General features: G+C 72.5%; 404 protein-coding genes, 2 tRNA genes, 1 other RNA gene, 5 pseudogenes and 3 riboswitches (2 of these 415 cut by a window edge). Of the genes and pseudogenes, 185 read left to right on the top strand and 227 right to left on the bottom strand.

Annotated features, from left to right (window positions below):
- From ACYP53_RS17645 to ACYP53_RS17620, 6 genes are all read left to right on the top strand, one after another.
- Window positions 1-24: the end of a PaaI family thioesterase gene (locus ACYP53_RS17645; RefSeq protein ID WP_229928463.1), read on the top strand. 465 nt of this gene lie to the left of the window's left edge; only the last 24 of its 489 coding nucleotides appear in the window; its start codon lies off the left edge, out of view; its stop codon occupies window positions 22-24.
- Between the two features lie 648 nt (window positions 25-672).
- A complete protein-coding gene (locus ACYP53_RS17640; protein ID WP_189914982.1) occupies window positions 673-1,908 on the top strand; it encodes a branched-chain amino acid ABC transporter substrate-binding protein in 1,236 nt (411 codons plus the stop codon).
- Between the two features lie 156 nt (window positions 1,909-2,064).
- Window positions 2,065-2,994, top strand: coding sequence for a branched-chain amino acid ABC transporter permease (locus ACYP53_RS17635; RefSeq protein WP_189914983.1), 930 nt, complete (start codon window positions 2,065-2,067; stop codon window positions 2,992-2,994).
- A 5-nt stretch (window positions 2,995-2,999) separates the two neighbouring features.
- Entirely contained in the window at window positions 3,000-4,931 is a 1,932-nt protein-coding gene (locus ACYP53_RS17630) for a branched-chain amino acid ABC transporter permease (protein ID WP_459647923.1), read from the top strand.
- An 8-nt stretch (window positions 4,932-4,939) separates the two neighbouring features.
- Window positions 4,940-5,833 carry an ABC transporter ATP-binding protein gene (locus tag ACYP53_RS17625; RefSeq protein ID WP_459647996.1) on the top strand — a complete coding sequence of 298 codons (894 nt, stop codon included), beginning with the start codon at window positions 4,940-4,942 and terminating at the stop codon, window positions 5,831-5,833.
- Window positions 5,830-6,546 (top strand): ABC transporter ATP-binding protein, encoded by a 717-nt coding sequence (locus tag ACYP53_RS17620; protein ID WP_459647922.1) that lies wholly within the window; start codon window positions 5,830-5,832, stop codon window positions 6,544-6,546. Before ACYP53_RS17625 ends, ACYP53_RS17620 begins: the two co-directional genes overlap by 4 nt.
- Window positions 6,547-6,607: 61 nt before the next feature.
- On the opposite strand, the gene ACYP53_RS17615 is transcribed toward ACYP53_RS17620, so the two are convergent.
- Window positions 6,608-7,264 carry an ANTAR domain-containing response regulator gene (locus ACYP53_RS17615; RefSeq protein ID WP_189914985.1) on the bottom strand — a complete coding sequence of 219 codons (657 nt, stop codon included), beginning with the start codon at window positions 7,262-7,264 and terminating at the stop codon, window positions 6,608-6,610.
- A gap of 92 nt (window positions 7,265-7,356) precedes the next feature.
- On the opposite strand from ACYP53_RS17615, the gene ACYP53_RS17610 reads away from it, so the two are divergent.
- Both ACYP53_RS17610 and ACYP53_RS17605 read left to right on the top strand, forming a co-directional pair.
- Window positions 7,357-7,442, top strand: a tRNA-Leu gene (locus tag ACYP53_RS17610).
- A 101-nt stretch (window positions 7,443-7,543) separates the two neighbouring features.
- Window positions 7,544-8,329 carry a helix-turn-helix domain-containing protein gene (locus tag ACYP53_RS17605; protein ID WP_459647921.1) on the top strand — a complete coding sequence of 262 codons (786 nt, stop codon included), beginning with the start codon at window positions 7,544-7,546 and terminating at the stop codon, window positions 8,327-8,329.
- Between the two features lie 42 nt (window positions 8,330-8,371).
- On the opposite strand, the gene pyk is transcribed toward ACYP53_RS17605, so the two are convergent.
- The gene (pyk, locus tag ACYP53_RS17600; protein ID WP_189914986.1) at window positions 8,372-9,802 is read right to left on the bottom strand and encodes a pyruvate kinase; all 1,431 of its coding nucleotides are present in this window, start codon (window positions 9,800-9,802) and stop codon (window positions 8,372-8,374) included.
- Between the two features lie 332 nt (window positions 9,803-10,134).
- Here pyk and ACYP53_RS17595 point away from each other — a divergent pair, with 332 nt between their 5' ends.
- The 7 genes from ACYP53_RS17595 (at window position 10,135) to ACYP53_RS17565 (ending at window position 18,339) form a co-directional block, all read left to right on the top strand.
- The gene (locus ACYP53_RS17595; protein WP_459647920.1) at window positions 10,135-11,241 is read left to right on the top strand and encodes a substrate-binding domain-containing protein; all 1,107 of its coding nucleotides are present in this window, start codon (window positions 10,135-10,137) and stop codon (window positions 11,239-11,241) included.
- The gene (locus tag ACYP53_RS17590; RefSeq protein ID WP_229928465.1) at window positions 11,238-12,893 is read left to right on the top strand and encodes a substrate-binding domain-containing protein; all 1,656 of its coding nucleotides are present in this window, start codon (window positions 11,238-11,240) and stop codon (window positions 12,891-12,893) included. The genes ACYP53_RS17595 and ACYP53_RS17590 overlap by 4 nt, the downstream gene beginning before the upstream one ends.
- On the top strand, window positions 12,880-13,482 hold the full coding sequence (locus ACYP53_RS17585) for a hypothetical protein (protein WP_189914988.1): 603 nt from the start codon (window positions 12,880-12,882) through the stop codon (window positions 13,480-13,482). The genes ACYP53_RS17590 and ACYP53_RS17585 overlap by 14 nt, the downstream gene beginning before the upstream one ends.
- A gap of 294 nt (window positions 13,483-13,776) precedes the next feature.
- Window positions 13,777-15,612 (top strand): bifunctional metallophosphatase/5'-nucleotidase, encoded by a 1,836-nt coding sequence (locus tag ACYP53_RS17580; protein WP_459647919.1) that lies wholly within the window; start codon window positions 13,777-13,779, stop codon window positions 15,610-15,612.
- Window positions 15,613-15,698: 86 nt separating this feature from the next.
- Complete coding sequence (locus ACYP53_RS17575; protein WP_459647918.1) at window positions 15,699-16,253, top strand: Uma2 family endonuclease; 555 nt, start codon at window positions 15,699-15,701, stop codon at window positions 16,251-16,253.
- 138 nt (window positions 16,254-16,391) lie between these two features.
- Complete coding sequence (locus ACYP53_RS17570; protein ID WP_459647917.1) at window positions 16,392-17,318, top strand: NADP-dependent oxidoreductase; 927 nt, start codon at window positions 16,392-16,394, stop codon at window positions 17,316-17,318.
- A gap of 52 nt (window positions 17,319-17,370) precedes the next feature.
- Complete coding sequence (locus ACYP53_RS17565) at window positions 17,371-18,339, top strand: AraC family transcriptional regulator (protein ID WP_459647916.1); 969 nt, start codon at window positions 17,371-17,373, stop codon at window positions 18,337-18,339.
- 10 nt (window positions 18,340-18,349) lie between these two features.
- On the opposite strand, the gene ACYP53_RS17560 is transcribed toward ACYP53_RS17565, so the two are convergent.
- From ACYP53_RS17560 to hisI, 19 genes are all read right to left on the bottom strand, one after another.
- Window positions 18,350-19,807 (bottom strand): aldehyde dehydrogenase family protein, encoded by a 1,458-nt coding sequence (locus ACYP53_RS17560; RefSeq protein ID WP_189915397.1) that lies wholly within the window; start codon window positions 19,805-19,807, stop codon window positions 18,350-18,352.
- 48 nt (window positions 19,808-19,855) lie between these two features.
- Complete coding sequence (locus tag ACYP53_RS17555) at window positions 19,856-20,722, bottom strand: helix-turn-helix domain-containing protein (RefSeq protein WP_459647915.1); 867 nt, start codon at window positions 20,720-20,722, stop codon at window positions 19,856-19,858.
- Window positions 20,723-21,039: 317 nt separating this feature from the next.
- The gene (locus ACYP53_RS17550; protein ID WP_189914994.1) at window positions 21,040-22,500 is read right to left on the bottom strand and encodes a glutamate synthase subunit beta; all 1,461 of its coding nucleotides are present in this window, start codon (window positions 22,498-22,500) and stop codon (window positions 21,040-21,042) included.
- A complete protein-coding gene (gene gltB, locus ACYP53_RS17545; protein WP_459647995.1) occupies window positions 22,493-27,094 on the bottom strand; it encodes a glutamate synthase large subunit in 4,602 nt (1,533 codons plus the stop codon). The genes ACYP53_RS17550 and gltB overlap by 8 nt, the downstream gene beginning before the upstream one ends.
- Window positions 27,095-27,549: 455 nt before the next feature.
- Entirely contained in the window at window positions 27,550-28,287 is a 738-nt protein-coding gene (locus ACYP53_RS17540; RefSeq protein ID WP_189914995.1) for a VIT1/CCC1 transporter family protein, read from the bottom strand.
- A 149-nt stretch (window positions 28,288-28,436) separates the two neighbouring features.
- Window positions 28,437-29,477, bottom strand: coding sequence for a prolipoprotein diacylglyceryl transferase (gene lgt / locus ACYP53_RS17535; RefSeq protein ID WP_459647914.1), 1,041 nt, complete (start codon window positions 29,475-29,477; stop codon window positions 28,437-28,439).
- A gap of 139 nt (window positions 29,478-29,616) precedes the next feature.
- Window positions 29,617-30,480, bottom strand: coding sequence for a DsbA family protein (locus ACYP53_RS17530; RefSeq protein ID WP_459647913.1), 864 nt, complete (start codon window positions 30,478-30,480; stop codon window positions 29,617-29,619).
- A gap of 135 nt (window positions 30,481-30,615) precedes the next feature.
- Window positions 30,616-31,134: a MauE/DoxX family redox-associated membrane protein gene (locus ACYP53_RS17525; protein ID WP_459647912.1), complete on the bottom strand. Its 519-nt coding sequence runs from the start codon at window positions 31,132-31,134 to the stop codon at window positions 30,616-30,618.
- Window positions 31,135-31,262: 128 nt separating this feature from the next.
- On the bottom strand, window positions 31,263-31,496 hold the full coding sequence (locus ACYP53_RS17520; RefSeq protein WP_189914999.1) for a hypothetical protein: 234 nt from the start codon (window positions 31,494-31,496) through the stop codon (window positions 31,263-31,265).
- Between the two features lie 260 nt (window positions 31,497-31,756).
- Complete coding sequence (gene trpA, locus ACYP53_RS17515) at window positions 31,757-32,569, bottom strand: tryptophan synthase subunit alpha (protein WP_189915000.1); 813 nt, start codon at window positions 32,567-32,569, stop codon at window positions 31,757-31,759.
- Between the two features lie 2 nt (window positions 32,570-32,571).
- The gene (gene trpB / locus ACYP53_RS17510) at window positions 32,572-33,834 is read right to left on the bottom strand and encodes a tryptophan synthase subunit beta (protein WP_189915001.1); all 1,263 of its coding nucleotides are present in this window, start codon (window positions 33,832-33,834) and stop codon (window positions 32,572-32,574) included.
- 81 nt (window positions 33,835-33,915) lie between these two features.
- Window positions 33,916-34,065: a tryptophan biosynthesis modulator TrpM gene (gene trpM, locus ACYP53_RS17505; RefSeq protein ID WP_373313690.1), complete on the bottom strand. Its 150-nt coding sequence runs from the start codon at window positions 34,063-34,065 to the stop codon at window positions 33,916-33,918.
- An 8-nt stretch (window positions 34,066-34,073) separates the two neighbouring features.
- Window positions 34,074-34,880, bottom strand: a complete 807-nt coding sequence (gene trpC, locus ACYP53_RS17500) for an indole-3-glycerol phosphate synthase TrpC (RefSeq protein WP_189915002.1) — start codon at window positions 34,878-34,880, stop codon at window positions 34,074-34,076.
- 213 nt (window positions 34,881-35,093) lie between these two features.
- Window positions 35,094-35,534: a DUF2752 domain-containing protein gene (locus ACYP53_RS17495; RefSeq protein ID WP_459647911.1), complete on the bottom strand. Its 441-nt coding sequence runs from the start codon at window positions 35,532-35,534 to the stop codon at window positions 35,094-35,096.
- Between the two features lie 160 nt (window positions 35,535-35,694).
- The gene (locus tag ACYP53_RS17490; protein WP_189915004.1) at window positions 35,695-35,961 is read right to left on the bottom strand and encodes an HGxxPAAW family protein; all 267 of its coding nucleotides are present in this window, start codon (window positions 35,959-35,961) and stop codon (window positions 35,695-35,697) included.
- 179 nt (window positions 35,962-36,140) lie between these two features.
- On the bottom strand, window positions 36,141-36,728 hold the full coding sequence (locus ACYP53_RS17485; protein ID WP_459647910.1) for a TIGR02234 family membrane protein: 588 nt from the start codon (window positions 36,726-36,728) through the stop codon (window positions 36,141-36,143).
- A gap of 26 nt (window positions 36,729-36,754) precedes the next feature.
- Window positions 36,755-37,294: a Uma2 family endonuclease gene (locus ACYP53_RS17480; RefSeq protein ID WP_459647909.1), complete on the bottom strand. Its 540-nt coding sequence runs from the start codon at window positions 37,292-37,294 to the stop codon at window positions 36,755-36,757.
- Between the two features lie 21 nt (window positions 37,295-37,315).
- On the bottom strand, window positions 37,316-38,839 hold the full coding sequence (locus tag ACYP53_RS17475) for an anthranilate synthase component I (protein WP_459647908.1): 1,524 nt from the start codon (window positions 38,837-38,839) through the stop codon (window positions 37,316-37,318).
- A 40-nt stretch (window positions 38,840-38,879) separates the two neighbouring features.
- Window positions 38,880-39,251, bottom strand: coding sequence for a phosphoribosyl-AMP cyclohydrolase (hisI, locus tag ACYP53_RS17470; RefSeq protein WP_189915007.1), 372 nt, complete (start codon window positions 39,249-39,251; stop codon window positions 38,880-38,882).
- A gap of 136 nt (window positions 39,252-39,387) precedes the next feature.
- Between hisI and ACYP53_RS17465 the strand changes: the two genes are divergently transcribed.
- Together ACYP53_RS17465 and ACYP53_RS17460 are read left to right on the top strand one after the other, a co-directional pair.
- A complete protein-coding gene (locus ACYP53_RS17465) occupies window positions 39,388-39,957 on the top strand; it encodes a hypothetical protein (protein ID WP_189915008.1) in 570 nt (189 codons plus the stop codon).
- 242 nt (window positions 39,958-40,199) lie between these two features.
- Window positions 40,200-40,847, top strand: coding sequence for a TIGR03085 family metal-binding protein (locus ACYP53_RS17460; protein ID WP_459647907.1), 648 nt, complete (start codon window positions 40,200-40,202; stop codon window positions 40,845-40,847).
- A gap of 377 nt (window positions 40,848-41,224) precedes the next feature.
- On the opposite strand, the gene ACYP53_RS17455 is transcribed toward ACYP53_RS17460, so the two are convergent.
- Both ACYP53_RS17455 and ACYP53_RS17450 read right to left on the bottom strand, forming a co-directional pair.
- Complete coding sequence (locus tag ACYP53_RS17455; protein ID WP_189915010.1) at window positions 41,225-41,725, bottom strand: NUDIX domain-containing protein; 501 nt, start codon at window positions 41,723-41,725, stop codon at window positions 41,225-41,227.
- 29 nt (window positions 41,726-41,754) lie between these two features.
- Window positions 41,755-43,107 carry a tetratricopeptide repeat protein gene (locus ACYP53_RS17450; RefSeq protein WP_189915011.1) on the bottom strand — a complete coding sequence of 451 codons (1,353 nt, stop codon included), beginning with the start codon at window positions 43,105-43,107 and terminating at the stop codon, window positions 41,755-41,757.
- Window positions 43,108-43,267: 160 nt separating this feature from the next.
- Between ACYP53_RS17450 and ACYP53_RS17445 the strand changes: the two genes are divergently transcribed.
- From ACYP53_RS17445 to ACYP53_RS17435, 3 genes are all read left to right on the top strand, one after another.
- A complete protein-coding gene (locus tag ACYP53_RS17445) occupies window positions 43,268-43,879 on the top strand; it encodes an ATP-binding protein (RefSeq protein WP_459647906.1) in 612 nt (203 codons plus the stop codon).
- The gene (locus ACYP53_RS17440; protein WP_189915013.1) at window positions 43,876-44,685 is read left to right on the top strand and encodes a protein kinase family protein; all 810 of its coding nucleotides are present in this window, start codon (window positions 43,876-43,878) and stop codon (window positions 44,683-44,685) included. Before ACYP53_RS17445 ends, ACYP53_RS17440 begins: the two co-directional genes overlap by 4 nt.
- 219 nt (window positions 44,686-44,904) lie before the next feature.
- Entirely contained in the window at window positions 44,905-45,684 is a 780-nt protein-coding gene (locus ACYP53_RS17435; protein ID WP_459647905.1) for a VOC family protein, read from the top strand.
- Window positions 45,685-45,765: 81 nt separating this feature from the next.
- Here the strand turns inward: ACYP53_RS17435 and hisF are convergent, their stop codons facing one another.
- The 8 genes from hisF to hisD all read right to left on the bottom strand — a co-directional run bounded on the left by hisF (window position 45,766) and on the right by hisD (window position 51,582).
- Window positions 45,766-46,536 (bottom strand): imidazole glycerol phosphate synthase subunit HisF, encoded by a 771-nt coding sequence (hisF, locus tag ACYP53_RS17430; protein ID WP_189915015.1) that lies wholly within the window; start codon window positions 46,534-46,536, stop codon window positions 45,766-45,768.
- The gene (locus tag ACYP53_RS17425) at window positions 46,533-46,973 is read right to left on the bottom strand and encodes a RidA family protein (RefSeq protein ID WP_189915016.1); all 441 of its coding nucleotides are present in this window, start codon (window positions 46,971-46,973) and stop codon (window positions 46,533-46,535) included. Before ACYP53_RS17425 ends, hisF begins: the two co-directional genes overlap by 4 nt.
- Complete coding sequence (priA, locus tag ACYP53_RS17420; RefSeq protein ID WP_189915403.1) at window positions 46,970-47,695, bottom strand: bifunctional 1-(5-phosphoribosyl)-5-((5-phosphoribosylamino)methylideneamino)imidazole-4-carboxamide isomerase/phosphoribosylanthranilate isomerase PriA; 726 nt, start codon at window positions 47,693-47,695, stop codon at window positions 46,970-46,972. The genes ACYP53_RS17425 and priA overlap by 4 nt, the downstream gene beginning before the upstream one ends.
- 17 nt (window positions 47,696-47,712) lie before the next feature.
- On the bottom strand, window positions 47,713-48,348 hold the full coding sequence (gene hisH, locus ACYP53_RS17415; protein WP_189915017.1) for an imidazole glycerol phosphate synthase subunit HisH: 636 nt from the start codon (window positions 48,346-48,348) through the stop codon (window positions 47,713-47,715).
- Window positions 48,349-48,419: 71 nt separating this feature from the next.
- The gene (locus ACYP53_RS17410) at window positions 48,420-48,572 is read right to left on the bottom strand and encodes a hypothetical protein (RefSeq protein ID WP_229928467.1); all 153 of its coding nucleotides are present in this window, start codon (window positions 48,570-48,572) and stop codon (window positions 48,420-48,422) included.
- A complete protein-coding gene (gene hisB / locus ACYP53_RS17405; RefSeq protein ID WP_189915019.1) occupies window positions 48,569-49,162 on the bottom strand; it encodes an imidazoleglycerol-phosphate dehydratase HisB in 594 nt (197 codons plus the stop codon). The genes ACYP53_RS17410 and hisB overlap by 4 nt, the downstream gene beginning before the upstream one ends.
- 6 nt (window positions 49,163-49,168) lie before the next feature.
- Entirely contained in the window at window positions 49,169-50,269 is a 1,101-nt protein-coding gene (locus ACYP53_RS17400; RefSeq protein WP_189915405.1) for a histidinol-phosphate transaminase, read from the bottom strand.
- A gap of 5 nt (window positions 50,270-50,274) precedes the next feature.
- Entirely contained in the window at window positions 50,275-51,582 is a 1,308-nt protein-coding gene (gene hisD, locus ACYP53_RS17395) for a histidinol dehydrogenase (protein ID WP_189915020.1), read from the bottom strand.
- Window positions 51,583-51,673: 91 nt separating this feature from the next.
- Here hisD and ACYP53_RS17390 point away from each other — a divergent pair, with 91 nt between their 5' ends.
- From ACYP53_RS17390 to ybaK, 3 genes are read left to right on the top strand one after another with little or no spacing between them, the layout of a single operon-like run.
- Window positions 51,674-53,254, top strand: coding sequence for an oxidoreductase (locus tag ACYP53_RS17390; protein WP_459647904.1), 1,581 nt, complete (start codon window positions 51,674-51,676; stop codon window positions 53,252-53,254).
- Between the two features lie 49 nt (window positions 53,255-53,303).
- Entirely contained in the window at window positions 53,304-54,032 is a 729-nt protein-coding gene (locus ACYP53_RS17385; RefSeq protein ID WP_229928468.1) for an LON peptidase substrate-binding domain-containing protein, read from the top strand.
- 41 nt (window positions 54,033-54,073) lie between these two features.
- The gene (ybaK, locus tag ACYP53_RS17380; RefSeq protein ID WP_189915022.1) at window positions 54,074-54,568 is read left to right on the top strand and encodes a Cys-tRNA(Pro) deacylase; all 495 of its coding nucleotides are present in this window, start codon (window positions 54,074-54,076) and stop codon (window positions 54,566-54,568) included.
- A gap of 135 nt (window positions 54,569-54,703) precedes the next feature.
- Here ybaK and ACYP53_RS17375 read toward each other — a convergent pair whose 3' ends face one another.
- The 6 genes from ACYP53_RS17375 to ACYP53_RS17350 form a co-directional block, all read right to left on the bottom strand.
- Window positions 54,704-55,447, bottom strand: a complete 744-nt coding sequence (locus tag ACYP53_RS17375) for a hypothetical protein (RefSeq protein WP_459647903.1) — start codon at window positions 55,445-55,447, stop codon at window positions 54,704-54,706.
- 54 nt (window positions 55,448-55,501) lie between these two features.
- Window positions 55,502-56,311, bottom strand: coding sequence for an ABC transporter permease (locus ACYP53_RS17370; RefSeq protein ID WP_189915024.1), 810 nt, complete (start codon window positions 56,309-56,311; stop codon window positions 55,502-55,504).
- Window positions 56,308-57,306, bottom strand: a complete 999-nt coding sequence (locus tag ACYP53_RS17365) for an ABC transporter ATP-binding protein (protein WP_189915025.1) — start codon at window positions 57,304-57,306, stop codon at window positions 56,308-56,310. The genes ACYP53_RS17370 and ACYP53_RS17365 overlap by 4 nt, the downstream gene beginning before the upstream one ends.
- Before the next feature lie 91 nt (window positions 57,307-57,397).
- Complete coding sequence (locus tag ACYP53_RS17360; protein ID WP_189915026.1) at window positions 57,398-58,741, bottom strand: NYN domain-containing protein; 1,344 nt, start codon at window positions 58,739-58,741, stop codon at window positions 57,398-57,400.
- A gap of 408 nt (window positions 58,742-59,149) precedes the next feature.
- Window positions 59,150-60,178, bottom strand: a complete 1,029-nt coding sequence (locus ACYP53_RS17355) for an aspartate-semialdehyde dehydrogenase (protein ID WP_189915027.1) — start codon at window positions 60,176-60,178, stop codon at window positions 59,150-59,152.
- Between the two features lie 113 nt (window positions 60,179-60,291).
- Complete coding sequence (locus ACYP53_RS17350) at window positions 60,292-61,197, bottom strand: dihydrodipicolinate synthase family protein (protein WP_189915028.1); 906 nt, start codon at window positions 61,195-61,197, stop codon at window positions 60,292-60,294.
- 97 nt (window positions 61,198-61,294) lie between these two features.
- On the opposite strand from ACYP53_RS17350, the gene ACYP53_RS17345 reads away from it, so the two are divergent.
- Window positions 61,295-62,182 (top strand): LysR family transcriptional regulator, encoded by an 888-nt coding sequence (locus tag ACYP53_RS17345; RefSeq protein WP_189915029.1) that lies wholly within the window; start codon window positions 61,295-61,297, stop codon window positions 62,180-62,182.
- A 66-nt stretch (window positions 62,183-62,248) separates the two neighbouring features.
- On the opposite strand, the gene dnaE is transcribed toward ACYP53_RS17345, so the two are convergent.
- A complete protein-coding gene (dnaE, locus tag ACYP53_RS17340) occupies window positions 62,249-65,782 on the bottom strand; it encodes a DNA polymerase III subunit alpha (protein WP_459647902.1) in 3,534 nt (1,177 codons plus the stop codon).
- A 194-nt stretch (window positions 65,783-65,976) separates the two neighbouring features.
- On the opposite strand from dnaE, the gene ACYP53_RS17335 reads away from it, so the two are divergent.
- A complete protein-coding gene (locus tag ACYP53_RS17335) occupies window positions 65,977-67,305 on the top strand; it encodes a DUF2252 domain-containing protein (protein WP_459647901.1) in 1,329 nt (442 codons plus the stop codon).
- A 12-nt stretch (window positions 67,306-67,317) separates the two neighbouring features.
- On the opposite strand, the gene ACYP53_RS17330 is transcribed toward ACYP53_RS17335, so the two are convergent.
- From ACYP53_RS17330 to ACYP53_RS17315, 4 genes are all read right to left on the bottom strand, one after another.
- Complete coding sequence (locus tag ACYP53_RS17330; RefSeq protein WP_459647900.1) at window positions 67,318-68,112, bottom strand: hypothetical protein; 795 nt, start codon at window positions 68,110-68,112, stop codon at window positions 67,318-67,320.
- Window positions 68,113-68,127: 15 nt separating this feature from the next.
- On the bottom strand, window positions 68,128-68,649 hold the full coding sequence (locus ACYP53_RS17325) for a DUF3592 domain-containing protein (RefSeq protein ID WP_459647899.1): 522 nt from the start codon (window positions 68,647-68,649) through the stop codon (window positions 68,128-68,130).
- Window positions 68,650-68,718: 69 nt separating this feature from the next.
- Window positions 68,719-69,381, bottom strand: coding sequence for an MOSC domain-containing protein (locus tag ACYP53_RS17320; protein ID WP_459647898.1), 663 nt, complete (start codon window positions 69,379-69,381; stop codon window positions 68,719-68,721).
- A gap of 159 nt (window positions 69,382-69,540) precedes the next feature.
- Window positions 69,541-70,713, bottom strand: coding sequence for an amidohydrolase family protein (locus ACYP53_RS17315; RefSeq protein WP_459647897.1), 1,173 nt, complete (start codon window positions 70,711-70,713; stop codon window positions 69,541-69,543).
- Between the two features lie 347 nt (window positions 70,714-71,060).
- Between ACYP53_RS17315 and ACYP53_RS17310 the strand changes: the two genes are divergently transcribed.
- Both ACYP53_RS17310 and ACYP53_RS17305 read left to right on the top strand, forming a co-directional pair.
- Complete coding sequence (locus tag ACYP53_RS17310) at window positions 71,061-71,840, top strand: VOC family protein (RefSeq protein ID WP_459647896.1); 780 nt, start codon at window positions 71,061-71,063, stop codon at window positions 71,838-71,840.
- A 130-nt stretch (window positions 71,841-71,970) separates the two neighbouring features.
- Window positions 71,971-72,513, top strand: a complete 543-nt coding sequence (locus ACYP53_RS17305; RefSeq protein ID WP_459647895.1) for a HEAT repeat domain-containing protein — start codon at window positions 71,971-71,973, stop codon at window positions 72,511-72,513.
- Between the two features lie 83 nt (window positions 72,514-72,596).
- On the opposite strand, the gene ACYP53_RS17300 is transcribed toward ACYP53_RS17305, so the two are convergent.
- From ACYP53_RS17300 to ACYP53_RS17275, 6 genes are all read right to left on the bottom strand, one after another.
- Window positions 72,597-73,733 (bottom strand): MFS transporter, encoded by a 1,137-nt coding sequence (locus ACYP53_RS17300; protein ID WP_459647894.1) that lies wholly within the window; start codon window positions 73,731-73,733, stop codon window positions 72,597-72,599.
- Between the two features lie 229 nt (window positions 73,734-73,962).
- Entirely contained in the window at window positions 73,963-74,682 is a 720-nt protein-coding gene (locus tag ACYP53_RS17295) for an HAD family hydrolase (protein ID WP_459647893.1), read from the bottom strand.
- 161 nt (window positions 74,683-74,843) lie between these two features.
- On the bottom strand, window positions 74,844-76,571 hold the full coding sequence (locus tag ACYP53_RS17290) for a carbamoyltransferase family protein (RefSeq protein WP_189915039.1): 1,728 nt from the start codon (window positions 76,569-76,571) through the stop codon (window positions 74,844-74,846).
- A 577-nt stretch (window positions 76,572-77,148) separates the two neighbouring features.
- Complete coding sequence (locus ACYP53_RS17285) at window positions 77,149-77,727, bottom strand: dienelactone hydrolase family protein (RefSeq protein ID WP_373313691.1); 579 nt, start codon at window positions 77,725-77,727, stop codon at window positions 77,149-77,151.
- Between the two features lie 106 nt (window positions 77,728-77,833).
- Complete coding sequence (locus ACYP53_RS17280; RefSeq protein ID WP_459647892.1) at window positions 77,834-78,691, bottom strand: ABC transporter permease; 858 nt, start codon at window positions 78,689-78,691, stop codon at window positions 77,834-77,836.
- Complete coding sequence (locus ACYP53_RS17275; protein ID WP_459647891.1) at window positions 78,688-81,495, bottom strand: alpha/beta fold hydrolase; 2,808 nt, start codon at window positions 81,493-81,495, stop codon at window positions 78,688-78,690. Before ACYP53_RS17275 ends, ACYP53_RS17280 begins: the two co-directional genes overlap by 4 nt.
- 116 nt (window positions 81,496-81,611) lie before the next feature.
- Here ACYP53_RS17275 and ACYP53_RS17270 point away from each other — a divergent pair, with 116 nt between their 5' ends.
- Window positions 81,612-82,631 (top strand): mechanosensitive ion channel family protein, encoded by a 1,020-nt coding sequence (locus ACYP53_RS17270; protein WP_459647890.1) that lies wholly within the window; start codon window positions 81,612-81,614, stop codon window positions 82,629-82,631.
- Between the two features lie 134 nt (window positions 82,632-82,765).
- On the opposite strand, the gene ACYP53_RS17265 is transcribed toward ACYP53_RS17270, so the two are convergent.
- The 4 genes from ACYP53_RS17265 to ACYP53_RS17250 all read right to left on the bottom strand — a co-directional run bounded on the left by ACYP53_RS17265 (window position 82,766) and on the right by ACYP53_RS17250 (window position 85,549).
- Window positions 82,766-83,251 (bottom strand): GNAT family N-acetyltransferase, encoded by a 486-nt coding sequence (locus tag ACYP53_RS17265; RefSeq protein WP_459647889.1) that lies wholly within the window; start codon window positions 83,249-83,251, stop codon window positions 82,766-82,768.
- Between the two features lies 1 nt (window position 83,252).
- Complete coding sequence (locus tag ACYP53_RS17260; protein ID WP_189915045.1) at window positions 83,253-84,191, bottom strand: RluA family pseudouridine synthase; 939 nt, start codon at window positions 84,189-84,191, stop codon at window positions 83,253-83,255.
- A gap of 85 nt (window positions 84,192-84,276) precedes the next feature.
- Complete coding sequence (lspA, locus tag ACYP53_RS17255; RefSeq protein ID WP_373313692.1) at window positions 84,277-84,990, bottom strand: signal peptidase II; 714 nt, start codon at window positions 84,988-84,990, stop codon at window positions 84,277-84,279.
- Window positions 84,991-85,084: 94 nt separating this feature from the next.
- The gene (locus ACYP53_RS17250) at window positions 85,085-85,549 is read right to left on the bottom strand and encodes a TraR/DksA family transcriptional regulator (RefSeq protein WP_229928471.1); all 465 of its coding nucleotides are present in this window, start codon (window positions 85,547-85,549) and stop codon (window positions 85,085-85,087) included.
- Between the two features lie 643 nt (window positions 85,550-86,192).
- Between ACYP53_RS17250 and ileS the strand changes: the two genes are divergently transcribed.
- Window positions 86,193-89,321, top strand: coding sequence for an isoleucine--tRNA ligase (ileS, locus tag ACYP53_RS17245; protein WP_459647888.1), 3,129 nt, complete (start codon window positions 86,193-86,195; stop codon window positions 89,319-89,321).
- Window positions 89,322-89,752: 431 nt separating this feature from the next.
- Here the strand turns inward: ileS and ACYP53_RS17240 are convergent, their stop codons facing one another.
- The 16 genes from ACYP53_RS17240 to rsmH form a co-directional block, all read right to left on the bottom strand.
- A complete protein-coding gene (locus ACYP53_RS17240; RefSeq protein ID WP_189915051.1) occupies window positions 89,753-91,111 on the bottom strand; it encodes a DivIVA domain-containing protein in 1,359 nt (452 codons plus the stop codon).
- Between the two features lie 59 nt (window positions 91,112-91,170).
- Window positions 91,171-91,452, bottom strand: a complete 282-nt coding sequence (locus ACYP53_RS17235) for a YggT family protein (protein ID WP_030060143.1) — start codon at window positions 91,450-91,452, stop codon at window positions 91,171-91,173.
- A gap of 101 nt (window positions 91,453-91,553) precedes the next feature.
- On the bottom strand, window positions 91,554-92,168 hold the full coding sequence (locus ACYP53_RS17230) for a cell division protein SepF (RefSeq protein WP_189915053.1): 615 nt from the start codon (window positions 92,166-92,168) through the stop codon (window positions 91,554-91,556).
- Between the two features lie 307 nt (window positions 92,169-92,475).
- Complete coding sequence (locus ACYP53_RS17225) at window positions 92,476-93,264, bottom strand: YggS family pyridoxal phosphate-dependent enzyme (RefSeq protein WP_189915055.1); 789 nt, start codon at window positions 93,262-93,264, stop codon at window positions 92,476-92,478.
- Window positions 93,264-93,995: a peptidoglycan editing factor PgeF gene (pgeF, locus tag ACYP53_RS17220; RefSeq protein ID WP_459647887.1), complete on the bottom strand. Its 732-nt coding sequence runs from the start codon at window positions 93,993-93,995 to the stop codon at window positions 93,264-93,266. The genes ACYP53_RS17225 and pgeF overlap by 1 nt, the downstream gene beginning before the upstream one ends.
- On the bottom strand, window positions 93,992-95,221 hold the full coding sequence (gene ftsZ / locus ACYP53_RS17215; RefSeq protein ID WP_189915058.1) for a cell division protein FtsZ: 1,230 nt from the start codon (window positions 95,219-95,221) through the stop codon (window positions 93,992-93,994). The genes pgeF and ftsZ overlap by 4 nt, the downstream gene beginning before the upstream one ends.
- Before the next feature lie 363 nt (window positions 95,222-95,584).
- Complete coding sequence (locus tag ACYP53_RS17210; RefSeq protein WP_459647886.1) at window positions 95,585-96,361, bottom strand: cell division protein FtsQ/DivIB; 777 nt, start codon at window positions 96,359-96,361, stop codon at window positions 95,585-95,587.
- Window positions 96,354-97,460, bottom strand: a complete 1,107-nt coding sequence (gene murG / locus ACYP53_RS17205) for an undecaprenyldiphospho-muramoylpentapeptide beta-N-acetylglucosaminyltransferase (RefSeq protein ID WP_189915062.1) — start codon at window positions 97,458-97,460, stop codon at window positions 96,354-96,356. The genes ACYP53_RS17210 and murG overlap by 8 nt, the downstream gene beginning before the upstream one ends.
- Before the next feature lie 6 nt (window positions 97,461-97,466).
- Window positions 97,467-98,807, bottom strand: coding sequence for a putative lipid II flippase FtsW (gene ftsW, locus ACYP53_RS17200; RefSeq protein WP_308437543.1), 1,341 nt, complete (start codon window positions 98,805-98,807; stop codon window positions 97,467-97,469).
- Window positions 98,808-98,895: 88 nt separating this feature from the next.
- Window positions 98,896-100,335 carry a UDP-N-acetylmuramoyl-L-alanine--D-glutamate ligase gene (gene murD, locus ACYP53_RS17195; protein WP_459647885.1) on the bottom strand — a complete coding sequence of 480 codons (1,440 nt, stop codon included), beginning with the start codon at window positions 100,333-100,335 and terminating at the stop codon, window positions 98,896-98,898.
- Window positions 100,332-101,393 (bottom strand): phospho-N-acetylmuramoyl-pentapeptide-transferase, encoded by a 1,062-nt coding sequence (gene mraY, locus ACYP53_RS17190; protein ID WP_459647994.1) that lies wholly within the window; start codon window positions 101,391-101,393, stop codon window positions 100,332-100,334. The genes murD and mraY overlap by 4 nt, the downstream gene beginning before the upstream one ends.
- Entirely contained in the window at window positions 101,393-102,796 is a 1,404-nt protein-coding gene (locus tag ACYP53_RS17185; RefSeq protein ID WP_189915068.1) for a UDP-N-acetylmuramoyl-tripeptide--D-alanyl-D-alanine ligase, read from the bottom strand. The genes mraY and ACYP53_RS17185 overlap by 1 nt, the downstream gene beginning before the upstream one ends.
- Window positions 102,793-104,460, bottom strand: coding sequence for a UDP-N-acetylmuramoyl-L-alanyl-D-glutamate--2,6-diaminopimelate ligase (locus ACYP53_RS17180; protein ID WP_189915070.1), 1,668 nt, complete (start codon window positions 104,458-104,460; stop codon window positions 102,793-102,795). Before ACYP53_RS17180 ends, ACYP53_RS17185 begins: the two co-directional genes overlap by 4 nt.
- 6 nt (window positions 104,461-104,466) lie before the next feature.
- Complete coding sequence (locus tag ACYP53_RS17175; protein ID WP_459647884.1) at window positions 104,467-106,761, bottom strand: peptidoglycan D,D-transpeptidase FtsI family protein; 2,295 nt, start codon at window positions 106,759-106,761, stop codon at window positions 104,467-104,469.
- Window positions 106,758-107,273, bottom strand: a complete 516-nt coding sequence (locus ACYP53_RS17170) for a hypothetical protein (RefSeq protein WP_459647883.1) — start codon at window positions 107,271-107,273, stop codon at window positions 106,758-106,760. Before ACYP53_RS17170 ends, ACYP53_RS17175 begins: the two co-directional genes overlap by 4 nt.
- A gap of 157 nt (window positions 107,274-107,430) precedes the next feature.
- Entirely contained in the window at window positions 107,431-108,405 is a 975-nt protein-coding gene (gene rsmH, locus ACYP53_RS17165; RefSeq protein WP_189915076.1) for a 16S rRNA (cytosine(1402)-N(4))-methyltransferase RsmH, read from the bottom strand.
- Between the two features lie 539 nt (window positions 108,406-108,944).
- On the opposite strand from rsmH, the gene ACYP53_RS17160 reads away from it, so the two are divergent.
- The 4 genes from ACYP53_RS17160 (at window position 108,945) to ACYP53_RS17145 (ending at window position 114,562) form a co-directional block, all read left to right on the top strand.
- Window positions 108,945-109,487 carry a beta-class carbonic anhydrase gene (locus tag ACYP53_RS17160; RefSeq protein WP_189915078.1) on the top strand — a complete coding sequence of 181 codons (543 nt, stop codon included), beginning with the start codon at window positions 108,945-108,947 and terminating at the stop codon, window positions 109,485-109,487.
- A gap of 269 nt (window positions 109,488-109,756) precedes the next feature.
- On the top strand, window positions 109,757-110,803 hold the full coding sequence (locus ACYP53_RS17155) for an AAA family ATPase (protein ID WP_189915080.1): 1,047 nt from the start codon (window positions 109,757-109,759) through the stop codon (window positions 110,801-110,803).
- 1 nt (window position 110,804) lies between these two features.
- Window positions 110,805-112,127, top strand: coding sequence for a DUF58 domain-containing protein (locus ACYP53_RS17150; RefSeq protein ID WP_459647882.1), 1,323 nt, complete (start codon window positions 110,805-110,807; stop codon window positions 112,125-112,127).
- A complete protein-coding gene (locus ACYP53_RS17145) occupies window positions 112,124-114,562 on the top strand; it encodes a transglutaminase family protein (protein ID WP_459647881.1) in 2,439 nt (812 codons plus the stop codon). Before ACYP53_RS17150 ends, ACYP53_RS17145 begins: the two co-directional genes overlap by 4 nt.
- 133 nt (window positions 114,563-114,695) lie before the next feature.
- Here the strand turns inward: ACYP53_RS17145 and ACYP53_RS17140 are convergent, their stop codons facing one another.
- The 3 genes from ACYP53_RS17140 to ACYP53_RS17130 form a co-directional block, all read right to left on the bottom strand.
- Window positions 114,696-115,085 (bottom strand): DUF3040 domain-containing protein, encoded by a 390-nt coding sequence (locus ACYP53_RS17140; protein WP_189915084.1) that lies wholly within the window; start codon window positions 115,083-115,085, stop codon window positions 114,696-114,698.
- A gap of 461 nt (window positions 115,086-115,546) precedes the next feature.
- Window positions 115,547-116,299 (bottom strand): methyltransferase domain-containing protein, encoded by a 753-nt coding sequence (locus ACYP53_RS17135; RefSeq protein WP_229928475.1) that lies wholly within the window; start codon window positions 116,297-116,299, stop codon window positions 115,547-115,549.
- A gap of 45 nt (window positions 116,300-116,344) precedes the next feature.
- Complete coding sequence (locus ACYP53_RS17130; protein ID WP_373313698.1) at window positions 116,345-116,914, bottom strand: SAV_6107 family HEPN domain-containing protein; 570 nt, start codon at window positions 116,912-116,914, stop codon at window positions 116,345-116,347.
- 621 nt (window positions 116,915-117,535) lie between these two features.
- Here ACYP53_RS17130 and ACYP53_RS17125 point away from each other — a divergent pair.
- Window positions 117,536-118,156, top strand: coding sequence for a DUF4126 domain-containing protein (locus ACYP53_RS17125; RefSeq protein ID WP_189915089.1), 621 nt, complete (start codon window positions 117,536-117,538; stop codon window positions 118,154-118,156).
- A gap of 23 nt (window positions 118,157-118,179) precedes the next feature.
- Window positions 118,180-119,673 (top strand): phytoene desaturase family protein, encoded by a 1,494-nt coding sequence (locus tag ACYP53_RS17120; RefSeq protein WP_459647880.1) that lies wholly within the window; start codon window positions 118,180-118,182, stop codon window positions 119,671-119,673.
- A gap of 13 nt (window positions 119,674-119,686) precedes the next feature.
- Here ACYP53_RS17120 and ACYP53_RS17115 read toward each other — a convergent pair whose 3' ends face one another.
- Together ACYP53_RS17115 and metF are read right to left on the bottom strand one after the other, a co-directional pair.
- Window positions 119,687-120,550, bottom strand: coding sequence for a hypothetical protein (locus ACYP53_RS17115; protein ID WP_459647879.1), 864 nt, complete (start codon window positions 120,548-120,550; stop codon window positions 119,687-119,689).
- Between the two features lie 211 nt (window positions 120,551-120,761).
- The gene (gene metF, locus ACYP53_RS17110; RefSeq protein ID WP_189915095.1) at window positions 120,762-121,676 is read right to left on the bottom strand and encodes a methylenetetrahydrofolate reductase [NAD(P)H]; all 915 of its coding nucleotides are present in this window, start codon (window positions 121,674-121,676) and stop codon (window positions 120,762-120,764) included.
- A 265-nt stretch (window positions 121,677-121,941) separates the two neighbouring features.
- Between metF and ACYP53_RS17105 the strand changes: the two genes are divergently transcribed.
- Window positions 121,942-123,072: a polyprenyl synthetase family protein gene (locus tag ACYP53_RS17105; RefSeq protein WP_459647878.1), complete on the top strand. Its 1,131-nt coding sequence runs from the start codon at window positions 121,942-121,944 to the stop codon at window positions 123,070-123,072.
- Between the two features lie 72 nt (window positions 123,073-123,144).
- Here ACYP53_RS17105 and thiE read toward each other — a convergent pair whose 3' ends face one another.
- The 3 genes from thiE to ACYP53_RS17090 are packed head-to-tail and all read right to left on the bottom strand — an operon-like array spanning window position 123,145 to window position 125,411.
- The gene (thiE, locus tag ACYP53_RS17100; protein WP_189915097.1) at window positions 123,145-123,795 is read right to left on the bottom strand and encodes a thiamine phosphate synthase; all 651 of its coding nucleotides are present in this window, start codon (window positions 123,793-123,795) and stop codon (window positions 123,145-123,147) included.
- Window positions 123,795-124,160 (bottom strand): Rv2175c family DNA-binding protein, encoded by a 366-nt coding sequence (locus tag ACYP53_RS17095; protein ID WP_189915099.1) that lies wholly within the window; start codon window positions 124,158-124,160, stop codon window positions 123,795-123,797. The genes thiE and ACYP53_RS17095 overlap by 1 nt, the downstream gene beginning before the upstream one ends.
- Before the next feature lie 42 nt (window positions 124,161-124,202).
- Entirely contained in the window at window positions 124,203-125,411 is a 1,209-nt protein-coding gene (locus ACYP53_RS17090; protein ID WP_459647877.1) for an NAD(P)/FAD-dependent oxidoreductase, read from the bottom strand.
- Between the two features lie 138 nt (window positions 125,412-125,549).
- Window positions 125,550-125,662, top strand: a riboswitch (TPP riboswitch).
- Between the two features lie 3 nt (window positions 125,663-125,665).
- On the opposite strand from ACYP53_RS17090, the gene thiO reads away from it, so the two are divergent.
- The 4 genes from thiO (at window position 125,666) to pknB (ending at window position 129,801) form a co-directional block, all read left to right on the top strand.
- A complete protein-coding gene (gene thiO, locus ACYP53_RS17085) occupies window positions 125,666-126,838 on the top strand; it encodes a glycine oxidase ThiO (RefSeq protein WP_459647876.1) in 1,173 nt (390 codons plus the stop codon).
- Entirely contained in the window at window positions 126,835-127,119 is a 285-nt protein-coding gene (gene thiS, locus ACYP53_RS17080) for a sulfur carrier protein ThiS (protein WP_189915105.1), read from the top strand. The genes thiO and thiS overlap by 4 nt, the downstream gene beginning before the upstream one ends.
- 1 nt (window position 127,120) lies before the next feature.
- A complete protein-coding gene (locus ACYP53_RS17075; RefSeq protein WP_459647875.1) occupies window positions 127,121-127,918 on the top strand; it encodes a thiazole synthase in 798 nt (265 codons plus the stop codon).
- Between the two features lie 110 nt (window positions 127,919-128,028).
- Complete coding sequence (pknB, locus tag ACYP53_RS17070; RefSeq protein WP_189915109.1) at window positions 128,029-129,801, top strand: Stk1 family PASTA domain-containing Ser/Thr kinase; 1,773 nt, start codon at window positions 128,029-128,031, stop codon at window positions 129,799-129,801.
- Between the two features lie 25 nt (window positions 129,802-129,826).
- On the opposite strand, the gene ACYP53_RS17065 is transcribed toward pknB, so the two are convergent.
- Window positions 129,827-130,456 (bottom strand): sulfite oxidase-like oxidoreductase, encoded by a 630-nt coding sequence (locus ACYP53_RS17065; protein WP_189915111.1) that lies wholly within the window; start codon window positions 130,454-130,456, stop codon window positions 129,827-129,829.
- A gap of 230 nt (window positions 130,457-130,686) precedes the next feature.
- On the opposite strand from ACYP53_RS17065, the gene bfr reads away from it, so the two are divergent.
- Entirely contained in the window at window positions 130,687-131,166 is a 480-nt protein-coding gene (gene bfr, locus ACYP53_RS17060) for a bacterioferritin (RefSeq protein ID WP_030239990.1), read from the top strand.
- Window positions 131,167-131,218: 52 nt separating this feature from the next.
- Here bfr and ACYP53_RS17055 read toward each other — a convergent pair whose 3' ends face one another.
- Both ACYP53_RS17055 and ACYP53_RS17050 read right to left on the bottom strand, forming a co-directional pair.
- Window positions 131,219-131,533: a (2Fe-2S)-binding protein gene (locus ACYP53_RS17055; RefSeq protein WP_459647874.1), complete on the bottom strand. Its 315-nt coding sequence runs from the start codon at window positions 131,531-131,533 to the stop codon at window positions 131,219-131,221.
- Between the two features lie 176 nt (window positions 131,534-131,709).
- Window positions 131,710-133,059 carry a class II 3-deoxy-7-phosphoheptulonate synthase gene (locus ACYP53_RS17050; RefSeq protein ID WP_189915114.1) on the bottom strand — a complete coding sequence of 450 codons (1,350 nt, stop codon included), beginning with the start codon at window positions 133,057-133,059 and terminating at the stop codon, window positions 131,710-131,712.
- Between the two features lie 300 nt (window positions 133,060-133,359).
- On the opposite strand from ACYP53_RS17050, the gene ACYP53_RS17045 reads away from it, so the two are divergent.
- Window positions 133,360-135,297 (top strand): anthranilate synthase family protein, encoded by a 1,938-nt coding sequence (locus tag ACYP53_RS17045; protein WP_459647873.1) that lies wholly within the window; start codon window positions 133,360-133,362, stop codon window positions 135,295-135,297.
- Window positions 135,298-135,393: 96 nt separating this feature from the next.
- Here the strand turns inward: ACYP53_RS17045 and ACYP53_RS17040 are convergent, their stop codons facing one another.
- The 3 genes from ACYP53_RS17040 to ACYP53_RS17030 are packed head-to-tail and all read right to left on the bottom strand — an operon-like array spanning window position 135,394 to window position 138,183.
- The gene (locus ACYP53_RS17040; RefSeq protein WP_189915118.1) at window positions 135,394-136,086 is read right to left on the bottom strand and encodes a response regulator; all 693 of its coding nucleotides are present in this window, start codon (window positions 136,084-136,086) and stop codon (window positions 135,394-135,396) included.
- Window positions 136,083-137,315, bottom strand: a complete 1,233-nt coding sequence (gene macS, locus ACYP53_RS17035; RefSeq protein WP_459647872.1) for a MacS family sensor histidine kinase — start codon at window positions 137,313-137,315, stop codon at window positions 136,083-136,085. Before macS ends, ACYP53_RS17040 begins: the two co-directional genes overlap by 4 nt.
- Before the next feature lie 28 nt (window positions 137,316-137,343).
- Window positions 137,344-138,183, bottom strand: a complete 840-nt coding sequence (locus ACYP53_RS17030) for a lysophospholipid acyltransferase family protein (RefSeq protein WP_459647871.1) — start codon at window positions 138,181-138,183, stop codon at window positions 137,344-137,346.
- 232 nt (window positions 138,184-138,415) lie between these two features.
- Here ACYP53_RS17030 and ACYP53_RS17025 point away from each other — a divergent pair, with 232 nt between their 5' ends.
- Together ACYP53_RS17025 and ACYP53_RS17020 are read left to right on the top strand one after the other, a co-directional pair.
- Window positions 138,416-139,210 (top strand): alpha/beta hydrolase, encoded by a 795-nt coding sequence (locus ACYP53_RS17025; RefSeq protein ID WP_189915122.1) that lies wholly within the window; start codon window positions 138,416-138,418, stop codon window positions 139,208-139,210.
- Between the two features lie 10 nt (window positions 139,211-139,220).
- A complete protein-coding gene (locus ACYP53_RS17020) occupies window positions 139,221-140,018 on the top strand; it encodes a hypothetical protein (RefSeq protein ID WP_459647870.1) in 798 nt (265 codons plus the stop codon).
- On the opposite strand, the gene ACYP53_RS17015 is transcribed toward ACYP53_RS17020, so the two are convergent.
- From ACYP53_RS17015 to ACYP53_RS16995, 5 genes are all read right to left on the bottom strand, one after another.
- A complete protein-coding gene (locus ACYP53_RS17015) occupies window positions 140,015-140,785 on the bottom strand; it encodes an endonuclease/exonuclease/phosphatase family protein (protein ID WP_459647869.1) in 771 nt (256 codons plus the stop codon). The two genes, ACYP53_RS17020 and ACYP53_RS17015, sit on opposite strands and share 4 nt — an antisense overlap.
- Window positions 140,786-141,086: 301 nt before the next feature.
- Complete coding sequence (locus ACYP53_RS17010; RefSeq protein WP_189915132.1) at window positions 141,087-142,034, bottom strand: ROK family glucokinase; 948 nt, start codon at window positions 142,032-142,034, stop codon at window positions 141,087-141,089.
- A 192-nt stretch (window positions 142,035-142,226) separates the two neighbouring features.
- Window positions 142,227-142,703: a DUF5304 family protein gene (locus ACYP53_RS17005; RefSeq protein ID WP_459647868.1), complete on the bottom strand. Its 477-nt coding sequence runs from the start codon at window positions 142,701-142,703 to the stop codon at window positions 142,227-142,229.
- A gap of 110 nt (window positions 142,704-142,813) precedes the next feature.
- Window positions 142,814-143,986 (bottom strand): ArsA family ATPase, encoded by a 1,173-nt coding sequence (locus ACYP53_RS17000; protein ID WP_189915133.1) that lies wholly within the window; start codon window positions 143,984-143,986, stop codon window positions 142,814-142,816.
- Window positions 143,987-144,009: 23 nt separating this feature from the next.
- Window positions 144,010-144,444 (bottom strand): SRPBCC family protein, encoded by a 435-nt coding sequence (locus ACYP53_RS16995; protein ID WP_189915135.1) that lies wholly within the window; start codon window positions 144,442-144,444, stop codon window positions 144,010-144,012.
- Between the two features lie 337 nt (window positions 144,445-144,781).
- Between ACYP53_RS16995 and ACYP53_RS16990 the strand changes: the two genes are divergently transcribed.
- The gene (locus ACYP53_RS16990; RefSeq protein ID WP_459647867.1) at window positions 144,782-146,575 is read left to right on the top strand and encodes an AMP-dependent synthetase/ligase; all 1,794 of its coding nucleotides are present in this window, start codon (window positions 144,782-144,784) and stop codon (window positions 146,573-146,575) included.
- 98 nt (window positions 146,576-146,673) lie between these two features.
- Here the strand turns inward: ACYP53_RS16990 and ACYP53_RS16985 are convergent, their stop codons facing one another.
- Window positions 146,674-147,810: a glycosyltransferase family 4 protein gene (locus tag ACYP53_RS16985; RefSeq protein ID WP_459647866.1), complete on the bottom strand. Its 1,137-nt coding sequence runs from the start codon at window positions 147,808-147,810 to the stop codon at window positions 146,674-146,676.
- Between the two features lie 215 nt (window positions 147,811-148,025).
- On the opposite strand from ACYP53_RS16985, the gene ACYP53_RS16980 reads away from it, so the two are divergent.
- Window positions 148,026-149,387 (top strand): glycosyltransferase 87 family protein, encoded by a 1,362-nt coding sequence (locus ACYP53_RS16980; protein ID WP_229928480.1) that lies wholly within the window; start codon window positions 148,026-148,028, stop codon window positions 149,385-149,387.
- Between the two features lie 17 nt (window positions 149,388-149,404).
- Here ACYP53_RS16980 and ACYP53_RS16975 read toward each other — a convergent pair whose 3' ends face one another.
- The 6 genes from ACYP53_RS16975 to ACYP53_RS16950 all read right to left on the bottom strand — a co-directional run bounded on the left by ACYP53_RS16975 (window position 149,405) and on the right by ACYP53_RS16950 (window position 156,653).
- A complete protein-coding gene (locus tag ACYP53_RS16975; protein ID WP_459647865.1) occupies window positions 149,405-150,520 on the bottom strand; it encodes a hypothetical protein in 1,116 nt (371 codons plus the stop codon).
- 83 nt (window positions 150,521-150,603) lie between these two features.
- The gene (locus tag ACYP53_RS16970; RefSeq protein WP_189915143.1) at window positions 150,604-151,650 is read right to left on the bottom strand and encodes a C40 family peptidase; all 1,047 of its coding nucleotides are present in this window, start codon (window positions 151,648-151,650) and stop codon (window positions 150,604-150,606) included.
- Between the two features lie 226 nt (window positions 151,651-151,876).
- Window positions 151,877-152,998 carry a C40 family peptidase gene (locus tag ACYP53_RS16965; RefSeq protein ID WP_459647864.1) on the bottom strand — a complete coding sequence of 374 codons (1,122 nt, stop codon included), beginning with the start codon at window positions 152,996-152,998 and terminating at the stop codon, window positions 151,877-151,879.
- A 10-nt stretch (window positions 152,999-153,008) separates the two neighbouring features.
- Window positions 153,009-153,162: riboswitch (cyclic di-AMP (ydaO/yuaA leader) on the bottom strand.
- 338 nt (window positions 153,163-153,500) lie between these two features.
- Window positions 153,501-154,538, bottom strand: a complete 1,038-nt coding sequence (locus tag ACYP53_RS16960; RefSeq protein WP_189915147.1) for a C40 family peptidase — start codon at window positions 154,536-154,538, stop codon at window positions 153,501-153,503.
- A gap of 200 nt (window positions 154,539-154,738) precedes the next feature.
- Window positions 154,739-156,049 carry an NYN domain-containing protein gene (locus ACYP53_RS16955; RefSeq protein WP_189915430.1) on the bottom strand — a complete coding sequence of 437 codons (1,311 nt, stop codon included), beginning with the start codon at window positions 156,047-156,049 and terminating at the stop codon, window positions 154,739-154,741.
- 340 nt (window positions 156,050-156,389) lie between these two features.
- Window positions 156,390-156,653, bottom strand: a complete 264-nt coding sequence (locus tag ACYP53_RS16950) for a hypothetical protein (protein WP_189915149.1) — start codon at window positions 156,651-156,653, stop codon at window positions 156,390-156,392.
- A gap of 201 nt (window positions 156,654-156,854) precedes the next feature.
- Between ACYP53_RS16950 and ACYP53_RS16945 the strand changes: the two genes are divergently transcribed.
- Both ACYP53_RS16945 and ACYP53_RS16940 read left to right on the top strand, forming a co-directional pair.
- Complete coding sequence (locus ACYP53_RS16945) at window positions 156,855-157,637, top strand: rhomboid family intramembrane serine protease (protein WP_189915151.1); 783 nt, start codon at window positions 156,855-156,857, stop codon at window positions 157,635-157,637.
- A 41-nt stretch (window positions 157,638-157,678) separates the two neighbouring features.
- The gene (locus ACYP53_RS16940; protein WP_189915153.1) at window positions 157,679-157,960 is read left to right on the top strand and encodes an Lrp/AsnC family transcriptional regulator; all 282 of its coding nucleotides are present in this window, start codon (window positions 157,679-157,681) and stop codon (window positions 157,958-157,960) included.
- Between the two features lie 33 nt (window positions 157,961-157,993).
- Here the strand turns inward: ACYP53_RS16940 and ACYP53_RS16935 are convergent, their stop codons facing one another.
- The 3 genes from ACYP53_RS16935 to ACYP53_RS16925 all read right to left on the bottom strand — a co-directional run bounded on the left by ACYP53_RS16935 (window position 157,994) and on the right by ACYP53_RS16925 (window position 161,443).
- Complete coding sequence (locus ACYP53_RS16935; RefSeq protein ID WP_459647863.1) at window positions 157,994-159,406, bottom strand: aminotransferase class V-fold PLP-dependent enzyme; 1,413 nt, start codon at window positions 159,404-159,406, stop codon at window positions 157,994-157,996.
- 50 nt (window positions 159,407-159,456) lie between these two features.
- Window positions 159,457-159,575: riboswitch (SAM riboswitch) on the bottom strand.
- Between the two features lie 246 nt (window positions 159,576-159,821).
- Window positions 159,822-160,898, bottom strand: coding sequence for an anthranilate phosphoribosyltransferase (gene trpD / locus ACYP53_RS16930; RefSeq protein WP_189915156.1), 1,077 nt, complete (start codon window positions 160,896-160,898; stop codon window positions 159,822-159,824).
- Window positions 160,899-161,017: 119 nt separating this feature from the next.
- Entirely contained in the window at window positions 161,018-161,443 is a 426-nt protein-coding gene (locus ACYP53_RS16925) for a response regulator (RefSeq protein ID WP_189915158.1), read from the bottom strand.
- A 395-nt stretch (window positions 161,444-161,838) separates the two neighbouring features.
- On the opposite strand from ACYP53_RS16925, the gene ctaE reads away from it, so the two are divergent.
- The 5 genes from ctaE to ACYP53_RS16900 all read left to right on the top strand — a co-directional run bounded on the left by ctaE (window position 161,839) and on the right by ACYP53_RS16900 (window position 166,653).
- Window positions 161,839-162,459, top strand: coding sequence for an aa3-type cytochrome oxidase subunit III (gene ctaE, locus ACYP53_RS16920; RefSeq protein WP_097238232.1), 621 nt, complete (start codon window positions 161,839-161,841; stop codon window positions 162,457-162,459).
- A gap of 187 nt (window positions 162,460-162,646) precedes the next feature.
- Complete coding sequence (gene qcrC / locus ACYP53_RS16915) at window positions 162,647-163,456, top strand: cytochrome bc1 complex diheme cytochrome c subunit (RefSeq protein WP_189915165.1); 810 nt, start codon at window positions 162,647-162,649, stop codon at window positions 163,454-163,456.
- Between the two features lie 8 nt (window positions 163,457-163,464).
- Window positions 163,465-164,517 (top strand): cytochrome bc1 complex Rieske iron-sulfur subunit, encoded by a 1,053-nt coding sequence (qcrA, locus tag ACYP53_RS16910; protein ID WP_189915167.1) that lies wholly within the window; start codon window positions 163,465-163,467, stop codon window positions 164,515-164,517.
- Entirely contained in the window at window positions 164,514-166,172 is a 1,659-nt protein-coding gene (gene qcrB / locus ACYP53_RS16905; protein ID WP_189915169.1) for a cytochrome bc1 complex cytochrome b subunit, read from the top strand. Before qcrA ends, qcrB begins: the two co-directional genes overlap by 4 nt.
- Window positions 166,173-166,281: 109 nt before the next feature.
- The gene (locus tag ACYP53_RS16900; protein ID WP_189915171.1) at window positions 166,282-166,653 is read left to right on the top strand and encodes a GntR family transcriptional regulator; all 372 of its coding nucleotides are present in this window, start codon (window positions 166,282-166,284) and stop codon (window positions 166,651-166,653) included.
- 32 nt (window positions 166,654-166,685) lie between these two features.
- Here the strand turns inward: ACYP53_RS16900 and ACYP53_RS16895 are convergent, their stop codons facing one another.
- The 4 genes from ACYP53_RS16895 to ctaC form a co-directional block, all read right to left on the bottom strand.
- The gene (locus tag ACYP53_RS16895; protein ID WP_189915173.1) at window positions 166,686-167,942 is read right to left on the bottom strand and encodes a L,D-transpeptidase; all 1,257 of its coding nucleotides are present in this window, start codon (window positions 167,940-167,942) and stop codon (window positions 166,686-166,688) included.
- A 169-nt stretch (window positions 167,943-168,111) separates the two neighbouring features.
- Window positions 168,112-168,528, bottom strand: coding sequence for a cytochrome c oxidase subunit 4 (locus ACYP53_RS16890; RefSeq protein WP_189915175.1), 417 nt, complete (start codon window positions 168,526-168,528; stop codon window positions 168,112-168,114).
- The gene (gene ctaD, locus ACYP53_RS16885) at window positions 168,528-170,303 is read right to left on the bottom strand and encodes an aa3-type cytochrome oxidase subunit I (protein WP_189915177.1); all 1,776 of its coding nucleotides are present in this window, start codon (window positions 170,301-170,303) and stop codon (window positions 168,528-168,530) included. Before ctaD ends, ACYP53_RS16890 begins: the two co-directional genes overlap by 1 nt.
- Window positions 170,300-171,154: an aa3-type cytochrome oxidase subunit II gene (gene ctaC, locus ACYP53_RS16880; RefSeq protein WP_189915179.1), complete on the bottom strand. Its 855-nt coding sequence runs from the start codon at window positions 171,152-171,154 to the stop codon at window positions 170,300-170,302. Before ctaC ends, ctaD begins: the two co-directional genes overlap by 4 nt.
- 363 nt (window positions 171,155-171,517) lie before the next feature.
- Here ctaC and ACYP53_RS16875 point away from each other — a divergent pair, with 363 nt between their 5' ends.
- Window positions 171,518-173,050 carry an aminotransferase class V-fold PLP-dependent enzyme gene (locus ACYP53_RS16875; RefSeq protein WP_459647862.1) on the top strand — a complete coding sequence of 511 codons (1,533 nt, stop codon included), beginning with the start codon at window positions 171,518-171,520 and terminating at the stop codon, window positions 173,048-173,050.
- On the opposite strand, the gene ACYP53_RS16870 is transcribed toward ACYP53_RS16875, so the two are convergent.
- A complete protein-coding gene (locus ACYP53_RS16870) occupies window positions 173,043-174,020 on the bottom strand; it encodes a carbohydrate kinase family protein (protein ID WP_189915183.1) in 978 nt (325 codons plus the stop codon). The two genes, ACYP53_RS16875 and ACYP53_RS16870, sit on opposite strands and share 8 nt — an antisense overlap.
- Before the next feature lie 278 nt (window positions 174,021-174,298).
- Between ACYP53_RS16870 and ACYP53_RS16865 the strand changes: the two genes are divergently transcribed.
- Both ACYP53_RS16865 and ACYP53_RS16860 read left to right on the top strand, forming a co-directional pair.
- Complete coding sequence (locus tag ACYP53_RS16865) at window positions 174,299-174,505, top strand: hypothetical protein (protein WP_189915184.1); 207 nt, start codon at window positions 174,299-174,301, stop codon at window positions 174,503-174,505.
- Between the two features lie 135 nt (window positions 174,506-174,640).
- Entirely contained in the window at window positions 174,641-175,324 is a 684-nt protein-coding gene (locus tag ACYP53_RS16860) for a hypothetical protein (protein ID WP_459647861.1), read from the top strand.
- 129 nt (window positions 175,325-175,453) lie between these two features.
- On the opposite strand, the gene ACYP53_RS16855 is transcribed toward ACYP53_RS16860, so the two are convergent.
- The gene (locus tag ACYP53_RS16855; RefSeq protein ID WP_459647860.1) at window positions 175,454-176,350 is read right to left on the bottom strand and encodes an IS982 family transposase; all 897 of its coding nucleotides are present in this window, start codon (window positions 176,348-176,350) and stop codon (window positions 175,454-175,456) included.
- Window positions 176,351-176,424: 74 nt separating this feature from the next.
- On the bottom strand, window positions 176,425-176,778 hold the full coding sequence (gene erpA / locus ACYP53_RS16850) for an iron-sulfur cluster insertion protein ErpA (RefSeq protein WP_189915188.1): 354 nt from the start codon (window positions 176,776-176,778) through the stop codon (window positions 176,425-176,427).
- A 243-nt stretch (window positions 176,779-177,021) separates the two neighbouring features.
- Here erpA and ACYP53_RS16845 point away from each other — a divergent pair, with 243 nt between their 5' ends.
- A complete protein-coding gene (locus tag ACYP53_RS16845; protein WP_189915190.1) occupies window positions 177,022-177,882 on the top strand; it encodes a GNAT family N-acetyltransferase in 861 nt (286 codons plus the stop codon).
- 97 nt (window positions 177,883-177,979) lie between these two features.
- Here the strand turns inward: ACYP53_RS16845 and ACYP53_RS16840 are convergent, their stop codons facing one another.
- Complete coding sequence (locus ACYP53_RS16840) at window positions 177,980-179,347, bottom strand: pyridoxal phosphate-dependent decarboxylase family protein (protein ID WP_229928481.1); 1,368 nt, start codon at window positions 179,345-179,347, stop codon at window positions 177,980-177,982.
- Between the two features lie 194 nt (window positions 179,348-179,541).
- The gene (locus tag ACYP53_RS16835; RefSeq protein WP_049651848.1) at window positions 179,542-180,006 is read right to left on the bottom strand and encodes an Lrp/AsnC family transcriptional regulator; all 465 of its coding nucleotides are present in this window, start codon (window positions 180,004-180,006) and stop codon (window positions 179,542-179,544) included.
- A gap of 466 nt (window positions 180,007-180,472) precedes the next feature.
- Here ACYP53_RS16835 and nadA point away from each other — a divergent pair, with 466 nt between their 5' ends.
- On the top strand, window positions 180,473-181,657 hold the full coding sequence (gene nadA / locus ACYP53_RS16830) for a quinolinate synthase NadA (RefSeq protein WP_459647859.1): 1,185 nt from the start codon (window positions 180,473-180,475) through the stop codon (window positions 181,655-181,657).
- Window positions 181,658-181,813: 156 nt separating this feature from the next.
- On the opposite strand, the gene pspAA is transcribed toward nadA, so the two are convergent.
- Together pspAA and ACYP53_RS16820 are read right to left on the bottom strand one after the other, a co-directional pair.
- A complete protein-coding gene (gene pspAA, locus ACYP53_RS16825) occupies window positions 181,814-182,107 on the bottom strand; it encodes a PspA-associated protein PspAA (protein ID WP_189915192.1) in 294 nt (97 codons plus the stop codon).
- A gap of 37 nt (window positions 182,108-182,144) precedes the next feature.
- Window positions 182,145-182,948: a PspA/IM30 family protein gene (locus ACYP53_RS16820; protein WP_189915193.1), complete on the bottom strand. Its 804-nt coding sequence runs from the start codon at window positions 182,946-182,948 to the stop codon at window positions 182,145-182,147.
- 301 nt (window positions 182,949-183,249) lie between these two features.
- Here ACYP53_RS16820 and ACYP53_RS16815 point away from each other — a divergent pair, with 301 nt between their 5' ends.
- Both ACYP53_RS16815 and ACYP53_RS16810 read left to right on the top strand, forming a co-directional pair.
- Complete coding sequence (locus ACYP53_RS16815; protein ID WP_229928482.1) at window positions 183,250-183,849, top strand: DUF3043 domain-containing protein; 600 nt, start codon at window positions 183,250-183,252, stop codon at window positions 183,847-183,849.
- Window positions 183,850-184,007: 158 nt separating this feature from the next.
- Entirely contained in the window at window positions 184,008-184,748 is a 741-nt protein-coding gene (locus ACYP53_RS16810; RefSeq protein ID WP_459647993.1) for a methyltransferase domain-containing protein, read from the top strand.
- Window positions 184,749-184,788: 40 nt separating this feature from the next.
- Here the strand turns inward: ACYP53_RS16810 and ACYP53_RS16805 are convergent, their stop codons facing one another.
- Window positions 184,789-184,989, bottom strand: coding sequence for a hypothetical protein (locus ACYP53_RS16805; protein ID WP_189915195.1), 201 nt, complete (start codon window positions 184,987-184,989; stop codon window positions 184,789-184,791).
- 111 nt (window positions 184,990-185,100) lie between these two features.
- Here ACYP53_RS16805 and cobU point away from each other — a divergent pair, with 111 nt between their 5' ends.
- The 7 genes from cobU (at window position 185,101) to ACYP53_RS16770 (ending at window position 193,801) form a co-directional block, all read left to right on the top strand.
- A complete protein-coding gene (gene cobU / locus ACYP53_RS16800; RefSeq protein ID WP_189915197.1) occupies window positions 185,101-185,685 on the top strand; it encodes a bifunctional adenosylcobinamide kinase/adenosylcobinamide-phosphate guanylyltransferase in 585 nt (194 codons plus the stop codon).
- Window positions 185,686-185,713: 28 nt separating this feature from the next.
- Window positions 185,714-186,838, top strand: a complete 1,125-nt coding sequence (locus tag ACYP53_RS16795; RefSeq protein ID WP_459647858.1) for a nicotinate-nucleotide--dimethylbenzimidazole phosphoribosyltransferase — start codon at window positions 185,714-185,716, stop codon at window positions 186,836-186,838.
- A 79-nt stretch (window positions 186,839-186,917) separates the two neighbouring features.
- Window positions 186,918-187,709, top strand: coding sequence for an adenosylcobinamide-GDP ribazoletransferase (locus ACYP53_RS16790; RefSeq protein ID WP_459647857.1), 792 nt, complete (start codon window positions 186,918-186,920; stop codon window positions 187,707-187,709).
- 259 nt (window positions 187,710-187,968) lie between these two features.
- Window positions 187,969-189,471, top strand: coding sequence for a leucyl aminopeptidase (locus tag ACYP53_RS16785; RefSeq protein WP_459647856.1), 1,503 nt, complete (start codon window positions 187,969-187,971; stop codon window positions 189,469-189,471).
- Window positions 189,472-189,933: 462 nt separating this feature from the next.
- Window positions 189,934-191,322 (top strand): dihydrolipoyl dehydrogenase, encoded by a 1,389-nt coding sequence (lpdA, locus tag ACYP53_RS16780; RefSeq protein WP_189915205.1) that lies wholly within the window; start codon window positions 189,934-189,936, stop codon window positions 191,320-191,322.
- 79 nt (window positions 191,323-191,401) lie between these two features.
- On the top strand, window positions 191,402-193,147 hold the full coding sequence (gene sucB, locus ACYP53_RS16775) for a 2-oxoglutarate dehydrogenase, E2 component, dihydrolipoamide succinyltransferase (protein ID WP_459647855.1): 1,746 nt from the start codon (window positions 191,402-191,404) through the stop codon (window positions 193,145-193,147).
- A gap of 138 nt (window positions 193,148-193,285) precedes the next feature.
- Entirely contained in the window at window positions 193,286-193,801 is a 516-nt protein-coding gene (locus ACYP53_RS16770; RefSeq protein WP_189915440.1) for a DUF4240 domain-containing protein, read from the top strand.
- 64 nt (window positions 193,802-193,865) lie between these two features.
- Here the strand turns inward: ACYP53_RS16770 and ACYP53_RS16765 are convergent, their stop codons facing one another.
- Together ACYP53_RS16765 and ACYP53_RS16760 are read right to left on the bottom strand one after the other, a co-directional pair.
- Window positions 193,866-194,984 carry a DUF2510 domain-containing protein gene (locus ACYP53_RS16765; RefSeq protein ID WP_189915209.1) on the bottom strand — a complete coding sequence of 373 codons (1,119 nt, stop codon included), beginning with the start codon at window positions 194,982-194,984 and terminating at the stop codon, window positions 193,866-193,868.
- A gap of 132 nt (window positions 194,985-195,116) precedes the next feature.
- Window positions 195,117-195,614, bottom strand: coding sequence for a GNAT family N-acetyltransferase (locus tag ACYP53_RS16760; RefSeq protein WP_189915211.1), 498 nt, complete (start codon window positions 195,612-195,614; stop codon window positions 195,117-195,119).
- A 64-nt stretch (window positions 195,615-195,678) separates the two neighbouring features.
- Here ACYP53_RS16760 and ACYP53_RS16755 point away from each other — a divergent pair, with 64 nt between their 5' ends.
- The 3 genes from ACYP53_RS16755 to ACYP53_RS16745 all read left to right on the top strand — a co-directional run bounded on the left by ACYP53_RS16755 (window position 195,679) and on the right by ACYP53_RS16745 (window position 199,848).
- Window positions 195,679-196,584: a TIGR01777 family oxidoreductase gene (locus ACYP53_RS16755; protein ID WP_189915213.1), complete on the top strand. Its 906-nt coding sequence runs from the start codon at window positions 195,679-195,681 to the stop codon at window positions 196,582-196,584.
- Window positions 196,585-197,055: 471 nt separating this feature from the next.
- A complete protein-coding gene (locus ACYP53_RS16750; RefSeq protein WP_229928484.1) occupies window positions 197,056-198,387 on the top strand; it encodes an NAD(P)/FAD-dependent oxidoreductase in 1,332 nt (443 codons plus the stop codon).
- Between the two features lie 231 nt (window positions 198,388-198,618).
- Window positions 198,619-199,848: a cation:proton antiporter gene (locus ACYP53_RS16745; protein ID WP_459647854.1), complete on the top strand. Its 1,230-nt coding sequence runs from the start codon at window positions 198,619-198,621 to the stop codon at window positions 199,846-199,848.
- A 67-nt stretch (window positions 199,849-199,915) separates the two neighbouring features.
- Here ACYP53_RS16745 and ACYP53_RS16740 read toward each other — a convergent pair whose 3' ends face one another.
- The gene (locus tag ACYP53_RS16740) at window positions 199,916-201,805 is read right to left on the bottom strand and encodes a regulator (protein WP_459647853.1); all 1,890 of its coding nucleotides are present in this window, start codon (window positions 201,803-201,805) and stop codon (window positions 199,916-199,918) included.
- A gap of 309 nt (window positions 201,806-202,114) precedes the next feature.
- Between ACYP53_RS16740 and ACYP53_RS16735 the strand changes: the two genes are divergently transcribed.
- The 7 genes from ACYP53_RS16735 (at window position 202,115) to ACYP53_RS16705 (ending at window position 209,710) form a co-directional block, all read left to right on the top strand.
- Window positions 202,115-202,876, top strand: a complete 762-nt coding sequence (locus tag ACYP53_RS16735) for a 3-hydroxybutyrate dehydrogenase (RefSeq protein ID WP_189915225.1) — start codon at window positions 202,115-202,117, stop codon at window positions 202,874-202,876.
- 101 nt (window positions 202,877-202,977) lie between these two features.
- On the top strand, window positions 202,978-204,366 hold the full coding sequence (locus ACYP53_RS16730) for an MFS transporter (RefSeq protein WP_459647852.1): 1,389 nt from the start codon (window positions 202,978-202,980) through the stop codon (window positions 204,364-204,366).
- Between the two features lie 55 nt (window positions 204,367-204,421).
- Window positions 204,422-206,341 carry a helix-turn-helix domain-containing protein gene (locus tag ACYP53_RS16725; RefSeq protein WP_459647851.1) on the top strand — a complete coding sequence of 640 codons (1,920 nt, stop codon included), beginning with the start codon at window positions 204,422-204,424 and terminating at the stop codon, window positions 206,339-206,341.
- A 146-nt stretch (window positions 206,342-206,487) separates the two neighbouring features.
- On the top strand, window positions 206,488-207,285 hold the full coding sequence (lipB, locus tag ACYP53_RS16720; RefSeq protein ID WP_189915231.1) for a lipoyl(octanoyl) transferase LipB: 798 nt from the start codon (window positions 206,488-206,490) through the stop codon (window positions 207,283-207,285).
- Between the two features lie 189 nt (window positions 207,286-207,474).
- Complete coding sequence (gene lipA, locus ACYP53_RS16715; protein WP_189915233.1) at window positions 207,475-208,428, top strand: lipoyl synthase; 954 nt, start codon at window positions 207,475-207,477, stop codon at window positions 208,426-208,428.
- Window positions 208,429-208,587: 159 nt separating this feature from the next.
- A complete protein-coding gene (locus ACYP53_RS16710; RefSeq protein WP_459647850.1) occupies window positions 208,588-208,842 on the top strand; it encodes a hypothetical protein in 255 nt (84 codons plus the stop codon).
- A 178-nt stretch (window positions 208,843-209,020) separates the two neighbouring features.
- A complete protein-coding gene (locus ACYP53_RS16705) occupies window positions 209,021-209,710 on the top strand; it encodes a DUF4191 domain-containing protein (RefSeq protein ID WP_189915237.1) in 690 nt (229 codons plus the stop codon).
- Between the two features lie 114 nt (window positions 209,711-209,824).
- On the opposite strand, the gene ACYP53_RS16700 is transcribed toward ACYP53_RS16705, so the two are convergent.
- Window positions 209,825-210,292, bottom strand: a complete 468-nt coding sequence (locus tag ACYP53_RS16700) for an RDD family protein (RefSeq protein ID WP_189915238.1) — start codon at window positions 210,290-210,292, stop codon at window positions 209,825-209,827.
- A 287-nt stretch (window positions 210,293-210,579) separates the two neighbouring features.
- On the opposite strand from ACYP53_RS16700, the gene glnA (ACYP53_RS16695) reads away from it, so the two are divergent.
- On the top strand, window positions 210,580-211,992 hold the full coding sequence (gene glnA / locus ACYP53_RS16695; protein ID WP_189915240.1) for a type I glutamate--ammonia ligase: 1,413 nt from the start codon (window positions 210,580-210,582) through the stop codon (window positions 211,990-211,992).
- A gap of 1,021 nt (window positions 211,993-213,013) precedes the next feature.
- On the opposite strand, the gene ACYP53_RS16690 is transcribed toward glnA (ACYP53_RS16695), so the two are convergent.
- Window positions 213,014-213,364, bottom strand: a complete 351-nt coding sequence (locus ACYP53_RS16690) for a helix-turn-helix domain-containing protein (protein WP_459647849.1) — start codon at window positions 213,362-213,364, stop codon at window positions 213,014-213,016.
- Window positions 213,365-214,221: 857 nt separating this feature from the next.
- Here ACYP53_RS16690 and ACYP53_RS16685 point away from each other — a divergent pair.
- From ACYP53_RS16685 to ACYP53_RS16675, 3 genes are all read left to right on the top strand, one after another.
- Complete coding sequence (locus ACYP53_RS16685) at window positions 214,222-214,446, top strand: hypothetical protein (protein WP_459647848.1); 225 nt, start codon at window positions 214,222-214,224, stop codon at window positions 214,444-214,446.
- A gap of 383 nt (window positions 214,447-214,829) precedes the next feature.
- Window positions 214,830-215,186: a PRC-barrel domain-containing protein gene (locus tag ACYP53_RS16680; RefSeq protein WP_459647847.1), complete on the top strand. Its 357-nt coding sequence runs from the start codon at window positions 214,830-214,832 to the stop codon at window positions 215,184-215,186.
- A 27-nt stretch (window positions 215,187-215,213) separates the two neighbouring features.
- Entirely contained in the window at window positions 215,214-215,378 is a 165-nt protein-coding gene (locus tag ACYP53_RS16675; RefSeq protein WP_459647846.1) for a hypothetical protein, read from the top strand.
- Window positions 215,379-215,833: 455 nt separating this feature from the next.
- Here the strand turns inward: ACYP53_RS16675 and ACYP53_RS16670 are convergent, their stop codons facing one another.
- From ACYP53_RS16670 to ACYP53_RS16660, 3 genes are all read right to left on the bottom strand, one after another.
- Window positions 215,834-216,196 carry a hypothetical protein gene (locus ACYP53_RS16670; RefSeq protein WP_387922982.1) on the bottom strand — a complete coding sequence of 121 codons (363 nt, stop codon included), beginning with the start codon at window positions 216,194-216,196 and terminating at the stop codon, window positions 215,834-215,836.
- An 83-nt stretch (window positions 216,197-216,279) separates the two neighbouring features.
- The gene (locus ACYP53_RS16665) at window positions 216,280-216,702 is read right to left on the bottom strand and encodes a hypothetical protein (protein WP_459647845.1); all 423 of its coding nucleotides are present in this window, start codon (window positions 216,700-216,702) and stop codon (window positions 216,280-216,282) included.
- A gap of 283 nt (window positions 216,703-216,985) precedes the next feature.
- A complete protein-coding gene (locus ACYP53_RS16660; protein ID WP_459647844.1) occupies window positions 216,986-217,213 on the bottom strand; it encodes a hypothetical protein in 228 nt (75 codons plus the stop codon).
- 503 nt (window positions 217,214-217,716) lie between these two features.
- Here ACYP53_RS16660 and ACYP53_RS16655 point away from each other — a divergent pair.
- The 6 genes from ACYP53_RS16655 to ACYP53_RS16630 all read left to right on the top strand — a co-directional run bounded on the left by ACYP53_RS16655 (window position 217,717) and on the right by ACYP53_RS16630 (window position 222,292).
- The gene (locus tag ACYP53_RS16655) at window positions 217,717-217,920 is read left to right on the top strand and encodes a cold-shock protein (protein WP_035850027.1); all 204 of its coding nucleotides are present in this window, start codon (window positions 217,717-217,719) and stop codon (window positions 217,918-217,920) included.
- Between the two features lie 359 nt (window positions 217,921-218,279).
- Window positions 218,280-219,803: a DEAD/DEAH box helicase gene (locus ACYP53_RS16650; RefSeq protein WP_459647843.1), complete on the top strand. Its 1,524-nt coding sequence runs from the start codon at window positions 218,280-218,282 to the stop codon at window positions 219,801-219,803.
- A gap of 100 nt (window positions 219,804-219,903) precedes the next feature.
- On the top strand, window positions 219,904-220,284 hold the full coding sequence (locus ACYP53_RS16645; RefSeq protein WP_459647842.1) for a CBS domain-containing protein: 381 nt from the start codon (window positions 219,904-219,906) through the stop codon (window positions 220,282-220,284).
- Between the two features lie 263 nt (window positions 220,285-220,547).
- A complete protein-coding gene (locus ACYP53_RS16640) occupies window positions 220,548-221,084 on the top strand; it encodes a DUF5994 family protein (RefSeq protein WP_459647841.1) in 537 nt (178 codons plus the stop codon).
- 222 nt (window positions 221,085-221,306) lie between these two features.
- A complete protein-coding gene (locus tag ACYP53_RS16635) occupies window positions 221,307-222,032 on the top strand; it encodes a transposase family protein (protein ID WP_459647840.1) in 726 nt (241 codons plus the stop codon).
- Window positions 222,029-222,292 (top strand): integrase core domain-containing protein, encoded by a 264-nt coding sequence (locus tag ACYP53_RS16630; RefSeq protein WP_459647839.1) that lies wholly within the window; start codon window positions 222,029-222,031, stop codon window positions 222,290-222,292. Before ACYP53_RS16635 ends, ACYP53_RS16630 begins: the two co-directional genes overlap by 4 nt.
- A 317-nt stretch (window positions 222,293-222,609) precedes the next feature.
- Here ACYP53_RS16630 and ACYP53_RS16625 read toward each other — a convergent pair whose 3' ends face one another.
- Both ACYP53_RS16625 and ACYP53_RS16620 read right to left on the bottom strand, forming a co-directional pair.
- On the bottom strand, window positions 222,610-222,765 hold the full coding sequence (locus ACYP53_RS16625) for a DUF6131 family protein (RefSeq protein WP_459647838.1): 156 nt from the start codon (window positions 222,763-222,765) through the stop codon (window positions 222,610-222,612).
- Window positions 222,766-222,900: 135 nt separating this feature from the next.
- A complete protein-coding gene (locus ACYP53_RS16620; RefSeq protein WP_459647837.1) occupies window positions 222,901-223,137 on the bottom strand; it encodes a DUF6296 family protein in 237 nt (78 codons plus the stop codon).
- Window positions 223,138-223,669: 532 nt separating this feature from the next.
- Here ACYP53_RS16620 and ACYP53_RS16615 point away from each other — a divergent pair.
- From ACYP53_RS16615 to ACYP53_RS16580, 8 genes are all read left to right on the top strand, one after another.
- Window positions 223,670-223,798 (top strand): hypothetical protein, encoded by a 129-nt coding sequence (locus ACYP53_RS16615; RefSeq protein WP_459647836.1) that lies wholly within the window; start codon window positions 223,670-223,672, stop codon window positions 223,796-223,798.
- Window positions 223,799-223,878: 80 nt separating this feature from the next.
- Entirely contained in the window at window positions 223,879-224,223 is a 345-nt protein-coding gene (locus tag ACYP53_RS16610) for a PRC-barrel domain containing protein (protein WP_459647835.1), read from the top strand.
- 503 nt (window positions 224,224-224,726) lie between these two features.
- The gene (locus ACYP53_RS16605; protein ID WP_459647834.1) at window positions 224,727-225,236 is read left to right on the top strand and encodes a hypothetical protein; all 510 of its coding nucleotides are present in this window, start codon (window positions 224,727-224,729) and stop codon (window positions 225,234-225,236) included.
- A 90-nt stretch (window positions 225,237-225,326) separates the two neighbouring features.
- A complete protein-coding gene (locus ACYP53_RS16600; RefSeq protein ID WP_380431687.1) occupies window positions 225,327-225,500 on the top strand; it encodes a CsbD family protein in 174 nt (57 codons plus the stop codon).
- Between the two features lie 68 nt (window positions 225,501-225,568).
- Window positions 225,569-226,441 (top strand): DUF1206 domain-containing protein, encoded by an 873-nt coding sequence (locus tag ACYP53_RS16595; RefSeq protein WP_459647833.1) that lies wholly within the window; start codon window positions 225,569-225,571, stop codon window positions 226,439-226,441.
- A gap of 237 nt (window positions 226,442-226,678) precedes the next feature.
- Window positions 226,679-227,512, top strand: coding sequence for a YhjD/YihY/BrkB family envelope integrity protein (locus ACYP53_RS16590; protein ID WP_459647832.1), 834 nt, complete (start codon window positions 226,679-226,681; stop codon window positions 227,510-227,512).
- Window positions 227,509-227,937, top strand: a complete 429-nt coding sequence (locus ACYP53_RS16585) for a hypothetical protein (protein ID WP_459647831.1) — start codon at window positions 227,509-227,511, stop codon at window positions 227,935-227,937. The genes ACYP53_RS16590 and ACYP53_RS16585 overlap by 4 nt, the downstream gene beginning before the upstream one ends.
- A 205-nt stretch (window positions 227,938-228,142) precedes the next feature.
- A complete protein-coding gene (locus ACYP53_RS16580) occupies window positions 228,143-228,487 on the top strand; it encodes a hypothetical protein (RefSeq protein WP_459647830.1) in 345 nt (114 codons plus the stop codon).
- Window positions 228,488-228,698: 211 nt separating this feature from the next.
- On the opposite strand, the gene ACYP53_RS16575 is transcribed toward ACYP53_RS16580, so the two are convergent.
- A complete protein-coding gene (locus ACYP53_RS16575) occupies window positions 228,699-228,887 on the bottom strand; it encodes a hypothetical protein (RefSeq protein ID WP_459647829.1) in 189 nt (62 codons plus the stop codon).
- 1,124 nt (window positions 228,888-230,011) lie between these two features.
- On the opposite strand from ACYP53_RS16575, the gene ACYP53_RS16570 reads away from it, so the two are divergent.
- From ACYP53_RS16570 to ACYP53_RS16555, 4 genes are all read left to right on the top strand, one after another.
- Window positions 230,012-231,415, top strand: a complete 1,404-nt coding sequence (locus ACYP53_RS16570) for a hypothetical protein (RefSeq protein ID WP_459647828.1) — start codon at window positions 230,012-230,014, stop codon at window positions 231,413-231,415.
- 509 nt (window positions 231,416-231,924) lie between these two features.
- On the top strand, window positions 231,925-232,260 hold the full coding sequence (locus ACYP53_RS16565) for a hypothetical protein (protein WP_459647827.1): 336 nt from the start codon (window positions 231,925-231,927) through the stop codon (window positions 232,258-232,260).
- A 125-nt stretch (window positions 232,261-232,385) separates the two neighbouring features.
- Window positions 232,386-236,822 (top strand): RICIN domain-containing protein, encoded by a 4,437-nt coding sequence (locus ACYP53_RS16560; RefSeq protein ID WP_459647826.1) that lies wholly within the window; start codon window positions 232,386-232,388, stop codon window positions 236,820-236,822.
- Between the two features lie 74 nt (window positions 236,823-236,896).
- On the top strand, window positions 236,897-237,307 hold the full coding sequence (locus ACYP53_RS16555) for a hypothetical protein (RefSeq protein ID WP_459647825.1): 411 nt from the start codon (window positions 236,897-236,899) through the stop codon (window positions 237,305-237,307).
- A 414-nt stretch (window positions 237,308-237,721) separates the two neighbouring features.
- Here ACYP53_RS16555 and ACYP53_RS16550 read toward each other — a convergent pair whose 3' ends face one another.
- On the bottom strand, window positions 237,722-239,098 hold the full coding sequence (locus ACYP53_RS16550) for a transposase (RefSeq protein ID WP_459647824.1): 1,377 nt from the start codon (window positions 239,096-239,098) through the stop codon (window positions 237,722-237,724).
- Window positions 239,099-239,643: 545 nt separating this feature from the next.
- Here ACYP53_RS16550 and ACYP53_RS16545 point away from each other — a divergent pair.
- From ACYP53_RS16545 to ACYP53_RS16535, 3 genes and pseudogenes are all read left to right on the top strand, one after another.
- Window positions 239,644-239,889: a hypothetical protein gene (locus tag ACYP53_RS16545; RefSeq protein ID WP_459647823.1), complete on the top strand. Its 246-nt coding sequence runs from the start codon at window positions 239,644-239,646 to the stop codon at window positions 239,887-239,889.
- Window positions 239,890-240,340: 451 nt separating this feature from the next.
- Window positions 240,341-240,757: pseudogene (locus ACYP53_RS16540) on the top strand (very short patch repair endonuclease); the annotation flags it as partial.
- 198 nt (window positions 240,758-240,955) lie between these two features.
- Window positions 240,956-242,266: a DNA cytosine methyltransferase gene (locus tag ACYP53_RS16535; protein ID WP_459647822.1), complete on the top strand. Its 1,311-nt coding sequence runs from the start codon at window positions 240,956-240,958 to the stop codon at window positions 242,264-242,266.
- On the opposite strand, the gene ACYP53_RS16530 is transcribed toward ACYP53_RS16535, so the two are convergent.
- From ACYP53_RS16530 to ACYP53_RS16515, 4 genes and pseudogenes are all read right to left on the bottom strand, one after another.
- Window positions 242,235-243,122 (bottom strand): DUF6339 family protein, encoded by an 888-nt coding sequence (locus ACYP53_RS16530; RefSeq protein WP_459647821.1) that lies wholly within the window; start codon window positions 243,120-243,122, stop codon window positions 242,235-242,237. The genes ACYP53_RS16535 and ACYP53_RS16530 overlap by 32 nt on opposite strands.
- On the bottom strand, window positions 243,119-244,111 hold the full coding sequence (locus ACYP53_RS16525) for a hypothetical protein (protein WP_459647820.1): 993 nt from the start codon (window positions 244,109-244,111) through the stop codon (window positions 243,119-243,121). The genes ACYP53_RS16530 and ACYP53_RS16525 overlap by 4 nt, the downstream gene beginning before the upstream one ends.
- Window positions 244,108-246,123, bottom strand: a pseudogene (locus ACYP53_RS16520) (transcriptional regulator); the annotation flags it as partial. The gene ACYP53_RS16525 and the pseudogene ACYP53_RS16520, both read right to left, overlap by 4 nt.
- A 189-nt stretch (window positions 246,124-246,312) precedes the next feature.
- Window positions 246,313-246,978 (bottom strand): annotated as a pseudogene (locus ACYP53_RS16515) (sigma-70 family RNA polymerase sigma factor); the annotation flags it as partial.
- A 704-nt stretch (window positions 246,979-247,682) separates the two neighbouring features.
- Here ACYP53_RS16515 and ACYP53_RS16510 point away from each other — a divergent pair.
- From ACYP53_RS16510 to ACYP53_RS16495, 4 genes are all read left to right on the top strand, one after another.
- A complete protein-coding gene (locus ACYP53_RS16510; RefSeq protein ID WP_459647819.1) occupies window positions 247,683-249,299 on the top strand; it encodes an NERD domain-containing protein in 1,617 nt (538 codons plus the stop codon).
- Window positions 249,296-252,454, top strand: a complete 3,159-nt coding sequence (locus tag ACYP53_RS16505) for a helicase-related protein (RefSeq protein WP_459647818.1) — start codon at window positions 249,296-249,298, stop codon at window positions 252,452-252,454. The genes ACYP53_RS16510 and ACYP53_RS16505 overlap by 4 nt, the downstream gene beginning before the upstream one ends.
- A 4-nt stretch (window positions 252,455-252,458) precedes the next feature.
- A complete protein-coding gene (gene drmB, locus ACYP53_RS16500; protein WP_459647817.1) occupies window positions 252,459-254,342 on the top strand; it encodes a DrmB family protein in 1,884 nt (627 codons plus the stop codon).
- Window positions 254,343-254,449: 107 nt separating this feature from the next.
- Window positions 254,450-255,439 carry a hypothetical protein gene (locus tag ACYP53_RS16495; protein ID WP_459647816.1) on the top strand — a complete coding sequence of 330 codons (990 nt, stop codon included), beginning with the start codon at window positions 254,450-254,452 and terminating at the stop codon, window positions 255,437-255,439.
- 264 nt (window positions 255,440-255,703) lie between these two features.
- On the opposite strand, the gene ACYP53_RS16490 is transcribed toward ACYP53_RS16495, so the two are convergent.
- A complete protein-coding gene (locus ACYP53_RS16490; RefSeq protein ID WP_459647815.1) occupies window positions 255,704-256,681 on the bottom strand; it encodes a helix-turn-helix transcriptional regulator in 978 nt (325 codons plus the stop codon).
- Window positions 256,682-256,841: 160 nt separating this feature from the next.
- Here ACYP53_RS16490 and ACYP53_RS16485 point away from each other — a divergent pair, with 160 nt between their 5' ends.
- Together ACYP53_RS16485 and ACYP53_RS16480 are read left to right on the top strand one after the other, a co-directional pair.
- Complete coding sequence (locus ACYP53_RS16485; protein WP_459647814.1) at window positions 256,842-257,264, top strand: VOC family protein; 423 nt, start codon at window positions 256,842-256,844, stop codon at window positions 257,262-257,264.
- Between the two features lie 147 nt (window positions 257,265-257,411).
- Complete coding sequence (locus ACYP53_RS16480; RefSeq protein WP_459647813.1) at window positions 257,412-258,509, top strand: winged helix DNA-binding domain-containing protein; 1,098 nt, start codon at window positions 257,412-257,414, stop codon at window positions 258,507-258,509.
- 95 nt (window positions 258,510-258,604) lie between these two features.
- On the opposite strand, the gene ACYP53_RS16475 is transcribed toward ACYP53_RS16480, so the two are convergent.
- Both ACYP53_RS16475 and ACYP53_RS16470 read right to left on the bottom strand, forming a co-directional pair.
- Window positions 258,605-261,022, bottom strand: coding sequence for a SpoIIE family protein phosphatase (locus tag ACYP53_RS16475; protein WP_459647812.1), 2,418 nt, complete (start codon window positions 261,020-261,022; stop codon window positions 258,605-258,607).
- A 247-nt stretch (window positions 261,023-261,269) separates the two neighbouring features.
- Window positions 261,270-262,076, bottom strand: coding sequence for a helix-turn-helix transcriptional regulator (locus tag ACYP53_RS16470; protein WP_189915277.1), 807 nt, complete (start codon window positions 262,074-262,076; stop codon window positions 261,270-261,272).
- 104 nt (window positions 262,077-262,180) lie between these two features.
- Here ACYP53_RS16470 and ACYP53_RS16465 point away from each other — a divergent pair, with 104 nt between their 5' ends.
- Window positions 262,181-265,195 (top strand): helix-turn-helix transcriptional regulator, encoded by a 3,015-nt coding sequence (locus ACYP53_RS16465; protein ID WP_459647811.1) that lies wholly within the window; start codon window positions 262,181-262,183, stop codon window positions 265,193-265,195.
- 47 nt (window positions 265,196-265,242) lie between these two features.
- On the opposite strand, the gene ACYP53_RS16460 is transcribed toward ACYP53_RS16465, so the two are convergent.
- Together ACYP53_RS16460 and ACYP53_RS16455 are read right to left on the bottom strand one after the other, a co-directional pair.
- Window positions 265,243-266,340, bottom strand: a complete 1,098-nt coding sequence (locus ACYP53_RS16460; protein ID WP_189915281.1) for a PP2C family protein-serine/threonine phosphatase — start codon at window positions 266,338-266,340, stop codon at window positions 265,243-265,245.
- A 153-nt stretch (window positions 266,341-266,493) separates the two neighbouring features.
- Window positions 266,494-267,711 (bottom strand): cytochrome P450, encoded by a 1,218-nt coding sequence (locus tag ACYP53_RS16455; protein WP_459647810.1) that lies wholly within the window; start codon window positions 267,709-267,711, stop codon window positions 266,494-266,496.
- Between the two features lie 142 nt (window positions 267,712-267,853).
- Between ACYP53_RS16455 and ACYP53_RS16450 the strand changes: the two genes are divergently transcribed.
- The gene (locus ACYP53_RS16450; RefSeq protein WP_459647809.1) at window positions 267,854-268,210 is read left to right on the top strand and encodes an arsenate reductase family protein; all 357 of its coding nucleotides are present in this window, start codon (window positions 267,854-267,856) and stop codon (window positions 268,208-268,210) included.
- 29 nt (window positions 268,211-268,239) lie between these two features.
- On the opposite strand, the gene ACYP53_RS16445 is transcribed toward ACYP53_RS16450, so the two are convergent.
- The gene (locus ACYP53_RS16445; protein WP_459647808.1) at window positions 268,240-268,389 is read right to left on the bottom strand and encodes a hypothetical protein; all 150 of its coding nucleotides are present in this window, start codon (window positions 268,387-268,389) and stop codon (window positions 268,240-268,242) included.
- On the opposite strand from ACYP53_RS16445, the gene ACYP53_RS16440 reads away from it, so the two are divergent.
- Together ACYP53_RS16440 and ACYP53_RS16435 are read left to right on the top strand one after the other, a co-directional pair.
- Window positions 268,367-268,927, top strand: coding sequence for a DUF1697 domain-containing protein (locus ACYP53_RS16440; protein ID WP_189915287.1), 561 nt, complete (start codon window positions 268,367-268,369; stop codon window positions 268,925-268,927). The two genes, ACYP53_RS16445 and ACYP53_RS16440, sit on opposite strands and share 23 nt — an antisense overlap.
- 148 nt (window positions 268,928-269,075) lie before the next feature.
- Window positions 269,076-269,621 carry a DUF1707 and FHA domain-containing protein gene (locus ACYP53_RS16435; RefSeq protein ID WP_189915289.1) on the top strand — a complete coding sequence of 182 codons (546 nt, stop codon included), beginning with the start codon at window positions 269,076-269,078 and terminating at the stop codon, window positions 269,619-269,621.
- 29 nt (window positions 269,622-269,650) lie between these two features.
- On the opposite strand, the gene ACYP53_RS16430 is transcribed toward ACYP53_RS16435, so the two are convergent.
- A complete protein-coding gene (locus tag ACYP53_RS16430; protein ID WP_189915291.1) occupies window positions 269,651-270,613 on the bottom strand; it encodes a DUF1152 domain-containing protein in 963 nt (320 codons plus the stop codon).
- 95 nt (window positions 270,614-270,708) lie between these two features.
- Between ACYP53_RS16430 and ACYP53_RS16425 the strand changes: the two genes are divergently transcribed.
- Entirely contained in the window at window positions 270,709-271,302 is a 594-nt protein-coding gene (locus tag ACYP53_RS16425; RefSeq protein WP_459647807.1) for a DUF6891 domain-containing protein, read from the top strand.
- A 199-nt stretch (window positions 271,303-271,501) separates the two neighbouring features.
- Here ACYP53_RS16425 and ACYP53_RS16420 read toward each other — a convergent pair whose 3' ends face one another.
- Together ACYP53_RS16420 and ACYP53_RS16415 are read right to left on the bottom strand one after the other, a co-directional pair.
- Window positions 271,502-271,903, bottom strand: coding sequence for a hypothetical protein (locus ACYP53_RS16420; RefSeq protein ID WP_189915294.1), 402 nt, complete (start codon window positions 271,901-271,903; stop codon window positions 271,502-271,504).
- A 226-nt stretch (window positions 271,904-272,129) separates the two neighbouring features.
- Window positions 272,130-272,936 (bottom strand): hemerythrin domain-containing protein, encoded by an 807-nt coding sequence (locus tag ACYP53_RS16415; RefSeq protein WP_189915296.1) that lies wholly within the window; start codon window positions 272,934-272,936, stop codon window positions 272,130-272,132.
- Between the two features lie 223 nt (window positions 272,937-273,159).
- On the opposite strand from ACYP53_RS16415, the gene ACYP53_RS16410 reads away from it, so the two are divergent.
- Window positions 273,160-273,666: a SigE family RNA polymerase sigma factor gene (locus ACYP53_RS16410; protein WP_189915298.1), complete on the top strand. Its 507-nt coding sequence runs from the start codon at window positions 273,160-273,162 to the stop codon at window positions 273,664-273,666.
- Window positions 273,667-274,052: 386 nt separating this feature from the next.
- Complete coding sequence (locus ACYP53_RS16405) at window positions 274,053-274,697, top strand: hypothetical protein (RefSeq protein ID WP_459647806.1); 645 nt, start codon at window positions 274,053-274,055, stop codon at window positions 274,695-274,697.
- A 70-nt stretch (window positions 274,698-274,767) separates the two neighbouring features.
- On the opposite strand, the gene ACYP53_RS16400 is transcribed toward ACYP53_RS16405, so the two are convergent.
- Window positions 274,768-275,820 (bottom strand): alpha/beta hydrolase, encoded by a 1,053-nt coding sequence (locus ACYP53_RS16400; protein ID WP_229928488.1) that lies wholly within the window; start codon window positions 275,818-275,820, stop codon window positions 274,768-274,770.
- Window positions 275,821-276,254: 434 nt separating this feature from the next.
- Between ACYP53_RS16400 and ACYP53_RS16395 the strand changes: the two genes are divergently transcribed.
- Complete coding sequence (locus ACYP53_RS16395; RefSeq protein WP_189915446.1) at window positions 276,255-276,998, top strand: SDR family oxidoreductase; 744 nt, start codon at window positions 276,255-276,257, stop codon at window positions 276,996-276,998.
- Between the two features lie 119 nt (window positions 276,999-277,117).
- On the opposite strand, the gene ACYP53_RS16390 is transcribed toward ACYP53_RS16395, so the two are convergent.
- The 3 genes from ACYP53_RS16390 to pulA all read right to left on the bottom strand — a co-directional run bounded on the left by ACYP53_RS16390 (window position 277,118) and on the right by pulA (window position 287,570).
- Entirely contained in the window at window positions 277,118-278,857 is a 1,740-nt protein-coding gene (locus ACYP53_RS16390; RefSeq protein WP_459647805.1) for a carbohydrate-binding module family 20 domain-containing protein, read from the bottom strand.
- A gap of 328 nt (window positions 278,858-279,185) precedes the next feature.
- Window positions 279,186-281,522, bottom strand: a complete 2,337-nt coding sequence (locus ACYP53_RS16385) for a M4 family metallopeptidase (RefSeq protein ID WP_459647804.1) — start codon at window positions 281,520-281,522, stop codon at window positions 279,186-279,188.
- A gap of 555 nt (window positions 281,523-282,077) precedes the next feature.
- On the bottom strand, window positions 282,078-287,570 hold the full coding sequence (pulA, locus tag ACYP53_RS16380) for a pullulanase-type alpha-1,6-glucosidase (RefSeq protein WP_459647803.1): 5,493 nt from the start codon (window positions 287,568-287,570) through the stop codon (window positions 282,078-282,080).
- Between the two features lie 359 nt (window positions 287,571-287,929).
- Here pulA and ACYP53_RS16375 point away from each other — a divergent pair, with 359 nt between their 5' ends.
- Window positions 287,930-288,895, top strand: coding sequence for a phosphatase PAP2 family protein (locus ACYP53_RS16375; RefSeq protein WP_189915308.1), 966 nt, complete (start codon window positions 287,930-287,932; stop codon window positions 288,893-288,895).
- 15 nt (window positions 288,896-288,910) lie between these two features.
- Here the strand turns inward: ACYP53_RS16375 and ACYP53_RS16370 are convergent.
- Both ACYP53_RS16370 and ACYP53_RS16365 read right to left on the bottom strand, forming a co-directional pair.
- A protein-coding gene (locus tag ACYP53_RS16370) for an IS5 family transposase (protein WP_459647992.1) occupies window positions 288,911-289,761 on the bottom strand; the annotation gives its coding sequence in 2 pieces (ribosomal slippage) (window positions 288,911-289,395 and window positions 289,395-289,761; 852 coding nt in all).
- A gap of 161 nt (window positions 289,762-289,922) precedes the next feature.
- A complete protein-coding gene (locus tag ACYP53_RS16365) occupies window positions 289,923-292,946 on the bottom strand; it encodes a bifunctional [glutamine synthetase] adenylyltransferase/[glutamine synthetase]-adenylyl-L-tyrosine phosphorylase (RefSeq protein WP_459647802.1) in 3,024 nt (1,007 codons plus the stop codon).
- A gap of 183 nt (window positions 292,947-293,129) precedes the next feature.
- On the opposite strand from ACYP53_RS16365, the gene ACYP53_RS16360 reads away from it, so the two are divergent.
- Window positions 293,130-294,308 (top strand): acyltransferase family protein, encoded by a 1,179-nt coding sequence (locus tag ACYP53_RS16360; RefSeq protein WP_459647801.1) that lies wholly within the window; start codon window positions 293,130-293,132, stop codon window positions 294,306-294,308.
- Here the strand turns inward: ACYP53_RS16360 and ACYP53_RS16355 are convergent.
- Both ACYP53_RS16355 and glnA (ACYP53_RS16350) read right to left on the bottom strand, forming a co-directional pair.
- Entirely contained in the window at window positions 294,275-295,492 is a 1,218-nt protein-coding gene (locus ACYP53_RS16355; protein ID WP_229928747.1) for a hypothetical protein, read from the bottom strand. The two genes, ACYP53_RS16360 and ACYP53_RS16355, sit on opposite strands and share 34 nt — an antisense overlap.
- A gap of 179 nt (window positions 295,493-295,671) precedes the next feature.
- Window positions 295,672-297,033, bottom strand: a complete 1,362-nt coding sequence (glnA, locus tag ACYP53_RS16350) for a type I glutamate--ammonia ligase (RefSeq protein WP_097238167.1) — start codon at window positions 297,031-297,033, stop codon at window positions 295,672-295,674.
- Window positions 297,034-297,206: 173 nt separating this feature from the next.
- On the opposite strand from glnA (ACYP53_RS16350), the gene ACYP53_RS16345 reads away from it, so the two are divergent.
- The gene (locus ACYP53_RS16345) at window positions 297,207-298,961 is read left to right on the top strand and encodes an NAD+ synthase (RefSeq protein ID WP_459647800.1); all 1,755 of its coding nucleotides are present in this window, start codon (window positions 297,207-297,209) and stop codon (window positions 298,959-298,961) included.
- A gap of 168 nt (window positions 298,962-299,129) precedes the next feature.
- Here ACYP53_RS16345 and ACYP53_RS16340 read toward each other — a convergent pair whose 3' ends face one another.
- The 3 genes from ACYP53_RS16340 to ACYP53_RS16330 all read right to left on the bottom strand — a co-directional run bounded on the left by ACYP53_RS16340 (window position 299,130) and on the right by ACYP53_RS16330 (window position 302,851).
- Entirely contained in the window at window positions 299,130-300,179 is a 1,050-nt protein-coding gene (locus ACYP53_RS16340) for an endonuclease/exonuclease/phosphatase family protein (RefSeq protein ID WP_459647799.1), read from the bottom strand.
- A gap of 217 nt (window positions 300,180-300,396) precedes the next feature.
- Entirely contained in the window at window positions 300,397-301,026 is a 630-nt protein-coding gene (locus ACYP53_RS16335) for a TetR/AcrR family transcriptional regulator (RefSeq protein WP_189918455.1), read from the bottom strand.
- A gap of 226 nt (window positions 301,027-301,252) precedes the next feature.
- A complete protein-coding gene (locus ACYP53_RS16330; protein WP_459647798.1) occupies window positions 301,253-302,851 on the bottom strand; it encodes an MFS transporter in 1,599 nt (532 codons plus the stop codon).
- Window positions 302,852-303,171: 320 nt separating this feature from the next.
- Between ACYP53_RS16330 and panB the strand changes: the two genes are divergently transcribed.
- The 3 genes from panB to ACYP53_RS16315 all read left to right on the top strand — a co-directional run bounded on the left by panB (window position 303,172) and on the right by ACYP53_RS16315 (window position 306,039).
- A complete protein-coding gene (panB, locus tag ACYP53_RS16325) occupies window positions 303,172-304,041 on the top strand; it encodes a 3-methyl-2-oxobutanoate hydroxymethyltransferase (RefSeq protein WP_189918451.1) in 870 nt (289 codons plus the stop codon).
- 166 nt (window positions 304,042-304,207) lie between these two features.
- A complete protein-coding gene (locus tag ACYP53_RS16320; protein ID WP_459647797.1) occupies window positions 304,208-305,230 on the top strand; it encodes an ATP-binding cassette domain-containing protein in 1,023 nt (340 codons plus the stop codon).
- Complete coding sequence (locus tag ACYP53_RS16315) at window positions 305,227-306,039, top strand: ABC transporter permease (RefSeq protein WP_189918439.1); 813 nt, start codon at window positions 305,227-305,229, stop codon at window positions 306,037-306,039. The genes ACYP53_RS16320 and ACYP53_RS16315 overlap by 4 nt, the downstream gene beginning before the upstream one ends.
- Window positions 306,040-306,223: 184 nt before the next feature.
- On the opposite strand, the gene ACYP53_RS16310 is transcribed toward ACYP53_RS16315, so the two are convergent.
- Complete coding sequence (locus ACYP53_RS16310; protein WP_459647796.1) at window positions 306,224-309,592, bottom strand: AfsR/SARP family transcriptional regulator; 3,369 nt, start codon at window positions 309,590-309,592, stop codon at window positions 306,224-306,226.
- Between the two features lie 184 nt (window positions 309,593-309,776).
- Between ACYP53_RS16310 and ACYP53_RS16305 the strand changes: the two genes are divergently transcribed.
- Window positions 309,777-310,592, top strand: coding sequence for a site-2 protease family protein (locus ACYP53_RS16305; RefSeq protein WP_189918435.1), 816 nt, complete (start codon window positions 309,777-309,779; stop codon window positions 310,590-310,592).
- A 22-nt stretch (window positions 310,593-310,614) separates the two neighbouring features.
- On the opposite strand, the gene ACYP53_RS16300 is transcribed toward ACYP53_RS16305, so the two are convergent.
- Both ACYP53_RS16300 and npdG read right to left on the bottom strand, forming a co-directional pair.
- The gene (locus ACYP53_RS16300; protein WP_189918433.1) at window positions 310,615-310,809 is read right to left on the bottom strand and encodes a hypothetical protein; all 195 of its coding nucleotides are present in this window, start codon (window positions 310,807-310,809) and stop codon (window positions 310,615-310,617) included.
- Between the two features lie 112 nt (window positions 310,810-310,921).
- Window positions 310,922-311,614: an NADPH-dependent F420 reductase gene (npdG, locus tag ACYP53_RS16295; protein WP_189918431.1), complete on the bottom strand. Its 693-nt coding sequence runs from the start codon at window positions 311,612-311,614 to the stop codon at window positions 310,922-310,924.
- Between the two features lie 47 nt (window positions 311,615-311,661).
- On the opposite strand from npdG, the gene ACYP53_RS16290 reads away from it, so the two are divergent.
- Complete coding sequence (locus tag ACYP53_RS16290; protein WP_459647795.1) at window positions 311,662-312,261, top strand: hypothetical protein; 600 nt, start codon at window positions 311,662-311,664, stop codon at window positions 312,259-312,261.
- A 37-nt stretch (window positions 312,262-312,298) separates the two neighbouring features.
- Here the strand turns inward: ACYP53_RS16290 and ACYP53_RS16285 are convergent, their stop codons facing one another.
- Together ACYP53_RS16285 and ACYP53_RS16280 are read right to left on the bottom strand one after the other, a co-directional pair.
- A complete protein-coding gene (locus ACYP53_RS16285; RefSeq protein ID WP_459647794.1) occupies window positions 312,299-312,562 on the bottom strand; it encodes a type II toxin-antitoxin system RelE family toxin in 264 nt (87 codons plus the stop codon).
- Window positions 312,555-312,824, bottom strand: coding sequence for a type II toxin-antitoxin system Phd/YefM family antitoxin (locus tag ACYP53_RS16280; protein ID WP_459647793.1), 270 nt, complete (start codon window positions 312,822-312,824; stop codon window positions 312,555-312,557). The genes ACYP53_RS16285 and ACYP53_RS16280 overlap by 8 nt, the downstream gene beginning before the upstream one ends.
- Before the next feature lie 55 nt (window positions 312,825-312,879).
- On the opposite strand from ACYP53_RS16280, the gene ACYP53_RS16275 reads away from it, so the two are divergent.
- Window positions 312,880-313,077 (top strand): hypothetical protein, encoded by a 198-nt coding sequence (locus ACYP53_RS16275; RefSeq protein WP_459647792.1) that lies wholly within the window; start codon window positions 312,880-312,882, stop codon window positions 313,075-313,077.
- A complete protein-coding gene (locus ACYP53_RS16270) occupies window positions 313,074-313,835 on the top strand; it encodes a hypothetical protein (protein WP_459647791.1) in 762 nt (253 codons plus the stop codon). The genes ACYP53_RS16275 and ACYP53_RS16270 overlap by 4 nt, the downstream gene beginning before the upstream one ends.
- Window positions 313,836-313,852: 17 nt before the next feature.
- On the opposite strand, the gene ACYP53_RS16265 is transcribed toward ACYP53_RS16270, so the two are convergent.
- Window positions 313,853-314,080, bottom strand: a complete 228-nt coding sequence (locus ACYP53_RS16265) for a hypothetical protein (protein WP_189918425.1) — start codon at window positions 314,078-314,080, stop codon at window positions 313,853-313,855.
- A gap of 104 nt (window positions 314,081-314,184) precedes the next feature.
- Here ACYP53_RS16265 and map point away from each other — a divergent pair, with 104 nt between their 5' ends.
- Window positions 314,185-315,030, top strand: coding sequence for a type I methionyl aminopeptidase (gene map / locus ACYP53_RS16260; protein ID WP_189918423.1), 846 nt, complete (start codon window positions 314,185-314,187; stop codon window positions 315,028-315,030).
- A 33-nt stretch (window positions 315,031-315,063) separates the two neighbouring features.
- Here the strand turns inward: map and ACYP53_RS16255 are convergent, their stop codons facing one another.
- A complete protein-coding gene (locus ACYP53_RS16255) occupies window positions 315,064-315,765 on the bottom strand; it encodes a bifunctional DNA primase/polymerase (protein ID WP_189918420.1) in 702 nt (233 codons plus the stop codon).
- Window positions 315,766-316,237: 472 nt separating this feature from the next.
- On the opposite strand from ACYP53_RS16255, the gene ACYP53_RS16250 reads away from it, so the two are divergent.
- Window positions 316,238-316,468 (top strand): hypothetical protein, encoded by a 231-nt coding sequence (locus tag ACYP53_RS16250; protein ID WP_189918526.1) that lies wholly within the window; start codon window positions 316,238-316,240, stop codon window positions 316,466-316,468.
- Window positions 316,469-316,523: 55 nt separating this feature from the next.
- Window positions 316,524-316,721, top strand: a complete 198-nt coding sequence (locus ACYP53_RS16245; protein WP_189918523.1) for a hypothetical protein — start codon at window positions 316,524-316,526, stop codon at window positions 316,719-316,721.
- A gap of 48 nt (window positions 316,722-316,769) precedes the next feature.
- Here ACYP53_RS16245 and ACYP53_RS16240 read toward each other — a convergent pair whose 3' ends face one another.
- Complete coding sequence (locus ACYP53_RS16240; RefSeq protein ID WP_459647790.1) at window positions 316,770-317,432, bottom strand: PadR family transcriptional regulator; 663 nt, start codon at window positions 317,430-317,432, stop codon at window positions 316,770-316,772.
- Window positions 317,433-317,622: 190 nt separating this feature from the next.
- Between ACYP53_RS16240 and ACYP53_RS16235 the strand changes: the two genes are divergently transcribed.
- Both ACYP53_RS16235 and ACYP53_RS16230 read left to right on the top strand, forming a co-directional pair.
- Entirely contained in the window at window positions 317,623-318,021 is a 399-nt protein-coding gene (locus tag ACYP53_RS16235; RefSeq protein ID WP_189918416.1) for an ACT domain-containing protein, read from the top strand.
- Window positions 318,022-318,129: 108 nt separating this feature from the next.
- Complete coding sequence (locus ACYP53_RS16230; RefSeq protein ID WP_030056921.1) at window positions 318,130-318,387, top strand: hypothetical protein; 258 nt, start codon at window positions 318,130-318,132, stop codon at window positions 318,385-318,387.
- Window positions 318,388-318,446: 59 nt separating this feature from the next.
- On the opposite strand, the gene rnpB is transcribed toward ACYP53_RS16230, so the two are convergent.
- The 3 genes from rnpB to ACYP53_RS16215 all read right to left on the bottom strand — a co-directional run bounded on the left by rnpB (window position 318,447) and on the right by ACYP53_RS16215 (window position 321,958).
- An RNA gene (gene rnpB / locus ACYP53_RS16225) (RNase P RNA component class A) lies at window positions 318,447-318,845 on the bottom strand.
- A gap of 13 nt (window positions 318,846-318,858) precedes the next feature.
- Window positions 318,859-320,373, bottom strand: a complete 1,515-nt coding sequence (locus ACYP53_RS16220) for an MFS transporter (RefSeq protein ID WP_459647789.1) — start codon at window positions 320,371-320,373, stop codon at window positions 318,859-318,861.
- A 100-nt stretch (window positions 320,374-320,473) separates the two neighbouring features.
- Window positions 320,474-321,958 (bottom strand): RNB domain-containing ribonuclease, encoded by a 1,485-nt coding sequence (locus ACYP53_RS16215; RefSeq protein WP_189918412.1) that lies wholly within the window; start codon window positions 321,956-321,958, stop codon window positions 320,474-320,476.
- A 158-nt stretch (window positions 321,959-322,116) separates the two neighbouring features.
- Here ACYP53_RS16215 and ACYP53_RS16210 point away from each other — a divergent pair, with 158 nt between their 5' ends.
- Together ACYP53_RS16210 and yaaA are read left to right on the top strand one after the other, a co-directional pair.
- Window positions 322,117-322,569 (top strand): DUF3995 domain-containing protein, encoded by a 453-nt coding sequence (locus ACYP53_RS16210; protein WP_189918410.1) that lies wholly within the window; start codon window positions 322,117-322,119, stop codon window positions 322,567-322,569.
- A gap of 10 nt (window positions 322,570-322,579) precedes the next feature.
- The gene (gene yaaA, locus ACYP53_RS16205) at window positions 322,580-323,365 is read left to right on the top strand and encodes a peroxide stress protein YaaA (protein WP_189918408.1); all 786 of its coding nucleotides are present in this window, start codon (window positions 322,580-322,582) and stop codon (window positions 323,363-323,365) included.
- 28 nt (window positions 323,366-323,393) lie between these two features.
- On the opposite strand, the gene ACYP53_RS16200 is transcribed toward yaaA, so the two are convergent.
- From ACYP53_RS16200 to ACYP53_RS16190, 3 genes are read right to left on the bottom strand one after another with little or no spacing between them, the layout of a single operon-like run.
- Entirely contained in the window at window positions 323,394-324,533 is a 1,140-nt protein-coding gene (locus ACYP53_RS16200) for a bifunctional RNase H/acid phosphatase (protein ID WP_459647788.1), read from the bottom strand.
- A gap of 4 nt (window positions 324,534-324,537) precedes the next feature.
- A complete protein-coding gene (locus ACYP53_RS16195; RefSeq protein WP_459647787.1) occupies window positions 324,538-325,281 on the bottom strand; it encodes a zinc ribbon domain-containing protein in 744 nt (247 codons plus the stop codon).
- A gap of 23 nt (window positions 325,282-325,304) precedes the next feature.
- Complete coding sequence (locus ACYP53_RS16190; RefSeq protein WP_459647786.1) at window positions 325,305-326,141, bottom strand: Nif3-like dinuclear metal center hexameric protein; 837 nt, start codon at window positions 326,139-326,141, stop codon at window positions 325,305-325,307.
- Window positions 326,142-326,710: 569 nt separating this feature from the next.
- Between ACYP53_RS16190 and lanL the strand changes: the two genes are divergently transcribed.
- The 6 genes from lanL (at window position 326,711) to ACYP53_RS16160 (ending at window position 334,426) form a co-directional block, all read left to right on the top strand.
- Window positions 326,711-329,743, top strand: a complete 3,033-nt coding sequence (gene lanL / locus ACYP53_RS16185; protein WP_459647785.1) for a class IV lanthionine synthetase LanL — start codon at window positions 326,711-326,713, stop codon at window positions 329,741-329,743.
- The gene (locus tag ACYP53_RS16180; RefSeq protein WP_459647784.1) at window positions 329,740-331,731 is read left to right on the top strand and encodes a S9 family peptidase; all 1,992 of its coding nucleotides are present in this window, start codon (window positions 329,740-329,742) and stop codon (window positions 331,729-331,731) included. Before lanL ends, ACYP53_RS16180 begins: the two co-directional genes overlap by 4 nt.
- 217 nt (window positions 331,732-331,948) lie before the next feature.
- Complete coding sequence (locus ACYP53_RS16175; protein ID WP_158835523.1) at window positions 331,949-332,092, top strand: VenA family class IV lanthipeptide; 144 nt, start codon at window positions 331,949-331,951, stop codon at window positions 332,090-332,092.
- A gap of 538 nt (window positions 332,093-332,630) precedes the next feature.
- Window positions 332,631-333,548: an ATP-binding cassette domain-containing protein gene (locus ACYP53_RS16170; protein ID WP_459647783.1), complete on the top strand. Its 918-nt coding sequence runs from the start codon at window positions 332,631-332,633 to the stop codon at window positions 333,546-333,548.
- Window positions 333,545-334,090, top strand: coding sequence for an ATP-binding cassette domain-containing protein (locus tag ACYP53_RS16165; RefSeq protein ID WP_459647782.1), 546 nt, complete (start codon window positions 333,545-333,547; stop codon window positions 334,088-334,090). The genes ACYP53_RS16170 and ACYP53_RS16165 overlap by 4 nt, the downstream gene beginning before the upstream one ends.
- A gap of 165 nt (window positions 334,091-334,255) precedes the next feature.
- Window positions 334,256-334,426 (top strand): hypothetical protein, encoded by a 171-nt coding sequence (locus ACYP53_RS16160; protein ID WP_189918521.1) that lies wholly within the window; start codon window positions 334,256-334,258, stop codon window positions 334,424-334,426.
- Window positions 334,427-334,582: 156 nt separating this feature from the next.
- Here ACYP53_RS16160 and ACYP53_RS16155 read toward each other — a convergent pair whose 3' ends face one another.
- Window positions 334,583-335,665 carry an alcohol dehydrogenase catalytic domain-containing protein gene (locus tag ACYP53_RS16155; RefSeq protein WP_189918389.1) on the bottom strand — a complete coding sequence of 361 codons (1,083 nt, stop codon included), beginning with the start codon at window positions 335,663-335,665 and terminating at the stop codon, window positions 334,583-334,585.
- Between the two features lie 227 nt (window positions 335,666-335,892).
- On the opposite strand from ACYP53_RS16155, the gene ACYP53_RS16150 reads away from it, so the two are divergent.
- From ACYP53_RS16150 to ACYP53_RS16135, 4 genes are all read left to right on the top strand, one after another.
- The gene (locus tag ACYP53_RS16150) at window positions 335,893-336,546 is read left to right on the top strand and encodes a class I SAM-dependent methyltransferase (RefSeq protein WP_459647781.1); all 654 of its coding nucleotides are present in this window, start codon (window positions 335,893-335,895) and stop codon (window positions 336,544-336,546) included.
- Window positions 336,547-336,717: 171 nt separating this feature from the next.
- Window positions 336,718-337,983: a hypothetical protein gene (locus tag ACYP53_RS16145; RefSeq protein WP_459647780.1), complete on the top strand. Its 1,266-nt coding sequence runs from the start codon at window positions 336,718-336,720 to the stop codon at window positions 337,981-337,983.
- 7 nt (window positions 337,984-337,990) lie between these two features.
- A complete protein-coding gene (locus ACYP53_RS16140) occupies window positions 337,991-338,998 on the top strand; it encodes an N-acetylmuramoyl-L-alanine amidase (protein WP_459647779.1) in 1,008 nt (335 codons plus the stop codon).
- A gap of 215 nt (window positions 338,999-339,213) precedes the next feature.
- A complete protein-coding gene (locus ACYP53_RS16135; RefSeq protein ID WP_459647778.1) occupies window positions 339,214-340,116 on the top strand; it encodes a hypothetical protein in 903 nt (300 codons plus the stop codon).
- Window positions 340,117-340,244: 128 nt separating this feature from the next.
- Here the strand turns inward: ACYP53_RS16135 and ACYP53_RS16130 are convergent, their stop codons facing one another.
- From ACYP53_RS16130 to ACYP53_RS16120, 3 genes are all read right to left on the bottom strand, one after another.
- The gene (locus ACYP53_RS16130; protein WP_373313771.1) at window positions 340,245-341,303 is read right to left on the bottom strand and encodes a prenyltransferase/squalene oxidase repeat-containing protein; all 1,059 of its coding nucleotides are present in this window, start codon (window positions 341,301-341,303) and stop codon (window positions 340,245-340,247) included.
- Window positions 341,300-342,043 carry a class I SAM-dependent methyltransferase gene (locus ACYP53_RS16125; RefSeq protein WP_189918379.1) on the bottom strand — a complete coding sequence of 248 codons (744 nt, stop codon included), beginning with the start codon at window positions 342,041-342,043 and terminating at the stop codon, window positions 341,300-341,302. The genes ACYP53_RS16130 and ACYP53_RS16125 overlap by 4 nt, the downstream gene beginning before the upstream one ends.
- Window positions 342,044-342,181: 138 nt before the next feature.
- Complete coding sequence (locus ACYP53_RS16120; RefSeq protein ID WP_459647777.1) at window positions 342,182-343,492, bottom strand: glycosyltransferase family 4 protein; 1,311 nt, start codon at window positions 343,490-343,492, stop codon at window positions 342,182-342,184.
- Window positions 343,493-343,721: 229 nt separating this feature from the next.
- Between ACYP53_RS16120 and ACYP53_RS16115 the strand changes: the two genes are divergently transcribed.
- The 7 genes from ACYP53_RS16115 to ACYP53_RS16085 all read left to right on the top strand — a co-directional run bounded on the left by ACYP53_RS16115 (window position 343,722) and on the right by ACYP53_RS16085 (window position 351,282).
- Entirely contained in the window at window positions 343,722-344,348 is a 627-nt protein-coding gene (locus tag ACYP53_RS16115) for a TetR family transcriptional regulator (protein ID WP_459647776.1), read from the top strand.
- A gap of 352 nt (window positions 344,349-344,700) precedes the next feature.
- A complete protein-coding gene (locus tag ACYP53_RS16110) occupies window positions 344,701-345,963 on the top strand; it encodes a prenyltransferase/squalene oxidase repeat-containing protein (RefSeq protein WP_459647775.1) in 1,263 nt (420 codons plus the stop codon).
- Window positions 345,960-346,634, top strand: coding sequence for an SCO2322 family protein (locus ACYP53_RS16105; protein WP_459647774.1), 675 nt, complete (start codon window positions 345,960-345,962; stop codon window positions 346,632-346,634). The genes ACYP53_RS16110 and ACYP53_RS16105 overlap by 4 nt, the downstream gene beginning before the upstream one ends.
- A gap of 26 nt (window positions 346,635-346,660) precedes the next feature.
- Entirely contained in the window at window positions 346,661-347,767 is a 1,107-nt protein-coding gene (locus ACYP53_RS16100; RefSeq protein ID WP_459647773.1) for a CbiQ family ECF transporter T component, read from the top strand.
- On the top strand, window positions 347,764-349,365 hold the full coding sequence (locus tag ACYP53_RS16095; protein WP_459647772.1) for an ABC transporter ATP-binding protein: 1,602 nt from the start codon (window positions 347,764-347,766) through the stop codon (window positions 349,363-349,365). The genes ACYP53_RS16100 and ACYP53_RS16095 overlap by 4 nt, the downstream gene beginning before the upstream one ends.
- Window positions 349,362-350,231 (top strand): ECF transporter S component, encoded by an 870-nt coding sequence (locus ACYP53_RS16090; RefSeq protein ID WP_459647771.1) that lies wholly within the window; start codon window positions 349,362-349,364, stop codon window positions 350,229-350,231. The genes ACYP53_RS16095 and ACYP53_RS16090 overlap by 4 nt, the downstream gene beginning before the upstream one ends.
- A 64-nt stretch (window positions 350,232-350,295) precedes the next feature.
- Window positions 350,296-351,282, top strand: a complete 987-nt coding sequence (locus ACYP53_RS16085; protein ID WP_459647770.1) for an RICIN domain-containing protein — start codon at window positions 350,296-350,298, stop codon at window positions 351,280-351,282.
- Here ACYP53_RS16085 and ACYP53_RS16080 read toward each other — a convergent pair.
- Complete coding sequence (locus ACYP53_RS16080) at window positions 351,255-352,073, bottom strand: helix-turn-helix domain-containing protein (protein WP_459647769.1); 819 nt, start codon at window positions 352,071-352,073, stop codon at window positions 351,255-351,257. The two genes, ACYP53_RS16085 and ACYP53_RS16080, sit on opposite strands and share 28 nt — an antisense overlap.
- Before the next feature lie 251 nt (window positions 352,074-352,324).
- Between ACYP53_RS16080 and ACYP53_RS16075 the strand changes: the two genes are divergently transcribed.
- Window positions 352,325-353,146 (top strand): alpha/beta hydrolase, encoded by an 822-nt coding sequence (locus ACYP53_RS16075; protein ID WP_189918361.1) that lies wholly within the window; start codon window positions 352,325-352,327, stop codon window positions 353,144-353,146.
- Here the strand turns inward: ACYP53_RS16075 and ACYP53_RS16070 are convergent.
- A complete protein-coding gene (locus ACYP53_RS16070) occupies window positions 353,143-354,456 on the bottom strand; it encodes a helix-turn-helix domain-containing protein (RefSeq protein WP_459647768.1) in 1,314 nt (437 codons plus the stop codon). The two genes, ACYP53_RS16075 and ACYP53_RS16070, sit on opposite strands and share 4 nt — an antisense overlap.
- Window positions 354,457-354,822: 366 nt before the next feature.
- Here ACYP53_RS16070 and ACYP53_RS16065 point away from each other — a divergent pair, with 366 nt between their 5' ends.
- The 5 genes from ACYP53_RS16065 (at window position 354,823) to ACYP53_RS16045 (ending at window position 358,650) form a co-directional block, all read left to right on the top strand.
- Window positions 354,823-355,182, top strand: a complete 360-nt coding sequence (locus tag ACYP53_RS16065; RefSeq protein ID WP_459647767.1) for an ATP-binding protein — start codon at window positions 354,823-354,825, stop codon at window positions 355,180-355,182.
- 29 nt (window positions 355,183-355,211) lie between these two features.
- The gene (gene amcA / locus ACYP53_RS16060) at window positions 355,212-356,165 is read left to right on the top strand and encodes a multiple cyclophane-containing RiPP AmcA (protein WP_459647766.1); all 954 of its coding nucleotides are present in this window, start codon (window positions 355,212-355,214) and stop codon (window positions 356,163-356,165) included.
- A 60-nt stretch (window positions 356,166-356,225) separates the two neighbouring features.
- Entirely contained in the window at window positions 356,226-356,924 is a 699-nt protein-coding gene (locus ACYP53_RS16055) for a pentapeptide repeat-containing protein (RefSeq protein WP_459647765.1), read from the top strand.
- The gene (locus ACYP53_RS16050; RefSeq protein WP_459647764.1) at window positions 356,921-357,610 is read left to right on the top strand and encodes a hypothetical protein; all 690 of its coding nucleotides are present in this window, start codon (window positions 356,921-356,923) and stop codon (window positions 357,608-357,610) included. Before ACYP53_RS16055 ends, ACYP53_RS16050 begins: the two co-directional genes overlap by 4 nt.
- 383 nt (window positions 357,611-357,993) lie before the next feature.
- Window positions 357,994-358,650: a M15 family metallopeptidase gene (locus ACYP53_RS16045; RefSeq protein WP_459647763.1), complete on the top strand. Its 657-nt coding sequence runs from the start codon at window positions 357,994-357,996 to the stop codon at window positions 358,648-358,650.
- Between the two features lie 77 nt (window positions 358,651-358,727).
- Here the strand turns inward: ACYP53_RS16045 and ACYP53_RS16040 are convergent, their stop codons facing one another.
- A complete protein-coding gene (locus tag ACYP53_RS16040; RefSeq protein ID WP_459647762.1) occupies window positions 358,728-360,110 on the bottom strand; it encodes an MFS transporter in 1,383 nt (460 codons plus the stop codon).
- Between the two features lie 208 nt (window positions 360,111-360,318).
- Here ACYP53_RS16040 and ACYP53_RS16035 point away from each other — a divergent pair, with 208 nt between their 5' ends.
- Entirely contained in the window at window positions 360,319-361,182 is an 864-nt protein-coding gene (locus ACYP53_RS16035) for a LysR family transcriptional regulator (protein WP_229928741.1), read from the top strand.
- A gap of 90 nt (window positions 361,183-361,272) precedes the next feature.
- Here the strand turns inward: ACYP53_RS16035 and ACYP53_RS16030 are convergent.
- Window positions 361,273-361,479 (bottom strand): annotated as a pseudogene (locus tag ACYP53_RS16030) (antibiotic biosynthesis monooxygenase family protein); the annotation flags it as partial.
- A gap of 22 nt (window positions 361,480-361,501) precedes the next feature.
- On the opposite strand from ACYP53_RS16030, the gene ACYP53_RS16025 reads away from it, so the two are divergent.
- The 3 genes from ACYP53_RS16025 to ACYP53_RS16015 all read left to right on the top strand — a co-directional run bounded on the left by ACYP53_RS16025 (window position 361,502) and on the right by ACYP53_RS16015 (window position 365,017).
- Window positions 361,502-361,873 carry a hypothetical protein gene (locus ACYP53_RS16025; RefSeq protein ID WP_459647761.1) on the top strand — a complete coding sequence of 124 codons (372 nt, stop codon included), beginning with the start codon at window positions 361,502-361,504 and terminating at the stop codon, window positions 361,871-361,873.
- 17 nt (window positions 361,874-361,890) lie between these two features.
- Window positions 361,891-362,772 (top strand): GntR family transcriptional regulator, encoded by an 882-nt coding sequence (locus tag ACYP53_RS16020; RefSeq protein ID WP_459647760.1) that lies wholly within the window; start codon window positions 361,891-361,893, stop codon window positions 362,770-362,772.
- A gap of 475 nt (window positions 362,773-363,247) precedes the next feature.
- Window positions 363,248-365,017 carry a GmrSD restriction endonuclease domain-containing protein gene (locus tag ACYP53_RS16015; protein WP_459647759.1) on the top strand — a complete coding sequence of 590 codons (1,770 nt, stop codon included), beginning with the start codon at window positions 363,248-363,250 and terminating at the stop codon, window positions 365,015-365,017.
- On the opposite strand, the pseudogene ACYP53_RS16010 reads toward ACYP53_RS16015, so the two are convergent.
- The 4 genes and pseudogenes from ACYP53_RS16010 to ACYP53_RS15995 form a co-directional block, all read right to left on the bottom strand.
- Window positions 365,014-365,821, bottom strand: a pseudogene (locus ACYP53_RS16010) (IS5 family transposase). The gene ACYP53_RS16015 and the pseudogene ACYP53_RS16010 sit on opposite strands and share 4 nt — an antisense overlap.
- Window positions 365,822-366,505: 684 nt before the next feature.
- On the bottom strand, window positions 366,506-366,793 hold the full coding sequence (locus ACYP53_RS16005) for a hypothetical protein (protein ID WP_459647758.1): 288 nt from the start codon (window positions 366,791-366,793) through the stop codon (window positions 366,506-366,508).
- The gene (locus tag ACYP53_RS16000; protein ID WP_459647757.1) at window positions 366,790-367,146 is read right to left on the bottom strand and encodes a hypothetical protein; all 357 of its coding nucleotides are present in this window, start codon (window positions 367,144-367,146) and stop codon (window positions 366,790-366,792) included. The genes ACYP53_RS16005 and ACYP53_RS16000 overlap by 4 nt, the downstream gene beginning before the upstream one ends.
- 145 nt (window positions 367,147-367,291) lie before the next feature.
- The gene (locus ACYP53_RS15995; RefSeq protein WP_459647756.1) at window positions 367,292-367,762 is read right to left on the bottom strand and encodes an ATP-binding protein; all 471 of its coding nucleotides are present in this window, start codon (window positions 367,760-367,762) and stop codon (window positions 367,292-367,294) included.
- Window positions 367,763-367,930: 168 nt separating this feature from the next.
- Here ACYP53_RS15995 and ACYP53_RS15990 point away from each other — a divergent pair, with 168 nt between their 5' ends.
- Entirely contained in the window at window positions 367,931-369,211 is a 1,281-nt protein-coding gene (locus tag ACYP53_RS15990) for a hypothetical protein (RefSeq protein WP_459647755.1), read from the top strand.
- An 18-nt stretch (window positions 369,212-369,229) separates the two neighbouring features.
- Complete coding sequence (locus tag ACYP53_RS15985) at window positions 369,230-369,943, top strand: creatininase family protein (protein ID WP_459647754.1); 714 nt, start codon at window positions 369,230-369,232, stop codon at window positions 369,941-369,943.
- Window positions 369,944-370,046: 103 nt separating this feature from the next.
- Here the strand turns inward: ACYP53_RS15985 and ACYP53_RS15980 are convergent, their stop codons facing one another.
- Window positions 370,047-371,189 carry a tetratricopeptide repeat protein gene (locus tag ACYP53_RS15980; protein WP_459647753.1) on the bottom strand — a complete coding sequence of 381 codons (1,143 nt, stop codon included), beginning with the start codon at window positions 371,187-371,189 and terminating at the stop codon, window positions 370,047-370,049.
- A 162-nt stretch (window positions 371,190-371,351) separates the two neighbouring features.
- Between ACYP53_RS15980 and ACYP53_RS15975 the strand changes: the two genes are divergently transcribed.
- Complete coding sequence (locus ACYP53_RS15975; RefSeq protein ID WP_459647991.1) at window positions 371,352-371,873, top strand: creatininase family protein; 522 nt, start codon at window positions 371,352-371,354, stop codon at window positions 371,871-371,873.
- A gap of 71 nt (window positions 371,874-371,944) precedes the next feature.
- Here ACYP53_RS15975 and ACYP53_RS15970 read toward each other — a convergent pair whose 3' ends face one another.
- Entirely contained in the window at window positions 371,945-372,271 is a 327-nt protein-coding gene (locus tag ACYP53_RS15970) for an antibiotic biosynthesis monooxygenase family protein (protein ID WP_459647752.1), read from the bottom strand.
- 64 nt (window positions 372,272-372,335) lie between these two features.
- A complete protein-coding gene (locus ACYP53_RS15965) occupies window positions 372,336-372,746 on the bottom strand; it encodes a cupin domain-containing protein (protein ID WP_459647751.1) in 411 nt (136 codons plus the stop codon).
- Window positions 372,747-372,808: 62 nt separating this feature from the next.
- On the opposite strand from ACYP53_RS15965, the gene ACYP53_RS15960 reads away from it, so the two are divergent.
- Window positions 372,809-373,285 carry a MarR family winged helix-turn-helix transcriptional regulator gene (locus tag ACYP53_RS15960; protein WP_459647750.1) on the top strand — a complete coding sequence of 159 codons (477 nt, stop codon included), beginning with the start codon at window positions 372,809-372,811 and terminating at the stop codon, window positions 373,283-373,285.
- A gap of 76 nt (window positions 373,286-373,361) precedes the next feature.
- Here ACYP53_RS15960 and ACYP53_RS15955 read toward each other — a convergent pair whose 3' ends face one another.
- The 17 genes from ACYP53_RS15955 to ACYP53_RS15875 form a co-directional block, all read right to left on the bottom strand.
- Window positions 373,362-373,838, bottom strand: a complete 477-nt coding sequence (locus tag ACYP53_RS15955; protein WP_189918339.1) for a CYTH domain-containing protein — start codon at window positions 373,836-373,838, stop codon at window positions 373,362-373,364.
- The gene (locus ACYP53_RS15950) at window positions 373,822-374,520 is read right to left on the bottom strand and encodes an HAD family hydrolase (RefSeq protein ID WP_459647749.1); all 699 of its coding nucleotides are present in this window, start codon (window positions 374,518-374,520) and stop codon (window positions 373,822-373,824) included. The genes ACYP53_RS15955 and ACYP53_RS15950 overlap by 17 nt, the downstream gene beginning before the upstream one ends.
- A gap of 70 nt (window positions 374,521-374,590) precedes the next feature.
- A complete protein-coding gene (locus tag ACYP53_RS15945) occupies window positions 374,591-375,316 on the bottom strand; it encodes a hypothetical protein (RefSeq protein ID WP_189918335.1) in 726 nt (241 codons plus the stop codon).
- Window positions 375,313-375,987, bottom strand: coding sequence for an MOSC domain-containing protein (locus ACYP53_RS15940; RefSeq protein WP_459647748.1), 675 nt, complete (start codon window positions 375,985-375,987; stop codon window positions 375,313-375,315). The genes ACYP53_RS15945 and ACYP53_RS15940 overlap by 4 nt, the downstream gene beginning before the upstream one ends.
- Complete coding sequence (locus tag ACYP53_RS15935) at window positions 375,984-376,994, bottom strand: nucleoside-diphosphate kinase (protein ID WP_459647747.1); 1,011 nt, start codon at window positions 376,992-376,994, stop codon at window positions 375,984-375,986. The genes ACYP53_RS15940 and ACYP53_RS15935 overlap by 4 nt, the downstream gene beginning before the upstream one ends.
- Window positions 376,991-378,145: an acetylxylan esterase gene (locus ACYP53_RS15930; RefSeq protein WP_459647746.1), complete on the bottom strand. Its 1,155-nt coding sequence runs from the start codon at window positions 378,143-378,145 to the stop codon at window positions 376,991-376,993. The genes ACYP53_RS15935 and ACYP53_RS15930 overlap by 4 nt, the downstream gene beginning before the upstream one ends.
- Entirely contained in the window at window positions 378,138-378,350 is a 213-nt protein-coding gene (locus tag ACYP53_RS15925) for a (2Fe-2S)-binding protein (protein WP_189918327.1), read from the bottom strand. Before ACYP53_RS15925 ends, ACYP53_RS15930 begins: the two co-directional genes overlap by 8 nt.
- Window positions 378,347-379,306: a hypothetical protein gene (locus ACYP53_RS15920; RefSeq protein ID WP_189918319.1), complete on the bottom strand. Its 960-nt coding sequence runs from the start codon at window positions 379,304-379,306 to the stop codon at window positions 378,347-378,349. Before ACYP53_RS15920 ends, ACYP53_RS15925 begins: the two co-directional genes overlap by 4 nt.
- Window positions 379,307-379,332: 26 nt before the next feature.
- Entirely contained in the window at window positions 379,333-380,604 is a 1,272-nt protein-coding gene (locus tag ACYP53_RS15915) for a hypothetical protein (RefSeq protein WP_459647745.1), read from the bottom strand.
- A gap of 138 nt (window positions 380,605-380,742) precedes the next feature.
- Window positions 380,743-381,585 carry an ABC transporter permease gene (locus ACYP53_RS15910; RefSeq protein WP_189918315.1) on the bottom strand — a complete coding sequence of 281 codons (843 nt, stop codon included), beginning with the start codon at window positions 381,583-381,585 and terminating at the stop codon, window positions 380,743-380,745.
- 4 nt (window positions 381,586-381,589) lie between these two features.
- On the bottom strand, window positions 381,590-382,378 hold the full coding sequence (locus tag ACYP53_RS15905) for an ABC transporter permease (protein ID WP_189918313.1): 789 nt from the start codon (window positions 382,376-382,378) through the stop codon (window positions 381,590-381,592).
- Complete coding sequence (locus ACYP53_RS15900; RefSeq protein ID WP_459647744.1) at window positions 382,375-383,322, bottom strand: ABC transporter ATP-binding protein; 948 nt, start codon at window positions 383,320-383,322, stop codon at window positions 382,375-382,377. Before ACYP53_RS15900 ends, ACYP53_RS15905 begins: the two co-directional genes overlap by 4 nt.
- On the bottom strand, window positions 383,309-384,667 hold the full coding sequence (locus tag ACYP53_RS15895; RefSeq protein ID WP_459647743.1) for a metallopeptidase TldD-related protein: 1,359 nt from the start codon (window positions 384,665-384,667) through the stop codon (window positions 383,309-383,311). The genes ACYP53_RS15900 and ACYP53_RS15895 overlap by 14 nt, the downstream gene beginning before the upstream one ends.
- Window positions 384,664-385,980: a TldD/PmbA family protein gene (locus ACYP53_RS15890; protein WP_459647742.1), complete on the bottom strand. Its 1,317-nt coding sequence runs from the start codon at window positions 385,978-385,980 to the stop codon at window positions 384,664-384,666. The genes ACYP53_RS15895 and ACYP53_RS15890 overlap by 4 nt, the downstream gene beginning before the upstream one ends.
- A 134-nt stretch (window positions 385,981-386,114) precedes the next feature.
- Window positions 386,115-387,215, bottom strand: a complete 1,101-nt coding sequence (locus tag ACYP53_RS15885) for a PqqD family peptide modification chaperone (RefSeq protein ID WP_459647741.1) — start codon at window positions 387,213-387,215, stop codon at window positions 386,115-386,117.
- A 61-nt stretch (window positions 387,216-387,276) separates the two neighbouring features.
- Window positions 387,277-387,447 carry a hypothetical protein gene (locus tag ACYP53_RS15880; protein ID WP_459647740.1) on the bottom strand — a complete coding sequence of 57 codons (171 nt, stop codon included), beginning with the start codon at window positions 387,445-387,447 and terminating at the stop codon, window positions 387,277-387,279.
- Window positions 387,448-388,002: 555 nt separating this feature from the next.
- Window positions 388,003-390,093 carry an MDR family MFS transporter gene (locus ACYP53_RS15875; RefSeq protein WP_189918301.1) on the bottom strand — a complete coding sequence of 697 codons (2,091 nt, stop codon included), beginning with the start codon at window positions 390,091-390,093 and terminating at the stop codon, window positions 388,003-388,005.
- 337 nt (window positions 390,094-390,430) lie between these two features.
- Between ACYP53_RS15875 and ACYP53_RS15870 the strand changes: the two genes are divergently transcribed.
- Window positions 390,431-391,615 (top strand): peptidoglycan-binding domain-containing protein, encoded by a 1,185-nt coding sequence (locus ACYP53_RS15870; protein ID WP_459647739.1) that lies wholly within the window; start codon window positions 390,431-390,433, stop codon window positions 391,613-391,615.
- 144 nt (window positions 391,616-391,759) lie between these two features.
- On the opposite strand, the gene ACYP53_RS15865 is transcribed toward ACYP53_RS15870, so the two are convergent.
- From ACYP53_RS15865 to ACYP53_RS15850, 4 genes are all read right to left on the bottom strand, one after another.
- A complete protein-coding gene (locus tag ACYP53_RS15865) occupies window positions 391,760-392,347 on the bottom strand; it encodes a TMEM165/GDT1 family protein (RefSeq protein ID WP_459647990.1) in 588 nt (195 codons plus the stop codon).
- Between the two features lie 203 nt (window positions 392,348-392,550).
- Complete coding sequence (locus tag ACYP53_RS15860; protein WP_459647738.1) at window positions 392,551-393,327, bottom strand: ABC transporter permease; 777 nt, start codon at window positions 393,325-393,327, stop codon at window positions 392,551-392,553.
- Window positions 393,327-394,940: a dolichyl-phosphate-mannose--protein mannosyltransferase gene (locus tag ACYP53_RS15855; protein ID WP_459647737.1), complete on the bottom strand. Its 1,614-nt coding sequence runs from the start codon at window positions 394,938-394,940 to the stop codon at window positions 393,327-393,329. Before ACYP53_RS15855 ends, ACYP53_RS15860 begins: the two co-directional genes overlap by 1 nt.
- 171 nt (window positions 394,941-395,111) lie before the next feature.
- A complete protein-coding gene (locus ACYP53_RS15850; protein ID WP_459647736.1) occupies window positions 395,112-396,416 on the bottom strand; it encodes an MFS transporter in 1,305 nt (434 codons plus the stop codon).
- A 145-nt stretch (window positions 396,417-396,561) separates the two neighbouring features.
- Between ACYP53_RS15850 and ACYP53_RS15845 the strand changes: the two genes are divergently transcribed.
- A complete protein-coding gene (locus tag ACYP53_RS15845) occupies window positions 396,562-397,143 on the top strand; it encodes a MarR family winged helix-turn-helix transcriptional regulator (protein ID WP_189918279.1) in 582 nt (193 codons plus the stop codon).
- 112 nt (window positions 397,144-397,255) lie between these two features.
- Window positions 397,256-397,768 carry a hypothetical protein gene (locus tag ACYP53_RS15840; RefSeq protein ID WP_189918277.1) on the top strand — a complete coding sequence of 171 codons (513 nt, stop codon included), beginning with the start codon at window positions 397,256-397,258 and terminating at the stop codon, window positions 397,766-397,768.
- A gap of 108 nt (window positions 397,769-397,876) precedes the next feature.
- On the opposite strand, the gene ACYP53_RS15835 is transcribed toward ACYP53_RS15840, so the two are convergent.
- The 3 genes from ACYP53_RS15835 to ACYP53_RS15825 form a co-directional block, all read right to left on the bottom strand.
- A complete protein-coding gene (locus ACYP53_RS15835) occupies window positions 397,877-399,682 on the bottom strand; it encodes a glycosyl hydrolase family 18 protein (RefSeq protein ID WP_459647735.1) in 1,806 nt (601 codons plus the stop codon).
- Window positions 399,683-399,973: 291 nt separating this feature from the next.
- Window positions 399,974-400,699: an FxLYD domain-containing protein gene (locus tag ACYP53_RS15830; RefSeq protein ID WP_229928738.1), complete on the bottom strand. Its 726-nt coding sequence runs from the start codon at window positions 400,697-400,699 to the stop codon at window positions 399,974-399,976.
- A 211-nt stretch (window positions 400,700-400,910) separates the two neighbouring features.
- Entirely contained in the window at window positions 400,911-401,471 is a 561-nt protein-coding gene (locus tag ACYP53_RS15825) for a DoxX family protein (RefSeq protein ID WP_189918273.1), read from the bottom strand.
- A 160-nt stretch (window positions 401,472-401,631) separates the two neighbouring features.
- Between ACYP53_RS15825 and ACYP53_RS15820 the strand changes: the two genes are divergently transcribed.
- A complete protein-coding gene (locus tag ACYP53_RS15820; RefSeq protein WP_459647734.1) occupies window positions 401,632-402,366 on the top strand; it encodes a MarC family protein in 735 nt (244 codons plus the stop codon).
- Between the two features lie 71 nt (window positions 402,367-402,437).
- Here ACYP53_RS15820 and ACYP53_RS15815 read toward each other — a convergent pair whose 3' ends face one another.
- Entirely contained in the window at window positions 402,438-402,977 is a 540-nt protein-coding gene (locus ACYP53_RS15815; RefSeq protein WP_459647733.1) for an NADPH-dependent FMN reductase, read from the bottom strand.
- Window positions 402,978-403,056: 79 nt separating this feature from the next.
- Window positions 403,057-403,491 carry an Lrp/AsnC family transcriptional regulator gene (locus ACYP53_RS15810; protein WP_189918261.1) on the bottom strand — a complete coding sequence of 145 codons (435 nt, stop codon included), beginning with the start codon at window positions 403,489-403,491 and terminating at the stop codon, window positions 403,057-403,059.
- Window positions 403,492-403,705: 214 nt separating this feature from the next.
- On the opposite strand from ACYP53_RS15810, the gene ACYP53_RS15805 reads away from it, so the two are divergent.
- The 3 genes from ACYP53_RS15805 (at window position 403,706) to ACYP53_RS15795 (ending at window position 406,421) form a co-directional block, all read left to right on the top strand.
- Complete coding sequence (locus tag ACYP53_RS15805; RefSeq protein WP_459647732.1) at window positions 403,706-404,536, top strand: tryptophan 2,3-dioxygenase; 831 nt, start codon at window positions 403,706-403,708, stop codon at window positions 404,534-404,536.
- 17 nt (window positions 404,537-404,553) lie between these two features.
- Window positions 404,554-405,786 carry a kynureninase gene (gene kynU, locus ACYP53_RS15800; protein WP_459647731.1) on the top strand — a complete coding sequence of 411 codons (1,233 nt, stop codon included), beginning with the start codon at window positions 404,554-404,556 and terminating at the stop codon, window positions 405,784-405,786.
- Between the two features lie 137 nt (window positions 405,787-405,923).
- Window positions 405,924-406,421: a F0F1 ATP synthase subunit B family protein gene (locus ACYP53_RS15795; RefSeq protein ID WP_189918255.1), complete on the top strand. Its 498-nt coding sequence runs from the start codon at window positions 405,924-405,926 to the stop codon at window positions 406,419-406,421.
- Here the strand turns inward: ACYP53_RS15795 and ACYP53_RS15790 are convergent.
- Window positions 406,418-407,479, bottom strand: a complete 1,062-nt coding sequence (locus ACYP53_RS15790; RefSeq protein ID WP_459647730.1) for a hypothetical protein — start codon at window positions 407,477-407,479, stop codon at window positions 406,418-406,420. The genes ACYP53_RS15795 and ACYP53_RS15790 overlap by 4 nt on opposite strands.
- 76 nt (window positions 407,480-407,555) lie before the next feature.
- Between ACYP53_RS15790 and ACYP53_RS15785 the strand changes: the two genes are divergently transcribed.
- Window positions 407,556-408,185: a TetR family transcriptional regulator gene (locus ACYP53_RS15785; protein ID WP_459647729.1), complete on the top strand. Its 630-nt coding sequence runs from the start codon at window positions 407,556-407,558 to the stop codon at window positions 408,183-408,185.
- Window positions 408,186-408,305: 120 nt separating this feature from the next.
- On the opposite strand, the gene ACYP53_RS15780 is transcribed toward ACYP53_RS15785, so the two are convergent.
- Window positions 408,306-409,850: a choice-of-anchor A family protein gene (locus ACYP53_RS15780; RefSeq protein WP_459647728.1), complete on the bottom strand. Its 1,545-nt coding sequence runs from the start codon at window positions 409,848-409,850 to the stop codon at window positions 408,306-408,308.
- A gap of 286 nt (window positions 409,851-410,136) precedes the next feature.
- On the opposite strand from ACYP53_RS15780, the gene ACYP53_RS15775 reads away from it, so the two are divergent.
- From ACYP53_RS15775 to ACYP53_RS15765, 3 genes are all read left to right on the top strand, one after another.
- On the top strand, window positions 410,137-410,844 hold the full coding sequence (locus ACYP53_RS15775) for a 4'-phosphopantetheinyl transferase family protein (RefSeq protein WP_189918248.1): 708 nt from the start codon (window positions 410,137-410,139) through the stop codon (window positions 410,842-410,844).
- 221 nt (window positions 410,845-411,065) lie between these two features.
- Window positions 411,066-411,548 carry a hypothetical protein gene (locus tag ACYP53_RS15770; RefSeq protein ID WP_459647727.1) on the top strand — a complete coding sequence of 161 codons (483 nt, stop codon included), beginning with the start codon at window positions 411,066-411,068 and terminating at the stop codon, window positions 411,546-411,548.
- A 127-nt stretch (window positions 411,549-411,675) separates the two neighbouring features.
- Window positions 411,676-412,506, top strand: coding sequence for a helix-turn-helix domain-containing protein (locus ACYP53_RS15765; RefSeq protein WP_189918244.1), 831 nt, complete (start codon window positions 411,676-411,678; stop codon window positions 412,504-412,506).
- On the opposite strand, the gene ACYP53_RS15760 is transcribed toward ACYP53_RS15765, so the two are convergent.
- The gene (locus ACYP53_RS15760; protein WP_459647726.1) at window positions 412,497-412,982 is read right to left on the bottom strand and encodes a hypothetical protein; all 486 of its coding nucleotides are present in this window, start codon (window positions 412,980-412,982) and stop codon (window positions 412,497-412,499) included. The two genes, ACYP53_RS15765 and ACYP53_RS15760, sit on opposite strands and share 10 nt — an antisense overlap.
- Before the next feature lie 193 nt (window positions 412,983-413,175).
- Window positions 413,176-414,168 (bottom strand): Lrp/AsnC family transcriptional regulator, encoded by a 993-nt coding sequence (locus ACYP53_RS15755; RefSeq protein ID WP_459647725.1) that lies wholly within the window; start codon window positions 414,166-414,168, stop codon window positions 413,176-413,178.
- 116 nt (window positions 414,169-414,284) lie between these two features.
- Between ACYP53_RS15755 and ACYP53_RS15750 the strand changes: the two genes are divergently transcribed.
- Entirely contained in the window at window positions 414,285-415,178 is an 894-nt protein-coding gene (locus ACYP53_RS15750; RefSeq protein WP_459647724.1) for an inositol monophosphatase family protein, read from the top strand.
- A gap of 50 nt (window positions 415,179-415,228) precedes the next feature.
- Here ACYP53_RS15750 and ACYP53_RS15745 read toward each other — a convergent pair whose 3' ends face one another.
- The 6 genes from ACYP53_RS15745 to ACYP53_RS15720 all read right to left on the bottom strand — a co-directional run bounded on the left by ACYP53_RS15745 (window position 415,229) and on the right by ACYP53_RS15720 (window position 422,072).
- Window positions 415,229-416,104 carry an amidohydrolase family protein gene (locus ACYP53_RS15745; RefSeq protein WP_459647723.1) on the bottom strand — a complete coding sequence of 292 codons (876 nt, stop codon included), beginning with the start codon at window positions 416,102-416,104 and terminating at the stop codon, window positions 415,229-415,231.
- Entirely contained in the window at window positions 416,101-417,735 is a 1,635-nt protein-coding gene (locus tag ACYP53_RS15740) for an acyl-CoA dehydrogenase family protein (protein ID WP_459647722.1), read from the bottom strand. The genes ACYP53_RS15745 and ACYP53_RS15740 overlap by 4 nt, the downstream gene beginning before the upstream one ends.
- Window positions 417,719-418,450 carry a TetR/AcrR family transcriptional regulator gene (locus ACYP53_RS15735; protein WP_459647721.1) on the bottom strand — a complete coding sequence of 244 codons (732 nt, stop codon included), beginning with the start codon at window positions 418,448-418,450 and terminating at the stop codon, window positions 417,719-417,721. The genes ACYP53_RS15740 and ACYP53_RS15735 overlap by 17 nt, the downstream gene beginning before the upstream one ends.
- A 245-nt stretch (window positions 418,451-418,695) precedes the next feature.
- The gene (locus ACYP53_RS15730) at window positions 418,696-420,189 is read right to left on the bottom strand and encodes a S28 family serine protease (protein WP_189918232.1); all 1,494 of its coding nucleotides are present in this window, start codon (window positions 420,187-420,189) and stop codon (window positions 418,696-418,698) included.
- A 252-nt stretch (window positions 420,190-420,441) separates the two neighbouring features.
- Window positions 420,442-421,269, bottom strand: coding sequence for a S1 family peptidase (locus ACYP53_RS15725; protein ID WP_189918230.1), 828 nt, complete (start codon window positions 421,267-421,269; stop codon window positions 420,442-420,444).
- Window positions 421,270-421,442: 173 nt separating this feature from the next.
- Window positions 421,443-422,072 carry a TetR family transcriptional regulator gene (locus tag ACYP53_RS15720; RefSeq protein ID WP_459647720.1) on the bottom strand — a complete coding sequence of 210 codons (630 nt, stop codon included), beginning with the start codon at window positions 422,070-422,072 and terminating at the stop codon, window positions 421,443-421,445.
- A gap of 122 nt (window positions 422,073-422,194) precedes the next feature.
- On the opposite strand from ACYP53_RS15720, the gene ACYP53_RS15715 reads away from it, so the two are divergent.
- The 3 genes from ACYP53_RS15715 (at window position 422,195) to ACYP53_RS15705 (ending at window position 423,861) form a co-directional block, all read left to right on the top strand.
- On the top strand, window positions 422,195-422,350 hold the full coding sequence (locus tag ACYP53_RS15715) for a hypothetical protein (RefSeq protein ID WP_189918519.1): 156 nt from the start codon (window positions 422,195-422,197) through the stop codon (window positions 422,348-422,350).
- Window positions 422,351-422,420: 70 nt separating this feature from the next.
- Window positions 422,421-422,774, top strand: coding sequence for a DUF4190 domain-containing protein (locus ACYP53_RS15710; protein ID WP_229928734.1), 354 nt, complete (start codon window positions 422,421-422,423; stop codon window positions 422,772-422,774).
- A gap of 202 nt (window positions 422,775-422,976) precedes the next feature.
- Window positions 422,977-423,861, top strand: coding sequence for a metallophosphoesterase family protein (locus tag ACYP53_RS15705; RefSeq protein WP_229928733.1), 885 nt, complete (start codon window positions 422,977-422,979; stop codon window positions 423,859-423,861).
- A gap of 95 nt (window positions 423,862-423,956) precedes the next feature.
- Here the strand turns inward: ACYP53_RS15705 and ACYP53_RS15700 are convergent, their stop codons facing one another.
- The 7 genes from ACYP53_RS15700 to ACYP53_RS15670 all read right to left on the bottom strand — a co-directional run bounded on the left by ACYP53_RS15700 (window position 423,957) and on the right by ACYP53_RS15670 (window position 432,818).
- Window positions 423,957-426,530 carry an ABC transporter permease gene (locus ACYP53_RS15700; RefSeq protein WP_459647719.1) on the bottom strand — a complete coding sequence of 858 codons (2,574 nt, stop codon included), beginning with the start codon at window positions 426,528-426,530 and terminating at the stop codon, window positions 423,957-423,959.
- Window positions 426,527-427,282 carry an ABC transporter ATP-binding protein gene (locus tag ACYP53_RS15695; RefSeq protein WP_189918222.1) on the bottom strand — a complete coding sequence of 252 codons (756 nt, stop codon included), beginning with the start codon at window positions 427,280-427,282 and terminating at the stop codon, window positions 426,527-426,529. Before ACYP53_RS15695 ends, ACYP53_RS15700 begins: the two co-directional genes overlap by 4 nt.
- A complete protein-coding gene (locus ACYP53_RS15690; RefSeq protein ID WP_459647718.1) occupies window positions 427,279-427,578 on the bottom strand; it encodes an SHOCT domain-containing protein in 300 nt (99 codons plus the stop codon). Before ACYP53_RS15690 ends, ACYP53_RS15695 begins: the two co-directional genes overlap by 4 nt.
- 263 nt (window positions 427,579-427,841) lie before the next feature.
- On the bottom strand, window positions 427,842-428,519 hold the full coding sequence (locus tag ACYP53_RS15685; protein ID WP_189918217.1) for a response regulator: 678 nt from the start codon (window positions 428,517-428,519) through the stop codon (window positions 427,842-427,844).
- Window positions 428,516-429,793, bottom strand: coding sequence for a sensor histidine kinase (locus ACYP53_RS15680; RefSeq protein WP_459647717.1), 1,278 nt, complete (start codon window positions 429,791-429,793; stop codon window positions 428,516-428,518). Before ACYP53_RS15680 ends, ACYP53_RS15685 begins: the two co-directional genes overlap by 4 nt.
- A 150-nt stretch (window positions 429,794-429,943) precedes the next feature.
- Entirely contained in the window at window positions 429,944-432,475 is a 2,532-nt protein-coding gene (locus ACYP53_RS15675) for an ATP-dependent Clp protease ATP-binding subunit (RefSeq protein ID WP_459647989.1), read from the bottom strand.
- Between the two features lie 268 nt (window positions 432,476-432,743).
- Window positions 432,744-432,818, bottom strand: a tRNA-Val gene (locus ACYP53_RS15670).
- A gap of 154 nt (window positions 432,819-432,972) precedes the next feature.
- Between ACYP53_RS15670 and ACYP53_RS15665 the strand changes: the two genes are divergently transcribed.
- Together ACYP53_RS15665 and ACYP53_RS15660 are read left to right on the top strand one after the other, a co-directional pair.
- The gene (locus ACYP53_RS15665; protein WP_459647716.1) at window positions 432,973-434,382 is read left to right on the top strand and encodes a coiled-coil domain-containing protein; all 1,410 of its coding nucleotides are present in this window, start codon (window positions 432,973-432,975) and stop codon (window positions 434,380-434,382) included.
- A 106-nt stretch (window positions 434,383-434,488) separates the two neighbouring features.
- Window positions 434,489-434,707, top strand: coding sequence for an FmdB family zinc ribbon protein (locus tag ACYP53_RS15660; RefSeq protein WP_189918202.1), 219 nt, complete (start codon window positions 434,489-434,491; stop codon window positions 434,705-434,707).
- Here the strand turns inward: ACYP53_RS15660 and ACYP53_RS15655 are convergent.
- The 3 genes from ACYP53_RS15655 to ACYP53_RS15645 form a co-directional block, all read right to left on the bottom strand.
- Window positions 434,704-435,546 carry an HAD family hydrolase gene (locus ACYP53_RS15655; protein WP_459647715.1) on the bottom strand — a complete coding sequence of 281 codons (843 nt, stop codon included), beginning with the start codon at window positions 435,544-435,546 and terminating at the stop codon, window positions 434,704-434,706. The genes ACYP53_RS15660 and ACYP53_RS15655 overlap by 4 nt on opposite strands.
- Window positions 435,546-438,182: a phosphoribosyltransferase gene (locus tag ACYP53_RS15650; protein WP_459647714.1), complete on the bottom strand. Its 2,637-nt coding sequence runs from the start codon at window positions 438,180-438,182 to the stop codon at window positions 435,546-435,548. Before ACYP53_RS15650 ends, ACYP53_RS15655 begins: the two co-directional genes overlap by 1 nt.
- Before the next feature lie 130 nt (window positions 438,183-438,312).
- Window positions 438,313-439,521, bottom strand: a complete 1,209-nt coding sequence (locus ACYP53_RS15645; protein ID WP_459647713.1) for an HpcH/HpaI aldolase/citrate lyase family protein — start codon at window positions 439,519-439,521, stop codon at window positions 438,313-438,315.
- A gap of 375 nt (window positions 439,522-439,896) precedes the next feature.
- Between ACYP53_RS15645 and ACYP53_RS15640 the strand changes: the two genes are divergently transcribed.
- Entirely contained in the window at window positions 439,897-441,078 is a 1,182-nt protein-coding gene (locus tag ACYP53_RS15640) for a TerD family protein (protein ID WP_459647712.1), read from the top strand.
- Window positions 441,079-441,176: 98 nt separating this feature from the next.
- Here the strand turns inward: ACYP53_RS15640 and ACYP53_RS15635 are convergent, their stop codons facing one another.
- Window positions 441,177-441,923: a Tellurium resistance gene (locus tag ACYP53_RS15635; protein ID WP_459647711.1), complete on the bottom strand. Its 747-nt coding sequence runs from the start codon at window positions 441,921-441,923 to the stop codon at window positions 441,177-441,179.
- A 519-nt stretch (window positions 441,924-442,442) separates the two neighbouring features.
- Here ACYP53_RS15635 and ACYP53_RS15630 point away from each other — a divergent pair.
- Window positions 442,443-443,657 carry a DUF2637 domain-containing protein gene (locus ACYP53_RS15630; RefSeq protein ID WP_189918190.1) on the top strand — a complete coding sequence of 405 codons (1,215 nt, stop codon included), beginning with the start codon at window positions 442,443-442,445 and terminating at the stop codon, window positions 443,655-443,657.
- Window positions 443,658-443,750: 93 nt separating this feature from the next.
- Here ACYP53_RS15630 and ACYP53_RS15625 read toward each other — a convergent pair whose 3' ends face one another.
- From ACYP53_RS15625 to ACYP53_RS15605, 5 genes are all read right to left on the bottom strand, one after another.
- Complete coding sequence (locus tag ACYP53_RS15625; RefSeq protein WP_189918188.1) at window positions 443,751-444,845, bottom strand: DUF475 domain-containing protein; 1,095 nt, start codon at window positions 444,843-444,845, stop codon at window positions 443,751-443,753.
- 146 nt (window positions 444,846-444,991) lie between these two features.
- Window positions 444,992-445,570, bottom strand: a complete 579-nt coding sequence (locus tag ACYP53_RS15620) for a TerD family protein (protein WP_189918186.1) — start codon at window positions 445,568-445,570, stop codon at window positions 444,992-444,994.
- 304 nt (window positions 445,571-445,874) lie between these two features.
- Window positions 445,875-446,450 (bottom strand): TerD family protein, encoded by a 576-nt coding sequence (locus ACYP53_RS15615; RefSeq protein WP_189918183.1) that lies wholly within the window; start codon window positions 446,448-446,450, stop codon window positions 445,875-445,877.
- A gap of 331 nt (window positions 446,451-446,781) precedes the next feature.
- Window positions 446,782-447,240 (bottom strand): peroxiredoxin, encoded by a 459-nt coding sequence (locus tag ACYP53_RS15610; protein WP_189918181.1) that lies wholly within the window; start codon window positions 447,238-447,240, stop codon window positions 446,782-446,784.
- A 330-nt stretch (window positions 447,241-447,570) separates the two neighbouring features.
- Complete coding sequence (locus ACYP53_RS15605) at window positions 447,571-448,011, bottom strand: DUF3052 domain-containing protein (protein ID WP_189918179.1); 441 nt, start codon at window positions 448,009-448,011, stop codon at window positions 447,571-447,573.
- 518 nt (window positions 448,012-448,529) lie between these two features.
- Between ACYP53_RS15605 and aceE the strand changes: the two genes are divergently transcribed.
- Together aceE and ACYP53_RS15595 are read left to right on the top strand one after the other, a co-directional pair.
- Window positions 448,530-451,280 (top strand): pyruvate dehydrogenase (acetyl-transferring), homodimeric type, encoded by a 2,751-nt coding sequence (gene aceE, locus ACYP53_RS15600; protein WP_189918177.1) that lies wholly within the window; start codon window positions 448,530-448,532, stop codon window positions 451,278-451,280.
- 102 nt (window positions 451,281-451,382) lie between these two features.
- Window positions 451,383-451,832, top strand: a complete 450-nt coding sequence (locus ACYP53_RS15595) for a nitroreductase/quinone reductase family protein (protein WP_459647710.1) — start codon at window positions 451,383-451,385, stop codon at window positions 451,830-451,832.
- 105 nt (window positions 451,833-451,937) lie between these two features.
- Here ACYP53_RS15595 and ACYP53_RS15590 read toward each other — a convergent pair whose 3' ends face one another.
- A protein-coding gene (locus ACYP53_RS15590; protein ID WP_459647988.1) for an MFS transporter crosses the window boundary here: on the bottom strand, window positions 451,938-452,936 show its 3' portion. 486 nt of this gene lie beyond the right edge of the window; the window shows 999 of its 1,485 coding nt (coding positions 487-1,485); the start codon falls outside the window, past its right edge — the gene reads right to left on this strand; the stop codon is at window positions 451,938-451,940.

The raw sequence follows: 452,936 nt of genomic DNA, 5'->3' as shown, positions 1-452,936 counted from the left end.
ACCTGCATGCTGCGCGACCTCTGACGGCCACCGCGCCGCACCCGCCACACCCCCGACCTCCACGACGTCGTCAACGTCTTCAACGCCTTCGACGTCCGCACGGTCGGCGCAAGTTCAGTCAAGACGACATCAAGTCCCTTTACCGCCCCCTTGTTTGACCATCTGCCACTCTGGGCAGGCGTTGGTCTGGACGAGGGGGCGGTTCGCGTCTCCCGCGCGCGCCGATGTTTTCCATGCGCGTAACGCTGTGTAACAGGCAGGAAATCCGGGCGCGCTTCGGTTCCAGGACCTCCCGCCACCGCCGAAACCGCGCCGCCACACGCTCAAGGTCCGGATTCCGGACTCGCGCGGCCGAAACGCGGGAATCGAACGCGACCGTCCGGTTATCGGTGATGCCAGCTGCAACCCCTATTTCTGGGCCTTACATCGCCCCATCAGCGCCTAAACGCCCACGATCGCCGGATCGATCGAGCCAAAACGACCACATGCTGAGACAACTGCTCCGTGTGCTCATAACAAGAGAATCACAGCCTGCTCGCAGCACTGCCCGAGCCGCCCAACGGCGCCTAGAGTCACGGCCAGTCACCGCGCCATCCGATTGGGCCTGGCCCTCCGCGCACCCCGGCTCCCGCCACTCCGGCGCGGGCGCATTCTGAACCGAAGGGGACCCTCGTGCGTCACCGTTCAGCAGTTGTCGTGAGCATTGCCGTGATCGCCGCCCTCAGCCTCAGCGCCTGCGGCTCCCGCGATGACAAGAAGTCCGGTGACGGAGGCAGCGGCGGCGGCTCCGCCACCACCGTCACCATCGGCATCGACGCCCCGCTCACCGGCGACCTCTCCGCCATCGGCCTCGGCATCCGCAACTCCGTCGAGCTCGCGGTGAAGAAGGCCAACGAGGCCAACGAGGTCCCCGGCGTCAAGTTCCAGATCAAGGCCCTGGACGACACCGGCAAGCCCGGCCCCGGCCAGCAGAACGCCACCCAGCTGGTCGGCGACACCAGCGTCATCGGCGTCGTCGGCCCGCTGAACTCCAGCGTCGCCCAGTCGATGCAGCAGATCTTCGCCGACGCCAACCTGGTCGAGATCTCCCCCGCCAACACCGGCGTCGCCCTCAGCCAGGGCGAGAAGTGGGCCAGCGGCGAGAAGACGCGCCCCTTCAAGACGTACTTCCGCACCGCCACCACCGACGCCGTCCAGGGCCCCTTCGCCGCCCAGTACCTCGCCAAGGACGCCAAGAAGTCCAAGGTCTTCCTCATCGACGACCAGAAGACCTACGGCGCCGGCCTGGCCGCCACCTTCAAGGCCGAGTACACCAAGCAGGGCGGCACCATCGTCGGCGAGGAGCACGTCAACCCGGACGACCGCGACTTCGCCGCCATCGTCACCAAGGTCCGGGCCTCCGGCGCCGAGGCCGTCTACTACGGCGGCGAGTACCCCGCGGCCGGCCCGCTCTCCCTCCAGCTCAAGGACGCCGGCGTCAACATCCCGCTGATGGGCGGCGACGGCATGCAGAGCAAGGACTTCATCAAGCTCAACCCGAAGAGCGCCGGCGACCTCGCCACCGCCGTCGGCGGCGCCGTCGAGCAGCTCCCGACCGCCGCGAAGTTCATCGCCGACTACAAGGCCGCGGGCTACAAGGACGCCTACGAGACCTACGGCGGCTACTCCTACGACAGCGGCTGGGCCATCGTCCAGGCCGTCAAGGCCGTCGTCGCCGCCAACAACGGCAAGCTCCCGGCCAACCCCCGCGCCGCCGTCGTCGACGCCGTCCAGAAGGTCTCCTTCGACGGCGTGACCGGCAAGGTCTCGTTCGACGAGTTCGGCGACACCACCAACAAGCAGCTCACCGTCTACGCCGTCAAGGACGGCAAGTGGGACGTGGAGAAGACCGGCACCTTCAGCGGCTGACCCGGCGTCACCACCAAGCCGGGCGGCAGCACGTCACCACCCGGAAAACCGGCTCCACTTCACCACCCAGCGCGCGGGGGCGCCACGAGTGCCCCCGCGCGCCCCCACATCCACCACCCACGCGGACACCCCCGAACGCACTACGGAGGCCCAGCGGTGCACGACCTACCGCAGCAGCTGGCCAACGGCCTGATCCTCGGAGCCCTCTACGGGCTCGTCGCGATCGGCTACACGATGGTCTACGGCATCGTCCAGCTCATCAACTTCGCCCACGGCGAGATCGTCATGGTCGGCGGCTTCGGCGCCCTGACCGCCTACCTCGCCCTCCCCGGCGGCACCACCCTCTGGCTGGCCCTACCGCTGATGCTGATCGCCGGCGTCCTGGTCTCCACCCTCACCGCCGTCGCCGCCGAGCGGTTCGCCTACCGCCCCCTGCGCAACGCGCCCCGGCTCGCCCCGCTGATCACCGCGATCGGGCTGTCCATCTTCCTGCAGCAGCTGGTCTTCTCCTTCTACCCCGACGCCAAGAAGGCCCGGGTCTTCCCCAAGATCCCCGGCGACCCCTTCAGCCTCGGCTCCGTCACCATCCAGCGCAGCGACCTCTTCCTGATCATCGCCGCCCCGCTCTGCATGCTCGCCCTCGGCTGGTTCGTCACCCGCACCCGCTCCGGCCGCGCCATGCAGGCCACCAGCCAGGACCCGGACACCGCCAAGCTGATGGGCATCGACACCGACCGCATCATCGTCATGGCCTTCGCCATCGGTGCCGCGTTCGCCGCCGTCGCCGCCGTCGCCTACGGCCTGCGCAGCGGCCAGGTCGACTTCCGGATGGGCTTCATCCTCGGCCTCAAGGCCTTCACCGCCGCCGTCCTCGGCGGCATCGGCAACATCTACGGCGCCATGCTCGGCGGCCTCGCCCTCGGCCTCGCCGAGGCCCTCGCCACCGGGTACATCCAGCACCTGCCCGGCATGCACCTCTTCGGAGGCGGCGCCTGGAAGGACGTCTGGGCCTTCGTTCTCCTCATCCTCGTGCTCCTCGTCCGGCCCCAGGGCCTGCTCGGCGAGCGCGTCGCGGACAGGGCGTGACCACCATGACCACCACGACCACCGAGACCACCCCGGTCATCCCCCTGCCGGCCCGCGCCGCCGCGGCCCTCACCGGCCTCGGCGCGCTCGCCACCGCCGCCTCCGCCGCCATGGCCTGGACCTGGACCTCCGACTTCCCCGGCGACCTCACCTTCTACGGCTCCCCGGCCGGCCTCCAGTGGCTCGCCCTCGCCGCCGGCCTCCTCACCCTGGTCGTGCTGCTCGGCTCCCAGGGCGTCCCCGGACTGCGCTGGGCCACCCCCGCCGGCAGCAACAACGCCGTCCTGTACGCCGCCACCGGCACCCTCGCCGTCAGCGTCTACTCCGTCGCCTCGATCGCCGTCGAACTCGACGGCCTCGTCAACCTCGAACCCGGCGGCTGGGTCCTCGCCGCCGGCGGGCTGATCACCGTCCTCGGCGCCCTCGGCCTCCCGCTCGACCGGCGCACCGCCGTCCCGCTGCGGATCGTCGACAAGCGGCTCTTCCTGCTCGTCCCGGCCGCCCCCCTGGTCTGGTTCGGCACCCACGCCATCCCCGAGGACAAGCCGGTCGCCCCCGTGCTGACCGCCCTCGCCGGCGGCGTGGCCATCGCCACCGGCGCCGTCCTCCTCGTCCAGCTCGGCCACCTCGCCAACACCTGGCTGCGCCTGGGCAAGATCGAGCGCCCGCTCGAGGCCCCGCGCGCGCTGCCGTCCTGGGTCGAGGTCCTGGTGATCATCGTCGCCTTCGGGCTCGGCCTCTTCGCGATCACCTTCGGCATCGACACCGAGTACGGCGAACTCTTCATCGGCTGCCTGCTGTTCGCCGGCCCCACGCTGGCCGCCCTCACCAAGTCCGGCCTGATCGCCCGGCTGCGCGCGCTGACCGTCAAGCACCGCCCGGTCACCACCGGCGCGGCCTTCGCCGCCGCCGCGAGCTTCCCCTTCACCCAGAGCAGCGACCAGTACACCTCGGTCGCCACCAACATCCTGATCTTCGCCACCGTCGCGCTCGGCCTCAACATCGTCGTCGGCCTGGCCGGCCTGCTCGACCTCGGCTACGTCGCCTTCCTCGGCGTCGGCGCCTACTCCGCCGCCCTGGTCTCCGGCTCCCCCGCCTCGCCCATCCACGTCCAGTTCCCGTTCTGGGCCGCGATGCTCACCGGCGCCGCCGTCTCCATGATCTTCGGCGTCATCATCGGCGCCCCGACCCTGCGACTGCGCGGCGACTACCTCGCCATCGTCACCCTGGGCTTCGGCGAGATCTTCCGCATCACCATGCTCAACCTCAACGGCACCACCGGCCCCAAGGTCACCAACGGCTCCAACGGCATCCCCCGGATCCCCGACCTGGAGATCTTCGGCTTCGACCTCGGCAAGCCCCACACCGTGGCCGGCATCGAACTCGGCCGCTTCTCCAACTACTACCTGCTGATGCTCCTGGTCACCGCCGTGGTCGTGCTCATCTTCGCCCGCGTCGGCAACTCCCGCATCGGCCGCGCCTGGGTCGCCATCCGCGAGGACGAGACCGCCGCCGAGGCCATGGGCATCAACGGCTTCCGCCTCAAGCTCCTCGCCTTCGCCCTCGGCGCCTGCCTCGCCGGCCTCGCCGGCACCGTCCAGGCCCACGTCAGCTACACCGTCACCCCCGACCAGTACACCTTCGCCGAGGCCCTCCCGCCCAACTCCGCCTTCCTGCTCGCCGCCGTCATCCTCGGCGGCATGGGCACCATCAGCGGCCCGCTGGCCGGCGCCACCCTCCTCTTCCTCATCCCGAAGAAGCTCGAGTTCCTCGCCGACTACCAGCTCCTCGCCTTCGGCGCCGCCCTCATCGTCCTGATGCGCGTCCGCCCCGAGGGCCTCATCCCCAACCGGCGGCAGCAGCTGGAGTTCCACGAGGCCGCCATCCCGGCGCAGCCCACCGGCGAGCCGACCGCACTCACCAAGGCAGGGGCGTGACCGACCCGATGACCACCACCGCCGCACCCCTGCTCGAAGTCACCGGCGTCACCATGCGCTTCGGCGGCCTCACCGCCGTCAACGACGTCTCCCTCACCGTCGGCGAGGGCGAGATCATCGGCCTCATCGGCCCCAACGGCGCCGGCAAGACCACCTTCTTCAACTGCCTCACCGGCCTGTACGTCCCCACCGAGGGCACCGTCCGCTACCGCGACGTCCAGCTGCCGCCCAAGCCCCACCTGGTCACCCAGGCCGGCATCGCCCGCACCTTCCAGAACATCCGGCTCTTCGCCAACATGACCGTCCTGGAGAACGTCCTCGTCGGCCGGCACACCCGCACCAAGGAAGGCATCTTCTCCGCCATCCTCCGCGGCCCCGGCTACCACCGCGCCGAAGCCGAGAGCCGGGCCAAGGCCATGGAACTCCTCGAGTTCACCGGCCTCGCCGACAAGGCCGAACACCTCGCCCGCAACCTCCCGTACGGCGAGCAGCGCAAACTGGAGATCGCCCGCGCCCTCGCCTCCGACCCCGGCCTGCTCCTCCTCGACGAGCCCACCGCCGGCATGAACCCCCAGGAGACCCGGGCCGCCGAGGAACTCGTCTTCGCCATCCGCGACAAGGGCATCTCCATCCTCGTCATCGAGCACGACATGCGCTTCATCTTCAACCTCTGCGACCGCACCGCCGTGCTCGTCCAGGGCCAGAAGATCGTCGAAGGCGACCGCGAGACCGTCCAGAACGACGAACGCGTCATCACCGCCTACCTCGGCGCCCCGCTCGAAGGCACCACCCCTCCCGAGGACGCCGCCTCTCCCGAGGACACCGCCCCTTCCGAGGACACCACCCCTCCCGAGGACGCCGCCCCGGCAGCACCGGAGACCGTTACGGAGAACGACCAGTGACCGCACTCCTCGAGGTCGAGGACCTCCGCGTCGCCTACGGCAAGATCGAAGCCGTCAAGGGCATCAGCTTCACCGTCAACCAGGGCGAGGTCACCACCCTCATCGGCACCAACGGCGCCGGCAAGACCACCACCCTGCGCACCCTGTCCGGCCTCCTCAAGCCCACCTCCGGCCGGATCACCTTCGACGGCCAGGACCTCAGCACCGTCCCCGCCCACAAGATCGTCGCCCTCGGACTCGCCCACTCCCCCGAAGGCCGGCACATCTTCCCCCGCATGACCATCGAGGAGAACCTCCTCCTCGGCGCCTTCCTGCGCACCGACACCGCCGGAATCACCGCCGACGTCGAACGCGCCTACGGCCTCTTCCCCATCCTCGGCGAACGCCGCAAGCAGGCCGCCGGCACCCTCTCCGGCGGCGAACAGCAGATGCTCGCCATGGGCCGGGCCCTGATGTCCCAGCCCAAGCTGCTCATGCTGGACGAGCCCTCCATGGGCCTCTCCCCGCTGATGATGCAGAAGATCATGGCGACCATCATCGAGCTCAAGGCCTCCGGCACGACCATCCTCCTGGTCGAGCAGAACGCCCAGGCGGCCCTGTCGCTGTCCGACCAGGGCTACGTCATGGAGACCGGCCGCATCGTCCTCTCCGGGACCGGCGCTGACCTCCTCCACGACGAGTCCGTCCGCAAGGCCTACCTCGGCGAGGACTGACCCCGTACGCACGAAGGGCCCGGCGGACACTGTCCGCCGGGCCCTTCGCCGTGTCCGCGTACTACTCGGACGTGCCCTCTTCCGCCTTCTTGCGGTCCTGGGCGTCGCCCTCCTCGATGACGGCCTCGGCCACGGCCGCCATCGTCATCCGCCGGTCCATCGAGGTCTTCTGGATCCACCGGAACGCGGCCGGCTCGGTCAGCCCGAACTTCGTCTGCAGCACGCCCTTCGCCCGGTCCACCAGCTTCCGGGTCTCCAGCCGCTGGGTGAGATCCCCGATCTCCTTCTCCAGCGCCCGCATCTCGGTGTGCCGCGACACCGCCATCTCGATCGCCGGCACCAGGTCCGCCTTCGAGAACGGCTTGACGATGTACGCCATCGCCCCCGCGTCCCGCGCCCGGTCCACCAGCTCCCGCTGCGAGAACGCCGTCAGCATCAGCACCGGAGCCAGGTGCTTCTCGTGGATCTGCTCCGCGGCCGACAGCCCGTCCAGCACCGGCATCTTCACGTCGAAGATCGCCAGATCCGGCTTCAGCTCCTCCACGAGCTTCACCGCCGTCGCCCCGTCCCCCGCTTCGCCGACGACGGTGTACCCCTCCTCCTCGAGCATCTCCTTGAGGTCGAGGCGGATCAACGCCTCGTCCTCGGCGATCACGATCCGGGTGATCTGGGGCGTATCGGTCTCAAGCGGCTGTGCCTGCTCGTCGGCGGTGCTCACGGGGCTCCTAGTTCCGGCGGGGTACTGCATGCACGAGGGTACCTAGCTGCGCCGGACAGTGCCCACAGGGTATCCTTCACGGGCGCGAACTTGCCGGGTTGGTGGAAGGGCAGACACGATCGCCTCAAAAGCGATTGCCTGAAAGGGCGTGTGGGTTCGAATCCCACACTCGGCACCAGAATTTTCCTTATATTCCCAGGCCTTGGGGAATTCACCTTATCTAGTGGATCGCATCCAAAGCGTCCACCGTCCGGCTTGACGCGTCCCACGCTGGCACGCATGACCACGCTTTCTGTGCGCGAACAAGCCCTTCGCCTCCTCCGTCGAGGAGTCCGCAACGCCGAGGTGGCCCGTCGACTCGGCGTCCCGACAGGCACGGTCTCCTGGTGGAAACACCGGGATCTCGCCAAACGCGACAAGCTACCCGGCCGCAAGCGCTCCGCCTGCCTGCACTGCTACGGCGACCAGTTGAACCGCCCCGCGTACGCGTACCTCCTGGGCCTCTACCTCGGCGACGGCCACATCCTCCTCCCCAACGAGTACCGCAGAACCCAGAGCCTGCAGATCACCTGCGACGACAAGTGGCCGGGCGTCATGGATTCCGTCGAGCAGGCCATGCGTCAGGTCCTCCCCAACAACAAACCATGTCGGGTCCGACGCACCGGCTGCCATGACGTGAAGGTGTACTCGAATCACCTGACCTGCTACTTCCCCCAGCACGGCCCCGGCAAGAAGCACGAGCGCGCCATCGCCCTGGAGCCCTGGCAACAGGAGATCGTGGACGCCCACCCCTGGGAATTCCTGCGTGGCCTGATCCACTCCGACGGCTGCCGGATCACCAACTGGACGACCCGCACGGTGGCCGGCGTCACGAAGCGCTACGAGTACCCGCGGTACTTCTTCACCAACACCTCGACCGACATCATCGGCCTCTTCACCGCCACCCTCGACGCCGTCGGCGTCCAGTGGAAGCACGCCTCGCGGTCCAACGGCGGCTTCAACATCTCCGTCGCCCGCAAGGACTCCGTCGCCCTCATGGACGCCCACATCGGCCCCAAGTACTGACGGCGGCGCGGCCCTCGCAGGGCCGCGCCGCCGATGGGCCGCTCAGGCGTCCAGGGTTCCCACGTGGTGGACGCGGACGAGGTTGGTGGAGCCGGCGAGGCCGGGTGGGGAGCCGGCGGTGATGACGACGATGTCGCCCTTCTGGCAGCGGCCGAGGGAGAGCAGGGCCGCGTCGACCTGTTCGACCATCTGGTCGGTGGTCGGGGCGAACGGGCCGAGGAAGGTCTCCACGCCCCAGGTGAGGGCGAGTTGGCTGCGCACGGCGGGCTCGTAGGTGAAGGCGAGCACCGGGATCGGTGAGCGGTAGCGGGTCAGCCGGCGGGCGGTGTCGCCGGACTGGGTGAAGGCGATCAGGTACTTGGCGTGCAGGAAGTCGCCGATCTCGGCGGCCGCGCGGGCGACGGCGCCGCCCTGGGTGCGCGGCTTGCTGCCCGCGGTCAGCGGGGGGAGGCCGGCGGCGAGGATGTCGTTCTCGGCGGCTTCGATGATCCGGGCCATGGTCTTGACCGTCTCGACGGGGTACTTGCCCACCGAGGTCTCCCCGGAGAGCATCACCGCGTCGGTGCCGTCGAGGACGGCGTTGGCGACGTCGGAGGCCTCGGCGCGGGTCGGCCGGGAGGCGTTGATCATCGAGTCGAGCATCTGGGTGGCCACGATGACCGGCTTGGCGTTGCGCCGGGCCAGCTTGATGGCGCGCTTCTGGACCAGCGGGACCTGTTCGAGGGGCATCTCCACGCCCAGGTCGCCGCGGGCCACCATGATGCCGTCGAAGGCGTCCACGACGGACTCGAGGTCCTCCACCGCCTGCGGCTTCTCGATCTTGGCGATGACCGGGACGTACCGCCCCTCCTCCGCCATGATCCGGTGGACGTCCTCGATGTCGCGCCCGCTCCGGACGAAGGAGAGCGCGATCAGGTCGGCCCCGGTGCGCAGCCCCCACCGCAGGTCGGCGACGTCCTTGTCGCTGAGTGCGGGGACGGAGACGGCGACGCCGGGGAGGTTGAGGCCCTTGTGGTCGGAGACCAGGCCTCCCTCGATGACGAGGCACCGCACCCTGGGGCCGTCGACGGCGACGACTTCGAGGGTGACCCGGCCGTCGTCGACCAGGATGCGTTCGCCGCGGCTGACGTCGCCGGCGAGTCCGGAGTAGGTGGTTCCGCAGCCGTCCTTGTCCCCCACGACGCCTTTGTCGGTGGAGATGGTGAACTCGTCGCCGCGTTCGAGGAGTACCGGCCCGTGGGCGAAGGTGTCGAGCCGGATCTTCGGGCCTTGAAGGTCGACGAGGACGCCGACGCTGCGGCCGGTCTCGTCGGCGGCCTTGCGGACGCGGCGGTAGCGTTCCTCGTGCTCGGCGTGCGTGCCGTGGCTGAGGTTGAATCGGGCGATGTCCATTCCGGCGTCGACCAGGGATTTGATCTGGTCGTACGAGTCGGCGGCGGGCCCGAGGGTGCAGACGATTTTTGCTCGGCGCATAGTGCTGAGACTAGGCATTACCGGCGCGTAACAACGAGGCGGGTCCGGCTTGCGGGATGACCTTTGGCGTAAGGCGAGTTGAACAATCTGACACATCCTCGGACCGGTGTGCGAGCGCCGCCTCCGGGGCCTCTCCGGGCACTCCGGCGAACGGGTCGGTCGATGCGATTCCGTGAAGGGGTGTTCACCCTTCGTTCATCGTGGCTTCCGTTGCCGCTCCCCGCCCGGCGGGACGCTCGTCACCCCCGGGTGACACCCCGGAGGTTCCGGGTGACCACCCGGACGACGTAGAGGACGCGGCAGAAGTCGCGTACGAGGGGGAGGCGTTCGGCATGAAACGCGGCGCACTGGGGGCGGTGCTGATCCTGGCCCTGCTGGGCTGGGTGGCCTACGCGCTGATCCCCGAGGGGGGCGACGGGGGGTCCGGCCCGGCCACGGTCACGGTCACCGGCCTGATCGGCTCGGAGAAACGCAACTTCTTCGAAGACCCGAACGTCAAGGCCGAGTTGAAGAAGAAGGGCCTGGAGGTCCGGACGGACTCGACCGGCTCCTGGACGATGAGCGAGCAGGCGAAGAGCACCCAGGGGCTGGACTTCGCCTTCCCGGCGAGTGCCGCGCCGGCCCGGGAGATCCAGCAGAACTGGGGGCTGAAGGACTCGCCGCTGGTGCCGTTCTACTCCCCGCTGGTGATCGTGACGCACAAGCCGGTGGCGGACATCCTGAAGCAGAACCAGCTGGCGGAGCACGACGACGGCCCCAAGGGCGTCTGGACGTTCAAGATGGACAAGTACGTGGAGGCGCTGACGGCCGGCCGGAAGTGGAAGGACCTCGCGGGCGCCGAGAAGGACCCGGAGCTGACCGGCCCGGTGTTCGTGTCCACCACCGACCCGGACACCTCCTCCTCGGGCGCGATGTACGTGGCGCTGCTGTCCTACATCGCGAACGGCAACCAGGTGGTGCAGGACGACGCCGGTGTCGACGCCGTCCGGAAGGTCCTGGTCACCGCGAACGGCCACCAGGGCATGCAGAAGATCAGCAGCGACGAGCCGTTCCGCGACTTCTTCGCGGGCGTCGGCACGCTGGTCTTCGCGTACGAGTCGCAGGCCGCCGCGCTCCCGCTGCAGGGCAAGGACACCGGGGACATGGTGGTGATGTACCCGGACACCACGGTCCAGTCGGACCACACCCTGGTGGCCCGGACGGACGGCGGCCGCAAGCTGGCCGACGCGCTGCAGAACGACCCGGTGCTGCGCGAGCTGGAGGCCCACTACGGCTTCCGCCCGCAGGCCGACCAGGAGGCCTTCTGGAAGCAGCTGAACGGGAAGTCGCCGCAGTTCGCGCCCGACCTGAGGAAGTCCGGGTTCAAGCAGGCCACGCTGCCCTCGCTGGAGAACCTCACCAAGCTGACCACCGCGGCGAAGGGCGGGAGCCCCAAGTGAACCTCCGTACGAACCCCCGGGGCCGGCTGGCCGCGGCCCTGCTGGCCGCGCTCGCCGCGGTGACCGCCTGTACCTCCTCCGGCGGCGACGGGCCCGGCCCGCGGCCCTCCGACCCGCCCGCCGAGACCGCCCGGCCCGGGGTGCTGCGCATCCTGGCGGGCAGTGAACTGCAGGACCTGGCCCCGGTCCTGGAGGACGCCCGGAAGGCCACCGGGGTGACCGTGCAGTTCTCCTGGACGGGCACCCTGGACGGCGCGGACGCGGTGTCCTCGGGCCGGGCCGACGGCAAGTACGACGCGGTGTGGTTCCCGTCCAACCAGTACCTGCGGCTGGACCCGGCCGGGAAGTCGAAGGTGCTGTCCGAGACCCCGGTGATGGTCTCGCCGGTGGCGATCGGGGTGCGTTCCTCGGTCCTCGGCGACCTGGGCTGGGGTGACGGTTCGAAGGTCACCTGGGCGCAGGTCGGCGACGCGGCCGCGGCCGGCAAGCTGACCTACGGGATGGCCGATCCGTCGCGTTCCAACTCCGGCTTCTCCACCCTGGTGGCGGTCGCCTCGGCGTTCTCCAAGGCTGACGGGGCGCTGGCCGAGGCGGACGTGCAGAAGGCGACGCCGCAGCTGAAGCAGTTCTTCACCGGCCAGAAGCTGACCTCCGGCTCCTCGGGCTGGCTGGCGCAGGCGTACAGCCGGGCCGAGTCGGGCCTGGTGGGCGCGCTGGTGAACTACGAGTCGGTGCTGCTGTCGATGAACAGGACGCTGTCGCCGCAGCAGCAGCTGACGGTGGTGCGCCCGGTGGACGGCGTGGTGTCGGCGGACTACCCGCTGTCGCTGCTGTCCGCGGCCGCGCCGGACCAGCGCGACGCCTTCCAGCGGCTGACCTCGTACCTGCTCAAGGACGAGGTGCAGAAGCGCATCTCCGAGACGACGCTGCGCCGCCCCGCGACGGTGGGCGTGGCCCCGGCGGCCGGGCTGCCGACGGACCGCCGCCGGGAGCTGCCGTTCCCGGGCACCCGGGCGGTCGCGGACGGCCTGCTGGCCTCCTACCAGAACGACCTGCGCCGCCCGTCCCGGACGGTGTACGTGCTGGACACCTCGGGCTCGATGGAGGGCAACCGGATCGCGGCGCTGAAGTCCGCGCTGGGCCGGCTGACGGGGGCGGACGACACCCGCGGGGTGCGCCGCTTCCGCAACCGCGAGGAGGTCACCCTGGTGTCCTTCGCGTCCTCGGTGAAGTGGTCCAAGACGCACGTCGTGCCCGCCACCGGGAGCCAGCCCGGCCCGCAGGACGAACTGGCGGCGATCAACACGGACGTGCAGTCGCTGGCGGCCTCGGGCGGGACGGCGGTGTACGGCTCGCTGGAGGAGGCGTACCGGGTGATCGAGCGGCAGCAGGCGGCGGCGAACGACGACCGGTTCACCTCGATCGTGCTGATGACGGACGGGGAGAGCAACTCCGGCCCCACGGACTCCGACTTCAAGCGCTTCCACGACGGGCTGCCGGCCTGGGAGAAGTCGATCCCGGTGTTCCCGATCAAGTTCGGCGAGGCGGCGGTGAACCAGCTGCAGGGGATCGCGGACGTGAGCGGCGGCAAGCTGTTCGACGGCTCGGGCTCGCTGGACGGGGCGTTCGAGGAGATCCGTGGCTACCAGTGACGGTCCGGTCCGGCAGCCGTGGCGGTACCTGGGGTCGAACAAGAACTGGGCCGGCCTGGCGGGGGCCGCCGTCGGGGCGGGGCTGCACCAGATCGGGCTCGGCGGGAACCTGTGGCCGGGGGTGGTGGCCGCCCTGTACGGGGTGGGCGCGCTGGTGATGCCCGACCGCAGGACCGACCCGCCCGTGGAGCCCCCGGCGCCGATCCCGCACCCGGCCCCGGACCCGGGCCCGCTGACGACGGATCCGCCGACGCCGGGCCCCGGAGCGGGCACGCCGTCCGGATCGGCGTCGGCCGCCACGGGGGTCCCGGCACCCCCGCCGCCGTCCGACCCCGAGCTGGAGGAGCTGGCCGCCTACCTGGGCGACCTGTCCCTGCCGCCCTCGGCCGGGGTGGACGCCCTGCTGGCGGCGCTGCGCGCGGCCGGCCCGGGCCCGGTGACGGAGCGGATCGTCCGGCACCGGCTGCCGCTCGCGGTGGCCGGCTACCTGCGGGCGCTGACCTGGCGGCCGTGGGCGGGTCCGGGTGCTCCGGACCCGGCGGCGGAGCTCGGCCGGGAGGTGGTCCTGCTGACCGCCGAGCTGGCCTGACCCGGGGTCGCCTCCCAGGTCAGGCCCGCCGGGGCGCCCATATCACCCCCGGCCCCACCCGTTCCCGTCATGAACGAGTCGCCAAGATCTCACCTCTTGGACAGGTCCGGGGGCTATTCAGCGACCGGGCCCGCACGGCACACTTCTACGCGCGTCCCTCTACGCGCGTCGACGCAGCGACGCCGCACCGCCGTGATGCGGCGGCGCGGTGACGCGGCAACGCGGTGACGCGCCCGCACTCACGTACACAAGTTGACGGTCCAGCTGCCGTCGCCCTCCTCGGGAGAGTCGTCCATGCCCCTGAACCGCCGTGACTTCGTCACCCGGTCCGCCGCCACCGCCGCCGGTGCCGCCATCGTCGGCGGTTCCGCCGTGGCCGCCGCCCCCTCCGCCGCGGCCGCCGAGCCGGACACGGCGGCCGCCAAGGGCCAGCAGCGCAAGCCGCGCAAGCAGGCCTTCACCGTCATGGGCACCACCGACCTCCACGGCCGGGTGCTGAACTGGGACTACTTCACCGACGCCGAGTACGTCGACAAGGCCCACAACGCGGTCGGTCTCGCCAAGATCTCCACCCTGGCCAACCAGGTGCGCGAGGAGAAGGGCTGGAACCGCTGCCTGCTGATCGACTCCGGTGACATCATCCAGGGCACCCAGCTGACCTACTACTACGCCCGGATCGAGCCGATCGCCACCGACGGCGACACCGTGCCGGACCACCCGATGGCCGTCGCCATGAACCTCATGGAGTACGACGCCGCCGCGCTCGGCAACCACGAGTTCAACTACGGCATCCCGACCGTCAAGGCCTTCGAGGACCAGCTGGAGTTCCCGCTGCTGGGCGCCAACGCGCTGCACGCGAAGAACGAGAAGCCGGCCTTCCCGCCGTACGTGATCAAGGAGCTGCACCTCGGCGAGGGCAAGCCGCTGAAGGTCGGCATCCTGGGCCTCACCAACCCGGGCATCGCGATCTGGGACAAGGCCAACGTCAGCGGCCAGATGGTCTTCCCGGGCATCGTGGAGACCGCCGCCAAGTACGTGCCGCGGATGAAGGCGGCGGGCGCGGACGTCATCGTGGTCTCGGCGCACTCCGGCATCGACGAGGCGACCACCTACGGCGACCAGCTGCCCTGGCCCGAGGACGCCTCGGGCGAGATGGCGGAGACCGTCCCGGACATCGACGCGGTGCTGGTGGGCCACACCCACAAGGAGGTCCCGCAGCGCCTGATCGTCAACAAGAAGACGGGCAAGACGGTCGTGCTCTCCGAGCCGCTCTGCTGGGGCCAGCGCCTGAGCTGCTTCGACTTCGAGGTCGAGTTCGCCGACGGCGCCTGGAAGGTCACCTCGGTCTCCTCGCGGGTGCTGAACTCCAACACCGTGCCGGAGAACCCGGAGATCACCAACGCGCTGACCGAGCAGCACAAGAAGGTCGTCGCGTACGTCAACCAGAACATCGGCACCAGCAAGATCGAGCTGTCGATCGCCGAGGCCCGCTTCAAGGCCACCCCGATCATCGACCTGATCGGCCGGGTCCAGGCCGACGCCGTCAAGGCCGCCCTGGCCGGCGGCCAGTACGCCGACCTGCCGGTGCTCGCCCAGGCCGCCCCGTTCAACCGCACCGCCGTGATCCCGGCCGGCCAGGTCAAGCTGCGCGACGCCGCGGGCCTCTACATCTACGAGAACACCCTGGAGGCCCGCATCCTGACGGGCGCCCAGCTCAAGGACTACCTGGAGTTCTCGGCCAAGTACTACAACCAGCTCGCCCCGGGCGCCCCGGTCGACAAGGACGCCCTGACCGGCGCCGAGGCCACCCCGGACTACAACTACGACTCGCTCTACGGCCTGAGCTACGACATCGACATCGCCCAGCCGAAGGGGCAGCGGATCCTCAACCTGTCCTTCCAGGGCAAGCCGATCGACCCCGCCGCCCAGTTCGTCCTGGCCGTCAACAACTACCGCGCCAACGGCGGCGGCAACTTCCCGCACGTGGCCAAGGCGAAGCTGGTCTGGTCGAACTCCGACGAGATCCGCAACACCATGATCGCCTGGGTGAAGGCCAAGGGCGTCCTGGACCCGGCCGACTTCTTCACCAACTCCTGGCGCCTGGTCCGCGCCGGCCAGCCGGTCTTCTGACCACCGCTCCCGCCCCACCGAGGCGCCGCCGGGCCCGTCCGCCCGGCGGCGCCTCGCCGCGTCCGGGGCGGTGGGAGGATGCTCGCATGGTCGAGTCGGATCACCGAGTCCTCACGTACGCACGCACGCTGGTCCCACCACCAGGCTGGAAGGTCGAAGCCTCCGGTGGCGCGATCATCATCACGGCAAGCCCGTCCACCGCCCACGCACACACCCTCTGGCTCGTCCGCCACCAACTCGACGCGCACTGCCCGTCCGACCTGATGCCAAGTGAGAACACCGACCTCGTCTCCCCGGGCATCAGCAGGCTACGCAACCCCGACCTGACGTATTTCCCTTGCTCCGTCCTCGAATCCGGCGGCAACGAGGTGCCCGCCGAGCAGGCGGCCATCGCGGTGGAGATCGTCTCCCCGTCGAACCCCGAGAACGACCTGGTCGGCAAGGTCCGCGACTATCCGCTGATGGACATCCCGCTGTACCTGCTGATCGACCCGCGCACCGGCGCCGTCACGCTCTACTCCGAGCCCTCCGCCACCGGCTACCACCGGCAGTGGACCGGCAAGTTCGGCGACCGGGTGCCGATCCCGGCCCCCTTCGACTTCGAACTCGCCACCGACGGCCTCGTCCGCTACCCGGCCTGACCCACTCGCCCGTCGAGACGATCGGACATCTGACGGAGACTTGAGGATATTCATCGGCTCGCCCGCCCTCCCTATCGTTGAACACATCGAGAACGGCCCCACGGGGGGCCTGGGTTGACCGGAGTGGGAGTGAGTGCGATGCGTGCGATCGTTCAGCGGGAGTTCGGCGGGCCCGAGGTCATGGAGGTCGCCGAGGTGGAGCGTCCGCGGCTGCTGAGCGGCGAGGTGCTGGTGCGGGTGAAGGCGGCCGGGGTGAACCCGGTGGACGTGGCGGTGCGGGCGGGGCTGTTCCCGCTGCTGGGCGAGCCGCCGTTCACGGTGGGCTGGGACCTCTCCGGGGTGGTCGAGGAGGCCGCGCCCGGCGCCCGGTACCGGGTGGGCGAGGAGGTGTACGGGATGCCGTTCTTCCCCCGGGCCGCGAACGCCTACGCCGAGTACGTGGCCGCGCCGTCGCGCCAGCTGGCCCGCAAGCCCGCCTCGGTCGGCCACGTGGAGGCCGCCGCGCTGCCGCTGGCCGCGCTGACCGCCTGGCAGGGCCTGGTGGACTTGGCGAAGGTCGGCGAGGGGCAGCGGGTGCTGGTCCACCGGGCGGCGGGCGGTGTCGGCCACTTCGCCGTGCAGATCGCCAAGGCCCGCGGCGCGTACGTGATCGCGCTGGCGAGCGAGCCCAAGCACGCCTTCCTCAAGGAGCTCGGCGCCGACGAGGTCGTCGACTACCGCACCACCGACTACACCCAGGCGGTCAAGGACGTCGACGTCGTCTTCGACTCGTCCTCCGAGAACACCCGGGCGCTGGAGGTGCTGAAGCCGGGCGGCGTCCTGGTGAGCATCATGGAGCACCACGACCGTGAGCTCGCCGCCGCGATCGAGGCGGCCGGCCGCCGCTTCGCGGGCGTCTCCGTGGAGCCGGACTACGCCGCGCTGGAGGAGATCGCCGCCCTGGTGGACGAGGGCCGGATCCGTCCGCACGTCGCTCAGGCCTTCCCGCTGGCCGAGGTCGGCCGGGCGCACGAGCTGGTGGCCTCCGGTACCGTCCAGGGCAAGGTCGTGCTCACCGTCGACTGAGCACCTCGGCCGGGGACGAACCACCGTGGAAGGCACCGAAGGGGGACGGGCGTTGGACATCCTGACCGAGGCACTGGGCTCGATGCGGACGGCGTACCCGTCCTCCGTCCGCACCGAGGGCCGCGCCCCCTGGGCCCTGCGCCTGCCCCCGGTGCTCGGCGCCGGCTTCCACGTGGTGCTGTACGGCACCTGCTGGCTGCTCCCGCTGGGCATCGGGAACGGCATCGGGAACGGCACCGGGGAGAGCACCGGGCGGCACGAGCCGATAGCCCTCAGCCCGGGCGACGTCGTGTTCCTGCGGGACGGCGGCGGCCACGTCCTCGCCGACCACCCGGACACCCCGCCGGTGGACGCCCGGGACTGCGAGGCGGACTCCGCCCCGCCGATCGGCACCGTGTCGCTGGGCGGTGGCGGCGCCCGTACCAGCCTGCTGTGCGGCAACTACCACCTGGACCAGGGCCGCCCGCATCCGATGGTCCGCCAGCTGCCGGCCCTGATCCACCTGCCGACCCGGCACGGCCGTCACCCCGAACTGGCCGCCGCCGTACAGCTGTTGGGCAGTGAGCTGGAGAATCCGCGGATCGGTTCGACCGGGATCGTGCCGGCCCTGATCGACTCGCTGCTGCTGTACATCCTGCGGGCCTGGTTCGAGGACCAGCCCGCCGCGTCCGCCGCCGGCTGGGCGGCGGCGCTGCGGGACGCCGCGGTCGCCCCGGCGCTGGAGGCGATCCACGAGGCGCCGGCCACCCCGTGGACGGTGGAGTCGCTGGCGGACCGGGCGGGCCTGTCCCGGGCCGCTTTCGCCCGCCGGTTCACCACCATGGTGGGCGAGCCGCCGATGGCGTACCTGACCCGTTGGCGGATGACCACGGCGGCCCGGCTGCTGCGCGAGTCGGAGGCGCCGCTGACCTCGGTCGCGGCGCAGACCGGCTACGGCTCGGAGTACGCCTTCGCGAAGGCGTTCAAGCGGGAGTTCGGCCTGGCCCCCGGCGGTTACCGCCGGGAGGCCCGCGCCGCGTAGTCCCAGGGCGTCAGAACGGGAACCGCGCCCGCCCGTGCTGCACCGAGATCCACTTCAGCGTGGTGAAGGCGTCCACCGTGCACTCGCCGTTGAGCCGCCCGACGCCGGAGTTCTTCTCGCCGCCGAACGGCACCCCGGGCTCGTCGGCGATGGTGCCGCCGTTGACGTGGATCATGCCGGTCTCGATCCGCTGGGCGAGCCGCACCCCGCGTTCGACGTCGGCGGTGTGCACGGCGCCGCTGAGTCCGAACGGCGAGTCGTTGGCGAGCCGCACGGCCTCGTCCTCGCCGTCGAAGGGCAGCAGCAGCACCACGGGGCCGAACAGTTCGCGCCGCAGGATCGGCGCGTCCTCGGCGAGGTCGGTGAGGACGGTCGGTGCCATCAGGCTGCCGGTGGTGGTGCCGCGCAGCAGGGCGGTGGCGCCGGCGGCGACCGCCTGGTCGATCTGGGTGGAGAGGGCGTCGGCCTGGACGGTGTTGATCAGCGGGCCGATGTGGGTGGCCGGGTCCTTGGGGTCGCCGACGGTGAGCGAGGCGACCTTGGCGACGAACTTCTCGGTGAACTCGGCCTGGACGCTGCGGTCGACGAGGACGCGGTTGGCGGACATGCAGACCTGGCCCTGGTGGACGAAGCGGCTGAACACCGCCGCGTCCACGGCGTAGTCGAGGTCGGCGTCGTCGAGGACGATCAGCGCGCTGTTGCCGCCGAGCTCCAGGACGGACCGCTTGAAGTGCGCGGCGGCGACGGTGCCGACGTGCCGGCCGACCTTGTCGGAGCCGGTGAAGGAGATCACCTTGGGCACCGGGTGCTCGATGAAGCTGTCGCCGATCTCGGCGATGTCGGTGATCACGACGTTCAGCAGGCCGGGCGGCAGGCCCGCGTCCTCGAAGATCTTCGCGATCAGGCCGCCGCCGACCACCGGGGTCTCCTGGTGCGGCTTGAGGACGACGCCGTTGCCGAGGGCGAGGGCCGGGGCGACGGCCTTGAGGGCCAGGAACAGCGGGAAGTTGAAGGGGCTGATCACCCCGACCACGCCGACCGGCAGCCGGTAGAGCCGGTTCTCCTTGCCCGGGGCGGGCGAGGGCAGCAGCCGGCCCTCGGCGGCCACGGACAGGTGCAGGCACTCCCGCAGCATGTCCTTGACGAGCGAGAGCTCGAAGCCCGCCTTCAGGGCGGTGCCGCCGAGCTCGGTCATGATCGCCGCGACGATCTCCGGCTCGCGCTCCTCGAAGAGGCGCAGCGCGCGCTCGAAGACCAGCCGCCGCTCGTAGGGGCTGGTGGCGGCCCATTCCTTCTGGACGCGCTCGGCGGCGCGGTAGGCGCGGTCGACCTCGTCGACGGTGGCGACGGTGATGCCGGCGAGCTTGTCACCCGTGTAGGGGTCGACGTCGACGATGTCCCAGGAGCCGCTGCCGCTGCACCACTCGCCGTCGATGTACTGCAGCGCCAACTCGGAGAAGTACGACATCTGCTCCCTCTCGTGCACGACCTGATGGGACATCATCGTACTGACGTATCAGAGCTCCTGGCGTATCGCATACAGCAGATCCCTGGTCCGCGCCGGTTCCAGGCTGTCGGCGACCAGGGCGTCCATGGCGTGCCGGTACTCCGCGACCTCGGCGGGTTTGTCCAGGTAGAGCGCGGTGGTGAACTGCTCCAGGTAGACGACCTCGGAGAGCTCCCGCTCGGCGAAGCCCAGCACCGTGAACGCGCCGCTCTCGGCGGACAGTCCGGCGTTGCCGAACGGCAGCACCTGCAGCCGGACGTTGGGCAGTTCGCCGAGTTCCAGCAGCCGGTCCAGCTGGCCGCGCATCAGCTCGGGCCCGCCCCAGGGCCGGCGCAGCGCGGCCTCGTCCAGGACGGCGACCAGCCGCGGCGCGCGTTCGCCGGTGAGCAGCGCCTGGCGCCTGATCCGTACGTCGACCCGGCGCTCGATCTCGTCGGCCCCGTGGTCGTGGCTGCCGGCGGTGACGACGGCCCGGGCGTAGTCGGCGGTCTGCAGCAGCCCGTGGACGAACTGGACCTCGTAGCTGCGGATCTCGGCGGCGGCCTCCTCCAGCCCGAGGTAGTTCTGGAACCAGCCGGGCAGCACGTCGCCGTACTCGTGCCACCAGGAGCTGGCGTTGGCGTCCCGGACCAGCCCGAGGACGTCGGCGCGCTCCTGCTCGGCCTCGACGCCGTAGAGGGTCAGCAGGTCGGCGACGTCGCGCTCCTTGAAGCCGACCCGGCCGAGCTCCATCCGGCTGATCTTGGACTCCGAGGCGCGGATCGAGTACCCGGCCTCCTCCCGGCTGACGCCTCTGGCCTCGCGGAGCTTGCGCAGCTGGGTGCCGAGCAGTAGGCGCCGTACCGTCGCGCCCCCACCTGCCTGAGTCGTGCCCATCGAAGTCAACCTCCGCACTCGCGCAGCCCCCCGGCCGTCGGCGGCAGTCTGCCACCTGGCACCGACGAACAACAGCCCGTGCAGAGACCCTTTCCGGCCGCTGTGAGAACGCTGTGGCTCCGCTGTGAGCCGACCCCGGAAAACGCGAGGGCCCCGGAGAACGCGAGGGCCCCGGAAAACGCGACGGCGCCCGCCCTCCAACTGGTCGGGGAAGAGGGCAGGCGCCAGGAGACCGCGTTGGCCCGGCGACTCTGACGGGGCAGCGGGTTGAGCTCCCGGCGATGCGGCGCCGGGGGTTCGGGGGGCCGGTCGGACCGTCAGACCACCAGGGGGCGGTCCGTGGGTCGGATCGGGGCGGGAAGCGGGGTCTTGCCGCCCAGGTACTTGTCCACCGCGGCGGCGGCCGAACGGCCTTCCGCGATGGCCCAGACGATCAGCGACTGGCCTCGGCCGGCGTCTCCGCAGACGTACACGCCATCGACATTGGTGGCGAACCGGCCGTCGCGGGCAATGTTACCCCGCGCGTCGAGGTCGGCTCCCAGCTGCTCGACCAGCCCGTTCTTCACGTCCGTACCGGTGAAGCCCATGGCCAGGGTGACCAGCTGCGCCGGGATGGACCGCTCGGTGCCCGGCACGGCCTCGAAGCGGCCGTCCTTGAACTCCACCTCGACGAGGTGCAGCTCCTGGACGTTGCCGTCCTCGTCGCCGGTGAAGCGGGTGGTGTTGACGGAGTAGATCCGCTCGCCGCCCTCCTCGTGGGCGGAGGTGACCTTGTACGTCATCGGCATGGTCGGCCACGGCTGGTGCCCGGGCCGCTCCTCGCCGGGCCGCGGCATGATCTCCAGCTGGGTGACGGAGGCCGCGCCCTGCCGGTGGGCGGTGCCGACGCAGTCCGCGCCGGTGTCGCCGCCGCCGATGACCACGACGTGCTTGCCCTTGGCGCTGATCGGGGACTCGACGAAGTCGCCCTCCTGCACCTTGTTGGCCAGCGGCAGGTACTCCATGGCCTGGTGGACGCCCTTGAGCTCACGCCCGGGCACCGGCAGGTCGCGGGCGGTGGTGGCGCCGGCCGCGACGACGACCGCGTCGAAGCGCTCGCGCAGCTGCTGCCCGGTGATGTCCTCGCCGACGTTCACGCCGGTGCGGAACCGGGTGCCCTCCGCGCGCATCTGCTCGATGCGGCGGTTGATGTGGCGCTTCTCCATCTTGAACTCGGGGATGCCGTACCGCAGCAGGCCGCCGATCCGGTCGGCCCGCTCGTACACCACGACGGTGTGCCCGGCGCGGGTGAGCTGCTGGGCGGCGGCGAGGCCGGCCGGGCCGGAGCCGACGACGGCGACGGTCTTGCCGGAGAGCCGCTCGGGCACCTGCGGGGTGACGCCGCCGCGGTCCCAGGCCTTGTCGATGATGGTGACCTCGACGTTCTTGATGGTCACCGCGTCCTGGTTGATGCCGAGGACGCACGCGGACTCGCACGGGGCCGGGCAGAGGCGGCCCGTGAACTCCGGGAAGTTGTTGGTGGCGTGCAGCCGCTCGATCGCGCCGACGAAGTCGTCCCGGTAGGCGAGGTCGTTCCACTCGGGGATGAGGTTCCCGAGCGGGCACCCGTTGTGGCAGAACGGGATGCCGCAGTCCATGCAGCGGCCGGCCTGCTTGGTGATGATCGGCAGGAGGCTGCGCTCGACGTAGACCTCGTTCCAGTCACGGAGACGAACGTCGACCGGGCGGCGCTCCGCCAGCTGCTTGGGCGTGGTCAGGAAGCCCTTGGGGTCAGCCATTAGCCGCCTCCATCATCTTGCGAGTGGTCTCGGCCTCGGAGAGGCCATCGCGCTCAGCGGCGTCCTTGGCGGCGAGCACTGCCTTGTAGTCGGTCGGCATGATCTTGGAGAAGCGGGAGACCCCGCTGCCCCAGTCGGCCAGGAGCTCGGCGGCGACGGTGGAGCCGGTCTCCTCGTAGTGCTGCTGCACGGTCTCGCGCAGCCACTCGCGGTCGTCGGCGGTGGGGGCTTCGATGCCCACCATGCCGTCGTTGACGTTGGCGGGGCGCAGGTCCAGGACGTACGCGATGCCGCCGGACATGCCCGCCGCGAGGTTGCGCCCGGTCTCGCCGAGGACGACGACCCGGCCGCCGGTCATGTACTCCAGGCCGTGGTCGCCCACGCCCTCGACGACCAGGGTGGCGCCGGAGTTGCGGACGGCGAAGCGCTCGCCGGCCTTGCCGCGCAGGTGGATCCGGCCGCCGGTGGCGCCGTAGCCGATGGTGTTGCCGGCGATGACGTGGTTCTGGGCGCCGTTGCCGATGGCCGCGGCCTCGCGGGCCGGGCGGACGACGACCACGCCGCCGGAGAGGCCCTTGCCGACGTAGTCGTTGGCGTCGCCCTCGAGCCGCAGCGTCACGCCGCGGGGCAGGAAGGCGCCGAAGGACTGCCCGGCGGAGCCGGTGAAGGTGACGTCGATGGTGCCCTCGGGCAGGCCCTCGCCGCGGTACCGCTTGGTCACCTCGTGGCCGAGCATGGTGCCGACGGTGCGGTTGACGTTGCGGATCGGCAGCTGGATGCGGACGGCGTCGCCGCGCTCCAGGGCGTCCTCGGCCAGCGCGATGAGCTGGTTGTCCAGGGCCTTGTCGAGCGCGTGGTCCTGGGTGGTGGTGCAGTGCCTGGCGGCTCCCTCGGGCAGCTCGGGCACGTGGAAGAGCGGGGCCAGGTCGAGCCCGGCGGCCTTCCAGTGGTCGATCGCGCCCTGGGCGTCGATGTGCTCGGCGTGGCCGACGGCCTCCTCGATCGAGCGGAAGCCCAGCGAGGCCAGGATCTCCCGGACCTCCTCGGCGATGAACTCGAAGAAGTTGACGACGAACTCGGGCTTGCCGGAGAACCGGTCGCGGAGCACCGGGTTCTGGGTGGCGACGCCGACCGGGCAGGTGTCCAGGTGGCAGACGCGCATCATGATGCAGCCGGAGACGACCAGCGGGGCGGTCGCGAAGCCGAACTCCTCGGCGCCGAGCAGCGCGGCGATGACGACGTCGCGGCCGGTCTTCAGCTGGCCGTCGGTCTGGACGACGATGCGGTCGCGCAGCCCGTTGAGCAGCAGGGTCTGCTGGGTCTCGGCGAGGCCGAGCTCCCAGGGGCCGCCGGCGTGCTTGAGCGAGGTGAGCGGCGAGGCGCCGGTGCCGCCGTCGTGGCCGGAGACCAGCACCACGTCCGCGTGCGCCTTGGACACGCCGGCCGCGACCGTTCCGACGCCGACCTCGGAGACCAGCTTCACGTGGATGCGGGCCGCCGGGTTGGCGTTCTTGAGGTCGTGGATCAGCTGGGCGAGGTCCTCGATGGAGTAGATGTCGTGGTGCGGCGGCGGCGAGATCAGGCCGACGCCCGGGGTGGAGTGCCGGGTCTTGGCGACCCACGGGTACACCTTGTGGCCGGGCAGCTGGCCGCCTTCGCCGGGCTTGGCGCCCTGGGCCATCTTGATCTGGATGTCGTCGGCGTTGACCAGGTACTCGGAGGTGACGCCGAAGCGGCCGGAGGCGACCTGCTTGATCGCCGAGCGGCGCTCCGGGTCGTACAGGCGCTCCGGGTCCTCGCCGCCCTCGCCGGTGTTGGACTTGCCGCCGAGGCGGTTCATCGCGATGGCCAGGGTCTCGTGCGCCTCCATCGAGATGGAGCCGTACGACATGGCGCCGGTGGAGAAGCGCTTGACGATCTCGGAGACCGGCTCGACCTCGTCGACGGGGATCGGCTCGCGGCCGAGGCCGTCCAGCTGGAAGAGGCCGCGCAGGGTCATCAGCCGGGCGGACTGCTCGTTCACCCGGTCCGTGTACTGCTTGAAGATGTCGTACCGGCGGTTGCGGGTGGCGTGCTGCAGCCGGAAGACGGTGTCCGGGTCGAACAGGTGCGGCTCGCCCTCGCGGCGCCACTGGTACTCGCCGCCGATCTCCAGCGCGCGGTGCGCGGCCGGGATGCCGGAGGCCGGGTACGCCTTGGCGTGCCGGGCGGCCGTCTCGCGGGCGATCTCGTCCAGGCCGATGCCGCCGAGCTTGGTGGTGGTGCCGGCGAAGTAGCCGTCCACCAGCTGCTGGGAGAGGCCGATGGCCTCGAAGACCTGGGCGCCGCGGTAGGAGGCGACGGTGGAGATGCCCATCTTGGACATGACCTTGAGCACGCCCTTGCCGAGCGCCTTGATCAGGTTCTTGATGGCCTTCTCGGGCTCGACGCCCTCGATGAAGACGCCCTGCGCGACGAGGTCCTCGACCGTCTCCATGGCCAGGTACGGGTTGACCGCGCCGGCGCCGTAGCCGATGAGCAGCGCGACGTGGTGCACCTCGCGGACGTCGCCGGCCTCGACCAGCAGCGACACCTGGGTGCGCTGCTTGGTGCGGATGAGGTGGTGGTGGATCGCGGAGGTGAGCAGCAGCGAGGGGATCGGGGCGTGCTCGGCGTCCGAGTGCCGGTCGGAGAGCACGATGATCCGGGCGCCGTCGGCGATCGCGGCGTCGGCCTCGGCGGCGATCGTGGCCAGCCGGGAGGCCAGGGCCTCGCCGCCGCCGCCGACCTTGTAGAGGCCGGAGAGCGTGACGGCCTTGAGGCCGGGCTGGTCGCCGTCGGCGTTGATGTGGACGAGCTTGGCCAGCTCGTCGTTGTCGATCACCGGGAAGGTGATGCCGACGGAGCGGCAGGCGGAGGCCTCGGCGGCCAGCAGGTTGCCCTCGGGGCCGAGGTTGGAGAGCAGCGAGGTGACGAGCTCCTCGCGGATGGCGTCCAGCGGCGGGTTGGTGACCTGCGCGAAGAGCTGCACGAAGTAGTCGAACAGCAGGCGCGGCTTCTCGCTCAGCGCGGCGATCGGCGAGTCGGTGCCCATCGAGCCGAGCGCCTCGCCGCCGGTGCGCGCCATCGGCGCGAGGATGACCCGCAGCTCCTCCTCGGTGTAGCCGAAGGTCTGCTGGCGGCGGGTGACGGAGGCGTGGGTGTGCCAGATGTGCTCGCGCTCGGGCAGCTTGGCGAGCTGGATCTGGCCGGCGCCGACCCACTCCTCGTAGGGGTGCTCGGCGGCGAGGGCGGACTTGATCTCCTCGTCCTCGACGATGCGGCCCTCGGCGGTGTCGATCAGGAACATCCGGCCGGGCTGCAGGCGGCCCTTCTTCGTGACCTTCTCCTGGTCGAGGTCGAGCACGCCGACCTCGGAGGAGAGCACGACCAGGCCGTCCTCGGTGATCCAGTACCGGGCGGGGCGCAGGCCGTTGCGGTCGAGCACGGCGCCGATCTGGGTGCCGTCGGTGAACGTGACGCAGGCCGGGCCGTCCCAGGGCTCCATCAGGTTGGAGTGGTACTGGTAGAACGCGCGGCGGGCCGGGTCCATGGTGGCGTGGCTCTCCCACGCCTCCGGGATCATCATCAGCACCGAGTGCGGCAGCGAGCGGCCGCCGAGGTGGAGCAGCTCCAGGACCTCGTCGAAGGAGGCGGAGTCGGAGTGGTCCGGGGTGCAGACCGGGAAGATCCGCTCCAGGCCCTGCCCGTTCCGGTTGGCGGGGATCAGGTCGGTCGCCAGCTGGGACTCGCGGGCGCTCATCCAGTTGCGGTTGCCCTTGACCGTGTTGATCTCGCCGTTGTGCGCGACGAAGCGGTACGGGTGGGCGAGCGGCCAGCTCGGGAAGGTGTTGGTGGAGAACCGCGAGTGCACCAGGCCGATCGCGGACGCGTAGGTGCGGTCCGACAGGTCGGGGAAGAAGGGCTCCAGCTGGCCGGTGGTCAGCATGCCCTTGTAGACGATGGTGCGCGCGGACAGCGACGGGAAGTAGACCCCGGCCTCGCGCTCGGCCCGCTTGCGGACGACGAAGGCGGTCCGGTCCAGCTCGATGCCGGCCCGCTCGCCCTGCGCCAGGAAGAGCTGGCGGAAGCGCGGCATCACGCCGCGCGCGGTGGCGCCGAGCAGGTCGGGGGTGACCGGGACGTCGCGCCAGCCGAGGACGGTGAAGTCCTCCTCGGCGGCGATGGCCTCGATCCGCGCGACGGCGGCGGCGTCCGCCTGGTCGTCGTCGGGCAGGAAGGCGATGCCGACGGCGTAGCGGCCGGCGGCCGGGAGCTCGAAGTCGACCTTGCCGCGCAGGAACGCGTCCGGGATCTGGGTGAGGATCCCCGCGCCGTCGCCGGAGTCCGGCTCGGCGCCGGTGGCGCCGCGGTGCTCCAGGTTGCGCAGGACGGTCAGCGCCTGCTCGACGATGGTGTGGTCGGCGATGCCGGTCAGCGTTGCGACGAAACCGACGCCACAGGCGTCGTGCTCGTTCCGCGGGTCGTACAGGCCCTGAGCAGCAGGTCGCGCATCCGGCACGAGCGCGTACGGCCGGCGGGAGGCGCCGGCCTGGGGCTCGTTGGCGGAGTGCATGGATGCAGACAGCATCGGCTCTCCCGTCGTCGTCTTTCGGCAAGTTGGTGCAAGTAGGGACGACGTTGGCCCTGATGCGGTGGTGCGTGTCGTGCAAGTTACATGATGCCCAGGATCCCGAGAAGCGGAATATCCCGTCCACATGGCGGGACGAGTCGCAGGTCAGGGGGTGTGGGGAGAAGGACGCGCCACAGTGCGCGTCCCGACGATTGTGCCCAACCACCCGCGGCCTGAAACAGGGGCGAAACCGGATCGCCACACAGGCCGATCATGGCCGCCTGCGAATCCATTCCGGGAGCTCGCCCACGGATGCGAATCCGCGGCACCGAGGCCCGGATGATGAGACTAGGCCAGGCATGACGCGACGCCCATGTGTGAAACGTCACGCGCTGCCCAGCATAATCATGCAGAGTTCTGGGTCATCCCACAGACACCGCCGAGCCCTCCGCAGGGCCTCATCCCACGTGCCCGCCGATCAGCAGGCCCAGCAGATAGGTCACCCCGGCCGCCGCCCCGCCCAGCACCAGCTGCCGCAGCCCGCTGAACCACCAGCTGCGCGCCGTCACCCGGGCCACCACCGCGCCGCACAGGAACAGCCCGGCCGCCGCCAGCACCAGCGCCGGCAGCAGCGAGGTCGCCCCCAGCAGGTACGGCAGCAGCGGCAGCAGCGCACCGAGCGCGAAGCACAGGAACGACGAGCCGGCCGCGACCAGCGGCGAGGGCAGGTCGGTGGGGTCGACGCCCAGCTCCTCGCGGGCGTGCACCTCCAGGGCCAGCTCCGGATCGGCGGACAGCTGCCGGGCCACCTCGCGGGCCAGCTCCGGCTCCACTCCGCGCGAGACGTACAGCTCGGCCAGCTCGGCCAGCTCGCCGTGCGGGTTGCGGCTCAGCTCCAGCCGCTCGGCCTCGATCTCGGCCTGCACCAGTTCCCGCTGCGAGGCCACCGAGGTGTACTCCCCCGCCGCCATCGAGCAGGCGCCGGCCGCCAGGCCCGCCAGCCCGGTCAGGATCACCGTGCCGTTGGACACCGCGCCGCCGACCACACCGGTCATCAGCGCGAAGTTGGACACCAGCCCGTCCACCGCGCCGAACACGGCCGGACGCAGCCAGCCGCCGTTGACGTCCCGGTGGTGCCCGGCCGCGGGTATCCGGGGCTGGTGTCCGGCGTCCGGCTCCAAGGTGGTCACGCTCATCGTCTCTTCCCCTCCGTCGTCGTTCCTCCGCCCCGACCGTAGCCCTCCTGACCTGCGCACTTCCAGCAAAGTAAGGCTGTCCGAACACGACTGAGGCCACCCTTCGCAAGCCGTGCGAAGGGTGGCCTCAGTCGGGGGGAAGCCCCAGGTCAGATCGGGTTCCTGGCGTCCTTGCCGACGCTCTCGGCCGTGTCGGACACCGCGTCCGCGTCCGTCCTTTCGTCCGCCTGCCGAGACAGCTCGGCGGTCTCGCCCGCCCCGGCGACCTTCTCGGACGGGGCGGCCTTCCCCACTGCGTCAGCCTTCCCGGCCGCGTCGGCCTTCCCGGACGGGCCCTCCGCCGCGGCCTCCTCGGCGTGCGCGGCCGGGTCGATGCTCGCCGGGTCCTCGCGACCGGGCCGCTTCTTGCCGACGATCACCATGTACGCCACGGCGCCCAGGAACACCGCGATGGACACCCAGTCGTTCAGGCGCAGGCCGAAGTAGACGTGCGCCTCGTCGATCCGCAGCCACTCGGTCCAGAACCGGCCCACCGTGTACGCGGCCACGTACAGCGCGAACGCCCGCCCGTGGCCGAGCTTGAAGCGGCGGTCCGCCCAGATCACCAGCAGCGCGACGCCGACGCACCAGAGCGACTCGTACAGGAAGGTCGGGTGGTAGACGCCCTTGACGACCTCGCCGCTGGGCAGCGTCTTGTCGATCTCCAGGCCCCACGGCAGCGTGGTCTCGCGGCCGTACAGCTCCTGGTTGAAGTAGTTGCCCCAGCGGCCCATCGCCTGCGCGAGCGCGATGCCCGGCGCGATGGCGTCGGCGTAGGCGGGCAGCGGCACGCCGCGGCGGCGGGCGCCGATCCAGGCGCCGACGGCGCCCAGCGCGATCGCGCCCCAGATGCCGAGGCCGCCCTCCCAGATCTTGAAGGCGTCCCAGGGGTTCTTCCCCTCGGCGAAGTACAGCCGGCCGCCGTCGGTGATCACGTGGTAGAGGCGGCCGCCGACCAGGCCGAACGGCACGGCCCAGACGGCGATGTCACCGACCGTGTGCTTGGCACCGCCCCGGGCGACCCAGCGCTTGCTGCCGAGCCAGACGGCGGCGACGACACCGAGGATGATGCAGAAGGCGTAGGCGCGCAGCGGGACGGGTCCGAGGTACAGGACGCCCCGCGACGGGCTGGGAATGTAGGCGATATCCATGGCGGTTCCGACGCTACAGGGTCGACGGCCCCGGTCGGACACCCCCGGGGTCACAGATCCCGAACAACGGACCGCGGGCCGGCCGCCGCGTCCTCCCTCCGGAGGGTGCGGCGGCCGGCCCGCGGCCGGGGTGCGGGGCTCAGCCGGCGTTCGGCGACGGGTTGTTGGCCTCCGAGGCGGCGCTGGTCGGCGCCGGGGTCTGCCCGTTCGAGCCCTCCGTGCCCAGCTGCTTGCCCTGGTTGGCGGCGTCCACCCACTTCACCAGGTTCTCCGGGGTGATCTCGTCGTTGCCGTTCTTCGGGTAGACCGGCTGGCCGTTGAGCAGCACCGTCGGGGTGGACTTGTAGCTGGACTTGTCGAAGTCCTGCTGCACCGAGGAGACCCACCCGCCGTACTTGTTGTCGTTGACGCAGGCCCGGAACCCGGGCGTGTCCAGGCCGTTGACCTGCTTCGCCAGGTTGAGGAGGACGGCCTTGTTGCCGAAGGCGTCGTTGGTCTCGTCCGGCTGGTTGCGGTACAGCACGTCGTGGAAGTCCCGGAAGTGCCCGGCGTCCTGGGCGCAGGCCAGCGCGTTGGCGCCGGTCCTGGAGCCCTTGCCCGGCACGGCCCGGTCGATGAACGACACGATGTGGTAGTTGGTGTAGACCTTGCCGGCGTCCTCCAGCTGGTCGATCGTCGACGAGAACTCCCGCTCGAAGATGCCGCAGGCGGGGCAGCGCGGGTCCTCGTAGACGGTGAGGACGGCGGGCGCGTTGCCCGCGCCGACCGGGATGACCAGGTTCTTGTCGCCGATGGTCCCGGCCGGGGCGGCGGTCGGGGTCTCCGGCTTGGAGCGCTCGTTCTGCACCACGACGCCGGTGACCACGGCGGCGGCGATCACCGCGAGCACGGCGCCGCCGACGATCAGCTTCTTCTTGCGCCGGGAGGAGGCCTCCTCGGCCGCCCGCTGCTCCTGCATCCGCTCGCGGGCGGTGCGCTTGCCTTCTCGGTTCTTCTCGCTCATTGCCTTGACATCCACGGTCGGGGGCCTTCGTCGGGTGCGGGGGACGGGGGTGCGGCGGGGCCGGTGAGATCGGGTGGGGCCGGTGGGATCAGGTGGCGCCGGTCGGATCGGGTGGGGCCGGTGGGGTCCGGCGGGTCAGCCCGCCAGCCAGCCGTCCGCCGAGAGCCGGGTGCGGGGCCGCCACAGCAGCCACCCGGCGAGCACCAGGAACCCGGTGTCGCGCAGGATCTCCTGCAGGTACTTCGTCTGGGACTCGTCGACGTGCCCGCCGCCGCCGAAGCAGCCGCAGTCGATCGAGATGCCGCGGGCCCAGGCGGAGGCGATCCCGGCGACGAAGACGAGCAGCAGCAGCGCGGAGACCCCGGCGACCAGCCGGACGCCGAGGCCGATCACCAGCAGCAGCGCGAGCGCCAGCTCCAGGAACGGCAGGCCGTAGCCGATCGGCTTGACCAGGCTCTCGGGCAGGATCTCGTAGGCGCGGACGGCCTGGGCGGCCTCCGCCGGGTCGGCGATCTTGGCCAGCCCGGCCCAGCCCCAGACCACCGCGAGGGCGAGCCGTACGACCGTGCCGACCCACTCGCTCCACACCGGCACCGGCCGCCGCGCCGACGGCGTGGGCGCCGGCCCACCGGGCTGCGCTGCCGGGCCGGCCATCAGGGAACCCCCCTCGGGAAACTCGTTCACTTCCTGATGAACCGTAAGGGATGAAGGGCGGTTCCTCCGTCTTCACGAATTAAGCCGGAAGAGTGACGTTACGCCCGAATCGACCGAACACCCGTCCGTCAGTGGCAGCCCGGCATCCGCCCCGGATCGAACAGGTCCGGGTACCCGTGCCCCGCCCGCTCGGCGGCGTCCCAGCGGGCCGCCTCGGCGCAGGCGACCGCCTCCCGCTCCGCCCGCTCGGCACCCCGCTTCGCCAGTGCCTGCCCCACTTCCGCATGGGCGACGACGGCGGCGGCGAGCGCCAGCGCGGCGGCCGCGGCCCTCAGCAGAACGGCCCTGTGGAGACCCCGCACCGGCTCACCCCTTCGTTCGCTCCGCGACCCGCGCACTTCGTTCGTGCACTCGTCCCTCCACTCAACGCCGGTCAACCCCGGCTGATGCGTGTCGCCGCCGCTGTTCACTCGTTCGGGGCTGCCCCGAAGTCGACGCGCCGCCCGGGCCCCCGGAAAACCGACGGCCGGACGAGAGCAGCGCCGACGGCCGGGCGAGGAAGCGCCGACGGCCCGCCACTCCGCGAGGAGTGACGGGCCGCCGGAAGGAGGGGGAACCGGTCTCAGCGCCGGCGGACCCCCTCCGCCAGCTCCCCGGCCAGCGCGCGCACGGCGTCCAGCGCCGCCGCCTCGTCCTCGCCCGCCTCCAGGATCCGCTTCACGAACGCCGACCCGACGATCACGCCGTCCGCGAAGCGGGCGACCTCCGCCGCCTGCGTCGCGTCGGAGACGCCGAGCCCGACGCAGACCGGCAGGTCCGTGGTGGCGCGGGTGCGGGCGACCAGGTCCTCGGCCAGCGAACCGACCGCCGAGCGGGTGCCGGTGACGCCCATCACCGCGGCCGCGTACACGAAGCCGCTGCCCGCCGCGGTGACCTCGGCCAGCCGCGCGTCCTTGCTGCTGGGGGCGACCACGAACACGGTGTCCAGCCCGTGCTCGCCCGCCGCCTTGCGCCACTCCTCGGACTCCTCCACCGGCAGGTCCGGCAGGATGCAGCCGGCCCCGCCCGCGGCCGCCAGGTCGGCGGCGAAGCGCGCCACGCCGTAGCGGTCGACCGGGTTCCAGTACGTCATCACCAGCACCGCCGCACCGGGGTGCGCGGAGGAGACCTCCTGGACGGTGCGCAGCACGTCCTTGATCCGCACCCCGCCGCGCAGCGCGATGTCGTCGGCGGTCTGGATGACGGCGCCGTCCAGCACCGGGTCGGAGTGCGGCAGGCCGACCTCGACCACGTCGCAGCCGCCCTCGATCAGGGCGTTGACCGCCCGGATGCCGCCGTCGACGGTCGGGAAGCCGGCCGGCAGGTAGCCGATCAGCGCGGCGCGGTCCTCCGCCTTGGCGGCCGCCAGGACACCGCTGAGCTTCGAAGCAGCCATGGTCACTTACCCCCGTCGGCGGAACCGTTGGCGGAGCCGGCGCCCGGCTCGTCGTACAGGCCGAAGTACTCGGCCGCGGTGTGCATGTCCTTGTCGCCGCGCCCGGAGAGGGAGACCAGGATGGTGGCCTCCGGCCCGAGCTCGCGGCCGAGTTCCAGGGCCCCGGCCAGCGCGTGGGCGCTCTCGATCGCCGGGATGATGCCCTCGGTGCGGGACAGCAGCCGCAGCGCCTGCATCGCGGCGTCGTCGGTGACCGGACGGTACTCGGCCCGCCCGGTGTCCTTCAGCCAGGCGTGCTCCGGGCCGACGCCCGGGTAGTCGAGGCCGGCCGAGATCGAGTGCGACTCGATGGTCTGGCCATCCTCGTCCTGCAGGACGTAGGTGCGGGAGCCGTGCAGCACGCCCGGGTCGCCCTTGGTGAGGGTGGCCGCGTGGCGGGGGGTCTCGGCGCCCTCGCCGGCCGCCTCGCAGCCGATCAGCCGGACGCCGGCGTCCGGGATGAACTCGTGGAAGATGCCCATCGCGTTGGAGCCGCCGCCCACGCAGGCGACGACCGCGTCGGGCAGCCGGCCCGTCCGGTCGAGCACCTGCTGCCGCGCCTCGACGCCGATGATCCGGTGGAAGTCGCGGACCATCATCGGGAACGGGTGCGGCCCGGCGACGGTGCCGAACAGGTAGTGGGTGGAGTCCACGTTGGCGACCCAGTCGCGGAACGCCTCGTTGATGGCGTCCTTCAGGGTCCGGCTGCCGGACTTGACGGCGATCACCTCGGCGCCGAGCATCCGCATCCGGGCGACGTTCAGCGCCTGGCGCTGGGTGTCGACCTCGCCCATGTAGATGGTGCAGTCGAAGCCGAACAGCGCGCAGGCGGTGGCGGTGGCCACGCCGTGCTGGCCGGCGCCGGTCTCGGCGATGATCCGGGTCTTGCCCATCCGCCGGGTCAGCAGGGCCTGGCCCAGCACGTTGTTGATCTTGTGCGAGCCGGTGTGGTTGAGGTCCTCGCGCTTGAGCAGGACGCGTGCCCCGCCCGCCTCGGCGGAGAAGCGGTGCACGTCGGTCAGCGGGCTCGGGCGCCCGGTGTAGTCCTTCAGCAGCGCGTCGAGCTCGGCGGCGAAGGCCGGGTCGGCCTTCGCCTTCTCGTACTCCTCGGCGACCTGCTCGACCGCGGCGACCAGCGCCTCGGGGATGAAGCGGCCGCCGTACGCGCCGAAGTATCCGCGCGCGTCCGGCACCTGGGCACCGGGCAGGTAGTCCTTCTCGGACATGTGGTTTCCCTTGGGGAGTGGGACGACAGTGACGTCTGGTCGGCCGACTCCAGCGGATCCGCCTCCGGCTGGTCCGCTGGTTCAGCCGTGCGTCACGCGCCATCGCCGTCCCGGCACCTGCCCGGGCTCGCAGCCGATCACGTACCGCACCCGACGCCCCAGCGCCCGGCGTGCGGGAGCGCGGCAGCCGCGCGGGCGGCAACCGGGGGCGAGTCGGGCGGCGATCTTCATCGGGCGGGTCAGTCCTTGTGCCGGACGGCGGGGTGGGCCCCGGCGGCGACCAGGTCGGCGACCGCGGCGCGCGGGTCCTTGCCGGTCACCAGGGACTCGCCGACCAGCACCGCGTCGGCGCCGAGGTTGGCGTAGTTGATCACGTCCAGCGGGCCGCGCACCCCGGACTCGGCGATCTTCACGATGCCGTCCGGAATGGCGTGGACCACGTTGCCGAAGGTGTTGCGGTCCACCTCGAGGGTCTTCAGGTTGCGGGCGTTGACGCCGATGATCCGGGCGCCGGCGTCCACCGCGCGCTTGATCTCCTCCTCGTCGTGCACCTCGACCAGCGGGGTGAGGCCGATCGACCCGGCGCGCTCGATCAGCGACTCCAGGGCCGGCTGGTCGAGGGCCGCGACGATCAGCAGCGCGAGATCGGCACCGTGCGCGCGGGCCTCCCACAGCTGGTACGAGGTGACGATGAAGTCCTTGCGCAGCAGCGGGGTGTCCACCGCGGCGCGGACGGCGTCCAGGTCGGCCAGCGACCCGCCGAAGCGGCGCTGCTCCGTCAGCACGCTGATCGCGGCGGCACCGCCGGCCGCGTAGTCGCGCGCCAGGGCGGCCGGGTCGGCGATCGAGGCCAGCGCGCCCTTGGAGGGGCTGGAGCGCTTCACCTCGCAGATCACCCGGACCCCGTCGCCCTTGAGGGCGGCGACGCCGTCCTTGGCCTCCGGGACCTTGGCGGCCCGCTCCTTCAGCTCGTCCAGGGAGACCCGGGCCTGCCGCTCGGCGAGGTCCTCGCGGACCCCTTCGATGATCGAGTCGAGCACACTCACTCAGGAGCCCCCATCTTTGTCTGCCGCTTGGATCTGCCGGTCGGCCAGCGAGAGCCGGACGGGCGGCAGCCCGCCGACTCCTTCGATGGTATCGGCACCCGGGGGCGCGGGGCGCATCAGCCCGGCGCGCGTCTCGCGGACCGGACTCCCGCCCCATCCGTCCTCAACTGCGGTTTCACCGCATCTCCACCCGGATCCGAGGTGTGCGCGCGATCAGACCGCCGGAGGCGCCAAACCCGCTCCGACCGGCGAGTTTCGCACCACGGTGAACACCACCACGAGCAGCACGATCAACGCCCAGCGGCGGCCCCCGACGGCGACCCGGGGCGCCGTCCCGCCGGTCAGCGCGGCCCAGGCCCAGCGCAGCCAGAGCACCCCCAGCACGCCGAACAGCAGCACGGCCACGGCGTTGTCGTGCAGGGCCCCGGTGAAGTCCCCGCGGGCCAGCGCGTGGACGCAGCGCAGGCCCCCGCAGCCGGGGCACCACCAGCCGGTGGCCGCCAGGAAGGGGCAGTCGGGGTAGTGCCCGGGGCTGTTGGGGTCCACCACCGCGACGTAGGCGGTCGGGACGGCCACCGCCGCCAGCGCGGCCAGCGGCGGGCCCAGCCGGCGCGTCACGGGCGGCGGGGCGGAGGCGGTGGGCGCGGCGTTCACGCCCCGATTCTGCCCGCGCCCGGGCTCGGGAACGACGAAACGGCGGGCGCGGCGCGCCCGCCGTTCGGTTGTGCGAAAGGCGGTCGTACGGAACCGGCCGGTACGAAACCGGTACGGAAGGCGTCCCGTACCGGGGACCGGACGTACGGAGGGCTGGTCGTCAGGCGGTGACGGCGGCGACGCGGGCCTCGCGGGCCGCGCTCTGCTCCTCGACCGACTTGTAGACGTTGGTGCTCGCCTGCTGGCCCATCCCGGCCATCGACATGGCCTTGCCGACCACGCCACCGGCCACGACGACCGCCAGGCCCGCCCACACGAGCAGCACCGACGGCAGGATCATCGCGACACCCGCGATGCCGAAGCCGACGAAGGAGATGACGACGCCGGTCCAGGCGGCGGGGGTGTGGCCGTGTGCTGCTGCTGCCATCTGAGTGGTGCTCCTTGGCTCTCGGGGCCCGGCCGGGCCTGCGGGGCCGCCGGCGGGTTGACGGGTTCCATTGTGCCGGGCCACACACCGGCTCCCCAAAGCGGGTGGCGGGTCTATCGCGTCACATGCGCGGTGGGCCTGCCCCGCAGGCTCAGACCGCGGTGGGCCGTCCCCGGGCGTCAGACCGCGGTGGGGTCCTCGCCGCGGTCCAGCGCCTTCCAGAGGTCGCCCGGCGTCTCGGACTTGGCCGGGGCCTTGCGGGTCGGCGCCTCGTAGCGGCTGCCCATGGCCGGCCAGCGGCGGCCGTAGCGCAGGGTGAGCAGTCCGGCGAGCGCCAGCAGCACCCCGCCGACCAGCGCGACCCAGGGCCAGCCGGAGTGCGCGACCTCGGTGGCCGCCGAGCCGGTCAGCGCGAGCTTGCGGGAGGCCTCGGCGTCCAGCGCAGCCGTGTCGCCCGCCCCGGTGGCCGAGGCGACGGCCACACCGATCCCGGCGAGCAGGGTCAGCGCGCCGACCGCGAGCCGGCCGGCGCCGCGCACCGCGAACACCGCCACGGCCGCGGCGAGGCCCACCAGGGCCAGCCCGCCGGGCACCTCGGAGATCCTGCCGCCGGTGACGGACACGCCCAGGGTGCCGGCCCGGCCCTCGGCCCAGGTCCGCCCGGCCGCGGTCAGCACCAGCACCGCGCTCAGCACGGTCAGCAGCAGCATCACGCCGAGGGTGCGGCGGCCGGAGGAGGCGGGGGCGGGGGTCTGGTCAGCGCTCACCCGTCCACTATCCCCCGGCCGACGCCTCAGTCCGTACCCGGGGTGGGGAACGGCGCGGTGGGCGGCGCGGGGAACGGCGTGGGGAAGGGGTCCGTCCGCAGCACCACCGTCCGCCCACCCAGCGGCAGGAACAGGTCGTTGCCGAACGGCACCCGCTCGGCCTCCCGGTACACCCCCGCGGCGGGGGAGGGCGCGGTGTGCACGGTGCAGACCGCGCCCGCCGGGTCGACCACCACGTACAGCGGCACGCCGCCCCGCGCGTACGCCCGCCCGGCCTCCGCCAGACCGGGCCGGGCCACCTCCAGCACCGCCTCGACCGCGGCCGCGCCGAACCGGCCGTCCGCCGCCCGCACCGCGCCCGGGGCGAGCACCGTCAGGTCCGGGGCGAGCACCGCGACATCAGGGGTGAGCGCCGCGGCGTCCGGGGCGTGGCCGCCGGGCGCCGCCGGGAAGTCCAGCGCCACACCGGACAGCACCCGGCCGTGGCCCGCCGGCTGCTCGCCGAACTGCCCCGCCGCGCTCAGCACGACCCCCCAGCGCAGCTCGTCGTACGGCACCTCGGGCATCCCGGCCGCCTCCCTCACACCTCAGGACAGTTCCGGCCTCCGCAGCGTATTGGCGGTGGCGACGGCCCGCAGCACGGCGGCCGCCTTGTTGCGGCACTCGGTGTCCTCGCCGTGCGGGTCCGAGTCGGCGACCACGCCCGCGCCGGCCTGCACGTACGCGGTGCCGTCGCGCAGCACCGCGGTGCGGATCGCAATCGCGGTGTCGGAGTCCCCGGCGAAGTCCAGGTAGCCGACGCAGCCGCCGTACAGGCCACGGCGGGTGGGCTCCAGCTCCTCGATGATCCGCATCGCCCGCGGCTTGGGCGCGCCGGACAGGGTGCCGGCCGGGAAGCAGGCCGTCAGCACGTCGAAGGCGGTCCGCCCGGGGGCGACCCTGCCGGTGACGGTGGAGACGATGTGCATCACGTGGCTGTAGCGCTCGATCTGCATGAAGTCGACCACCTCGACGCTGCCCGGCTCGCAGACCCGCCCGAGGTCGTTGCGGCCGAGGTCCACCAGCATCAGGTGCTCGGCCCGCTCCTTGGGGTCGGCGAGCAGCTCGGCGGCGAGCGCCGCGTCCTCGTGCGGGGTCGCGCCGCGGTGCCGGGTGCCGGCGATCGGGTGCAGCATCGCGTCCCCGTCGGTGACCTTGACCAGCGCCTCCGGGCTGGAGCCGACCACGTCGAAGCCGCCCTCGGCGGTGCCGTCCGGCCCGGGGAAGCGGAACAGGTACATGTACGGGCTGGGGTTGGTGGTGCGCAGCACGCGGTAGACGTCCAGGGCGGAGGCCGGGCAGGGCGCCTCGAAGCGCTGCGAGGGCACCACCTGGAAGGCCTCGCCGGCCCGGATCCGCTCCTTGATCTCCTCCACCGCGGCCTGGTACGGCGCCCCGCCGAACGGCGAGCGCACCTCGCCGGGGCCGGCCGGGGTGAAGGTCGCCAGGCCCGGGTCGACCGGCTTGAACAGGTCGGCCTCCATCGCGTCCAGGCGGCCCACCGCGTCCGCGTACGCCTCGTCCACGCCGCTGGCCAGGTCGTTGTGGTTGACGGCGTTGGCGATCAGCAGCACCGTGCCGTCGGCGTGGTCGAGGACCGCGAGGTCGGTGGCCAGCAGCATGGTCAGCTCGGGCAGCCGGAGGTCGTCCGGGTTGAGGTCGGGCAGCTTCTCCAGGCGACGGACGATGTCGTAGCCGAGGTAGCCGACCAGGCCGCCGGTGAGCGGGGGCAGGCCGTCGTCGGGGCGCCGCGGGGTGTGCAGCGCCTCCAGGGCGGCGCGCAGCACCTCCAGCGGGTCGCCCTCGGTGGGGATGCCGACCGGCGGGGTGCCCAGCCAGCGGGCGCCGCCGTCCGCGCCGACGGTGAGCGTGGCGGCGCCGCGCACGCCGACGAAGGAGTAGCGCGACCAGCTGCGGCCCTGCTCGGCGGACTCCAGCAGGAAGGTGCCGGGCCGCTCGTCGGCGAGGCTGCGGTAGAGGCCGATCGGGGTGAGGCCGTCCGCGAGGAGCCTGCGGGTGACCGGAATGACCCGGGTGTCGACGGCGAGCTTGCGGAAGGCTTCGAGGTCCATGCGGGGCGGCACCTTCTTGAGTTCTGTGAGTGGACGGGGATCAGGAGAGCGGGAGCACGTCGGCGTCGAAACAGGTGCGCTCACCCGTGTGGCAGGCCGCGCCGGTCTGGTCGACCTTGACCAGCAGGGTGTCGCCGTCACAGTCCAGGGCCACCGACTTGACCGCCTGGACGTGACCGGAGGTGTCGCCCTTCACCCAGTACTCGCGGCGGCTGCGGCTCCAGTAGGTGCAGCGGCCGGTGGTGAGCGTGCGGTGCAGGGCCTCGTCGTCCATCCAGCCGAGCATCAGCACCTCGCCGGTGTCGTACTGCTGCGCGATGGCCGGAATCAGGCCGTCCTCGGTGCGCTTGAGGCGGGCGGCGATCTCGGGGGCCAGGGCGGTGGTGCCGGGAGTGGCGGGTGTGGTGGACATGCGGCCCATTGTGTCAGCCCGGCCGCCCGGTCCCGGCGGATCCGCCCGAACCTCCGCTCCCGGACCGTCCGCCCGTACGGGGCGAGTTCGGCCAACCAGCTGCCGGGCGGGGCCCGCGTGGGCCATCCTCATGGCCATGACCTCCGAGCAGCCGCCCGCAGCCGCCGCCCGCCCCTCCCGCGGCCTGGTCCTCACCGTCGTCGCCGTACTGATCGTCCTGCTCGCGGTGGTGGCCACCGCCGTGCTCTGGCCGGACGACCGCAAGCCGGCCGCCGCGCCGCCCCCGCCCACCCCCACGGCCACCCCGACCCCCACGCCGACGCCCACCCCCACGCCGACCAAGCCGCAACCGCCGTACGCCTTCTTCCCGGTCGGCACCTGCTTCGACCACCCGCAACTGAGCCCCGTCATCACCCGGGCCGAGGAACGCCCCTGCACCGGCGAGCACGACGGCGAGGTCATCGCGAACCCGAAACTGGCCGACAACCTCACCGGCGAGATCCCGATCGCCCTCGCCATGCGGGACGGCTGCAAGGAGGCCGAAGCCGCCGCCAAGGCCCGGCAGGGCGACGGAAAGCCCTACTACGGGCGGCAGTTCGGCCCCGCCATGGTCAACTACCAGCAGGGCTGGCGCGACTACACCTGCACCCTCACCGGCAGCAACAAACAGGGCGGCCCCAAGCTCACCGGCCAGCTGCATCCCTAGGGCCCGTCTTCGAGCCCCCGCCTGCGGGCCGACGCCGTGGCACGCACCTCGCCGCGTTGTCGTCGGTCGCCGATGGCCCCCAGCCTTCGGCCGGGAGGTACCCCCACCGCATGGACTCTCCCCCAGCCTTCGGCCGGGAGGTGCCCCCATCCTCCGCCTTGCGATGCACGTACCCCAACGCCGCCCCGCCCGCCCTCCGGGCGGACGACGGGGGCTCGAAGACGGGCCCTAGGCTTGCGGCCATGTCGAACCACGCCCTCGCCGAACGCCACCGCCTCGCCCAACTCCTCACCGCCGCCGGGCCGGACGCCCCCACCCTGTGCGCCGGGTGGACCACCCGCGACCTCGCCGCCCACCTGGTGATCCGCGAGCGCCGCCCCGACGCCGCGGCCGGCATCCGGATCGCCGCCCTGGCCGCCCGGACCCAGCGGGTGCAGGACGACTACGCCGGGCGCCCGTACGAGGAACTGGTCCGACTCTTCCGGGCCGGGCCGCCGCTCTACTCCCCCTTCGCCCTGCCCGGCGCGGACGAGGCGGCGAACACCGTCGAGTACTTCGTCCACGCCGAGGACGTCCTGCGCGCGGCCGACGACTGGACCCCGCAGCCCGTCCCGCCCGGCCGCGCCGAGGCCCTGTGGCGCCGGCTGCCCATGATCGCCCGCTTCGAGGCCGGCCGCCGCTCCCCCGCCCGCCTCACCCTCACCCACCCCGACGGCCGCTCCCTCACCGTCGGCCCGGCCGACGCCCCCGCCGTCCACCTCACCGGCGAACCCGCCGAACTGATCCTCTTCACCTACGGCCGCGGCGCCCGCACCACCCTCACCGCCGACGGCGACCCGAACGCCCTCGAAGCCCTCCGCCACGTCCTCCCGCTGCCCAGCGAGCGATAGAGCGCCACTCCCCAGCGAACCAGAATCGCTCTGCCTATGTACGAGGACGCCTGCGCAAAAAAGCAGCAGGAGAAGCCAACTGACAGCGGCGCCCCCTTGGCAAGCCAAGGGGGCGCCGCATAAAACACTCCGGCCTCGCAAAACCCGCATGCCTTCCCATTTCCAGATATCTGATTCCGCCGTTTCCCCACCCCCCACCCCCTCCACCCCCGCCCCCGCCCCCGCCCCCGGTCGCTCGTCGCCGCTTCGGCGGAGCCGAAGCGGCGACGTTGCCCCAAACCTCTGACGAGCAGGAAGTTCCCTCTCTCGCCGGTAGATGATGACGGCCCGCGCCCCATGAGCCTGGGGCGCGGGCCGACTACACGCTGATACTGGAATTAGCGCTGCCACGAATCGAGGGAGACGCTCGGACCGTTATTGAGGTAGCTGATCAGGGCCTCCTTGGTGGTGGAGACGAATTCCTCCGGCACAGCACCAGTGCCGACCCAGGCGACTTCCGAATGCTTGGCCGGCTCCCCGTTCGCAAGATCGCCGGCCCAACGGTGAGCGGCGAAAACGACGGTCAGGAAGCCGTTGGGCGCCTCAACTCCTTGGGCCCCGTGGATCACGTGGGCAAGACGCAGGTCCTCGGCAGCGACGACGAGCCCGGTCTCCTCCTTGAGTTCGCGCACCGCTGTCTCGGTGACCGGTTCGCCTGGTTCGCTCTTACCGACAGGCAGATCCCACAGGCCTTGAGCGAACTTGGCCTTGGGTCCTCGGCGCAGGAGGACGACCCGCTGGGCTTCGACGTCGTGGACGATGACAGCGGCGACCAACAGGGTCATCGACTCCATAGCGGGCTTGAGAGTGGCGGTCTGATCGGCGGTCGGCTGAGCCACGTCAACGGGTCCTTCCTGTGGTGCGGCTGTCATGTCAGTGCCTCGCGTGCGCGGCGCTCCAAGTCGACGGCTCCTGGGACACCGCGTCTACGGTAGATCGCCAAGCAAGGACGGATCGAGGAGACCGCTTTTCTCGTCCGATCCGAGGTCATGCCGGCCATGAGGTCAAGCGCGCGTCCCCATGTTGCGACTGCCTCGTCCGCTCGGGCTTGCGCGGCCAAGCTGTCCCCGAGGTCCGCGTAGGTGAGGGCATGCACGCGCTTGTACTTCGTGGCGTCCCAACGAATCAGCGCGGCACGGTGCTGCTGCTCGGTTCCCGCATGGTCTCCGAGGTCAGTGAGAGTACGGGCCGTGTGACTGGCGACGGTGCCGGCCACCGGCCCGCTGACGAGCGAGAAGCCGGCCTGCGAATCGCCGTCACGGGTAAGGGCGTTCTCGGCGGCGAGGAGCGCTCTGGCCGCAGCGGGCTTGTCCCGGACGGCGGCGAAAGCACGGGCGTGGGTGATATGGAGGAGCGCTTCGGTCTTTCCGTCCACACGACCGACGCTTCGGGCCAACGCGTTCTCGATCAATGCCACACAGTGGTGGGGCTGCTTGAGGCTGAGCGCCTGGTGGGCGAGGGCGCGCATCATCCATCCGGCGTGACCATGGGGATCCGCCTCCACGGCGAGCTGGTAACCGACCTGGTAGTAGTGCTGAGCCGCGCCCTCCTGGCCGAGATCGTGGTGCTTCCACCCGGCGAGGTAGGCAAGTTCGGCCACGGCACCGAAGGCTCGGCACCGCGTGTTTTCGTCAGGGAAGCGGCCGTTGAGCATCGGGGCCGCTGTGTCAGCCAGGTAGGCGCTCACGGTGGTCAGCCCGTGCCCGCCGCCGAGTCGCTCGTCTGCCTCGCTGAACACGGCAGTGATCTGTCGAACGACCTCGACCTCCTCAGCACCGACACGAGCCTTGCCGGTCCGAGCCCGCATCAGACGCGAGATCGGCTCGGGGTCGTAGAGCAACGGCATGGCCACACCGGCGGTGGTGAATGCGGCCACGGCCAGAAAGCTTCGACGCTCGACATCCGCGCGGCCGAGATCGGCGGCAGCCTCGACCGGATCACCACTCACCGCCAAGGCCTCTTCCGGGGTGGCGAAACCGATTTCGGCCAAGGTGATCCGCCACCCGAGGCGGCGGGACAGCGCCTCGGCGATGTACTGACCGACCTGCCCTGCCGGCTGCGCGCCGTTGACCCAGTGGGCGACGGCGGACTTGTTGGTGAGCAGCGTGTCACCGTTCTCCGCACCGATGCGCCGTACGGCACCGGCTAACGCCTCGTAGGTCCATCTGCCGGCTGAAATCGCCTCTCTGAGGCGGTGATTGGGCTCCCTGCGTGTGGCCACGATCGATCCCCTGAGGTGGAGGAGCTGTAAACCGCGTAAACCACTCTACGTGCTGGAACGCCTACCGATCGTGCCGTTGGGTCGGTTCACTGAATTCGAGCTTCCAGAGGTGCTGAGCTCTCACCGCCTCATCGATCAACGCCCCCGTGCTGGAGAACTGATGAACACCGACGAGTGCGCTGTGCTCCCGATGTCGAAGACCCGGGAGGTGCAACCGACGACAGCCGCGGTGCGATCCGCTCGGCGGTGGGTGGTGCACGCGGCCCGGTCCTTGCGCGGACTCCTCTCCGAGAAGTCGCTGCGGGAGGTCGAACTGTGTGCCGCCGAGGTGATCGCCAACGCTGTTGAGCACACCGGAGACCGCTGCCGGGTCACGGTCCAGTGGGTCGGCGGAAGGCTCCGGGTCGAGGTCGAGGATTCGAGTCCGCGCCTGCTGGAGCGGAGCGCTGTCGACGACCTGGCTACCGGCGGCCGCGGTCTCCTCCTGGTCGAGGCGCTGTCGCACGCATGGGGCTGGCACCCCGCGGACGAGGGCAAGGTGGTGTGGTTCGAGACCGTGCCCGACCTGATCGTCCCGGGGGACGCGAGGCTCGCCGAACTCGCCTCCACTACCCGTCTTCGCGCCTTGGAAGGTCGCGCGGTGACCACTCCCACCATGGCGCCTCGGTACGAGATCCGCCTGATCGACGTCCGCAGCCCCCACTTCGTCTCGCTGGAGTGCTGGGGGATCCATGACCGCGAGCAGCACGGGTACGTGGGCCTGGGCACGTGACCACCACCCGCTTCGACTGGGCGGACCTGCCTGACGCGGTACACCAGGCCGTCCACGCCCACCTCCGCTCGCCGGTCCTCACCTCGGAGACCGTCTCCGCCGGATTCAACTCCGAGATCGCCGCCAAGCTCACCACGGACAAGGGCACCGTCTTCGTCAAAGGGATGCGGTTGAGCCACCCACGTGTGTGGACGCAGCAACGTGAGGCGGAGATCAACCGGTACGTGAAGGGCCTCGCACCCCCGCTGTTGTGGCACCTGGAGGTGGACGGCTGGAGCCTCGTCGCGTTCGAGTACGTCGAGGCCCGCCACGCCGACTATCGGGCAACCGGGGACTTGAAGCTGATGGTCGACGCCCTCGGCCGGCTCGGTCGCACCCCGTGCCCGCCGGTCGAACTCCGTCGCGCCGAGCAGCGCTGGGCCGCCTACGTGGACGACCCAGGGGTGCTGTCGCGATTCGCCGGCGGTTCCCTGCTGCACACCGACCTGAACAACGAGAACGTGCTGGTCCAAGACGACCGCGCCCTGCTGATCGATTGGGCATGGGCCACCCGTGGAGCGCCCTGGATCGACCCGGCCCTGTGGGTCATCTGGCTGATCGCCGCGGGTGGCCACGGCCCGGCTGCCGCAGAGGCCTGGGCTGCCGAAGTTCCGGCCTGGGAGACCGGCGATCCGGCCGTGGTGGACGCCTTCGCGCAGGCGCAGGCCCGCTTGTGGGCCGACATCGCCGGAGAGAGCCCGGACCCGTGGACCGCCGGCCTGGCTCAAGCGGCTCAGCGCTGGGCCCTCTTCCGGAAACGTCGGTGACGCCGCCGAACCGAGCCGCCGTGCAGTCGTTCGTTCCCCGCTTCCGACGCACGAACCCGTCCGTCCCTGACGCACCGAACACCCAGGTCAGTCGTGTCCCGGCTGCGGATGTCAGTGCCCGGGTGCAGACTCGCAGGTGGCCGGGGCGGGGGCGTGCGCGCGTCCGACGGAACTGTTCCGGCCCAACCCGGTCACTCTGCGTCGAAGGGGCACCACTCCATGCTCACCACCGACTTCCCCACCGGCTCCCCCTGCTGGGTCGACCTCGGCAGCCCGGACATCCCCGCGACCGCCGAGTTCTACGGCAAGGTCTTCGGCTGGACCTTCCAGGAGGTTCCCGAGGCCGGCGGCTACGGCTTCTTCCAGCTGAACGGCAGGACCGTCGGCGCCCTCGGCAACCTGGACGAGGGCGCCCGGTCCGCCTGGACGACGTACTTCCGCTGCGCGGACGTGGACGCCACCGTGAACGCCGCGGAGAAGGCCGGTGCGACCGTCCGGGTGCCGCCGATAGACGTCATGCGGGCGGGCCGGTTCGCCGCGCTCACCGATCCGCAGGGCGCCGAGTTCGCCGTGTGGGAGGCGGGCGACACCAAGGGGCTGGACGTCGTCTCCGAGGACGACGCGCTGGTCTGGTCCGAGCTGCACACCTCGGACCAGGACGGCGCCTTCGAGTTCTACCGGCGGCTGTTCTCCTGGCGGGTGGAGACCTTCGAGCCGTCCCCGGGCATGAGCTACCGGGTGGTCTCCACCGCCGAGGGCGACCAGCAGGAGACCAGCTTCGGCGGTATCGCCCCGACGATGTCCCCGGAGCAGCCCTCGGCCTGGACGCCGTACTTCGCCGCCGCCGACGTGGACGCGGTGATCGCCAAGGCCACGGCGGCCGGCGGTTCGGTGCTGATGCCGGCCTCGGACGTGGAGAACGTCGGCCGGCTGGCCTGGCTGGCGGACCCGAACGGCGCCCCGTTCGCCCTGATCAAGGGCGAGCCGCGCGAGTCCTGAGCGGGATTACCGAGCGGGATCGCCGGATACGCGAGGGGCCCGCGGTTCGAGGAACCGCGGGCCCACCCGCACGAACGCGGGTCACCGCACCGGGTGGCCGGCCTCCCGCAGCGCGTCCTTGACCTGGCCGATCCGCAGGTCCCCGAAGTGGAAGACGCTGGCGGCCAGCACCGCGTCGGCGCCCGCCTCGACGGCCGGGGCGAAGTCGGCGAGCTTGCCGGCCCCGCCGGAGGCGATCACCGGCACCGAGACGGCCTTGCGCACGGCCCGGATCATGTCCAGGTCGTAGCCGTCCTTGGTGCCGTCCGCGTCCATCGAGTTGAGCAGGATCTCGCCGGCGCCCAGCTCGGCCGCGCGGCCCGCCCATTCGACGGCGTCCAGGCCGGTGCCCTGGCGGCCGCCGTGCGTGGTGACCTCGAAGCCGGACTCGGTCTCGACGCCGTCGGGGCAGCGCCGGGCGTCGACCGAGAGCACCAGCACCTGCCGGCCGAACCGCCGGGCGATCTCCCGGACCAGCTCCGGCCGGGCGATGGCGGCGGTGTTGACGCCGACCTTGTCGGCACCGGCCCGCAGCAGCTTGTCGACGTCCTCGACGGCGCGGATGCCGCCGCCGACGGTGAGCGGGATGAAGACCTGCTCGGCGGTGCGGCGGACCACGTCGTAGGTGGTCTCCCGGTCGCCGGAGGAGGCGGTGATGTCGAGGAAGGTGAGCTCGTCGGCGCCCTCGGCGTCGTAGAGCTTGGCCATCTCGACCGGGTCGCCGGCGTCGCGCAGGTTCTGGAAGTTGACGCCCTTGACCACCCGCCCGGCGTCGACGTCCAGGCAGGGGATGACACGTACGGCGAGGGTCACGGCTGTTTGCCTTCCGGGGCTTCCAGGGTCTTTGCCAGCCCGGAGCGGTAGGCGTCGAGCTCGACCTCGACCATCATCCGGGAGTCGATCAGTCCCTCGACCACCACCATGGTGGCCACCGGGCGTGCGGCGTCGAAGAGTTCGTGGTGGGCGCGGCCCACCTCCTCGGCGTCGCGGACGTGGGTGATGTACATCCGGGTGCGGACCACGTCGTCCGCCGTCAGACCGTACGCGGCCAGGGCCTTGAGCCCGACGCCGAACGCGGCGAGGGTCTGCCGGTACGGGTCGCCCTCGTGCTCGATCCGGCCGTCCACCCAGGCGGTGGAGCCGGCCACGTGCACGTGGTCGCCCGCGGCGACGGCCCGGGAGTAGCCGAACTCGTCCTCCCAGGGGGAGAATCCACTGATCCGGCCACGCACGATCCGACCATCCGTCATCCTGAAACCGCCTCCAGGGCCTCTTCGAGGGTGAACTTCTGCTCGTAGAGTGCCTTGCCCACGATGGCGCCCTCGACACCCTCGCCGACGAGCGTGGCGATGGCGCGCAGGTCGTCCAGCGAGGAGACGCCGCCGGAGGCGACGACCGGGCGGTCGGTGGCGGCGCAGACGTCGCGCAGCAGCTGCAGGTTGGGGCCGGTCAGGGTGCCGTCGCGGTTGACGTCGGTGACGACGTAGCGGGCGCAGCCTTCCTGGTTCAGGCGCTCCAGCACGTCGAAGAGCTGGCCGCCGTCGCGGGTCCAGCCGCGGCCGCGCAGGGTGGTGCCGACCACGTCCAGGCCGACGGCGATCTTGTCGCCGTGCTCGGCGATGGCCTTGGCGACCCACTCGGGGGCCTCCAGGGCGGCGGTGCCGAGGTTGACCCGGGTGCAGCCGGTGGCCAGCGCGCGGGCGAGCGACTCGTCGTCGCGGATTCCGCCGGACAGCTCGACCTTGATGTCCAGCTGGCCGGTGACCTCGCGCAGCAGCTCGTAGTTGCTGCCCGTTCCGAAGGCAGCGTCCAGGTCGACCAGGTGCAGCCACTCGGCGCCGGCGTTCTGCCAGGCGAGGGCGGCGGCCAGCGGTTCGCCGAAGGAGGTCTCGGTGCCGGAGGCGCCCTTGACCAGGCGGACGGCCTGACCGTCGCGGACGTCGACGGCGGGCAGCAGTTCAAGGCTCATCAGATCCAGCTCTCAGACAGTCAGAGGGTGTTGACCCAGTTGGTCAGCAGGGCGGCGCCGGCGTCGCCGGACTTCTCGGGGTGGAACTGGGTGGCCCACAGCGGGCCGTTCTCGATGGCGGCGACGAACGGCTGCCCGTGCGTGGCCCAGGTGACCAGCGGCGGGTTGATCCGGGCGCTGTGGGTCTCCAGCTCCCAGTGCCGCACGCCGTAGGAGTGCACGAAGTAGAAGCGGGTCTCCGGGTCGAGGCCGGCGAACATCCGGCTGCCCTCGGGCACGTCCACGGTGTTCCAGCCCATGTGCGGGACGACCGGGGCCTCCAGCGGTTCGACGACGCCCGGCCACTCGTCGCAGCCGGGGGTCTCCACGCCGTGCTCGACCCCCTTCTCGAAGAGGATCTGCATGCCGACGCAGATGCCCATGACGGGGCGGCCCCCGGCGAGCCGGCGGCCGATGATCCAGTCCCCGCGGACCGACTTCAGCCCGCGCATGCAGGCCTCGAAGGCGCCGACGCCGGGGACGAGCAGGCCGTCCGCGGCCATCGCGGTGTCGTAGTCGGAGCTGACCGTGACGTTCGCCCCGGTCCGTTCCAGGGCGCGCTGCGCGGAGCGGAGGTTGCCGGAGCCGTAGTCGAGGACGACGACGTTCTTGCCCATGTTCAGGTGTCCAGTCTCTCTACAGGGCCAGGCGGGTCTACGGGGCCGGGCGGTCTACCGGCCAGGCGGGTCTACAGGCGCAGGAGGCCGGAGGCCAGGCACATCACGGAACCGAAGGCCAGCACCAGGATGACGCTCTTGGAGTGCTTCTGCTTCCAGAAGGAGATCACCCCGCCGGCCAGGAAGAGGCCGACGAAGATGAGGATCATCGCGGTGTTGTTCACAGCGCACCCTTGGTCGAGGGGAGGATGCCGGCCGCACGCGGGTCGCGCTCGGCGGCGTAGCGCAGCGCCCGGGCCAGCGCCTTGAACTGGCACTCCACGATGTGGTGCGCGTTGCGCCCGTACGGCACGTGGACGTGCAGCGCGATCTGCGCCTGGGCCACGAAGGACTCCAGGATGTGCCGGGTCATCGTGGTGTCGTAGGCGCCGATCATCGGCGCCATGCCCTCGGGCTCGGTGTGCACCAGGTAGGGCCGGCCGGAGAGGTCCACAGTGACCTGGGCGAGCGACTCGTCCAGCGGCACCGTGCAGTTGCCGAAGCGGTAGATGCCGACCTTGTCGCCGAGCGCCTGCTTGAAGGCGGCGCCGAGCGCGAGGGCGGTGTCCTCGATGGTGTGGTGGGTGTCGATGTGCAGGTCGCCGTCGGTCTTGACGGTGAGGTCGAACAGACCGTGCCGGCCGAGCTGGTCGAGCATGTGGTCGTAGAACCCGACGCCGGTGGAGATGTCGGTCTTGCCGGTGCCGTCGAGGTCTATCTCGACCAGGACGGAGGTCTCCTTGGTGGTGCGCTCGACGCGTCCGATGCGGGACATGGGGGGTTACAGCTCCTTGATCACTGTGCGGACGGCGTCCAGGAAGGCGTCGTTCTCGGTGGGGGTGCCGGCGGTGACGCGCAGCCATCCGGGCACGCCGTTGTCGCGGACCAGGACGCCCTGGTCGAGGATGGCCCGCCAGACGGCGTGGGTGTCGGCGAAGCGGCCGAACTGGACGAAGTTGGCGTCCGAGTCGGTCACCTCCAGTCCCATCGCCCGCAGTGCGTCGACCAGCCGGTCGCGTTCCTCCTTGAGCCGGCCGACGTAGCCGAGCAGGGTGTCCGTGTGCTCCAGGCAGGCCAGCGCGGTGGCCTGGGTGACGGCGGACAGGTGGTACGGCAGGCGGACCAGCTGGACGGCGTCCACCACCGCCCGGTCGGCGGCCAGGTAGCCCAGGCGCAGTCCGGCGGCGCCGAAGGCCTTGGACATGGTGCGGGTGACCACCAGGTTGGGGCGGCCCTCGATCAGCGGCAGCAGCGAGTCGCGGTGCGAGAACTCGACGTACGCCTCGTCGACGACCACCAGGCTGGGCCGGGCGGCCTGCGCGGCCTCGTACAGCCGCAGCACGGTGTCGGCCGCGACGGCGGTGCCGGTCGGGTTGTTCGGCGAGCAGACGAAGACCACGTTGGGCCGGTGCTCGGCGATCTCGGCGACCGCGGCGTCGACGTCGATGGTGAAGTCGTCGTTGCGCGGGCCGGAGATCCAGGCGGTGCCGGTGCCCCGGGAGATCAGCGCGTGCATCGAGTACGAGGGCTCGAAGCCGAGCGCGCTGCGGCCGGGGCCGCCGAAGGTCTGCAGCAGCTGCTGGAGCACCTCGTTGGAGCCGTTGGCGGCCCACACCTGCTCGCGTACGACCGGGAAGCCGGTGGTGCGGGTCAGGTACGCGGCGAGGCCCTCGCGCAGTTCGACCGCGTCCCGGTCGGGGTAGCGGTTCAGCCCCCGGGCGGCCTCGGCGACGCGCTCGGCGATCCGGGCCACCAGCTCCTCGGGCAGCGGGTACGGGTTCTCGTTGGTGTTGAGCTGGACGGGCACGTCCAGCTGGGGCGCGCCGTACGGGGACTGGCCGCGCAGCTCGTCCCGGATGGGCAGGTCGTCGATGCGAGTCACAGCGGTCACGAGCCGGGAACCGTCCAATCGAACCGAGCCTTGACGGCGTCACCGTGACCGGGCAGGTCCTCGGCGTTCGCCAGGTTGACGACGTGCGCGGCGATGTCGGCCAGCGCCTCCCGGTCGTACTCGACGACCTGGACGCCGCGCAGGAAGGTCTGCACGGAGAGCCCGGAGGAGTGGCAGGCGCAGCCGCCGGTGGGCAGCACGTGGTTGGAGCCGGCCGCGTAGTCGCCCAGCGAGACCGGGGTCCAGCGACCGATGAAGACCGCGCCGGCGTTGACGACGCGGGCCGCCACCGCGTGCGGGTCGCGGGTCTGGATCTCCAGGTGCTCGGCCGCGTACGCGTTGACCACGGCGAGGCCCTGGGTGAGGTCGTCGACCAGGATGATGCCGGACTGCTTGCCGCCCAGCGCCTCGGCGACCCGCTCGCTGTGCTTGGTCCGGGCGACCTGGACGGCCAGTTCGGCCTCGACCGCGTCGGCCAGCGCCGGGGAGTCGGTGACCAGCACCGAGCCGGAGGTCGGACCGTGCTCGGCCTGGCTGATCAGGTCGGCGGCGACGTCGGAGGGCAGCGCGGTGTCGTCGGCGAGGACGGCGATCTCGGTCGGACCGGCCTCGGAGTCGATGCCGACCCGGCCGGCGAACAGCCGCTTGGCGGCCGCCACGTAGATGTTGCCGGGGCCGGTGACCATGTTCACCGGCGCGCACTCCTCGGTGCCCAGCGCGAACATCGCCACCGCCTGGCCGCCGCCGACGGAGTACACCTCGTCCACGCCGAGCAGTGCGCAGGCCGCCAGGATCGTCGGGTGGACCCGGCCCCCGAACTCCTTCTGCGGGGGCGAGCTGACCGCGATGCCCCGGACGCCCGCCTCCTGGGCCGGCACCACGTTCATCACCACGGAGGACGGGTAGACCGCCAGCCCGCCCGGCACGTACAGGCCGACCCGCTCGACCGGCACCCAGCGCTGGGTGACGGTGCCGCCCGGCACCACCTGGGTGGTGTGCCCGGTGCGGCGCTGGTCCGCGTGCACGGTGCGGGCCCGGCGGATCGACTCCTCCAGCGCGGCGCGCACCTTCGGGTCGAGCGTCTCCAGGGCCTCGGTGAGCTGCTCGGCCGGCACCCGGGTGGACTCCAGGCGGACGCCGTCGAAGCGTTCGGTGATCTCGATCAGCGCCGCGACCCCGCGATGGCGTACGTCCTCGGCGATCGGCCGCACCTTCTCCAGGGCGGCCGCGACGTCGAAGTCGGCACGGGGCAGCAGGTCACGCGGGTCGTCGAGCGAGCCGCGGAGGTCGATTCGAGAGATCACGCCACCCAGTGTAAGGAGTGGCCGGAATCGCTGGTCCCGCATTTCAGTCCGTGATACGAAAGGCGAGACGACCGGGGGGACGGGGGAAACGATGGCGGAGCGTGCTCCGGAAGGCTGGAGCGACACCGAGCGGGAGCTCTGGGAGGCCTACCGCCAGGGGGAGATCCTTGACCTGCGCAGCGGCGAGGCCGACACCGACGACCCCTTCGGCGACGCCGTCTGGGAGCCCCGGCGGACCGTCCGGGCCGAGGTGCTGGCCCACCTCCTGCTGGTCGGCCCGGAGCCCGAGCCCGGGCGGGTCGCCTCGCTGCGGGTCAGCGGCGTGCTGGTCACCGGCGCGCTCAACCTGGCCGGTGCCGCCATCGGCGACTACGTCGAGCTGCACGACTGCCGCTTCGAGCGCAAGATCCTCATCTCCGAGGCGGCCGCCTCCACGCTGCGCTTCGTGAACTGCCTGGTCCCCCGCCTGGAGGCCTCCCGGCTCTCCACCACCGGCGACCTCCACCTCGCCCGCTGCCGCGTCCCCGACGGCATCCGGCTCACCGACGCCAGGATCGGCACCGACCTGCTGCTCAACCAGACCGTCGTCGGCGCCGACCGCCACGGCCGCGCCGTCTCCGCCGACGGGATCACCGTCAACCAGGACTTCGAGGCCGAACGCCTGGAGACCGCGGGCGAGTTGAGCGTACGCACGGCCCGGATAGGCGGCCGGCTCTCGCTCCGCGGCGCCCAGCTGCACGCCGACCGGGAGCACAACCGCACCTGCCTCAACGCCGTCCGGATCACCGTCGGCCACACCCTCTACCTGACCGGCTCCGCCGACCGCGGCTGGGTCGGCTCCCGCGGCTACTACGGGTCCGGCTACGGCGAGCACCCGCCGCCGGACGGCCCCGTCACCCCGTTCCGCGCCTTCGGCCGGGTGCGGCTGTCCGACAGCCGCTTCGACGGCGCCTGCCTGATCTCCGGGGAATTCCACCTGGAGGGTGACGACGAACTCTCGCTGCGCCGCATCCACACCCCCGAGCTGCGCTTCACCTGCAAGTTCCGCCCCACCGGCACCGTCTCGCTCTCCCGGGCCCGGGTCGGCAACCTGGTCGACGCGCCCGACGCCTGGCCGCTCGGCAAGCACCTGGGCCTCACCGGCTTCGTGTACGAGAACCTGCGCCCGATGAGGGCCTTCCCGCTCCAGGACCGGATCGCCTGGCTGGAGGGCTCCTCCGTCGACTTCCAGCCCGAGTCGTACGAGCAGCTGGCCGCCGCCCTGCGCCGCGACGGCGCCGACGACGACGCCCGCGAGGTGCTGTACGCCAAGCAGCGCCGGCGCCGCGCGACCCTGCCGCTGCCCGCCCGGGTCTGGGGCGCCGTCCAGGACGCCACCGTCGGCTACGGCTACCGCCCGGGCCGGGCGGGCCTGTGGCTGCTGCTCGCCTGGGTGCTCGGCAGCGTCTGGTTCGCCACCCACCCGCTGGAGCCGCTCAAGGCCGACGAGCGCCCGCACTGGAGCCCGGTGCTCTACACCCTCAACCAGCTGCTGCCGATCGTGGACCTCAACCAGGGCGGCTGGAACCCGGGCGGCCTCAGCCAGTGGATCTCCGCCTCGCTGGTGATCATCGGCTGGCTGCTCGCCTCGACCGTCGTCGCCGGGGCCACACGGATGCTCCAGCGCGGCTGATGGTCGACCGCGCGACAAGGCGCCCGTCCGGGGAACTACGCTGTCCGCCGTGACAGAACGGCTGCCGCTCTTCCCGCTGAACACCGTGCTCTACCCGGGCCTGGTGCTGCCCCTGAACGTCTTCGAGGAGCGCTACCGCCGTCTCGTCGCCGACCTGCTCGAACAGTCCGAGGACGCCCCCCGGCGCTTCGGCGTGCTCGCGATCAAGGACGGCCGCGAGGTCGCCCCGGTCCGGGCCGAGGACGGCCCCGCCGGGCCGCTCGACGGCCTCGGCACCGTCACCGGGGACCCGCTGGAGGCGATCTTCCCCGTCGGCTGCGTCGCCGACGTCGCCTCCGTCGAGCAGCAGCCGGACGGCCGCTACGAGCTCCTGGTCACCGGCACCACCCGGTTCGCCCTGCGCGCGGTGGACGCCTCCGGTCCGTACCTGACCGGCGAGATCGAGACGATCGAGGAACGCCCCGGCGAAGGCTCCGGCGTCCTGGCCGCCGAAGTCGAGCGGGCGTTCCGGGTCTACCAGAAGCGCCTCGCCGGCGCCCGCGAGGCCAGCACCGTCGGCCGCCAGGACCTCCCCGACGACCCGCAGGTGCTCTCCTACCTGGTCGCGGCCGCCTCGGTGTTCGAGACCCCGGTCAAACAGCGGCTGCTCGCCTGCCCGGACACCGCCCAGCGGCTGCGCGCCGAACTCGACCTGCTGCGCCGCGAGACCGCCGTCCTCAGCTGGCTGCCCTCGCTGCCCGCCGTCGACCTCACCCGCCAGTCCTTCAGCCCCAACTGACCCAGGACACCAAGGACCCCCAAGACCCCCAGGACCCCCGTATGGCCAAGAAGAGCAGGAAGGGCGGCCAGGGCACACCGGCCACCGTCGCCCTGGAAACCGCCGCCGTCGCCTTCACCGTGCACGCCTACGACCACGACCCGGCCGCCGCCTCGTACGGCGGCGAGGCGGCCGAGGTCCTCGGCGTGCCCGCCGAGCGCGTCTTCAAGACCCTGGTGGCCGACGTGGACGGCACCCTCACCGTCGGCGTCGTCCCGGTCGCCGGCCAGCTCGACCTCAAGGCCCTCGCCGCCGCGGTCGGCGGCAAGCGCGCCGCCATGGCCGACCCGGCCGCGGCCGAACGCAGCAGCGGCTACGTGCTCGGCGGCATCTCCCCGCTGGGCCAGCGCCGGCCCCTGCGCACCGTCGTCGACGCCAGCGCGCTCACCCACCCCACCGTCTACGTGTCGGCCGGGCGCCGGGGCCTCGAAGTGGAACTCGCCCCCGCCGACCTGATCGCCCTCACCGACGCCCGCACCGCCCCGATCGCCCGCTGAGCCCGCTCAGCCCGCCGAAGCCACTGCGCCCGCTGAGCCCCCTGAGCCCGCTGACGGAAGCGGCACCCGGGAACGCCGCAGGGCGGGGGCCCGGCCCGTCCCCGGACCGCCGACCCTCCGCCCTGCCACCGAAACTCAGACCCGGTCCTCCGGCGCCGCCGGGCTCACCGGAGCAGCCGGAGCCGTCGGCGGAGCGACCGGAGCCCCCCAGTACGGCGGCGGGTCCTCCTCCCGCTTCCCGACCGCCGCCGACAGCGCGAGCAGCACCACCATCGCCGCCATCGGCCAGACCAGCAGCGCCCCCATCGCCCCCAGGTCGATGCCCGCGTCGAAGTGCCCGCCGTTGCCGACCCGCCGGGCCTCGCCGATCAGGTCGTTGCCCGGGCCGAGCCACCGGCCGATCCGCCAGGCGCCCATCGAGCCGAGCAGGCCGCCGACCGTGAGCCCCAGCGCGACCGCGATGCCGCCGCCGCGCCGCCGGGTGACCAGGAAGGCCCCGAGCGCGGTCAGGATCCCGGCGCCCAGGCCGATGAGCACGAACACCGCGTCGGCCCCGGCCCGCTGCTCGCCCTCGGGGTCGACGTAGAGGATCCGGTCCCCGTCCACGACCAGCGGCACCTTCGGCGCCAGCCACGCCCAGAGCGCGGCCATCACCAGTCCGGCGACCAGGCAGGCCAGGACGACCCCGGCGCCGAGCCGCAGCTCCGGCAGCAGCCGCTGCACCGGCGTCTCCCCCGCCGCCCCGGCCGGGTCGGCGGCGACGGGCGCGGTCTCCGGCGGCGGCGCGTACGGGTCGGGCACGGCGTCGGACACGGCGTCGGCCGAAGCCGCCCGCACATCGGTGTGCGCGGGATCCGGAGGTGTGTTCGGTACGGTCACAGGCCCCATCGTTTCACGACGCCCTCCGGAACGGCCCCACCACCCGGGCGGCCCTCACCTCGCGACCGCCCTCCGGTACGCCCAGGTGGCCACGCCCAGTGACAGCACGCCCACCCCGGCGCACACCCCGAGGTCCGCGAGCACCATCGCCCAGTCCGGGTCCGGCGCGAACGTCCGCGCGAAGGCCTCGACCCCGTACGTGGAGGGCAGCAGGTCCCGCAGCCACAGCACGGGCTGCGGCAGGTGGTCGACGGGCAGCACGCCGAGCAGCAGGGCGGCGGACATGCCGAGCTGCCCCAGCATCGTCGCGATCTCCTGCCGCGGGGCCAGCAGCCCGCAGGCCGCCCCCAGCCCGGCCAGCGCGGCCCCGGCCAACGGCACGACCGCCAGCAGGACCCACAGCTGCCCGAGCGGCAGTCCGAACATGACCGCCCCGACGGCCGCCGTGACGACCGTCCCGGGCAGCGTGAAGGAGGCGTACGCGGCGGCCGCCCCCAGCACCACCGAGGCGGCCGGCACCGGCAGCGTCGCGTAGTGGTCGAGGCCACCGGTGGCCCGCAGCTTGCCGAAGTACTGGGCGAGCAGGTTCAGCGCGACGAAGGCCACCACCAGCACGCTGGACCCGGCCACCACCGACCGCGCCGCCGAGGACTGTCCGGCCTCCACGACGCCCCGCATCATCACCAGGATGCCGAGCGACTGGAAGGTGGCGACGAACAGCAGCGGGATCCGCGCCACCCTCGCCCGGGCGAGCTGGGCCCGGTACACGGCGGCCAGCGAGGGCAGCAGCCGGGCCGCGGGGGCGAGCGGGGCGGGCCCGCCGGTCGGCCGGTCGGTGCGCGGCGGCGCCGAGAGCAGGGTCACTTGGCCAGTCCTCCGTGGCGGCCGCCCAGCTTGAGGTAGGCGTCCTCAAGGCTGGGGGTGGCGAGGGTGAAGTCGTCGAGGGCGGCGAAGGCCGGGCCGGTGGTGACGGCGGCGACCAGCTCGCGGGCCTGCTCGGGGGTGGTGCGGACGGTCCAGCGGCGCCCGGTGCACTCGGCCCGCTCGCGCAGCGCGGCGACGGCGGGCACGCCGACCGGCGCCTCGTCGCGCCAGACCAGGTCGAGCCGGACGTCGCCGTCCACCAGCGCCTTCAGCCCGCCGGGCGTGTCGCAGGCGATCACCCGGCCGTCGTCGACCACGGCGACCCGGTCGAGCACGGTCTCCGCCTCGATCACGTTGTGGGTGACCAGCAGCACGGTCGTCCCGTGCTCGGCCCGCCGCCGGTCGACGGCGCGCCACACGGCCCGCCGGGCGACGGGGTCCATACCGGTGGTCGGCTCGTCCAGGACGAGCAGCGGCCGGTCCCCCACCAGGGTGGCCGCGAAGCAGGCGAGCCGCCGCTGGCCGCCGGACAGCTTGGCGAGCGGCCGGTGCGCGATGGCCGTCAGCCCGAGCTCCTCCAGGACGTCCGCGGCGGTGCTCCGGGCCTGTGCCCGGCCGAGCCCGCGCAGCCGTCCGGTGGTCTCGGCGGCGAGCGCGACGGTCAGCTCGTCCAGCGCGGTGGATTCCTGCCCGAGGTACCCGAGCAGCCGGGCGGCCCGCTCGGGGTGCCGCACGATGTCGTGGCCGAGCAGTTCGACGGTTCCCGAGTCGGGGCGCAGCAGCCCGGTGAGCTGGCGCACCAGCGTCGACTTGCCGGCGCCGTTCGGGCCGAGCAGCCCGAAGACCTCGCCCCGCCGGACGGTGAGGCTGATCCCGTCGTTGGCGCGGATCTCGGTGGCGGCCGCGCCGCGCCCGCTGCGATACGTCCTGGTCAGGTCGCGCACGACGACGCACGGCGGGGTTTCGTCGGGTGCTCGCCCGGCCGTCTCACTCACGACCGAAGACTCTACGCGCTCATACGGGCGAACCGGACAACGGGTCGGTCGCCCGGCGGTCACCTGGGCCCCCCGGCCGCCCGCTCACGGCTCAGTCGTCGACGACCATCGACCCGCCCGGCACCCGTACCGCCAGTTCCTTCCAGAACCCGGCCCGGATGGCGTAGCGGTCGTGCTCGTCGATCTGGTCGTCCTTGTGCGCGAGCAGCCCGAAGCGGGCGGCGTAGCGGAGCAGCTCGCCGTCCACCCGGTGCGGGATGCGCGGGTAGTCGGGCCAGAGCACGGTGAGCCGCTCGGAGTCGCCGATCCGCTCGGTCCAGCGGCGGGCGAAGACCTGGCCGACCTCGTGGGCGTCGCCGCCGATGGAGGTGATGTCCTCCTCGCGGTCGGCCCAGCGCTGTTCGGAGGTGGTGAGCTGGGCGAGCGTGGGCAGGCTGTCCCCGGCGGTGACGGCGGGCTCCGGGGCGGGCCGGTCGACCCAGCCACGGTCGGAGGACCACCGCAGGACCGGCCCGGCCTGGGCGGCGGCGCCGTGGCCGTTCGTCCCGTGCCCGTTCGTCCCGTTCGCGTGGGCGGCGGACCCGTGCGCCCCGTGCCCGTTCGCCACCGGGGCGATCGGGGTGGCGGAGGGGGCCCGCCCGGCCAGGTCCTTCGGCGTGGGGACGACCTTGAGCGCGGTCGCCGCCGGCTGTGACCGGCCGTTGGCGGCGGAGGCGGGGGCGACGCCGGCTGCCGCGGCGGCGGCCGGCCTGACCACCGGCGGCACCCCGGCCGGCACCACGCTCGGGACCACACCGGGCACCACGCTCGGCAGCGCGGCCGGCGGGGCGGCGAGGATCTTGGCGATCTCCTGCCGGGCCCCGGGCGCCGGGAAGAGGTTGGCGGTGTCCCGCAGCGAGAACGAGCCCTCGATCCACTCGCGGTCCAGCACCCGCCGCTCGTCCGCCTCGCCGACCAGGTCCTCGGACTGGTTGAAGTCGCCGTCGGCGGCCTGCAGGGCCCACAGGTGGACGGCGACGCCGTGCTCCTTGGCGGTCATCATGCCGGGCAGCAGGTCACCGTCCCCGGTGATCAGTACGACGTCGGCGCAGGCCCGGTTGCGGGCGAGTTCGGAGAGCTCGGCGTGCATCGCGGCGTCCACGCCCTTCTGCACCCACCGGCCCTCGGCCCGGGTCAGGGCCCCGAGCCGCACGGTGACCCGGGGCAGGACGCGCAGCCGCCGGTGCTCGGGCATCGGGCGCCGGTCGGGCGCGGCGTCGAACCAGTAGATGCGCAGCAGCGGCAGCCCGGTCTCCGCCTCGGCGCGCTCGCGCAGCGCGGTGATCAGGGCCGTGTGGTTCACCGTGACCTTGGACCGGGATGGATCCCCCGCGAGCAGGCTGGCGGCGGCGCCCAGCAGATATCCGGCGTCCACCAGGACGACACAGCGGTCCATCGCGCACCTCTTTTCGCTCGCCCTCGGAATCAGTCGGGTCGGTCGTTCGGGGTGGGCGGTCCACCCGTCGTCCGGGCGTGCCGAGGTGAGGGGCCCCCGTCGTCGCCCGATCGTTGGGTCACCTTTTACCCGGGGTTCGCCTGCCGAACCTTGCCGGATGTCCCGGTACCGCAACAGCCGCCCGACCGAGTCCGGACAACGCGAAGGCGGGCCCCGTTCAACGACGGGGCCCGCCCGAGGTCACGCGGCGGTGTTTCGACCTGTGTGCGCTGGAGCCCGGCACGCGGCCGGCGGACTTCAACCCTTGAACCCGGAGGCCGGCCCTCGAACCCGGCTGAACCCGGCGGTCGGGCCCCGGGCTCGGGGGCCGGCCCGAGAAATCCTGAGGTCAGCCCTCGGACCCGGAGGTCAGCCCTTGAGTTCGGCGGCGACCAGCTCGGCCAGCTGGACGGCGTTGAGGGCGGCGCCCTTGCGCAGGTTGTCGTTGGAGACGAACAGCGACAGGCCGTTCTCCACCGTCTCGTCCACCCGGATGCGACCGACGAAGCTCGGGTCCCGGCCCGCGGCCTGCAGCGGGGTGGGGATGTCGGACAGCTCGACGCCGGGGGCGCCGGCCAGCAGCTCCACCGCGCGCTCGGGGCTGATCGGGCGCTCGAAGCGGGCGTTGATCTGCAGCGAGTGGCCGGAGAACACCGGGACGCGCACGCAGGTGCCGGAGACCTTCAGCTCCGGGATGCCGAGGATCTTGCGGCTCTCGTGGCGGAGCTTCTGCTCCTCGTCGGTCTCGTTGGAGCCGTCCTCGACGATGGACCCGGCCAGCGGCAGCACGTTGAAGGCGATCGGGCGCTTGTAGACCTTGGGCTCGGGGAACTCGACCGCGGAGCCGTCGTGGGCGAGCGCGGCGGCACCGTCGATGACCTTGGCGGCCTGGTCCCGCAGCTCGGCGACACCGGCCACACCGCTGCCGGAGACGGCCTGGTAGGTCGAGACGACCAGCGCGGCCAGCCCGGCCTCCTCGTGCAGCGGGCGCAGCACGGGCATGGCGGCCATGGTGGTGCAGTTCGGGTTGGCGATGATGCCCTTGGGGCGGTCCGCGATGGCCTCGGGGTTGACCTCGGAGACCACCAGCGGGACCTCGGGGTCGCGGCGCCAGGCGGAGGAGTTGTCGATGACGACGGCACCGGCCGCGGCCGCCTTGGGGGCCAGGGCCTTGGAGGTGGAGCCGCCGGCCGAGAAGATCACGATGTCGAGGCCCGTGTAGTCGGCCGTGGCCGCGTCCTCGACGGTGACCTCGGTGCCCTGCCAGGGCAGCGTGCGCCCGGCCGAACGGGCCGAGGCGAACAGCCGCAGCTGCTCCACCGGGAAGCTTCGCTCCGCCAGGATCTCGCGGACCACGCCGCCGACCTGGCCGGTGGCACCGACAATGCCGATCTTCATTCCGACTACTCCTCTGGATGGTGCTGTCTACAGCCGCACTCCGCCCATCATGCCTTGTCACGGGGGTGGGGCGACCTGCCATTTCAGTGGGTGAGAGGCGCCTCGGACGGGCCCTAGTGGTCCAGACCACTCACCAACGCCAGGGCGGCCTCCACCTCGGCCCGCCCGGCCGGCAGCAGCGGCAGCCGGACGTCCGGGGTCGGGATCCGCCCCAGGGCGTGCAGCACGCCCTTGGTGACCGCCGGGTTCGGCGCCGCGAACGCCGCCAGCGCCAGCCCGGTCAGCCGGTGCCCGAGCGCCCGCGCCGACTCGACGTCCCCGACCCGCCAGGCCTGCGCCAGCTCCACGAACCGGGCGGTGGCCAGGTGGGCGGAGGCGAGGATCCCGCCGGCCGCGCCGAGCGCCAGCATCGGCGCGAGGAAGGCGTCCTCCCCGGTCAGGAACGCGAAGCCGTCGGGGGCGTCCGCGAGCAGTTCGGCGGCCGCCTGGTCCAGCCCGCCGGTCGCGTACTTGACGCCCACCACGCCCTCGATCGCGGCGATCTCGCGCAGCGCCGCGGCCGACAGCTGCTGCCCGGTGCGGTACGGGATGTGGTAGACGACCAGCGGCAGCGGGCTGCTCGCGGCCAGCTCCCGGAAGTGCGCAACCGTCCCCGCCTCGCCGGGCCGGACGAAGGCCGGCACGGTGACCAGCGCGGCCGCCGCCCCCGGCACCCGCGCGCCGAGCGCGGCCAGGGACTCGGCGGTCGCCCGGGTGTCCCCGCCGGACGCGCCGACGATCAGCTGCGCGCCGCGCGCGGCGCAGGCGGCCGCGGCGACGTCCACCACCGCGTCCCGCTCCCCGGCGGTCAGCGCGGCCGGCTCACCGGTGGTGCCGAGCGCCACCAGCCCGGCCGCGCCGGCGTCGAGCAGCTCGTACGCGAGCTTCTCCAGCGCGTCCAGGGCGACGCCGCCGTCCGCGGCGAAAGGGGTGACGAGGGGGACGTAGATGCCCTTGAGTTCCAGGCCCTTGAGTTCCATGCGCACGATCCTGCGGCCGACCGTCACCGCAGGTCCAGTTCACATTTCCGACGCTTCTCGTAAGCTGAGCCGATGCTCACTCTCGTAAGCTGAGCCGATGCTCGACGTCCGACGCCTGCGCCTGCTGCGCGAACTCGCCCACCTCGGCACCATCGCGGCCGTCGCCGAGGCGCTCTCCTTCAGCCCGTCCGCGGTGTCCCAGCAGCTGTCCGTCCTGGAGAAGGAGGCGGGCGTCCCGCTGCTGGAGCGCACCGGCCGCCGGGTCACCCTCACCCCGGCCGGGCGCAACCTGGTCCGGCACGCCGAGTCGGTGCTCGCCCTGCTGGAGCAGGCGGGCGCCGAACTCGCGCACGCCAGACGGGGGTTGGCCGGTCCGCTGCGGATCGGCACCTACCCCTCGGCGGCCCGCGCGATCATCCCGGCGGTGCTCGCCGAGCTCGCCGCCTGGCACCCCGGGCTGGAGCCGATGGTCACCGAGGTGGACCCGGCGGTCGTCGGCGCCGCCCTGCGCGCGGGCGAGCTGGACGTGGCCCTGGTGCACGAGTACGACCTCGTCCCGTCCGACCCCGAACCGGGCCTCGCGGCGACCCGCCCGGTCTTCACCGAGCCCATGTACCTGGCCGGCCGCACCGCCGGCACCATCGCCGAACAGCGCGGCGCCCCGTGGATCATGTCCCCGCCCGGCACCCTCTGCCACACCATGGCCGTCCGCGCCTGCGAGTCGGCCGGCTTCGCCCCCAGGATCCGCCACCAGATCGACGACTTCACCACCGTCCTCGCCCTGGTGGCCGCCGGCCAGGGCGTGGCCCTCGTCCCCCACCTCGGCACCGCCCAGCCCCCGCCCGGCGTCGTCCTCACCCGCCTGCCCATGTACCGCCGCACCCGCGCCGCCTTCCGGGCCGGCGCCGGGTCCCACCCGGCCATCTCGGCCTTCGTCTCGGCGCTCCACACCGCGGTGCCCCCCGGTCTCGGCAGCGGCTCCTGAACGCGGAAGAGCCCGGGGCGCCGGCGGCACCCCGGGCTCAGGCCCTCGATCGGACCGCCGGGCGGCTCAGACCACCAGACAGCTCGGCCCGAGCAGCTGCTTCAGGTCCCCGAACAGCGCCGGGTCCGACTTCACCCGGTGCCGGTCCAGCCGCAGCACCGTGGTCTTGGTGCGGCCCTCCAGCCGCACCCGCACCTCGGTGGTGCCCTTGTGGTGGGTCAGCACCTCGCTGAGCCGGGCGACCAGCGGCGGGGTGACCTTCCCGGTCGGGATGTTGATGACGATCGGCGCCTCGGCGTGGGCGTTCGACAGGTCCGGGGCGGACAGCTCCATGCCCATCAGCCGGGGCACGTCCTCCCGCTTGTCGAGCTTGCCGCGCACGAACACCACGGCGTCCTCGACGAGTTGGGAGGAGACCAGCTGGTAGCTCGCCGGGAAGAACATGCAGTCGATGGAGCCCGCCAGGTCCTCGACGGTGGCGATCGCCCAGGCGTTGCCCTGCTTGGTCATCTTCCGCTGGAGGCCCGAGATGATGCCGCCGATGGTGACGATCGTCCCGTCCGGCCGGTCCGCGAGGTCGGCGACCGCGCAGTCCGCCTTGTCGGCGAGCACGTGCTCGATGCCGTGCAGCGGGTGCGAGGAGACGTACAGGCCGAGCATCTCCCGCTCCTGGGCGAGCAGGAAGGACTTCTCCCACTCCTCCTCGGAGAAGACGACGTCCAGCCCGAAGCTCGGCTCGTCCGAGGCGATGTCGCCGCCGAAGAGGTCGTACTGCCCGACCGCCTGCTTGCGCTTCACGTCGACGACGTTGTCGATCATCGGCTCGAACTGCGCGCTGAGGCCCTTGCGGGTGTGCCCGAGCGAGTCGAAGGCGCCGGCCTTGATCAGCGATTCGACGGTCCGCTTGTTGCAGACCACCGACTCCACCTTGTCCAGGAAGTCGGGGAAGGAGGAGAACTTCCCCTTGGTCTTCCGGGTCCGGATCATCGACTCGACGACCGGCCCGCCGACGTTGCGGATGGCGGTCAGGCCGAAGCGGACGGTGTCGTCACCGTGCGGGGTGAAGTCCGAGTCCGACTCGTTGACGTCCGGCGGCAGCACCTGGATGCCCATCTTGCGGCACTCGTTGAGGTAGACCGCCGACTTGTCCTTGTCGTCCTTGACGGACGTGAGCAGGCCGGACATGTACTCGGCCGGGTAGTTGGCCTTGAGGTAGGCCGTCCAGTACGAGACCAGCCCGTAGCCCGCGGTGTGCGCTTTGTTGAACGCGTAGCCGGAGAAGGGGACGAGGACGTCCCACACCGCCTGGATGGCCGCGTCGGAGTAGCCGCGCTCGCGGCAGCCCTTCTGGAAGGGGACGAACTCCGCCTCCAGGATCTCCTTCTTCTTCTTGCCCATCGCCCGGCGCAGCAGGTCCGCCTGGCCGAGCGAGTACCCGGCGAGGATCTGCGCGGCCTTCTGCACCTGCTCCTGGTAGACGATCAGGCCGTACGTCGGCCGGAGCACCTCCTCCAGGGGCTTCTCCAGCTCCGGGTGGATCGGGGTGATCTCCTGCTGGCCGTTCTTGCGCAGGGCGTAGTTGGTGTGGGAGTTGACGCCCATCGGGCCCGGCCGGTACAGCGCCAGAACAGCCGAGATGTCTTCGAAGTTGTCGGGCTTCATCAGCCGCAGCAGCGAGCGCATCGGCCCGCCGTCGAGCTGGAAGACGCCCAGCGTGTCGCCGCGGGCGAGGAGTTCGTAGGTCGGCTTGTCGTCGAGCGGCAGCTTGAGCAGCTCGATCTTCTCGCCCTTGTTCCGCTCGATCGCCTTGACGGCGTCGTCCATGATCGTCAGGTTGCGCAGGCCGAGGAAGTCCATCTTGAGGAGGCCGAGGCCCTCACAAGTGGGGTAGTCGAACTGCGTGATGGTGACGCCGTCGGTGTGCCGGGTCCAGACCGGGATGTGGTCGGTCAGCGGCTCGGCGGACATGATGACGCCGGCCGCGTGCACACCGGGCTGGCGGATCAGGCCCTCGATGCCGCGCGCGGTGTCGATGACCTTCCTGACGTCCGGGTCACTCTCGTACAGCCCGCGGATCTCACCGGCCTCGCCGTAGCGCGGGTGGCTGTTGTCCGTGATGCCGGAGAGCGGGATGCCCTTGCCCATGACGTCCGGCGGCATCGCCTTGGTGATCCGGTCGCCCATCGCGTAGGGGTAGCCGAGGACCCGCGAGGAGTCCTTGATGGCGGCCTTCGCCTTGATGGTGCCGTACGTGACGATCATGGCGACCTTGTCGGACCCCCACTTCTCCGTCACGTAGCGGATCACGTCACCGCGCCGGCGCTCGTCGAAGTCGATGTCGACATCGGGCATGGAGATGCGCTCGGGGTTGAGGAAGCGCTCGAAGATCAGGCCGTGCGGGATGGGGTCGAGGTCGGTGATGCCCATCGCGTACGCGACCAGCGAACCGGCCGCCGAACCACGGCCCGGGCCCACCGCGATGCCCTGGGTCTTGGCCCACATGATGAAGTCGGCGACCACGAGGAAGTACGCCGGGAACCCCATCTGGATGATGGTGTCCATCTCGTACTCGGCGAGCTTCTTGTGCTCCTCGTCGTACCCGTTCGGGAAGCGCCAGTCCATGCCCTCCCAGACCTTGGACTTGAAGAAGTCCGCCTCGGACTCGAAGCCCTCCGGGATGGGGAAGCGGGGCATGAGGTTCTTGAACTTGAACATGCCCTCGGTGTCGACGCGGGAGGCGACCAGGAGCTGGCTGTTGCGGCAGCCCTCCTGCCAGGCGTCCGAGGAGTCCAGCGCGTACATCTCGGCGGCGGACTTGATGTAGTAGCCGGTGCCGTCGAAGCGGAAGCGGTCCGGGTCGGAGAGGTTCTTGCCGGTCTGGACGCAGAGCAGGAGGTCGTGCGCGCCCGCGTCGGCCTCGGTGGTGTAGTGCGAGTCGTTGGTGACGACCGGCGGGATGTTCAGCTTCCTGCTGATCTCCAGCAGCCCGTCGCGGACCCGCTTCTCGATGTCGAGGCCGTGGTCCATCAGCTCCAGGAAGTAGTTCTCCTTGCCGAAGATGTCCTGGTAGTCGGCGGCGGACTTGACGGCCTCGTCGAACTGGCCGAGGCGCAGCCGGGTCTGGACCTCACCGGACGGGCAGCCGGTGGTGGCCATCAGGCCGCCGGACAGCTCCGCGATCAGCTCCTTGTCCATCCGGGGCCACTTCACCAGCCAGCCCTCGGCGTAGGAGCGCGAGGTCAGCTTGAAGAGGTTGTGCAGGCCCTCCTTGTTCCGGGCCCAGATGGTCTTGTGGGTGTACGCGCCGGACGCGGAGACGTCGTCCCGCTTCTGGTGCGGCTGGCCCCACAGGATCCGCTTGGTGTTCGAGCGGGACTCCGGGGCGACGTACGCCTCGATGCCGATGACGGGCGTGATCCCGGCCGCGGTGGCCTGCTTGTGGAACTCGGCGGCGCCGTACATGTTGCCGTGGTCGGTCATCGCCACATGGGTCTGCCCGAGGCGCTCGACCTCCTTGAACATCTGCTTCAGCCGGGCGGCACCGTCCAGCATCGAGTACTCGGTGTGGACGTGCAGATGCGCGAACGGCTGATCGCTCAAGGCGGGGCCTCCGAAGGCTCTCGTGCTGGGCTGGTGGGCCGGCGAACGCGCAGGTCACAGAAGTAATCCCCTGGAAATGAAGGTGGTCCGAACACCTCACGGGGTCCGGACCATCACTCACACGTTCACGCTCCTACTCTAGCCTCCGGAGCCTCCGGTCTCCGCTCACCAGCCCCGCATGCGAAGGAACGTTCATGTCGCACCCGCAGCCCGCCGCACCCGACCGTGCCGAGGAGATCCTCGGGGTCTTCGAAACGGCCTTCGGTGACCTGCTCGCCCAGGACCCGGCGGCCTTCCGGGTGAAGTTCCGCAAGATGGCCGCGTCCGCCTTCGCCTTCTACCGGGGCACCGCCGCGCTCTACTACGCGGACCTCACCAGCGAGCAGTACGGGCGCTTCGGCGCGCCGTTCCTCGACGAGCGCACCAGCCGGGTGTGGATCCACGGCGACCTGCACGCCGAGAACTTCGGCACCTACCTGAACTCCGAGGGCCGGCTGGTCTTCAACGTCAACGACTTCGACGAGGCCTACGTCGGCGCCTTCACCTGGGACGTCCAGCGCCTGGCCGCCTCGCTCGCGCTGATCGGCTACGCCAAGGCACTGTCCGACGAGACGATCACCCAGTTGGTCACGGCGTTCGCCGAGGCGTACCGGGGTCGGATAGCGGCGCACGTGGAGGCCGCGGACACCGAGCCGTACACGCTGGAGACCGCGAGCGGGCCGGTGCTGGAGACCCTGCGGCAGGCGCGCCTGCAGACCCGGGTCGAGCTGCTCGACGGGGAGACCGTCGTCGAGGGCTACGACCGCCGCTTCCGCCTCGGCGGCGGCGCCATCGAGCTGGACGAACCGACGAAGGCCGAGGTGCTGTCCGCGTTCGAGGCGTACCTGGACACCCTGCCGCCGTCCTCCCGGACGCGACCGGAGTCGCTGAAGGTCAAGGACGTGGTCGGGCGGCGGGGCATCGGCATCGGCTCGGCGGGGCTGCCCTCGTACAACCTGCTGCTGGAGGGGCATACGGACGCCCTGGAGAACGACGTGATCATCTACATGAAGCAGGGGCAGACACCGGCGGTCGCCCGGCACGTCACCGATCCCGCGATCGCCGGCCACTTCGAGCACGAGGGGCACCGAACGGTGATCTCCCAGCGGGCGCTTCAGTCGCACAGCGACCCGTGGCTGGGGTACACGGAGCTGCGCGGGCGGGGGCAGCTCGTCGCGGAGGTGTCGCCGTACGCCACCGACCTGGACTGGACGGACCTGAACGAGCTGTCCGACCTGCTGGCGGTGACCGAGTACCTGGGCCGGGCGACCGCGACCATGCACGCGGCCGCCGACGAGTCCTCCAGCGGGCACACCCTGGTGCCGTTCTCCACGGAGCACGTGATCCACCAGGCGATCAGCCGGGACACGAAGGGCTTCACGGCGATGCTGGTCGACTTCGCCCACGCGTACGGCGCCCAGGCCCGGGCCGACCACCAGCTGTTCGTGGACCTCTACCGGAACGGTCGCATCCCGGGGCTGTGAACCCTCCCCCGTTCATCGGGTCAGGGCCGCCAGCCGCTCCCGGGCGGCGGCCCTGACCTCCGGCTCCTCCATCGGGTCGTCCTGGAGACAGGCCAGCCGGTCGCGCACATGGGGGCGGTCGGGGGCCCGCTCGACGCCCAGCAGACGCGCTCGCGCTTCGCAGTCCCACAGTGACTCGGTGTACGCCTCGGCCATCCCCGGCGAGCCGAGGGCGTCCAACGCCGTCAGGTAGTCGGGGCGCTCGTACGAGTGCGGGGTGTGGAGCCAGAAGCGCCGCAGCAGGGAGATCGCGTCAGCGGCCGCCGGCCCGAAGCGGCCGAGGCCACGCGCGAGCGTGTCCGCCCCGCACCAGGACTCATCGACCCACTGCTGCTCCAGAGCGGCGATCAAGGCCGGTACGTCACTCTCGTCGCCGTGGTCCGGATCCACCTTCTCCACGGGGCGTCGCATGGTCGGCCTGTCCTCCCCCGGGACGTAGCCCGGCAGGGCCGCCCGGGCCTCCTCCGAGCCGGCGAGCACCAGCAACTCCAGGACGCGGGTGGCCCGCCACCGGGTCTCCTCGTCCCCGGCGAGCATCTCCACCACAGGGCCGAGCGGCAGCTCCAGGTCCCGGATCAGCCGGGCCAGGTAGAGGTGCCGGTCGTCGACTTGCCGGTCCCACCGCCACTCCCAGCGGATGCAGCCGTGGACGAGGTCGGCGACCGAAGCCCGGTCCTCGGCGGCCATCAGCGCGCCCTGACCCCGGCCACGCTGCAGCAGGCCGAGGAGGGTGTTCGGTGGCGCGTACTCGTATCTCCGCTGTGTCACGCGGTCCATCGTGCCTCAAGAGGTCGCGGGCTCACTCCCCCTCCTCGGGCGCCTCCGTGCCCGGGTGAGCCGGCGGTAGGCGAGATGGACCGCGAGGCCCAGCAGGGTCATGACGACCGACGCGACCAGTGCGACCACATCGAGTACGTTCCGGCCCAGCGAGTTCCAGAAGCCGATGCTCGAAGCGAGAGCGGCGACATCGGTGTGCCGGGGGTCGTACACCACCGTCACGGTGTCGCGGGCCTTGATGGTGTCGGTGACGTAGGCGAGTCGGGTCTCGACGGATGTCCCCCCGGGCGTCGTGAACCGCACCCGGCAGTCGGCGTTCCCTGCCGGGTTGTCCCGCGGCCCGCTCACTTCGGTGCACTCGGTGACGACCGCCGGGGTGTGGACGCCACGGCTGCGAAGGGCCGACGTCGCGCCCATGTCGTGCGGTATCAGGTAGACCAGGCTGAGGACGAACAGCAGGACCCCCAGGGCGATCATCGCGATCGACCCGTTCCGCACCGTCCGGCCGTGGTCCGGCGTGTTCTCCATCGATCCCCCCGGTGTCGGCCCGACTGCCCACGCCCGCGCACGCCAGCCGCACCCACCGGCTCCGCCACGCTACGCCCGGGTCCGCCTCCGCACCAGTTCCTTGATTTCCTCCGGGAGCGCGTCCGCCGCCAACAGGCCCGGCAGCAGCTGCGGTTCGGTCGTCACCGCGCGGAACGACCGGGCCACCGTGACGTCGTGGTCCGGGCGGTGCACCACCTCCACCGTGTCTCCCGCGTGCAGTTCGCCGGGTGTGACCACCCGCAGGTAGGCGCCCGGCAGGGCTGCCTCGGTGAAGCGGCGGATCCAGCCCTCGCGGTCCAGCCAGCCTTGGAAGGTCCCGCAGGGGATGCGCGCGCAGGACACCTCCAGGACCACGTCCGGGCCGATCCGCCAGCGTTCCCCGATCAGGGCGCCGTTGACGTCCAGGCCGGTGGTGGTCAGGTTCTCGCCGAAGGAGCCGTTGTCGAGTTCCCGGCCCAGCTCCTCCTGCCAGCCGTCCAGGTCCTCCCGGGCGTAGGCGTACACGGCCTGGTCGTCGCCGCCGTGGTTCCGCACGTCGTACACCCGGTCCCCGGCGAGGCCGACCGCGCCCGTCCCTTTGGGGCCCGGCGCGGCCACGGCGACCGGGCCGTCCACCGGGTGCTTGTCGATGCCTGTGGCGCGGAGGCCCTTCCACGGGTTCGGCCGGGGCCTGCCGACGTTGACGGAGAGCAGTCGCGCGTGTGCGTCCATGCTTCGACCGTACGACGGGTGCCCGGCCCGGGTCCACGGAATACCTCCCCCGCCGACTTCGCCGACTTCGCCGGGGCAGCCCGCGTCAGCGCGGCGGCCCCTCGCGCTCAAGCACCCGCGTGAGGGACCGCGAACCGCCGATGCTCCCGAGCCCGGTCCTCAGTCCTCGTCGCCCAGCACCGCGACGTGGTTGCCCGTGCCGGCCGGGGTGGTGCTCTCCCCGCCGTGCGGGCGCGGCCGTGAGGGACAGACCCTCGGCGCCACGTCCTTCAGTCCCAGCAGCCGGAAGTAGTTCTGCCCGAGCGCGATGTCCCGGAAGGCCTCGTTGTCCAGTGCCCGGTTGATCCGGCTGGTGACCTCCAGCTCCTCCTCGTACACCTTGTAGTCCTTGTTCCGCGCGGCCACGAAGTCCGTCCCGGTGATCGCCCGGGTCGGGTGGCGGTCGAGGAAGGCGGCGTACTTCTCCCGGGCGCCGGGCCGGCTGAAGTAGAGGTCCTCCAGTACGCGCCAGCTCAAGTCCAGGGTCAGGTTGGGGTGTTGGCCGAGGAGCCGGTCCAGGATGCGGATGTGCTCGTCCGGGTCCATGGTGGCGAGCTCCTTGGAGAGCCCCATGTGCGCCCACACGATCTTGTTGTCGGGGTACTGCGTGAGGATCTCCTCCATCAGGTGGAGGTACTTGGTCGGCTCCGCGTCGTTGCCGAGGTCGGAGTGGAAGGTGACGGGGATCCCGCGCTCCTGGTACACCCGCATGAAGGGCGCCCAGTTCGGGATGTCCTCGCTGGTGGCGGGTTCGGCCAGGTTGGGCAGGATCGCCTGCTTGACCACGTTGACCTCGCCGGCCCACCGGAACATCCCCGGGTACTCCCGGTCCAGCAGCGCGATTCCGGCCGGGACGGTCTCGGGGTGGTGCAGGTCCATGAACGTCATGGAGAGCGCGAGCTTCGGGTCGTCGGGCCGGTTCTCCCGCAGGCTCTCGGCGTTGACGAAGTCGTTGCGCAGCATGGGCCGTACGGGCGTGCCGGGGCAGTCGAGGTAGTACGTGCAGTCGGAGTCGGCGGGCAGCACCTGCCCGATGCCGAACATGTTGGCGTAGCGGACGCCGCTCTTGCGCAGGTAGTCGGCCATCTCCTCGAAGGGGATGGCCCGGCCGCCGAAGGGCCGGAAGTGCAGGTGGCCGTCGACGACCGAGGTGTACGGCTCGGTGGACCGGTCGAAGCAGGCCCGGGCCGCGAAGGCCTCGCCGGCTCCCGCCGGGGAGAAGACGACGGCCAGCGCGGTCGCGCCGACGACGGCGGCGGTGAACCGTCTGCCGGTCCGTTGCCCGTTCCTCACGGGCTTCATCAGATTCATCGGCGTCATCGGATTCCTGTGCTTCAGGGGCTTCATGACGTTGCCTCCGGTGGCGGTCGGCCGGCGCTCGGCACCGGCCCGGGGTCTGGTGCTGCCACGGAGAAGGGTCAGCCGTCGAGCCGCCGCCCGTTGCCGCTCCGCACGGTGTCGGCCCGCCCGGCCGCTCGAACGGCCGTACCCGTAGGTCCGTCGGGGTTCCTCGGGATCCACCGGAGGCCCCCACCGCCCCGACGCCCCACCGCCCCACCGCCCCGGCGGCGTGTCGAGTGGCGATCCACCGCCCACGACGACAGGGTGACCGGCAGCAAACCCCACCAGAAAGGGTCAAAATGCCCGAGGTCACCACCCCGTACGCGACCGGCACCCCCTGCTGGGTCGACCTGATGGCGAAGGACCAGCAGGCCGCGCTGGACTTCTACCGCGACCTGTTCGGCTGGCAGGGCCAGCCCGGCCCGGCCGAGTTCGGCGGCTACGCGGTCTGCGAGTTCAACGGCAGGGCCGCGGCCGGCATCGGCCCGGCGATGGCCCCCGAGGGCATGCCGGAACCGCCGACCGTCTGGACGAGCTACCTGGCCACCACCGACGCCCAGGCCACCCAGGACGCGATCGTCGCCGCCGGCGGCACGCTGATCGCCCCGGTCATGGACGTCGGCGCCCTGGGCCGGATGCTGATCGCCTCCGATCCGCAGGGCGCGGTCTTCGGCGTCTGGCAGCCGGGCGAGTTCTTCGGCGCCCAGGTGGTCAACGAGGCCGGCGCGCTGACCTGGAACGAACTGCACACCAGCGACATCCAGGCCGCCACCGCCTTCTACGGCGCGGCGTTCGGCATCGAGATCGAGCCGCTGGACGGCGCGGACTCCTACTGGGAGGTCCGGGTCGGCGGCCGCGCGGTCGGCGGCGCCACCCTCCTCGCCAACGACCCGCCCGGCACCCCGGCGCACTGGCTGACCTACTTCGCGGTCGACGACGTCGACTCCACCGTGGACGCCCTGGTGAAGCGCGGCGGCACGGTCCTCGCCCCGCCGTTCGACATGATGGCCGGCCGGATGACCGTCGTCGCCGACCCCCAGGGCGCCGCCTTCGCGATGATCAAGCCCACCCCGATGTAGCGGCCCCCAGTCCCCGGACCACCCGCCCAGCCCGCCCGCCCGGCTCGCTCCGGGCGGGCGCTTCCCGTTCCGGCGCCCCGGCTCCGAAATCCCCTTGCCCCGCCGCCAGTTACGGGCCGACACTCCCCCCATGCTCGGATTCGCACGGACCGACAACGAAGGCCTCGTCTCCTACCTGGGCGACCCCCAGCGCACCGTGGGCGCCTACCACGAACTGCTGCGCCGAGCCGCGGACTCCCTCGACGCCATCCGCGCCGGCCTGTCCGACCCGGACCCGGCGGTGCGGGAGGGCTGCTGCCGCCTCCTCGACCACCTGGTCGACACCGACTCGATGGACCTCCTGATCGCGATGGCGGACGACCCCGACGCCCGGGTCCGGATCGCCGCCTTCCACGCCCTGGCCTGCGACCGCTGCAAGGACGACGCCTGCGCGCCGGGCGCGGACCGGGTGCTGGACCCGGCGCTGCGGCACCTGGCCGACGACCCGGACCCGCAGGTCCGGATGCGGGCCGCCGAGCTCGTCGGCAAGTTCGTCCACACCGTCCCCGGCGCCCTCGCCGCCCTGGTGCGCTGCCACGAGCGGGACCCGAGCCCGGCCGTCCGCAAGAAGGCCGGCTGGTACGTCCCCGGCGGCCCGATCCACCGCCGCACGGCCCCGCCCGCCGCCGGCTGAGTTTCGCGCTCACCGCGCAAAGCGCAGGAAGTCGGCCTGTCCGACTTCCTGCGCGAGTACGCGAGCTCCTACCCTCCGGCGCCTCAGCGCCGGACCGCCCGCAGCCACACCGCGAGTCCGAGGCAGAGCAGGCACGTCCCGGCCAGCACCAGCGGGATCACCGTCGCCCCGTCCGAGCCGCTGAGCGCCCCGACCACCGCCGGGACGACGGCGTTGCCGAGCATGCAGCAGAGCGTCAGTACGGAGGTCGCCTGCTGCGGCACCTCCGCCACGCCGGAGACCCAGGCGATCAGGGTCGGCAGCACCGGCGCCAGCGCCAGCCCGGCCAGGGGGTAGGCGACCACCGCCAGGTGCGGCACCGCGGCCAGGGCCAGCGCGCCGAGACCGGCCGCCAGGTAGCCGGGCAGGGTGGTGCGGCCGGGCAGCCGCTTGGTCAGCTGCGGGAGGACCAGGCGTCCGACGGCCATGCCGGCCCAGAAGCCGGAGGCCGCGGTGGTCGCGGCCTGCGTGCTCCAGCCGTCGCGCACCAGTTGGGTCGACTGCCAGGTACCGATGCTGGTCTCCATGCCCGCGTACACCAGGCCGACCAGCAGGAAGGGGAGCAGCTGCAGGCCGATCCGCCGGCCGCCACCGCCGGCGCCCGCCCCCGGCTCGCCCTTCGGGGCGGCGAGCACCGCCCCCGCCCGCCCGACCAGGAAGCACGGCAGCGCGCACACCGCCGCGGCCAGGGCGAGCAGCCGGATGTCCGTGTGCCCGACGGCCCCGGCGGCCAGTGGTCCCAGCATCGCGCCGATCCCGAAGACCGCGTTCAACCGGTTGACCATCACCACGCTGTTCCCCGCGAACCCGCGCGCGAACGCCGTGTTGAGGGTGAGCGCGAGCCCGCCGTACCCGATGCCGGTCACCGCCGCGCAGCCGAGGTAGGCGGTCCAGCCGGGGCTGGCCGCCATGCCGGCGGCGCCGGCGGCGAAGACGGCGAGCAGGACGAGCGGCGCCGCCCGGACGTTCAGCCGGCGGCCGAGCAGCCCGATGCAGACGGTCGCCGCGAGCGCGCCGAGGTTGTAGGCGGAGACGACCCGTCCGACCTCGTGCTCGGCGCCGAACCGTTCCCGCAGGTACGGGAGGGAGGCGCCGAGCGAGGCGGTGAGCACGCCGAGGACGAGGAAGACGCAGAACGCCGAGACCGCCGCCGACCTGGCCATCACCGGCGCGGCCGGCACCCCTGGCCCGGCCTCCCCCACCCGGCTCTCCGCCGCCGACCCTGAGCCGACGAGCCCCGGCCCGGAGTCCCCAAGCGCTGGCCCGGAGTCGACGAGCTCCGCCCCGGAGTCCCCGAGCGCTGGCCCGGAGCCGACCAGCCCCGGCCCGGAGCCGACCAGCCCCGCCCCGGAGTCCCCGAGCCCCGCCCCGGAATCGACGAGCGCCGGGTTCGACGCGGCCCGGCCGGCCTCAGCCACCGTCGGGCCCGAGCGCGAGCGCCACGGTGACCCGCCCGTCCGGGTCGGTCAGCGTGATCGTCCCGCGGCCGTCCGCCACCGCCAGGGCGGTGAAGTCCGGCACCGCGACCACCGCACCGGCCTCCACCAGCGCCGGCCCGCCGATCCCGACGCAGACCGCCCCGGCCGTGACGGCCGAGCGCACCCCGCTGACCGAGTCCTCGAAGACCAGCGTGCGCTGCGGCCGGATCCCTAGCCCCCGGCAGGCCGCCAGGTACGGGTCCGGGTGCGGCTTGCCCCGCTCCACGTCGTCCCGGGTGACCCGCACCCGGAAGACGTCGAGCAGGCCGAGCCCGCCCAGCGCGTTGTCGATCTTCCGGGTCCAGCTGCTGGTGGCCAGGCCGATCGGTACCCCCGCGTGCCGGAGCCGGTCGGCGAGCCCGTCCGCGCCGGGGACGGCGTGGTACGGCGCCTCCTCCTCGACGGTGTCCACCTCGGCCCAGATCGCCTTCCGGTCGGTGTCCGAGTGGTCGGGGAAGATCAGCCGCACCGTCTGGTCGCCGGTCCGCCCGTGGACGTACTCCTCGATCTCCGGGTCGGTCAGCGCCCGGCCGTGGCGCCGGGCCACCGACCGCCACGCCTCCTCGATCACCGGCCTGGAGTCGATCAGGACCCCGTCCATGTCGAAGACGACGGCCTCGACCTCGTACCGCGTTCCGGCTTGCGGCTGCATCGGTCTCCTCACTCGGCGCTTGCGCCATACGGTCTGACGATAGTTCAACCCGCATCGGCCGGGCGGTCAACTGGACTAGACCTCCCCAGGTGACCTCCCGGCCGATCCAGCAGGCGCGACCCCAGGGCGTGTCGGACACGCCCCAGGGCCCGACAAAGGCCCTAGCCGGCCCGCCGCGCCATGAAGCCGTCGGCGGAGTCCTTCCACACCAGGTACACGTCGTCGACCAGCAGCAGGTCGATCACCTCGTCGGCCAGCGGGTCGAGCGCGTCGCGGTGCGACCCGACGATCGGCTCCTCGTGCTTGTTGAACGAGGTGTTCACCAGCGCCGCCTGGCCGCTGCGGTCGTACCAGGCCATCAGCAGGCCGTGCAGGAACGGGTCGTCCTGGGCCCGGACGACCTGCGGGCGGGCGGTGTTGTCGACGTGCACCACCGCCGGGCAGGCCTTGGCGAAGGGCTCGTGGCAGTCGTAGGTGAGCGTCATGAACAGCGCCGCCGGGTGCTCCGGCTCCCAGCCCACGTAGCAGTCGGCCGCCAGGTCCTCGGCCGTGATCGGCGCGAAGGGCATGAACTCGGTGCGGTTCAGGCGCTTGTTGAGCCAGTCGTTCATGCTCGGGTCGGCGGTGCCGTAGATGACGCTGCGGCGGCCGAGCGCGCGCGGGCCGAACTCCATCCGGCCGCGGTAGGTGCCGATGACCTGGTCCGCCTCCAGCGCGCCCAGCAGGACCTCCTGCATGGACTCGCCGATCCGCCGGTAGCGCAGCTCGGGGTAGTCCCGCAGGATCTCCTCCAGCCGGCCCTCGGAGATCGCGGCGTCCGGCCCGAGCGCCATCGAGGGCACCCGCGGGCGCTCGCCGGTCTCCCGGTGGGCCACGATCACGGCGGTCTGCAGCGGCAGCCCGCCGTCGCCCATCGGCGGCAGCACGTAGACGTTCCGTACGCCCGCGGTCTCGAAGATCCGCTGGTTGAGCTTGACGTTGGCGAACACGCCGCCGGAGAGGCAGACGTTTCCGCTGGTCACCCGGCCGATGTGGCGCGCCACGACGGCGGTCAGCAGGTCCTCGACGTGCCGCTGGGCGGCGGCCGCGACATCGGCCGGCTCGTGGGTGGCGATCTCGGCCAGCAGCGCCTCGGAGTAGCCCTCGTAGGACGGCTGGTACCAGTCGCCGCAGCGGGCGCGGATCGCGCCGTTCTCCTCGACGTCGATCATCCGCCGCATCAGCGGGAGGAGCTTCTCCGGGTCGCCGTTGGCGGCCAGCCCGGTGATCTTGCCCTCGTGGCGGTTGGGGCGGAAGCCGAGCAGCTTGGTGATCCGGCCGTAGAAGTACCCGAGGCTGTCGATCGAGGTCTCGCGCTGGAGCACCTCCTCGCCGCCCGGGAAGTAGTGCGTGACGGTCAGGGACTGGAAGTCCCCTCGGCCGTCGCAGGTGACCACGAGGGAGTCGTCGAACGGGGAGCAGAGGAAGGCGCCCAGGCCGTGCGACTCGTGGTGGTCGATGTGGACCACCTTGCCGCGCAGTCCGTTCTCCTCGATGAACGCATCGAACTCACCGCGCTTCTCGCGGTCGTTCCGAATTTCGTCGGATATCCGCTTGCGGAGATGAGGAAGCGCCTCGGGGCGCAGCCGGGCCTCCTCCGAAATCCGGTCCACGTAGAGCAGCAGGTGCTTTTCGGCGCTGAATCCCGCCTGCCATCCGTAGGCCACCCGGTCGACATCGGAAAGGGTGACCCCGGCCTCCTTCAGGACGTAGTCGATCGACTGCTCCGGCCAGGTCTTGTGATCCTTGACCCGGGAGAACCGCTCCTCGCTGACGGCCGCGACGACCGTTCCGTCCTGAACCAGGCAGGCGCCGGCCAGATCGTTGTTGGTGATTCCGAGAACAAGCATGTGCGGCTCCAATGCTTAACGTCACGGGAAATCGCTCGACGGCAATTCCACGGATTTGGCGAGCTGGTGAGGCTGGAGTGCACCGCGACTCTATGGAGAGGTTTCCCCGGAGATCAACGACGCCGTGGGGAATCCGGTCAACCTGACCTGCCGTCGGACTGTGACGCCCGGGAGGCCGCCCGGTGAACAACGGTTCGTCAACCGATCATTCATGCTGGCAGGGCGGCCCGGGCCGGACAAGAGGTCTGGACCACTGCTCCGTCGATCACTGTGGGTAGCTGTCCGGAAACGAACCTTTCGGCGCGCGCCCGGTCCGCGACCGGCACTTCCGCCGCCCCCCGACCGTCCCCCCGACGCCTCACCACACCGGCACCACACACCACATGACGCGTCATCAGCCACCCCCGGCCCGAGGGCGCCCGCCCCGGAAACGCCGAAGACCGGGCCGGGGGCTTCCGCCCCGACCCGGTCCCGGTCAGTCGTCCGGCTCGGTCAGCCGTCCGGCTCGGTCACTCGTCCGGCTCCGTCAGTCCTCCGGCCCGCTCGGCCGTCCGGCTCCGTCAGTCCTCCGGCCCGGTCAGTCCGCCAGCTCCGCGAGGAAGTCCAGCGACGCCGCCCAGGCCCGCTCCGCCGCCTCCTCGTCGTAGTCCGGCAGCTCCGGGTCGGTGAACAGGTGCCCGGCGCCCCGGTAGCGGTGCACCTCCACCTCCGCGCCGGCCCGCCGCATCCGCAGGTACCAGGCGTTCAGCCAGTCCTCCGGCTCGAACGGGTCCGGCTCGGCGATGTGCAGCTGGACGGGGATCTCGGTGACCGCGTCCTCCCGCAGGTCCGAGGTGCCGTGCAGGAGCAGCAGCCCGCGCGCCTTCTCGTCGGCCAGCGCCAGGTTCTGCGCGACCGCGCCGCCGAGCGAGAAGCCCGCGTACACCAGCCCGCCCTCGGAGAGCGGCGCGGCCGCCGTCACCGCGCGGCGCAGCACCTCCTCGCTGCCCCCGGCCGCCTCCTGGTACGCCTGCCCGTCCTCGATCGAGTCGAAGGTCCGGCCCTCGAAGAGGTCCGGCGTGTGCACGGTGTGCCCGGCGGCGCGCAGCCGGTCGGCGGCGGCGCGCACGGCGGGGCGCAGCCCGTAGGCGGAGTGGAAGAGGACGATCTGGGCCACGGTTCGGGTCCTTCGGCAGGGGAGGTCGGCTACCCACCCATGATCCCCCATGGCCCGACCCGCCCCCCGGTGCCCGCCCGACGGACGCGCCCCACCAGACCTACCCCTACGACACCACGTCCTTGCGCGCGAACCCCCGGAAGGCCAGCGCCAGCAGCACCGCCGCGTAGGAGAGCGACAGCGAGACGCCCTGCACCATGCCGCCCCATTCCAGCTGCGGCTGCAGCGCGTCCGCCCACGCGTACTGCCAGTGCGCCGGGAGCCATTCCCGCAGGTCGCCGAGCGCGGTGACGGCGTCCAGCACCCCGGTGATGATCGACGCGAAGACCGCGCCGCCCACCGCGCCGAGCGGCGCGTCCGTCGCCGTGGACAGCCAGAACGCCAGGGCCGCGATCACGATCTCGCTCAGGAGGACGAAGGCCACCGCGATCGCAATCCGGGGCAGTGCCTCCCCGGCGGGCAGGCTGACACCGGCGGGGAGCTTGAGGTCGCCCCACCCGTAGGCGGCCGTCCCGACGGCCAGTCCGATCGCGGGCAGCATCACCACGGCGACCGCCGAGAACGCCAGCCCGACGACGAACTTGCGGGCCAGCAGCCGGGCCCGGGGCACCGGCGCGGCCAGCAGGTAGCGCAGCGAGGACCAGCTGGCCTCCGAGGCGACGGTGTCGCCGCAGAACAGCGCGACCGGGATCACCAGCATGAATCCGGTCCCCACGAACAGCATGGTGACCGCGAAGTTGGCGCCCGAGGCGGTGGCCAGCTCGATGAAGGTGGTCCGGTCCGGCCGGCCCGGGGTGCCGCCGATCTGGAAGGCGGCCAGCAGCACGAACGGCATGGCCGCCAGCACCCCGCCGATCACCAGGGTGCGGCGCCGGCGCAGCTGGCGCATCGCCTCCACCCGCAGCGGCAGGGTCCGGCTCGCCCGGTACCCCTCCGCGTGGTCAGCCGACACCACGGCGCTCACTGCCCACCACCTCCGATCAACGACAGGAACGCGTCCTCCAGCCGGCGCTGCGGCCCGGCGCTCTCCACCGGCACGCCGAGGCGCACCAGCTCGGCCAGCAGCTCGCTGGCCGCCAGCCCGTCCAGCCGCACCAGCAGTCCGCCCTCGACGGCCTCCGCCGAGCCGACGCCGGCGAGCGCGGCGACCTTCCCGGCCGCCGACTCCGGGTCGTACGGCTCGGCGACACCGATCATCAGCAGCTCCGACGACCCGACGATCTCACCGACCGCGCCGGTCGTCACCAGCTGCCCGTGGTCCATCACGACCAGGTCCGTACAGCTCTGCTCGACCTCGGACAGCAGGTGGCTCGACACGATCACCGTCCGCCCGCCCGCCGCGTAGCGGATCATCACCTCGCGCATCTCCCGGATCTGCGGCGGGTCCAGCCCGTTGGTCGGCTCGTCCAGGATCAGCAGGTCCGGCATCCCGAGCATCGCCTGCGCGATCGCCAGCCGCTGCCGCATGCCCTGCGAGTACGTCCGCACCGCCCGGTCCAGCGCCTCGCCGAGCCCGGCGATGGCCAGCGCCTCGTCGAAGCGCGCGTCGGCCTCCGGGCGTCCGGTCGCCTGCCAGTACAGCCGCAGGTTGGCCCGCCCGGTGAGGTGCGGCAGGAAGCCGGCGCCCTCCACGAACGCCCCGACCCGGGACAGCACCGGCGCACCGGGCCGCACCAGGTGTCCGAAGATCCGGATCTCCCCGGCATCGGGGCGGATCAGCCCCATCAGCATCCGCAGCGTGGTGGTCTTGCCCGCGCCGTTCGGCCCGAGCAGCCCGAGCACCTGCCCCTGCTCCACCCGGAAGCTCAACTCCCGTACGGCGTAGCGGTCCTGAGCGCCCTTGTAGCGCTTGCTCAGGCCGTCGATCCGCAGCGGCACCGCGGCCAGCTCCGGGTCGAAGTCCGGTCCGCCGGCCGCCCGTCGCCGCCGCAGTCGCGGCGCCAGCACCAGCCCCGCGGCCAGCAGCACGGCGGCCACCGGCAGCGCCCAGGTCCGCGCCGGCAGCGGCGCCGCCTCGGTCACCAGCTCCTCGACGGTCGGCAGGGTCACCGCCCCGGCCGGCGCGACCCGGTAGGTGGCCGGCTCGACGGGCGAAGCGTACGCGAGGTCGGTGGCGGCCAGCACCAGCCGCACCCGGTGCCCGGCCGGGAAGGTGTGGTCGACCGTCGGCAGCGCCACCGTGACCGTCCGTCCGGCGTCCGCGCCCGTCACCCGCAGCGGCGCGGCGAGCTGCTGCGGCAGCACCGCCTTGTCGTCCGGCCCGACGTCGTACAGCTTCGCGAACAGCACCGCGTCCGGCCGGTCCGCCGTCACCCGCACCGGCACGGTCGGCTGTCCGGTCAGGTGCAGCGAGGAGTCCAGCGGCGCCGAGTCGAAGGCGGCGTTCTGCCCGGGGAAGTCCAGCGACAGCCCGGCGCCCAGCGAGGCCGCCTGGCTGAGCGCGCCGATGCCCGGCAGCGTCGAGATCCCCGGGGGCGCCCCGCCGGGCGGGTTGGCGACGGTCCTCTCCCCGCCGGCCAGCTCGACCGACCGGGACCCGGTCCCGCCCAGCCCGGGATACCGGTCGGCGGTGGCCCCGCGCAGCACGGCCTGGAAGCCGGTCGAGTCCACCCCGCCGGTCCTGGTCACCCGGAACGCCGGGCCGGTGTCGTCCCCGAGTCCCCGCAAGCCGCGATTTTTCAAGAACCGGTCGAACCAGGCCGTGACCCGGGCGTCGACCCGTTCGCTGGTGTCGGTCCCGCCGTCGTGCCCGCCCGCGAACCAGTCCACCGCCACCGGCGCGCCGTTCGCGGCGATCGCCCGGGCGATCCGGTCGCCCTGGTCGAGCGGGAACAGCGAGTCCTGCTGCCCCTGCACCACCAGCGTGGGCGCCTTGAGCCGCTCCGCCACCGAGGACGGGCTGGAACGGTCCAGCAGTGCGACGGCCTCCGGGTCGGCGTGCCCGGCGGTCGCGACCCGGTCGTACATCGCGCAGAGCGACTCCAGGAACCGCCCGCACCCGGTCTGCCCGTCCGCCACCGGCTTCGGCTCGCCGCCCTCGCGCGGAGCGCCGCCGGACGGCCCGAGACCGCCCGCCGAGCCGGGGGCGGCCGAGCCGGTGGTGAAGAAGATCCCGGCCCACAGCTTCTTGAACACGCCGTCCGCCGCGCCGGAGCCCTGCACGCCCTGCGGGAACAGCGCGTCCGCCAGGTTCCACCAGGTGATCTGGGTGGCCACCGCGTCGATCCGGGGGTCGTAGGCGGAGGCGAGCAGCGAGATCGCCCCGCCGTAGGAGGCGCCGGTGATGCCGACCTTCGGGTCGCCGGGCCCGTCGAGCCGCACCTCGGGCCGCTGGGCCAGCCAGTCCACCAGGTGCCGGACGTCCTCGACCTCGCGGTCGGGCGCGTTGAGGCCGATCTTGCCGCCCGAGCGCCCGAACCCGCGCGCCGACCAGGTCAGCACCGCGTACCCCTGGCGGGCGAGCTGCCGGGCGCGCTCGCGCTCGCCCTCCTTGGAGCCGCCGAAGCCGTGCGCGAGCAGCACCGCCGGCCGCGGGCCGTCACCGCTGGTGAAGAACGAGGTGTCCAGCTGGACCTGCTGCGCGCTGCCGGGCGTCTCCGGCATGCTGAGGAAACGGTCCTCCTCGCGGACGGTCTGCTCACCGCCGGACGCCACCGTCGCCGTACCCGCCGCGGCCACCGCCACCAGGGCCACCGCACCGGCCAGTACCTTGCGTCTGACCGTCGCGCCCCGGCCTCGCCAGCGACGCCATGCCCCACCGAACTCCATGGCCGCTGATCGTATCCGCCGTCCGGGTAGGCGCCCGATAAAGCCGCCGCCGACGCCGACGGCCGCCGGGCCTTTCCGCCCGGTTCGCACCACTGTGCCCGAGTATCGTACGGCCCATGCTCTGGCCGCTGATCTCGCTGCTCGCCATCGCCGCCGCCACCCTGGCGATCGGCTGGACCGTCGACCAGACCCTCCAGCGGATCGCCGCCCGGCAGCCCGGGGCCCCGGTCTGGGCACTGCTCCGCCGCTGCCGGATCCCGCTCCAACTCGCGGTCGTCTCGGCGCTGCTGCTCGTCGCCAGGCCACTGCGGCGGATCCTCCACCTGCACCAGGACGAGGGCGCGCACCACCTGGTCCTGCTCTGTCTGCTCGCCTCCCTCGGCTGGCTCACCGCGCGCGTGGTGTCGGCCGCCCTGGAGGCCCTGCTCGGCCGCTACGAGAGCCGCGTCGACGACCCGGCCCGCGTCCAGCGGGCGCGCACCCAGATCGGCATGCTGCGCCGGGTGGCCGACGCGGTCGTCGTCGTGGTCACCCTCGCCGTGATGCTGCTGACCTTCTCCGCCATGCGCACCGTCGGCGCCGGCCTGCTCGCCTCGGCGGGCGTCATCGGCATCGTGGCCGGCATCGCCGCCCAGAACACCCTCGGCAACTTCTTCGCCGGTCTGCAGATCGCCTTCGGCGACATCGTCCGGATCGACGACACCGTGGTGGTGGACGGCCAGCAGGGCACGGTCGAGGAGATCACGCTCTCCTACCTGGTGGTCCGCCTCTGGGACTACCGCCGGCTGATCGTCCCGGTCTCCTACTTCGTCAGCAAGCCCTTCGAGAACTGGACCCGCCGCGACCCCGGCCTGCTCGCCGCCGTCCTGCTCCACCTCGACCACAGCACCCCGGTCGACGAGCTGCGCGCCACCCTGCGCGCCCGCCTCGACCGGCACCCCCTCTGGGACGGCGCCGAGTGGGCCCTCCAGGTCACCGACACCACCCCGAGCACCATCCTCGTCCGCGCCACCATGACCGCCCGCACCCCCGAGGACGCCGCCCAGCTCCGCTTCGACATCCGCGAACAGCTCATCGCCCACCTGCGCGACGAACACCCCGGGGCGCTACCCCGCATCCGCACCGCCGACAGCTGACCCGGCAGCCCCACCCGCGACGAAAAGCTCCCCGCGCCCCACCAGGGGCACGGGGAGCTGCGCGACTCAAGGGCACGGGGAGCTTCGCGACCGACCGCGGCCCCGTTCGAACGGTCCGCACGGCCCCCTGAGGGTTACAGCGCCCGCGTCATCGTCCGGTGCGGGATCCCGGCGTCCTCGTACACCGGCCCCTCGGCGACGTACCCCAGCCGCTCGTAGAACCCGAGCGCCTGCACCTGGGCGTGCAGCTCGACCTCAGCGGCCCCGCGCTCCGCCCCCGCGGCCTCGATCGCCCGCACGAGCTCCGCGCCCAGGCCGGTCCCCCGGGCCGCCGGCAGGACCGCGAGCCGCCCGAGCAGCACCCGTCCCTCGACGCCGCCGGTCAGCTTCCTGGCCTGGTCGCCGAAGATCAGCCGTCCGGTGCCGAGCGCGGTCCCGTCGGCCGCCACCGCCAGCAGGTGCGCCGAGGTGTCGTCGTACTCGTCGTACTCCAGCTCCTCGGGCACGTTCTGCTCGACGACGAAGACCTCCCGCCGGACCTCCCGCACCAGGGCGAGGTCGTCCTCGCCCTCGGCGACCCGGATCGTGACACCCGGGAGGGCACCCGTCCCGGCGCTCATGTCAGCTCTCCTCGGCGATGATGTCCAGCGCCTTCTGCAGGTCCTCCGGGTACTCGCTGGAGAACTCGACCCACTGCCCGTCCGCCGGGTGCTCGAAGCCGAGCGAGACCGCGTGCAGCCACTGCCGGCTCAGCCCGAGCCGCTTGGCCAGCGTCGGGTCGGCGCCGTACGTCAGGTCTCCCACGCAGGGGTGGCGCAGCGCGGACATGTGGACGCGGATCTGGTGGGTGCGCCCGGTCTCCAGCTTGATCGCCAGCAGCGACGCGGCCCGGTACGCCTCGATCAGGTCGTAGTGGGTGACGGACGGCTTGCCCTCCTGGGTCACCGCCCACTTCCAGTCCGCGCTGGGGTGGCGGCCGATCGGCGCGTCCACGGTCCCGCTCATCGGGTCCGGGTGGCCCTGGACCAGCGTGTGGTAGCGCTTGTCGGTGATCCGGTCGTGGAACTGCCGCTTGAGGTCGGTGTACGCGCGCTCGGACTTGGCGACGACCATCAGGCCCGAGGTGCCGACGTCCAGCCGGTGCACGATGCCCTGCCGCTCGGCCGCGCCCGAGGTGGAGATCCGGTACCCGGCCGCGGCGAGCCCGCCGATCACGGTGGGGCCGGTCCAGCCCGGGCTGGGGTGCGCGGCGACGCCGACCGGCTTGTCGATCAGCACGATGTCCTCGTCGTCGTGGACGATCCGCATGCCCTCGACGTGCTCGGCGACGATCTGCACCGGGGCGGCGGGGGCGGGGATCTCGACCTCCAGCCAGGATCCGCCGGTCACCCGGTCCGACTTGCCGGCCACGGCGCCGTCGAGCGTCACCTTGCCGTCGGCGGCCAGTTCGGCGGCCTTGGTCCGGGAGAAGCCGAACATCCGGGCCAGGGCGGCGTCGAGGCGCTCGCCCTCCAGGCCGTCGGGAACGGGGAGGCTGCGGATCTGCGCTGCGGTACTCACCCGTACGAGTATGCCGGAAACACCGCCCTCCCCCGCGCGCCGCTCTCGCCGGGCCGTCCGGCCGGGCGAGCGGGAGCGAGCCGGGCTACTCGCCCTTGCCACCCTGCTGGTGCACGGTGCCGTCCGGGTTGCTGCCCCGGAAGGAGAGCAGCACGACCAGGATCCCGCCGCAGACGATCGCCGAGTCCGCGAGGTTGAAGACGGCGAAGTGCTGGACGGAGATGAAGTCCACGACGTGCCCGCGGAAGACGCCCGGCGAGCGGAACAGCCGGTCGGTGAGGTTGCCGAGCGCCCCGCCGAGCAGCAGCCCGAGCGCGATCGCCCACGGCAGGCTGTACAGCCGGCGGGCGATCCGCCAGATCACCACGATGACGGCCGAGGCGATCATGGTGAAGACGACGGTGAGCGCCTGCCCCATGCCGAAGGCCGCGCCCGAGTTGCGGATCACCTGGAAGGTGACGACGTCCCCGATCACCTTGATCGCCGAGTGGTTCTCCAGCTTGGCGACGACCAGCAGCTTGCTGCCGAGGTCGATCAGGAAGGCGAGCACCGCGACGACCAGCAGGACCCCGATCCGCCGCGGACCCCGGGGCTTCTCCGCCACCGTCGGTTCGTCCACGGACGCCGCCTCGGACGGCTCGGCCACGGGCACCTCCACGGCATCGGCGGGGGACGGGACGGCGTCGTCCCGGGTCTGGGGGGAACCTTGCGTACTGATGATCCGCTCCGCTGCCGGTGGAGCTCCCCCGGCCGTAGGAGGGGGAGGGTGGTGGGCCGGTGACGACCTGGACGCGTCCACGGTCGGGGCGGACGCGTCAGGCGACGTTACGGGGTCGAGCGTACGGCAAGCCCGACCCGCCGCGTCGCTCCGGTCGTCCGGTTCGCCGGCCGGTTCAGCGGCGTTCCTGCTTGGCCTTGCACTGCACGCAGAGCGTCGCCCGCGGGAAGGCCTGCATCCGGGCCTTGCCGATGGCCTGTCCGCAGGACTCGCAGGTGCCGAAGCCGACGCCCTCCAGCCGCCCCAGGGCCCGCTCGGTCTGGGCGAGGCTGTCGCGCGCGTTGTTGGCCAGCGCGAGCTCGCTCTCCCGCGAGATGTTCTTCGTACCGGCGTCCACCTGGTCGTCGCCGGCCCCGTCGTTGGAGTCGCGCATCAGGCCCGAGATGGCCGCCTCGGCGGCGTCGATCTCGTTCTGCAGCCGTTCGAGCTCGTTGATCAGCTCGTTGTGCAGCTCGTGGACCTCCTGGGTGGTCCACGGTTCCTCGCCCGGTCGGACCGGCAGCGTGGCCGGGTCGACGGCCTCGGCCCCGCGCGGTCCGGTGACGGTGTCGGTGCTGGACTTCGGTGCGGTAGTGGTCACGGTCCCCTCCCCTGGATCGACCGCCACGGCCTTGCGTGCCCGCTTGGTGGCGGTACCCGCGCCGGTTCCCTTCTCAGCCATGGCTTCGACCCCATCTACGAACGAATCGAGCCGCCGGTTCCCGGCGGCTTCCAGTGCCGGAACGATAATCCCGATCAAAACCGGTCACAACATGACATACCGACGCCTCATAACGATCCCACCCAGGCAGCCGCCCCAACCGCCACGCCCCTCGCGCTGACAGGGTTGTGCCCAGATCACCCCGGCCTAACCACCCTCTGACCAGCCCCGCCGCGCACCCCGGAGCGCCCCGCCCGGAAACGGTTTGGACAAACCGACTCGCCCGGCCGATACACTGGGCCTGCAAGGCGCAGATGGGACGAGTACCGACGTACGCAGCCACCAGCGACCCGGGGACGGTGCGAGCCCGGGGGTGTGCACGGCGGGAAGATCACCCCGGAGCCGCCGGAAGAACGGCCGCCGCGAAGCCCGCGACGGTCCGCTAGAACCGGCAGCAAGCCCAAACAAGAGGGCCGCGACGGCAGTACCGCGGCCAAGGAGGGTGGTACCGCGGAGCGGCGACACGCCGTTTCGTCCCTCCGGAGGATCCAGTCACAGCATCCGCCGGAGGTAGACGCCCGCGATGAGCACCTATAACCCCGTCCCCGCACAGGTGGACCTCCCCGCCCTCGAACACCAGATCCTCTCCTTCTGGCAGGACAACAAGATCTTCCAGCGCAGCCTGGAGCAGTCCGAGGGCCGCCCCGAGTGGGTGTTCTACGAGGGCCCGCCGACCGCCAACGGCATGCCCGGTGCCCACCACATCGAGGCCCGCGTCTTCAAGGACGTCTTCCCCCGCTACCGGACGATGAAGGGCTACCACGTCGCCCGCAAGGCCGGCTGGGACTGCCACGGCCTCCCGGTCGAGCTCGCCGTCGAGAAGGAGCTGGGCTTCTCCGGCAAGCAGGACATCGAGGCGTACGGCATCGCCGAGTTCAACGCCAAGTGCCGCGACTCGGTGACCCGCCACACCGACGCCTTCGCCGAGCTGACCACCCGCATGGGGTACTGGGTCGACCTGGACGAGGCCTACCGGACGATGGACCCGTCCTACGTCCAGTCCGTCTGGTGGTCGCTCCAGCAGATCTTCGACAAGGGCCTGCTGGTCCAGGACCACCGGGTCGCCCCCTGGTGCCCCCGCTGCGGCACCGGTCTGTCCGACCACGAGCTGGCCCAGGGCTACGAGACCGTGGTCGACCCCTCGGTCTTCGTCCGCTTCCCGCTGACCAGCGGCCCGCTGGCCGGCCGGGCCGCCCTGCTGGTCTGGACCACCACCCCCTGGACCCTGGTCTCCAACACCGCCGCCGCCGTCCACCCGGACGTCACCTACATCGTGGCCACCGACGGCGACGAGCAGTTGGTCGTCGCCGAGCCGCTGCTGGCCAAGGCTCTCGGCGAGGGCTGGGAGCCCACCGGCGAGTCCTTCACCGGCGCCGAGATGGAGCGCTGGGCCTACCGCCGCCCCTTCGACCTGGTCGAGATCGAGGACGCGCACTACGTCCTCAACGCCGACTACGTCACCACCGAGGACGGCACCGGCATCGTCCACCAGTCCCCCGCCTTCGGCGCGGACGACCTCGCGACCTGCCGCAAGTACGGCCTGCCGGTGGTCAACCCGGTGCTCGCCGACGGCACCTTCGCCCCCGAGGTCCCGCTGGTCGGCGGCCAGTTCTTCAAGAAGGCCGACGAGGCCCTGGTCGCGGACCTCAAGGAGCGCGGCCTGCTCTTCCGCCACCTGCCGTACGAGCACAGCTACCCGCACTGCTGGCGCTGCCACACCGCGCTGCTCTACTACGCGCAGCCGTCCTGGTACATCCGGACCACCGCCGTCAAGGACGCGCTGATCCGCGAGAACGAGGCGACCAACTGGTTCCCGGAGACGGTCAAGCACGGCCGCTTCGGCGACTGGCTGAACAACAACATCGACTGGGCGCTCAGCCGCAACCGTTACTGGGGCACCCCGCTGCCGATCTGGCGCTGCGAGGAGGGCCACCTCACCTGCGTCGGCTCGCTGGCCGAGCTGAGCGAGCTCACCGGCACCGACCAGAGCGAGCTCGACCCGCACCGCCCGTACATCGACGCGGTGACCTTCGCCTGCCGCGACTGCGGCGGCACCTCGACCCGCGTGCCCGAGGTCATCGACGCCTGGTACGACTCGGGCTCGATGCCCTTCGCCCAGTACGGCTACCCGTACCAGAACAAGGAGCTGTTCGAGAAGCGCTACCCGGCGCAGTTCATCTCCGAGGCGATCGACCAGACCCGCGGCTGGTTCTACACGCTGATGGCCGTCGGCACCCTGGTGTTCGACAAGAACAGCTACGAGAACGTCGTCTGCCTGGGCCACATCCTGGCCGAGGACGGCCGCAAGATGTCCAAGCACCTGGGCAACATCCTGCAGCCGATCCCGCTGATGGACCAGCACGGCGCCGACGCCGTCCGCTGGTTCATGGCGGCCGGCGGCTCGCCCTGGTCGGCCCGCCGGGTCGGCCACGGCACCATCCAGGAGGTGGTCCGCAAGACCCTCCTCACCTACTGGAACACCGTCGCCTTCCAGGCCCTGTACGCCCGCACCTCGAACTGGGCGCCCTCCGCGAGCGACCCGGCCCCGGCCGACCGCCCGCAGCTGGACCGCTGGGTGCTCTCCGAGCTGAACACCCTGGTCCGCGAGGTCGACGCGGCCTTCCAGGCGTACGACACCCAGCGCGCCGGCAAGCTGCTCTCCGGCTTCGTCGACGACCTGTCCAACTGGTACGTCCGCCGCGGTCGCCGCCGCTTCTGGCAGGGCGACGCCGCCGCGCTCGCCACCCTGCACGAGGCGCTGGAGACGGTCACCCGTCTGATGGCCCCGCTCACCCCGTTCATCACCGAGCGGGTCTGGCAGGACCTGGTCGTCCCGGTCGCCCCGGACGCACCGGCCTCGGTCCACCTGGCCACCTGGCCCGAAGCCGACGAGACCCTGATCGACGCCGACCTCTCCCGGCACATGACCCTGGTCCGCCGCCTGGTCGAACTCGGCCGCGCCACCCGCGCCGAGTCCGGCGTCAAGACCCGTCAGCCGCTCTCCCGCGCACTGATCGCGGCTCAGGGCTGGGAGGAGCTGCCCGCCGACCTGCGCGCGCAGATCGCCGAGGAGCTCAACGTCGCCACCCTCGAATCCCTCGCCGAGGTCGGCGCCTCCCTCGTCGACACCACCGCCAAGGCCAACTTCCGCGCCCTCGGCAAGCGTTTCGGCAAGGGCGTGCAGGACGTCGCCAAGGCGGTCGCCAACACCGACGCCGCCCGCCTCGCCGCCGACCTCCGCACCTCCGGCACGACCACCGTCGACCTCAACGGCGAGACGATCACCCTCTCCCCCGACGAGGTGATCATCACCGAAACCCCCCGCGAGGGCTGGGCCGTCGCCAACGAGTCCGGCGCCACCGTCGCCCTCGACCTGGCCATCACCCCGGAGCTCAAGCGCCTCGGCATCGCCCGCGACGCCATCCGCCAGATCCAGGAGGCCCGCAAGAACTCCGGCCTCGACGTCGCCGACCGCATCATCCTCCGCTGGCGCGCAGCCTCCGAGGAAACCGCCGAAGCCATCGCCGAACACGGCCCCCTCGTCGCCGAGGAGGTCCTCGCCACCGACTTCGCCGCCGGCGCGGCCGACTGGAACTCCGAAACCTTCACCGACGACTCCCTCGGCCTCGCCTTCCAACTCCGCAAGGCCTGACCACACACCCCGAACCGCCGCCCGGCTCCCCAGCCGGGCGGCGGTTCCGTTTCCCCACCCCCACCCCCACACACCGGCGAGAGGGACGCGCTGCGGGAGGGGTGGCGCAGGGGGTGGCCCGGAGAGGGGCGTTGCGGGTGATTTTCAGACTGCCAACGGCGCCCGGCCACGAGCCCTCAGAGTCGGCAGTCTGAAAATCATCCAGCCCCTCGGAGCGGCCACCCCCGGAGCCACCCCGCACCCACCCTCCCGAGAGCCCCACCCCACCCCAGCCCCGCGCAGCGGAACCCCACCCCACCCCAGCCCCGCGCAGCGGAACCCCACCCCAGCCCCGCGCAGCGAAACCCCACACCCCGAACACACCAAAAAGGCGCCCCCTCCCCGACCCGAAGGTCGAAAAGGGGACGCCCTCAAAGAGCCCGGCTACAACCTCAGTTGTCGCCGTCCTCGTCGATCAGGAAGCCCCGCATCGGCGCCGGAGCCTGCTGCATCGGCTGCGGCGGCTGCGGACGGACGGCCGCCATCGGCTGGGTCATCCCGGCCGGCTGCATCTGCGGAGCCCCGCTGCCGCCGGCGGACTGCCCGCCGAAGCTCGGCGCCGAGGTGTTGCCGCCGAAGGAGCTGTTCCCGCCGAAGGACGGCGAGTTGCCACCGAAGGAAGGCTGGTTGCCACCGAAGCTCGGCGCACTGCCCATCGCACCGGCACCGGCCGGAGCCATCGACGAGGCCGCCGGCGGCAGCGACGCGGTGGCGGGGATCCGCGGCGGGGCGAGCGAGTCGTCGGCCTGCGACTCCAGCTGGCGCAGCTGGGTCTCCAGGTACGACTTCAGGCGGGTGCGGTACTCACGCTCGAAGGCCCGCAGGTCCTCGACCTTGCGCTCCAGCGTGGCGCGGGCGGACTCCAGCGAGCCCATCGCGACGCGGTGCTTCTCCTGCGCGTCCCGCTCCAGGGCGTCGGCCTTGGCACGGGCGTCGCGCTCCAGGCCCTCGGCCCGGCTGCGCGCCTCGCCGACGATCTTGTTGGCCTCGGAGCGGGCCTCGGAGATCGCCTGGTCGGCGGTCTGCTGAGCGAGCGCCAGGACGCGGGCGGCGCTGTCGCCACCGGGGCCCTGCTGCTGCATGGGGGCGCCCATCGGGCCGCCCATCTGCTGCGGCGGGCCGCCCATGGGGCCGCCCATCTGCTGCATCTGCTGCTGGCCCATGCCCTGGCTCATGCCCTGGCCCATGGGGTTGCCCATCTGCTGCGGGCCACCGGGGCCGCCCATGGGCTGCAGCATCTGACCGCCCATCGGCTGGACCAGCTGCTGCTGGCCGCCCATGGTCTGGCCCATCTGCTGCTGCTGGCCGGCCGGCGGGAGCTGCGGCGCGGAGCCGGCGGGCAGGCCGAGGGGCTGGTTGCCCATCTGCTGCTGGGGGCCGGGGCCCATCTGCTGCTGCTGGGGACCACCCGGGCCCATCTGCTGCGGGCCGCCGGGGCCCATCTGCTGCGGGCCGCCCGGGCCCTGCTGGCCGGGGACCGGCGGGCCGGATATGGCGGCCGGCACCGGGGCACCACCCTGGCGGGGGGCGTCCTGCTGCTGCGGCTCCTTGCGCAGGTTGGCCTGGTTCTGCGCGGCGGCACGAGTCGCGGCGGCCAGCTTGGCGCGCAGGTCCTCGTTCTCCCGGAGGAGGCGGGTCAGCTCCGCCTCGACCTCGTCGAGGAAGGCATCGACCTCGTCCTCGTCATAGCCTTCACGCAGGCGGACGGTCGTGAACTGCTTGTTCCGAACGTCCTCGGGGGTCAATGGCATCTCTTCACCTCAACGTGATCGTCGGCACACCGGCATCCTGTCGCATCGCTCACCTACGACTAGGGGTGCACAAGCGAGATCAGGACATACACAATGATCATCAGTACGAAGAAGGACAGGTCGAGCGCCACGCCCCCGAAACGCAACGGCGGAATGAGCCGCCGAAGAAGCTTGAGCGGCGGATCCGTGACAGTGTACGTGGCCTCCAGGACCAGGACCATGGCCTTGCCAGGCCGCCACGAACGCGCGAACTGGAAGACCCAGTCCATGACCAGCCGCACGAGCAGGAACACCAGGAAGACGGTCAGGGCGTAGTAGAGCACCGCCCACACGATGTCCATCGCGTTTTCCCTCTCCCCGGTCCCGGGCCGCTGGGGCCCGCCGCTCGTCACCTGTCGCTAACCCACTGTTGATCAGATCCACACGTAAAGTCGTGGCCGGGTCAGCTCTGGTTGAAGAACCCACCCTCGGCGATCCGAGCCTTGTCCTCCGCCGTGACATCGACGTTAGCAGGCGACAGCAGGAACACCTTCTGTGTCACGCGCTCGATACTGCCGTGCAGACCGAAGACGAGTCCAGCGGCGAAGTCTACGAGCCGCTTGGCGTCGGTGTCGTCCATCTCGGTCAGATTCATGATCACAGGAGTGCCGCCGCGGAACTGTTCCCCGATGGTACGGGCCTCGTTGTAGGTCCGGGGGTGCAGCGTGGTGATGCGGTAGGGCTCTCGTTCGTTCACTACCTTGGGCATGATCACCGGGGAGCTCTTCTCCAGGTTGTGGCGGCGGTCGGGTGTGATGGACGACACGGGGGCCATCCTCGGGGTCTCCTGCCGGATCGGCACCGCCGCCGGCACCGGCTGGGGCGTGATCGAGGAGACCGGGGCGGGCGTGGCGGCGGCCGCGGCGGCCGGCCGGGGAATGTCCTCGGTCCGCTGCCCGGTCCGGATCGGCTCGGGGTCCGCGTCGTAGTCGTCGTCGGGGTCGTACCCCTGGCCGTCGTACGTCTCGTCCTCCACGAGGCCGAGGTAGACCGCCATCTTGCGCATTGCGCCGGCCATGCTCCTGTCTCCTCCGCTCATGGCCACCCGGCTGGCACCCGGTGGCTACTCCGCGAAGCCGCGCCCCTTCCGATGGTCGCTCGCTTCGCTCACTCCGTCGGACCGGCTCCGTCTCCCGGCGGCCCGGGCCCGTACGGCCCTGCCTGCGGATTGCGCGGTCCATCCACGACGGCGCGTCAGGCCGGCGGCCTGTCAGGTTTCGTGGAGTGGGGTCCGCGGAGCTGCGATCCACGGTTCGCTAGCGCTCCGGGGAGCTGCTAGATTCTGTCCTATTTTGTCCTGCAGTCTGATCTACTACCCGGTGACGTTACCTGAGGGGTGACCTCACTCCGAGTACCGCCGTTCCGACGCGCACATGTGTCGCCCCGGCGGCAATCGCCTGCTCAAGGTCGCCGCTCATCCCTGCGGAGACCATGGTGGCAGCCGGATGGTCCGTCCGTACGGCGGTTGCGATTTCCGCCAGCCGATCGAAGGCGCGGGCCGGGTCCCCGGCCAGCGGTCCGGCCAGCGGAGCGACGGTCATCACACCGTCCAGCCGCAGCCCGGGCGTGTCGGCGATGGTGTCGGCCAGTCGCGCGACATCCTCCGGCGCGACCCCGGCCCGGTGCGCGCCCTCGCCGTGCGCCTTGTCGAGCGCCACCTGCACCAGGCAGCCCAGCTCCGGCCGCTCCGACTTGAGCACCGCCGCGGCGAGCGACTCGGCCAGCCTCGGCCGGTCCACCGAGTGCACGTGGTTCGCGTACCGGACGACCGAGCGGACCTTGTTGGTCTGCAGCTGTCCGACGAAGTGCCAGTCAAGAGGAAGGTTTCTGCACTGCTCCGCCTTGGGTGCGGCGTCCTGATCGCGGTTCTCCGCGACATCCGTCACACCCAGGCCGGCCAGCAGCGCGGTGTCCTCGGCCGGGTAGGTCTTGGTGACGACGATCAGGGTGACCTCGTCCCGCGCGCGGCCGGCGGCCGCACAGGCGTCCGCGATCCGGCGCTCGACCACCTCGAGGTTGGTCCCGAGCTCCTCGTACCGGGCCCGTTGGCCGTCCGTCAGCCCGTGGAGGAAGTCGGCGCCCCCCGGGAACGGTCCGTAGATGTCGTTCGTCATCAGTGATCAGAGCCCAACCAGACGTAGCTCGCGAGCCGGCCCGTGCGCTGCTCGCGGCGGTAGGAGTAGTGATCGGCGGATTCGAGGGTGCAGACCGGTGACCGCACCAGCTCGCTGACCCCCAGCGCGGCCAGCTGGGCCGCGACTCCCTCCGGCACGTCCAGCGCCGGTGTCCCCCACGAGGTCTCGGCGAAGGCCTCCGGCACCACGGCGGCGACCTCGGCGCGCAGTTCGGCCGGCACCTCGTAGCAGCTGCCGCAGACCGCGGGGCCGGTGGCGGCGGTGATCCGCCCGGGCTCGGCCCCCAGTCCGACCATCGCCCGGACCACCGCGGGCACCACCCCGGCCGCCAGCCCGGGCCGGCCCGCGTGGGCCGCGCCCACCACGCCCGCCACCGGGTCGGCCAGCAGCACCGGCGTGCAGTCGGCGGTCAGCACCGCCAGCGCGAGCGGCCGGTCGGTGACCACCGCGTCGACCGTCGGGGCCGCCCCGAGCGGCTGGCGCTCCGTCACCACGGCGACCTCGGCGCCGTGCACCTGGTTCATCCAGACCACGTCGGCCGGTTCGATCCCCAGCTCCCGGGCGGCGAGCGCCCGGTTCTCCCGGACGGCCTCCGGGTCGTCCCCGACGGCCCCGCCGAGGTTGAGCTCCCCGTACGGCGAAGTGCTCACCCCGCCCCACCTGTCGGTGAAGGCGAAGTGAGCACCCGCGTGGACCGCGTGATCGATCACTTAAGGAAATCCGGGACGTCGAGCTCCTCAGCCGGGCTCTCCACGTACGGCTGCCGGACCGGCTGCACCTGCGGCGGCACCGGGGCGGCGGTCGTGGTGGCCGGGGTCTCGGCCTGCCGGCTCGGCGCGGCCGGGGCCTCGCCCTCCGAGCGGGACGTCACCGAGCCGATGCTGCCGTACGAGGGGCGGCCGGCCGGGCGCTCCGGGGCGGCCGGCGGGGTCGCCGGGCGGTCCTGGGAGGCGGACTTGACCACCGGGTCGCGGACGATCGCCGGCGGCTGCCCGCCGTCGAAGCCGGCCGCGATGACGGTGACCCGGACCTCGTCGCCGAGCGCGTCGTCGATGACCGCACCGAAGATGATGTTGGCCTCGGGGTGGGCGGCCTCGCTGACCAGCTGGGCCGACTCGTTGATCTCGAACAGACCGAGGTCGGAGCCGCCCGAGATGGAGAGCAGCACGCCGCGGGCGCCGTCGATCGAGGCCTCCAGCAGCGGCGAGGAGATCGCCATCACGGCGGCGGCCTTGGCGCGGTCCTCACCGCGGGCCGAGCCGATGCCCATGAGCGCCGAACCGGCCTCCGACATGACGGACTTGACGTCCGCGAAGTCGAGGTTGATCAGGCCCGGGGTGGTGATCAGGTCGGTGATGCCCTGGACGCCGGAGAGCAGGACCTGGTCGGCCGAGCGGAACGCGTCGAGCACGCTGACCTGGCGGTCCGAGATGGACAGCAGCCGGTCGTTGGGGATGACGATGAGGGTGTCGACCTCTTCGCGCAGGCTCGCGATGCCGTCCTCGGCCTGGTTGGCGCGGCGACGGCCCTCGAAGGTGAAGGGGCGGGTGACCACGCCGATGGTCAGGGCGCCCAGGGAGCGCGCGATGTTGGCGACGACGGGCGCGCCGCCCGTGCCCGTGCCACCGCCCTCACCGGCGGTCACGAAGACCATGTCGGCCCCCTTGAGGACCTCCTCGATCTCCTCGCGGTGGTCCTCGGCGGCCTTGCGGCCGACCTCGGGGTTGGCGCCGGCGCCGAGGCCCCGGGTGAGTTCACGGCCCACATCGAGCTTGACGTCGGCGTCGCTCATCAGGAGGGCCTGCGCATCGGTGTTGATCGCGATGAACTCGACGCCCTTGAGACCGACCTCGATCATCCGGTTGATGGCGTTGACACCACCGCCGCCGATACCGACGACCTTGATGACTGCGAGGTAGTTCTGCGGTGCTGCCACGTCGAAGGCCTCTCGCCTCGAATTTCCGGGTCGGCCCGGCCCGGCGAGGGTCCGTTCCGACGGATGTCGATGGGTAGGGAGCCTGGTTTCTGACTGAATGTCCGAAATGCCGACCGCCGACCCCAACCCTAAACTTGACCTTTAGGGTTAGTCCTGTGCCTCCGTCACATCACCAGGGGACACAGTCTGGTGACACAGGACACTAGGTCGCCCCGGGCACGTGTTTCAACGAACACGCCGAGCTTCCCTTTTTCTTTTGAGCCTATGTGATCATCAGCCGGCTTAGGAAACCGGGGTGACCACCAAGGGTCGGGCCGACACTCCAAGGCGTCAACCCCTCCCTCTGGGACAGAACCTACCGGATCATCCGGACACCGCCGGCGCCTCGGGCGCCGTGACGTCGAAGTTCGTACCCTTCTGGTTCATCAGCGCCACCAGCACCCGGGCTTTCCGATCGATCTGCTCCGGACTCCCCCAGCGCACCGTGGCACCCCCGCTGAGCTGCAGCTCGATGTCGTCGTACGAGTGCACCAGCACCGCCCCGGCCCGCTTGGCCACCTCCGGCGGCAGCCCGGCGGCCACCGCCACCGCGCCCTGCACCAACTGCGGACGGGAGATCACCCCGTCCACGTCATTCGCCTGCTGACTGAGCCGCAGTTCCACCACCGGCACGCCCTCCGGCGGGGCCGCCTCGGTGGCGAAGCTCACGCCGGCGGCATCCACCTGGGTGAACTGCCCGTCCTCCCCCTTGACGGCGGCCACCGCCGTGCGCTGGACGACCTTCACCTGGAGGGTGTGCGGCCAGCCCCGCCACACCTCGGCCTTCGCCACCCGGGGGATCGACTCCACCCGGCGCCGGACGTCGTCCAGGTCCACCCGGGCCAGCGGGCCGTCGCCCAGCCCGCCGATCGCGTCCCGGACCTGGGTCACCGTCAGCCTGTCGTCGCCGGCGCCCTGGACGGCGACGCTGCGCACGTCCAGCACCGACGAGAGGAACACCAGCCAGGCCAGCCCGCCCAGCACCGCGGTGCCGAGCACGCTCAGCACCACGATGCCCCGCCGGGAGAGCCGGAGGCGAGGAGCGGACTCCTCCTCCTCCAGCTCCGCCTCGAGCGGGTCGGCGAGCCGGCCGTCAGCCACGGCGGCGGCCGCCGCGGTGGGCCTGGATGGCCTCGTAGACCATGCCGACCAGCAGGTCGTCGGCGTCCCGGCGGCCGAACTCGGCGGCGGCCCGGCTCATGTCCCACAGCCGCTGCGGGTCGGTGAGCACCGGCAGCACGTTCTGCAGCACCCAGTCCGGGGTCAGCTCGGCGTCGTCCACCAGCAGGCCGCCGCCGGCCTTGACCATCGGCTGGGCGTTCAGCCGCTGCTCGCCGTTGCCGATCGGCAGCGGGACGAAGGCGGCGGGCAGGCCGACGGCCGCCAGCTCGGCCACCGTCATGGCACCGGCCCGGCAGAGCATCATGTCGGCCGCCGCGTAGGCCAGGTCCATCCGGTCCAGGTACGGCACCGGGCGGTAGGGCGGCATCCCGGGGACGTCCGCGACCTGCGGCAGCTCGTTCTTCGGGCCGACCGCGTGCAGGATCTGCACGCCGTACTGCTGCAGCCGCGGGGCGATCGCGGTGACCGTCTCGTTGAGCCGGCGGGCGCCCTGGGAGCCGCCGGAGACCAGCAGGGTGGGCAGCCGCTGGTCGAGGCCGAAGTACTGCCGGGCCTCGGGGCGGGCGGCGCCGCGGTCCAGGGTGGCGATGGTCCGGCGCAGCGGGATGCCGATGTACCGGGAGTCGCGCAGCTTGCTGTCGGGCGTGGAGACCGCCACGAAGTCGCTGTAGCGGGCGCCGATCTTGTTGGCCAGGCCCGGGCGGGCGTTCGCCTCGTGCACCACGATCGGCACACCGGCCCGCTTGGCGGCCAGGTAGGCGGGCATCGCGACGTAGCCGCCGAAGCCGACCACCGCGTCCGCGTTGACCCGCTCGATGATCTCCTGGGCGGCCCGGACGGTGCCGCGCAGCCGTCCGGGGACGGTGATCAGCTCCGGGGTGGGCTTGCGGGGCAGCGGGACGGCCGGGATGAGCTCCAACTGGTAGCCGCGCTCGGGTACCAGCCGGGTCTCCAGACCGCGCTCGGTGCCCAGGGCGGTGATCCCGATGGACGGGTCGTGCCTGCGGAGGGCGTCCGCGAGGGCCATGGCCGGCTCGATGTGACCGGCGGTCCCCCCGCCGGCGAGTACGACATGCACCGAAATTCACCGCTCCCTGCGTGCCGGCCCGGGGACCGGGCGCGCTGTGGTTCGTCGTCGTGGCAGCACCCGGGCCAGTCGCTTCCTGATCCGGGAGTTCTTGGTCCGGGCGGCCAGGGCCGCCTTCGCGCCCGAGGTGCTCCGTGCCAGGCACAGCAGCACACCGATCGCGGACATGGCCGACAGCATGGCGGAACCGCCGTAGGAGAACAGCGGGAGCGGGACGCCCGCGATGGGCAGCAGTCCCAGCGCCGACCCCAGGTTGATCATGGCCTGCGCCATGACCCAGGTGGTGGCGGCTCCCGCGGCGTACCTGACGAAGGGGTCCTTCGTGCCGATGGCCACACGGATACCCGCGTAGCCTAGTGCCGCGAAGAGACCGATCACCGACAGCGTCCCCACGAGGCCGAGTTCCTCGCCGGTCGCGGCGAAGATGAAGTCGGTGTGCGCCTCGGGCAGCTGGCCCCATTTCTCCACCCCGGCGCCGAGGCCGGTGCCGAAGCCGCCGCCGTTCGCGAACGCGAAGACCCCGTGCAGGGCCTGGAAGCAGGCGCCCTCGGGGTCGAGCTTGGTGACGCCGATGCAGCCGAGGCGCTCCGCCCGGTGCGGGACGGTGACGACCAGCGCGGTGCAGACCACCACCGCCACGCCGAGGGTCGCCACGAACAGCCGCAGCGGTGCGCCGACCATCCAGAGCAGCGCGAACACCATGGCCACCAGGATCATCGAGGTGCCCATGTCGCCGCCGAACATGATCAGCGCGAGCAGCAGCAGGGCACCCGGCACCAGCGGCACCAGCAGGTGCTTCCAGGAGTTCAGGGTGCCGGCCTTCTGCTTGCGGGCGAGCAGGTCGGCGCCCCAGAGGACCAGCGCGAGCTTGGCGAACTCGGACGGCTGGAACTGGAAGAAGCCGAAATCCAGCCAGTTCTGGTTGCCGTTGATCCGCACCCCGATGCCGGGCACGGCGACCAGCGTGAGCGCGCCGATCACCCCGAACATCACCGGGTAGACGATCACCCGCAGCACGGCCACCGGGACGGAGGCGAAGCCGATCAGCAGGACCAGGCCGAGGATGGCCGCGATCAGCTGCTTGAGGAAGTAGTACTGGGCCGCGTGGTGCTGGTTCAGGGCGAGGATCTGCGAGGCCGAGAACACCATCATCAGACCGAGCACGACCAGCAGCAGCGTGCTGCCGACGATCAGCAGGTACGGCGTGAGCGGCCGGTCCAGCCAGTACCCGAGCCGGGCCCGGAAGGCCTGGACGCGGGCCAGCGGACCGGCCGACTTGTACTTGGTCGTGGTGGCGGAGATCACTCGCCACGGCTCGGCGGCGTCCTGCTTCCCCACGCCGGATTCCGCCCTGCCCTGCCCCGCCACCACTCTCCCCTTCTCCGCGGCTCCTTCGCCCCCGGGCCGCCCGGCGCGACCCTTCGGCTCACTCGCCGGTGTCCGCCAGCTCCCGGACGGCCGTGGCGAACAGGTCGCCGCGCTCTCCGTAGTTGGTGAACATGTCCATCGAGGCGCACGCCGGGGCCAGCAGCACCGTGTCACCCGATCGGGCGAGCGACGCGGCCGTGCGGACGACCTCGGCCATCGCCACCGCGCCAGTCTGGCCCTCGGCCGCCTCGATCACCGGCACATCCGGAGCGTGTCGCTCCAGCGCCTCGCGGATCAGCGCCCGGTCCTGGCCGATCAGCACCACCGCGCGCAGCCGCTCGGCCGCGCCCTGCACCAGGTCGTCGAAGGTCGCGCCCTTGGCGAGGCCCCCGGCGATCCACACGATCGGCCGGTAGGCGGCCAGCGAGGCCGCCGCGGCGTGGGTGTTGGTGGCCTTGGAGTCGTCGATGTACGTGACCTCGCGGACCACGCCGACCTCGGCGATCCGGTGGGCGTCCGGGCGGAAGGCCCGCAGGCCCTCCCGGACGGCCTTCGGCTCGACGCCGTACGCCCGGGCCAGCGCCGCCGCGGCGAGCGCGTTGGCGATGTTGTGCGGGGCCGGCGGGTTCACGTCCTCGACGGAGCCCAGCTCGGCCGCGTTCTTGGCCCGGTCCTCGACGAAGGCTCGGTCCACCAGCAGCCCGTCCACCACGCCGAAGTTCGACGGGCCGGGGGCGCCGAGGCCGAAACCGATCGCCCGGCAGCCCTCCTCGACGTCGGCCTCGCGGACCAGCGCCTCGGTGGCCGGGTCGGCCAGGTTGTACACGCAGGCGACGACGTTGCCCTCGTAGATCCGGCCCTTGTCGGCGGCGTACGCCTCCATCGAGCCGTGCCAGTCGAGGTGGTCGGGCGCCAGGTTGAGCACCGCGGCCGAGTACGGGCGCAGCGAGGGCGCCCAGTGCAGCTGGTAGCTGGAGAGCTCGACGGCGAGGACGTCGTACGGCTCCTCGGCGAGCACCGCGTCCAGCACCGAGACCCCGACGTTGCCGACGGCGGCGGTGCGCTTGCCGGCGGCGGTGAGGATCGAGGCGAGCATCTGGACCGTGGTGGTCTTGCCGTTGGTGCCGGTGACGGCCAGCCAGGGGGCGGGCTCGCCGGTGCCGGGCAGCGGCTTGCGCAGCCGCCAGGCGAGCTCGACGTCGCCCCAGACCGGCACCCCGGCGGCCCCGGCGGCGGCGAACAGCGCGCTGTCCGGCGCCCAGCCGGGCGAGGTGACGATCAGTTCGGTGCCATCGGGCAGGCTCGCGCCGTCGCCGAGGCGCACGGTGACGCCCTGCGCCTCCAGCTCGGCGGCCCGGGCGGTCAGGCCCGGCCCGCTGCCGCCGTCCACGACGGTGACGCGGGCGCCGAGGCCGTGCAGGACGCGCGCGGCGCTGATGCCCGAGACGCCGAGTCCGGCGACGACGACGGGCAGGTCGGCAAAGTCGGTGTTCGTCATCCGGTCCGGTATCCCGCGTAGAAGAGGCCGAGGCCGACGGCGACGCAGAGGCCCTGGATGATCCAGAAGCGGACCACGACCAGGACTTCGCCCCAGCCCTTGAGTTCGAAGTGGTGCTGCAGCGGCGCCATCTTGAAGACCCGCTTGCCGGTCATCCGGAAGGAGCCGACCTGGATGATCACCGACAGGGTGATCACCATGAAGAGGCCGCCGAGCATGATGAGCAGCAGCTCGGTGCGGGAGCAGATCGCCAGGCCGGCCAGGGCCCCGCCGAGGGCCAGCGAGCCGGTGTCACCCATGAAGATCTTGGCGGGCGAGGTGTTCCACCACAGGAAGCCGAAGCAGGAGCCCATCAGGGCGGCCGCGACCACCGCGAGGTCCAAGGGGTCTCGGACGTCGTAGCAGCTGACGGTCGCGGTCACGGTGTAGGCGCAGCTCTGGGTGTACTCCCAGACGCCGATGAAGGTGTAGGCGCCGAAGGCCATCACCGAGGCGCCGGTGGCCAGGCCGTCCAGGCCGTCCGTCAGGTTCACGCCGTTGGAGGTCGCCGCGATCATGAAGTAGGCGAAGATCACGAACAGGACCGGGCCGATCGACCACTTGAAGTCCCGGACGAAGGACAGCGACTGCGAGGCCGGGCTGAGCCCGCGGTCGTCGTGGAACTGCAGCGCCAGGACGGCGAAGGCGAGGCCGACGATGGACTGGCCCGCCAGCTTCGCCTTGGCCCGCAGGCCCAGCGAGCGGCGCTTGACCACCTTGATGTAGTCGTCCAGGAAGCCGACCAGGCCGAGGCCCGCGGTCAGGAAGAGCACCAACAGCCCGGAGGCGGTCGGGCTCTCGCCCGTTATCGCCTTGGTGCCGAAGTACGCGATCAGGGTCGCCAGGATGAAGGCGATGCCGCCCATGGTGGGCGTGCCCTTCTTGCTGTGGTGCGCCTTCGGGCCGTCGTCGCGGATGTACTGGCCGTAGCCCTGCCGGGCGAGCAGCTTGATCAGGGCGGGCGTGCCGGCCAGCGAGAGGATCAGGCCGATCATCCCGGAGAAGAGGATCTGCTTCATCATCGGGCAGCACCATCCGCCAGGAGGGCCTCGGCCACCTTCTCCAGCCCCACCGAACGGGACGCCTTCACCAGGACCACATCCCCCGGCCGCAGCTGACTGCGCAGCAGTTCGACCGCCGCGTCCGCGTCGGACACCAGCACCGACTCCTCACCCCACGAACCTTCGTTCCTCGCGCCGAGTTCCATGCAGGCCGCCTCGCGTCCGCCGACCGCCACCAGCTTGGTGACGTCCAGCCGGACGGCGAGCCGTCCGATGGCGTCGTGCTCGGCCAGGCTCTCCTCGCCGAGCTCCCGCATCTCGCCGAGCACCGCCCAGGTGCGACGGCGCTCCGGACCGCGGCCCCCCATCGAGACCAGCGCCCGCAGCGCGGCCCGCATCGAGTCGGGGTTCGCGTTGTAGGCGTCGTTGACGACGGTGAGACCATCGGCCCGGTCGACGACCTCCATGCGCCAGCGGGACAGCGCACCCGCCTCGCCCAGGGCTGCCGCGGTGTCGTCGACGGACATCCCGAGCTCCACCGCCACCGCGGCGGCGGCGAGGGCGTTCGAGACGTGGTGCTCACCGTACAGGCGCAGCTGCACGGGCGCGGAACCGGCCGGGGTGGTGAGCGTGAAGGATGGCCGCCCGGTGGCGTCCAGGCGAACGTCGGTCGCCCGGACGTGGGCGTCCGGGGACTCCCCGAACAGGACCACCTTGGCCTTGGTGCGGGAGGCCATCGCGCGCACCAGCCGGTCGTCCGCGTTGAGGATCGCGGCCCCGTCGGCCGGAAGCGCCTCGACCAGCTCGCCCTTGGCCTCGGCGATCGCCTCCTTGGAGCCGAACTCGCCGACGTGGGCGGTGCCGACGTTCAGCACCACGCCGATCCGGGGCGGGGTGATCGAGGTGAGGTACTCGATGTCGCCCTTGTGCCGGGCGCCCATCTCCATCACCAGGTGCCGGGTGCCGGCCTCGACCCGCAGCGCGGTCATCGGGTGGCCGATCTCGTTGTTGAGCGAGCCGGGCGGGTAGACGGTCTCGCCGTGGCGCTGGAGCAGCTGGGCGATCAGGTCCTTGGTGCTGGTCTTGCCGGCCGAGCCGGTCAGCGCGACCACGGCGGTGTCCTCGGCGCGGGCGACCACGGTACGGGCCAGCCTGCCGAGCGCCTCCACCACGCTGTCGACCAGGACGGCGGGGACGCCGACCGGGCGGGAGGCCAGCACCGCGACGGCGCCGGCCCCGACCGCCGTGGCGGCGTAGTCGTGGCCGTCCACGTGCTCGCCGACGAAGGCCGCGAACAGGCCGCCGGGGCTCACCTTCCGCGAGTCGACCTCGACCGGGCCGGTGACCAGGGCGTCCGGGTCCGCGCCGTCCAGGGTGCCTCCGACTGCGGCGGCCACCTCGGCGAGGGTCAGTGCGATCACTGCTGCTCTACTCCTCGGTCGCCCCGCGCGGCCGCGGTCCGCGCGACGGAGCTCTGTTCGATCTCATCGTGCAGCACCTCCCGGTCGTCGAAGGGGCGGATCTCGTCTCGTACGTACTGGCCGAGCTCGTGGCCCTTGCCGGCCACCAGCACCGTGTCGCCCGCCTGGGCGCGGGTGACCGCGAGCCGGATCGCCTCCGCCCGGTCGGGGACGACCAGGACGGTCCCGCGCTCGGCCTCGGGCACCGCCGCGGCGCCGGTCAGCATAGTGGCCAGGATCGCCAGCGGGTCCTCGCTGCGGGGGTTGTCGCTGGTCAGCAGGGCGGTGTCGGCGAGGCGGGCGGCGATGGCGCCCATCGGGCCGCGCTTGTGCGGGTCGCGGTCGCCGCCGCAGCCGACGACGACGTGCAGCCGGCCCTTGGTGACCTCGCGCAGCGAGGCGAGGACGGCCTGCAGGGCGTCCGGCTTGTGCGCGTAGTCCACGACGGCCACGAACGGCTGCCCGGCGTCCACCCGCTCCAGCCGGCCCGGCACGCCGGGCACGGCGGCGACGCCGGCCACGGCCCGCTCCAGCGGGAGGCCGGCGGCGACCAGCAGGGTGATCGCGGCGAGCGCGTTGGCGACGTTGAACGGGCCGGGCAGCGGGACGGCCGCGTCGGCCTCGGCACCGTCCGGGCCGAGCACCCGGAAGGTGGAGCCGACCGGGCCGAGCTGGACGTCCACGGCCCGCCAGTCGGCCTGCGCGGCGCCGGTGGCGGAGAAGGTGGTCACCGGGATCTTGGCCTCGGCGGCGAGCCGGCGGCCGTACTCGTCGTCCAGGTTGACCACGCCGTGGCGGGACTTGCCGGGCTGGAAGAGCCGGGCCTTCGCCTGGAAGTAGTCCTCCATGTCCGGGTGGAAGTCGAGGTGCTCCGGCGTGAGGTTGTTGAACAGCGCGACGTCGTACGAGACGCCGTCGGTGCGGCCGAAGACCAGGGCGTGGCTGGAGACCTCCATGGTCACCGCGTCGGCACCGCGCTCGGCCATCACACCGAGGATCGCGTGCAGGTCGGTGGCCTCGGGGGTGGTGCGCTCGCTCTTGATCCGCTCCTCGCCGACCCGCATCTCGACGGTGCCGATCACCCCGGGGGTGCGCCCGGCGCCGCGCAGGCCGCCCTCGACCAGGTACGAGGTGGTGGTCTTGCCGTTGGTGCCGGTCAGCCCGATCATCAGCAGCCGCTCGGAGGGGCGGCCGTAGACGATCGCGGCGAGCTCGCCCATGACGGCCCGCGGCCGGTCCACGACCAGCAGCGGCAGGCCGGTGCCGGCCGCCAGTTCGGCGCCGGCCGGGTCGGTGAGCACGGCCACCGCGCCGGAGTCCGCGGCCTTGGCCGCGAAGGCCGCGCCGTGGTGGTTGGCGCCCGGGAAGGCCACGTACACATCTCCCGGGCGGACGGCGCGGGAGTCGTGGGTCACGCCGGTGACGGCGCCGCCCTCGACGGGCGCGAGACCGAGCCGGACGGCCAGCTCGGCGAGCGGCAGAGGGGCGGTCCCGGTCGGGCGGGGCGGACTCACGGTGGTTTGATCGGGTTTCGGCACGGCGGGAAGGCTATCCGCCGAAGGGTGCCCAGGGCCAAACCGGCCCTCCGCCGCGCCGTCCGCCGGCCCGGTCCGCTCGTTGCTCATCCTTGCTCACGGCTTCCACTCGACGGGCAGGTTCGGCGCCTGGCTGCCGCTCGGCGGGACCTGCAGGGTCTTCAGGGTGAACTCCATCACCTGCTTGAACACCGGACCGCACAGCTGGCCGCCGAAGTGGCCGTTGACCGGGCCCTGGAGGGTGCAGGAGACGGTGACCCGGGGCGCGTCGGCCGGGGCGAAGCCGATGAAGGAGGCGGTGTAGCCGTCGTAGCCGACGCCGTTGGCCGCCCCCCGGTTGGCCGTTCCGGTCTTGCCGGCGACCCGGTAGCCGGGGATGGCGGCCTTGCCGCCGGTGCCCTGCTCGTCGTCGACGACCGACTCCAGCATCGAGGTGAGGGTCTTGGCGGTCTGCTCGCCGACCACCCGGGTCTGCTCCCCGGGCGGCGTCGGGGTGTACTTGCCGTCCGGGCCGGTGGTCCCCTGGACGATGCTGGGCGCGACCCGCACCCCGCCGTTGGCGATGGTCGAGTAGACCGAGGTGGCCTGCAGCGCGTTCATCTGCAGCGGGCCCTGGCCGAAGGAGATGTTGTACTTCTCCGAGGCGACCAGGTCCTCCGGCTTCTTGAGCATCCCGGCGGTCTCCCCCGGGAAGTTCAGGCCGGTCGGCCGGGCCACGCCGAACTTGCGCATGTAGCCGTCCAGCACCTTGTTGGCCTGGAGCTGGTCGCCGCCGCCGAGGGTCTCGACGGCCTCGATGGTGCCGATGTTGGAGGACTTGGCCAGCACCCCGGCCAGCGTCAGGTACCAGTCCCCGTGCTCGACGTCGTCCTTGAACTGCTGGCCCGCGCGGACCAGCCGGTTGGGCACGGTGACCCTGGTGTCCCAGTTGGCCTTGCCGGAGTCCAGGACGGCGGCCAGGCTCATCAGCTTGGCGGTGCTGCCCGGCTCGTACGCGTCGCCCAGCGCCGGGTTGCCCAGCTGGGCCTGCTTGGACAGGCTCAGGTCGTTGGGGTTGAAGCCGGGCGCGGTGGCCATCGCCAGGACCTGACCGGTCTTCACGTCCTGGACGACGACGTAGCCCTTCTCCGCACCGGAGTTGGCCACCTGGTCGGTGATCGCCCGCTGGGCGGCCCACTGGATGTCCCGGTTGATGGTCAGCTTGACGTCGTCGCCGGGCACCGCCGGGTCCTTCGAGCCGCCCGCGGTGGGCACCAGCCGCCCGCCCGCCTGGGCGTAGCTGCTGTGCCCGTCCTTGCCGGCCAGCTGCTTCTGGAACTGCAGCTCCAGGCCGCCGGCGCCCTCGCCCTCGCCGTTGACGAAGCCGACCAGGTTGGCGGCCAGTCCGTCGGCGGGGTAGACGCGCTTCTGGGTCTCCCGGTTGAACACCCCGGCCAGCGGGTTGGCGCACTCGTTGTCCACCCGGGTGCGCCCGCCCTGGTCGGCGGGCTTGCCGAGCAGCTTCTTCTGGACCTGGCAGGCCCGCGATCCGGCCTGCTTCTCCAGGCCCGACTTGAGGTCGCTGATCTGGTTCTTGGCGGCCGGGGTCTGCTGGGCGGCGAGCCGCTTGTAGCGGGTCTTGGGGGTGTGCAGGTCGGCGGCGATCCGCTCCTTGGGCACGCCGAGGATCGGCGACAGCAGCGCCGCCGCCTGTTCCGGCGCGTCCGGGATGCCGGTCGCCTCCGGGGTGAACATCGCCGGGTCGGCGGTGATGTCGTACGCGTCGACGGTCGCGGCCAGCGCCACGCCGTCGGCGGACGTTATCGAGCCGCGCTCGGCGGTGATCGGGATGTTCAGGTAGCGGTTGGTGTTGGCGTCGGCGGCCAGCGCGTCCGAGTCGACCAGCTGGAGCTGGACCAGACGGCCCGCGAAGACCGAGAACACCAGCGACATCGCCACGGTGATCACCCGCAGCCGGCGCTTCGACTCGGCCAGCTTGAGCGCCTTGGGGCGCTGCGGCGGCCTGGCCTTCGGGCGCGGCCGCACCGCCGCCTGGCCGCGGGCCGGCGGGCGGCCCTCGGGGCGGCGCTGCTGCGGCGTGCGCGGGGCGCTGCGGGAGACGGCGGCCTTGGCGGGCTGCACCTTCGCGGTCGGGGTCTTGGCGGACGGGGCCTTGGCCGAGGGGGACTTCGCCGCGGGCGGCTTGGCGGACTGGCCGCGGACGGGCTGGCCCCGGGTGGGCTGGGGCTTGGCCGACTGTCCCCTGGCCGGCTGTCCCTTGGCCGGTTGTCCCTTGGCCGGCTGGACGCGGCCGGAGGCGGACCGCCCGCTCGGCGCGGCGCCCCTGGGCAGCGGGCGGCGGCCGTTTCCGGAACCGGAGCCCGAACCGGAGGGCTGACGAGGCGTGGTCATCGGCCGGGCCCCCCGTTCGGCGCGGCGGGCGCGGCCGGGTTGAGCTGGATCACCGAGTCACCGGCCGAGGCCGCCGCCGTCGGCGTGGCCGGCGCGGGAGGTGCGGGAGGTGCGGGCGGCGCGGTGGACGGAGCCGCCGACGGAGCCGGCGGCTGGACGGCCGACGGCTGGGCGGCGCTCGGTACGGGCTTGGTGGGCCAGGGCTCGACCGTCGACCGCTTCACCGGCGGGCTGTCCTGCGCCGGTCCGGGCGTGCCGACCACCTTGCCCCCGTTCGGGACGTCCAGGAAGGCCATCCCCCCGGCCGGGACCATGCCCAGCTCGGCGGCCCGCCGGGCCAGCGCGTCCGGGGCCGAGCTCTGGTCGATCTGGTGCTGCAGGCTCTGCTGCTCGTCGGTCGCCACGGTGGTCTGCCGCTGCAGCCGGGACAGCTCGAAGGAGCCCTCGTTGAGCGCGGTGTTCAGCGCCAGCAGGCCGAGCAGCCCCGCCGCGAGCAGGACCACCACCAGCACCGCGAACGGTGTGCGCCCCCGGACCGGCCGCTTCCCCGGCCGAACCGTGATCCGCGCCCTGCCCTGCCCGGGGAGTCCTCCCCGCCCCACCCGGACCTCACCGGCCACCGGCCCCACCGCTCTCCTCCGCCCTTCGGACCCCGCCGGGGCCGGTTCGTCAGCCCCGCTTGCTTCGGTCCCTGATCCTCTCCGCCACCCGCAGCCGTACGGGCGCGGCGCGCCGGTTCTCCTCGATCTCCTCCTCGGTGGCCAGCTCGGCACCGCGGGTGATCAGTTTGAGCCAGGGCTGGTGCTCCTCCGGGATGAACGGCAGCCCCGGCGGGGCCGTGTTGGTCGCCCCGGCGGCGAGGTACTGCTTCACCAGGCGGTCCTCCAGCGACTGGTAGGACATCACCACGATCCGGCCACCGATCGCGAGGACGTCCAGCGCCCCGGGGATCGCCCGGTCCAGGACCTCCAGCTCGCCGTTGACCTCGATCCGCAGCGCCTGGAACGTCCGCTTGGCCGGGTTCCCGCCGGTGCGGCGGGTCGCCGCCGGAATGGAGTTGCGCACCAACTCGACCAGACGCGCGCTGTTGGTGAACGGTTCCTTCTCCCGCTCCCGGAGGATCGCCGAGGCGATCTTCCCGGCGAACCGCTCCTCGCCGTAGACCTTGAGGATCCGGGCCAGGTCGCCGTGGCCGTAGGTGTTCAGCACCTCCGCCGCGCTGATCCCCCGGGTCTGGTCCATCCGCATGTCCAGCGGCGCGTCCTGCGCGTACGCGAAGCCGCGGTCGGCCTCGTCCAGCTGCATCGAGGAGACGCCGAGGTCGAACAGGACGCCGTCCACCCGGTCGATGTCCAGGCGCTCCAGCACCTCGGGGATCTCGTCGTAGACGGCGTGCACCAGGGTCGCCCGGTCGCCGAAGCGGGCCAGCCGCTCGCCGGAGAGCTTCAGCGCCTGCGGGTCGCGGTCCACCGCGACGAGCCGGACCTCGGGGAACTGGGTGAGCAGCGCCTCGCTGTGCCCGCCGAGGCCGAGGGTGGCGTCCACCACCACGGCACCGGGGCGCGAGATCGCCGGAGCCAGTGCGTCCATGCACCGCTGCAGCATCACCGGAACGTGCTTGGGGCCCGGTTCGTTGGTGGTCATGCGCGGCGGCGCCCTTCCTCGGTGCGGAGCAGCCCGACGTCCGGGAGCTGCGACCATTCTCGCCCACCGCCCCCCGGCACGACGAAGCGGCCCGTGGTCCCCGCCCGCTCAGGGGGAAGATCGTGACCGCCCGGCGCCGGGGAAGGTGCGCCAGGTGGGCACGGAGCGGGTGGAGGCCACGGACCGCGTCGACCGGGCCGCACCGGCCGGGAAGGCCCGGTTGACGGGCCCCGACGGGTGTGCTGCACTGCGCCGCAACTCTATCGCCCGGGCCCTTCCAGTCAATGGTCCGCTCCGGCGCACCACCCGGGCGGCGGTACGGATCACCGCAGGTCGCGGCCGTTGGGGTGGCCCCGCGGCGGCCCGATCCGGGGGCCCTCGGACGAGGCCGCGCGCCCCCTCCCCCGCGACCGCGTACGACCCACTCCGGGACCAGGCGGGACAAACCCTCCCGTTGTGGCGATGCACTCGATCACGGCCCCCGGTTCTGTAGCTCCCCGCCCCACCGCGGACACCGGATCGGCACTAACGTCGCCGACATGACAGTGACTCCCGACCGGCCCACGCCGAACGCCGCTGCCGCCCCTGCCGGACCCACCATCATCGACCGCTTCGTCGCGGCCAACCGCGACTACGCGGTGACCTTCCAGGACGGCGGCATGGACGCCCGCCCGGTGCAGAAGATCGCCGTGGTGGCCTGCATGGACGCCCGCCTCGACCTGTTCGCGGCCCTCGGCCTCGAACTCGGCGACGCGCACGTCATCCGCAACGCCGGCGGCGTCGTCACCGACGACACCATCCGGTCCCTGACCATCAGCCAGCGCGCCCTCGGCACCCGCTCGATCGCGCTCATCCACCACACCGGCTGCGGCCTGCTCGGGCTCACCGAGGACTTCCGCCGCGAGCTGGAGCTGGAGGTCGGCCAGCGCCCGCAGTGGGCGGTGGAGGCCTTCGTCGACCTGGACGGCGACGTCCGCCAGTCGATGCAGCGCGTCCGCACCTCCCCCTTCCTGCCGCACACCGACGACGTCCGCGGCTTCGTCTTCGACGTCCACACCGGCCTGCTGCGCGAGATCCACTAGAACACTGGCGCCGCTCCGGGCCGCACGGCTTCCGGCCGGCGGGCGGCTCCCCCTCCATTCGGGATCCGCCGAATGGTGACTTCTGGCCATCCCGCGGGGGAGAATGCGCCTGCCGGTCGGACCCCGAACCACCTGGGGCGGCCCGGCCGCAGGCCGCCTCCCCGACGGCGGATCCACCATCGGAACCGACCCCGGGACGGCCGCGTCAAGCATGGGGTGGGGTCCGGCCTCGGCACGGGGCGGGCACAGGTGCCAGGGAGCGTAAACGGGTGACGAGCTACAACGATCAGGCCGGTCTCGGCGGTCCTGCGGGGGGCGAGCAGAGGACGAACGGGTACCAGCAGGTCGGGCTCCCCGAGCTGGCCGCGGTCGTGGACCGGGTGCGCGGCAACATCGAGAGCGTGATCGAGGGCAAGCCGGAGGCCATCCGGATCGCCCTGACCGTCCTGCTCGCCGAGGGCCACCTGCTGCTGGAGGACGTGCCCGGCGTCGGCAAGACCATGCTGGCCAAGGCGCTCGCCCGGTCGGTCGACTGCACCGTGCGCCGCATCCAGTTCACGCCCGACCTGCTGCCCTCGGACGTCACCGGCACCAACATCTACGACCAGCAGCGGCACGACTTCGAGTTCCGCCCGGGCGCGATCTTCGCCCAGATCGTGGTCGGCGACGAGATCAACCGCGCCTCGCCCAAGACCCAGTCCGCGCTGCTGGAGTCCATGGAGGAGCGCCAGGTCACCATCGACGGCACCAGCTACGAGCTGCCGTCGCCGTTCATGGTCGTGGCCACCCAGAACCCGGTCGAGATGGAGGGCACCTACGCCCTCCCGGAGGCCCAGCGCGACCGCTTCATGGCCCGGATCTCGATCGGCTACCCCAGCCCCGAGGCCGAGCTCGCGATGCTGGACGTGCACTCCGGCGCCAGCCCGCTGGAGGACCTCCAGCCGGTCGCGCACGCCGCCGACATCCTCAAGCTGATCGACCTGGTCCGCACCGTGCACATCGCCGACCCGGTCCGCCGCTACGCCGTCGACCTGGTCGGCGCCACCCGCAACAGCCACGAGCTGCGCCTGGGCGCCTCGCCGCGCGCCACCCTGCACCTGGTCCGGGCCGCCCGCGCCGCCGCCGCGCTGGACGGGCGCGACTACGTCACCCCGGACGACATCCAGCGCCTCGCCGTGCCCGTCCTCGCCCACCGTCTGATGCCGACCGCCGAGACCCAGCTCAGCCGCCGCACCTCCGAGCAGATCGTGGCCGAACTGGTCGCCCGGCTGCCGCTGCCGCGCCCGCAGGGCGGCCCGGCCGTCCGGAGGGGCTGAGGTGGCCGAGTCCGACTCCGCGTCGGGGCTGCGGGCCGGGTTCCGCGGCCTCACCACCCGGGGCCGGTCCTTCCTGGCCGCCGGGCTCACCGCGGTGGTGTGCGCCTACCTGCTCGACCAGGACGCCCTGCTGCGCGTCGGCGTGCTGCTCGCCGCGCTCCCGCTGGTCGCCGTGGCGGTGGTCGCCAACACCCGCTACCGGGTGGCCAGCGGCCGCCGGCTCAGCCCGCGCCGGGCGGTCGCCGGCCAGGAGGCCCGGGTCCACCTGCGGCTCGACAACGTCTCCCGGGTGCCCACCGGGCTGCTGCTCCTGGAGGACAAGGTCCCGTACGTGCTCGGGCCGCGCCCGCGCTTCGTGCTGGACCGGGTCGAGCCGCGCGGCAACCGCGAGGTCTCCTACCGGGTCCGCTCCGACCTGCGCGGGCGCTACCCGCTCGGGCCGCTGCAGCTGCGGCTGTCCGACCCGTTCGGCATGTGCGAGGTGACCCGCGCCTTCACCGCCTCCGACGTCCTCACCGTCGTCCCCCAGGTCCAGGCCCTGCCGTGGGTACGGCTCACCGGCGAGTGGCTCGGCCAGGGCGAGAGCCACAGCCGCTCCCTGGCGCTGGCCGGCGACGACGACGTGATCCTGCGCGAGTACCGGCCCGGCGACGACCTGCGCCGGGTGCACTGGCGCTCCACCGCCAAGTACGGCGAACTGATGGTCCGCCGCGAGGAGCAGCCGCAGAAGGCCCGGGCCACCGTCCTGCTGGACACCCGGGAGATCGGCCACCGGGGCAGCGGCCCCGCCTCCTCCTTCGAGTGGGCGGTCAGCTGCGCCGCGTCCGTCACCGCGCACCTGCTGGAGCGCGGCTACCAGACCCAGCTGCTCACCGACACCGGTCTCGCGGTGCCCGGGCCCGGCGCCGGCGGACGCAGCAGCGCCCCCGACACCTCCGGGCTGATCCTGGACGCCCTCGCGATCGCCGACCTGTCCGACGGCGGCACGCTCTCGCGCGCCGAGGAGCCGCTGCGCACCGGTGGCGAGGGCCTGCTGGTCGCCGTCCTGGGCGAGCTGGACGACACCCAGACCGCCCGGCTCGGCCGGCTGCGCAACCGCACCGGCGGCGCGATCGCCTTCCTCCTGGACACCGGCACCTGGGCCGGCCTGCGGATGCTCGCCCCGAACACCGGCGGCGACGCGTTCCGGGCGAGGGTCCGGCAGCTGCGCGAGGCCGGCTGGACGGTGATCCCGGTCAGCGCCGGCGACTCCCTGCCGGACCTGTGGCGGGCCGTCGAAGGCGTCGGAACGACCGCCCCCAACCGACAGGAGGCCGGCGCGTGACCACCCGGGCCAAACTGACCGTCTACGCGGCGCTGGCCACCGCCCTCGCCTCGCTCTGCATGATGCCGCTGCTGACCACCCGCAGCTGGCTGACCCACGCCGTCCTGGTGATCATCGTCCTCGCCGCGGTCGGCGCCGGTCTGCGCCGCTCCCCGGTGTACCGCTGGACGGTGCCGGTCGGGCAGCTGCTGGCGCTGCTCCTGCTGATGATCATCGGCTTCGCCGGCACCGTGGTGCCCGGGCCGGCCGCGCTGCGGGTCCTGGACCACGTCTTCGCCTCCGGTCTGGACGACATCCAGCAGTACGCCATCCCGGCGCCGCCCACCGCCGGCCTGCGGCTGATCCTGGTGGCCGCGGTCGGCCTGGTCGCCGTCGTGGTGGACACCGTCGCGGTGACCTACCGGCGCTCGGCGCTGGCCGGCCTGCCGCTGCTGGCGCTCTACTCGGTCGGCAACGGCCTGGCCGGGGAGCACGGCAGCTGGTTCTGGTTCGCGGTCGCCGCGGCCGGCTACCTGCTGCTGCTGTTCGCCGAGGGCCAGGACCGGGTCTCCCGCTGGGGCCGGGTCTTCCGCGGCACCAACCGCGGGTCCACGGGCTCCGGCCAGGTCAGCCCGGGCGGCCGGCAGGTCGGCGTGCTGGCCCTGGCCGTGGCGCTGCTGCTCCCGGTCGTCCTGCCGCACTGGGACCTCGGACTGGTGCACTCCGGCTCCGGCGGGAGTTCCGGCAAGGGCACCGGCGGGAGCCTGGCGACCAGCCTCGACCCGCTGGTCAGCCTGGAGGCCGCGATCACCAAGCCCTCCGACGCCGAGCTGCTCAGCTACACCCTGGACAGCGACCTGGCCGACCAGGTCTACCTGCGCACCGGCTCGCTGGACCAGTTCGACGGCACCAGCTGGCGGCTCGGCAGCACCACGGTCAACGACCTGCCGGAGTCGCTGCCCAACCCGGAAGGCCTGCGCAGCGCCAACCTCCCCAGGATCGAGGGCGACTTCCAGGTCAGCAACGGGCTGGAGAAGAGCTGGCTGCCGATGCCCTACCCGGCGGCCTCCGTCCAGGTCCCCAACCGCGGCGAGTGGAAGCTCGACCCGGTGACCCGCACCGTCCTGCCGGCCAACGACAAGGCGATCCGCGGTCTGCGCTACCACGTCAGCGCCCTGGACCTGCGGCCCACCGCCAACGAGCTGCGCCTCGCGCCATCCGCGCCGCAGGACGTCCGGGACCGCTACCTCGCCGTCCCGTCCGACCTGCCGGCCCTGGTCGGCGAGCGGGCCAGGGAGATCACCGGCAACGCGCAGAACGACTACGACCGGGCGATGGCCCTGGTGAACTGGTTCACCGGGCCGGACTTCAAGTACGACACCGCGGTCACCCCGGGCACCGGCAACAACGCCATCGAGGTCTTCCTCCGCGACCGCCGGGGCTTCTGCGTGCACTTCGCCTCCACCATGGCGGCGATGGCCCGGGTGCTGAAGATCCCGGCCCGGGTCGCCGTCGGCTTCACCCCCGGCGACAACAAGGGCGGCAACGTCTACTCGGTGACCGGCCGGATGTACCACGCCTGGCCCGAGCTGTACTTCGCGGGCTACGGCTGGATGCGCTTCGAGCCGACCCCGAGCCGCGGCATCCCGACCCGCTACACCGAGTCGTCCACCGCCCCGACCACCGCGCCGACCCAGCACGCCACCGCGGCCCCGCAGCCCACCACGGCCGCCCCGGCGCCGTCCGCCGGCTCGGACTGCGACGCCAAGCAGCGCCAGCTGGGCGACTGCGGGTCCAAGGGCAAGTCGGCCGCCCACGCCGCCGAGGAGTCCTGGCTGCTGTCCGGGCAGGTGCTCGGCACCCTCGCGGGGGTGGTCGTGCTGATCGCGCTGCTGCTCCTGCCGATGCTCTGGCGCACGGCCGTCCGCCGTCGCCGGCTCGGCGGCGGACGGCGCCGGCCCGGCGGGCCCGGCCCCGCCGACCTGACCGACGCCCAGGTGCTGGCCGCCTGGGACGAGCTGGTGGACTCCGCCTGGGACCTCGGAATTCCCCCGGACGAGTCACGCACCCCGCGCTCGGCCGTACGGCGGATCTCCGAGAAGGCGGCCCTGGACCAGGACTCGGCGGCCGCCGCCGGCCGGCTGGCGCTGGCCACCGAGCGGGTGCTGTACGCCCCGCCCGGCCAGGTCACCACGGCACCGCTGGCCGCCGACGTGCACGCCGCCCGGCGCGGCCTGCGGGCGAGCGCCGGCCGGGCCGGTCGGACCAGGGCGCTGCTGCTGCCGCCGTCCTCGGCGCAGTTGTGGTGGCGGATCTCCGACTCGGCGCGGTCGGCCCGGGCGGCCGTCTCCACCGCGGTGGGCCGGACGGTCGAGGCGGTCTCCGCGCCGGTCCGGCGGGTCGTCACCCGGCGGCCCAAGCCGGCCGGCCGCGAGTCGGACACCAGCGAGTCCTGAGTCCCGGGAGTCCTGGGTCCCGCGACTCAGGACTCGCTCCCGGGCCGGACACGGCAGACGCCGGGGGCGGGCAGTCGATCGACTGCCCGCCCCCGGCGTCTTCGGTCCTTGTCGCGCCGTACCGCCGGACGGCTCAGAAGCCGCCGGTCTGCTCGTCCCGGCGGCGCTGCCAGCGCTGCTCGACCCGGTCCATCATCCCGGCCTTGCGGCGCGCGGCCGCGGCCTGGCGGGGACCGGCACCCTGGCTCGCGGGCCCGCGGCGCCAACCGGTCACGGCGAACACCGCGCAGCCGAGCATCACCAGGAAGCCCACGACGCTGACCCAGATCTGATCCGGGACGACCATGCCGCCCATCAGCAGGCCGATCCCCACCACGAAGCCGGCGACGGCGAGGTAGACCCGCCGACGGGTGTAGGTGCGCAGCCCGGTTCCCTCAAGCGCCGACGCGAATTTGGGATCTTCGGCATACAGCGCTCGCTCCATCTGGTCGAGCAGTCGCTGCTCGTGCTCCGAGAGCGGCACGGAGTCCTCCTACTCGTCGGTCGCGGGTGCGACCGGTCCGCCCACCCCGGTCGGGGAGGCAAGTCCAAATCAGCCATGGGGCACACGGTCGGACGCCCGTGCGGGGGACCCGGCCCGTGTCGTCCATATGCCCCACGCGTCCGGCTGTCATGCTTTCCGGCTTTACCCAGATCATACGGTCCGTGAGCCCGTTCCGGGGTGGTCTGCGCCGCGTGGGACGGGCCACTTCGACCGGGCACGGCCGCACCGGTGTCAACGCGCCACGCACCGGACAAGTGCCCGATCCGGTGGAATCGGTCCGGACCTGGGGAGCTTCGCCCGCGGCGACCGGAAACCGGCCGGCCGACCGGGCCGGGCAACCGGCGGGCGTACGGAACGCCAACCGCCGCCGTACGGTGTGCGAACCGTGCGGCGGCGGAAGGTCTCGCGAAGGCTTCGCGGAGGCTCCGGGGAGCGCCGGCTCAGGCCAGGGTGGCCAGCAGGTGCAGCTGGGTCGCCACCGCGTGGAAGGCGGGCTGCCCGGCGGCGGCCTCCTCCAGCTTCAGCAGCGCGTCCAGCGCGCCCGGCTCGGTGTCCACCAGCACGCCGGGGACCAGGTCGGCGAAGATCCGGACGCCGTGCACCGACTCCACCCGCAGGCCGGCCGCCCCGGCCAGCCGGCTCAGCTCCTCACCGGTGAAGCGGCGCGGCATCGGGTCCTGCTCGCCCCAGCGGCCGTCGGCGGCGGAGAGCACCGTCCGGGCCTCGTTGAAGTGGCCGGCCAGCGCGCGGGCCAGCACGGCGCCGTTGCGGTTGGCGGCCAGCAGGCTGACCAGGCCGCCCTCGCGCAGGGTGCCGGCCAGGCTGCCGAGCGCCTCGGCCGGGTCGTCCACGACCTCCAGGACGCCGTGGCAGAGCACCGCGTCCACGGTGCCGGGGGCGACCAGCTCGGGGAGCGTCTGGGTGTCGCCCTGGACGGCCCGCACCCGGTCGGTCACCCCGGCCTCGGCGGCCCGGCGCTCCAGGGCGAACAGCGCGTCCGGGCTCGGGTCGACCACGGTGACCCGGTGGCCGAGCTTGGCGACCGGCACGGCGAAGTTGCCGGTGCCGCCGCCGGTGTCGACCACGTCGAGCACCGGCTGGTCCAGCTCGGCCGCCCGCTTCTCCAGGGCTGCCCGCACCACCTCCCACACCACGGCGGTACGCAGGGCACTGCGGGGACGCGTCGGGTACACGGTGGGACTCCTTGGCACGTGCAGTTCGATCAGGATGGCTCCACCTTAAGCCTGGGACGCGCCGCCCCGGCCCGGCGGCTCGTCGCCGTCCAGCGGCAGCCGCGGTGCGGGCGGGACCGCCCGCAGACCGAGCAGCCGCTCGACCAGGCGCACGAACAGGGCGGAGTTGCGGATCAGGTCGTCGGCGTCGCGGGCCGAGGCGGCGCCCCGGATCCCGGCCTCGGCGGCGGCCCGGCGGCGGGCGCCCGCGCCGTAGTAGACCGCCCACTCGGCGAGCTCCGGGGCCACCTCGGGCAGCACCTCCCAGGCGCTGCGGATGGCCTTGCGGCGCCGCGGGTCCTTCTCCGGGCGGCCGCGCACCGCCAGGACCGCCGCCACCGTGCGCAGCGCGGCGAGGTGGGCGGTGGCGTAGCGCTCCAGCGGGTCCTCCAGGGCGCGGGCCCGGGCGAGGGTGCGGTGGGCGTCGGAGAGCAGGTCGAGGGCGGCCGGCGGCGCGGCGGTCCGGCGCAGGACCGGGTGGACGTCCCGGCCGGCCGGGCGCGGGCCCGACGGGTCCGGGGTGTGCGGGAGGGCGGCGGAGTGGAGGCGGGCGGTGACGGGCTCAGGGTGGCTGATGGTCATGGTCTCCCCCGTTCCGAGGCAGCGCGCGGACCGGGTGGTCCGTGCCCCTCCATCGTGAACGTCACCACTGACAATCCGTCGGCTCCGGCCGCTCCGCAAGTGCCCCTCGGACGCGAGCCCCTGGAACGGGCGCCCCTGGGAGGCCCCGGGACAGCAAAGCGGCGGCGAGCGCGGGCCCTCCCCCGGACCGCGCCGCCGCCGTGTGCCGTCGCTCCGCCGTTCCCCCCGTGGGCGGCGGTGCGAGCTTCCCCCGTGGCCGGTCTCCCCCCGGCCCGCTCCGCCGCCCCGTGCCGGCGGTGCGGGGACCGTGACCAGCCCCGTCGCGGATCTCCGCCGTCGTCTCCCCCGGCCTGCGCGGCCGACGGGACGGGCGGGATCCGCCACCCGGGCGGGCGGCGCCCGACGCGCTGCCCTCCCGGTGCCACTACTCTCTCGTCTCCGCAGGTCGGAGGCCATCCGCTGATGTACTCAACCGCGGATCTGAGTATCCGTACTCAGTCCTCCCGCGCCGTCCGGCCCGGAACCGGCGCACGGCCCCGCGGCGTCCCGGCTCCCGGTACGGTACGGCGTGGCCGGGCGGAACCCGGCCGGGTTGCACGAGGAGGGGGAGACCGCATGACGATCCTGCCGCTGATCTTCACCAGCGGACTGGCCAGCGGCATCAACGCGTACGCGGTGGTGCTGCTGCTCGGGCTGCTGGGCCGGTTCGCCGGCGCGGAGTCGGTGCCGCACGCGCTGGAGCGCACGGACGTGCTGATCGTGGCCGCCGTGCTGTTCGCGGTGGAGGCGGTGGCCGACAAGATCCCGTACGTGGACAGCGTCTGGGACGTCGTGCACACCGTGATCCGGCCGATCGCCGGCGCCACCGTGGGCGTGCTGATCGCGAGCAACGACCCCGGCTCGCTGAGCGAGGTCGCGGCCGGCGCGATGGGCGGGACCACGGCACTGGTCAGCCACCTGGTGAAGGCCTCGCTGCGGATGGCCGTCAACACCTCCCCCGAGCCGGCCAGCAACATCGTGGTCAGCATGGCGGAGGACCTGTCGGTGGCCGGCCTGGTCACCCTGGCGATCTTCCACCCGTGGCTGGCCGCCTCGGTCGCCGCCACGGTGCTGGCCGTCGGCCTGCTGCTGGTCTGGCTGGCGATCAGCAAGATCCGCGCCTTCCGGGCCCGCCGCCGCGAGCGCAGGGCGGCCCGGGCCGCGGAGCCCGCCTACGCCCGTCAGCCGGGGGTCTGACCCACACCCTAGGATCGGGTGCCATGGCACGGATCGTCATCATCGGCGCAGGAATGAGCGGGCTCGCGGCGGCCTCCCGGCTGGCGACCCTCGGGCACCGGGTGACGGTCTGCGAGGCGAGCGGTACGTACGGGGGCATGGTCGGCCGCCACGAGCGGGACGGCTTCGCCTTCGACACCGGGCCCGGGCTGCTCGCCCTGCCCGCGGTCTACCGCGACCTCGCGCTGAAGACCGGCAAGGAGCCGCTGGAGCAGCTGGTCGAGCTGGCCCCGGTCGAACCGGAGAGCCGGCACCTCTTCCCCGACGGCACCGCCGTCACCCTGCCCAACGCCTCCCGCGGCGGCGTCGGCCAGGCCCTGGACGCCGCCTTCGGGGCCGGCTCGGGCGCCCGCTGGAGCGCGGTGATGAACCACGGCCGGACGGTCTGGGAGGCCACCCGCCGCCCGCTGCTGGAGGAGCCGCTCCCCGCCGACCGGGCGTTCCTGGGCACCGACCCGTACCCCGTGCCCCCGCGCACCGGCCTGGCCCGGCTGCGCCGTGCCGCGCCGTGGACCCTGCGGGACGTGGCGCTGCGGCAGCTGGACGGCCACCCCGGGCTCACCGCCCTGCTGTTCGAGTCCGCGCTCCGGTACGGCTTCGCCCCGGGCCGGGCCCCCGCCGGGGCCACCGTGCTGCCGTACATGGAGCAGTCCTTCGGCGTCTGGTACGTCCGGGGCGGCCTGCGGGCCCTGGCGGAGGCGGTGTACCGGCGCTGCGAGCTGCGCAAGGTCGACTTCCGCTTCGACACGCCCGTCACCCGGGTCGTGGTCGAGGACGGCCGGGCGCGCGGCGTCGAGACGGCGGGCGGCCGGATCCCGGCGGACCTGGTGCTCTCGGCGATGGACGCCGGCGCGCTGTTCGGCCGGGGACTGGCCGACTGGCCCGGGAAGCCGGCCGCCGGGTGGCGGCCGTCCGGGGCGCCCGGCCGGTTCGTCCTGCTGCTGGCCCTGCGCGGCCCCCGGCCGGAGGGCACCGCGCACCGCACGGTGGTGCACGCGGCGGACCCGGCCGCCGAGGAGCGGGCGCTGACCGGCGCCGGCCCGCTCTGCGAGCGCCCGACCGTGCAGGTGCTGCGCCCGGACGACCCCGCGCTGCGTCCCGACGCGGCGCACGAGAGCGTGGTGCTGACCGTGACCGTCCCGGCCCGCGGCGAGGTCGACTGGAGCGCCCCCGGCGTCGCCGACCGGTACGCCGACCGGGTGCTCGCCCACGTCGACGCGGCCGGTCTGGGCCTGCGCGAGCGGGTGCTGTGGCGGGTGGTGCGCACCCCGGAGGACACCCGCCGGGAGACCGGCGCCCCGGACGGCTCGGTGGCCCTGCCCGTCCTCGCCGGCGCCGACGGCGAATGGCTGAAGACCGCCAACGAGACGCCCGTCCCGGGCCTCTACCTGATCGGCGGCACCGCCCACCCGGGCGGCGGCCTCGCCCGGGTCGGCATGTCGGCCTGCATCGCGGCCGCCCTGGTGGGACCGGCCTGAGGACCCGGCCGGGTCAGCCCTGGTGCCAGGTGTTCTGCTGCTGGTAGCCGTAGGTCTGGTCGTACGTCGGCTGCTGCGGGATGCCCTGGGTCTGCGGGTCCGGCTGGGGCTGCCACTGCTGCTGCTGCTGGACGTTCGGGTCCCAGGCCTGGTGCTGCTGCTGGTAGCCGGCGTACTGGTCCTGGTGCCCCTGCTGCTGGTAGCCGCCGTAGGGGTCCTGCTGCTGCGGGTCCTGCTGCTGGGGGTAGGCGCCGTAGGCCTGGTCGTAGGCGTACGCGGGCTGCTGCTGGGTCTGCCACTGCTGCTGGTCGTAGCCGCCCTGGTAGGCGCCGGCGTACGGGTCCTGGACCTGCTGCTGCGGCTGCTGCTCGTAGTACCCGGGGGCGTAGACGCCGTCCTGGGCGAGTTCCCGCATCTCGAAGGCGGCGGTCTGCTCGACCTCCGGCGCCTCGTCCGGCACCGGCAGCGGCGCGGGCTCGAAGGCCGGGGGCTCCTCGACGGCGCTGACCTCGCCGACCCGCTCCTCGGCGACCGCGACGGCCGCCACCGCGGCCCCGCCGCCGGTGAGCGCGCCGAGCAGCGGCACCTTGGCGAGCGGGCCGGGCAGGCTGCCGTCGGCGTTCCGCAGGGACCAGCCGTTCCGGTAGCCGCGCTTGACCGAGAGCGTGACGAAGGCCTGGCCGACCGCGAACAGCGCCGCGCCGAGGCCGATCACCACGACCGATTCGAGGCTCATCCCGGCGGCCACGCCCAGGAAGCCGGTCAGGGCCAGCACCCGCCAGTGCAGCGGCGCCCGGTTCTGCAGCAGCACCTCGGCCAGCAGCCAGAGCGCCACCACCGCCAACGCGGCGTACAGCAGCAGGTATCCGATGCCCATCCGCCCGCTACCTCCAGTCGCGTGCCCGCGCGTCCAAGCCGCGCGTGTGCGGCGACTGTACCGGTTCAACGGCCGGGGTACCGCATCGCGTTCCCACGGCGCCCGGACCCGGCCGCACACGACCGAGCCCGCCACCGTCGGTACGGTGACGGGCCCGTGAACGGCCGCCGTCGGCGGGGCTTCGACCCGGCCCGGAAGGGGACCGGGCCGGTCAGCGCCGGTGCAGCCCGAGGTTCTGGTAGATCTCCAGCGTCGCCGTCGAGTGGTTGAGCGTGATGAAGTGCAGACCGGGCGCGCCCTCGGCGAGGAGGCGTTCGGCCATCGCCGTGGCGTGCTCCATGCCGACGGCCCGCAGCGCCGCCGGGTCGTCGATGGCCGCCCGCAGGCGGGCCTCCAGGTCGGCGGGGAAGGGCGAGCCGCTGAGCTGCGGGAAGCGCTCCAGCTGCTTGGCGTTGGTGACCGGCATGATCTCCGGGATGATCGGCGTCTCGCAGCCGGCGGCGGTCACCCGGTCGCGCAGCCGCAGGTAGTCGTCGACCTCGAAGAACATCTGGGTGATCGCGTAGTCGGCGCCGGAGCGGATCTTCGCGACGAAGTGCCGGATGTCCTCGTCCCAGTCCGTCGACCGCGGGTGCATGTTCGGCGAGGCCGCGACGCCGACGCAGAAGTCGCCGATGCCCTTGATCAGCTCCACCAGCTCGTAGGCGTAGGTGACGCCCTCGGGGTGGCTGACCCACTCGCCCATCGGGTCGCCAGGCGGGTCGCCCCGGACCGCGAGGACGTTGCGCACGCCCTGGTCGGCGTACTGGCCGATGATGTTGCGCAGCTCGGCGATCGAGTGGTCGACGGCGGTCAGGTGGGCGACCGGGGTCAGCGTGGTCTCGGTCGCGATCCGGCCGACCATGTTGACCGTGCGCTCACGCGAGGAGCCGCCGGCGCCGTACGTCATGCAGACGAAGTTGGGGTCGAGCGGTTCGAGTCGGCGGATGGCGTCCCAGAGCTTCTGCTCGCCGGCCTCGGTGCGCGGCGGCATGAACTCGAAGGAGAAGGAGCGCTTGCCGGCCGCCAGGAGATCGCGGACCGTCAGTGCGCGATCCGTTCTCGTGGATGCGATACCGAGTGCCATATCGGCAGGCTATCCGGCCTTGGAGGAGGCCGGACATCCCGGTTCCACGGATTGAGACAAAAGATGGACGACATTCCGGTTGGTCCGGGGCAACTCCCGGGCAACTCCCGGGCATCTCCGCGGCAACCGCCCAGCAACTGTCCGCCACTCCCTGGCGCCGCCCCGGCGCGCCGGCCCCGCGAGCCACCCCCGGGGCCGCTCGCACGCCCGTTCCCAGTCGCCCCGCTACGCTTGCCACACCCCAGAGAACCAGCGGAGCCCCATCGTGATCTCGTCCAGCACCCGGCCGGCCAACCCCATTGACGTGGAGGACGTCCGCACACGCGTCAACGCCGCGCTCGCCGCGTTCATGGACGGCCAGTCCGCGCTGCTCGGAAGGATCTCGCCCCAGCTGGGCCCCGCCTCCGACGCGCTGCGCGACTTCCTGCTGGACGGCGGCAAGCGGCTGCGCCCGGCCTTCTGCTACTGGGGCTGGCGCGCCGCCGGCGGCCCGGCCGACGGCTCCGGGGCCGACGGCTCCGGGGGCGACGGCATCGCCAACGCGGCCGCCGCCCTGGAGCTGCTCCAGGCGAGCGCCCTGGTGCACGACGACCTGATGGACCGCAGCGACACCCGCCGCGGCCTGCCCTCGGTCCACCGTCGCTTCGAGGCCCTGCACCGGGACAGCGGCTGGCGCGGCGACCGCGAGCAGTACGGCGCCTCGGCCGCCGTCCTGCTCGGCGACCTGCTGCTGATCTGGTGCGACGAGCTGTTCCTGCGCTCGGGCCTGGAGCCGGCCGCCGTCCTGGCCGCCAAGCCGGTGTTCGACCTGATGCGCACCGAGGTCATGCTCGGCCAGTACCTGGACGTGCTGGAGCCGGTGGCCGGCGACTCGACGGACGAGGGCGCGCTGGACCGGGCGCGGACCGTGCTGCACTACAAGTCCGCGAAGTACACGATCGAGCGACCGCTGCAGGTCGGCGCGCTGCTCGCCGGAGCCGGCCCCGAGCTGGTCGAGGCCCTCGGGGCGTTCGGGCTGCCGCTGGGCGAGGCCTTCCAGCTGCGCGACGACCTGCTCGGCGTCTTCGGTGACCCGGCCGTCACCGGCAAGCCCGCCGGGGACGACCTGCGCGAGGGCAAGCGCACCCTGCTGGTCGCGCACGCGATGCGCGGCCTGCCCGCCGCCGACGCCCGGCACCTGGACGAGCGGCTCGGCGCGCCGGACCTGGCGCCCGAGGAGGTCGCCGGACTGCGCGGGCTGGTCGCCCGCAGCGGCGCCCCCGAGCTGGTGGAGCACCGGATCGAGGAGCTGATGCGGCAGTCGCTGGCCGCGCTGGCGGCGGCGCCGCTGGCCGACGAGCGGGCCCGCGAGGTGCTGCTGGCACTGGCCGAGGCCGCCACCGTCCGCAAGTACTGAGGGACGGCGGCGGCCCGGGGCCAGGCGGCCTGGAGTTCAGGCGGCCCGGAGGGGGCAGTCAGCCCTGGGCGGTCAGCTGGACCGCACCCGGCGGGACAGCTCGGCGGCGGCCGCCCGCGGGTCCTCCGCGGCGGTGATGGCCCGGACCACGACGATCCGGCGGGCACCGGCGGCCAGCACCTCGTCCACGTTGCCGAGGTCGATCCCGCCGATCGCGAACCACGGCCGGTCGGTGACCTGCTTCGCCGCGTACGAGACCAGGCCGAGGCCCGGCGCCGGGCGGCCCGGCTTGGTCGGGGTCGGCCACACCGGGCCGGTGCAGAAGTAGTCCACGCCCGGCTCGGCGACCGCCGCGTCCACCTCGGACTCGGCGTGGCAGGACCGGCCGATCAGCACGTCCTCGCCCAGGATCGCCCGGGCGGCCGGGACCGGCAGGTCGTCCTGGCCGAGGTGCAGCACGTCCGGCCGGGCCGCGTGGGCGACGTCGGCGCGGTCGTTGACGGAGAGCAGCTTGCCGTGCCGGCGGCAGGCGTCGGCGAAGACCTCCAGGGCCGCCAGCTCCTGCTTGGCTTCCAGGCCCTTGTCGCGCAGCTGGACGATGTCCACGCCGCCCGCCAGCGCCGCGTCGAGGAACTCGGCGAGGTCGCCCTGCTCCCGCCTGGCGTCGGTGCACAGGTAGAGGCGCGCGTCCGCCAGGCGGGCGCGCAGGGTGTCCGCCGCCATCAGATCAGCATCGCCTGGGCACGGCGCTTCACCTCGGTACCGCGGTTCTCCCGCAGTGCCTGGATCGGGCTGCCGGGCAGCGACGGGTCCTCGGTGAAGAGCCACTCCAGGATCTCCACGTCGTTGTACCCGCAGTCGCGCAGCACGGTCAGGGTGCCGGACAGGTGCTTGACCAGGCCCGGGCCGTCGATGAACGCCGCAGGGACCTGCAGCGACTTGTTCGGGCCGCGCCGGACGGCGATCAGGCCGCCGTTCTTGACCAGGTCACGTACCTCGGTGACCCGGACCCCCCACTGCTCCGAGATGTCGGGGAGGTACATCCAGTCGGTGACCAGGGCTTCAATCTTGCTTTCGATCTCGCTCACGCCACCAGACTGCCACCTCCGCGGCCCGTCGCGCACCAGCCGCTACCCCGCGACCGCCGACTTCAGCGGCACCGCCGGGTCCGCGGCGAGGACCGGATCCAGCGCCGCACCCCGCTCGACCAGCTTCCGCCCCTGGGTGAGGTCGCGCGGCCGGTCCACCGTCAGCAGGGCGCTCGGCACCCCGGCGCGCAGCCAGAGCACCGTCCAGGAGGCGTCCCGCGGGCCGCCGCGCCACAGGAGCTCGTCGCCCTCGGCGTGCCGGCCCGCGTACTGGACCATCCGCCCGAACTGCTCCGACCAGAAGTACGGCACCGGGTCGTACGGCGGCGCGTCCGCGCCGAGGACGGCGGCGGCCACCGCGTCGCCGGACTGCAGCGCGTGGTCCCAGTGCTGGACGGCCAGCCGGCCGCCGGCCCGGGCCGAGGGGTAGCTGACGCAGTCGCCCGCCGCGAAGACGCCGGGCAGGGCGGTGCGCAGCCGCGCGTCCACCACGACGGCGCCGGTCCCGTCCAGCTCCACGCCGGAGCCGGCCAGCCACCCGGTCGCGGGCCGGGCACCGATGCCGACCACCACCTCGTCGGCGGGCAGGTGCGAGCCGTCCGCCAGCAGCACCGCGCCCGGCTCGACGGCGGCCACCCCGACCCCGCAGCGCAGGTCCACGCCCGCCTCCGCGTACCAGGCCGCCATCGCCGAGCCGACCGCGCTCGGCAGCGCGCCCGGCAGCGGCGCCGGGCCCGCCTCGACCACGGTCACCTCGCAGCCCGCCTGGCGCGCGGCGGTGGACACCTCGGCGCCGATCCAGCCCGCGCCGACCAGCACCAGCCGCAGACCGGGGCGCAGCAGCGCGCGCAGCGCCAGCGCGTCGTCCAGGGTGTGCAGCAGGTGCGCCCGCTCGGCGCCGGGCAGGGCGCGGGGCACGGCGCCGGTGGCGATCACCAGCGAGTCGTACGGGAGGTCGCCGCCGTCGGTGTGCAGCACGCCGGGGGTGAGGCCGGTGGCCCGGCGGCCGGTGAGGACCTCGATGCCCAGGTGCGCGTAGTCGATGTCCAGCGTGGTGCTGTCGCTCTTGCCGAGCAGCACGTCCTTGGAGAGCGGCGGCCGGTCGTACGGCGCGTGCGGCTCCTCGCCGACCAGCGTGATCCGCCCCCGCCACCCGCCCTGCCGCAGCTTCAGGGCGCACTGCGCCCCGGCCAGCCCGGCCCCGACGACGACCACCCGATCCGTTCCGCTCAGCTCTGCCACGCCCGTCACTGTACTCAGCGGCACGGCGCCGCCCGGGAGCCGTCCACCCGTCGTACGGGCCTTCGCTCACACCCGGGCCCCCGCCGACCTCCCCCTGTCCACCCCTCGTACGGCCTTCGGCCGCACCGCGCCCCGGCGTTATGGTGGGGGCACCATCACGGGAGCCCGGCGAACCGGGCTGAGAGGCGGGCTGGCACGGCCTGCGACCGTCCGAACCTGATCCGGGTCATACCGGCGAAGGGAGAGGAGCGGCTTTGACACGCTTGTCATCAACCGCCCGTGCCGACGTCCTGGTGATCGGCGGAGGCGTCATCGGCCTCGCCGTCGCCTGGCGGGCGGCGCAGCGCGGGCTGCGGACCGCCGTGGTCGACCCGTCCCCCGGCGGCGGCGCCGGCCGGGTCGCGGCCGGGATGCTCGCCCCGGTCACCGAACTCCAGTACGGCGAGGAGCCGCTGCTGCGCCTCGGCATGGCCTCCAACGAGCGGTACGCGGACTTCGCCGCCGAGCTCACCGGGGCGAGCGGCGGCCAGGACACCGGATACCGCCGGTGCGGCACGGTCGCCGTCGCGCTGGACTCCGACGACCGCGAGGAACTGCGCGAACTGCACGCCTTCCACCGCCGACTGGGCCTGGAATCGACCTGGCTGACCGGCCGGGAGGCCCGCAAGCTGGAGCCGATGCTCGCCCCCGGGGTGCGCGGCGGCCTGCACGTCGCGGACGACCACCAGGTGGACGGCCGCCGGCTGCTCACCGCGCTGCTCCAGGCCTGCGAGAACGCCGGGGTCCTGGTCCACCGCGCCGAGGCGGTGGAGCTGCTGGTCGAGGGCGACCGCGCGGTCGGCGCCCGGCTGAGCACCCACGAGACCCTGGCCGCCGGGCAGGTCGTGCTCGCCGCCGGCCCGCACAGCCACCGGCTGGCCGGGCTGCCCGAGGGCGTGCTGCCCGCGATCCGACCGGTGAAGGGGCAGGTCCTGCGCCTGCGGGTGCCCGACGCCTACCGGCCGTTCCTCTCCCGCAACGTCCGCGCCGTGGTGCGCGGTCAGCACATCTACCTGGTGCCCCGGGAGAACGGCGAGCTGGTGATCGGCGCGACCACCGAGGAGCAGGGCTACGACACCACCGTCACCGCCGGCGGGGTGTACGAACTCCTGCGTGACGCCCATGAGTTGGTCCCCGGCCTGACCGAACTCCCGCTGCTGGAGACCTCGGCGGGCCTGCGCCCCGGCTCCCCCGACAACGCACCGCTGCTCGGCCCGACGGCGCTGCCCGGGCTGGTCGCCGCGACCGGCCACTACCGCAACGGCGTCCTGCTCACCCCGGTGACCGCCGATCTGGTCGCCGAGTACCTCGCCACCGGCGAACTCCCCGAACTGGCACAGCCGTTCACCCCCACCCGGTTCTCCCCCGCCCGCTCCACCACGAAGGCCCTGGCATGACCGAGAGCACACCGCACGACACCGCACCGCACAACACCCCGCCGCACGGCACCGCAACGGCCGACACCGCCCCCGCCGAGATAGCGCTGACCGTCAACGGCCGCCCCCGCGCGGTCGCCGCCACGGCGACCCTCGCCGAGGTGGTGGCCACCGTGAGCCGGGCCAACACCGGTGTCGCCGCCGCGCTCAACGAGGCCGTGGTGCCCCGTGGTTCGTGGTCCGGGACCCGGCTGAGCGCGGGCGACCGGGTCGAGATCCTCACCGCCGTCCAGGGAGGCTGAGATGGCCGACGACCTGCTCACCATCGCCGGGACTGCCTTCTCCTCCCGGCTGATCATGGGCACCGGCGGCGCGCCGAGCCTGGAGGTCCTGGAGCGCGCGCTGCTCGCCTCCGGAACCGAGCTGACCACGGTCGCGATGCGCCGGGTCGACGCCACCACCCAGGGCTCCGTCCTGGACGTGCTGACCCGCAACGGCATCCGCGTCCTGCCCAACACCGCCGGCTGCTTCACCGCCGGCGAGGCCGTGCTGACCGCCCGGCTGGCCCGCGAGGCGCTCGGCACCGACTGGGTGAAGCTGGAGGTGATCGCCGACGAACGGACCCTCCTGCCGGACCCGATCGAGCTGCTGGACGCCGCCGAGACCCTGGTCGACGACGGCTTCACGGTGCTGCCGTACACCAACGACGACCCGGTGCTGGCCCGGAAGCTGGAAGACGTCGGCTGCGCCGCGATCATGCCGCTGGGCTCGCCGATCGGCTCCGGTCTCGGCATCCGCAACCCGCACAACTTCCAGCTGATCGTGGAGAGCGCGGGCGTCCCGGTGATCCTGGACGCGGGCGCCGGCACCGCCTCCGACGTCGCGCTCGCGATGGAACTGGGCTGCGCCGCGGTGATGCTGGCCTCCGCGGTGACCAGGGCCCAGGAGCCGGTGCTGATGGCCGAGGCGATGCGGCACGCCGCCGAGGCGGGCCGGCTGGCCCACCGGGCCGGCCGCATCCCGCGCCGCTTCCACGCCGAGGCCTCCTCCGCGATGGCCGGCCGGGCCGACCTGGACACCCGCGAACGACCGGCGTTCTGACCCGTTTCCGACCGCGCTCCGACGTGTCACAACCCGGGCACAGCCGGGCCCTGAGGCGGTGTCCTCCGGGTCCGGCCGCCCGGCCCGGCACTAGACTCGCCCGGGTGGACATGGCATTGCACGACCCGCTGATCGGCGCCCTGCTCGACAACCGGTACCGGGTCGAGCAGCGCATCGCCACCGGCGGGATGTCCACCGTCTACAAGGGCACCGACACCCGGCTGGACCGGGTGGTCGCCCTCAAGGTGATGCACCCGGCGCTGGCCGGCGACGAGGGCTTCACCGCCCGCTTCATCCGCGAGGCCAAGGCCGTCGCCAAGCTCACCCACCCCAATGTGGTCAACGTCTTCGACCAGGGCGCGGACGGCGGAAACGTTTTCCTCGCCATGGAGTACGTGCCCGGTGCCACCCTGCGCGACCTGCTGCGCGACCGCGGCGCGCTCTCCGTCCGGGCCGCGCTGGACGTCCTGGAGCCGGTGCTGGCCGCCCTCGGCGCCGCCCACCGGGCCGGGCTGGTGCACCGCGACGTCAAGCCCGAGAACGTGCTGATCACCGAGAGCGGCCTGGTCAAGGTCGCCGACTTCGGCCTGGTCCGGGTGCTCGGCACCGCCGACGGCGCCCCCACCTCGACCAGCACCGCCACCGGCGGCACGGTCCTCGGCACGGTCTCCTACCTGGCGCCCGAGCAGATCCTCCCGGACGCCCCCACCGACCAGCGGGTCGACGTCTACGCGGCCGGCATCCTGCTGTACGAGATGCTCACCGGCCGCCGCCCGCACACCGGCGACAACCCCGTCCAGGTCATGTACAAGCACCTGCACGAGGACGTCCCCGCGCCCTCCCTGACCGCGCCTGCGGTCGGCCCGGAACTGGACGCGATAGTGGCCGCCGCCTGCGCCCGGGCCGCCGAGGGCCGGCCGTACGACGCGGTCGAGCTGCTCGCCGCCCTCCAGCGGGTCCGCCGCACCCTGACCCCGGCCGAGCTGGACGCCGAACCGCCGGCCTCCACCCGCCCCAGCCCGCGCTACCCGACCAGCGAGCCGACCTCGGTGATCCGGCAGCCGCCCGCCGACGCGGTGCCGCCGGAGCGCACCAGCGTGCTGGACGTGCCCGCGGACCTGATGGACCAGCTGCTCACCGAGCCGCGCCCGTACGACGAGCCCGCCCCGGCGCGCGAGCGCCGGCCCGGCCTGCTGCGCCGGGTCCCCCGCAAGGCGCTGATCTGGGCCGCCGCGCTGACCGCGCTGGTGCTGGCGGTCGGCGGCGCCACCTACGGGCTCTCCGAGGGGCTGTACGGCTCGGTGCCCGGGGTGCTCGGCAAGGACCGGACGGAGGCGCAGCGGATCCTGGACAAGGAGGGCCTGCACGGCAGGTTCGTGGAGTCGTTCAGCGAGTCCGTCCCGGCCGGGCAGGTGATCTCCACCGACCCCGGGGTGGGCGCGCGCACCCGCCGGAGCGACACCGTCACCCTCACCGTCTCCAAGGGCCCCAAGCGGATCGCCGTACCGGACCTGGCCGGCAAGAGCGCCGCCGACGCCGCCGCGGCCCTGGCCGGCGCCCAGCTCACCAGGGGCGGCGTGACCGAGACCTACGACGACAGCGTCCCGGAGGGCTCGGTGATCAGCAGCTCGCCGGCCGCCGGGCAGCAGCTGCAGGAGAACGCGGCGGTCTCGCTGGTGGTCAGCAAGGGCATGGTCCCCGTCCCGAACGTCACCGGGCTGACCAAGGACGAGGCGCAGAAGGCGCTGCAGGCGGCGGGCTTCACCATGCAGACCACCGGCTGGGACGTGTTCGGCGCGGTCAAGGTGAACGGCCAGTCCCCGGCGGCCGGCGAGCGGCGGCCGCAGCGCAGCGCGGTGACGGTCAGGTTCTCGCTCTTCTAGGGCGTTCCCGAGGCCCCCGCCGGGCTCAGCGCAGCGGGCCGTCGCCCGGGTCCTCCTGGTAGGAGTAGCGCTGCTCGCTCCAGGGGTCGGCGAGGTTGTGGTAGCCGCGCTCCTCCCAGAAGCCGCGCCGGTCGGCCCGCATGTACTCCACCGCGCGGACCCACTTGGGGCCCTTCCAGGCGTACAGCTGCGGGACGACCAGCCGCACCGGGAAGCCGTGCTCGGCGGTGAGCGCCTCGCCGTTGCGGTGGGTGGCCAGCAGGGTGCGCGGGTCGGCGAAGTCGGCCAGCCGCAGGTTGGCGCTGTAGCCGTACTCGGCCCAGACCATCACGTGGGTGACGCCGGGCGCCGGGGGCACCAGGTCGAGCACGGCGGCGGCCGACACGCCCGTCCAGGTGTTGCCGAGCACGGAGAACTTGGTGACGCAGTGCAGGTCGGCGACCACGGTGGTGCGCGGGAGGGCGTTGAAGCCCGCGAAGTCCCAGCTGTGCTTCTCCGCCGAGGCGGTGGCGCCGAACACCTGGAGGTCCCAGCTCGGCGGCTTGAAGCGGGGCACCGGCCCGTAGTGCAGGGCGGGCCAGCCGCGCTGTACGCGCTGGCCCGGGGGGAGCCTCGGGTCAGACGGCGGAAGCGGTTCGTATTTGGACTGACCCATGGATCCATGGTGACAGACTGCGGACGAGCGCCGACGCGCGCCCCTTGGCACGCATTCGCGCCCCGCCCGTACGGGCCAGTGGTCGGCCCTTCGACGGGCGGTTTCCCACCAAATCGGATATTCCGACACATGTCCTAGTGAGTGTGAACTTACTGGAATTTCTTCCCATCACGGTGCCAGGATGCCCAGCGCAGGCCCCCACCCCCAGGACGAGCGCAGGAGGCACCCCCATGCAGGGCGATCCCGAGGTCATCGAGTTCCTCAACGAGCAGCTCACCGCCGAGCTGACCGCGATCAACCAGTACTTCCTGCACGCCAAGATGCAGGAGAACTTCGGCTGGACGAAGCTCGCCAAGTACACCCGGCACGAGTCCTTCGACGAGATGAAGCACGCCGAGACGCTCACCGACCGGATCCTGTTCCTGGACGGGCTGCCCAACTACCAGCGGCTGTTCCACGTCCGGATCGGCCAGACGGTCAAGGAGATGTTCGAGGCCGACCGCCAGGTCGAGGTCGAGGCGATCGACCGGCTCAAGCGCGGGATCGTGGTGATGCGGGCCAAGAACGACGTCACCTCGGCGAACATCTTCGAAGACATCCTGGCCGACGAGGAGCACCACATCGACTACCTCGACACCCAGCTGGAGCTCCTGGAGAAGCTCGGCGAGGCGCTCTACCTGGCCCAGCTCATCGAGCAGCCGGAGTCCTGAGGGCTCGGGCCACCCGCGTCCGGACAGCTCGGGCCACCCGCGTCCCGAGGGCTCAGGCCACCCGCAGCGAGACCACCGGCGCGAGCGGGGCGACCTGGGCCGCGGCGGGCACCGGAGCGGGCGTGGCGCCGGGCGCGGCACCGACCGCCGGCTCCGGGTCGGCGAGGCCGAGCTTCGCGGCCAGCCGCGCGGTCGGGCAGGGCCGGGCGCCGTGCTCGCCGAGCAGCGCCTGGATCCGGCGCACGCAGGACCCGCAGTCGGTGCCGGCCTTGCAGCCCTTGGCTATCTGGCGGGGGGTGTTGGCACCCCCGTCGATGGCCTTCTTCACCTGGTCCTCGGTGACCGCATGGCACATGCACACGTACATCGCGGAATCTCCCGGGGTGAAGCGGAACTGGATCTTGACTAAGGCTTGCCTTAGCTCACTAAGCCTCACCTTACCTGGCGATCCGGGTGTGAAAAAGCCCCTCCGGCCTCGGGAATCCCGAAACCGGAGGGGCCTTCGTCACAGTCGCTCGCCCGCTCACCGGGGCGGCTCGGGGCTCACTGCCCCCGGTACATCTCCGCGACCAGGAACGCCAGGTCCAGCGACTGGCTGCGGTTGAGCCGCGGGTCGCAGGCCGTCTCGTAGCGCTGGTGCAGGTCGTCCACCAGGACCTCGTCGCCGCCGCCGACACACTCGGTGACGTCGTCGCCGGTCAGCTCCACGTGGATGCCGCCCGGGTGGGTGCCGAGCGCGCGGTGCACCTCGAAGAAGCCCTTGACCTCGTCCAGGACGTCGTCGAAGCTGCGGGTCTTGTGCCCGCTGGAGGCCTCGAAGGTGTTGCCGTGCATCGGGTCGCAGATCCACACCGGCTTGGCGCCGGAGGCGGTGACCTTCTCCACCAGGGCGGGCAGGTGGTCGCGGATCTTGCCCGCGCCCATCCGGGTGATGAAGGTCAGGCGGCCGGGCTCGCGCTCCGGGTCCAGCTTCTCGATCAGGGCCAGCGCCTCGTCCACCGAGGTGGTCGGGCCGAGCTTGACGCCGATCGGGTTGCGGACCTTCGAGGCGAACTCGATGTGCGCGTGGTCCAGCTGCCGGGTGCGCTCGCCGATCCACACCATGTGGCCGGAGACGTCGTACAGCTCGCCGGTGCGCGAGTCCACGCGGGTCAGCGCGGTCTCGTAGTCGAGGATCAGGGCCTCGTGCGAGGAGAAGAACTCGACGGTCTTGAACTCCTCCGGCGCGACACCGCAGGCGTTCATGAACGCCAGGGCGTTGTCGATCTCCCGGGCGAGCTGCTCGTAGCGCTGGCCGGCCGGCGAGTTGCGCACGAAGTCCTGGTTCCAGGCGTGCACCTGGCGCAGGTCGGCGTAACCACCGGTGGTGAACGCGCGGACCAGGTTGAGCGTCGCGGCGGACGCGTTGTACATCCGCTTCAGGCGCTCCGGGTCCGGGCGACGGGACTCGGGGGTGAACTCGAAGCCGTTCACCGAGTCACCGCGGTAGACCGGCAGGGTCACGCCGTCGCGGGTCTCGGTCGACTTGGAGCGCGGCTTGGAGTACTGGCCGGCGATCCGGCCGACCTTCACCACCGGCACCGAGGCCGCGTACGTCAGTACGGCGGCCATCTGCAGGAGGGTCTTCAGCTTGTTGCGGATGTGCTCCGCCGAGACGCCGTCGAAGGCCTCGGCACAGTCACCGCCCTGGAGGAGGAATGCCTCCCCGCGCGCCACGGCTCCGAGCCGGGCGCGCAGCTGGTCGCACTCGCCGGCGAAGACGAGCGGCGGATACGAGGCGAGCTCGGCAAGGGTCTTGCGCAGAGCCTCTTGGTCCGGCCATTCAGGCTGCTGCGCCGCGGGCAGGGACTGCCAGGAGTGGGCAGCCCTCGATGTCTCAGTCGTAGCGGTCACACGGCCAAGGCTACGGGGTGGCACGAGCGATTCGTGACCATTGCCCGAGTGGTGAGACACATCTCGGACAAACGCGTGACCAGCCTCACCCGTCCTGCCGGATCCGCTACGCTCGAACCATGCACGCGCCCCACAACCACTCCTGGTGGTGGGCCTCCTCCAAGGGTGGCCCACCGATCGCGCGTTCCTAGACGAACACGACGGCCGCCCCTCGGGGCGGCCGTCGGCGTCTGAGCAGACGGCCCTCCGGGAGCGGAACCCAGCACCGCCCTCGCCATCCACCCGGAAGGAAGCCGCACCGTGACCACCGTCACCGACCTGCTCAGCCGTCTCACCGCCCCCGGCGCCCCCGCCTTCGCCCTGCTGCACCGCCGCACCCCCCGCCTCGCCCCGGACACCGTCGAGGTGCTGCTCGGCACCGTCGACAGCTACGAGCGCCTCGCCGACCTCCCGGTGCGCGAGGGCGCCCCGGCCGGCGGCACCCCGGTGCACGACCTGCTCGCGCTCGTCCCGTACCGGCAGATCCGCGAGCGGGGCTTCGAGGCGCATGACGACGGCACCCCGTTGCAGGCCCTCGCGGTGGCTGAGCAGCACGTTCTCCCCTTGGCCGAATTCACCACCGCCCTACCGCAGTTGCCGGTGTCGCTTGCCGGTGGCGCGTTCGACGTGGACGACGATTCGTACGCCTCGATCGTCCGCCGGGTGATCGAGGAGGAGATCGGCAACGGCGAGGGCGCCAACTTCGTGATCCGGCGCGACTTCCACGCCACCCTCGAAGACTTCTCCCCCGCGCTCGCGCTGACGCTGTTCCGGCGGCTGCTGGAGCAGGAGCGCGGCGCCTACTGGACCTTCCTGGTGCACACCGGCGACCGCGTCCTCGTCGGTGCCTCCCCCGAGGTGCACGTCCGGCAGAGCGGCGGCACCGTCGTGATGAACCCGATCTCCGGCACCTACCGCTATCCGGCGGGCGGCTCCGACATCGACTCGCTGCTCCGGTTCCTGCACGACCCGAAGGAGCTCGAGGAGCTCACCATGGTCGTGGACGAGGAGCTCAAGATGATGTGCACGGTCGGCGACCTCGGCGGCCAGGTGCTCGGGCCCCGGCTCAAGGAGATGGCCCACCTCGCCCACACCGAGTACGAGCTGCGCGGGCGCACCTCGCTGGACGTCCGCGAGGTGCTCCGCGAGACGATGTTCGCCGCGACCGTCACCGGCAGCCCGGTCGAGAACGCCACCCGGGTCATCCGGCGCTACGAGCCCACCGGCCGCGGCTACTACTCGGGCGCGCTCGCCCTGATCGGACGCTCCGCCAGCGGCGGGCAGCTGCTGGACTCGCCGATCTGCATCCGCACCGCCGACATCGACCCGGCCACCGGCCGGCTGGCCGTCCGGGTCGGCGCCACCCTGGTGCGCCACTCCGTCCCGGAGTCCGAGGTCGCCGAGACCCACGCCAAGGCCGCCGGGGTGCTCACCGCGATCGGCGCCCGGCCCGTGCCCGCCCGGCTGCCCCACCCCACCGGCCCCCGGCTCGCCGACGACCACCGGGTGCAGGCCGCCCTCGACTCCCGCCGGGCCGGCCTCGCGCCGTTCTGGCTGCGGATGCAGGCGCCGACCCCGGTCACCGAGACCGAGCCGACCCTGGTCGTGGACGGCGAGGACACCTTCACCTCGATGCTGGCCCACCTGCTCGGCTCCCTCGGCCACCGGGTGACGGTCGTGCGCTACGACGAGCCGGGGCTGCGCGCCCTGGTCGCGGCGCACCGCGGCCCGCTGGTGCTCGGCCCCGGGCCGGGCGACCCGGCCCTCGCCGACGACCCCAAGATGGCCGTGCTGCGGCCGATCGTCGCGGACGCGCTGGCCGCCGTCCGCTCCGGCGCCCGGACGGCGCCGCTGCTCGCGGTCTGCCTCAGCCACCAGCTGCTCTCCGCCGAACTCGGGCTGGCCCTGGGCCGCAAGGCCGTCCCCTACCAGGGGGCGCAGGAGAGCATCGACCTCTTCGGCACCAAGCGGACGGTCGGCTTCTACAACACCTTCACCGCGCGCTGCTCGGAGGCCGACGCGACCCGGCTGGCCGCCGAGGGCGTCGAGGTGGCCCGGGACGCCGCCACCGGCGACGTCCACGCCCTGCGCGGGCCCGGCTTCGCCGGCCTCCAGTTCCACCCCGAGTCGGTGCTCACCCGCGAGGGCGTGGACATCGTGGCGGGCCTGCTGCGCGAGGCGGTGGCCGTACCGCGCTGAGCGGCCGCGGAGCCGAGGATCCGACGGCGTCCCGGGCGGTTCGCGGCCGCCCGGGGCCCGTCGGATCCCGTCGTCCAGGCCCTGCTCGATCGCGTATCAGATCTCGTCGAGGCCCTGCTCGATCGCGTACCGGACCAGCTCCACCCGGTTGTGCAGCTGCAGCTTCCCGAGCGTGTTCTGCACGTGGTTCTGGACCGTGCGGTGCGACAGCACCAGCCGGTCCGCGATCTGGCGGTACGACAGGCCCTTGGCCACCAGCCGCAGCACCTCGGTCTCCCGGGTGGTCAGCTGCGGCGCGGCCGGCGCCGAGGCCGCGACCGGCTCGGCGGCCAGCCGGCGGAACTCGCCGAGCACCAGGCCGGCCAGGCCCGGGGTGAACACGGCGTCCCCGACGGCCGTACGGCGCACCGCGTCCAGCAGCTCCTCCCGCCCGGCAGACTTCACCAGGTACCCGGTCGCACCGGACTTCACCGCCTCCAGCACGTCCTGGTGCTCCCCGCTGGCCGACAGCACCAGCACCCGCACCGCCGGGTCGTGCGCGACCACCTGGCGGCACACCTCGGCGCCGGGCAGCCCGGGCAGGTTGAGGTCCAGCACGACGACCTGCGGCGTGCAGGCGCGGGCGCGGCGGACGGCCTCCTCGCCGTCGCCCGCCGTGGCCACCACGTCCAGCCCGGCCTCGGCGAGGTCGCGCGAGACGGCGTCCCGCCACATCGGGTGGTCGTCGACCACCATCACCCGCACCGGCCGGTCGGTGGTCGGCTGATCGGTCGTCAGCTGGTCGGTCATTGATTGGCCTTCCTCGGGACCCGCAGTTCGACCTCGACGCCCTCGCCGGGCGCCGAGTACACCTCGGCCGTGCCGCCGAGGTCCAGCAGCCGGCCGCGGATGGACTGGGAGACGCCCAGCCGGCCGGCCCGCTCCGCCTCGCCGAGCCGGCCGGGGGCGTACCCCGGGCCGTCGTCGCGGATGCTGACCGTGACGGCCTCCGGCTCGTCCTCGACCAGGATCCAGGCCCTGGCCTCCGCCCCGGCGTGCCGGCGGACGTTGTCCACGGCCGCGCCGACCGCCGCGGCCAGCTCCCCCGCCGCCGGGGCGGAGAGCAGCACCGGGGTGCCGGGGGCGGAGAGCGTGATCCGCTCGTCCGCGTACGGGCGCAGCAGCGCGGTCAGGTCGCGCGGTTCGGCGGCGTCGGGCTCCGGCAGGCGCTGGGCCGGGATCGGTCCGCCGGTCATCAGCGTCCGCAGCGCGCGTTCCTGCTCCCCGGCCAGCCGGCCCAGTTCGGCGAAGGAGGCGCCACCGCCGGTGCCGCTGCCGCCGGTGTCACCGCCCGGCCCGCCGCCCAGCTCGGCGCCGCGCCGCTGGACCAGCGCGAGCACCTGCAGCACACCGTCGTGGATGTCCCGGGAGAGCCGCTCGCGCTCCCGGGTGGCCGCCTCGACCTGGAGCGCCCGGGTGAGCGTGGCCTCGCTGGCCCGGGCCAGTTCGATCACGTAGCCGATCGCGCACCCGGCGACCATCAGCAGCACGATGTTGTGGATGTTGTCGCCGGTCGGCCCGCCGTGGCCGAGGATGTTGGCGACCCCGATCACCGAGCCCGCGGCCGCCGCCGGGCGCCAGCCGCCCTTCGCGGCGCAGCCGAGCACCGTCCCGGCGGCCCAGATGGTGGGCAGGGTGGGCGCGCCGTGGCTGATCCGGGCCGGGGCGTCGGTCAGTCCGCTCATCACGATGCCGGTGACGGCGAGCGTGAGGTCGACGCCCAGGACGTACCAGGTGCAGCGCTGCGGGTTGGCGAAGGCCCGGACGGTGGCGAGCGTCCAGAGGGTGAGCGCGCCGAGGAAGATCCAGCCGGCCACCGGGTGCAGGAAGTGCAGGTACGAGTTGACGTACCGCAGCAGCGCGTAGATCAGGGCCAGCACCCGGAAGTAGGAGATGGCCCGCCACAGCGGGAGTTCGACGGACATGCCGCCGGCCGCCACCGTTCCCCCCACCGCGCCGGCTCTGCCGCCGTCCGTCATCCGCCCCTCCCCGGGCCCGGCCGGGCCGTCAGGACGACCCGGTCTCCTTGTCCGTCTCCGCGGCCTTCTCCGCCTCGGCGGCCTTGTCCGCCTCCGCGGCCTTCTCCGCCTTCTCGGCCTCGGCGGCCTCCGCCTTCTCCGCCTTGGCCGCCGCGCGGCGCTCGGCGTCGGCCTTCTTCTTGTCGTCGGCGATCTGCCGCTTGGCGGCGGTCGCGTAGATGTCGACGTACTCCTGGCCGGAGAGCCGCATGATCTCGTACATCACCTCGTCCGTCACCGAACGGAGGATGAAGCGGTCGTTCTCCATGCCGTGGTAGCGGGAGAAGTCCAGCGGGCGGCCGATCCGGATGCCGGGGCGGATGCCGAAGTTCGGGACCACCTGGCCGGGCGGCTGCACCTTCTCGGTGTCGATCATGGCGACCGGGATCACCGGCGCGCCGGTGGCGAGCGCGACGCGGGCCAGACCGCCGACCTTGCCGCGGTACAGCTTGCCGTCGGGCGAGCGGGTGCCCTCGGGGTAGACGCCGAACAGCTCGCCGCGGTCCAGCACCGCGATGGCACTGCGGATCGCGGCCTCGCCGGCGCCGCGCACGCCCGAGCGGTCCACCGGCAGCTGGCCGACGCCCTTGAAGAAGGCGGCGGTCAACCGGCCCTTGAGGCCCGGGGTGTTGAAGTACTCGGCCTTCGCGATGAAGGTCACCCGGCGCTTGATCAGCGCGGGGAAGAAGAACGAGTCCGAGAAGGACAGGTGGTTGCTCGCGATGATCGCCGCACCCTCGGTGGGGATGTTCTCCTCACCCTCGATCCACGGCCGGAAGAAGATCCGAAGCAGTGGCGCGACGATCATCTTCATCAGTCGGTAGAACAACCCGGGCCTCCTGTTATGCGGACCGGTCGATCCTAATGCCCCGCGGCCCCCGGCTGTGCCCGGCCCCGCCGAAGCCGTCGTCCGGCCCGGTCCGAGGGCCCGCCGAAGCCGCCGTCCGGCCCCGTCGAAGGGGGTGTACGACCCGGCGCGGGGCGTGGGACGATGCGAATTCCCACAGCTCCACCCCCAGCGTCCCCTCCCCCAGCGCCATCCGCCCGCGAAGGAGTCCGCCATGCCGCTGCTGCCCGGTGCCGAACCGTACCGCCACCGCGGCGGACCGGTGGGGGTGCTGCTCTGCCACGGCTTCACCGGGTCGCCGCAGTCGCTGCGGCCGTGGGCCGAGGAGCTGGCGGCCGCCGGGTTCACCGTCGCGCTGCCGCTGCTGCCCGGGCACGGCACCCGCTGGCAGGACATGCAGCTCACCCGTTGGGAGGACTGGTACGCGGAGGTCGAGCGCGAACTGCTGGCCCTCGCCGACGAGTGCGAGCAGGTCTTCGTCTGCGCGCTGTCGATGGGCGGCGCGCTGGCCCTGCGGCTCGCCGCGGTGCACGGCCCGACGGTGTCCGGGCTGGTCCTGGTCAACCCGTCGGTCCGCTCGGACACCCCCGCGAGTGTGCTGCTTCCGGTGCTGCGCCACCTCGTCCCCAGCCTGCCCGGGATCGCGAACGACATCGCCAAGCCCGGTGCGACCGAGCTCGGCTACGACCGGACACCGCTGCACGCCGCCTGGTCGCTGAGCCGGCTGTGGCAGGAGGTCCAGCACCGCCTGCCGGAGGTGACCCAGCCGGTCCTGCTCTTCCACAGCCCGCAGGACCACGTCGTCTCCCCGGCCAACTCGGAACTGGTGCTGGCCCGGATATCCTCGACCGACGTGACGGAACGGCTGTGCCAGCGCAGCTTCCACGTCGCGACGCTGGACCACGACGCGGCGGAAATATTCGCGGCCAGCCAGGACTTCATCCGACGGCTGGCCCCCGCGCACGCGGCGGGCGCAACCCGGGTCGAATCCGACGATCACCATGGCTGAAGGGCCGGAAGTGCACGAGAGCAGCACGGCGGGCGGCGGGGACGAGGCTCCCCGCGAGGACGGCGCGACGAAGGACAGTGCGACGAAGAACGGCGAGGCAAAGGACGGTGGGGCGAAGGACGGCGGGGCGAAGGAGCCCGCCGCCCCGAGCGGTGCGCCGACCGGGCGCGGCGGCGCCGACGACGGCGTGACGCCGGCGCCCGCGAACGACGTCGCCGACGTCACCGAGGAGGTCACCGCACCGGAGGCCCCCGCCGAGGCCGCCCGGCCCCGCCGCGCGCCCGAGCGCAGCCAGGCCGAGCAGGACGAGATCTTCGCCGCCCTGGTCGCCCAGTTCGACGATCCGGTCGACCTCAACAACCCCAACTGGCCCGAGGTCGAGAACCTCCGCGCCCCGAACGAGCTCAAGGGCGGCTACAAGGACGGCACCGGAGGCGGCGGCGAGCAGGACGGCCTCGCCGACCTCGCCCCGCAGCCCCGCCCCCGCTCCGGCCGCCCGGTGCTGCCCGCCGCCACCTCCGGTCCGCGCGACTTCGAGCTGGCCGAGGAGACCGACGAGGACCACTACGTCCCGCCGGAGCCCCCGCCGCTGCCCGCCGCCGACGTGACCGCCAAGTTCGCCTGGCTGGCCGTGCTCGGCGGGCCCGCGCTGCTGCTGGTCGACGCGGTGGTCTGGCGGGAGATCTCCGGCTGGCCCGCCTGGGTCGGGATCACCGCCTTCCTCGGCGGCTTCGTCACCCTGGTGGCCCGGATGCGGGACCGCGACGAGGACGAGCCGGAGGACCCGCACAACGGCGCGGTGGTCTAGGGCCTGCCTACCGGCAGCTCCAGCACCGCGAGCACCGGCAGGTGGTCGGTCGCGGCCCGCAGGTCGGCCTCGGTGACGCCGGGCAGTCCGTGCGGCACCCCGCAGCCGAGGACGGCGACCCCGGGCGTGGCGAAGACGGCGTCGATCCGCTGGTAGGGGCGCTCCGGTACGGACGTGAACTCGCCGCCCCAGGGCGCGGTCGGGTACCCGTCCTGCAGCCGGGAGGCCAGCAGCTGCCAGCCTGGCCCGTCCGGGTGCTCGTTGAAGTCCCCTGCCACGACGCCGTGTTCGGCGATCCCCAGCTGGTCCAGCAGCAGCTCGAACTGCCCGTACCGCTCCTCGGGGTCCAGGCTGAGGTGGCAGCTGGTGAGGGTGAAGGGCGCCGTGCCGGGCAACCGCAGCAGCGCGGTGGCGAAGCCCCGGGCGTGCAGGCCGCGGGTCTTGGGCAGCAGCCGGTCGCGCACGCCCAGCACCTCCGCCGCGCCGGGCCGGCCGAGCAGCAGCGGCCCGGCGGCGGTGCGGCCGCCACCGGCCAGCACGACCGTCCCGGTCTGCCGGGCCAGCCACCCGGCCTGGCCCTCGGGACGCCAGTAGCGCGGCGACTCCTGGACGCAGACCAGGTCGGGCGCACAGGCCCGGACGACCCGGGCCAGCGCCCGCCGGTCGTCCCGCAGCGAGCGGATGTTGTAGCTGAGCAGGCGCAGCCGGCGCGGGCCCGCGGGCGGCAACGGCCCGACAGGGGCGGCGGTCTCGGTCGCGGCGGTCATGGTCCTCCCCGGTACGTCGTCGCCGGTGGCGTCGGCACTGGCTCCGACCGTACGCGGCGGCGCCGGGACGTGCGACGGCGGCGGTGCGTCCGGGATTGGTCGGGGCCCGGTCGCACCGCCGCCGGCGGGCTGGGAAGAGGGAAGGGGTGTTCCCCGGAGGCGAAGCGGGAGCCCCGCCTGAGCCGAAGGGACGCGCCGGTGCCGAAAGGAAGAAGCGAGGAGGCCCGAGGGACGAAGGGCCTTGGAGCGCCGACCGTCGGCACCGGGTCAGAGCGTCCCGGAGGCGAAGGGGGAGTAACGGCTACGCGGGGATGCGGGCGAGGTCCGCGGCGCCGACGATGCCGGCGGCGGAGCCCATCGAGGCCAGGACGACCTCGGCGCGGGGGCGGTGCACGCCGCCGGTCAGGTAGTGCTCGAAGGCCTTGGCGACCGGGTCGAGCAGCAGCCGTCCGGAGTCGGAGACGCCGCCACCGAGCACGAAGACGCCCGGGTCGAACAGCGCGGCGAGGTCGGCCATGCCGCGGCCCAGCCAGTCGGCCAGTTCGGAGTAGCACTCCAGGGCGAGCGGGTCGCCCGCCTCGGCGGCCTCGGTGATGTGGATGCCGCGGATGGTCTCGGCGACACCGTCGTTGAGGTCCAGCATCCGCTTGCCGCGCACCGGGTCGGCCGCGGCCTTCTCCCGGCCGTAGCGGCGCAGCGCGCGTCCGGAGCCGTACTGCTCCCAGCAGCCCTTGCCGCCGCAGCCGCACTGCAGGCCGTCCGGGACCATGTTGAGGTGGCCGATCTCGCCGGCCACGCCGAAGCGGCCGCGGTGCAGCCGGCCTTCCAGGACGATGCCGCCGCCGATGCCGGTGCCGACGGTGATCAGCACCATGTCCTGATGGTCGGCGGCCGCGCCGAAGCGGAACTCGGCCCAGGCGGCGCAGTTGGCGTCGTTCTCGACGACCGTGGACAGGCCGGTGAGTTCCTCGATCCGCCCGCGCAGCGGCTCGTTCTCCCAGTCGATGTTGGGCGCGAAGATCACCGTGGAACGGTTGCTGTCGACGAAGCCGGGGGCTCCGACGCCGACCGCGGTGACGCCGGGGTGCTGCTCCTTGAGCTCGCGGACGGCCTGCGCGATGGCGTCGACCGCCCACTGCGGGTCGGCCGGGGTGGGGACCCTGGTCCGGGCCAGGATCGCGCCCGCCTCGTCGACCACGCCTGCCGCGATCTTGGTCCCGCCGACATCGACGCCGATGGTCAGAGCCATGTGTGCCTCAGCTATTCACTCGTTCCCGCTGGACGGAACCGTACCGCCCAACCCTGTCCCCGTCACCACCCTCGCATACATTATCCGAAGACAATTCTGGGCGATCAGGGCCGAGACACTTCAAAAGTCGTATCTAATCGCCCGCTTCGTCACGCACGAGAGCAACGCGATCACCCTCCGAAAGTTACGGTTTCACTGCTTGGCGGACGGCTCGTCAGGCCCGTCGAGGTCGATCTTCTCGGTGTCCGCGCCCTGCCCGGCGGTCCAGCGGCTCTCGTGCCCGGCCACGGCGGCGCGGTAGGCGGCCAGCAGCTCGGCGCCCGCGGCGGCGATGCCGGAACCGGCGGCGGCGAGGTGGGTGTAGACCTCCGGCTGCTGCGTGCGGAGGCGGTCGGCCAGCCCGGAGAGGCCGATCAGGGTGGTGGCGCCGGCCTCCTGGGCCTTCTCGCCGAGCGCACCGGCGAACCGGCGCACCTCGTCCACCAGCGGGCCCAGCTCCGGCCCGAACGGATGGGCCTGGGCCTCCCCCGGCCCGCCGGCCCCGACGCGGTCGTCCGCCGCAACCCGGTCCTGGCCGGGCTCAGCCCGGTCCCCGTCAGCCTCGGTACGGCCCCCGACGGGCTCAGCGCGGTCGTCGACGGGCTCGGTGCGGTCGTCGGTGCTGGTCATCGCGGGCGCCTCCTCAACCGTGGCCGCACCCCGCGGCCCTCCGGCCCGACGCTACCCGACCGCCCGCGGGGCCCGTCCTCGGTCGCCGGCCGGGGAGGCCGGACGGCCCGTCAGCCCCGCGGCCAGAGCGCGGGGTCGGGTGCGAACCGCACCGACAGCACGCCGTCCAGCAGCCCCGCGCCGGCCACGGTGCAGCGGCGCAGCGCGGAGGGCAGCGGGAGCACCCGGCGGTGGGCGCCGATGCCGACCACCAGGTCGTCGCCGCGGCGGACGAGGTCCAGCTCGGCCCGGTCGGCGCCGGGCAGGCCGAGGTGCCAGACCAGCAGGCCGTCCGCGGCGAGCCGGTCCTCGACCGTCCAGGGCGCGGGGGCCGGCCGCTCGGGCCCGGGGCCGTCCCCGTACAGCCGGTCGGCGACGGCTTCCAGGGTGGCGTCGGCCAGGCCGGCGACCAGGACGGGGGCGTCGGTCCCGGCGGCGAGGGCGGCCAGTTCCTCCTGCCGGCGGCGGGCCAGGGCGGCCAGCCAGGGGTCGGGTGAGGAGAGGGCGGCCTCGGGCAGCGCGCCGTGCACGACCACGGCATCCGGCCGGTGCCCGTACAGCGCGAGCCCGGCCCGGATCCGGCGCAGCTCCTCGAACGGGTGGCCGTCGGCCGGGACGACCAGGCGGACGCTGGTGCCGGGGTCGGTGATCGCGGCCTGGGACTCGGCGAGCGCCGCGGCGGCCTTGCCGCGTCCCTCGTACAGCCAGTCGGCGGGCATCGGGACGCCGGCCAGTCCGGCCAGCAGCGGTCGCAGTGCCCGGGCGGCCTGCCGCTGCTCGGGGACGAGCCGGTCCAGGTAGCGGGCGAGCTGCTCGGGCAGGGCGAGGCTCGCGATCAGTTCGGCGGGCGGCGGGGCGAGCACGACCAGGACGTCCTGGTCGGCGGCGGGCAGCGCGCGCAGCAGGGCGAGCCGGGCGATGCCGGGGAGGGCGGTGAGCTCCTCGGGGTCGAGCTGTTCGGCGCCGAGCAGGTCGAGGGCGGGCTTGAGCCGGGTGGTGAGCTCGCCGACGGCGTAGCGGAAAGCGGCCTGCTCGTCGATCCGGGAGACGGTCAGGCCCGGTGCGTAGTGGAGCGGTTCGGGCTCCAGCCGGGTGCCGAGGGCGGAGTCCAGTGCGCGGTGCGGATCGTCGGCCGCCAGCAGCCAGGTGCGGTGGCCGCGCCGGGCGGCGTGCAGGGCGGTGGCGGCGGCCACCGCGGGCGCGCCCGCGTCGCCGCTGACCAGGATGGTGCGTGTCGCCGTCATGCCGTCGGCCCCCGTTCCGCGCGTCAGCCCTCGACGCGCTTCTTCAGTCCGGCGAGGGCGCGGTCGATGATGACCTTCTCGGCCTTGCGCTTGATCATGCCGAGCATCGGGATCTTGACGTCCACGGCCAGCTGGTAGGTGACCTCGGTGCGGCCGCCGGACAGCGGGGCGAGGGTGTAGGTGCCGTCGAGCGAGCGGAGCATCTGGCTGCGCACGAGGGTCCAGCCGACCTCGCGGTCGCCGTCCCAGGTGTAGGCGAGGACGTGCTCGTCGCGGATGGCGCCGGCGTCGAGGAGCAGCCGGACCTGGGCGGCGCGGCCGTCCTCGCCGGTCTCCAGGACCTCGATCTCCTTGACCTCACCGGTCCAGGCCGGGTAGGCGGCGAAGTCGGCGATCACGGCCATGACCGTGGCCGGGGTCGCGTCGATGGTGATGCTCGACCTGGTGTGCTCCGCCATGGAATGGCCCTCCGCGTCGTCCCTCTGCCTGCCGGTCCCGGCCGGGGCGCGCTCGGCCCGTCCCGCCCGGGGCAGGCTATCGCGACCGGAGATCGGATCGACGGCGCGGGCCAGGCCCGGTGGACCCGGAAGCGGGCGTCGGGCAGGCGGGTCACCGCATGCTACCGACCGGTCACCTACGGGCTGTCGTAGGGTGCCATTCGAACGACCCGGTCACGGCCTGGTCGGACCCGGCCGGGTGTGACACTTCGAACACCGGGGCCGACCCCCCTGGTCGAAGCCGCCTACCGGGCAGTAACGTCCTGCCGTCCCGCAGCGTCGCGAACGAGGAGCAGTCTTGCTCGACTTCAGCCTTCCGGCCCTCTACCAGGTACCGAGCGGCGGTAACCTCTCCGACCTCGTGCACCAGAACGCCGAGCGGCACCCGGACGTCGTGGTGCTCAGCCGCAAGGTGGACGGCCGGTGGCAGGAGTTGACCGCCGCCCAGTTCCTGGTCGAGGTGCAGGCCGCCGCGAAGGGTCTGATCGCCACCGGGATCCGTCCCGGCGACCGCGTGGGCATCATGTCCCGCACCCGCTACGAGTGGACGCTGCTGGACTTCGCGATCTGGTCGGCCGGTGCCGTCACCGTGCCGGTGTACGAGACCTCCTCCCCCGAGCAGGTGGAGTGGATCCTGGGTGACTCCGGCGCGGTCGCCGTGCTCACCGAGACCGACCAGCACCGCGACGTGGTCGAGGAGGTCCGCGACCGCCTGCCGGAGCTGAAGCACACCTGGCAGATCGAGCGGGGCGGGGTCGCCGCGCTGGCCGAGGCCGGCCGCGAGGTCTCCGACGCGACCGTCACCGAGCACCGCCGGAGCGCCGGCTCCGACTCGATCGCGACGATCGTCTACACCTCGGGCACCACCGGCCGCCCGAAGGGCTGTCAGCTGACGCACGGCAACTTCCTCGCCGAGTGCGGCAACGTCGTCGAGCGCCTCGCCCCGCTGTTCCGCACCGGCGAGAGCTCCGTGCTGCTCTTCCTGCCGCTGGCCCACGTACTCGGCCGGATCGCCGAGATCGCCCCGGCGATGGCCCCGATCAAGCTCGGTCACGTCTCCGACATCAAGGACGTCACCGCCGAGCTGGCGGCCTTCAAGCCGACCCTGATCCTGGGCGTGCCGAGAGTCTTCGAGAAGGTCTACAACACCGCCCGCGCCAAGGCCCAGGCCGACGGCAAGGGCAAGATCTTCGACAAGGCCGCCGAGACCGCGATCGCCTACAGCCGGGCGCTGGACGCCGGCGGCGCGGGCCTGGTGCTGCGGCTCAAGCACGCGGTCTTCGACAAGCTGGTCTACAGCAAGCTGCGCGCCGCCCTCGGCGGCCGGGCCACCCACGCCATCTCCGGCGGCGCCCCGCTCGGCGAGCGGCTGGGCCACTTCTACCGGGGCATCGGCTTCACCGTCCTGGAGGGCTACGGCCTGACCGAGACCTGCGCGGCCACCACCTTCAACCCGTGGGACAAGCCGAAGATCGGCACGGTCGGCCAGCCCGTCCCGGGCGCCTCCGTCCGGGTCGCCGAGGACGGCGAGGTCTTCTTCAAGGGCCCGCACGTCTTCACCGGCTACTGGAACAACCCGCAGGCCACCGCCGACACGCTCAAGGACGGCTGGATGGCCAGCGGCGACATCGGCTCGCTGGACTCCGAGGGCTACCTGACCATCACCGGCCGCAAGAAGGAGATCATCGTCACGGCCGGCGGCAAGAACGTCGCCCCGGCCGTGATCGAGGACCGGATCCGGGCCCACGCCCTGGTCGGCGAGGTCATGGTGGTCGGCGACCGCAAGCCCTTCATCGCCTGCCTGATCACCGTCGACCCGGACTTCTTCCCGAAGTGGAAGGAGTTCAACGGCAAGCCCGCCGACGCCACCGTCGCCGACCTGGCCGAGGACCCGGACCTGCTGGCCGCCCTGCAGGGCGCGGTGGACGAGGGCAACGCGGCCGTCTCGCACGCCGAGGCGGTCAAGAAGTTCCGCCTGCTGGACACCGAGTTCTCCGAGGAGAGCGGCCACCTGACGCCCTCGCTGAAGCTCAAGCGCAACGTCGTGCTGAAGGACTACGCGGCCGACATCGAGGCGCTCTACACGAAGTGAGCCGTCCCCGGGACGACAAGACGCCGGGCCCGCCCCTCCAGGAAGGGGGCGGGCCCGGCGTCGTCCCGGCAGCGGCCGGGGGCCGTGCCGGCGTCGTGCTACCCGGCCAGCAGCGAGGTCAGCCGCCCGGCCAGCAGGTCCCAGCGCCAGGAGCGCTCCACCCAGCGCCGCCCGGCCTCGCCCATCCGCCGGCGCAGCTCCTCGTCGCGCAGCAGCCGGACGATCCGCTCGGCCGCCGCCGGGGCCGAGCCGCCGGGCACCACGTACCCGGTCTCGCCCTCCAGCACGGCGTCCGGGGCGCCCCCGGAGTCCCCCGCGACCACCGGCAGGCCGGTCGCCGAGGCCTCCAGGTAGACGATGCCCAGGCCCTCGACGTCCAGCCCCCCGCGCCTGGTCCGGCAGGGCATCGCGAAGACGTCCCCGGCGCCGTAGTGGGCGGGCAGTTCCTCCCACGGCACCGAGCCGGTGAACCGCACCGAGTCCCGTACGCCCGTGGTGTCCGCCAGCTTCTCCAGGTCCGCCCGGTACGGGCCGCCGCCGACGATCAGCAGCACCGCGTCCGGCACGTCGGCCAGGATCTGCGGCATCGCCTCGATCAGGGTGTCCTGGCCCTTGCGCGGCACCAGCCGGGAGACGCAGACCACCACCGGCCGGTCCGCCAGCCCGAGCCGGCGGCGCACCTCGGCGCCCCCGGAGCCGGGGTGGAAGGCCGTCTCGTCCACGCCCGGCGGCAGCTGGACCATCCGGGCCGCGGCCTCCGGCCCGACCGCGGCGGCGATCCGGGAGCGGGTGTACTCGCCCAGGTAGGTCAGCACGTCGGTGCCCGCGCCGATCCGGCGCAGCAGCTGCCGGGAGACCGGCAGCTGGGCCCAGGCGGCCTCGTGCCCGTGCGTCATGCCGAGCAGCCGCCCGGCCCCGGCCCGGCGCAGCGTGGGCGCCATCAGGCCGAGCGGGGCGGCGGCGCCGAACCAGACCGAGTCGCACCGTTCGGCGCGCAGGATCTCGGCGGCCCGCCGGGTGACCCGGGGTGTGGGAACCATCACCTTCGTCCGGTCCCGGATCACCGGGAACGGCTGCTCGGCGTCGAAGCTCCGCACCTCGCTGCCGTCCCGCCAGGTCGAGGCGTACACCACGACGCTTCCGGCGGGCTGACGGACGGCCATGTTGTGCACGAAGGCCTGGATGCCGCCCGGTCGGGGCGGGAAGTCATTGGTGACGATCAAGGTTCTGTGCATCAGGCCACGGCTCGCTCGGTCGGGGGGGTGCTCGGTGTACCGCTGGGTGATCCGTACGATAGGTCAACACCATGACCCACCGGGAACGGAAGCGCACACGGCAACCGTTTGACCCCCGGGTCAGTCCTAGTACCTAGGCCGCGACAGCGCGTGGCCCGGGCGTCCGTCGGTACGACGCCTCCGGTGGGGACGTACGAGACGAACGAGGGAGCGCAGTGGAATTGGCCCCGGCCACCGAGCCCGGTTCTTCGCGCGGCCGGCTCGGCCGCCCGCTCGGGGCGCTCGCCGCTCTCGGCGCGACCTGGGTGGCCACCCGGACGCTGCTGGTGCTGCTGATCACCGGTGTGCTGAAGTCGCCCGGCGGCGACGTCACCGCCGACGTGTGGATGATCTACCACGCCTGGTACGGCGTGCTGCAGACCGGCACCTTCCCGTTCGACGACGTGACCTGGCAGTACCCGCCGGGCGCCGCCCTGGTGATCCTGCTGCCGGGCCTGCTGCCCTGGTCGTACCTGGTCTCGTTCTGGGTGATCTGCGGGATCGCCGACGCCGCCGCGGCCGCGCTGCTGGTCCGCACCGGCCTGCGCCGGGGCCGGGCGCTGACCGGCGCCTGGATGTGGGTGGTGGGCGTCCCGCTGCTCGGTCCGATGATCTACAACCGCTTCGACGTCATCGTCACCGCGGTCGCGCTGGCCGGGCTGCTGGCGCTGATCCGCCGGCCGGCCGTCGGCGGGCTGCTGCTGGGCCTGGGCGGCATCGTCAAGGTCTGGCCGCTGCTCGGCCTGATCGGCACCCCCTCCGGCCGCCGCACCCGCCGTTCCTGGACGCTCGCGGGGGCCACCGCCGTCTCGATCGGCTTCCTGCTCGCGGCGGGCATGAACGGCGCCTTCGACTTCCTGGCCTTCCAGAAGGACCGCGGCATCGAGGTCGAGTCGGTCGGCGCGCTGCCGCTGCACCTGGCCCGGATCGCCGGGGGCTGGGACGGCAGGGTCACCATGAACTACGGCTCCCCCGAGATGCTCGGGCCGTGGGTCGGCGTGATCAGCAAGGTGATGATGGCCGGCACCGTGCTGGGCTTCCTCTGGCTGCTGTTCTGGCGCTTCACCTCCAAGCGCCGCAACGCGGCCACCATGTACGACGCGGCGCTGTGCGCGCTGCTGATCTTCGTGGTGACCAGCCGGGTGATCAGCCCGCAGTACCTGGTCTGGCTGGTCGGCGTCGCGGCGGTCTGCCTGACGGTGCGCGGCAGCAGCCAGCGGCCGGTGGCCCTGCTGATCCTGCTCGCCTGCCCGCTGACGCTGGTCGAGTTCCCGACGATGTTCACCCAGGTCCTGGCCAGCGACCCGGGCGCGATCGCCGTCCTGGCCGCGCGCAACCTGCTGCTGCTGGCCGCCGCCGTGCTCTCCTGCGTCCGGCTGTGGCGCTCCAGCCGCGGCGAGGCGCCGCTGCCGCCGACCGTGGTGCTGGACCGCGAACCCACCGCCGGCTACCCGGTCCGCCCCGGCATCGCGTACGAGCAGGACCTGCTGGACGGCATCGACCACCCGGGCGGCGCGCCCGCCGAGCAGCGGCGCTGACGCGTCCCAGCCCAGAGTCAGTCCTTCAGCGCCGCCACGTCCTCCCGCCAGAGCCGGGTGAACTCGGCCAGGCCGAGGCCCAGTTCGGCGCGGAGCAGCCGGTCCGCACGACGCTCGCGGTCCTCGCCCTGCCCGTCGTCGGCGCCGACCGCCCGGTAGAAGGCGATCAGCCGCTGCGGCCCGTAGCGGCGGGCGATCAGCTCGCAGGCCAGCCAGGACTGCTCGTAGGCCTGGGCGATGCCGGGGGCGCCGGCGGTGAAGTCCCGGTCCTCGGGCAGCTCGGTGGGGGCCTTCCCGGCGGCGACGTCCCGGGCCAGCTCGGGGGCGATCTGCCGCGGGCCGCGGCCGGAGTCGCGGTAGGCCGTCCAGTCGGCGACGCCCTCGGAGAGCCAGAGCGGTGTCCAGGCCCGGGTGTCGGCCCTGGTCGCGACGTGGGTGGCCTCGTGGGTGATGACCACCTGCCGGCCGAAGGCGCTGAGCCGCCCGTACGCCTCGGGGTTGACCAGCACCCGGTCCGCCGGGGTGTTCCGGGGCGCGCCGGGGGCCGCCACGGTGACCGCCGCCATGTCCGTCCAGCTCGCCGGGTCGCCCTCCAGCAACCGGGCGAACCGCTCCTCGGTGGCGGGCAGTTCGAGCAGCAGCCGGCCGGGCCGGCCGCCGCCCCAGAGCTCCTCGACGGCGGGCACCGCCCGGTCCCCCACCTCGACCAGCCCGGCCGGGTCGGGGCCGTCGGCGGAGGCGAGCACCAGGCAGCGCGCGCCCGGCGCCGCGCGCACCGGGCCGAAGTCCCACAGCGCCGGCGGCCCGCTCGCGCTCTCCTCGCGCTCGACCCGCCAGCCGTCCGCCGCCCGGGCCAGCTCGATCCGCCGCGGGTACACCACGGGGTGGTCGTCGTACCCGGCGATCCGGACCGCCAGGTCGGCCGCGGCGGTCAGCCGGTCCGGGCCGCCGCCGGCGGCGAGCACCAGGTCGCGGTACCCGGCCTCGGCCACCGGCAGCCCCGACCGGGAGGACAGCGAGGCCGCCCGCTCCGCCAGCGCCGCGGCCACCTCGGCGCGCCGGTCGGCGGCCTGCCGGGCGGGTGCCGCCGGGGCGGCCGGCGGCAGCGACAGCTGGGCCAGCCCGCCGGCCACGAGCAGCAGCGCACCCCGCCGGGACAGCGCGCGGCGGGGCCGGGCTATCGGGTGGGGGTCGCGGGGGTCGGACGGCGGCGAGCTCAGAGCCTGACCACCCCTGAGATCGGCATGGCGTTGACGCTCTCGTAGCGGACCCTGGCGCCCGGGTAGGGGGCGTGCACGATCACGCCGCCGCCGGCGTACATGCCGACGTGGTGCATGTCCCGGTAGAAGATCACCAGGTCTCCCGGTCGCGCGTCGGAGATGTTGATCCGCTGGCCGGCGGACGCCTGGGCCTGCGAGGTGCGCGGCAGGGTCACTCCGGCCTGCCGCCAGCTGTAGTACATCAGACCGGAGCAGTCGAACGCGCGCGGCCCGGTGGCCCCGTAGACGTACGGCGAGCCGACCATCCGCACCGCGGCGGCCAGCGCGGCGGCCCCCCGCTCGGAGGCGGGCGGGGTGGAGCCGAGGTCCAGCCGGTCGGTGCCGCGGGTGGCGCGCTGCTCTGCGTCCCTGGCGTCCTGGGCGACCATCCGGACCCGCTCGGCCGCCCCCAGGCCGTTCAGCAGCTTCTGCGCCTTGGCCAGCCGCTGCTGGATCTGCTGCTTGCTGTCGGCGAGCGAGCGGCGGGCCTCGTCCAGTTCGGCGAGCTTGCCGGTCGCCTCGGTGCGCCGCTGGTCGAGCCGGCGCTGACGGGTGACCAGCTCGTGCAGCGTCTCCCGCTGCCGCTCGGTGGCCTGGCCCAGGGCGCGGGCGCGGGCGAGGTAGCCCTCCGGGTCGGGGGAGAGCATCAGCTGGGCGGTCTGGGTCATCCCGCCGCCGCGGTACTCGGCCCCGGCCACGGTCGCCAGGTCGCCGCGCAACTCGTTGAGCTGGTCCTGGGCGACGGCGATCTCGCCCTGCAGGATCGTGGTCTCGCCCTGGAGCCGCCGCTGGGCCTCCTGCGCCGCGTTGGACTTCTCCGACGCCTGCTCGGCCTCGTCGTAGAGCTGTTCCACCTGCGCCTTGACGTCCTTGCGGTCGGCCGGGTCGGGGCTGCCGGGGGCGGCCTGGGCGCTGCCGCCGGTCGCCACGCCCAGCGCGGTGGTCGCCGCCGCCGTCAGCACCAGCGCGCGGGCGAGCAGTTGGGAACGGCGGTGCACGGGCATGCTGCAGCGGCTCCAATCCGGCGTCGCGGCCCCCGCCGCCGCACCACTGCGGGCGGCCGTGGAGCGGGAGTCCGGTGGCAGACGTTAGCGAGTCCGGGCAAGCGAGTCCAAACCCCTCCGGACCCGAATATTTGACCCGCAATCGGACATCAGCCCGATCCGCCGGAAAAGCCGCAGGCCCGGCCTCCCGTGACGGAAGACCGGGCCCGGAGGCGCGGAGCGGGGATCAGACCCGCACGATGCCGGACAGCGGCATGTTGCTGACGGCCTCGTAGCGGACCGAGGCGCCCGGCTTGGGCGCGTGCAGCACCTGGCCGTTGCCCGCGTAGATGCCGACGTGGTGGGCGTCGGTGTAGAAGATCAGCAGGTCGCCGGGCTGGGCCTGGGACAGGTCGGTGCCGATCCGGGTGCCGGCGTGGGCCTGGTCCTGCGAGGTGCGCGGCAGCGAGACGCCGACCTGGTTGAACGCCCAGACCATCAGGCCGGAGCAGTCGAAGGAGCTCGGGCCGGTGGCGCCCCACACGTACGGGCTGCCGACCTTGGAGGCGGCGGCCGACAGCGCGGCGGCACCGCGCGAGCTGCCGGCGGCGGGCAGCTTGGCGACCGGTGTGGACGAGGGCGCCGCGAGGTCGGTGCGGCTGTTGTCGCGCGAGGCGCGCTCGGCGGCCTGCTGCTGGGCCTTCGCGGCGTCGGCCTGGGCCTTGGCGTCCGCGGCGGCCTTCTCCTCGGCCGCGCGCAGCGCCTGGCGCTCCTGCTCGGTCAGGGTGTTGAGCAGGTCCTGAGCCGCCTTCAGCTTGTTCTGGACCTCGTCCTTGGAGGCCTTCAGCTGCGTGGTGGTGGACTCCAGCTCGGCGAGCTTGCCCTGGGCCTCGGAGCGGTCCTGGTCGAGCTTGCGCTGCTGCTCCTGGAGCTGCTTCAGCTGGTTCTTCTGGGTGTCACCGGCCTGGTTCAGCGCACCGGCCTGGGTGAGGAAGGTGTCCGGGCTGGACGAGAACATCAGCTGGACGGTCGGGGATATGCCGCCGTTGCGGTACTGCTCCCCGGCGATCTCGGCGAGGCCGCCCTGCAGGTCGGTCACCTGGGCCTGCTGGCGGGCCACCTGGTCCTGCAGGCCGGCGACCTGCTTCTCCAGGGCCTGCTGCTTCTCCTGGGCGGCGTTGTACTGCTCGGTCGCCACCTCGGCCTGCTCGTTGAGCTGGTCGACCTGCTCCTTGACCTGGTCCTTGGTCGGCTGCGGGTCGGCGTGGGCGCCGGACTGCGCGGAGAGGGCGACGGCTGCGGCAGCGACACCGGTCAGGATCGAGACACGGGCGCGGCCGGCTGGCTTGGGACGACGATGGGACGCCACGAAGGCGGACTCCTTCTTCCTACGTCCGCCTACCGGGTGAGCTGACGGGTTCGGGCCGGAAGCATGCCCTACGGCGCCTCACGGCCGTCGCAACGGCCGACCTGGCACCGATTCACCCCGGAGGAACGTGGTTCCCCGGCTCCGCTGCGCAGCGCCCCCGACCACTGGGCTCCCCTGTCGGGCAGTCGCTTCGTCCTGCCCCGCTGCCTCGCGAACTCGGCGGTAACCACCGCCGCCACCCTGGCTGGGCGATCGACAGTGCGGTGGTTCGGAGCATGACCCTAGTAACTGAACCGTGATCGGTTCAAATCCTTGTCAGAAAAAAGACGGAAGATTACCCAAGTTCTTTTGTGAAAATGACCGTTGGTGACCGCCGCCGTACGCAAGGCTGATCAGGTCTCACCCATTGAGCGCGAAGCGGTCGAAAACCCGAACGCCACCCCCGTCGGAGGGTGGCGCGGATCACAGGGCCCGGACGGGTCCTCTTCGGCGTGTCGGGCCGTCAGACCCGGCGGATGGTGTTGATCGGCATCGCGTCGGCCTTCATCACCTTCACGACGTCACCGGTGTGCGGCGCGTGGACCACCATGCCGTTGCCGATGTACATCCCGACGTGGTGCATGTCGCCGCCGTAGATCACCAGGTCGCCGGGCTGGGCCTGGTCCATCGAGGGCACCCGGGTCCCGTAGTGGCCCTGCTCCTGGGAGGTGCGCGGCAGCGAGACGCCCGCCTGGCCGTACGCCCAGACCATCAGGCCCGAGCAGTCGAAGGTGCTCGGACCGGTGGCGCCCCACACGTACGGCGAGCCCTGCTTGCTCATCGCCTTGGCGAGGGCCACCGCCGCGTAGCCGCTGGCCGGCGGCAGGTTGCTCAGGTCGACCCGCTCGCTGCCGCGGGAGGCGCGCTCGTCCTGCGCCTGCTGGGCCTTCAGGGCGTTGCGCTCGGCGGCGCTGAGCGAGTTCAGCAGGTCCTGGGCGGCCTTCAGCTTGGTGTTGACGTCCGACTTGGCCTGGTTCAGGTCCTTGGTGGTGGTGTCGAGCGAGGCCAGCACGGCGGCCGCCTCGGTCTTCTCCTGGTCCAGCCGGCGCTGCTGGTCCAGCAGCGACTTGAGCGCCTCGGCCTGGGTGGTGCTGGCCTGCTGGACGGTGGAGGCCTTGTCCAGGTAGCCCGACGGGTCGGAGGAGAGCATCAGCTGGACGGACGGGTCGATGCCGTTGGTGCGGTACTGCTCGCCCGCCACCTCGGCCAGGCCGACCTGGAGCTGGGTCATCTGCTCCTGACCCCGGGCCACCTGGTCCTGCAGCTGGTCGGCCTGCTTGCGCAGCTGGTCGGCCCGCTCCTTGGCGCCGTTGTACTTCTCCGCCGCCTGCTCCTGCTCCTCCTGGAGCTGGTCGATCTGCGCCTTGACGTCCGTCTTGTTCGGCTGCGGCGCGGCGTGCGCGGCGACCTGGGCGGAGAGGGCGACCGCGGTCGCAGCGGCAGCGGTGAGCACGGAGACCCGGGCGCGGCTCGCCTGCTTCGGACGGCGGTGGGAGGCCAAGGGAGCAGCTCCTTCTTCCATCGGACTCACCTGATCTGATGAGATTCCGGAAAATAGGTTTGACGCCAGACCCTAGTGAAGATCTATCCGTTTTGCTACTCCCCCGTAGGCGTGAACTCCGTTTCCCACACTGACTTCACGGGACCCGCACACCATCGCGGAAACGACGCTGACCAGGCCGCATTCCGCCCGGTCCGCACTCAGGGCCGCGACAGCCGGTTCAGCAGCAGCACCGAGGCCACCGGGCGCGCGCCCGCCTTCCGCACGCCCTCCGCGACCTCCCGGTCGGCCGAGACCACGACCACCGGACGGCCCTGCGGCTCGGCCCGCACCAGACGGCGGATCAGCTCGTCCGCCGTCTCCCCGGTCCGGCTGAACCGCACCCGGACCCCGCGCGGCGGCGCCATGATCACCGGGACGTCCAGGTCCTGCCCGTCGAACACACAGGTGACCTCCGCCTGCGTGCGCTGGGCCAGCATCGCCAGCCCGCCCAGCAGCCGGATCCGCTGCTGCTCCAGCGGCAGCGTCGGATAGCCGGTCTTGGTCACGTTGTAGCCGTCCACCACCAGGTGCACCTGCGGGATCGCCAGCAGCTGGTCCAGCAGCGCCGGGTCGTCCTCGGCCAGCCCGCGCCGCGCCACGTCGTGCGGCGAGGCCGCCCCCGGCACCACCGCCTCCACCAGGTCCGCCGGGCGGATCTGGGAGACCGGCAGCGCCAGCTCCCGCTGCAGCCCCTGGGCCGACTGCAGCACGGTGTCCAGCAGCAGCCGCAGCCGCATGTCCTCGACGCTGCGCCCCTCGCGGGCCGACCGCTTGCCCTGCTCGGCCGCGTTCTCCAGCTCGGAGACCCGGTGCCTGAGCCGCCGCGCCTCGGTCTCGGCCGCGCCGCGCTCGGCCGCGCCCTGGGCCTTCACGGCCTCCAGCTCCCCGACCACCCGGCGCGTCTCGGCCTGCGCCCGGCGGGTGTCGCTCTCCAGCGACCGCACCTTCTTGCGCAGCGACTCGGCCTCCCGCCGGACGCCCTCGAACTCCGCGCGCTGCCGCTCCAGGTCCGCCCGCGCGGCGGAGCGCACCTCGGCCAGCTCGGCCTGCAGCTTCTCCACCAGCCGGGCCGCCTCCGCGACCGCGTCCTCGGCCCCGGCCCGCTCGGCCTCCTCGCCGGCCTCGGCGACCAGCCGGCTCCAGCCCGCCGAGCGCACCAGGTAGGCCGCGGCCGCGACGTCCATCGGATCGGCGGCGCCCGGGACACTGCCCGACTCCAGCGCCCGCACCAGGTCCGGCTGCCCCAGCCGCAGCCGCTCCGCTATCCGCACCCGGAACGCCGGCTCCGCCTCCAGCGCGGCCGCCAGCGCGGTGGCCGCGTACTTGGCCCGCCGCGCGGGGGTGAACTTCACGTACTGACGCAGGCTCTGCGGGAGCTCGCCCGGCGGCAGTCCGCCCAGCGCGTCCGAGGCCAGCCCGACCACCCGCCGGCGCACCCCCTCGGGCAGCGGCCGGTCCAGCTTCTCCACGACCCGCTCCGGCTCGGAGCCGGCGGCGTGCTCGACGTCCCCGGAGGCCGGGACCTCCGCTGCACCCTCGACACTCCCGGCGCCCTCGGACCCGACGGCTCCGGACGCGGCGCTCCCCGCCGGGCCCGTCCCGGCCTCCGGCGCCTGCGCAGCGGGCCGAAGCCCCTGCGCTTCGCCGGGCTCCTTCGCTGCGTCCACCACGTCCTCGGCTCCGATCCTGTTCTCCGGCGGGGTACGGCCGCGACCGCCCCCTGTCGTCACGCTCCGTACGTCTTGTTCTCTGTCATTGTCCCGTGCGGCGGACGGGCGCGCCGCGCACCGCCCGCCGAAGCTGCGGGGGTCAGCCCTGCTCGGCCGGGGCCTCCACGCCCTCGGCGCCCGGACGGGCCACCAGTTCGACCTGGTCCACGGCGTTGCACCAGCGGCAGCGCACCGACTCGACGGTCTCGCTCAGCACCTCGGTCTCCTCGACCTTGGAGTCGCCGGCCAGGTCGAAGTGCAGGAACTCGGTCACCCGCGCGGTGCGGGTCACGTCGAACCGGGTGAGGTTTCCGCACAGGGTGCAGCGCCAGCGCGTCTCGGCGGTCAGAGCGGGGACGGTCATCGGGGGTCCTCTCGGGTGGTCCCTTCGTGGGCTAGGCGCTCCCCCCGGAGCCCCGGCATCGGCGGCGGGAGGCGGGATTGCCCGCCCCAAGCCTATTGCCTGGGGCAACCACCACGACCACCGGTCAGCGGAATAGCGGGGCTAGTCCACCTGCCGTAAACCGCCGTGTCACCTGCGGCGCCCGGAGGGATGCTTGGCCGCATGGCGCTCGCGGCCCCCGACCACACCGCCGAGCGGGGCGGCCGGCCGGACGCGCCCGCCCCGGCGGTCACCTACGCCCTGATCGCGGTCAACACCCTGGTCTTCCTGCTCGGCCCGGCCGCCGGCCTCAATCCGCTGTACGGCACCGGCCAGGCCCGGGTCTGCGCGGAGCAGCGGTACGAACAGCGCTGGGGCGCCGTCCCGGCCGAACTGCTGAGCGGACGGACGCTGACCGCCGAACAGCTGGCCGAGGCCCCCGACCCCGTCCCCGGCTGCCCGGCCGCCCCGACCCCGGGCAAGCACCCGGCGCTGTCCGCCCTCACCGGCCTCTTCCTGCACGCCGGCTGGCTGCACCTGCTGGGCAACCTGCTCTTCCTCCACGTCTTCGGCCCCACCGTCGAACGCCGGCTGGGCCGGGCCCGGTACGCCGTCTTCTACCTGGCCGCCGGCAGTCTGGCCGCGTACGGCTTCGCGCTCGCCGAGGCGCACTCGCCGGACTCGACCCGGGTGCTCATCGGGGCCTCCGGCGCGATCTCCGGCGTCCTGGGCGCCTATCTGCGCTTCCACCCCCGGGCCCGGGTGACGACCCTCGTCCCGCTGCTGCTCTTCCTGCCGCTGCGCTTCCCGGCCTGGCTGGTGCTGGGCCTCTGGTTCGCGCTGCAGTGGTGGTCGGTGCACTCGGCGGGCCCGGGGGTGGCCTACCTGGTCCACGTGATCGGCTTCTCGGCCGGCTTCCTCTACGCCTGCACCGTGGTCCGCCACCCCCCGCGACGACCCGGCTGACGCCCGATACGCTGGCGGCACCTCACAAAGGAGCCCGAACAGTGATCACCGCCATCGTCCTGATCAAGACCAGTGTCGACCGCATCCCGGAGATCGCCGAGGCCATCGCTTCCATCGAGGGGGTCAGCGAGGTGTACTCGGTGACCGGCGGCTACGACCTGGTGGCGATGGTCCGGGTGCGCCGTCACGACGACCTGGCCGAGGTCATCCCCGGCCGGCTCAACAAGGTCCCGGGCGTGGCGCACACCGAGACCCAGATCGCCTTCCGCACCTACTCCCAGCACGACCTGGAAGCCGCCTTCGCCCTCGGCCTGGACGAGTAGTGACGACCGGCACCGACCGGCGGGGAGCCCGGCTCAGCCCTCCCGGCGCGTGTCGGCCACACAACGGCCGCCCTCGTTGCGGTAGTTCCACGCCGCGCCGTCCGTGACCAGCTCGCGGACGGCGGTCAGGAAGCGGTCGACGTGCTCGTCCGGAGTCCCGGCCCCGAAGCTCACCCGGATCGCGTTCAGGCTGCGCTCGCCCGGCAGCGACGGCTCCGGCGCGCCGCACTCGGACGGGGCCACGTCCTCGTCCCCGAGCAGGGTCCGCACCAGCGGGTGGGCGCAGAACAGGCCGTCGCGCACCCCGATGCCGTACTCGGCGGACAGCGCGGCCGAGAAGTGCGAGCTGTTCCAGCCCCGGACGACGAAGGACAGCACGCCGACCCGCGCCGAGCCCTCCCCGAACAGGTTGAGCACCTTGACCTGCGGGATCTCCGCCAGCCCCGCGGTCAGCCGGTCGACCAGCTGCCGTTCCCGGGCCTCCAGCGCGTCGAAGCCCGCCTCGCCCAGCGCCCGGCAGGCGGAGGCGATCGCGTAGGCGCCGATGACGTTCGGCGAACCGGCCTCGTGCCGGGCCGGTCCGGTGTGCCACTGCACGGCCACCGAGCCGTCCGTCTCCCGGGCCACCGTGCGGGTCGCCCCGCCGCCGGCCAGGTACGGTTCCGCCTCGTCCAGCCAGTCCGCCCGGCCGGCCAGCACCCCGGCGCCGAACGGCGCGTAGATCTTGTGGCCGGAGAAGGCGATCCAGTCGACGTCCAGTTCGCGCACCGAGACCCGGTGGTGCGGGGCCAGCTGGGCGGCGTCCAGGACCACCCGGGCGCCGTGCCGGTGCGCGGTCGCGGTCAGCTCGGCCACCGGCCAGAGCTCGCCGGTCACGTTGGAGGCGCCGGTGACGCACAGCAGCTTCGGGCCCTCGGGCGCCCCGGCGAGCGCCGCGTCCAGGGCGGCCACCGCCTCGGCCCGCGAACGCGGCGCGCGCAGGTAGGTGACGGCCAGTCCGGCGTGCGCCCAGGGCAGCAGCGAGGCGTGGTGCTCGGTCTCGAAGGCGAACACCCGGGTGCCGGCCGGGACGGCGGAGGCCAGCAGGTTGAGCGAGTCGGTGGTGGCCCGGGTGAAGACCACCTGGTCGCCCTCGCGCAGGTCGAGGAACTCGCCGACGGTGCGGCGGCTCTGCTCGAACAGGTCGGTGGAGAGCTGCGAGAGGTACCCGGCACCGCGGTGCACGCTGCCGTAGTACGGGGCGTAGGCGGCGACGTCGTCCCACACCCGCTGCAGCGCGGGCGAACTGGCCGCGTAGTCGAGCGCCGCGTAGCCGACCTTCTCACCGTTGACGAGCGGGACCTGGACGTCGGCACCGAGGACGGCGAGCGGGGTGCCCGGGAGGGGTCGCGCGGAGCGCGCCGAAAGAAGGGTGGCGGCGGGAGACGGGTGGGCGGAAGTCGACATGAGGATGCACTCCTTCGAGGTCTGGGACCCCGGGAGTGTCAGTCGTCGGGCGTCCGCGCTTGTCGCACGGACGGCATGCCGTGACGACCCGGTCCTCACCCAGGGCACCCCGCCACGGACGGAGGGTTGCCGGACAGCGAGCTGGGGCTTTGCGCTGTCACTCATGACCTGCCGAAGACTCTAGGTCGCGTCCGCCGGGTGGTCAAACAGGCATCCACCATCCGGACGGCGCCTTCGCCCGCTCGCCTCCGGGGCGCTCCGACCCGGCGCCGACGCTCGTCGCTCCGGCGCTCGTCCCTCGCTTGTCGCTCCTCAACTTTCGGCACCGGCGCGCCCCTTCGGCTCGGGGCGGCCCCTTCGGCTCAGAGCACGGAAGCCCGCACCGGCGTACCGGTACGGGCTCCCGACTGCCGTCTCAGCCGCGGGTGGTGGCGTCCGACCAGCGGCGCAACAGCTCCTGCGCGGCGCCCGAGTCGATGGCCTCCGCGGCCCGCACCATGCCCGCCGCGAGCTGCTCCGCCAGCGGTGCCTCGCCCAGGTCGAGCGCGACCAGCGCCGCCGCCGTGTTCAGCAGGACGGCGTCCCGCACCGGCCCGCGCTCCCCCGCCAGCAGACGGCGCGCGACCTCGGCGTTGTACGCCGGGTCCCCGCCGCGCAGCGCCTCGATGCCGACCAGCTCGATGCCGACGTCCCGCGGGTCGAAGGAGGTCTCGGTGACCACCCCGTCGCGCACCACCCACACCCGCGAGGTGGTGGCGGTGGTCAGCTCGTCCAGTCCGTCGTCGCCGCGGAAGACCAGCGCGGTCGAGCCGCGCCGGGCGAGGACGCCGGCGATCAGCCCGGCGAGCCGGGTGTCGAAGCAGCCGACGGCGTGGGAGGTGACCTTGGCCGGGTTGGTCAGCGGGCCGAGGAGGTTGAACGCGGTCGGCACCCCGAGGTCACGCCGGGCGGTGGCCGCGTGCCGCATCGAGGGGTGGAACTTCGCCGCGAAGCAGAAGGTGAGCCCGACCTCCTCGGCCACCTCGGCGACCCGCCGGGCGGACAGGTCCAGTGCGATGCCGAGCTTCTCCAGCACGTCGGAGGACCCGCTGGACGAGGAGGCGGCCCGGTTGCCGTGCTTGACCACCTTGGCGCCGGCCGCCGCGGCGACGATCGCCGACATCGTGGAGATGTTGACGGTCTTCGCCCGGTCCCCGCCGGTGCCGACGATGTCCACCGCCGGGCCGGGGATGTGCAGCGGCTCGGCGTGCGCGTACATCGCGTCCACCAGACCGGTGACCTCGTCGACCGTCTCGCCCTTGGCCCGCAGCGCGATCATGAACCCGGCCACCTGCGCGGGGGACGCCTCGCCGCTCATGATCCGGTCCATCGCCCACGCGGTGGACGAGCGGTCGAGGTCCTCCCCCTTCAACAGCGCCGTCAGGAGGTCCGGCCAGGAGCGGACCACCTGCGCGGGGTCGCTACCGCCGTTCGCAGGGTTCACGTTCACCATGGCTGACTCCAGCTGTTGTCGGTTCCCCCGCTCCCGGGGGACGTCCGTACGGATGGAGCCAGCCTATCGAGCGGCGGGTGCCTACGGCCCCGTCTTCTCTCCTACTGAAATAACGCAGGTCAACGAGTGGCCGGCGCCCGCTTCGCCAGCCGGGCCCGGAGCAGGGTGGCGACCGCCTCGGCCAGCGCCACCGGGTCCACCGGGTGGGAGATCGCGGCATCGGCCCTGCTCCAGGCGGCGAGCCAGGAGTCCTGCGGCCGGCCGATCAGCACCAGCACCGGCGGGCAGCCGTAGATCTCGTCCTTCAGCTGACGCCCGAGCCCCAGCCCGCCGGCCGGGACGGCCTCGCCGTCCAGCACGCAGAGGTCCACGCCGCCCTTCTCCAGCGCCTTGAGCACCGCGGGGGTGGTCGCGCACTCCAGGTAGGACAGCTCCGGAAGATCCTCGGCGGGCCGACGGCCGAGCGCCGTCAGCACCTGCTCGCGGGTGTTGCGGTCGTCGCTGTAGACGAGGACGGTGAGCGTCTCATCGGTCGTGTACGCCATGGACCCTGCTCCCTCAAGTGTGATCCGGACCACGTTCGCCTGATCCGGATGCTACTCCCGATCACCCGCCGCCGAGTCCCCCTCGCGCACGTTGCCGCTCAAGCCGCCGCGCCCGGGGCTCACCCGGCTGGCGGAGGGGCCGTCACCCGGAACCGCCCGTTCCCCCGTACGGCCCACCCCGGCTCCCCGCCCTTACCTCCTGCGGCTACGCCGACCGTGCAACGACGCGCCGGGCAACGGGGTCGTGGACCCCTCAGAGGAACCGTCAGAAAAGGGACACGCCGCTGCTCAACCCCCGTCCGGGCACCCCGCCACCCCTCAAGCGGGCATACCGCACGCACCGGACACTCCGAGGGACACCCCCCGGCGTGAAGACGGAATAAGGGACCGACATAATGTCCGTCGTGGCGACAGCAACAGCAGTAGAAACCGGGCACGCGCACGGATCGGTCAACCGGCCGAACATGGTCAGCGTCGGAACGATCGTCTGGCTCAGTTCCGAGTTGATGTTCTTCGCGGCCCTCTTCGCGATGTACTTCACGCTCCGCTCCGTCAAGGGAGCCGAGTTCTGGACCGAGAAGGCCCACGCGCTCAACGTGCCGTTCTCCTCGGTCAACACCACGATCCTGGTGCTCTCCTCGCTGACCTGCCAGCTCGGTGTGTTCGCTGCCGAGCGCGGTGACGTGAAGAAGCTCCGGGCGTGGTTCATCCTCACGTTCGCAATGGGCGCGATCTTCATCGGCGGCCAGGTGTACGAGTACACCGCGCTGGTCAAGGAGGACGGCCTGTCCCTGTCCTCCGACCCGTACGGCACGGTGTTCTACCTGACCACCGGCTTCCACGGCCTGCACGTGACGGGTGGTCTGATCGCCTTCCTGCTGGTCCTGGGACGGACGTACGCAGCCAAGCGCTTCACGCACGAGCAGGCCACCGCCGCGATCGTCGTGTCGTACTACTGGCACTTCGTCGACGTCGTGTGGATCGGCCTGTTCGCGACCATCTACCTGATCAAGTAACCAGCTGATCAGGTCGCTGGCCACCGGCTGCGGCCCCCGCCCTCACCGGCGACGGGCCGCTTCTGCCGGTGCCGACGCTCCCACCGACCGACCGCGCGCGCAGCCCTAGACAGGCAGCCTCGTGCCGGCCAGACCGGCCGCCGGGTGCACCCACCAGTCGACCAGATCCTGACACCGGGGTTATTCCGTGAAAAAGCTCTCCGCACGACGGCGCCACCCATTGGCGGCGCTGGTCGTCCTACTTCTCGCCCTGGCGGCAACCGGGGGGCTGTACGCCGCGTTCGCGCCCGCCGACAAGGCGCAGGCCGACGTCGCCGCGCAGTCGCTCGCGATCGATGAGGGCAAGAAGCTCTTCGCCGTCGGTTGCTCCTCCTGCCACGGCCTGAACGGCCAGGGCAGCAGTGACGGTCCGAGCCTGGTCGGCGTCGGCTCCGCCTCCGTCGACTTCCAGGTCGGCACCGGCCGCATGCCGGCCCAGCAGCCCGGCGCCCAGGTGCCGCGCAAGAAGAACATCTACACGCAGGCGGAGATCGACCAGCTCGCCGCCTTCGTCGCCTCTCTCGGCCCCGGCCCGGTGACCCCGAAGGAGGAGCAGTACACCTCGACCAACCCCGAGGACATCTCCAAGGGTGGCGAGCTGTTCCGCACCAACTGCGCCCAGTGCCACAACTTCGCCGGCCAGGGCGGTGCCCTGACCAAGGGCAAGTACGCCCCGTCGCTGGAGGGCGTGGACGCCAAGCACATCTACGAGGCCATGCAGACCGGCCCGCAGAACATGCCGTCGTTCCCGGACACCACCATGCCCGAGGAGCAGAAGAAGCAGATCGTGGCCTTCGTCCGCCACACCACCTCCGATGAGCCCAACCCCGGTGGTCTCACGCTCGGCAGCCTCGGTCCGGTGACCGAGGGCCTGTTCGGCTGGATCTTCGGGCTCGGCACGCTCATCGCGGTCGCGATCTGGGTCGCCGCCCACACCACCAAGGCCAAGAAGTCATGAGCCACGACATGTCAGAAGAGAAGCTCCCGGAGTCGCACGGCTCCGCCGGCGAGGTGGCCGAGCACGGCAACCCGTTCGCCGACCCGGGCCTGCCGGCCCACGAGCCCCGTCGCACCGACATCGACGAGAAGGCCGCCTCGCGCGCCGAGCGCCAGGTCTCGCTGATGTTCGTGATCTCGATGCTCGCCACCGTGGGCTTCATCGCCTCGTACGTGGCCATCGACCCGGACAAGATCGTCTACATCTTCCCGCTGGGCAAGGTCAGCGCGCTGAACTTCGCGCTGGGCCTGACCCTGGGCGTCGCCCTCTTCATGATCGGCGCGGGCGCGGTCCACTGGGCCCGCACCCTGATGTCGGACGTCGAGCTGCCGGCCGAGCGTCACCCGATCGAGGCCTCCGACGAGGTCCGCGCGGACGTCATCGAGCAGTTCAAGACCGGTGCCGCGGAGTCCGGCTTCGGTCGCCGCAAGATGATCCGCAACACCCTCATCGGTTCGATGGCCCTGGTCCCGCTGTCCGGCGTGGTCCTGCTCCGCGACCTCGGCCCGCTCCCGGAGAAGAAGCTCCAGGAGACCGGCTGGAAGGAGGCGACGGAGACCAAGCCGCTGCAGCTCGTCAACATGAACACCATGCAGCCGATGAAGCCCGAGGACGTCATCATCGGGTCGCTGACCTTCGCCATGCCGGAGGGCCTGTCGACCCACGACGAGGACTTCCAGCAGCGCATCGCCAAGGACGCCCTGATGCTGGTCCGCATCGCGCCGGACGACATCAAGGACGACAAGTCCAAGGAGCTGGGCTTCGAGGGCATCCTCGCCTACTCCAAGATCTGCACCCACGTCGGCTGCCCGATCAGCCTGTACGAGCAGCAGACCCACCACGCGCTCTGCCCCTGCCACCAGTCGACCTTCGACCTGGCGGACGGCGCGCGCGTCATCTTCGGCCCGGCCGGCCACCCGCTGCCGCAGCTGAAGATCACCACTGACGAAAAGGGCAACCTGGTCGCCACCGGCGACTTCGCCGAGCCCGTCGGCCCGAGCTTCTGGGAGCGTGCTCGATGAGTAGCGCGAGCAGCACCACGACCGGTGCCGCCAAGCCCTCCAGCACGCGCGACAAGCCCGCCAACAAGTGGGAAGCCGCCGCTGACTGGACGGACGGCCGGCTGGGGATCTACTCCCTGGCCAAGGCCAACCTCCGCAAGATCTTCCCGGACCACTGGTCCTTCATGCTGGGCGAGATCTGCCTCTACTCGTTCGTGATCATCATCCTGACCGGCGTCTACCTGACGCTGTTCTTCAAGCCCTCCATGGGCGAGGTGATCTACAACGGGTCGTACGTCCCGCTCAAGGGCATCGGCATGTCCGAGGCCTACGCGTCGACGCTCGACATCAGCTTCGAGGTCCGCGGCGGCCTGCTGATCCGTCAGATCCACCACTGGGCCGCGCTGGTCTTCGTGGCCGCGATGCTCGTGCACATGATGCGCGTGTTCTTCACCGGCGCGTTCCGCAAGCCCCGCGAGATCAACTGGGTCTTCGGCTTCCTGCTGCTGGTCCTGGGCATGTTCGACGGCTTCTTCGGCTACTCGCTGCCGGACGACCTGCTGTCGGGTACCGGTATCCGCTTCATGGAAGGCGCGATCCTCGCCGTCCCGCTGGTCGGCACCTACCTGCAGATGTTCCTGTACGGCGGCGAGTTCCCCGGCCACGACATCATCCCGCGGTTCTTCACCATCCACGTGCTGCTGATCCCGGGCATCATGCTCGGCCTGCTGGTGGCGCACCTGATCCTGGTCTTCTACCACAAGCACACCCAGTGGGCGGGCCCGGGCAAGACCGAGAAGAACGTCGTCGGCATGCCGCTGATGCCGGTCTACATGGCCAAGGCCGGTGGCTTCTTCTTCCTGGTCTTCGGTCTGATCTCCGCCATCTCGGCGATCGCCTCGATCAACCCGATCTGGGCGTACGGCCCGTACCGTCCGGACCAGGTGTCCACGGACGCCCAGCCCGACTGGTACATGGGCTTCTCCGAGGGCCTGATCCGTGTCATGCCGGGCTGGGAGATCAGCCTGTGGGGCCACACCCTGAACCTGGGTGTCTTCGTCCCGCTGATGATCTTCCCGCTGGTCCTGGTCGCGATCGCGGTCTACCCCTTCATCGAGGGCTGGATCACCGGCGACAAGCGCGAGCACCACATCCTGGACCGCCCGCGCAACGCCCCGGTCCGCACCGCCCTGGGTGCCGCCTGGATCAGCCTCTACCTGGTCCTGCTGGTCGGTGGTGGCAACGACCTGTTCGCCACCCACCTGCACCTGTCGATCAACTCGATCACCTACTTCGTCCGCGTCGGCTTCTTCGCGGTGCCGGTCATCGTCTTCATCATCACCAAGCGCTGGTGCCTCGGCCTCCAGCGCCGTGACAAGGAGAAGGTGCTGCACGGCCGCGAGACGGGCGTCATCAAGCGCCTGCCGCACGGCGAGTTCGTCGAGGTCCACGCGCAGCTGCCGCAGAAGGACCTGTTCAAGCTCACCGCGCACGAGCAGACCCAGCCGGTCGAGCTGCCGGCCCAGACGGACGAGAACGGCGTGGCCCGCAAGGCCGGCGCCCTCACCCGCACCCGGGCCAAGCTGTCCCGCGGCTTCTACGGCGAGGGCAGCCAAATCCCCAAGCCCACCGCCGAGGAGCACCACGAGATCACCAGCGGCCACGGCCACCACTGATCCCGTACCCGCGTCACCCCGAGGGCCGCTGACCAGAGTTCATCTGGTCGGCGGCCCTCGGCCTTTCCCGCATCCGCCAGCCCGTACCCGCCGCGCCCCTGGAGCCCCCGTGCAGCTCTCCGTCGACCCCGCGTCCGCCACTCCCCCGTACGAGCAGATCCGCGCCCAGATCGCCGAGCGGGCCCGCACCGGGGAGCTGCCGACCGGGCTGAAGCTGCCCACCGTCCGGGCGCTGGCCGAGGAGCTGGGGCTGGCCGCCGGCACCGTCGCCCGGGCGTACCGGGAGCTGGAGGCCGACGGCGTGGTGGAGACCCACGGCCGGCGCGGCACCCTGATCGCCGCCGCCGGGGACACCGCGCACCGGCTGGCCGCCGCGGCCGCCGCCGAGTACGCCGAGCGCGCCGAGCGCCTCGGGCTCTCCCACGCGGACGCCCTGGCAGCGGTCGTCACCGCCCTGGGGCTGGCCTACCCCGAAGGCTGACGACGAGGGGCCTGAGGGGGGTCTGCGGGGGCTCAGACCTCCGGGCGGATCATCCCGGCGGCCGGGGCCTGGGCGGCCGGTGCGGTGGTGCTGAGGGGCTGTCCGGCGGCGCTGTGCTTGACCCAGTCCGTCCAGGTGACGTTCCAGTCCCCGAAGCCGTTGCCGAACGGCTCCATCGTGGCGCCGTGGCTGTTCACCACCGTCACCAGGTCCCCCACCCGGGTGTTGTCGTAGAACCACTTGGCGTTCTCGGTGCTCATGCCGGTACAGCCGTGGCTGACGTTCTCGTAGCCCTGCGAGCCGACCGACCAGGGCGCCGCGTGGACGTACTCCCCGCTCCAGGTCACCCGGGTGGCCCACAGCACGTCGAGGTCATAGGCCTCCGTGCTGCCGGCGGCTATGCCGATGGTCTCGCCGTTCATCCGGACGGACTTCTCCTGGCCGAGCACCACCTTGACGCCGTTGCGGGTGTCGAAGCCGGGCTTGCCGGTGGTGACCGGGATCGTCCGGACGACCTCGCCGTCGCGCTTGAGGGTGAGTTCGTGGGTGGCCGCGTCGACCACCGACTCGACCCGCTCGCCTATCCGGATCCGCAGCGAGCTGCGGTCGCCGCCGTAGAGGCCGTCGGCGATCCGGCTGCCGGTGCCGTCGAAGGCCAGCGCGACGGTCGTCCCGGCCGGCCAGTACTCCTCCGGGCGGAAGTGCAGGTTCTTGTCGTCCACCCAGTACCAGGCGCCGGTGACGGCGGGCTGGGAGGTCACGGTCAGGGCCTGCTCGACCTCCTGACGGGCCTGCGGGTCCTTCACCGCCTCGGAGAGCTGCACGGTGAGCGGCTGGCCCACCCCGTAGACCCCGCTGCCGGAGGAGTCCGGGCCGAGCTTGGCGGTGAGCAGGCGCTGGGCGGCGAGGGTGGAGAAGTTCTGGGTGGTGTCGCCCCGGCCGCCCTTGCCGTCGTCGGCGGAGACCCGGACGGAGTACGCGGTGCCGGCCTTCAGCCGGCCGGTGGTCTGCCAGCTGCGCTGGTCGTCGGCGAGCCGGCCCGCGACCACCCGGCCGTCCGGGCCCACCACGGTGACGTCGGTGAGCCGGCTGCCCTCGACGGCCGTCACGGTGACCGGCTGGGAGGGATCGGTCCTGCCGTCCGCCGAGAGGTGGACCAGCGGGGCCGCGTCGATCCGGTGCGGCCCGGCCGACTCCTCCCCGCCGGACGAGCAGGCGGCCAGCGGGGCCAGCACTGCGAGGGCCAGCGAGATGCCGCCGATACCCGCGATTCCGCGCCTGTCGGCCATGACCGCCTCCGGGGTTCGCACGATTGATCAGATCGTAGGAACGCCTGGTGCCGAAGCGACATCCGAGCGACCCCCCGTTCACCCGGCCGAGTGAGGCGTCACCCCGCGGACGCGCCAGGGCCGGTCCCCCCCGTGCGGGAGGACCGGCCCTGGTGTCGGTTGCGGAACCCTACTGGTTCTGGTTCTCGCCCCGGTAGAACTCGAAGACCCATCCGAAGATGCCGATCATGATGATCGGGGCGGCCCAGAACATCAGCCACCAGCCGAAGATCACGCCCAGGAAGGCGAGCGCGCCACCGAGCGCCAGCGAGAGCGGCTGCCAGCTGTGCGGGGCGAAGAAGCCCAGCTCGCCGGAGTCGTCCGCGACCTCGGCCTCGGGGTTGTCACCCGCGCCGCTGTCCACCCGGCGGGCGGTGAAGGCGAGGTAGTACCCGATGAAGGCGCACAGGGCGAAGGCGAGGAACAGCGCCGTGGTACCGGCGGCCTCCAGGCCCGGGCCCGAGTTGTTGGTCCACAGGCCGTACGTGATGGCCATCGCCAGCACGAAGACCGACAGGCCCAGGAAGATCTTTCCCTGTTCCTTCATCAGGCGTCACCCTCCTGCTTGCCCTTGCCCAGCTTCGGGGCGTCGTACTTCGCCGGGGTCACACCGGCGAGGTGCTTGGCCGGCTCACCGTGGTTCTCCAGGTAGTCCAGCGCGGCGATCTCCGGGTGGTGGAGGTCGAAGGCCGGGGATTCGGAGCGGATCCGGGGCAGCGTGAGGAAGTTGTGCCGCGGCGGCGGGCAGGAGGTCGCCCACTCCAGCGAACGGCCGAAGCCCCACGGGTCGTCCACGGTGACCTTCTCGCCGTACTTGGCGGTCTTCCAGACGTTGTAGAGGAACGGCAGGATCGACAGGCCGAGCACGAAGGAGCCGATGGTCGAGACGGTGTTCAGGGTGGTGAAGCCGTCCGAGGCCAGGTAGTCGGCGTAGCGGCGGGGCATGCCCTCCGCGCCGAGCCAGTGCTGCACCAGGAAGGTGGTGTGGAAGCCGAAGAACAGCGTCCAGAAGGTGATCTTGCCGAGGCGCTCGTCCAGCATCTTGCCGGTCATCTTCGGCCACCAGAAGTGGAAGCCGGCGAACATCGCGAAGACGACGGTGCCGAAGACCACGTAGTGGAAGTGGGCGACGACGAAGTACGAGTCCGAGACGTGGAAGTCGATCGGCGGGGAGGCCAGCAGGACACCGGTCAGACCACCGAAGAGGAAGGTGACCAGGAAGCCGACCGTCCAGAGCATCGGGGTCTCGAAGCTCAGCGAGCCCTTCCACATGGTGCCGACCCAGTTGAAGAACTTCACACCGGTCGGGACCGCGATCAGGAAGGTCATGAACGAGAAGAACGGCAGCAGTACCTGCCCGGTGACGTACATGTGGTGCGCCCACACCGTCACCGACAGGCCGGCGATCGCGATGGTGGCCGCGATCAGGCCGGAGTAGCCGAACATCGGCTTGCGGCTGAAGACCGGGATGATCTCCGAGACGATGCCGAAGAACGGCAGCGCGATGATGTACACCTCGGGGTGGCCGAAGAACCAGAACAGGTGCTGCCAGAGCATCGCCCCGCCGTTGGCCGGGTCGAAGACGTGGGCACCGAACTTGCGGTCGGCCTCCAGGGCGAACAGCGCGGCGGCCAGGACCGGGAAGGCCAGCAGGACCAGCACCGAGGTCAGCAGGACGTTCCAGACGAAGATCGACATCCGGAACATCGTCATGCCGGGGGCGCGCATGCAGATGATCGTGGTGATGAAGTTGACCGCACCGAGGATCGTGCCGAAGCCGGAGAAGGCCAGACCCATGATCCACATGTCGCCGCCGATGCCCGGCGAGTGCACCGCGTCCGACAGCGGGGAGTAGGCGAACCAACCGAAGTTGGCAGCGCCGTTCGGGGTCAGGAAGCCCGCCACCGCGATGGTCGAACCGAAGAGGTACAGCCAGTACGCGAACATGTTCAGACGCGGGAAGGCCACGTCCGGGGCGCCGATCTGCAGCGGCATGATCCAGTTGGCGAAGCCGGCGAACAGCGGCGTCGCGAACATCAGCAGCATGATCGTGCCGTGCATCGTGAACGCCTGGTTGAACTGCTCGTTCGACAGGATCTGGGTCCCGGGACGAGCCAGCTCGGCGCGCATGACCAGGGCGAGGATGCCGCCGATCAGGAAGAAGGCGAACGACGTGCCCAGGTACAGGGTGCCGATCGTCTTGTGGTCAGTGGTCGTCAACCACTTGATGATGGTCGAACCCGGCTTCCGGGTCCGCTGCGCCCCGACCGTGACGGCCTCGGCGCCCCCGCCGGCCGCGGCGGGCTCGTTGAGGATGGTCACTTCTCTTCACTTCCCATGGTGATGAGGCCGGAGGGCACCGCACCGTTCTGACCCTTGGCGCGAAGCTCGGCCAGGTGCTTGTCGTAGTCGGCGCGGTCGACGACCTTGACGTTGAACAGCATGCGCGAGTGGTCGGTGCCGCAGAGCTCGGCACACTTGCCCATGTACTCGCCCTTGACGGTCGGGGTGACCTCGAACTTGTTCACCACGCCCGGCACGACGTCCATCTTCATCATGAAGTTGACGGGCCAGAAGTCGTGGATGACGTCACGCGAGGTCAGACGGAACTGCACCGTCTCGTTGACCGGCAGCCAGAGCGTCGGCACGTCCTTGGGGGTGCCGACCTCGTACGCGGCGTCCTTGTTGGCCGGGTCAGGGGTCTCGGTGTTCTCGTAGTTGAACGCCCAGCTCCACTGGAAGCCGACCACGTTGACGTAGTGCTGCGGCTTCTCGGAGACGTGCGTCAGCTTGTTCTCGTCGCGGGCGACGAAGTAGAAGAGCACCGAGACGATGATGATGGGGACCGCGGTGTAGAGCGCCTCGATGGGCACGTTGTACCGGGTCTGCGGGGGGATCTCCACGCCGGTGCGCTTGCGCCGGTGGAAGATCACGCTCCAGATGATCAGACCCCACATCAGTACGCCGACCACCAGCGCCGCGATCCAGGACCCCTGCCACATCTGGAGGACCATCGGCCCTTCCTTGGTGACGGGGCTCGGGAGGCCAAGCCTGGGGAGGTCGTTGGCCGAGCAGCCGGTGGCGGTCGCGATGACGAGGCCCAGTGCCAGCGCCTGAGGCAGCTTCCGCCGCATCGTGCGCCGCGGCGAGCGGTCGGAGCCGTTGGGACTCACGTAGCGCCTTCCCGAAGTCTCGCCCGCCTTCGCGTCGCCCCGGGGAGGAGTGTGAGCCTCCACGGCGACCCGTCCACGGGCACGGTTTGAATGCTTATGCGGGCCAAACCCTACTCCAGCCTTATGCGCTCCTGACGGGCAGCCCCCGGTAACGCGCCGCCCGGTCGCCCGATCAGGCCCGGCAGGGGCTGCGCCGCAGGTCATCGTAGGCATTCGAGGTCCGTACGCCCGATCGGGGGATGACCTCGGACAACGCCCGTGACGACCCGTCGGACGCGGACGAAGCGGACATTCGGGGTGATCGACTGACGGTGGGTGAGCCCGGCGAGCGGACCCGGACCCGCCCCCGGTGTGTCGTTAAATGTGACCGTGTACTTCGACGCGGCCTCGACGGCCCCTCTGCACCCCGTCGCGCGGCAGGCGCTGACCGCCGCCCTGGACGAGGGCTGGGCCGATCCGGCCCGGCTGTACCGCTCCGGCCGGCAGGCCCGGATGCTGCTGGACGCCGCCCGCGAGACGGTCGCCGCGGTGCTGGGCGCGCGGGCCGACGAGATCGCCTTCACCGCGAGCGGCACCCAGGCCGTCCAGCTCGGCCTGCTCGGCGCCCTGACCGGCCACCGGCGGCGCGGCGCCCACCTGGTGCACTCCGCGGTGGAGCACTCCAGCGTGCTGCACGTCGCCGAACGCCACGAGGCGGGCGGGGGCGAGGTCTCGGTGGTGCCGGTCGACCGGGGCGGACGGGTCGACCCGGCGGCCTTCGGCGCGCTGCTGCGGCCCGACACCGCGCTGGCCGCGCTGCAGAGCGCCAACCACGAGGTGGGCACGGTCCAGCCGGTCGGCGAGGTCGCCGAGCTGTGCGCCGCGGCCGGCGTCCCGCTGCTGGTGGACGCGGCGCAGAGCGCGGGCCGGACGGACGTCCCGGCGGGCTGGTCGCTGCTGACCGCGAGCGCGCACAAGTGGGGCGGCCCGGCGGGGGTCGGGGTGCTGGCGGTGCGCAAGGGCGTCCGCTACTCCTCGCCGCTGCCGGCCGACGAACGCGAGGGCGGCAGGGTGCCCGGCTACGTCAACGTCCCGGCGATCGTGGCCGCGGCCGCTTCGCTGCGCGCCGTACGGGCCGAGGCCGACCGGGAGAACGCCCGGCTGCACGCGCTGGTGGAACGGATCCGGGCCCGGGTGCCGCGCCTGGTGCCCGAGGTCGAGGTGGTCGGCGACCCGGTACGGCGGCTGCCGCACATCGTCACCTTCTCCTGCCTGTACGTCGACGGCGAGGTGCTGCTGACCGAGCTGGACCGGGCCGGCTTCGCGGTCTCCTCCGGCTCCTCCTGCACCTCCTCCACGCTGACGCCCAGCCATGTGCTGGCGGCGATGGGGGTGCTCACCGAGGGCAACGTCCGGGTCTCGCTGCCGTACGGAACGGCCGAGACCGACGTGGACCGCTTCCTCGCGGTGCTGCCCGACCTGGTGGCTGGCGTCCGGGCGCCGCTCGGGCTGGACCTGCCGGCCCCGGAGGCCTCGACGGCCTCGGCTGAGCTGCCGCCCCGAGCCGAAGGGCGCGCCGGTGCCGTAAATGACGAGCGACAAGCGACCGACGAAGGAGGGAGTGCGGGAGGGAGGACTGTCGGCGCCGGGTCCGAGCGCCCGGAGGCGAGCGGGCGAGTCACAGTCATCGACGCCCTGGGCAAGCGGTGTCCGCTGCCGGTGATCGAGCTGGCGAAGCGGATCGGCGAGGTGCCGGAGGGCGGCACGGTCGCGGTGCTGGCGGACGACGAGGCGGCCCGGCTGGACATCCCGGCCTGGTGCGGGATGCGCGGGCACGAGTACGCGGGCGAGGCCCCGGCCGCCGACTACGGCGGCGACCGGGGCTCGGCCTACCTCGTGGTGCGGCGGACTACTTGACCAGGTGCGCGCGGATCTCGGCGGCCGCCTCGGCGCCGTAGCTGTCCTCGAAGCGCTTCAGGAAGCCGGTCGGGCGCAGCTCGTACTCCTGGGTGCCGACGGTCTCGATGACCAGGGTGGCGAGCATGCAGCCGAGCTGGGCGGAGCGCTCCAGGTCGAGGTCCCAGGACAGACCGGCCAGGAAGCCGGCCCGGAAGGCGTCGCCGACGCCGGTCGGGTCGACCTTGGCCTCCTCCTGGGCGCAGCCGACCAGGATCGCGGCCTCGCCCTTGCGCTCGATCCGGACGCCCTTGCTGCCGAGGGTGGTGATCCGGGTGCCGACGCGGGTCAGCAGCTCCTCGGCGTCCCAGCCGGTCTTGGTCTCGATCAGCGCGGCCTCGTACTCGTTGGTGAAGAGGTACGCGGCGCCGTCCACGATCTCGCGGATGTCGTCGCCCTCCAGGCGGGCCAGCTGCTGGGAGGGGTCGGCGGCGAAGGCGTAGCCGCGGGTACGGCACTCCTGGGTGTGGCGGACCATGCCCTGCGGGTCGTCGGCGCCGATCAGGACGAGGTCCAGGCCGCCGACCCGGTCGAAGATCGGCTTCAGCTCGATGCTGCGGGCCTCGGCCATGGCGCCCGTGTAGAACGAGGCGATCTGGTTGTGGTCCTCGTCCGTGGTGCACATGAAGCGGGCGGTGTGCCGGGTCTCGGAGATGTGGACGGAGTCGCAGTCCACGTTGTTGCGCTCCAGCCAGCTGCGGTACTCGGCGAAGTCCGCGCCGGCGGCACCGACCAGGACCGGGCGGAGCCCGAGCACACCCATGCCGAAGGCGATGTTCGGGGCGACCCCGCCGCGGCGGATGTCCAGAGTGTCGACCAGGAAGGACAGCGACACGGTGTGCAGCTGCTCGGCGACGAGCTGGTCGGCGAACCGGCCGGGGAACGTCATCAGGTGGTCGGTGGCGATCGAGCCGGCGACGGCGATACGCACGGAAGGTCTCCTCAGGGTGGCTGCTGTGCCAGCGGGCAGGCGGGGGTGAACCCACTCACGGTACCCGGCCACCGGAGGTGCCCCGGCAAGAGTGCCGCAAGTTGCCGCCCTCACGGCCATCGTGGCACCCGTCGCCGTCGAACGTGTACTACCTCCGGGTAGCACTGGTGGGCGGGCGGAGGCCGTCCTAGGGTCGCCCTCAGGAGGCCCGCCGCGCGGGCGGGCCCCGACGTCGACCGTGGCAGTGTCGCCACGGCTCCCGATCGGAGCGATGCCCGATGATGACCGACCACTCCCCGTTGTCCGCCCGGCGGGCCGAGGACGGCGAGACCCTCGACGCCCTGGTGGACTCCTCCCGGCGGCTGCGCCGGTTCTGGCCGCTGCTGGTGGCCGGCCCGGAGCCGACGGCCCCGGTGTCGGCCGGCCTGCGGGTGCCGTCCGGGGCGCAGCGGGTGGTCGCGGGGATGGCCGAGTACGGCTTCTGAGCCGCGGCCCGATCCAACCGCCGGCGAATCGAACCGCCGACGAATCGAAGCGGAACCGGATCCGCCCGGAGCACGTCACATCCGCGCGGAGCGGCCGAGGAGGCCGCACCGCTGAGCTCTCGGGAGGATGTGCAGATGGATCTGGAGACGATGCCCCGGCGTGGTCGGCGGACGGCGGCCCTGGCGGCTCTGGCGCTGGCGGCGGCGGTGACGGTGGCCGGGTGCAACGGGGACGGGAAGCCGGCCTCGGACTCGGCGACGAGCGGCTCGGCCTCGGCGAGCGCCTCCCCGCAGGCCCCGGTTCCCTCCGGCAGCCCCTCCGCGGCGGCTCCGACCGGCAGCCCCTCGGACACCGGCCGGCCGTCGGCGCCGCCGACCGATTTCGTGCCCACCCCGGCCTCTCCCGCTCCCGGGCAGCCGGTGCCGGGCACTCCCCCGGTCAACGGGATCGCACCGGGCGAGCCGAACCCCAACGGTTCGGGCTCGGGCTCGCCGGCCCGTCCGCCGGTGGCCTACCGGGTGGACGGCACCACCAAGCTGACCGTCTACTTCTTCGGCGGGGTCTGCACGAAGTACGCGCTGAAGGCGGACGAGTCGCAGCCGGGCCGGGTGGACGTCGTGGTGGTGCCGGGCCAGCCCGCCGTGCAGCCCGGGCAGGTCTGCAACGCGCTGGCCAAGCGGCAGTCGGTGGCGACCGACCTGCGCTCGCCGCTGGCCGGCCGGACGGTGGTCGACAAGACCAGCGGCCAGGAGGTGCCGCTGGAGGCCGACCCGCACAGCGGGCCGGACCCGGTCACCCCGGACGTCGCCGGCCAGTAGCGCCGCGGGCGCGGAGACGACGAAGAGGCGGCCCCGGGAGCTCCCGGGGCCGCCTCTTCGCAGCTGGCCCAGCCGAAGCGGCGGGGCCGGCCGAACGCTGCGGGCCTAGACGAGTAGTTCCGAAGTCGGTCAGTGGTCGTAGGCGATCAGTGAGCGGGTGACGGGTCGGCCGGTGGTGCGGTTGTGCCAGATCGCGCAGGTCAGCGCCAGCAGCCGCTGGCCGACTCGTGTGCCGACGCCTTCGATGGTGCGGCCGCCGTGCTGTTCGAGGCCGAGCTGGCCCTTGAGGGTGTCGTTGACGGACTCGATCAGCTGGCGGACGGACTTCAGCAGGCCCTCACCCGGGCGTGGGGCCCGGTTGCGGTAGGAGGGCCGCAGCAGCCCGATGCCGTACTGGTCGAGACAGCGGTCGAGTTCGGCGGAGACGTAGCCCTTGTCGGCGAGGATCAGCAGGCCGGGCCGCTCGCGTGCGAGATGGGGTTCGGTCTCGACGAGCGCGGCCAGGACCTCGCGCTCGTCGACCCTGGGACTGGCCAGGGCCCAGGTGACGGGCAGCCCGACCGGGGTGCAGACCAGGTGCAGCTTCAGGCCCCAGAACCAGCGCGAGTGGGAGCGGCTGTAGCCGTAGCCGGCCCAGCCCGCGAGTTCCGAGCGGCGGACGGTGTCGCGGGAACGGCCGCACTCGACCGGCGTCGAGTCCGTGATCCAGACCGGGTCGGCCCACAGGTCGGTCGCCTTCGCCAGGTCGCGGATGGCCTGCTGGAGCAGTGGCCGGGCGGCCCTCAGACGCTTGTTGTAGGCCGGGCGTTGGGGCAGGCCCGGGAACATGTCGCGCAGGTGAGCGTGGGCGAAGCGGATCCAGCGGGCCTCGGAGTGGAAGCCGAGCAGGACCTGGGCCACGGCCAGGCAGACCAGCTCGGAGTCCGTCAGCCGCGGCGGGCGGCCCAACCACCGTGTTCGGGGCAGGTGATCATCGATCTGCACGTAGAGTGCCGTCAGGAGGGTGTCCAGCTCTTCGGTCGTCACAACCCGATGCTGGACACCCTCCCTGCATGTCCGGAGCAGATCCGGCAAATCCAGCCGACTTCGGAACTACTCGTCTAGCTGAACGAGTCGCCGCAGGCGCAGGAGCCGGTGGCGTTCGGGTTGTCGATCGTGAAGCCCTGCTTCTCGATGGTGTCGACGAAGTCGACGGTGGCGCCGCCCAGGTACGGGGCGCTCATCCGGTCGGTGACGACCTTCACACCGTCGAAGTCCTTGAGCACGTCGCCGTCGAGCGAGCGCTCGTCGAAGAACAGCTGGTAACGCAGGCCGGAGCAGCCGCCGGGCTGGACGGCGACGCGCAGCGCGAGGTCCTCGCGGCCTTCCTGCTCCAGCAGGGCCTTGACCTTGGCCGCGGCGGCATCGGTGAGGAGGATGCCACTCTCGACGGTGGTCTCGTCCTGGACGGTCATCTGCTTTCTCCCGGTCTTTGACGACGGTCTACCGCCAGTGCCAACCAACGGCCGTCCGGTTTCATTTCCGGGCGGCGATGGATTTCTTCGGCCTGTTCGGCTGATTGTCCGTGGGCCGGGTGTGCCACCCGTGTTCCCTACGTTCCCCATGCTCGCACAACCCTGGCGGACCGGTCACCGCCCGAGCCCCGGATCCGGCCGAACCGGCCCCGCGGCGGCCCGCCCGAGGCCAGGATGGTCCGCATGATCCTTCGCCCGGTCAGGGACACCGCCGCGGACGCGGAGACCGTCCACGAACTGTCCGCCGCCGCGTTCGCCGACCCCGCCGGGGCCGGGCCGGCGCCCCAGCCGACGCCGTTGCGGCTGGCCCGCACCCGGCACCTGGCGCGCACCGATCCCGGCGGCTGCTGGCTGGCCTCGATCGACGGGGAGCCGGTCGGGGTGGTGCTGTCGATGCGGCGGGAGGGCCTGTGGTCGCCGTCCCTGTTCGCGGTCCGGCCGTCCGCGCAGGGCAAGGGCGTCGGACGGCTGCTGATGGAACGGGCGGCGGCGCACGCGAAGGGCTGCCTGCGCGGGATGGTCTGCGCCTCGGACTCCCCCGCGGCGGCACGGCGCTACCGGATGGCCGGGTTCACCCTGCACCCGGCGATGCGGCTGACCGGGCGGGTGGACCGGGCCGGGCTGATCGACCCCGGGGACATCCCGGTGCACCGCGGCAACGCCACCCACCTGCACCTGCTGGACTCGGTGGACCGGCGGCTGCGCGGGTCCGCGCACGGGCCCGACCACGAGCTGATGCTGGGCCACTTCGAGGAGCTGCTGATCGCCGACGCGCTGGCCGGCAGCGGCTACTGCTACCGGGACGGCGGCGGGGTGCGGCTGCTGGCGGCCACCAGCAAGCGGATCGCCGCCCGGCTGCTGCGCGAGGCGCTGGCCCGGGTGCCGGACGGGGTCGAGGCCCAGGTGGAGTTCCTGACCGCGGAGCAGGAGTGGGCGCTGGACGTCGGGCTGGAGGTCGGGCTGACGCCGCGGGCCGGCGGCTTCGTCGGGGTGCGCGGGATGCGGCCGCCGGCGCCGTACCTGCCGAGCGGGGCGTTCCTGTAGCGGCGGGAGGGAGCGCGGGCGGGAACGGGCACGGCCCCGCCCGCTCCTCGGAACCTCAGGAGCCGGCGGGGCCGTGCGCGGGAGCCTCGGGCCCCGGTCAGACCATGGTGTCCAGGATCTCCTTGACCATCTCCATGGTGGTGCCCGGGTGCAGGAAGGCGAAGCGGGCGACCGTCTCGCCGTCCCAGCCGGTGGGGGTGACGAAGCCGATCTGGTCCGCGAGCAGCTGCTGCGACCAGCGGTAGTAGTCCTCGTTGGTCCAGCCCGTGCGCTTGAAGCAGACGGCCGAGAGCTGCGGGTCGAACAGCAGCTCCAGGTGGTCGGTCTCACGGATCAGCTGCGCGGTCTCCCGGGCGAGCGTGAGGCCGGCCTCGATGGCGTCGGTGTAGGCCTGGACGCCGTGCACGGCGAGCGAGAACCAGAGCGGCAGGCCGCGGGCGCGCCGGGTCAGGTGGTAGGCGTAGTCGGTGGGGTTCCACTCGTCGCCCTCGGTGTGCAGGACGTCCAGGTAGGACGCGTCCTGGGTGTGCACGGCGCGGGCGAGCTGCGGGTTGCGGTAGATCAGCGCGGCGCAGTCGAAGGGGGCGAACAGCCACTTGTGCGGGTCGACCACGAAGGAGTCGGCGTGCTCGATGCCGTTGTAGCGCTCGCGCACCGAGGGGGCGAACAGGCCCGCGCCGCCGTAGGCGCCGTCCACGTGGAACCACAGGTCGCGCTCGCGGGCGACCTCGGCCAGGCCGGCGAGGTCGTCGACGATGCCCTCGTTGGTGGTACCGCCGGTGCCGACGACCGCGATCACCGTCTCGGGGTTCGGGTCGGCCGCCAGCGCGGCGCGCAGCGCCTCACCGGTGAATCGCCGGTTCACGGTCGGGACCTTGAAGGCCTCGACGCCGATGATGTTGAAGGTGTTCTTCACCGAGGAGTGCACCTGGTCGGCGACGGCTATCCGCAGCCGCGCCTCCGGGCCGACGCCCAGGCGGCGGCGGGCGGTGTCGCGGGCGACCACGAGGGCGGAGAGGTTGCCCGCCGAGCCGCCGGAGACGAAGGTGCCGCCGGCCGTCTCGGGCATGCCCGCGCGGTCGGCGATCAGGCGCAGCACCTGGTTCTCGGCGGCGATCGCGCCGGCCGCCTCCAGCCAGGAGATGCCCTGCAGGGAGGCGCAGGAGACCACCATGTCGAACAGCAGCGCGGCCTTGGTCGGGGCGCACGGGATGAAGGACAGGTAGCGCGGGCTGTCGGCGGAGATGACCGCGCGGGACAGCTCGTGGTCGTAGAGCTTGAGCACGTCGGCCGGGTTGTTGCCGTCCTGGTTCAGCAGGCCGGACAGCTGGGCGCGCAGGTGCTCGCCGTCACCGGGGTGGTCGAGCGGGACGGGGTCGTACTGCAGCCGCTCCCGCATGTAGTCGAAAACCAGGTCGACCAGTTCGTTGTCGGGCCGGTGCATGCGGTCGGGGGCTGCGGACACGGCGGGTCCCTCTCGGCTGTGGGGTGTCGGGGGTCAGGATCCGGCCCGGCCGGCGGGGGACTTCACCGCGACGACCGGACGTGATCAGCGTAGGCAGCCGGAGTGCTTCGCCGCGCGTCGGAACGCGGCTGGTCAGGCAGGTTTCGGGCGTCTTCGGGCCGGTCCGCGCAGGATTCCTGCGTACCCCGCCGGGGTCAGCCGATGAGCTGGGAGAGGACCACCGAGGAGCGGCTGCGCTGGACGCCGGGCTCGCGCCGGATCCGCTCGATGACGGCCTCCAGATGGCGCATGTCGGCGGCCCGCAGGTGGACCAGGGCGTCCGGGTCGCCGGTGACCGTCCAGGCGGCGACGACCTCCGGGAACTGCCGCAGGCTGGCCAGGATCTCCTCGGGGGCGGTGCGCTCGCGGCAGTAGACCTCGACGAAGGCCTCGGTCTGCCAGCCGAGGACGGACGGGTCGAGCACCACGGTGAAGCCCCGCACCACGCCGCGCGCCCGCAGCCGGTCGATCCGGCGGCGCACGGCGGTGGCGGAGAGGTTCACCTGCAGGCCGATCTCGGCGTACGAGGCGCGGCCGTCGCTGCCGAGCCGGGCGAGCAGGAGCCGGTCGGTCTCGTCCAGGTCGGCCCCGACCACCTCGTGTGCTCGGCTGCTGGTCATCGGTGCGGGGCTCCACGGGTCGTGCGGGGGTCGGCGGGGCGTCGCGGAGGCTGCTGCCGTTGCCGTCGCCATTGCCGAAACGGTTCGCCAACCATTCTGGCGGATGACCCGAACGAGTTCACCGCCGAAGGATGACGGGCCGGTGTCGGTCGGCGGGCAAACCGCCGGCCGGGGCGCGCCACGGCGCACCCGGAGGACGGTCCCGCCCCGGACGCGGCCCTCCGAGCGCCCTGCCGGCGGAAAGGTGGGGGCGACGGGCGGCCGGGGCCTTCGAAATATCGATTCGGACACGCCCGGACCCACCCAAATCGGTCAACCGGCTCCGATAGGGCCGATCCGGCGAGCGGTTCTCGTCACATCGACAGAATGGCCATCGTCACTCTGACGCGAACCGGTTATCATAGATAGCGTCAGATAGACGAAAAGGCTTCACCGCTTGATCGGCCGCACAGAAGGGCACCCGCCCGTGACCACCACCATCACCGAGACCTACGGCGTCGACCCCACTCCGACGCCGCTCGCTCTGCTGCTGCTCGGCCGTGAGGCCGACCCGAACAGCGAGCGCGGCGTCGAGTGCCCCGGTGACCTCCCGCCGGCCTCCGACCCGAACCTCGTGGAGCGCGCCCGGGCGGCCAAGGCCGCGCTGGGCGACCGCGTCTTCATCCTCGGCCACCACTACCAGCGCGACGAGGTGATCGAGTTCGCCGACGTCACCGGCGACTCCTTCAAGCTCGCCCGCGACGCGGCGGCCCGTCCCGAGGCCGAGTACATCGTCTTCTGCGGTGTGCACTTCATGGCCGAGTCCGCGGACATCCTCACCACCGCGGCCCAGCAGGTCATCCTGCCGGACCTCGCGGCCGGCTGCTCGATGGCCGACATGGCCACCGCCGAGCAGGTCGCCGAGTGCTGGGACGCGCTGGCCGACGCCGGCATAGCCGACGTGACCGTCCCGGTCTCGTACATGAACTCCTCCGCCGACATCAAGGCCTTCACCGGCCGGCACGGCGGCACCATCTGCACCTCCTCCAACGCGAAGCGCGCCCTGGAGTGGGCGTTCGAGCAGGGCGAGAAGGTGCTCTTCCTGCCCGACCAGCACCTCGGCCGCAACACCGCGGTGCGCGACATGGGCTTCTCGCTGGACGACTGCGTCGTCTACAACCCGCACAAGCCGAACGGCGGCCTGACCGCCGAGCAGCTGCGGGACGCCAAGATGATCCTCTGGCGCGGCCACTGCTCGGTGCACGGCCGGTTCAGCCTGGACTCGGTGAACGACGTCCGCGCCCGGATCCCCGGCGTGAACGTCCTGGTGCACCCCGAGTGCAAGCACGAGGTCGTCGCGGCCGCCGACATGGTGGGCTCGACCGAGTACATCATCAAGGCGCTGGACGCCGCCGAGCCCGGCTCCAAGTGGGCCATCGGCACCGAGCTGAACCTCGTCCGCCGGCTGGCCAAGGCGCACCCGGACAAGGAGATCGTCTTCCTCGACCGCGCGGTCTGCTTCTGCTCGACCATGAACCGGATCGACCTGCCGCACCTGGTCTGGGCGCTGGAGTCGCTGGTCGAGGGCCGGGTGCCGAACGTGATCACCGTCGACCCGGAGACCGAGAAGCACGCCAAGGCCGCCCTGGACCGGATGCTGGCCCTGCCGTAGCCGGGCTGGACGCGGCCCGCCCCGAGCCGTGTCACGGGCGAGCGGGCGAGCCCCCGCCCCGAGCCGTGTCACGGGCGAGCGGGCGAGTAACAGCCGAAGGGCGGGCCCCCTCCTGGTGGAGGGGGCCCGCCCTTTCGTCTGGCAGCAGTCGCAGCGTTACTCGGGGAAGCCCGGGATCACGCCCTCGCCGTCGGCCATCAGCAGCTCGCGGACCTCGTCGATCGTCGCGTCGGCGCTCGGCAGGATCAGCTCGGACGGCTCCAGCGAATCCAGCGGCACCGGGGTGCCGAACTGCTTCACCGCGTCCAGCAGCTTGCCGTAGGCCCGACGGAAGAGTTCGTCGTCCCCGGACTCCACTGCGGTGACGAGCTCGGAGTCGAGCTCGTTGAGCAGGTTCAGGTGGTCCTCGCCCACCTCGAACTGCCCCTCACCCATGACCCTCATGATCATGCCGTGCGTCTCCCTGGTTCGTGGGGTGGAGCTCAGATCACTTGTTGTAGTTGATGCGCGGGGTGTCCTGCTGCTGCTGCGGCTGGGCCTCCGGCCGGCCCTGCTCGATCGCGGCCGGGCCCGAGGCGGGACCGCCGGACAGCTCGGCCTTCATCCGGGCCAGCTCCAGCTCGACGTCGGAACCACCGGCGACGCGCTCCAGCTCGGCCTCGATGTCGTCCTTGCGGCCGAGACCGCTGGCGTCGTCGAGCGCACCGGAAGCGAGCAGCTCGTCGATGGCACCAGCCCGGGCCTGCATCTGGGCGGTCTTGTCCTCGGCACGCTGGATCGCCAGGCCGACGTCGCCCATCTCCTCGGAGATGCCCGAGAAGGACTCGGCGATGCGGGTCTGCGCCTGCGCGGCGGTGTACGTCGCCTTGATGGTCTCCTTCTTGGTGCGGAAGGCGTCCACCTTGGCCTGCAGCCGCTGGGAGGCGAGGGTGAGCTTCTCCTCCTCGGCCTGCAGCTGCTGGTACTGGGTCTCCAGATCGGTGATCTGGGACTGCATGTTGGCCTTGCGGGTCAGCGCCTCGCGCGCGAGGTCCTCGCGGCCGAGGGACAGCGCCTTGCGGCCCTGGTCCTCGTACTTGGCCGACTGCTGCTGGAGCTGGGTCAGCTGGAGTTCGAGACGCTTGCGCGAGGTCGCGACGTCCGCGACACCGCGCCGTACCTTCTGCAGCAGTTCCAGCTGCTTCTGGTACGAATAGTCGAGCGTCTCACGCGGATCCTCCGCCCGATCCAAGGCCTTGTTCGCCTTGGAGCGGAAGATCAGCCCCATACGCTTCATGATTCCGTCGCTCATGGGCCTCGGGTGCCCCCTTCTCCGGCCTGCGGTCTCTATCTCGTTACCAGACACGACGAGTGTATGTGCAGCGAGCCCATCGCCGCAGTGCACCTGCCTGCAACAAGACTGCTACAGCGACCAGTGGCGTTTCCTCATCCCCCGGGTGGATCCGCCCCTCATCCCCCCCATCGTCCATCCGACTGATCCCCTACGGGAAGCCCCCGGGAAACCCGGTTCCGGCGGCTGCCTGCCGGTATCGATATGCGTTCGGTTCCGAGGGCACCCGTGGAAGCGGCTCCGCACCCCGTACGCTGGTGGTGTGTTCCGACGCCGTTCAGATGATGCCGCCGCCTCCGCCACCGTGCTGGAGAAGCAGGACGAGACGACCCAGGCCCGCCACCCCGAGGCCAAGAAGGGCCGCCCCACCCCCAAGCGCAACGAGGCCGCGGCCAACCGACGCGCCCGGGTGACGGTGCCCAAGGACCGCAAGGAGGCCACCCGCCAGGCGCGCGAGCAGATGCGGAGCGAGCGCGAGAAGCAGCGCCAAGCGCTGATGAACGGCGACCAGCGCCACCTCCCGGCCCGTGACAAGGGCCCGGTGCGCAAGTTCGCCCGCGACTACGTGGACGCCCGCTGGTCGCTCGCCGAGTTCTTCCTCCCCGCCGCCGTCGTCATCCTGGTGCTCAGCATCATCAAGGTGACCCAGCTGCAGGTGCTCTCCACGCTGCTGTTCCTGCTGTTCTTCGTCTTCGTGATCCTGGACTTCGTCCGCCTCGGCCTGGGCCTGCGCAAGCAGCTCGCCGAGCGCTTCCCGAACGAGAACACCCGCGGCGCGGTCGCCTACGGGATCATGCGCACCCTGCAGATGCGCCGCCTGCGCCTGCCCAAGCCGCAGGTGCGGCGCGGGGAGAAGCCCTGACCGCCGAACCGGTCGACTCCGGCTGGGCCCCGCCCTCCTGGGAGGGGCCCGGCCTGTACGCGCTGCCGGGGCAGGGCCACGGCGGCCACGACCGGCTGGCCCAGGAGCGACGGCTGCCCTCGCGCAGCGGATCCTTCGCCGGCGGCACCGCCGCCTGGCTGGACCGGCTCGGCGGACTGCGCAACTTCGTCCGCCAGGAACTCGTCTCCCGCCAGCTCGCCGAACAGCTGGCCGGCCGCGCCGGGCAGCGGGTGCTCGACATCGGCTGCGGCCAGGGCACCCAGGCGCTGCGGCTGGCCCGGGCCGGTCACTACGTCACCGGGATCGACTCGGACCCGGTCGCGCTCGGCGTCGCCCAGGGGGCGCTCGCCGAGGAACCCGAGGAGGTCCGCGGCCGGCTGCAGCTGCTCAGCGGCGACGGCCACCAGTGCGGGCGCTGGTTCGGCCCGCGCAGCTTCGACGTGGTGCTCTGCCACGGCGTCCTGATGTACCTGCCCGACCCGGACCCGATGATCGCCTCGCTGGCCCGGCTGCTGGCGCCCGGCGGGCTGCTCTCGCTGCTGGTCCGCAACCGCGACGCCCTCGCCCTGCGGCCCGCCGCCGCCGGGGACTGGCGGGCCGCCCTGCACGCCTTCGAGAGCGACCGGTACTACAACCGGCTCGGACTGGCCGCCCGGGCCGACCGGCTCGCCGACCTCTCCGTCACCCTCTCCGAGGTGTCGGTGCCGATCCGGCACTGGTACGGCGTGCGGGTCTTCACCGACAACGCCCCCGACGACGCGGCCCCGCCGGTGGACGGGCGGCAGCTGGCCCAGCTCCTCGAAGCCGAGGACCGGGCCGGCCGCACCGACCCGTACCGGCAGGTCGCCGCGCTGCTGCACGTGATCGGGTCGAAGTAGACCCGCCGGGCCCGCTCACCGTGCGGGCCCGCCGAGGGGCCTACCCCTCGTGCAGGCTCATCGCGTAGATCACCCGGTCGTCCTCCAGGAGCACCGCGGTGTCGACGCCGTCCTCCGCGAGCTGCTTCCAGGTCTCCCCGATCCAGGTCTCGGCGTCGCCCTGACCGGCGAACTCCTCCTGGCCGGCGTCGGTCGTCGCCGCGCTGCCGTCCGCCTTCTCGTACCGCCACGTCCACGCCATGCCCGGCTCCTCCCACCGACGACGCTGCCTGTAGTTGCTGCGCACCTTAGCCTGCCCGGCCCGATCTTCCGTATGCCTCGTCCGGACGCCCCGTCCGGCAGGATGGGCGGCATGGCGACCCTCCCCCCGCTCCCCCGCACGCTGCTGCTCGGCGGCGCCCGGTCCGGCAAGTCCACCCGCGCCGAGCAGCTGCTCGCCGACCGGCCGGACGTCCTGTACGTGGCCACCGGCGGCACCCGGGACGGCGACGCCGAGTGGGCCCAGCGGGTCTCCCTGCACCGGGAGCGCCGGCCGGCGAGCTGGCGCACCGCCGAGACCTGCGACCTGGAGGCCGTGCTGGCCGACACCGCCGACCCGGCGCCGGTCCTGATCGACTGCCTGGCGCTCTGGCTGACGTCCGTGATGGACGAGTGCGGGGCCTGGGACGACGAGGCCTGGGCGGACCGGGCCGAGGCCGCGGTGCAGCGGCGCTGCGAGGCGCTGGCGACGGCCTGGGCGGCCACCGGGCGCACCGTCGTCGCGGTGAGCAACGAGGTCGGCATGGGTGTCGTCCCGGCCACCGCCGCCGGCCGCCGGTTCCGCGACACCCTGGGCCGGCTCAACATGGCCGTGGCGGACGCCTCCGAGCGGGTCCTGCTGGTCGTGGCCGGGCAGGTGCTGACCGTCAAGCCGGACGTCAAGCCAGCCGCGGGCTGAACACCTTCGGCGTGTAGCCTTCCGACCGATGGACACGACCGTGGATCTCGATACGTTCTCCTCGCTCGTCGAGCGCCCCGACGAGAGCGCCCGGCGGGCCGCCGACGAGCGCTGGCAGGCGGCCGACCGCCCGCGCGGCGGGCTCGGCAAGCTGGAGGAGCTGGGCAGCTGGCTCGCCTCCGTACAGGGGCGCTCCCCGGTGCTGCCGGTCTCCGCGCCCAAGGTGCTGCTGTTCGCCGCCGACCACGGCGTGGCCGCGCTCGGGGTGTCCCGGATGCCCGCCGGCGGCGGCACCGCGGCCCGGGTGCGGGACGTCCTGGACGGCACCGCGCCGGTGGCCAGGCTGGCCGCGCGCTACGGCGCCGAGGTGCGGGTGGTCGACGTCGCGGTGGACGCCGATCCCGCCGACTTCCCGGACGAGGTGGTCGCCCACCGGATCCGGCGCGGCTCCGGCCGGATCGACGTCGAGGACGCGCTCACCGCGGAGGAGACCGTCCGGGCCTTCCGGGCCGGCATGGCCGTCGCCGACGAGGAGGCCGACGCCGGCACCGACCTGGTGCTGCTCGGCGACCTCGGCGTGGGCGCCACCACCGTGGCCGGCGTCCTGGTCGGCGCGCTGTGCGGGACGGACGCGGCCGCGGTCACCGGACGCGGCTCCGGGATCGACGACCGGGTGTGGATGGTCAAGTGCGCCACCATCCGGGACTCGCTGCGGCGGGCCCGGCCGGTGCTCGGCGACCAGCTGGCGCTGCTCGGCACCACCGGCGGGGCCGACTTCGCGGCGATCACCGGCTTCCTGCTGCAGGCGGCCGTCCGACGGCTGCCGGTGGTCCTGGACGGCGTGGTCTCGGCGGCCTGCGCGCTGGTCGCGCAGCGGATCGCCTTCCGGGCGCCGGAGTGGTGGCGGGCCGGGCAGTCCAGCGGCGAGCCCGCCCAGGCGAAGGCGTACGACCGGCTGACCCTGACGCCGCTGCAGGACCAGGGGATCACCATGGGCGAGGGCGTCGGCGCGCTGCTGGCGCTGCCGCTGCTGCAGGCGGCGGGGGACGCGCTCGCGGACGAGGCGCCGAGGCCGTTCGTCCCGGCGGCGGCGAAGCAGCCCGCGGAGCCGCCGAAGCTGCCGTCGGCGGCGGACCTGCTGCGGAAGCTGTAGCGAACCGCCCCCGCCCCCGGACGCCGGTCGGAGAACGCCCCTGCGAAGGGGCGTTCTCGCTGTTGAGAGGAGTGCGCTCATGACGGACCCCGGCGGTCGGGCCACCTGGGCGGACGGGCTGCGGTTCGGGTTCGGGACGCTGTCCGTGCTGCGGGTGCGGGTGGAGCGGTGGGACCGGGCGGCGGGCGCGCGGGCGATGGTGACGGCTCCGGTGGTGGGGCTGGTCCTCGGGGCGGTGGCGGCCGGGGCCGGGGCGCTGGTCGCCTGGCGGGCCGGCGGTCCGCTCGGGGCGGTGACCGCGGTGGGGGTGCTCGCCGGTCTGACCCGGGGGCTCCACCTGGACGGCCTGGCGGACGTCGCGGACGGGCTGGGCAGCGGCAAGCCGGCCGAGGACGCGCTGCGCGTCATGAAGCAGTCGGACATCGGCCCGTTCGGCGTGCTGACCCTGGTCCTGGTGCTGCTGGCCCAGGTCGCCGCGCTGGCCGGACAGTTCGGACACTCGCCGCTGCGCGGCGCGCTCGCGGTGGCCGCCGCCGCGGCGGCCGCCCGGTGCGCGCTCGCCTGGGGCTGTCTGCGGTCGGTTCCGCCCGCCCGGCCGGGCGGGCTGGGCGCGATGGTGGCGAGCACGGTGACGCCCGCCGGGGCGGTCGCCGCGACGGCCGGCACCGTGCTCGCCCTGGCCGCGGCCGGACTGCTCGACGGATGGTCAGTTCTCCGCCTCCCGCTGGCCCTTGCGCTCGGCCTGGGCTGCGCCCGACTGCTGCTGGGACGGTGCGTGCGGCGGTTCGGCGGGATCACCGGGGACGTGCTCGGGGCGATGGCGGAGACCGCCGCGACGGGCACGCTGTTCGCCCTGGCGTTGCTCGGCTGACACCGGGCGGCGCGTGATCCCAGCATGCGGACTACCATGCGTGGAGCACCGCAGCCCTGCACCGTGGCAGGTCCTGCCCGCCCGGCGAGCTCCGTGGAGCCGGGGCCTCTGGTGTGCACGGCCGCCTCCCGCGGACGCGCACACCAGGGGCCCCGGACCCGGAGCCCCGCCGACGGACGGCCTGCGACGGCGGGCTGCGCGCCGGTGCGGCAGCCTCGCCGCCTCCGGCCGTGGACCGCGAAAGAACAGGACGCATTACGTGACTGCATTGTCTGTGAGCACCTCCTCCGCCGCCTCGCTGCGCGCGGACGCCCTGGTGGTCGGTGTCGCCAAGGGCCCGAAGGGCATCGTGCTGACCTCCGGCTCCGAGGCCGTCAACGAGGCGTTCGAGGGCAAGCTGGCCGAGGTCCTCAGCACCCTGGGCGCGACCGGCGCCGAGGGCGAGGCCGTGAAGGTCCACTCCCCCGCCGGCCTGAAGGCCGCGCTCGTGCTCGCGGTCGGCCTCGGCGAGGCCGGCGAGGAGGGCCACGAGCTGGAGTCGCTGCGCCGCGCCGCCGGTGTCGCCGCCCGTACCCTGGCCGGCGCCAAGAAGGTCGCGCTGGCCCTGCCCGCCGAGTCCGCCGCGGAGATCGAGGCGGTCGCCCTGGGCGGCCTGCTCGGCTCGTACGCCTTCGGCACGTACAAGGGCAACGGCAACGGCAAGGAGCCGGTCGGCGAGCTGGTCCTGCTGGCCGCCCGCAAGGGCAGCAAGGACGCCAAGGCCGCCGTGGAGCGCGCCGCCGCGCTCGGCGAGGAGATGAACCGCGCCCGCGACCTGGTGAACACCGCGCCGAACGACCTGAACCCGAAGAGCTTCGCCGCGATCGCCCAGGCGGCCGGCAAGGAGCACGGCCTCAAGGTCGAGGTGCTGGACGAGAAGGCGCTGACCAAGGGCGGCTTCGGCGGCCTGATGGGCGTCGGCGTCGGCTCGACCAACCCGCCCCGCCTGGTGAAGGTGGCCTACACCCACCCGAAGGCCAAGGCCACCCTGGCGTTCGTCGGCAAGGGCATCACCTACGACTCGGGCGGCATCTCGCTGAAGCCGGCCGGCCACAACGAGACCATGAAGTGCGACATGGCCGGCGCCGCCGCCGTGTTCGCCGCCGTGGTGGCCGCCAAGCGGCTGGGCCTGGCCGTCAACGTGACCGCCTGGCTGGCGCTGGCCGAGAACATGCCGTCCGGCTCCGCCACCCGCCCGGGCGACGTGCTGCGGATGTACGGCGGCAAGACCGTCGAGGTCCTGAACACCGACGCCGAGGGCCGCCTGGTGCTGGCCGACGCCATCGTGCGGGCCGGCGAGGAGAACCCCGACGTCATCGTCGACGTGGCCACCCTGACCGGCGCCATGGTGCTGGCCCTGGGCAACCGCACCTTCGGCGTGATGTCCAACAGCGACGAGCTCCGCGACGACCTGCACGCCCTCGCGGGCGAGGTGGGCGAGCAGTCCTGGCCGATGCCGCTGCCCGCCGACCTGCGCAAGGGCATGACCGAGTCGACCATCGCCGATCTGGCCAACATGGGCGAGCGGATGGGCGGCGGCCTGGTGGCCGGTCTGTTCCTGAAGGAGTTCGTGGCCGAGGGCATCGACTGGGCGCACCTGGACATCGCCGGTCCGGCGTTCCACGAGGGCGCCCCGTACGGCTACACCCCGAAGGGCGGCACCGCGAGCGCGGTGCGCACCCTGGTCCGCTTCGCCGAGCGGACGGCGAACGGCAAGGCCTGATCAGCCACCCGCTGCGACGGGGCCCGGCGCGCTTGCGCCGGGCCCCGTCGGCGTTCCGGCCCGGCCCGGCCGGCGTTCGCGCCCGGCCCGGCGGGCGTTCGGTCCTGGCCCCGTCGGCGTTCGGCCGGGTTACCTGCGAGTAGGGCGTGGTGGCGCGGCGCACCCCTGTTCGCTGCGGGCGAAACTTTGTTCCACAGTGCGGAAGAGGTGGCGGCGGCCAGCGCGGAAGACGCCCGTCCGGCGGCTGTCAATACCGCTCTGAGCTGCGATGATGCCCATCCGTGGAGGCCATTCCCGCCCCCGTGACCACTCCGTGGGACACCCCTGGGGTGGCCCCGGACATCAGCCACCGCGAACAAGTGCGAAGATGTATTTCCGGCACGACTGGGCGCCCCACAAAGGCTTCCGACCCACCGGACCGTACCGGCCCGGCGACCCACCCCATTGCATGGAGGACGTGACGTGGCGAACGACGCCAGCACCGTTTTCGACGTAGTCATTCTCGGAGGCGGAAGCGGCGGTTACGCCGCGGCGCTCCGCGCCGCTCAGCTGGGCCTGAGCGTCGCCCTGGTCGAGAAGGGGGAGCTGGGCGGCACCTGCCTGCACCGCGGCTGCATCCCGACCAAGGCGCTGCTGCACGCCGCCGAGATCGCGGACGAGACGAAGGAGGCCGCCGAGTTCGGCGTGCTGGCCACCTTCCAGGGCATCGACATCAACGGCGTCCACAAGTACAAGGACGACGTCATCGCCGGCCTGTACAAGGGTCTGCAGGGCCTGGTGGCGTCCCGCAAGGTCACCTTCGTCCAGGGCGAGGGCAAGCTCTCCTCGCAGACCTCGGTGGATGTCAACGGCCAGCGCATCGAAGGCCGCCACATCGTCCTGGCCACCGGTTCCGTGCCGCGCTCGATCCCGGGCCTGGAGATCGACGGCAACCGCGTGATCTCCTCGGACCACGCCCTCAAGCTCGACCGCATCCCGAAGTCGGTCGTCATCCTCGGTGGCGGCGTCATCGGCGTCGAGTTCGCCTCGGTCTGGAAGTCCTTCGGCGTCGAGGTCACCATCGTCGAGGCGCTGCCGCACCTCGTCCCGCTGGAGGACGAGAACTCCTCCAAGCTGCTGGAGCGCGCGTTCCGCAAGCGCGGCATCAAGTTCGAGCTGAAGGCCCGCTTCTCGGGCGTCGAGTACACCGAGACCGGTGTCCGCGTCTCCACCGAGAACGGCAAGCAGATCGACGCCGACCTGCTGCTCGTCGCCATCGGCCGCGGCCCGGTCTCGGCCGGCCTCGGCTACGAGGAGAACGGCGTCGCGATGGACCGCGGCTACGTCCTGGTCGACGAGTACATGCGCACCAACGTGCCCACCATCTCCGCCGTCGGCGACCTCGCCCCGACCCTGCAGCTGGCCCACGTCGGCTTCGCCGAGGGCATCCTGGTCGCCGAGCGCCTGGCCGGCCTCAAGCCGGTGCCGATCGACTACGACGGCGTCCCGCGCGTGACGTACTCCAACCCCGAGGTCGCCTCCGTCGGCATCTCCGAGGCCAAGGCCGTCGAGCTGTACGGCAAGGACAAGGTCGTCACCCTCAAGTACAACCTGGCCGGCAACGGCAAGAGCAAGATCCTGAAGACCGCCGGCGAGATCAAGCTCGTCCAGGTCAAGGACGGCGCCGTGGTCGGTGTCCACATGGTCGGCGCCCGCATGGGCGAGCAGGTCGGCGAAGCCCAGCTGATCTACAACTGGGAGGCCCTGCCGGCCGAGGTCGCGCAGCTCATCCACGCGCACCCGACCCAGTCCGAGGCTCTGGGCGAGGCGCACCTGGCGCTGGCCGGCAAGCCGCTGCACGCGCACGACTGATCGCGCCCCACCCCCCTTTTCCGGTACTTCCCGTACGCAAGTACTCCGTACGCAAGACTTGATAGGAGTCGCTGAAACCATGGCGGTCTCAGTAACACTGCCCGCGCTGGGCGAGAGCGTTTCCGAGGGCACCGTCACCCGTTGGCTGAAGGCCGAGGGTGAGCGTGTCGAGGTCGACGAGCCGCTGCTCGAGGTGTCGACCGACAAGGTCGACACCGAGATCCCGGCCCCGGCTTCCGGCATCCTCTCCTCGATCAAGGTCGGCGAGGACGAGACCGTCGAGGTCGGCGCCGAGCTGGCGATCATCGACGACGGCACCGGTGCCCCGGCCGCCGCCCCGGCCCCCGTCGCCGAGGCCGCGCCCGCCGCCGCCCCGGCTCCGGTCGCCGCTCCGGCTCCGGTCGCCGCTCCGGCCCCGGTTGCCGAGGCCCCCGCCGCCGCTCCGGCCGCTCCGGCCGCTCCGGCCGCTCCGGCCGGCGACGCCACCCCGGTGCTGCTGCCCGCCCTGGGCGAGTCCGTCACCGAGGGCACCGTCACCCGCTGGCTGAAGGCCGAGGGTGAGACGGTCGAGATCGACGAGCCGCTGCTCGAGGTCTCCACCGACAAGGTCGACACCGAGATCCCGTCGCCGGTCGCCGGCACCCTGGTGAAGATCCTGGTCGGCGAGGACGAGACCGCCGAGGTCGGCGCCCAGCTCGCGCTGATCGGTGCCGCGGGTGCGGTCGCCGCCGCTCCGGCTGCCGCTGCCCCGGCTCCGGTCGCCGCCCCGGCCCCCGTGGCCGCTCCGGCTCCGGCTCCGGCTCCGGTTGCCGCTGCCCCGGCCCCCGTGGCCGCCCCGGCTCCGGTCGCCGCTCCGGCTCCCGTTGCCCCGGCTGCTCCGGCTGCTCCGGCCGCCGACAGCGGTGACGCCTACGTCACCCCGCTGGTGCGCAAGCTCGCCGCCGAGCACGGTGTCGCGCTGTCCTCCGTCGCCGGTACCGGCGTCGGCGGTCGCATCCGCAAGCAGGACGTCATCGCCGCCGCGGAGGCCGCCAAGGCCGCTCCGGCCCCGGTCGCCGCTGCCGCCCCGGCCGCCGCGCCGAAGGCCGCCGCCGCGCCGTCCGCCCTGCGCGGCCAGACGGTCAAGATGACCCGCATGCGCAAGGTCATCGGCGACAACATGATGAAGGCCCTGCACGAGCAGGCCCAGCTGACCAGCGTGGTCGAGGTGGACGTCACCAAGATCATGTCGCTGCGCGGCAGGGCCAAGGACTCCTTCCTCGCCCGCGAGGGCGTGAAGCTGTCCCCGATGCCGTTCTTCGTCAAGGCCGCCGCCCAGGCGCTGAAGGCCCACGCGGTCGTCAACGCCCGGATCAACGACGCCGAGGGCACCATCACCTACTTCGACACCGAGAACATCGGTATCGCGGTGGACTCCGAGAAGGGTCTGATGACCCCGGTCATCAAGGGTGCGGGCGACCTCAACATCGCCGGCATCTCGAAGAAGACCGCGGAGCTGGCCGGCAAGGTCCGCGACAGCAAGATCACCCCGGACGAGCTGTCCGGCGCGACCTTCACCATCAGCAACACCGGCTCGCGCGGTGCGCTGTTCGACACCGTGATCGTGCCGCCGAACCAGGCCGCGATCCTGGGCATCGGCGCCACCGTCAAGCGCCCGGTGGTCATCGAGGCCGACGGCGGCACCGCCATCGGCATCCGTGACATGACCTACCTGTCGCTCTCCTACGACCACCGCCTGGTGGACGGCGCCGACGCCGCCCGCTACCTGGTCGCGGTCAAGGAGATCCTGGAGGCCGGCGAGTTCGAGGTCGAGCTCGGCCTCTGACCCCTCCACGGTCCCGCCGGAACCCCGCGTCGTCCCCGGACGGCGCGGGGTTCCGCCGTTCCCGGCCGAACACGGGCTCCGGGCCACGCCGGGTCGTGGCATGCGCGGACGCGGCCGAACGGGGATGCTTGAGCGGTGATGGACGAGACCGACTTCTGGCAGATCATCGACGACACCCGGGAGGCCGCCGACGGCGATCCCGACGAGCAGGCCGACCGGCTGGTGGAGCGGCTCGTCCAACTGACCCCGGACGACGTGATCGACTTCGCCCGGCTCTTCGAGGCCCGGTTCGGCCGCGCCTACCGCTACGACCTGTGGGGCGCCGCCTACCTGCTGCTGGACGGCGCCTCCGAGGACACCTTCGACTACTTCCGCTGCTGGCTGATCGGCCAGGGCCGGGAGGTCTTCGAGGGCGGGCTGACCGAGCCGGACGACCTGGCGGACCTGCTGCCCGAGTTCGACGAGGAGGAGGACGGCGAGGCCGAGGACCTCGGCTACGCCGCCGACGAGGCGTACGAGCAGCTGACCGGGCTGCCGCTGCCCGAGGTGGGCGGCCGACAGGCCGGACGGCCGTCCGGGGCGGCGCTGGACTTCGACGACCCGGACGTCATGGCGAAGCGCTTCCCCAAGCTGTGGGAGCGGTACGGGGACTGAGGCCGCCGCTCTGCCCCGCCCCCTGCCGCCCGGTCGCCCGTCGTGGGCTTCCGGGCGGCCGGCCTCAGGCGGAGCTGCCGGAGGAGCTGTCCTGCTTGACGCCCTTGAGGATCTGGTCCAGCACCGAGACGTCGGGCGCGGACGGGTCGTCGTCCACGCCGCCCTCGAAGACCACGTAGCCGCCGCCCTTGGCCGGGACGGCGGCCAGCACCACGTAGCCCTGGGTGCCGTCCGAGGTGCGGACGTGCCAGCGCGTGGCGTAGCCGAGCACGCCGGCGACGCTGACGTAGCCGGAGCCGGAGTCGGTGTGCGAGGTGATCCCGGTGAAGATCTGCCCGGCGTAGGTGGCCATGGTGGTGTCGGCGGCCGCCTTGGGGGTGGTGCCCTGGACGGTGTCCTTCTCGACCGAGAACTGGCCGCGGATGCAGGAGTTGCCGTCCGCGCAGGTGTAGCGGCCGCTGCCGAGGAAGACCGTCGAGTGCGCGCCGTCCGTCGCCGCGTCCCAGCCCTCGAAGACCGGGACGGTGATCGCGTGCTGCGGGTCGGGGACGGTGGTCTTGAGGACCGGGGCGGGCTTGGGCGCCGGCACCGTGGGGCTGGTGGTGGGCCGGGTCGGGGTCGGGCTGGGGCTCGGGGAGGGGCCGTCGCCGCGGGTGACGGTGACCGTGGGGTTCGGGGTCGGGTCCGCCTTCGGGTCACCGCCGCCGGTGAGCATGATGCCGGCGATGATCCCGCCCACGGTGAGCAGGGCGACCGAGATTCCGATGATCACACCGGTGTTGTTCTTGGCGGGGGCCGGTGGCGGGTAGCCCGGCCCCGGGTAGCCGTAGCCGGCGCCCTGGCCCGCCGGGTAGCCGGCCTGGCCCGGGTACCCGGCCTGGCCGGGGTAGCCCTCCTGGCCGGGGTAGCCGTACGCCGGGGCCTGGGCCTGAGGGGGCTGGGCGCCGTCCTGGCCCGGGTAGCCGTAGGCCGGGGGCTGGGCGCCGCCCGGGTACCCGTAGCCGGGCTTCTGCTCGGAGGACTGCCACGTCTGCGTCGGGGCGTCGGGGAGCCCGCCCGCGACGCCGCCCTGGAGCGGTCGGACCTCGCTGGTCCAGGCGTTGCCGTCCCACCAGCGCTCGTGACCGGGGGTGCCGTCCGCACCCGGGACCGGGTACCACCCGGGAGGCGTCGAGTTGCTCACGGCCGTACCGTACCCGGCGCGGCGGCGGTCCAGACAGGGCGGGTGTGTCACGACTCTGCACCGCCTCCGCACCGCTCCCGCGCCGCTTCCGCACACCGTCCGGGGGCCCGGCGGAGGGTCGGGGAACCGGCCTCAGTCGACCAGTCGGCGGGCCATCAGGACGTCGTCCGCGTAGCGGCCGTCGATCAGGAACTCCTCGGCCAGCGTGCCCTCGACGACGAAGCCGCAGCTCTCGTAGAGGCGGCGGGCCGGGGCGTTCCAGCCGAGCACCCGCAGGGTCATCCTCCGGGCGCCCCCGGCGCGGGCCGCCGCGCAGGCCGCCTCGACCAGGCGCCGGCCGATCCCCCGGCCGCGGACGGTGCCGTCGACGGCCAGGCCCTGGATCTGACGGACGTGCCGGTTGCAGGCCAGCGGGGTGGGCGGGATCTGGCGGACGTAGCCGACGATCCGGCCGTCCAGGACGGCCAGCAGGAACTGCTCGGGGGCGTGGCGCTCGTCGAAGACCCCGTCCTCGGCGGGCGGCCGCGGCGAGACGTCGGACAGGGTGGACCAGCTGGCGCGGTTGAGGACGGCGAGCTCGCGGTCGTCCTCGGCCCGCGCCGGACGGATGATCAGATCGTCAGCGGGCATGCGCGCCATGCTAGTGAGACGGATGAGCACGTGACAGACGTGTGTGGACTGCGAGGATGGACCCATGCGCATCGCAGTCACGGGTTCCACGGGTTTGATCGGTTCGGCGCTCGTCCGCTCCCTGCTGGCGGACGAGCATGAGGTGGTCCGGTTGGTCCGGCACCGGTCCAGGACGGGCCCGCAGCCGGACGGCTCCACGGCCATCGGCTGGAACCCGCTGCTCGGCGAGATCGACCGGGACGGGCTGGCCGGGGTCCAGGCGGTGGTGCACCTGGCCGGCGCCGGGGTCGGCGACCACCGCTGGACGGACGCCTACAAGCGGGAGATCCGGGAGAGCCGGGTCCTGGGCACCGAGACGCTGGCCGTCGCGCTGGCCGAGCTGAAGGAGCCGCCGCAGGTCCTGGTGAGCGCCTCCGCGGTCGGCTGGTACGGCCAGACCGGCGACCGGGTGATCGACGAGGACTCCCCCGCCGGCGACGACTTCCTGGCCGAGGTCTGCGTGGAGTGGGAGGCCGCCGCCCGGCCCGCCGAACGGGCCGGGATCCGGGTCGTCCACCCCCGCACCGGGATGGTGCTCTCCTCGGCCGGCGGGGCCGGCGGGCGGCTGTTCCCGCTGTTCCGGCTCGGCCTGGGCGGCCGGCTCGGCAGCGGGCGGCAGTACTGGAGCTTCATCTCGCTGCACGACCAGGTGGCCGCGCTGCGCTTCCTGCTCGACCACGACGACCTCTCCGGCGCCTTCAACCTGACGTCGCCGCGCCCGGCGACCAACGCCGAGCTGACCACCGCGCTCGGCCGGGCGCTGCGGCGGCCGACGCTGTTCCCGGTGCCGGAGGCGGTGCTGAAGGTGGTGCTGGGCGAGCTGGCGGTCGAGGTGGTCGGCAGCCACCGGGTGGTGCCCCGGCGGTTGTCGGACGCGGGCTTCCGCTTCACCCACCCGGACGTGTACTCGGCGGTGCTCGCGGCGCTGTGAGGCGGCGTCGCTCTCGGCGTCGCTCTCGGCGGTGCTCGCGGTGCTGTGAGGCGGCGGCGCTCGCGGCAGTGCTCGCGGTGCCGTGGGACGGCGGTGCTCGCGGCGGTGCCGTGACGTACGCGCGCCGGGTGTCGTGCGTACCTCCGGCTACGGCATCCGCCCTGGCCAAGGGCATATGCCGGGCGGGGGCCGGACGGGGCTCCGGCAGGGGGCGCACGGGAGCACACGGCGGGCGCGTCGCACGCCCCCGGTGACCGTGCGCGCCCGCCGACCCCCGAACCCGGCCACCAGGGCGCACTGTCCGTGACCGCGCCCCTGCCCGGTGCCGCACAACCACGACCGGCCTTCGAATCCGGCTCGATGCGCTTGTCTGATGCTCACACTGACTGGGCATCACCCTCCTCGGACCGTGTCCCGGCACCCCGCTGCCTGCGTCGGCCGGAGCCCCGGGACCAGGGAGGGAGCACGCCCGTGCCCACGTACGACTTCACCCGCCGTGCCCGCCGGCCGTCCGACCCGGACGTCATCGTGGTCGGCGCCGGACTCGCGGGCCTGATCGCGGCCCGCGCGCTCACCGGCCACGGCCTCGCCGTTCAGGTCCTGGAGAGCGGCGACCGGATCGGCGGCCGCATGACCACCCGCGAGCTGGACGGATTCCGGCTCGACGACGGCGGCCACCTGCTGAACACCGCCTTCCCCGAGCTGCGCCGCGCGCTCGACCTCGACCGCCTCGACCTGCGCCCGCTCGCGCCCGGCGTGCTCGTGCACAGCGGCGGCCGCCGGTACCGCGCCGGGGACCCGCAGCTCACCGCCGCCCGGCAGGCCGCCACCCGCGCCCCGCTGGGCAGCCCACTGGACAAGGCCCGGCTGGCCAGCTGGCTCGGCCGGCTCGCCGCCACCCCGGTCGGGCGGCTCCAGGCCCGGCCGGAGACCACCGCCGCCCGCGCGCTGACCGGCCACGGCCTCGCCCCGCGCACGGTCGACGGCTTCCTGCGCCCGCTGCTCAGCGCCCTGCTCGGCGATCCGGCGCTCGGCACCAGCAGCCGGGTCGCCGACCTGGTGCTGCGCTCGTACGCCCGCGGACGGCTCTGTCTGCCCGCCGGCGGGATCGCGGCGGTGCCGGCCCAGCTGGCCGCCGCCCTGCCCGTCGGCACCGTCCGCACCGGGGTGCAGGTCACCTCGGTCGCGGCGGACGGCGTGGAGACCCGCGAGCACGGGCGGATAGGCGCCCAGGCCGTCGTCGTCGCCACCGACGCCCGCTCCGCCGCCGAGCTGCTGCCCGGACTGCGGCTGCCGGACTTCCACCCCGTCACGACCTTCTACCACGCGGCCGACCGGGCCCCGGTGGGCGAGGCCGTCCTGCTGCTCGACGGCGACCGGCCGAACGGGCACCCGCCGCTGGTCTCGCACTCGCTGGTGCTCAGCGAGCTGCACCCGTCCTACGCCCCGGCCGGCCAGGCACTGGTCGCCACCACCGTGCTCGGGCGGCGCGCCTTCGACCCGGGCGGCCCGGCCGGGCTGGAACCCGCCGTCCGGGCCCGGCTCACCGAGCTCTACGGCACCTCGACGACGGACTGGCAGTTCCTCAGCGTGCGGCACGTCCCGGACGCGCTGCCCGCCATGCCGCCGCCGCACAACACCCGGCGCCCGGTGCGCCTGCTGGCCGGGCTGTACGTCGCCGGGGACCACCGGGACACCAGCACCGCGCAGGGCGCACTGGTCTCCGGGCGGCGGGCGGCCCGGGCGGTGCTGCGCGACCTCGGGGTGCCCGCCGGCGCCCGGGAGGCGGAGGCGGCGGCCTGAGCACCGCGCCGTCGGCGGCGGCGCACCGGGCGGCGCGGCTCGGTGCTGTTCGGTGCGGTTCGGCGTTCCTCCGCGGTGTCCGGACACGCCAGCGGTCTGCCGGGGTGACAGACCGACGGCGTGCCAGGATGCCGCTGTGACCGACCTGACCGATCTGCCGGGTATGACCGATCCGAGTGGTACGACCGATCCGCGCGGTGCGGCCGATCCGACCGTCCGGCCGGCGGAGCGGTGAGCACCGTCGCCGCGCAACCGCTGAACCTGCTCCTGATCCCCGCCGCGGCCGTGGCCGCGCCGCTGGTCGCCGACCGGTTGCTGCGGTGGATCGCCGTACCGACCGTCGTGGTCGAGATCGTGCTCGGAGTGCTGATCGGCCCGGACGTCCTGGGCTGGGCGAACGTCGACGAACTGGTCGACGCGCTCTCCCAGTTCGGCCTGGCCATGCTGATGTTCCTGGCCGGGTACGAGATCGACTTCGGCAAGCTGCGCGGCGGCCCGCTGAAACGGGCGGGCGCCGCGTGGCTGTTCTCGCTGGTCGTCGCCCTCGGTGTGGGCGCGCTGGTCAACCCCGATCCGCTGGACGGCGCCTTCGCCGGGCTGGTGCTCACCACCACCGCCCTCGGCACGATCCTGCCGATCCTGCGCGACTCCGGGGAACTGCCGACCCCGTTCGGCTCGCTGGTGATGGCCACCGGGGCGGTCGGCGAGTTCGCGCCGATCATCGCGATCGCCGTGCTGCTCAGCGGCAACTCCCCCGCCCGGACGGCGGTCATCCTCGGCGCCTTCGCGGTGATCACCGCCGTCGCCGTGCTCGGCGCCCGCCGCCCCCGCCCGGCCTGGAGCACCCGGCTCATCGAGCGGACCCTGCGCACCTCCGGGCAGTTCGCGATCCGCGCGGTGATCCTGGTGCTGGCCGCCATGGTCGCCGCCGCCCTCTGGCTCGACCTCGACATGCTGCTCGGCGCCTTCACCGCCGGGATCGTCTCCCGGCTGCTGCTCTCCGACATCCGGCGGGCCGAGGAGGAGGTGATCGAGGCCAAGCTGGAGGCCATCGGCTTCGGCTTCCTGGTGCCGGTCTTCTTCGTGGTCAGCGGGATGAACTTCGACCTGGACGCGCTGCTGGACGACCCGGGCACGCTGCTGCTCGTCCCGGTGTTCCTGCTGCTGTTCCTGGTGGTGCGCGGACTGCCGGCCGGACTGCTCGCCCCGGCCGGGCTCGGCCGGCGCGACCGCGCGGCGCTCACCCTGTACGGGGCGACGGCGCTGCCGCTGGTCGTGGTGATCACCACGATCGAGGTGGACGCCGGGCACCTGCCCTCCTCGACGGCGGCGGCGCTGGTCGGCGCCGGGATGCTGTCGGTGCTGGTGTTCCCGCTGGCCGCGCAACGGGTGCGCGGCGGTGCGCGGCCGGAGGCGGGGGACGGGCAGGAGCGGCCGAGGGTCCGGGCCGAGAGCTGGTAGGGCCCTGGCGGGACGCGCGGCCGCCGGGGAGCCGGCCGGACCCGGACTCCCCCGTGCGCCGGGCCGGTCAGATCACCCCCGCCTGCCGGGCCGTCTCCTCGAAGGCGCGGGCCACCGGGCTGCCGCGGTAGGGGGTGAGGCGGCGGTGGAAGTCCCGGACGTACTCCAGCGAGCGCGCCGAGCGCATCTCGCCCGCCGCCCGCAGCGCGTCGGTGGCCATGGTGCAGGCCTCGTCGAGGTCCCCCATGCCGAGCCGGGCGGTGGCCAGCACCAGCCGGCAGAAGATCCGGCTGCGGGCGTAGGCGGGCGAGCGCAGCCGCAGCGACTTCTCGGCGTGTTGGGCGGCGGTGCGCCACTGCTGCAGGTCGCGGTAGCAGTGGGCGAACTCGTCGGAGAGCTGCGCCTCGTCGAAGTACCGTGCCCAGGCCGGCAGTTCGTCGCCCGTCCGGGAGGCCGCCAGGGCCCGCTCGGCGCGCACCAGGGCGGTGGTGCAGGAGCGGACGTCGCCCAGCAGGCCGTGCCCGCGGGCCTCGGCGGCGTGCATCAGCGACTGGACCACCGGCGGGACCGCGGTGCCCACGCCCTGCTGGGCGACCCGGGCGAGCTGGACCGCCTCCCGGCCGTGGCCGAGGTGGACGGCCTGCTGGCTCATCGTCACCAGGACGTAGCCGCCGAGCGCGCGGTCCCCGGCGGCCTGGGACAGCCGCAGCGCCTGGACGAAGTAGCGCTGGGCGAGGCCGTGCGCGGCGATGTCGAAGGACGTCCAGCCGGCCAGCCTGGTCAGGTCGGCGACGGCGCCGAACAGGGCCCGGCCGATCTGCTCGCCGTAGCGGCCGCGCAGCATCGGCTCGGCCTCGCTCTCCAGGTAGCGGACCAGCGCCTGGCGGGCGTGGCCGCCGCCGTAGGCGTGGTCGAGCGCCCGGAAGAGGTCGCCGACGGCGCGGATGGCCGCGATGTCGCCGCGGCCGACCCGCAGCGCGGGACGGGACTCGCGGGCCGGGTCGGAGTACGGCGGCTCGACCGCGACCGGCGGGCGGCGGCTCTGGGTGGGCACCCGGCCGATGGTGGGAGCGGTGCCGGTCGTCCCGGCCGTGCTCCGCGCGGTGGGCGCGCCGGGGCCGCCGTGCAGGCCGGGGGCGCCGCCGACCGGTCCGCGCGCCGGGCTCGTGGCGGACGCGCCGGGCGCGCCCTGCCCGGGCGCGCCGGTGGCGGCGGCCGTACCGGGCGGCGGCGGGCCGGTGGCGGTGTCCGGACGGGCCAGGGTGGAGCCGTCCCGGGCGACCCGCTCGTCGGTGCGGCCGATCAGCCAGTCCCGGCTGGGGACGACCAGGCCGGCCGGGGTGAAGGCGATCCGGCGCAGCTCGGACTGCGGGCCGTTGTCCTTGCGCCACATGCTCGCCACGATGTCCACCGCTTCCTGCGGGGTCTCGGCGAACTCCAGGCCGGCGTAGACCGGGGCGCAGGCGTCCAGGCCGAGGTCCTGGGCGGTGAGGCGGCGGCCGAGGCGCCGGGTGAAGACCTCGGCGATCAGGGCCGGGGTGGCGCCGCGGGGCTGCTGGCCGCGCAGCCAGCGGGTGACCGAGGTCTTGTCGTAGCGCAGGTCGAGGCCGTGCTCCAGGCCGAGCTGGTCGACCCGGCGGGCCAGCCCCGCGTGCGAGAAGCCGGCCTCCTCGATCAGTGCGGCGAGCTGGCCGTTCTGCGGGGCCGGGCCGGAGTGGCCGCCGCTGCGCCCGGGCGCGGGGGCGCCGGGGGTCTCGTGCCGGTCGGGTGTGGCCTGCGCGGGCAGCCGCAGTGCGTCGGCGGTCGGATCGTCGGCGGTCAGCGTGTCGCCGGTCAGGGCGTCGGGAGCCAGGGCGTCGGGGGCGTCCGGAAGGGTCCGGCCGACCGGACCTCGGTGTTGGCCGAGCGGGTCGAGCGGTCCGTACGCCGGGCTGTCGGTTGCAGGCCGTTGGGGCATGTCTGTCAACACCTCTCGGACGTCGCACCGGGCTCTACCAGCACTTCGGCGGCCTGGGGCGGCGCCCCCTGTCGGGAATCGGCGTGAATGTAGCGAGCATTCGGGCGCTATGGGTGGATCTGACCGAGCAATCCTCCGAACGGGTGAAGCAACCGCGCCCATTGTGGGGAAGCGCGGTCACCATGGGTTTGGCCTTCCGCGGTCGAACCGTCGATCGAGGGTCGTAGTGGTTGCCGCCACAGCCCGGCGGGATGCTGTGGTGGCCCACCACATGGGAGCCGGACCGCCGGATTCCTACCGTTCTCGGCCATGGACACCACTACAGCCCGCCCGCTCGACGGCCGCACGGCTCTGGTCACCGGAGCCGCCTCGGGCATCGGCCGGGCCTGTGCCGAGGCCCTCGCCGGGGCCGGCGCCCGGGTCTACGTCGTCGACCTCGCGGCCGGTCCGGCCGAGGAGCTCGCCGAGCGGATCGGCGGGCGCGCGCTGGTCACCGACCTCGCCGACCCCGAGGCCGTGGACGCCCTGCCGGACGACGCCGACATCGTGGTCAACAACGCCGGGCTCCAGCACGTCGCGCCGGTCCACGAGTTCCCGCCGGACCGCTTCACGCTCATCCAGCGCGTCATGGTCGAGGCCCCGTTCCGCATCCTGCGCCGGACCCTGCCGCACATGTACGAGCGGGAGTGGGGACGGATCGTCAACGTCTCCTCCGTCCACGGCCTGCGGGCCAGCGCCTTCAAGTCCGCGTACGTCACCGCGAAGCACGCCCTGGAGGGCCTGAGCAAGACGGTCGCCCTGGAGGGCGCGCCGTACGGCGTCACCAGCAACTGCATCAACCCCGGCTACGTCCGCACCCCCCTGGTGGAGAAGCAGATCGCCGCCCAGGCGCTCGCCCACGGCATCCGCGAGGACGAGGTGGTCGAGCGGATCATGCTCGACCGCACCGCCGTGAAGCGCCTCATCGAACCCGACGAGATCGCCCAGCTCGCCCTCTGGCTCTGCTCCCCCACCGCCTCGTACATCACCGGCGCCAGCCTCCCGGTCGACGGCGGCTGGACGGCGCACTGACCCGCTCCTCCCGCGCGGGCCTCCGCCGCGCGGATCCCCGCCTCGTGGACCCCCGCCTCGTGGCGGCATCGACTCCCCCTCGGCCCTGGAAGTGGTGGCACATGGACTCCCCCGACTCCCCCGCAAGCGGTACGGCGACGCGCAGTTCACTCCCGAGAGTGGTGGCTGCCAGCCTGATCGGCACGACCATCGAGTGGTACGACTACTTCTTGTACGGAACGTCCGCGGCGCTGGTGTTCGGGAAGCTGTTCTTCCCGCACAGCGACCCGCTGACCGGGACACTGCTGTCCTTCCTCACCTACGCGATCGGGTTCGCGGCGCGGCCGCTCGGGGCCCTGGTGTTCGGGCACTTCGGGGACCGGGTGGGGCGGAAGAAGCTGCTGGTGGTCAGCCTGCTGCTGATGGGCGGGTCGACCACGGCGATCGGCCTGCTGCCGACCTACGACTCGATCGGGGTCGCGGCGCCGGTGCTGCTGACGGCGCTGCGGCTGGTGCAGGGCTTCGCGCTCGGCGGCGAGTGGGGCGGGGCCGTCCTGCTGGTGTCGGAGCACGGGGACCAGCGGCGCCGGGGCTTCTGGGCGTCCTGGCCGCAGGGCGGGGCGCCGGCCGGGAACCTGCTGGCGGCGGGGGCGCTGTCGCTGCTGACCACGGTGCAGTCGGACGCGGAGTTCCTGTCCTGGGGCTGGCGGGTGCCGTTCCTGCTGTCGGCGCTGCTGGTCGCGGTCGGGATGTGGATCCGGCTCGCGGTGGACGAGTCGCCGCTGTTCAAGGCCGCGCTGGCGGCGCAGCAGGCCCGGGAGACCGTCGAACAGCCGCCGCTGGTCAGCGTGTTGAAGCACCACTGGCGGGAGGTGCTGGTCGCCATGGGCGCCCGGATGGCGGAGAACATCTCGTACTACGTCATGACGACGTTCGTGCTGACCTACGCCGTCACCCACGCGCACTTCGGCAAGCAGAGCGCGCTCAACGCCGTACTGATCGGCTCCGCCGTGCAGTTCGCGCTGATCCCGCTGTTCGGCGCGCTGTCCGACCGGGTCGGGCGCAGGCCGGTGTACCTGGTGGGCGCGGTCGGGGTCGGGGTCTGGGCGTTCGTGTTCTTCGGGATGGTGGACACCCGGTCGTTCGGCTCGCTGGTCCTCGCCGTGACCGTCGGACTGGTCTTCCACAGCGCGATGTACGCGCCCCAGGCGGCCTTCTTCTCCGAGCTGTTCGCGACCCGGATGCGCTACTCGGGCGCCTCGATCGGGGCCCAGTTCTCCTCGGTCGCGGCCGGCGCCCCGGCGCCGCTGATCGCCACCGCGCTGCTCAAGGACTACGGCAGCGCGACGCCGATCTCGGTGTACGTCGCCACCGCGGCCGTGATCACCGTCTTCGCGGTGCTCTGCGGGCGGGAGACCAGGGGCCAGGACCTCGCGGACGTCGCCGACGTCGCCGACACGGAGGCGCCGGAGGCGGATACCACCCCGGTCGCGAAGCCCGCCACCGCCTGACGACCCAGCCGTTACTATCGCGCTTCCGCCCCACTGCCGATTGGCGGCACGCACCATGAACCACCCTCACGAAAGCGCCGCTCCCGCGCTGCGGCGGCTGCTCGACCTGCTCGTCTCGGGCGCCGCCACCGAGGACTTCGCCGACGTACTGGCCGACGCCCGCCGCCACGGGGCGTCGGCCACCGTCCTCACCGAGATCGACGACGCCACCTGGCAGGCCCTGCGGGTCCACCGCACCCTGCGTCAACACCGCCGCCGTGAGGCCGAGTTGACCGCACTGTTCGACACCGCCGGGGACCTCGCCGCCTCCCGCGAACTGGACACCGTGCTCCAGGCGATCGTCCGCCGGGCCCGGATGCTGCTCGGCACCGACACCGCCTACCTGACCCTGCCGGACGAAGCCGCCGGCGACACCTACATGCGGGTCACCGACGGCTCGGTCTCCGTCCTGTTCCAGACCCTGCGGCTCAGCCTCGGCGACGGACTGGGCGGCCTGGTCGCCCAGACCGCCCGCCCGTACGCGACCCCCGACTACCGCACCGACGAACGCTTCCACCACACCGGCACGATCGACGCGGGCGTGCTCGACGAAGGCCTGGTGGCGATCATCGGGGTGCCGCTGCTGCTCGGCGGACAGGTCATCGGGGTGCTGTTCGCCGCCGACCGCTCACCCCGCGCCTTCTCCCCCGACGAGGTCGCGCTGCTCTGCACGCTGGCCGCGCACGCCGCGATCGCCCTGGACACCGCCAAGTCGCTCGCCGACACCCGGGCCGCGCTCGCCGAACTCAACGCCGCCAACGAGCTGGTGCGGGCCCACTCCGCCGCCGTCCAGCGCGCCGAGCAGGCACACGACCGGCTCACCGACCTGGTGCTGCGCGGCGCCGAGGTACCGGACGTCGCCGCGGCCGTCGCGGCGCTGCTGGACGGGGACATAGCGGTCCTCGACGCCGAGGGCGAGCCGCTGGCCGGACGGTCCGCCCCCGCCGCCGAGCTGGCCGGGGCCGTCACCGCCTCCCGCACCGAGGGCCGGTCGGTGCGCCACGGCGAGCTGTGGGTCTGCGCGGTGCTGGCCGGGCACGACACCCTGGGCACCCTGGTGCTGCGCGGACGGCCCGACCTCGACGACGCCGACCGGCGGCTGTTCGAGCGGGCCGGCGTGGTGACCGCGCTGCTCCTGCTGCTGCGCCGCTCGGTCGCCGAGACCGAGAACCGGGTCCGCGGCGAGCTGCTCACCGACCTGCTCAGCGCGCCCGACCGCGACCCGGCCGGGCTCACCGCGCGCGGCCGCCGGCTCGGCGTCGACCTCGCCCGGCCGCACCTGGTCCTGGTCGCGGAGCCCGCCGAGCCGGACGGGCCGGCCGGACCCGACCGGGGACGGCTGGCCGGCGCCGCCCGCCGGTACCTGTTCGGCTCCCGGGGCGTCAGCGCCGAACACGGCGAGGCGGTGGTGCTGCTGGTGCCCGCCGAGGCGGCCGCGGCCGAGGACCCCGAGGAGACCGCCCGGCAGGCCGCCGAGCGGCTGGCCCGGCTGGCCGGGTTCCCGGTCACCGTCGGCGCCGGCCGCCCGTCCGCCGGCCCGGCCGCGCTGGCCACCTCGTACGCCGAGGGCCTGCGCTGCGTCCGGGCCCTGCGGGTGCTCGGCCGCGCCGGGGAGGGCGCCTCGGCCCGCTCGCTCGGCTTCCTCGGGGTGCTGCTCGGCGACGGCCACGACGTGGACGGCTTCGTCGGCGCCGCCCTCGGCCCGCTGCTCGCCTACGACGCCCGGCGCGGCACCGAACTGGTCCGCACCCTGCGCGCCTACTTCGACTGCGGCGGCAGCCTCACCCGGGCCAAGGACGAACTGCACGTCCACGTGAACACGGTGGTGCAGCGGCTGGACCGGGTCGAGGCGCTGCTCGGACGGGACTGGAACCACCCCGAGCGGTCGCTGGAGCTCCAGCTCGCGCTGCGCCTCCAGCTGCTCGCGGGCGGCTGAGGGACTCCACCGGGCCGGGGCGTACAGTGGCGAGGTTGGTCTCGAACACCTGGCAAGGAGCGGCAAGCGGTGAACGAGCGGAGCGAGCGGACGATCAAGGGCAGCGCGTCTCGCGACGTGACTGCCGAGCGGAGCGGGGCGGGCGCATGAGCGAGAACGTGCGTTTTGTTCACCTGGGCATAGGTGAGCGCACCGTGCCCTACCAGGAGGCGTGGCAGGAGCAGCAGCGGCTGCACGCGCTGCGGGTCGCGGACGAGATCCCCGACACCGTCCTGCTCCTGGAGCACCAGTCCGTGTACACCATGGGCAAGCGCACCAACCCCGCCGACCTGCCGCTGGACGGCACCCCGGTGGTCGAGGTCAACCGGGGCGGCGAGATCACCTGGCACGGCCCCGGCCAGCTGGTCGGCTACCCGATCGTCAAGCTGCCGGACCCGATCGACGTCATCGCCTACGTCCGCCGGCTGGAGGAGGCGCTGATCCGCACCGCCGGCCACTTCGGCATCGACACCGCCCGGGTCGAGGGCCGCAGCGGGGTCTGGGTGCTGGGCGAGTCCATCCCGGACGCCGTGGTCGACCCGGCCCAGGTGGTGGACATCGGCAAGCTGACCCTGCGGATGGGCCTGCCGCTGGGTATCGACCCGCGGCTGGCCGGCCCCGAGTACGCGCCCTCCAACGCCGGGCAGCGCGGCGACGACCGCAAGCTCGCCGCGATCGGCGTGCGGGTCGCCCGCGGGGTGACGATGCACGGCTTCGCACTCAACTGCGACCCGGACATGACCTGGTTCGACAAGATCGTGCCGTGCGGGATCCGGGACGCCGGTGTGGCCTCGCTCACCGGCGAGCTGAAGCGCGGGCTGCCGGTCGCCGAGGCGGCGCCGGTGGTCGAGCGGCACCTGGCGGAGCTCTTCGCCGAGCTGCCCGAACCGGCGCTCAGCCGCTGATCCGGGCAGCTGGTCCGGGGGCCTCCGGCCGCCGGGCCGGCCTGTACTCCGCCGCAGTGCCCCCGAACCACTGGGAATCTACTGACCGGTAGCCGTGTTGCCCTGCGATTGCAGGGCGGTAGGCCCGGCGAAGCCCGTACAACCACAGGCGTACCCTGGGGGTACCCCGTCTAGTTCTAGGAGTCGCACGTGTCCGCTGTCGCGCCCGACGGCAGGAAGCTGCTCCGCCTGGAGGTCCGCAACAGCGAGACCCCCATCGAGCGGAAGCCCGAGTGGATCAAGACCCGCGCGAAGATGGGCCCGGAGTACAACGCCCTCCAGTCGCTGGTGAAGAAGGAGGGGCTGCACACGGTCTGCCAGGAGGCCGGCTGCCCCAACATCTTCGAGTGCTGGGAGGACCGCGAGGCGACCTTCCTCATCGGCGGTGACCAGTGCACCCGCCGCTGCGACTTCTGCCAGATCGACACCGGCAAGCCCGCCGAGTTCGACCGCGACGAGCCCCGCCGGGTCGCCGAGTCCATCGTCACCATGGACCTCAACTACGCCACCATCACCGGCGTCGCCCGCGACGACCTGGAGGACGGCGGCGCCTGGCTGTACGCCGAGACCGTGCGCCAGGTGCACGCGATGACCGCCGACCGCGCCACCGGCCGTACCGGCGTCGAGCTGCTCATCCCCGACTTCAACGCGGTGCCGGAGCAGCTGGCCGAGGTCTTCTCCTCCCGCCCCGAGGTGCTCGCGCACAACGTCGAGACGGTGCCGCGCATCTTCAAGCGGATCCGCCCGGCGTTCCGCTACGAGCGCTCGCTGGACGTCATCACCCAGGCCCGCGCGGCCGGGCTGGTCACCAAGTCCAACCTGATCCTGGGCATGGGCGAGACCCGCGAGGAGGTCAGCCAGGCGCTCGCCGACCTGGTCGGCGCCGGCTGCGAGCTCATCACCATCACCCAGTACCTGCGCCCCTCGCTGCGCCACCACCCGGTGGAGCGCTGGGTGAAGCCGCACGAGTTCGTCGAGCTCCAGCAGGAGGCCGAGGAGCTGGGCTTCGCCGGCGTCATGTCGGGCCCGCTGGTGCGCTCCTCGTACCGGGCCGGCCGGCTGTACCGGCAGGCGCTGGAGCGGCGCGAGCAGGCGTCGGTCTGACGGTCGCGACCGGGGCGGCCCGTGCAGCCGGGTCGGACGGATCGAGCGGGTCGGACGGCCCGGATTGAGCCATTGGAAGGGCGGAGCCGCGGCTCCGCCCTTCTGGTTTCACCACGCTTTGACTGCCTGGTCACGGGCTGGTAACACGGGGTGGGGACGATGGACGCCCAGTGGGTGTTCGATTCTTCTCAGCCACGAGAGGAGCTGTTCGGCATGGGGATGCGGATCCGGTCGGTGGGGGCGGCGCTGCGGTTCGCCGAGAGCGTCCTGCTCGCGCCCGGCCAGCAGCACGCGCGCCGCAACGCCTGGGCGGCGGTCTGCGAGGACCGCCGGTACGCGGCGGACCGCCGGCACGACGCGGTGGCGACGGCCGAGACGACGGGGACGGCGGGGGGCCGGGCCCTCCACCGGTGAAGGCGGCACCGGCCGACTCGCGCCGGTGCGGCGGCAGCGACCGCGGCACCACCCTCCGTACCGGGGCGGGTCCACGACGTCGCTGTGCGCGACAGCGTACGGGCACACGGGTCACGGTTCGGGCGAACGGGTACCCGGGCTTGGATATCCCGCACCGGTGCCACGTACCATGAGCGTTATGGCGAGGGAAACATCCGAGAACCCCGGACGGCTGAAGCAGATCCGTCTGGCGTACACCATGACCAAGAAGGTCGACACCAAGATCGGCCTGATCATCGCCGGCGTCGGCCTGCTGACCTTCGGCGTGTTCCTCGCCATCGGCTTCGCGATCGACCACCCTGTCTACCTGGGCATCCTGGGCTTCATCGTGGCCGTGCTGGCCATGGCGATCGTCTTCGGGCGCCGGGCCGAGCGCGCCGCGTTCGGACAGATGGAGGGGCAGCCGGGCGCTGTGGCCGCGGTGCTGAACAACATCCGGCGCGGCTGGAGCTCTAACACCACCCCGGTCGCGGTCACCCGCAACCAGGACGCGGTCTACCGCGCGGTGGGCCGGGCCGGCATCGCACTGATCGGCGAAGGCAACCCGAACCGGGTGCGCCAGCTGCTGGCCTCCGAGAAGAAGAAGATGGCCCGGGTCGTCGGCGACGTGCCGGTGCACGACATCGTGGTGGGCACCGGCGAGGGCGAGGTCCCGCTGAAGAAGCTGCAGATCCACCTGATGCGCCTGCCCCGTGCCATCACCGCCGCCCAGGTCACCGAGACCAACGACCGCCTGCGCGCGCTGGGCGACCTGCTCTCCAAGGCGCCGATCCCCAAGGGCCCGATGCCCAAGGGCGCCCGGATGCCCAAGGGCGGCCAGGTTCGCTGACCCTCCCCCGTCCACACAGAACGGCCCCGCCGCGGAAACTCCGCAGCGGGGCCGTTCCGACGTTCAGCCGGCGGTTCCGGGGGCCCGGACTCAGATCAGTGGCCCGGCCGACTTTCAGATCCGGACCTCGACGGTGCCGACCGCCTTGTCGTGCAGGCCGCGGGTGTCGCGGTCCCAGACCAGCGGGGGCACCACCAGGCAGAGCAGCAGGGTGCGCAGCAGGACCTGCGGGATGGTCGCGCGGCCGCCGTCCAGGCGGATCACCCGGAGGCCGAACAGCCGCTTGCCGACCGTGGTGCCGGTCGTGGAGAGCAGCAGGGCCGCGACGAGGAAGAACAGCGGGCTGGTCCACAGGTTGGCCTCGGCCTGGTCACCGCGGGCGATCAGCCCGTACGAGACCAGCGCGACGAGCCAGCCGTCGACGAACAGGGCGCCGATCCGGCGGCCGGGGCCGGCCATCGAGCCGGGGCCCTCCTTGGGCAGTCCGAGGCGCTCGCCGCGGTAGCCGAAGTCGGCGCCCATCTTCTCGGCGGCCGCCCTGGGGCCGTCGATCCACGATCCCAACGCTTCTCTGGTGTCCACGAATCCACACTAACCGGGCTGACGGCGCACACCGTCACCGGCACCCCTCCGGGCGGGGCGTCGTCCCCGACCGGGTGAATCCGGGGCGCGGGGCGTTCCCCGGGCCCCGCCAAGTGGTCCAGACCACTTGGCGGAGGCGCCCCAGGTGGGCGGGGTGATTTGCCCCGTCCCGTACGTCTTTGCCGCCCGGACGGAGGGGGTGGTTAACATCTAGGAAACGAGAGGGTCACCGACCGGAAACGACCCGTTCCTAGGGTGAGCCCCATTCGCAACACCGAGGAGGATGGATGTTCAACAACGCCGCCGAAGTGAAGCAGTTCATCCAGGACAACGACGTCAAATTCGTCGACGTCCGTTTCTGTGACCTGCCGGGCGTCCTGCAACACTTCTCCGTACCTGCGGCGACCTTCGATCCGTCCGAGATCCTGATGTTCGACGGCTCGTCGATCCGCGGTTTCCAGGCCATCCACGAGTCCGACATGGCGCTCGTCCCGGACCTCGCCACGGCCCGGCTCGACCCCTTCCGGGCCGAGAAGCACCTCAACATCAACTTCTTCATCCAGGACCCGGTCACCGGCGAGGCCTACAGCCGCGACCCGCGCAACGTCGCCAAGAAGGCCGAGGCCTACCTCGCCTCCTCCGGCATCGCCGACACCGCGTTCTTCGGGCCCGAGGCCGAGTTCTACGTCTTCGACTCGGTCCGCTTCGACACCAGCGCCAACGCGTCCTTCTACCACATCGACTCGGAGGCCGGCGCCTGGAACAGCGGCGCCGCCGAGGGCGACGCGCGCGGCTACAAGGTCAAGTACAAGGGCGGCTACTTCCCCGTCCCGCCGGTCGACCACTTCGCCGACCTGCGCGCCGAGATGTCGCTCGAACTCGCCAAGGCCGGGCTGGAGGTCGAGCGCCAGCACCACGAGGTCGGCACGGCCGGCCAGGCGGAGATCAACTACCGGTTCAACACCCTGCTGCACGCCGCCGACGACCTGATGCTGTTCAAGTACATCATCAAGAACGTCGCCTGGCGCAACGGCAAGACCGCCACCTTCATGCCGAAGCCGATCTTCGGCGACAACGGCTCGGGCATGCACGTCCACCAGTCGCTGTGGACCGACGGCTCGCCGCTCTTCTACGACGAGCAGGGCTACGCCGGACTCTCCGACACCGCCCGCTACTACATCGGCGGCCTGCTGCGGCACGCCCCCTCGCTGCTGGCCTTCACCAACCCCTCGGTGAACTCCTACCACCGCCTGGTGCCGGGCTTCGAGGCGCCGGTCAACCTGGTCTACTCGCAGCGCAACCGCTCGGCCGCGATCCGCATCCCGATCACCGGCTCCAACGCCAAGGCCAAGCGCATCGAGTTCCGCGCACCGGACCCGTCCTCCAACCCGTACCTGGCCTTCTCCGCCATGCTGATGGCCGGCCTCGACGGCATCCGCAACAAGATCGAGCCGCTGCAGCCGGTCGACAAGGACCTCTACGAACTGGCCCCCGAGGAGCACGCCAACGTCCCGCAGGTGCCCTCCTCCCTCCCGGCCGTCCTGGAGGCCCTGGAGGCCGACCACGAGTACCTGCTCGCGGGCAACGTGTTCACCCCGGACCTGATCGAGACCTGGATCGACTTCAAGCGCACCAACGAGATCGCCCCGATCGCCCTCCGGCCCCACCCGCACGAGTTCGAGCTCTACTACGACCTGTAGCAGCGCCTCCGACCTGCGGGAACGCAGGTTGATCTCTCACCGTTTCCGCAGGTCAGCGAGGCGCTGACCTGCGGAAACGTGCAGAGAGGGGTCGGCTGCAGTACCTCTGGGGCTCTCCATGTGAAATGAGTGTGAAATGAGCAGGGGCAGATCGAACTCACGATGATGACTCCTTGCCCTTGCCAGCACTGGGCAGTACGCCATCTCGCTACTCTCAGTAGCCATCACTCGGGGATCCCGACTCAACGGGTTCGATCTCTTACCGGCACTGCGCCACCTCAGGCGAAGTGTCACTCGTGCTCGCCAAGCAGCGGAGTCTGCCGTCATCGGGCCGCGCCGGCATGAGGGACGTGTAGTAGAGCGCTTCCCGGCAGGTGGTCTGGGCCAGGCACAGGGCGGACAGCACGGGCGCGGGGCCGCGACTGGACGAGCAGTTCGGTGACGACCCCACTGGACGCGAGGGTCGTCGCCGCAGGATCGGGACTCGCGCGCAGCACTTGGGCCGCCCGGGCACGCGGACGCCTGACCTGACAGCCCGCGTGCGGGGGCGCAGTCCCGCCGTAGCGGGCCGAGCGCTCTGGCGGAGCACCCGCACGCCCCGGCGCACCGCCGGCAGGCGGGCGCGGCCAGGTCAAGAGCGAGGTGGGACGGCGCAGTTGCGCGCTTGGCGCGCGGCTTGTGCGGTCCGGCCCACAAGGAGCACGGACCTTAACAGGGTTGTTCGGCGTCCACGGATACGGCGCTCATGGCGCGGGCGGTCGCGGAGCGAGGGCGGGCACGCCCGCTGTGGGGGGCGTAAGCACGGTCCGGCCAAGGAGAAGCATGCCTGGCCCGTGGCGCCGCCGCGGGGCACGCGTCATGACCGGGCAGAACGGTTGCAGACACCCCGGGCGTGAACTCCGGGGATGGCTGCGGGCGGCCTTTCCGGGCGTCCCCGCACTGGTCCCCGCCAGTGCGGCAGACCAGCGATCGGGGCGGCGGGCGGTGAGCGCCTGGCACTCACCGCAGGGCGGCAGGTGGGTCAGGTGTCGGCGGCGGGTTTCTGGCCGTGCTGGGAGCGGCGGAGTTGTTCGTTGATGCGCAGGGCTTCTTCGAGTTGGTCTTCGAGGATGACGATGCGACAGGCGGCCTCGATGGCGGTGCCTTGGTCGACGAGGTCTCGGGCGCGCATCGCGATGCGCAGCTGGTAGCGGGAGTAGCGGCGGTGGCCGCCCTCGGAGCGCAGTGGGGTGATGAGGCCCTGCTCGCCCAGGGCGCGCAGGAAGCCGGGGGTGGTGCCGGTCATCTCGGCGGCGCGCCCCATGGTGTAGGCGGGGTAGTCGTCGTCGTCGAGGCTGTCTGGGGTGTGGGGCCTGTCGGTCGTCGTAGTCACTGCACCTCTCTTGGTTCCTGGGGAACGCGTCGAGGGGCCCCGGCGCCATTGCGGCTCCGGGGCCCCGAAGGGGAACAACACCATCTACCGGCCTGGGCCGGGTTCCTTGTTCCGCAACTCCCCGGGGGTGGGGGTGTGCGGGGATCGCGTATGCGTGACCGGAAACCACCGTCCTCGTGCTCAAAAGGGGGTCTGCGGTGTCCGCCCGGGTGAATACCTCACGGGCCGGGCGATCCTGATGGCGCTCTGTCCCTCCGTTCATCCTCTGTACTGACTGACATTGCGAACTGCTCGGTACTGCTGAACTTCAACTGCCTGGTCCGACAGCCAGCCCCGTCGCCCGTCCTGCTCACCTGCTCGGCTTGGAACCCCACTGCCGGACTCCCAGCACGCGCGCCCGCAGCCTGGCGCCTTCACTGGGATACCGCGTACCGCGACTGCTGGTACCGCTCAACTCAACTTCACTTGCTGGTACTGCACCTGCATCTACCGCGGTACCGCTCGTTGGCGGGCCCCTGATCACTGCGGGCCGCCCGGCCCGGCCGCCGGTCCTGTCGCCTTAACTGCACCATCCTGGCTTCAGGACCCTGCCACCGTGCCGACCTGCGAACTTCCGTACTACTGCCCGCCAGTTCGTGTCTGGCGGGTACCGCTTAACCGCGTCTACGAGAGAAACACTAGCCATGACACCGGGCAATGTCTACTCCAGCGAGCACAGATTTTCCCGTGTCCGCCGGGGAGGTATTCTCCGTCCCGCGCGGGGACCGGACGGACCGGACCCGCAGTCGCAGCCGCATGACGGAGGAAGCCGCGTTCAGCGGCTCGGGACCACGAACGGAACGAACGGGAGGCGAACGATGGAAGGGCGGCAGACCGCGCCACACGGGCGCACTCCCGACCCGCATACCAAGGCGTCGCTGGTGGCCGCCATCGGCGAAGCCGTCCGCGACCGGGACGAACGGGTCCTGCGCCGGCTGCTGGCCCGCTTCGCCGAACAGGCCGCCATCACCGACCTGCCCGCCCTGCGCGACGCCATCGACACCGCCCGGTGCCACGGCGACCGTCCGTCGGCACCCCAGTAGCCGGCCCGGTACCGCGGCGCCCCGGATCAAGACCAGCGGGCCAGGACGGCTCGAGCCGGGTGGACGCCGTCATCACCGCGATCGTGGCGGCGGTACGCGCCGGCGACGACGACCGCATCCGGGAGCTTCTGCCGGACCTGGCGGAGTGCGCGGACGCCACGGCGCTGTACGCACTGCGCGACGCGTTGGCCAGCGACCTGCCTACTGCAGCGCGACCAGGTCCGCCAGCCCGGTCCGGCACGGAGGAGGGGTGCCGACTGCTGGTGTGGTTGGAACGGGCGCGGGAGTTGGTGTCCGCCCGCAGACGGGGGCACCCTGAAAGATGCAGATCACCGGCCACGGGCCCGGCCCGCGCCCGGCACAGCGGCTTGAAGGGAGCCTCGATGATCCAGGTAGGGGACATCCGCGAGTGGCGCACCCACGACGTCGTGGACGTGGGGGGCCACAAGATCGGCACGCTGGAGGCGATCTACGTGGACACCAGCACCGACGAGGCGGCCATGGCCACTGTGCAGGTCGGACTGCCCACCCGCCACCGCCTGGTCTTCGTACCCCTCGACGGAGCAACGGTGGGTCCGGGATACGTCAAGGTCGTCTACGACAAGGCCCTGGTGAAGGACTGCCCCGCGATCGGCACGGACGACGTCCTGCCCGCCGAGGACGAGGAAGCGGTCTTCCGGCACTACAACCTCGCCTACCAGAGCGGCGCCGCAGGCGAGCGCCAGCTCGCCCGGCGCTGACCAATCACCCGGCCAAGGAGGCATGTCATGGCCCTGTTCCTCCTCGTGGTCCTCATCGCCATCGTGCTCGGCCTCGTCGGCGCCGTCGTCCACGGGCTGATCTACCTGCTCGCCATCGGCATCGTGCTCCTCCTCGCCGACGTGGCCTTCCTCGCCGTGCGCTCGACCAGGCACCGACGCGCCCTGCGCTGACAGTCCGCCCCGCAACACTCGGCCCCCGCCGCGGTCTCGGACGCACTCCGACGTGCACCCGAGACCGCCTTCGCCTCGCAGATCCCCCTCCTGGACGCCACCATCGAAGCCGGCCGCCAGCACACCGGCGCCGCCCTCACCAACCTCACCGGCGAGCCCTGACGTGCCGCGTGCTGACCCAACTCCCCCACGGCTACGCACTCCTGTACGGCCGCGCCGACCTGCCCGCCGCCTAGCGAAGCGAACAGCGGCAGGTCGCACCGCGAGAGCCGCCCCGTCAGGCTCAGCACCCCCGGGCCGGCCTGGAGCCGGGGTGACGCTCCAGCGGCTTCCAGACCGCAGGTTGGCGCGGCCCGGCTCCTCGCTCCGCTCACAGCCTGGCGATCGGACTCACGACCAGCCCGCCTCACCCGGCTCCAGCCTCGAAGCGGGCACTTGGCCTCCTGCTCACCGTCTCAGGTGTCGGAGTAACCGAGGTCCCCGATTGTCCAGCTGCTGATGTCTTCGATGGCGATGCGGTACATGCCGCCGGTGTGGGGGAGGGCGAAGTTGCCCTGCAGGATTTTCGCGCGGTGGAGGTGGAGGTGCGTGGGCCGCGCGGGCGGGCCTTCGGCGGGCGGCGCAAAGAGGGCGGCGAACGGCTTCAGGTGCTCAGAGGCCTGGAGGACCTCCGCAACCCGCTCCCACCACAGGGAAATCGGCGCGAGCCTGCCGGTGATCACTGCACCGGGGACCACCACGGTCAAGGACATCTGGTTGCTGTGCTCGGACTCGACCATCGCGGCGATGTCGACGAGCAGCCCGTCAGGGTTCGACATGAGTCCCAGATTAGGACACGGCGGTCGGTGTCCGGGAGTCCACCCCAAGGCGGTGACTGCGGTGCGTGCGGGGTGTCGCCGGCCTACGCAGCCGGGCTTCGACGGGCCCCCGCTGCCGCGAAGGCAGGCCGGCTGCTGCGCGGCGCACGGCATGACGGCTGGCCCGTGAGGGCCGGGGTGGTGCCGGAATCGCGCTGGCCCACAGTGACGAACAGCTCGGTTCCATGGGTGGCGGCGGTGAAGCCCGCGGAGTTGAGAACCTCCGACAAGGCCAGGGTGAGCGCACTGCGGATGCCGCGGAACTCGGTGCGTCCGGCGGCGTCGACGGAATGCGGGGAGGCGTGGAGCGTCGGCCCGATCAGGTCCTCGCCCGGCCGCCATCCCAGCACCAGGCCGGCACCCGGGCGCACCCGTACGGAGAGGCCGGCCGCCTTCGGCTGTGCCAGCTCGAACCCTCGGAGCGAGAGCACTTCACGCACGGACTCAAACAGAGGTTTGTCATCCACGCGACGATTCTGGCGCCCGCACGATCAGCGCACAGCCGACGGTGACTGATCGTCATCTGCCGTTCCGGCTGCCGCCGGGGCAGGGACCGGCGGGGCCCTTTCGACATGGCCATCGGGATCAATGGCCGGGGCAGGAGCCCCGGATGATGCCGAGGTGACGGTGCGCCGTCGCCTCGGCGCAGGGACCACCCGCGAGCGGTGCGGCACGATCGGCCCGAGAAGCGCGGGGTGCCCGGGGTGCCCGGGGTGCCCGGGGTGCCCGGGGTGCCCGGGGTGCCCGGGGTCAGAGTTTGAACATCGCGGCGTACGGCTGGGTGATGCGCTCCCGCCGCGATCCGAAGTCGACGAGTACGGCGATGTCGCCGTCGCCTTCGACGCCGATGGCCCGGCCGAGGCCGTAGCGGTCGTGGGTGACTCGGTCGCCGACGGCGAACCGCTTGAGCGGCGCCTGGACCCGGACTTTGAAGGGGCTGGTGGGCAGGGGCCGGCGGACTGCTGCTGATTTCGTCATTCCTTGCAGTATGCGCCGGAAATCGCGGGAGCGGGGCCTTTCGGTGGAACTCGAATGCGGACGGGCAGGAATTCGAATCGTGCCGTCCCCTGCCTCCACCGGAACCGGTGGCGGGGCCGACCCGGGCCCGCAGTGGCAAGAGTCCACGCGGCGTACCTCGGGACTCGCCCTGGTCGCACTGCCAGTGAAACCGCCGCCCCGGACAAGCACTATGCCGTCAACCACCCCGCCCGCAGCGAGCGTTGGCGTCCCTGGCGACTCGGGGGCGGCGGGCCCGAGGGGAGGCCCCTGCAAAACCGGGAGTGAAATAATCCACCACGGAAGGCCGGGGCCTGCTAGAGTCGTCTTAGTTGCAGTAGTGGTTCCCATGAACTTTGTGTGCGCCTGCTGATGTTTCGCGGGCGCATTTCTGTTTCCCGGCTCTTCCCCGGGTGGGTCATCATCGCGGCACTCGAGGCCCGCACTGTGCGTGTTTCGGACAGCCCCTTGAAGGAGATTTCTTTATGGCTAATGGCACTGTGAAGTGGTTCAACGCGGAAAAGGGCTTCGGCTTCATCGAGCAGGAGGGCGGCGGCGCTGACGTCTTCGCCCACTACTCGAACATCAACGCCAACGGCTTCCGTGAGCTGCTCGAGGGCCAGAAGGTCGAGTTCGACGTCACGCAGGGCCAGAAGGGCCCGCAGGCCGAGAACATTCGTCCGCTGTAGTTTTTCTGCCGAGGCACCCGCCTGGCAGCGAGGGGCCCGCGCCGCGTACAAGCTCGGTGCGGGCCCTTCCGCTTTGCTCATCCCCGGCCGTTCAGGCCCCCTGGCTTCGCCACTGGCGGCCATCCCCACACGAGACGCCCGGCGCCGCGTCCGGATCGGCGCCCTGCCGTGAGATCCCACGGTTCGAGGTTCGCGCTCCCGACCTTCTCGGTGAGCACCGACCGCAGGTGACGTGCCGCACGGTTCTTCCGTCCACGCCCCGCCCGCCACACGTTCTGGCCCGTTCCTTTGCGGTCTCCGCCGGCGCCCCGCGCTGCGGAGCCTTCCTCGTGACGTGCCGCCCCGAGGAAGGTCTCCACATGAACCGCTCCCGTCGCTCCTCGCACCAGAGCTCCAACTCCCGCTCCGGCGGCGCCGGCCACGGATCCCGCTCCGGCGGCAGTTCCTTCTACGGCGACCGGCCGGCCGGCGGCCGCAGCTCCTCCGGCCGGAGCGGCCGTCAGGGCTCCTCCCCGCAGGGCGAGTTCGCGATGCCGGTCAGCACCACCCCGGCGCTGCCGGCCGTCGAGTCGTTCGACGAACTGACCATGCCCAAGGCGCTGCTGTCGGTGCTGACCCGCCAGGGCGTCACGACGCCGTTCCCGATCCAGGCCGCGACCCTGCCGAACTCGCTGGCCGGGCGTGACGTCCTCGGACGGGGCCGCACCGGCTCCGGCAAGACCATCGCGTTCGGCCTCGCCGTGCTGGCCCGCACCGCCGGGCAGCGGGCCGAGCCGCGGCGCCCGCTGGCACTCGTGCTGGTCCCCACCCGCGAGCTCGCCCAGCAGGTGACCGAGGCGCTCACCCCCTTCGCCCACGCGGTGCGCCTGCGGATGGCGGCCGTGGTGGGTGGCGTCTCGATCGGGCGCCAGGCCCAGGCGCTGAACCGTGGGGCGGAGGTCGTGGTGGCCACCCCCGGCCGGCTCAAGGACCTGATCCAGCGCGGCGACTGCCAGCTCGACGGCATCGGCATCACGGTGCTCGACGAGGCCGACCAGATGGCCGACATGGGCTTCCTGCCGCAGGTCACCGAGCTCCTCGACCAGGTCGCCGAAGGCGGCCAGACGATGCTGTTCTCCGCGACGCTGGACCGCAACGTCGACCGGCTTGTGCGCCGCTTCCTCAAGGACCCGGTCACCCACTCGGTGGACCCGTCCGCGGGAGCGGTCAGCACGATGGAGCACCACGTGCTGCACGTGCAGAACTTCGACAAGGACGCCACGATCGCCCACATCGCCTCCCGCGAGGGCGGGGTGATCATGTTCACCGACACCAAGCACGGCGCGGACCGCCTGGTGGACGACCTGCTCGCGAACGGGGTGAAGGCGGCGGCCCTGCACGGCGGCAAGTCCCAACCGCAGCGCACCCGCACCCTGGAGCAGTTCCGCAACGGCCAGGTCACCGCACTGATCGCCACCAACGTCGCCGCGCGCGGCATCCACGTCGACGGCCTCGACCTGGTCGTCAACCTCGACCCGCCGGCCGACCACAAGGACTACCTGCACCGCGGCGGCCGCACGGCCCGTGCGGGCGAGTCCGGCACCGTCGTCACCCTCGTCCTGCCCAACCAGCGCCGCGAGATGGCCCGCATGATGGCCACCGCCGCCATCACCCCCATCACCACCAGGGTCAGCGCCGGCGACGAGGAACTGGCCCGCATCACCGGCGCCCGTGTCCCCACCGGCATCCCCACCGTGATCGCCGACCCCGTCACCGAGCGCTCGCGCCGCAGCTCGGCCACCAGTCGTGGCCGCCGCAGCCGCCCCGTCCACGTCGGCCGCAACCCGCGGGCCGCCGCCGACTCGCGCAGCGCGGCACCGAGGCGAGTCGTCCTCGCCGCGTAGCACACCGCACGGGTCCGGACCGCGGTACGGCCGGCCCACCCCCACCGCAGTGCCCGGACCGCCGCCACCACCGGCGGGAGCGACGCGAAGGAGTCCGCCCATGACCACCACCCTCGAACGCCCCACGGCCACCACCACGGTCAGCGACCTCATGACCACACCTGACCTGCAGATCAGCGACGACGTCACCGCCGACACCGCGACGGACATCCTGAACGGCTCAGGTGCCGACCACGTCCTGGTCCGCGACGACGACGGCCGCTGCGCAGGGCTGCTCACCCGCCTGCACCTCGCGCCGTTCCAGGCCCGGTCCTGGTACACCGAACGCACCGCCGTGCGCGACATCGCCCTCGACCGCGCCCCGTTCGCCACCCCCGACATGCCTGCCGCCGCCGCGGCCAACGCCATGCGCGCCCGCGGCCTGACCACCTGGCCGGTGGTCGACCACGACGGCCACGCCATCGGCCTCTTCAGCCTCTAGGAGCAGCGGCCGGCGCCGACGTGCCGGCTTCCACTCCGCTGTGGGCACCTGCCGCGCCGGCTCGGCCGAGGAAGGTGACGCCGGCCTCGCCGTCGACATGTTCTCCGGCCGTGCCCCGGCTCCTGCCGTAGTGGGTCTGACACCGTGTCGGAGTAGGCTGGACTTACCGAAGGCACTTCGTGAACTGGCCCCGATACTGGTTTCGTCTCCGGCGAGCACCAATCCCGGGCCCACGTGAGTGGGTCCGGAGACGGGTCCATGACATGACTGTCGCCCTCGATCGCTTGCAACCCGCTGAGGTACCCGCACAGCCGGGTGCTGCACCGGCCCTACGGCTCTCACTCACCCCCGACGGCGCCTCCCGAGGCCGCCTGGACGGAGCCTGGTGGCCGCGCTCGTACGATCTCCTCACCGAACTACCCTCGCTCGCGGCTGAGTTGGATGCGCGGTGGGGGCGTGTCACGCGCGTCGTGCTGAACCCCACCCACTGGCCCGTGATCCCCCGCCTGATCCCTGTCGCCGGCCACGTGGTCCACGGCGGCTGGTTCCTCAAGGAGCAGGACGAGAACGAGGTCATGGTGCGGTCCTACGCACCTCGGCGCCTGGATCTGCTGGTCGTCCCGCCGCACACCGGCGAGGCCGAGGCAGCCGACCTGATGAGCGCCGCGGCCGATCCCGCGAACACCCGCACGGCGAGCGAACTGCTCGTGGGGTGGCCGGCGGTAGACGGCATGGCGGCCGCCGAACCGGACGGGCCGAAGCGCGTCTTCCCCGGGCTGTCGCTCACCGCCACCTCGTAGTCGCCGCCACCCGGCGGCCAGGTCACCCCCGTGGACACTTCGGGCAGCGACCTGGCCGTCGGGTGGCGCAGCGCGACGCGACCGCCGAGGGTTCGGCGCGCTCGCGAACGAGAACATCGACCGCGAGTTCGTCCCGCTCGGCCCTCATCTCGTCCGACCGCTTGGCCAGCCGTTCCTCCAGCTCGTCCGATTCCGCGCGGCGATCCGTTCGCAGGAGAAGCGGTGCTGCGGCATCAGCTGAGTGTCCTCGAACGCGGCAGGCCGAAGCCGCCCGTCACCATCGGTGACCGGGCCGTGATCGCTGCCCTGGTCAGGCTACTGAGCAAGCGTCAGCACCTCAGCCTGAAACTCTTGATCAACCCGCGCACGGTCCTGCGCTGGCATGCGAGCCTGGTCGCGCGGAAATGGACCTACCCGCACCGAGGGCCGGGGCGGCCGGCGAAGCCCGAGGCACTACGCGCCCTGGTATTGCGCCTGGCCCGCGAGAACCACATCTGGGGCTATCGCCGGATCCACGGCGAACTGCTCAACCTGGGCTGGAAGGTCGCCGCCTCCACCATCTGGGAGATCCTGCAGCGGGCCGGGGTCGACCCGGCACCCCAGCGCGCCGACCGCTCCTGGGTAAAGTTCCTCTCGGCCCAGGCGGCAAGCATCCTCGCGGTCGATGTCTTCCACGTGGACACCGTGTTTCTCAGGCGCCTGTTCGTCCTGTTCTTCATCGAGCACGGCACCCGGCGCGTGCACATCGCCGGCGTCACCAGGCGCGTCGCCGCCGAGTGGGCCACGCAGCAGGCCCGCAACGTCCTGATGAGCCTGGACGACACACGCGCCACCGGAATCCGGTACCTGATCCGCGACAACGCCGGCTACTTCACCGAGGACTTCGACGCGGTCTTCAACGCCATCGGCGCCGTGTGGTGCCCATCTTGCCCGGCGTGCCCCGGATGAACGCAATCGCCGAGCGCTGGGTCGGATCCTGCAGACACGAGGCCTCCAGCCGCCTCCTGATCACCGGAGAACGCCACCTACGCCTCGTCATCGACGAGTACGCCGACCACCACAACCAACATCGGCCGCACCGATCGCTCGGACAGCGATGTCCGAACGATGTCGGGGCACCCGAACCGCCCGCAGTCGATAGCCCATCGCATGTCATCCGGAGCGACCGCCTCGGCGGCCTCATCCACGAATACGCGCAGGTTGCATAGGGTGACGCAGGTTTTCGGCACGCACACCCGCAAACTGCGCAACGTCAGACCGCCCCCTGACCCTCGCCATGGCGCGTGGTGTCACCGCAGGGCGCGACGGCCACGCGCCGAGCGCACGGCCAGGAAAACGACGTCAGCGACAAGGAGAAGAACACCGATAGCGAGCAGGTACAGCAGCCCGTGCACGACGAGGTCCTGGAGGCTCCGTGGAGCACGGCACCGCAGGCCCTGGCCTCCGGACGTGAGCAAGGGGGACGAGGCCGGCTGGTCTGGCGTGAGATTCGTGGAGCATTCGTCGGCTTACGAAGCAGGGGCTTCTACCAGTAGTGGCGCCGCCCGCGGACCGCGTGACCGAGCGATCCCATGATCCACAGGACGGCCCCGATGACAACGAGGATGATCCCGACGGTCCACAGGATGGCGATGTTGGCCACGAAACCGATGACGAGCAGGATGACTCCGAGGACAATCACGGTGTCCTCCGATCTTGCACGGCGCGGACCCCCTGACCAGCTGTTCCCCCGCTCACTACCTGGTCAAACGCTGCCGCTGGCCGCGAGGGGCTCCCTTTCACGGGCCGTTGACGGCCCGGGCAGGCCGGCGCGGGGTCATGGCAGGACAGTGGCGTGCAGGCACTGCATCTGGCCGTGGCCGGAGGCTGCTGTCAGCAGCTGCGCGACTCCGTCGTCGGTGATCTGCACACGGAAGTCCCCGGAGGCATCCGCGTAGACGGGCCAGCCGTCCGGCCCGGTGGCTGCGGTCAGGTAAACGGTCACAACCTCCGTCGGCGCCTGTGTGCCCGGGGCCCCGGGGAGCGTAACGGCGTAACGCTTGATCGGGGTCATGGGGAGTCGGCCTCCTCGCCGCGTAGGTGCCAGGCCTCAGCGCGAGACCACACGCATTGCGTGTCCCCGCGGTGTCTCCCTCCAGGGTAGACAGCCCGCACAGCGGCCCCGCCCGGCCGCCTCCGGCGACATCGCGTTGCCAGTCCAGCCCGGACCCGGCCTCGGGCTTGCCGTGCGGCGCGGCGGCACCAAGCTACGAAATGACGGGCCGGAGTGGGGAGAGGCGGGCTCGACCCGCAGTCGTGGTTGCCTCGCCCGGCCCTCCGATCTCCCGTCGGGGTGCGGCCCCTGCGACGCCCGGCGGCGCCGTCCAGGTGAGCGCCCCTCCCCGGACGGCGGCGCCCAGCGGCACAGCCACACCATCGGGGACAGGATCGGTACGAACGTATTCTGGAGTGAGGAACTGACGGTCATGGTGGAGCGCGCCTGCACAAGGGCAACACGCAGGTCATGTGCGTCCTGCCCGCCGGCCACCCACGCGGAGACGTCAGCGTCGTCGACGAACTCAACGACTGGTGGACCCGCCGCCGCTGTGGTGCACGATGCCGGGGCGGTCACCGTCGCCGTGTCCGCCGGTGAGCGTGTCCACTTCCGCCGCCTCGCCCACGGCGACTACTGGTTCGACGGCCACGACGGCCGCACCGGCTGCCTGCGCACCTGAGCCAGCCCGCCGTCTCACGGCGCGGGCGTACACGCGCCCATCCGACTCACTCTCCCGCCAGCAGCGGAACGAGGAACGCCATGTCGTACGACATCTGGGGCTACCCCGAGACCTCGCAGTACACGCCCGGTACAAGCCTGACCGGCTTCAAGGTCGAGGCCACCGACGGCCACGTCGGCAAGGTCGACGAAGCCACCTACGACGTCGGATCCGCGTACATCGTCGTCAACTGCAAGCCGTGGCTCATCGGCAAGCACGTGATGCTGCCCGCCGGCACCATCACCCGCATCAGCCACGCCGACGAGACGATCTACATCAGCCGCACCAAGGAGCAGATCAAGGACGCGCCCGAGTACGACCCCGACGTCCACAAGAACGACCCCACCTACCGCACTACCCTCGGCAGCTACTACGGCTCCCACTAGCTCTGAGCACAGTCGCCGGAAGGGGGTCCCTGCCCGGGCGGCCCCGGCCGCCCTCCCGGGCAGTACCCGCGCCCGGGACGGCTCACCGGATCAGCCGAGTGGGCCCTCTACCGTGGGACATGCGAACAACGCACACACCTGCCGGCCGCGGCAGTGAGATGGCGCACGGCCAACGCCCCTGGCCGTGCGCCACCTGGCTTTCCGGGTGGACAGGCCGCCTGGAGCCCAAGGGCCAGATCGTCATCGTCCTCAGAGCGTCCCAGCAGAGCGCCACCCCTGGTGACGTCGCAGGGTTGGAGACCGCCTCGCCGCGGCCGAGGACCCGTCTGGCCACCCTGGACAGCGGCCGGACCGAACCCAGGGCCCCGTCCGGGTCGCGGCACTTGTCCCGGCGTGCGGCTGGCGCCCTGTCCCGCGTCGGTCACGCTGTCCCTGGTCGGCTGGATTCCCGCACGGTGCGGTTCTACCGTGGACCTAGGCAGTGCACATCTCCGGAGCGCGCCATGATCATCATCATCGGGCTCATCATCCTGGTCGCCGCCGTCGTCGTCGCAGTGGCCGGCGTCCTCACCAACACCGGCAGCGGACACGCGCTCGCCGGCGGGTTCGAGGTGTTCGGCTACCACGTCACCGGCTCCACCGGCACGCTGTTCCTCTACGGCCTCATCCTCGGGGCCCTGGCCATGTTCGGCCTGAGCGTGCTCCTGAGCGGGGCGCGCCGCACCGCCCGCCGCGGCCGCGCCGCACGCCACGGACTCAAGGAGTCCCGCCGGGAGACGGCCGCCGCCGGCAGGGACCGCGACGAGCTCATCGGCCAACGCGACACCGCCCGCTCGCAGACGGCCGCCGCGAGTAGGGAGCGCGACGAGCTGATCGGCAAACGCGACACCGCCCGCGCAGACCCGGCGGACGCCCAAGGCAACCGTTCGCCCGACGACGACCGCCCTGCCCACCCGGGCGACGGCCACCGAAGCTGGTCGCACCCGTTCGGACACCGAGCCGCCCACCGGTGAACCGCCGCCACCCACGCGCAGACGCCGACCGGCAGGCCGCAGGCCCTCGCGAGCGCACCCCAGCAGACAACCCTCGAAGGGTGGCCACCCATGAGTATCGCCAAGAAGATCGCGCACAAGGCCGAAGCGGTCAAAGGCGGCGCGAAGAAGACCGTCGGCCGCGTCACCGGCAGCCGGCGCCTGCAGGCCGAAGGCCGCGGTGACCAGATCAAGGGCAACACCAAGCAGGCCGGAGCGAAGATCAAGGACGCCTTCAAACACTGACCACCACGCCCCGCCGGGCCGGCTGTACGGGTTTGCGTCGTCCGGTCCGGCACGGGGAGGTGCCATCTATGGCCACGAGAAACGGTCCTTCCGCACAGGACAAGTCCCAGGGGCAACGCCTTGCCGACAGCCGCGCCATGGACATCACGGCCAGGGTCGGACTCGGCGCCAGGGGCGTGATCTACGTGCTGGTGGGGGTCCTGGCCGTGCAGATCGGCTTCGGTCATAAGAGCGGCCAGCAGGCCGAGCGATCCGGCGCGGTAGGGACCATCGGCGAGCAGCCGTTCGGCCGGGTGCTGCTGTGGGCGCTGGTGGTGGGGCTGGCGGCGATGGCGCTGTGGCGGCTGTCCGAGGCCGTGTTCGGGCCGACGGGGCCGGGCGGTGGCAAGTGGGCCGTGCGCCTGGGCTTTCTGGGGTTGGCGGTGTTCTATGCCGTGGTCGCCATCGGCGTGGTGCAGACCGTCCTGGTCGGTGGGTCCTCCAGCAACCGCTCCAGCAACCAGACCTCCAAGGAGTACACCGCCAGGGTGCTGGGCTGGCCCGGTGGCAGGGTGATCGTCGGAGCGGTCGGAGCCGTCCTGATCATCGTGGGCGTTGTGATGGCGGTGCGCTCCGCGATGCGCAAGTTCGAGAAGAACCTCCAGACGGACAAGATGAGTGAACGAACACGCCGTGTCGTCGCAACGCTGGGCATCGTCGGTGGTGTCGCGTGCGGCGCCGTCGCGGCGGTCGCCGGCCTGTTCGTCCTGCTGGCCGCGGTCAAGTTCGACCCCAACCGTGCCAAGGGCCTGGACGAGACGCTGCGTTCGTTCGCGGACACCCCGGCCGGGCCGGGACTCCTCGTCGCCGCGGCGGTCGGCCTCGTGCTGTTCGGCCTCTACTCGTTCTGCGAAGCGCGCTGGCACACGGCCGCCGAACACCCGGACTCGCCCGAGCGGTAACGACAGGCACCTCGGCCAAGCAGCCGACCGGCCCCCCAGCCTCCGGCTCCGCGGCCGCGCCCCGGGCCGACGTGAGCGACACCGGCAGCCCGCTGTTCCGACGGACCCGCGCAAGGGCGCTCGATCCCACCCGCTACGGCTGCGGTCCGCCCCGCCGAAGCCCGGCCGGCTGCCGCGCTGCCGGCTCCGGCCGCGCCGTTGGCACGGCGCCGCGATCGACCGTGGTAGTCAACACCCATGTCGATGAAGTCTCCCGATCCCGAGGGCCGTTCGTCCCTGTTCGGGCGGCTGCGCCGCGTGGTCGGCCGCTCGACGGCCGGACGCGGATGGAAGCGGGGCAGCACTCTCGAGCTGTGGCAGCGGTCGCTGGGTCTCGCGGCACTCGGATTCCTCACGCTCGTGCCGCTGCTGATCGTCGTCACAGCGGCCGACCCGGCGAACGGACAGGGCTTCGCACAGTGGCTGGGCGAAGTGATCGGCGTGTCGGCGACCTCCAGGAAGAAGGTCGAGCAGCTGATCGCCCTGCCCGGTCAGACCCTGCGGACCACGACGGCGTTCAGCCTTGCCGCCCTGGCCGTCTTCGGCCTGTCGTTCGGGGCGGTGGTGCAGACCACCTACGCGAAGATCTGGGGCCTGCCACCGGCCCGCTGGTGGGCCAGGTGGCGGCACGTGCTGTGGCTCGCCGCGCTCATCGGGCTGCTCCTCCTGTCCGCCACCACCACCCTGTGGCGACGGACCCCGGCCGGCGGCTTCGCCGCCGTGCTGACCGCCACCCTGTTCACCTGGTGGTCGCAACACCTGCTGCTCGGCGGACGGGTTCGCTGGAGAGCCCTGCTGCCCGGCGCAGTGGCCACCACGGTCGGGCTGCTCGGCCTGCGACTCTTCTCCCGGCTCGTCTTCTCACCGCTGATCGCCACCAACACCCTCGCCTACGGCCCCATCGGAACCGTCCTCGTCATCCAGTCCTGGCTCGTCGGCGTCGGCGCCATCGTGTACGGCGGCGCACTGGCCGGCCGACTTGTCCACGAAGAAATCCCCCGCGCGACAGGTGCGCTGAAACGACGAAGGTGAGCACCTCCTCGGCAGGGCCGCTGATGCGGGCTTCGGCGAGGGCTGCGCCTGCGGGTATCGCAGCGGGCGACATCTGCTGGCATGCTGGGGAAAATTGCGCCCGCGTACAGGAGGGGACCGGCGATGCCTCTGCCGCCCACCCGAGGATCGTCTCCGGGCAGGTTGGGGTGACGGGCTGGGTGGTCGGAGCCGTCGGCGGACCGGGAAAGCCGGAGCGTCTGCTGGTGGTGCTCGGCGACGGTCGGCGACTGGTGAGCCGCGAGCTGTCCGGGCAGGAGCAGGCGGAGCTGGGGCCACCGGTCGCCGGGCGACTTCGGGAGCCGAACTCGGGCACGCGGTCACTTGTGCACTGGCTGCGTCCGGTGCTGGCCGTCGTCGTCGAACTGGAGGCCGGCGAGGTGCGCCGAATCGCGTTGCCCAACTGAGTGATCCATCGGCGGTGGGCCTGCGCGCTCCGTCTTTCCACCGCGGCGGGGGCCGCCGGTCAGCGCGGGACCCGTAGTGCTGTCGGCTTGGCAGACCCGGAGCTCGCGGGTGAGCGGCTACCTTGGTTCACCCGACTGCCGAGCGGCCATCGGGCCGGGAACGCACCCGGGGGCGGACTTCGTCGGGTGGACGTAGGTTGCGGGCATGACCAGTGACGAGACGACGATCCCGGCCGTGGGGGTGCGGCCGCTGGCCGAGGTGTTCGAGGCGATCGAGGCGGCCAACCGGCACCCGCAGCCATGGACCGGTTTCGACCACGGGGTCTTGGGTGCCTACCGGTGGGCCGCCGGGGCCCAGGTAGCGGCGCCCCTCACCGCTGCCGCCGCGCTCGGAGCCGCAGGGCCGTGCCGGGCGCAACTGCTGGCCGAGTGCCAGGCCGCCGCTGTCCGCCTGCGCGATGCCCTGGAGGGAAGTGCGGATGCCGAGTACGCCCTCGGTGCCTACCAGGCGCTGGCCTGGCTCTGTGGACACCACGAAGACCACCCCTGACGAGCACCCCGCGGGGCGGTGCCGTCATGCCTGCCCTGCGATGCCTGATCCCGCTCCCCCAGCCTCACCAGCGCGCCCCTACAACGTCCGCTGCCTCACCAACGCACCAGAAATTTAGAGACACCAATAACAGCCCGCGTAACCCAACGGGAAGGACGAGTCTTCAACGCTCAGCTTCAATGAACGCCTGACATCGAGAGCGCTGATTGACTCAGTTATCGACAGCGTGCGGCAGGTGATGTGAGGTTGCGCCGCCGATTCCTCTTGGTCCTTGTATCGATTCTCCCAGCAGAGCCAATATCGCCTCCAATTTCTCGGCAGTCCATGCCGGCGACACAGCAAGCTGCTCCTCGACCCAGGCATCAATCAACCCGTCCAAGCCATCTCCAACGGTGCCCATATAGCGACTCTATGGCATCGACTGTCTCTCCTTGCGCGTGACCAGTGCGAGGTTCTCCTTCCAAGCGGCGGGATAGCAAGGTTGGCCGACACTCACCCGAGGCCGCGCCTCCCATCGTCTCCGCGCGCGTTCACGATCAGTAGCACCGCGCGGCCCAGGCCGCGGGGTAGCCGACTCGATCTCGTGGTCTCCGCTCGGCACTTCTCACGGCTTCTCATCGTCAAGGCCGCCGCGTGTGCACTGGTTGTGAAATGATCTTCCCCGGGACCCACGTTCCCGCAGGTCAGAGGCTTGTTCGATCAGAACTACGACCTCTAAGACCCCCTCTGGCCTGCGGAAATGCAGTTTAGTCTCTCGTCGTTTCCGCAGGTCAGGCAGGGTGCTGACCTGCGGAAACGCGTGGAGGGTGGTCGGCTGCAGTACCTCTGGGGCTCACGATGTGAAATGAGTGTGAAATGAGCAGGGGTAGATCGAACTCGCGATGACGCCTTCTTGCCCTTGCCAGCACTGGGCAGTACGCCATCTCGCTACCTTCAGTAGTCATCGCTCGCGGCTCCCGACCCGGCAGGTTCGATCTCTTACCGGCACTGCGCCCCCTCGGGCGAGGTGTCACCCGTGCTCGCCAAGCAGCGGAGCCCGCAGCCATCGCCGTCATCGGGCCGCGCCGGTTCAGCACGCGGCTGATCGGGATTCCGGCCAGCGCGGAGATCAGCAGCGCCGCCGAGAGCCCCGCGGTGGTCGTCCGGGCGAACCGCCCAGTGGACCGGGGCCCCCTCCCCCAGAGCTCCGAAAAGACGAGCGGTGGTGCGTCCTGGGCTCAGGCTGCCGCCGGAGCGGGTCCGGACAGGTGGGGAGGTCCAGTTGCACCGTACGACCGCACAGCTGCTGGGCCTGCCCGGGGTCGTGCGAGACGAGCAGCACCCCAGCGACCAGCACCAGACCACCGCATCGGTCAACCTTGCTTAAGGCGGACACTATTGGCGCAACCTCAGATATTCTGACCGGCTGTCCACTCGGCAGCATCCTGGCGGACGGAGGCGCGCTCACAGATGAACCCTGACAAGCAGTTCGACTCCCACACTCCCCTAACCCCGCCCCACGGATGGAACGCTCCCGGGAAAACAGTGATCCTGTACGACGGTGAACTCACCGGGTTCAAGCAGGGGCCGCGGCAAGGCCGGGTCGAGCTCACCTTCGGAGCCAGATCCAGCCTGGAGTGGGCGGTCGAACCGCGCGAGGAGGACTACTGGGGGCTGGACGACAGCGGCTCCGAGATCACGACAGTGGACCGCACGCCGGCCATCGCGTTCACCGCCAACACCCGCCGCAACCAAGCCGGATGGATCAACTCCACCCAGCTGGGAGACCAGAAGATCCGCCTGGGACGGCTGGTGGCGCAGTGGGTGAACCTGCCACTGTCCGAAGGCAACGCGCTCCTGGGGGAGAGAAACGGCGAGCGCACCTCTCCCTGGAGGGGGCGGTGGTCCGTCGACATCGACGGATGGACGGTGAGCATCGACCAGCGCCCCGACCTCTCGGACGCCCTGCGGACCGCTACCGATCAGTTCACCTCCGTCCTGACGCACGTCATGGAACTCAAGCGCACGAACGGTGAGGAGTTCTCCCTCGCCGAGGGCAGAGAGGTCCTGGAATGCCTCCGCGTCAGTCTGTCGTTCGGGTTCGGCCGCAAGGTCGTTCCCGCACTCCCCATCGGCTACAACACGAACGGGGAGATCGTCTGGGAGCAGTGGTTCTCCCCCCTCCTCGACCGGGCCCAGACCATCGGATCGGGATGGCTCCACGATGGCAGTCCCGGCGACTGCGCCGAACTCGTCACCCGCGCCCTGCGGGCATTCAGCGACCCCTCCCTCAAGGGCACCACGCGCTTTCAGATGCAGATGGCCACTGAAGCAGTGGCCACCGGCTTCGTCGAACAGCGAATCCTTTCCGCCGCACCTGTATTGGAGAGCCTCGCCTGGACCAAACTGGTCCTGGGGAATCTGATGACGCGGGAGGATTTCAAGAGCTGCCACGCAGAGGACAAACTGCGCTATCCACTGACCTGCGCTGGCGAGCCGACCTCGATCGCCCCGGCCTCCCTCCCCGCGCTGGCCAAGTACGCAGCAGACCGCCGAATCGACGGCCCCACCGCCGTCACCCGCATCCGGAACCAGCTGGTCCACCCCGAGATCATCGCCGACGCCCTATACATGCACGAAGGACTGGCATTCGAAGTCTGGCGCCTCTCCCTGCACTACGCGACCCTGATGGTCCTCCACCGCATCGGCTACCGCGGCTCCTACCAGAAACAGCTGCAGCTCGGAGGGTGGGCCGGGGACACCCAGCCCGTGCCGTGGGTGAATCCGACAACAGCGCCCACAACGTCTCGTCGGCTCGTGCGCTCATCCGTCTCGTCTCTCGCCTCCTCGCGGCGCGCCGGATCGACCTGGCCCACGACCCTCGGCGATCCGACTTGCGGCCATCACGTGGCATCAAATGACGCATCATCAGAACATCCAGACCGATAGATCGTCGGAGCCACCTGCGCGGTCGCGACGGCGTCGGCCCGGGACGTCCGACCACCTGCAAAGCCACACGAGGCCAGCCGCACCTACGGTGTAGTCGAAGATGTGTCTTGTTCAGGCCTCTATGCGCTTCTAGGTCAACTCATATGCCGGGCCGCCACGACGATCCTCTGCATCAAACAGAAGCCGTCGGCGGCGGTTGCAGGGCCTGCGCACCGCCAGATGAAAGCCGTTGACCTTAAAGGTTCCTGAGTGAATACTGAGCGTCCGCATGCGGAGCAGTGACGTGTTCCGGCTTCGTTTGCGCCCCCGCTGTAGCCGGGGGGGGTGGCCGCTGCCCAGGGGGACGGGTATCGCGGTCGAGTGGTCGGCATGCACGCGCTGGGGGGCCCGTGTACCGGTTCGCGCGCGTGCGTGCCCTGAGACAGGGGATTCCGTTCGTGAAAATACCAATCCTCCGCGCCCGGCCTCGGGTTCGGAGAGCTCTTCCACGGCTGCTGGCCGTCACGGCGATGCTGACTGCTGGAGCGCTGGGCGCTTCGAACGTCCAGGCGCTGGCGGCGGACCAGCCGCCAAACCCGCCCGTCTCTGTGGACGCCGTGCAGTACCGGCAGGACCAGTGCCTGATGTCGGACGTGCTGCGGATGGGCGGCCCGGCGATGAAGCAGTTGGCCGTGACGGCGCTCGACGGCACGCCGGCCCAGCTGCACGCCGCGGCGGACACCGACACCCGGTTCCACAGCACGGCGCTGCACGATGCTTACCTGGCCGACAGCAAGGCGGTGCGCGACAAGGCAGACGAGCTGAACGGCCGCCACGTCCAGTGGGAGGGACCACTGCGGGCCTGACGCCGCCGGGGTCGGGGGCGGGTTTCCAGTCCGAAGCGGACTTCAGGCGGGCGCCCGGGTCCGGGGGTGATGCGCGGGGGGACTTCTTCGACCAGACCGGCCTCGGGCCCTGGCTCGGCAAGCGGATGTTCACCACCGAGGGCGACGTCATGAAGGTCGTCACGCCCACGCCGTCCGCGGATTCGGTCAAGGCGGCCAAGGCACTGGGCGATGCGCAGTACGGCGGGCCGCAGCCGGATGGGAGCGACCCGGACTACCTGCGCAAGGCCGGCGAGCACCTGCTCTGGGAGCAGGACCAGGTCGGATTTTCGCTGAGTTCGGACGACATCCGGCTCTTCCTGCAGTACGGCGGCTTCCCGAGGAGTGTTCCGCAGGACGGTACGGCCGAGTTCCGCGTCGCGGTGGAGGACCTGAAGACGCGCTACGCCTCCTGCGACAGCGGCAACCCGGACAAGGTCGACGCCAACAAGGTGCTCGGCCCACAGGTCCAGGCGGCCACCGCTGAGTGGCAGTCGGAGATCGCCGGCCAGCAGGTGCAGCGTGACGCGGTGCTCGCCGCGAGCCAGAAGGCCACGGCGGCGCTGCAGAAGGGCTCGCAGGCCCTGGGCGAGGCACTGGCCCAGTCGTGGTTGGCCGATCACCTGAGCCGCTGGCAGGGGTACTGGCTGCCGGGCGGCAAGGGCACCCAGGGCCAGGGCCCGGTCGTCTACCAGTTGCACAGCTCGCCGGACCAGTGCCTGGACGTGCCGCGCGCTGACCCGAGCGACGGCAACGACGTGGAGCTGTGGACCTGCAACGGCGGTGCCAACCAGAAGTGGATACCTGGTTGGGACGGATCGCTGGTCAACGTCGCCACCAACAAGTGCCTGGACGTGGTCGGCAGCAACGGGCCACCGCGCAACGGCACCAAGGTGGAGATCTGGACGTGCAACGGCGGTGTCAACCAGAAGTGGCAGTTCACCACAACCAGCGGCAAGACCCGTCTGCAGTTGGCCGGTACGAACCTCTGCATGGACATGAACACTCCGCGTGGCACCTCCGCCTCGCAGGTGTGGGAGTGCAACACCACCTGGCCGCAGCAGTTCGACGCCCAGCAGGACAACAGCGGCACCGGCACCGGCACGGACAGCCCGAACTACCCGAAGCAGGCCCAGTTCGACGTGGCGCAGGCCGCGCTGGGGGCCGCTCAGGAGGCGGCGAAGGCGCAGTTGGACATCGTCCGGCAGCAGGCGCCGATCGCGCGGCAGGCGGCGACGGACACCTCTGCCGCGCTGCAGCAGGCGTACGCGATCGCCGATGCCGTCGGTCAGCCGCGTGGGCGTGGTCTGCTGGCCGCGCAGCAGGAGGCGCAGGCGACGCTGGCGTCGGCGGCGGCCGTGGACGCGGAGGTGAAGGCGGCCGAGACCGCGTACAACGCGACGATGGCCTCCGGCGCGGACAGCCAGACCCTGCAGCAGCTGGCGCAGACTCAGCTGCACACCGCGCAGGCGGCGTTCCGCACCGCCGCCGCGCAGGCGGCGGCCGACCAGGCGAAAGCCGCGGCCGACGGCGCCGCAACGCAGGCGAAGAGGGCGGCGCAGGCGGTCAAGGACGCCCAGGCGGCGCTGACCACTGTCCAGGCCGCCGAGCAGACCGCGAAGCAGGCGGCCGACACGGCGAAGACCAAACGGGCTGCGGCCGAGGCTTCGAAGGCCACCGCGGCGGACGCCAAGGACAAGGCGGCCGCCGCCCAGACCAAGACCGCGACCGACCGGGCCACCGCGCAGACCAAGGCTGATGCGGCGAAGACGGCAGCGGACGCCGCGAAGGCGGCCGGGGCCACGGCGGCGCAGAAGCGTGGCGCGGCCCAGACGGCCGACACCGCCGCGCAGGAGGCGCGGCGCAAGGCGTGGGAGGCCGAACAGGCGCACAACGCGGCGCAGGCGAAGGCAGAAGCCGCCAACGCCGACGCCGCGGCGAAGGCGTCGGGTCCCTACGCCCAGGCGGCCAAGGAGGCGGCCACGGCCGCCGGGGCGGATGCCACCACCGCGCAGACGAACGCCGATCAGGCGTCGAAGGCGGCGACGCAGGCCGCCACGGACGCGAAGACGGCGAATGCCGAGGCGACCCGCGCCGAGGGCGCGGCGGCCCAGGCACAGAGCGAGGCGAACGACGCCAACGCCGCCAAGGCGACAGCCGATCAGGCGGTCCGCACCGACCAGCTCGCGGTCGCAGACGCAAGCGCGGCTTCCGGGGACGCGGCCGCGGCCGCGACCACGGCGCAGAACGACGCCGCGACGGCACAGGCGCAGGCAGATTCGGCGAAGTCGAATGCCTCCCAGGCCTGGGCCCAGGCCAGTCAGGCCCAGGCCACCGCCGCCTCGGCCGCGGGTTTCGCCTACGCGACCGCTCAGGCCGCAGGTGCGGCCTCGGCCTCGGCGAAGCAGGTGGTCGCGCCGGCCAACGACGCGATCCAGCTCGGAGCTCCCTACCAGGAGAGCGATGCCTCGGCGGGCCTGGCCGTGCTGACCGGTCAGGCGACCAAGACCATCGCCGAGCAGCAGCAGGCCGTTGCGACGGTCAAGGCCGCTCAGGCCAAGCAGGCCGCCGATCAAGCGGATTCGCTGGCCAACTCCGCGACGGGCGACGCCCAGGTGGCCGACCAGGCCGCGGCACGTGCTGCCGGCTTCGCGGCGACGGCGAAGGGCTCGGCGAGCGAGGCCCTGGTCTCGGCCGCCACCGCCGCACAGGCCCTGGCCGACGCGCTCGTCTCGCAGACCAAGACGGTCGGCTACGACAGCCAGGCCACCGCGGATGCGGCGGCGGCCACGGCCGCGGCCAAGGGCGCGGCCAGCGACGCGAACGCTGCCCGCACATCGGCCGTCACCGCCGCGGACGACGCGGACAAGGCGAAGGTCGCAGCCAGTGACGCGCAGTCCGCCGCAGCCGCCGCGCGCGCTGCTGCGGCCCAGGCGGAGAGGGATGCCAAGGCCGCGGCCGCCGCGGCCAAGGACGCCCAGTCCCAGGCGGCCGCCGCCCGGCAGTCCGCACTCAACGCGGAGAAGCTCGCGGCCGCAGACCAGGAGGCCAAGGCCCGCGCGGACGCCCAGAAGGCCGCCGCGGACCAGCAGACCAGCCTGCAAACCGGCGGTGCCACCAAAACGCCCAATGTGTTCACCCAGCAGACGGTCACACCGATCGGCGATCCGACCCCCGACAACGAGTGCAAGCTCTCCGGCGCGCTGAGTTTCTGCGACGTCACCTTCACGCTCCGGTTCAACGTCCGGATCGACTTCTACAGCCACCTGCCCCGCGCCCAGACCTCGGACATCCCCGGGCCCGCGGCGTACTACGACATCGTTTGGCTCGGCAGCACCACCACCGAGGTCGACCGCAAGGTAACCCAGCGCTTCACCGAGTTCGGGATCTTCCTCAAGCTTGCCAAGGCCGTGATCGAGGCTACGGCCCAGAGCATCGCCAAGGACGCCGACGAGTGCAGCCGCAGCGGCGGCACCTCGCCCAGCTGCATGGTTGGGCTGACCTTCCTGCCCGGTGGAAAGGCGGTCAAGGGCGCCGAGATGGCCCTGCAGACAGACAAGGCCATCACCACCGGTGTCGACATCGAGAAGGTCCTCGCAGCCGTCAAGGCCGCCGACATCGAAGCCGCCACCGCCGCCCAACTCACCCGGGAACTGGAGGCGGCCGAGCGGGCGTTCGCCAGCTGCGCAACGAACAGCTTCCCGGCCGGCACCCAGGTCCTGCTCGCCGATGGTTCACATAAGGCGATCGAAGCCGTCCGTAGCGGCGACCGGGTTCTCGCCACCGATCCGGAAGTCCGGACCTCGCGGGGCGAACCAGTCACCAACACCTTCTCCCACAACACGGAGCACCTGGTCACGGTCAGTTTCGACCATGGCGGCCGTTTCGAGACCACGGCGTGGCACCGCGTTTATGTTCCACAGCGCGGTTGGACCTTCGCAATCGACCTGCATGTCGGCGATCAGCTTCTCTCACCAGACGGTGTGAAGCAGGTCGTTACCGACCTGCGCGACGAGAACGGCATCGCCCCAACCCGAGTCTATGACCTGACGGTCAGCAACCTTCACACCTTCTACGTGCTGGCCGGCAATGCCCCTGTCCTGGTCCACAACGCCCTCTGCCCCAAGCAGATCGCCTATGACAGCGACGAGCTCAGCACGGCCGCGTTCGAGTACCGGCTCAAATCAGGATACTGGGATGGTGATCGAAATGTGGCTGTTGCCCGGGTGCGAGGCTCAGACGGCAAGCTGCGGTTGGTCTATGGCAACAGCAGGTCCATGGAGGAGCACGCCGAGATGAAGATCCTCGATCAGCTTGCGGCAGACGACAAGGTCATCGAGCTCTACACCGACCGAGCCCCGTGCCCGGACCTTTGCGCGCCGATGTTGAGTTCCGACGAGCGGACAAAGACCGCGACGATCACCTACGTGATCCCGTACGCCTCTCCGTCCGCACCGGGAGGTAGGACGTTGAACTCGGCCTGGGCTGACCACCTGGCTGACCTGGTCAAGCAGGCAAGGCACCGCCGAGGGCTCCCGTCGTAAGGCAGCGTGCCTGCCGCGCTACTACATCGCACAATGGCTATGCAGGTTAAGACCTCTATTTGGAAGGACTCAGGATGCCGCCCGAGCGCGTAACTGCAGGGGAGGAGGCGGTGCTTGAACAGCTCGCTGCCGAAGTCGAGGCTGATCTGCGCTACGTCGGCCTACCAGTTCTCTCGACCGGCGACTGTTGGACGGGTGGGAACGTGGGCTCATCGACCTTCATCGTTTTCTACGATCCGAGCAAGGACGAGTCCGGTGGGGTCTTTGTTCGCTGGGCCCTCAGCGATGAGGTCAAGAACACGATCGTCTTCTCGCCAGAACTCGCCGCCGAACGGGCCATCCCCTTGGGTAGCATCACTCTTGAGACTATGACCGACGCAGTCGGACGGATTCTCGCCGTGGCCGGATGGGTAGTGGACCGGACTTTGATCGGCGTCCACGAGTCGGCGATCAAGATCCAGCAGAAGGCTCCCACCGAACTCTGACCCACGTGATCCTCGAAACTTCTGAAGCCGCCTCGCCACGCTACGGCAGGGCGGCTTCAGTCGTAACCGCCGTATGGTCCGAGGTCTGAGCTTGCCCCTGTCGGGGATCTCGTTGTTCGGATGCTGATGATCACGACGGTGCGTCGGTCCCTTGGGTGCAGGCCGTCGATGAGACTGACGAGGGGTGAGCGACGTCGGTGCGTCCCCATTCGGGTGCCGGTGCCCCGGCGTTGACCGTGCGAATGGCGCGGGATCCCACACACGGCGGTGCACGGTTGATCCGACGCCGTGGTTCCGTGGCGGACACCGGCCGCGCGGTCCAAGCAAGGGGCCGCCGTCACGGGGACGAGACGAAGCTTCAATTGCGGGACAGCCCTTAGCTTGACTCTGTCGGGGATCTTGGTCGTTTCCGCGTCAGCTGATGGCTCGCCAGGAACGTAGGCGCGGGATGCCGTGCTGGTCGAGGTGCTCCTGGAAGGCCGTCGGCCGTCGTGGAGGCGGGCTTTCGTCGGGAGGCTGCTTGCTGAGGCGTTCGATGTTGACGGCGATGGCGGTGAGTACGTGTTGCAGGTGTGCCTTGGGCTGTCCGCGGTAGCGGCAGCGGCGCATGCCGTGGCCGTGGGCGAACTCGCAGATGGTGCCCTCGATGCACTTGGCCCGGACCGGGCAGGGCCGGCACTGGCTCTTGGTGAAGCGGGCGACGATCAGCGGGGCTGCGGTCGGTGAGGAGGTCGGGTAGGGGCCGTGCCAGCCGGCGCTGGTCTGTCCTTGCGGGCAGGTGACCTCCTGGCGGTCGAAGTCGATCCGGAAGTCGTCGCGGGCGAAGCCCTCGCTGCGGCGGTGCTGGCGGGTGGGGTTGCCGGGCAGTGGTCCGACGACGGTGACACGGTGTTCGCGCGTCGCCTGTTCCAGGTGGGGCAGGGAGGTGTAGCCGCCGTCGACCAGGTGCTGGTCGGGCAGCAGTTCCCGGTGTTCCAGCCGGGCGTGGATGCCTGGCAGGACCTCGGTCTCTGCGCTGGTCGCGGGCATGGTCGCCACGTCGGTGATCACATTGGGGCCCTCGCCGGAGCAGGTCTCGGTCACGTGCGCGAGGAACCCGGTCCAGCGGGTGACCTGGCCGCGGCGTGCGTAGCGGGCGGTCGGGTCGTAGGGCGAGACGATCCGGCGGGCCGAGGGCGGCAGGCCGCTGCCGTCGTCATCGTCGCGCCAGCGAAGGCGACCGGCGGGGTCCCAGTGGTAGTTCTGCACCAGGATCTGCCGCAGGGCCTGGACTTGAGGGCCCGCGAGCAGGGACGGGTGGTTGCGGTGGAGGTGTTCGAGCAGGTGGCGGGCGTCCTCGCCGGTGGTATTGATCCGGGTCTTGGGCCGGGTGGGATTCTTGCCCAGGCGCACCGGGCGGCCGTAGCGGCGGCCCCAGTCCTCGCCGACCAGGCCGTCCAACGCGTGGCCGGCGGTGCGGGCGAGTTCCTCCAGGGCCGCGCGCACGGCCTCGGTGACCAGCTCCAGGCGGGTCAGGTCGCGGACAGTGGCCAGGACGTGGGTTGAGTCGGTGCGCTGGGTGGTGCGCTCCCGGACGAGTCCGGCCTCTTTCAGACGGGCCAGGGCGAGGTCGAGGAGGCGGTCCGCCCGGCCGTCCTGGAGCAGGCGGTCGCGGAAGTCGGTCAGGACACTGTGGTGGAAGCCGGGGTCGTCGAGGTCGAGGCCGAGCGCGTATTTGAAGTCGATGCGGCAGCGTACGGCCTCGGCGGCGTCCCGGTCGGACAGGCCCAGCAGGAACTGCAGCACACTCACCGTGGCCAGTTGGGGCGGGCGAGAGCCCGGGGCGCCCGTCGCGCGGGTACCAGTCGGCGAAGTCCTCGTCCCGCCACAGGCCGTCGAGTCGGTCGCGCACCCACATCGCCGTCGTACCAGCGGGGTTGCTGGCCCGTGCCATCCGCGCCGTCAACTCCGGGACCTCAGCGCCAGGACGGGGGCGGACCGACATCTCGCACTCCTCAGAAATCTCGCGTTCACCGTGCACCCGCGAGACTGACGCACCACCATGATCACCTGCAGCTGAACACCAAGATCCCCGACAGAGTCAAGCTAAGGACACAGCAGACGAGACCGTCGGCAAATCCCTATACAGGCGGCTCTGGGCTTCACTGCACCACGACCCGAAGCAACCTGAAGCGATCACCCCCGAAAGGCTCCTCTTCCGGACCTACTGCCAGCACTATCCGATCAACGAGACAGGAGCCGCCTACCCCGCCCTGCTCCCCCAGGTCTACTTGCACCTCGACCCTCGAACCCGCTCAGAACGCGGGGGCAAGGACAGCGTCCTGGGCCGTGAGCGTATGGACTTCCTGATCCTGCTCCCAGGAACCGAGCGAATCGTCCTGGAAGTCGACGGAAAGCAGCACTACGCCGAAGGCAACGTTGCCTCTCCGCGCCTGTACTCGAAGATGGTCGCCGAGGACCGGGCCCTACGACTCAAGGGATACCAGGTGTACCGATTCGGCGGCCACGAACTCGGACAGGCGACAGCTCCAACCATGCTCCGAGACTTCTTCGCCGCCATGGTCGAGCCACAACGCCGCTGAGTGGAACGATGCCCACCGCCACGATCAGTAGTCCCGCACCGCGCCACACGGCGAAGAGCCGGCTCGACGTCGTGGTCTCCGCTCAGCGCTTCTCGCCGCCTCTCATCGTCATCACCGCCGCGTGTGCACTGGTTGTGAAATGATCTTCCTTGAGGGTGCCATTTCTGCAGGTCAGAGGCATGTTCGATCAGAACTACGACCTGTAGCAGCACCTCCGACCTGCGGCAACACAGGTCGGCCTCTCACCGTTTCCGCAGGTCAGCACCTCGCTGGCCTGCGGAAACGCGTTCGGCCGGCTCGTGTCGAGGGCGCTGGGGCTCACGATGCGAAATGGGAGTGCACTGGGTTCGGCCTCGGGAAGCCTTGACGGCGTCGTGCGGTGACCCCGGCCGTGCCCCGACAGGCGGGAACGCGGTGTCGACGCACGCCATGGGAACGGGACAATGGACACATGCCAGCCGTACCGCCCTCCAGTCCTGAGGTCTCGGCCCGAATGAGTCGCCAGACCAGCCGTGACACAGCGGCCGAGCTAGCCGTACGGAAGATCCTCCATGCCTCGGGTTACCGCTATCGCACCCATTTTCCCGTGCCTGGCATGCGCCGACGCAAGATCGACATCGCGTTCACGAGAGCCAGGTTGGCCGTTCTCATCGACGGTTGCTTCTGGCACGGCTGCCCGGAGCACGCCACGAGCCCCAAGGCGAACGCGGACTGGTGGCGGCAGAAGCTCGACCGCAACATCGCACGGGATCTGGAGACGAACACCCAGCTGACATCCGAAGGTTGGACGGTCATGCGCTTCTGGGAACACGAATCACCGGACACCGTCGCGCGCACGGTCGCCACGGCCCTGGAAGAGGAGAGGGCGGCTCGCATAGCTCCTCGTAGGGAGCCCTCAGAGCGTGGACAACACCACCGCGCCGAGGGGACACCGCAAAGAGCAGCACCCCCAGTACTGCAGACTCGACAGGCCAAGGGCACCTGACGTTCAGCTCACCCCGTGCTCACGACGAGCCGATCGACGCCTCGGCGGCGTTGTCGCGGCGGCCGGATAGACTTCAGCCCCATGAGCAGCCCAGTAACACAGACCGACCCTCTCGACGGAGTCCGCATCCTGGACCTCTTCGCGGGTCCCGGCGGTCTCGATGTGGCCGCGCACTTCCTGGGGTACAAGAGCATCGGCATCGAATGGGATCGGAACGCCTGCGAAACGCGTTATACGGCCGGTCTGCCGACGTTCCATGCCGACGTCAGCGTCATGCGCCAGGCACGCTTCGACGAGATCCCCCGGTCGGTGGACGTGTTGGCCGGCGGCCCCCCGTGCCAGTCCTTCTCCGTGGCGGGGCGTGGCAGCGGAAGGGCAGCGCTCGACACAGTGAAGGAGTTCATCCGCCGACTCGTCTCCGGCGAGGACGAAGCCCGGATCGACGAGGATCTCCACTCCCTGAACATGGATCCACGCACCGCGCTGGTGTTGGAACCCCTCCGCTGGCTGCTCAAGGCGATAGAGACCGAGGACCGGGACCCGTATCGGGTGATCGTCCTGGAACAGGTGCCCGCGGTGCTGCCCCTGTGGGACGTCTATGCCCAACTTCTGCGCAGTGGCGAAGGACGGCTCGGAGGCTTCAAGTACGAGGCGGATTGTTGGGAGTTGAAGACCGAGGAATTCGGGGTCCCGCAGACACGCACTCGAGCGGTGCTCATCGCGCGTCTCGTGGGCTCGGGTGCCGTCTCACGGCCCGGCACGACGCACCGCACCTTCGACGTACGTCGTGGAAAGGGCAGGACGGGTCAGACGGAGGCGTTCGCGATCGATTCCCGTCCCGCGGACAACTGGGTCTCCATGGCGGAGGCACTCGATGCCGCTGACGTCCTGCCAGGATCGTCTGTCGACATGTCCAGGTTCCGTTCCAAGGGCCGGACGAAGTTCTTCGTCGTATCCAACTACGGTTCCAACGGCAACCCGAAGAAGCGTGGTCGGCGATTGTCCTCCGAACCCGCCTTCACCGTCACCGGAAAGGTGTCCCGCAACAAGATCTACCGGACACAAATGGATTACGAAGAGAACAAGTTCGACCGTTTCACGATCGCCGAGTCCGGAGTGCTCCAGACCTTCCCGCACAACTTCCCCTGGTCGGGCAACGATCAGGCTCAGCAGGTCGGAAACGCCGTGCCTCCCCTGCTCGGCATGCACGTGCTCGGCCACGCGCTGCACGACGCTGCTCCCTCGGACGCACAGTTGGCGGACTCGACGACCTGGCCGGAGGTGAGCGAGGACCTGACCGCCCGTCTGCGAGACATCGGGTGCGGCGACCGGACCCGATGCCCCGAGGACAGCCACAAGGTCAGCCGGACTCGCCGGAAGCCCGCCCCCTGACCGAGACGTCGGAGAACAGGTCCTCGAATCGGGCGACCAAGTGCCGCACCGCGTCGTCCGGGACCCGTTCCTCGTCGGGTCCGTCCGGCAAGGTGTTCCGCGGAGCGGGAAGGGCCGAGGCCCCTTCCTCGATCCACTCGCGCAAGGGGTCTCCGTCACGATCGACGTCAGGAGCGATGACGTCGTACATCAGGGTGGCCGCTGCGGCGTTGATCGCCGGCATCAGGGCATTGACCTCCCGCCCGGTCCGCACCGTTCCCCGCTCCAGGAGTCGGACCAGGGCCTGGGCGGTCGGGCGGTGGTCGATGACATCGAGCCGCACAGCGTAGTTGAGCAGGTCCTGGTTGCCGCAGGCGACGACCACCGGCCGGTAGTCCGGGCCGTCACGGAACAGTTCGGCGGTCCACCAGAGCCTGGCGAACGCCTGCTTGTAGTGCGGACCGACGACCCTGTCCCGGGCCACGGCACGCGGTGACCCGTCGGCCTTCGGGTCGGGCAGGTGACGCCACACGACGTAGTCGGGCGCCACGCCGAGGGCCAGGTAGGTCCAGAATCCCTTCTCCGCGGCTTCTCTGCGGGTCAGTCGAAGGGTTTCGTGGAGTCTCGGCGCCAACCACGCGTCCGCCGCGGTCGGCCGCTCGGTGCGGAACATGTCCATCGCGTCGTCGATCAGGTCCCGGACCCGGTACGACTCCGCTCGCACGTCATCCCCGGGCAGCGGCTCCGCCACCTTGCTCAGGGCGATGGAACGGACATCGTCCCGCCCTTCGAGCACTCCCGTCGTCAGGTACTCGGCGGCCTGCGCATCGGAGATCAGAGCGAGCCGCTCCGGCAGGTACTCCGGTCGGGAAGTCACGCGTGGGTCTCCTGCTCGAATCGTTCGATATCGCGGACAGCGGTGGTCAAGGCCTTGGGAACATCGGCGCGACGAGCTGCGGCGTACTGGATCCGCGGTTGGAGATCGGTCCAGCTTCCCTCCCCGACACGCCTGTTGTGGACTTCGCGCAGGGCCGCCTCAGCCGATCGTCCGGGGACGATGTCCGGAAGCATCTCCCGGAGCACTGCGCCGCGCCAGTCCGGCGGGAAGAGCGGGGTCCCGTCCTCCTCGATCTCCAGGTCTCCGATGGCCGTGTGGAACACCGCCGTCCACACCTCCGCGCACATCTGCGCCAGCAGCATCTCGCCCACCATGGTCTCCATCTTCGAACCCGGGCTCTGGACGAGTGCCGCGAATCCTTCGAAGTCGGAGTTCAGACGCACTGCGGGCATCCGTCCGGAGATGTCCACTATCCAGGGAACCTCTCTGAAGGGCCTCAACCACTCCTTGCCCCGGGCGAAGCTCACGGTGGTGACGTCCAGTTGGCGATCCCTCAGCGGCGCATCGGAAATCACGTCGACGAGCCAGTCCTGCTCGGTGGACCCGATGATCCTGCCCGCCACACCTCCCACCGTGGCAACCACGTGCACGGTGAGGGACGCCCGGTCGACGTGGCTGTCCCGGTCGAGCTCGACCTCCCCGGTCCATTCCTTGCCGCCATCGGTGCCGTGCCTCAACCGGGCCACCGTTCGGGCGTTGGTGACCCCCTCCGTCAAGACGGCGATGACGGCGACGTCCGACCAGTGCTTCTTCGTCTCGATCTCCCGAGCAGGCACCGTCACCGCGAGTGAGAGCCTGGCCGTGTGCCAGTCGTCCCGCTCCGCCATGCCGAGCGCGACGACCTGCTCGACCACCGACCACCCACGGGACTCCAGGTGTTCCCGGCTCTCGCCCGGACCGCGCAGCCGGACCGCGGTGACCCTGGCTGTCACCGGGCCGGTCAACCGGGGATAGGCGTAGGCCTTCATGCCTCGGCCTCCTTGCTCTCCTGAAGTTCGACGACGAGTCCGGCCAGCCCGGCTCGTACCGGATGCGTCGACACGTCGGTGACGCCGCGGAACACCGCGCGATGGCCCCCGCCCGGCGCGAAATGCAGCACGCCGTCGACCAGTTCGCAGTTGCTGACGGCGGCCAGCTCGGACCATCGCACCAACGGCCTCGGGCCGGAACGCACTTCCACCTTCGCCACCGGGCTCATGGCCCACGCCTCCTCTCCCGGCGACACCTTGACGACGGCCGTGATCTGCCAGGCGCCGGAGGAGTCGATAACGGCTTCCAGATCATCGAGCCTGGGCGGCGTGATCGTACCCCTGACCTTGACGGCAGGCTTCCCCGAGATCTTGAGTCGCTTGCCCACCCTGCTCGTGCCGTCACGCTTGTCCTTCCTCGCGACCGCCACCAGCTGCTGCACCGCCTTGTTGATCTCCGACGTCATCGCCGCGATCCGACGGTGCGCCGAGGGGGAGTAGCGCATTCTCAGTTCGTCGGTCTGACCCCACTTGTTGTGCTCCGGTGGCTCCGAGGCACGCAGGAACTCCTCCGCCTCGGCGGCGAACGGCGCGTCCTCCCCCGCCGCCCGGCCCGCGAGCAGCACGGCCTGGAACGGATTGGTCCCGACAGGGAGCCCCGGCACCCGGGTGGTCCTGACCGTCATGCGGTTTCCGCGCATCCCGGTCACCTGGTTGATCCTGCCGTCCGCGTCCGTGGCATCGGTGACCAGCAACACCGCTCGGTGCTCGCCCGCGGTGCCGGCGAGGCCTTCCCGCCCGGGAAGGTTCAGGCGCACCATGGTGAGAGCCACCTGCCCCGCAGCAGTGAGCCGGTCCACCGTGGTACCGGCCAGGAAGGCCTGGAGCGCACGGGTACGAGCGGGCTGGTGCAGCTGGGGATCGACCCGCTCCTCCGCGATGTGCGTCACACCGTTGCACAGCGTTCGGACCGACGCCTCCAAGAGCGGGGGTCGATCCCCTCCCTCCGTCATCGCAGCCCAGAAGTTGCGTCCCAGCGCACCGACCAGACGCTGGTGCATGCGCTCCAGACTGTCCTCGTCGTCGCTCGGGTCGCCGCCACCGTCCGCTCCGGCACCGACGAGGCTGGCCACGTCGTGCGCCCCCACGATCAGGAAGGACGTCCCGGGGTCGTCGTGCTCCCTGGCGAGGTGCAGGCGTTCGGCCGTCTCCTCGTCCGCCCACCAGGAACGGACCACGCTCGTGTTCTCCGCCTCAGGGTCGGGCAGCCCGAACCAGGCGGGACCCGCGAACCTCTCACCGGCCACCTCCCGCCACGGCAGGTCGAGCCGTCCGATCAACCGGCGCTCGGTGTATCCCTCGTGCGGTTCGGAGAGTGTCGAGTTCATGAGCACGAGGCCGAGCCGACTGGTGGCCCACAGGGTCGCCTTCCCGAGGCCGTACGAGCCGCCAGCCGAGGCGTCCGCCTTCCGGCTGTCGAGCTGACGCCGGACCACCGCGGCGAACCGGCCGTCCTCGTAGTCGTCGCCGGTCAGACCGCTCGCGTTGTAGTCGTCGATTCGGAGCAGGACCAGCCGATTCCCCTCGGACATCTCGCGCAGACCTGCGCTGATGACGCGTCCGACCTTCTGGTCCTGTGCGGCGGCCGCCTCGTAGTGCGGCCTGAGGCCGTCCCAGCGGATCGCGTCACGGAACCGGGCCAGATGGTCCCCGGTCAGCTCGTGGAGCGTGTAGCGAACCCTGACCGGACGGTCGTTACGTCGATCACGCTCGTCCAGGCTGTTCTGCGTGGCTTCGCGCGCCAGTACCTCCAGATCCGCCTCGAAGGCGAACGCCGCCGCGTTGCCGAACTCCCGCCCACCGTCCTCGTGACCGGGCCGGTGGTACCAGACGGGCGGTACACCGACGCCACCCGAAGAACCCTCCACCGTGGTCTGCGACCGCCTGAGGTCCGTGGCATCCATGCCGTACTCGGCCACCGGCCCGGCCGTCTGCGGACCGGGCCCGGACTGCTTCGAGGTCACCATTCCCCCTCTCTCCTCGGAACTGTGCTTTGCTTCTGCTTTGCCGACCGTGTCGCGGCGCCCCGGGGCTCCGCCGCGTGCGGCCCGATCGAGGGCCTCCCGCTTCACGGCCGCCTTCGACCGCCGCCGCTCGGATGCGGCGTTGTCCGGCATCAGGCCGAGCAGGACCGCGAGGTCCTTCAGCGCCCTGCTCTCGATCTGCCGAATGCGTTCGCGCGTGACATCGAAGCGTTTGCCGATATCGTCCAGGGTCCACTGTCGGCCGTCGACGAATCCGAATCTCAGGAACAACACTTCGCGGTCCCGTTCCGCCAGTCCGCAGTCCTCGAACCACTGCAGGAGCTCCTGGCGTTGGAACCGCGACCACAGCGCATGCTCCGGCCCCGGGACCGATGCCGTGTCGACGACCATCAACTGTCCGAGCGTCACGCCGTCACCCGCGGGCTGGTCCATCGAGAAGACCCTCCGTCGACCGAGCCGCAGGTACTCGGTCACCTTCTCCAGGGGCAGGTCACATGCAAGCGAGAGATCGAGGACGGTCGGTCGGGCTCCTCGCTCGAGGAACTCCCGCTCTCTCCGCCGGAGTTTGTCGATCTCGGTCCATATGTGGACCGGAAGCCGGATGGCCGACCCTTCGTCGGCCACTGCGCGAGTGATGCGCTGACGGATCCACAAGGTGGCGTAGGTCGAGAACTTGCACCCGACGGAGATGTCGAACTTCTCCACGGCCCGCATCAAACCGATCATGCCGTGCTGCAGGAGATCCTCGTGGTCGGGGTGATCCGCCCGGTATCCCAGCGCATGCGCGGTACTCACGACCAACCGGCGGTTGTGGACGACCATCGCGGAGAAGGCCTGATACGGCTCGCCGTCGCGTGTGAGAGAAGCGACATAGCCCTCCGGCAGTTCTTCCTCCGCCGCGATGCCGTCGCGGAAGAGAAGGGAGAGTCCCACCTCCTCCTCCGCGCTCAACAGGTACGCGTCCGGATCCGGCCGCCTTCGATCGACGCGGAGCACGACCCGGGCCAGGCGGCGTGCCGCTTCCAGGTCGTCGATACGCACCGTACCCCGGAGCCGGTCGAGGTCCGGAGTCTCCTCATCGTCATCGGGGCCGCACGAGGCGGCGTCCCCCGCGTCCTCGACGAACGCCGCTTCGGACCGGTCGGCAGGCCCGGACCCGAGCCCCTCCCCCTCGTCGGAGGAGGAGTCCACTCGGCTCCTGAGGACCGAATGCCACAGGTCGACGGCCTGTTCCTCGTCAAGGCGCGCGGCCCTCACCACCTGTGCCAACGCGGACCTGGCGTCCGCCCCTTCCGCTTCGAACCGACCGATCAGACCGACGAGGAAGTCCTGGTCGATGCCGTGAAGGCGCTCACCGAATGCACCACCGTTCACTATGATCGCCTCGCCTGGTCGCCGGTATCTGCCCGTAGTTCATCACTTAACCGGCCGCTACTGCCAGCGACTGATCGCCACGGCCCGCACTCGAGGGCCGGAAGCCGGCATTCGGTATGTTGAAGATCCGTCGGTGAGGGTGGGGAGAATTGATGCGGATCATCCCGAGCGAGATCTCGAACAGCACGCAGAGCCGGGCGGAGCGCAGCGTCTTCGCGGCGCTCAGGGCCATCCCGGACACCCGGAGCGTCGCCCTGCACTCGGTCCATCTCCCACGACACGCCCGGAAGCGCGTCGGCGAGATCGACTTCGTCGTCATCATGCCGGAACTGCTGCTCTTCATCGAGGTCAAGGGCGGCCGCGTCTGCCAGCGGGACGGCAAGTGGTACTACGGGCCGTCCGGCACCGACGAGCGCCCAGGCGAGAGCCCCTTCGCCCAGGCCAGCGGGGGCATGCACGCGTTCGAGCGCCAGCTCGGCGAGCGGGTCGGCGATCTTCGCACGCTGAAGGTCCCGAGCGGATACCTGGTGATCACGCCGGACGTGGACCTCGACCGGACCACCGAGTTCGAGCCCGAACAGTACCTGGGCAGCAAGGCCTACGCCGGCGGGCGCGGGCTGGCCGAGGGCATCACGCGAGCCACCCGCTTCTGGCGCACACGCAACTGGTGGGCGGAGAGCGCCGTACCGGCGGCGCTGCGCGAGAAGATGGTCAAGGCGATCCGCCCGGACTTCGACCTCGTACCGAACCTGCGCGCCCGACTGACAGACCTGGACGTGGCCTTCGAGCGCCTCACCGAGGAACAGCTGGACAGGCTGGACGAGCTGGAGTCGAACCCCCGCCTCGTCTGGACCGGAGGCGCCGGCACCGGCAAGACCTTCCTGGCGGCCGAGGCCGCGCGACGCAGCTCCGCCACCGGCAGCGTCCTCTTCACCGCCGTAAGCCCCACCCTGACCACCCACCTGGCCCGGATCCTCTCCGACCACCCGGTCACCGTCCTGCCGTTCGACCGGCTGGCGGAGGTCCAGAGTCAGGCCTTCGACCACCTGATCGTCGACGAGGCCCAGGACCTGATGACCTTCGACAGGCTCGGCGTCCTGGACGACCTGTCGGCGGGCGGGCTCGAACAGGGCCGATGGACCTTCATGCTGGACCAGAACAACCAGGTGCTCGCCCCGACGACCTTCGACCCCGAGGCATGGGACTACCTGCGTGGCATGGGCACGGTGTACGGGCCGATGAAGCGCAACTGCCGCAACACCGTGCAGATCGTCAGGGAGGTCCAGACGTACACGGGCGCGGACCTGGGTGTCGCCTCGGCCGGTGAAGGGGAACCTCCCTTCTTCCAGAACGTCCGGGACGTCCGGGACGAGGCCGCGCAGCTCGATGCCTACGTGAACGACCTGTTGCAGCAGGAGGTGTCCCCGCAGGACATCACGCTTCTGTCGGTCGCGGGCGACTGGGAGTCGAGCTCCGCCCGCTTCTCCCAGCGCGCGTCCAAGGTCGAACGCTTCACCGACGTGGTCGGCTCGGCTCGTACCAGGCGCAGGCTCACCTGGTCGTCCGTCGCCGACTTCAAGGGACACGAGAACCACGTCGTCTGTCTCATCGACCTCGAGCCCCAGCACCTGGACGGCCGGCTCGACGCGCTCTATGTCGCCTGCACCAGGGCTCGCGCCCAGCTCTGGGTCGCATGCCGACCAGGCGTCAGGAGAGCGCTGGGCGACCTGGGCATGGCCGTGATCACACGAGCGGGAGCACCGAAGTGACCGACAGCGAGCAGTCGCTCTCCGCCCACCGGGATGCCTACGTCTCCTACCTCCGCCGTCAACTGGTCGGTCCCGGGCCCGAGGAGGAGGAACACCTCGTCGATCCGCCGGACCGGCGCTACCTGATGGGCACGCTGTACCCGCGCGGTTCCTCCATGCTCGAACACGCGGTGTCCGAGGGCGAGGAGAGCTTCGACGAGTCGGAGGCCGGGTCCGGTGAGGAAGACGGCTTCGCCGACGATCCGGTCGCCGAGGCCAACGCCTGGCTCCCCTCCTCCCTCGGCTTCTCCTTCTTCACCGACGCCCGTCGAATCGAGGTCGTCTGCCAGGCCTCGCGCTACCTGACGCTCCGCGAGGGCGGGCGACGCAGCTGGAAACGCCAGCCGCAGCTGTCGACTTCCCTGACCGTGGAGCTCGGATCCGACTCTCCGGTCCCCTGCCTGGAGGGACACGGCCTGCTCCACGTCCGCTGGCGAAGCTTCGGCGCCGGGCACCTCGTCACCTGCGTACTGTCCAACGCGCACAAGGAGGACGAGAGCCGTCACAAGGACCGGGAGCTGATGCTCTTCCAGGTCTCGCTGCGCGCCACCACGAGCGACGGCACCGTGCTCGAATACCCGAGCACCCGCCTCAACAGCCGGGACGAGGAGGAGCAGGAGCTACGCGTCCAGTACCGGCACATCATCACCCGTGCCGTGGGTCACGGATGTGCCGTCGTGTGGGACGACAGCTCCGGCCCGGTGACCGCCCTGCGCACGGAGGTCATGCCGGAACAGGTCGTCGCGCACATCAAGCCCGACGGGCCCCGGGACCTTCCGGTCCTCAACCTTGCGCACCTGTCGAATCCCGAGCTCACGGTCGAGGATCTGCGAGACGGGCTGAACTCGTTCGTCCTCGGGTACCGCAAGTGGTTCGAGACCCAGCAGTCCGAGGCCGAGTCCCTGCCGCGGTGGGCCGCCGCTCCCGCCGGGCGCCTGCTGGGCCGGATCTGCGCGGCGCTCGACCGGATGGCCTCCGGAGTGGCCGCGCTCACCTCGTCGACACCCACCGGGGAGCGGGCGCGGGCAGCCTTCCGCCTGGCCAACCGGGCCATGGCGCTCCAGATGCTCCACAGCCGTCCCGAGCTGGCGGGCAGCCGCAGGCGCAGGAACAGCGAGGTGGTCGAGCTCACCGAGCCTCCCACCGACTACGCCTGGCACCCGTTCCAGCTCGCCTACTTCCTGCTCGTGGTCGAGAGCCTGATGATCCCGGAACACGAGGACCGGCGGACGGTCGACCTCATCTGGTTCCCGACCGGCGGTGGGAAGACCGAGGCCTACCTGCTCACCGCCTGTTTCGAGATCCTCCGCCGTCGGCTCCAGTACGGCGTCGCAGGCGGCGGCACGGCTGTTCTGAGCCGGTACACGCTCAGTCTGTTGACCACGCAGCAGTTCCAGCGCACGGCGACCGCGATCTGTGCACTGGAGTACATCCGAGCCGGGCACGACGGTGGGCTGCGCCATGACCTCGGGCAGGAACCCATCAGTATCGGGCTCTGGGTCGGCCAGGAGACGACACCGAACAGGATCTCCGCCGCGGAGCAGGAACTCGACGCCCTGAAGCAGTCGCCCGAGCCGGACGACCGCTTCCTACTGGAGCGCTGCCCCTGGTGCGGCACCGAGATCGTCCCCGAACGCAGCGGTCAGGGCCAGGACTTCGGCATCCACGCGGGCGGAGGTGAGACCTGGTTCTTCTGTCCGCGGCCGTCGTGCGTCTTCCACCACCGATTGCCCGTCGCCGTGGTGGACGAGCAGATCTATCGGGAACCACCGACCTTCGTGCTCGGCACCGTGGACAAGTTCGCGCGCCTGGCTTGGGAGTCCGAGGCCGGCAACCTCTTCGGCAAGGACGGCAGACGGGCACCGTCGCTGGTGATCCAGGACGAGCTGCACCTGCTGGCGGGTCCCCTGGGCACCACGGTCGGCCTGTACGAATCCGCCGTCCTCGAACTCTGCTCATGGCAGGGCACGACACCGAAGGTCATCGCGTCCACGGCGACGATCCGACGCTCGCAGGACCAGATCCGAAGCCTCTACGGTCGTCCCGTGCAGTTGTTCCCACCTGCGGGTCTCGAGGCGGGTCGCTCCTACTTCGCCTCGCCCGACGAGGAGAAGCCGGGACGCCTGTACGTCGGTGTGATGGCCCAGGGCCACACCGCCTCCACGGCGACCGTCCACGTGGGTGCCGCCGGCCTCCAGGCGCCGATGGACCTGGGCGACGACGGGGCACGGCGGGACGCCTACTGGACCATGGTGGCCTACCACAACAGCCTCAGGGAACTCGGCCGGACCGTCACGATCGCAAGGGACGACATCCCGGCCCGGCTGGAGCACCTGACCAAGGACGAATCCCGACGCCGCCGGCTGGACGACGACTCGGTGGTCGAACTCACCAGCAACGTTCCGCGAGCCGATCAACCCCGGCTGCTCGATCGGCTGGGACGGCGGTTCGGGGAACAAGGCAGTGTCTCCTTCCTCGCCACCACCAACATGCTGTCGGTCGGTGTCGACGTTCCCCGGCTCGGCCTGATGCTCATGAACGGGCAGCCCAAGACGACTTCCGAGTACATCCAGGCCACCAGTCGTGTGGGCCGACGCGACGTGCCGGGACTGATCGTCACGTTGTTCCGATCGACCAAGCCTCGCGACCGCTCCCACTACGAGTCGTTCGGCGTCTACCACCGTTCGCTCTACCGGCACGTCGAACCCACCAGCGTCACCCCGTGGTCACTCCCGTCCCGGGATCGTGCCCTGCACGCCGTGCTCACCATCCTCGTGCGCCACGGGATCGGGCTCTCCGCCGAGAACAGGGCCGGGGAGATCCTGGAGCACATGGACGAGGTCGCCCGGATCCGGGACCTCATCGTCGACCACGTACGGCGTGCCGACCCGGACGAGGCCGAAGACACGGCGAAGCACCTGGACGAGCGGATCGACGAGTGGCAGCAGGAGGCCGAGAATGCACGGGGCGAAGGCGGGCGACTGTACTACCGTCCCCAGGGCCGCACATTCAGTTCCCTCCTGACCGACTTCGGCAAGCAGGAGGGCCTGTGGGAGACGGCCCAATCGATGCGCAATGTCGACCGCGACTGCCTTGTCGTCGTCAGGGGGGCGTGAAGCCGTGAAGGACATCCGTCGCAAGGTCCGCAGGACGCAGACCATCGTTCCGTTCGGGGTCGGCGGGATCATCGACCTCCGAGGCGAATCGTTCGTGGCCGCGGACGTCCGCAGTTGGTCCAAGACCGCCGTACGGGTGGAGTCCCCCCGACTCGCGGCGAAACTGCGCGTGGAAGACTTCCGTTCGGCTCCCGTCATCCCGTCTGGGAAGGCGGCCTACACCAGCCGCAACGGGCCTACGTACGTGCGCTTCCCGAAGTGGCTCTTCTGCCCTCTCTGCCGGACGATGGCGTTCTGGAAGACCTCGCTCGAGGAGAAGGACCGGGTTCCCACCTGTGGGCGCTGCCCGGGCAGGCCGAAACTGGCGCCCATGCGTTTCATCCAGGTCTGTCGGGCCGGTCACCTGGCCGACATCCCCTGGGTTCGCTGGGCTCATTCGGCGAGTGAGGGGCACGATCAACGACAGTGCCGGTCCAGTCGGCTCCGGTTCCTCGCCACCCCCGAATCGTCCGGCCTCGAGGCCCTGCACGTCGTATGCGAGACCTGCCACGCCCGGCGGGACCTCTCGGGGATCAGCCACAAGAACGTCCTGCGAAGGCTGGGGATGAACTGCCCCGGGACCCATCCCTGGCAGTACGAGGCCGACGAACCGGAATCCTGTGAGGAGACCCCTCAGGCAGTACAGCGCGGTGCGGCCAACGTCTACTTCCCGGTCGTCCACTCCGCGATCGACATCCCGACCCCGAGCGGCCCGTCTGAGCAGGACCCCGCGGTCCAACTGGTCCTCGACAATCGCCTCTGGCCCGACTACCGGGACCGCTACGGCAGTCCGATCGCCGACAGCTTCCGGGCCATCATCGCCGACGAGTGCGGGGTTTCCGAGGAGTTCGTCGAAGAGATCGGGCGCCGCGCCTCCGAGCAGGGCGCCCCGTCCTCGCCGTTCGGCTCGGACGAGCACCTCAGCATCGCCGAGTGGGCGGCGTTCTCCGATCCGGAGTCCGTGCCCGGGTCGAAGACGTTCTCCGTGCGCCGGACGCGTCTCGACATCGCCAGCACCGCCCCGCACTCGATGCAGGAGCTGGATCGAAGGGTCGCCTCCGTCGTCGTGGCGGACAGGGTGCGCGAGGTCCGAGCGCTCGAAGGCTTCTCCCGTTACGAACCCAGCTCCGGCGACAGCGACGAGGGCGGTCGACTCGTCTCGGTCGACACGGCGAAGCGGGCGAAGTGGCTGCCCGCGGTTGAGACCTACGGCGAGGGGATCTTCGTATCCCTGAACGAAGAGCGCCTGACCGACTGGGAGCGACTCGAACCGGTCCGCCTCTGGACCCAACGGATCGAGCGGGACCTGACCACCTCGTTCAAGGTCGACCGGTTGAGGGACAAGTCGGGGCCGGTGCTGCTTCCGCGCTTCGTCATGCTGCACACACTGGCCCACCACTTCATCCGTCAGCTGTCCTACGACAGCGGCTACAACGCGGCATCCCTGCGAGAACGCGTCTACGCCCGAAGCCACCCCACGGACAGCACGTATCCGCCACAGGCCGGCGTGTTCATCTACACGGCCGCCGGGGACACCGAGGGGACCCTCGGCGGGCTCGTCCGTCAGGGTCGGCCACCCTATCTGGGGGAGACGTTGATCCGCCTGCTCGAATCGGCCCAGTGGTGTTCGCAGGATCCGCTGTGCGCCGACTCGACGGGCCGGTCGCTGGCCAACCTGAACCGCGCGGCGTGCCACGCCTGCACCCTGCTCCCGGAGACCTGCTGCGAGATCGACAACTCCCTCCTGGACCGGACACTCCTGATCGGCGGCAACGAGGTTCCCGGCTTCTTCCAGGAGGTGCTGCGGGCGGCCCTGTTGGAGTCGGCCGAGGCGGTGGAAGGGGCATGAGGTTCCCTTCGCTACTGGAACTCGGGGGCGACCAGAGGGCGGTGGTCGAACTGCCGTTCCGGGGAAACCATGTCGTGACCGGTCCTCCTGGCGGAGGAAAGACCGTGATGGCCGTCTACCGTGCGTGGGTGCTGGCCACGGCAGGCCGAGAGGTCGTCCTCCTCACCCGCTACAATCTGCTGCACCAGTACATCGCGCAAATGGCCCCGGAGCTGACCAGGACGCCACGCGTGACCACCTGCGCCCGGTGGCTCAATGCCTTGTGGCGGGAGAACTTCGAAAGCGAACCGCCACGGTCCGCCGAGGACGAGCGGCGCTACGACTGGGTCGAGATGCAGCGGAATTGCGTGCTGCGGGGCGTCGGGGTGACAACGCATCTCGTCGTCGACGAAGGCCAGAACCTACCGCTCGGCTTCTACCGCCTCTGCCGCGTCCTCGGCGTCGATGTCACGGTCTTCGCGGACGAGAACCAGCGCATCGGTGCGGAGGAGACGGCACTGTCCGAGGTCTGTCGAACGCTCGGTGCGCCGGCTGCTCCGGTGAAACTGCGGCAGGACCACCGGAGCAGCCGTGAGATCGCCCTGCTGGCATCGGAGTTCCACGTGGACAACCGAACCGGGCTGCCGTTGCCCACGCGTTCTGGCAGCGTGCCCGTCGTCATGCGGGTTCCGTCCCTCGACGGTCTCCTCACCGGAATCGTCCAGTACTTCAACGCCCATCAGGGCCGGAGCATCGGGATCATCTGCAGGTCGGTCCAGATGATCCGGGAGATCCAGGGCGGGCTGGCGTCCCGCGGGCTCGCGAAGATGACCCAGGCGTACGTCTTCGACGACCGTTACCGGGACGCCATGGACTTCTCGACCCGTCCCATCCGGATCGTCAGCACGGCGAGCATGAAGGGCCTGGAGTTCGACAGCGTCTTCGTCCCCGACCTGGACGGCTACACCGAGGACCCGACCGGAGTCGAGGCACGCCTCCGCTTCCTCGTGCTCTGCACCCGAGCCCGCGAGGATCTGCACTTCATCCATCGAGGAACTCACGAGCCCCCCATCACGGCAGCGATCCCCGACGCCCTGCTGACACGCCACCACGGCTGACCGGGCTCGCTCCCTACAGTGCGACAACCTCTCGGCTTCCGCTCGGCGCTTCTCACCGCGTCTCGTCGTCAAGCGCTCCGAGTGTGCACTGGTTGTGAAATGCCCCTCCCTGGGGTCCAGGTTTCCGCAGGTCAGAGGCATGTTCGAGCAGAACTACGACCTGTAGCAGCGCCTCCGAGCTGCGGGAACGCAGGTCGGCCTCTCACCGTTTCCGCAGGTCAGCACCTCGCTGGCCTGCGGAAACGCGTTTGTCCGGCTCGGGCCTCAGGCCGTGCCGGCGGCGCGGGCGTAACGGGCGGCGAGGTCTCCGAAGGCGGCGGCCAGGCGGGGTGGGTGGATGACCTCGATGTCGGTGTCGAAGCGGCCGATGGCGGCGGCGAGTCCGGTCCATGACCAGGATCCGAGGATGAGCCGGCACCGGTGGGGGCCGGCGTCCACGACGATCGCGTCCTGGGCGAAGGGCGCGACCTCGGCGGCGGGGCGGTGGAGGACGACCTCGCCCTGGCAGGGCCAGTCGGTGGTGGTGCCGTCGCTGCCGCGGAACCGGCCGGTGATGAAGGTGGAGACGGTGCCGCCGGGGAGGTCACGGGGGGCGAATCGGGGGCCGGTGGGTGTGCGGGGCCGGATGCGGTCGACGCGGAAGGTGCGCCAGTCCTCGCGGTGGAGGTCCCAGGCCACCAGGTACCAGTGATGACGCCAGGTGACCAGGTGGTGGGGCTGTACGCGGCGGGCGTCACCGGCCGGGGTGCCCGGACCTGAGGTGTAGTCGAAGCGCAGTTCCTCGCGGGCGTGGATGGCGCGGCTCAGGTCCATCAGGACCTGGGCGTCGACCTGCGGGGTGTCGCCGGCCGCCGCGAGCGGTCGGACGGCGGTGACGTGCACCAGGTCGATGCGGTGGCGCAGGCGGGGCGGCATGACCTGGCGGAGGGTGGCCAGCGCGCGGGTGGCGTCCTCGGCGACGGTGGCGCCGGCGGCCGCGGTCTGCAGCGCGACGGCCAGGGCGACGGCCTGCCCGTCGTCGAACAGCATGGGCGGCAGGTGGGTGCCTGCCTCCAGGCGGTAGCCGCCGGCCGGTCCCTTGACGGTCGTGATCGGGTAGTCGAGTTCGCGCAGGCGGTCGATGTCACGGCGCACGGTGCGCGAGGTGATGCCGAGACGCGCGGCGAGATCGTCGCCGGACCAGGCGCGGGGCGTCTGGAGGAGCGAGAGCAGCGCGAGCAGCCGGGCGGACGTCTTCTGCATGGCACCCATCCTCCCCGAAGTACCGGACACACCCTGTCCTCTACCTTTGCCATCGTGGCACCCGAGCCGTTCGGGAGGCACGTCCTCCGGTCACGGCAGCCGCCGCTCGGCCCCGACGGCCGACGGCGCACACCTGTCACACCGAGGCAAGGAGCGGGCCATGTCCGTCACGACCACCACGCACTTGAACTTCCGGGGCACCGCCCGGGAGGCGCTGGACTTCTACCGGTCCGTCTTCGGCGGACGCACCGTCGCCGTCACCTACAAGGACGCGGGCGCCGTACGGGACGAGAGCGAGGCGGACTGGGTGATGTGGGGCGAGGTGGTCGGCGACGACGGCTTCCACGTCATGGCCTACGACGTGCCCTCGCAGCTGCCCTGGGACCAGGGCGAGAACCCGTTCTTCGTCTCCGTGCGCGGGGACGACCCCGACGGGATCAGCGCCCTGTGGGGCAGGCTCGCCGCTGGCTCGACCGTCCTGAGCCCCCTGGAGCCCGCACAGTGGGCGCCGCTGTACGGCATGCTCACCGACCGCTTCGGCGTCACCTGGGTCCTGGACGTCGCCGCGCCGTACAACGGCTGAACCGACCGACCCGGCTGAACCGACCGACCGCCCTGATCCGCCCGCGCCGTCCGGCCGCCGCCACGCCCCCGCGGGCGGCCCGGACGGCGCGGGCACCGGGCGCGCGCAGCAGCGGAAACCCCCCACCCACACCGTCGTGAGAATGCCATGACCGTCCTCGACACCCGCGCCCTCAACCGCGCCACCCTCACCCGCCAACACCTGCTCGAACGCAGCGACGGCTCCGTGCCGCAGGCCGTGGCCCACCTGTGCGGCATGCAGGCGCAGGAGCCTCAGGAACCCTTCACCGGGCTGTGGTCCCGCCTCCGCGACTTCCGGCCCGGGCAACTGGACGAGGCGCTGACCGGTCGCACGGTGGTGCGCACCCACCTGATGCGGCGCACCGTCCACCTCGTCACCGCCGACGACGCGCTCGCCTGGCGCGCCCGCCACGACTCCATGCTGCGCCAGCGGGTGCTGGGAACCTACCGGCGCGAACTGGCCGGCATCGACCTGGACGAGGTCGCCGCCGCCGGCCGCGCGGTCATGGCCGACCGGCGGCCGCGCACCATGGCCGAGCTGGTCCAGGCACTCGAAGACCGCTGGCCCGGCCCACCGCGCCGCGTCCTGGGCGAACTGCTCGTCGCGGCCCTCGTTCCGATGGCCCAACTCCCGCCCCGCGGCCTGTGGCGCCGGACCGCCGGCGTACGCAACCTGCCGTTGAGCACCTGGCTGGAACGGGACATCGACCCCCTGCCCGCCGACGGCGGTGATCCCGTCGGACGGCACCTGCTGCTCCGCTACCTCGCCGCGTACGGGCCCGCCGCCCGCGCGGACGTACGCGCCTGGTGCGGACTCGCCGGCCTTCCCGCCGCCGTCAAGGCCGCCCGCGAAGAACTCGTCGCCTTCCGTGACCAGCGCGGCCGCGAACTGCTCGACCTGCCCGACGCGCCCCGCCCGCACCCCGACATCCCGGCCCCCGTCCGGTTCCTTCCGGCCTTCGACAACGCCGTCCTCGGCTACCACGACCGCAGCCGCATCATCGACGCCCCCCACCTCGGCCTGTCCGTCGCCGGCCACCGCACCGTCCTCGTCGACGGACGCGTCACCGCGACCTGGACCGTGCGCGACCACCGGCTCCGTATCAGCTCCCTGCGCCCCCTCACCGCCCCGGAACGGGAAGCCGTCCACACCGAGGCCCAGCACCTGACCGCCTTCCTGGACGACGGCATCGAGCACATCGAACTCGACGCGTCCGGGCAGTGATCGGGGCGAGCCGACGCTCCGGCGCGGCGCTCGGGTCGGCGGCGCGCAGGCGGTCCGCATTGTCCGGGTCACGCACGCGGAGGCGGTGGCCGGGCTCAGTGGAGGGGCATCTCGGCCCAGATGGTCTTGCCGGTGAGGCTGTGCCGGGTGCCCCAGCGGTGGGCCATCTGGGCGACGAGCATCAGGCCGCGGCCGCCCTCCTCCCAGTCGCGGGCGCGGCGCAGGTGCGGGGCGGTGCTGCTGGCGTCCGAGACCTCGCAGATGAGGACCTGGTCGCGGATCAGGCGCAGGGTGATCGGCGGGGCGGCGTAGCGGATCGCGTTGGTCACCAGTTCGCTGACGATCAGTTCGGCCGGATAGATCTGCTCGCCCGCGCCCCACTCGGACAGCCGTTGGGAGACCGCCTTGCGGGCGGTGGCGACCGCGGACGGGTCGGGCGGGATCTCCCAGGTGGCGACGTGGTCGTCGTCCAGGGCGCGGGTGCGCGCGATGACCAGGGCGACGTCGTCCCGGGGGCGCCCCACCACCAGGTCGTCGACGACCGCGTCGCAGGTGTCCTCCAGCGACGGCCCGGTGCGGGCCAGCACCTGGCACAGCCGTCGGTACCCCTCGTCGACGTCGCGCTCGCGGGTCTCGATCAGACCGTTGGAGAACAGCGCCACCAGGCTGCCTTCGGCCAGTTCCACCGTGGTCGCCTCGAAGGGCAGCCCGCCGACGCCGAGCGGCGGGCCGATCGAGATCCCGGCGGCGTCCGGCGTGCCCCCCGGCGGCACGATCACCGGCGGCGGATGCCCGGCACTGGCCATCGTGCACGTCCGGGACACCGGATCGTAGACGGCGTAGCAGCAGGTGGCCCCGATCTCGCCGACCTCCCCGCTGGCCCCGGCCTCCGACGACAGCCGCACCACGAGGTCGTCCAGTCTGGTCAGCAGCTCGTCCGGCGGCAGGTCCACGTCCGAGAGCGTGCGCACGGCGGTGCGCAGCCGGCCCATGGTCGCGGTGGCGCGGATGCCGTGGCCCACGACGTCGCCGACGACCAGGGCGATCCGGCCGCCGGAGAGCGGGATCAGGTCGAACCAGTCACCGCCGACCCCTGAGCGTGTCGACGCCGGGATGTACCGGGAGGCCGCCTCCATCGCCGCCTGCTCCGGCACGCTCCGCGGCAGGAGGCTGTGCTGCAGGGAGAGCGCGGTCTCACGCTCACGGGTGTACCTGCGGGCGTTGTCGATCGCGACGGCGGCTCTGGCGGCCAGCTCGTCGGCCAGCAGGAGATCGTCCTGCCCGAACCGTTCCATGCGGTCGGCGCGGCTGCGGCGGTAGAACACGGCGACACCGAGCGTCACCCCGCGGGCGCGCAACGGCACCGCCATCATCGAGTGGTAGCCCTGGTCCCGGATGATCGCGGCGCGGCGGCTGTCCACCGCCATCCAGTGGACGAATGCGGGGTCCTCGGCGTTGCAGAGCACTCCGGCGCCCGTGGCGAGCGCGCGCGCCGGCGGCGAGAACTCCGGGTAGCTGTCGGTGGTGCCGATCTCCAGCACGGTGGGCAGCCGCGTGCCCGGGGCGAAGCGGTGCACGATGCGCCGGAGCATCACACTGCCGGAGACCTCGCCGTCGGTCGGTTCGGTGTCGGCTTCGAGGGCGGTGAGCAGGTCGACGCTCGCGAAGTCAGCGAGCTCGGGGACCGTCACCTCCAGCAGCTCGCGCGCGGTCCGGCTCAGATCCAGCGTGCTGCCGATCCTGCTGGCGGCCTCGTTGAGCAGCACCAGACGCTTGCGCGCCCAGAACTGCTCGGTCATGTCCCGGGCGACGAGGGCGACGCCGTGCACCGTGCCCTCGGGGTCCTTCAGGGGGGCGAGGTCGACGGACCACGCGTGGATCCGCCGCTGGCCCCCCGTGCGCTGGAAGGTCTCCAGGTGCACCGGCTCGCCGCCCTCCAGCGCGCGGCGCAGTCCCTCGGCGAGCTGCACGGCCTGCGGCTGGGTGGTGATGTCGAGGATGCCCAGGCCGCGCACCGCGCTGTCCGGCAGGCCGACGACGGGGACCATGGCCTGATTGGAGCGGCGGTACCTCAGCTGCGCGTCGTACAGCGAGACCGAGCAGCGCGGCAGCTGCTCCAGGGCCCACCGTGCGAGGTCCTCGTCCTCGGGCCGGGGATCCGACCCCGTCAGCGGGCAGACGACGCGCCAGCTGTCCGGCGGGTCGTCCGGCGCGTCGTCCGGCGGGTCGTCCGGCGCGTCGTCCGGTGGGTCGTCCGGTGGGTCGTCGCGCGGCACGCCGTGGTGCGCGACCACGGTCACGTCCACGCGCCGCCCGTCGCGGTGCCGCAGGGCGAGCGGGCCGCTCAACCGGTCCGGGTTCCGGGCCAGGGCCTGCCGTACGTCGGGTGGGACGGGCTCGACCAGCAGGTCCGCCGCGGGCCGGCCCACGACCTCGTCGGCGGGATAGCCCAGTAGCCGCTCGGCGTTGGCGTTCCAGCGTGTCACGTACCCGTGACCATCGACGATCGCCACCACCGTGCCCGATTCGCTGCCACCCCGTGGGGTCGGCCGGCCCTCTGGAAGGCGCCCATCCTGGTTCGTCACGGCATGATCACTCACACAATCGCGGGGGCACCAGCCTAGCCCGGCCGGTCGAGGGGCAACAACAGCACCGAAGGGCCGTCGGCCGGACACACCCGGCCGCCGGGGCGGCGCCTGGAAGGGCCCGGCGGCCGGTCGGTGGCCGGCGGGCCCTTCCGTGGGTCGTGGGCGCGCGGGGTCAGTGCTCCGGGCGGAGCAGGCCCAGGCCCGCCGCGTGCACCCCCGCCTGGAAGCGGCTGACCGCACCCAGTTCCTGGAGGATCGCGGCCACGTGCCGGCGGCAGGTGCGGAGCGAGAGGCCGGTCCGGCGGGCGATCTGCTCGTCCTTGGCTCCCGCCGCCAGCAGCGCCAGGATCTCCCGCTTCACCCGGTCCTCGGCCAGCGGCGAGGCTCCGGCGGCCGGCTCCCGGCGGGGTGGGGCCGCCCGGACCCACACCGCCTCGAAGAGCTGCTGCGCCAGCCCGACGGACACCGGGTCCCGGCTGACCGTGACCCGGGGTTCGCCGCCGGCCGTCCGGTCCGGCAGGACCACCGTGTCGCCGTCGACGAGCAGGAGGTCCCGCACGGGGGCGGCGGCGACCCGTACCCGTGCGCCGCCGGAGCCGCACAGCCGGCGGATCCGCCGGGCGGCGGCGGACGCCCCCGGCCCCCGGTCCAGCACCGCCACCAGGTCCACGCCCGGCGGGAGGAGGCCGGCCCGGCCGGCCGGCGGAGGGAAGAACTCCTCCGGGGTCCGGCCGACCGAGCCCAGCCAGGCGACCTGGGAACGGGCCTGCGCGGCCAGGCTGCCCAGCAGTCCGCGCACGGCCTCCGTCCCGGCCACCCGGGTGACCGCGCCGCCGCCGGTCCGGCCCACACCGGCCGGCGGCGCCGCGGTCGGCTCCGATCGCAGGGCCCGTAAGAGCGGCGGCGGCTCAGCCAGTTGATCCGCCGCCAGCTGCAACGCGTGCTGCCGGTAGGCGACTTCACCCGTCCCGTACGTCATTGGCCCTGTTCCCCCTGACAATCCGAGGCCTGCTGCCCGACCGGATCGACCCGAGGGTGACGGGGCTTGACGGTCGGTCGGAAGGATCCGCGGATCCGGAATCTATGCGCGCCCAAGATCGCTGGGTATCCGTAGAAGTACTGAAACGCTCTTACGTAGGCACGGTGTCGCCCCGTAGGGTCGGATCGATCGGGGGCAGCCTCCGCCGGAGGACCGGCGGGCGTCGATCGGGGTACGAGCTGAGCGGGAAGCGCGGATCCGAGCCGCGACCGGCACCGACCGGCCTGGTCGGACGGCACACCGAGGTCCGGCGGTGGGACGAGGTGCTCGACCTGCTCACCGAGCGCGGGCACACGGTCGAGGTGGTGGGCGACCCAGGGATCGGCAAGACCCGGCTCCTGGCCGAGTTCGTCTCGCGCGCCGCCCGCCGGGGAGCCCGGGTGCTCTCCGGGCGCGCCGCGGAAGCCGGGTCGACGGTCCCCCTGCACGTCTACCGGGACGTGCTGGGCGAGCGGCTGGACGGCGACGGCCCGCGGCCCCCGCGGTACGACGCGGTACGGCGGCTGCTCTGCCGGACGGCCGAGCAGCGGCCGACCGTCCTCGTCCTCGACGACCTGCACTGGGCCGACCCGGCCTCCGCCGAACTCACCGACTACCTGATCCGGCACCCGGTCACCGCGCCGTTCGTGCTGCTGCTCGCCCACCGGCCGCGCCAGTCGCCGCTGCGGCTGCTCGGCGCCCTCGCCGACGGCGCCGCCGCCGGGACCGTCGTCCGGATGCCGCTCGCCGCGCTCGACCGGGAGGCCTGCGCCGACCTCGTCGCCGCCCACGGCGCCGCCGCGTACACCCCCTCCCACACCTCCCCGCACGCCCCCGCCCACACCTCGCCGCACACCTCCGCGCACACCGAGGCCGAGGTGGACCGGCTGCACCGGCAGAGCGGCGGCAATCCGCTCCTGCTGCTCGCCCTGGCCGCCGCCCGGCGCGCCGACCCGCCGGACCCCGGCCGGAGCGCCGACCGGCCGCCCGAGCTGGTCACCAGCGCCCTGCTCGGCGAGATCGCCGGGCTGGACCGCGACGCCCGGCTGGTCCTCGACGCCGCCGCCGTGATCGGCGACCGCACCGGCCTGGAGACCCTCGGCCTGGTCGCCGGGCTGCGGCCCGACCCCGTCCGGCACGCCACCGCCGACCTGGTCCGCCGGGACCTGCTGCGCCCCGTCCCCGACACCGGCCTGTTCGAGCCGCGGCACCCGCTGCTCGCCCGGACCGTCCACGAGCACACCGAACCGGTCTGGCGGCTCGGCGCCCACCGCCGCGCCCTCGACGGCCTCACCCGCGACGGCGGTCCGCTGGCCGACCGCGCCCGGCACGCCGCGCTCTGCCTCGGCGGCCACGACGACGACGCCGTCCGCCTCCTCGAACAGGCCGCCGCCGAGTACCTCCACCACACGCCGCGGCGCGTCCTCGGCTGGCTGGAGGCCGCCGACCGGGGCCTGCCCGACCGGCCGTCCACCCGGGAGCAGCGGCTGCGCCTGGCGCTGCTCCGCGGCCGCGCGCTCACCGCCTGCGGCCGGCTCCCCGAGGCCCGGGCCCTGCTGCACGACACCCTGCGCCGGATCCCCCGGCAGTCCGGCGCGCTGCGCACCGAGACCGTCACCCTCACCGCCCGCGCCGAGCGGATGCTCGGCCGGTACCCGGAGGCCGCCGCCCTGCTCGCCGAACCGGCCGACCCCGGGGCGGGCACCGCGCCCGGCGTCGAGTTCGTCCACGAGTACGGCACCGTCGCGCTGCTGAGCGGCGACTACCCGGCCGTCGCGCCCCGGATCGACACCGCCGCCGACGACGCCCGGCAGCTGGGCGACCACCCGGCCGAGGCCCTGCTGCGCGCCCTCGCCGGCCTCGGGCGCGCCCAGCTCGGCGACGGCAACGCGGCCGTACCGGCGCTCGACCGCGCCGCGGCCCTGGTCGACGGGCTCGCCGACGCCGACCTCGTCCAGCACATGGAGGTGCTGGCCCAGCTCGGCTGGGCCGAGGTGCTCACCGACCGCCCCACCGACGCCGCCCGCCACCTGCGGCGCGGCCTCGACCTGGCCCGCCGCCACGGGCAGCGCCACCTCCTCCCCCATCTCGTCCTCGGCGAGGGCTTCCGGCTGCTGTGGACCGGCGGCCTCGCCGCGGCGGCCTCGGCGGCGCGGGAGGCCGCCGCCGAGGCCCGGGCGCTGGACAACCGCGACCTGCTCGGGCTGGCGCTGGCCCTGGAGGCCGGGGCGGCCCAGTGGCGCGACGGCGCCCGGGACGCCGGCCTCGCCGTCGACCTCGCCACCCGGGCCGTCCGGGCCGGCGGGCACCCGCACACCTGGTGGCACCGCAGCGCCGCCATGGTGCTCGCCCAGACCCAGCTCGCGGCCGGCCGGTCCGCCGAGTGCCGCCGTACGGTCGTCGAGTACGGCGGTGGCGAGGGCCTCCCCCGGATCGGCACGGTCCTGCTGCCCGGGGCGCTCGCCACGCTCTCCACCGCGGCGCTGCTCGAAGGCGACCTGTACACGGCCGCGCACTGGGCGGACCGGGCGGTGGCCGAGGCCGAGCGGGGCGCCATCGGCTCCCAGCTCGGTTTCGCCGAACGGGCCCGCGCCGCCGTGCTGGCCGCCCGGGGCGAGCACGCCGAGGCGCTGCTGCTGTTCTCCCGCGCCGCCGACCGGCTGCGGGCCGCCGGGTTCCGGGTGCACCAGGCCTGGACGCTGACGCTGGGCGCACCGCTGCACCGCGCCCTGGGCCGGCCCGCCGACACCGAGCAGTGGCTGCGCCAGGCCGCCGCGCTGGCGGCCGAGACCGGGGCGAAGCGGGTCCGCGAGCGGGTCCGGGCCGTTCGGCAGGAGGCCGCGGCGGACCACGCGGCCCCTGGCCCGGACGAGCTCCTCGGCTCGCTCACCACCCGGGAGCGGCAGATCGCCGAACTGGTCCGGGCCGGCTCCCGCACCAGGGACATCGCGACCGACCTGTTCCTCAGCCCGCGCACCGTGGAGAGCCACCTGGCCAGGGTCTACCGGAAGCTCGGGGTCGCCTCCCGCTCCGCGCTGGCGGCGGCGCTGGACCCTGAACACACCCGCCGGCCGGGCTGAGCGCGGCAACCCGGCAGCCCGGCACGGGCTTCAGGGGCGTCCGGGTCTCACGGGACGTCCGGGGTGAGGGCCAGCACCGCGAGGTCGTCGGCGAGCAGGCCCGCGTAGCGGTGGACGTCCTGGGCCAGGAAGGAGACCAGCCGGTCGGGCGCGGTGGTGCCGAGGGCGGCGAGGCGCGGGGCCAGCGGGTAGAAGGTGCCGGTGGCGTCGCGGGCCTCGCTGACGCCGTCGGTGTACAGCAGCACCGTGTGGCCCGGGGGCAGCGCGACGGTGGTCGGCTTGCCGCGCTCCTCGGCGGGCCCGAGGTGGCCGAGGCCCAGCGGGAGCTCGTCCGCGCACGGCACCGGGGATATCGCGCCGCCGCCGAGCAGCAGCGGGGTGGTGTGGCCGCGGTTGACGATCTCCACGCAGTCGGAGCCCGGCCGGTACTGCAGCAGGACGGCGGTGGCGAACAGCTCGTCGTCACCGCGGTCGTCGGCGTCGCGCAGCACCGCGCGGTCCAGCTGGTCGGCGAGGTCGACCAGCCCCGGGGTGTCGTACGCGGCCGCCCGGAACGCGCCCAGGACGTCGGCGACCGTACGGACCGCGCCGAGGCCCTTGCCGCGGACGTCGCCGAGCAGCACCCGGACGCCGAAGCGGGTGTCGCACACCTCGTACAGGTCGCCGCCGACCAGCACGTCGGCCTGGGCCGGGCGGTAGAGCCCGGCCACCCGCAGCCCGCCGGACCGCTCGGGCACCGGCCGCAGCACGGTGCGCTGCAGGGTCTCGGCGACCGTACGGGCCTGCAGCAGGGTGCGGTTCTGCCGGGTGCGCTGCCAGGACAGGGCGGTGCCCATCACCCCGGAGAGCAGGGTGGCGATGTAGACCCAGACGTGGTGCTGCTCGTCGACGTGGCCCGCGCGCAGGGCCAGGGCGATCTGGAGCGCCAGGGAGCCGACGGTGGCGGCGGCGGTGAGCGCCGGGCCGTAGCTGAACGCGACCACCACCGGCAGCGCGGTGAGCAGGAAGCCCGCCGCGACGGCGTCCGGGACGACGGCCTCGGTGATCAGGTCCAGCACCAGCAGGACCACCGGGAGCCAGAGGACCCAGCGCGGCGACCGGGGCTCCAGCGCGGCTGGGCGCGGCGGGCGGGACGCTGTGGGCACGGCGGGACCTCCTGGCAGGCGGCCGTTCCGGGGGAATGATCCTGGAATGACCGGTTTCGTCCCTCCATGCTCTCCCACGAACGGCCCAGCCACGAACGGCCGAACGTCCCGTCCTCCGAGGCCGGGCGGCTCACCGGACGGCGCAGGACAGGGCTACCGGACGGTCACCGGCAGCGTCTCGTAGCCGCGCAGCACCAGCCGGTCCCGCCGGGTGGCGACCCCGCCCGGGGCGAGCCGCGGGAAGCGGTCGAGCAGGGCGGGCACCGCGACCTCCGCCTCCAGCCGGGCCAGCTGGGAGCCCAGGCAGAAGTGCTGGCCGCCGCCGAAGCTCAGCGGCTGGCTGTCGGTGCGGCTCGGGTCGAACACGTCGGGGCGCTCGTACCGGGCCGGGTCGCGGTTGGCCGCGCCGATCAGCAGGGTCAGCTCGCTGCCCGGCGGGGTCGGCACCCCGTCGACGGCCAGGCCCTCCGCCAGCGCGACCCGCCCGGTGGCCTGCACCGGGGAGTCGAAGCGCAGCACCTCGTCGGTGAAGCCGGCCGGGGTGACCGCGCCGGTGCGCAGCCCGGCGGCCGCCTCGGGGTGGCGGAACAGCAGGGCCAGGCCGTTGCCCAGCAGGTTGGTGGTGGTCTCGAAGCCGGCCACCAGCAGCAGCACCAGATTGGCCAGCAGCTCCTCGGCGGACAGCCGCCCGTCGTCCTCGGCGGCGATCCGGGCCAGGTCGCTGACCAGGTCGTCCTGCGGGCGGGCCAGCCGCTCGGCGGCCAGCCCGGTGAAGTAGCGGGACAGCTCGTCCGCGGCCGCGTCGGCCTCGGCGAGCCCGCCGAGTTCCTCGCTGATCTCCAGGACGACGGTCAGGTCGGAGGTGAGCCCGCGGAAGCGGTAGCGGTCCCGCTCGGGGACGCCGAGCAGCTCGCAGATCACCCCGACCGGCAGCCGGAAGGCGAAGGCGTCCATGAAGTCCACCGGCGAGCCGTCCGCGCCCTGCCCGGCCATCTCGTCCAGCAGCCGGTCCACCGCCCGCTCCACCGCCGGGCGCAGCGCGGCGACCCGGCGGGCGGTGAACACCGAGGCGATCAGCGAGCGGACCCGCGGCTGGTCCGGGGCGTTGCGCTGGAGGATCGAGCGGCCGAAGAGGGCGAGCGAGGAGTGTTCGACGTACTCCGGGAGCACGCCCGCCATCATGTCCGCGGTGGCGACGCCGAAGGCCGGCGTGCGCAGCACCTTGTTGACCGCCGCGTAGCCGCTCACCACGAAGACCCCGTCCCCGGCCGGCACCGCCGGGCCGAGCTCGCGCGCCTTCGCGTACAGCGGGTACGGGTCGGCCCTGACCGCCGGGCTGGTCAGAAACTCGATGATCGCCGCGCCGTCCATCCGGTGCTCCCCTCCCGAGACCACGCTTCCCGGGTCGTGAACCCCCGGCGGGTACCGCACAGTTCCCGGGGCGGGCGACCCGGCCGGCTCCCCGGTCGGACGCGGGCCGGTCGGGCGCGGGCGGCTCGGTAGGCTGGCCGGCATGGAGATCTGGATCAACCCGCGCTGCGGCAAGTGCCGGACGGCGCTCGGCGAGCTGGACGCCGCCGGGGTCGAGTACACCGTGCGGCGCTACCTGGACGAGCCGCCGACCGCGGCCGAACTGGAGGAGGTGCTGGGACGCCTGGGCCTGGAGCCCTGGGACATCACCCGCACCGACGAGCAGGCCGCGAAGGACCTGGGGATGAAGGACTGGCCCCGGGAGGCGGGCGAGCGGGTCCGCTGGATCGCGGCGATGGCCGAGCACCCGATCCTGATCCAGCGCCCGATCATCACCGCGGACGACGGGCACGCCGTCGTGGCCCGCACGCCGGAGGCCCTCGCGTCCGTGCTGTCCTGAGGCGGCCGGCCAGAGGGCGGGCCGGCCCGTCAGTGGAGCCTGACCGTCTCCACCGGCCGGCCCGCGTGCCAGTCGTGGACCATCAGGTGCTCGCCCTCGACGGCGGTGTGCCCGGTGTCGGGGCCCGGTGCCGGGGCCCGGTGCCACACTGGCGGGGTGACCACCACGACCACGTACATCGCGTTCCTGCGGGCCGTCAACGTCGGCGGGCGCACCGTGAAGATGGAGCGGCTGCGGGCGCTCTTCGCCGAGCTGGGCCTGGGGAACGTCCGCTCGTACATCCAGAGCGGCAACGTCTTCTTCACCACCGACGGGCCGGCCGGCGCACCGGAGCGCGCCGCGCTGACCCGGCGGATCGAGGAGCACCTGGAGCAGGCGCTCGGCTACCCGGTGCCGGTGATGCTGCGGACGGTGGACGAGGTGGCCGGGCTGCTCGCCGCCGACCACTTCCGGGAGGTCGAGGTGACGCCGGACGTCCGGCTGGTCGTCGCCTTCCTCTCCGAGCCGCTGCCCGCCGAACTCGCCCGTCCGCACCGCTCGCCCAAGGGCGACGTCGAGGTGCTCGGCGCCGATCCGGGGGCCGCCTACGTGGTGATCCACCTGCGGGACGGCAAGTGGGTCACCAAGGACATGTTCGGCAAGGGCTACCGGGGTTCGGTCACCTCCCGGTTCCTGCACACCACCGAGAAGATCCTCGCCGCCGCCCGCAAGGCCTGACGACCCGTACGGCCTGCGGGAACCCCGGCGCGGACCGCCCGGAACCACGTGGCCGGACAGGGCGTCTGGACTCGCGTGACGTACGAAGCACGCGCCCGCGCCCGGCGTGATCTGGACAGCCCCGGTCGGCCGAGCCGACAATTCGGCCATGACGCCTCCTGAGTTCCCCACCGGCCGGATCCGGCCCTCCGACGCCGAACGGGACCAGGCGCTCGGGGTGCTGAAGGACGGCGCGGGCAGCGGGCGGCTCTCCCACGACACCTTCCTCGGCCGGATGGACATCGTCCTGCAGGCCAACAGCCGGAGCGAGTTGGACGCGGCGGTGGCCGGCCTGCCCACCGGCGGCCCGGTGGAACGCTTCGTGCTGCGCACGGTCGGCCGGGTCTCCGGCTTCGGCGACCGGATCAACCGGGCCTGGCGCACCGAGCGGCTGCCCGGGCTGAGCCTGCCGCAGGCCGGCGCCGGGACGCTCACGATCGGCCGGATCCCCGGCTCGGGGCTGCGGCTGCACAACGCCTCGGTCTCCCGGAGCCACGCCGAACTGCGGCAGGAGAACGGCGACTGGGTGCTGTACGACCTCGGCTCGACCAACGGCACGCACGTCAACGGGCGCCGGATCGCTGGCGGCGTCCGGGTGCGGCCGGGCGACCAGGTGCGGTTCGGGGACCTGGAGTTCCGGCTCGTCGCCCTCTGACCTCCCGCTCCGGGGCGGCGGCGCGGCGGTCAGTGCGGGAACTGCCGGGGCGGCCGCTGCCGGGGCAGCTCGTCCTGGAACTCCGCGATGGCGGTGGCGATCTGGCGGGTCACCACGGTGCGCTCCAGCCGGTCCAGGTAGCGGTTCTCCGCGGCCAGCGCCTCGACCGTGACGCCGAAGTACATCGCCATCAGCGGGTTGACGAACAGCTCGCTGCCGTCGGTCCGCTCGGTGAACCGGACGTCGCCGAACTCGCCGCGCAGCGCCGCCGCCACCGAGCCGTTGACGATGCTGGGGTGCTCGGGGAAGGCGGCCCTGGCGTGCTCGACGGCGTCCAGGTAGAGCACCGCCTCCCGGCTGGCGCGTGGGATGGAGAAGGCGCCGAGGTAGCCGCCGGCCCGGTCCAGCGCGGCAAGGTTCTCCAGCACCAGCGAGTGGTTGACGCCGTGGTAGGAGTCGACGCCGAAGCCCAGGCAGGCGACCAGCCGCTCCGGCACCTCCCGGAGCCCGGCCACCGCCGCCAGGCTGGCCATGTCCTCCTCCGGGGTGCCGAGTCCGGCCTCGTCGCCGCGCATCAGGATGTCCGTGCCGCCGTCCACCAGCAGGACGGCGTCGACGCCGAGGCGGCCGACCAGTGCGCGGTAGGCCTCGCGCAGCGGCTGCACGCCCACCGACGGGAAGGCCCACACGGTGTCGGGCATCCCGTGCAGGTTCAGCCAGCGGGCCAGGGTGCGCTCGGGGAAGTAGCCCACGGGGCCGGCGGTGTCCGGCCCGATCCTGGCCACGTCGGGCTCCGCCCACACGTCGAGCGGCAGCCCGTAGAGGTGGGTGAAGGAGAGGTTGGCCAGGTGCACCTCCTTGCCCGCGGCGCGCAGGGCGAGGGCGATCGGCAGCCCGGCGTACACGTCGAAGCCGCCGCCGGCCCCGGCGATCAGGATGCGGTCGGCGGCCAGCAGCCGGGTGATCAGCGGGGGTTGCAGCAGAGAGGTCACCGGCGGACGGTAGCACCGGGCGCCCGGGGCGGACCGGGCGGCCCTGGCGGGCCCCGGCAGCCCTGATTGTCAGTGGCGGGTGCGACGATGCGGGCATGACCCAGGAGACGGCTCTCACCCCCGACGTGCTGCGCGAAGCCCAGGAGCGGGCCCGCGAGTTGATCCGGTGCGGCTTCCAGGAGCCGGACGAGATAGCCGAGTCCCTGGTCGAGGTCCTCGACGACCAGGGGCTCACCGAGGAGGAGGCGGAGCGGATCGTCGCTCCGCTGTGGAGCGAGCGGCTGGCCGAGCAGGCCGCGTGGCCGGAGGTCACGGACGTCGACCGGCTGGCGGACGCCTTCGACGCGCTGGAGGACCAGGGCATCGTCGCGGCCATGGACTTCACCTGCTGCGCCGGCTGCGGCTACGCCGAGATCGGCGGCGAGGCCGAGGCGGGCTCCTCCGGTTTCGTCTTCTTCCACCAGCAGGACACCGAGTCGGCGGCCGCCGGGCGCGGACTGATGCTCCGGTACGGGGTGTTCCACACCGAGGGCGAGCCGGTCGAGGTCGCGGAGCGCCGGACGGCGGGGATCGGGCGGACGGTGGTCGCCGCGCTGGAGGCGGCCGGGCTTCCCGCGGAGTGGGACGGGTCGCCGCGCACGGCGATCCGGGTCGCTCCGCTGGAGTGGCTCAACCGCCTTCCGGAGTAGGCCTCGGCCGGGCAGGCGTCGGCCGGGCGCGCGCGGCTCGGGTCGAGGGCGGCAAGGGTCGAGGGCGGCAAGGGTCGAGGGCGGCAAGGGTCGAGGGCGGCAAGGGTCGAGGGCGGCTCGGGTCGAGGGCGGCAAGGGTCGAGGGCGGAACCTCTCGCGTTCAGGGGGTGCCGAGGGCGGCGGTGAGCACCGGGAAGGGTCAGTCGCGCTCGATGTGCACCTCGGCGAAGTGGTCGCTCCGGTCCGACTTGCGGATGGTGACCCGGACGTTGCCGACGGCGGTCTCGGAGTCCTTGCTCACGGTCTTCTTGTTGTCGCCGATGGTCACCTCGGCCCCGCTGTCGCTGATGTGACCGACCGTCATCTTCATCGGGTTGTCGCCGCCGAAGACCTTGACGGTCTTCGAGGCGTCCACGCCGTCGGTCTTGATGCCGACGGTGCACTTGTGGTCGTCAAGGCAGAGCGCCACCCCGCCCTCGCAGGCGGCCAGTCCGGCGCCGAGCGTCAGGACGGCGCCCGCGGCGACGATCGCCGAGCCGATCCGGAAGCGGGTCCGCAGGCTGGTGCGGTGGGCCTTGGCAGTGCTGCTCGCTGTGGTCATGTCCTCGACGGTAGTGGACCGGACACGCCCCGCCATCAACCGTCGGCGGGAGGCCTGCCCTGGTGGAGCCCGGATCGGCCGGGCGATCGAACCCCGAGAGCGGTGGGTCGAATCCCCTAGGGGACTCCGGGAGTTGTCCGGCAGCCGGGCGCCCGACGCGCCGTCAGCATATGCCGGAGGTCTGTGCCACGCGCGTAGATCGATGAGCCGCGAAAAGGCCCGCCGGTCAGTCGGCGATGATCCCCAGGACGGTCCCCGGAGCGTCGCCCGGGCCCTCGCCGAAGCCGTCCTCCGCACCGCCGCCCGGCCCCCACAGCGGCGCGGTGCAGCGCTGGTAGGTCGCCTGCCAGTGCGGCCAGTTGCGGGCCACGTCGTCGTCGCACTCGGCCAGCAGCCGGTCCACCTCGGCCGGGTCCACACCGTCCAGCAGCCAGGCCAGCGCGTCCGCCGTGCCCGGGCCGTCCGCCACGCGCAGCAGGTCGAGCAGCTCGCCCAGGCCGCCGAGCCGGGAGCCGTCGGCGACCACCCGCTCCATCCGGGGCAGCAACTGGCGCTCCTCGATCCGCAGGTGGGTCTCCAGCCGGGCCGCCAGGTCCTCCATCGCGTAGGCGACCGGCCAGGCGCTGCCGGTGTCCCGGCTGGCGATCCGGACCAGCGTGGTGACCCGGGTGAACGAGTGGTCGAGGTTGTGGTGGTCGGCCTCCAGCCAGTTGAGCAGCAGTCGCAGCTCGGGGGCGAAGCGGCGCACGATCGGCCAGATCCGGGTGTCCTGCTGCTCGTGGTGGCAGGTCAGCATCGCGGTCATGAAGGTCCAGTGCCGCAGCAGCGCCTCGCCCTTGTCCTCCTCCTCGGGCTGGAGCAGCCGGAGCGCGTTGGGCAGCCGGGCGAGGTCGCGGCGCAGTGCGGCGTGCACCAGCCGCAGCCCGGAGAACCGCACGGTCGACGGTTCGTCGTCCCCGCCCCGGGGGTCGGCGCCGGGCTGACCCTGCGCGGGCACGGCGGGAGCGGGCTGGGGCAGCAGGCGGATCGGCATGGGACTCTCTTCACGGCTTGGGGCAGGACGGGTGGGGCGGCCGGTGAGGACCACCCCAGCCAAGGTGCCCGCAGTCGATCAGAGGCGAATCAATGTCCGATTGACGCGCAGGTCAGGGCGTTTATCGGGGCGGACGCAACGCCCCGCGACCCCCGCCCCGTGTAACCGGACGAGGGTGCGCACGTCGCGCGCGCCGGGGAGTCCAGGGGAACAGCGAGGCCGCATGTCACCGGAGCAGGAGCAGTCGTTCGACGAGTTCGTCGCGGCGCGGTACGCCGCGCTGCGCCGCACCGGCTACCTGCTCTGCGGCGACTGGCACCTCGCCGAGGACCTCGCGCAGACCACGCTGGTGAAGCTGTACGCGCGCTGGAACCGGCTGCGCGACCCGGAGTCCGCGGCCGGATACGCCCGGACCACTCTGGTCCGCAGCTACATCGACACCCGGCGGCTGCGCCGCTCGCACGAGATGCCCTCGCCGGAGCTGCCGGAGCCGACGGCGGCCGACCAGGCGGACCCGGAGCGCCGGCTGGCCCTGCTGGCCGCGCTGGCGCAGGTCAGTCCGGCCTACCGGGCGGCGCTGGTGCTGCGGTTCTGGGAGGACCAGTCGGTCGAGGCGACGGCGGCGGCCCTGCGCCAGAGCCCCGGCACGGTGAAGTCCAACACCAGCCGGGGGCTGGCCCAGCTGCGGGTGATCCTCGGCGACTCGCTGCGGGAGATCGCGGCGAGCTGAGCCGGGCCGCCGGGCCCGGACCGGACCGGAGCGGACCGGACTGCGGGACCCGGACCGGACCGCGGGGCGAACGAACAGAACGAGAAGAACGAGATGAGCGGGACGAGCGAGAGACGAGAGGGAAGCGGGTTGAACCGGGACGATCCGGCGTTCGACGCCAACGACATGGACGCGCTGTTCCGCGCGGTCCTGGACCAGCAGGAGCCGGCCACTCCCCTGGCGCTGCTGCCGGAGGTCCGCCGCTCCGGCGTACGGCTGCGCCGCCGGCGACGGCTGCTGGCCACCGGCGCGACCGCCGCGGCGGTGGGCCTGCTGGCCACGGCGGGCTGGGCGGTCCACGGCCGGACCGCGGCGGCGCCGGAGCGGACGCTCCCCCGGCGGCGGGCGTGCGGGGCGCGCCCGCCGCGCCGACGAGCCCGCCGCCCGCCGCGACGACCGGCCCGCCACCCGCGACCACCGTCGCGACGACCGCCGCCACCGCGGCCACCGGGACGGGCGGGACGGCCACGACCGGCGGCCGGGCCCTGTTCGCCCTCCTGCAGAACCACCTGCCCGAGGACTTCCGAGAGATCTCCGCGGGCACCACGGCGGACGACTTCCTGCTGACCAGGCACGACGGCGGAACGGTCCAGGTCAGCCGGCGCTCGGACGGGCCGTCCGGGCCGTTCGGCGGCACCACCTCGCCGTGCGAGCTGCGCACGACCGACTGGGGCCCGATGAGCCCGGACGGCGAGGACTGCGTGGGCATGCCGCTGCCGGACGGCTCGATGGTCTGGGTGCTGCACCCGCTCACGTTCGTTCCGCACGGCCAGGAGTCCGAGATCCGCGTCATCACCCCGGACGGCCTGGTCTACGCCCTGCACTTCGCCCGGGCCGAGGCCCAGCCGGAGCCGTCCGACCAGACCGTGGCACTGCCGCAGCTGCTGATGCTGGCCGGGCGGTCGGGGTTCCTGGCGGCGCTCCGGGACGGTTTGGGGGATTCCCCGGCCCCCGGGTCGTCGACCCCCCGGCCACCGTCCGCGACGCCCTGACCGCGGCCCCTGACCGCACGCGGCCGCCGGAGTCAGTGACCCCGGCGGCCGCGCGGAAGCCGGACCGGCCTCAGTCGGCCGCCGGGCCGGCCAGGTTCTTGGTCAGCCACTCCAGGGTGTCCGGGATCATCTTCTTGAAGTCCGAGGTCAGGTGCTTGCCGCCGGGCTGCTCGTAGTAGGTGATGCCCACCGGCGGGGCGGCCTTGGCCACCCAGTTCTTGACCACCTTGGTCTCGTACGGGTTGGCCCCGCCCGCCGTGACCAGCATCTTCACGTCGGCCTTGCCCTCGGCGACCATCACGTCCGGGTTGTTGGCCGCGCGCTCGGCGTCGTGGCCCTTCCACAGCAGCGAGTCCGGGATGAAGTAGCCGTCGATCGGCACCGCGGCCTTGTAGACGTCCGGGAACTGGAGGGCGAGCTTGGCGCTGCAGAAGCCGCCGGTGGAGGCGCCCATCACGCCCCAGCCGTCGCGGCCCTTCACGGTGCGGAAGTTGGCGCGGACGAAGTCGGGGAGGTCCTGGGCCATCCAGGTCGCCATCTTGGGCTGGCCCGGGATGTCGGAGCAGTCCAGCGCGTTCTTCTCGTCGCTGTTGAAGTTCTGCACCGGCATGATCATGATGAACGGGTGGGACTTGCCCTCCTTGACCAGCCGCTCGTTCTCCTCCTGGATCGGCAGCTGGTTGTCGGTCCAGGTGTTGTAGCCGTTGCTCTGGCCGCCCGCGAAGAGGGTGAGCACCGGGAAGCCGGTCTTGGCGAACTTGGGGTCGTTGTACTCGGGCGGCAGCCAGACCCAGACCTTGCCGGAGACGCCGGACTTCGCACCGGCCACGGTGGTCACGAAGATCGGACCGGCGGCGGTGTCCCGGGCCTTGGTGAGGTTGGCGTTCGGGCCGGTCGGCATCAGCACCTTGCCGGTGGAGGGCGCGGTGCTCGGGGTGCCCGAGGCGCTGCCGCCGGCCGTCGCGGTGCCCGTGGTGGTGCCGGTCCCGGCCGGGGTGGCGCCCGCCGTGGCACTGTCCCCCTTCCCACCGCCGGAGCTCCCGCAGGCCGCGAGCGAGGCGGCCAGGGCGAGCACGGCGGCGCCGGACAGGACGGCACGGTAACGGGACGACTGCCTAAGCACGGTGAGGACTCTCCGACCGATGTCGCGCCCGGTCCGTCTGACCGGGCGGCGGCCCCCCGGTGGGGCCGGACAGACCCGGGGGCGCAACGCGGGTAGGGCCCCCGGGGTGGTGGTGCGCCGTCCCTCGCGGGGGCGCGCCTTCCTGCGATCTTATGACGTGACCCGGGGTGGGCCGGTTGCGCGTCGGCCACCGGAAATCCAATGTTTGTTCGCGATCGGGTAAAGCCCTCGGCTCAGCCCGCCGGACGGCGGGGGTCGAACGGCGGGTTTCACAACCACGTGTGCGTCCGAGCGCCGGATTCCGGGTGCTTTCGACCAGTGACGCCGGGCCGCGGATCCGGAACGATCTCTCCCGGGACCGGCTGGAGAGCGACCGGGCCGCCACCGCCACCGCCACCGCCACCGCCACCGCCACCGCCACCGAGGAGAGTGCCATGCCCCAGCAGATCGCCGTCGTCACCGGAGCGGGGAGCGGCGTCGGCCGGGCCGTCGCGGTCGAGCTGGCCGCGGCCGGCTGGCTCCCCGTGCTGGCCGGCCGCCGGGCCGAGCCGCTGCGGGAGACCGCCCGGCTCTGCGCCGCCCCGGCCGACGTGCTGCCGACCGACGTCACCGACCCTGCCGCCGTGGACGCCCTGTTCGCCGCGACCGCCGAGCGGCACGGCCGGGTGGACCTGCTGTTCAACAACGCCGGCAGCTTCGGCCCGGCCGTCCCGGTGGAGGAGCTGGAGGTCGAGGCCTGGCGGGCCGTGGTCGACCTCAACCTGACCGGCGCCTTCCTCTGCGCCCGGGCGGCGTTCCGGCAGATGAAGGCCCAGGACCCGCGGGGCGGCCGGATCATCAACAACGGGTCGATCTCGGCGCACGTCCCGCGCCCGCACTCGATCGCCTACACGGCGACCAAGCACGCGGTCACCGGTCTGACCAAGTCGCTCTCGCTGGACGGCCGCCCGTACCGGATCGCCTGCGGGCAGATCGACATCGGCAACGCGGCGACCGACATGACCGCGGCGATGGGCGCGGGCGTCCGGCAGGCGGACGGCCGGATCGCCCCCGAGCCGACCATGGACGTGGCCGACGTCGCCCGCACCGTGCGGCACATGGCCGCGCTGCCGCTGGAGGCGAATGTGCAGTTCGCCACGGTCATGGCGACGGCCATGCCGTACATCGGGCGCGGCTGAGACCCCTCCCCGAGGCCACTCCCCGAGGCCCCCGGCTCACGACGGGGGAACCCCGCCAGACGAGGCTGACGGGGTTCCCGGGACCGGCGGCCGGGGGCGTCCGGAACCGCGGCGGCGGGCTACGGCCGCCAGGCGTCGTTCAGGGTGACCGTCCCCGAGGAGGGCGCGGTCGCCGTCCGGTTGGCCCCGGACTCCCAGGTCACCGCGCCGCTCGCGTCCTTGCGGAGGTACTTGTACTGGAAGGCCGTACCGCCCGGCAGCGAGAGCGACAGCGACCAGACCGGGTAGCCGGCCGAGGAGAGCGGCAGCGCCTTGGCCGGGTCCCAGCCGCCGAGCGCCGCGACGTCGCCGACCACGTAGATGTTCTGGCCGGGCGTGGTGGTCGCGTTCACGTTGAACGAGGCGCCGGTGGCCGTCGCCACCCCGCCCTGGACGTACAGCGCGACCGCGTCGCCCGCGCCGACCGTCGCGGTGAACTGCCCGTTGCCGTTGACCTGGTAGGTCGGGCCGGTGCAGCCGCCGCCCGGCTGCGGGTCGCCGTGCTGGACGTCGCAGTAGGTGCCGGCCGGCAGCCCGGTCTGGAAGGTCTGGGTGATCGCGCCGCTCTCGTGGTTGATCGCGACGTAGCCCTTGTTGCCGCGGCCGAAGGCGATCGCGTTGTTGCCGTTGGACCACCAGTTGGTCACCCCGGTGCCGGCGACGGCGTTGCGGAAGCCGACCATGTTGGCGACCTGACGCCAGGCGTGGACGCAGTTCCAGCCGTCCTGGTAGCAGGCGTTGACGGTGCCGCCGTTCGGCGGGCCGTCGTCCTTGTTGGTGAAGGCGTAGCCGGAGTAGACGTTGGGCGAGCCGTACGGCGAGGCCAGCAGGAAGACGTTGGCCAGCGTGTAGGTGTTGCCGTAGGTGTAGTTGAGGGTGGAGCCGTTGCGCTCGGTGTCCCAGTTGTCGATGAAGCTCCGCGCCTGGTTGCCCGGCAGGTAGCCCCAAGAGGCGCCCCAGCCGTTGAGGTTGGCGAGCTTGTCGGCGGTGAACATCCGCTTGAGGTCGGTGCCGACCCGGAACTCGTCGACGTCGCCGGTGCCGGTGTACTCGGTGGGCTGGATCGGCTCGCCGGCGCCGTAGATGACCTCCTGCGCCCAGTAGGCCTTGGGGTTGGCCGTCCTGGCCTTGATCGCGGCGAGGTCGGCGGCGGCGATGTGCTTGGCGGCGTCGATCCGGTAGCCGTCCACGCCGAGTGAGCCGAGGTCGTCGAGGTAGTGCGCGATGGTGGTCTGGACGTACGCGCTGCCGGTGTCCAGGTCGGAGAGGTTGACCAGTTCGCAGTTCTGGACGTTGCCGCGGTCCTGGTAGTTGCTGATCGCCTGGCGGCAGGAGTGGAAGTCCTGGTCCTGGTAGGTGCCGGGGTAGCCGTACTTGGTGTACGCGGTGCCGCCGGTGCCGGTGCCGGAGCCGGCCGACATGTGGTTGACCACCGCGTCGGCGATCACCTTGACGCCGGCCGCATGGCAGGTGTCGACCATGTTCTTGAACGAGGTGCGGTCGCCGAGCCGACCGGCGATCCGGTAGCTGACCGGCTGGTAGGAGGTCCACCACTGCGGGCCCTGGATGTGCTCCTGCGGCGGCGAGACCTCGACGAAGCCGTAGCCCTTCGGGCCGAGCGTCGAGGTGCAGGCCTGGGCGACGGAGTCGAAGCGCCACTCGAAGAGGGTGGCGGTGACGTCCTTGCCGTTGTTCGCGGGCGGGGAGGCCTGGGCGGCGGGGGCGCCGAGGGTGGTGCCGAGCGAGAGCGCGAGCGCCGCCGAGGCGGCGAGGGCGCCTGCCGCGCGGGCGGGCCGTCGGGTGGGGGCGGTGGTGACCACGTCGTCTCCTGGGGGGTGGCTGGGGTGGGGCAGCCGAGGTGAAGCCTGCAGGAAGTTTCTGTAACTTGCCGGAAACTTGCAGCGCCGAACTTAGAGTCAGCGGGAGGCACCGTCAAGGTCTCGGGAAGATACGTTTCTGCATCGCCGGAATCCGCGCGCCGCCGCCCCTGGCTCCGCGCGCCGCGCCCCCTGGTTCCGCGCGCCACCGTGCCGGAGTCCGCGCGCCGCCACCCCTGGCACGGGCGCACGACAAGGGCCCGGCAGCCGTAGCCACCGGGCCCCTCACCCGTCCTGGTTCACCGGTCCCTCACGGGGAGCCGGTCCGGGTTCAGCCGGTCTGGACGGCGGTGTCGTCGATCACGAAGCTGGTCTGCAGCGAGGAGTCCTCGACCGCGTTGAACTTCACGGTGACCGTCTGGCCCGCGTAGGCCGACAGGTCGAAGGTGCGCTGCTGGTAGCCGGCCGCGGCGTCCACGTTGGAGTAGGTCTTCAGCGCGGTGCCGTTGACCGACACGGTCAGCTTGTCGTACGCGGTGCTGCCCGACTCGGCGGTGTCGACGTGCAGCCAGAAGCTCAGCGTCGCCTTGCAGCCCGCCGGGATGGTCACCGTCTGCGACAGCGTGTCGGTGTGGCTGGAGCCGTAGCCGTCCATCCACGCCTTCCACGAACCGCCGTGCGCGGCCTGGCTGGCGCTGTTGTCCACCACGCCGGAGGTCGAGGTCCACGGCGAGGCGGAACCGGTCTCGAAGCCCGCGTTGCCGAGCAGCTGCGCCGGGGTGCAGGAGCCGCCGCCACCGGTGGTCACGGTCCAGGTGAAGCTGGTCGAACCGGTCTTGCCGGCCGAGTCCTTGGCCGTCACGGTGACGTTGGAGGTGCCCGCTGCGGTCGGGGTGCCGGTGATCACGCCGGTGGAGGCGTTGATGGCCAGGCCGGCCGGCAGACCGGTGGCCGAGTAGGACAGCGGAGCGGTGCCGCCCGAGGCCTTGATGGACAGGTTGACCGCGGTGCCGACGGCGGTCGACTGGTTGCCCGGGCTGGTGACGGTGACGCCGCCCGGGTTGGGCAGCCCGCCGACGTTGACGGCGGCCCAGGCGGTGGCGACCGCGTTGTACTCGGCGCTGTTCGCGCCGTACAGGTCGGTGGCCGCGTCCAGGGTCGCGGTACGGGCCTTCGCGTAGTCGGTGGTGGAGGTCATGTGCGCGGTCAGCGCCTTGTACCAGACCTGCGCGGCCTTGTCCCGGCCGATGCCGGTGACGGTGATGTTGTTGACCGTCGGGCTGTTGTAGCTGACGCCGTTGATGACCTTGGCGCCGCTGCCCTCGGCCAGCAGGTAGAAGAAGTGGTTGGCGACACCGGACGAGTAGTGCACGTCCAGGTTGCCGACGCCCGAGTACCAGGAGTCGGCCGAGGTGCCGTCCTTGGAGGGCTTGTCCATGTAGCGCAGCGGCGTGCCGTTGCCGTTGATGTCGATCAGCTCGCCGACCAGGTAGTCCGGGTTGTCGGCGGGCAGGTTGGCGTAGAACTCGACCATGTTGCCGAAGATGTCCGAGGTGGCCTCGTTGAGGCCGCCGGACTCGCCCGAGTAGTTCAGGTTGGCGGTGGCCGAGGTGACGCCGTGGCTCATCTCGTGGCCCGCGACGTCCAGCTCGGTCAGCGGGTGGGTGTCGCCCGAGCCGTCGCCGTAGGTCATGCAGAAGCAGCCGTCGTCCCAGAACGCGTTGACGTAGCCGGTGTCGTAGTGGACCCGGCTCATGGCGCCGACGCCGTCGTTGCGGATGCCGTTGCGGCCGAAGGTGTTCTTGTAGAAGTCCCAGGTGGCGGCGGCGCCGAACTGGGCGTCCACGGCGGCCGACTCGCGGTTGCTGGCCTGGCCGTTGCCCCAGGTGTCCGAGGACTTGGAGAACAGCGTGCCGTTGCCGGTGGTGCCGTTCTTCATGTCGGTGGTGTTCTGGCCGCCGCGGCTGGCGTCCTTCAGCGAGAAGGTCGAGCCGCTCTGGGTGGTGGTCAGCGGCACGTTGCCGACGAAGACGCCGGTGCCGGAGCCGCGCTTGATGCCGTCGGCCTTGCTGAGCACGTCGCCGGTCTTGGCGTCGGTCACCACGTGCAGCTTGCTCGGGGTGCCGTCGGACTCGCGACCGGCGACGACGGTCTCCCAGGCGAGCTTCGGGGTGCCGTCCGCGGCCCACACCACCAGGCGCGGGGCGGTGTCGACGGCGGCGCCCTCCTCGGCGGCCAGCGCGGCGGCCTGGGCCTTCGGCGCGGCCAGGGCCGGGGTGGTCTCGACGCCGGCGAGGTTGGCCTCGCTGGCCTTGGTCACGCTCTTGGTGGCACCGTTCGCGTCCTGGTGGACGATCAGGTCGCCGCCGAGGACCGGGAGTCCGGCGTAGGTGCGCTCGTAGCGCAGGTGGCGACTGCCGTTGGCGTCCTGGACGACGTCCTTGGTGACCAGCTTCTCCTGGCCGCTCAGGTTCAGGGCCTGGGCGATCGAGGAGGTCTGCTGGTTCGCCGAGGCGATCAGCGCGGCCCGGCTGGCCTGCTGGGTGGCGACAGCGGTCGGCGCGTCCGGCGTGGCCGCCTGGGCGATGACCGGTATGCCGGTGACCAGCAGCGCGGTGGAGGCGGCCAGGACGACCGCCGCCTTCCGGGCGTGAGCGTAACGGGACATGCGGACTCCTTTTCCGACCGACGCTGGTTCGCGCCGGTGGAGAGAAACCTGGGCCGCGGGGTTGCGGCGCAGTGGGGGCCCCCGCCGGGTGCGACGGAGGTGCGGTAGCGGGTTGCGGTGCACACAACCCGTTGCAGGGTCGGGACGCGCTGCACCTTGGCTCGAACAGCTGCACCGGGAGGTGGGGCCCCCACGTCTGCAGCCGGAGGAATCGTGGCAGCAAACCGGCCGCCAATGACAGATGCATGCCACTGATTGGCCGGTTCATTACCGAAACCGTATGCATGGCGGTCCGTCAGTTGTGTTACCCGGACACGAACTCGTGAACACGGTTTTCATGACCTGCACAAGGTTCGATCACTATCGGCGGTCACTGACCAGCAGTCGGAACCACCGTTCGTACCGCCGGGTAGCGCGCAGCGCCGAACGGGCGCGGCACGTCACAGTTCCGGCCGTGCCTGCGGTTGTTTCCGGCCATTGTGTGGCCGGAACGGAACCGGGCCCCGAACCGCCTCAACGGCGGCGCGGGGCCCGGTAATCGGCGGGGTGCACCGGTCAGTGCTGGACGAACACCGCCACGGTCCGGCCCGGCACGGTGAACGTGCCGGTCGCGGCGTCGAAGCCGGCCCCCTTCACCACCGGGTCCGCGCCGCCCGCCTGGACGGGGTGCAGCGCCTGGCCCGTCCCCCGCAGGGCCGCGACGGTCTGCGCCTGCGCGGTGGGCGTGGCGTTGAAGACCACCGTGACGCCCTTCTCCGCGCCCGCCAGCCCGGTGCCGTCCAGGTGCAGGGTGATCACCCCGGGCGTCTCACCGGCGGTGCCGGAGAGCGGGTACGACAGCCGCTGCTGGACGGCGGCCAGGGTGGGCAGCGCGAACAGCGGCGAGGACTGCTTGATCCGCAGGAACTCCTGGTACTGCGCCGAGGCCGCCCGGATGTCGGCCGCGCCGACGGCCAGCCTCGGATCGGCCAGCAGGGACTGCGCGGTGGGCCACATCGCCTTGTTGTCGGCCGCCGGCGGCAGCCCGCGGCCCCAGCCGTTGCCGGCCACGGCCCCCGTCAATGGATCGGGCCAGTGGATCGCGTTGAACCAGTCGCCCGAGTCGTAGGCGTTGGAGTCGAGCGACTTGGAACGCAGCAGGTCGCTGCCGGCCTGGGCGAAGCCCGCGCCCTGGGTGAGCGCGGTGAGCGAGAGCCCGAGGGCCTGCATCCGGGCCCGGTCGGCGGCCGCGGTGCCGGTCGGCAGCTTGTACGCGAGGGCGTCGAAGAGGTCGGTGTTGTCGTGGGCGTCCACGTACTCCACCGCCTCGCCGGGCTCGGCCGCGTACCCGGTCGGGGCGCCGTTGTAGTCGACCTGGGCGCCGGTGACGGCCTTCCCGGAGCTGTCGGTGAAGGAGTACCCGGCCAGGTTGCCGGTCAGTCCCACCTTCAACTGGTCCATCTGGTGCAGCAGTCGGGCCTTCTGCTGGTCCGGGGTGCCGTTCGCGGCCGAGCCGTTCGGGTCCGTGAACAGGCCCGAGGCGAAGCCCTGCTGCGGCGCGGAGTCGAGCATGAAGTTGCCGCCGCGGGCGGCGTCCCGGAACCGGTCGTCGAAGGTCGCGATGCCGGTGCCGGCCATGTTGGCCTGGGTGGCCTGCTCGAACCGGGCGTTGTTCGCGACGACGCCGAAGTTCCAGCCCTCGCCGTACAGGAGGACGTTCTTCCCGTCCACGCCGTCCGAGTCCGGCGTCATCTTGCGCAGCGCGGCCCGCACGTCCAGCATGGTGGACTTCGGGTCAAGGCCCATCAGGTCGAAGCGGAAGCCGTCCACCTTGTACTCGCGGGCCCACAGGGTCACCGAGTCGACCACCAGCCGGTTCATCATGGCGTGCTCGGGCGCCGTGTCGGCGCAGCAGCTGTCCGTCGTGACCTTGCCGTCGGCGTCCAGCCGCTGGTAGTAGCCGGGCACCACCTTGTCCAGCACCGAGTGCTCGGCCTGGCCACTGGCCGCGGTGTGGTTGTAGACCACGTCGAGCACCACCCTCAGCCCGGCGGCGTGCATCGCCTGCACCATCTGCCGGAACTGCACCGTCCGGGCCGTGCCGGTCGGGTCGGTGGCGTAGGAGCCCTCCGGCACGTTGTAGTGCAGCGGGTCGTAGCCCCAGTTGTAGGCGTCGTCGGCGGCGACGGCCGCCACGCACTCCTGCTGCTTCGGGCCGTCCTTCGGCAGGGACTTCAGGTCGCAGGCGGGCAGCTTCTGGTCCGCCCGGTTCTCCCGGATGGTGGCGATGTCGAAGGTCGGCAGCAGGTGGATCGTGGTCACCCCGGCCGCCGCGAGCTCCTTCAGGTGCTTCATGCCGGCCGAGTTCGACTCGGTGAACGCCAGGTAGGTGCCGCGCTCGCCGGCCGGGACGGTCGGGTCCTCCACCGAGAAGTCCCGGACGTGCAGCTCCTGGATCTGCTCCCGCCCAAGCGGGACGGCCTGCGGGCGGGCGTGGTCGTCCCAGCCCGCGGGCTTCAGCTCCTTGGCGTCGAGGTTCGCGACCAGGCTGCGCCGGGAGTCGGTCGACAGCGCCACCGAGTACGGGTCGGTGACGGTGTCGACCACCACCTGCCGTACCGAGGGCGCCCAGACCTTCACCTGGTACAGGTAGTACTTGCCGTCCAACTCCCGCTTGTCACAGACGACTTCCCAGACGCCGGTCTCGTCGTCGAGCTTCAGCGGCAGGGTCCTCGGGGTGCCGCCGGTGGCGCCGTCGAAGACCTGGACGGACACCTCCTGGGCGGTCGGCGCCCACAGCGAGAGCGCCACCTTGCCGTCGTAGTACGCCGGGCCGAAGTCGACCTTGCCGGTCCGCCCGGCGTAGAGGTCGTCCAGCGCGCCCGGGGTCTGCACCCCGGTCGCCGCCAGGACGGCGCCGCTGGGCAGGTGCTCGGTGAACAGCAGCTGGCCGCGGAGCGCGGCCGGGACGCGGGCGGTGTCCCGGGCGTCCACGGTGAAGGCCCGGTAGCCCGCCAGGTGCGGGTACTTCGCCTTCTGCGCGTCGGTCAGCCCGCCCTTGACGGGGGTGAGCCGCAGCCACCGGCCTGGCTTGCTCAGCACGCCCTTGTCGGCCGTGATGCCGCCCGCCGGGTCGTACACCAGCTGGGCGCTGGTGCCGCCGGCCAGGGCCTCGTCTCCGGCGCCGTAGTTCGCCGGGACGACGACGGTCCTCGCGTCGATCCACTGCGCCTTGGCGCTGCCGAGGTCCACCTGCGAGGAGGCGGCCGGGTTCTGCGGCAGCAGGTAGCCCTCGCGGCCGCCGAGGATCCACACCTCCCTGCCGTTGACCGCGAGGTCCAGCGACTGGTCGGCGGGCAGGTCCTTGTCGTTGCCCCGGTGCAGGATGTAGCTGAGGCTGGTCGCGCCGGGGGCCAGCGGCACCTCGAAGACGGCGCCGAAGGAGTCGCGGCGGGCCGGGGTCAGCGGCTTGCCCCAGTCGGTGGGGGTGGCGGCGCCGGTCCAGTCGTGCAGGCCCCAGCCGTCGTAGTCGCCGTCGGCCCGGTTGTAGTGGATGACGGCGGTGTTCGCCGGCGGCGTGCCGGCGGGGCCGGGGGCGGTGGTGCGCACCGCCGGGTCGCCCTGCTTCAGCCAGACCTCGCCGGTGCTGCCGACGTCGATGTGCCGGTCGGCCTCCACGTCCTTGACGCCGTTCTTCTCCACGATGAACCCGACGTCCGAGGCGCCCGGCTTGAGCTTCACGTAGGCGAAGGCGCCGTACGCGTCCCGCCCGGTGAAGGCGTGCCCGGCCGGCCACGGGGTGGTCTCGCCGTCGGCGAGGTCGCCCCAGGCGTAGAGGTTCCAGCCGTCGTAGTCGCCGTCCGGCCGGTTGTAGTGGACGACGGCGTACGGGCGGGCGCCGGCGGTGGGCACCGGCTTCGGCGCGGGGGTGCCGGTGGTGAAGCTCGCGGTGGCGGAGCGCAGGTGGCCGCCGGAGTCCTGGACGACGGCCTTGTACCGCACGACCGTGCCCGGGGCGACCGCGCCCAGGTCCTGGGTCACCGCGTACGTCCCGGTGTCTGCGGTGCCCAGCGTCTGCCAGGGACCGTCGCCGATCTGGGCGGCGAAGCTCACCCGGTCGAAGCCGCCGCCGTCGACGGTGGCGCCCACCGTGACCAGCCCGGTGGAACCGTCCGCGGGCGGCCGCACCGAGAGCCGCGGCGCGGCGGCCGGGGCCGCGAGCCTGCCGCCCGCCTTGAGCACGAGGGAGGAGAGCGCCGGCACGGTGACGGTGACCTTGCGGTCCGCGCCGCTGGTGATCCGGCCGCCCGCCGCCGGGTAGACCGGGTCGAAGCCCATGCCGGCCGAGAAGGTGTCCAGGGTGACGGTCTTCGCCTCGGTGGCGTTGTTGACCGCCACCAGGTACTCGACCTGCTGCCCGGCGTCGATCCGGGAGAAGGCGTAGACGCCCGCGCCGTCGGCGGCGTACCGCTCGATCTGGGCGCCGTCGGCCAGCGCGGGGTTGTCGCGGCGCAGCTGGGCCAGCCCCGCGATGCCCCGGTAGAGCGCGCCGTCCTGCCCGTACCGGTCGGCCGGGCCGGGGGTGCCGCCGAGCACCCGGTCGGCGTTGTAGGAGGGGGTCTTCGAGGCGAACAGGTCCTGCCGGGCGTCCTTGTCGCCGCCCGCGCCGGTGAAGCCCTGCTCGTCGCCGTAGTAGACGACGGGCTGGCCGCGGGTGAGGAACTGCAGCTCGCTCGCGAGCCGGTCCTTCTTCAGCAGGGTCGCCTCGTCGGCGCCCGGGTTGTCGGCGAGCAGGAAGGAGCCGAAGCGGCCCATGTCGTGGTTGCCGAGGAAGGTGGGCAGCTCGTACGCGTCGGTGTCGGCGCCGGTGTAGCGGTAGTCCTGGCCGTAGACGTCGGCGAGGTTCTTCGCCGAGCCGCCCTGGGAGACGTACGAGCGGGCGGCGCCCTGGAACGGGAAGTCCAGGGTGGCCTGCAGTTTGCCCTTGGTGACGTAGGGCGAGGTGATCGCCGGGTCGCCGGAGTAGACCTCGCCGAACATGAAGAACTTCTTGTTGCCCTGCTTGGCGGCGAAGTCCTTGAGCGCGGGCGCCCACTGCTGCCAGAACGCCATGTTGACGTGCTTGACGGTGTCGATCCGAAAGCCGTCCACGCCGGCGTCCTTCACCCACTGCTGGTAGACCTTCTCGAAGCCCTTCACCACCCGGGGGTTCTGGGTGTCGAGGTCGTCCAGGCCGCTGAAGTCGCCCTCGGTGGCGGACTCGCCGACGAAGGTCGAGTCGCCCCGGTTGTGGTAGAGCGAGGGGTCGTTGAGCCAGGACGGGGTCTTGGCGGTGGCGTCGCCGGGGTTGCGGAAGACCGGGGTGTAGGGGAAGGAGTCCTTGGTGGTCCGCGGCCAGGGCGCTCCCGCGTCGGCGACGGCGGTCTCGTCCACCGGGTTCCCGTCCGCGTCGAGCGTCGGGTAGGCGCCGGCCGAGCGGTAGCCGTGCTGCTGCTCGGCGGCGTCGATGACGTCGGCGGTGTGGTTGGTGATGACGTCGAAGAAGACCTTGATCCCGCGGGCGTGCGCCTTGGCTATCAGCTCCTTGAGCTGGTCGTTGGTGCCGAAGTGCGGGTCGACCTGGGTGAAGTCGGTGATCCAGTAGCCGTGGTAGCCGGCCGAGGCGTCCGCTCCGCTGCCCTGCACCGGCTTGTTCTTGAAGATCGGGGCCATCCAGATGGCGGTGGTGCCGAGGTCCTGGATGTAGTCGAGCTTGCGGATCAGTCCGGCCAGGTCGCCGCCGTGGTAGAAGCCCTTGTCGGCGGGGTCGAAGCCGTTGTCCAGCCGTCCGCCGGTGATGCCGCCGGTGTCGTTGGCGGTGTCGCCGTCGGCGAAGCGGTCGGGCAGGACGAAGTAGAACTGCTCGCGGGTGAGGTCGTGCCGCCCGGCGGTGGCCGCGAGCGCGGCGTCCGAGGGCGGGGCCGGCGGGGCGGCGGCGAGGGCCGCGGGGGCGCCGCCGAGCGTGGCGGCGGTCAGTGCGGCGGCCAGCAGGACGGCCGTGCGGCCGGGCCTGCGGGGTGATCCGTTCACGGGGGATCTGCTCCGTCGGGGGCGGAGCGGGGCATCGGCCACTGAGGGCTCCCTTAGGGGAAGGGGCGATCGGGTTCCCAGGAAGCTAGCGGCCTGCAATATGTTTCAGCAAGATGCAGAAACCGTTTCGTGCCGGGAAAATCCAGGCCCCGGGCCGTCTCCGCCCACCCCGATTACTCCCTCGGAGCGACGGGCGTGACAATGGGAGCTATGTCCGTCCCACCGGTTTGCACCAGAACACAGAGCACCCCCTACCCCGGTGGGAGCCGGCCCCTAGCCCTCAAGGGGGACAACCGGTGAAGAATCCACTTCCAGAGGATGAGCAGACGGCTACGAGCGGTCTGGCAGACTTCTCGTCCATGGGGGAACCGACCGAGATCCAGCGAGGCGACGCCCGGCGCGCCGACGCGGCCCACGGTGGCGGTTCCGCGGCAGCCACGGCCCTCCCCGGCCGGCTGCCCGACGGAGCCACCCGTGCCGCCCAGTCCCGTACCGCGGCCCTGCGCAGTCGTTTCCGCGACCAGCGCCGTTCACCGGCCCGGCCGAGGATCTGGTTCGAGCTGGCCCTGATCGGGATCAGCTACTGGATCTACTCCATCGTCCGCAACGCGGTCCCGGAGCAGGAAGCGATAGCCCAGAAGCACGCGCGCTGGATCTGGGACCTGGAGCAGAACCTCGGCATCGCCGTCGAGCGCTCGGTCAACCACGCCGTGGACGGCGTCGGGTGGCTCATCACCGGGATGAACTACTACTACGCGACGCTGCACTTCATCATCACCATCGGTGTGCTGGTCTGGCTCTACCGCAGCCACCCCGGCCGCTACGTCGCGGCCCGCACCGTGCTGTTCGTCACCACCCTGATCGCCCTGGTCGGCTTCTACTCCTTCCCGCTGGCCCCGCCCCGGCTGATGACCGACGGCGGCTTCATCGACACCGTGCAGACCCACCACACCTGGGGCTCCTTCGCCTCCGGCCCCGCCGCGCACGTCTCCAACATGTACGCCGCGATGCCCTCGATGCACATCGGCTGGTCGATGTGGTGCGGCCTGGCGATCTTCTTCCTGGCCCGCCGGACGTGGGTCCGGGCGCTCGGCCTGCTGTACCCGGCCGCCACCCTGCTGGTCATCGTCTCCACCGCCAACCACTTCTGGATGGACGCGGTCGGCGGCGAGATCTGCCTCGCGGCGGGCTTCCTGGCCGCCCGCTGGCTGTACCACGAGTGGGTCTACAAGCTGCCGCGGGTGCCCGCCCGGGAGCAGGCCGAGGAGCCGGTCACCGTCCCGGAGCAGTGGAGCGAGCCGGCGGTCAGCAGCGCACGCCGCTAGGTCCTTTCTTTTGGATCAGCGGGCGGACCAGATGAAGATGCCCGCGATGTGGAGTCCTGCCTGGTAGACGGTGGCGGTCTTCTCGTAGCGGGTGGCCAGGCCGCGCCAGTTCTTCAGGCGGTTGATGCACCGTTCGACGGTGTTGCGCTGCTTGTAGGCCTCGCGGTCGAAGGCGGGCGGGCGGCCCCCGAACCGGCCCTTGCGTCGGCGGTTGGCGATCTGGTCGGCGGGCTGCGGGATCACCGCCCGGATGCCGCGCCTTCTCAGGTGCTCGCGGATGGCCCGGGAGGAGTAGGCCCGGTCCGCCAGGACCACGAGGGGCCGGGTGCGCGGCCGGCCGACCGGCCTGGGCACCCGCAGGGCGGCCATGACCTGCTCGAACGCGGGCGCGTCGCCGGCCTGGCCGGGCGTGAGGACGAAGCACAGCGGGCGGCAGCGGCCGTCCGCGGCGAGGTGGACCTTCGTCGTCAGCCCGCCGCGCGAACGCCCGATCGCGTGGTGGCCGGGCTCACCGGCCGGCGCCCCTTTTGACGGGCCCCGGCCGCGTTCTGGTGCGCGCGAACGATCGTGGAGTCGACCGCCACGACCCAGTCCAGGTCGCCCTCGGCGTCGGCCCGCGCGAGCAGGGCGGTGAAGACCCGCTCCCAGGTGCCGTCGATCGCCCAGTTCCGCAGCCGGGTGTAGACACCCTTCCACGAGCCGTACTCGGCGGGCAGGTGCACCCACTGCGAGCCGGTCTGGAACTTCCACGCGATCGCGTCGATCACCTGCCGGTGATCGCGCCACCGACCGCCCCGCTTCGGCGTCCGGTCCGGCAACAACGGCTCTATCCGCGCCCACTGCGCGTCAGTCAACGGCACGACCAGACCAACGATCCGATGATCGGAAAGAAACGCCCTAGGGCCCGTCTTCGAACCCCCGCCTGCGGGGCGACGCCGGGGGTTCGAAGACGCGCCCTGTGCCACGGCCGAGGAACGACGAGGAGGGGCCCCTGATCCAGGGGCCCCTTTCGCATGCGCCGCCGAGCTCACCCGAGCCCGTAGAACAGCCGGTCCACCACCGCCCGCGCCCGCCGGGTGGTCCGCCGGTAGTCGTCCAGCAGCTCCCCGCTGTGCCCGGCGCCGTACCCGAGGTAGCGGGCCACCCCGGCCAGCTCCCTGGCCTCCCCGGGGAAGCTGTCCCCGGGCCGGCCGCGGACCAGCATCACCGCCGCCCGCACCCGGGAGGCCAGCACCCAGGCGGCGTCCAGCACCTCGGCGTCGTCCCGCCGCACCAGCCCGGCCTCCACCGCGGCCGCCAGCGCCGCCCTGGTCCGGGTGGTGCGCAGGGCCGGGAACTCGTGCCCGTGCCGGAGCTGGAGCAGCTGCACCGTCCACTCCACGTCCGCCAGCCCGCCCCGGCCGATCTTGGTGTGGGTGGTCGGGTCGGCCCCGCGCGGCAGCCGCTCGGCCTCGATCCGGGCCTTGATCCGGCGGATCTCCACCAGGTCCCGCTCCGGCACCCCCTCGCCCGGGTAGCGCAGCGGGTCGATCAGCTGCCGGAACCGCGCGCCCAGCTCCGCGTCCCCGGCCACCGGCTCGGCCCGCAGCAGCGCCTGGCTCTCCCAGGCGTGCGACCAGCGCCGGTAGTACGCCGCGTACGAGGCGAGGGTGCGCACCAGCGGGCCGCTGCGCCCCTCCGGCCGCAGGTCGGCGTCGACCAGCAGCGGCGGCTCGGTGGAGGGCGCGCCCAGCTGGGTGCGCAGCTCGTGGCAGACCGCCTGGGCGGCCTTGGCGGCCTCCTCCTCCAGCGAGCCGAGCAGCGGCTCGTGGACGAAGAGCACGTCCGCGTCCGAGCCGTAGCCCAGCTCGTGGCCGCCGAAGCGGCCCATCGCGACCACCGAGAGCCGGGTCGGCAGGTCCCCGTGCTCGGCCTCCCAGCCCGCCACGCAGGCGCGCAGCGCCCCCTCCAGGGTGGCGGCGTTGAGCGCGGTGAGCGCCTCCCCCGCGGTGTCCAGCGCCTCGGCGGGGTCGTCCCCGAGCCGGCCGAGGACGTCCGCGGCGGCCGTACGGAACAGCTCCCGGCGGCGCACCGAGCGGGCGGCGGCCACGGCGGCCGTGGTGGAGCCGGCCCGGCCGACGGCGGCCAGTATCTCCGACTGCAGCGCCGCCCGGCCGCGCGGCTCCAGGCCCTGCGGATCGCCCAGCATGGCCACCGCCTCGGGGGCGCGCAGCAGCAGGTCCGGCGCGAGCCGGCCGGCCGACAGCACCCGGGCCAGCTGCTCGGCGGCGGCGCTCTCGTCCCGCAGCAGCCGCAGGTACCAGGGGGTGCGGCCGAGCGCGTCGGAGACCTGGCGGAAGTTGAGCAGCCCGGCGTCCGGGTCGGCCGAGTCGGCGAACCAGCCGAGCAGCACCGGCAGCAGGGTGCGCTGGATCGCCGCCTTGCGGCTGACCCCGGAGGCGAGCGCGCTGATGTGCCGCAGCGCGGCCGCCGGGTCCGTGTAGCCGAGCGCCTCCAGCCGGGCCCGCGCCGCGTCCGGGGTGAGCCCGGCGGCGCCCGGCGGCAGCTCGGCGACGGCGTCGAGCAGCGGCCGGTAGAACAGCTTCTCGTGCAGCCGCCGGACCTCCACCGCGTGCCGCTTCCACTCCCGCTGCAGCGCGGCCACCGGATCGGCGCGGGTGTCGTCGTTGATCAGCGAGGTCAGCGAGCGGGCCAGCCGGCGCTGGTCCTCCGCGGCGGTGGGCATCAGATGGGTGCGGCGCAGCCGGTGGAGCTGGATCCGGTGCTCCAGCGAGCGCAGGAAGCGGTACGCGGTGTCCAGCGAGGCGGCGTCCGCCCGGCCGACGTAGCCGCCCCGGGAGAGCGCGGCCAGCGCCTCCAGGGTGTTGCCGCTGCGCAGCGCCGGGTCGGTGCGCCCGTGCACCAGCTGGAGCAGCTGGACGGAGAACTCGACGTCGCGCAGCCCGCCCGGGCCGAGCTTGAGCTGGCGGTCCAGCTCGGTGGCGGGGATGGAGTCGATCACCCGGCGGCGCATCTGCTGCACGTCGGTGACGAAGTTGTCCCGGGCGGCGGCCTGCCAGACCATCGGGGCGAGCGCCTCGACGTACGCGGCGCCGAGTTCGGCGTCCCCGGCGACCGGGCGGGCCTTGAGCAGGGCCTGGAACTCCCAGGTCTTGGCCCAGCGCTGGTAGTAGGCGAGGTGGCTGGCCAGGGTGCGCACCAGCGGGCCGTTGCGGCCCTCGGGGCGCAGGTTGGCGTCCACCGGCCAGATGGTGCCCTCGCCGGTGGTGTCCGCGCAGAGCCGGGTGAGGGCGGCGGCCAGCCGGGTGGCGGCCTTGACCGCCTCGTGCTCGTCCACGCCCTCGCGCGGCTCGGCCACGAAGATGACGTCCACGTCCGAGACGTAGTTGAGTTCGCGGCCGCCGCACTTGCCCATGCCGATCACGGCGAGCCGGCAGGCCGCGGCGGCCTCCGGGTCCTGCTCGGCGGCGAGGTCCAGGGCGGTCTGCAGGGTGGCGCCGGCCAGGTCGGCGAGTTCGGCGGCGGTGCGGGCGAGGTCGGTGGTACCGGTGAGGTCGCGGGCGGCGATGGCGAGCAGGCAGCGCCGGTAGGCGACCCGCAGGGCATCCGCCGGGCTCCGGTCGCCGCCGCGCACGCCCTCGCCGAGGGCCCGGCGGAAGTCCTCCGGGCCGGGGTGCATGTCGCGCAGCTCGAAGGTGACCAGCACGTGCCAGTCGTGCGGGTGCCGGGCGAGGTGGTCGCCGAGCGCGGTGGAGACGCCGAGCACGCCGAGCAGCCGGTCGCGCAGCGGCTTGGAGGTGGTCAGGGTGTCCCGCAGGGTGTGCCGGTCGGTCTCGTCGGCCGCCTCCATCAGCCGGGCCAGGCCGAGCAGCGCGAGGTCGGGGTCGGCGGTGGCGCCGAGCGCGTCCAGCAGCACCGGGTCGTCGGCCAGTCCCCGCAGGCCGGGGCCCTCCAACAGCCGCACCGCCCGCGCCGGGTCGCCGAACCCGCGTCGGACCAACCGGTTCTCCGGCCTGCTGACCCGGCTCCCGGCCCGCTGCTCCTCCACCATCAGCCCCTCCATCCGTCCGCCTCAGCAGGCTACGCGCCCCGGCGGCCGGCCGCCGGACACGACCACCTCCCGGACGCCCCGACCGCCGCGCGTGACCTCGCCCCCGCCCCGCTCGTTCACCCGGGCGCCGTCCCCCACCCCCGGAGCACAGACCCCCCGGAGCACAGACCCCCCGGAGCACAGATGCCCAGTCGCCTGCCCTCGCTCACCGGGCTGCGCTTCTGGGCCGCCCTGCTGGTCGTGCTCTACCACCTCTCCCGCAAGGTCGGCGAGCTGCCGCTGGTGGGCCCGCTCGCCTGGTACGGCCGGTCCGGGGTGACGTTCTTCTTCGTGCTCTCCGGCTTCGTCCTCGCCTGGACGTACGGGAGTTCGCCCGCGTCCGCCGCCGTCTTCGCCCGGCGCCGGTTCGCCCGGATCTGGCCGCTGCACCTGCTGACCACCGGGCTCTCCCTGGGCGCGGACGCCGCGATCGGCGCGGCCCTGCCGGTGGTGGCCGCGCTCTGGTCGCTGGCGCTGGTGCACCCGTGGGCGCCGTCCACCGTGTACGGCGGCAATCCGGCCTCCTGGTCGCTGGGCGCGGAGGCCTGGTTCTACCTGCTGTTCCCGTTCCTGCTGCGGCTGTTGGCGCCGCGCCGCCGCGTCTGGCTGCCGGTCGGGGCGGGCTGCGCGCTGCTCGGTCCGGCGCTGTGGGCGGCCGGCGCCCTGCTGCCCGCCGATCCGGTCCTGCGCGGCTGGCTGCTGGACTACCTCCCGCTGACCAGGACCCCGCAGTTCGTCCTCGGGGTGGTCACCGGTCTGGCCGCCCGCCACGGCCTGCTCCCCCGGCCGCGGCTCGTCCCGGCGGCGGCTGCCGTCCTCGGGTGGCACCTGGTGCTGGTCCCCTGGCACGCGGCCGTCCCGGACGCGCTCTGGTACGGACCGTACAGCGCCGCCCAGTTGGTCCCGGCCCCGCTGTTCGCGGCCCTGCTGGCGGCGGCCGCCCGGCGCGACGCGGCGGCGACGGCGCCCCGGCTGCTGGCGGGCCGGACGGCCGTCCGGCTCGGGGAGTGGTCGTACGCCTGGTACCTGGTGCACGAGATCGGCATCCGCTGCTGGCTCGCGGTGCAGGGCCGCCCGGCCCCCGGCGCCGCGACGCTCGGCGTCTGGCTGCTGCTGGCCGGCGGCTCGCTGGCCGTCGCGGCCGCCCTCTACCGCTGGGTGGAGCGCCCCTGCGAGCGGCTGCTGCGCGGCGCCCCGCGCGGCCGGGACGCGGCGGCGCCGCTGCCGCCCCGCGGGGTGCGGGTGGTGCGGCAGCGGCGCCGGGGTCGGGCCGGGTCCCCGAGGGGGGATCAGCCTTCGGTGGAGCTGTCCAGGTTGACGTAGGCGTAGAAGACGCCCAGGTCGTAGCCGTCCTTGTCGGTGTCGAACTTCACCTTGATGTCGGTGTCCCCGTTGCGCAGGAACGGCGAGATGTCCCAGCGGTTGGAGTCGTAGCCGAAGTTGTTGCGGTTGTACGGGGTGCGGACGAACTGGTCGGCCGGAGTCAGTTCCTCGATGGTGGAGTTGAAGGCGTCGTCCGAGGCGTGGTTGACGTCCGTGAAGGGCGTCTCCGGGCCGTTGGTGGACTTCATCTTGAGCGTGTCGCCGGTCCACTTGAGGTCGCCGTCGTAGACCACGAAGCCGAGCTTGCCCTGGACCGGGCCGGTCGGCGGGGTCTGCAGCCCGGTGAGGTCGATCTCGCGCTCCGGGCTGTCCGGCAGCTCGACCTGGAAGCCGTCCCACAGGTGGACGTGGCGCAGCGGCTTGCAGTCGTTCTCGTACGCGACGACGATCGTCCAGCCGCCCCAGCTGTGCGGCTTCACCACCGAGTCCATGTTGGCGACGGTGTAGCTGCCGTTGCCGAACTTCTTGACCAGGTCGGTGACGTCGGCGGAGGCCTGGTAGCTGCTCTCGTCGTCGGTGGTGATGTAGCCGATGGACGGCTGGTCGTTGGCGATGTTCCGGTACTGCGTCTCGCCCGGGACCTTCAGGTACACCTCGTCGATCTGGCTCTCCGGCAGCACGGTGTCGCCGATGCCGCGGGTGCCGCCCCAGTAGAGCCGGGCGTACTTGACGGTCGAGCCCGGGAGCAGGCCCAGGTCGGCGGAGCTGGCGGAGTAGATCGGGTCACCGAGCGGGCCGATCGAGCCCGGGTCGATGTTGATGTACTTCATCTGGTACTTGTTGTTGATCGGCCGGCTGCCGAGGCCCTTGCGGGCGTCCTCGCACGGCGGCTGCGCCGGGTCGACCGGGGGCTTGGTCTCGTCGCAGGTCATCAGCGAGTTGCTGATCCGGGTGATGGAGCCGTGGAAGTCGCCCTCGAAGCGGGTGGTGAACGGCAGCGGGTTGGACGCGATGGTGTTGGCCCGCAGCTGCGGGTGCTCCTTGCCGGAGCCGGAACCCCGGGCGTCGGCGATCGTCGGGACGGCCAGCAGCTGGCCCGCGACGGCGACGAGGGCGGCGCCCCCGACGCCGATCCGGCGGGCGAGCAGACGGGCGGCAGCGGCACGGCTGACGGAGGAGGTCATGTGATCCTCTCAGGACGGAACGAGACGAGCAGCCCAATCGGACCACAACGTTCCGTCACATGAACGTCACATACCGCCACCAGTGGAGCCCACCGGCTCAGATCCACTCCATAGGAGGGCCCGCCGTCATCCTCTCGAACGACAGCGGGCCCGAAGCGGTTTGAGCGGCGGTCACCCGCTCACAGCACCTGGAGGTTCTTCCGCAACTCGAACGGGGTCACCTCGGAGCGGTACTCCTCCCACTCCTGGCGCTTGTTGCGGAGGAAGAAGTCGAACACGTGCTCGCCCAGCGTCTCGGCGACGAGCTCGCTGCGCTGCATCAGGTCGATGGCCTCGCCGAGGTTCTGCGGCATCGGCTGGATCCCGAGGGCGCGGCGCTCGGAGTCGGACAGCGCCCACACGTCGTCGTCGGCGCCGGGCGGGAGCTCGTACCCCTCCTCGATGCCCTTGAGGCCGGCCGCCAGGGTGACGGCGTAGGCGAGGTACGGGTTGCAGCCGGTGTCGAGGGAGCGGACCTCGATCCGGGTGGAGCCCTGCTTGCCCGGCTTGTACATCGGCACCCGGATCAGCGCGGAGCGGTTGTTGTGGCCCCAGCAGATGTAGGACGGGGCCTCGCCGCCGGCGCCGGCGGTGCGCTGGGAGCCGCCCCAGATGCGCTTGTAGGAGTTCACCCACTGGTTGGTGACGGCGGCGGTCTCGGCGGCGTGCTTCAGCAGGCCGGCGATGAACGATCTGCCGACCTTGGAGAGCTGGTACTCGGCGCCGGACTCGTGGAAGGCGTTGCGGTCGCCCTCGAACAGCGAGACGTGGGTGTGCATGCCGCTGCCGGGGTGCTCGGAGAACGGCTTGGGCATGAAGCTCGCGTGCACGCCCTGCTCCAGCGCGACCTCCTTCATGACCAGACGGAAGGTCATGATGTTGTCGGCGGTGGAGAGCGCGTCGGCGTAGCGCAGGTCGATCTCCTGCTGGCCGGGGGCGCCCTCGTGGTGCGAGAACTCGACGGAGATGCCCATCGACTCCAGCATGGTGATCGCCTGGCGGCGGAAGTCGTGGCCGACCCCGCGCGGGGTGTGGTCGAAGTAGCCGGACTGGTCGGCGGGGATCGGCGCGGTGCCGTCGCCCGGCAGGTTCTTCAGCAGGAAGAACTCGATCTCCGGGTGGGTGTAGAAGGTGAAACCCAGGTCGGAGGCCTTCTCCAGGGTGCGCTTGAGCACGAACCGGGGGTCGGCGTAGGACGGCGAGCCGTCCGGCATCAGGATGTCGCAGAACATCCTGGCGGTGCCCGGGGTCTCCGAGCGCCAGGGCAGGATCTGGAAGGTGGTCGGATCCGGCTTGGCGATCATGTCGGACTCGTACACCCGGGCGAAGCCCTCGATGGCGGAGCCGTCGAACCCGATGCCCTCCTCGAAGGCCTGCTCCAACTCGGCCGGCGCCACCGCGACCGACTTGAGGAACCCGAGCACGTCGGTGAACCACAGCCGGACGAACCGGATGTCACGCTCTTCGAGCGTCCGAAGCACGAACTGCTGCTGCTTGCCCATGGGGACAGTCTCACCTCTGCTCTTTACGCTCGTGTTACGCCCGGGAAGCCCCCGAAAGACCCCTGGCGGCGATTGCCCCCATCATGGCCGATCACCGCGCGGTCCGGCAGTGCGGCCCCTCGTGGAGTTGCCCTCGCGGGACATCGCGTCAGATAGACGATAAACTCGGAGGCATGCCCAATCTCCGTCTCGCCCTGAGCCAGATCGACCCCTGGGTCGGTGACCTCGCCCGCAACAGCGATGAGGTGGTGCGCTGGACCAAGCAGGCCGTCGAGGCCGGCGCGCAGCTGGTCGCCTTCCCCGAGATGGCCCTCACCGGGTACCCGGTCGAGGACCTGGCCCTGCGCCACTCCTTCGTCGAGGCCTCCCGCGGCGCGCTGGTCGAGCTGGCCGGCCGGCTGGCGGCCGACGGCCTGGGCGAGGTGCCGGTGGTGGTCGGCTACCTCGGGCGCTCCGAGCACGCCTCGCCGCGCTTCAACCGCCCGGCCGGGTCGCCGCAGAACTGCGCCGCGGTGCTGCACCGGGGCGAGGTGGTCACCCGCTTCGCCAAGCACCACCTGCCCAACTACGGCGTGTTCGACGAGTTCCGCTGGTTCGTCCCGGGCGACCAGCTGCCGGTGGTCCGGGTGCACGGGGTGGACGTCGCGCTGGCGATCTGCGAGGACATCTGGCAGGACGGCGGCCGGGTCACCGCGGCCCGCGAGGCCGGGGCCGGGCTGCTGCTGGTGATCAACGGCTCGCCGTACGAGCGGAACAAGGACGACCAGCGGCTGGAGCTGGTCCGGCGCCGGGCCGCCGAGGCGGACTGCGCCCTGGCGTACGTCAACATGGTCGGCGGCCAGGACGAGCTGGTCTTCGACGGCGACTCGATCGTGGTCGGCCCGGACGGCGAAGTGCTCGCCCGCGCCCCGCAGTTCGAGGAGCACCTGCTGGTGCTGGACCTGGACCTGCCGGCCGCCGACAGCGACCACACCGACGGCCTGCTGCTGAGCGACGGCCTCCACCTGGTCCGCACCGAACTGGACGACGGGCCGCGGGCCGCACCCGCCGCGATCCCGCCCGCCGGGATCGCGCCGCGGCTGTCCGACGAGGCCGAGATCTGGGCCGCGCTGGTCTCCGGCACCCGGGCGTACGTGGCCAAGAACGGCTTCCGGTCGGTCCTGATCGGCCTCTCCGGCGGCATCGACTCCGCCCTGGTGGCCGCGATCGCAGTGGACGCGATCGGCGCCGGGAACGTGCACTGCGTGTCGATGCCCAGCCGCTACTCCTCGGAGCACTCCAAGGACGACGCGGCCGAGCTGGCCCGCCGCACCGGCCTGCACTTCCGGACCGTCCCCATCGCCCCGATGTTCGACGCCTACCTGGCCGCCACCGAGCTGACCGGCCTGGCCGAGGAGAACCTGCAGTCCCGGCTGCGCGGCACCCTGCTGATGGCGATCTCCAACCAGGAGGGGCACATCGTGCTCGCGCCCGGCAACAAGAGCGAGCTGGCGGTGGGCTACTCGACCCTGTACGGCGACTCGGTGGGCGCGTACGGGCCGATCAAGGACGTCTACAAGTCGCTGGTCTTCCGGCTGGCCCGCTGGCGCAACGAGGAGGCCGGGCGGCGCGGCGAGGTGGCGCCGATCCCGGAGAACACCATCGTCAAGCCGCCGTCCGCCGAACTGCGGCCGGACCAGCAGGACACCGACTCGCTGCCGGACTACGACCTGCTGGACAGCGTGCTGACCCGCTACATCGAGGGCGACGAGGGGCGGGACGCGATCGTGGCGGCCGGTTTCGACCCGGCCGTGGTGGACCGGGTGGTGCGGCTGGTCGACACCGCCGAGTACAAGCGGCGCCAGTACCCGCCGGGCCCGAAGATCTCGGTGAAGAACTTCGGCCGGGACCGCCGCCTGCCGATCACCAACCGTTGGCGGCGCGGCTAGGGCGTGTCTGACAATTCCCGCCGGGCGCGCGACGCCGGGGCACGCACCTCGCCGCGTTGTCGTCGGTCGCCGATGCTCCGCATGGACTCCCTCCTCCGCCTTGCGATGCACGCACCCCAACGCCGCGCGCTGATCCGACGCGAATTGTCAGACACGCCCTAGGGTGCCCTAGTTGTACCGGTAGGTGGCGGCCACCGCGAGGTGGTCGCTGCCGTCCCGGGGCAGGGTGCGGGAGTCGACCGGCGCCAGCCCGCCCTTGCTCAGGATCTGGTCGATCCGGGCCATCGGGAAGGACGCCGGCCAGCTGAAGCCGAAGCCGTCCCCGGCGGCGCCCTGGGCCGAGCGCATCTGCGAGGTGACCGGCGCCAGGCTGCGGTCGTTCATGGTGCCGTTGAGGTCGCCGAGCAGCAGCACCTTCTTGACCGGCTCCGCCTGGATCGCGTCGCCGAGCGACTGGGCGCTGGCGTCCCGCTGGTTGACGGTGAAGCCGCCCTCGGCCTTCAGCCGCACCGAGGGCAGGTGCGCGACGTACACCGCGACCGGGCCCTGTGGGGTGGCGACCTGGGCCCGGAACGCCCTGGTCCAGCCCATCTTGAGGTCCACCGGCGCGATCCCGCTGATCGGGAACTTCGACCAGAGCCCGACCGTGCCCTCGACCGTGTGGTACGGGTAGGCGTCGGCGAGCCCAGTCTCGTACGAGCGCAGCGCCCGGCCGGCCAGCTCCTGCAGGGCGACGATATCGGCGCCGGAGGAGACCAGCCCGCGGACGGTGGCCGGCACGTCGGTGTTGGCCGCGGCGACGTTGTGGCTCACCACCGTCCAGTCGCCCTTGCCGCCGCTCTTGTCGCTCAGCAGGCCGCCGAACAGGTTGGCCCAGAGCACGACGGGCAGCAGCAGGGCGATCAGCGCGGTGGCGGAGCGGCGCAGCAGCGCGGGCACCAGCAGCACCGGGACGGCCAGGCCGACCCAGGGCAGGAAGGTCTCCAGCAGGCTGCCGAGGTTGCCCACGCTGTTGGGCACCTCGGCGTGGAAGGCGAGCAGCGCGCCGGTGAGCACGGCCAGGACGGCGACCACCAGGCCGCGCCGCCAGGTGGTGGCGCCGCGGGCGTCCCGGCCCCAGTGGCGCAGGCCGAGCAAGCCGGCCGGACGGGCCGCGGGGGCCGGGTCGTCGGCACCTCCGGGGGCCGCGATCCGCTCGGTCCTGTCCGCCTGTGCCATCCGTGGCTCCCGTTCGCTCGTGCCGTCCGCCGGTCCCCGGTCCGGCCCGTACGGACGGGCACGAACCGGGCCGGTGCCGGTTCGTTCGGATACCCGGCTCAGCCTATGCCGGGACAGACGTCACGCCCCCGGAGCGGGTTCCGGCGTGGCCCGGTTTGGTGAGCCAGGCCACGTCCGGCGGGGTGAGCGCCGTCAGCGGGTCAACGGATGAGCGGGATCAGCGGGGTGCGAGGCCCTGGAGCACGGAGTCGACCATGGCCCGGGCCAGGTCCGGGTCCTCCAGGTCGGAGTCGTCCCACAGGATGCTGCGGTAGAGGATCGGGCCCATCAGCAGGTCGCCGAGCAGGTCCGGGTCGAGGTCGGCGCGCAGCACGCCCTCGTCCACGGCGCGGCGGATCAGGGCCAGTCCGGCCTCGCGGCGCGGCTTGACCACCCGTTCGCGATAGGCGTTGTGCAGTTCGGGCAGGCTGTGCATCTGGCCGAAGGCCGCCTTGAGCACCCAGCGGCTGCGCTTGGCGAGGCCGCGCCGGCGCATGTAGTCGACCATCTCGATCAGGTCGGCCCGGGCGCCCTCGCCGGTCGGCTCCGGCATCGGGACCTCCAGCCGGCTGACCACGTCGACCAGCAGCGCCTCCTTGTTGGGCCAGCGCCGGTAGATGGTGGCCTTGCCGACGCCGGCGGCGGTGGCGATGCCCTCGATGGTGAGCTCGGACATCGTGGTGCCGCCCGCCATCAGGTCTTCGACCGCGGTGAAGATGGCCTGCTCGGCGGCCTCGCTGCGCGGGCGGCCCCGGCGGGTCGCGGCGCAGGCCTGCCCGGTGTCGGCGGTCGGGCTGTCCGTCTTCATCCCCGCTGGTCTCCTCGCTGTCCCCGGGCGCGCGGGCGCCGTCCGTGTCGTTGGCGGTCCGTACGGCGGGCGGGGGCCCGCCGGACCGAGGCCCTGCCGCCCGGGCGCACCCGGGGCGGCAGGGCCATTGTCACTCAGTCGTGATCCGCGGCGGGCGGCCGGCCGTCGGCTGTCGGCCCAGGCCGACCCGGCCACCGGTCGCCGCTCGCCGGCCGCCGGGCACCGGTCAGGCGTCCGCGGCCGCGGTCGCGCGGGCCCCGTCCGGCTGCGCGGCGGCCGGAGCGCCGGGGGCGGCGGTGCGGCGCGGCAGCAGGAACCAGGCGACCAGCGCGCCGAGCACCGAGATGCCCACCGAGAGCGAGGCGACGATGTGCATGGCGTGGATGAAGGAGTCGTTCGCCGGGCCGACCAGCGCCTTGCCGCCCGGGATCCGGTCGGCGATGGCCAGGGTGGCCTCCAGCGACTCGCCGGCCTTGTCCCGCAGGTTCTCGGGCAGCTGGTTCAGCGTGTCGCTCATCCCGTCGCGGTAGACGGTGGAGAGCACCGCGCCGAGCACGGCGACCCCGAGCGAGCCGCCGACCTGGCGGAAGGTGTTGTTGACGGCCGAGCCGGCGCCGGCCTTCTCCCGGGGCAGCGAGCCCATGATCGCGACGGTGACCGGCGGCATCACGTGCGCCATGCCCGCGCCCATCACCAGGCCGAGCACGATCAGCACCCAGATCGGGGTGGTGACGGTGAGCACGGTGTAGCCGACGAAGCCGAGCGCGACCAGCACCATGCCGCCGGCGGCGGTGGCGGCGACGCCGATCCGGTCGACCACCAGCCGGGCCCGCGGCGCGAACAGCAGCTGGGCCACGGCCAGCGGGAGCATCAGCAGACCGGCCTGCAGGGCGCTGTAGCCGCGCACGCTCTGGATGTAGAACACGCCGAAGAACGAGACGCCCATCAGCGCGAAGAAGATCACGCCGACGACCACCACGGAGGCGCTGAACACCTTGTTGCGGAACCAGGTGACGTCCAGCGCGGGGAACGCGGTGCGGCGCTCGAACCAGACGAAGGCCACCAGCGCGACCACGCCGACCAGGGTCGGCACCCAGGCCGCGGGGGCGGTGAAGTCGGCCAGCTCGCCGCCCTTGATGATGCCGTAGATCAGCGCGACCAGGCCGACGATCGACAGCAGCACGCCGACCGGGTCGAGCTTGCCCGGGCTCGGGTCCTTGGACTCGGGCACCAGGACCGCCATCGCGATCACCGCGACGACCACGATCGGGACGTTGATCAGGAAGACCGAGCCCCACCAGAAGTGCTCGATCAGCAGACCGCCGGTGATCGGGCCGATCGCGATGGCCAGGCCGACCGCGCCCGCCCAGATGCCGATCGCCTTGGGCTGCTCCTCGCGCTCGAAGACGTTCATGATGATCGCCAGGGTGGCGGGCATCGCGAGCGCGGCGCCGACGCCCATCAGGGCGCGGAAGCCGATGAGTTCACCGGGCGAGCCGGCCATCGAGGACAGCAGCGAGGCCACGCCGAAGACCACCATGCCGGCCAGCAGCGCGAGCTTGCGGCCGAAGCGGTCGCCGAGCAGGCCCGAGGTGAAGAGCAGCCCGGCGAACACCAGGGTGTAGGAGTTGATCGACCACTCCAGGTCGCTCTGGGTGGCGCCGAGGCCGACCGGAGCGGGGGTCGCGATGGTCTTCATCGCGACGTTGAGGATCGAGTTGTCGAGCACGACGACGAGCAGGGCGAGCACCAGGGTGCAGAGGATCGCCCAGCGCCGACGGTGGATGGCTTCCGGCACACGGGGTGGCGCGGCTGCGGTGGTCATTGGTCTTCCCGTCCGTGTTGGCGTGGCACTGGCGGGCAATTCCGAGTCGGATGCGTCTCGTAACCCCCCGCACCAGAGTAGCGGCGAATACGATACGAGACGACCCCGTTTCGTAAAAACGAGGCAAAGCCCGCCCCGGTCCACGACGGCCCCGGTCCGCGACGGCGCCGGTCCGCGACGGCCCCGGGACCCCGTGTGTCACGGATCGCACCGGGACCGACGCACCCCTCTTTGCGCTCGCGCCGGGGCGTGCAAGCATGGAGGTGATCCGGGGACGCCGCACGGCGCCACGAGACGACAACCCTTCAGGAGCCCGTTCGATGAACGCTTCCTCGCCTTCGCCTGCCCAGAACCAGGCGTCGACCGCCACCCTCTACGGCGGGGTCACCAACCGCCGCGTCACCGTCCGCGACCTCGCCGCCGCCAAGCAGCGCGGCGAGAAGTGGTCGATGCTCACCGCCTACGACGCGCTGACCGCGGGCGTGTTCGACGAGGCCGGCATCCCGGTCCTGCTGGTCGGCGACTCGGCGGGCAACTGCCACCTCGGCTACGAGACCACCGTCCCGGTGACCATGGATCAGATGGTGATGCTCTCCGCCGCCGTCGTCCGCGGCACCAAGCGGTCGATGATCGTCGCCGACCTGCCGTTCGGCTCCTACCAGGAGTCCCCCGCGCAGGCCATGCACAACGCGGCCCGGCTGATGAAGGAGGCCGGGGTCGGCGCGGTCAAGCTGGAGGGCGGCGAGCGCAGCGCCCGCTCGATCGAGCTGCTGGTCGAGGCCGGCGTCCCGGTGATGGCGCACATCGGCCTCACCCCGCAGTCCGTGCACGCCCTCGGCGGCTACCCCGTCCAGGGCCGCGGCGACGAGGCGGCGCACCAGCTGCTGCGCGACGCCAAGGCCGTCCAGCAGGCCGGCGCCTTCGCCGTGGTGCTGGAGGCCGTGCCGGCCGAGCTGGCCACCCAGGTCACCGAGCAGCTGGCGATCCCGACCGTCGGCATCGGCGGCGGCCCCGACACCGACGCCCAGGTCCTGGTCTGGACCGACATGGCCGGCATGACCGCCGGCCGGGTGCCGAAGTTCGTCAAGCAGTACGCCAACCTGCGGGCCGTCCTCGGCGACGCCGCCCGCGCCTTCGCCGAGGACGTCCGCGGCGGCGCCTTCCCGGCCGAGGAGCACAGCTTCCACTGACCGGCCCGGGCCGGAGGCGAGTGAGCGAGTAGCAGCCCCCTCTCCGCGGTCGCGGAAAGGGGGCTGTGACGTCTCCGGGCCCCGCTGACAGCGGCGTGACAGCGGGCTGGCAGCGGGCCCGCCCGGCTGACAGGGGGCTGACAGCCGGGGCGGACAACCTGGTGGCATGACACGAATCGCCACCGCCCCGAACGACCGGGGAGCCGCCGTCGGCAACGCCGTCGAGGTCCGCGGCATCGTCAAGCACTACGGCACCACCAAGGCCCTGGACGGCGTCGACCTCACCGTGAAGGAGGGCACCGTCCTCGGCGTGCTCGGCCCCAACGGCGCCGGCAAGACCACCCTGGTCCGGGTCCTCTCCACCCTGATCAAGCCGGACGCCGGCACCGCGGTCGTCGGCGGCTACGACGTCCTGCGCCAGCCGAAGCAGCTGCGCCGCACGATCGGCCTCACCGGCCAGTACGCCTCGGTCGACGAGCTCCTCTCCGGGTACGAGAACCTCTACCTGATCGGCCGCCTGCTCGACCTCCCCCGCCGCGAGGCCAGGGCCCGCGCCACCGAGCTGCTGGAGCGGTTCTCGCTCACCGAGGCCGCCAAGCGGACCGCCAAGACCTACTCCGGCGGCATGCGCCGCCGCCTCGACCTGGCCGCCAGCATGATCGGCCGCCCCCGGGTGCTCTACCTGGACGAGCCCACCACCGGCCTGGACCCGCGCACCCGCAACGAGGTCTGGGACGAGGTGCAGCGGATGGTCGCCGAGGGCACCACCGTGCTGCTGACCACCCAGTACATGGAGGAGGCGGAGCAGCTCGCGAACGAGCTGACCGTCATCGACCGCGGCAAGGTGATCGCCAACGGCCTGGTGTCCGACCTCAAGGCCAAGGTCGGCGGCCAGACCCTGCAGGTCCGCCCGGCCCGGCCGGCCGATCTGCCCGAGATGGCCCGCTGCCTGCGCGAGAACGGCGTCAGCACCGCCACCTACTCCGCCGACACCGGCCTGCTCGCGGTGCCGATCACCGGCGAGGAGCAGCTGACCGCGGTGATCGGGGTGCTCGGCGGCCGCGGCTTCGCGATCGCCGGCATCGACACCAAGGTGCCCAGCCTCGACGAGGTCTTCCTCGCCATCACCGGCAAGCCCGCCGCCGACGCCGAGCCCGTCCCCAGCCTCGCCAAGGAGCCCGTCGCATGACCACCGCCACGCTCGCCCCCGCCCGGGCCGAGGACTCCCGGATCGGCCTGTCCGGGACGCTGCGCCACGTCGGCGCGCTGACCCGGCGCAACCTGATGCGGATCAAGGCCGACCCGGAGTCGATGTTCGACGCCGTGCTGATGCCGGTGATCTTCACCGTGCTGTTCGTCTACGTCTTCGGCGGGGCGATGGCCGGCGACCAGGACACCTACAAGCAGTACCTGGTCCCCGGCCTGCTCGGACAGACCGGCCTCACCCTCGCGATGGCCGTCGGCACCGGCCTCAACAGCGACTTCCAGACCGGCGTGATGGACCGCTTCCGGACCCTGCCGATCGGCCGGGCCTCCGTCCTGCTCTCCAAGATCGCCGCCGAGACCCTCCGCGGGCTGCTCTCCTTCGCGATCCTGATCGGCTTCGCGATGTGCATCGGCTTCGAGGTGAAGACCGGTCCGCTGGAGGTGCTGGCCACGATCGGCCTCGCCCTGGTGTTCGGCATGTCGATCGTCTGGATCTCGATGCTGCTGGGCATGGCGCTGCGCAGCGCCCAGGCCGTCCAGGGCGTGGCCATGCTGGTCCTGATGCCGATGCAGTTCGGCAGCTCGATCTTCGCCCCGACCCAGACCATGCCGGGCTGGCTGCAGTCCTTCACCAAGGTCAACCCGCTCTCCGCGCTGGCCGACGCCTCCCGGGCGCTGCTCAACGGCCAGGGCGCGGTGGCCCACCCGGTGATGATCGTGCTGATCTGGTCCGCCGCCGTCACCGCGGTCTTCGCCCCGCTCGCGGTGGCCCGGTTCCGCAAGCGGACCTGACCCCGGACCTCCGCCGCCCCTCCTCGGAGGAGACGGCGGATCCGACGGCCGGCCGCCCGGGACAGGCGCCGGCCGCCGTACGGGCCCGGCGGGCCGGTGACCAGGGGACGGGCACCGGCCGGCCGGGCCGACGGGCGTGCGTGTCCCGCGGATCCTCGCCGGGTCCGCGACGCCGGGGCCCGCCCTACGGCCCGAAGATCAGTTCCTCCAGCAGCTCGTGGGTCTGCTGCTGGGTCATCCCGACGCCGCGGCCCCGGGCCTCCTCGAAGGCGGCGTCGCCCAGCACCTCGCACAGGGCCCGCGCGGAGCGCTCGCGCTCGACCCGGTCCAGGTAGCCGCCCTTCGGCCCGTTCAGACCGCCATGCGCGCCGATCAGCACGGCCGCCGCCTCGGCCCGCGCCAGGTCCCCGTCGCGCTGGGCGAAGGCGCAGAGCACCGCGACCACCGCGGGCACCACCATGACCGTCATGTGCTCGGTGAAGCCGCTCGCGGCCGAGACGGACTTCAGCATCCGCCGCCCCTCGCGGAGCAGGACGAGGCCCGCGTCCGGGTCCCCGGCCCGGGCCCTGATCCAGCCCCGGGCGCTCACCAGCAGCCCGTCCACGATGCCCGGCGCGAAGCCGCCCACCCGGACCGCGTCGAGCGCGTCCAGTTCGGCCAGGGCCTCCGGGTACTCCCCGCGCTGGGCGTGGACGCCGCAGAGCGTCAGGTGGCCGAACATCAGGGCGCCGGTGGTGGACTGGTTGGCGACCGGGGTCTCGATCGCGGCCAGCGCCTCCCGGACGGTCCGCTCGCCGAGCTCCATGTCGTGCTCCAGCAGGGCGGTGCCCAGGTGCACCCGCAGCATCGGGATCTCCTGCGGCGCGCCCAGCTCCTCGGCCAGCTCGATCGCCCGCCCGTACGCGGCGGCGGCGGCCTCCGACTCGCCCTGGTTGGCCAGGCTCTCGCCGTGCGCGGCCAGCGCCTGGGACGTCCCCCAGAGGTCCCCGGTCTGCTCGTACAGCTCCAGCGAGCGCCGGCCGTCCGCCAGGCTCTGCTCCGCGCCGCTCGGCCAGTCGTTCATCATCCGGGCCCGGATCTGCAGGATGAAGGCCAGGTCGCCCGGCTCCCCGTACCGCTCGCAGCCGCGGACGGCGTCGTCCAGCAGCTCCGTCATCAGCTCCAGCCGGCCGGACAGGAAGGCCCCGAACACCCGCATCAGCGCCGGGAACCGGTAGGACTGCGGCAGCTCCGGGGTGTAGACCTCCAGCAGCTGCTGGGAGAGGGCGATCGCCTGCTCGTCGCCGAGCACGTCCAGGTTCCCCTCGAACAGCCCGACCAGCCGGAACATCGCGAGCAGCCGGCGGCACTCCTCCACCACGCCCTCGGGCATCGGCAGGCCGTACGAGAGCACGTTCCGCTCCAGCGGCACCGGCGGCGGGACGTCCGGGCCGAACGGGTCCGGGCCGAGCGCGGCGACCGCGTTGTACCAGCCGCGGGCCTCCATGCCGTAGGCGCGCAGCGACCAGTACCAGCTCATGCCGAGGACGAGGACCAGCGCCTGCTGCTCGTCCCCCAGGTCGATGGCGCGGCGCAGCACCGCCCGGACGTTGTCCTGCTCGCGCTCCAGCACGGCGAGCCAGTGCAGCTGCCGGGGGCCGTGGATGTACCGGTCGGCCTCGGCGACCAGGGCGCGGAAGTGCGCCAGGTGGCGGGCCTCGGTGGCGGTGCGCTCGGCGGCGGACTCGGCGAGGCGCTCGGTCGCGTACTCGTGGATGGTCTCCAGCATCCGGTAGCGCGGCAGGCTGGCGCCGTCCAGGTCGGCGACCAGCAGCGACTTGTCGACCAGCGACAGCAGCAGGTCGGCGACCTCGCCGGGGGCCACGTCGGTGCCGTCGGCGCAGACCGCCTCGGCGTCCTCCAGCTGCCAGCCGCCCGCGAACACCGAGAGCCGGCGCAGCACCGCGCGTTCCCGCTTGCCCAGCAGGTCCCAGCTCCAGTCGACCACCGCGCGCAGGGTCTGCTGGCGCGGCAGCAGGGTGCGGCTGCCCGCGGTGAGCAGCGCGAACCGGCCGTCCAGCCGGTCGGCTATCTGGCGCGCCGTCATCACCCGCAGCCGGGCGGCGGCCAGTTCGATGGCCAGCGGCAGCCCGTCCAGCCGGCGGCAGATCTCCGCGCAGGCCTCCGGGTCGCCCTGCGGGTCGAAGCCCGGACGGGCGGTGGCGGCGCGCTCGGCGAACAGCCGCAGCGCGACCGGGTCGGGCAGCGGCTCGACCGGCAGCACCGTCTCGCCGGGCACGCCGAGCGGCTCCCGGCTGGTGGCCAGCACCGTCAGCCCGGGGCACTCGGCGAGCAGCACGTCCACCAGGTCGGCGGCGGCCTGGATCAGGTGCTCGCAGTTGTCCAGGACGAGCAGCATCCGGCGGTGTCCGCACCGCTCGACCAGCCGGCGCACCGGGTCCTCGGCCCGCTTCTCGATCACCTCGGCGACCATGCTGGTGCTGTGCAGCACGATCTCGCGCAGCCCGAGCGCGGAGACCACGGCGGCGGGCACCGCGTCCGGGCTCTCCAGCGGGGCGAGTTCGGCCACCCAGACGCCGTCCGGCCAGGTCCCGGCGGACAGCTCGGCGCGGCCGGCCTCGACCGAGAGGCTGGTCTTGCCCGACCCGCCGGGGCCGGTCAGGGTCACCAGCCGACGCTCCGTCAACAGCCGGCGCAGCGCGGCGAGATCGGACTCCCGGCCGACGAAGCTGGTCAGCCGGCCGCGCAGATTGCCTCCGGCGCGCGGCGGTTGGGGCGACGGTGCGGCCCGGGTCGGCTCCGGCCCCGGCTCTGGCTCCCGCCGCACCGGCGACTCCGCCACCGGGGCGAGCAACTCGGCGTGGACGGACTGGAGTTGCCGACCGGGATCGGCCCCGAGCTCATCGGCCAGGGCGCGCCTGGTCCGCTCGTAGTGGCGCAGCGCCTCGGCCGTCCGGCCGCTCTCGTGCAGCGCCCGGATCATCAGCAGCTGCAGCGGTTCGTCCAGCGGGTGCCGCTCGCACAGTTCGGCCAGCTCGGCGACCAGCTCCCCGGCCCGGCCCAGCCCCAGGTCGGCGGTGATCCGGTGCCGGCGGGCCTCCTCGCGCTGGGCCTCCAGCCGGGCGGCCGGGCCGGTGCGGTCCGGCAGGTCGGCGAGGGCGGGGCCGCGCCAGAGCGCCAGGGCGGCGCGCAGCCGCTCGGCGGCGACGGCGTGCTCCCCGGCGTCCAGGGCACGCCGGCCCTCCGCGCTCAGCCGCTGGAAGTCGGCGAGGTCGGTGCCCGGGCCGGTCAGCCAGTACCCGGCCGGGCCGGAACCGACCTCGTCCCGGCCCACGGTGCGGCGCAGCCGCCCGACCAGGGTCTGCAGCGCGGCGGAGGAGTCCTGCGGCGGGTCGGCGTCCCACACCTCGTCCACCAGCAGGTCGGCCGGCACCGGCCGGCCCTGCCGCAGGGCCAGCGCGGTCAGCAGCGCCCGCAGCCGGGCGCCGCCCAGGGGCACCTGGGTTCCGTCGTCGTGATGGGCCGTGGTCGTCCCGAGGATGCCGTAGTGCACCGGACCATTCTGGTCGATCCGCGCGGGTGCGGCCGCACAATTGTGCTGAGCCCCGCGCCCGGGGCGGAACGGGACCGGAGGTTCGGACGTTTCACCCGGAGCGGCTTGTCCGCCACCGGCCCGCCCGGCATGATCGACCCCGGCCCGCATCCCGCCCTCCCCCTGCCCACGGAGCATCCCCACCATGACCTTCGCCGCCACGCCGCGCTCCCGCAGCGAGGACCGCCGGATCAGCCCGGTGTTCTGGGTGCTCCTCGCCGTCCTCGGCACCTCCGCCTGGGCCGTGTACGCCGACTACGGGAACAGCTCCTTCGGGGTGTTCCTGTTCGTGGTCGCCGGCTGGATGGTCTCGCTCTGCCTGCACGAGTACGCCCACGCGCGCACCGCGCTGCACGGCGGCGACATCACCGTCGGCGCCAAGGGCTACCTCACGCTCAACCCGCTGAAGTACACCAACGTGCTGCTCAGCTTCGTACTGCCGATCGTCTTCGTGATCCTCGGCGGCATCGGCCTGCCCGGCGGCTCGGTGTGGATCGAGCGCCACCGCATCCAGGGCCGGCTCAAGCACAGCCTGATCTCGGCGGCCGGGCCGCTGGTCAACCTGCTGTTCGCGGCGGTGCTGCTGATCCCGGTCGGCGCGGGCTGGCTGCACGGCGACGACGGGGTGTACGTCTGGGCCCTCGGCGTCGACCCGTACAAGCCGATCGAGTGCGCGATGGCCTTCCTCGGCCTGCTCCAGCTCAGCGCCGCCCTGCTGAACCTGCTCCCGGTGCCCGGCCTCGACGGCTACGGGATCGTCGAGCCGTGGCTCTCCGCCAAGACCCGGCGCGCGGTCGAGCCGTTCGCGCCGTACGGGATGCTGGCCGTGTTCGCCCTGCTGTGGCAGCCCCAGGTCAACCACCTCTTCTTCGAGGCGGTGCACGGGCTGATGTCGCTCTTCGGGGCGGACGGCCGGGTCTCCGACCTGGGCTACGCGCTGTTCCGGTTCTGGGACAACTGAGCCCGGGCGCCGGGCCCGGTGGTCAGCCCTGCTCGGCGGCGGCCGCGGCGGCCTCGGCGATCTTCGCCCGGCGGCGGTTCATCCACAGCACGTTGCTGGCCACACCGGCCAGCGGCAGCCAGATCAGGCCCAGCCAGAGGCCCTGGGTCACGGAGAAGACGGCGGCCGCCAGCGCGAGGACGACGACGATCAGGGCGAGCAGGGACGTGCGGGGCATGGCGGGAGGCTCCTAGAACGGGTGCGGCCGGCCGGATCGCGGCCGGGACCCATTGTCGCCGACCTCACCTCCGGAAGGGCTCCAGGGGTGAGGTCGACACGGCGGCCTCCGGTCACACGTCGGTGATCCGCAGACCCGCGTGGGCCTTGTAGCGGCGGTTGACCGAGATCAGGTTCGCCACCAGGGCCTCGACCTGGTGGGCGTTGCGCAGCCGGCCCGCGTAGATGCCGCGCATGCCCGGGATCCGGGAGGCCAGGGCGCGCACGACGTCGGTCGCGGCCCGGTCCTCGCCCAGCACCATGACGTCGGTGTCGATCTCCTCCACCGACTCGTCCTGCAGCAGCACCGCCGAGAGGTGGTGGAAGGCGGCGGTCACCCGGGAGTCCGGCAGCAGCGCGGCGGCCTGCTCGGCGGCGCTGCCCTCCTCCGGCTTCAGCGCGTACGCGCCCTGCTTGTCGAAGCCCAGCGGGTTGACGCAGTCCACGACGATCTTGCCGGCGAGGTCCTCGCGCAGCGCGGTCAGCGTGGCGGCGTGGCCGTCCCACGGCACCGCGACGATCACCACGTCGCTCTCCCTGGCGACGGTGGCGTTGTCGGCGCCGCGCACGCCGAGGCCCAGCTCGGCCGCCGAGGCCTCGGCCCGGGCGGCGTCGCGGGAGCCGATGATCACCTGCTGGCCGGCCTTGGCCAGCCGCAGGGCCAGGCCCCGCCCCTGGTCGCCGGTGCCGCCGAGGACACCGACCACCAGCTGCGAGACGTCCGGCAGTTCATGGGCCGGGTTTGTCGCTGAATCGAGGGAAGTCATGGGTTGATCCTGCCAAATGCCCGGCCCGGCGCGACATCCTGGCCCGCATGGACGCGGTGAGAGTTTCGGCACTCCGGGAACGGCTGACGGGCACGGGCTGGCTGGAGGCCGTCGGCGGCTTCGCCGGGACGCTGCGGCGCTCGGTGGAACGACGCGGCGCCGACGGACTGCTCCTGGTCGGCACCGAGGCGTACGAGCCCTGGCACCTGGCCGCCCACCTGGCGGACGAGGCCGCCTGGTCGGCCGTCCCCCGGCTGGCACCCACCCTGCTCCGGCACCGCCCACCGGCCGGCGCCCCGGCCCACCTGGCCCACGACCTGCGGCGGCTGACCGACGCCGGACGCGGAGCCACCGTCCTGGTGGTGGCCCCCGAGGCGGCCGACACCCCCCTGCTGGAACGGGTCCACGACGCCCGCCGGCACGGCGCGACCGTCCTCGCCGTGGACGGCGCCGCCGCCCCGGGCGACCTCGGCGGACTCGCCCACGAACGCCTCGCCGTCGGCACCGCCGCGGAGGAACCCTTCGACCTCGCCCAACACCTGCTCAGCGCCGCCGCCGCCCACCCCGCCCCCCGCCGCTCCCCCCTGACCCGCCTCGCCACCCTCGCCGCCCGCCTCACCTCACCCCCACCGATCAACCGCTGGTAGCCCCGGCCGGCGGCGGCGATTCAGGAACGCCGTGCCGTCAGGCGTGGTAGACCGTGGAACGGTGGCCGACGTGGACGACCCACACCACCAGCTGCCCGTTGTCGATCGTGTAGATGACGCGGTAGTCGCCCACGCGCAAGCGTCGGCGATCGGGCTGTGACACGAGCGCGGTGGTGTTGAAGCCGAGCGGATCGCTCTCCAGCTCCGTCAGCTTGGCCAGGATGCGAAGCGCCATGTCGCGGGGGATCTTCCGGAGCTCGTCCTGGGCCTCCGGCCGGAAGACGGTGCGGTACTCACTCACTGCGGGCCAGCGTCTCCCTCATGACGTCCTCGATGGGGATCCCCGGGGAGGAGTCGGCCATGCGCTCGTCGATGATCCGGTTGATCTCGCGCTCTTCCCACTCCTGGTACTTCCGGAGGACCTCGATCGACACGACGGCGGCAACCTCCTTGCCACGGCGCGTGATCACCGTGGGCACGTCATCCCGATCGGCCCGCTCGACGACCTCGGCCAGGTGTGCGCGGACGTCCCGGATCGACTCTATGGGCAGCGGCTGACTCATGCGCTCAAGCGTACACAGTGTCCCAGGTGTACACAAAGGCTCGCCGACCGGGGTCGTGGTGGCCTTCGCCGGGGTGCAGACCGCGTACGCGCTGGACCTGCTCACCTTCGGCGCCTCGCTGCTGCTGCTCGTCCGGATCAAGGCGGTGCCGCCGGCCACCGGCGCCGAGCGGCCCTCGGTACGGGCGGGCAGAGCAGGAGCGGACGGGAGGGCGGGAGGCCTCGACCCCGCTGTGACAGACTTTTCGGCATGAAAACCGGGGGTTGGATGCAGGGGACCGCCGCGGTGGTCGTCGTGATCGCGGCACTGGCCGGGGCACTCGGCTGGGCCCTCTCGCGGGGTGACGAGGCTCCGGACCCGGCCCGCCGGAGCGTCGGCAGCACGCTCGACCCGTCGGCGCCGGACGTCGCGAAGCTGGCCGCCTCCCCCGAGGTGGCCGCCGCCGACCAGGCCCTCACCGCCGAGATCGACCGGCGGCTGGCCGCACTCCTCCCGGTGCTCTCCGGCGCCCAGCCGATCGGCGAGGGCGTCCAGGACGGCTGCGGGGTGGCCCCGGGCCGGCCCGACGGCGCCGCCCCGCACTGGCCGGCCCCGACGTGCCGCCGACAGGTGGTCAGGTACCTGACCGTGGAGGGCGATCCGCGGCAGGCGCGGGCCCGCTGGGAGCAGGCGATGGCCGCGCAGGGCGCGCAGCCCGCCGACACCGACGCCTCGCCCCGGCCGGGTGAGAGCCTCTGGTACGGCTTCCCGCGCACCGACGGCGACCACGACCTGCTCGGGGTGAGCCTGGCCTTCGACGAGCGGAAGGACCCGAGCGCCTCCCCGACCCCGGGCGCGGGCTTCCCCTGGAAGCTCGCCGCGCCGAACGCCGCCGCGAAGGCCTGGGCCGACCGGGAGTCGAGGCCCGCGGCGTCCGTGGACCTGGCCGCCGCCCAGGCGCTCTCGGCCGGGCGGCGCCTCGTCGTGCTGAGCGTGGACGAGGAGTACTTCACCGGCCCCGAGCCGCACTGAGCCACCGGACGAGCGCCCTACGCGGTGGGGCCCTTGGGCTCGTCCTTCCAGCGCGGGTCGTTCTGCCACTCCCGGTTGCGCTCGTCCGCGATCCGCAGCGCCTGCGCGGCCTCCTCGGGGCTGTCGTACGGGCCCAGGCGGTCCTTCGCCGGGCACTCCGGGCCCTCCTCGACCTTGCCGTGCTTGATGCAGTAGAACCACTCGCCGGGCTTGCCGGTGGGCTTGCGGTGGAATCCGAGGGGCATGGCGTCCTCCCGTTCAGTCGGATGGGTCGTACCGATCATTCCCCGGCCCGGGTGGCTCCGCACACCGCCCGTCCGGCCGGGGCCCGGCGGATAGACTCGCGGCCATGGCTCTCGTACCCGGCATCCAGTCCCCCACCCGCAAGGTCCCGGCGAACATCGCGCGTCCCGAGTACGTCGGGCGCCCCGCCCCGGCGCCGTACACCGGGCCCGAGGTGCAGACCGCCGAGACGATCGAGAAGATGCGGATCGCGAGCCGGATCGCCGCGCGGGCGATGGAGGAGGCGGCCAAGCTGATCGCCCCCGGGGTCACCACGGACGCGCTGGACGTCGTCGCCCACGAGTACATGTGCGACCACGGCGCCTACCCGTCGGACCTGGGCTACCGGGGCTTCCCCAAGTCGATCTGCACCTCGGTCAACGAGGTGATCTGCCACGGGATCCCGGACTCGACCGTGCTGCAGGACGGCGACATCGTCAACATCGACGCCACCGCGTACATCCACGGGGTGCACGGCGACCTCAACGCCACCTACCTGGTCGGCGACGTGGACGAGGAGTCCCGCCTGCTGGTGGAGCGCACCCGGGAGTCCCTCGCCCGGGCGATCAAGGCGGTCAAGCCGGGCCGTCAGATCAACGTGATCGGACGGGTCATCGAGTCCTACGCCAAGCGCTTCGACTACGGCGTGGTGCGGGACTTCACGGGCCACGGCATCAACACGTCGTTCCACTCCGGCCTGATCATCCCGCACTACGACAGCGAGCGGGCCACCGAGGTGATCAAGCCGGGCATGACCTTCACCATCGAGCCGATGCTGACCCTGGGCACCTACGACTACGAGATCTGGCCGGACGGCTGGACGGTCGTCACCAAGGACCGCAAGCGCACCGCCCAGTTCGAGCACACCCTGGTGGTCACGGCGGACGGCGCGGAGATCCTCACCCTGCCGTAGCCCGCCCCGGAGGCGAGCGGGCGAGTCACAGCCTCAGCCGATGAGCCACTGCTCCTCGGCGACGGCGCCCACCTCGGTGCAGGCGTCGGTCAGCACGTCCAGGACGCGCAGCGGGTCCGGCAGCGGCTGCTCGGGCCCGCGCAGCCACCGCACCCGGGATCCGTCCGGCAGCGCGGCCGGCGGGAGCAGGGTGTACGAGCCGCGGCAGTGCCAGCGCAGGCCGGGGTGCTCGGACATGGTGTCGGGGGTGGAGTCGAGCGCGCTCGGCCACCACTCGTCCTCGTCCAGCGGGGTGCCGCGGGTGGCGGTGAAGAACAGGTAGCGGTCCTCGCCGACGGCGGCGACCGGGCCTTCGACGCCCAGCGCGGTCAGCCGTTCCAGGGCGAGCCGCCCGGCCTCCGCCGGGACGTCCAGGACGTCGTGCACCCGGCCGGTGGCGGTGATGAAGTTGGCCCGCGGGTCGCGGGCGAGCCAGCGGGAGAGCTGCTCGGTGTCAGTGGTGGCCTGGGTCTGCCAGGCGAAGGAGACCGGGTGCTGGGCCGGGGCCGGACAGGCCACCCGGTCGCAGGAACAGCGGTAGCCGGTCGGGTGGGCGGCCGGGGCGACCGGGAATCCGGCGCGCACCGCGCCGAGCAGCTGGTCCAGCCCGGCGGCCGGGCCGTCCGGGTCCCCCGCCCGGGCCCGCTGACGATCACGCTTCTGCCACCAGGTCGTCCATTTGCCGCCGGCTTCCATCGGGCCCCTTCCGCGCAACTGCCGTGCCTGGTGCGACACAGCGTTCGACGTTCCACTCCGACGCAACGCCCGGCGCGCCCCGCTGCTTCCCGGGTCGCTCGGCCCTGCCGTCCGCGCCCCGCCGGCCGCGTCCCGGGGTCACCGGACGGCCGACGCCGGGTCACGGTACGCGGTCACGGCAGCACGCTGTCCGCGCCGGAACGGCCGGAGGGCGCGCGGATCCGCGCCTCACCCGGCCCGTACGGGGCCCGCTGACCCGGGTGGACCCCGAGGGCGTACAGGAAAGGATAGGGGTGCTCGGGCCCTCCGGATGACCGGGGGCGGTGCCTCTCCGGTCACACTCCCGCGCGCACCCCGGGCACACTCCCGGCACGCGGTCCTCACGAGGCGTCCCGCTCACCTTCCCTTCCGGGTGTCCCCGGTCACCCGGCGGGACGCCGGATCACCCGCGCGGAGGTGAGACCCTGGGGGGATGAAGAGCGCGGACACGGCATTCGTCGGCGGCCCCCTGGACGGGCGGGTCCTCCCGATCCCCCTGGGGCCGATGCTCGGCGTGCCCAAGAAGTACAAGGTCCCGGTCCCCGCGCACGGTGACGCCGCCGCGCGCACACTGGTGTACGTCCGGACCAAGCAGGTACGGGGCCTGAGCTGGTTCTGGCGCTACGAGTACGACGAGGCGGCCACCGCCAAGGCCTCCGGCTGACGAGCCCTGGGCCGGCGGGCCGCCCGCTCCCCCATCGCCCTCCCGGGAGGTCGGCATGGCCAGGACGGTACGGCACCCGAGCAACGGCTCCCGCGCGGTCGCGCACCACAACCGGCAGGTCGCCTGGACCACCGGGGTGCTGCTGCTGGCGGTGAGCCTCTACACCGTGACGATCGGGCCCAACGGCTGGCTCTGGTTCGGCTGGGCGGTGCTGCTGCTGGTCTGCGTGGGCCTGTTCCTGGTCCACCCGTGAGCCGCGGCGGCACCGCCCGTCCCGCCGGTGCGCCTCCCCCCGCGCCGGTCAGTCATCCTCGGCGAGGATGAGGTACAGCTTCTTGCGGGCCTCGGTCAGCACGGTCAGGCCCTTGGCGCGCTGCGCCTCGGTGCCGGTCGCCATGACCTGCCGGATCGCCTGGTCGACCGCGGCCAGCGCCTGGCCCACCTCCTGGACGGCCTCCCAGTCGACCTCCCGGCCGGCCTCGGCCCACGGCTCCGCCGGCCCGGCCTCGGCCTCGGCACGGCCCGCCTCGGTGAGCGCGACCAGCCGCTTGCCGCCGACCTCCTCCGCGGTGATCAGGCCCTCCTCCTCCAGCAGCTGGAGGTTGGGGTAGATCGAGCCCGGACTGGGCCGCCAGGCCCCGCCGGTCCGCTCGGCGATCTCGGCGATCATCTCGTAGCCGTGCATCGGCCGTTCCTTGAGCAGCGCCAGCAGCGAGGCACGGACGTCACCGCGCCGCGCCCGTCCGCCGCGCCGCCCGTGCGGGCCGCCGCGCCGGCCGCCGTGGCCGCCGAAGCCGTGCCCGAACGGGCCGCCCATCGGACGGCCGGGGCCGCCGCCGCCGAACGGCGGACCGAACCCGCCGAACGCCTCCCGGCCCTCGAAGCCCTCGCCGGGCATCCCCCGGAACTCCGGCCCCGGCCCGCGCCGGCGGCCGCCGCCCGGGCCCTCTCCACGAAATCGCATTCCTGAGCGCATGGCGCCCACCTCCTGGTTCTCCGAAACAGTCGAGTTACTGTCTCGATAGTTCGACGATATATCGGTGACTGTCGCTCGTCAACGGTTCACCGACAGCCCGCCCACCGTCCCGTGACAGCTCCCGACACGGCCGCCGCGGCCCGGGCGCGTCCAGCGCCCAGCCGCTACGGTGACGGGCATGGCCGGAGAACGAGATCTTGCGACGCTGCTGGGCGGGATGCGCCCGGTGCTCAACCCGGGGCGGTACGTCTACTGCACGCTCCCCGCGAAGGTGCCCGCCGGCATGCGGCCGGTGGTGACCGTCGCCGAACCCGAAGGGGTCACGGTGGTGGTCGCCCAGGAGGAGGCGGACGCGCTCGGGCTGCGCTACGAGTACGTGGCGGCCTGGATCACCCTGCAGATCCACTCGGCGCTGGAGGCCGTCGGACTGACCGCGGCCGTCGCCGGACGGCTCGCCGAGCACGGGATCAGCTGCAACGTGGTGGCCGGCTTCCACCACGACCACCTCTTCGTCGCCGCCGACGACGCCGAACGCGCCGTCCGCGCCCTGGAGGAACTCTCCGAACACCCCGTGTAGGGCCGGGTCCGCCCGACAGTCGTTCCGGGTGGCCGCCGCCGACCGGGCCTTCGACACTGGGAGCAGCCGCCCCGTCGAGGGCGGCCCCACCGGAAGGAGACGGCCGCCATGGCCATCTGCGTCACCTGCGGCAACGACTACTGGCTGGCCTTCGAGATCAAGACGGTCACCGGCGACACCTACACCTTCGACAGCTTCGAGTGCGCGATGGAGAAGCTCGCGCCGCGCTGCGAGCAGTGCAACGTCCGGATCGTGGGCCACGGCGTCGAAGTGGCCGGGATGTTCTTCTGCTGCGCCAACTGCGCCCGGGTCAACGGCGGCCTCGGCGAACAGATCCGCGACGCCGTCGGCGCGCACCCCGCGTAGGCGCGAGGCGGCCGCACGGCCGGGGAGGGGCCCCGCCCGGTCACGGGCGGGGAAGGGGGCGGAAGAGTCGGCCTGTACGCCGGGTTCTGTCACCCGGGTCGCTTGCGCGGCCCGGGGAGACGGCCATCCATCTAGGGCTGCCGTTGCCGACAGCCTCGTGCGGTCTACCCGCGAGCTCGGGCGAGCAGCCCTCGAACACTCGCGCACGGCGCCCGAGGGCACCGATCTTGACCTTGCTCCAGGTGGGGTTTACCTAGCCGGCCGGGTCACCCCGGTCGCTGGTGGTCTCTTACACCACCGTTTCACCCTTACCCACCACGAAAAGCGGTGGGCGGTCTGTTTTCTGTGGCACTGTCCCGCGGGTCACCCCGGGTGGGCGTTACCCACCACCCTGCTCTGTGGAGCCCGGACGTTCCTCGGCGGGTCCGTGGACCCGTCGCGGCCGCCCGGCCGGCTCTTCCGCCGTAGTGGTCATGGTAGCCGCTCGGGCGGCGCCGCCCGTACACCGGACCGGACGGCCGGCGGCTCGGCGCCGAGGCGGGCGGCCACCCGGGCGGCCGTCGCGCTCGCCCGGGCGGTCGTGGTGGCCAGGCCCAGCAGGAGGATCGCGCCGCCCAGGCCGACCAGGATCCACCAGCCGACGTGGCTCGCCGGGGCGAAACCGGTCGCCACCGGGCCCGCCACCGCCGACATGACGACCGTGCCGATCACCGCGACGCCCAGCGACTGGCCGACCTGACGGCTGGTCGAGGCGACCGCGGCCGCCACACCCGCCTGGGCGCGCGGCATGCCGGAGACGGCGGCGTTGGTGATCGGCGCGTTGACCATGCCGAAGCCGAAGCCGAACAGCGCGTACGCGACCAGCAGCAGCGCCGGCGGGGAGTCCGCGGCGAGCCGGGTGAGCAGCACCCCGCTCCCGGCCAGGCCGAGCCCGGCCGCGACCAACGGCAGGCGCGGGCCCCGGCTGCCCACGATCCGTCCGGACAGCGGCGCGCAGACCAGCATCATCCCGGCCATCGGCAGCGTCCACAGGCCGGCCTCGACCGGGCCGTAGTGCCGGACGTCCTGCAGGTAGAGGGTGTTGAGGAAGAGGAAGCCGCCGAGCGCGGCGAAGGCGCAGACCGCGGTGACCGTCGCCCCGGTGAACGGCGCGCTGGCGAAGAACCGCGGGTCCACCAGCGGCTCCGCGACCCGCCGCTCCCAGAGCGGAAAGGCCGCCAGCGCGGCCAGCGCCGCCGCGGCCAGGGCGAGGATCAGCGGGGAGGTCCAGCCGTTGCCCGGGCCCTCGATGATCGCGGCGGTGCCGCAGCCCAGCAGCACGATCATCAGCAGCTGCCCCACCGGGTCCAGCCGGCGGGGCCGCGGCGAGCGGGACTCCGGGACGTAGCGGGCCGTCAGCAGGATCGCGGCCAGCGCGACCGGGACGTTGATCAGGAAGATCGACGGCCAGCCCGCGCCGTCCACCAGGAAGCCGCCGAGCAGCGGGCCGAGCGCCATCGAGATGCCGACCACGCCGCCCCAGACGCCGATCGCCCGCGCCCGCTCCTTCGGATCGGTGAAGGTGTTGGTGATGATCGACATCGCCACCGGGTTGAGCATCGAGCCGCCCACCGCCTGCAAGGCCCGGAACGCCACCAGCCACCCCAGGCTCGGCGCCAGACTGCACAGCAGCGAGCCGAGCGCGAAGCACACCAGCCCGGTCTGGAACACCCGGCGGCGGCCGAACCGGTCGGCCACCGAGCCGAACAGCATCAGCAGCGAGGCCAGCACCAGGGTGTAGGCGTCGATGATCCACTGCAGCCCGGACGCCGGGGCGCGCAGGTCCCGCTGGATCGCGGGCAGGGCGATGTTCACCACGGTGTTGTCGAGGCCGACGATGAACAGGCTCAGGCAGCAGATCGCCAGGACCAGCAGACGGTGGCGCCGTCCGGGTTCCGGGGCGGGCGCGAGGGCGGCAGCGGGGGCGGGGGGCTGGGCATCGAGCACGCACCGATCCTCCCACCGCGGACCGGGGCGGGGCGGCGGGACGGACCGTACGGGTGGCGGGCGGAGGGTGGCGGGGCTCGTCGACGGCCCCGCCGCCCCGTCACACCGCGGCGAAGCGGACGGTGCGGGTGGCCGGGTCCGCCGTCGTCAGCCGGACGTCGATCACCCGGCCGAGCGGCAGCCGGCCCGCCGTGCCGTCAGCAGCCGCGCCCGGAGCCGCGCCCGCGGCGTCGCAGCGGGCCCGGACCGCCGGGTCGCGCAGCTGCACGGTGCCGGAGGCGGGCCGCTTCTCGTCCACGTCGATGACCACCGCCGAGAAGTCCTCGCCCTCCCGGCCCGCCAGCAGCTCCGCCTCCACCAGGTCCACGCAGGCGCGCTCGACCTCGCCCGCCCGGCGGTCCCCGCTCGCCATCAGCGCCGGTACCGTCGGCAGCGCCTCCCGCGCCCAGTCCGGCACGTCCTCCCCCGCCGCCACCGCCGCGCACACCTCCTGCGCGAACCGGTCCCCGAGCCGGCGCAGCGGCGCGGTGCAGTGCGCGTACGGGGCGGCCAGCGCGGCGTGCGCCGGCTCGGCGGGCGCGGGCAGGCCGCGGGACTCGTCGAAGGCGTGGTAGCCGGCGCCGCGCAGCAGGCCGGTACAGGCGTTGAGGAAGGCGGCGTTCAGCGGCACGTCCGGGTCCAGCGAGCGGATCAGCTCCGGGTACGGGAGCGCCTGCGGCCACTCCACGTCCAGGGCGGCGGCGATCCGGCGCAGCCGCTCGTAGGCGCCGGGCGGCGCGGCGGGCAGGGTGCGCAGCAGGCCGACGCCCGCGTCCAGCATCAGGTCGGCCGCGGCCATGCCGGTGAGCAGCGAGATCTGGGCGTTCCAGCCGTCGGCGGGGCCGGGCGCGCGGTAGCCGAGGACGTACCCGTGCAGGGTCTCCTCGACCTCCTGCTCGGGCACCGGGAGGCTGATCCCGCCCCGGGCGCGCTCCCGCTCCTCGCGCAGCCCGCCGACGGTGGCGAGCAGGGCCAGCTGCTCGTCGGCGCCGCCGAGGGCCACGGCGCGCTCGACGGCCGCGTAGTCCAGCCGGCGGTGCGACCGGACCAGGGCGCGGCGCAGGTCGGCGAGGACCACCGCGCCGTCGGTGTCCAGGTCCAGCTGCCAGAGCAGGGCCGGCCTGGGCTCGCCGGGCAGCAGGCTGGCGGCGTCCTCGGAGAGCCGGGCCGGGTGCAGGGGCACCCGGTGGTCGGGGAAGTAGAGGGTCTCCACCCGGCGGCGCGCCTCCGCGTCGATCGCGCCGCCCGGGCGGACGAAGGCGGCGACGTCGGCGATCGCGTAGTGCACCCGGTAGCCGCCGCCCGCGCGGTGGCTGAGGTGCATGGCCTGGTCGAGGTCGCGCGAGCCGGGCGGGTCGACCGTGAACAGGGGCAGGTCGGTGGCGTCGTACTCGGGCAGCCGGGGGCGCTCCGCCGCCTCCTCCGCCTCGGCGAGCACCTCCTGCGGCCACTCGGTGTGGATCTCCAGACGGGTGCGGAGCTCGGTCAGCTCGGTGTTGATCCGGGCGGAGTCGGCGGCCTTGACGCGCAGTTTTCGGCGAGGCATGGAGGCAGCGTAGGGCGAATCGGGTGATTCCGGACGGAGGCTCAGCGTCCCCGTAGGGAGTTCGGGTCCTTCGCCACGGGGCGGGCGGGCGCGGCGAAGGGCGGCGTAAGGGCTCGTAGGGTGGGAGGAGTCGGCCTTGGGCGGAGGGGGTTCGGGTGATGAGTGGTGCGGTGAAGGTGGCGGGGGCCGCGGTGGCGGGGGCGCTGGCGGCGACCGGGGTACTGCACGCGGTGTGGGCGGTGACGCCGTGGCCGTTGCGGACGCCGGAGGAGTTCGCGGACACCGTGGTGGGGGCGGGGGACGGGGTGCCGTCGGCGGCGGCCTGCGTCGCGGTGGCAGGGATGCTGGGGACGGCCGCCTACCTGGTGGGGGCGGAGGCCGGGGTGCTGCCCAAGGTGGGACCGGAGCGGGTGCGGCGGGCCGGGGTGCGGACGGTGGCCGGGGTGATGCTGGCGCGCGGGGTCGGCGGACTCGCGCTGTTCGGCGGTGTGATCGAGCGCTCGGAGCGGTTCCGGCGGCTGGACCGCCGGTACTACTCGCCGCTCTGCGTGGCGTTGGGAGCCGGAGCGGCCGCAGTAGGGTGGCGGGGTTCGTCCGCCACAAACTGTTGAGGAGTCCGCTGTGCTGGTGCTGTTGCCGCCCTCGGAGGGCAAGGCCGGGTCCGGCGACGGCCAGCCGGTGGCGCTGGACCGGCTGTCACTGCCCGGGCTGACGGCGGCGCGCGGGGCGGTGCTGGACGCGCTGGTCGGCCTCTGCCGGGGTGACGAGGACGCCGCCGCCGAGGTGCTGGGCCTCTCCCCCGGGCTGCGCGGCGAGATCGCCAAGAACGCCGGTCTGCCGACCGCCGGGGCCCGTCCGGCGGGCGAGGTGTACACCGGGGTGCTGTTCGACAACCTCGGCCTGGCCACCCTGGACCCGGCCGCCCGCGACCGGGCCGAGCGCTCGCTGCTGGTGTTCTCCGGCCTCTGGGGGGCGGTGCGGATCTCGGACCGGATCCCGTCCTACCGCTGCTCGATGGGCGTGAAGCTCCCCGGCCCCGGAGCGCTCGGGGCGCACTGGCGCGGCGCGATGGCCTCCGTGCTCCCGGAGGTGGCGGACGGACTGGTGCTGGACCTGCGCAGCTCCGCGTACGCGGCGGCCTGGAAGCCGGCCGGCGAGGTGGCCTCCCGGACCGCGACCGTCCGGGTGCTGCAGGAGCGGAACGGCAAGCGCAGCGTGGTCAGCCACTTCAACAAGGCGACCAAGGGCCGCCTGGTCCGGGACCTGCTCGTCGCCGGGGCGGAGCCGAAGACGCCCGCCGAGCTGATGGACGCCCTGCTGGAGCTGGGCCACCGGGTGGAGCTCGCGGCCGAGGGCACGGCCCGCAAGCCGTGGCAGCTGGACGTGGTGGTCACCGAGGTGCACTGAGGTGCGCCGAGCGCACCCCGGTGACCGGTCAGCGCAGGTGCGAGGTGTCGTTGAGCAGCCGCAGCGAGGCGTTGCCGTCCGCGTAGTACTGGACGGCGCAGATCGAGGCGGCGGCCAGCTCCATCCGGTACATCGAGTCCGGCGGGGCGCCGAGGGCCAGCCGGACCAGCGTCTTGATCGGGCTGACGTGCGAGACCACCAGGACGGTCTTCCCGGCGTACCGGGCGATGATCTTGTCCCGGGCGACGCCGGCCCGGTGGGTGAGGGTGGTGAAGCTCTCGCTGCTGCCGGTCGGCTTGGCCTTGGCGGAGCCGAGCCAGGCCGCCAGGTCGTCCGGGTGGCGCTCCTGCACCTCGGCGAAGGTCAGGCCCTCCCAGTCGCCGAAGTCGACCTCGCGCAGCCCGTCCTCGTACCGGACCTCCAGACCCAGCCGGGCGGCGACCGTCTCGGCGGTCTGCCGGGTGCGGCGCATCGGGGAGGCGACCACGGCCTGGACGCTGCCGCGCGCGGCGAGCGCCTCGGCGGCCCGCTCGGCCTGCCAGCGGCCCTTCTCGGAGAGCTCCGGGTCGCTGCCGCCGCTGCCGGAGAACCGCTTCTCCGGGGTGAGCGGGGTCTCGCCGTGGCGCAGCAGGACGAAGGTGGTCGGGGTACCGAGGTCGGCGGGGGCGGCCCAGCCTGCCTTGGGGGCGGCGGTCTCCAGCGGCGGTTCGTCGACGGCGACGGCGGAGGCCTTCGGCCTGGGCTCCCACTGGCGCCCGGCCTTGCCCGCGTCCATCGCCTCGTTGGCCAGCCGGTCGGCGTCCTTGTTCCGCTCGCGCGGGATCCAGGTGTACGTGACCCGGCCGCGCGGGAGGACGGTGCGCGCCTCGGCGGCGAGCGGCTGCATGTCGGGGTGCTTGATCTTCCAGCGCCCGGACATCTGCTCGACGACCAGCTTGGAGTCCATCCGGACGTCCACGGAGGCGTCCGGGTCGAGCTCGCGGGCCGCCTTGAGGCCCGCGATCAGGCCCTTGTACTCGGCCACGTTGTTGGTGGCGTGGCCGATGAACTCGGCGGCCTCCGCGACGATCTGCCCGGTGTCCCCGTCACGGACCACCGCGCCGTAGCCGGCCGGCCCCGGGTTGCCCCGGGACCCGCCGTCCGCCTCGACGATGAAGCGCGCCGCCATCGGCTCAGACGCCCGAGTCGGCCGTGCGGACCAGGATCCGCGAGCAGTTCTCGCACCGGACGACCTTGTCGGCCGGCTCGGCCTTGATGGCGTTCAGCTCGGTGATCGAGAACTCGGTGCGGCAGCCCTCGCAGCGGCGCTGGTAGAGGCGGGCCGCGCCGACGCCGCCCTGGGTCTCGCGCAGCTTGGTGTAGACCTTCAGCAGGTCGGCCGGGAGGACGGCGGCGACGGTCTCGCGGTCGCGCTTGACCTTGTCGGCCTCGGCGTCGATCTCGGCGAAGGAGGCGTCGCGGCGGCCCTCGGCCTCGGTGAGGACGACGGTGGAGTGCTCCAGGCGGGCGGACAGCTCCTCGACCCGGGTCAGGGCGCTCTCCTGGCGCTCCATGATCTCCAGCACGACCTCCTCGAGGTCGCCCTGGCGCTTGGCGAGCGAGCCGATCTCGTGCTGGAGGTTCTCCAGGTCCTTCGGCGAGGTGATCGCGCCGGAGTCCAGCCGCTGCTGGTTGCGGGCGGCGCGGGCGCGGACCTGCTCCACGTCCTGCTCGGCCTTGGTCAGCTCGCGGGCGGTGTCGCCCTTCTGGGCCTCGGCGGCGATGACGAGGTCCTTGAGCGCGGTGTGGTCGGCGGAGGCCTTGTCGATCTCGGCGTGCTCGGGCAGCGTCCGGCGCCGGTGGGCCAGCTGGTCGAGCTTCGAGTCGAAGGCCTGGAGGTCGAGCAGGCGGTTCTGGTCGGCGGGCGCGGCGTTCAAGCGAGGAGCTCCTGTGAATCGGGTCAGGCGGTGAAGGACATGGGGGCGTGCGCGGTCCACGGGTCGGTGACCCGGTGGGAGACCTTGGTCTCCACGGTCCAGCCGCGCTTGTCGGCGGCGGACTGCAGGGCGCGCTCGGCCAGGCCGAGCCAGGGCCACTCGGTGGCCCAGTGGGCGGCGTCGAGCAGCGCGACGGGCGCCGCCTCGGCGGCCTCGGAGGCCGGGTGGTGGCGCAGGTCGGCGGTCAGGTAGGCGTCCACGCCGGCCGCGCGCACCTCGGCGAAGAGGCTGTCGCCCGAGCCGCCGCACACCGCGACCCGGCTGATCAGCCGGTTCGGGTCGCCCGCGACGCGGACGCCGGCGGCGGTGGCGGGCAGGCCCTCGGCGACCTGCGCGGCGAACGCGGTCAGCGTCAGCGGGGGCTCCAGCAGGCCGATCCGGCCGGTGCCGCGGCGGCCCAGCGGGTCGGTCGGGTCCGGCACCAGCGGGCCGGTCACCCGCAGGCCCACCGCCTCGGCGAGCGCGTCCGAGACGCCCGGGTCGGCGTGGTCGGCGTTGGTGTGGGCGACGTGCAGGGCGATGCCGTTGCTGATCAGCGTGTGCACCACCCGGCCCTTGAAGGTGGTCGCGGCGACGCTGGTGGTGCCGCGCAGGTAGAGGGGGTGGTGGGTGACCACCAGGTCGGCGCCCCACTCCACGGCCTCGTCGACGACCGCCTGGACGGGGTCGACGGCGAACAGCACGCGGCGGACCTCGGCCTGAGGGTCTCCGCAGACCAGGCCGACGGCGTCCCAGGACTCCGCCCACTGCGGCGGGTAGACCTCTTCGAGCGCGGTGATGACGTCGGACAGTTTCGGCACCTGTCGAGACTACCGTGCGCGCGGGGGCGGTCGGGCCTCGGCCGTTCGGGTGCGGGGGCCGCCGCGCGGCCGCGGTGGGGCGGCGGCGGGGCACCGGCCGGGGCGGCGCGGCGCGGCGGGCCCGTCGGCGTCCGGTTCGAACGGCTCCCGGCCGGGGTTCGGACGGGGGTGCCGAGGGCGCACGGATGCGCGTCAACCTGCGGCGGGGGCGCTCGGCGGGCCCCGCGCGGGCCGTGTGCGCTCGCACGCCCGGCGTCCGCTGCACACATCAGAGCTCTCGTACGAATTCGAAACCGCCCCCGGATCACCCTTACGAGTGAAGTGACCGGCTCTGCGTTGAGCCGCCGGTTTTTCCGAAACTAACTTCAGTCCTGCGAACGGGAGTTGCCCCGGCAGTAGCCCCGACCGGGGCGGCCACGGCGGGCACCCCGTCGGCGCGGGCCGACCGGACCCGCCGGACCGCGACGGTCCGGCCCCCACCGAGGGGCGCGACAGAAACCGATCAGGCCGGGCCGCACGCCCGGGTGCCGGAGCAGTGGGCACCAGCGGGCGGCGGCCATGACGAAGGGATGTGGTGGCGGATGGGGGCGGGCACATCACTGCGCACGGCCGGGGACAGGGGATCGGTGGAGCGCGGGGCGGCTGCAGCCGGTCCGTGGCCGGAGACGACGCGGGCGGCACTGGCCGGCGCCGGGGACCGGGGAGGCCGCGGTGGCTGGGACGTCACCGTCGGTGGCTTCTGGTGCACGGCCAGGCCGTCCGCGTCCTCGCCCCTGCCCGCACAGGGGTGGAAGCTGCACGTGAGCGCGGCGTCCTTGGCGGGCGAGGAGGTGCTCTCGGCCGTCGTCCGGGTGCTCGCCGAGGACCCGTGCGGCTTCAAGTTCGCCGCCGCGCCGGAACGGCTGCGGGAGCTCAACTCCCGCAACAGCGACCGCGGCTCGGCGGGCAAGTTCATCACCGTCTACCCGTACGACGACGGGCAGTTCCAGCGGCTGGCGGCCGAGCTCGACCGGGCCACCGCCGGACTGCCCGGCCCGGTGGTGCTCTCCGACCGCCCGTATCGGCCCGGGAGCCGGGTGCACTACCGGTACGGCGCGTTCGCGCTGCCGGCGGAGCTGGGCAACGACGGGGAGTACCGGTCGGTGCTGCGCGGGCCGGACGGCGAACGGGCCGAGGACGTGCGCGGGGGGTCGTACCGGGCGCCCGGGTGGGTGCGGGACCCGCTGCGCGCCGGGGGTGCCGGGAGTACTGAAGGCGGGAGCGGCAGGCGGCGGGGCGGCGTGCTGCTGGCCGGGCGGTACGCGGTGACCGCCGCCGTCCGGCACGGCGCCAAGGGCGGGGTGTTCCTGGGGCGGGAGGCGGCGAGCGGCGCCGAGGTCGTGGTCAAGCAGGCCCGGGCGCACATCGAGGTCGACCGCGCGGGCACCGACGCCCGCGACGCGCTGCGGCACGAGGCCGCGCTGCTCGACCGCCTGAGCGGGCAGGAGCTGGCACCGCGCGTCGTCGAACTGATCGAGCAGGACGACTCCGTCTTCCTGGTGCAGGAACGAATCGCCGGACAGCCGCTGGGCAGCTGGGTCGCCGCCCGGCTGCGTCGCGACGGCAGCCCCGACGTCGACTGGGCCGAGGCCGGGCCGGTCGCGCACGCCCTCCTCGACCTGGTCGAGCGGGTGCACGCCCAGGGGCTGGTGCTGCGCGACCTCTCCCCCGGCAACGTCATGGTCCGCCCGGACGGCACCCTGCGGCTGGTCGACCTCGAACTCGCCGCCGAGACCGGCCGGGCCGCCGGATCGGCCGGCACCCCCGGCTACCGCGCCCCCGAACACGGGCCCGGCCGGCTCGCCCCCGCGGGCAGCTGCGTCGCCGACCCGGCCGTCGACCTGTACGCCCTCGGCGGCCTGCTCTTCCTGCTGGCCACCGGCCACGACCCGCTGCTGCCCGAGGACCTCCCGCGGGCCCGCCCGGTCGCCGAACGGCTCGGCCGCTGGCTCGCCCTCGCGGCGCGGACCGGGACGACCGCGCGCCGTCTGGCACCGGCGGTCCTCGGGCTGCGCGCCGAGGAGCCGCAGGACCGGTGGACCGTCGCCCGGGTCCGGGAGGCGCTGCGCGGCGGCTCGGCCGCGCCGGGCGCCGGGGCGGCGCGGCGCGAGGACGCCGCCGTGCCGGGCGCCGGGGCCGGTGGAGCGGTCCGGCCCGCCCTGGTCACCCCGCTCTGGCACGCTCCCGCCCACGTTCCCGCTCCTGCCCCCGCTTCCGCCTCCGCTCCCGCGCCTGCTTCCGCCGGGCACGACGAGGCCGCACCCCTCGACCGCCTGCTGCACGACGGCCTGCGGCACCTCGCCGCCACCGCCGCCCCGGAGCGGCGGGACCGGCTGTGGCCCGCGGTGCCCGCCGGCGAGCGGACCGACCCGTGCAACGTGCAGCACGGCGCCGCCGGGGTGCTGGCCCTGCTGGCCCGGGCCGTCACCACCGGGCAGCTGCCCGCCGAGGTGCGGGCGGAGGCCGCGCGGACCGCCCGGACCGCCGCGGACTGGATCGAACGGCGCATCGCCGCCGAGCCGGTGGTGCTGCCCGGGCTGCACTTCGGACGGTCGGGGACGGCCTGGGCGCTGCTGGACGCCGCCCGCGCGCTGGACGACCCCGGGCTGGCCGCCCGCGCCGCCGGGCTCGCCCGCCGGATCCCCGTCGAGTGGCCCAACCCGGACGTCTGCCACGGCGCGGCCGGTGCCGGATTCACCCGACTGCGCTTCGCCGCCGACGACTTCGGATCCGGAGCGGATGGTGCCGGCCCGGACGACGGCGGCGCCCAGGAGTTCCTCGACCGCGCCGCCCACGGCGCCCGGGCCCTGCTCGCCGCCGCCCGCCGGGAACCGTACGGGACGGTGTGGCCCGTACCGGCGGACTTCGACTCGGCGCTCGCCGGGATCACCCACCTCGGGTTCGCCCACGGCGCGGCCGGTGTCGGCGCCTTCCTCCTCGCCGCCGCCGGGGCGACCGGCGACCGGTCCCTGCTCGCCGGCGCCGCCGAGGCCGGGCGCACCCTCGCCGCGACCGTACGGTGGGGCGAACGGCCCGGCGAACGGCCGGGCGCCGGGCGGGACACCGCCTGGTGGCCGCAGAGCGCGGACGACCCGGAGCACGTCCGGCTCGCCCACTGGTGCAGCGGCTCCTCCGGCGCGGGCAGCTTCCTGCTGCGGCTCTGGCTCGCCACCGGCGACACCGAGGCGCTCGACCTGGCCCGCGCCGCCGGCCGCGCCGTCCTGGCCGGCCGCTGGCACGGCGGGGCGAGCGCGTGCCACGGCCTGGCCGGCGACGGCGAGTACCTGCTGGATCTCGCCGTCGCCACCGGTGAGCCCGGATTCCGCACCGGCGCCGAGCAGTTGGCCGAGCTCCTCGCCGCCCGGGCGGCCCGGCGCGACGGACTCCTGATACTCCCGGACGAGACCGGCACCGGCTGCGCCCCCGCCTACGGCACCGGCACCGCGGGCCCGCTGGCCTTCCTGCTGCGGCTGCGCCACGGCGGCCCCCGGCTCTGGCTGGACCCGGTGCCGCCCGCCGGACTCCGGCTCCCCTCCACAACGGGCGGGGTGAGCGGAGCATGAACGTGGCCACCCGCACCCTGACGCAGGCGCTGCGTCGGCTGAGCTTCACCTTCGCCACCGACGGCAGTCACGCTGCCTGCCTGGCGTCCTCCGCCGACAGCGGCTGGTACGTGGAGAGTTGGCGGCTGCCGCCGGACGGCGCACCGGCCGCGCCGATCGCGCTGCCGCTGCCCGGCAACCGTTCGGAGAGCCTGCGCTCCCAGCTGGTCGCACTGCCGGACGGCTCGGTACTGGTCTGCCGGCACGACGGCGAGCGGCACGACCTGGTCCGCCTCCACTACGGCGAGACCGCCACCGTGGAACAGCCGTTGGCCTCCCTGCGGATGGCCGGACTGCGCCTGCTGCCGCTCCCGGTCCCGGCGGGTGCGGGCCCCCGGGCGCCGGTGGCGGTCGCCCTCGGCACCGACACCCGCCCGGCGACCACCGCCTGGCTGGTGCGGACGGACGGCAGCGAACCCGAACGGGTCGCCGAGATCCCGGGCCTGCACGGCGGCGGCGCCTGGCTGGACCACACCGGCGCGCTGCTCGCACTGGACCGGGTGAACGCGGGCCTGGTCCGCAGCGTGGTGCTCGACCTGCGCACCGGCGCCGCCACCCCGCTGCTGGAGATCGGCGAGCGCAGCAACGACCGGCTGGTGCTGTTCGACCCCGACAGCCGGTTCGCCATGGTGCGCAGCGACGCGCCCGGCACCGACCGGCTCGGCTGGGGCGTCCTCGGCGGCGGCGAACCGCTGCGCTTCCCCGAGTGCCTGCACGTCGCGGGCATGTTCCTGCGGCCGGTCGCGCTGCGGCGGGGGCCGGACGGCCCGCGGGTCGCGGTGCAGATCGACCACGGCGCCGGCTCGGCGCTCGCTCTGTGGCGGCCGTCCGTCGGCCGGCTGGAGCCGCTGCCGGTGCCGCCCGGACGGCTCGGCGCGGTCGGGCACTGGGACGCGGCCGGGCTGCGGCTGCCGTACTCCTCGCCCGACCATCCGGCGGCGCTGGCCACCCTGGACGTGGACGCGCTGCTGGCGCACGGCCCGGTGCCGGCCGGGACCGGCCCGATGCCGCTTCCGCTCCAACTCGCCCCGCTGTCCTCGGGGTTGCCCGGGCCGTGGCGGGACACCGTACTGCCCTGGCAGCCCGGCGCGGCGCGCCCGCCGCGGACCCCGCCGCCCGGCTGGCGGCTGGACGGCAGCACCCCGCCCGGCGAGGGCGGCCGCTGGCAGCCCGCACAGAGCCTCGAACTGGCGGGCCCGGCAGGCCCGTTGGAGGCCGTGGTGTACGGCGGGGACGCCTGGCTGAGCAGCCCGCACCTGGTGCTGGCGCTGCACGGCGGCCCGGCCGACGCCTGGCGGCTGGAGTTCGACCCGGCGCTGCAGCGGATGGCCGCCGAGGGCCTGGCGGTGGTCGCGCCCAACCAGCGCGGCTCCACCGGCTACGGCGTGCCGCACGCGCTGGCCATTCGCGGCGCCTGGGGCGGGCCCGACCTGGACGACGTGCTCTACCTCCTGGACGGCATCGCGGGCCAGCGCGCGGCGCTCGGCCTGGAGCCGCCGGCCCTGTTCGGGGTCAGCTACGGCGCGTTCCTGGCGCTGCTGGCGGCCGCGCACGCGCCGGCCGGGCAGGTGGCCCGCTGCGCGGTGGTCGCGCCGTTCCTGTCCGGCGCCCGGCTGCTGGCCGAAGCGGCTCCCCCCGTACGGGCGTTGACCACCCGGCTGGGCGGCGGCGAGCAGATCGCCGACGCCCGCGGGCCGCGCGACGTCCTGCAGCTGGCGCACCGGCTGAGCGCGCCGCTGCTGGTGGTGCACGGCAACCGGGACGAGGTCGTGCCGGTCGGCCAGTCCCGGTCGCTGCGCCACGAGTTGCTGCGGATCGGCCGGATCGAGGGCGAGGACTTCCGGTACGTCGAGGCGGCCGGGTCCGGACACGAGGTGCTCGTCGAGGAGGGCGCCGCCGTGCTGCACGAGCTGCTGGCCGCCTTCCTGCGGACCGGCCGACCGGGCTGAGCCGTCCGGGCCGAGCCGCCCGCCCCGCGCGCGACCGAGCCGAGCTGGACCGAGCCGAGCTGGGTCGAGCCGCAGCGCACACCTTTCACAGACTCCCGGGCCCCTGTGCGGCCCGGGGTACCGACCCCGGCGCGGTGGATGGAGACCGCCCGGGGTGCGACACCCGACGCCCGTTCGCAGATCGCGGTGGGCGTGACCTCTAGGGGAGGAACCGATCATGGAGAACACGGTGGACTTCGAGACCGACCTCGCGGCGCTGCAGGACCTGCCGGAGACCGAGTCCGTCGAGCTGACCGGCCACGGCAACGGCTGCCAGTACACCTGTCTCATCCTGACCTGCCTGCTCTTCACCGTCAGCTGAGCCACCGGCTCGGCCGACCGCCGACCGGGCGGTAGTCACCGGGTGCCGTCCCCGCCTGTCCGGACAGGCGGGGACGGCACCGGCCTTCCCGCCCGCCGGCTCCCCCGCAGTAGCCCCCAACACCCCGACGGGAGCCCCCAGTTGCCCCCGCCCAGCCGGGCCGCACCAAAAGTCGACGACGCCGACCTCCCGCGCGGGGCCGGACGGCCGAGGCCCGCCGGCCCGCCCGCGAGCCCGCCCGCGTGCCTCCGCGCACCGGAAATCGGCGGGGCCGATGTTCCGTGCCCGGCGGGTCACCCGGGTGGGGCCTGCTGTTCCGGCAACTGACGCTCACCCGGGCACCGCTGGTGCGGATGCCGGCCTGGTCCGGGGTGGAGGCGCTGCCCCCGCTGATCTCCGGGCTGCTCGTCTCCACCGCCGTCGACCAGGGGTTCCTGGCCGGCCGGCCCGGGGTCGGAGTGGCCTGGCTGAGCGGCTTCGGCGCGGCCATGGCCGTCCGGGCGTACGCGACGCGGGCCGGCTTCCCGTACTCGCCGCCGTGGTGGAACCGCTCCGGGACGCCCTGGTCGAACGCGTGGTCCACAGCGCCCCCGCCCGCCCCACGGCGGATCCGGCCGAGATCGCCCGGCTCACCGAACAGGTCGAGTCCGCCCGGCAGTTGACCGCGACCCTGCTGCGCACCGTGCGCGGCGTCGGGGTCACCCTGCTCGCCGCCCTGACCGGCCTGGCCCTGCTCGCACCCGCCGTCCTGCCACTGGTCCTGCTGCCGCTCCTGGCCGCCGGGCTGCTCTTCGCCCGGCTGCTGCGCCCTCTGGTGACGCGGAGACGGGCGGTGGTCCTGGCCGAGGAACGGCTCGCCGCCGAAGCCGGACGGGCCCTGCACGGGCTGCGCGACGTCCAGGCCACCGGCACCGGCCCCGAGGTCGCCCGGTCCCTGGCCGAGGCGGCCGGGGAGAGCGCCGCCGCCCGGGCCCTCGGCCGGGCCTCGGCCCTGCGCGCGCTCGTCGTGGCACTCGGCGGACGCCTCCCGGTCCTGGCCGTCCTCGCCGCCGCCCCCTGGCTGCTCGCCCACCGGGCTCTCACCCCCGGCGAACTCCTCGGCGTCGCCACCTACCTCGTCCAGCAACTCGACCCGGCCGTACGCACCCTGGCCGGCACCGTCGGCGGCCGGCTGCTCAACCTGGCCGTCGTCCTCGACCGCCTGGCCGCGACCACGACGACACCCACGGCCACGGCCACGACTGCGGACGGTCCGCCCCCGGCCCCCGCGGCCGCCGATGTGCGGCTGGTGGGGGTCCGGTACGGGCACGGCGGGGGCGCGGTGCCCGTGCTGGACGGCGTCGACGCCGGCTTCGGGGCCGGGGAGCACGTGGCGGTGGTGGGGCCGAGCGGGGCGGGGAAGTCGACGCTGGCGGCGCTGCTGGCCGGGGTCGCGCAGCCGACGGAGGGGGGGTGACGGTCGGTGGGGAGCGGCCGGTGCCGGGCCGGTCGGTGGCGCTGGTGCCGCAGGAGGCGTACGTGTTCCCGGGGTCGGTCCGGGAGAACCTGGCCTGGCTCGATCCGGGTGTCACCGAGGAGCGGCTGGGCGCGGCCGTGGCGCTGCTGGGCGCGGAGGGTCTGGTGGCGCGCCTGGGCGGACCGGCCGCCGCGCTGCTCGATCCGAGTGAACTCTCGGCAGGTGAGCGCCAGTTGCTGGCACTGGTGCGGACCTACCTGTCGCCCGCCCCGGTCGTGGTGCTGGACGAGGCGACCTGCCACTTGGACCCGGCGGCGGAGGAGCGGGTGGAGCGGGCCTTCGCCGCCCGGCCGAGGACGCTGGTGGTCGTCGCGCACCGCATCAGTTCCGCGCTGCGGGCGGACCGGGTGCTGCTGCTGGACGGCGGGCACGGGCTGACGGCCCGGCACGGCGATCTCCAGGTGCTGTCCCCGCTGTACCGCGAGCTGGTCGGGCACTGGCTCGGTTCCGCGCCCCGGCCCGGCGCGGGGCGCGTGTCATGATCTCGATAGGATCTCGCCCGTCCCGGCCGTTAAGGTGTCCGGGTCACGGGCCGCGATCACCGGCTACGGGCGCGTACCGAGCGCCCGATCGGGGACCCGACCGCGCGCCCCCGGCGCCGGGCGGGCGCCGATGACCTGCACCCTCCGCACGGAAGACGATTTCTCATGTCCGACACCCTCACCGACACCACCGGACCCGCGATCACCGGGACCGACGCCGACGAGAAGACGGCCGCGGACGCCGCGCACGGCCGCCACCGGGGCCGGTCCGCCGCCGACGACACCTCGGAGTCCGACCCGCACGGCCGCCACCGCGCGGCCGCGGCACGGGGCTGATCCCACCGCACCCGACGTGCACCGGGCCCGCCGAGGGGAGCAGCGCTCCCCGGCGGGCCCTCGTCATTCATCGCACGGTATTCACATCACTGTTCTCACATCACGGCATTCACATCACCAACGGCAGCCGATACGACGACAACCGGGCGCGGTCCGTCAGTCCATCGTCACGACGGTCCGCAGCGCCTCGCCGCTGCGCATCTGCGCGATCGCCTCGTTGACGTCCGCCAGCCCCACCCGGTGGGTGATCATGCCGTCCAGGTCGATCCGCCCGGCCCGCCAGAGGTCCACGACCAGGGCGACGGTGCGCCCGACGGTCGCCCCGCCGTAGAGCGAGGGCAGCAGGCGCTTCTCGTTGAAGAACAGCTCGCCCATGGTGAATTCGGCGAGGTCGTCCTGCGCGCCCGCGCCGATGACGACCACCGCGCCGCCGCGCCGGGCCGCGTCGTAGCCGGCCCGGACGGTGGCCGCGCGGCCGACCGCCTCGAAGACGTAGTCGAAGCCGCCGCCCGGCAGCTTCTTGGCGACGGCCTTGAGGTCGTCGGGGGCGATCGCCTCGGTGGCGCCGAAGTCGAGGGCGCGCTCGCGGCGGGAGGCGACCGGGTCGACGACGGTGATCCGGCCGGCGCCGCAGACCCGGGCGCCCTGCACGGTGGCGATGCCGACGCCGCCGGCGCCGATGACCGCGACGGAGGCACCGGGCTCGACCTTGGCGGTGTTGACGGCGGCGCCTATGCCGGTGGTGACCCCGCAGCCGATCAGCGCGGCGGCCTCGTAGGGCAGGTCGGCGGGGATCTTGATGAGCGCGTTGGCGGAGACCACGACCTCGTCGGCGAAGGCTCCGGTGCCGTAGAAGCCGGAGGCGATCACGCCGCCTTCCTCGATCCGGAAGCCGGGGGCGCCGAGCCGGCGCAGGCTGGCGACGCAGAGGTGGCCGCGGTCCTTGGCGCAGTGGTCGCAGCGGCCGCAGGGGGCCATCCAGCAGAGCACGACGCGGTCGCCGACGGCGAAGCCGGTCACGCCCTCGGCGACCTCGACGACGTCACCGGCACCCTCGTGGCCGGGGACGAAGGGCGCGGGCTGGGGCAGGACGCCGTTCATCGCCGAGAGGTCGGAGTGGCAGAGGCTGGCGGCGCGCATCCGGACCCGGACGCTGCCTCTTCTGAAGCCGACCGCGGTCACGTCCTCGCGGACGTCGAGGGTGTCCTGGCCGGTCTTGTGCAGGACGGCTGCGCGCATGGTGCTGCTCCCTGTGTGCATGGCGTGACGCGGAGTGGATCCTCGGACTGGGCGATTCTGACATGGCCTCCGCAATATCAGTAGAACGGGTTTCACAAGGGTCGGCAAAGAGCGCGATTCCCGGCCGCCCTGGTTCTCCCACCGCCCCCGCCCGCCCTCACCACCGCCACTACCGTCGAGTAGGGTCCCAGCACGTCCGTCCACGACCCGACCCCGAGGAGCATCGCATGTCCGACCTGCTGGAGGGCGCCCGCCCCGCACCCGAGGTGCTGGCGGCGTTCGAGGCGGCCACCGGGTTCATGCCGGTGGACGAGGGGCTCGCGCTGTACGCGGCGGCGGTGGCGGCGGCCCGGGAGACCGGCCTGCCCGTGCTGGAGATCGGCACCTACTGCGGCCGCTCGGCGATCCTGCTGGCGGCCGCGGCCCGGGAGACCGGGACGGTCGCGCTGACCGTGGACCACCACCGCGGCTCGGAGGAGCAGCAGCCCGGCTGGGAGTACCACGACACGTCCCTGGTCGACCCCGAGGTCGGCCTGATGGACACCCTGCCCCGCTTCCGCCGCACGCTGCACGCCGCCGGGCTGGAGGACCACGTGGTGGCGCTGGTCGGCCGCTCGCCGCGGATCGCCGCGCTGTGGGGGCGCCCGCTGGGCCTGGTGTTCATCGACGGCGGGCACACCGACGAGCACGCGACCGGCGACTACGAGGGCTGGGTGCCGCACCTGGCGCCGGAGGGCCTGCTGGTGGTGCACGACGTCTTCCCGGACCCGGCGGACGGCGGCCAGGCCCCGTACCGGGTGTACCTGCGGGCGCTCGCCGAGGGCTTCGAAGAGGTCTCGGTGACCGGCTCCCTGCGCGTCCTGCGCCGGCCCGCGCGCTGACCGGAGGCCGACCGCCGGCTTGTCGCCCCGACCCGGGATCCACCGAGCCGCCCCACGGCCCCGCGCCGATGCTCTAACGTCGTGCCGGGGCTGTCGGGCGGGGGTTCGAACGGTACGGTGGCCGCGCAGCACCAGGCAGAGCATCGGCGGACGGTGGGGGCCAGCAGCGACATGACGGACCAGCAGAACACCGCCCCGGCGGTCTGGGACCCGACGGCGCGCGGCGGCGCCGGCGGCTGGGTGCGCGGCCCGCAGAACGCGGCCGGCACCGAGGCCGCGGCGCCCCAGGCCCCGGCCGCCCCGCAACCGCCCGCCGCCCCGCAGCACCAGGCCGCCCCACCGGCCCCCGCCGCCCCGCAGGCCCCGGTCGACCCCCGTCTGGGCATGCTCGCCCCGCCGCCCCAGCCCGGTGCCGCCGGCGACCAGGGCCCGCCGCTGGGCGCCCGCCCGTACCTGGCCACCGCGCCCGGCTACGACCCGCAGACCGCCCCGATCCCGCGCACCGCCGCCCCGCCCCCGACGGGCCCGCCGGCGGCCTCGCCGTTCCCCGCCCACGCGACCGGCCCGCAGCACCAGGGCCCGCCGCAGGGTTACGGCTACCCCCAGCCGCCCGCCGCCCCGCCGCAGCCCCCGTACGGCGGCCGGCCCGACTACCCGACCGACTATCCGGCGGACTACCCGACGGGCTACCCGGACGAGGACGAGAAGCGCCCGGCCGACCGCAAGGCCCCGCTGCTGATCGGCTTCGCCCTGCTGCTGGTGCTGGCGATCGGCGGCGGTCTGCTGTTCGCCGCCCGGGGCGGCGGGGACAAGGACGGCCAGGCCGCGCCGGCCCCCACCGGCGCCCCGGCGACCGGCTCCGGCAACCCCCAGCCCGCCCCCGCGCCCACCGGTACGGACGCCGCGCCGAGCGGCGCCGCGAGCGCCCCGGCCTCCCCCACCGCCGCGCCGTCCCCGACCGCGACCGGCGCCGGGCCCGCCGCCCAGGCCCAGGCGCAGGCACTGGACGGCCTGCTGAGCGAGGGCGAGAACGCCAAGGCCCCGATCGGCAGCGCCGTCGCCAAGGTGAGCAGCTGCCCGTCGAAGGCCGACATCGAGAGCGCGGCGCAGGTGTTCGACAGCGGCGCCACCCAGCGCGCCACCCTGCTGACCAAGCTCGGCAAGCTGAGCGTCACGGACGTGCCGGGCGGCGCGGACGCGGTGAACTCGCTGAAGTCCGCCTGGCAGCTGTCCGCCGACATCGACAAGGCGTACGCGAGCTGGGCGCGCGCCGTCGCCGCCCAGGGCTGCTCCGGCCGGGCCCCGAGCACCGCGGACAAGAAGCACGCGGACGAGCTCAACCCGCAGGCCACCCAGGCGAAGACGGACTTCATGACCAAGTGGAACCCGATCGCGAACAGCTACGGCCTGACCCCGCGCACCCAGGACAGGATCTGACCGACCCGTGACCGGTACCGCCCCCCGCCCGCACCGCCGTTCCACCCTGCTGCGCGCCACCACCGTGGTGGCCGCGGCCGTTCCGCTCTGCACGGCGGGCTGGCTCGGCTGGCGGGCCCTCGACCACTCCGGCCCGGCGGGCGCCACGGCCGCCGCCTCCGCCCCGGCCTCCGCCACTGCCCCGGCCTCGACCCGGCCGGGCGCCGCGGACCCCGCCGCAGCGCCGCTCACCCCGCCGGTCGCGCCGCCGCCCTCCGCCGACGCCCCGACCGGCGAAGCGCCCACCCCGAGCGCCCCGACCGGTACCGCCACCACGGCCGCGCCGGCCGGCACCGCGGCGAACGGCCTGGCCGGCCGCACCGTCGTCCTCGACCCCGGCCACAACCCCGGCAACTTCTCGCACACCGCCGAGATCAACCGCCAGGTGGACATCGGCAACGCCCGCAAGGAGTGCGACACCACCGGGACGGAGACCAACGCCGGGTACACCGAGGCCGAGTACACCCTGGACGTCTCCCGCCGGGCCCGCGCCATCCTGGCCGCCCGGGGCGCCACCGTGGTGCTGGTGCAGGACGGTGACCGCCCCTGGGGCCCGTGCATCGACGAGCGCGCCAGGTCCGGTGCCGACGCGCACGCCGACGCCGCGGTCTCGGTGCACGCGGACGGCGGCCCGGCGAGCGGCAGCGGCTTCCACGTGATCATGCCCGGCAGGGTGGTGGCCGGCAAAGCGGACAACTCCGCGATCGTCGAACCCTCGCACCGGCTCGGCCTGCTGCTGCGCGACCAGTTCCACACGGCGACCGGCGAACCGTACGCCGACTACACCGCGGACCAGGGCCTGGACACCCGCTCCGACCTGGGCGGCCTCAACCTGTCCGCCGTCCCCAAGGTGTTCATCGAGTGCGGTAACATGCGCAACTCGACGGACGCGAAGCGGATGACGGACCCTCAGTGGCGCCAGCAGGCGGCCCAGGGGATCGCCGACGCGTTGACCGCGTTCCTGACGACTCGATAGAAGACTCGGGGACCCGGTACGGGAGTTGGGCCGCGCACCCCGGCGGACGGAGCTCCGCCCAACCCGCGCGGTTTGCAACGACTTCGCCCCATTCCCGGTCCCGCCGTGCACCGGCAGGACGGTTGGGCCTAGGCTTCTGGTCCGTTCGGGAGTTTCGGCCGGTCAGCCCGACCGCACGAAGCACCGTCCACGACACGTCAACGAGGGGAACGTTAGTGAATCTGCGCGCTCTCACCAGGGGAGACGCCGCCGTCGCAGGCGCGGCCGTCCTGCTCTTCATCGCCTCCTTCCTGCCCTACTGGACCGTGAGCTGCGCCGGCCGGTACTGCGGACCCGACGCCTCGCAGAACGCGTGGAGCACCGAGCTGTTCCCCATCCTGCCCTCCATCTACCTGCTGGGCATCGCCGCAGCGGTGCTGATCCTGGTGCAGCGCTTCCAGGGCCAGGCCGCGACCAACCGCCAGGTGCTCGGCCTGCGGCTGGACCAGTGGGGCATCGCCCTCGCCGTCGCGGCGCTGTGGACCTCGGTCTGGTCCCTGGGCGGCGGCCCGTCCGGCGGCAGCATCAGCCACGGCTTCGGCGCCTGGCTCGGCTTCATCTCGCTGATCGTGCTCGCCGGTGCGGCCGCGGCCGGCCCGCTGGTGCCGGCGCTGAAGGCCCCGCTGGTCACCGACCGCCCGGCCGCCCCGTTCCAGGGCGGCTTCCCGGGCCAGCCCGGTCACCCGGGTGCGCCCGGCCAGCCCGGTCAGCCCGGTCAGCCCGGCCAGTACGGCTACCCGGCGCAGGGCCACGACCCGGCGTTCGGCGCCCAGCCCGGCTACGGCTACCCGGCCCCCGGCCAGCCCGGTCAGCCGCAGGACGCCGGCGCGCCGGCCCCGCAGCCGACCCAGGCCGCGCAGCCGGCCGCCCCGGCGGCGGACTTCCAGCCGTTCTGGTTCGCCGTCCCGGCGCCGCGCCAGCTGGCCCCGAAGGACAACCCGGCCGGCGCTCCGATCGGTGAGGTCGTGCCCGGCACCTGGTACCTGGCGGTCGAGCAGCGCGGCACCGCGCTGGTCGCCCAGCTGGCGGACGGCACCCAGGGCGTGCTGGCCGACACCACGGGCCTCCAGCGCGGCTGACGCCCCGGACGGCACAGTCCTCGGACGCACGCGCGGTCTTCGGACCCGTGTGCGGTCCCGGACACACACGAAGGAGGGGCGGGACCGGTGAACCGGTCCCGCCCCTCCTTCGTGTCTTCTCCCCGCCCTCAGCAGCAGTCCTGGACCACCAGCCCGGCGGGCAGCTGCTCCCCGCCGAAGACCGCGACCGTCGCCGGGTCACCGCCGAGCGCGGCCACCGCCAGCAGCAGCGCCCCGGCCGTCCAGGTGGTGCGCTCCTCCGGCCAGATCGCGTCGTCCTCGAAGACGTACCCGGTCCAGTACGAGCCGTCCTCGTGCCGCAGGTTCTGGATCCAGCGCAGGATGTCCACCGCGCGGTCGGATTCCCCGATCGCCCACAGCGCGAGGGCCAGTTCGGCGCTCTCGCCGCCGGTCACCCAGGGGCGGTCGCTGACGCAGCGCACGCCGAGGCCGGGGACGACGAAGCGCTCCCAGTCCCGCTCGATCCGGGCCACCGCCGCGTCGCCGCGCAGGCCGGTGCCGAGCACCGGGTAGTACCAGTCCATCGAGTAGCGGTCCTTGTCCAGGAACCGCTCCGGGTGGTGGGTGACGGCGTGCCGCAGCCGGCCGGCCGCGAGCTCCCAGTCGGGCTGCGGCTCCTCCAGGTAGTCGGCGATGGCCAGTCCGCAGCGCAGCGCGTGCAGGATGCTGGACGAGCCGGTGAGCAGGGCCTCGTCGGTGGCGGTGCCGTCCTCGCCGACCCGCCAGGCGATCGGGCCGCCGGGCAGCCGCAGCGAGACGATGAAGTCCAGGGCGCGCCGGACGACCGGCCAGATCCACTCCAGGAAGGCGTCGTCGCCGGCGCTGAGGTGGTGGTGCCAGACCCCGACCGCCACGTAGGCGCAGAAGTTGCTCTCCTTGGCCCGGTCGGTGACCACGCCGTCGGTGTAGGCGGCGTACCAGGAGCCGTCCGGGTTCTGACTGGCGGCGAGCCAGCGGTAGGCGGCCTCGGCGGCGGCGTGCTCGCCCGCCGTGTCGAGGGCCATCGCGGCCTCGGTGTGGTCCCAGGGATCCAGGTGGTGGCCGGCGAACCACGGTATGGCACCGTCGGGGCGCTGCTCGGCGAGGATGCTGCGCACGGTGTCGGCGGCCTGCGCGGCGTCGAGCACCCCGTCGAGGAGCAGCACCTCGGGGACGGCGGCGGTCACGCCGCGCCGCCCGGGGCGCGGTTGGGCTTGGCGGCGTAGGCCACGAAGCTCTTGCCGATGACGGGGTTGAGCGCCCGCTCGGCGGCCTTGGTGAGGGTGCTGATCACCGGGGTGCCGACGATGTCCCAGACCAGCAGCTGGTGGTAGGCCTTGACCGGCAGCGCCTTGTCGTTGTCCACGCCGACCGCGCACTTGATCCACCAGTACGGCGAGTGCAGCGCGTGCGCGTGGTGGGTGCCGTACGGCTCCAGGCCGGCGTCCTTGAGCTTGCCGAGCAGCTCGTCGCCCCGGTAGATCCGGATGTGGCCGCCCTCGACCTCGTGGTACTCGTCGGACAGCGCCCAGCAGATCTTCTCGGGCAGCCAGCGCGGCACGGTGACGGCGAGCAGGCCGCCGGGCTTGAGGACCCGGAACATCTCGTTGAGCACGCCCTTGTCGTCGGGGATGTGCTCCATCACCTCGGAGATGATGATCTTGTCGAAGTACTCGTCCTCGAACGGCAGCGCCAGCGCGTTGCCCTCCATCGCGACCGCCGAAGCGCCCTCGGGGGCCTCACCGGCCTGCTCCATCGCCGCGAACCACTTCTTGACCTCGGCGATCTCCTCGGTGTTCTGGTCGAGGGCGATCACGTTGGCACCGCGGCGGTAGCACTCGAACGCGTGCCGGCCCCCGCCGCAGCCCAGGTCGAGCACCCGGTCGCCGGGGGCGAGCGGGAAGCGCGAGAAATCGACGGTCAGCACTGCGGGACTCCCATTCCTATTGCTACCAAGCGTCCTTGACGCTTCGTCATGCCTCGTCACACCTCGTCGCGCCCCCGGCCGACGCACCCCGTTCCGGGGCTGGCGGCTCCGCGCGGGCACTCCCGGGCCGGGCCCGGTTCAGGCCACGTACCGCCAGCCGGGGCCCGAGCGGGCCCGGGCGCCGACGCCGGTGGCGATCGCCGCGCGGTAGGCCTCGGCGGTCAGCTCGGCGGCCCGCTCCCAGGTGAACCGGGCCAGCACCCGCTCCCGGCCGGCCGCGCCCAGTTCGGCGCGCAGCTCCGGGTCGTCCAGCAGCCGGCCGAGCGCGGCGGCCAGCGCGTCCGCCTCACCGGGCGGCACCGCCAGGCAGGTCTCGCCGTCCGGTCCGGCCACCTCGGGGATCGCCCCGCCGGTGGTCGCGACCAGCGGGGTGGCGGTGGCCATCGCCTCGGCGGCGGGCAGCGAGAAGCCCTCGTACAGCGACGGGACGCAGGCCACCTCGGCCGAGCGGTACAGGTCGACCAGCTCGCGGTCGGTCAGGCCGCTGCGGAACTCGATGTGCTCCGCCAGCCCGAAGCGGCGCACCGCCTCGGCCACCGGCCCGTCCTCCTTCTGCGGCTTGCCGACCACCACCAGGTGGGCGTCCCGCTCGGTGCGGACCTTGGCGAGCGCCTCGACCAGGAAGACCAGGCCCTTCAGCGGGACGTCGGCGCTGGAGGTGGTGACGATCCGTCCGGGCACCCGCTCGACCGCGTCCGAGGGCGACCAGAGCCGGGTGTCGGCCCCGATCGGCACCACCGAGATCGCACCGGGCGCGGCGCCCAGGTGCTCGGCGATCTCGCGCTGCGAGCTGCCGGAGACGGTGATCACGTGGTCCAGCCGGGCGGCGACCCTGCGCTGCATCCGGGTGAAGGCGTACCAGCGGCGCAGCGAGAGCCGCTTGAGCCGGGTGGCGGCGGCGTCCAGCTCCAGCTGCCGGTCCACGGTGATCGGGTGGTGGATCGTGGTGACCAGCGGGAAGCCGTGCCGGGCCAGGCCCAGCAGGCCGTAGCCGAGGGTCTGGTTGTCGTGCACCACGTCGTAGCGGCCCTTGTGGGCGGCCAGGTACTGCCGGGCGCGCAGCGAGAAGGTCAGCGGCTCGGGGAAGCCGCCGGTGCGCATGGTGGCGAACTCCAGCACGTCCACCGGGCCGCGGAACTCGCCGCGGGCGGGGGTGCGGAACGGGTCGTCGGCGCGGTAGAGGTCCAGGCTGGGCAGCTCGACCAGGCGCACCGAGCCGGGGCCCTCGACCTCGTCCAGCACCGGGTAGGGCTGGGACCCGATCACGTCCACGTGGTGGCCGAGCGCGGCCAGCTCACGGGAGAGGTGCCGTACGTACACGCCCTGACCGCCGCAGAAGGGGTCCCCGCGGTACGACAGCAGGGCAATCCGCAGCGGCTGCGCGGTCATCCTGGGCCCTCATCTCTAGCTGCTATCTGTGCTGCCGGTCGCTAAAGTAGATCAGGTTTCAGTGGCGGTGGAACTCGTCATCGACCACGTGAACAATGAGAGACCTCGAAGATACCGGCCCGTAGCTTTTCCTCAGGAGCCAGGGCTGGTGATTCCCGCCACGCCGGACCCCGCCCACCCTGCCGATCTGTGGAAGCACACCGCCACTCTCGCCCGCCCGGGAGCACCCTTGCCGCCGTCCACCGAGCCCCTGACCACGGTCCCCGTCGCGCCCCGGCCCGGTGAGCTGCCGCTGACCACGAGCCAGGCCGAGCGGCGCCGGCGGATCCTGCGGGCCGCCACCGCGCTGGCCGCCCGGGGCGGGTACGAGGCGGTGCAGATGCGGGAGGTCGCGGAGAGCGCGCAGGTCGCGCTGGGCACGCTGTACCGGTACTTCCCGTCCAAGGTGCACCTGCTGGTCGCGGTGATGCTGGAGCAGCTCCAGGGCCTGCGCGAGCACATCCGGCGCCACCCGCCGACCGACGCGGACCCGGCCCCGCGGGTCGCCGACACGCTCACCCGGGCCTTCCACTCGCTGCAGCGCGAACCGCTGCTGGCCGAGGCGATGGTCCGGGCGCTGTCCTTCGCGGACCGCTCGGTCGGCGCCGAGGTCGACCAGGTCAGCGTGGCCACCGGGCAGCTCATCCTGGACGCGATCGGCCAGTCCGGCCCGCCCAGCGACAGCCAGCGCGCGGCGGTCCGGGTGATCGAGCACACCTGGCACTCGGCCCTGGTCTCCTGGCTCTCCGGGCGCTCCTCGATCGCCGAGGTCCGGGCCGACCTGCACACCGCGGCCCGACTGCTCGCCCTGCCCTGAGCCCGCCGCCGCGCCCACCCCCCGGACTGGAACCTGTTCCTGCCGCAGCGCGCCGGCTGGCGCGCTCCGGCGGTTAGAGTCGACGGGCAGCACAACTCCATCCCGCTCCTCCCCCGGGGAAAGCCGGTGCGACTCCGGCGCCGACCCCGCCTCCGTGGGTCCGGCCCCCGGGTGACCGGACGGGTCGGGGCGCCCGGCGGGCGGAGCGAGCGGCCGGTCCGGACGCACCGGCGCCCGGCACGGCGTCGCCCGGCGCACCGTCGCCCGGCGCCCTGGTCGCCCGGCACCCCGTCGAGCACCACGGAACGGCCCCCGCCAGGGCCACCCGCTCACCGAAAGGCACACCCGCACCATGCTCACCGCCGCCCGCCTGGGCGCCGCCGCCCTGTCCGCCGCGCTGCTGGCCGGCGTCGCCGCCGGACCGGCCCTCGCCGACAGTCCCGCGCCGACGCCCGTCACCGTCCCCGAGGGCCTGTACGGGAAGGGCGACCCGACCTACGACGGCGTGTGGCGGCAGTCGCTGGCGCTCATCGCGCTCTCGGGTGCCAAGGTCACCCCGGCCGACTCGGCGGTCGCCTGGCTCGCCGGGCAACAGTGCGAGGACGGCGGCTGGCCCTCCTACCGGGCGGCCGGCGCGGCCTGCGACCCCAAGAGCGAGGACAGCAACGCCACCGCCCTCGCCGTCCAGGCCCTGGTCGCCCTCGGCGGCCACCAGCCGGCCGTCGACAAGGGCGTCGCCTGGTTCAAGGCCAACCAGAACCCGGACGGCAGCTGGCCCTACAACCCCGGCAACCCGGGCGACGGCAACTCCACCGGACTGGCCGTCAGCGCGCTGTTCGCCGCCCGGACCGACCCGGCGAGCGTCGCCAAGCCGGGCACCGCCGGTTCCGGCGCCGGGAAGAACGCGTTCGACGGCCTCGCCCGCTTCCAGCTCGGCTGCACCGCCCCCGCCGACCAGCGCGGCGCCTTCGCCTACCAGCCCGACGCCGCCACCGGCGCCCTCACCCCCAACGCCCTGGCCGGCGGCCAGGCCTCGCTCGCCGCCGCGGGCGGACACCTGCCGGTCGCCGGCTCGGTGCGCGCCGACTCCGAGCCCAAGCCCCTCGCCTGCACCGACGGCTCCGCTCCCGCCACCGTCCCGCACGCCGAGTCGGGCGAGGCCGCCGCCGCCCACCTCACCGCCCAGCTCCAGTCCGGCGGCGGCCACCTCACCCTCACCAACCCCGGCGCCGCCCCCACCCCCGACTACACCGCCACCGCCTGGTCCGCCCTCTCCCTCGTCCAGAGCGGCCACCCCGACCAGGCCTCCGACACCGTCGACTGGCTCGACCAGCAGCAGGCCACCTGGACCAAGGACGGCACCGACGCCGGCGCCACGGCCACCCTGCTCCTGGTCGCCCAGGCCGACCACCGCCCCACCGCCGACCTCACCGGCAAGCTCACCGCCCTCGGCCCCACCCCCAAGGCCGCACCCGCCACCGCGGACGAGGCCACCCCGGCCAAGAAGAAGAACGACGGCTTCGGCCAGTACTGGCTGATCATCGTCGGCCTCCTGATCGGCACCGGCGGCGGCCTCCTCCTCAGCCTCCAGCGCAAGCGCAACCCGAACCTGTGACACCTCCGACCCGCGCGCACCGGCGCCCCGCCACGCTGCTCCCGCTGGTGGTCGGGGTGCTGCTGGTGGTCGTCGGGGCCGCGCCGGCGCAGGCGTCGGGGTACCGGTACTGGTCGTTCTGGCGCGGGGCCGACGCCGGGTGGGCGTACCAGCAGCAGGGCCCCTCGGTCGCGGTGCCGCCGGACGGTGCCGTGGACGGCTGGCGGTACGCGGTGAGCCCGGACGGCGGGCAGGACGCCGCGAAGCCGCGCACCGGCGGGAGCTTCGCGGAGGTCTGCGCGACGACGCCCGCGCAGGAGGGCCGCAAGCGGGTCGCCGTCGTGCTGGACTTCGGGACCGCCGAGGACGCCGGGGCGGCCGGCGCCGCGGTGCCCGGGCCGCGGACGGCCTGTGCCAGCGTCGCGCCGCGGGCCAGCTCGGCCGAGGTGCTGGCCGCGGTCGCCCCGCCGCTGCGGTACGACACCAACGGGCTGCTGTGCGCCATCGCCGGGTACCCGCAGGCGGGTTGCGCCGACCAGGTGGGCGCGGCCGGCGCCGCGGGCCCGGCCGGTGCCACGTCCTCCGGCGGCCACGGCGGCGGCCCGGACATCGGTCTGATCGCCGGCGGCGCGCTGATCGCCGTCCTCGCCGGCGGCGCCGTCTGGCAGGCGCGCCGCCGCCGCACCCCGTGAACCCCTCCCGACCCAGGAACACCCCCGTGAGCAGCACCGCCCGTAGCACCCGACCGCCCACCGGCCCCCGCCAACTGCACCCCGGGGCCTGGTGGTTGTGGGCGCTCGGGCTCGGCGCGGCGGCGACCCGCACCACCAATCCGGCGATCCTGCTGCTGCTCGCCGCCGTCGCCGGGTACGTGGTCGCGGCCCGGCGCGGCGACGCGCCCTGGTCCCGGTCGTACGGGGCGTTCCTGCGGCTGGGACTGCTGGTGCTCGGCATCCGGCTGGTGTTCGCCGTCTTCCTCGGGTCGCCGATCCCCGGCACCCATGTGCTGTTCACCCTGCCCGAAGTGCCGCTGCCCGCCTGGGCGCAGGGCGTGCGGATCGGCGGCCGGGTCACCGTCGAGGGCCTGCTGGCGGCGCTGTACGACGGGCTGCGTCTGGCCACCCTGCTGATCTGCGTCGGCGCCGCCAACTCGCTGGCCAGCCCGGCCCGGCTGCTGCGCACCCTGCCCGGCGCGCTCTACGAGGCGGGCGTGGCCGTGGTGGTGGCCATGACCTTCGCGCCGAACCTGGTCGCCGACGTCCGCCGGCTGCGCGCCGCGCGCCGTCTGCGCGGCCGCGCGGACAAGGGTGTCGCGGCCGTGCTGAGCGTCGGACTGCCGGTGCTGGAGGGCGCGCTGGAGCGGTCCGTGGCGCTGGCCGCCGCGATGGACACCCGCGGCTTCGGCCGCACCGCCGACGTCCCGCGCCGGCTCGCCCGGGCCACCGCCGCGCTCACCCTGGCCGGGCTCCTCGGGATCTGCCTGGCCGCGTACGGACTGCTCACCGCCGGCGGCGCCGGCTGGGCGCTGCCCGTCCTGCTGCTCGGCCTGGCCGCCGCCTTCGCCGGACTGCTGCTCGGCGGCCGACGCTCCGTCAGAACCCGCTACCGGCCCGACCCCTGGGCGCTGCCCGAGTGGCTCACCGCCGGCTCCGGCGCCGCCGTGGCGGCCCTCACCGCCTTCCTGGCCGTGCGCGACCCGGCCGCGTTCGCCCCCACCGTCGTCCCGCCGACCGTCCCCGCGCTGCCGCTCGCCGCCGTGCTGACCGTCCTGCTCGGCCTGGTACCGGCATTCGCCGCCCCGACCCCGCCCCGGAGGGCATCGTGATCACCTTCGAGCAGGTCTCCGTACGGTACGCGGACTCCGCGGCGCCCGCCCTGGACGGCGTGGACCTCACCGTCCCCGAGGGCGAACTCTGCCTGCTGGTGGGTCCGTCGGGCTCCGGCAAGTCCACCCTGCTGGGGACGGTCAGCGGCCTGGTACCGCACTTCACCGGCGGCGTGCTGCACGGCCGGGTCACCGTCGGCGGCCGGGACACCCGCGAGCACCGGCCGCGCGACCTCGCCGACCTGGTCGGCACCGTGGGGCAGGACCCGCTCGCGCACTTCGTCACCGACACCGTGGAGGACGAACTCGCCTACGGCATGGAGTCGCTGGGCCTGCCGGGCGACGTGATGCGCCGCCGGGTCGAGGAGACCCTCGACCTGCTCGGCCTCGCCGACCTGCGCGACCGCGCCCTCGGCTCCCTCTCCGGCGGCCAGCAGCAGCGCGTCGCGATCGGCTCGGTGCTCACCGTGCACCCCCGGGTGCTGGTCCTGGACGAGCCGACCTCGGCCCTCGACCCGGGCGCCGCCGAGGAGGTGCTGGCCGTCCTGCAACGGCTGGTGCACGACCTCGGCACCACCGTCCTGATGGCCGAACACCGGCTGGAACGGGTCGTCCAGTACGCCGACCAGGTGCTGCTGCTCACCCCGGGCGCGCCCCCGGTGCTGGGCGAGCCCGCCGAGGTGATGGCGCACTCCCCGGTGCACCCGCCGGTCGTCGGCCTCGGCCGGCTCGCCGGCTGGCGGCCGCTGCCGCTGTCGGTGCGCGACGCCCGGCGCAAGGCCGCGGCGCTGCGCACCGAACTGACCGGCCGCGCACCGTCGCCCACCGCCGTCGCGACCGGTTCCCCCGTCGCCGTCGCCGACCGGCTCGCCGTCCGGCGCGGCCCGGTGCACGCCCTGCGCGGGGTCGACCTCGCGCTGCGCCCCGGCGAGATCACCGCCCTGATGGGCCGCAACGGCGCCGGCAAGTCCACCCTGCTCGGCGGCCTGGTCGGCCTGCACGCGCCCGCCTCCGGCAGCGTCCGGGTCGGCGGCCGCGTCCCGCACCGCACCCGCCCCGCCGAGCTGATCCGCGAGGTCGGCCTCGTCCCGCAGGACCCGCGCGACCTGCTGTACGGCGAATCGGTCGCCGCCGAGTGCGCCGCCGCGGACGCGGACGCGGGCGCCGAACCCGGCACCTGCCGCGCCCTGGTGGAGCGGCTGCTGCCCGGCATCGCCGACACCGCCCACCCGCGCGACCTCTCCGAGGGCCAGCGGCTCACCCTCGCCCTCGCCGTCGTGCTCACCGCCCGGCCCCCGCTGCTGCTGCTCGACGAACCGACCCGCGGCCTGGACTACGCCGCCAAGGCCCGGCTGGTGGAGGTCCTGCGCGCCCTGGCCGCCGAGGGCCACGCGGTGCTGCTGGCCACCCACGACGTCGAACTGGCCGCCGAACTCGCCCACCGCACGGTGATCCTGGCCGAGGGCGAGATCGTCGCGGACGGGCCGACGGCCGAGGTCGTGGTCTCCTCCCCCGCCTTCGCCCCGCAGGTCGCCAAGGTGCTGGCGCCCGGACCGTGGCTCACCGTGGGGCAGGTCGCGGAGGCGATGGGCGCATGAACCGACCGGTCCCGCTCGGCCGCCGCTCCGTCGCGACGCTGCTGCTCGTCTCCACCGTCGGTGTCGCCGCCTTCGGCTGGCCGCTGCTCGCCTCCACCGAGTCGGCGCTGGTCGGCCACTCCACCGACGCGCCCTGGCTGTTCGCGCTGCTCCTGCCGCTGCTGCTCGCCGTCGTCATCGCGCAGATCTCCGAGGGCCGGGAGGCCGGCGGCGGCGCCCCCGGGCTGGACGCCAAGTCCGTCGCGCTGCTGGGCGTCCTGGCCGCGGCGGGCGCGGCGCTGCGCCCGCTCGGCGCGGGCACCGCGGGCCTGGAGCCGATGTTCTTCCTGATGGTGCTGTCCGGGCGGGTACTCGGTCCCGGATTCGGCTTCGTCCTGGGCTCGTTGTCGATGTTCGCGTCCGCCCTGCTCACCGGCGGGGTCGGGCCGTGGCTGCCGTTCCAGATGCTCGCGATGGGCTGGGTCTGCCTGGGCGCCGGGCTCCTGCCCGGGGCCGCCTCCCTGCGGGGACGGCGCGAACTGCTGCTGCTCGCCGGGTACGGCGCCGGATCGGCCGTCCTGTACGGCACCGTCATGAACCTCCAGGGCTGGCCGTACATCGGCGGGCTGGCCGGTTCCGTCTCCTTCGTCCCCGGCGACCCGCTGCCCGCCAACCTGGTCCGCTTCGCCGCCTACTGCCTGACCACGTCGCTGGGTTGGGACCTGCCGCGGGCCGCACTGACCGTCGTGCTGTGCCTCACCCTGGGCACGCCCGTCCTGCGCGCGCTGCGCCGCGCCACCCGGCGGGCCGCCTTCGACGCGCCGGTCGCCTTCAAGCCACCGGTCGCCTCCGAGGCACCGGCCGCCTCCCGGCCGCCGGAAGGGTGAACCGCGTCCCCTTCCCCGTGCCGCTCACCCTCCCCGCTCCCGTTCGTCCACGATCATCGCGACCGTGATCCGAACCCTCACCCGTACGGCGACCGTGGCCGCGCTCTCCCTCGCCCTCGCCACGGCCCTCGCCTCCCCCGCCGCCGCCGTCACCTTCATCGGCCGCGACATCCCCACCACGGTCACCATCGCGCCCGGCGGGACCGGCGCCGTGCCCTGGACCTACCAGAACACCGGCGGGGCCGGGCTGCTCCCGTCCTCCGGCATGACCGCCGTCTTCACCGCCCCCGGCAACAGCACCTTCCCGGCGCAGAGCACCGTCCCGACCGAGTACAGCGGCGACGGCTCGTCCTGGGGCTCCAACAACGTCGGCCTGCGTGGCTGCGTCCTCGGCAACGGGAACCGGACCCTCACCTGCGAGGGCTACGGCCGCAACGGCGGCAACAGCAGCTGGCCGGCCCGCGGCTACTTCCGCTTCTCGCCGCAGGTCACGGTGGACGCCTCCGCGCCGTCCGGCACCACCCTCGCGCAGGGCAACGGCGGCTTCCGCTACAGCAATCCGGGGAGCGGCACCGAGTACACCATCACCGACGGCACCCTGAACGTCGCCACCCCGCCCCGGGTGCCCACCGGCAAGTGCCTGGACGTCGGCAACACCCGCTTCAACGCCGACAACGTCCGGATCTGGGACTGCCTGGACCACACCAACCAGCGCTTCGTCCTGGACGACGGAAGGATCAAGGTCGCCGACACCGTCGGCGCGGCGCAGGAGATGTGCCTCGACGCCGACTACACGGGCACCGACGGCGACATCGTCCGCATCTGGACCTGCGAGAACTCCCAGGCCGCCCGCGCCAACCAGACCTGGCTGCTGCGCCGGGGCTCGCTCGTCCTGCAGCGGACGGTCGGCAGCGGGGAGGAGAAGTGCGTCGACGTCGGCTCGTACCGCAACAACGGCGACACCGTGTTCCTGTACGGCTGCGACGTCACCAACCCCAACCAGAAGTTCGTGGTGGACCGCGGCTACATCGAGGTCCGCGACACCCTCTGACACGTCGCACACACCTGCCCGGCGCACGCGACGGGCCGCCCGCACATCCCGTCCCGCCCGGGACACTCGTGCCGGCGCGGCCCGTCGCCGTGCCTTTGCATCGGAACGGCCGGAACCTTCGCCAACCGCCCCGCCAGGACCGCCCCCACACTGTGGGTGATCTTCTCCGGCAACGGCGCCGCGAGAATCCCGGTCAACGCTTCCTTCGTCCACCCACCCGCGAGCAACCCCTCCACGCGCGCGGCCTGGTCGGACAGCGGCTTCCCCGCCAACGCCATCCGGGGCTCGCGGCGCCCGAGGTCCAGCAGGAGCGCCATGCCGGCCGTCGACTTTCCGGGGGGACGGACGGAAGGGACTTCCACATCCTTCACCCTCGCTTCCTTGGAAGGGCTTCCCGCCTTCCCGGCGCCTGCGGTTCCAGCTCCAGGCACCCCGGCGGCCGGAGCCACGGGAAGCGGCGGCGGAACGGTGTGAACCGCCTTCCCCGTCGTCACCGGCACCTCGTGCACCGAAGCGACCGTCCGAACCTGCCCCGTCAGGGGATCCCGCAACGTCCGCCGAACGTAGTGCCCGGCGGCCTCAAGCTCACGGAGGGCCCGCGAAACCGTCGCCCGCCCCTCCACACTCTTCGCCGCGAGCGTACGGACGTCCTCGCGCGCCCCATCCGGCAGGCTGAGCAGGTAGCTCAGAAGCCCGCGCGCCGCCCACGACAGCGAGTGCTTACGGACGACGTGCCCGTTGTCGAGGATCGTGTACCCGGGAGCATGCTTGGGGATACGATGAATCTGCATTCGGGAGGTCCTTAACTCCTGGTGCCATTCCCCGGGGTGTTGCCGCACCGCCGGGGCTTTCTCTTGCCCACGCACCGAGCGCCCCACTGGAGCGCCGGCACCGCAATATTCACCGTAATGCTCTAACCGAGCGTCAAACTCCCGTTCACATCACCCATTCGGGCGGCGCAAGCGCACCCACCCCCGCGCGCCCCGAGAGCGCGAGCCCGAAGGCACTGCCGTGTCACCGCCCGATTGCTACCGTCGACCACATGACTGACTACGAGACCGCGTTCCGGTCGTTGGACGGCACAGCGCTGTTCGGTACGGTCACCCCCTCACCCACTCCCCCAGCCGCGTTGGCCGTCCTCGCACACGGCGCCGGAGTCACGCGCGAAGAGGGCGGCTTCTTCAGTCGCCTGGCAACCGGCCTCGCCGCCGCCGGTATCACCTCCTTGCGCTTCGACCTGCGGGCCCACGGAGCGAGCGGAGGCCGCCCAGCAGATCTCACGATCGCCGGGGTGGCCAACGACATTCGCTCCGCGGGCGATCACCTCGCCGAACTCACCGGTCGGCCTGGGACAGTTCACGTCGTCTCAGCGTCGTTCTCAGGTGGCGCCGCCGCCATGCACGCTAGCCAGTACCCCGAAGAGGTGCAGCGACTGGTGCTGTTGAACCCGCGCATCGACTACAAGGACAGGTTCATCACGGAGCGAGCCGGCTGGTCAGACAACCATCTTTCCCTGGACCGCGCCGCACAGCTCGATCACGCCGGGTCGTTGCCCAGGCAGCCGTTCGAGACCGGCCGCGCACTGCTCAATGAGATGTTCCATCTGCCGACACCAGAAGCCCTCTGCGCCAGCGTTCATCGTCCAGTGTTGATCGTGCACGGCACGAAAGACACCTTCGTGGATGTGGAGTTGTCACGACGGTACGCTCCCCTGTTCGGGGAGGGTGCTGGAGCCGAGCTATACGAACTCGACGGCGCACAACACGGCTTCGCTGTCCACGACGATCCCACCTACGCCAGCCCGCAGTCGCAGTCCTGGCAGCGCGAAGTCATCGCCAAGGTGGCTGGTTTCCTGGCCTCCTAACCAGCTGCCAGCGCGACAAGACGCTCATGAAGTTCCCGTACCTGCGGTCGCTGCCGGTACGGGAACAGTGTCCTCGCGGTGCTGTGAAGTGCGCCGATGGCTTGCTGAGAGCAAACATCCGCAGCGACGTGCAGCGCTTCCAGGGCAACCGCGGCAGCTTCGTCCGGCTCCCCGAGATCGGCAAGAGCACCAGCCAAGAACGCGCTGTAGTGGGCGTGATCACGAGGGGCGAACGCCTCAGCAGTGAGACTCGCTTGGAACGCTGCGACGGCCTCAAGGGGGCGCCCGGCTTCCCGTAGTCGGATTGCCGCCTGCACAAGAAGTCGTTCGCGCGTGTACCCGTTGCCAAGCGGCCCCGTGCACAACGGATGTTCTGCCGGCTTATCGGCTCGGTCGAGAGCAACGTGCGCCTGATCCAGAACCCGGGCGATCTCATCGGGATGCGCACCAGTCATCGCCATTCCCCGTGCCTCCTGCTGGAGCGCCTCAGCGTGAGCGCGGGGTGGCAGCTTCCATGGCCCGGTGGTCGCAGCCCTGGCAAGGTCGAGCATACGCGCCGGATCGCCGCCTCCCAGGGACTGGGCCTGACGCATCAGCACATAAGCATGCATAGCACCGTCTCCGGTGAACGTCGCCCATTCCTTGGCCTGGTTGTGCCAGTAGGCGATGACCTGCTCGGGAGCACCCGCATCGTGGTGTAGCCACGCCGTGAACTCTGCCGCGCGAGAGCCGAGGGCAAGAAGCTCGTGGCGGATCGGTGGTTTGGCGTCGCGGGCAGTAGTACTGATGGCAGACAGAATCCCCAGCGCTGCAGGCACCGCCCGATGCGATCCCATCTTCAGATCCATGCGGGCAGTCTCATTCAGAGCAGCCCGCAGGTGGTCGACGAGTTCGTGGTCACTGAACCGATGGGCGTTGCGAGCTGCGGCTGTGAGGTGGTCCAGGGCCTCGAGGTCGAGCAAGGGCGCCAGAAGGAGACCGCCCACGAAGCTGCGACGGAGCATGGAGGCCTCCCTGTCTGACTTGGAGCCGGCGGTCAGTCCGATCCGCGTGGACCTACCCGGGGCCGGGACGAATCCGAGCTGGTCGAGAGGCACACCAAACATCTCGGTCAGCACGTGGCGCGCATCCCGATTCGGCCACAAGGTCTGTCCCGATTCCCAGCGCCTGACCTGGCGCACCGAGATTCTGGCCTTCGAGTCCACGGAGGCGGCCACGGCGTTGTACGCCTCGGCGAAGTCCTCCTGTGTGCGCCAGCCACGCGTGATCCGTGCGACAACGAACGTCTCGTTCGCTGTGTGTTCAGGCAACCTCTTCACCCCCGTAAATCCAGGCTAAGCCAGCAAGTCCGACCAGTTGCAATGGACACAGCTCATCTACAGAAGTGTCCGGTGATGTGTCCCCTGGTCCGACCTCGTCACGGAGTCGCAAGCATCGTTGACTGTCAGTCAGCACACCTGCGGGGAAGGCCGGCCTCGGCCGTGAGACCTCCGGTGAGCCGATCTCGATGGTTCTCCGTTCCGTCCCCATCTTCGGAGAGCCATTTCGCCCAGGCAGACCTCCAGGAGACCCCCGTGCACCGCTCTGCCGATGATCAGATCCTGGCTGAGCCGGAGGATTCCGTGACTGCGGTAGTCCCACTCACCTCTCGGATCTGCGGCCCTGCGACAGCCACTTTGAAGTACCGGCCGGAGTCGGCAGGCGCGGCCCGCAGGCTGGTCCGACGCAAGCTTCAGGACTGGGGGCTGGACGACTTGGCGGACGACGCCCAGCTGATCGTCACGGAGCTAGTCAGCAACGCCCGCAAGACCGGCTGCATGACATCCATGACCGTCAAGATCCGCAGGGTCACCTCCCAGACGGTCCGCATCTCGGTCCGTGACGGTTCCCGCGCGCTGCCCGTCCTGCTCCATGCCGCGTGCGAAGAGGAATGCCACCGCGGCCTCGCCCTCGTGCACAAGCTCACCTCCGGGCGCTGGGGCGCCGCCCTGGACGCCCACGGAAAGACCGTGCACGCGGATCTCCGCGTCGGGTGATCACCGTACTGTCTGAGAAAGGAACCGCCGTGTCCATCGACTCGTCGCGCCGGTCACGCGCCCGCTACCGTCAGCGAATCGCTTCTCGCCCGAGATCGGTCGTGGTGCAGCCCGACGGCTTCTGTAATGCGGCGTGCGGTTACTGCTATCTGTCCGACAAGGACCGCCGGGCTCCGATGACGATCGAGGTCGCCAAGGCCGTGGCCCGGTCGATCGCCGAGTTCGCGACCGCCGATGACCCGGTGGACCTGGTGTGGCATGCGGGCGAGCCACTGACACTCGGAGTTCCGCGCTTCACCGAACTGGCCGACCCGTTCGAGGACCTCCGACAGGAGGGTCGGCTGCAGCACTATGTGCAGACCAACGGCACTCTGATCAGCGACCGTTGGTGCGAGTTCTTCGCATCACGCGAGGTACGCGTCGGGGTGAGCATCGACGGTCCCGCCGACTGCAACACGGAACGCGTCGACCGCCGAGGAAAACCGATCTTCGACCGGATCACGCGAGGCATCGACCACCTGCGCCGACATGAGATCGGCTTCTCCGCTCTCGCCGTGGTCACAGCGGCCGGCATCGGTCGGCCCGAGGAACTGCTGGAGTTCTTCGCCGAGCTGGGCTGCCACACGGTGGGCTTCAACATCGAGGAGAGCGAGGGCGCCAGTACCGATAGACCCACTCCGACGTTCGAAGATGCAACCGACTTCTGGCGTCGCGCGATCGCCTGGACCCGATCGAACCCCCGTCTGGCCGTACGCGAGATCGACCGCCTCGGCGGTTACCTGCGCGCCCTGCGAGCCGGGGGCGGGTGGCGACACGTGCTGATCGATCCCATCCCCACCATCTCGTCGGCCGGAGAGGTAGTCCTCCTGTCCCCCGAACTGTCGGGCGTCAAAGCTCCCCGGTACGACAACCGCCCCACCTGGGACAACGCCGGGCCCAAGTTCGACAACCGTCCGACTTGGGACAACTGGAACAAGAAGTAGCCCTCGGCCGGGCCCGCGCTTCTCGGCGCGGGCCCGGCCCAGTCGAGAGCGAGTACAGCCATGCCCAGCCGCAGCTTCGGTCGTATCAGCGTCACGCTGCCCGACCTGTCCGATGGTTACCTCTCCAATGTCACCTCCTTGGAAGGCAGCCGGGGCGCCGTCCAGGAGTTCAACTACGCGAACGCCGACCTGCGAGACCTCGATCTCGCGAGCGCCCATCTCGTCACCGGCCGCATCACCGGCCTGCGTGCCTCCCGGGTACGTCTGGACGAAGTACGGGTCGACTCGGTCGAGTTCGACGACTGCGACCTCGGCAATCTCCAGTGGGCCGACAGCAAGCTGTCGCGCGTCGTCTTCACGAACTGCAAGATCATGGGCGGCAACTTGAGCGGTCTGGCCCTCGACAACGTGCTGTTCGACAACTGCAAGCTGGACTACTCCACCTTCGAGAGGCTCCGTGCCACCGGCCCTCTCGTCTTCAACCGCTGCGTACTCACCGAGTCGACGTTCACCGGATGCGACCTCACCTCCGCCGCTTTCAACGACTGCACGCTGCGGGACACCGAGTTCGGCCGTGGCATCTACAAAGCGACCGACCTGCGCGGCAACGACCTCACCGCGCTCCGAGGCGTCGGCAACCTCACGGAGGTCATCATCGATCGCGCGCAGCAGATCGAGCTGACTCAGGCACTCATCGCCGAGTTGGACGTCACCTTCGGAGACGACCTCGATGAACCCGGCTCACGGAGGACCCGATGAGCCCCAGGATCGCTTTCACCTCCCGCGCCGCCCTCGAAGCTCGTACCCGAGTAGCTGGAGTCCGCACGATCCGAGGCGATACCCGGTTCGAGGGGGGCGCGGTCGTCCCCGACGGACCCTGGCGCCCGCTCGACGGCTACCTGGTCGACCGCCTCCAGGCCGACCCGTCCACTGCCGACGACGTCCTGGTCGAGGTGGTCGGGGTCGAGAGCATCGACCCCGACCATCTATCCGGGCTCGGTGTCCACGAGCTTGGCAAGTCCTTCAGCCTCGCGAACTCGCTGACCACGACACCGGATTACCAGAATGGCCGACTGATTGGCCTGCACCTCGACAACTGGGACAAGCTCAATTACACGGACAAGCACACCGGCCGGCGAAGGCTCTGCATCAATCTCGGGCCCGGCAGCCGGTACATCCTGCTCGGCGACACCGACGCCCAGACCATCTGCCGAGCCGTCCGCGAGGACTACGCGTCCTGCTACCCGCACACCGATGACCTCCGGTCCTACGCTGCCCTGGGCCTCCCCCTCCGGTGTCTTCGGATTCGCCTCGACCCCGGTGAGGGCTATATCGCGCCCACCGAATTCCTGCCCCATGACGGCTCCACAGAAGACCAGGCCGAATCCACCGCCGCCTTCTGGCTCGGTCGTTGGGCGCGCGGTGACCTGGGATCGCTGATCTGAGGTCCGGCATCCGCCGCGTCGGATCCTTCAGCGAGCCTCGGGCGAGGCCCGAGGCTCGCTCGGTTCACAGCAGTGGGGCCGATGGCTGAAGTTCTCGGCCTGTCCGGCCTTCCGCCCCGTCTGAGGATCGCTCCGTGTGTGTTCCCTCGCGTGCCCCGGCCACCCGGCCGGGGCACGCGAGAGGAAGCGCCCCACCGGCCGGGCCCGCGCTGTCCGGCGCGGGCCCGGCCCGTATGAGAGCGAGCATGCGCCATGACCGGCCGCACCTTCGGAGACGTTCTCAATGCACCCGGACGACGTGGGAACTCGTGGGCCTCGCGATCACGTCCACCTCAAGGAACGCAGGCGAACCAGACGACTTACCGCCGCCCCGGGAGGCGCAGTTGAACGAGATCATTCTGATGTCCGACCCGAAGGTGGCCGCCGTCGCGGTCCGGGAGTGCGGTGAGCGGCTCCTGGACGTGCGGGGCGGGAAAGGGCACGGGCTGCTGGTCGACCAGCGCAAGCAGGACGGCACCGGCGCGTTCGCGCACCTGCGGCCCGCCGTCCTCGACCGGCTGCTCGACGCGCAGGCCCAACTGCCGGACGGACTGCGGCTGCTCTTCGTGGAGGGCTACCGGCCGCCGGAGCTCCAGGGTCGCTACTTCGCCGAGTACGCCGCCGAGTTGCGGGCCGCGAACCCCGACTGGCCGGACGACCGGGTCAGGTCGGCGACCAGCCGCTACGTGTCGCCGCCCGAGATAGCGCCGCACAGCGCCGGCGCCGCGGTCGACCTCACCCTCGCCGACGCCGACGGCCGCGAACTCGACCTCGGCACCAGGGTCAACGCCAGTCCGGAGGAGAGCGCCGGGGCCTGCTACACCGACGCCGACGGCATCGGCGCGCAGGCCCGGGCCAATCGGCGCCTGCTCGGCAGCGTTCTGACCGGGGCCGGGCTCGTCAACTACCCCACCGAGTGGTGGCACTGGTCGTACGGAGACCGGTACTGGGCGCTGGCCACCGGTGCGCCGGCAGCCCTGTACGGCCCCGAGAGCCGGTAGGCCACACGGGCCGGTCCTGCACCGGCGACGTGGGCCCGGCCCGGCCGAACCGCTCAGCCGCCGAGCGCCGTCACGCCTCACACCTCACGCCTGCTGCGCAGCACCACCAGCGCCGCCCCCGCGCACACCGCCGCCGGGAGCAGCATCGCCGCCGCCTCCGGACCGGCCCCGCCGGCGAACGCGCCCGTCACCGCCACCCCCAGCGTCGCGCCGACCTGCCGGACGGCGTTGAGCAGACCGCCCGCCGCGCCCGCGCCGCCCTCCGGCGCAGTGGTGACGACGGCGGTGACCAGCGCGGGCAGCGCGAAGGACACCCCGAAGCCCGCCAGCAGCAGCCCCACCGCGAGCAGCCAGTAGGGCGTGCCGAGCAGCACCGCCACCGCGAACACCGCGCAGCCCGCCGACAGCAGCGCCAGCCCGCCCAGCACCGGCCGCCACGGGCCCACCTTCGCGACGATCCGCCCGGTGAGCAGCGGGTTGAAGCCCGGCGGCAGCGTCATCGGCAGGAACGCCACCCCGGCCAGCGTCGGCGACAGCCCCACCTCCCGCCGCAGCAGCAGCGGCAGCAGGAACAGCACGCCCAGCATCGCGAAGTTGACCGCGCCGCCCGCCAGCAGCACCGCCCCCGTGCCGCGGGCCCGCAGCACCTCCACCGGGAGGACCGGTGCCGGGCTGCGCCGTTCGCGCCGGACGAAGACGGCGCAGGCCGCCGCGGCGCCCGCCCCCGACCAGGCCGCGCGCGGCCACCCGGCGTCGCCCAGGGCGATCAGCGCGTCCGTGAACAGCGCGAGCGTCGCGCAGGCGGCCAGCTGGGCGGGCCAGTCGACGCGCCGCTCGCCGCGTGGGCAGTGCACCGCCCGTCCGGCCACCAGGCCCAGTACCAGCACCGCCAGCGGGACGTTCACCAGGAACACCGCCCGCCACCCGGCGAGGTCGACCAGCACCCCGCCGATCATCGGCCCGAAGGCCATCGCGCAGCCGCTGACCGCCGCCCACACGGCGACCGCCCTGGCCCGCTCCCCCGGTTCCGGGTGGAGGCGGGTGATCAACGCCATGCTCGCCGGGACACAGGCCGCCGCCGCGACGCCCAGCACGGCGCGCAGCAGCACCAGCGTCCGGAGGTCCGGGGCGAACGCGCTGAGCAGCGAGCCCGCCCCGAAGACGGCGATGCCGAAGCGGAAGGCCCGGTGGGCGCCGTAGCGGTCGGCGGCGGCCCCGGCCGACAGCAGCAGCGCCCCGAAGGCGACGCTGTACCCGGTGACGGCCCACTGCAGCCCGGCGGTCGAACTGCCCAGCGAGGCCGCCAGATCGGGCTCGGCGACGGAGAGCACGGTGGTGTCGAGCAGCACCATGAAGTAGCCGAGGGCGAGGCCGAGCAGGGCCCGGGAACGGGCCGCCGCGGACGGGACGGGTGGCACGGGCGGGGCCGGTGTCACGGCGGGGAGGACGGGGGCGGTCATCGGGAGCCTCCTGATCGACGGGTGGAACGGCCGCCCACTCTCGCCGCGCCACCGCCGTCCGTTCGACCGCCGCGGCCGCACGCACCGTTCGGAATTTCCGAACGCTCCGGTACGACGGCGGGCACTGACCCGTACGCTGTCCCGCAGCACCGGAGCGAGGCGTTCCTAAAGTCGGGGAGTCCGGGGGAAACCAGTGGAACTACGTCAGTTGCGCGTCTTCGAAGCCGTCGTCGCCCATCGCACCGTCACCGGCGCGGCGGTGGCGCTCGGCCTCGCCCCGTCCTCCGTCTCGGAGCAGATCCGCACGCTGGAACGGAGCCTGGGCACCGACCTGTTCGAGCGGGCCCCGCGCGGCATGACCCTCACCCCGGCCGGGGTGCGGCTGCTGCCGTGGTCCCGGCGGCTGCTCGACCAGGCCGAGCAGGCGCGGCGGGAGGTGGTCACCGCCCGCGCCCGGCTGCGGCTCGGCGCGCTGGAGACCATCGCGGCCACCCATGTGCCGGGCGTGCTGGCCCGGCTCGCCGAACGCCGGCCCGACCTGGAGATATCCCTGCACACCGACACCGCCAGGGACGGCCTGCTCGGCGGGGTCGCGGCCGGGGCGCTGGAGGCGGCCCTGATCCTGGACACCTCCGGCCCGCTCGGCGAACTCGGCTTCTACCTGCCGCCGGCCCCGCTCGACCACATCGACCTGCAGGACGTCCCGCTCGCCCTGGTCGCCGCCCCCACCGACCCGCTCGCCGGCACCACCGCCCTCACCCGCGCACACCTGCGCGGCCGCCGCCTGCTCGTCAACACCCCCGCCTGCTCCTTCCACCTGGCCGGCGAACGCCTGCTCGGCCACGACGTCGACCGGGTCCCCACCGGCGGCGTCGCCGTCACCCGCGCCTGCGCCGAACAGGGCCTCGGCCTCGCCCTCCTGCCCGAGTTCGCCGTCCACGACCAACTCGCCGCCGGCACCCTCGTCCGCCTCCCCCTCGACCCCCCACCACTCCACCTCCGCCTCGTCTGGCGTGCCGACCGCGAAACCGTCCCCGGCCTCCGCGAAGTCCTCTACGCCGCCTCAGCCTGAGCCCCGACACCAGCATCGGGCCGGCCCCGGAACGCGCTTCGGGCCCCGCCCCGCGAGGGGAAGGGCCCGAGAACCGAGCAGTGGCGCGTCCTAGGCGGTCTTGGGACCGGCCGACTGAACGACGTCGAAGGACCAGAGGGTGGAGCCGGAGGCGGCGGGGCGCTTGGGGGCCTCGCCCTCGCCGCCGTTCTGGTGGGCCGCCTTCATGGGGCCCTCCATCCAGGCCTGGAAGGACTCCTCGTCACGCCAGCGGGTGTAGACGAGGTACTGGTCGGTGCCCTCGACCGGGCGGAGCATCATCAGATGTACCTTTGTGCCCATGGCCGAAGACCTGGTGACTCGCGCCCATTGGGGCGATCTAGCAGGGCAGAACTGGGCCGGGCTGGTCCGCCTCTCGTTCGAGGTGGACGCCGACCCAACTCCCGCCGCAGACAAGGAATCCGCCCCGGACAATGCGGTACCGGGCCGGAGATTCGTCCCCCTCACGGGACGGGATATCAAGGGCCGCGACGAACAGGAGAAGGACGCCCGGCAGTTCGTCGAGAGCCGCAGTGGGCGCTACGTCCACACCTACGAGGAACCCGACACCAGCACTTGGAAGCGCAAGCGGGTCCGGCTGCCGGACGGGCAGGTCATCTACCGCGTCATCCGCCCGTCGAGGGGGTACTCGCCAACCTCAAGTAAGGCCTGACCTCGAGGGGCGAGCGATTGGACGGCCTGATCGTCTACGACATCGACCGCCTCACCCGCGACAACCGCCACCTCGAAGACGCCATCGAGGTCGTGGAGAACTTCCGCCGACCGATCATCGACATCACGGGCACACTCGCCCCCCCCGGAACGCAGCTGCCCACGGAGACCGACCTTGCCCAGAAGTACGGCGTCTCCCGACCAACCGTCAGGCTCGCCGTCGCCGCCCTCCGCAGCGAGGGCCAGTTGGACGTCAAGCAGGGCCGCGGCACCTTCGTCCGCAGCGAGGGCCAGTTGGACGTCAAGCAGGGCCGCGGCACCTTCGTCCGCACCGCCGTCCACGGACCCTCCGGCACCCTGGACCGCACTGTCACCCACCGGGCCGGCGCCTATGAGACCCCCACCGACACGTGGTTCCAGCACGGCGAGGAGCCCACGGTCTACCGCACCCGCACCGACGCCATCACCGCGCCGCTCCTGGAGATGGAGCAGGACGAACTGATGCTCGGCTGCGATCTCCTCATCACCGACCCCGCCGGCGACGGCCGCGCCCTCCACCGCCTCCTGCTCCCCATGGAACGCATCGAGGCCACCCCGCTCGCCCAACACCCCGCCGTCACACCGGCCGAGGCCTACGCGACCCTCGCCGCCGCTGGCCTCGACCTCGCCTGGCGCGACCGGGTCAGCGCCCGCGTCCCCCAGCCCGACGAGCGCGAAGCCCTCCACCTCTCCGAAGCCGCCGTCCTTCTGGTCGTCCACCGCACCACCCACGACCAGACCACGGGCCTACCCCTCATCCTCGAAGAGACCCGCCTCGGCGCCGAAACCGCCGCCCTCACCTACGATGTCGAGGCCACCAAGCCCAAGCGCGCCGCCCGCCCCACCAAGGCCTCCCGCTAACCATCCCGAACACGCCCCAGCCCCCACGTCCACACCGGCCATGGGGGCTGTCGCAACTCTTCTCCACTTACTCAAGGGCGCGCATAGCGCGCCAGCGCGCGGCCCAGCCGCTCGCCGCCGCTCCTGTCTTCGCCCCGCGCTGGCGGCGGCCGGCCGCGCACGTCGAACGTGCGACAGGGACGGATGCCGAGGCTAGGGCCCGCCGGGGGCTGGGGTGGGCGACTCCACGGCTTTACCCACCTCCCAGGCTCGGGACCCGAATCGAGCAAGAACGGGGGGCCACTCGGCCAAATTGCGGTCATGCCCAGAAGCCCTGACCGAGTCGCAACAGCTTACGGCCCCCCGATCATGCTCGACCCCAGACCAGACAGGACACCGGCCAAAACCGCTCCGCCGCCCGTTGCTCTTTGCGGCATCCGCTCGCTTCCTGGCCAATCTCCAGCGGACGTGGGCCGTGGGGTGGCAGACTGCTCGCATGGCCGAACTTGACTCACAGCCGAAGTCGATCCAGTCGCTCTATGCCTGGTACAGCGAGAACAAGCTCTGGGTAAACCGCAGGTACCAGCGCAAGCTGGTTTGGACCCTAGAGGAAAAGCAGAAGCTAATCGAGTCCGTCCTGAAGCGCTACCCAATTCCAGCAATTCTTCTTGCGGAGCGCGAAGGTGGCGATTACGAGGTCATCGATGGACTCCAGCGCCTCCACACCATCATCTCCTTCATCGAGACAGCATTCACCACGCTCGATGATCGATACTTCGACGTGAGTCAGTTTGTGACCGCCAAGACTCGATCCACCGAGGAAGGTGCATTTTCGGTATCCCCCGGCGACGTGATTAGCGCCCGAGAAGCCGGAACTATTCTCGACTACTCGATCGCGGTTTCCGTCATGCGTGGAGCAACCGACGCGGAAATTGACGACGTATTTTCCCGGATCAACACCTACGGCCACCGGCTGAGCGATCAGGAGCGCCGACAAGCCGGCGTCCGGGATGACTTTTCCACTCTAGTCAGAGAGCTCTCCTGCGAGATTCGAGGAGACGCATCGAGTGACATCCTCGGACTCGACAAGATGCCGTCAATTAGCATCGACCTACCCAAGACGAAGCATGGATACGAAGTCGAAGCCGACACGGTCTTCTGGGTAGAGCAAGGAATTCTAAGGTCGACCGACCTTAGAGATTCAATGGACGAACAGTGCGTTGCCGATATTGCGGCATGCGTCATCGGGGGGAGTTTGATCGACCGATCAAAGGCCTCCCTTGATGCCCTCTACCAAGACGGCTCCCCCGAGAACGTCAAGATGATCAAGGCTGTAGACAGCTATGGACCAGAGAAGTTCTCGGCGGAATTTAAATACTGCCTCGACGAGATCAGGGCAGTGTGCCTGACAGGCGGAGATCGAAAGCTCCGTTCAATAATCTTTTCGAAGACCAATACGAATCCCTTCCCTGCCGTTTTCGCAGTCTTCTATATTGCCTTCCATGAACTCTTCTTCACCGGGGGAAAGAAGATCTCCGACTATCGCGGAGTGAAGACTGCGATCACAGATCTCGACAAGAGAATCGAGACGAGCAGGAAGTCAACCTCCCCGGAAGAGCGGCGAAAGAACGTAAATACCATCAGGGGACTGATTCTCCCCCATATGGTGGACAGCGAGCCGCGCGACATCTATGGAGAGCATTCGGCGACGGATGTCGACAATATCATCAGGCGATCCGAGATCGAGTCAGCTCACTATGAACTGAAGCAGGGAATGCTCCGGCTTGGCGATCCCCGAGAGATCGACCCAGGCATTCAGTCGAAGATCATCAAGACTATCTGCGCGATCGCCAACAATGGCAAGGGGCACGCTGGAACCATCCTGCTCGGCGTCGCGGATAAGCCTTCCGATGCCGAACGTGTCCAAAACCTTGATAGCGTGCTCCCCCGCCAGGTAACTACAGGCCGTTTCGTGGTCGGAGTTCGCCGAGAAGCACAGATTCTCGGCGAAACGACGGAGCAGTATGTTGGGCGATGGAAGGACGCCATTAGGTCGTCAGGACTTCCGCAAGGCCTGAAGGACTCTGTACTCTCAAGTCTTGCATATTCCGACTATTACGGACTTGGGGTCATTATCATCAGAATTCCCGAGCAAAAAGAGGTTTCACTTCTTGACGGGAAGATCTACATCCGCGCGGCCGACGAGACAATCGAAATCGCGCCTACCGATCTAGCGAGGGCCCTGGACGTCGGCAAGAGGTTCTAGGCTGCGTCACACCCTGTGCGTCTAAAGGGTCCTAACAAAGGCGTTTGACGTGTCGGTGGGTGAGGAGGCGGCGGAAGCCGTGGAGCCAGGCGATGGTGCGCTCGACGACCCAGCGGTGGGCGCCGAGACCTGATCCGTGGGGTAGTCCGCGGCGGGCGATCACCGGCTTGATGCCCTGCTTCCACACCAGCCGCCGGTACTTGTCGTGGTCGTAGCCCCGGTCGGCGAGCAGGACGTCCGGTCTGCGCCCCGGTCGGCGAGCAGGACGTCCGGTCTGCGCCGTGGCCGGCCACGGCGGGGACCTTCGCGAGCAGGGGCAGCAGCTGGTGACGTCGTTGCGGTTGCCGCCGGTCAGCGACACGGCGAGCGGGATGCCCTGGCCGTCGACGAGGACGTGGTGCTTGATGCCCGGTCGTGCGCGGTCGACCGGGCTCGGTCCGCTTTTGGGCCGCGTCGGGCGGCCCGGACATGGGTGGAGTCGGTCACCGCCCTGGACCAGTCGAGCTGTCCGGCGGACCGGAGTTTTCGCAGCAGCACCAGGTGGAGCCGGTCCCACACTCCGGCCTCGTTCCAGGCCGCGAGCCTTCGCCAGCAGGTCATGCCCGAGCCGAAGCCGAGCTTCTGGGGCAGGTACTCCCACTGGATGCCGGTGTGCAGCACGAACAGGATCCCGCACAGGGCCTGCCGGTCGGGCACCCGCGGGCGCCCCGGCTTCAGCTTCGGCGGCTCCGGTGGCAGCAACGGCTCGATCAGTTCCCACAGTCCGTCCGACACCACCCACGGACGAGACGCCCACTTCCCCACACATCGACCAACGAGCACCGAGCTCGACGGTCACGCCCTCAGCTGCTTCTGTTAGGACCTCTAAGTGCGCTACAACGGGGACGTACTCCGGTGGACGGCCACGGACGGTTGAGGAATGTTCGCGCAGGTCAGCGGTAGTGCCCGCACAGGCCGGACGGGTGCCCAGGTTACGTCGGGACGAAGAGGCCAACGGGTGGGGCCAGTGCATGCTTGCGCTGGCCCCACCCGGCTATGCCAACTCACCACGCGTGTGCGCGGCCAAGCACAACAATTCTTCAAGGCTTAGCCACCCTTCGGCGATACCCTCCAGCCGAACCACTGGCCCGCCCTGCGCATCAGTGTCGGCAATCGCCCGGAGCGTCGAGCGCTCCACCCCGCACAGCGTCAGCAATCCGTTCAGCTCGTCCGCTGTCCGCCGGGCGGTTCTCCAGCCGGCCGCGTAGTCCACCCCTGGTAGCCACGCCCACGAGTCAGGGTCGAGGCTCGCCGCCAACTCCGCACCGAAGTCGTCGTCCCCGTCCAACTGTTCTTCAACTCCCCTGGTCAAGAACCGAACCGGCCATCCGTGCACAGACATGCCGAGGAGCCCGATACCATCGGCATCGGGTTCCGACCCACCGGACCACCCCTCTCCCGCCAAGGTTCCGGGGTGGTCCGGCACGTCTTCAGTTGTCCCTGATCAGGTCAGGTGCGGTCCCGAGTAGGCTCCTCACAGCCGCAGATCCGCTGGAACAGCTCCGCCTCGGTCACGTCGAGCAGCGGATCATCAACGCCAGCCGTCTCCCGCCAGATCTGCCGCATGAGCAGCAACCGCTGCTCTTCGGGAAAGCCAGGCTCGGCGTACCACGCCAGCGCATCACGGTGCGCGGCCCGCCGGCTCGGCGAGACAGCCCGCACCGGCCAGGAGAACTGGCCGTTCAGCAGCCACCAGGTCGAGGTCCGGTCCCACCAGGCCCGCAGGTGCCGGATCACTGGGGTGCCCCGGTGCCGGCGGGGTACAGGCGGACGACTGTCGGGGTCAGGTCGAGGAAGGCCAAAGCCCGCACCTCACCGTGCGTCGCGAGCCGGTGGCCGATCGACTGGGCCTCCGACGGCCCGAACAGCTCGGCGAAGTAGCCGTGCTGGTCCGGGCTGAGCGGCAGCGCGCTCAAGGTCTTCAGGAGCGCGGCCATGGCGTCCGGCAGCTTGCTGAAGTGCGCGGGCGCGGTGACGCCTCGGACCTCCGCGATCACCGGGAACGGGTACGGGGAGGCCGCCTCCGGCCCGGAGCGTCCGGCCACCGGGACCAGTTCCGTCCCCGGTCCACGCTGGTCTCCAAGCGGCATCACTTCCCCGACACCTCCCCCGCGCGACGCAGGTGCCACCTGTGGACGCCGACCGTCTGACCGTTCACCACGATGATCCGGGTAAGCGCCTTCCGCAGTCCCGCGCCGCAGTAGAAGCACCGCGCCGCCGCGGACGCCTGCCTGCTCATCCCACACCGCCTTCCGGGCCCACCAAGGCCCAAACGATCTTGCCGATGCCTTCGGGCCGGGGCTCGAAGCCCCATTCCAGGGAGAGGACTTCCACCAGGTGGAGCCCGCGCCCCGAGAGGTCGTCCGGGTCGGTGGTGCGTCGGATCGCGGGCTTCTCGCTGCTCGCGTCGTGCACCTCGATCCGCAGGTGGTCACACAGCACCTCGAACCGGACGGCGATCTCGCGCCCCGGCGACACCCGCGCGTGAACCACCGCGTTGGCCACCAGTTCGTCGAGCACCAGCTGGCCGTCGCCCACGAGGTCCGCGCCGCCCGGGACGTTCTGAAGGAATTTGCGCAGGTGGTCCCTGGCCACCGCGGCGGACCGCCTGTGCCGCGCGAGCTTCGCCTCGAACGCGGGTATTCCGTCGGCCGGCTTGTTGGGTTCGGAGCCGTCGTGGGGGTTCCCCGAGTTGATCACGTGCACCGCCTCCCGATGCCCAAAGGGCGGCCTGAACCTGGACGTTCCGGCCCTTGACGCCAGGTTGCCGGGAGCGAATGCGGACTTCGTACCCAAGCTGGTTACTCAAGGTGGGTAAACTCACAGGTAATCAACTTGCTTACAGTGTCTGCTGATCGACAGCCGGGGGCAGTGGTGACCGAGGCGCGCGTACCGGACCGGCTCCCCGCAGGCCTGCTGTCCAACCCGGAGATGATCGTCGCGTGCCGAAGACGAGACTTCGCCGCGATGTTCCGCTTGCTCAAGCTGGCCGGGATCTACCCGTCGCTCATCGCCCGCGCCTGCGACATGACCCCGAGCCGGGTCGGCGAAGTCATGGCAGGTAAGCCCAAGATCGAGAAGATCGATCTCATCGAGCGGATCGCCGACGGCCTTCACATCCCGGGCCACATGCTCGGCCTGGCTTCCCGATCATGGGAGCAGGAAGCGCCAGTCCGACAAGCCCAGCTGCGGTCGATCGAGCCGTCCATCGGTGGGCAGGGGCTCAGCGCGCCGATCGACCCCGACTTTTTCGTCAGCAATCTGCGCGGACTCATGCCCGGTCACTACAAGGCTGCGAATCTTCTCGGCTCCCGCCACGCCCTCGACGCGGTGACCCGGCACGTCCGGTTGCTGGACCGCCTTCAGCAGAACGTAGGCGGCCGCGCCCGCGATGAACTCCTCACCATCGGCGCCCGTACCGCGGAGTTCCTGGGCTGGTTGAACCAAGATCTCGGGGACTTCGCCCAGGCCCTCTACTGGTCAGACCGCGCGATGGAGTGGGCTCAGGAGGCAGGCGACGACGTCATGGCCGCCTACGTGCTCTTCCGGAAGAGCAACCAGGCCACCGCCCAGCGCAACACGCAGAAGGCCGTCAGCCTTGCCCGCGCTGCCCAGCGGTCGGCCCGCGCCACGCTTCGCATCCGCGCCCTCGCCGCCCAGCAGGAGGCCCAAGGCCACGCCCTCATGGGCAACCTGCGCTTCGCCGAGGCGAAGTTCGACGAGGCCCACGAGCTTGCCGCCGAACCGGACGACTCGCACGCGGACGACGCCCTTGATCTCGCATACTGCACACCGACCTACATCGAGATGCAGCGCGCGAACTGTCTGATCGAACTCGGCGATCCGCGGACAGCTGTGGGCATGTTCGAGGCCGAGCTCCGAATCCTGCCGCCGATCTACCGCAACGACCAGGGCGTGTACCTCTCACGACTGGCACGCGCGTACGCGGTGTCCGGCGAGCCAGAGCAGGCCGCCGCGGCGGCGGACCGCGCGTTGTCGATCGCCATCGACACCGAGTCCGCCCGGGCGATGACGGAGCTGTCCGCCGCCGACAAGGCCCTCCAGCGGTGGAGCACCGTGACCGAAGTCGCCACCTTCACCGGCCGCTTGAAGCTGATGAGCGGCACAACATCCTCTCGACCTACGATGAGCTGATGAGAGAGGGTGGGGGCCATGGACGCACTGATCACGGCCGCCACCTCCGCAGACGAACGCCGGCGCGGCGCCAAGGTCGCTGTGCTGCCAGTCGGCAGCTTCGAGCAGCACGGCGACCATCTGCCGCTCACCACGGACACCGTTGTCGCGAGTCTGATCGCCCAGCGGATCGCCGCCGACTACGACCTGTTCCTCCTGCCACCCATCACGGTGTCCTGCTCACACGAGCACGCCCACATGTCGGGCACCGTCAGCATCAGCGCCGCCACGCTCTACGCCGTCGTCAACGACATCCAAAGGTCGCTTCAGGCGTCCGGTGTTCCCGGCCTGCTGATCGTGAACGGACACGGCGGCAACTACGTCCTCTCCAACGTCGTGCAGGAGGCGAACACCTCCGGCCCGCGCGTCGCCCTCTTCCCCGTCCGCGAGGACTGGCACCAGGCCCGCGAATCCGCCGGGCTGGAGAGCAGCAGCGCCGAGGACATGCATGGCGGTGAGCTGGAGGTATCACTGCTCCTCCACGGCGCCCCGGAACTCATCCGCGAGGGCATCGAGCAGGACGACCACTCCGCCCCGGAGCGCCCGCATCTGCTCACGCTCGGCATGGCCAGCTACACGAAGAACGGCATCATCGGGCAGCCGTCTCTCGGAACGGCGGCGAAGGGCAAGGCCCTCCTCGACAGCCTGTCCCAGTCAGCCGCCGCTCACCTCTCCCTCATCGCGGGCGGCTGAGCAAGCACTTCGAGCCCTGCCCTGCCAGGGGAAGGGGGTTCATTGCTGCAGGCCGCGACGAGCAGCAAAAAGACTTCCGATAGTCCAGCTAAGTAGGGCCATACTACAGGACTCTAATCGACTTAAGCCGATCCTTAACTCCCAATCGAGAAATGCGGAGATCTGCCATCTCGTCATCCTCCGCATCACCGATCTCTTTCACCAAAGCGCAACATTCAAGGGCCCTTTCCGCATCCCCTCTCGCAATCTCAAGATCGGCCCACAGCAAAAGCAGGCGAGTAGAATTTGGAACCTCTTCGAGACCTTGCCGAAGGACGCTCTCAGCTCTAGTGAAGTCACGCTTTCTTATAAGAATCCTCGCATACGGTGCCGCGACATTTTCCATATCGCCACTTTCAGATTCCCCAAGCCCTATGATCTCCAGCGCGTGATCGAATGCCTCTTCAATTTCCCCACCCTCGGCCCTGGTGTCCTTGAGCGCGACTGCGAGATTCCTCCACAAGAAAGCACTTTGAGGACTCTCCCTCAGAAGCTTGCGGGCGAGGGAAGCGGCGGCCTCCTGATCATTGACCTCCGCAAGGAAGTTGAATACTTCCGAGAGGGTGAAGCGCTCCCGGGGATGATCAAGCGCAATCTTCGTAAGAACCTCTTTCGCCTCCGCATGAGACAAGGCTCCGAGCCCAGACTTAACTCTCGCCAGAGCAGCGGCCGCGCAAGCATTGGAAGAGTCTCTCGACGCGGCAAGTTCGTACAACTCGGCAGCAAGCGATCGAGCCCCAAGATCACGGGATATGTCACCTCCGATCTCGAGTTCAGCAGACGATGCGTCAGTGGCGCGAAGCTGAGCTAGATACGCCAGCGCAACATTCGGATCTCTTTTTGATTTTATTTTCGCCCCGATCAGAAGGGCTCCAGGTAGCGCAGGGGCCGAATCGCGAAGGTGGGGAATTATGGCGGACGCTTGACTCAGGATTTCGGAAAGCTCTTGCGTCTTCTGCCTTGAATCCTCAACCTGACGCCGAAGTTCCTTTTCCTCCTCGGCAGCGCTGGAAACCGCAACATGCAAAGCCTCTTTAGATTCCGACTCCAAGTTTCTAAAGTCCTGAAATATTCTTCCAATTGCACCATCTACAGCATTCTTGACCTTTGCATCAATTGTTTCCGTTCGATGTCTTTGTGTATTTAATATCCAGCCAAGGAGGGCGGCTGCTGCTGCCACTGCTGCAGCTACGAATTTCCAATCCATGGTTCCCCCAGGCACTCAAGGGGTTCTTGTGTAGATTTTGACTTCTACTTTCATGCTAGGCCTTCCCCGTGGCAGGGGCGACTCAGATAGCTGGATCAGCTATTAACTTGTTCTGTTGAACCCGTGACAGTACGACTGAGGAAGACACTCGCAGTACTGCCCATGGGCCTGGGCTGCGGCGCTGAGTCGACATGTCTGCCAATCATCGTGGCCGGCTCGCACGAGCACGCCCAAATGCCGGGCACCGTCAGCATCAGCGCCGCCACGCTCTACGCCGTCGTCAACGACATCCGGAAGTCGCTCCAGGCGTCCGGCGTTCATGGCCTGCTCATCGTGAGCGAGCACAGCGGCAACTACGGCGCCCTCTTCCCCGTCCGCGAGGACTGGCACCAGGCCCGCGAAGCCGCTGGGCTGGAGAGCGGCAGCACCGAAGGCATGCACGGCGGTGAGCTGGAGGTCCTCCTTCTCCTCCACGGCGCCCCGGAACTCATCCGCGAGGGCATCGAGCAGGACGACCACTCCGCGCCCGAGCGCCCGCATCTGCTCACGCTCGGCATGGCCGACTACACGAAGAACGGCATCATCGGACAGCCGTCCCTCGGAACGGCGGCAAAGGGCAAGGCTCTCCTCGACAGCCTGTCCCAGTCAGCCGCCGCTCACCTCTCCCTCATCGCGGGCGGCTGAGCAAGCACTTCGGGCCCCGCCCCGCCAGGGGAAGGGCCCGAAGGAAGAGATACAGCAGTGACCGAGCGGACTCAGGCGGTCTTGGGACCGGCCGACTGGACGACGTCGAAGGACCAGAGGGTGGAGCCGGAGGCCGCGGGGCGCTTGGGGGCCTCGCCCTCGGCGCCGTTCTGGTGGGCCGCCTTCATGGGGCCCTCCATCCAGGCCTGGAAGGACTCCTCGTCACGCCAGCGGGTGTAGACGAGGTACTGGTCGGTGCCCTCGACCGGGCGGAGCAGTTCGAACCACTCGAAGCCGTCGGAGCCCTCGACCGAGCCGGCACGGGAGGCGAAGCGCTTCTCCAGCACCTCGCGCTGCTCGGCGGGGACGGTCAGTACGTTGATCTTGACTACGCTCATGGGTCCATCCTGCCGCAACGAACAGGACGGCCGAGGGCCGACCGGCAGCCGGGGCCCCGGCCGGTCAGGCGATCCAGGCCGGGAGGACGCGCTCGGCGTCGCGCGGGGCCATGCCGCAGGCACCTTCGGGGGTGATGGCGTCGGGGTTGTAGGCGCGGGTCGGGGAGGGGGCGGCGACGACGGCGGTGAAGCCCTCGGTGGTGGTGAGCCGGCGGGCGGTGTCGGCGGGGAGGACGAGGGTGTCGCCGGCGGCGAGTTCGTGGGTCTCGCCCGCCAGTTCGGCGGTGGCGGAGCCGGTGAGGAAGGTCCAGATCTGTTCGGCGTCCATGGCGTGCAGCGGGCCCTGGCTGTCGGGCCGCATCTCGACGCGCCAGAGCGCCAGGGTGGTGGAGCCCTGGGTGGGCGAGGCGAAGGTGGTCATGGTGGCGTTCGGGGTCTCGGACTGGCGGGCGTCGGCGCGGCGGATCACGGGCATGGTGAGGAGCTCCCCTAAGATGGACAACGGAATTGTCTATATGGTCAATGAGGTTGTCTATCATGTCAAGTGATCCGCCCCCGCCGGGCTTCGAGCTTCCGCTGCGCCTGCTGCTCGCCTTCCGGACGATCATCGACGAGCTGCACGAGCGGATCGCCCTCGAAGGGCACCCGGACCTCCGCCCGATGCACGGCTTCGTCTTCCAGGCGATCGGGCCGAACGGCACCACCGCTGTCGAACTCGGCCGCCGGCTCGGCGTCTCCAAGCAGGCGGCGGGCAAGACCGTCGAGACCCTGGAGCAGCTCGGCTACGTCGAGCGCGGCAGCGACCCGGCCGACGCCCGCCGCAAGGTGGTCCGGCTCACCGCCCGGGGCGTGGACTGCCTGGTCCGCTCGGCCCGGATCTTCGACGAGCTGCGCGCCGAGTGGTCCGCCACCCTGGGCGAGGAGCAGCTGCGCCAGGTGGAGGACGGCCTGCGCCGGCTCGCCCCCGGCGACCCGTTCCACCTCGACACGCCGCGCTGGTTCGGCTCGCCGTGAGGGAACGGTCCGGACGCACGTGTGCCACCCCGCCCGGTCAGGACGGGGTGGCACACGGACACAGGCGGGCAGGGCCTCAGGCCTCCGGGAGCCCCCGGGTCGCGAGGGTCTGGTTCTTGTACGCCTTGACCCCGGTGATCTCGGCGCCGAACCAGTCCGGCGGGGTGAAGGCCTCGGCCTCGGCGAGCGAGCCGAACTCCACCTCGGCGGTCAGCAGACCCGCCAGCTCCTCCTGGTAGACGTCGGCGTACACGGTCACACCGGCCTCGACGAAGGTGTACCGGTCCTTGACCAGCCGGGCACCCGCGGTGGCCGGCCAGAGCTCGGTGAACTCCTCCTCGCCGAGCTCCCGCTCCACCTCGATCCGGGCCGGCGAGCCGCCCGCCGTGGACCGCTTGACGCCGAGGACGCAGCTGCCGCCGATCCGCCGCAGCCGCACCTCCGTCCCGTCGTCCTTGATCGCGATGTAGCCCTGCTCGATGTGCTGGCGCACCGCCGCCGGCGGCGGCTCGAAGGAGGCCAGCCGGAACTTGCGCTCAATTTCCAGCGGCATGCGCCACCCTCCCGTCCTGCTCGGCCACCAGCGCGGGCAGCGCACGCATGTCGGTCAGGACGACCGTCCCGTCACCGGTCAGCCACTCCGCGGGGGTGAGCCCGCCGGCGTAGCCGAAGGAGCGCATCCCGGCCGCGCGCGCGGCCTCGACGCCGAAGCGGCTGTCCTCCACGACCACGCAGGCGGCCGGGTCGACGCCCCTGCCGCGCGCGGCGTGCAGGAAGAGGTCCGGCGCGGGCTTGCCGCGCTCCACCTCGTGGGCGCTGAAGATCCGGCCCTCGAACCGCTCGTACAGGCCCACCCGGCCGAGGGTGTGGCGCATCTTGTCGTGGCTGCCGCTGGAGGCGATGCAGCGCCGGTCCGGGCCGAAGCCGAGCGCCTCCAGGCCGTCCAGCGCCTCCTCGATGCCGTCGACGACGGTCAGTTCGCGGTCCACCGCCTCGGCGTGCAGCTCGCGGAAGCCCTCGTCCCAGCGCTTCGCGGTGTCGGGGCCGAGCCGCTCCGCGATCTGCTCGCCGATGGAGGTGGTGGAGCGGCCGACGAAGCGCCGCATCACCTCGGCCTCGGTCAGCGGCCAGCCGAACTCGGCGCCGAGCCGCACATGGGTGCGTACGGCGATCGGCTCGCTGTCGACCAGCACGCCGTCACAGTCGAAGATCACGAGATCGATCGGCCGGTTCATCCTTCGCGCACACCCTCTCGACGAACTCCCCCGGCGGCCGACGCCGCCGGGGACGGTAGGCGACGATACGTCACCCGATGACGCCCTGGCGCTTGAGCAGCTCCCGGATCTCCTCGACCCGCGCCGCGCCCAGCTGGCGGGCCCGCTGCTCCTCCGCCTTCTCGGCCTTCTGCCCGTACTGCCACCACGCCTCGCCGCTGTCGCGGTTCATCACCACGAAGCGGTCCTTCTCGGACGGGCCCCGGACGATCAGCGAGGTGGTCTCGGGCACCGCCCGGACGGTGTGCACCATGGTGTGCCGGATGACGTAGCCCGTCCCGGCGGTCTCCTGGCGGACCAGGGCCGGCGAGCCGATCCGGGTGTCGGTGGTGAGCTCGTCGTAGTCGCCGAACAGGTCGTGCTGGTAGCTGCCGTGCAGGATCCGGCTGCCGAAGCTCCAGCGGTGGTTGTGCGGCCGCTCGAAGGCGCTCCGGGTGAAGACGTGCAGGCGGATCCGGACGTCGGTGGCCTTGTCGTTGACCAGGACGATCCGGTCCAGCTCCTGCAGCCGCTCGCACTGGGCCAGCAGCTCCGGGGTCGCCAGGACGTGGTCGATCGCGTCGTTCAGCCAGGTCGGCGAGGAGACCAGGTCCTCCAGCAGCCGCTCCATGGGAGCGTGCAGGGCCGGCATGTCGCTCCAGTCGAGGGCGGCCAGCCGGGCCGGGTCGACGAGCTCCCCGGCCGCGCCGCCGAGGCCGGTCCCGCCCGTCCCGTCCGTCGTGCCAGTCGTGCCGGTCACGTCAGTCACGTCAGTCACGTCGACGCACTCTCCGCTTCCTGTTGCAGGGCTTCTTCTTGCTGGGCCAGCCAACGGCGGGCCTTCTCGTGGTGTTTGGGCAGCATCTCGGGGGCGTCCAGGAAGCGCGGCAGCAGGTGCCGCTCCGTGGTCAGCGCCCGCAGCATCAGGCCGACGGTCACGCCGTGCCCTGGGCGGTGGATGATCTCCACCGGGTCCCCGGCGCCGACCGAGCCCTCCTGGAGGACCCGCAGGTACGCCCCGGGTGCGCCGTGCGCGATGAACCGCTTGACCAGGTCAGGGACTTCCCAGTAGCCCGCGAACACCTTGCAGGGCTTGCGGGCCCGGATCACCTCGAAGACCGCGTCCCCGATCGCCCACTGCTCGCCGACCTCGGCGTTGGTGATGTCCACCCCGAGGGTCGAGAAGTTCTCGCCGAAGGCGCCCGGGCCGATCTCGCGGCCCAGCTCCTCGACCCAGAAATCGGCGTCCTCGCGGGCGAAGGCGTAGACGGCCTTGTTCGGCCCGCCGTGCACCTTGAGGTTGGCGACCAGGTCGCCCTCCAGGCCCCAGGTCCGGGCCGTCACCCGGTGCTCGACCGGCCGCTTGTCGATGCCGCTGCGGCCGACCTCGGAGACCCAGGGGCCGGTCCGCTCGACGCCCAGGTTGACGGTGGACAGGACCGCGCTCACGCCCCGGCCCCCGTCGTCCCCAAGGCCCCCAGTACGTCCGACGCCACGTCCGAGGGTGTCTCCCGGACGTACGAGGCCGTGACGGTGGGCACCGTCGGGGTCACCCAGGACAGGCTCATCTCGGTCAGCAGGTGGGTGACGACGGTGAGCAGGTCCCAGCGCGAGGGGCTGTCCAGCGGCTCGGCCCGGACCAGCGCGAGGACCTCCCCCAGCCCGGCCTCCTCGCCCCTGGCCCGGCGGCGCGCCGGTTCGCCCAGGGCGCCGGGCACCTCGGCGAGCCGCTGCCAGCTCCGCTCCAGGTCGAAGTCGTGCTCGGGGTGGCGGCGTTCCAGGTCGTCGAAGACCTCCAGCACCGCGGGCACCGCGTCGAAGCCGGACCGGATCCGGTCGCGCATCAGCTCGCGCCGCGGCCCGTCGCACAGCACCGCGATCTCGCGCAGCACGTCGGCCGGCTCGTCCGAGATGTGCAGGAAGTTGAAGAGGCCGTTGACGACGCCGAGCCGGTGGCGCAGGTGCTCCGGGCCGCGCAGCTTCGGATCGGCCGGCCCCTTGAGGGAGTTGAGCCGGACGGCGGCCGGGACGGCACCGGGGGTCCAGCGCTCGTCCCGCAGGACCAGGCAGACCGTGTCGGTGCTCGGCAGGATCGCGTCCATCGCCTCGATCCGCTCCCGGGTGGCGATGTTGAACTGGTAGCGCCAGACCTCGCGGATGGTCATCCGGTCGTGCCGGAACCGGACCACGTCGACCGGGCGGAAGCCGGCCCCGGCCAGGATCTCCAGCGCGGGCCGGAGCCTGCGGCCCGCCGTGGCCTCGGACTTCAGCATGCACAGCGCGACGCCGAGCATCGCGTCGAGGTCCTCGGCGAAGGTCCCGCAGGCCTCCCGGAAGTACTGGTCGACCGCGTACAGGTCGGCCTTCCCCGAGGACCAGGTGAGCCGGTCGCGCACCGACCGGTCCACCTCGCTGAGCCGGTCCACCGGCGGGCTGTCGGACAACAGCATGCTCATCCCTGGGCCTCCACTTCTTCCTGCCAGAACGCGGGTTCCGCCACCGGCGCGGCGCCGTCCGCCCGTCCGGCCCCGCCGTCCCCGCCGTCCCCGTCCACACCGCCGACACCGCCGACACCGACGACCCCCGTACGGGCCCGGTCGAGGACCTCCGCGAGGAAGTCCGCCTCCGCCAGCCGCAGCGCCGTGTTGGGCACCGCGTGCTCGGCCATCGGCCAGGTACGCAGTTCCTTGCGCGCCGGGTAGCGGGCGTGCGCCGCGTACCCGGTGCTCGGCGCGCAGCGGTCGTCCCGGCCGGCCACCGAGAACAGCGCCGGGCAACGCCCGTACCCGGCCAGCACCGCGACGTCGAAGTAGCCGAGGGTCTCCAGCGCCCGTGCGCTCGACTCGGGGAAGTACCCGGCGAAGCGGAGCAGTTCGCGGTACGGCTGCCGGTCGGGCAGCCGGGTCAGGTCGGTGACCGCACTGAGGAACGGCGACTCCACCAGGGCCGCCGCCACCAGCGGGCTCAGCACGGCCGCGGCCAGGGCGAGTTGGCCGCCCTGGCTGCAGCCGGCCACCGCGATCCGGCGCGGGTCGACCGCCGGGTGGGCCGCCGCGGCCTCGACCGCCCGCACCGCGTCCACGTAGGCGTCGCGGTAGTAGTACTCCTCGGGGTCCAGGATGCCGCGCGTGACGAAGCCGGGCACCTGGGGGTGGGTGAGGCCGACCGGGTCCGGGGTCGCCCCCGGCCGGCCGTTGCTCCCGCCCTGGCCCCGGGTGTCGACCACCAGCGTGGCGTGGCCGACGGAGGGCCACAGCAGCCAGTCGAGCGCGTGCCCGCGCCCCTCCCCGTAACCGAGGAACTGCACCACGCAGGCCAGTGGCTGCCCGGCGCCCCGGGGCACCAGCAGCCAGCCGCTGATGCGGTGGCCGCGGGAGCCCACGAAGGAGACGTCGTACACGGCGGTGCTGCGCAGCGGCGTCGGCTGCTCGACGCACGCGACGTCCAGCGGCAGGCTCCCGGCTTCGCCGAGCGCCTTGCGCCAGAAGGCGGCGAGCCGCTCCCGCTCCGCGCTGGACGTCTCCGGGCCGGCGCCGTCCGCCCGCGCGCCGTCCGCCCCCGCCCCGGCGCCGTCCGCCCGCGGCTCGACGACCTCCGCGCTACGCACCGGTCACCTCCGAGGCCATGACCGGCGCCCCGTCCACGGCGAAGTCCTCGATCAGCTCCTCCAGCAGCGGGACGCAGTCCCCGCAGTTGAGGCCGACCCCGCAGGTCTCGCCGAGCCCTTCGACCGTGTCGACGCCCCGCTCGATCCAGCCGACGATCTCCTCCTCGACCACCTGCGCGCAGATGCAGATGTTCGGCTCGCTCATCCGGTCACCCCCGCGGTGTCCGGCTGCCAGGCCGAGAGCAGCACGTTCGGGAAGATCCGTTCCACGTCGGGCACGTTGAACGTGATCGTGCTGGTGAGGACCGCCAGCAGGTCCCAGTGGTCGCGCGGGTCGGCCCGCGGGTGCCTGACGGCGTCCTGCAGTTCGCGCACCGTGACCTCCTCGCCGGCGGCCCGGCGCCGGGCCAGTTCCCCGGCCGGCGCGGCCGACTCGACCAGCCGCTTCCAGGAGGCCTCCAGGTCGAGGTCGTGCGGCTCGGTGGCCGCCTCGATCTCCGCCAGGACCCGCCGGGTCTCCGGCAGCGCGTCGTGCCGCTCCCTGATCCGCTCGCGCACCAGCTCCCGCCGCTCGGCCGAGCAGAGCAGGCCGAGGTCGCGCAGCACGTCGATCGGCTCGTCGGTCGTGTGGACGAAGTTGAACAGCCCGTTGATCGCGCCGAGCCGCTGGCGCAGGTGCTCGGGCTTGCGGAGCTCGGCCGCGGACGGCCCCTTGAGCGCCGCGAGCCGTACCGACCCGGGGATCCCGCCCGGCCGCCACCGCTCGTCGGCGAGGACGAGCAGCACCGAGTCGAGCGACGGCAGGACCAGGTCCATGGTGGCGATCCGCTCGGGGGCGGCGAAGTTGAGCTGGAAGCGCCAGGTCTCCCGGATGGTCAGCCGGTCGTGCCGGAAGCGCAGGACGTCGACCGGACGGAAGCCGTTGTCGAGCAGCGCCCGCAGCGCCGTGTCGTAGCGCCGCCCGACCGCCGACTCCGGCTTGAGCACGCACAGCGCGACCGGCAGCACCTCCCGGACGTCCTCGCCGAACGTCCAGCACGCTTCCCGGAAGTAGTTGTCCACCCCGAACAGGCGTGCCTTGACGGCCGAGCGGGTCACCTCGGCGAGGACCTGCGGCGGGATGTCGTGCATGACCCCGGCCGGGTTCTCCGTCGTCTCCATTGCGCTGCCCCTCCCTCGCGCGTCCGTCAGATCAGCGCGAAGCGCTGCCGCTCGGCGTCGACGTAGCAGCCCTTGCGGTGCTGCTCGGCGGCGAGGTCGAGCTCCGGGAAGAAGGTGCGGTAGGCGGTGAAGGCCACCAGGTGCCAGATGTCGGTCTCGGGGATGCCGAGGCCGCGCACGTTGGCGATCTGCTGGTCGATCGGCTGGGTGCCGGCCGCGACGACGCCCTTGTCCTGGTACCAGAGGTTGCTGCCGGGCTCCATGTGGAGGTCCTGGCCGGCCAGCCGCGCGGTGTCGCTGCGGTCGGTCATCAGCATCATGTTCTGCGGGCCGACGATCTCGATCGCGCGCTTGGCGATCGCGAAGTCCACGTGCTCGCCGTCGAAGTTGAGGCACGCGGCGATCCGGCCCTGGTGCGCCGCCCGCATGATCGCGGCCGGCACCGAGCCCACCTGCTCGTGCAGGTCGGCGAGGTTCCAGGACGGCAGGTCGTAGCTCGCCAGCAGCGCGTCGCGGGTGGCGCGGGCCTTGGAGGTGCGGAACGCGTGCTTGATCAGCAGCGGCATCTCGTTGAACAGGTGGTCGGTGACGACCCGGACGCCGCCGTGCGGGCAGTCCGCGGCCTCGGCGGCCGACAGCACCAGCTCGACGCAGTCGGCGCCCAGCTGCGGGTCCTCCTTGGCGAAGTGGCCGAGCGCCGGGCGGATGCCCTGCTCCACCAGCCGGTTGACGATCCACTCCAGCGACGGGTGGTCCGGGGTGAACTGCGCGGCGAGGTAGGAGCTCGACTGCAGCGCGTCCGGCGACAGCATGATGTAGACGAGGCCCAGCGGGCCGCAGCTCGCCAGCTTGTCCCACTCCTCCTTGGAGGGCGCCCACACCGAGGAGGCCGGGGTGCCGCCGAAGCTGGCGACCAGCGGGCCCTCCAGGGCGATGGCCGGGACGAACGGCAGCTGGCCGTCCGCCTTCAGCGCCGCGAAGCCCTTCATGAACTCGACGAAGCCGTCGAGCCGCTCCTGGCGCAGGTACAGCGTGGGGATGCAGAGCAGGCCCTCGGCGGCCGCGGCCTTGTCGACGGCGTAGAGGTCGATCTCGTCGAAGTTCGAGAAGTCGACGTCGCCGATGCCGTGGCAGTGCACCTCGACCGGCAGGGCCGGGACGACGTACGGGGCGCCGGCCGGGGCCGGGGCGGTGCCGAGCGACCCGCGGATGATCAGGCCGTCGTTCCGGGTGACCGTGGTCTCGAACGCGCCGCGCGGGTCGATCCAAGCGCCGGCCGATCCATTGAAAGTACTCATGCCAGATCTGCTTCTCTCTCTTACGAGCCCGCGGGCCTGTGAGCCGCGGACTTCGAGCTTTCGAGCGTGTGTGTGTCCGAGCGCGTGCGCTCGCGGGCGTACGTGCTCGCGGGCCGGGTGCTCGCGGGCGTGCGCGGGCTAGCCGAGCTCGGTCCGGAACGCGGCGCGGCGCACCGCGGCGTACATCAGGACCGAGCTGGCCGCGAACCAGCAGACGCCGACGAGCAGTTCGCCCCACAGCTGGGACGTGGCCCAGGGCGCTCCGGCGAGTTCGTCACCGACGACGTTCATCACGTGGGTGAGCGGCATGACGTCGCTCACCGGCTGGAGGAAGCCCGGCAGCTTCGCCCGGGGCACCAGGGTCCCGGAGAGGACCATCAGCACCAGTTCGGCCGTGTTCGGGCCGACGAACAGGTCCTCGACGACCAGGGCCAGCGCGGACAGCGAGAGGCCGAAGCCGAAGGTCGTCACCACGCCGAGGGCCAGCAGGCCGGCGAACAGCGGCAGGCCGACCGGCATCGTCCCGTACAGCAGGCAGCACACCAGGTAGGTGCAGAGCCCGCCGACGAAGCCGTCCACCACGTGCGGCACCGCCCGCAGGCAGGCCGACCGCAGCTTGCCCTGCGGCGAGGCCAGCCAGATCCCGAGGGTCCCGAAGGAGCGTTCGTTGCCGATGGACAGCGCCATGCCGTAGACGACGGCCCCGGCACCCGCCAGCAGGCTGCTGCCGACCAGCATCCGTCCGGCGCCGGCCCCGTAGTGGGTGGACAGCGAGGTGAAGGCGATGGCCATGCCGATCGGCCGGACGATCCGCGAGCTCAGGTACCCGAGCGGGTTCAGCCAGGTGAACAGCGCGCGGTAGGAGAGCATCGCCTCCCGCAGCAGAGACCTGACGTCCGCCCGGGAGCGGACGGCCGGCCCGGCCGCGGTGTCCCCGGCCGCCGTGGTGTTGTCGACGGCCCTGAGGTTGTCGGTTGGCATCGGTTCACGCCTCCAGGGGCAGGGCCTGGCGGCGGGCCATGTTCTCCAGCCGCCGAACCGCGAGTACGACGAGGCCGCTGAAGACCACGGTGAGCGCCGCCGCCCAGAGCACCTCCGCGGTGCCGCCGCCGCGCACCCACGCCATGACGTGGGACTGCGGCAGCACCAGGGCGAGCTTCTGCACCGGCCCGGGCAGGGCGGACTGCGGCACGATCAGCGCGCTGAGCGCCATCACCAGGCCGGTCAGCCCGTTGGTCATGCCCGCCGAGTACGGGTAGCGGAGCACCGCGAAGCCGAGCAGGCCGACCACCGAGGCGGTCGAGAAGGCCAGCAGGACGCCGCCGGCCAGCCAGCGCGCCCAGTCGAAGCCGCCGTCGACCCCGAACAGCAGGGCGAGGATGACCAGCGTGCCCGGCAGCGCGGTGAGCGACTGCACGGCCGTCCCGGCGAGCCGGCCGAGCACCACCGGGACGAGTCCGCCCGGGCTGCCGAGCGCCGCGTACAGGGTCTTCCACTGCTTCTCGCCGAGCAGGCTGATGACCACCAGGACGATGATCGAGTCGAGCATGCCGACGCCGGCCGAGCCGACCGCGAGGTCGCTGGTGGCGTTGCGGTCCGAGGCGCTGCTGTGCACCACGAAGGCGAACACGCAGGGCATCGCGAGCGCGGAGAACACCGCCATCGGGCTGGACGCGTGCATCCGCAGCTGGTCGGCCAGCGACCGGAGCAGGGTCGAGGCGCCCGGCAGCCGGGGCTGCTCCAGGCCGGTCCGGTCCGTCGTCAGCCCGCTCACGACGCCGCCACCAGGTCGAGGAAGACCTCTTCGAGGGTCGGCGGGGTGACCGAGACGCTGGTGGTCCGGCCGGGGAAGGTCTTGAGGATCCACTCCACCGAGGCCGCGCCGTCCGTGACCCGCAGCGTCACCGTGCCGCCGTCGCGCTCCTCGCCGAGGATGCCGGGGCAGTGCTCCAGCTCGGCCGGCACCCGGCCGTCGGCGAACGCCACGTTCACCACGTGGCCGAGCCGGTCGGCGGCGGCCAGCCGCAGGTCGGCGGCGGTGGACTCGGTGCGGATCCGGCCGCCCATCATCAGGACGATCCGGTCGCTCAGCTCCTCGGCCTCGCGCATGTCGTGCGTGGTCAGCAGGATGCTGCGGCCCTCGCCGGTCAGCCGGGCGACCAGCGCGCGCATCGAGGCCGCGGACTGCGGGTCGAGGCCGGCCGACGGCTCGTCCAGGATCAGCACCGCCGGGTCGTGGAGCAGCGCCCGGGCCAGGTGCAGCCGCTGCTTCATGCCGCGCGAGAAGGAGCCGACGGCGTCCTTCGCCCGGTCGGCGAGGTCCACCTCCTCCAGCAGCCGGGCGGCGCGCCGCTCCAGCCGGTCGCCGCGCAGGCCGTACATCATCCCGAAGAAGCTCAGGTTCTGCTGGGCCGTCAGCCGCGGGTACAGCCCGGTGTCGCCGCCGAGGCTGAATCCGCAGGCCAGCGCGGCACGACGGCGCTGGCGCACCATGTCGTACCCGCCGACGGTGATCGAGCCGGAGGTCGGCAGCAGCAGGCCGGTCAGCATCCGGACCGTGGTGGTCTTGCCGGCGCCGTTCGGGCCGAGGACGGAGACCAGTTCGCCGGGCCGCACCACGAGGTCGACGCCGTCGACCGCCTTGCGCACCGAGCCGTCGCGGCTGGCGAACTCCCGGCACAACCCGGTGGCCCGCAGGCCCTTCTCAGCTGAGCTCATCGGTTCCTCGACTCCTCGACGTCAGTCGCGACAGGTTCATCGCGAGATAGGCACCACCGACCGAGAAGACCCCGGGGAAGTACGAGACGGTCTCGCCGACCTCGGTCAGCGCGGCGAGGAGGTCGATCGCCTCGCCCTCCACCGTCATCGGCCGCAGCGGCTCCTGCGGCACACCGTCCACCGCGCGGACCGCCAGCAGCCGGAACGCCAGCTGGCCGCCGGAGCGGAACTCCTCGACGCCCAGCGTCCGGGCGTCCACCACCACCAGGCGCTCGCCCGCGAGCAGCGCACCGCCGGCCGTGGTCGGCGCCAGGTGGACGTTGTTGGCGGCGAGCTGCGGGAAGTTCTTGAGCGGGTTCCACCAGGCGTGACCGGTCAGCTTCGGCTCCGCGCCGTCGCCGCCGACCGCCGCCTTGCGGGTGGCGACCGCCCGCTGGACACCGGCCGCGGTGATGAGCTCGGTACGGCCGGTCGGCGTCCCCTCGCAGTCGAAGGCCTTGGCGCCGTAGCCGGCCGCGAGCCCGTCGTCGATCAGCGCGGTGCGCAGCGGCAGGGCCCGGGTCACCGGGTTGAGCAGGACGGTGCTGACGATCGCGCGCAGCAGCTGGGCGGCGGCGCCCGGGGTGAACACCACCTCGTCGCCGAGGAGTTCGCGCTCGTCGCCGCTCGGCGTGCCCATCCCGGCGGCGGTCAGGGCGAGTTCGGTGCCGAGGCCGGCCGGGTCGAGCTTCGCCAGGTCCTGGGCGTAGCGGGTCACCGAGGCGATCCGGCCGCTGCGCTCGTCCGCGGCGACGGCGGTGAGCTCGACGCCGTAGCACCGGCTCCACCGGCGCCGGCCGCCACTGGTGGAGTGCACCGACTCGGCGAGCACGTCGGCGAGTTGGAGGCCCTGGACGGTCTGGCCGGGGCGCAGTCCGGTGGCGACGGCTTCGGTCAGCCGGGCCGTCTCGGGGGCGGCGGCCGCCAGGTCGAGCCGGGAGTCGGTGGACTCCCAGCCCTCGCCGTCGGCGTTCACCGGGGTGTGCAGCTCCGCGCGCTCGCGGGCCGGCAGCGGGCTGCCCGCCGGGAACAGCGGCCGGCCCGTGGCGAGCAGCGCCGGGGCGCCAGCGGCGGCCAACTCACGGGCGTTGAGGTACAGTTCGCGCCCGCCGCGGCCGAGGCGGACGAAGCCGCCGAAGGCGCCGTCCTCGATGTAGAGCCGCTTCTTGCCCGCCGCGTCGACCACCAGGCGGCGCCGGGCGGTGCGGTCCAGGAAGGTGGCGGCGTGCTCACCGGGTTCGAGCGCGTCCTCGACCGCGGCCGCGACCGCCAGCCCGGCCTCCGCCCGGAGTTCCAACTCCCTCATGCCGCGCTCCAATCCAGGGCGGAGTAGCGGATCGACGGCGAGAACAGGCCGATGCCCACCATCTGGTTCTGCTTGCCGCAGGTGATGCTGTCGCCGCCGAAGTCCGAGCCGATCCCCTCCATCCGTGCCAGGGTCTCCAGCGCGTCGCCGACCAGGCTCACGTCGCGGGCCGGCACCCGGTGGCCGTCGGGCGTGATGTACACGCAGTTCAGGGCCGCGAAGGAGAACTCGCCGGTGGCGAGGTTGATCATTCCGGCGCCCAGGCAGCCGACGTACAGCACGCCGGTGCCCGCGCCGTGCAGCAGCGCGGCCGGGTCCTCCGTGCCGGGCGGCACCACGGTGTTGCTGGCCCGGGGCAGGGCGAGCTCGCGGTAGTCGGTGCGCCGGCCGTTGCCGGTCGGGGTGTAGCCATGGCGCTGGGCCGCGCGGACGGAGGTGATCGGCGCGCCGAGTTCCCCGTTCGCGAGGAGGGTGGTGACGCCGCCCGCGACGCCCTCGTCGTCGATGGCGTAGGAGCCGTAGCCGTCCGGCAGCGTCGCGTCGTCCCGCACGGTCAGCATCGCCGGGACGGCGCCCGGCTTGCGCAGACCGGCGATGTAGTCGCTGCGCATGGCGAAGTTGTCGCCCTCCAGGGCGTGGCCGACCAGCTCGTGCAGGAAGCCGCAGGCCGCGGAGGGCCCGAAGACCACCGGGGTGCGGTACCGGCCGGTGACGGCGGCCCGGGAGGAGTCCACCGCGTGGGCGAGCGCCACCCGGGACTCGGTGTGGGCGGCCGCCCGGTCGGGGTCGGCGGGGCCGCGCTCCAGCCAGCGGTTGAGGCCCCGGTAGCGGGCGCCGTCGACGACCACCGTCGCCTCCATCCGGCGGCGCACGATCCGGTCGGCCGAGGCCGCCCGGACACCGTCGGTGTCGACCACGGCGACGGCTCGGGCGGTGAAGTCCTCCATCGTCCGCAGCGAGTGGGCCGTACCGGCGTCCGGGACCAGCCACTCCTCCGCCGGGACCGGCGTGAAGTCGGGCACGCCCGGTCCGGGCCAGGCCGGCCGCTCCCCCGCCGCACTCGCGGCCGGGTCCAACCAGCCCGGCAGGCCGCCGAGTTCGGCGGGTGCCAGGGACCGCTGACGCCAGCGGTCACCCTGGCGCACCATGCACCCGATGCCCTCGCGCGGCTCCACGCAGGTCGCCAGCACCTCGCCGTCGAGGCACTCCACCCGGACCTGGAGGGTGCGCTCCGCGAAGACCTGCACGTAGTCCGCGGAACCCTTCAGGCCGTCGAGCGCCCACTGCGCCAGCTCCAGGAGGTCCCCGGTCACCCGATCTTCCGATCCGGCCCCACTCATCGCCTCACCCAATACCCGTGTCGAACCTTGCTGTTGACGCGCGCCGGCCGAAGCCGACCGGCCGGCGCGCCGTCGGACGGCCCGGTCGGACCGGGCCGAGGAGGTCGTCAGACCGTGCTGAGGACGGCGAACGGCTCGGTCCCCACGAGCTCCCGCTCCTGCAGCGACGCGAGGATCTTCGTCACCCGCTCCGCGGTGAGCGCCTTGAGCACCGGCACCCGCTCGGCCAGCTGCTCGACCGCCGCGACGACCTGCTCCGGCCGTCGGCCGTCGCACAGTGCCCAGACGAAGGCGGCCGGGTCGCGCAGCAGCAGCTGGCGGCGCAGCTCCCAGTGCAGCAGGACGCCGTCGCTCTGCCGCAGCACGTTGTACGAGGGGTTGCGCCACAGGCCGCCCTCGGCGCCGGCGGGCGTCCACGAGGGCCAGGCGTCGAGGGCGACGCCCTGACCGCCGAGCAGCTGGCTCGCGGCCACGCAGGTCTGGACGAAGAAGATCAGGCGCTCGGCCTCGCCGATGCCCTTGTCGACCCAGGTGCCGCGCTGGTAGTCGACGAAGGTCTCCATCGGGAAGCCCTCGACGGGATTGCGGGCCAGCTGCTTGTAGACCCACTTCTTGCTGTAGTAGAGGTCGCCCGAGGCGGCCGTCATGGCCTTGCCCGCGTACGCCACCAGCTCCTGGCCGACCAGCGCGGCGGTGGCCACGTCGCCGTCGGCGCTGGCACCGAGGAAGTCCTCGAAGTGGCCGTTGATCGCGATGGCGGAGTAGTTGACGGAAACCTGGCGGATCGCCGGGACGGAGGCCTCGATCCGCTTCTTCAGCTCGGTGAGCACCGGTGAGTCCACCACGATCTCCGAGGTGTACAGCCGGCAGACGAAGTCGAGCTTGGAAGGCAGTTTGTGCAGGTCGGTCAGATTGTCCCGGCGGAGCTCGAACGAGGTGACCTCGCCGACGGCCTCCTCGACGAAGGCCAGCGTGTACCGTTCGACGTCGACCCGATGCCCGTCGACGTTGTACTGGGAGACGTCGTCGAAATCCTCCTCGTTCCGGTACAGAACGAAAAGGTCGGCGTCACTGGTGGGATTACCGAGCCCCGCGGTGAGACTACCCGCGATGTAGATGGAGTCGATCTCCCCGTTGTTGTTCTCGGCGAGCACGCGGGCGAGCTTGCGGGCCGCTTCCATCTTCTCATCGATAATCGACGATGCCACGCTCGAATAATCCCTTCCGATGATGTGGCGGGGGCCGGAAAGGCCCCCGCCACGGCCTTCATCAAATGTTCGCGATGTTGGCGATGTTGGCAATGTTGCCGATGTTGGCGATGTTGCCAATGTTCGCAATGTTGCCAATGTTGCCGATGTTGGCGACGTTGGCCGCGTTGTCGGAGTCCGACTCGAACTCGACGATGTCGTCCTCGACCTCGATGACGTCCAGGTTCTCCATTTCGCACCTCCTCACACAAGCTCGTCGCCCCGGATCGGGGCGGGACTCCAGGCCGGCGAGCGCAGGCCTGTGATCGGCCGCGCCACCGCAGCGCGAAGGCATGCGGGGGCACGGCCGAAACCTAGGGAGGAAATTCAGAAATTACGCCGCAGGGCGGGTCCGCCGCTGTTGCGGCGACCGCTTTCAGCCGCGCGGTGAAATCCGGGAGGGAACCAGGGCGAGCCGCCTGGAAAATGGTGCGAAGCCGCGCATGAAAGATCCCCGTTCCCCGTTTGCCCCCCACCGGCACTTCAGGCGGTGGGCACTTCCCCGTTGCTCCGTCTCATTCAGAGCTCGTTCAACTTAACGATCACTTGAGGACATGTCAACGGCCTTCGAACAAAGGAATCCGGGAAAATCCTGGGAATGATATCGGGACTTGTCCCCCCCTTTACCCTCTCACCACTCACGTCCGATTTTGTCCGGAACATGCGGATCGGGGCGATGCCGAGCCGGGCCCTCCGGACGTGATGACGCCCAGTCAGTTCACGTGGTGGAGACATGACTTGGCGACGATCAGAACGATCGTCCCTCGCCCCGGTACGGCGGCTCCGGCCCGACCGGGTCGGGGCGGTCCCGTCGGTCGGCGCACAGGGTCGAACTGAGCCTGGTGAGCAGCTCGGCGAGGTCCGCGTACCGGTTCTCGTCCCAGTCCCCCAGCAGCTCGGAGAGCTGGGTGCGCCGGGCCGCGACCAGCCGCAGCGCCGCCTCCTCCCCCGGTTCGGTGAGCCGCAGCGGCAGCCCGCCGGTCCGCGCGGCCAGCCCCCGGCCCTCGACCTCCCGGACGGCCTCCTCGACGACGGCGACCGGCACGATCCGCCGCTCGGCCAGCTCCGCCGGCTCGACCGAGCCGTGCTGGTGCATCTGCAGGAGCAGCCAGCTGGAGGCGGGCAGCAGGTCGAGCCCGGCGGTCGCGGTGATCCGGCGGAAGAGGTCGCGCCGGGCGTCGCGGCTGCTCAGCACCGAGAGCGCGCGGGCGATCTCGTCCAGGGAGGTGCGCTCGACCGGGTTCAGCCCGATGGACTCGCTCAGGTCCGGCGCGGTGACGGTGGAGCGCAGTGTCTGCTCGCGCAGGAAGAGCGACAGCACGAAGGCGACCACCGCGACCGGCACCGCGTACAGGAAGACCCTGGTGATCGACTCGGCGTACGCGTGGTAGATCCCGGGCTGGACGGCGGCGGGCAGCCGGGGGATGACCCTCGGGTCGGCGGTGACGGTCTCGGGCCGGAACCCGGGCGGCAGTGGCACTCCCGCCAGGGCCTCGGCGAGCCGGTCCCGCAGCCCGCTCGCGAAGACCGTCCCGAAGATGGAGACGCCGAAGGAGGCCCCGATGGAGCGGAAGAAGGTCGCGCCCGCGGTGGCGACGCCGAGGTCCTCGTAGCCCACCGAGTTCTGCACGATCAGCACCAGCACCTGCATCACCAGGCCCAGGCCGAGGCCGAAGACCAGGAAGTAGCCGCTCATCTCGGCCGTGCCGCTGTGCTCGTCCAGCCGGGAGAGCAGCAGCAGCCCGACGGTCGTCAGGGCCGTCCCGGCGATCGGGAACACCCGGTAGTGGCCGGTGCGGGCGACGATCTGGCCGGAGCCGATCGAGGTGACCAGCATCCCCAGCACCATCGGCAGCATGTGGATGCCGGACATGGTGGGCGAGACCTGCACGACCACCTGGAGGAAGGTCGGCAGGTAGGTGAGCGCGCCGAACATCGCGAAGCCGATCACGAAGGAGATCACCGCGACCAGGCTGAAGGTCCGTGAGCGGAACAGCCGCAGCGGCAGCACCGGTTCCGCCGCCGACCGCTCCACCTCCACGAAGGCGAGCAGCAGGACCAGCCCGAGCACCCCGAGGCCGACGATCTGCCAGGAGGACCAGGCCCAGGTGGTGCCGCCGAGCGAGGTCATCAGCACCAGACAGGTGGCGACGGCCGCGATCAGGGCGGTGCCGGGGTAGTCGATCCGGTGCTCGCGCCGCACCTCCCGCCCGTGCAGCACCGCGGCGATCACCAGCAGGGCGACGACGCCGACCGGCAGGTTGACGTAGAAGACCCAGCGCCAGCTGAGGTGGTCGACGAACAGCCCGCCGAGCAGCGGTCCGAGGACGCTGGTGACGCCGAAGACGGCGCCGAACAGGCCCTGGTAGCGGCCGCGGTCCCGGGGCGGGACGAGGTCGCCGACGATCGCCTGGGAGAGCACCATCAGTCCGCCGCCGCCCAGGCCCTGCAAGGCCCGGAAGGCGATCAGTCCGCCCATGTCCTGCGCGACCCCGCAGAGCACCGAGCCGAGCAGGAAGATCACGATGGAGGCCTGGAAGAAGCGCTTCCGGCCGTACATGTCGCCGAGCTTGCCCCAGAGCGGGGTCGCGGCCGTGGAGGCCAGCATGTAGGCGGTGACCACCCAGGAGAGGTGCTCGAGGCCGCCGAGGTCGCTGACGATCGTGGGCAGCGCGGTGGAGACGATGGTCTGGTCGAGGGCGGCGAGCAGCATCGCCAGCAGCAGGGCCCCGATCGGCACCCAGAGCCTGGGGACGGCGACCGCCGGAGGACCGGGCGCGCCGGTCGGGCCGGGTTCGCCGGTCGGGCCGCGGTCGGACGCGGCGGCCGGATCCGTCATGGCGTCTCCGTGGGCATGGCGTCTCCGTAGGGGTCGCGGGCCCCGGCTGCCGGGTCCGTGCGGATGATCACTCCCAGCTCACCATGCTGGCAGATTCGTCCCGTTTTGTTCCTTCGGGTTGAGCCGAACGTAAGCACCGGGGACATCCGGGGCCGCCCGGCCGTTCTCCGGGGAGCCAACCGGCACCAACCGGCACAACCCTCCCGCTGGGAGCCGGACAGCCCTGTGCACCCTCCTGGCCGTCCTGCATAATCAGGCGCGATCCTGCGCCCGGGCCCCGCCCGGAGCCGCCCGAAACCGTCCACCAGAACGACCCGAAACCGAGGAGGACCGGCCGATGCCGGACCAGCACTGCCCGACGTGCGGCACCGCGCGCTCGACCGGGTGCGGCTGCGTCCCGGACCCGAGCCTCACCGAGACCGCCGTCCTCCCCCACGTCGAGGGCCCGCCACTGGTCCGCCCCTATGTGCCGCAGACCGCGGACCAGGTGGCCGAGGAACCGTCGGCGCACACCCCGGTCGTGGACCCGTTCGCGACCGCCGTGCTGCCGCCGGTCGCCCCCGGCCGGCCGCCCGTCGCCACCCGGCAGCCGCCGCTCGGCCCGGACGCGGACGCCTACGCCACCACCGTGCTGCCGCCCGTCCCGCTCGGACAGGCCCCGCTCCGGCCGGACGCCGACGCCTACGCCACCACCGTGCTGCCCCCGGTGCCGCCCTCCGGGCCGGGCGCCTACGCGGCCCCGCGGCCGCCGGCCCCCGACGGGTACGGCGCCGGGCACGGGTCGGCGTACGGGGCCGCGCCCGGCGCCGGGGGCGAGATCGGCGTCTTCCCCTTCGACAACGCCCCGGCCGGGCCCGCTCCGGAGGCCACCGGCGGCCGGGCCGCGCGCCGGGCGGCCGAACAGGGCGCCAGGAGCCCGCTGGCCGAGCGCAAGGGGCTGCTGGTCGGGATCGGCGCCGCGCTGGTGGCGCTCACCATCGGCGTCGCGTACGCCGTGACGCCCTCCTCCGACCCGCAGACCCGGCAGGCGCAGCCGCTGCCGACCACCACCCTGGTGCCCGCGCCGGTGGACCCGGTCCCGTCGGCGGTGCCCACCGCGACCACGCCCGCGCCGAGCAGCGAGGCGCCGAGCCCCTCCGCGACGCCCACCCGCAAGCCGACGCCGACGAAGACCCCCACCCCGACGCCGACGCCCACCCCCACTCCGACACCCACGCCCACCCCGACCGCCACCCCCACTCCGACGCCCACCCCGACCCCCACGCCGACGCCGACGCCGACCGCCGCGCCCATACCGCGCGTGCTGCAGATCGGGATGACCGGGCCGGACGTCAAGGACCTGCAGCAGCGCCTGTACGCGGCCGAGTGCGGATTCGTCGACAGGTCGATCATCACCGGCACCTTCGACTACTGGACCCGGTCGGTGCTCAGCAGCTACCAGAAGGAGAACCGGATCAAGGGCGAGGACGGCGTCTACGGCCCGAAGACCCAGACCGTGCTCGCCGCCGACCCGGGCTGCTGACCTTCCGCCCCGGGCTGCTGACCTTCCGCCCCGGGCCGCTGACCTTCCGACCCGGGCCGCTGACCTTCCGCCCCCGGACACGCGAACGGGCGGCGCCCGCACCGGCGGACGCCGCCCGTCGGGCGCGACGTGGAGCCCGGGCCGTCAGCCGGTGATCGCCCCGACGGTGCTGACGCCCGCCAGCACCACCATGATCGACGCGGCCACCCGGACGATCAGCTTCATCGGCACGTGCTTGAGCAGCTTCTGCCCGCCCACGATGGCGACCCCGCCGACCGCGCAGAGCGCCAGCCAGGAGCCGATGCCGACGGCCAGCGGGTCGGCGTACTTGGCGGCCAGGTTGGCGGTCATGATCTGCGTCAGGTCACCGAACTCGGCGATCGCGACGACCACGAAGCTGGCCCCGGCGACCTTCCAGAAGCTGTTCGAGGACGGCTCCTTGGCCGCGTGCCCGTCCTCGTCCCCGCCGCCGTGGAACAGCAGCATCGCCGCGCCGGCCAGGAACAGCGCACCGGTGACGCCCTCCACCCAGCGGTGCGGCAGCAGCGACAGCAGGTGCCCGGCGGCGAGCGCGATGCCCACCTGGAGGGCGAAGGCGGCGGCGATGCCCGCGAAGACGTAGCTCGCCCGGTACTTGGTGCCGAGCACCAGGCTGGCCAGCGCGGTCTTGTCCGGCAGTTCGGCCAGGAAGATGATGCCGAAGGTCAACACGGCAACGGAGAAACTCATCAGGGGGGGCTTCCTCGGTCGGGCTGCCGGACCTCCGCAGCTCCGTCAGGGGACGCTTCGGCCCGACAGCACTGGTCATGGTCACAGCACTGCGGCCGAAGGTCTCGCCGGCAACGCTCTGCGAGCGGTGCCCCGGGCGCCGGGCCCCTGGGGGCCAGTATGTCGACGGTCCGGTGGAGGGCTACTCCCCTTCAACGTCCCCAAGCCTACCGGACGACGTCGAACGACCCGACCGTCACCCGTCCCCGGCCCACCAGTTCCAGCACCACCACGATCGCCACCGACTCCACCGCCAGCAACCCGACCAGCACGAACAGCTGGACCGCCCCCGCCTGGACCGGCGAGGCCCCGCCGATCAGCATCCCGACGAAAGCCCCCGGCAGGGTGACCAGCCCGACCGTACGGGTCTGGTCCAGGGCCGGGACGAGCGAGGTCGCCGCGGCCGTCCGGCAGATCTCCAGCCGTGCCTCGCGCTCCTCGAAGCCGAGCGCCAGCGCCGCCTCCACCTCCCCGCGCCGCTGCCGCAACTCGTCCAGGGCGCGCCGCCCGGCCAGCGAGGTCGCGGTGAGCGCGCCGCCGATCAGGATGCCCGCGACCGGGATGACGGACAGGCCCTTCGCCGGCAGCAGCCCGACGCCCAGCAGCAGGGCGAGCACCGGCAGCACCCCGGCCCCGATCGGCGCCGCCGCCCAGACCCAGCCCGGCCCCGGCGTCATCCGCCGCCCGGCGGTGCGCACCGCCACCGAGAACATCACCAGCACGAACAGCGCCGACCACCAGAGCGAACCGACCACCCAGGTGATCACCGCCGCGACGGCCGCCAGCTGCGCCACCGCCCGCAACCCGGCCCGCAGCACCGCGTGCCCGTGGCCGAGCAGCCCCCGCCCGGCCACCGCCACGGCGGCCAGCAGCAGGACGGCGGTGACCACCCCGAGCAGCGGGGTGACCGGCAGCAGCTGCGCGCCGGACGCCGCAAGATCCATCAGATCCAGCTGGTGAACCACATCCGGTCCTGCCAGGACGACATCGGGATCACCTCCGCCGTGTACAGCGGGTAGAAGAAGGCGAAGCAGCCGACGATCGCCAGTACGACCGCCCCGGCCCCGATCGCGCCGATCCGGCGGCGCCCGCGGCTGCAGCCCGCCGGGCCGAGCATCGCGCCGAGCATCTGGGCCACGGCCAGGCACAGGAACGGCACCAGTACGACCATGTAGAAGGAGAAGATCGTCCGCTCCTGGTACCGGAACCAGGGCAGGTAGATCCCGGCCACCGCGCACAGCACCGCGCCCGAGCGCCAGTCCCGCCGGAAGAACCAGCGCCACAGCAGGTAGACCAGCGCGAAGCAGGCCGCCCACCACAGGAACGGCGTGCCCAGGCCCAGGATCTGCGCCGAGCAGCCGCCGGAGGAGGTGCAGCCGCGGCTGCCGTTCGGGACCTGCTCCCAGTACATGGAGACCGGGCGGCCGTCGACCAGCCAGGCGAAGGGGTTGGACTGGTAGGTGTGCGGGGTGCTCAGACCGGTGTTGAAGTCGTACATCTGCGAGTGGTAGTGCCAGAGGCTGCGCAGCGGCCCCGGCACCCAGCTCATCGACACCTGCGGCAGCGGGAGGCCGAGGAGGCTGTCCGGGGAGAGCCCGGCGCGGCCGTCGGCCCAGTGCCGGTCGTACCCGCCCTCGCCGTTGCCTCCGCTGAGCAGCCAGCCGCCCCAGGAGCCGACGTACACCACCAGGGCGGAGCCGACCATGGCGAGCAGGGCGGGCCCGGCGTCCCGGCGGAGCATCGAGCGCCAGGGGCGGCGGGCGCCGGCCCCACGGCGGCCGGACTGGTCCCAGAGCACGGTCAGGACGCCGAAGGCGGCGAGGACCGGGGCGCCGTTCCACTTGACCGCGCAGGCGGCACCGATGAACACCCCGGCCGCGATCCGCCAGGGGCGCCACCCGAGCCGCACCCGGTCGGGGTTCCCGCCGGCCGCCAGCCGGGCGCGGGCGTGGTCGCGGTCGATCAGCAGACTGCCGAAGGAGGCCAGCACGAAGAACATCTGGATGCCGTCGAGCAGCCCGACCCGGCTCATCACCAGCTGCAGGCCGTCCACCGACATCAGCAGGGCCGCGGTGCAGCCGACCAGTGTGGAGCCGAAGAGCCGGCGGCCGATCCGGGCCAGCATCAGGACGGTGACGGTGCCGAGCAGGGCGGTCATGAACCGCCAGCCGAAGGGGTGCAGACCGAACAGCTGCTCGCCGATCGCCATCACCCATTTGCCGAGCGGCGGGTGCGCAACGAACTCCGGCGCGGAGCCGAGCGGGACGGACTGCGGGACGGCCAGGATGTCGGCGTTGGCGTGGTCGGGCCAGCTGCCCTCGTAGCCCTGCCGCAGCAGCGACCAGGCGTCCTTGGGGTAGTACGTCTCGTCGAAGACGAAGGCCTTGGGGTAGCCGAGGTGCCAGAACCGCAGCAGACCGGCGAAGAGCGCGACCGCGATCGGCCCGAGCCAGCCGGAGCGGTCGGCCGCCCAGCGGACCGGGCCCCCGCGCGGGGCTGGTGCGGGGGCGGCGGGGGCCGGGGCCGCCGGGGGGTGCGTGAGCGCCGCTTGCGTCATTGCCTCGCCGATTTCGCCTGTCTGCTCTGCCCGGCACCCGGCGTCGCGGCCGGATCCGGGCGGTCAACAGCCACTGACACTATGTGGCGGTGGTCGTGAAGCCAAGCGCGACGGGCGCCGACCAGGTGACCCGGTCGGCGCCCGTTTCGAACGCTTTTGCGCACCCCTGCGCTACGCGGCGGTCTGCAGCTCCCGGACCGGGACGGTACGGACCACGACCGGCGCGGCGTTGTCCTGCTCCGGCGTGAGGTGCGGACGCAGCCGCAGCGCCAGCATGACGATCAGCAGCGTCGAACCGGCCATCGCCGCCAGGTAGAGCGGCCAGGTGCCGGAGCCGACCAGCAGCACGCCGACGGCCGGGCCGACCGCGATCGCGATCTGCTTCACCAGGGCGTACCCGGCGTTGTAGGTGCCGAGCAGCCGGGCCGGGGCGAGGTCCGCCACGATCGGGCCCATGGTGGGCGCGAGCAGCGACTCGCCGACGCCGAAGAGGGCGTAGATCGAGACGATGGCGACCGTGGCGGCCATGGTCTCGGTCCGGATCAGACCGGCCACCAGGGCCATCGCCCAGGCACCGAGCCAGACCAGCCCGGCCGCGGCCATCGCGGTGGTGCGGCGGCGGCGCGCGGTGATCCGCACCATGAACATCTGCAGCACCACGATGGTCAGCGCGTTGGCGCCGATCGCGAGGCCCAGGGTGGAGGGCGCGGTGCCGACGGTGTCGGTGGCGAAGGCCGCGACACCGGACTCGAACTGGCCGTAGCAGGTGAAGAAGATCAGGCCGGCGAGCAGGCAGAGCCGCAGCATCGCCTTGTCGGCGACCATCGCGCGCAGACCGGTCGGGCCGTCGTTCTTGCCGTGGACGACGCTCAGCTGGACCCGCGGCATCCGGGCGGTGCCGGTGACCAGCGCCAGGCCGAGGAAGGTCACCGCCTCGATGGTGAACAGCCGGGTGAGGCTGGCCGGGTCCGCGACGTTCACGATCTGCCCGCCGACCAGCGCGCCGATGCCCATGCCCAGGTTGACCAGGGTGAACTGCAGCGCGAAGGCGTGCGAGCGGGTGGCCGGCGTCGAGCAGCGGACGATCATCGTGGCGAGCGCCGGCTGGCAGGTGGTGACACCCGCGCCGAACAGGAAGGAGGAGACCAGCAGGGCCGGGGTGTCGGTGGCGTGGCCGAAGGCGAACGCGCCGGTGGCGGCGAGCGCCGTACCGGCCAGCAGCACCGGACGGGGACCGTACCGGTCGATGCCGCGCCCGGTGAACGGCAGCACGGCCAGGGCCGCCAGCGCGAAGACGGTGAACACCATCCCGGCCGCCAGCGAGCCCAGCCCGCGCACCTGGTCCACGTACACGAACATGTACGGCATCGTGAACCCGCTGCCGAACGCGCTGAGCGCGTTGCCGATCTGGACGCGGCGCAGCCGGCTGCCCGCCCCACGTCGCTGCTGCCCCTGCTGCTTCACCGTGCCGGTCACCGTGCACATCCCTTCCGAGGTTTCGACTGGATACTCTTAAGTCCAGAAGATTTCAGAGCTAAAGTCTGTCGAGATAAAGTCTTAGCACCGGAAGGCTGCGGAGTCAAAGGCTTAAGGAGTGCACCCTCGTGCGACACTGGTCCGCATGACTACGGACAAGCCGGCGCCGGCTGCCGACAAGCCCGCCCCGGCCACCCCCCTGGAACTCGGCATCGCCGAGCAGGTGGCCCTCTACCAGCGGGAGTTCCCCATGGTGGACCCCCAGGTGGAGACCATCGTGCAGACCCTCAACCGGGTCTCCCGGCGGATGGGCGTGGCGTACGACCGCCAGCTGACCGTGCTCGGAATCACGTCCGCCGAGTGGGAGGTGCTCAAGGCCCTGGTGGTCTCCGGCAGCCCGTACCGGCTGGGTCCGAGCGAGCTGGCCAAGCGGCTCGGGCTGACCCCGGCGGCGATGACCCACCGGATCGACCGGATGGTGGCCGACGGCCTGGTCACCCGGGAACGGGACGAGTCCAACCGGGTGCGGGTGATCATCGAGCTGACCGAGGCCGGCCGCGACAAGTGGCTGGAGTCGATGCGGATGGCGGCGGTCTTCGAGGAGGAGCTGCTCCAGGACGTCGTGGGCGAGGAGCGCACCGCGCTCGCCGCCCTGCTGGCCCGGATGCTCCGCCGGATCGAGGAGAGCCGCCCGGACGCCCCGGGGCGGACCGCCGACCTGGGCTGAGCACGGGCGAGGACTCCAGGCCCACGGAATCCCATTGGCATCAGGCCTTTCATATGCCAATCTGCGTGGCGCTATAAGACCACTGAGATTCCGTTACCGATGGGCCTTCACCATGCCGCTCAAGCGCACCTCCGCCCTGCTCGCCACCGTCATCGTGGCCGGGCTCGGGCTCACCGCCTGCAACAACGACAGCTCGTCCACGGCCGCCCCGAGCAGCGCCGCGGCCACCACCCCGGCCGCCGCCCCCGCCTCCTCCGCCCCGGCGGCCGCCCCGAGCGCCTCGCAGCCGGCGGCCGCTCCGGCCACCACCCCGGCCGCCCCTGCGGCAGGCGGGGCCGTGCCCACCAACGCGGTCGTCGGCGGCAAGACCAGGCCCGCCGACCTGCCCGCCGACATCCCGCTCCCCCCGGGGAAGATCACCCTGGTCAACGGCGCGGCCGGCGCCTACATCATCACCTGCGAGGCCACCGCCGGCGACTACGCCAAGTACGAGGCGGCGCTCAAGGCCGCCGGTTTCGAGGTGACGTCCGCGGGCAACGGTTCGGGCCTCGCCGAGAAGGGCGAGAGCAACCTGGTGATCACCAGCTCGGCGACCACGATCACGGTCACCTACGCCAAGATCTGAGCGGCCGGACACGACGGGCGGCCCCGGACGAGATCGTGCTCGTCCGGGGCCGCCCGCGTTCGGCGCGAGGGTCCGCCAGGCCCCTCGGTGGTTCGGTGGTGCGGTCGGTCAGCAGGGGCCGTTGTCGGTCCAGACGCCCCACTGGCCGCTCAGGCTCGGGTCCTCGCCCTTGGTCCACCACTTGTTGGTGTAGTAGTGGCCCTTCCACGAGACCTTGGTGCCGCCGGCCGCGTAGGTGGTGTTGGCGTCCCAGCTCGGGGCGGCCGAGCAGGTGGCCGGCGTGGTCGGAGTGCCGGTCGGGGTGCCCGTGGGCGTGCCGGTCGGGGTGCCGGTCGGGGTGCCGGTCGGCGTCTGGGTCGGGGTCGGGGTGCCGGTCGGCGGGGCCGGGCACCCGGCGGCGGAGCCGTTGGTGGCGGTCACCATCGTGTCGAACAGGGCGGTCTTGGTGCCCAGGTCGTACATCGAGAAGGCGAAGGAGCCGCCGAGGCCGTTGCAGTGCGCGTAGTCGAGCTTGGCCTGGATCGACTTGGCGTCCTCACCGCTCCAGAAGGTGGTGCCGTCGTAGAAGTACGTGGCCTTGGCCTCGTCGTCCCAGAAGGTCTTCGCCGGGTTGTCGACGAAGCCCGCGAGCTCCTTGTACATCTGGATGCCGGGGACGTTGCCGGACATCGCGGCACCGGCCGCGGGGCTGGCGGCGGGCTGGAAGAGGCCGTGCTTGCCGTTGTCCTTCACGCCGGTCCAGCCGCGGTAGTAGAACGGCACGCCCATGTTGATCTTGTTGGCGGGGAAGCCGCCGGGGATGCCGTACTCCGCGTCGCCGACCGTCCAGGCCTTGATGGCGTTGTCGATCGAGTACTTGCCGTTGCCCGGCTTGGCCGGGGTCGACGGGTCGCCCGGGGCGGAGTAGAGCGGCGCCTGGTGGTTGGTCGGACCCTGCGCGTCCCAACCGCCGTGCATGTCGTAGGTCATGACGTCGAGGAAGGTCAGGTACTGGCCGACCTTGTCGGTCTCGACGTTCATGATCTTGTCCTGGCCGGCGCCGACCGCCGCCGACAGGGCGTAGGTCTTGCCGTCGGCCTTGCCCTGCGCGTCCAGCTGGGTGCGGAACTCCTTCAGCAGGGCCGTGAAGTTCTGCTTGTCGGCCGGGCTGGAGAGGTTGCCGGCGTGGCCGCCGCCGCCCGGGTACTCCCAGTCGATGTCGACGCCGTCGAAGACGCCGGCCGCCGTGCCCGGGCCGCCGTAGCCGGCCTCCGAGGGCAGGTTGCCCTTGATGAACATGTCGAGACAGGAGGAGACCAGGTGCTTGCGCGAGGCGTCCGTCGCGGCCGCCGCCGAGAAGAACTTGGAGTAGGTCCAACCGCCCAGCGAGATCAGGACCTTGAGCTTGGGGTTCTTCGCCTTCAGCTTCTTCAGCTGGTTGAAGTTGCCCGCGATCGGCTGGTTCCAGACGTCGCCGACGCCGTCGACCGAGATGTCCGCGCCGAAGCTCTTCTGGTAGTCGGCGAACGCGTCGCCCGCGCCGTCGCCCGCGTTGGGGTTGTTGTCGTTCGTGTCGGCGGCCTTGGTGGCCTCGAAACACCCGAGGTCGGTCGGGTGGATGTTGGCGAAGTCGTAGATCAGGTAGTCCAGCTTCCCGGCCGCGCCGGTGTCCTGGATCGTCTTCGGGTAGTACCCGTTCGCGTAGATCGACCACTGGTCGAAGTAGGCGACCTTGATGCCGCCGCTGGTGGCGGGCGCCCCGGTGGAGTTGGTGGTCGCGGCGTTGGCCGCGCCGCCGCCGGACAGCGCGAGGCCCGCGCCGAGCAGCAGGGAGGCGGTGGTGCCGGCCGCGACGGCGGCCAGGCTCTTCGGGCGGCGTCGGCGGCCGCCCTGCGGAGCCGGGGTCCCGGCCCTTTCAATGCGTGAGCGCAGCATGGGTGCGTGACTCCTGGTTGTGGGGGTCCCCGCCACCGCCCCGGGGGCGCGCGTCCGGGGTGGGGCCGGACGACCGGGACATGACAGGAATGGGTGGGGAATCGTGCGGGATCAGGCCATGACGGACACCGGGATGTGCCGAACCGGCGCCGGCGGCACGAGGCCGTCGGCGCCGGTTCAGGGGCTCCCTGCACCTGGGCAATAAAAATGGACTAGACCAACTCGCCCGTCAAGGGGTCCCGTTGGGCCTTGAGCCCCGCTTAAGGTTCCGCTCCCGTGCTGAGCTGCGCGTCAGTACCGGACGGCGTTCGCCACCTCGGCCTTGACCGTGCCCGACAGGTCCCGGTTGCCGTGCGCGGTGGCCTGGGCGCTCTGCCCGGCCATCACGTCCTGGACGGTCACCGCGGTCGCGTCGAGGACCTTGCCCGAGCCGTCGGTGAAGTTCACCTGGATCACGTACCGGTACGACTGCTGGCCGTGGTTGGTGACGGTCAGCTGTACCTGCGGTTTGCCGTCCGAGCCGGTGGTCACCTCCCCGGCGGCCACGTCCGCCTTGGCGTCCAGCCCGCCCTTGACCCCGGCCAGGGCCGAGGCGGCGTCGGACACCGCCGCCGAGGCCTGCGCCTCGACCGAGGCCAGCGCGGACCCCGCCCCGCCGGCCACCGAGGCCAGCGCCGACCCGGCCCCGCCCGCCGCCGAGGCCAGCGCCGAGGCGGCCGAGGCGGCCGCGCCCGCACCCTTCTCCACCGCGGACGCCGCCTGGGAGGCCACACTGCTCGCGGACTTGCCCGAGGAGCAGCCCGCCAGCACCGCGAAGCCCAGCAGGGCGGCGCTCACCACCCAGGCCACCGAACGCCGTCGACCGCGCAGCGGGGGCGCGTCCAGGTCCTGCGCGGTGACCCTGGGGCCCGGGGCGGCGACCCTCGGGCCCGCCGTCGAGCTCGGGCCCGCTGTCGCGCTCGGCGCGGTGGCCGTTCGGCTCGGGGCGGTGGCCCGGGTGAGCGGCTGGCGGTCCATGCGGTCCCTCGTTTCCGGTCGGCCGGTCTGCGGTCGGTGGTCTGCGGTCCGTGGTCTGCGGTCGGCGCCGGGCTGCCCGGCACGCCTCCCCGCCCACGTTCCGAGCGCCCGGAAGCAGCCGCCAGCAGGACTGCTGCCTCCGGGTGACGCCACCGACCGCGGACCGCGGACCGGCCGACCGCGGGCCGCGGACCCGGCTCCCCGGGCCCTGTCAGGACAGCCCCGAACCCTCCTGCTCGTCCGCCTCCACCGCGGCCCGCTCCTCGCGCAGCCGCACCACGTGCCGACGGCGCGCCACCACGCCGTACGCCCCGGCCGCGCTCGCCACGAAGGTGAACAGGCCGACCCAGGGACGGTCGAAGACGTGGCCGGTCGCGTGGTCCAGCGAGTACCGCCCGGCCCCGGCCAGGCCGATCGCCAGCCCGGTCGCGCCGAGGAAGGCCGGGTACTCGTAGCCCCCGGACATCGCGAAGAAGCCGGCCGGGGCGTGCACCGCCACCGCGCCCGCCATCGTCCCGGCCACCACCGCGCCGGCCGCCGGGGTGGCCAGTCCGGCCACCAGCAGCGCCCCGCCGCCCGCCTCGCCGAGGCCGGCCGCGATGGCGCTCTGCCGGGCCGGGTGGAAGCCCATGTGGTCCATGGCCTGGGTGGTGCCCTCCAGGCCGCCGCCCCCGAACCAGCCGAACAGCTTCTGGGTGCCGTGCGCGATCAGCACCCCGCCGACCGCGCTGCGCAGGGCCAGCAGGCCCAGGTCCTTACGGTTCAGGCACATGTCGCATCCTCGATTCCACGGCGTGGTCCCCGCCGGTGGCGGCGCCGGTGGTCGTGCCGGTGGGGCCCGCCGGCGTGGCGGTCCTGTCTCCATAGCAACCGAGACCGTCCACCCGTTCGAGCCGGGGCCGCCATCCGGGCGAATTCGTCGGCGATCGGGAATGAACCGGGAGACTCGCCACGGCCCCGGGGAGACGGACACCACGCCGGTCGCGGGGCGTGGCGGGTCGGCCGTCCGGGGCCCCGAGGTCATGCTGGGCGGCATGTTCGTCTTCAACCTGAGCAGCGCGTTCATCACCTTCTTCGCCGTGGTCGGACCGCCGAAGACCCTGCTGGCCTTCGCCCGGCTGGCGACCACCCGCAGCACCCGGGAACTGCGGCGGCTGGCGGCCTGGAGCACGGTCATCTCGGCGGTGATCGGCCTGGTGCTCGGATTCTCGGCGGACCAGGTGACCAGCCTGTTCCACATCAGCGACCAGTCGCTCCAGCTCGCCGGCGGTCTGATCTTCTTCGTCTACGCGGTCGCCCTGGTCTTCGGCGTCCACCTCGGGGGCGAGGCCGAGGAGGACGAGCACCTGCCCAACCCGCTGGTGGACGGCATCCGCGAGCTGCTGCTGCCGTACATCGCCAGCCCGCTCGCGGTGACGGCCGTCCTGGTCGCCTCGCTCAACCGGGACGGCCTGGCCTGGAAGGCGACCGTCGCCGGGGCGTACGCGGCCGTCACGGTGATCAACTACGTCTGCGTGGCCCTGCTCGCACCGCTGATGCGGCGCACCCACCGGACCTCGCTGGAGGTGCTCTCCCGGCTGCTCGGGCTGCTGCTGGCGGCGGTCGGCGTGGAGCTGTTCCTGGAGGGCCTGGCCGGGCTCGGGGTGCCCCTGCCCTCGGCGCACTGAGCCCGCCGCGCCACGGCCGGTCGTCGGCCGGACGGCGGCCGGGCCCCGCTCAGGCCCCGCTCAGGCCCCGCTCAGGCCGCCGCCAGCTTCGCCAGCACCTCGCCGATCCGCTCGCGCACCAGCGGATCGGCGACCAGCCCGTCCGGGCCGACCGCCCCGCGCTCCAGCGGGATCCGCGCACAGGCCGCGTCCACCACGGCCGCGCCGGTGTAGCCGAGGACGGTGCGCAGGGTGGCCTCGGCGCCCCCGCCGCGCCCCGGGCCGGCGGCGTTGATCCAGGCGGTGGGCTTGTCCGAGATCTCCACCCCGCCGACCGTCCAGTCCAGCAGGTTCTTGAACGAGCCCGGCAGCGTCCCGGCGTACTCGGGCGTGCAGACCAGCAGCGCGTCGGCCGCCTCGATCGCGGCCCGCAGTTCGGCCACCGGCTCCGGCAGCGGATCGGTGTCGTGGTCCGGGTTGAAGTGCGGCAGCCCGGCCAGCCCGGTGTAGTACGTGGTCCGCAGGCCGGGGGTGGCGGCGGCCACGGCGGCCGCGGTGCGCAGCACGGTCTCGTTGGTGGAGCCGGCCCGCAGGCTCCCCGGCAGCAGCAGGATGTGGCGCTCGTTCGACATGGGCCGGAACCTACTCCTTGACGTCCGCGTCAAGGCCAGCGGGCCGCCGCCCGCCCTCCCGACTCTCCCGCCCTCCCGGTCAGCGCGGAGCCAGCGGCCGCCAGGGCACCGGACTGGAGAGGATCATCGAGCTGGACGGCTGGCCGTACGCGCCGAGCCGGTCGCACAGCGCCTCGAACTCGGCCATCGTCGGCACCGCGACCAGCAGCACGCAGCAGGCCCCGCCGGTGACCCGGTGCAGCTGGAGCACCTCGGGCCAGGTCGCCACCTCGGGGTCGCGCAGCAGGCAGCGCGGGCCGTAGCACTGGATCTGCACCAGCGCGGTGATCGGCAGCCCGGCCCGGGTGGGGTCCACGTGGGCGTGGTAGCCGCTGATCACCCCGTCGGCTTCCAGGCGGCGGACCCGTTCGGCCACCGCGGGTGCGGACAGGCTCACCCGGCGGGAGAGTTCGTTGTACGAGAGCCGGGCATCGGCCTGCAGCTCGGCCAGCAGGCGGCGGTCGACGGCGTCCATGGCGGCTCCCCGGGGTGTTCGGATCAAGGGATTTTCGTTCGTAAAGCGAATCAGCCGAACGCCTCGCGAACGACAGCTCCGACGGCGGTTGCGGTATCCGTCGACCATTCAAGCGGGGGCCGCCACCGCCGCACAATGGGCACCCGGTGGAACCGGGCAATCCGGCTGGTTCACCGGAGCGGGCCAGGCGCCCGACGGATCAGGAGGAATCGGGATGGGGCACGACACGGTGGAGACACCCAACCTGTCGTTCGGTCGGGGCGGGGCGCCGCGTCGGAGCACCCCGTACGCCGAGTACGTACGGCTGGAGGAGCTGCACAGCCTGCAGCACCCGCGCGGCAAGGAGCCCGCGGAACTGTCGTTCATCATCACCACCCAGGTGATGGAGCTGCTCTTCGACCTGCTGCGGCACGAGTGGACGCTCGCCCGGCAGGCGCTGCGCGAGGACGACCTCCCCGCCGCGCTCGCCGCGCTGCGCCGGGGCACCCACGCGCAGGACGTGCTGGTGGAGTCCTGGGACCTGCTGGCCACCATGACGCCGCAGGAGTTCAACTCCTTCCGCTCGCTGTTCGGCGAGGCGTCCGGCTTCCAGTCCGCGGCCTTCCTGCACCTGGAGTTCACGCTCGGCAACAAGAACGCCGCGCTGCTGGCCATGTACGACGGCATGCCGCGCACCCAGGAGGAGCTGGTCGAGGCACTGCGCTCCCCCGGGCTGTACGACGAGGCGCTGGCGCTGCTGGCGCGGCGCGGACTGGGCCCGCTCCCGGAGCCCTCCGAGCAGCGCTACCGCCCGTCCGAGGAGGCCGCCGCGGCCTGGCGCCGGGTGTACACCGAGCCGGAGTTCGCCGCGCTGCAGCCGCTCGCCGAGGCCCTGCTGGACGTCGCCGAGCGGGTCACCCGCTGGCGCCAGCGGCACCTGTCGGCGGTGAAGCGGACGATGGGCGCCAAGCCCGGCTCGGGCGGCTCCAGCGGGTTGACCTGGCTGCGCAAGTCGGCCGAGCAGGACGTGTTCCCGGAGCTGTGGACGATCCGGGACGAGCTGTGAGCGAGGAGAACGGGCACATGGGCATGACCACGCGCGAGGACTGCGCGGCGCTGGACGCCGTCGATCCGCTGGCGGCGTTCCGCAAGGAGTTCTCGCTGCCGGACGGGGTGATCTACCTGGACGGCAACTCGCTGGGCGCGCTGCCGGTGCGCACGCCGGAGCGGGTGCGCCAGGTGGTCGAGGAGGAGTGGGGCCGGGAGCTGATCCGCAGCTGGAACGACGCCGGCTGGTTCGAGCAGCCGTACCGGCTGGGACGGCGGATCGCGCCGCTGATCGGGGCCGATCCGGCGGAGGTGGTCGTCTGCGACACCACCTCGGTCAACCTCTTCAAGGTGCTGTCGGCCGCGCTACGGCTGCGCCCCGGCCGGCGCACGGTGCTCGGCGACGCCGAGGCCTTCCCGACCGACCTGTACATCGCCGAGGGCGTGACCGGCCTGGTCGAGGGCGCGCGCAGTGCGCTGATCCGGCCCGAGGAGCTGGACCGGCACCTGGACGGGGACGTCGCCGCGGTCGTCCTCTCACAGGTGGACTACCGCACCGGCGAGCTGCTGGACATGCCCGGGATCACCGCCCGGGTGCAGGCCGCGGGCGCGCTGATGATCTGGGACGTGTGCCACGCGGTAGGCGCGCTGCCGGTCGAACTCGGCGCCGCCGACGCGGACTTCGCGGTCGGCTGCACCTACAAGTACCTGAACGGCGGCCCCGGTTCGCCGGCCTTCCTGTACGTCGCCGAGCGGCACCTGGCGGCCGGTCCGCTGCAGCCGCTGAGCGGCTGGTTCGGGCACGCCCGCCCGTTCGCCTTCGAGCCCGGGTACGACCCCAAGGCGGGCATCGGCCGCTTCCTGACCAGCTCACCCTCGCTGCTCGGCCAGGCCGCCCTCGACGCCTCGCTGGACGTCTGGGAGCGGGCCGACCTCGCGGCGGTGCGGACGAAGAGCCTGGCGCTGACCGACCTGTTCATCTCGCTGACGGAGAGCCTGGACGGGATCGAGGTGGTGACCCCGCGCGAGCACGCCCGGCGCGGCAGCCAGGTCGCCCTGCGGCACGCCGACGGCTACCCGGTGGTGCAGGCGCTGATCGAGCGCGGGGTGATCGGCGACTTCCGCGCGCCGGACCTGATGCGCTTCGGCTTCACCCCGCTCTACCTGTCCTACACCGAGGTCTGGGACGCCGCCCGGCAGCTGGCCGAGGTCCTGGAGAGCGGCGAATGGCGGGCGGAGCGCTTCTCCCGCCGGGGCGAGGTCACCTGACCGGGGCCGTCACCCGACGAGCCGGAAGCGGCAACCTCCCCGGCGTCGTGACGAAGCTCATCCCAGGGTCGAGTTCGACCACCGTCGACCCAGGGAAGGCTGCCGCTTGACGGCACGTCGGACCACGGGGAGGTTGCGTGAATCTCGAACTCGGCCCGCTCAAGCCCGAACCGGCCCCGCTGGCCCTCGGCCTGGCGCTGTTCTTCCTGATCCTCTGGACGCTCGGCCGGCACCTGCTCCCCCGCATCGAACGGGTGCAGGCCGAACGCCGGGAGGCCACCGAGGGCCGCGCCGAGCACGCCGAGGCCCTGCGCGCCGAGGCCGAGGCCGTCCGCGACACCCACCTGCGCGAACTGGCCGAGGCCCGGCACCAGGCGGCCCGGATCCGGGAGGACTGCACCGAACGCGGCGCGGCGGCGATCGCCGCGGCCCGGGCGGAGGGCCTGCGCGAACGGGACGAGCTGCTCACCACCGGACGCGCGCGGATCGCCGCGGACCGGGCCGCGGCGGCCGAGCGGCTCCGCCAGGACGTCGGCGAGTTGGCCGTCACCCTGGCCGGGCGGGTGATCGGCGAGCCGGTGCACGAGGTCGCCGCCCGGCGCCGCACGGTGGAGCGGTTCTTCGAGACGAACTAGCCTTCCCGGCAGGCTGGTTCGGATGTTTCGGCCGTTGCGCTCGGTTCGGTCGGTCCGGATGTTGCGCTCGGCTCGGTCGGTCCGGCCGGTTCGCTCGGCTCGGCCGGTTCGGCCGGTTCGGTCAGTTCGGCGACCAGCTTCCGGTAGGTGTCGAACGCCGGCTTGCGCGAGTAGTCGTCGCGCAGCAGGCCGAAGTGGTGGAACAGCCCCGCCCCCGCGCTGTCGGCGTCCCGCAGGGCGAAGAACGCGTAACCGGTGACGGCGAGTTCGGCGGCCAGCCCGGCGACCGTCCGCACCACCTCCTCGACCACCTCGGCCTGCCGCGCCTCGCTCCGCCCGGGGCCGGTGGGCCACCCGTTCTCGCAGACCCGCAGCGGGACGACGGCCCCGATGCCGGCCCGGGGCAGCCAGTCCCGTCGGAAGGCGGTGACCACCGCCCGTACCGCGTCGGCGAGTTGCCCGGGCGGCACGGGCCGGAAGACGTCCGGGAAGAAGTCCAGGCCGACGTAGTCCAGGGCCCGGTGGAAGCGCTCGTCGGCGAGCTCGCCGAGTTCGGACCAGAAGGTGTCCGCGGGGTCGAAGGACGGCACCGCGTTGAAGCCGACGGCCAGCTCGTCGTACCCGCGGGCCAGCGCCTCCTCCTTGGCCGCGACCACGCCCTCCACCACCGCCCGCCGGACGTTGGGGATGCCGCCGTCCACGGGCGGCAGGTCGAGGTTGGGCTCCTCGCAGATCTGGAGGAAGGCGACCCGGTGGCCCTCGGTCCGGACCGTCTCCCGGACGAAGTCCAGCCAGCCCGCCAACTCCCCGCTGCGGTCGCGGTACTGGAGCACCAGGTCGAGCCTGCGCCCCTCGACCGCGTACTGCTCGGGCCGCTCCGGCGCGCGCCCGGGATCGCCGTACGAGCGGTAGGCGCGGACCAGGAACTCGCCTGCCCCGCCCTGGAGTTCGCGCAGGGCCGCGGTGATCAGCGCCGGGTCGTCGGGGCGGACGGGCGCCAGCACACCGCTGTCGTCGCCGAGCAGTCCGCCGGGGTAGATGCCGAAGGTGAAGGTCATGCCGTCACCGTAGCCGATATTCTTGGTGTCACTGCAAGTTTTATGTGACTCCATGATTCTGTCGTAGGATCCCGTCATGGGACTTCGCGAACTCAAGAAGCAGCAGACCCGGGACCTCCTGGCCGACACCGCCATGGGCCTGTTCGCCGAGCGCGGGTTCGACCAGGTCACGGTCGTCGAGGTGGCCCGGGCCGCCGGGGTCTCCCCCAACACGGTCTTCAACTACTTCCCGACCAAGGAGGACCTGTTCTTCGACCGGCAGGACGCCGTGATCGCCCATCTGGCCGAGGTGGTCCGCCGCCGCCCGGCCGGCAGCTCCGCGGTGGACGCCGTCCGGGCCGACCTGCTGGCCGCGGTCGCGGACGGGGAGCCCACGGTCGGACTGAACCCGCGGATGGCGACGTTCTGGCGGATCGTCACGGACAGCCCCGCGCTGCGCGCCCGACTGCTGGAGCTCGGCGAACGCGCGGAGGGGGCACTGGCCGCCGTCCTGGCCGAGGAGGCGGGAGCCGCCCCGGACGACCCGCTCCCGCACGTGGTGGCCGGCACCGTCGCGGGCGCCCACCGGGCGGTCCTCGCCGAGATCCGGCGGGCCGTGGTGGCCGGCGAATCGGCCGAGGATATCCGCCCCCGGATCGAGACGGCGGTGGACCGGGCCTTCGCCCTGCTCGCCTCCGGGCTCGCGGACTACCCGGCGCAGCGGTAGCCCGGTACCCCTGGAGTTCCGGGTACGACACAGGCCGCCCGGTCGGATCGACTCGGGCGGCCTGTACGCCGGCCGGCTGCTCGGGCGCGCTCGGCGCCGTTCAGCCGTCGTGCGGGGCCGTCAGCTGTGGCGGCCGCGGCGGCGGGCGGCCATCACGGCCAGACCGCCGAGGCCGAGCAGGCCGACGCCCGCCAGACCGAAGACCACCGGAGCGTTGCCCGCACCGGTGGAGGGCAACTCACCGCCGCCGCCCGGGTGGTGGCTCGTCGGCTGCTTGGTCGGGTGGTGGCTGGTCGGGGCCGGGCCCGCGCTCGACGTGGACGCGCTGGCCGACGGCGAGTGGCTGCTCGGGGTCGGGGAGGTGGGCGCCGGCGAGGTCGGCGTGGGAGACGTCGGGGACGGGGACGTCGGGCTCGGCGAGGTGGGAGACGGGGAGGTGGGGGACGGGGAGGTCGGGGACGGAGAGGTCGGCGTGGGGGACGTCGGCGACGGAGACGTCGGGCTCGGCGAGGTCGGCGAGGTCGGAGACGGAGAGGTCGGCGAAGGAGACGTCGGCGAAGGAGACGGCGAGGAGGAGGTCGGCGACGGGCTGGGCGTCACCGTGCACTCCGGCAGGTCCCCGTCGAACGGGTAGCTGTGGATCTCGTAGCCACCGGTACCCGTGTGGATCAGGTTGCCCGCCAGGTACACCCGGCCGTTCATGCCCGGCTGGGCGATGGTCGTGGTGCCGCCCGGGTTGCCGGCCATGACGGAGCCCTGGAACTGGGCGCTGCCGAGGATCTGGGCCGAGGTCGCGGTCGGGAAGTTGTACATCAGCTTCGAGCGCATATCGGTGGTCTGGTCGCCCGCCAGACCGGTGCCCGTGTAGGTGTTGATGATCGGGCTGTCGCCGATCATGTTGACCACGACGGTGGCGCCGGCCGGGATCTTGGTGAAGGCGAGGCCGATCTGTCCGCCGGTCGGCGAGGCGAGGTTCTGGGTGACGTTGAAGACCTGCCGCATGCTGGTCCCGTCGCCGGTGAAGGTCGCCGTACCGAAGGCGATGTCGACCTGGCCGGTCGGGGCGGACCGACCCACGCAGTCGGAGATCTCCTCGATCTGGGTCAGCACCGTCTGGTAGGGCGCGGCGGCGTTGGCGTCCTGGATCGACTGGCCGGTGGGGTCGATGCTGACGGTGCCGCTCACGCTGCCCGCGTGGCGCAGGTTGCCGAAGGCCGCGCCGTGCGAGTCGCTGCCGCCGATCAGGATGGAGTTGCCGGTCTTGACGTCGACGGCGCCACCGGTGGTCACGAAGTCGCTGCCGTTGGGCGGCACCACGCGCGAGCCGACGCCGACGACGCCCATGTTGTAGATGCCGCCGCCGTTCTTGTCGACGGTCAGGTTCCCCAGGGTGACGATCTTGCCCTCGGCCTCGGCGGCGCGGCCGTTCACCGTGTAGTTGCCGCCGGTGAAGACGTTAATGCTGGCGTCCCGCCCGGTGAAGTCGCCGTTGTTCGGCGGCGTCGGCCAGGTGGCGGGACAGGAGGGCCCGGTGCAGGCGCCCAGCGGCGGGGCCAGCGGCGCGGCCGAACCGACCGTCAGCACGGCGGCCAGCGGCAGCGCGGCCACGACGGTCGCGACCGCCGCGCGGACGGCCCGGCGACCACGGGTGGCGGGCGTTCTCACGGCGGTCGTTCGGTGATCCGGCGAACCGGTGGCCTGACCCATCGACAATTCCTCCGCGCATAAGAGAAAGGGCAGGCGCTCGGACGACCTGCCGTTTTCCATGACATCTGCCGTCGATCCCACAGATCCGGGACATCCAACCCTAAATCAGGTGATTCGCACCCTCTCGACCCTCAGGTCGCATCCGACATTCATACGAACGGAGCACCGGTCTCCCGGGAACACCCGGTCGGCGGGCGGCGGCACCCCTCTCCGGCGGGGCCCGGGTTGGAGCTAGGTTGGAGTCATGACCACCGAGGCCCAGGACCAGAGCGCACCGCTCGTCGCCGTCGCGTCCGCCGACGCCGTGCTGCGGCACCCCGAGGTGGGCGAGCACCTGCTGACCGCCCTCGAACGGGAACGCGCCGCGCGCTTCCGGCACGAGTCCGGGCGGCTCGACTTCACCGCCGGGCACCTGCTGGTCCGGCTCTGCGCCGCCCGGCTGCTCGGCGTCCCGGTGGCCGGCCTGGTGCTCGCCCAGCAGTGCCCGGACTGCGGGCTCGCCGACCACGGCAAGCCCTACCTGCCGGACCACCCCGGGGTGCACGTGAGCCTGTCGCACACCAGGGGCGTGGTCGCCGCGGGCGCCGGCCACCAGCCGATCGGCGTGGACGTCGAGCTGTCCGGCCGGGGCGGCTCGCTGCGCGCGGTCGCCCGCCGGGTGCTGGCCCCGGCCGAACTCGCCCTGGTCGAGGCGGACCCGGAGCCGGACCGGGCGTTCCTGCGGCAGTGGGTGCGCAAGGAGTCGCTGATCAAGATCGGGCGGGCCACCCTGGACACCCTCGGCGGGATCGACCTCTCCGCCCTGCCCGCGACCGTCCCGCCCGGTGCCCCGCTGCGCAGCCGGTACCAGGACCTGCACCTGATCGACTGGACCGACCCGGAGCACGGCGCCGCCGTCGCGGCGGTCAGCACCGCCCCGCCGCGGATCGTGGAGCTGACGGCGGCCGGCTGAACCGACGGGTGGGCCGTGGCGGCCAGCAGGCTGAACCGACGGGTGGGCCGTGGCGGGCGGCGGGCTGGACCGCCGGCGGGCGGGCCGCCGGTGGGCCCCGCACCGCGCACCCGAGCGGTGGGCCCGTGAATAAGCGGTGTTAGCGTGCCTGGTCGTGGGCGCGCCGACCGTGCGCTCCCGCGAAACCCCAGCTGCCCACCGGATCCAAAGGGTGCCCCGCCATGGCCAAGTTCCTGCTGAGCCTGCACGTCCTCGTCTCGGTCCTGTTCATAGGCCCGGTCGCGGTGGCCGTCAGCATGTTCCCGCGCCGGGCGAAGGCCGCGCTGGCCGACGGGCCGGACCGGGCCTCCGACGCGGGCGTGCTGCGCGTGCTGCACCGGATCACCCAGGTCTACGCGCTGCTGGGGGTCGCGGTGCCGGTGCTGGGCATCGGCCTGGCCCAGGTGATGGACGTGATGAGCCAGTCCTGGGTGATCGTCTCGATGGTGCTGACCGCGGTCGCCGCGCTCTCCCTGCTGCTCTTCGTCCTCCCCGGCCAGCAGGCCGCCGTGGACGCGCTCGACCTCGACCCGGCGGACGAGCAGCACGCCAAGGCGGTCGGCGGTCTGCGCCTGCTGCCGATGACGGCCGGGGTGTTCAACCTGCTGTGGGCCGTGGTCGTGGTGCTCATGGTCATCCGGCCGGGTTCCAGCACCGGCGTCTGATCCCCGGATCCCCGCAGATCCCCGCGGCCCCCTGAACCACCCTGACCCACCCGGGCTCTGATCAGGTCCGTCCGGTCCCCCTCGCCCCCTCCCGCCGACCGGGCTCGTTCGAGTACCGTCCTGGGCCATGACGATCATGGCGGGCATGGGCAGCCCGACGGGAACCGGCGTCGGCCCGCTGCTGCGCGGCTGGCGCGAACGACGACAGCTCAGCCAGCTGCGACTGGCGCTGCGGGCGGACTCCTCGGCCCGGCACCTCAGCTTCGTGGAGAACGGCCGCTCCCGCCCCAGCCGGGAGCTGCTGCTGCGGCTGGCCGAGCAGCTGGACGTCCCGGTGCGCGAGCGCAACACCCTGCTGCTCGCGGCCGGCTACGCCCCGCACTACCCCGAGACACCGCTGGACGACCCCTCGATGGACGCGGTGCGCGGCGGCGTGGAGCGGCTGCTGGCCGCCCACGACCCGTACCCGGCGGTCGTCGTCGACGGGAGCTTCCGGGTGCTGGCGGCCAACCGCTCGCTCGGGCTGCTCCTGGACGGGGTCGCCCCGCACCTGCTGGAGCCGCCGCTCAACGCGATCCGGATCACCCTGCACCCGGACGGGCTGGCGCCGCGCATCGTCAACCTGCGGCAGTGGCGCCACCACCTGCTGGAGCGGATGGAGCGCCAACTGGAGCTGGTCCGCGCCGAACCGCTGCGGCGGCTGTACGAGGAGGTCCGCGGCTACCCCGAGCCGGCCGACGACCCGGCGCAGGACGTGGCCGGGGACGGCTTCCCGTTCGCGCTGCCGATGCGGATCCGCCACGACGGGCGGGTGCTCTCGTTCCTCTCCACCATCGCGACCTTCAACACCCCGCTGGACGTGACCGTCTCCGAGCTGGCCATGGAGACCTTCCTCCCGGCCGACGCGGAGACGGTGCGGTTCCTGCAGTCCGCGGTGGGGCCGGAGCGTCAGCTGTAGCGGGCGGAACGGCTGGTCCGGCTGGTCCCGTCGTTCCCGCCGTTCCGGCTGCTCCGGCTGCTCCGGCGCAGGGCGGTGAACTGCAGGACGGCGAACAGGGCGACCGTCGCGGCCTGCAGCGGGATCCAGACGAAGCCGGCGGTGGTCGGCTCCAGCCAGACCTCCATCGCCACCAGGCTGAGCACCACCCAGACCAGGTTGAGGTCGATCACCGCCCGTACGCCGAGCACCGGCGGCTGCCGACGGGCCGCCAGCACGCCGACGGCGACCGCGTAGACGGCGAGGAAGGCCCCGAGGTCGAGCAGGGTGGCGCGGCCGAGGCCGAGCAACTCGCCGAGCGGTCCGGAGAAGGCCAGGTAGGCCAGCCCGTTTCCGCCGGTGACCAGGGCGTCCAGGGTGAGGATGCCGCGCACCGTCCACGGCGAGAAGGCGGAGGCCGGCCTGGCGGGGGTGAGGGTGTTCGCGTGGGCGGACATGGCGGATCGCCTCCTGTCGCGGGTGGGATCCCGGGGCCGTGTCGGCCTCACCGGGTTGCCCCCACCCTGCCCGGCCCGGCGGCGGACGTCGATTACCCCGCAGGTAACGGCCGCTCCGGCCGCCGGGGCCTCGATGGTTGCCGAGGCCGGGGCGGTTGCCGGGGCAGCACGGTCGCCGGGGCCGGTACGGTCGCTACGGCCGCCGGGGCGGTTGCCTGAGCACGACCCCCGCTCGCTTCACCGCGCGGGCGGTGATCGTGGTCTCGACCCGGGCGGCGCCGAGCGGGCCGAGCGTGTCGGTGAGGAAGCGGTACAGCTCGCCGTGGTCCGCGCAGAACAGCGTGGCCAGCAGACCGGTCGGGCCGCTGGTGGCGAACACGCCGTGCACCTGCGGGTGGCGGGCCAGCGCGGTGCCGACCTCGGCGAGCCGGCCGGGCGGCACGTCCAGCCAGAGGTTGGCGTCCACCGCCATGCCGAGCAACCGCGGGTCCACCGTGGCGTGGGTGCGCAGCAGCCCCAGCTCGTCCAGCCGGTGCAGCCGGCGGCGCACGGTCGACTCAGGTGCCCCGACGACCGCCGCCAGGGCGGCGTGGGACTGCCGGGCGTCCTCGCCCAGCCGGTCCAGCAGAGCGCGGTCGAGGGCGTCCAGCGGCGGGGGCGAGGCCGGGCGCGGGACGGCGGGCCGGGCGAGCGCGGCGGCCTCCTCCTCGGTCAGGTGGCCGCCCCGCCACTGCCCGGCGTCGGCGAAGGCGTGCAGCACGGCGTGGGTGGTGGTCTCGGTGACGGCGCCGGTCGCGGGCAGCTGCCCGTACAGCAGCCGGTCGCGGGCCCCGGCGTCGGTCAGCATGACCGCGCCGACCTCGTGGCCGCCGAGCATCACGTCGACGAAGGGAACGTCCGAGCGGTCGGCCAGCGCCTGCGCGACGGCGTCCACCCGTCCGCTCAGCACCCGGACCCGCAGCAGCAGGGCGCCCACCGCCGCGTCCTCGACGTCGGGCATCCGGACGACCCGCAGCACGCCGGCCATCCGCATCCGGGCCAGCCGGCGGGTCACCGTACGGGTGGAGACGCCCAGCACCTCGGCGATCCGGCCGGGCTCGGCCCGGCCGTCCACCTGGAGGGCGCAGACCAGACGGCGGTCGAGGGCGTCCAGCACGCTGTCCGGATCAGCAGTGGAGAGGTCCATGGTGTCCGATCTCCGTCGTCTACGGGGGATCCAGCGTCCTGTTCGGTCGCTCCGAGGGTACTCCTTGTCCTGGGCGGCCGGAGCGGCCGGCCCGGGAACCGGGAGGGGTCACCGTGATGAACAAGCTGAACGAACTGAACGAGCTGGACAAGCTGGCCGGGCTGGACGAACTGGCGGGCCTGCACGAGCTGGCAAGTCTGAACGAGCCGGACGGGCTGTGGGAGCTGGCGCGGGAGGTGGAGGCCGTGGTGCGCGAGGTCGGCGCGAAGCTGGCGGCCCGCCGGTCCACCGAGCCCGTCACGGCGCGGACGGTCGAGGAGGCCGGGGCCGCCTTCGCCGCGCTGGACGGGCCGGCCGCCGCCGAGCTGCGGCAGCGGCTGACCGCGCTGCGCCCCTGGGCCGGCTGGGCAGAGGAGGAGCTGGACGGCTCGCTGCCCGCCGAGGGCGAGTGGTGGCTCTGCGACGCCACCGACGGCGCGGTGCAGTACCTGCTCGGCCAGCCGCACTGGGCGGTCACCGCCGCACTGGTCCGGGACAACGTCGCGGTGCTGGCCGTGGTGCACGCCCCCGAGCTGGACGGCGGGCGGACCTACCGGGCGGTGCTGGGCGGCGGGGCCGAACTGGACGGGCGGCCGATCGCCCCGCTGGAGCGCGAGCCGGCGATCACCGTCGCCGCCACCAGCCAGCCGCCGCGGGTGGCCGAGGACCCGGTGGCGCTGCGCCGGGCGGGCGAGTCGCTGTCCGCGATGGCGGGCGCGGTGCTGGCGGTGCGCAACCTCGGCCCGACCGCGCTGCAGGTGGCCCAGGTCGGCTCCGGGCATCTGGCGCTGTTCTGGGAGTACGGCCGGGACGCGGGCAACCTGCTGCCCGGAGCGCTGATCGCGAGCGAGGCGGGCGCGGCGGTGACGGACGCCGCCGGGGCGGCCTGGACGGCCGGCTCCGACAGCTTCCTCACCGCCGCACCCGAGCTGCATGCACGGGCCCTGGAGGTCCTGGGGACGGTCGGTTGAGCGCGCGGTCAACTGGGCGTGCGGCGCGGTCAACTGAGCGCGCGGCGCGGTCAGCTGAGCTCGAACAGGGCGGCGCCGTTGTCGTGGCAGACCGCCCGCAGCCACTCCTCCCCCAGCCCCAGCCCGGCCAGCGCCTCCAGCTGGTGGACGTACCGGTACGGGATGTTGGGGAAGTCGCTGCCGAGCAGGATCCGGTCCCGCAGGCCGCGCAGCCGCGGCAGTTCCTCGCGCGGGAACGGGTCGTCGGCCTCGACGAAGTCGGTGAACGCCATGGTGGTGTCCAGCCGGACGGACGGGTGGCGCTCGGCGAGGTCGAGGAAGTCGCGGTACTCGGACATGCCGAGGTGGGCGACCACCAGGACCAGCCCGGGGTGCCGGTCCAGCACCTCGCCGATCGGGCCGGGGCCGGTGAACTTGCCCGCCACCGGCCCGGATCCGCAGTGACTGACCACCGGGGTGCCGGTCTCGGCGAGCAGCCCCCAGACCTCGTCCAGCAGCGGGTCCGTCGGGTCGTAGCCGCCGACCTGCAGGTGCGCCTTGAACACCCGGGCGCCGTCCTCGATCGCCCGGACGACGTAGCCGGCCGCCTCGGGTTCGGGGAAGAAGGTCGCGGTGTGCAGGCAGTCCGGGGTGCGGGCGGCGAAGTCGACGGCCCAGGCGTTCAGCCAGGCGGCCATGCCCGGCCTGTGCGGGTAGAGCATCGACGTGAACGCCCGGACGCCGAACTCCCGCAGCCGCGCGACGCGTTCGGCCTCGGCCTCGCGATAGGTGATCGGCCAGGGCCGGTCGATGAGCGGACCGGCCGCGTCGAAGTACGCCCACACCTTGTCGAGGACGTTCTTCGGCATGAAGTGGGTGTGCACGTCGACCAGGCCGGGCAGGCCCAGGGCCTGCCAGAACGCGCGGACCTCCTGGGATTCGCTCACACCGGCACCGGACGGGCCCGGTCGATGATCGCCCCGGCGTCGACCCCGGCCGGCAGGGTGCCGAAGGCCGCGCCGTGGTCGCCGCCCAGCCGGCTCGCGCAGAACGCGTCGGCCACCGCCGGGTCGCCGTACCGGACCAGCAGCGAGCCCTGGAAGGCCAGCGCCATCGACTCGACCAGCCGGCGGGTGCGGAACTCCAGGTCGGTCAGGTCGGTGAGTTCCTTGCGCAGCGCGGCCACGGCCGCGTCCAGTCGGCGGTCCGCGCCGACGGCGGCGTCGAGTTCGCCGAGGAACGCCTCCACGGTCTCCGGCCGCTTGGCCATGGCACGCAGCGCGTCCAGGGCGGCGACGTTGCCGGAGCCCTCCCAGATCGAGACCAGCGGCGCCTCCCGGTAGAGCCGGGGCATCCCCGACTCCTCCACGTAGCCGTTGCCGCCGAGGCACTCCAGCGCCTCGGCGGCGTGCGCCGGACCGCGCTTGCACACCCAGTACTTGGCCACCGCCAGGCCCAACCGCCGTACCAGCGCCTCGGTTTCGTCCCCCGCCAGGGCGAGGTCGGTGGACTGCGCGAGCCGCATCGCGACGGTCGTGGCCGCCTCGGACTCCACCACCAGGTCGGCGAGCACGTTGCGCATCAGCGGCTGGTCGACCAGCGCCTTGCCGAACGCCCGCCGGTGCAGGGCGTGCTGGACGGCCCGGGTGGCGCCGTAGCGCATGCCGGCGGCGCCGCCGGTGGTGCAGTCCAGCCGGGTCATGTTGACCATCTCGATGATGGTCGGCACCCCGCGGCCCTCCTCGCCCACCAGCCAGCCGACCGCGCCGTCGTACTCCAGCTCGGCGGAGGCGTTGGACTTGTTGCCGAGCTTGTCCTTGAGCCGCATCAGGTGCAGCCGGTTGCGGCTGCCGTCCGGCAGGACGCGCGGCAGCGCGAAGCAGCTCAGCCCGCCCGGCGCCTGGGCGAGCGTCAGGAACAGGTCGGACATCGGCGCCGAGGTGAACCACTTGTGGCCGGTGATCCGGTAGGTGCCGTCCGGCTGCGGGGCGGCGACCGTGGTGTTGGTGCGGACGTCCGAGCCGCCCTGCTTCTCGGTCATCGACATGCCGGCGATCAGCCCGCGCTTGGTGCGCGGCTCGCGCAGCCCGAAGTCGTACTCCCTCGCCGCCAGCAGCGGCTCCAACTCCCCGGCCAGGGAGGGGTTCGCGCGCAGCGCCGGTACGGCGGCGTAGGTCATCGAGATCGGGCAGGTGTGCCCGGCCTCGACCTGGCTCCAGACGAAGAACTTGGCGGCGCGGGCGGTGTGGGCTCCCGGACGCCCGTCCCGCCAGGGCGCGGCGTGCAGGCCGTACGAGACGGCGGTGCGCATCAGCTCGTGCCAGGACGGGTGGAACTCGACCTCGTCGATCCGGTGGCCGAAGCGGTCGTGGGTGCGCAGCACCGGCGGGTGCTCGTTGGCCAGCCGGCCCCACTCGGCGGCCTGCTCGGAGCCGGCCAGCCGGCCCAGCTCGCGCAGCTCGGGCTCGGCCCAGCCGGCGCCGGCCCGCTCCAGGGCGGCGAGCAGGGCGGGATCGGCGGCGGTGTCGTGTCCGTACGGCAGGGGCACCTGGTTGGTGACCTCATGCGTCGCTGTCATCGCGTCCTCCCAGGGCACGCAGGGTGAAGGAGACCAGGGCGGGGACCACCTCGGCGGCGGCCCCGTTGCTTTCGGGCGCGGCCTTGCCCCCGGGCGCGGCCTTGCTTCCGGGCATGGCCGTTCTCCCGGGTGCGGCCGTTCTTTCGGGCACGGCCGTTCTCCCGGGTGCGGCCGTTCTTTCGGGCATGGCCGCGAGCGGGCCGGCCAGCGCCTCGCCGACCGCGCCGACCACGGCCGCGGCGGTCAGCACGGCATCCTGCTCGGGCAGTTCGCCGCTCGCGACCGCGGCGGTGATCTCGGTGGCGATCACGTCCCGGAACGCCCGCCGGAACACCAGCCGCTCGCCGTCCACCACCGCGTCGGCCGGCTCGACCAGCAGCGCGTACGCCAGCCGCGGCGCCCGCAGGGCACGGGCGGCGAAGGTCTCGACCACGGCGGCGATCCGCTCCTGCGGGGTGCCCCGCAGCGCGACGGCCGCGTTGACCGCGTCGATCTCGCGGGTGACCACCCGGCGGAACAACTGCACCGACAGCTCGGCCTTGTTGGCGAAGTGCTGGTAGAGGCTGCCGGTGGCGATCCCGGCGCGGTCCGCCACGGCCGCCATCGTGCAGCCGGCGTACCCGCGTTCGGCGAGCAGCAGGACCGCCGACTGCAGTACGGCCTCGCGCTGGGCGTCCAGGCGGGCTTGTACGGCGGGCGTGCGTCGGTAGGCCATGGAAGCATTGAAGCACTGATTCAGTGCTTCGGGGAGGGGCCCGGCGGGGGGCGGAAGAAGGTGCCCGTGGACGACGGGAGGAGGGCGTGGACGACGAAAGGAGGCCGCCCCGGGCAGCGGGGCGGCCTCCTGTCCATGGTGACCCTGGCGGGTCAGGGTGCTACCGCGGTTCAGCCGTCACAGCGGTTCGGGCATCCCGGCGGCTCGGGCATCCCAGCGGTTCGGGCATCCCAGCGGTTCGGGCGTCACAGCGGGCGACGCTCCTGCTCCAGCCGCTGGCCCTCGACGTCCAGCGGGCCGAAGGCGGGAATCAGCTGCGGCGACTTGGCCAGCGAGCGGGCGGCGTCCTGGTCGCCCAGGCCGGCCCACTCCAGGACCTTGGCGGTGGCCTCCGCCGACTGCTCGGCGGGCAGCTTGGAGATGTTGGAGCCGTGGTTGCCGCCGGGCACGGTGTAGACGTAGCTGTCCTCACTGCCGCGGCCGAGGTGGAACGGCTTGGCGCCCCACGGGTCGTTGCCGCCGTAGACGTACATGATCCGCTCGCCCTCGCGCTTCACCCAGCGGTCGATGTCGGGCATCGCGTACCGGTTGAAGCTGACCGGGATCTCCTTCGGCACGTAGGCGCGGGCCGAGTAGAGGTCCTTGTAGTCGTAGTGCAGCAGGTCCTTCAGGTACGAGACGTCGAAGAACGGCGCGCCCAGCTCGGTGGCCGCCTGGTAGTAGTAGGCGGTGTACTTCGCCAGCGACTGGTCGCTGTTGCCGGTGATGCCCGACTGCGCGTCGAACCAGGCGTACAGCTCGTCGTCGGTCGCGGTGGCGGCCACCGGCACCTTGGCGCAGTCCGCCTCCAGGCTGTACTGCCAGAACGCCCAGACCACGTCCAGCGTGCCCGCCTCGTACGCGCGGTCCGGAGTGCCGAGGGTGTTGAACGTGGAGCCGGCCGCCTTGTTGTCGGCGACGTAGCGGGCCTCCAGGCGGTCCCGGCGCACCAGCAGCTCGCGCTGGGCGGCCTGCAGCCGGGCCCGGCACTCGGGGGTGCCGACGGTGCGGAAGAACTCGGTGTAGGCCGCGTAGTCGCTGACGTCGGTGTTGTTCGGCGCCACGTAGGCGATCGTGCCGGCCACGTCGTCCGGGTAGAAGCGGCGGTAGAAGGTGGAGGACATGCCGCCCTTGCTGGCGCCGGTGGACAGCCACTCCTGCTGGTAGATCCGCTTGAGCGCGGTCACCAGCCGGTGCGAGTCGGCGGCTCCCTGACGGATGCCGGCCTTGGACCAGTCCGCCGGCTCGGGGCGGGAGGGGGTGAAGAACCGGTACTCGATGGAGACCTGGTTGCCGTCCACCAGCCGGGTGGGCTCGGTGCGGGACGGGTTGGTGCCCAGGGTGTAGCCGTTGGTGTAGAAGACGGTCGGGCGGTCGTAGCCGCGGTGCAGCAGGCTGAAGCGCTGCTGGAAGGTGCCCAGCCAGGGGCGGGCATGGTCGATCGGCTGGGTGTAGGTGGCGATGAAGTAGCGGTGGCCGGTGGTGGTCGGCTTCTCCTCGGTGATGGTCACCCCGGGGATCGCCGCCAGGCGGTCCTTGATGTCGGCGTTCGGGTCGTCGGCGGGGCCGCGGCCGTGGGCCGCCCCGGACGCCGATGCGCCCTGGTCGTCGGCGGCGAACGCCGGGGACGCCAGGCCGCTGAACGCGAGCAGCGGTATCAGCAGGGTGGAAACCAGCAGCCTTCTCAACGCGGTGGTCATCAACTCTCCATCTGGTCAACGGACATGGGTGCGGCCTCGTGGTACGACTCTGCGGTGCGGGTGGTGCGGTGGCCGCCCGGTGGACGGCCGAATGGGCCACCCGCCGTCGGCGGATGACCCATCAGGGCAAAGGTGCTGGTCACTGGGGTTGCGCGGCCCTGTCGGCGGGGTGCCGGTCACCGACGGGGCGCCCGCTACCCGGTGGGGTGCTGGTTGCGGACGGGGGTTCACGCCAAGGAACTGGGGTTCGCGCTAAGGGCGGGGCAGGGTGCAGCCCGGGAGGGTCAGGTCGAACTTGTTGCCGGCGGCGAAGCAGGCCGGGATCCCGTACGTCTCCTGGGCGTAGCCGATGCCCCGGCGCACCGTCACGGTGCCGTTCTGGTCGACCTCGCAGGGGTTGTCCAGGGTGCAGCGCTCGCCGTTCTCGTTGGTCGTGTTGTTGACGGCGACCACCTGGCCGGACGAGGCGTCGACCACCGGGGAGCCGGAGGTGCCGCCGATCACGTTGCAGGCCGAGGTGTAGCGGACCGAGTCCTTGAAGGTCCAGTCGGCTTCCTTCAGCCGGTAGGCGAAGCCGTCGACCGAGCAGGAGTAGATCTTCTTCCAGTACCCGGAGACAACCTTGATCGAGGTGCCCTGGACGGGGTGGGTCGCGGCGACGGTCAGCGGCGCGATCCCGTACCGGGACTGGATCGAGGAGTAGCTGGTGTTCAGCTGGTAGATCGACACGTCGGTGTCGGTCATCGCGCCGTAGACCACCTTGGTCGCGCGCAGGGTGGCGACGCCGCTGCCGGAGGCGTTGAGCAGGGTGAAGGTCCGGCTGGAGGCCTGATTGAGGACCACCTGCCCGGGGCCCGGCATGCCGGACTCCAGGCAGTGGCCGTTGGAGAGTATGAGCGCCGGGTCGCTCGCGGCCGAGCCGGGCATCCGCACCAGCGAGCCGGAGCAGTTGCTGAGGGCCACCGTTCCGGCGAAGTTGACGGTGGCCCTGGGGGCCGCCTGAGCCGGGGAGGCCACGGCAAGGGTGGTGGCACCGGCGGCCAGGAGCGTGGCGAGCGTGCCTATGAGCGGCTTCTTCATGAGAGACCTCTCGATGTGGGGGGTCCACGTGTGGGGGTGCACCAAAGCTGTCGCGGACATGACCCACTGTCAAGGGTCAAGGCGAGACCAAGAAACCACCCCGAACGCAATGGCCGGTTACCACCGCCCCCATCAGGGCCCGGGCGTCCGCGCGCACCCCCTACGACACGGGGTCAGCTCCCCTGCCAGTGCCGCCGCCCCAGGCTGATCAGGCGCAGCTGCAGCCGCGCGGTGGCGGCGATCCGCTCCTCCCGGGCCGGCTCGGCCTCCTGCGCCTCCAGGAAGGCGGAGGCCGTGGACACCATGTGGTCCACGTACAGCTCGGCCAGCATCCGCAGGTCCTGCTCGCTCCACCCCCGCGACACCGGCTGCAGCGCCAGCGCGGCTCCCACCTCGGCGGCGAAGCGGCCGAGTTCGGCGTCGATCGCCTCGCGCACCTGCCGGACCCCGCCGTGCCGCTCGCGCGACAGGAAGCGGACGTGCGGCCGGTGCTCGCGGACGTGCTGCTCGATCACGTCCACCGCACGGTCGATCAGCTCCTCGGCACCGCCCGCCTCGGCGAGCACCGAACGGATCATGACGTGCAGGCTGGCCAGCGACTCCTCGACCAGCGCGACCCCGAGGGCGGCGAGGTCCGGGAAGTGCCGGTAGAAGGCCGCGGGCGAGAGCCCGGCCTCCCGGGTGACCTCGCGGACACCCAGGCTCGCCAGGTTCTGATCGGCCAGCAGGTGCAGCCCGGCATCCAGCAACGCCCGCCGACTCTGCTGCTTCTGGGCCTGTCTGGCCCCTACGGTGTGACTCACGCCATTCAGTAAACAGTCGTTTGCCGAACTTGGCCAGCCGGAGTACAGTGATGCCGAAGTCAGCGAACACTTGTCAACCGAAACCGGCGCACGCACCACAGCCGTAGCCGAAGGAGTCAGCCGTGATCCTGTTCTCCGCCCTGGTCGCCATGGCCGTCCTGATCGGTACCGCCGCCCACACCTCGCTCCCGGTCTTCCTCGCCGCCTCCGCCGCCATCACCGCCTGGCTGCTCGCCTTCGGCGCCCGCGAGGGCATCGCCCGCCTGCGCCACCGCTGACCGGACGCACCCCTCGGACCGCACCCCGGACCGCACCCGCGGCCACTCCCCAGAGAGGACCCGCACAGCCATGAGCATCGCCACCAGCCGCCGCGCCATCACCCGTCAGGCCGGCGCGCGCCAGGCCATCACCCGCCAGGACGCCGCCCACGGGTCCGCCGCCCGCCAGGGGACCGACCGGCAGGAGACCGCCGAGGCCGACAACCTGGCCGTCGCCTCCTTCCTGCTCGGTCTCCCGGGCCTACTGCTGTTCAACATCGTCCTGGGCCCGATCGCCATCACCCTCGCCACCCTGGCCCTGACCCGCGGCACCAGCCGCCGCGGCCGCGCCGTCCTCGGCCTGGTGCTCGGCATCGCCTCGCTGGCGATCCTCGCGTTCACCACCGCTACCTCCCACGGTGTGCTCATGGACTTCAGCTCGTGAGCCGAAGCTCCTGAGCGGAAGGTGATGGGTGCAGAGGCTCCCTGGGCCGACGAACCCGGGCCGGAGCTCCCGGGCCGGAGCTCCTGAACCGGCCTCAGTTCCCCGGCGGGGCGGTCGAACAACTGATCCCCTCAACCCGCCCCGCTCCCCCGGCACGCCACGTAGGGTGGCCACATCGGCCAGGCGACCTCAGGGGGCAGGTGTGACTACGGAGAACCGCAGCGACGCACGACCGGCGCGGCCCGCCCCGACGGGCGGACGGCTGCTCGCGGTGAGCGACCTGCACATCTCCTACCAGGAGAACCGCGACCTGGTGGAGAAGCTCCAGCCCACCCACCCCGACGACTGGCTGCTCGTCGCCGGCGATGTCGCCGAGCTCACCACCAGCATCGAATGGGCCCTCGGCCTGCTCGCCGAGCGCTTCGCCCGGGTGGTGTGGGTGCCCGGCAACCACGAGCTGTGGACCCACCCCGAGGACCCGGTCCAGCTGCGCGGCGTGGCCCGCTACGAGCACCTGGTGGAGCTCTGCCGCCGCCTCGGCGTGGTGACCCCCGAGGACCCCTACCCGGTCTGGGAGGGCCCGGACGGACCGGTCCGCATCGTTCCACTCTTCCTCCTGTACGACTACTCCTTCCGTGCGCCGGGCACGACCACCAAGGAGGAGTCCCTGGCGGCCGCCTACGAGAGCGGCATCGTCTGCGCGGACGAGCGGATGCTCCACCCCGACCCGTTCCCGGACCGCGACTCCTGGTGCCGCGAGCGCGTCCGGCTGACCGAGGAGCGGCTGGCGGCCTGCGACCCGGACGTCCCGCTGGTCTTCGTCAACCACTACCCCCTGGTCCGCCACCCCACCGAGATCCTCTGGTACCCCGAGTTCGCCCAGTGGTGCGGCACCGAGCTGACCGCCGACTGGCACCGCCGCTACAACACCGCGGCGATGATCTACGGCCACCTGCACATCCCCCGCCGGACCAGCTACGACGGTGTGCCCTTCGAGGAGGTCTCGCTCGGCTACCCGCGCGAGTGGCACAAGCGCGGCCTGCCGGACCCGCTGCTGCGCGAGGTGCTCCTGCGGACCACGGACTGACCTCCGGGCCCCCGGCCGGCGGCCGACTGGCAGCCCGGCTGGCCGTCCGACTGACCACCGGCCGGCCACCGCGCCGCTCCTCTCCCGCTCACCTCCTACTCCGTCGCGATCGCCCGTAGGACGTCCAGCCGTGCCGCCCGGCCCGCCGGGCGCAGGCCCGCCACCGCACCCGCCAGCAGTCCGGCCGTCAGGACCACGGCCAGCTGCCCGGGCGGTATCGCGAACGATCCCGTCCCGGCACTGTCCGAGGCCCGCACCAGGGCCCAGCCGAGGAAGGCCCCGAGCCCCAGCCCGCCGACCGTGCCGAAGGCCGCCACCAGCACCGACTCCCAGCGCACCATGGCGCGCAGCTGAGCCCTGGTCTGACCGACCGCCCGCAGCAGCCCCAGCTCCCTGGTCCGCTCGTGCACGGCCAGTGTCAGCGTGTTGGCGATGCCCAGCAGCGCGATCAGCACCGCCAGGGCCAGCAGCGCGTAGACCACCGAGAGCATCATGTCGACGCCGGAGGCCGCGCTCTTCGCGTACTCGGCCCGGTCCTGCACCTGCGGGCTGCCGAACGGGACCAGTGCCTTCTCCACCGCCGCCTTTCCGGCAGCCGGGGAGACGCCGTCGCGCAGCCCGACCGCGACCATGGTGTCGGCGTCCTGCCCCCGGTGCGGGGCCCAGGCCTGCCTGGTCACCACGTAGTCCCCGGCCAGCCCGCCGCCCTCGTAGAGCGCCCGGATGGTGAACGGTCCGCTCGCGCCATCGGTGAAGCCCACGGTGACGGTCTGTCCGAGCCGCCAGCCGTGCTGCTGCGCCTCGCTGCGGGAGACCGCCAGCCCGTCCGTGCCGAGCGTGTCCAGCGAGCCGTCGACCCGGCCGAGGTCGACGATTCCGGGCAGCCGGGCCGGGTCGGTGACGTCCAGCGTCCGCCCGTGCCCGTCGATCCGGGCCACGCCCCGGCCGAGCCCGACGGTCTGCCGCACCTCGGGCAGCCCGGCCAGGGCGTCCGCCACCTTGGGGCTGATCCCGCTGCCGCCGGCCCCGAACGAGGCGGTGGTGACGGCGAGGTCGCCCGCGAAGGACTTGCTCACCGTGTCGTCCAGGGTGGCCCTGATCGACGCGCCGAAGACCGTGAACAGCGTGACCACCGCGACCCCGATCATCAGCGCGCTCGCCGTGGCCGCCGTCCGGCGGGGGTTGCGGGCCGCGTTGCGCCGGGCCAGCACCCCGGAGACCCCGCGCAGCCTGGGCAGCGGCGCGCCCAGCGTCCGGACCGCGAGGGCGGCGGCGACCGGACCGAGCACCACCGTGCCCGCCAGCACCGCCAGCGCCCCGGTCGCCGTCAGCACGACGGAGGGACCGTCGGTCGCGCCGAGCACGGCCACCGGCGCACCGCCGGCGAGCAGCAGAGCGCCGAGCGCCACCCGGACGGTGCCCGAGCGGCCCTGCCCGGCGCGGTCGACGCCGGTCTCCCGCAGGGCCGCCAGCGGAGCCGTCCGCCCGGCCCGGACGGCCGGCTGCAGCGCCGAGCACACCGCGACCAGCGTCCCGACCAGCAGCGGCAGCAGCACGGCGGCCGCGCTGATCACCGTGCCGCCGGTCGGCAGGGCGAAGCCGAGCGCCGAGAACAGCGCCTTGAGGCCGGTCGCCACCCCGATCCCGCCGAGCAGCCCGCCGAGCGAGGCGAGCAGACCCACCGCCAGCGCCTCCGCCAGCGTCGCCCCGAGCACCTGGCCGCGCACCGCGCCGAGCGCGCGCAGCAGCGCGTTCTCCCGGCTCCGCTGGGCGACCACGATCGCGAAGGTGTTGTGGATGGTGAACGTCGCCACCAGCAGCGCGATCCCGGCGAAGACCAGCAGCAGCGTGGTGAACATGGTCAGGAACCGCCCGGACAGCAGCTGGGTGGACTCCTGGGTGGCCGCCGCGCCGGTGATCGCCTGCACGCCGCCGGGCAGTCGCGGGGCGATCCGGTCGGCCAGCTCCCGCTGGGAGACCCCGCCCACCGCGCGGACCTGGATCGAACCGGCCTGCCCCGCGCCCTTGGGCGTGAGGTAGCGCTCGGCGTCCGCGAAGGTCATCGCGGTGAAGGTGCTCGGCCCCATGCCGTCCGCGCTCGCCCCGAAGGTGGCGATGCCGACGACGGTGACCGGCACCGGATCGGGCGTGCGCAGCACCGTGGTCGAGCCGACGTGCAGCCCGCCCGTCCTGGCCGCGCCCCGGTTCACCACGACCTCGCCCGGGGCGGCCGGCGCCCGGCCCTCGGCCAGCCGGTACGGGTTGAGCCGGCCGTCGGTGAGCCAGTTGCCCGCCAGGGTCGGCGGGCCCTGGCCGCCGATCGGTTTGCCGTCGCTCCCGAGGAGTTGGCCCGCACCCTGCACGGACGGCTCGGCGGCCGCCACACCCGGGATCGTGCGCAGCCGGTCGGCGAGTGCCGTCTCCACCGGCGCCCGCACCCCGCCGGCCGTGCCCTGGGAGTCCAGGACGTCGGCGCTGCGGACCACGACGTCGGTGCCCGCGTTGGCGTCGGCGAAGAGGGTGTCGAAGTTGGCCCGCAGGGTGTCGCCCAGCACCATCGTGCCGGTCAGGAAGCTCACCCCGAGCAGGATGGACAGCAGGGTGCCGGCCAGCCGCCGCTTGTGGGCGCGCAGTGAGCGCAGGCTGAGCCGGAGCGTGGCGGTGTTCACGACCGCCCCCGTTCGAAGGCCTTCATCCGGTCCAGCACCAGCCCGGCGCTGGGCCGCTCCATCCGGTCGACCAGCCGGCCGTCGGCGAGGAACAGCGCCTCGTCGGCCCAGCCGGCGGCCGTCGGGTCGTGGGTGACCATGACGACGGCCTGCCCCATCTCGTCCACCGAGCGGCGCAGCAGGCCGAGCACCTCGCCGCCGCTCTGGGAGTCGAGGTTGCCGGTGGGCTCGTCGGCGAAGACCACCTGCGGCCGCCCGGCCAGCGCCCGGGCCACCGCGACCCGCTGCTGCTGGCCGCCGGAGAGCTCGCTCGGGCGGTGCCCCAGCCGGTCGCCGAGGCCGACGACGTCGATCAGCGCCTCCAGCCAGGCCCGGTCCGGGGCTGCCCCGGCGAGGTCGAGCGGGAGGGTGATGTTCTCCCGGACGGTGAGCGTGGGCACCAGGTTGAAGGCCTGGAACACGAAGCCGATCCGCTCCCGGCGCAGCAGGGTGAGCTTGCGGTCGCTGAGCGGGCCGAGCTCGGTGTCACCGATCCAGGCGCTGCCCGCGGTGAGCGTGTCCAGCCCGGCCGCGCAGTGCATCAGGGTGGACTTGCCGGAGCCGGAGGGCCCCATGATCGCGGTGAACCGCCCGGCCGGGAAGTCCACCGTGACGTGGTCCAGAGCCCGGACCTCGGTGCCGCCGACGCCGTGGACCTTCACGGCGTCGGCGACCCGTGCGGCGGTGCCGCGTACGACGTCGAGGGTGGTCACTTGGCGCCACCTCCCGGGGCGTCGTCCCGGTGCGGCTCGCTGAGCACGGCCCGCTTGGCGCGGTACTCCTCGGCGTCGATGTCGCCCTCCGCGTAGCGGCGGCCCAGGACGGCCAGCGGGTGCTCGGCGGCCGGTCCGGCCCCGTGGCCGTACCCGAAGCCGCAGCCGTAGCCGCGCCGGCGCCAGGCCGTGCGGCGCAGCACCACGACGACCAGGAACACCACGGCGATCCAGACCAGGGGGATCAGCAGGATCCACGGCCCGGGGCCGTGCCAGTCGGCCAGCTGCGTGTACATGGTGGTTCATCTCCTCGACGGTGGGCCTCCAGGACCTCGGGGTTCCGAGGTGCCTTGAGCGTCCCGCCGAGGGGTCTCATCACGCGTCCTACCGGCAGCGGCAGTTGGGGTACTCCCGGGAGAGTACGGACGGCCCGTGACACGCCGGGCCGGGAGTAGGTCCCGGTGCAGGGCGCCCGCCCGGCCCGCCCGGCCGCACCGGGTCTCCGCGCAGGCCGCTCAGCCCAGCCAGCCCGGCCGCACCAGATCTCCGCGCAGGCCGCTCAGCCCAACCAGCCCGGCCGCACCAGCCCCGACTCGTAGGCCAGCACGACCAGCTGCGCCCGGTCCCGCGCGCCGAGCTTCACCATCGCCCGGCTGACGTGCGTCTTCGCCGTCAGCGGGCTGACCACCAGCCGCCGGGCGATCTCCTCGTTGGACAGCCCCATCCCGACCAGCGCCAGCACCTCGCGCTCCCGCTCGGTCAGCATCGAGACGTCGGAGAGCCCCGCCGGCGCCGCCTCGGGCGCCTTGGACCGGGCGGCGAACTCGCCGATCAGCCGTCTGGTCACCCCCGGCGAGAGCAGCGCGTCCCCCGCGACCGCGACCCGGACCGCCCGCAGCAGGTCGGCCGGTTCGGTGTCCTTGACCAGGAAGCCCGCCGCCCCCGAGCGCAGCGCCTCGAAGACGTACTCGTCCAGCTCGAAGGTGGTCAGCACGACCACTCGTACGGAGGACAGCGCCGGGTCCTCGGCGATCCTCCTGGTCGCCTCCAGGCCGTCCATCCGCGGCATCCGGATGTCCATCAGCACGACGTCCGGCACCAGTTCGCGGGCGAGTTGCAGCGCCGCCTCGCCGTCGTCCGCCTCGCCGACCACCGTGAGGTCGTCCTCCAGGTCCAGCAGGGCCCGGAAGCCCGCCCTGACCAGCAGCTGGTCATCCGCCAGCAGTACCCGAATCACTCGCTCTCCGTCTTCGGTGTCGGCAGCTCCGCCCGGACCCGGAAACCGCCGCCGGGCACCGGCCCCGCCGTGATGGTGCCACCGAACGCCCCCGCACGCTCCCGCATCCCGACCAGCCCGCTGCCCGACCCGCCGGCGTCGGCGACCACGGCCGGCCCCGGGTCCTCGACCCGGACCACGAACAGCGCGGGGTCCCTCCAGTCCAGCACCACGACGGCCTGCCGGGCCGCCGAGTGCCGGATCACATTGGTGAGCGCCTCCTGGACGATCCGGAAGGCGGTGAGGTCGACGGTGGCAGACAGCGCGCGCCGCTCGCCGCGCTCCTGCACCTCCGCCTCCAGGCCCACCCGGTCGGCCTGCTCGGTGAGTTCGTCCAGCCGGTCCAGCCCCGGGGCCGGTCCGCGCGGCGCCGCCCCGGGCCCGCGCAGCGTCGCGAGCACCTGGCGGACCTCGCCGAGCGCCTCCTTGCTGGTCGACTTGATGGTGACCAGCGCGGTGCGGGCCTCCTCCGGCCGCCGGTCGAGCAGTGCCAGCGCGACCCCGGCCTGGATGTTGATCAGCGACAGGCTGTGCGCCAGGATGTCGTGCAACTCCCGGGCCATCCTGAGCCGTTCCTCGTTGGCCCGGCGCTCCTCCAGCTGCTCCCGGTAGGCCCGGTGGGCGGCCATCCGCTCCCGCCGGAACCGGACGATCTCGGCGATCGCCATCACCAGCAGCAGCCAGGCGAGCAGGCCCAGCTCCTCCTGCCAGGCGACGCCGTGCGAGGGAGCGCGCTGCCAGTCCTCCGGCAGCACGAAGGCCACCAGCACGTGCACCAGGTACACCCCGGCCATCCCGGCCCAGGCGGCCCGGCGGTGCCCGGCGCCGATCGCCACGCTGCACGCGACCAGCCAGCTCAGGAAGACCGGCCCGTACGGGTACCCGGCGGCCAGGTAGGCCGCGGTGGCCACCGAGGTGCCGGCCACCACCACGACCGGGTGGCGCCTGCGCAGCACCAGCAGTGCCGGCCCGAGCAGCAGCAGCACGTAGCCGAACGCGTCCAGCGGGGCCCGCCCCGGCTGGTTGTGCGCGGCGAAGTGCGAGCCGACCACCTGCACCACCGCGGCACCGGCCGCCAGCCCCACCGGCAGGCCCGCCCGCACCCACGGCGGCCGCCACGGCTCGGGCGGCCCGGGCGGCTCGGACGGTCCGGACGACCCGGACGACTTGGACGGTCCGGACCGCCCGACAGACGGCTCGCGCGGTCCGGCCGGCGGCTCCGGTGGCGGGGACATGGGCGGCATCATGCCCAGAACGCTAGACCCGCGTTCCGCTCCACCGCGTCCTCCACCAGTGGCGTTCGGGCGTACTCCCGCTGGAGTACGCCCGAACCCGAGCCCTTCTTCCCTCAGCGGTCCACGCCACGACCTCAGCGATCCGCCGCCTCAGCGATCCGCGCCCGCCGCAGCCTTCTCCTCCGCCTCCTCGAAGGTCGCCGACGCCTCCGGCCGGGCCAGCGTCACCACCAGCTCGCCCTCGCTCACGTCCGCGATCAACGTGTCCCCCTCCCGCACGGAGCCGTCCAGCAGCAGGTTGGAGATCCGGTTGTCCAACTCGGACTGGATCGTCCGGCGCAGCGGCCGGGCCCCGAACTCCGGCTGGTACCCGCGGTTGACCAGGAACTCCTTGGCCGCCTCGGTGACTTCCAGCCGGACGTCCTGGGCCCGCAGCCGGCGCCGGCTGCGCTCCAGCAGCAGGTCCACCACCGACACCAGGTCCTTCCGGGTGAGCGCGTGGAAGACGATCACCTCGTCGATCCGGTTGAGGAACTCCGGCCGGAACTGCTGCCGCAGGTCCCGCATCAGGTCGTCCCGGATCCCGTCCACGTCCCCCGAGTGGTCCAGGATCCGCTGCGACCCGATGTTGCTGGTCATGATCACCACAGTGTTGCGGAAGTCGACCGTACGCCCCTGGGAGTCGGTCAGCCGTCCGTCGTCCAGCACCTGGAGCAGCAGGTTGAAGACGTCCGGGTGCGCCTTCTCCACCTCGTCGAAGAGCAGCACGCTGTACGGCTTGCGGCGCACCGCCTCGGTCAGCTGCCCGGCCTCGTCGTAGCCGACGTACCCGGGCGGGGAGCCGACCAGCCGGGAGACGGTGTGCTTCTCCTGGAACTCGCTCATGTCGAAGCGGATCATCCGGTCCGGGTCGCCGAACAGCAGCGCCGCCAGCGCCTTCGCCAGCTCGGTCTTGCCGACGCCGGTCGGCCCGAGGAAGAGGAAGGAGCCGGTCGGCCGGTCCGGATCGCCCATCCCTGCCCGGCCGCGGCGCACCGCCTGGGCCACCGCGGTGACCGCCTCGTCCTGGCCGATCACCCGCTCGTGCAGGTGGTCCTCCAGCTTGAGCAGCCGCTCCTTCTCGGTCGCGTTCAGCTCCGCGACCGGGATGCCGGTCCGCGAGGACAGCACCTGGGCGATGTCGTCGGCCGTGACGTCGACGACCTCCTCGCGGGACTCGGCGATCGCCGCCAGCTCGTCCTCGGTCTGCCGCAGCTCGCTCTTCAGGTTGGCGGCCCGGACGAACTCCTCGTCCGCGACGGCCTCCTCCAACTCCCGCTTCAGCTTGGTGATCCGGTCCTGCACCCCGGTCGCCGCGGTGGACCCGCTCAGGCTGCGCAGCCGCACCCGCGCGCCGGCCTGGTCCAGCAGGTCGATCGCCTTGTCGGGCAGGAAGCGGTCGCTGACGTACCGGTCGGAGAGCGTCGCCGCCGCGTCCAGCGCCTCGTCGGTGAACCGCACCTGGTGGTGCGCCTCGTAGGCGTCGCGCAGCCCGTGCAGGATCTCGACGGTCTCCTCGACGCTCGGCTCGGGCACCAGCACCGGCTGGAAGCGGCGCTCCAGCGCGGCGTCCTTCTCCACGTGCTTGCGGTACTCGTCCAGCGTGGTCGCGCCGACCACGCTCAACTCACCGCGGGCGAGCGCCGGCTTGAGGATGTTGCCGGCGTCCATCGAACCCTCGCCACCGCCGCCCGCCCCGACCACGGTGTGCAACTCGTCCAGGAACAGGATCACGCTCTTCTCGGCCGCCGTGACCTCGTCGATCACGCTCTTCAGCCGCTCCTCGAACTCGCCCCGGTACTTGGAGCCGGCCACCAGCGCGGTCAGGTCGAGGGTCACCACCCGCTTGTCCTTGAGGCTCTGCGGCACGTCCCCGGAGACGATCCGCTGGGCCAGGCCCTCGACGATCGCGGTCTTGCCGACGCCCGGCTCGCCGATCAGCACCGGGTTGTTCTTGGTCCGCCGGGAGAGGATCTCCACGGTCTGCTCGATCTCCTCGGCCCGCCCGACCACCGGGTCAAGCCGGCCCGAGCGCGCGTCCTCGGTGAGGTCGCGCCCGTACTCGTCCAGCGTCGGCGTCTCACTCGGGTGCGCGCCCGTACTGCTGCGCTCGCCGCCGGTGCCGCGTCCGTCCAGCACCGTCTTCAACGCCTCCTGCGAGGGCGCCGCGTTGCGCAGCGCCACGCCCGCCCCCGACCGCTCCTGGTCCAGCAGCGCGCCGAGGATGTGCTCCGGGCCGATGTACGAGGCACCGGCCTCCTGCGACCGGGCGTGCGCGGCGAGCAGGGCGCGCTTGGCCGAAGGGGTGAGCGACGGCTGCCCGTCCACCGCCTCGCCACCGCCCGCCGGCAGGGCGTGCTCCAGGTCGCCGGACAGCCGGTCCGGATCGATGCCCGCCCGCTCCAGCATCCGCCGCGACGGCTCCACCCGGGTGGCCGCCCAGGCCAGGTGGGCGGTGTCGAGGTCACTGGACCCGTCCTCCGCCGCACGCCGCGCGGCCAGCGCCAGCAGCTCCTGGGAGGACTCACTGAGCAGCCGCCCGATCGGCACCCGCTGCACGGCGGGCGGGGAAGCCAGCGGGCTCATCCCGAAGAACCGGCTGAGCAGATCGGAGAACGGATCGTTCGATCCGAACGGGGGCATGGTCACGGCCACTCACCTCTCCCAAGCGGTTTGCAGCCACACAAACACAGCCCGCACGCCCTCGCCTCCCGAGCCGAACCCCGCCACCCCGGCCCCGTCGAAGAACCGGATCACACCGTCCACGTCACACAACACCGCGTCGAACGCCCTGGTAGTCCCCCCGCCTCCCTACCAGCCGACGCCCCACCCCCGGCACCCGGGGCCCGCCTCCCGGGAACGACGGAGGGCCGGCCCAGGAGGTGTGTACCTCCCGGGCCGGCCCTCGGGGTGGTGGGCGCGGACGGTTTCGAACCGCCGACATCTGCTTTGTAAGAGCAGCGCTCTACCACTGAGCTACGCGCCCCCGGTCGTGGCCCGGTGGGCGCACGACGAGTGCCTAGGGTACCTGGTCCCGGGGGTGGTGTGGGTCCGGGTGGCCGGGTGGGGCGCGTGGCGGGGCGGCGGCGGGGACGGGAGGGGTGGGAGGGGGTGACGGGCCGGTGGGGTGATCGGGGAGAATGGGGGCCGGATCAGCGGGTCGGAGCAGGGAGCGCGCAGTGGCGGTGGCCGGCGGGAGCGGGCGGGGGCGGCGTCGGGCGGGGAGCGCGCTGGCGGACGCGCTGGTGTTGCCCGTGGTGCTGGCGGGCGCACTGGGGGCGGTCGGCCTGGCCTCGGCCGGGACGGGCGGCTGGTGGGGCCGGCGCGGTGGCGGCGAGGGCGTACGGGCGGGGGCGAGGGAGGCCCGGGCCGCGGCGCAGGAGGCGTTCTACGAGCTGGAGGAGACCCAGCGCGAGGTGCAGCTCGCGGTGGAGACCGTCCGCGCGGCCGAGGACGGGCCGACGACGCAGCGCGCGCTGGCCGACCTCGCGGCGATCTCCGGCCGGATCGACCAGGTCACCGTGAACTACCTGGGCGCGCTGGACGCCCACAACCTGGACAGCGAGTCCCTGGACGCCGGGGCGGCCGCGCAGGCCAAGCGCCAACTGGAGGACGTGAAGGGCCAGTTGGGCTCCGCGCGCGCCGAACTGAACGACTTCCTGCGCCGCCTGCAACCGGCCGTCGAGCACGCCGAGCAGCAGCTGATGCGGGTCACCCCGGCGGTCGAGCAGGCCAAGCGGGCACTGCTCACCGCCTCCAACGCGCTGGACCAGGCGCGCGGCGCCGGCCTGCGGGCGGACGACCTGGCGGCCCGGCTGGCCGAACTGGCGCCGGAACTGGGACGGCTGAACGAGGGCCCGGCCCGGCACGGGGTGGCCGGCACCCTGCAGCGCGCGGACGACGTGAAGCAGCGCGCCGAGACGATCGCCGCGGACGCCGCGCAGCTGCCGGAGCGAGCGCGGGAGATCGACCGGCGGGTGGCGAGCCTGCGCACCCGGATCCAGGCGCTGGAGACCAAGGCCGCGACGGTCGATCCGGCGCTGAGCGAGCTGCGCCGCCGGTTCAGCACCGCCTGCTGGCAGGACCTGCAGCGGGTGCCGGACCAGGTCGCGGAGACCGGGCGCGCCGCCGAGCGCAAGCTCGCCGAGGCGTCCCGCGCGCGGGACGAGCAGCGCTGGGCGGACGCCACCGCCGCGATCGGCACGGTCCGCGCGCTGCTGGAGACCGCGGACGGTTCGGTGGCCGCGGTGAACGACCGGCTGCGGCAGCTGAACGAGGTGCAGCACGACCCCAACCGGGAGATCGAGCGCGCCCGCTTCGCCATCCGGGACGCGCAGCGGCTGGCGATGGCCGGGCGCAGCGCGCCGGACCCGCGGCACGCCGCCCCGCTGGACGAGGCGGTGGCCCGGCTGGACCGCGCGGTGGCCACCCTGGAGGCGGCCGGCCGGCACCCCGACTACTGGGCCTTCCTCACCGAGCTGGCGGCGGTCCGGGACACGGCCGCGCGGGTGATCGAGCTGATCCGCGGCGACCTGGGCGGGCACCGCTAGGACAGCGCCGGGACACCGCCGGGACACCCTCCGGGACCACCGCCCAGGGAGCTGCCGGAGTACCGGACGGGCACCGCCGGGCCGGCCCCCTCGGTACCCTGCCGGTATGCCACGCTACGACTTCCGCTGCCGCTCCTGCGGCGCCACCTTCGAGCTCCGCCGCCCGATGGCGCAGGCCAACGACCCCGCCGTCTGCCCGCAGGGCCACGAGGACACCGTGAAGCTGCTGTCCACCGTCGCCGTCACCGGCGCGGCCGCCGCCGGCCCGCAGGCCCCCTCCGCCGGCGGAGGGGGCGGCTGCTGCGGCGGCGGCTGCTGCGGTTAGCGCCCTACCGGTACGGCCTGACCCGCCGTAGCCCCGGCCAGGAAGCGCCGGACGATCTCCTCCCCCGCCGTCACCCCCACCTCGTCCAGGGCGGTGACGCCGGGGGCCGTCCAGCCGCTGTCCGCGAGTTCGCCGTGCCCGGGCCGCCACCCGGCGTCCGCCGCGAGCAGCAGGTCGGCGTCGAGCAGCGAGTCCCCGGCCGCGAGCACCGTGGTCGCGCCGCTGCGCCGGACGACCTCCTCCAGGGCGGCGCTCTTGGTGAGCGGTGCCGGGACGGCGTACACCTTGCGGCCCTGCAGCGAGACCGCCCAGCCGCGCTCGGCGCACCAGCCGGTCAGCTCCGCCAGCCAGCCTTCCGGCAGGGCGGCGCGCTCGACGACCAGGTAGGCGAACAGCTCGTCGGCGACGCGGCGCTTGTGCGTCCACTCCGGGTCGGCGCAGAGGGCGAGCCGTCGGACGACCTCCTCCAGCGGGACCGAGCCGGCGGCGATCCGCGCGGTGATCTCGGCCCGCCAGTCCCGGTCCGGTTCGCCGTCCACCAGCAGTTGCCCGCCGTTGGCGCAGATCGCGTACTCGGGGACGCGGCCGGGCGTCGGGCCGGGCAGGCTGACCCGCTCGTACTGCTCCGGCGTCCGGGTGGTGGTGGGGACGAAGCGGGTCTGCCGGGCGAGGTCGGCCAGCAGGCCGGCGGCCCGTTCGGTCATGAAGGACAGCGGCCGCCCCTGGTACACCTCGACGCAGAGCAGCGGCGGCGCGAGCCGGTCGGGGACGCCGAGGGCGAGGGCCCGGTCGGAGTAGATCAGCGTCCGGTCGAGATCGCTGGCCACCAGAACACCCATCAGGACTCCCCCTCGACGATCACGGATTCCGCGGCCGCGGCAGGCTCCGCGGACGCGGCGAACCCCACGGCCCCGGCAGGCCCCGCGGCCGCGGCAGGCTCCACAGCCCTCACAGTTCCCACAGCCCCGGCAGCCTCAGCGGACACCGCCGCCCGCCCGTCGGCCCCGGTCGCCCCGCGGCTGTAGCGCGGGTGGATCAGGCCGACGCAGGTGTACGGCAGGCCGTCCACCTCCTCGACCTCGACGCCGCGCTGGGCGGCGAGCAGCCGGACGTGGTCCAGGTCGGCGCCGGCGCCGCGACGGGCGAGGATCCGCCAGGGGACGCGGCGCAGCAGCACCCGGGTGGTCTCGCCCACGCCGGGCTTGACCAGGTTGACGTTGTCGATGCCGTACTCGGCGCTGATCCGCTCGACGGCGGCCCAGCCGGCCCAGTCGGGTGCCCGGTCCGGGTCGACGGAGAGCCGGTCGGCGCCCTCGGACGCCGCCGCGCGGACCTCCTCGAAGCAGGCGGCCACGGCGTCCAGGAAGACCGCGGAGACGTCGCTCCCGGCCAGCTCGGCGTAGTGCTTGGCGCCGTGGAAGTCGTCCGGGCCGATCAGCCCGGGCCGCAGTACGGTGCGCGAAACCAGCCCGGACACCGTGGAGTTGAGGCAGGCGGACGGGATCAGGAAGTCGTCCCGGGTGCCGTGGGTGCGCACGCAGCGGCCCGGGTCGGCGAGCACCGCGAGGTCCGGGTCGAAGCCGGTGCCGGCGAGCGCGTCGGCGAGTTCGCGGGTGATCGCGCCCTTGCCCGTCCAGCCGTCGACGAACACGACGTCCCGGGCCCGGTGGTGGGCGGCCAGGTACCGCAGGGCGACGGGGTCGATGCCGCGGCCCCGCACGATGGAGACGGCGTAGTGCGGCACGGTCAGGCCGTGGGCGAAGGCCAGCCAGCGGCGGATCAGGACGCCGACGGGCGTGCCGGCCCGGGCCAGTGAGGCGAGCACCAGCCCGGGGCCGCGCTCGCGCAGCAGCGTCTCGGCGACGGTGCCGACGGCGAGCGCGATCCGGCGGGCGGAACCGTGCAGCGCCTGGTGGAACAGCTCCTGGTACTCGGGGCTGGGCTGGTACTCGACCGGCAGCGACTCGGCGTAGTGCGCGCCGCCGTTCTGGACGGCCTCCTCGCGCTCCTCGGTGGGCGCCTCCAGCGCGACCCCGGAGAGGTCCTTGAGCAGCCAGGCCACCTCCTCGGCCCGGTACGAGGAGAACGCCGGCCCGTACAGGGGTGCGGGCAACGACGGAACGGGCACCGCCGACGGGCCGCCGGCCTCCGGCCGGTACGACGGCAGCACCGCGAGCACCACCCGGTCGGTGACCTCCCGCAGCTGCCCGAGCAGCGCCCGCTCGCCCCGGTGCAGCGCCGGGGTGTCGGCGACGTCGTCCACCACCAGCACGACGGCGTCGAAGCGCCGCGCCGGGTCGCTGCCGGGGGCGACGTTGTACGCGTAGCGCTCGCGCGAGGCCTCGTCCCGCGGGTCGTCGTGGGCGGGGAAGGCCAGCCGGGTGCGGATGGCGTAGCCGGGGTCGTCCACCGCGAGGACGGGCGAGCGGGTGGTGGTGGAGTAGCGGACGCGGTCCTCGCCGAGGTGCCCGGCCAGGGCGTCGGCCAGGCGCAGCGGCGCGTACATCAGCTCCTCGAAGCCGAGGACGAGCACCCGGTGCGCCTCGGCGGGCAGGGCCTCGGCCAGCTGCCCGGCGAGCCGGGGCAGGGCGGCGTCCAGCCGGGCGCGGTCGCGGGGGGTGAAGCCGTGCCGCCCGCCGTCGGGGAGCCCGGCGGGCCAGTCCAGCGCGACCCGGGCCAGCGGCGCGAGGCCGGCCGCAGCGACGGAACCACCCGCAGCACCAGCCGCACCCACCGGGGCCACCGCACCCACCGCCGACGTGCCGCCCGTCGCCTCGGCGATCAGCCGCTCGGCCCGGTCCAGCAGGTCCTCGGGCAGCTCGACGCCGCCGCTCGCGGTGGCGACCAGGTCCAGCCGGACGCCGAGGTCGGCGGCGGCGTCGGCGAGCCGGGTGCGGTCCTCGGCGGAGCGCAGGTCGACCAGGGCGACCACGACGTAGTGGTCGCGCGGGTGCCGGGCGTGCAGTTCCCGGATGGTGTTGAGCACCGTCCGGCCGGTGGAGAACTCGTCGTCCACCAGCACCAGCGGACCGTCCCCGGCGAGGAGTGCGGGGTCGGCCGGGAGCAGCAGGTGCGAGGTGGCGTGCGAGTGCTCCTCCTCGAAGCCGCCGAGGGGGGTCATCCCGGGCACCGGCCTGCGGGTGGAGTGCAGGTAGGGGGCGTCGAGGCCGTCTGCGACGCTGTGGCCGAGGCCGGTGGCGGTCTCCGCGTAGCCGAGGACGACGGCCCGGGCGGACGCCTCCTCGCCGAGCAGCTCGCGGACCCTGCCGCCGAGTTCGAGCCCGGCGCCGTGGACCACGGCGGGCCGCTGCGGCACGTGCTTGCCGAGCACGTTGGAGACCAGCAGGTGGGCGCGCTTGCGGTTCTCCCGGAGGGCCAGGCCGACGAGTTCGGGGAGGCGCTCGGAGCCGGTGAGCACGATCCCGGCCCGGTCGGAGACCCAACGGCCGGTCCACGTCTGCGGTGTTGCTGTCACTGCTGGTCCTGCCTTCGGTGGTGCGGTGGTGCGTGCGGTCGTGCGTGCGGTGGCACGTACAAATCGTGCAGTGCTGCAGTGCTGCGTTCGTCCTATCCGCCGTACCGGAACGGGAGGGAACGGCCCGGCCTCAGCCGCACAAACAGGCCGAGAGCAGCTCGGCGAAGCTGACGTCCTCCCTGGCCACCCCGAACACCTCCGCCCGCAGCAGTATCCGCTCCGCCCAGGCCCGGTGCGGCCGTGCCTCGTTCATCTTGTTGGTGTACGCCGAGCGCAGTACCCCGCCGCCGTCCTGCTCCTGCCGGAGGATGTCCCGGGCGTCGCAGTACTCCTCGTGCGTGACGACGGAGAGGGCGTGTACGGCGGGCACGTGGCTGGGGTGGATGCAGGTCTTGCCGAGCAGGCCGTTGGCCCGGTCGAGTTCGACCTCCCGGATCAACCCGTCCAGGTCGTGCTCGATGATCCGCCGGCGGACCTCCTCGCCGGAGGCCCCGGCCGTCCCGGCGGGCGCGGCGAACGAGGCCTCCGCGAACGGGGTGCGGCGCAGTTGGGGCTTGAACATCCGCTCCTGCACCGGGAAGTACTCCCAGACCGGCCCGGTGACGGTGTGCCCCGTGCCGTCCGCCCGGCCGAGCACGTTGACGACGTCCCCGATCACCGCCGCGACCAGCGCGACGTCGTACGCGGTGAGGTCGGGCGAGCGCCGCAGGCCGTACGCGGAGCAGAGGTCGGTGACCCCGAGCCGGACGGCGAGCACCCGGTCCCGGTGCGCGGCGAGCAGCGCGGCGATGCCGAAGAGCTGCTCGCGCCGGGTCTCCAGGTGGGCGAGTCCGGGTGATTCGAGGACGGGCATGGCGAACAGCCGCCGTCCGGTCGCGGCCTCGGCGGCGGCGAGCGCGACCAGGTAGTCGCCGCCGTTCTCCGGGGTGAACTTGGGCAGGACGAAGCCGCTGAGCAGCTCGACGGCCGGACCCAGGCGCGCGGCCAGGTCGGGAATCTGGGAGGCGGCCCGGACTCTGATGAAGAGCAGTGGGTGATCCTGTGCGCAGTCGGTGAAATCCTTGACCAGGTCATTCAACTGCTCGACCAGGTTCCGCTCGCCGGCGCCCACCTCGTGGTCGGCGATGGCGTCCTCCAGGCAGAGCACCATGGAGACGACGCCCCGAGCAGCCTGTTTGCGGATGTCCGCGGCCAGCGCGGGCCTGGTGGCCGGGCTGTAGAGGGTGCCGCCGAGGGCAGTGGCGAGCACCTCGGGCTCGCTCTGCGCGGTGAACGCGCGCGGCTGCTCCAGGAAGAGCCGACCGCGTACGTCCTCGGCGAGGTGGCCGAAATGGCGCAAGGTGCTCTCCTCCGGGAAGTGGACGGGCCTGCGGCCCCTTGCCGACGACGCCTGGCGACGCTTGGCGACGCCCCCGCCACCGGCCGACACCCTGGTCAACCGGCTGACCGGGCCCGTGGTTCCCCGGACGCGCCGCCGACCGGCGCCCCTCCGGCGAATCCCCCGGGGGCCCTACGACCGCCCATCGTACGGACGGGATCCGGCCGCTCCCGGTTCCCCTGCACTGAACTCCCGGAACATCCCGGTCCACTTGGACGATCATGGGCGTGGCGGCGGCAAACCCCGGGAAGCGCAAGTCTTGGCAAAGTCCGCCGCGGCGCGAACCGCTCCGGTCACGTTGTCCGAAGGGGTGGCGAACAGGCAGGATGGTCCGCTATGACGCACGTGATGGCCAAGGGCGCCAACATCGCACTGCCGGCGGCGGCGGTCCGCGCCGTGCTGCGCTGGAGCGCCACGCCCGGTGCGCCGGACGTGGACGCGTCCGCGCTGCTGCTCGGCGCCACCGGCAGGGTCCGTTCGGACGCCGACTTCGTCTTCTACAACCAGCCGCGCCACCCCTCGGGCCTGGTCCGCCACCTGCCCAAACAGCAGACCTCCGGCGGCACCGAGATCGCCGACACGATCGAGGTCGAGCTCGGCAAGCTGCCCGCCGACGTGGACCGCGTGGTGCTGGCCGGCTCCTCCGAGGGCGGGTCGTTCCGCGCGGTGCCGGGCCTGCGGCTGCTGCTGTTCGACGCCGCGGCCGGTGACGGCGCGCCCGCGCTCGCCGAGTTCGCGATCACCGACGCGGAGAGCGTCACCGCCCTGGTCGCGGGCGAGCTGTACCGCCGGGCCGGGTCCTGGAAGTTCCGGGCGATCGGCCAGGGCTACACCTCCGGGCTGATCGGCCTGGCCACCGATTTCGGCATCACCGTCGAGGACGAGGCCGCGGGCGACGCGCCGGGCCTGGCACCGACCCCGGCACCCGCCTCCACCGCCTCGCCCACCGGCGCGGTGGACCCGCGCAGCACCCCGCTGCCGGACCCGCGCTCGAACACCGCCGAGCCGGGCACCTTCACCCTGGCCCCGGCCGTCCCGCAACCGCAGACCCCGGCGGGGCCGCCGGCCGCTCCGGTCCCGGTCGGCGCCGCCACCGGCGCGCCGGCTAACGCCCCGGCCACCCCGCCGCCGCCCACGGCCCCGCCGACCATGCCCCCGACCGTCCCGCCGGCCCCGCCCACCCCGCCGCCGGGCCACCGGCCCGGCACCGGCTACGGCTACCCCCAGCAGCAGCCCGGCACGGGGTACGGCTACCCGCAGCAGCAGCCCGCGACCGGCTACGGCTACCCGCAGCCGTACCCGCCGCAGCAGCCGGGCACCGGTTACGGCTACCCCCAGCCGAACCAGCCCGTCCCGCCGCAGCCGCAGCCGCACCAGAGCGGCTACGGCTACCCGCAGCAGCCCGGCACCGGCCAGCAGCCGCCCGTTCCGCCGCAGCCTCCGGCGGCCCAGCCGTCGGCACCCACCGGCGAGGAGTTCGCCCTGCCCCCGCAGGGCCCGCAGTTCCAGCCCCGCTGACGACACCGGCCCGCTGACGACGCCCGCCCGGGACGGCGGCCGCCCCACGACGGCGGCCCCGCCCCGGGGTCACGGCCCGAGCAGGCACGCGCCCCGCCTCACTCGCCGCCCGACTGGTTCTTGTAGCCGCGCTGCCACTGCATCCCGAAGCCGTACAGCCGGTCGATGTCCGCCTGGAACCCGTTGACGTACCGCACCTCGCGGCGGACCGTCAGCTGGTTGTCGCCCGCGTTCTCGATCAGCACCACGGCGCAGGAGCGCGCCGCCCTGGCCCGTTCCTCCAGCTTGATCTCGATCCGCGGGCCGGTCTGCGGCACGATCGTCACCACCGCCTGGGACTGCTCGAAGGCCGGTGTGCCGTCGTAGATGTAGACGAAGATCAGCAGCCGCTTGAACTTGTCCTTCTTCTCCAGGTTGACGTACATCGTCTCGCCCGACGGCGCCCCGTACTGGTCGTCGCCGCTGAGCTTGATGAACGGCGCGCTCTGGAGGTCGCCGAAGAGCCCGCCGAGCGGCTGCACCACACCCGTCGAGCCGTCGGACAGTTCGTACATGCAGGCCAGGTCGAGGTCGACGTTCATCGGCTCGTTCTGCGGCGAGTCCGGCTCCTGCGGGCTGAAGATCCTCGGGCTGAAGAACCGCTTGATCGAGTCCCCGGTGCTCGGCCGGCCGGCGCCCGCGCGCATCGACCAGTGCAGGTTGACGTAGAGGTAGCCGGTGGTGGCAGCCGACCCGGTGATCGCGTGCTGCGGGGACGACTTGGTGAGTATGACCTTGTGCTGACCACCCGGGTTGTCGAAGGTGTAGCTCTTGTCCCCGCGCAGGTACTCCCAGATCGAGACCATCCCGCCCTCTCCCCTGCCTTCCGCCAGGCGTTCTGACGGTCCGCCGACCAATGATCGGGCATCGGCCCGGCCGACGGATACCCCGTCCGCCTGGTCCCCTACCCAGTCCGGCCGCCGAACGGCCAGCGAACGACCACCGAACGACCTCCGACCGGCCTCCGACAACCTCCCGACCGGCCACCGACCGGCCACCGCCGCCGGCCCCGCGACGAACCGAGCAGCACGCGTACCCCCGAACACCCAAGCGAACAAAGGGTGGGACGGAGAAGGAACCACGGACGAACCGGGGGCGAACGGGCGGGTCGATTGGCCGGAGCAAGCCGCCCTCCCGTAACATGCCGCCCCTTCGGACGCGATATCGTCTAGCCGCACAGGTGTCCCGTCCGCCCTCGCGCGGACACGGTGGGGCACGCCGTGCGGCGACGAACGATCCGTCAGGCAGTGCCCGCACGGCGGGACCTGACCGCCTGTGTCGCCCTGTGTACCTGTCCCCTTCGGAAACCCGAGGCCCGACCCGCAATGAACCTGACCTCCATACAGCTGGTCTGGACCGTCGTCGGCGGCGCAGCCCTGCTGTTCGTCGCCGTCCTGATGGCGACGCTGCGTTTCAAGAGCTCGAAGACGGACGAGGCCACCGACTCCTGGGAGCGCAGCGAGGAGCGCCGCCGCCGCAAGGAGATGATCTACGGCATCTCCTCGTACACGCTGCTGTTCTGCTGCGCCGGTGTCGCCGCCGCGCTCTCCTTCCACGGCCTGGTCGGCTTCGGCAAGGAGAACCTGGGCCTGTCCGACGGCTGGGAGTACCTCGTCCCGTTCGGCCTGGACGGCGCCGCGATGTTCTGCTCGGTGCTCGCCGTCCGCGAGGCCAGCCACGGTGACGCCGCGCTCGGTTCCCGCCTGCTGGTCTGGGTGTTCGCGATCGCCTCGGCCTGGTTCAACTGGGTGCACGCCCCGCGCGGCTTCGGCCACGCCGGCGCCCCGCAGTTCTTCTCCGGCATGTCGATCTCGGCGGCGATCCTGTTCGACCGGGCGCTGAAGCAGACCCGCAAGGCCGCGCTGCGCGAGCAGGGCCTGGTGCCCCGCCCGCTGCCGCAGATCCGCATCGTCCGCTGGCTGCGCGCCCCGCGCGAGACCTACGCGGCCTGGTCGCTGATGCTGCTGGAGAACGTCCGCAGCCTGGACGAGGCGGTCGAGGAGGTGCGCGAGGAGCGCCAGGCGAAGCTGGACGCCAAGGTCCGCGCCCGCACCGCCGACCGGCGCGAGCGCGCCGAGCTGAAGGCCATCTCCCGCCAGGGCGGCGGCATGCTCGCCCGGGCCCGGGGCGGCCGCCAGGTGCCCGCGCTGACGGCTGCCGGAGACGGCCCGAGCGCTACGGAGCCTGCCCCAGCCGCGGAGACCGACGCCACCTCGACGGCCTCCGGCTCCTCCTACGAGCCCGCCGCGCTGGACCCCGGCCGCCGCCCCCGCGCCGCCGTCGGCTCCTCGTACTCCTCGTCCTACTCCTCGCCCTCGACGTACTCCTCGCCGTCGGCCTCCTCCGCTTCCTCCTCCTCGTACTCGTCCACGTACTCCTCGTCGTCCTACTCGTCCTCCTCGTCCTCGTCGTCCGACTCCACCGGTTCGTCCCGGCGCGGCTCGGCGATCGACCTGACGGCCGACGACGACACCCTGTCGATGCCGAAGCTGGACTCGCTGGAGCGCAAGCTGCGCGCGATCGAGCAGCAGCTCGGCTGACCACGCCGTCGGCGCCCCCGCGCCGCCCGCAGGACACACGAAACGGCCGCCCCCGGGAAACCCCGGAGGCGGCCGTTTCGTGTGCCGGGCGGACTACTTGCCGCTGCCGACCAGCTCCGGTTCCTCGTCCGCGCCCTCGCGCCGGTTGCGGATGATCGACGAGCCGAGCGCGAGCCCGATGAAGGCGACGCCGATCAGGCCGGTGACGATCTCCGGGATGTGGTACTTGATCCCGACCAGCAGGATGACCGACAGCGCGCCGATCGCGTAGTGCGCGCCGTGCTCCAGGTAGACGTAGTCGTCCAGGGTGCCCTTGCGGACCAGGAAGACGGTCAGCGAGCGGATGTACATCGCGCCGATGCCGAGGCCCAGGGTGATCTGGAAGATGTCGCTGGAGATGGCGAACGCGCCGACCACGCCGTCGAAGGAGAACGACGCGTCCAGGACCTCCAGGTAGAGGAACAGGAAGAACGCCGCCTTGCCGCCGACCTGGAGGATCGACTTGCCGGACTTCTCGGCCTCCTCCTCGCGCTCCTCCTCGGCCTCCAGGCCCGACTCGAAGATCGAGGAGAGGCCGCCGACGATGAGGTAGGTGACCAGGCCGAGGACGCCCGCGAGCAGGACGGTCTCGGCGTGCTCGCCGGCGAAGAAGTTGGAGGCCAGCAGCAGCGCGACCAGGGCGACGACGGAGGAGAAGGCCTCCAGCTTGCCGACCTTCTCCAGCGGGCGCTCGATCCAGGCCAGCCAGTTGTAGTCCTTCTCCTCGAACACGAAGTCCAGGAAGATCATCAGCAGGAAGACGCCACCGAAGGCCGCGATGGCCGGGTTGGCCGCCTCCAGGTACTGGCCGTAGGTCAGGCCGTCGTGGGTCTTGTCGGAGTGGAGCGCGAGGTCGATGACCGTCGCGGGGTTGAGCTTCGCGGTGAGGCCGACGACCAGCAGCGGGAAGACCAGGCGCATGCCGAAGACGGCGATGAGCACGCCGACGGTCAGGAAGATCTTCTGCCAGTACGGGTTCATCCGCTTCAACACCGTGGCGTTGACCACCGCGTTGTCGAACGACAGGGAGATCTCCAGGATGGAGAGGATCAGCACGATGCCGAAGCCTTGGGCTCCCCAGAGCAGTCCGGCCGCGACCAGGCCGATGGCGGTGATCGCGAACGACCAGCCGAATGTGCGGAGGAACACGGGAGTTGGCTACCTTTCGGGTTCTGGCCGTGCCGGGGGCGGCCTCGTCCCCGAGACGCCCTGACCGGGCCGGGCCCGGTCAGGTCTCCCCCGCACTGCCCTCAGTTCTCATGATCGGGTCGGGTGCGATGGTCCGATTTCCGCCCTTACTGTACGTTCACACCGAAGTCGAGCGCGATACCGCGCAGGCCGGAGGCGTACCCCTGGCCCACCGCGCGGAACTTCCACTCGCCCGCGTAGCGGTACAGCTCGCCGAAAATCATCGCCGTCTCGCTGGACGCGTCCTCGGACAGGTCGTAGCGGGCGATCTCCTGGCCGTCGACCGAGTTGACGACCCGGATGTAGGCGTTGCGGACCTGACCGAAGTTCTGCAGCCGCGCCTCGGCGTCGTAGATCGACACCGCGAAGATCACCTTGTCGGCCTGGGCCGGGACGAGGTCCAGGTTGACCAGGACCACCTCGTCGTCACCCGTGTCGTCGCCCCCGGTGAGGTTGTCGCCCTGGTGCTCCACCGAGCCCTCGGGGCTCTTGAGGTTGTTGTAGAAGACGAAGTACTCGTCACCGAGCACCCGCCCCCCACCGCAGAGCAGGGCGCTCGCGTCGAGGTCGAACGGGGCGCCCGTGGTCGAACGGGCGGACCAGCCGAGGCCGATCTGGACCTGCGTCAGGTTCGGCGCGGCCTTGGTGAGCGAGACGTTGCCGCCCTTCGCGAGCGTGACCACCATGACGTTCTTCCTCCCTTGCTTCTCCCGGGGCGCCTTAAAGGTGTAGTCCCCCACGGCCCCGGCCGACCGGCTTTGGTCGGCTGAACTTCCTGAACTCACATCCTCGCAGCGTGACGGGCCCCCGCGGCACCGGGTCCGACGAACCCCCGACCGACCCGCGCCCGTCCGTACGACCGCCCGAGCGACGACCGCCCGACGACGGCGCCGACAGCCGCGCCCGCGCCCGTACGGAACCGGGGCGGCCCCGGACCTCGGAGGTCCGGGGCCGCCCCGGGAAGCGGCGCCACAGGGCGCCGGCGAGGACTCAGACGTTGACGCCGAAGTCCTGCGCGATGCCGCGCAGGCCGGAGGCGTAGCCCTGGCCGATGGCGCGGAACTTCCACTCGCCGCCGTTGCGGTACAGCTCGCCGAAGACCATCGCGGTCTCGGTGGAGGCGTCCTCGGAGAGGTCGTAGCGGGCGAGCTCCACGTTGTCCGCCTGGTTCACCACGCGGATGAAGGCGTTGCGCACCTGGCCGAAGTTCTGGCCGCGGGTCTCGGCGTCGTAGATCGACACCGGGAAGACGATCTTCTCCACGTCCGCCGGGACGCCGGCCAGGTTGACCTTGATCGCCTCGTCGTCGCCCTCGCCCTCACCGGTCAGGTTGTCACCGGTGTGCTCGACCGAGCCGTCCGGGCTCTTCAGGTTGTTGAAGAAGACGAAGTTGCCGTCCGAGGCGACCTTGCCCTGGGCGTTGCAGAGCAGTGCGCTGGCGTCCAGGTCGAAGTCCGCGCCGGTGGTGGTACGGACGTCCCAGCCCAGCCCGACGACCACGGCCGTGAGCCCTGGGGCCTCCTTGGTGAGCGAGACGTTGCCGCCCTTGCTGAGGCTGACTCCCACGTGTCCTCCAAGAATCGGGAGGCACGCCCTGTGGTGGTGCCCCCGGTGGTGCGGTCCGGGGCACGGGGAGACCGATCGACTCCCGCACCCCACCCCGCCAACGGCCCGAGCGTAGTACGCGGTTCCCGTCCGCAGCGCGGTTCGAGCCGGACACGGCCGTTCGACACCCGGCCGGACGGGGCCCGACCCGCGGACCGGACCGAACCGGGCCGTACGAACCGGATCCGAACCGGGCCGAACCGGCGCCGGACCAGGTCCGAACCGGCGCCGAACCAGGTCCGGACAGGGCCCGAGCCGGCCCGGACAGGGCTCGAACGGCCGGGGCGGGGCCTCAGAGCCCGGCGAGCACCTTCAGGTACTCCTGTTCGTCCCGGGCGTCCGGGAGGCCGTTGACGACGCTCCAGCGCACCGCGCCCGCCCGGTCGATCACGAAGGTGCCGCGCAGCGGGCAGCCGCGCTCCTCGTCCAGGACGCCGTACGCCCGGGCGACCTCGCCGTGCGGCCAGAAGTCGGCCAGCAGCGGGAACTCCAGGCCCTCCCGGTCGGCGAGGGTCCGCTGGGAGAACTGCGAGTCGCAGGAGAGGCCGAGCACCTGGACGTCGTCGTTCTGCAGCCCGGCCAGCTCGCGCTGGATCGCGCCCAGCTCGCCGGTGCAGACCCCGGTGAAGGCGAACGGGTAGAAGACCAGGACGACGTTCTTCTCGCCGCGGAAGTCGGTGAGCCGGACCGGCTCCCCGTGCTGGTTGTTGAGCTCGAAGTCCGGAGCCTGGGTGCCGACCTCGACGGCCATGGAGGGGACCTTTCTGACGCGACCGGGGCCGCGCGGCGGGCGCGGCTGGCCACATCCTCGCATTCGTTCACGGGCGTTCGGCCGAACGGATGAGGCGGGCCGGCCGGGCGCCCGCCCCCTTTCGCCCTGGGCGAACGCGCCGAGCGACCCTGATCGGCCCCGAGCGACCCGAGTAACCCCCGGCGACTCCGGGCGACCCCGACCGCCCCGAGAGCCCCCGGGCAGCCCCAGGCAATCCCCGGCCGCCCCGAGAGCCCCCCGCCCGCAAAAGCGCCGGGCCCCGTCGGAGTGAGACTCCGACGGGGCCCGGCGAGGGGCTTCAGAACCCGTTCAGCGCTTGCCGCCCGGCTTCGCCGTGGACTTGGTCGCGAGTCGCGTGGCCGCCCAGTCCTTGACGATGTTGATCGAGCTGGTCTGCGAGAGGCCCGCGGTCTTGGCCGCGTCGCTGATGTCGGAGGCCTCGATGTGGCCGTCCCGCCCGGTCTTGGGCGTCATCAGCCAGATGACGCCGCCCTCGGCGAGGTACTCCAGCGAGTCGACGAGGGAGTCGGTGAGGTCCCCGTCGTCGTCGCGGTGCCACAGCAGGACGGCGTCCGCGACGTCGTCGTAGTCCTCGTCGACGAGATCCGCGCCGGTGATCTCCTCGATGCCCTCGCGGAGGTCCTGGTCAGTGTCTTCGTCGTACCCCAGCTCCTGGATGATCTGGCCCTCTTCGAAGCCGAGACGGGTAGCCGGGTTGGACTTGTCCGCGGGGTCCGCGGTCGCGCTCACGGGAATAACCTCCAGTATTCGGCTCGGCGTCCATGCCGAGGCTGTGGCCGTAGTCCACACGGGCGCGGCGGTTCGCGCAAGTACCCGACCCCCGATCCCCTCCAAAGGTTGACGTGTCGCACGGGACACGCCGGTTCCACGTGTCGGGAATCACACCGATTTGCCCTTCTCTGCGTAGGACAACGATGCTTCGGGTGGTCCCGGCCCACAGGCCGTACGCGTGCCCGAGATGCGAACGGCATTCGGGGTCCGCGCGTGCGCGGGCGTAGAGTCTCCTGTTGGCCCTCACCCCGGCCGCCCGCCATCGGGCGGACGGGACACCAGGTCGGACCACCTCTTTTCGTAACACCCGGGGGTGTGCGGAGCGGACGAAGACGCCCGCGCCGCTCACCACCAGACCGGACCGTCCACCAGGCGGAACGGTTACCGATCGGTAGAGATGACGGATCTCCGAGCGCGGTAGCACGATGGAGGCGGCGCGACACACCTCTAGTTTCGACCGACAGTGAAGGAACAGCGTGGCTTCCGGATCCGATCGCAACCCGATCATCATTGGCGGCCTTCCGAGTCAGGTCCCGGACTTCGATCCCGAGGAGACCGCGGAATGGCTGGAGTCGCTCGATGCGGCCATCGACGAGCGGGGGCGTGAGCGTGCCCGTTACCTGATGCTGCGGCTGATCGAGCGCGCCCGCGAGAAGCGTGTCGCCGTGCCCGAGATGCGCAGCACGGACTACGTCAACACCATCGCCACCAAGGACGAGCCGTTCTTCCCCGGCAACGAGGAGATCGAGCGCAAGATCCTCAACGCGACCCGGTGGAACGCGGCCGTCATGGTCTCCCGGGCGCAGCGCCCGGGCATCGGCGTGGGTGGCCACATCGCCACCTTCGCCTCCTCCGCGTCGCTCTACGACGTCGGCTTCAACTACTTCTTCCGCGGCAAGGACGCCGAGGGCGAGTCCGGCGACCAGATCTTCTTCCAGGGTCACGCCTCCCCCGGCATCTACGCCCGCGCCTTCCTCCTGGACCGACTCACCGAGCAGCAGCTCGACGCGTTCCGCCAGGAGAAGTCGAAGGCCCCGTACGGCCTCTCCAGCTACCCGCACCCGCGGCTCATGCCGGACTTCTGGGAGTTCCCGACCGTCTCGATGGGCCTCGGCCCGCTCGGCGCGATCTACCAGGCCCGGATGAACCGCTACCTGGAGCACCGCGGCATCAAGGACACCTCCGACTCCCAGGTGTACGCCTTCCTGGGCGACGGCGAGATGGACGAGCCCGAGTCGCTCGGCCAGCTGTCCCTGGCCGCCCGCGAGGGCCTGGACAACCTGACCTTCGTGGTCAACTGCAACCTGCAGCGCCTCGACGGCCCGGTCCGCGGCAACGGCAAGATCATCCAGGAGCTGGAGTCCCAGTTCCGGGGTGCCGGCTGGAACGTGATCAAGCTCATCTGGGACCGCAGCTGGGACCCGCTGCTCGCGCAGGACCGCGACGGCGTCCTGGTCAACAAGCTGAACACCACGGTGGACGGCCAGTTCCAGACCTACGCCACCGAGTCCGGCGAGTACATCCGCGAGCACTTCTTCGGTTCCGACCTGCGCCTGCGCAAGATGGTCGAGAGCATGACCGACCAGCAGATCCAGCACCTGGGTCGCGGCGGCCACGACCACAAGAAGATCTACGCGGCGTTCAAGGCGGCCCGCGAGCACAAGGGCCAGCCGACGGTCATCCTCGCCCAGACCGTCAAGGGCTGGACGCTGGGCCCCAACTTCGAGGGCCGCAACGCCACCCACCAGATGAAGAAGCTGACGGTCGAGGACCTGAAGCGCTTCCGCGACCGGCTGCACCTGCCGATCACCGACAAGCAGCTCGACGAGGGCTACCCGCCCTACTACCACCCGGGCCGCAACTCGGAAGAGATCCAGTACATGCACGACCGCCGGCAGGGCCTGGGCGGCTTCGTGCCGACCCGCAAGGTCCGCCCGCGGCAGCTGGAACTGCCCGGCGACGACGCGTACAAGGCGGTCAAGAAGGGTTCCGGCAACCAGACCATCGCCACCACCATGGCGTTCGTCCGGGTGCTCAAGGACCTCATGCGGGACAAGGGCATCGGCAACCGCTTCGTGCCGATCGCGCCCGACGAGTACCGCACCTTCGGCATGGACTCGCTCTTCCCGTCGGCGAAGATCTACAACCCGCTCGGCCAGACCTACGAGTCGGTCGACCGGGACCTGCTCCTCGCCTACAAGGAGTCGCCGACCGGCCAGATGCTGCACGACGGCATCTCCGAGGCCGGCTGCACCGCCTCGCTGATCGCCGCGGGCTCGGCCTACGCCACCCACGGCGAGCCGCTGATCCCGGTGTACGTCTTCTACTCGATGTTCGGGTTCCAGCGCACCGGCGACCAGTTCTGGCAGATGGCCGACCAGCTGGCCCGCGGCTTCGTGATCGGCGCCACCGCCGGCCGCACCACCCTGACCGGTGAGGGCCTGCAGCACGCCGACGGTCACTCGCACCTGCTGGCCTCGACCAACCCCGGCGTCGTCGCGTACGACCCGGCGTACGGCTTCGAGATCGCGCACATCGTCCAGGACGGTCTGCGCCGGATGTACGGCTCCAGCGCCGAACACCCGAACGGCGAGGACGTGTTCTACTACATGACCGTCTACAACGAGCCGATCAAGATGCCGGCCGAGCCCGAGAACGTGGACGTCGAGGGCATCCTCAAGGGTCTGCACAAGTACGCTCCGGCGACCGCCGGCCAGATCCCGGCCCAGATCCTCGCCTCCGGCGTGGCCGTGCCGTGGGCGCTGGAGGCCCAGCGCATCCTGGCCGAGGAGTGGAACGTCAAGGCCGACGTCTGGTCCGCGACCTCCTGGAACGAGCTGCGCCGCGACGCGGTGGAGGCCGAGGAGTTCAACCTGCTGCACCCCGAGGAGCCGCAGCGGGTGCCGTACGTCACCCAGAAGCTCCAGGGCTCCGAGGGCCCGGTCGTCGCGGTGTCCGACTGGATGCGCGCCGTGCCGGACCAGATCTCCCGCTGGGTGCCGGGCCAGTACCAGTCGCTGGGCGCCGACGGCTTCGGCTTCGCCGACACCCGTGGCGCGGCCCGTCGCTTCTTCCACATCGACGCGCAGTCGGTCGTCCTGGGCGTGCTCACCGAGCTCGCCAAGCAGGGCAAGATCGACCGCTCGGCGCTGAAGGAGGCGATCGACCGCTACCAGCTGCTCGACGTGACGGCTGCCGACCCGGGCTCCGCCGGCGGCGAGGCCTGATCACCGGCTAGACGACGAAGGGCCGGACTCCCGTACGGGGGTCCGGCCCTTCGGGGTTGCCGCTTGACCCTCACACCGGTGTCAGCTCCTAGGGTGACCGGCATGACGAACCCCACCGCGCTCCCCCGCCACCCCGAACCCGCCGACGGCGCGGGCGAGTTCAACCGCGACGTGATCGCCGAGTTCCGCGCGCGGGAGGGCGCGGTGGGCGGTGACCTCGCCGGCATGCCCCTGCTCCTGCTCACCGTGGTCGGCGCCCGCAGCGGCGAGCCGCGCACCACCCCGCTGGTCTACCTGCCGGACGGCGACCGGCTGGTGGTCTTCGCCTCCAACGGCGGCAGCGACACGGACCCGGTCTGGTACCGCAACCTGGTCGCCCACCCCGGGGTCACCGTCGAGGTCGGCACCGACCGGTACCCGGCCCTGGCGGCCCCGGTCGACCCGGCCGAGCACGACGCGCTCTGGGCCCGCCAGATCGCCGCCCAGCCGCAGTTCGCCGGGTACCGCACCGCGGCCCGGACGGTCCCGCTGGTCGCCCTCACCCGCGTCTGAGCACACCTCCGAACACCGCCACGGCCCCGGACACCACGACCGCCCGCGAACACCACGACGGCCCCGGACTCCGCCGAGTCCGGGGCCGTGGTGCACGGGCGCGCGTCAGATGTGCACGGCGGGGCCCGCGTCGGTGGTGCCGCGGCGGGTGAGCAGGCCGAGCAGGGCGGCGGCGAAGGCCACCACGGCGGCGACCGCGAACGCGAGCGACATGCCGCTGACGAAGGACTCGTGGACGGCACCCGCCATCGCGTCCACCACCTGCTGCGGGGTGCCGGCCGGGGCCGGCGGGGCGATGCCGAGCTGGGCGGCCTGCTTGAGGCCGTCGGCCTCGGGGCCCTGGACCGGCGGCAGGCCGGCCCCGGCCCAGTTGCCGGGCAGCACGTCGCCGACCTTGGCGGCCATCAGCGCGCCCAGCACCGCGGTGCCGAGGCTGCCGCCGACCTGCATCGCGGCCTGCTGCAGGCCGCCGGCCACGCCGGACAGCTCCAGCGGGGCGTTGCCGACGATCACCTCGGTGGCGCCGACCATGACCGGGCTGATGCCGAGGCCCATCAGGACGAACCAGAGCGACATCACGCCGTTGCCGGACCCGGTGTCCAGGGTGGACATGCCGACCATCGCGGTGGTGGTGATCAGCATGCCCGCCACGATCGGGATCCGCGGACCGAGCCTGCCGATCGCGATGCCGGCCAGCGGCGAGCCGACGATCATCATCCCGGTCATCGGCAGCAGGTGGACGCCGGCCTCGACCGGCTTCATCCCGTGCACGTTCTGCAGGTAGAAGGTGACGAAGAAGATCGCGCCGAAGAACGCGAAGGCCATCAGCACCATCAGCAGGACGCCCGCCGACAGCGGCACCGAGCGGAACAGGCCGAGCGGGATCAGCGGCTCGCGCGCCTTGCCCTGCCAGAGCGCGAAGAGCACCATCAGCAGCACCGCACCGCCCAGCAGGAGCAGCGTCCGCGCGTCGCCCCAGCCCCACTCGGGGGCCTTGATGATGCCGAAGACCAGCGCGAACATCCCGACCGACAGCAGCGCGATGCCGGGCAGGTCGAAGGACTTGGCGGCGTTCTCGGCCCGTACGTCCCGGAGGATCCACAG

The organism is Kitasatospora sp. Ki12, assembly GCF_054601375.1.
This window is presented reverse-complemented; position numbering and strand designations above follow the sequence as displayed.

Bases quoted from the DNA above. Each gene is read 5' to 3' on its own strand.
- ACYP53_RS17265 (WP_459647889.1), bottom strand. From the start codon at position 83,251: ATGAGCGCCGGGACGGGTGCCCTCCCGGGTGTCACGATCCGGGTCGCC.
- ACYP53_RS15975 (WP_459647991.1), top strand. From the start codon at position 371,352: ATGGGCCTGGGCTGCGGCGCTGAGTCGACATGTCTGCCAATCATCGTG.
- ACYP53_RS16120 (WP_459647777.1), bottom strand. From the start codon at position 343,492: ATGACCGCGCAGCCGCTGCGGATTGCCCTGCTGTCGTACCGCGGGGAC.
- ACYP53_RS17225 (WP_189915055.1), bottom strand. From the start codon at position 93,264: ATGACGAACGACATCTACGGACCGTTCCCGGGGGGCGCCGACTTCCTC.
- ACYP53_RS16675 (WP_459647846.1), top strand. From the start codon at position 215,214: ATGGCCCTGTTCCTCCTCGTGGTCCTCATCGCCATCGTGCTCGGCCTC.
- ACYP53_RS17025 (WP_189915122.1), top strand. From the start codon at position 138,416: ATGCCGCTGCTGCCCGGTGCCGAACCGTACCGCCACCGCGGCGGACCG.
- ACYP53_RS16575 (WP_459647829.1), bottom strand. From the start codon at position 228,887: ATGGGCACCGTTGGAGATGGCTTGGACGGGTTGATTGATGCCTGGGTC.
- ACYP53_RS15760 (WP_459647726.1), bottom strand. From the start codon at position 412,982: ATGTCCGCCCACGCGAACACCCTCACCCCCGCCAGGCCGGCCTCCGCC.
- ACYP53_RS17460 (WP_459647907.1), top strand. From the start codon at position 40,200: ATGTCGAACCACGCCCTCGCCGAACGCCACCGCCTCGCCCAACTCCTC.
- ACYP53_RS16410 (WP_189915298.1), top strand. From the start codon at position 273,160: ATGTCACCGGAGCAGGAGCAGTCGTTCGACGAGTTCGTCGCGGCGCGG.
- ACYP53_RS15985 (WP_459647754.1), top strand. From the start codon at position 369,230: ATGGACGCACTGATCACGGCCGCCACCTCCGCAGACGAACGCCGGCGC.
- ACYP53_RS16075 (WP_189918361.1), top strand. From the start codon at position 352,325: ATGACTGACTACGAGACCGCGTTCCGGTCGTTGGACGGCACAGCGCTG.
- ACYP53_RS16025 (WP_459647761.1), top strand. From the start codon at position 361,502: ATGGCCGAAGACCTGGTGACTCGCGCCCATTGGGGCGATCTAGCAGGG.
- ACYP53_RS16985 (WP_459647866.1), bottom strand. From the start codon at position 147,810: ATGCACAGAACCTTGATCGTCACCAATGACTTCCCGCCCCGACCGGGC.
- ACYP53_RS16600 (WP_380431687.1), top strand. From the start codon at position 225,327: ATGAGTATCGCCAAGAAGATCGCGCACAAGGCCGAAGCGGTCAAAGGC.
- ACYP53_RS16945 (WP_189915151.1), top strand. From the start codon at position 156,855: ATGGCGCTCGCGGCCCCCGACCACACCGCCGAGCGGGGCGGCCGGCCG.
- ACYP53_RS15980 (WP_459647753.1), bottom strand. From the start codon at position 371,189: ATGGATTGGAAATTCGTAGCTGCAGCAGTGGCAGCAGCAGCCGCCCTC.
- ACYP53_RS16160 (WP_189918521.1), top strand. From the start codon at position 334,256: ATGTCCGACACCCTCACCGACACCACCGGACCCGCGATCACCGGGACC.
- ACYP53_RS17465 (WP_189915008.1), top strand. From the start codon at position 39,388: ATGACCTCCGAGCAGCCGCCCGCAGCCGCCGCCCGCCCCTCCCGCGGC.
- ACYP53_RS16235 (WP_189918416.1), top strand. From the start codon at position 317,623: ATGGCCGGAGAACGAGATCTTGCGACGCTGCTGGGCGGGATGCGCCCG.
- ACYP53_RS16250 (WP_189918526.1), top strand. From the start codon at position 316,238: ATGAAGAGCGCGGACACGGCATTCGTCGGCGGCCCCCTGGACGGGCGG.
- ACYP53_RS15965 (WP_459647751.1), bottom strand. From the start codon at position 372,746: ATGCCCGTGATCCGCCGCGCCGACGCCCGCCAGTCCGAGACCCCGAAC.
- ACYP53_RS16050 (WP_459647764.1), top strand. From the start codon at position 356,921: ATGAGCCCCAGGATCGCTTTCACCTCCCGCGCCGCCCTCGAAGCTCGT.
- ACYP53_RS16110 (WP_459647775.1), top strand. From the start codon at position 344,701: ATGCTCACCGCCGCCCGCCTGGGCGCCGCCGCCCTGTCCGCCGCGCTG.
- ACYP53_RS16535 (WP_459647822.1), top strand. From the start codon at position 240,956: ATGAGCAGCCCAGTAACACAGACCGACCCTCTCGACGGAGTCCGCATC.
- ACYP53_RS17555 (WP_459647915.1), bottom strand. From the start codon at position 20,722: ATGGGCACGACTCAGGCAGGTGGGGGCGCGACGGTACGGCGCCTACTG.
- trpD (WP_189915156.1), bottom strand. From the start codon at position 160,898: ATGGTGAACGTGAACCCTGCGAACGGCGGTAGCGACCCCGCGCAGGTG.
- ACYP53_RS15730 (WP_189918232.1), bottom strand. From the start codon at position 420,189: ATGACCACCGCGTTGAGAAGGCTGCTGGTTTCCACCCTGCTGATACCG.
- ACYP53_RS15710 (WP_229928734.1), top strand. From the start codon at position 422,421: ATGAGCATCGCCACCAGCCGCCGCGCCATCACCCGTCAGGCCGGCGCG.
- hisB (WP_189915019.1), bottom strand. From the start codon at position 49,162: ATGTCCCGCATCGGACGCGTCGAGCGCACCACCAAGGAGACCTCCGTC.
- ACYP53_RS17230 (WP_189915053.1), bottom strand. From the start codon at position 92,168: ATGGCCGGCGCAATGCGCAAGATGGCGGTCTACCTCGGCCTCGTGGAG.
- ACYP53_RS15620 (WP_189918186.1), bottom strand. From the start codon at position 445,570: ATGGTGGTCACGCTCGCGAAGGGCGGCAACGTCTCGCTCACCAAGGCC.
- ACYP53_RS16680 (WP_459647847.1), top strand. From the start codon at position 214,830: ATGATCCAGGTAGGGGACATCCGCGAGTGGCGCACCCACGACGTCGTG.
- ACYP53_RS17575 (WP_459647918.1), top strand. From the start codon at position 15,699: ATGGTCGAGTCGGATCACCGAGTCCTCACGTACGCACGCACGCTGGTC.
- ACYP53_RS17175 (WP_459647884.1), bottom strand. From the start codon at position 106,761: ATGACCACGCCTCGTCAGCCCTCCGGTTCGGGCTCCGGTTCCGGAAAC.
- ACYP53_RS16935 (WP_459647863.1), bottom strand. From the start codon at position 159,406: ATGTCGACTTCCGCCCACCCGTCTCCCGCCGCCACCCTTCTTTCGGCG.
- ACYP53_RS15665 (WP_459647716.1), top strand. From the start codon at position 432,973: ATGGGGGCCGGATCAGCGGGTCGGAGCAGGGAGCGCGCAGTGGCGGTG.
- ACYP53_RS16845 (WP_189915190.1), top strand. From the start codon at position 177,022: ATGATCCTTCGCCCGGTCAGGGACACCGCCGCGGACGCGGAGACCGTC.
- ACYP53_RS17320 (WP_459647898.1), bottom strand. From the start codon at position 69,381: ATGGACGCACACGCGCGACTGCTCTCCGTCAACGTCGGCAGGCCCCGG.
- glnA (WP_097238167.1), bottom strand. From the start codon at position 297,033: ATGGGCAAGCAGCAGCAGTTCGTGCTTCGGACGCTCGAAGAGCGTGAC.
- ileS (WP_459647888.1), top strand. From the start codon at position 86,193: ATGAGCACCTATAACCCCGTCCCCGCACAGGTGGACCTCCCCGCCCTC.
- ACYP53_RS16150 (WP_459647781.1), top strand. From the start codon at position 335,893: ATGTCCGACCTGCTGGAGGGCGCCCGCCCCGCACCCGAGGTGCTGGCG.
- ACYP53_RS15640 (WP_459647712.1), top strand. From the start codon at position 439,897: ATGACGCACGTGATGGCCAAGGGCGCCAACATCGCACTGCCGGCGGCG.
- rsmH (WP_189915076.1), bottom strand. From the start codon at position 108,405: ATGACCACCAACGAACCGGGCCCCAAGCACGTTCCGGTGATGCTGCAG.
- ACYP53_RS16630 (WP_459647839.1), top strand. From the start codon at position 222,029: ATGAACGCAATCGCCGAGCGCTGGGTCGGATCCTGCAGACACGAGGCC.
- ACYP53_RS16605 (WP_459647834.1), top strand. From the start codon at position 224,727: ATGATCATCATCATCGGGCTCATCATCCTGGTCGCCGCCGTCGTCGTC.
- ACYP53_RS16495 (WP_459647816.1), top strand. From the start codon at position 254,450: ATGGCCGTCTACCGTGCGTGGGTGCTGGCCACGGCAGGCCGAGAGGTC.
- ACYP53_RS16455 (WP_459647810.1), bottom strand. From the start codon at position 267,711: ATGGACGGCGCGGCGATCATCGAGTTTCTGACCAGCCCGGCGGTCAGG.
- ACYP53_RS16685 (WP_459647848.1), top strand. From the start codon at position 214,222: ATGGAAGGGCGGCAGACCGCGCCACACGGGCGCACTCCCGACCCGCAT.
- ACYP53_RS17625 (WP_459647996.1), top strand. From the start codon at position 4,940: ATGACCACCACCGCCGCACCCCTGCTCGAAGTCACCGGCGTCACCATG.
- ACYP53_RS16480 (WP_459647813.1), top strand. From the start codon at position 257,412: ATGACCGTCCTCGACACCCGCGCCCTCAACCGCGCCACCCTCACCCGC.
- ACYP53_RS16270 (WP_459647791.1), top strand. From the start codon at position 313,074: ATGAAAACCGGGGGTTGGATGCAGGGGACCGCCGCGGTGGTCGTCGTG.
- trpM (WP_373313690.1), bottom strand. From the start codon at position 34,065: ATGAAGATCGCCGCCCGACTCGCCCCCGGTTGCCGCCCGCGCGGCTGC.
- ACYP53_RS16610 (WP_459647835.1), top strand. From the start codon at position 223,879: ATGTCGTACGACATCTGGGGCTACCCCGAGACCTCGCAGTACACGCCC.
- ACYP53_RS16655 (WP_035850027.1), top strand. From the start codon at position 217,717: ATGGCTAATGGCACTGTGAAGTGGTTCAACGCGGAAAAGGGCTTCGGC.
- cobU (WP_189915197.1), top strand. From the start codon at position 185,101: ATGGCGACCCTCCCCCCGCTCCCCCGCACGCTGCTGCTCGGCGGCGCC.
- ACYP53_RS16645 (WP_459647842.1), top strand. From the start codon at position 219,904: ATGACCACCACCCTCGAACGCCCCACGGCCACCACCACGGTCAGCGAC.
- ACYP53_RS15765 (WP_189918244.1), top strand. From the start codon at position 411,676: ATGACGATCATGGCGGGCATGGGCAGCCCGACGGGAACCGGCGTCGGC.
- ACYP53_RS17240 (WP_189915051.1), bottom strand. From the start codon at position 91,111: ATGCCATTGACCCCCGAGGACGTTCGGAACAAGCAGTTCACGACCGTC.
- ACYP53_RS16485 (WP_459647814.1), top strand. From the start codon at position 256,842: ATGTCCGTCACGACCACCACGCACTTGAACTTCCGGGGCACCGCCCGG.
- ACYP53_RS16890 (WP_189915175.1), bottom strand. From the start codon at position 168,528: ATGAAGGAACAGGGAAAGATCTTCCTGGGCCTGTCGGTCTTCGTGCTG.
- ACYP53_RS16155 (WP_189918389.1), bottom strand. From the start codon at position 335,665: ATGCGCGCAGCCGTCCTGCACAAGACCGGCCAGGACACCCTCGACGTC.
- ACYP53_RS17115 (WP_459647879.1), bottom strand. From the start codon at position 120,550: ATGGGCATCGGATACCTGCTGCTGTACGCCGCGTTGGCGGTGGTGGCG.
- ACYP53_RS16650 (WP_459647843.1), top strand. From the start codon at position 218,280: ATGAACCGCTCCCGTCGCTCCTCGCACCAGAGCTCCAACTCCCGCTCC.
- thiE (WP_189915097.1), bottom strand. From the start codon at position 123,795: ATGGCGGCGGACACCCTGCGCGCCCGCCTGGCGGACGCGCGCCTCTAC.
- ACYP53_RS17355 (WP_189915027.1), bottom strand. From the start codon at position 60,178: ATGAAGATCGGCATTGTCGGTGCCACCGGCCAGGTCGGCGGCGTGGTC.
- glnA (WP_189915240.1), top strand. From the start codon at position 210,580: ATGTTCAACAACGCCGCCGAAGTGAAGCAGTTCATCCAGGACAACGAC.
- ACYP53_RS16755 (WP_189915213.1), top strand. From the start codon at position 195,679: ATGCGCATCGCAGTCACGGGTTCCACGGGTTTGATCGGTTCGGCGCTC.
- ACYP53_RS15860 (WP_459647738.1), bottom strand. From the start codon at position 393,327: ATGGATCTTGCGGCGTCCGGCGCGCAGCTGCTGCCGGTCACCCCGCTG.
- ACYP53_RS17605 (WP_459647921.1), top strand. From the start codon at position 7,544: ATGACCACGCTTTCTGTGCGCGAACAAGCCCTTCGCCTCCTCCGTCGA.
- ACYP53_RS17425 (WP_189915016.1), bottom strand. From the start codon at position 46,973: ATGACGGATGGTCGGATCGTGCGTGGCCGGATCAGTGGATTCTCCCCC.
- ACYP53_RS16340 (WP_459647799.1), bottom strand. From the start codon at position 300,179: ATGGCACAGGCGGACAGGACCGAGCGGATCGCGGCCCCCGGAGGTGCC.
- hisI (WP_189915007.1), bottom strand. From the start codon at position 39,251: ATGTCCACCACACCCGCCACTCCCGGCACCACCGCCCTGGCCCCCGAG.
- ACYP53_RS16335 (WP_189918455.1), bottom strand. From the start codon at position 301,026: ATGAAGACGGACAGCCCGACCGCCGACACCGGGCAGGCCTGCGCCGCG.
- ACYP53_RS17075 (WP_459647875.1), top strand. From the start codon at position 127,121: ATGGCCGACGACCTGCTCACCATCGCCGGGACTGCCTTCTCCTCCCGG.
- ACYP53_RS16560 (WP_459647826.1), top strand. From the start codon at position 232,386: ATGTTCACCACCGAGGGCGACGTCATGAAGGTCGTCACGCCCACGCCG.
- ACYP53_RS16640 (WP_459647841.1), top strand. From the start codon at position 220,548: ATGACTGTCGCCCTCGATCGCTTGCAACCCGCTGAGGTACCCGCACAG.
- qcrB (WP_189915169.1), top strand. From the start codon at position 164,514: ATGAGTAGCGCGAGCAGCACCACGACCGGTGCCGCCAAGCCCTCCAGC.
- panB (WP_189918451.1), top strand. From the start codon at position 303,172: ATGAACGCTTCCTCGCCTTCGCCTGCCCAGAACCAGGCGTCGACCGCC.
- ACYP53_RS16545 (WP_459647823.1), top strand. From the start codon at position 239,644: ATGGACTTCCTGATCCTGCTCCCAGGAACCGAGCGAATCGTCCTGGAA.
- ACYP53_RS15810 (WP_189918261.1), bottom strand. From the start codon at position 403,491: ATGGACGCCGTCGACCGCCGCCTGCTGGCCGAGCTGCAGGCCGATGCC.
- ACYP53_RS17305 (WP_459647895.1), top strand. From the start codon at position 71,971: ATGCTCGGATTCGCACGGACCGACAACGAAGGCCTCGTCTCCTACCTG.
- ACYP53_RS16725 (WP_459647851.1), top strand. From the start codon at position 204,422: ATGAACCACCCTCACGAAAGCGCCGCTCCCGCGCTGCGGCGGCTGCTC.
- ACYP53_RS17015 (WP_459647869.1), bottom strand. From the start codon at position 140,785: ATGACCGCCGCGACCGAGACCGCCGCCCCTGTCGGGCCGTTGCCGCCC.
- ACYP53_RS17475 (WP_459647908.1), bottom strand. From the start codon at position 38,839: ATGGACCTCGAAGCCTTCCGCAAGCTCGCCGTCGACACCCGGGTCATT.
- pyk (WP_189914986.1), bottom strand. From the start codon at position 9,802: ATGCGCCGAGCAAAAATCGTCTGCACCCTCGGGCCCGCCGCCGACTCG.
- ACYP53_RS16660 (WP_459647844.1), bottom strand. From the start codon at position 217,213: ATGACGAAATCAGCAGCAGTCCGCCGGCCCCTGCCCACCAGCCCCTTC.
- ACYP53_RS17270 (WP_459647890.1), top strand. From the start codon at position 81,612: ATGCTCTGGCCGCTGATCTCGCTGCTCGCCATCGCCGCCGCCACCCTG.
- metF (WP_189915095.1), bottom strand. From the start codon at position 121,676: ATGGCACTCGGTATCGCATCCACGAGAACGGATCGCGCACTGACGGTC.
- ACYP53_RS17595 (WP_459647920.1), top strand. From the start codon at position 10,135: ATGAAACGCGGCGCACTGGGGGCGGTGCTGATCCTGGCCCTGCTGGGC.
- gltB (WP_459647995.1), bottom strand. From the start codon at position 27,094: ATGCACTCCGCCAACGAGCCCCAGGCCGGCGCCTCCCGCCGGCCGTAC.
- ctaE (WP_097238232.1), top strand. From the start codon at position 161,839: ATGTCCGTCGTGGCGACAGCAACAGCAGTAGAAACCGGGCACGCGCAC.
- ACYP53_RS16200 (WP_459647788.1), bottom strand. From the start codon at position 324,533: ATGGCGGCGCGCTTCATCGTCGAGGCGGACGGCGGGTCCCGGGGCAAC.
- ACYP53_RS16735 (WP_189915225.1), top strand. From the start codon at position 202,115: ATGGACACCACTACAGCCCGCCCGCTCGACGGCCGCACGGCTCTGGTC.
- ACYP53_RS15610 (WP_189918181.1), bottom strand. From the start codon at position 447,240: ATGGCCGTCGAGGTCGGCACCCAGGCTCCGGACTTCGAGCTCAACAAC.
- trpB (WP_189915001.1), bottom strand. From the start codon at position 33,834: ATGTCCGAGAAGGACTACCTGCCCGGTGCCCAGGTGCCGGACGCGCGC.
- ACYP53_RS17040 (WP_189915118.1), bottom strand. From the start codon at position 136,086: ATGACCGACCAGCTGACGACCGATCAGCCGACCACCGACCGGCCGGTG.
- ACYP53_RS16345 (WP_459647800.1), top strand. From the start codon at position 297,207: ATGCCCAATCTCCGTCTCGCCCTGAGCCAGATCGACCCCTGGGTCGGT.
- ACYP53_RS16360 (WP_459647801.1), top strand. From the start codon at position 293,130: ATGCCCAGTCGCCTGCCCTCGCTCACCGGGCTGCGCTTCTGGGCCGCC.
- ACYP53_RS16835 (WP_049651848.1), bottom strand. From the start codon at position 180,006: ATGACCAGCAGCCGAGCACACGAGGTGGTCGGGGCCGACCTGGACGAG.
- ACYP53_RS16760 (WP_189915211.1), bottom strand. From the start codon at position 195,614: ATGCCCGCTGACGATCTGATCATCCGTCCGGCGCGGGCCGAGGACGAC.
- ACYP53_RS17560 (WP_189915397.1), bottom strand. From the start codon at position 19,807: ATGTCGTACTTCTCCGAGTTGGCGCTGCAGTACATCGACGGCGAGTGG.
- ACYP53_RS17525 (WP_459647912.1), bottom strand. From the start codon at position 31,134: ATGGCCGGCCCGGCAGCGCAGCCCGGTGGGCCGGCGCCCACGCCGTCG.
- map (WP_189918423.1), top strand. From the start codon at position 314,185: ATGGCTCTCGTACCCGGCATCCAGTCCCCCACCCGCAAGGTCCCGGCG.
- pspAA (WP_189915192.1), bottom strand. From the start codon at position 182,107: ATGATCATGAGGGTCATGGGTGAGGGGCAGTTCGAGGTGGGCGAGGAC.
- ACYP53_RS15925 (WP_189918327.1), bottom strand. From the start codon at position 378,350: ATGAGCGAGCCGAACATCTGCATCTGCGCGCAGGTGGTCGAGGAGGAG.
- ACYP53_RS15870 (WP_459647739.1), top strand. From the start codon at position 390,431: ATGCCGGACCAGCACTGCCCGACGTGCGGCACCGCGCGCTCGACCGGG.
- ACYP53_RS16795 (WP_459647858.1), top strand. From the start codon at position 185,714: ATGGACACGACCGTGGATCTCGATACGTTCTCCTCGCTCGTCGAGCGC.
- ACYP53_RS16705 (WP_189915237.1), top strand. From the start codon at position 209,021: ATGGCGAGGGAAACATCCGAGAACCCCGGACGGCTGAAGCAGATCCGT.
- ACYP53_RS17000 (WP_189915133.1), bottom strand. From the start codon at position 143,986: ATGACGGCGACACGCACCATCCTGGTCAGCGGCGACGCGGGCGCGCCC.
- ACYP53_RS15725 (WP_189918230.1), bottom strand. From the start codon at position 421,269: ATGAAGAAGCCGCTCATAGGCACGCTCGCCACGCTCCTGGCCGCCGGT.
- ACYP53_RS15815 (WP_459647733.1), bottom strand. From the start codon at position 402,977: ATGTCGAACGAGCGCCACATCCTGCTGCTGCCGGGGAGCCTGCGGGCC.
- ACYP53_RS16180 (WP_459647784.1), top strand. From the start codon at position 329,740: ATGAACGTGGCCACCCGCACCCTGACGCAGGCGCTGCGTCGGCTGAGC.
- ACYP53_RS16000 (WP_459647757.1), bottom strand. From the start codon at position 367,146: ATGCCGCTTGGAGACCAGCGTGGACCGGGGACGGAACTGGTCCCGGTG.
- ACYP53_RS16385 (WP_459647804.1), bottom strand. From the start codon at position 281,522: ATGTCCCGTTACGCTCACGCCCGGAAGGCGGCGGTCGTCCTGGCCGCC.
- ACYP53_RS16230 (WP_030056921.1), top strand. From the start codon at position 318,130: ATGGCCATCTGCGTCACCTGCGGCAACGACTACTGGCTGGCCTTCGAG.
- ACYP53_RS16470 (WP_189915277.1), bottom strand. From the start codon at position 262,076: ATGACGTACGGGACGGGTGAAGTCGCCTACCGGCAGCACGCGTTGCAG.
- ACYP53_RS16465 (WP_459647811.1), top strand. From the start codon at position 262,181: ATGCGCGCCCAAGATCGCTGGGTATCCGTAGAAGTACTGAAACGCTCT.
- ACYP53_RS16215 (WP_189918412.1), bottom strand. From the start codon at position 321,958: ATGCCTCGCCGAAAACTGCGCGTCAAGGCCGCCGACTCCGCCCGGATC.
- ACYP53_RS16895 (WP_189915173.1), bottom strand. From the start codon at position 167,942: ATGGCCGACAGGCGCGGAATCGCGGGTATCGGCGGCATCTCGCTGGCC.
- ACYP53_RS15970 (WP_459647752.1), bottom strand. From the start codon at position 372,271: ATGAGCGTAGTCAAGATCAACGTACTGACCGTCCCCGCCGAGCAGCGC.
- ACYP53_RS15775 (WP_189918248.1), top strand. From the start codon at position 410,137: ATGACCACCGAGGCCCAGGACCAGAGCGCACCGCTCGTCGCCGTCGCG.
- ACYP53_RS17055 (WP_459647874.1), bottom strand. From the start codon at position 131,533: ATGTACGTGTGCATGTGCCATGCGGTCACCGAGGACCAGGTGAAGAAG.
- ACYP53_RS15740 (WP_459647722.1), bottom strand. From the start codon at position 417,735: ATGACAGCGACGCATGAGGTCACCAACCAGGTGCCCCTGCCGTACGGA.
- ACYP53_RS15845 (WP_189918279.1), top strand. From the start codon at position 396,562: ATGACTACGGACAAGCCGGCGCCGGCTGCCGACAAGCCCGCCCCGGCC.
- thiS (WP_189915105.1), top strand. From the start codon at position 126,835: ATGACCGAGAGCACACCGCACGACACCGCACCGCACAACACCCCGCCG.
- ACYP53_RS17540 (WP_189914995.1), bottom strand. From the start codon at position 28,287: ATGAGCGTGACCACCTTGGAGCCGGACGCCGGACACCAGCCCCGGATA.
- ACYP53_RS16740 (WP_459647853.1), bottom strand. From the start codon at position 201,805: ATGCCCCAACGGCCTGCAACCGACAGCCCGGCGTACGGACCGCTCGAC.
- ACYP53_RS17180 (WP_189915070.1), bottom strand. From the start codon at position 104,460: ATGAGCAACGAGCGGACCGGGCCGGCGGACGGCGCGGCGGAGGGCCGG.
- ACYP53_RS16490 (WP_459647815.1), bottom strand. From the start codon at position 256,681: ATGCAGAAGACGTCCGCCCGGCTGCTCGCGCTGCTCTCGCTCCTCCAG.
- sucB (WP_459647855.1), top strand. From the start codon at position 191,402: ATGGCGGTCTCAGTAACACTGCCCGCGCTGGGCGAGAGCGTTTCCGAG.
- ACYP53_RS17570 (WP_459647917.1), top strand. From the start codon at position 16,392: ATGCGTGCGATCGTTCAGCGGGAGTTCGGCGGGCCCGAGGTCATGGAG.
- ACYP53_RS15735 (WP_459647721.1), bottom strand. From the start codon at position 418,450: ATGGCCTACCGACGCACGCCCGCCGTACAAGCCCGCCTGGACGCCCAG.
- ACYP53_RS17360 (WP_189915026.1), bottom strand. From the start codon at position 58,741: ATGGACCGCTGTGTCGTCCTGGTGGACGCCGGATATCTGCTGGGCGCC.
- ACYP53_RS17325 (WP_459647899.1), bottom strand. From the start codon at position 68,649: ATGGAGAACACGCCGGACCACGGCCGGACGGTGCGGAACGGGTCGATC.
- ACYP53_RS16445 (WP_459647808.1), bottom strand. From the start codon at position 268,389: ATGTACGTGGTCGTGGTGGTCACCCCGCCAGTGTGGCACCGGGCCCCG.
- ACYP53_RS17350 (WP_189915028.1), bottom strand. From the start codon at position 61,197: ATGGAACTCAAGGGCCTGGAACTCAAGGGCATCTACGTCCCCCTCGTC.
- ACYP53_RS17005 (WP_459647868.1), bottom strand. From the start codon at position 142,703: ATGACCAGCACCGACGACCGCACCGAGCCCGTCGACGACCGCGCTGAG.
- ACYP53_RS15660 (WP_189918202.1), top strand. From the start codon at position 434,489: ATGCCACGCTACGACTTCCGCTGCCGCTCCTGCGGCGCCACCTTCGAG.
- ACYP53_RS15820 (WP_459647734.1), top strand. From the start codon at position 401,632: ATGAACCGGGAGACTCGCCACGGCCCCGGGGAGACGGACACCACGCCG.
- ACYP53_RS16245 (WP_189918523.1), top strand. From the start codon at position 316,524: ATGGCCAGGACGGTACGGCACCCGAGCAACGGCTCCCGCGCGGTCGCG.
- lgt (WP_459647914.1), bottom strand. From the start codon at position 29,477: ATGGATATCGCCTACATTCCCAGCCCGTCGCGGGGCGTCCTGTACCTC.
- ACYP53_RS16355 (WP_229928747.1), bottom strand. From the start codon at position 295,492: ATGACCTCCTCCGTCAGCCGTGCCGCTGCCGCCCGTCTGCTCGCCCGC.
- ACYP53_RS16290 (WP_459647795.1), top strand. From the start codon at position 311,662: ATGGACGCGGTGAGAGTTTCGGCACTCCGGGAACGGCTGACGGGCACG.
- ACYP53_RS15595 (WP_459647710.1), top strand. From the start codon at position 451,383: ATGACGAACCCCACCGCGCTCCCCCGCCACCCCGAACCCGCCGACGGC.
- ACYP53_RS15915 (WP_459647745.1), bottom strand. From the start codon at position 380,604: ATGAGTACTTTCAATGGATCGGCCGGCGCTTGGATCGACCCGCGCGGC.
- ACYP53_RS17480 (WP_459647909.1), bottom strand. From the start codon at position 37,294: ATGCCCGAGGTGCCGTACGACGAGCTGCGCTGGGGGGTCGTGCTGAGC.
- ACYP53_RS15805 (WP_459647732.1), top strand. From the start codon at position 403,706: ATGGGGCACGACACGGTGGAGACACCCAACCTGTCGTTCGGTCGGGGC.
- npdG (WP_189918431.1), bottom strand. From the start codon at position 311,614: ATGACTTCCCTCGATTCAGCGACAAACCCGGCCCATGAACTGCCGGAC.
- ACYP53_RS15790 (WP_459647730.1), bottom strand. From the start codon at position 407,479: ATGACCTTCACCTTCGGCATCTACCCCGGCGGACTGCTCGGCGACGAC.
- trpA (WP_189915000.1), bottom strand. From the start codon at position 32,569: ATGGCTGCTTCGAAGCTCAGCGGTGTCCTGGCGGCCGCCAAGGCGGAG.
- ACYP53_RS15770 (WP_459647727.1), top strand. From the start codon at position 411,066: ATGGCCAAGTTCCTGCTGAGCCTGCACGTCCTCGTCTCGGTCCTGTTC.
- ACYP53_RS15910 (WP_189918315.1), bottom strand. From the start codon at position 381,585: ATGCCAACCGACAACCTCAGGGCCGTCGACAACACCACGGCGGCCGGG.
- ACYP53_RS16330 (WP_459647798.1), bottom strand. From the start codon at position 302,851: ATGACCACCGCAGCCGCGCCACCCCGTGTGCCGGAAGCCATCCACCGT.
- ACYP53_RS15875 (WP_189918301.1), bottom strand. From the start codon at position 390,093: ATGACGGATCCGGCCGCCGCGTCCGACCGCGGCCCGACCGGCGAACCC.
- ACYP53_RS16510 (WP_459647819.1), top strand. From the start codon at position 247,683: ATGCGGATCATCCCGAGCGAGATCTCGAACAGCACGCAGAGCCGGGCG.
- ACYP53_RS16950 (WP_189915149.1), bottom strand. From the start codon at position 156,653: ATGACCGTCCCCGCTCTGACCGCCGAGACGCGCTGGCGCTGCACCCTG.
- ACYP53_RS15635 (WP_459647711.1), bottom strand. From the start codon at position 441,923: ATGGTCTCGATCTGGGAGTACCTGCGCGGGGACAAGAGCTACACCTTC.
- ACYP53_RS15835 (WP_459647735.1), bottom strand. From the start codon at position 399,682: ATGCTGCGCTCACGCATTGAAAGGGCCGGGACCCCGGCTCCGCAGGGC.
- ACYP53_RS15840 (WP_189918277.1), top strand. From the start codon at position 397,256: ATGCCGCTCAAGCGCACCTCCGCCCTGCTCGCCACCGTCATCGTGGCC.
- ACYP53_RS16265 (WP_189918425.1), bottom strand. From the start codon at position 314,080: ATGCCCCTCGGATTCCACCGCAAGCCCACCGGCAAGCCCGGCGAGTGG.
- qcrA (WP_189915167.1), top strand. From the start codon at position 163,465: ATGTCAGAAGAGAAGCTCCCGGAGTCGCACGGCTCCGCCGGCGAGGTG.
- ACYP53_RS16925 (WP_189915158.1), bottom strand. From the start codon at position 161,443: ATGGCGTACACGACCGATGAGACGCTCACCGTCCTCGTCTACAGCGAC.
- ACYP53_RS16580 (WP_459647830.1), top strand. From the start codon at position 228,143: ATGACCAGTGACGAGACGACGATCCCGGCCGTGGGGGTGCGGCCGCTG.
- ACYP53_RS16255 (WP_189918420.1), bottom strand. From the start codon at position 315,765: ATGGAAGCCGGCGGCAAATGGACGACCTGGTGGCAGAAGCGTGATCGT.
- pknB (WP_189915109.1), top strand. From the start codon at position 128,029: ATGGCATTGCACGACCCGCTGATCGGCGCCCTGCTCGACAACCGGTAC.
- ACYP53_RS16395 (WP_189915446.1), top strand. From the start codon at position 276,255: ATGCCCCAGCAGATCGCCGTCGTCACCGGAGCGGGGAGCGGCGTCGGC.
- ACYP53_RS15690 (WP_459647718.1), bottom strand. From the start codon at position 427,578: ATGTACACGCAGCTGGCCGACTGGCACGGCCCCGGGCCGTGGATCCTG.
- ACYP53_RS17335 (WP_459647901.1), top strand. From the start codon at position 65,977: ATGTCGCACCCGCAGCCCGCCGCACCCGACCGTGCCGAGGAGATCCTC.
- ACYP53_RS16305 (WP_189918435.1), top strand. From the start codon at position 309,777: ATGACCTTCGCCGCCACGCCGCGCTCCCGCAGCGAGGACCGCCGGATC.
- ACYP53_RS16315 (WP_189918439.1), top strand. From the start codon at position 305,227: ATGACCACCGCCACGCTCGCCCCCGCCCGGGCCGAGGACTCCCGGATC.
- ACYP53_RS15900 (WP_459647744.1), bottom strand. From the start codon at position 383,322: ATGAGCTCAGCTGAGAAGGGCCTGCGGGCCACCGGGTTGTGCCGGGAG.
- ACYP53_RS17435 (WP_459647905.1), top strand. From the start codon at position 44,905: ATGCTCACCACCGACTTCCCCACCGGCTCCCCCTGCTGGGTCGACCTC.
- ACYP53_RS16770 (WP_189915440.1), top strand. From the start codon at position 193,286: ATGGACGAGACCGACTTCTGGCAGATCATCGACGACACCCGGGAGGCC.
- ACYP53_RS17295 (WP_459647893.1), bottom strand. From the start codon at position 74,682: ATGCAGCCGCAAGCCGGAACGCGGTACGAGGTCGAGGCCGTCGTCTTC.
- ACYP53_RS17345 (WP_189915029.1), top strand. From the start codon at position 61,295: ATGCTCGACGTCCGACGCCTGCGCCTGCTGCGCGAACTCGCCCACCTC.
- ACYP53_RS15825 (WP_189918273.1), bottom strand. From the start codon at position 401,471: ATGTGCCTGAACCGTAAGGACCTGGGCCTGCTGGCCCTGCGCAGCGCG.
- ACYP53_RS15755 (WP_459647725.1), bottom strand. From the start codon at position 414,168: ATGGACCTCTCCACTGCTGATCCGGACAGCGTGCTGGACGCCCTCGAC.
- ACYP53_RS16820 (WP_189915193.1), bottom strand. From the start codon at position 182,948: ATGAGCGACGGAATCATGAAGCGTATGGGGCTGATCTTCCGCTCCAAG.
- ACYP53_RS16415 (WP_189915296.1), bottom strand. From the start codon at position 272,936: ATGCCGATCCGCCTGCTGCCCCAGCCCGCTCCCGCCGTGCCCGCGCAG.
- ACYP53_RS16450 (WP_459647809.1), top strand. From the start codon at position 267,854: ATGGAGATCTGGATCAACCCGCGCTGCGGCAAGTGCCGGACGGCGCTC.
- ACYP53_RS16210 (WP_189918410.1), top strand. From the start codon at position 322,117: ATGAGTGGTGCGGTGAAGGTGGCGGGGGCCGCGGTGGCGGGGGCGCTG.
- mraY (WP_459647994.1), bottom strand. From the start codon at position 101,393: ATGAAGCAGATCCTCTTCTCCGGGATGATCGGCCTGATCCTCTCGCTG.
- ACYP53_RS16425 (WP_459647807.1), top strand. From the start codon at position 270,709: ATGACCCAGGAGACGGCTCTCACCCCCGACGTGCTGCGCGAAGCCCAG.
- ACYP53_RS16790 (WP_459647857.1), top strand. From the start codon at position 186,918: ATGACGGACCCCGGCGGTCGGGCCACCTGGGCGGACGGGCTGCGGTTC.
- ACYP53_RS17490 (WP_189915004.1), bottom strand. From the start codon at position 35,961: ATGGCAGCAGCAGCACACGGCCACACCCCCGCCGCCTGGACCGGCGTC.
- ACYP53_RS16080 (WP_459647769.1), bottom strand. From the start codon at position 352,073: ATGCAGATTCATCGTATCCCCAAGCATGCTCCCGGGTACACGATCCTC.
- ACYP53_RS15955 (WP_189918339.1), bottom strand. From the start codon at position 373,838: ATGCCGCTGGAAATTGAGCGCAAGTTCCGGCTGGCCTCCTTCGAGCCG.
- ACYP53_RS16175 (WP_158835523.1), top strand. From the start codon at position 331,949: ATGGAGAACACGGTGGACTTCGAGACCGACCTCGCGGCGCTGCAGGAC.
- ACYP53_RS17065 (WP_189915111.1), bottom strand. From the start codon at position 130,456: ATGGGTCAGTCCAAATACGAACCGCTTCCGCCGTCTGACCCGAGGCTC.
- ACYP53_RS15920 (WP_189918319.1), bottom strand. From the start codon at position 379,306: ATGGAGACGACGGAGAACCCGGCCGGGGTCATGCACGACATCCCGCCG.
- ACYP53_RS17010 (WP_189915132.1), bottom strand. From the start codon at position 142,034: ATGGCTCTGACCATCGGCGTCGATGTCGGCGGGACCAAGATCGCGGCA.
- ACYP53_RS17290 (WP_189915039.1), bottom strand. From the start codon at position 76,571: ATGCTTGTTCTCGGAATCACCAACAACGATCTGGCCGGCGCCTGCCTG.
- murD (WP_459647885.1), bottom strand. From the start codon at position 100,335: ATGACGAACACCGACTTTGCCGACCTGCCCGTCGTCGTCGCCGGACTC.
- ACYP53_RS16595 (WP_459647833.1), top strand. From the start codon at position 225,569: ATGGCCACGAGAAACGGTCCTTCCGCACAGGACAAGTCCCAGGGGCAA.
- macS (WP_459647872.1), bottom strand. From the start codon at position 137,315: ATGACGGACGGCGGCAGAGCCGGCGCGGTGGGGGGAACGGTGGCGGCC.
- ACYP53_RS16860 (WP_459647861.1), top strand. From the start codon at position 174,641: ATGGATCTGGAGACGATGCCCCGGCGTGGTCGGCGGACGGCGGCCCTG.
- ACYP53_RS16420 (WP_189915294.1), bottom strand. From the start codon at position 271,903: ATGACCACAGCGAGCAGCACTGCCAAGGCCCACCGCACCAGCCTGCGG.
- ACYP53_RS15830 (WP_229928738.1), bottom strand. From the start codon at position 400,699: ATGGACCGCCAGCCGCTCACCCGGGCCACCGCCCCGAGCCGAACGGCC.
- lipB (WP_189915231.1), top strand. From the start codon at position 206,488: ATGAGCGAGAACGTGCGTTTTGTTCACCTGGGCATAGGTGAGCGCACC.
- ACYP53_RS16015 (WP_459647759.1), top strand. From the start codon at position 363,248: ATGGCCGAACTTGACTCACAGCCGAAGTCGATCCAGTCGCTCTATGCC.
- ACYP53_RS15655 (WP_459647715.1), bottom strand. From the start codon at position 435,546: ATGGGTGTTCTGGTGGCCAGCGATCTCGACCGGACGCTGATCTACTCC.
- ACYP53_RS16365 (WP_459647802.1), bottom strand. From the start codon at position 292,946: ATGGTGGAGGAGCAGCGGGCCGGGAGCCGGGTCAGCAGGCCGGAGAAC.
- ACYP53_RS17630 (WP_459647923.1), top strand. From the start codon at position 3,000: ATGACCACCACGACCACCGAGACCACCCCGGTCATCCCCCTGCCGGCC.
- ACYP53_RS16090 (WP_459647771.1), top strand. From the start codon at position 349,362: ATGAACCGACCGGTCCCGCTCGGCCGCCGCTCCGTCGCGACGCTGCTG.
- ACYP53_RS17530 (WP_459647913.1), bottom strand. From the start codon at position 30,480: ATGAGCGAGAAGAACCGAGAAGGCAAGCGCACCGCCCGCGAGCGGATG.
- ACYP53_RS16280 (WP_459647793.1), bottom strand. From the start codon at position 312,824: ATGAGTCAGCCGCTGCCCATAGAGTCGATCCGGGACGTCCGCGCACAC.
- ACYP53_RS17160 (WP_189915078.1), top strand. From the start codon at position 108,945: ATGACAGTGACTCCCGACCGGCCCACGCCGAACGCCGCTGCCGCCCCT.
- ACYP53_RS16055 (WP_459647765.1), top strand. From the start codon at position 356,226: ATGCCCAGCCGCAGCTTCGGTCGTATCAGCGTCACGCTGCCCGACCTG.
- ACYP53_RS16590 (WP_459647832.1), top strand. From the start codon at position 226,679: ATGTCGATGAAGTCTCCCGATCCCGAGGGCCGTTCGTCCCTGTTCGGG.
- ACYP53_RS15935 (WP_459647747.1), bottom strand. From the start codon at position 376,994: ATGAGCATGCTGTTGTCCGACAGCCCGCCGGTGGACCGGCTCAGCGAG.
- ybaK (WP_189915022.1), top strand. From the start codon at position 54,074: ATGGCCAAGAAGAGCAGGAAGGGCGGCCAGGGCACACCGGCCACCGTC.
- bfr (WP_030239990.1), top strand. From the start codon at position 130,687: ATGCAGGGCGATCCCGAGGTCATCGAGTTCCTCAACGAGCAGCTCACC.
- ACYP53_RS16555 (WP_459647825.1), top strand. From the start codon at position 236,897: ATGCCGCCCGAGCGCGTAACTGCAGGGGAGGAGGCGGTGCTTGAACAG.
- lanL (WP_459647785.1), top strand. From the start codon at position 326,711: ATGTGGTGGCGGATGGGGGCGGGCACATCACTGCGCACGGCCGGGGAC.
- ACYP53_RS17125 (WP_189915089.1), top strand. From the start codon at position 117,536: ATGACGATCCTGCCGCTGATCTTCACCAGCGGACTGGCCAGCGGCATC.
- ACYP53_RS16300 (WP_189918433.1), bottom strand. From the start codon at position 310,809: ATGCCCCGCACGTCCCTGCTCGCCCTGATCGTCGTCGTCCTCGCGCTG.
- ACYP53_RS15895 (WP_459647743.1), bottom strand. From the start codon at position 384,667: ATGAGGGAGTTGGAACTCCGGGCGGAGGCCGGGCTGGCGGTCGCGGCC.
- ACYP53_RS16435 (WP_189915289.1), top strand. From the start codon at position 269,076: ATGACGCCTCCTGAGTTCCCCACCGGCCGGATCCGGCCCTCCGACGCC.
- ACYP53_RS16970 (WP_189915143.1), bottom strand. From the start codon at position 151,650: ATGCCCGTGCACCGCCGTTCCCAACTGCTCGCCCGCGCGCTGGTGCTG.
- ACYP53_RS16240 (WP_459647790.1), bottom strand. From the start codon at position 317,432: ATGCGATTTCGTGGAGAGGGCCCGGGCGGCGGCCGCCGGCGCGGGCCG.
- ACYP53_RS15960 (WP_459647750.1), top strand. From the start codon at position 372,809: ATGTCAAGTGATCCGCCCCCGCCGGGCTTCGAGCTTCCGCTGCGCCTG.
- erpA (WP_189915188.1), bottom strand. From the start codon at position 176,778: ATGACCGTCCAGGACGAGACCACCGTCGAGAGTGGCATCCTCCTCACC.
- ACYP53_RS16865 (WP_189915184.1), top strand. From the start codon at position 174,299: ATGATGACCGACCACTCCCCGTTGTCCGCCCGGCGGGCCGAGGACGGC.
- ACYP53_RS17275 (WP_459647891.1), bottom strand. From the start codon at position 81,495: ATGGAGTTCGGTGGGGCATGGCGTCGCTGGCGAGGCCGGGGCGCGACG.
- ACYP53_RS17580 (WP_459647919.1), top strand. From the start codon at position 13,777: ATGCCCCTGAACCGCCGTGACTTCGTCACCCGGTCCGCCGCCACCGCC.
- ACYP53_RS15855 (WP_459647737.1), bottom strand. From the start codon at position 394,940: ATGACGCAAGCGGCGCTCACGCACCCCCCGGCGGCCCCGGCCCCCGCC.
- ACYP53_RS17445 (WP_459647906.1), top strand. From the start codon at position 43,268: ATGAACACCGACGAGTGCGCTGTGCTCCCGATGTCGAAGACCCGGGAG.
- ACYP53_RS16710 (WP_459647850.1), top strand. From the start codon at position 208,588: ATGGACGCCCAGTGGGTGTTCGATTCTTCTCAGCCACGAGAGGAGCTG.
- ACYP53_RS16730 (WP_459647852.1), top strand. From the start codon at position 202,978: ATGGACTCCCCCGACTCCCCCGCAAGCGGTACGGCGACGCGCAGTTCA.
- ACYP53_RS17120 (WP_459647880.1), top strand. From the start codon at position 118,180: ATGGCACGGATCGTCATCATCGGCGCAGGAATGAGCGGGCTCGCGGCG.
- ACYP53_RS16375 (WP_189915308.1), top strand. From the start codon at position 287,930: ATGGGGGAACCGACCGAGATCCAGCGAGGCGACGCCCGGCGCGCCGAC.
- ACYP53_RS16995 (WP_189915135.1), bottom strand. From the start codon at position 144,444: ATGGCGGAGCACACCAGGTCGAGCATCACCATCGACGCGACCCCGGCC.
- ACYP53_RS17235 (WP_030060143.1), bottom strand. From the start codon at position 91,452: ATGGACATCGTGTGGGCGGTGCTCTACTACGCCCTGACCGTCTTCCTG.
- ACYP53_RS16670 (WP_387922982.1), bottom strand. From the start codon at position 216,196: ATGTCGAACCCTGACGGGCTGCTCGTCGACATCGCCGCGATGGTCGAG.
- ACYP53_RS17310 (WP_459647896.1), top strand. From the start codon at position 71,061: ATGCCCGAGGTCACCACCCCGTACGCGACCGGCACCCCCTGCTGGGTC.
- ACYP53_RS16320 (WP_459647797.1), top strand. From the start codon at position 304,208: ATGACACGAATCGCCACCGCCCCGAACGACCGGGGAGCCGCCGTCGGC.
- ACYP53_RS15785 (WP_459647729.1), top strand. From the start codon at position 407,556: ATGGGACTTCGCGAACTCAAGAAGCAGCAGACCCGGGACCTCCTGGCC.
- ACYP53_RS16620 (WP_459647837.1), bottom strand. From the start codon at position 223,137: ATGACCCCGATCAAGCGTTACGCCGTTACGCTCCCCGGGGCCCCGGGC.
- ACYP53_RS16145 (WP_459647780.1), top strand. From the start codon at position 336,718: ATGACGGACCAGCAGAACACCGCCCCGGCGGTCTGGGACCCGACGGCG.
- ACYP53_RS15680 (WP_459647717.1), bottom strand. From the start codon at position 429,793: ATGTCCCCGCCACCGGAGCCGCCGGCCGGACCGCGCGAGCCGTCTGTC.
- ACYP53_RS15750 (WP_459647724.1), top strand. From the start codon at position 414,285: ATGAACAAGCTGAACGAACTGAACGAGCTGGACAAGCTGGCCGGGCTG.
- ACYP53_RS17390 (WP_459647904.1), top strand. From the start codon at position 51,674: ATGGCGGAGCGTGCTCCGGAAGGCTGGAGCGACACCGAGCGGGAGCTC.
- ACYP53_RS15880 (WP_459647740.1), bottom strand. From the start codon at position 387,447: ATGGAGAACCTGGACGTCATCGAGGTCGAGGACGACATCGTCGAGTTC.
- ACYP53_RS16040 (WP_459647762.1), bottom strand. From the start codon at position 360,110: ATGACCGCCCCCGTCCTCCCCGCCGTGACACCGGCCCCGCCCGTGCCA.
- ACYP53_RS16565 (WP_459647827.1), top strand. From the start codon at position 231,925: ATGCTGACTGCTGGAGCGCTGGGCGCTTCGAACGTCCAGGCGCTGGCG.
- ACYP53_RS17550 (WP_189914994.1), bottom strand. From the start codon at position 22,500: ATGGCTGACCCCAAGGGCTTCCTGACCACGCCCAAGCAGCTGGCGGAG.
- ACYP53_RS16805 (WP_189915195.1), bottom strand. From the start codon at position 184,989: ATGGCGTGGACGTGGCGGTACGAGAAGGCGGACGGCAGCGCGGCGACG.
- ACYP53_RS15675 (WP_459647989.1), bottom strand. From the start codon at position 432,475: ATGCCCCCGTTCGGATCGAACGATCCGTTCTCCGATCTGCTCAGCCGG.
- ACYP53_RS15950 (WP_459647749.1), bottom strand. From the start codon at position 374,520: ATGAACCGGCCGATCGATCTCGTGATCTTCGACTGTGACGGCGTGCTG.
- kynU (WP_459647731.1), top strand. From the start codon at position 404,554: ATGGGCATGACCACGCGCGAGGACTGCGCGGCGCTGGACGCCGTCGAT.
- ACYP53_RS15630 (WP_189918190.1), top strand. From the start codon at position 442,443: ATGAACCTGACCTCCATACAGCTGGTCTGGACCGTCGTCGGCGGCGCA.
- hisH (WP_189915017.1), bottom strand. From the start codon at position 48,348: ATGGGCAAGAACGTCGTCGTCCTCGACTACGGCTCCGGCAACCTCCGC.
- ACYP53_RS16525 (WP_459647820.1), bottom strand. From the start codon at position 244,111: ATGAAGGCCTACGCCTATCCCCGGTTGACCGGCCCGGTGACAGCCAGG.